This is a genomic window from Citrobacter pasteurii (assembly GCF_019047765.1).
In the GTDB taxonomy this organism is placed as follows: Bacteria; Pseudomonadota; Gammaproteobacteria; order Enterobacterales; family Enterobacteriaceae; genus Citrobacter; species Citrobacter pasteurii.
This window is the reverse complement of the sequence record NZ_CP077262.1, coordinates 402,985-864,357: the sequence shown is the minus strand read 5'-3', so window position 1 is coordinate 864,357 and position 461,373 is coordinate 402,985. Positions and strand designations below refer to the sequence as shown.

At 52.6% G+C, this 461,373-nt stretch carries 443 protein-coding genes, 6 tRNA genes, 4 rRNA genes, 2 other RNA genes, 4 pseudogenes and 1 riboswitch (2 of these 460 cut by a window edge); of the genes and pseudogenes, 193 read left to right on the top strand and 266 right to left on the bottom strand.

The annotated features are described in order from the left end of the window. From I6L54_RS04255 to garP, 10 genes are all read right to left on the bottom strand, one after another. Positions 1 to 1,595, bottom strand: partial view of an ATP phosphoribosyltransferase regulatory subunit gene (locus I6L54_RS04255; RefSeq protein ID WP_245163424.1) — the 5' portion only. 391 nt of this gene lie to the left of the window's left edge; only the first 1,595 of its 1,986 coding nucleotides appear in the window; it begins with the start codon at positions 1,593 to 1,595; its stop codon lies off the left edge, out of view. Continuing rightward, on the bottom strand, positions 1,596 to 2,864 hold the full coding sequence (gene hisS, locus I6L54_RS04250; RefSeq protein WP_040230530.1) for a histidine--tRNA ligase: 1,269 nt from the start codon (positions 2,862 to 2,864) through the stop codon (positions 1,596 to 1,598). After that, complete coding sequence (locus I6L54_RS04245; protein WP_052463717.1) at positions 2,861 to 4,243, bottom strand: amino acid permease; 1,383 nt, start codon at positions 4,241 to 4,243, stop codon at positions 2,861 to 2,863. The genes hisS and I6L54_RS04245 overlap by 4 nt, the downstream gene beginning before the upstream one ends. Before the next feature lie 212 nt (positions 4,244 to 4,455). Continuing rightward, a complete protein-coding gene (locus tag I6L54_RS04240; RefSeq protein WP_005131724.1) occupies positions 4,456 to 5,592 on the bottom strand; it encodes a histidine decarboxylase in 1,137 nt (378 codons plus the stop codon). A 40-nt stretch (positions 5,593 to 5,632) separates the two neighbouring features. Then, on the bottom strand, positions 5,633 to 6,985 hold the full coding sequence (gene hdcC, locus I6L54_RS04235) for a histidine-histamine antiporter (protein ID WP_005131726.1): 1,353 nt from the start codon (positions 6,983 to 6,985) through the stop codon (positions 5,633 to 5,635). A 694-nt stretch (positions 6,986 to 7,679) separates the two neighbouring features. Beyond that, an RNA gene (rnpB, locus tag I6L54_RS04230) (RNase P RNA component class A) lies at positions 7,680 to 8,056 on the bottom strand. Between the two features lie 32 nt (positions 8,057 to 8,088). Continuing rightward, entirely contained in the window at positions 8,089 to 9,234 is a 1,146-nt protein-coding gene (garK, locus tag I6L54_RS04225; RefSeq protein WP_040234083.1) for a glycerate 2-kinase, read from the bottom strand. A 65-nt stretch (positions 9,235 to 9,299) separates the two neighbouring features. Then, positions 9,300 to 10,190 (bottom strand): 2-hydroxy-3-oxopropionate reductase, encoded by an 891-nt coding sequence (gene garR / locus I6L54_RS04220; protein ID WP_040234084.1) that lies wholly within the window; start codon positions 10,188 to 10,190, stop codon positions 9,300 to 9,302. 30 nt (positions 10,191 to 10,220) lie between these two features. Beyond that, positions 10,221 to 10,991, bottom strand: coding sequence for a 2-dehydro-3-deoxyglucarate aldolase (gene garL / locus I6L54_RS04215; RefSeq protein WP_005131731.1), 771 nt, complete (start codon positions 10,989 to 10,991; stop codon positions 10,221 to 10,223). A 15-nt stretch (positions 10,992 to 11,006) separates the two neighbouring features. Continuing rightward, positions 11,007 to 12,341 (bottom strand): galactarate/glucarate/glycerate transporter GarP, encoded by a 1,335-nt coding sequence (garP, locus tag I6L54_RS04210; protein WP_040234085.1) that lies wholly within the window; start codon positions 12,339 to 12,341, stop codon positions 11,007 to 11,009. Between the two features lie 403 nt (positions 12,342 to 12,744). Here garP and garD point away from each other — a divergent pair, with 403 nt between their 5' ends. Further along, positions 12,745 to 14,316 carry a galactarate dehydratase gene (gene garD, locus I6L54_RS04205; RefSeq protein ID WP_040234086.1) on the top strand — a complete coding sequence of 524 codons (1,572 nt, stop codon included), beginning with the start codon at positions 12,745 to 12,747 and terminating at the stop codon, positions 14,314 to 14,316. 48 nt (positions 14,317 to 14,364) lie between these two features. Here garD and I6L54_RS04200 read toward each other — a convergent pair whose 3' ends face one another. Further along, a complete protein-coding gene (locus I6L54_RS04200) occupies positions 14,365 to 15,303 on the bottom strand; it encodes a sugar kinase (RefSeq protein WP_040234087.1) in 939 nt (312 codons plus the stop codon). 10 nt (positions 15,304 to 15,313) lie between these two features. Next, a complete protein-coding gene (locus I6L54_RS04195; protein ID WP_040234088.1) occupies positions 15,314 to 16,147 on the bottom strand; it encodes a DeoR/GlpR family DNA-binding transcription regulator in 834 nt (277 codons plus the stop codon). Positions 16,148 to 16,486: 339 nt separating this feature from the next. On the opposite strand from I6L54_RS04195, the gene I6L54_RS04190 reads away from it, so the two are divergent. The 11 genes from I6L54_RS04190 (at position 16,487) to I6L54_RS04140 (ending at position 27,115) form a co-directional block, all read left to right on the top strand. Beyond that, entirely contained in the window at positions 16,487 to 17,341 is an 855-nt protein-coding gene (locus tag I6L54_RS04190; protein ID WP_040234090.1) for a tagatose bisphosphate family class II aldolase, read from the top strand. A gap of 10 nt (positions 17,342 to 17,351) precedes the next feature. Continuing rightward, positions 17,352 to 18,266 (top strand): 1-phosphofructokinase, encoded by a 915-nt coding sequence (gene pfkB / locus I6L54_RS04185; protein WP_040234091.1) that lies wholly within the window; start codon positions 17,352 to 17,354, stop codon positions 18,264 to 18,266. A gap of 25 nt (positions 18,267 to 18,291) precedes the next feature. Then, positions 18,292 to 19,722 carry a PTS fructose transporter subunit IIC gene (locus I6L54_RS04180; RefSeq protein WP_040234092.1) on the top strand — a complete coding sequence of 477 codons (1,431 nt, stop codon included), beginning with the start codon at positions 18,292 to 18,294 and terminating at the stop codon, positions 19,720 to 19,722. After that, positions 19,709 to 20,515 carry an HPr family phosphocarrier protein gene (locus I6L54_RS04175; RefSeq protein WP_040234094.1) on the top strand — a complete coding sequence of 269 codons (807 nt, stop codon included), beginning with the start codon at positions 19,709 to 19,711 and terminating at the stop codon, positions 20,513 to 20,515. Before I6L54_RS04180 ends, I6L54_RS04175 begins: the two co-directional genes overlap by 14 nt. A 197-nt stretch (positions 20,516 to 20,712) precedes the next feature. Next, positions 20,713 to 21,567, top strand: a complete 855-nt coding sequence (locus tag I6L54_RS04170) for a tagatose bisphosphate family class II aldolase (protein WP_040234096.1) — start codon at positions 20,713 to 20,715, stop codon at positions 21,565 to 21,567. A 132-nt stretch (positions 21,568 to 21,699) separates the two neighbouring features. After that, positions 21,700 to 22,971 (top strand): tagatose-bisphosphate aldolase subunit GatZ, encoded by a 1,272-nt coding sequence (gene gatZ / locus I6L54_RS04165; protein ID WP_040234104.1) that lies wholly within the window; start codon positions 21,700 to 21,702, stop codon positions 22,969 to 22,971. Positions 22,972 to 22,985: 14 nt separating this feature from the next. Further along, complete coding sequence (gene gatA / locus I6L54_RS04160) at positions 22,986 to 23,450, top strand: PTS galactitol transporter subunit IIA (protein WP_040234105.1); 465 nt, start codon at positions 22,986 to 22,988, stop codon at positions 23,448 to 23,450. A gap of 29 nt (positions 23,451 to 23,479) precedes the next feature. After that, positions 23,480 to 23,764: a PTS galactitol transporter subunit IIB gene (gene gatB / locus I6L54_RS04155; protein ID WP_003828616.1), complete on the top strand. Its 285-nt coding sequence runs from the start codon at positions 23,480 to 23,482 to the stop codon at positions 23,762 to 23,764. Between the two features lie 4 nt (positions 23,765 to 23,768). Beyond that, a complete protein-coding gene (locus I6L54_RS04150) occupies positions 23,769 to 25,142 on the top strand; it encodes a galactitol-specific PTS transporter subunit IIC (RefSeq protein ID WP_040234106.1) in 1,374 nt (457 codons plus the stop codon). A 44-nt stretch (positions 25,143 to 25,186) separates the two neighbouring features. Further along, a complete protein-coding gene (gene gatD / locus I6L54_RS04145) occupies positions 25,187 to 26,230 on the top strand; it encodes a galactitol-1-phosphate 5-dehydrogenase (RefSeq protein ID WP_040234109.1) in 1,044 nt (347 codons plus the stop codon). 111 nt (positions 26,231 to 26,341) lie between these two features. After that, the gene (locus tag I6L54_RS04140) at positions 26,342 to 27,115 is read left to right on the top strand and encodes a DeoR/GlpR family DNA-binding transcription regulator (protein WP_003828620.1); all 774 of its coding nucleotides are present in this window, start codon (positions 26,342 to 26,344) and stop codon (positions 27,113 to 27,115) included. Between the two features lie 122 nt (positions 27,116 to 27,237). Here I6L54_RS04140 and rsmI read toward each other — a convergent pair whose 3' ends face one another. Next, positions 27,238 to 28,101 carry a 16S rRNA (cytidine(1402)-2'-O)-methyltransferase gene (gene rsmI, locus I6L54_RS04135; RefSeq protein WP_003024942.1) on the bottom strand — a complete coding sequence of 288 codons (864 nt, stop codon included), beginning with the start codon at positions 28,099 to 28,101 and terminating at the stop codon, positions 27,238 to 27,240. Between the two features lie 63 nt (positions 28,102 to 28,164). On the opposite strand from rsmI, the gene I6L54_RS04130 reads away from it, so the two are divergent. Genes I6L54_RS04130 through dolP form a run of 4 tightly spaced genes read left to right on the top strand, consistent with a single transcriptional unit; the run spans position 28,165 to position 31,761 of the window. Further along, entirely contained in the window at positions 28,165 to 30,198 is a 2,034-nt protein-coding gene (locus I6L54_RS04130; RefSeq protein WP_040234110.1) for a penicillin-binding protein activator, read from the top strand. Further along, the gene (locus tag I6L54_RS04125; protein ID WP_040234114.1) at positions 30,156 to 30,551 is read left to right on the top strand and encodes a YraN family protein; all 396 of its coding nucleotides are present in this window, start codon (positions 30,156 to 30,158) and stop codon (positions 30,549 to 30,551) included. The genes I6L54_RS04130 and I6L54_RS04125 overlap by 43 nt, the downstream gene beginning before the upstream one ends. Positions 30,552 to 30,585: 34 nt before the next feature. After that, positions 30,586 to 31,176, top strand: coding sequence for a DnaA initiator-associating protein DiaA (gene diaA / locus I6L54_RS04120; RefSeq protein WP_003024948.1), 591 nt, complete (start codon positions 30,586 to 30,588; stop codon positions 31,174 to 31,176). Between the two features lie 9 nt (positions 31,177 to 31,185). After that, positions 31,186 to 31,761, top strand: coding sequence for a division/outer membrane stress-associated lipid-binding lipoprotein (gene dolP, locus I6L54_RS04115; protein WP_005131783.1), 576 nt, complete (start codon positions 31,186 to 31,188; stop codon positions 31,759 to 31,761). Between the two features lie 93 nt (positions 31,762 to 31,854). On the opposite strand, the gene I6L54_RS04110 is transcribed toward dolP, so the two are convergent. Further along, positions 31,855 to 32,490 (bottom strand): NAD(P)H-binding protein, encoded by a 636-nt coding sequence (locus tag I6L54_RS04110; protein ID WP_040234117.1) that lies wholly within the window; start codon positions 32,488 to 32,490, stop codon positions 31,855 to 31,857. A 37-nt stretch (positions 32,491 to 32,527) separates the two neighbouring features. Continuing rightward, positions 32,528 to 32,956: a YhbP family protein gene (locus I6L54_RS04105; RefSeq protein WP_005131790.1), complete on the bottom strand. Its 429-nt coding sequence runs from the start codon at positions 32,954 to 32,956 to the stop codon at positions 32,528 to 32,530. A gap of 52 nt (positions 32,957 to 33,008) precedes the next feature. Here I6L54_RS04105 and I6L54_RS04100 point away from each other — a divergent pair, with 52 nt between their 5' ends. Further along, entirely contained in the window at positions 33,009 to 33,308 is a 300-nt protein-coding gene (locus tag I6L54_RS04100) for a GIY-YIG nuclease family protein (protein WP_005131792.1), read from the top strand. On the opposite strand, the gene I6L54_RS04095 is transcribed toward I6L54_RS04100, so the two are convergent. After that, positions 33,295 to 33,798 carry a GNAT family N-acetyltransferase gene (locus I6L54_RS04095; RefSeq protein WP_003844854.1) on the bottom strand — a complete coding sequence of 168 codons (504 nt, stop codon included), beginning with the start codon at positions 33,796 to 33,798 and terminating at the stop codon, positions 33,295 to 33,297. The genes I6L54_RS04100 and I6L54_RS04095 overlap by 14 nt on opposite strands. After that, positions 33,792 to 34,316: a ubiquinone anaerobic biosynthesis accessory factor UbiT gene (ubiT, locus tag I6L54_RS04090; RefSeq protein WP_005131796.1), complete on the bottom strand. Its 525-nt coding sequence runs from the start codon at positions 34,314 to 34,316 to the stop codon at positions 33,792 to 33,794. The genes I6L54_RS04095 and ubiT overlap by 7 nt, the downstream gene beginning before the upstream one ends. Positions 34,317 to 34,536: 220 nt before the next feature. Between ubiT and ubiU the strand changes: the two genes are divergently transcribed. From ubiU to I6L54_RS04075, 3 genes are all read left to right on the top strand, one after another. Then, positions 34,537 to 35,532, top strand: a complete 996-nt coding sequence (gene ubiU / locus I6L54_RS04085) for a ubiquinone anaerobic biosynthesis protein UbiU (protein ID WP_005131798.1) — start codon at positions 34,537 to 34,539, stop codon at positions 35,530 to 35,532. Between the two features lie 8 nt (positions 35,533 to 35,540). Then, entirely contained in the window at positions 35,541 to 36,419 is an 879-nt protein-coding gene (locus tag I6L54_RS04080) for a U32 family peptidase (RefSeq protein ID WP_137378482.1), read from the top strand. Positions 36,420 to 36,595: 176 nt separating this feature from the next. Beyond that, positions 36,596 to 37,603: a luciferase-like monooxygenase gene (locus tag I6L54_RS04075; protein WP_040234119.1), complete on the top strand. Its 1,008-nt coding sequence runs from the start codon at positions 36,596 to 36,598 to the stop codon at positions 37,601 to 37,603. Between the two features lie 87 nt (positions 37,604 to 37,690). On the opposite strand, the gene mtr is transcribed toward I6L54_RS04075, so the two are convergent. From mtr to I6L54_RS04015, 12 genes are all read right to left on the bottom strand, one after another. Further along, a complete protein-coding gene (mtr, locus tag I6L54_RS04070) occupies positions 37,691 to 38,935 on the bottom strand; it encodes a tryptophan permease (RefSeq protein ID WP_005131807.1) in 1,245 nt (414 codons plus the stop codon). Between the two features lie 137 nt (positions 38,936 to 39,072). Next, the gene (gene deaD, locus I6L54_RS04065; RefSeq protein ID WP_005131809.1) at positions 39,073 to 40,995 is read right to left on the bottom strand and encodes an ATP-dependent RNA helicase DeaD; all 1,923 of its coding nucleotides are present in this window, start codon (positions 40,993 to 40,995) and stop codon (positions 39,073 to 39,075) included. Next, positions 40,988 to 41,068 (bottom strand): protein YrbN, encoded by an 81-nt coding sequence (yrbN, locus tag I6L54_RS04060; RefSeq protein ID WP_010723222.1) that lies wholly within the window; start codon positions 41,066 to 41,068, stop codon positions 40,988 to 40,990. Before yrbN ends, deaD begins: the two co-directional genes overlap by 8 nt. Before the next feature lie 106 nt (positions 41,069 to 41,174). After that, entirely contained in the window at positions 41,175 to 42,059 is an 885-nt protein-coding gene (nlpI, locus tag I6L54_RS04055) for a lipoprotein NlpI (protein ID WP_040234121.1), read from the bottom strand. Positions 42,060 to 42,168: 109 nt separating this feature from the next. Further along, the gene (gene pnp, locus I6L54_RS04050) at positions 42,169 to 44,304 is read right to left on the bottom strand and encodes a polyribonucleotide nucleotidyltransferase (RefSeq protein WP_005131812.1); all 2,136 of its coding nucleotides are present in this window, start codon (positions 44,302 to 44,304) and stop codon (positions 42,169 to 42,171) included. Between the two features lie 246 nt (positions 44,305 to 44,550). Next, complete coding sequence (gene rpsO, locus I6L54_RS04045) at positions 44,551 to 44,820, bottom strand: 30S ribosomal protein S15 (RefSeq protein WP_000059465.1); 270 nt, start codon at positions 44,818 to 44,820, stop codon at positions 44,551 to 44,553. Between the two features lie 273 nt (positions 44,821 to 45,093). Beyond that, the gene (truB, locus tag I6L54_RS04040) at positions 45,094 to 46,038 is read right to left on the bottom strand and encodes a tRNA pseudouridine(55) synthase TruB (RefSeq protein WP_040234124.1); all 945 of its coding nucleotides are present in this window, start codon (positions 46,036 to 46,038) and stop codon (positions 45,094 to 45,096) included. Continuing rightward, positions 46,038 to 46,442 carry a 30S ribosome-binding factor RbfA gene (gene rbfA, locus I6L54_RS04035; protein ID WP_003024988.1) on the bottom strand — a complete coding sequence of 135 codons (405 nt, stop codon included), beginning with the start codon at positions 46,440 to 46,442 and terminating at the stop codon, positions 46,038 to 46,040. The genes truB and rbfA overlap by 1 nt, the downstream gene beginning before the upstream one ends. A 167-nt stretch (positions 46,443 to 46,609) precedes the next feature. Continuing rightward, a complete protein-coding gene (infB, locus tag I6L54_RS04030) occupies positions 46,610 to 49,300 on the bottom strand; it encodes a translation initiation factor IF-2 (RefSeq protein WP_040234125.1) in 2,691 nt (896 codons plus the stop codon). Between the two features lie 24 nt (positions 49,301 to 49,324). Beyond that, the gene (gene nusA / locus I6L54_RS04025; RefSeq protein WP_005131833.1) at positions 49,325 to 50,812 is read right to left on the bottom strand and encodes a transcription termination factor NusA; all 1,488 of its coding nucleotides are present in this window, start codon (positions 50,810 to 50,812) and stop codon (positions 49,325 to 49,327) included. Between the two features lie 28 nt (positions 50,813 to 50,840). After that, positions 50,841 to 51,293, bottom strand: a complete 453-nt coding sequence (gene rimP, locus I6L54_RS04020; protein ID WP_003024996.1) for a ribosome maturation factor RimP — start codon at positions 51,291 to 51,293, stop codon at positions 50,841 to 50,843. 207 nt (positions 51,294 to 51,500) lie between these two features. Then, a tRNA-Met gene (locus I6L54_RS04015) sits at positions 51,501 to 51,577 on the bottom strand. 334 nt (positions 51,578 to 51,911) lie between these two features. On the opposite strand from I6L54_RS04015, the gene argG reads away from it, so the two are divergent. Next, positions 51,912 to 53,255 (top strand): argininosuccinate synthase, encoded by a 1,344-nt coding sequence (argG, locus tag I6L54_RS04010; protein ID WP_005131837.1) that lies wholly within the window; start codon positions 51,912 to 51,914, stop codon positions 53,253 to 53,255. Between the two features lie 200 nt (positions 53,256 to 53,455). Here argG and I6L54_RS04005 read toward each other — a convergent pair. From I6L54_RS04005 to I6L54_RS03995, 3 genes are all read right to left on the bottom strand, one after another. Further along, a tRNA-Leu gene (locus I6L54_RS04005) sits at positions 53,456 to 53,542 on the bottom strand. 9 nt (positions 53,543 to 53,551) lie between these two features. Next, positions 53,552 to 53,884 (bottom strand): preprotein translocase subunit SecG, encoded by a 333-nt coding sequence (secG, locus tag I6L54_RS04000; protein ID WP_003025000.1) that lies wholly within the window; start codon positions 53,882 to 53,884, stop codon positions 53,552 to 53,554. Positions 53,885 to 54,052: 168 nt separating this feature from the next. Further along, positions 54,053 to 54,946 carry a LysR family transcriptional regulator gene (locus tag I6L54_RS03995; protein WP_040234126.1) on the bottom strand — a complete coding sequence of 298 codons (894 nt, stop codon included), beginning with the start codon at positions 54,944 to 54,946 and terminating at the stop codon, positions 54,053 to 54,055. A 149-nt stretch (positions 54,947 to 55,095) separates the two neighbouring features. On the opposite strand from I6L54_RS03995, the gene iadA reads away from it, so the two are divergent. Further along, a complete protein-coding gene (iadA, locus tag I6L54_RS03990) occupies positions 55,096 to 56,229 on the top strand; it encodes a beta-aspartyl-peptidase (protein WP_005121302.1) in 1,134 nt (377 codons plus the stop codon). 10 nt (positions 56,230 to 56,239) lie between these two features. Next, positions 56,240 to 57,706, top strand: a complete 1,467-nt coding sequence (dcuC, locus tag I6L54_RS03985; protein ID WP_005121303.1) for a C4-dicarboxylate transporter DcuC — start codon at positions 56,240 to 56,242, stop codon at positions 57,704 to 57,706. A 49-nt stretch (positions 57,707 to 57,755) separates the two neighbouring features. Here dcuC (I6L54_RS03985) and glmM read toward each other — a convergent pair whose 3' ends face one another. The 4 genes from glmM to rlmE form a co-directional block, all read right to left on the bottom strand. Beyond that, a complete protein-coding gene (gene glmM, locus I6L54_RS03980) occupies positions 57,756 to 59,093 on the bottom strand; it encodes a phosphoglucosamine mutase (RefSeq protein WP_005121304.1) in 1,338 nt (445 codons plus the stop codon). Beyond that, on the bottom strand, positions 59,086 to 59,934 hold the full coding sequence (folP, locus tag I6L54_RS03975; RefSeq protein WP_005121305.1) for a dihydropteroate synthase: 849 nt from the start codon (positions 59,932 to 59,934) through the stop codon (positions 59,086 to 59,088). Before folP ends, glmM begins: the two co-directional genes overlap by 8 nt. A 99-nt stretch (positions 59,935 to 60,033) precedes the next feature. Then, on the bottom strand, positions 60,034 to 61,968 hold the full coding sequence (gene ftsH, locus I6L54_RS03970; RefSeq protein ID WP_005121306.1) for an ATP-dependent zinc metalloprotease FtsH: 1,935 nt from the start codon (positions 61,966 to 61,968) through the stop codon (positions 60,034 to 60,036). 99 nt (positions 61,969 to 62,067) lie between these two features. Beyond that, positions 62,068 to 62,697: a 23S rRNA (uridine(2552)-2'-O)-methyltransferase RlmE gene (gene rlmE / locus I6L54_RS03965; protein WP_004106110.1), complete on the bottom strand. Its 630-nt coding sequence runs from the start codon at positions 62,695 to 62,697 to the stop codon at positions 62,068 to 62,070. A gap of 125 nt (positions 62,698 to 62,822) precedes the next feature. Here rlmE and yhbY point away from each other — a divergent pair, with 125 nt between their 5' ends. Next, on the top strand, positions 62,823 to 63,116 hold the full coding sequence (gene yhbY, locus I6L54_RS03960) for a ribosome assembly RNA-binding protein YhbY (protein WP_003025016.1): 294 nt from the start codon (positions 62,823 to 62,825) through the stop codon (positions 63,114 to 63,116). 153 nt (positions 63,117 to 63,269) lie between these two features. Here the strand turns inward: yhbY and greA are convergent, their stop codons facing one another. Further along, the gene (gene greA / locus I6L54_RS03955) at positions 63,270 to 63,746 is read right to left on the bottom strand and encodes a transcription elongation factor GreA (RefSeq protein ID WP_003025019.1); all 477 of its coding nucleotides are present in this window, start codon (positions 63,744 to 63,746) and stop codon (positions 63,270 to 63,272) included. A gap of 248 nt (positions 63,747 to 63,994) precedes the next feature. On the opposite strand from greA, the gene dacB reads away from it, so the two are divergent. Next, complete coding sequence (dacB, locus tag I6L54_RS03950; protein ID WP_040234127.1) at positions 63,995 to 65,428, top strand: serine-type D-Ala-D-Ala carboxypeptidase; 1,434 nt, start codon at positions 63,995 to 63,997, stop codon at positions 65,426 to 65,428. Between the two features lie 92 nt (positions 65,429 to 65,520). Here dacB and cgtA read toward each other — a convergent pair whose 3' ends face one another. From cgtA to rplU, 4 genes are all read right to left on the bottom strand, one after another. After that, the gene (gene cgtA, locus I6L54_RS03945; protein ID WP_003828732.1) at positions 65,521 to 66,693 is read right to left on the bottom strand and encodes an Obg family GTPase CgtA; all 1,173 of its coding nucleotides are present in this window, start codon (positions 66,691 to 66,693) and stop codon (positions 65,521 to 65,523) included. Between the two features lie 15 nt (positions 66,694 to 66,708). Then, positions 66,709 to 67,674, bottom strand: a complete 966-nt coding sequence (locus tag I6L54_RS03940; protein WP_040234128.1) for a DMT family transporter — start codon at positions 67,672 to 67,674, stop codon at positions 66,709 to 66,711. 127 nt (positions 67,675 to 67,801) lie between these two features. Continuing rightward, entirely contained in the window at positions 67,802 to 68,059 is a 258-nt protein-coding gene (gene rpmA / locus I6L54_RS03935) for a 50S ribosomal protein L27 (protein WP_003025030.1), read from the bottom strand. A 19-nt stretch (positions 68,060 to 68,078) separates the two neighbouring features. Beyond that, positions 68,079 to 68,390, bottom strand: coding sequence for a 50S ribosomal protein L21 (gene rplU / locus I6L54_RS03930; protein WP_003025032.1), 312 nt, complete (start codon positions 68,388 to 68,390; stop codon positions 68,079 to 68,081). Between the two features lie 258 nt (positions 68,391 to 68,648). Between rplU and ispB the strand changes: the two genes are divergently transcribed. Together ispB and sfsB are read left to right on the top strand one after the other, a co-directional pair. Continuing rightward, positions 68,649 to 69,620, top strand: a complete 972-nt coding sequence (ispB, locus tag I6L54_RS03925; protein ID WP_005121312.1) for an octaprenyl diphosphate synthase — start codon at positions 68,649 to 68,651, stop codon at positions 69,618 to 69,620. A 221-nt stretch (positions 69,621 to 69,841) separates the two neighbouring features. Beyond that, positions 69,842 to 70,132, top strand: coding sequence for a DNA-binding transcriptional regulator SfsB (gene sfsB, locus I6L54_RS03920; protein WP_040234130.1), 291 nt, complete (start codon positions 69,842 to 69,844; stop codon positions 70,130 to 70,132). 51 nt (positions 70,133 to 70,183) lie between these two features. On the opposite strand, the gene murA is transcribed toward sfsB, so the two are convergent. From murA to mlaF, 7 genes are all read right to left on the bottom strand, one after another. After that, on the bottom strand, positions 70,184 to 71,443 hold the full coding sequence (gene murA, locus I6L54_RS03915) for a UDP-N-acetylglucosamine 1-carboxyvinyltransferase (RefSeq protein WP_040234132.1): 1,260 nt from the start codon (positions 71,441 to 71,443) through the stop codon (positions 70,184 to 70,186). 53 nt (positions 71,444 to 71,496) lie between these two features. Continuing rightward, the gene (ibaG, locus tag I6L54_RS03910) at positions 71,497 to 71,751 is read right to left on the bottom strand and encodes a BolA family iron metabolism protein IbaG (RefSeq protein WP_005121314.1); all 255 of its coding nucleotides are present in this window, start codon (positions 71,749 to 71,751) and stop codon (positions 71,497 to 71,499) included. A gap of 169 nt (positions 71,752 to 71,920) precedes the next feature. Then, the gene (mlaB, locus tag I6L54_RS03905; RefSeq protein WP_005121315.1) at positions 71,921 to 72,214 is read right to left on the bottom strand and encodes a lipid asymmetry maintenance protein MlaB; all 294 of its coding nucleotides are present in this window, start codon (positions 72,212 to 72,214) and stop codon (positions 71,921 to 71,923) included. Next, positions 72,214 to 72,849 (bottom strand): phospholipid-binding protein MlaC, encoded by a 636-nt coding sequence (gene mlaC, locus I6L54_RS03900; protein WP_040234134.1) that lies wholly within the window; start codon positions 72,847 to 72,849, stop codon positions 72,214 to 72,216. Before mlaC ends, mlaB begins: the two co-directional genes overlap by 1 nt. Before the next feature lie 18 nt (positions 72,850 to 72,867). After that, a complete protein-coding gene (mlaD, locus tag I6L54_RS03895; RefSeq protein WP_040234180.1) occupies positions 72,868 to 73,425 on the bottom strand; it encodes an outer membrane lipid asymmetry maintenance protein MlaD in 558 nt (185 codons plus the stop codon). Positions 73,426 to 73,429: 4 nt separating this feature from the next. Then, positions 73,430 to 74,212, bottom strand: a complete 783-nt coding sequence (gene mlaE / locus I6L54_RS03890) for a lipid asymmetry maintenance ABC transporter permease subunit MlaE (RefSeq protein WP_003025053.1) — start codon at positions 74,210 to 74,212, stop codon at positions 73,430 to 73,432. Positions 74,213 to 74,231: 19 nt separating this feature from the next. Beyond that, the gene (mlaF, locus tag I6L54_RS03885; RefSeq protein ID WP_003025057.1) at positions 74,232 to 75,032 is read right to left on the bottom strand and encodes a phospholipid ABC transporter ATP-binding protein MlaF; all 801 of its coding nucleotides are present in this window, start codon (positions 75,030 to 75,032) and stop codon (positions 74,232 to 74,234) included. A 214-nt stretch (positions 75,033 to 75,246) separates the two neighbouring features. On the opposite strand from mlaF, the gene I6L54_RS03880 reads away from it, so the two are divergent. The 11 genes from I6L54_RS03880 to npr all read left to right on the top strand — a co-directional run bounded on the left by I6L54_RS03880 (position 75,247) and on the right by npr (position 83,172). Further along, positions 75,247 to 76,224 (top strand): calcium/sodium antiporter, encoded by a 978-nt coding sequence (locus tag I6L54_RS03880; RefSeq protein ID WP_005121320.1) that lies wholly within the window; start codon positions 75,247 to 75,249, stop codon positions 76,222 to 76,224. A 13-nt stretch (positions 76,225 to 76,237) separates the two neighbouring features. Continuing rightward, on the top strand, positions 76,238 to 77,224 hold the full coding sequence (gene kdsD / locus I6L54_RS03875) for an arabinose-5-phosphate isomerase KdsD (RefSeq protein ID WP_005121321.1): 987 nt from the start codon (positions 76,238 to 76,240) through the stop codon (positions 77,222 to 77,224). A 20-nt stretch (positions 77,225 to 77,244) separates the two neighbouring features. After that, positions 77,245 to 77,811 (top strand): 3-deoxy-manno-octulosonate-8-phosphatase KdsC, encoded by a 567-nt coding sequence (gene kdsC, locus I6L54_RS03870; protein WP_005121322.1) that lies wholly within the window; start codon positions 77,245 to 77,247, stop codon positions 77,809 to 77,811. Further along, a complete protein-coding gene (gene lptC, locus I6L54_RS03865; protein ID WP_005121323.1) occupies positions 77,808 to 78,383 on the top strand; it encodes an LPS export ABC transporter periplasmic protein LptC in 576 nt (191 codons plus the stop codon). Before kdsC ends, lptC begins: the two co-directional genes overlap by 4 nt. Next, on the top strand, positions 78,352 to 78,906 hold the full coding sequence (lptA, locus tag I6L54_RS03860; RefSeq protein WP_040234136.1) for a lipopolysaccharide ABC transporter substrate-binding protein LptA: 555 nt from the start codon (positions 78,352 to 78,354) through the stop codon (positions 78,904 to 78,906). The genes lptC and lptA overlap by 32 nt, the downstream gene beginning before the upstream one ends. 6 nt (positions 78,907 to 78,912) lie before the next feature. Next, the gene (gene lptB, locus I6L54_RS03855) at positions 78,913 to 79,638 is read left to right on the top strand and encodes an LPS export ABC transporter ATP-binding protein (RefSeq protein ID WP_040234138.1); all 726 of its coding nucleotides are present in this window, start codon (positions 78,913 to 78,915) and stop codon (positions 79,636 to 79,638) included. A gap of 46 nt (positions 79,639 to 79,684) precedes the next feature. After that, on the top strand, positions 79,685 to 81,118 hold the full coding sequence (rpoN, locus tag I6L54_RS03850; RefSeq protein ID WP_040234139.1) for an RNA polymerase factor sigma-54: 1,434 nt from the start codon (positions 79,685 to 79,687) through the stop codon (positions 81,116 to 81,118). A gap of 22 nt (positions 81,119 to 81,140) precedes the next feature. Continuing rightward, the gene (gene hpf / locus I6L54_RS03845) at positions 81,141 to 81,428 is read left to right on the top strand and encodes a ribosome hibernation promoting factor (RefSeq protein WP_005121327.1); all 288 of its coding nucleotides are present in this window, start codon (positions 81,141 to 81,143) and stop codon (positions 81,426 to 81,428) included. An 83-nt stretch (positions 81,429 to 81,511) separates the two neighbouring features. After that, a complete protein-coding gene (ptsN, locus tag I6L54_RS03840) occupies positions 81,512 to 82,003 on the top strand; it encodes a PTS IIA-like nitrogen regulatory protein PtsN (protein ID WP_005121328.1) in 492 nt (163 codons plus the stop codon). Positions 82,004 to 82,048: 45 nt separating this feature from the next. Continuing rightward, positions 82,049 to 82,903, top strand: a complete 855-nt coding sequence (gene rapZ, locus I6L54_RS03835) for an RNase adapter RapZ (RefSeq protein ID WP_005121329.1) — start codon at positions 82,049 to 82,051, stop codon at positions 82,901 to 82,903. Further along, positions 82,900 to 83,172: a PTS phosphocarrier protein NPr gene (npr, locus tag I6L54_RS03830; RefSeq protein WP_003828770.1), complete on the top strand. Its 273-nt coding sequence runs from the start codon at positions 82,900 to 82,902 to the stop codon at positions 83,170 to 83,172. Before rapZ ends, npr begins: the two co-directional genes overlap by 4 nt. A 111-nt stretch (positions 83,173 to 83,283) precedes the next feature. On the opposite strand, the gene mtgA is transcribed toward npr, so the two are convergent. The 4 genes from mtgA to mnmL all read right to left on the bottom strand — a co-directional run bounded on the left by mtgA (position 83,284) and on the right by mnmL (position 88,347). Next, entirely contained in the window at positions 83,284 to 84,003 is a 720-nt protein-coding gene (gene mtgA, locus I6L54_RS03825; protein WP_005121331.1) for a monofunctional biosynthetic peptidoglycan transglycosylase, read from the bottom strand. Next, positions 84,000 to 84,653, bottom strand: a complete 654-nt coding sequence (elbB, locus tag I6L54_RS03820; RefSeq protein WP_005121332.1) for an isoprenoid biosynthesis glyoxalase ElbB — start codon at positions 84,651 to 84,653, stop codon at positions 84,000 to 84,002. Before elbB ends, mtgA begins: the two co-directional genes overlap by 4 nt. A 229-nt stretch (positions 84,654 to 84,882) precedes the next feature. Further along, positions 84,883 to 87,219 (bottom strand): aerobic respiration two-component sensor histidine kinase ArcB, encoded by a 2,337-nt coding sequence (gene arcB, locus I6L54_RS03815; protein WP_040234142.1) that lies wholly within the window; start codon positions 87,217 to 87,219, stop codon positions 84,883 to 84,885. 198 nt (positions 87,220 to 87,417) lie between these two features. Beyond that, positions 87,418 to 88,347, bottom strand: coding sequence for a tRNA modification radical SAM protein MnmL/YtqA (gene mnmL / locus I6L54_RS03810; RefSeq protein WP_040234181.1), 930 nt, complete (start codon positions 88,345 to 88,347; stop codon positions 87,418 to 87,420). A 686-nt stretch (positions 88,348 to 89,033) separates the two neighbouring features. On the opposite strand from mnmL, the gene gltB reads away from it, so the two are divergent. From gltB to I6L54_RS03795, 4 genes and pseudogenes are all read left to right on the top strand, one after another. Further along, positions 89,034 to 93,494: a glutamate synthase large subunit gene (gene gltB / locus I6L54_RS03805; RefSeq protein ID WP_137378419.1), complete on the top strand. Its 4,461-nt coding sequence runs from the start codon at positions 89,034 to 89,036 to the stop codon at positions 93,492 to 93,494. 12 nt (positions 93,495 to 93,506) lie between these two features. Beyond that, positions 93,507 to 94,925: a glutamate synthase small subunit gene (locus tag I6L54_RS03800; RefSeq protein WP_040234145.1), complete on the top strand. Its 1,419-nt coding sequence runs from the start codon at positions 93,507 to 93,509 to the stop codon at positions 94,923 to 94,925. A 108-nt stretch (positions 94,926 to 95,033) separates the two neighbouring features. After that, positions 95,034 to 95,132: pseudogene (locus I6L54_RS24200) on the top strand (hypothetical protein); the annotation flags it as partial. Next, complete coding sequence (locus tag I6L54_RS03795) at positions 95,122 to 96,402, top strand: cytosine deaminase (protein ID WP_040234146.1); 1,281 nt, start codon at positions 95,122 to 95,124, stop codon at positions 96,400 to 96,402. The pseudogene I6L54_RS24200 and the gene I6L54_RS03795, both read left to right, overlap by 11 nt. Positions 96,403 to 96,469: 67 nt before the next feature. Here I6L54_RS03795 and nanQ read toward each other — a convergent pair whose 3' ends face one another. From nanQ to nanR, 6 genes are all read right to left on the bottom strand, one after another. After that, positions 96,470 to 96,937, bottom strand: a complete 468-nt coding sequence (nanQ, locus tag I6L54_RS03790) for an N-acetylneuraminate anomerase (RefSeq protein ID WP_040234182.1) — start codon at positions 96,935 to 96,937, stop codon at positions 96,470 to 96,472. A gap of 2 nt (positions 96,938 to 96,939) precedes the next feature. Further along, positions 96,940 to 97,809 carry an N-acetylmannosamine kinase gene (gene nanK / locus I6L54_RS03785; RefSeq protein WP_040234148.1) on the bottom strand — a complete coding sequence of 290 codons (870 nt, stop codon included), beginning with the start codon at positions 97,807 to 97,809 and terminating at the stop codon, positions 96,940 to 96,942. Next, the gene (locus I6L54_RS03780) at positions 97,806 to 98,495 is read right to left on the bottom strand and encodes an N-acetylmannosamine-6-phosphate 2-epimerase (RefSeq protein WP_040234151.1); all 690 of its coding nucleotides are present in this window, start codon (positions 98,493 to 98,495) and stop codon (positions 97,806 to 97,808) included. The genes nanK and I6L54_RS03780 overlap by 4 nt, the downstream gene beginning before the upstream one ends. A 47-nt stretch (positions 98,496 to 98,542) precedes the next feature. After that, a complete protein-coding gene (locus tag I6L54_RS03775) occupies positions 98,543 to 100,033 on the bottom strand; it encodes an MFS transporter (protein WP_040234153.1) in 1,491 nt (496 codons plus the stop codon). Between the two features lie 112 nt (positions 100,034 to 100,145). Then, a complete protein-coding gene (nanA, locus tag I6L54_RS03770; RefSeq protein WP_040234155.1) occupies positions 100,146 to 101,039 on the bottom strand; it encodes an N-acetylneuraminate lyase in 894 nt (297 codons plus the stop codon). A gap of 134 nt (positions 101,040 to 101,173) precedes the next feature. Then, a complete protein-coding gene (nanR, locus tag I6L54_RS03765) occupies positions 101,174 to 101,965 on the bottom strand; it encodes a transcriptional regulator NanR (protein WP_040234156.1) in 792 nt (263 codons plus the stop codon). Positions 101,966 to 102,325: 360 nt separating this feature from the next. On the opposite strand from nanR, the gene dcuC (I6L54_RS03760) reads away from it, so the two are divergent. Then, positions 102,326 to 103,693, top strand: coding sequence for an anaerobic C4-dicarboxylate transporter DcuC (gene dcuC / locus I6L54_RS03760; protein ID WP_005121346.1), 1,368 nt, complete (start codon positions 102,326 to 102,328; stop codon positions 103,691 to 103,693). Positions 103,694 to 103,737: 44 nt separating this feature from the next. Here the strand turns inward: dcuC (I6L54_RS03760) and sspB are convergent, their stop codons facing one another. The 5 genes from sspB to zapE all read right to left on the bottom strand — a co-directional run bounded on the left by sspB (position 103,738) and on the right by zapE (position 107,378). Next, positions 103,738 to 104,235 carry a ClpXP protease specificity-enhancing factor gene (gene sspB, locus I6L54_RS03755; RefSeq protein WP_005121347.1) on the bottom strand — a complete coding sequence of 166 codons (498 nt, stop codon included), beginning with the start codon at positions 104,233 to 104,235 and terminating at the stop codon, positions 103,738 to 103,740. 5 nt (positions 104,236 to 104,240) lie between these two features. After that, on the bottom strand, positions 104,241 to 104,879 hold the full coding sequence (gene sspA / locus I6L54_RS03750) for a stringent starvation protein SspA (RefSeq protein ID WP_003025132.1): 639 nt from the start codon (positions 104,877 to 104,879) through the stop codon (positions 104,241 to 104,243). 316 nt (positions 104,880 to 105,195) lie between these two features. After that, positions 105,196 to 105,588, bottom strand: coding sequence for a 30S ribosomal protein S9 (gene rpsI, locus I6L54_RS03745; RefSeq protein WP_003025138.1), 393 nt, complete (start codon positions 105,586 to 105,588; stop codon positions 105,196 to 105,198). A gap of 15 nt (positions 105,589 to 105,603) precedes the next feature. Then, positions 105,604 to 106,032 carry a 50S ribosomal protein L13 gene (gene rplM / locus I6L54_RS03740; protein WP_003025141.1) on the bottom strand — a complete coding sequence of 143 codons (429 nt, stop codon included), beginning with the start codon at positions 106,030 to 106,032 and terminating at the stop codon, positions 105,604 to 105,606. A 218-nt stretch (positions 106,033 to 106,250) separates the two neighbouring features. Then, positions 106,251 to 107,378, bottom strand: coding sequence for a cell division protein ZapE (gene zapE / locus I6L54_RS03735; RefSeq protein WP_040234158.1), 1,128 nt, complete (start codon positions 107,376 to 107,378; stop codon positions 106,251 to 106,253). A 192-nt stretch (positions 107,379 to 107,570) separates the two neighbouring features. Here zapE and zapG point away from each other — a divergent pair, with 192 nt between their 5' ends. The 3 genes from zapG to degS all read left to right on the top strand — a co-directional run bounded on the left by zapG (position 107,571) and on the right by degS (position 110,662). After that, the gene (zapG, locus tag I6L54_RS03730) at positions 107,571 to 107,969 is read left to right on the top strand and encodes a Z-ring associated protein ZapG (RefSeq protein ID WP_005121352.1); all 399 of its coding nucleotides are present in this window, start codon (positions 107,571 to 107,573) and stop codon (positions 107,967 to 107,969) included. A 168-nt stretch (positions 107,970 to 108,137) separates the two neighbouring features. Beyond that, a complete protein-coding gene (degQ, locus tag I6L54_RS03725; protein ID WP_040234159.1) occupies positions 108,138 to 109,505 on the top strand; it encodes a serine endoprotease DegQ in 1,368 nt (455 codons plus the stop codon). 89 nt (positions 109,506 to 109,594) lie between these two features. Next, entirely contained in the window at positions 109,595 to 110,662 is a 1,068-nt protein-coding gene (degS, locus tag I6L54_RS03720) for an outer membrane-stress sensor serine endopeptidase DegS (RefSeq protein ID WP_005121354.1), read from the top strand. Between the two features lie 142 nt (positions 110,663 to 110,804). Here the strand turns inward: degS and mdh are convergent, their stop codons facing one another. Continuing rightward, positions 110,805 to 111,740: a malate dehydrogenase gene (mdh, locus tag I6L54_RS03715; protein ID WP_040234161.1), complete on the bottom strand. Its 936-nt coding sequence runs from the start codon at positions 111,738 to 111,740 to the stop codon at positions 110,805 to 110,807. A 436-nt stretch (positions 111,741 to 112,176) separates the two neighbouring features. Here mdh and argR point away from each other — a divergent pair, with 436 nt between their 5' ends. After that, positions 112,177 to 112,647 (top strand): transcriptional regulator ArgR, encoded by a 471-nt coding sequence (argR, locus tag I6L54_RS03710; protein WP_003025162.1) that lies wholly within the window; start codon positions 112,177 to 112,179, stop codon positions 112,645 to 112,647. Between the two features lie 378 nt (positions 112,648 to 113,025). Continuing rightward, positions 113,026 to 113,292, top strand: coding sequence for a peroxide/acid stress response protein YhcN (gene yhcN, locus I6L54_RS03705; RefSeq protein ID WP_005121357.1), 267 nt, complete (start codon positions 113,026 to 113,028; stop codon positions 113,290 to 113,292). 49 nt (positions 113,293 to 113,341) lie between these two features. Here yhcN and I6L54_RS03700 read toward each other — a convergent pair whose 3' ends face one another. After that, complete coding sequence (locus I6L54_RS03700) at positions 113,342 to 113,626, bottom strand: barstar family protein (protein WP_005121358.1); 285 nt, start codon at positions 113,624 to 113,626, stop codon at positions 113,342 to 113,344. A gap of 425 nt (positions 113,627 to 114,051) precedes the next feature. Between I6L54_RS03700 and xapA the strand changes: the two genes are divergently transcribed. The 3 genes from xapA to I6L54_RS03685 are packed head-to-tail and all read left to right on the top strand — an operon-like array spanning position 114,052 to position 117,096. Further along, the gene (gene xapA, locus I6L54_RS03695) at positions 114,052 to 114,879 is read left to right on the top strand and encodes a xanthosine phosphorylase (RefSeq protein ID WP_425514911.1); all 828 of its coding nucleotides are present in this window, start codon (positions 114,052 to 114,054) and stop codon (positions 114,877 to 114,879) included. 50 nt (positions 114,880 to 114,929) lie between these two features. Further along, a complete protein-coding gene (gene tsgA, locus I6L54_RS03690) occupies positions 114,930 to 116,135 on the top strand; it encodes an MFS transporter TsgA (protein ID WP_040234164.1) in 1,206 nt (401 codons plus the stop codon). 58 nt (positions 116,136 to 116,193) lie between these two features. Further along, positions 116,194 to 117,096, top strand: coding sequence for a LysR family transcriptional regulator (locus I6L54_RS03685; RefSeq protein WP_005121362.1), 903 nt, complete (start codon positions 116,194 to 116,196; stop codon positions 117,094 to 117,096). Positions 117,097 to 117,136: 40 nt separating this feature from the next. Here I6L54_RS03685 and aaeB read toward each other — a convergent pair whose 3' ends face one another. From aaeB to aaeX, 3 genes are read right to left on the bottom strand one after another with little or no spacing between them, the layout of a single operon-like run. Next, positions 117,137 to 119,107: a p-hydroxybenzoic acid efflux pump subunit AaeB gene (gene aaeB / locus I6L54_RS03680; protein ID WP_005121363.1), complete on the bottom strand. Its 1,971-nt coding sequence runs from the start codon at positions 119,105 to 119,107 to the stop codon at positions 117,137 to 117,139. 5 nt (positions 119,108 to 119,112) lie between these two features. Continuing rightward, positions 119,113 to 120,045 (bottom strand): p-hydroxybenzoic acid efflux pump subunit AaeA, encoded by a 933-nt coding sequence (gene aaeA / locus I6L54_RS03675; protein WP_003025174.1) that lies wholly within the window; start codon positions 120,043 to 120,045, stop codon positions 119,113 to 119,115. A 7-nt stretch (positions 120,046 to 120,052) separates the two neighbouring features. Beyond that, entirely contained in the window at positions 120,053 to 120,256 is a 204-nt protein-coding gene (gene aaeX, locus I6L54_RS03670; RefSeq protein ID WP_003025177.1) for a p-hydroxybenzoic acid efflux pump operon protein AaeX, read from the bottom strand. A 184-nt stretch (positions 120,257 to 120,440) separates the two neighbouring features. Between aaeX and aaeR the strand changes: the two genes are divergently transcribed. Then, on the top strand, positions 120,441 to 121,370 hold the full coding sequence (gene aaeR, locus I6L54_RS03665) for an HTH-type transcriptional activator AaeR (protein WP_005121365.1): 930 nt from the start codon (positions 120,441 to 120,443) through the stop codon (positions 121,368 to 121,370). Positions 121,371 to 121,456: 86 nt separating this feature from the next. Here aaeR and tldD read toward each other — a convergent pair whose 3' ends face one another. From tldD to csrD, 8 genes are all read right to left on the bottom strand, one after another. Further along, the gene (gene tldD / locus I6L54_RS03660) at positions 121,457 to 122,902 is read right to left on the bottom strand and encodes a metalloprotease TldD (RefSeq protein ID WP_005121366.1); all 1,446 of its coding nucleotides are present in this window, start codon (positions 122,900 to 122,902) and stop codon (positions 121,457 to 121,459) included. 163 nt (positions 122,903 to 123,065) lie between these two features. Beyond that, positions 123,066 to 126,866 carry an AsmA2 domain-containing protein YhdP gene (yhdP, locus tag I6L54_RS03655; RefSeq protein WP_040234166.1) on the bottom strand — a complete coding sequence of 1,267 codons (3,801 nt, stop codon included), beginning with the start codon at positions 126,864 to 126,866 and terminating at the stop codon, positions 123,066 to 123,068. Positions 126,867 to 126,977: 111 nt separating this feature from the next. Continuing rightward, entirely contained in the window at positions 126,978 to 128,447 is a 1,470-nt protein-coding gene (gene rng / locus I6L54_RS03650) for a ribonuclease G (RefSeq protein ID WP_005121368.1), read from the bottom strand. Then, the gene (locus tag I6L54_RS03645) at positions 128,437 to 129,030 is read right to left on the bottom strand and encodes a Maf family protein (RefSeq protein WP_005121369.1); all 594 of its coding nucleotides are present in this window, start codon (positions 129,028 to 129,030) and stop codon (positions 128,437 to 128,439) included. Before I6L54_RS03645 ends, rng begins: the two co-directional genes overlap by 11 nt. 8 nt (positions 129,031 to 129,038) lie before the next feature. Continuing rightward, positions 129,039 to 129,527, bottom strand: coding sequence for a rod shape-determining protein MreD (mreD, locus tag I6L54_RS03640; protein ID WP_040234168.1), 489 nt, complete (start codon positions 129,525 to 129,527; stop codon positions 129,039 to 129,041). After that, positions 129,528 to 130,550 carry a rod shape-determining protein MreC gene (gene mreC, locus I6L54_RS03635; protein WP_040234170.1) on the bottom strand — a complete coding sequence of 341 codons (1,023 nt, stop codon included), beginning with the start codon at positions 130,548 to 130,550 and terminating at the stop codon, positions 129,528 to 129,530. A 63-nt stretch (positions 130,551 to 130,613) separates the two neighbouring features. Beyond that, complete coding sequence (gene mreB / locus I6L54_RS03630) at positions 130,614 to 131,657, bottom strand: rod shape-determining protein MreB (protein WP_040234171.1); 1,044 nt, start codon at positions 131,655 to 131,657, stop codon at positions 130,614 to 130,616. Between the two features lie 306 nt (positions 131,658 to 131,963). Continuing rightward, entirely contained in the window at positions 131,964 to 133,904 is a 1,941-nt protein-coding gene (gene csrD / locus I6L54_RS03625; RefSeq protein ID WP_005121373.1) for an RNase E specificity factor CsrD, read from the bottom strand. Between the two features lie 225 nt (positions 133,905 to 134,129). Between csrD and acuI the strand changes: the two genes are divergently transcribed. From acuI to I6L54_RS03565, 12 genes are all read left to right on the top strand, one after another. Beyond that, positions 134,130 to 135,104 carry an acrylyl-CoA reductase (NADPH) gene (gene acuI / locus I6L54_RS03620; protein WP_005121374.1) on the top strand — a complete coding sequence of 325 codons (975 nt, stop codon included), beginning with the start codon at positions 134,130 to 134,132 and terminating at the stop codon, positions 135,102 to 135,104. 119 nt (positions 135,105 to 135,223) lie between these two features. Next, positions 135,224 to 136,228 carry a protein-methionine-sulfoxide reductase catalytic subunit MsrP gene (gene msrP, locus I6L54_RS03615; protein WP_005121375.1) on the top strand — a complete coding sequence of 335 codons (1,005 nt, stop codon included), beginning with the start codon at positions 135,224 to 135,226 and terminating at the stop codon, positions 136,226 to 136,228. Further along, complete coding sequence (gene msrQ / locus I6L54_RS03610) at positions 136,229 to 136,828, top strand: protein-methionine-sulfoxide reductase heme-binding subunit MsrQ (protein WP_040234173.1); 600 nt, start codon at positions 136,229 to 136,231, stop codon at positions 136,826 to 136,828. 392 nt (positions 136,829 to 137,220) lie between these two features. Continuing rightward, on the top strand, positions 137,221 to 137,691 hold the full coding sequence (gene accB / locus I6L54_RS03605; RefSeq protein ID WP_005121378.1) for an acetyl-CoA carboxylase biotin carboxyl carrier protein: 471 nt from the start codon (positions 137,221 to 137,223) through the stop codon (positions 137,689 to 137,691). Between the two features lie 10 nt (positions 137,692 to 137,701). After that, positions 137,702 to 139,051 carry an acetyl-CoA carboxylase biotin carboxylase subunit gene (accC, locus tag I6L54_RS03600; RefSeq protein ID WP_003828838.1) on the top strand — a complete coding sequence of 450 codons (1,350 nt, stop codon included), beginning with the start codon at positions 137,702 to 137,704 and terminating at the stop codon, positions 139,049 to 139,051. Between the two features lie 107 nt (positions 139,052 to 139,158). Next, positions 139,159 to 139,401: a YhdT family protein gene (locus I6L54_RS03595; protein ID WP_005121379.1), complete on the top strand. Its 243-nt coding sequence runs from the start codon at positions 139,159 to 139,161 to the stop codon at positions 139,399 to 139,401. Beyond that, complete coding sequence (gene panF, locus I6L54_RS03590) at positions 139,391 to 140,842, top strand: sodium/pantothenate symporter (protein ID WP_005121380.1); 1,452 nt, start codon at positions 139,391 to 139,393, stop codon at positions 140,840 to 140,842. Before I6L54_RS03595 ends, panF begins: the two co-directional genes overlap by 11 nt. 11 nt (positions 140,843 to 140,853) lie before the next feature. Then, entirely contained in the window at positions 140,854 to 141,735 is an 882-nt protein-coding gene (gene prmA / locus I6L54_RS03585) for a 50S ribosomal protein L11 methyltransferase (protein WP_005121381.1), read from the top strand. 360 nt (positions 141,736 to 142,095) lie between these two features. After that, positions 142,096 to 143,061, top strand: a complete 966-nt coding sequence (gene dusB, locus I6L54_RS03580; RefSeq protein ID WP_003025224.1) for a tRNA dihydrouridine synthase DusB — start codon at positions 142,096 to 142,098, stop codon at positions 143,059 to 143,061. 25 nt (positions 143,062 to 143,086) lie between these two features. Continuing rightward, a complete protein-coding gene (gene fis, locus I6L54_RS03575) occupies positions 143,087 to 143,383 on the top strand; it encodes a DNA-binding transcriptional regulator Fis (protein WP_000462905.1) in 297 nt (98 codons plus the stop codon). Between the two features lie 88 nt (positions 143,384 to 143,471). Next, positions 143,472 to 144,356 carry an adenine-specific DNA-methyltransferase gene (yhdJ, locus tag I6L54_RS03570; RefSeq protein WP_005121383.1) on the top strand — a complete coding sequence of 295 codons (885 nt, stop codon included), beginning with the start codon at positions 143,472 to 143,474 and terminating at the stop codon, positions 144,354 to 144,356. Between the two features lie 82 nt (positions 144,357 to 144,438). Beyond that, positions 144,439 to 144,603 (top strand): DUF2556 family protein, encoded by a 165-nt coding sequence (locus I6L54_RS03565; protein WP_003025279.1) that lies wholly within the window; start codon positions 144,439 to 144,441, stop codon positions 144,601 to 144,603. A gap of 45 nt (positions 144,604 to 144,648) precedes the next feature. Here the strand turns inward: I6L54_RS03565 and envR are convergent, their stop codons facing one another. After that, positions 144,649 to 145,305, bottom strand: coding sequence for an acrEF/envCD operon transcriptional regulator (envR, locus tag I6L54_RS03560; protein WP_040234175.1), 657 nt, complete (start codon positions 145,303 to 145,305; stop codon positions 144,649 to 144,651). Between the two features lie 408 nt (positions 145,306 to 145,713). Here envR and I6L54_RS03555 point away from each other — a divergent pair, with 408 nt between their 5' ends. The 7 genes from I6L54_RS03555 (at position 145,714) to I6L54_RS03525 (ending at position 155,108) form a co-directional block, all read left to right on the top strand. Beyond that, positions 145,714 to 146,874: an efflux RND transporter periplasmic adaptor subunit gene (locus tag I6L54_RS03555; protein ID WP_040234176.1), complete on the top strand. Its 1,161-nt coding sequence runs from the start codon at positions 145,714 to 145,716 to the stop codon at positions 146,872 to 146,874. Positions 146,875 to 146,885: 11 nt separating this feature from the next. Further along, on the top strand, positions 146,886 to 149,999 hold the full coding sequence (locus tag I6L54_RS03550) for an efflux RND transporter permease subunit (RefSeq protein ID WP_040234177.1): 3,114 nt from the start codon (positions 146,886 to 146,888) through the stop codon (positions 149,997 to 149,999). A 271-nt stretch (positions 150,000 to 150,270) separates the two neighbouring features. Further along, on the top strand, positions 150,271 to 150,492 hold the full coding sequence (locus I6L54_RS03545; protein WP_003025292.1) for a lipoprotein: 222 nt from the start codon (positions 150,271 to 150,273) through the stop codon (positions 150,490 to 150,492). A gap of 460 nt (positions 150,493 to 150,952) precedes the next feature. Then, positions 150,953 to 151,978: an amino acid ABC transporter substrate-binding protein gene (locus I6L54_RS03540; RefSeq protein WP_005121390.1), complete on the top strand. Its 1,026-nt coding sequence runs from the start codon at positions 150,953 to 150,955 to the stop codon at positions 151,976 to 151,978. Between the two features lie 69 nt (positions 151,979 to 152,047). Further along, positions 152,048 to 153,229: an amino acid ABC transporter permease gene (locus I6L54_RS03535; protein ID WP_040234178.1), complete on the top strand. Its 1,182-nt coding sequence runs from the start codon at positions 152,048 to 152,050 to the stop codon at positions 153,227 to 153,229. A 9-nt stretch (positions 153,230 to 153,238) separates the two neighbouring features. Next, positions 153,239 to 154,342 (top strand): amino acid ABC transporter permease, encoded by a 1,104-nt coding sequence (locus I6L54_RS03530; protein ID WP_005121392.1) that lies wholly within the window; start codon positions 153,239 to 153,241, stop codon positions 154,340 to 154,342. Positions 154,343 to 154,349: 7 nt separating this feature from the next. Beyond that, complete coding sequence (locus I6L54_RS03525; protein WP_040234179.1) at positions 154,350 to 155,108, top strand: amino acid ABC transporter ATP-binding protein; 759 nt, start codon at positions 154,350 to 154,352, stop codon at positions 155,106 to 155,108. 88 nt (positions 155,109 to 155,196) lie between these two features. Here I6L54_RS03525 and rrf (I6L54_RS03520) read toward each other — a convergent pair. The 7 genes from rrf (I6L54_RS03520) to I6L54_RS03490 all read right to left on the bottom strand — a co-directional run bounded on the left by rrf (I6L54_RS03520) (position 155,197) and on the right by I6L54_RS03490 (position 160,626). Continuing rightward, positions 155,197 to 155,312: ribosomal RNA gene (gene rrf, locus I6L54_RS03520) — 5S ribosomal RNA — on the bottom strand. Between the two features lie 38 nt (positions 155,313 to 155,350). Next, positions 155,351 to 155,426: transfer RNA gene (locus I6L54_RS03515), tRNA-Thr, on the bottom strand. 14 nt (positions 155,427 to 155,440) lie between these two features. Further along, positions 155,441 to 155,556 (bottom strand): 5S ribosomal RNA (gene rrf, locus I6L54_RS03510). A gap of 94 nt (positions 155,557 to 155,650) precedes the next feature. Next, positions 155,651 to 158,557: ribosomal RNA gene (locus I6L54_RS03505) — 23S ribosomal RNA — on the bottom strand. A gap of 198 nt (positions 158,558 to 158,755) precedes the next feature. Further along, a tRNA-Ala gene (locus tag I6L54_RS03500) sits at positions 158,756 to 158,831 on the bottom strand. Positions 158,832 to 158,936: 105 nt separating this feature from the next. Further along, positions 158,937 to 159,013, bottom strand: a tRNA-Ile gene (locus I6L54_RS03495). Positions 159,014 to 159,084: 71 nt separating this feature from the next. Beyond that, a 16S ribosomal RNA gene (locus I6L54_RS03490) occupies positions 159,085 to 160,626 on the bottom strand. Together the 16S, 23S and 5S rRNA genes with 3 tRNA genes alongside form the textbook arrangement of a ribosomal RNA operon. A gap of 470 nt (positions 160,627 to 161,096) precedes the next feature. On the opposite strand from I6L54_RS03490, the gene I6L54_RS03485 reads away from it, so the two are divergent. Continuing rightward, entirely contained in the window at positions 161,097 to 161,651 is a 555-nt protein-coding gene (locus I6L54_RS03485; RefSeq protein WP_005134094.1) for a gamma carbonic anhydrase family protein, read from the top strand. On the opposite strand, the gene I6L54_RS03480 is transcribed toward I6L54_RS03485, so the two are convergent. The 6 genes from I6L54_RS03480 to dprA are packed head-to-tail and all read right to left on the bottom strand — an operon-like array spanning position 161,627 to position 165,419. Further along, a complete protein-coding gene (locus I6L54_RS03480) occupies positions 161,627 to 161,884 on the bottom strand; it encodes a DUF1488 family protein (RefSeq protein WP_005134093.1) in 258 nt (85 codons plus the stop codon). The two genes, I6L54_RS03485 and I6L54_RS03480, sit on opposite strands and share 25 nt — an antisense overlap. Beyond that, complete coding sequence (gene aroE / locus I6L54_RS03475; RefSeq protein WP_040232022.1) at positions 161,881 to 162,702, bottom strand: shikimate dehydrogenase; 822 nt, start codon at positions 162,700 to 162,702, stop codon at positions 161,881 to 161,883. The genes I6L54_RS03480 and aroE overlap by 4 nt, the downstream gene beginning before the upstream one ends. A gap of 1 nt (position 162,703) precedes the next feature. Further along, positions 162,704 to 163,276, bottom strand: coding sequence for an L-threonylcarbamoyladenylate synthase type 1 TsaC (gene tsaC, locus I6L54_RS03470; RefSeq protein ID WP_005134086.1), 573 nt, complete (start codon positions 163,274 to 163,276; stop codon positions 162,704 to 162,706). Positions 163,277 to 163,280: 4 nt separating this feature from the next. Continuing rightward, a complete protein-coding gene (locus I6L54_RS03465) occupies positions 163,281 to 163,823 on the bottom strand; it encodes a DNA topoisomerase family protein (RefSeq protein WP_040232020.1) in 543 nt (180 codons plus the stop codon). Between the two features lie 26 nt (positions 163,824 to 163,849). Next, positions 163,850 to 164,323: a DUF494 family protein Smg gene (smg, locus tag I6L54_RS03460; protein WP_005134083.1), complete on the bottom strand. Its 474-nt coding sequence runs from the start codon at positions 164,321 to 164,323 to the stop codon at positions 163,850 to 163,852. Beyond that, entirely contained in the window at positions 164,295 to 165,419 is a 1,125-nt protein-coding gene (gene dprA, locus I6L54_RS03455; RefSeq protein WP_005134082.1) for a DNA-protecting protein DprA, read from the bottom strand. The genes smg and dprA overlap by 29 nt, the downstream gene beginning before the upstream one ends. 129 nt (positions 165,420 to 165,548) lie before the next feature. Between dprA and def the strand changes: the two genes are divergently transcribed. The 5 genes from def to mscL all read left to right on the top strand — a co-directional run bounded on the left by def (position 165,549) and on the right by mscL (position 170,316). Then, positions 165,549 to 166,058 carry a peptide deformylase gene (def, locus tag I6L54_RS03450; RefSeq protein ID WP_040232019.1) on the top strand — a complete coding sequence of 170 codons (510 nt, stop codon included), beginning with the start codon at positions 165,549 to 165,551 and terminating at the stop codon, positions 166,056 to 166,058. Positions 166,059 to 166,072: 14 nt separating this feature from the next. Beyond that, positions 166,073 to 167,020, top strand: coding sequence for a methionyl-tRNA formyltransferase (gene fmt, locus I6L54_RS03445; protein ID WP_040232017.1), 948 nt, complete (start codon positions 166,073 to 166,075; stop codon positions 167,018 to 167,020). A 53-nt stretch (positions 167,021 to 167,073) separates the two neighbouring features. Then, entirely contained in the window at positions 167,074 to 168,363 is a 1,290-nt protein-coding gene (rsmB, locus tag I6L54_RS03440; RefSeq protein WP_005134078.1) for a 16S rRNA (cytosine(967)-C(5))-methyltransferase RsmB, read from the top strand. 21 nt (positions 168,364 to 168,384) lie between these two features. Continuing rightward, on the top strand, positions 168,385 to 169,761 hold the full coding sequence (gene trkA / locus I6L54_RS03435; RefSeq protein ID WP_003031153.1) for a Trk system potassium transporter TrkA: 1,377 nt from the start codon (positions 168,385 to 168,387) through the stop codon (positions 169,759 to 169,761). A 141-nt stretch (positions 169,762 to 169,902) separates the two neighbouring features. Then, positions 169,903 to 170,316 (top strand): large-conductance mechanosensitive channel protein MscL, encoded by a 414-nt coding sequence (gene mscL, locus I6L54_RS03430; RefSeq protein ID WP_003031152.1) that lies wholly within the window; start codon positions 169,903 to 169,905, stop codon positions 170,314 to 170,316. Here mscL and arfA read toward each other — a convergent pair. From arfA to rpsJ, 31 genes are all read right to left on the bottom strand, one after another. After that, complete coding sequence (gene arfA / locus I6L54_RS03425; protein WP_040232015.1) at positions 170,313 to 170,531, bottom strand: alternative ribosome-rescue factor ArfA; 219 nt, start codon at positions 170,529 to 170,531, stop codon at positions 170,313 to 170,315. The genes mscL and arfA overlap by 4 nt on opposite strands. A 57-nt stretch (positions 170,532 to 170,588) precedes the next feature. Then, positions 170,589 to 171,014 carry a Zn(2+)-responsive transcriptional regulator gene (gene zntR, locus I6L54_RS03420; RefSeq protein WP_005134075.1) on the bottom strand — a complete coding sequence of 142 codons (426 nt, stop codon included), beginning with the start codon at positions 171,012 to 171,014 and terminating at the stop codon, positions 170,589 to 170,591. 10 nt (positions 171,015 to 171,024) lie between these two features. Further along, positions 171,025 to 171,393, bottom strand: coding sequence for a DnaJ family domain-containing protein (locus I6L54_RS03415; protein WP_040232014.1), 369 nt, complete (start codon positions 171,391 to 171,393; stop codon positions 171,025 to 171,027). Positions 171,394 to 171,500: 107 nt separating this feature from the next. Beyond that, positions 171,501 to 171,884: a 50S ribosomal protein L17 gene (rplQ, locus tag I6L54_RS03410; protein WP_001216370.1), complete on the bottom strand. Its 384-nt coding sequence runs from the start codon at positions 171,882 to 171,884 to the stop codon at positions 171,501 to 171,503. Positions 171,885 to 171,924: 40 nt separating this feature from the next. Beyond that, complete coding sequence (locus tag I6L54_RS03405) at positions 171,925 to 172,914, bottom strand: DNA-directed RNA polymerase subunit alpha (protein ID WP_003031139.1); 990 nt, start codon at positions 172,912 to 172,914, stop codon at positions 171,925 to 171,927. Between the two features lie 25 nt (positions 172,915 to 172,939). Next, positions 172,940 to 173,560: a 30S ribosomal protein S4 gene (gene rpsD / locus I6L54_RS03400; RefSeq protein WP_003031138.1), complete on the bottom strand. Its 621-nt coding sequence runs from the start codon at positions 173,558 to 173,560 to the stop codon at positions 172,940 to 172,942. A gap of 33 nt (positions 173,561 to 173,593) precedes the next feature. Beyond that, positions 173,594 to 173,983: a 30S ribosomal protein S11 gene (gene rpsK / locus I6L54_RS03395; RefSeq protein ID WP_003031137.1), complete on the bottom strand. Its 390-nt coding sequence runs from the start codon at positions 173,981 to 173,983 to the stop codon at positions 173,594 to 173,596. Between the two features lie 16 nt (positions 173,984 to 173,999). Next, positions 174,000 to 174,356: a 30S ribosomal protein S13 gene (rpsM, locus tag I6L54_RS03390; RefSeq protein ID WP_003031135.1), complete on the bottom strand. Its 357-nt coding sequence runs from the start codon at positions 174,354 to 174,356 to the stop codon at positions 174,000 to 174,002. Between the two features lie 146 nt (positions 174,357 to 174,502). After that, complete coding sequence (gene rpmJ / locus I6L54_RS03385; RefSeq protein ID WP_000868187.1) at positions 174,503 to 174,619, bottom strand: 50S ribosomal protein L36; 117 nt, start codon at positions 174,617 to 174,619, stop codon at positions 174,503 to 174,505. A gap of 30 nt (positions 174,620 to 174,649) precedes the next feature. Beyond that, on the bottom strand, positions 174,650 to 175,981 hold the full coding sequence (gene secY, locus I6L54_RS03380; protein ID WP_001118864.1) for a preprotein translocase subunit SecY: 1,332 nt from the start codon (positions 175,979 to 175,981) through the stop codon (positions 174,650 to 174,652). A 7-nt stretch (positions 175,982 to 175,988) separates the two neighbouring features. Beyond that, positions 175,989 to 176,423, bottom strand: coding sequence for a 50S ribosomal protein L15 (gene rplO, locus I6L54_RS03375; RefSeq protein ID WP_003031132.1), 435 nt, complete (start codon positions 176,421 to 176,423; stop codon positions 175,989 to 175,991). A gap of 3 nt (positions 176,424 to 176,426) precedes the next feature. Further along, on the bottom strand, positions 176,427 to 176,606 hold the full coding sequence (gene rpmD / locus I6L54_RS03370; protein WP_001140434.1) for a 50S ribosomal protein L30: 180 nt from the start codon (positions 176,604 to 176,606) through the stop codon (positions 176,427 to 176,429). 3 nt (positions 176,607 to 176,609) lie between these two features. Beyond that, a complete protein-coding gene (rpsE, locus tag I6L54_RS03365; protein ID WP_003031131.1) occupies positions 176,610 to 177,113 on the bottom strand; it encodes a 30S ribosomal protein S5 in 504 nt (167 codons plus the stop codon). Between the two features lie 14 nt (positions 177,114 to 177,127). Further along, positions 177,128 to 177,481, bottom strand: coding sequence for a 50S ribosomal protein L18 (rplR, locus tag I6L54_RS03360; protein ID WP_000358960.1), 354 nt, complete (start codon positions 177,479 to 177,481; stop codon positions 177,128 to 177,130). Positions 177,482 to 177,490: 9 nt separating this feature from the next. Then, positions 177,491 to 178,024 carry a 50S ribosomal protein L6 gene (rplF, locus tag I6L54_RS03355; protein ID WP_003031129.1) on the bottom strand — a complete coding sequence of 178 codons (534 nt, stop codon included), beginning with the start codon at positions 178,022 to 178,024 and terminating at the stop codon, positions 177,491 to 177,493. Between the two features lie 12 nt (positions 178,025 to 178,036). Beyond that, positions 178,037 to 178,429, bottom strand: a complete 393-nt coding sequence (gene rpsH, locus I6L54_RS03350) for a 30S ribosomal protein S8 (RefSeq protein WP_003031127.1) — start codon at positions 178,427 to 178,429, stop codon at positions 178,037 to 178,039. A gap of 30 nt (positions 178,430 to 178,459) precedes the next feature. Then, positions 178,460 to 178,765, bottom strand: coding sequence for a 30S ribosomal protein S14 (gene rpsN / locus I6L54_RS03345; RefSeq protein WP_003031125.1), 306 nt, complete (start codon positions 178,763 to 178,765; stop codon positions 178,460 to 178,462). Positions 178,766 to 178,779: 14 nt separating this feature from the next. After that, complete coding sequence (gene rplE / locus I6L54_RS03340) at positions 178,780 to 179,319, bottom strand: 50S ribosomal protein L5 (RefSeq protein WP_003031123.1); 540 nt, start codon at positions 179,317 to 179,319, stop codon at positions 178,780 to 178,782. 14 nt (positions 179,320 to 179,333) lie between these two features. Beyond that, complete coding sequence (rplX, locus tag I6L54_RS03335; RefSeq protein ID WP_003031122.1) at positions 179,334 to 179,648, bottom strand: 50S ribosomal protein L24; 315 nt, start codon at positions 179,646 to 179,648, stop codon at positions 179,334 to 179,336. A 10-nt stretch (positions 179,649 to 179,658) separates the two neighbouring features. Further along, positions 179,659 to 180,030, bottom strand: coding sequence for a 50S ribosomal protein L14 (rplN, locus tag I6L54_RS03330; protein ID WP_000613954.1), 372 nt, complete (start codon positions 180,028 to 180,030; stop codon positions 179,659 to 179,661). Positions 180,031 to 180,193: 163 nt separating this feature from the next. Further along, entirely contained in the window at positions 180,194 to 180,448 is a 255-nt protein-coding gene (gene rpsQ, locus I6L54_RS03325; protein ID WP_003031120.1) for a 30S ribosomal protein S17, read from the bottom strand. Continuing rightward, the gene (gene rpmC / locus I6L54_RS03320; protein ID WP_000644742.1) at positions 180,448 to 180,639 is read right to left on the bottom strand and encodes a 50S ribosomal protein L29; all 192 of its coding nucleotides are present in this window, start codon (positions 180,637 to 180,639) and stop codon (positions 180,448 to 180,450) included. Before rpmC ends, rpsQ begins: the two co-directional genes overlap by 1 nt. Further along, on the bottom strand, positions 180,639 to 181,049 hold the full coding sequence (gene rplP, locus I6L54_RS03315; RefSeq protein ID WP_000941208.1) for a 50S ribosomal protein L16: 411 nt from the start codon (positions 181,047 to 181,049) through the stop codon (positions 180,639 to 180,641). Before rplP ends, rpmC begins: the two co-directional genes overlap by 1 nt. A gap of 12 nt (positions 181,050 to 181,061) precedes the next feature. After that, positions 181,062 to 181,763, bottom strand: coding sequence for a 30S ribosomal protein S3 (gene rpsC, locus I6L54_RS03310; protein ID WP_000529945.1), 702 nt, complete (start codon positions 181,761 to 181,763; stop codon positions 181,062 to 181,064). A 17-nt stretch (positions 181,764 to 181,780) separates the two neighbouring features. Further along, entirely contained in the window at positions 181,781 to 182,113 is a 333-nt protein-coding gene (rplV, locus tag I6L54_RS03305) for a 50S ribosomal protein L22 (protein WP_000448832.1), read from the bottom strand. A 14-nt stretch (positions 182,114 to 182,127) separates the two neighbouring features. Then, positions 182,128 to 182,406 carry a 30S ribosomal protein S19 gene (gene rpsS / locus I6L54_RS03300; RefSeq protein ID WP_001138115.1) on the bottom strand — a complete coding sequence of 93 codons (279 nt, stop codon included), beginning with the start codon at positions 182,404 to 182,406 and terminating at the stop codon, positions 182,128 to 182,130. A 16-nt stretch (positions 182,407 to 182,422) separates the two neighbouring features. Continuing rightward, positions 182,423 to 183,244 (bottom strand): 50S ribosomal protein L2, encoded by an 822-nt coding sequence (gene rplB, locus I6L54_RS03295; RefSeq protein ID WP_000301869.1) that lies wholly within the window; start codon positions 183,242 to 183,244, stop codon positions 182,423 to 182,425. Between the two features lie 17 nt (positions 183,245 to 183,261). Then, positions 183,262 to 183,564: a 50S ribosomal protein L23 gene (rplW, locus tag I6L54_RS03290; RefSeq protein WP_000617546.1), complete on the bottom strand. Its 303-nt coding sequence runs from the start codon at positions 183,562 to 183,564 to the stop codon at positions 183,262 to 183,264. Beyond that, a complete protein-coding gene (gene rplD, locus I6L54_RS03285) occupies positions 183,561 to 184,166 on the bottom strand; it encodes a 50S ribosomal protein L4 (RefSeq protein ID WP_003031119.1) in 606 nt (201 codons plus the stop codon). The genes rplW and rplD overlap by 4 nt, the downstream gene beginning before the upstream one ends. Before the next feature lie 10 nt (positions 184,167 to 184,176). Next, entirely contained in the window at positions 184,177 to 184,806 is a 630-nt protein-coding gene (gene rplC, locus I6L54_RS03280) for a 50S ribosomal protein L3 (RefSeq protein ID WP_003031117.1), read from the bottom strand. Positions 184,807 to 184,838: 32 nt separating this feature from the next. Then, positions 184,839 to 185,150 carry a 30S ribosomal protein S10 gene (rpsJ, locus tag I6L54_RS03275; RefSeq protein WP_001181005.1) on the bottom strand — a complete coding sequence of 104 codons (312 nt, stop codon included), beginning with the start codon at positions 185,148 to 185,150 and terminating at the stop codon, positions 184,839 to 184,841. 379 nt (positions 185,151 to 185,529) lie between these two features. On the opposite strand from rpsJ, the gene I6L54_RS03270 reads away from it, so the two are divergent. Continuing rightward, positions 185,530 to 185,997 carry a prepilin peptidase gene (locus I6L54_RS03270; protein ID WP_040232012.1) on the top strand — a complete coding sequence of 156 codons (468 nt, stop codon included), beginning with the start codon at positions 185,530 to 185,532 and terminating at the stop codon, positions 185,995 to 185,997. On the opposite strand, the gene bfr is transcribed toward I6L54_RS03270, so the two are convergent. The 11 genes from bfr to fkpA all read right to left on the bottom strand — a co-directional run bounded on the left by bfr (position 185,994) and on the right by fkpA (position 194,201). Further along, entirely contained in the window at positions 185,994 to 186,470 is a 477-nt protein-coding gene (bfr, locus tag I6L54_RS03265; RefSeq protein ID WP_040232010.1) for a bacterioferritin, read from the bottom strand. The two genes, I6L54_RS03270 and bfr, sit on opposite strands and share 4 nt — an antisense overlap. Positions 186,471 to 186,541: 71 nt before the next feature. After that, positions 186,542 to 186,736, bottom strand: a complete 195-nt coding sequence (gene bfd, locus I6L54_RS03260) for a bacterioferritin-associated ferredoxin (protein WP_003031111.1) — start codon at positions 186,734 to 186,736, stop codon at positions 186,542 to 186,544. A gap of 185 nt (positions 186,737 to 186,921) precedes the next feature. After that, on the bottom strand, positions 186,922 to 188,106 hold the full coding sequence (gene tuf, locus I6L54_RS03255; protein WP_003031109.1) for an elongation factor Tu: 1,185 nt from the start codon (positions 188,104 to 188,106) through the stop codon (positions 186,922 to 186,924). Between the two features lie 69 nt (positions 188,107 to 188,175). Then, a complete protein-coding gene (gene fusA, locus I6L54_RS03250; RefSeq protein ID WP_003023659.1) occupies positions 188,176 to 190,290 on the bottom strand; it encodes an elongation factor G in 2,115 nt (704 codons plus the stop codon). A gap of 96 nt (positions 190,291 to 190,386) precedes the next feature. Continuing rightward, positions 190,387 to 190,857: a 30S ribosomal protein S7 gene (rpsG, locus tag I6L54_RS03245; RefSeq protein WP_003023657.1), complete on the bottom strand. Its 471-nt coding sequence runs from the start codon at positions 190,855 to 190,857 to the stop codon at positions 190,387 to 190,389. A 95-nt stretch (positions 190,858 to 190,952) separates the two neighbouring features. Beyond that, positions 190,953 to 191,327, bottom strand: coding sequence for a 30S ribosomal protein S12 (gene rpsL / locus I6L54_RS03240; protein ID WP_003023654.1), 375 nt, complete (start codon positions 191,325 to 191,327; stop codon positions 190,953 to 190,955). A gap of 125 nt (positions 191,328 to 191,452) precedes the next feature. After that, positions 191,453 to 191,740 carry a sulfurtransferase complex subunit TusB gene (tusB, locus tag I6L54_RS03235; RefSeq protein WP_005121679.1) on the bottom strand — a complete coding sequence of 96 codons (288 nt, stop codon included), beginning with the start codon at positions 191,738 to 191,740 and terminating at the stop codon, positions 191,453 to 191,455. A 7-nt stretch (positions 191,741 to 191,747) separates the two neighbouring features. After that, the gene (gene tusC / locus I6L54_RS03230; protein WP_005121678.1) at positions 191,748 to 192,107 is read right to left on the bottom strand and encodes a sulfurtransferase complex subunit TusC; all 360 of its coding nucleotides are present in this window, start codon (positions 192,105 to 192,107) and stop codon (positions 191,748 to 191,750) included. Continuing rightward, the gene (gene tusD / locus I6L54_RS03225) at positions 192,107 to 192,493 is read right to left on the bottom strand and encodes a sulfurtransferase complex subunit TusD (protein ID WP_040231768.1); all 387 of its coding nucleotides are present in this window, start codon (positions 192,491 to 192,493) and stop codon (positions 192,107 to 192,109) included. Before tusD ends, tusC begins: the two co-directional genes overlap by 1 nt. After that, positions 192,493 to 193,215 (bottom strand): helix-turn-helix transcriptional regulator, encoded by a 723-nt coding sequence (locus I6L54_RS03220; protein ID WP_003023643.1) that lies wholly within the window; start codon positions 193,213 to 193,215, stop codon positions 192,493 to 192,495. The genes tusD and I6L54_RS03220 overlap by 1 nt, the downstream gene beginning before the upstream one ends. A 167-nt stretch (positions 193,216 to 193,382) precedes the next feature. Further along, complete coding sequence (gene fkpA, locus I6L54_RS03215; RefSeq protein ID WP_003023641.1) at positions 193,383 to 194,201, bottom strand: FKBP-type peptidyl-prolyl cis-trans isomerase; 819 nt, start codon at positions 194,199 to 194,201, stop codon at positions 193,383 to 193,385. A 232-nt stretch (positions 194,202 to 194,433) separates the two neighbouring features. Between fkpA and I6L54_RS03210 the strand changes: the two genes are divergently transcribed. Next, on the top strand, positions 194,434 to 194,652 hold the full coding sequence (locus I6L54_RS03210) for a protein SlyX (protein WP_003023639.1): 219 nt from the start codon (positions 194,434 to 194,436) through the stop codon (positions 194,650 to 194,652). 113 nt (positions 194,653 to 194,765) lie between these two features. On the opposite strand, the gene slyD is transcribed toward I6L54_RS03210, so the two are convergent. The 4 genes from slyD to kefG all read right to left on the bottom strand — a co-directional run bounded on the left by slyD (position 194,766) and on the right by kefG (position 198,032). Next, positions 194,766 to 195,371 carry a peptidylprolyl isomerase gene (gene slyD / locus I6L54_RS03205; RefSeq protein WP_003023634.1) on the bottom strand — a complete coding sequence of 202 codons (606 nt, stop codon included), beginning with the start codon at positions 195,369 to 195,371 and terminating at the stop codon, positions 194,766 to 194,768. A 94-nt stretch (positions 195,372 to 195,465) separates the two neighbouring features. Next, entirely contained in the window at positions 195,466 to 195,666 is a 201-nt protein-coding gene (locus I6L54_RS03200) for a YheV family putative zinc ribbon protein (RefSeq protein ID WP_005121675.1), read from the bottom strand. A 9-nt stretch (positions 195,667 to 195,675) separates the two neighbouring features. Continuing rightward, entirely contained in the window at positions 195,676 to 197,481 is a 1,806-nt protein-coding gene (gene kefB, locus I6L54_RS03195; protein WP_040231766.1) for a glutathione-regulated potassium-efflux system protein KefB, read from the bottom strand. Next, positions 197,481 to 198,032: a glutathione-regulated potassium-efflux system ancillary protein KefG gene (gene kefG / locus I6L54_RS03190; protein ID WP_005121673.1), complete on the bottom strand. Its 552-nt coding sequence runs from the start codon at positions 198,030 to 198,032 to the stop codon at positions 197,481 to 197,483. The genes kefB and kefG overlap by 1 nt, the downstream gene beginning before the upstream one ends. Positions 198,033 to 198,164: 132 nt before the next feature. On the opposite strand from kefG, the gene I6L54_RS03185 reads away from it, so the two are divergent. From I6L54_RS03185 to I6L54_RS03170, 4 genes and pseudogenes are all read left to right on the top strand, one after another. Beyond that, on the top strand, positions 198,165 to 200,066 hold the full coding sequence (locus tag I6L54_RS03185; RefSeq protein ID WP_005121672.1) for an ABC transporter ATP-binding protein: 1,902 nt from the start codon (positions 198,165 to 198,167) through the stop codon (positions 200,064 to 200,066). A 44-nt stretch (positions 200,067 to 200,110) separates the two neighbouring features. Further along, a pseudogene (locus I6L54_RS03180) lies at positions 200,111 to 201,170 on the top strand (hydrolase). Continuing rightward, complete coding sequence (locus I6L54_RS03175) at positions 201,167 to 201,385, top strand: YheU family protein (protein WP_040231763.1); 219 nt, start codon at positions 201,167 to 201,169, stop codon at positions 201,383 to 201,385. Before I6L54_RS03180 ends, I6L54_RS03175 begins: the two are co-directional and overlap by 4 nt. Positions 201,386 to 201,438: 53 nt before the next feature. Further along, a complete protein-coding gene (locus I6L54_RS03170; RefSeq protein WP_003827751.1) occupies positions 201,439 to 202,308 on the top strand; it encodes a phosphoribulokinase in 870 nt (289 codons plus the stop codon). 98 nt (positions 202,309 to 202,406) lie between these two features. On the opposite strand, the gene I6L54_RS03165 is transcribed toward I6L54_RS03170, so the two are convergent. Further along, positions 202,407 to 202,811, bottom strand: coding sequence for an OsmC family protein (locus I6L54_RS03165; protein WP_040231761.1), 405 nt, complete (start codon positions 202,809 to 202,811; stop codon positions 202,407 to 202,409). A 306-nt stretch (positions 202,812 to 203,117) separates the two neighbouring features. Here I6L54_RS03165 and crp point away from each other — a divergent pair, with 306 nt between their 5' ends. Together crp and I6L54_RS03155 are read left to right on the top strand one after the other, a co-directional pair. Further along, positions 203,118 to 203,750, top strand: coding sequence for a cAMP-activated global transcriptional regulator CRP (gene crp, locus I6L54_RS03160; RefSeq protein WP_000242758.1), 633 nt, complete (start codon positions 203,118 to 203,120; stop codon positions 203,748 to 203,750). 51 nt (positions 203,751 to 203,801) lie between these two features. After that, positions 203,802 to 205,889, top strand: a complete 2,088-nt coding sequence (locus tag I6L54_RS03155; RefSeq protein WP_040231785.1) for a YccS/YhfK family putative transporter — start codon at positions 203,802 to 203,804, stop codon at positions 205,887 to 205,889. 95 nt (positions 205,890 to 205,984) lie between these two features. On the opposite strand, the gene argD is transcribed toward I6L54_RS03155, so the two are convergent. From argD to ppiA, 5 genes are all read right to left on the bottom strand, one after another. Further along, positions 205,985 to 207,202, bottom strand: a complete 1,218-nt coding sequence (argD, locus tag I6L54_RS03150; protein WP_040231759.1) for a bifunctional acetylornithine/succinyldiaminopimelate transaminase — start codon at positions 207,200 to 207,202, stop codon at positions 205,985 to 205,987. Positions 207,203 to 207,287: 85 nt separating this feature from the next. Continuing rightward, positions 207,288 to 207,851 carry an aminodeoxychorismate synthase component 2 gene (gene pabA, locus I6L54_RS03145; RefSeq protein ID WP_040231757.1) on the bottom strand — a complete coding sequence of 188 codons (564 nt, stop codon included), beginning with the start codon at positions 207,849 to 207,851 and terminating at the stop codon, positions 207,288 to 207,290. Between the two features lie 31 nt (positions 207,852 to 207,882). After that, positions 207,883 to 208,485 (bottom strand): putative adenosine monophosphate-protein transferase Fic, encoded by a 603-nt coding sequence (locus tag I6L54_RS03140; RefSeq protein WP_040231756.1) that lies wholly within the window; start codon positions 208,483 to 208,485, stop codon positions 207,883 to 207,885. After that, the gene (locus I6L54_RS03135) at positions 208,475 to 208,642 is read right to left on the bottom strand and encodes a FicA/YhfG family antitoxin (protein WP_005121663.1); all 168 of its coding nucleotides are present in this window, start codon (positions 208,640 to 208,642) and stop codon (positions 208,475 to 208,477) included. Before I6L54_RS03135 ends, I6L54_RS03140 begins: the two co-directional genes overlap by 11 nt. Positions 208,643 to 208,748: 106 nt before the next feature. After that, on the bottom strand, positions 208,749 to 209,321 hold the full coding sequence (gene ppiA, locus I6L54_RS03130; protein WP_003023595.1) for a peptidylprolyl isomerase A: 573 nt from the start codon (positions 209,319 to 209,321) through the stop codon (positions 208,749 to 208,751). A 264-nt stretch (positions 209,322 to 209,585) separates the two neighbouring features. On the opposite strand from ppiA, the gene tsgA (I6L54_RS03125) reads away from it, so the two are divergent. From tsgA (I6L54_RS03125) to I6L54_RS03100, 6 genes are all read left to right on the top strand, one after another. Next, a complete protein-coding gene (gene tsgA / locus I6L54_RS03125; protein ID WP_005121661.1) occupies positions 209,586 to 210,767 on the top strand; it encodes an MFS transporter TsgA in 1,182 nt (393 codons plus the stop codon). Positions 210,768 to 211,070: 303 nt separating this feature from the next. Then, positions 211,071 to 213,614, top strand: a complete 2,544-nt coding sequence (gene nirB, locus I6L54_RS03120) for an NADPH-nitrite reductase large subunit (protein ID WP_040231754.1) — start codon at positions 211,071 to 211,073, stop codon at positions 213,612 to 213,614. Beyond that, positions 213,611 to 213,937, top strand: coding sequence for a nitrite reductase small subunit NirD (nirD, locus tag I6L54_RS03115; protein ID WP_005121659.1), 327 nt, complete (start codon positions 213,611 to 213,613; stop codon positions 213,935 to 213,937). Before nirB ends, nirD begins: the two co-directional genes overlap by 4 nt. A gap of 180 nt (positions 213,938 to 214,117) precedes the next feature. Beyond that, complete coding sequence (gene nirC, locus I6L54_RS03110) at positions 214,118 to 214,927, top strand: nitrite transporter NirC (RefSeq protein ID WP_005121658.1); 810 nt, start codon at positions 214,118 to 214,120, stop codon at positions 214,925 to 214,927. A gap of 11 nt (positions 214,928 to 214,938) precedes the next feature. Continuing rightward, positions 214,939 to 216,312, top strand: a complete 1,374-nt coding sequence (gene cysG, locus I6L54_RS03105; RefSeq protein WP_040231753.1) for a siroheme synthase CysG — start codon at positions 214,939 to 214,941, stop codon at positions 216,310 to 216,312. Between the two features lie 272 nt (positions 216,313 to 216,584). Then, complete coding sequence (locus I6L54_RS03100) at positions 216,585 to 216,755, top strand: YhfL family protein (RefSeq protein WP_040231751.1); 171 nt, start codon at positions 216,585 to 216,587, stop codon at positions 216,753 to 216,755. 67 nt (positions 216,756 to 216,822) lie between these two features. On the opposite strand, the gene I6L54_RS03095 is transcribed toward I6L54_RS03100, so the two are convergent. The 20 genes from I6L54_RS03095 to I6L54_RS03000 all read right to left on the bottom strand — a co-directional run bounded on the left by I6L54_RS03095 (position 216,823) and on the right by I6L54_RS03000 (position 234,591). Beyond that, the gene (locus I6L54_RS03095) at positions 216,823 to 217,917 is read right to left on the bottom strand and encodes an aminotransferase class I/II-fold pyridoxal phosphate-dependent enzyme (protein ID WP_005121655.1); all 1,095 of its coding nucleotides are present in this window, start codon (positions 217,915 to 217,917) and stop codon (positions 216,823 to 216,825) included. 13 nt (positions 217,918 to 217,930) lie between these two features. After that, positions 217,931 to 219,235 (bottom strand): YhfT family protein, encoded by a 1,305-nt coding sequence (locus I6L54_RS03090; protein WP_005121654.1) that lies wholly within the window; start codon positions 219,233 to 219,235, stop codon positions 217,931 to 217,933. An 11-nt stretch (positions 219,236 to 219,246) separates the two neighbouring features. After that, positions 219,247 to 219,600 (bottom strand): DUF2620 domain-containing protein, encoded by a 354-nt coding sequence (locus I6L54_RS03085; protein WP_040231750.1) that lies wholly within the window; start codon positions 219,598 to 219,600, stop codon positions 219,247 to 219,249. Between the two features lie 10 nt (positions 219,601 to 219,610). Then, positions 219,611 to 220,489 (bottom strand): phosphotriesterase-related protein, encoded by an 879-nt coding sequence (locus I6L54_RS03080; RefSeq protein ID WP_005121652.1) that lies wholly within the window; start codon positions 220,487 to 220,489, stop codon positions 219,611 to 219,613. Beyond that, entirely contained in the window at positions 220,486 to 221,712 is a 1,227-nt protein-coding gene (locus I6L54_RS03075; protein WP_040231749.1) for a phosphopentomutase, read from the bottom strand. Before I6L54_RS03075 ends, I6L54_RS03080 begins: the two co-directional genes overlap by 4 nt. Next, positions 221,712 to 222,875, bottom strand: a complete 1,164-nt coding sequence (locus I6L54_RS03070) for a YhfX family PLP-dependent enzyme (protein ID WP_040231748.1) — start codon at positions 222,873 to 222,875, stop codon at positions 221,712 to 221,714. Before I6L54_RS03070 ends, I6L54_RS03075 begins: the two co-directional genes overlap by 1 nt. 83 nt (positions 222,876 to 222,958) lie before the next feature. Then, entirely contained in the window at positions 222,959 to 223,321 is a 363-nt protein-coding gene (locus I6L54_RS03065) for a hypothetical protein (protein ID WP_005121649.1), read from the bottom strand. Between the two features lie 15 nt (positions 223,322 to 223,336). Beyond that, a complete protein-coding gene (gene yhfZ, locus I6L54_RS03060; RefSeq protein WP_005121648.1) occupies positions 223,337 to 224,242 on the bottom strand; it encodes a GntR family transcriptional regulator YhfZ in 906 nt (301 codons plus the stop codon). Between the two features lie 165 nt (positions 224,243 to 224,407). After that, a complete protein-coding gene (gene trpS / locus I6L54_RS03055; protein WP_040231746.1) occupies positions 224,408 to 225,412 on the bottom strand; it encodes a tryptophan--tRNA ligase in 1,005 nt (334 codons plus the stop codon). Continuing rightward, on the bottom strand, positions 225,405 to 226,163 hold the full coding sequence (gph, locus tag I6L54_RS03050; RefSeq protein ID WP_040231745.1) for a phosphoglycolate phosphatase: 759 nt from the start codon (positions 226,161 to 226,163) through the stop codon (positions 225,405 to 225,407). The genes trpS and gph overlap by 8 nt, the downstream gene beginning before the upstream one ends. Next, complete coding sequence (rpe, locus tag I6L54_RS03045; protein WP_040231743.1) at positions 226,156 to 226,833, bottom strand: ribulose-phosphate 3-epimerase; 678 nt, start codon at positions 226,831 to 226,833, stop codon at positions 226,156 to 226,158. Before rpe ends, gph begins: the two co-directional genes overlap by 8 nt. A gap of 17 nt (positions 226,834 to 226,850) precedes the next feature. After that, the gene (gene dam / locus I6L54_RS03040) at positions 226,851 to 227,687 is read right to left on the bottom strand and encodes an adenine-specific DNA-methyltransferase (protein WP_040231742.1); all 837 of its coding nucleotides are present in this window, start codon (positions 227,685 to 227,687) and stop codon (positions 226,851 to 226,853) included. Between the two features lie 117 nt (positions 227,688 to 227,804). Further along, positions 227,805 to 229,109 (bottom strand): cell division protein DamX, encoded by a 1,305-nt coding sequence (gene damX / locus I6L54_RS03035; protein ID WP_040231741.1) that lies wholly within the window; start codon positions 229,107 to 229,109, stop codon positions 227,805 to 227,807. Positions 229,110 to 229,205: 96 nt separating this feature from the next. Next, a complete protein-coding gene (aroB, locus tag I6L54_RS03030) occupies positions 229,206 to 230,294 on the bottom strand; it encodes a 3-dehydroquinate synthase (protein WP_005121642.1) in 1,089 nt (362 codons plus the stop codon). Positions 230,295 to 230,351: 57 nt separating this feature from the next. Beyond that, a complete protein-coding gene (gene aroK, locus I6L54_RS03025) occupies positions 230,352 to 230,873 on the bottom strand; it encodes a shikimate kinase AroK (protein WP_003023552.1) in 522 nt (173 codons plus the stop codon). Between the two features lie 404 nt (positions 230,874 to 231,277). Further along, positions 231,278 to 232,516, bottom strand: a complete 1,239-nt coding sequence (gene hofQ, locus I6L54_RS03020) for a DNA uptake porin HofQ (RefSeq protein ID WP_040231738.1) — start codon at positions 232,514 to 232,516, stop codon at positions 231,278 to 231,280. Beyond that, positions 232,428 to 232,832: a HofP DNA utilization family protein gene (locus I6L54_RS03015; RefSeq protein ID WP_072041457.1), complete on the bottom strand. Its 405-nt coding sequence runs from the start codon at positions 232,830 to 232,832 to the stop codon at positions 232,428 to 232,430. Before I6L54_RS03015 ends, hofQ begins: the two co-directional genes overlap by 89 nt. Further along, positions 232,822 to 233,220, bottom strand: a complete 399-nt coding sequence (locus I6L54_RS03010; RefSeq protein WP_245163439.1) for a HofO family protein — start codon at positions 233,218 to 233,220, stop codon at positions 232,822 to 232,824. Before I6L54_RS03010 ends, I6L54_RS03015 begins: the two co-directional genes overlap by 11 nt. A 52-nt stretch (positions 233,221 to 233,272) precedes the next feature. Further along, positions 233,273 to 233,812, bottom strand: a complete 540-nt coding sequence (locus tag I6L54_RS03005; RefSeq protein ID WP_040231735.1) for a PilN domain-containing protein — start codon at positions 233,810 to 233,812, stop codon at positions 233,273 to 233,275. After that, complete coding sequence (locus I6L54_RS03000) at positions 233,812 to 234,591, bottom strand: type IV pilus biogenesis protein PilM (protein ID WP_040231734.1); 780 nt, start codon at positions 234,589 to 234,591, stop codon at positions 233,812 to 233,814. The genes I6L54_RS03005 and I6L54_RS03000 overlap by 1 nt, the downstream gene beginning before the upstream one ends. Before the next feature lie 120 nt (positions 234,592 to 234,711). On the opposite strand from I6L54_RS03000, the gene mrcA reads away from it, so the two are divergent. Beyond that, positions 234,712 to 237,264 carry a peptidoglycan glycosyltransferase/peptidoglycan DD-transpeptidase MrcA gene (gene mrcA / locus I6L54_RS02995; protein ID WP_005121637.1) on the top strand — a complete coding sequence of 851 codons (2,553 nt, stop codon included), beginning with the start codon at positions 234,712 to 234,714 and terminating at the stop codon, positions 237,262 to 237,264. Positions 237,265 to 237,384: 120 nt separating this feature from the next. On the opposite strand, the gene nudE is transcribed toward mrcA, so the two are convergent. Then, the gene (gene nudE, locus I6L54_RS02990; RefSeq protein WP_040231782.1) at positions 237,385 to 237,945 is read right to left on the bottom strand and encodes an ADP compounds hydrolase NudE; all 561 of its coding nucleotides are present in this window, start codon (positions 237,943 to 237,945) and stop codon (positions 237,385 to 237,387) included. Positions 237,946 to 238,267: 322 nt separating this feature from the next. Here nudE and igaA point away from each other — a divergent pair, with 322 nt between their 5' ends. From igaA to hslO, 4 genes are all read left to right on the top strand, one after another. Next, a complete protein-coding gene (gene igaA / locus I6L54_RS02985) occupies positions 238,268 to 240,403 on the top strand; it encodes an intracellular growth attenuator protein IgaA (protein ID WP_040231732.1) in 2,136 nt (711 codons plus the stop codon). A 62-nt stretch (positions 240,404 to 240,465) separates the two neighbouring features. Next, on the top strand, positions 240,466 to 241,134 hold the full coding sequence (gene yrfG, locus I6L54_RS02980; RefSeq protein WP_005121633.1) for a GMP/IMP nucleotidase: 669 nt from the start codon (positions 240,466 to 240,468) through the stop codon (positions 241,132 to 241,134). 10 nt (positions 241,135 to 241,144) lie between these two features. After that, positions 241,145 to 241,546: a ribosome-associated heat shock protein Hsp15 gene (gene hslR / locus I6L54_RS02975; protein WP_040231730.1), complete on the top strand. Its 402-nt coding sequence runs from the start codon at positions 241,145 to 241,147 to the stop codon at positions 241,544 to 241,546. 24 nt (positions 241,547 to 241,570) lie between these two features. Next, entirely contained in the window at positions 241,571 to 242,449 is an 879-nt protein-coding gene (gene hslO, locus I6L54_RS02970) for an Hsp33 family molecular chaperone HslO (protein WP_040231779.1), read from the top strand. Between the two features lie 93 nt (positions 242,450 to 242,542). On the opposite strand, the gene I6L54_RS02965 is transcribed toward hslO, so the two are convergent. Then, positions 242,543 to 244,261 carry a DUF4153 domain-containing protein gene (locus I6L54_RS02965; protein WP_040231729.1) on the bottom strand — a complete coding sequence of 573 codons (1,719 nt, stop codon included), beginning with the start codon at positions 244,259 to 244,261 and terminating at the stop codon, positions 242,543 to 242,545. A 378-nt stretch (positions 244,262 to 244,639) separates the two neighbouring features. Here I6L54_RS02965 and pckA point away from each other — a divergent pair, with 378 nt between their 5' ends. Beyond that, positions 244,640 to 246,262: a phosphoenolpyruvate carboxykinase (ATP) gene (pckA, locus tag I6L54_RS02960; protein WP_005121629.1), complete on the top strand. Its 1,623-nt coding sequence runs from the start codon at positions 244,640 to 244,642 to the stop codon at positions 246,260 to 246,262. Positions 246,263 to 246,336: 74 nt separating this feature from the next. Here the strand turns inward: pckA and envZ are convergent, their stop codons facing one another. Beyond that, on the bottom strand, positions 246,337 to 247,689 hold the full coding sequence (gene envZ / locus I6L54_RS02955; protein WP_040231728.1) for a two-component system sensor histidine kinase EnvZ: 1,353 nt from the start codon (positions 247,687 to 247,689) through the stop codon (positions 246,337 to 246,339). After that, positions 247,686 to 248,405: an osmolarity response regulator transcription factor OmpR gene (gene ompR, locus I6L54_RS02950; RefSeq protein WP_001157751.1), complete on the bottom strand. Its 720-nt coding sequence runs from the start codon at positions 248,403 to 248,405 to the stop codon at positions 247,686 to 247,688. Before ompR ends, envZ begins: the two co-directional genes overlap by 4 nt. A gap of 225 nt (positions 248,406 to 248,630) precedes the next feature. On the opposite strand from ompR, the gene greB reads away from it, so the two are divergent. The 5 genes from greB to feoC all read left to right on the top strand — a co-directional run bounded on the left by greB (position 248,631) and on the right by feoC (position 254,723). Continuing rightward, positions 248,631 to 249,104, top strand: coding sequence for a transcription elongation factor GreB (gene greB, locus I6L54_RS02945; RefSeq protein WP_005121627.1), 474 nt, complete (start codon positions 248,631 to 248,633; stop codon positions 249,102 to 249,104). Between the two features lie 98 nt (positions 249,105 to 249,202). Then, positions 249,203 to 251,536, top strand: coding sequence for a Tex family protein (locus I6L54_RS02940; protein ID WP_040231727.1), 2,334 nt, complete (start codon positions 249,203 to 249,205; stop codon positions 251,534 to 251,536). A gap of 374 nt (positions 251,537 to 251,910) precedes the next feature. Continuing rightward, positions 251,911 to 252,138, top strand: a complete 228-nt coding sequence (feoA, locus tag I6L54_RS02935; protein WP_003023519.1) for a ferrous iron transporter A — start codon at positions 251,911 to 251,913, stop codon at positions 252,136 to 252,138. 18 nt (positions 252,139 to 252,156) lie between these two features. Next, on the top strand, positions 252,157 to 254,475 hold the full coding sequence (feoB, locus tag I6L54_RS02930; RefSeq protein WP_040231725.1) for a Fe(2+) transporter permease subunit FeoB: 2,319 nt from the start codon (positions 252,157 to 252,159) through the stop codon (positions 254,473 to 254,475). 11 nt (positions 254,476 to 254,486) lie between these two features. After that, a complete protein-coding gene (feoC, locus tag I6L54_RS02925; protein ID WP_003023516.1) occupies positions 254,487 to 254,723 on the top strand; it encodes a [Fe-S]-dependent transcriptional repressor FeoC in 237 nt (78 codons plus the stop codon). A 90-nt stretch (positions 254,724 to 254,813) separates the two neighbouring features. Here feoC and bioH read toward each other — a convergent pair whose 3' ends face one another. Further along, positions 254,814 to 255,593 carry a pimeloyl-ACP methyl ester esterase BioH gene (gene bioH / locus I6L54_RS02920; RefSeq protein ID WP_005121623.1) on the bottom strand — a complete coding sequence of 260 codons (780 nt, stop codon included), beginning with the start codon at positions 255,591 to 255,593 and terminating at the stop codon, positions 254,814 to 254,816. A 37-nt stretch (positions 255,594 to 255,630) separates the two neighbouring features. Here bioH and gntX point away from each other — a divergent pair, with 37 nt between their 5' ends. The 3 genes from gntX (at position 255,631) to gntT (ending at position 258,633) form a co-directional block, all read left to right on the top strand. Then, complete coding sequence (gene gntX / locus I6L54_RS02915; protein WP_040231723.1) at positions 255,631 to 256,314, top strand: DNA utilization protein GntX; 684 nt, start codon at positions 255,631 to 255,633, stop codon at positions 256,312 to 256,314. A 58-nt stretch (positions 256,315 to 256,372) separates the two neighbouring features. Continuing rightward, positions 256,373 to 256,948, top strand: coding sequence for a Fe-S biogenesis protein NfuA (nfuA, locus tag I6L54_RS02910; RefSeq protein ID WP_005121621.1), 576 nt, complete (start codon positions 256,373 to 256,375; stop codon positions 256,946 to 256,948). A 368-nt stretch (positions 256,949 to 257,316) separates the two neighbouring features. Next, positions 257,317 to 258,633: a gluconate transporter gene (gene gntT, locus I6L54_RS02905; RefSeq protein ID WP_003023507.1), complete on the top strand. Its 1,317-nt coding sequence runs from the start codon at positions 257,317 to 257,319 to the stop codon at positions 258,631 to 258,633. 129 nt (positions 258,634 to 258,762) lie between these two features. Here gntT and malQ read toward each other — a convergent pair whose 3' ends face one another. Then, entirely contained in the window at positions 258,763 to 260,850 is a 2,088-nt protein-coding gene (gene malQ / locus I6L54_RS02900) for a 4-alpha-glucanotransferase (RefSeq protein ID WP_040231722.1), read from the bottom strand. 9 nt (positions 260,851 to 260,859) lie between these two features. Beyond that, positions 260,860 to 263,253 (bottom strand): maltodextrin phosphorylase, encoded by a 2,394-nt coding sequence (gene malP, locus I6L54_RS02895; protein ID WP_040231721.1) that lies wholly within the window; start codon positions 263,251 to 263,253, stop codon positions 260,860 to 260,862. A gap of 628 nt (positions 263,254 to 263,881) precedes the next feature. Here malP and malT point away from each other — a divergent pair. After that, positions 263,882 to 266,587: an HTH-type transcriptional regulator MalT gene (gene malT / locus I6L54_RS02890; RefSeq protein WP_040231719.1), complete on the top strand. Its 2,706-nt coding sequence runs from the start codon at positions 263,882 to 263,884 to the stop codon at positions 266,585 to 266,587. A gap of 41 nt (positions 266,588 to 266,628) precedes the next feature. Here malT and I6L54_RS02885 read toward each other — a convergent pair whose 3' ends face one another. The 3 genes from I6L54_RS02885 to glpE form a co-directional block, all read right to left on the bottom strand. Next, positions 266,629 to 267,387, bottom strand: a complete 759-nt coding sequence (locus I6L54_RS02885) for a DeoR/GlpR family transcriptional regulator (RefSeq protein ID WP_003023499.1) — start codon at positions 267,385 to 267,387, stop codon at positions 266,629 to 266,631. 15 nt (positions 267,388 to 267,402) lie between these two features. Beyond that, a complete protein-coding gene (gene glpG, locus I6L54_RS02880) occupies positions 267,403 to 268,233 on the bottom strand; it encodes a rhomboid family intramembrane serine protease GlpG (RefSeq protein WP_005121615.1) in 831 nt (276 codons plus the stop codon). A gap of 103 nt (positions 268,234 to 268,336) precedes the next feature. Next, the gene (gene glpE / locus I6L54_RS02875; RefSeq protein ID WP_005121614.1) at positions 268,337 to 268,663 is read right to left on the bottom strand and encodes a thiosulfate sulfurtransferase GlpE; all 327 of its coding nucleotides are present in this window, start codon (positions 268,661 to 268,663) and stop codon (positions 268,337 to 268,339) included. Between the two features lie 202 nt (positions 268,664 to 268,865). On the opposite strand from glpE, the gene glpD reads away from it, so the two are divergent. After that, positions 268,866 to 270,374, top strand: a complete 1,509-nt coding sequence (gene glpD, locus I6L54_RS02870) for a glycerol-3-phosphate dehydrogenase (protein WP_005121613.1) — start codon at positions 268,866 to 268,868, stop codon at positions 270,372 to 270,374. 91 nt (positions 270,375 to 270,465) lie between these two features. On the opposite strand, the gene glgP is transcribed toward glpD, so the two are convergent. The 6 genes from glgP to asd all read right to left on the bottom strand — a co-directional run bounded on the left by glgP (position 270,466) and on the right by asd (position 281,214). Continuing rightward, the gene (glgP, locus tag I6L54_RS02865; protein ID WP_005121612.1) at positions 270,466 to 272,913 is read right to left on the bottom strand and encodes a glycogen phosphorylase; all 2,448 of its coding nucleotides are present in this window, start codon (positions 272,911 to 272,913) and stop codon (positions 270,466 to 270,468) included. A gap of 19 nt (positions 272,914 to 272,932) precedes the next feature. After that, on the bottom strand, positions 272,933 to 274,366 hold the full coding sequence (glgA, locus tag I6L54_RS02860) for a glycogen synthase GlgA (protein WP_040231717.1): 1,434 nt from the start codon (positions 274,364 to 274,366) through the stop codon (positions 272,933 to 272,935). Then, positions 274,366 to 275,661 carry a glucose-1-phosphate adenylyltransferase gene (gene glgC / locus I6L54_RS02855; protein ID WP_005121610.1) on the bottom strand — a complete coding sequence of 432 codons (1,296 nt, stop codon included), beginning with the start codon at positions 275,659 to 275,661 and terminating at the stop codon, positions 274,366 to 274,368. Before glgC ends, glgA begins: the two co-directional genes overlap by 1 nt. A gap of 13 nt (positions 275,662 to 275,674) precedes the next feature. After that, entirely contained in the window at positions 275,675 to 277,651 is a 1,977-nt protein-coding gene (glgX, locus tag I6L54_RS02850) for a glycogen debranching protein GlgX (protein WP_040231715.1), read from the bottom strand. Continuing rightward, positions 277,651 to 279,834 (bottom strand): 1,4-alpha-glucan branching enzyme, encoded by a 2,184-nt coding sequence (gene glgB / locus I6L54_RS02845; RefSeq protein ID WP_040231714.1) that lies wholly within the window; start codon positions 279,832 to 279,834, stop codon positions 277,651 to 277,653. The genes glgX and glgB overlap by 1 nt, the downstream gene beginning before the upstream one ends. Before the next feature lie 273 nt (positions 279,835 to 280,107). Next, positions 280,108 to 281,214 (bottom strand): aspartate-semialdehyde dehydrogenase, encoded by a 1,107-nt coding sequence (gene asd / locus I6L54_RS02840; protein ID WP_040231713.1) that lies wholly within the window; start codon positions 281,212 to 281,214, stop codon positions 280,108 to 280,110. 191 nt (positions 281,215 to 281,405) lie between these two features. On the opposite strand from asd, the gene yhgN reads away from it, so the two are divergent. Further along, positions 281,406 to 281,999, top strand: a complete 594-nt coding sequence (gene yhgN, locus I6L54_RS02835; RefSeq protein WP_040231712.1) for an NAAT family transporter YhgN — start codon at positions 281,406 to 281,408, stop codon at positions 281,997 to 281,999. A 456-nt stretch (positions 282,000 to 282,455) separates the two neighbouring features. Then, positions 282,456 to 282,902 carry a hypothetical protein gene (locus I6L54_RS02830; RefSeq protein WP_040231710.1) on the top strand — a complete coding sequence of 149 codons (447 nt, stop codon included), beginning with the start codon at positions 282,456 to 282,458 and terminating at the stop codon, positions 282,900 to 282,902. A gap of 95 nt (positions 282,903 to 282,997) precedes the next feature. Here I6L54_RS02830 and gntU read toward each other — a convergent pair whose 3' ends face one another. The 5 genes from gntU to I6L54_RS02805 all read right to left on the bottom strand — a co-directional run bounded on the left by gntU (position 282,998) and on the right by I6L54_RS02805 (position 287,991). Then, positions 282,998 to 284,338 carry a gluconate transporter gene (gntU, locus tag I6L54_RS02825; protein WP_005121605.1) on the bottom strand — a complete coding sequence of 447 codons (1,341 nt, stop codon included), beginning with the start codon at positions 284,336 to 284,338 and terminating at the stop codon, positions 282,998 to 283,000. Then, the gene (gntK, locus tag I6L54_RS02820) at positions 284,338 to 284,868 is read right to left on the bottom strand and encodes a gluconokinase (protein WP_040231708.1); all 531 of its coding nucleotides are present in this window, start codon (positions 284,866 to 284,868) and stop codon (positions 284,338 to 284,340) included. Before gntK ends, gntU begins: the two co-directional genes overlap by 1 nt. Positions 284,869 to 285,009: 141 nt before the next feature. Beyond that, complete coding sequence (gene gntR / locus I6L54_RS02815) at positions 285,010 to 286,005, bottom strand: gluconate operon transcriptional repressor GntR (RefSeq protein ID WP_038634949.1); 996 nt, start codon at positions 286,003 to 286,005, stop codon at positions 285,010 to 285,012. 129 nt (positions 286,006 to 286,134) lie between these two features. Beyond that, positions 286,135 to 286,830, bottom strand: a complete 696-nt coding sequence (gene yhhW, locus I6L54_RS02810) for a quercetin 2,3-dioxygenase (RefSeq protein WP_005121602.1) — start codon at positions 286,828 to 286,830, stop codon at positions 286,135 to 286,137. 123 nt (positions 286,831 to 286,953) lie between these two features. Beyond that, positions 286,954 to 287,991 carry an oxidoreductase gene (locus tag I6L54_RS02805; RefSeq protein ID WP_005121601.1) on the bottom strand — a complete coding sequence of 346 codons (1,038 nt, stop codon included), beginning with the start codon at positions 287,989 to 287,991 and terminating at the stop codon, positions 286,954 to 286,956. Positions 287,992 to 288,467: 476 nt separating this feature from the next. Here I6L54_RS02805 and yhhY point away from each other — a divergent pair, with 476 nt between their 5' ends. Then, positions 288,468 to 288,956 (top strand): N-acetyltransferase, encoded by a 489-nt coding sequence (yhhY, locus tag I6L54_RS02800; protein ID WP_005121599.1) that lies wholly within the window; start codon positions 288,468 to 288,470, stop codon positions 288,954 to 288,956. Between the two features lie 67 nt (positions 288,957 to 289,023). On the opposite strand, the gene ggt is transcribed toward yhhY, so the two are convergent. After that, complete coding sequence (gene ggt, locus I6L54_RS02795) at positions 289,024 to 290,769, bottom strand: gamma-glutamyltransferase (protein ID WP_005121598.1); 1,746 nt, start codon at positions 290,767 to 290,769, stop codon at positions 289,024 to 289,026. 117 nt (positions 290,770 to 290,886) lie between these two features. On the opposite strand from ggt, the gene I6L54_RS02790 reads away from it, so the two are divergent. Continuing rightward, a complete protein-coding gene (locus I6L54_RS02790; RefSeq protein ID WP_005121597.1) occupies positions 290,887 to 291,330 on the top strand; it encodes a DUF2756 family protein in 444 nt (147 codons plus the stop codon). On the opposite strand, the gene ugpQ is transcribed toward I6L54_RS02790, so the two are convergent. From ugpQ to livK, 10 genes are all read right to left on the bottom strand, one after another. After that, positions 291,327 to 292,070: a glycerophosphodiester phosphodiesterase gene (ugpQ, locus tag I6L54_RS02785; RefSeq protein ID WP_040231704.1), complete on the bottom strand. Its 744-nt coding sequence runs from the start codon at positions 292,068 to 292,070 to the stop codon at positions 291,327 to 291,329. The genes I6L54_RS02790 and ugpQ overlap by 4 nt on opposite strands. Further along, the gene (locus tag I6L54_RS02780) at positions 292,067 to 293,137 is read right to left on the bottom strand and encodes a sn-glycerol-3-phosphate import ATP-binding protein UgpC (protein WP_005121595.1); all 1,071 of its coding nucleotides are present in this window, start codon (positions 293,135 to 293,137) and stop codon (positions 292,067 to 292,069) included. Before I6L54_RS02780 ends, ugpQ begins: the two co-directional genes overlap by 4 nt. A gap of 1 nt (position 293,138) precedes the next feature. Further along, positions 293,139 to 293,984 (bottom strand): sn-glycerol-3-phosphate ABC transporter permease UgpE, encoded by an 846-nt coding sequence (ugpE, locus tag I6L54_RS02775; RefSeq protein WP_003023450.1) that lies wholly within the window; start codon positions 293,982 to 293,984, stop codon positions 293,139 to 293,141. Next, a complete protein-coding gene (gene ugpA, locus I6L54_RS02770) occupies positions 293,981 to 294,868 on the bottom strand; it encodes a sn-glycerol-3-phosphate ABC transporter permease UgpA (RefSeq protein ID WP_003837841.1) in 888 nt (295 codons plus the stop codon). The genes ugpE and ugpA overlap by 4 nt, the downstream gene beginning before the upstream one ends. Before the next feature lie 100 nt (positions 294,869 to 294,968). After that, complete coding sequence (gene ugpB / locus I6L54_RS02765) at positions 294,969 to 296,285, bottom strand: sn-glycerol-3-phosphate ABC transporter substrate-binding protein UgpB (RefSeq protein ID WP_040231703.1); 1,317 nt, start codon at positions 296,283 to 296,285, stop codon at positions 294,969 to 294,971. Between the two features lie 294 nt (positions 296,286 to 296,579). Next, positions 296,580 to 297,293 carry a high-affinity branched-chain amino acid ABC transporter ATP-binding protein LivF gene (livF, locus tag I6L54_RS02760; protein ID WP_137378492.1) on the bottom strand — a complete coding sequence of 238 codons (714 nt, stop codon included), beginning with the start codon at positions 297,291 to 297,293 and terminating at the stop codon, positions 296,580 to 296,582. A gap of 17 nt (positions 297,294 to 297,310) precedes the next feature. Continuing rightward, positions 297,311 to 298,078 carry a high-affinity branched-chain amino acid ABC transporter ATP-binding protein LivG gene (gene livG / locus I6L54_RS02755; RefSeq protein ID WP_005121592.1) on the bottom strand — a complete coding sequence of 256 codons (768 nt, stop codon included), beginning with the start codon at positions 298,076 to 298,078 and terminating at the stop codon, positions 297,311 to 297,313. Continuing rightward, positions 298,075 to 299,352 (bottom strand): branched chain amino acid ABC transporter permease LivM, encoded by a 1,278-nt coding sequence (livM, locus tag I6L54_RS02750; protein ID WP_005121591.1) that lies wholly within the window; start codon positions 299,350 to 299,352, stop codon positions 298,075 to 298,077. The genes livG and livM overlap by 4 nt, the downstream gene beginning before the upstream one ends. Next, positions 299,349 to 300,275 carry a high-affinity branched-chain amino acid ABC transporter permease LivH gene (gene livH, locus I6L54_RS02745; protein ID WP_003023435.1) on the bottom strand — a complete coding sequence of 309 codons (927 nt, stop codon included), beginning with the start codon at positions 300,273 to 300,275 and terminating at the stop codon, positions 299,349 to 299,351. Before livH ends, livM begins: the two co-directional genes overlap by 4 nt. 61 nt (positions 300,276 to 300,336) lie before the next feature. Further along, positions 300,337 to 301,446 carry a high-affinity branched-chain amino acid ABC transporter substrate-binding protein LivK gene (livK, locus tag I6L54_RS02740; protein ID WP_040231702.1) on the bottom strand — a complete coding sequence of 370 codons (1,110 nt, stop codon included), beginning with the start codon at positions 301,444 to 301,446 and terminating at the stop codon, positions 300,337 to 300,339. A 546-nt stretch (positions 301,447 to 301,992) separates the two neighbouring features. Between livK and panM the strand changes: the two genes are divergently transcribed. Beyond that, positions 301,993 to 302,376: an aspartate 1-decarboxylase autocleavage activator PanM gene (gene panM, locus I6L54_RS02735; RefSeq protein WP_005121587.1), complete on the top strand. Its 384-nt coding sequence runs from the start codon at positions 301,993 to 301,995 to the stop codon at positions 302,374 to 302,376. Between the two features lie 83 nt (positions 302,377 to 302,459). On the opposite strand, the gene I6L54_RS02730 is transcribed toward panM, so the two are convergent. From I6L54_RS02730 to ftsY, 5 genes are all read right to left on the bottom strand, one after another. After that, entirely contained in the window at positions 302,460 to 303,563 is a 1,104-nt protein-coding gene (locus I6L54_RS02730) for a branched-chain amino acid ABC transporter substrate-binding protein (RefSeq protein ID WP_005121586.1), read from the bottom strand. 325 nt (positions 303,564 to 303,888) lie between these two features. Continuing rightward, positions 303,889 to 304,743 carry an RNA polymerase sigma factor RpoH gene (gene rpoH, locus I6L54_RS02725; RefSeq protein WP_005121585.1) on the bottom strand — a complete coding sequence of 285 codons (855 nt, stop codon included), beginning with the start codon at positions 304,741 to 304,743 and terminating at the stop codon, positions 303,889 to 303,891. A gap of 254 nt (positions 304,744 to 304,997) precedes the next feature. Then, a complete protein-coding gene (ftsX, locus tag I6L54_RS02720; protein ID WP_005121584.1) occupies positions 304,998 to 306,056 on the bottom strand; it encodes a permease-like cell division protein FtsX in 1,059 nt (352 codons plus the stop codon). Next, positions 306,049 to 306,717, bottom strand: a complete 669-nt coding sequence (gene ftsE, locus I6L54_RS02715; protein ID WP_005121583.1) for a cell division ATP-binding protein FtsE — start codon at positions 306,715 to 306,717, stop codon at positions 306,049 to 306,051. The genes ftsX and ftsE overlap by 8 nt, the downstream gene beginning before the upstream one ends. A gap of 2 nt (positions 306,718 to 306,719) precedes the next feature. Next, a complete protein-coding gene (ftsY, locus tag I6L54_RS02710) occupies positions 306,720 to 308,240 on the bottom strand; it encodes a signal recognition particle-docking protein FtsY (protein ID WP_005121582.1) in 1,521 nt (506 codons plus the stop codon). 151 nt (positions 308,241 to 308,391) lie between these two features. Here ftsY and rsmD point away from each other — a divergent pair, with 151 nt between their 5' ends. Continuing rightward, the gene (gene rsmD / locus I6L54_RS02705; protein ID WP_005121581.1) at positions 308,392 to 308,988 is read left to right on the top strand and encodes a 16S rRNA (guanine(966)-N(2))-methyltransferase; all 597 of its coding nucleotides are present in this window, start codon (positions 308,392 to 308,394) and stop codon (positions 308,986 to 308,988) included. Beyond that, the gene (locus tag I6L54_RS02700) at positions 308,978 to 309,253 is read left to right on the top strand and encodes a DUF1145 family protein (protein WP_005121580.1); all 276 of its coding nucleotides are present in this window, start codon (positions 308,978 to 308,980) and stop codon (positions 309,251 to 309,253) included. The genes rsmD and I6L54_RS02700 overlap by 11 nt, the downstream gene beginning before the upstream one ends. Before the next feature lie 100 nt (positions 309,254 to 309,353). On the opposite strand, the gene I6L54_RS02695 is transcribed toward I6L54_RS02700, so the two are convergent. Next, complete coding sequence (locus tag I6L54_RS02695; RefSeq protein WP_040231698.1) at positions 309,354 to 309,713, bottom strand: DUF2500 domain-containing protein; 360 nt, start codon at positions 309,711 to 309,713, stop codon at positions 309,354 to 309,356. 141 nt (positions 309,714 to 309,854) lie between these two features. On the opposite strand from I6L54_RS02695, the gene I6L54_RS02690 reads away from it, so the two are divergent. Both I6L54_RS02690 and zntA read left to right on the top strand, forming a co-directional pair. Next, the gene (locus I6L54_RS02690; protein WP_005121578.1) at positions 309,855 to 310,481 is read left to right on the top strand and encodes a lysoplasmalogenase; all 627 of its coding nucleotides are present in this window, start codon (positions 309,855 to 309,857) and stop codon (positions 310,479 to 310,481) included. Positions 310,482 to 310,555: 74 nt separating this feature from the next. Further along, the gene (zntA, locus tag I6L54_RS02685; RefSeq protein ID WP_005121577.1) at positions 310,556 to 312,754 is read left to right on the top strand and encodes a Zn(II)/Cd(II)/Pb(II) translocating P-type ATPase ZntA; all 2,199 of its coding nucleotides are present in this window, start codon (positions 310,556 to 310,558) and stop codon (positions 312,752 to 312,754) included. 94 nt (positions 312,755 to 312,848) lie between these two features. Here zntA and tusA read toward each other — a convergent pair whose 3' ends face one another. Further along, positions 312,849 to 313,094: a sulfurtransferase TusA gene (gene tusA, locus I6L54_RS02680; RefSeq protein WP_005121576.1), complete on the bottom strand. Its 246-nt coding sequence runs from the start codon at positions 313,092 to 313,094 to the stop codon at positions 312,849 to 312,851. 168 nt (positions 313,095 to 313,262) lie between these two features. On the opposite strand from tusA, the gene I6L54_RS02675 reads away from it, so the two are divergent. Both I6L54_RS02675 and I6L54_RS02670 read left to right on the top strand, forming a co-directional pair. After that, positions 313,263 to 313,928 carry a 7-cyano-7-deazaguanine/7-aminomethyl-7-deazaguanine transporter gene (locus I6L54_RS02675; RefSeq protein WP_005121575.1) on the top strand — a complete coding sequence of 222 codons (666 nt, stop codon included), beginning with the start codon at positions 313,263 to 313,265 and terminating at the stop codon, positions 313,926 to 313,928. Positions 313,929 to 314,000: 72 nt separating this feature from the next. Further along, positions 314,001 to 314,558 (top strand): DcrB family lipoprotein, encoded by a 558-nt coding sequence (locus I6L54_RS02670; protein ID WP_005121574.1) that lies wholly within the window; start codon positions 314,001 to 314,003, stop codon positions 314,556 to 314,558. Positions 314,559 to 314,561: 3 nt separating this feature from the next. Here the strand turns inward: I6L54_RS02670 and I6L54_RS02665 are convergent, their stop codons facing one another. Then, positions 314,562 to 315,779, bottom strand: coding sequence for an MFS transporter (locus tag I6L54_RS02665; protein WP_005121572.1), 1,218 nt, complete (start codon positions 315,777 to 315,779; stop codon positions 314,562 to 314,564). A gap of 133 nt (positions 315,780 to 315,912) precedes the next feature. Here I6L54_RS02665 and I6L54_RS02660 point away from each other — a divergent pair, with 133 nt between their 5' ends. From I6L54_RS02660 to nikR, 21 genes are all read left to right on the top strand, one after another. Further along, the gene (locus tag I6L54_RS02660) at positions 315,913 to 316,959 is read left to right on the top strand and encodes an AI-2E family transporter (RefSeq protein WP_040231696.1); all 1,047 of its coding nucleotides are present in this window, start codon (positions 315,913 to 315,915) and stop codon (positions 316,957 to 316,959) included. Positions 316,960 to 317,430: 471 nt separating this feature from the next. After that, positions 317,431 to 317,808: a hypothetical protein gene (locus tag I6L54_RS02655; RefSeq protein WP_122973906.1), complete on the top strand. Its 378-nt coding sequence runs from the start codon at positions 317,431 to 317,433 to the stop codon at positions 317,806 to 317,808. A 68-nt stretch (positions 317,809 to 317,876) separates the two neighbouring features. After that, entirely contained in the window at positions 317,877 to 318,938 is a 1,062-nt protein-coding gene (locus I6L54_RS02650; protein ID WP_040231691.1) for a class I SAM-dependent methyltransferase, read from the top strand. 40 nt (positions 318,939 to 318,978) lie between these two features. Beyond that, entirely contained in the window at positions 318,979 to 319,701 is a 723-nt protein-coding gene (locus tag I6L54_RS02645) for a beta-ketoacyl synthase chain length factor (RefSeq protein ID WP_040231689.1), read from the top strand. Further along, on the top strand, positions 319,698 to 320,513 hold the full coding sequence (locus I6L54_RS02640; protein ID WP_005121568.1) for a lysophospholipid acyltransferase family protein: 816 nt from the start codon (positions 319,698 to 319,700) through the stop codon (positions 320,511 to 320,513). Before I6L54_RS02645 ends, I6L54_RS02640 begins: the two co-directional genes overlap by 4 nt. Further along, complete coding sequence (locus I6L54_RS02635; protein ID WP_040231687.1) at positions 320,494 to 320,751, top strand: phosphopantetheine-binding protein; 258 nt, start codon at positions 320,494 to 320,496, stop codon at positions 320,749 to 320,751. The genes I6L54_RS02640 and I6L54_RS02635 overlap by 20 nt, the downstream gene beginning before the upstream one ends. A 12-nt stretch (positions 320,752 to 320,763) precedes the next feature. Further along, positions 320,764 to 321,015, top strand: coding sequence for an acyl carrier protein (locus I6L54_RS02630; protein WP_005121566.1), 252 nt, complete (start codon positions 320,764 to 320,766; stop codon positions 321,013 to 321,015). 6 nt (positions 321,016 to 321,021) lie between these two features. Beyond that, entirely contained in the window at positions 321,022 to 321,603 is a 582-nt protein-coding gene (locus tag I6L54_RS02625) for a COG4648 family protein (protein ID WP_040231686.1), read from the top strand. Continuing rightward, positions 321,600 to 322,961 (top strand): AMP-binding protein, encoded by a 1,362-nt coding sequence (locus I6L54_RS02620; protein WP_005121564.1) that lies wholly within the window; start codon positions 321,600 to 321,602, stop codon positions 322,959 to 322,961. Before I6L54_RS02625 ends, I6L54_RS02620 begins: the two co-directional genes overlap by 4 nt. Further along, complete coding sequence (locus I6L54_RS02615; RefSeq protein WP_005121563.1) at positions 322,948 to 323,301, top strand: ApeI family dehydratase; 354 nt, start codon at positions 322,948 to 322,950, stop codon at positions 323,299 to 323,301. The genes I6L54_RS02620 and I6L54_RS02615 overlap by 14 nt, the downstream gene beginning before the upstream one ends. Continuing rightward, the gene (locus I6L54_RS02610; RefSeq protein WP_040231685.1) at positions 323,292 to 324,983 is read left to right on the top strand and encodes a glycosyltransferase family 2 protein; all 1,692 of its coding nucleotides are present in this window, start codon (positions 323,292 to 323,294) and stop codon (positions 324,981 to 324,983) included. Before I6L54_RS02615 ends, I6L54_RS02610 begins: the two co-directional genes overlap by 10 nt. A 3-nt stretch (positions 324,984 to 324,986) precedes the next feature. Continuing rightward, on the top strand, positions 324,987 to 325,409 hold the full coding sequence (locus I6L54_RS02605; RefSeq protein WP_040231682.1) for an acyl-CoA thioesterase: 423 nt from the start codon (positions 324,987 to 324,989) through the stop codon (positions 325,407 to 325,409). Then, positions 325,406 to 326,011, top strand: a complete 606-nt coding sequence (locus I6L54_RS02600) for a LolA family protein (protein ID WP_040231680.1) — start codon at positions 325,406 to 325,408, stop codon at positions 326,009 to 326,011. Before I6L54_RS02605 ends, I6L54_RS02600 begins: the two co-directional genes overlap by 4 nt. Next, entirely contained in the window at positions 325,980 to 328,298 is a 2,319-nt protein-coding gene (locus tag I6L54_RS02595) for an MMPL family transporter (RefSeq protein ID WP_040231678.1), read from the top strand. The genes I6L54_RS02600 and I6L54_RS02595 overlap by 32 nt, the downstream gene beginning before the upstream one ends. Further along, positions 328,295 to 328,906, top strand: coding sequence for a DUF3261 domain-containing protein (locus I6L54_RS02590; RefSeq protein WP_072041456.1), 612 nt, complete (start codon positions 328,295 to 328,297; stop codon positions 328,904 to 328,906). The genes I6L54_RS02595 and I6L54_RS02590 overlap by 4 nt, the downstream gene beginning before the upstream one ends. Before the next feature lies 1 nt (position 328,907). Next, positions 328,908 to 330,077 carry a beta-ketoacyl-[acyl-carrier-protein] synthase family protein gene (locus I6L54_RS02585; protein WP_005121557.1) on the top strand — a complete coding sequence of 390 codons (1,170 nt, stop codon included), beginning with the start codon at positions 328,908 to 328,910 and terminating at the stop codon, positions 330,075 to 330,077. After that, positions 330,074 to 330,550, top strand: coding sequence for a hotdog family protein (locus I6L54_RS02580; RefSeq protein ID WP_040231676.1), 477 nt, complete (start codon positions 330,074 to 330,076; stop codon positions 330,548 to 330,550). The genes I6L54_RS02585 and I6L54_RS02580 overlap by 4 nt, the downstream gene beginning before the upstream one ends. Next, positions 330,547 to 331,278: a 3-ketoacyl-ACP reductase FabG2 gene (locus I6L54_RS02575; protein WP_040231673.1), complete on the top strand. Its 732-nt coding sequence runs from the start codon at positions 330,547 to 330,549 to the stop codon at positions 331,276 to 331,278. Before I6L54_RS02580 ends, I6L54_RS02575 begins: the two co-directional genes overlap by 4 nt. After that, positions 331,275 to 332,504 (top strand): beta-ketoacyl-ACP synthase, encoded by a 1,230-nt coding sequence (locus I6L54_RS02570; RefSeq protein ID WP_005121552.1) that lies wholly within the window; start codon positions 331,275 to 331,277, stop codon positions 332,502 to 332,504. Before I6L54_RS02575 ends, I6L54_RS02570 begins: the two co-directional genes overlap by 4 nt. Before the next feature lies 1 nt (position 332,505). Further along, positions 332,506 to 333,084 (top strand): 4'-phosphopantetheinyl transferase AcpT, encoded by a 579-nt coding sequence (gene acpT, locus I6L54_RS02565; protein WP_040231672.1) that lies wholly within the window; start codon positions 332,506 to 332,508, stop codon positions 333,082 to 333,084. Between the two features lie 49 nt (positions 333,085 to 333,133). Next, positions 333,134 to 333,535 (top strand): nickel-responsive transcriptional regulator NikR, encoded by a 402-nt coding sequence (gene nikR, locus I6L54_RS02560; protein ID WP_005121550.1) that lies wholly within the window; start codon positions 333,134 to 333,136, stop codon positions 333,533 to 333,535. A 97-nt stretch (positions 333,536 to 333,632) separates the two neighbouring features. On the opposite strand, the gene I6L54_RS02555 is transcribed toward nikR, so the two are convergent. The 3 genes from I6L54_RS02555 to I6L54_RS02545 are packed head-to-tail and all read right to left on the bottom strand — an operon-like array spanning position 333,633 to position 338,568. Next, a complete protein-coding gene (locus I6L54_RS02555) occupies positions 333,633 to 334,757 on the bottom strand; it encodes an ABC transporter permease (RefSeq protein ID WP_005121549.1) in 1,125 nt (374 codons plus the stop codon). After that, the gene (rbbA, locus tag I6L54_RS02550) at positions 334,757 to 337,504 is read right to left on the bottom strand and encodes a ribosome-associated ATPase/putative transporter RbbA (RefSeq protein WP_040231670.1); all 2,748 of its coding nucleotides are present in this window, start codon (positions 337,502 to 337,504) and stop codon (positions 334,757 to 334,759) included. Before rbbA ends, I6L54_RS02555 begins: the two co-directional genes overlap by 1 nt. Further along, positions 337,501 to 338,568: an HlyD family secretion protein gene (locus tag I6L54_RS02545; RefSeq protein WP_005121547.1), complete on the bottom strand. Its 1,068-nt coding sequence runs from the start codon at positions 338,566 to 338,568 to the stop codon at positions 337,501 to 337,503. Before I6L54_RS02545 ends, rbbA begins: the two co-directional genes overlap by 4 nt. A 401-nt stretch (positions 338,569 to 338,969) precedes the next feature. Further along, positions 338,970 to 339,153: riboswitch (M-box (ykoK) riboswitch) on the top strand. Between the two features lie 55 nt (positions 339,154 to 339,208). Between I6L54_RS02545 and I6L54_RS02540 the strand changes: the two genes are divergently transcribed. Further along, a complete protein-coding gene (locus tag I6L54_RS02540) occupies positions 339,209 to 340,222 on the top strand; it encodes a magnesium transporter (protein WP_040231669.1) in 1,014 nt (337 codons plus the stop codon). Positions 340,223 to 340,260: 38 nt separating this feature from the next. Here the strand turns inward: I6L54_RS02540 and I6L54_RS02535 are convergent, their stop codons facing one another. After that, the gene (locus I6L54_RS02535; protein WP_040231667.1) at positions 340,261 to 341,454 is read right to left on the bottom strand and encodes a BaiN/RdsA family NAD(P)/FAD-dependent oxidoreductase; all 1,194 of its coding nucleotides are present in this window, start codon (positions 341,452 to 341,454) and stop codon (positions 340,261 to 340,263) included. Between the two features lie 229 nt (positions 341,455 to 341,683). Here I6L54_RS02535 and pitA point away from each other — a divergent pair, with 229 nt between their 5' ends. After that, positions 341,684 to 343,183: an inorganic phosphate transporter PitA gene (pitA, locus tag I6L54_RS02530; RefSeq protein WP_005121542.1), complete on the top strand. Its 1,500-nt coding sequence runs from the start codon at positions 341,684 to 341,686 to the stop codon at positions 343,181 to 343,183. A 64-nt stretch (positions 343,184 to 343,247) separates the two neighbouring features. Here the strand turns inward: pitA and uspB are convergent, their stop codons facing one another. Beyond that, complete coding sequence (uspB, locus tag I6L54_RS02525) at positions 343,248 to 343,583, bottom strand: universal stress protein UspB (RefSeq protein WP_003023371.1); 336 nt, start codon at positions 343,581 to 343,583, stop codon at positions 343,248 to 343,250. A 393-nt stretch (positions 343,584 to 343,976) separates the two neighbouring features. On the opposite strand from uspB, the gene uspA reads away from it, so the two are divergent. Next, positions 343,977 to 344,414, top strand: coding sequence for a universal stress protein UspA (gene uspA / locus I6L54_RS02520; RefSeq protein WP_003023368.1), 438 nt, complete (start codon positions 343,977 to 343,979; stop codon positions 344,412 to 344,414). Positions 344,415 to 344,695: 281 nt separating this feature from the next. Continuing rightward, on the top strand, positions 344,696 to 346,168 hold the full coding sequence (gene dtpB, locus I6L54_RS02515) for a dipeptide/tripeptide permease DtpB (protein ID WP_040231665.1): 1,473 nt from the start codon (positions 344,696 to 344,698) through the stop codon (positions 346,166 to 346,168). A gap of 86 nt (positions 346,169 to 346,254) precedes the next feature. Here the strand turns inward: dtpB and I6L54_RS02510 are convergent, their stop codons facing one another. Then, a complete protein-coding gene (locus tag I6L54_RS02510; RefSeq protein WP_005122505.1) occupies positions 346,255 to 346,758 on the bottom strand; it encodes an RrF2 family transcriptional regulator in 504 nt (167 codons plus the stop codon). Positions 346,759 to 346,988: 230 nt separating this feature from the next. On the opposite strand from I6L54_RS02510, the gene I6L54_RS02505 reads away from it, so the two are divergent. Next, on the top strand, positions 346,989 to 348,188 hold the full coding sequence (locus I6L54_RS02505) for an NAD(P)/FAD-dependent oxidoreductase (RefSeq protein ID WP_040231662.1): 1,200 nt from the start codon (positions 346,989 to 346,991) through the stop codon (positions 348,186 to 348,188). Positions 348,189 to 348,294: 106 nt separating this feature from the next. Here the strand turns inward: I6L54_RS02505 and rsmJ are convergent, their stop codons facing one another. Both rsmJ and prlC read right to left on the bottom strand, forming a co-directional pair. Next, a complete protein-coding gene (gene rsmJ / locus I6L54_RS02500) occupies positions 348,295 to 349,044 on the bottom strand; it encodes a 16S rRNA (guanine(1516)-N(2))-methyltransferase RsmJ (protein ID WP_040231659.1) in 750 nt (249 codons plus the stop codon). A gap of 8 nt (positions 349,045 to 349,052) precedes the next feature. Next, a complete protein-coding gene (gene prlC, locus I6L54_RS02495) occupies positions 349,053 to 351,095 on the bottom strand; it encodes an oligopeptidase A (protein ID WP_052463757.1) in 2,043 nt (680 codons plus the stop codon). A gap of 207 nt (positions 351,096 to 351,302) precedes the next feature. On the opposite strand from prlC, the gene I6L54_RS02490 reads away from it, so the two are divergent. Together I6L54_RS02490 and gorA are read left to right on the top strand one after the other, a co-directional pair. Beyond that, positions 351,303 to 352,145 (top strand): 23S rRNA (adenine(2030)-N(6))-methyltransferase RlmJ, encoded by an 843-nt coding sequence (locus I6L54_RS02490; protein ID WP_005122498.1) that lies wholly within the window; start codon positions 351,303 to 351,305, stop codon positions 352,143 to 352,145. 104 nt (positions 352,146 to 352,249) lie between these two features. Next, positions 352,250 to 353,602: a glutathione-disulfide reductase gene (gorA, locus tag I6L54_RS02485; RefSeq protein WP_040231656.1), complete on the top strand. Its 1,353-nt coding sequence runs from the start codon at positions 352,250 to 352,252 to the stop codon at positions 353,600 to 353,602. A gap of 66 nt (positions 353,603 to 353,668) precedes the next feature. Here the strand turns inward: gorA and dinQ are convergent, their stop codons facing one another. Then, positions 353,669 to 353,752, bottom strand: a complete 84-nt coding sequence (gene dinQ, locus I6L54_RS02480) for a damage-inducible type I toxin DinQ (RefSeq protein ID WP_003837776.1) — start codon at positions 353,750 to 353,752, stop codon at positions 353,669 to 353,671. Between the two features lie 27 nt (positions 353,753 to 353,779). On the opposite strand from dinQ, the gene I6L54_RS24450 reads away from it, so the two are divergent. Beyond that, positions 353,780 to 353,911 (top strand): hypothetical protein, encoded by a 132-nt coding sequence (locus I6L54_RS24450; RefSeq protein WP_005122496.1) that lies wholly within the window; start codon positions 353,780 to 353,782, stop codon positions 353,909 to 353,911. A gap of 223 nt (positions 353,912 to 354,134) precedes the next feature. On the opposite strand, the gene I6L54_RS02475 is transcribed toward I6L54_RS24450, so the two are convergent. After that, on the bottom strand, positions 354,135 to 355,529 hold the full coding sequence (locus I6L54_RS02475; protein WP_040231653.1) for a cytochrome-c peroxidase: 1,395 nt from the start codon (positions 355,527 to 355,529) through the stop codon (positions 354,135 to 354,137). A gap of 426 nt (positions 355,530 to 355,955) precedes the next feature. On the opposite strand from I6L54_RS02475, the gene I6L54_RS02470 reads away from it, so the two are divergent. Continuing rightward, on the top strand, positions 355,956 to 357,605 hold the full coding sequence (locus tag I6L54_RS02470; protein WP_005122490.1) for an alpha,alpha-trehalase: 1,650 nt from the start codon (positions 355,956 to 355,958) through the stop codon (positions 357,603 to 357,605). A gap of 38 nt (positions 357,606 to 357,643) precedes the next feature. On the opposite strand, the gene I6L54_RS02465 is transcribed toward I6L54_RS02470, so the two are convergent. Continuing rightward, positions 357,644 to 359,233 carry an STY4199 family HEPN domain-containing protein gene (locus I6L54_RS02465; RefSeq protein ID WP_040231651.1) on the bottom strand — a complete coding sequence of 530 codons (1,590 nt, stop codon included), beginning with the start codon at positions 359,231 to 359,233 and terminating at the stop codon, positions 357,644 to 357,646. A gap of 411 nt (positions 359,234 to 359,644) precedes the next feature. Here I6L54_RS02465 and I6L54_RS02460 point away from each other — a divergent pair, with 411 nt between their 5' ends. Next, positions 359,645 to 359,995 (top strand): glycoside hydrolase family protein, encoded by a 351-nt coding sequence (locus I6L54_RS02460; protein WP_040231649.1) that lies wholly within the window; start codon positions 359,645 to 359,647, stop codon positions 359,993 to 359,995. Positions 359,996 to 360,013: 18 nt separating this feature from the next. Here I6L54_RS02460 and I6L54_RS02455 read toward each other — a convergent pair whose 3' ends face one another. Further along, positions 360,014 to 360,616: a helix-turn-helix transcriptional regulator gene (locus I6L54_RS02455; protein WP_005122485.1), complete on the bottom strand. Its 603-nt coding sequence runs from the start codon at positions 360,614 to 360,616 to the stop codon at positions 360,014 to 360,016. A gap of 368 nt (positions 360,617 to 360,984) precedes the next feature. Further along, positions 360,985 to 361,743: an SDR family NAD(P)-dependent oxidoreductase gene (locus I6L54_RS02450; protein WP_040231646.1), complete on the bottom strand. Its 759-nt coding sequence runs from the start codon at positions 361,741 to 361,743 to the stop codon at positions 360,985 to 360,987. 119 nt (positions 361,744 to 361,862) lie between these two features. Here I6L54_RS02450 and I6L54_RS02445 point away from each other — a divergent pair, with 119 nt between their 5' ends. The 3 genes from I6L54_RS02445 (at position 361,863) to I6L54_RS02435 (ending at position 365,504) form a co-directional block, all read left to right on the top strand. After that, positions 361,863 to 362,762, top strand: a complete 900-nt coding sequence (locus tag I6L54_RS02445; RefSeq protein WP_005133858.1) for a LysR family transcriptional regulator — start codon at positions 361,863 to 361,865, stop codon at positions 362,760 to 362,762. 70 nt (positions 362,763 to 362,832) lie between these two features. Further along, positions 362,833 to 363,831, top strand: a complete 999-nt coding sequence (gene yhjD, locus I6L54_RS02440) for an inner membrane protein YhjD (protein ID WP_040231645.1) — start codon at positions 362,833 to 362,835, stop codon at positions 363,829 to 363,831. A 350-nt stretch (positions 363,832 to 364,181) separates the two neighbouring features. Beyond that, complete coding sequence (locus tag I6L54_RS02435; protein WP_040231644.1) at positions 364,182 to 365,504, top strand: MFS transporter; 1,323 nt, start codon at positions 364,182 to 364,184, stop codon at positions 365,502 to 365,504. A gap of 93 nt (positions 365,505 to 365,597) precedes the next feature. On the opposite strand, the gene I6L54_RS02430 is transcribed toward I6L54_RS02435, so the two are convergent. Beyond that, the gene (locus tag I6L54_RS02430) at positions 365,598 to 367,658 is read right to left on the bottom strand and encodes an AsmA family protein (protein WP_040231643.1); all 2,061 of its coding nucleotides are present in this window, start codon (positions 367,656 to 367,658) and stop codon (positions 365,598 to 365,600) included. A gap of 77 nt (positions 367,659 to 367,735) precedes the next feature. Next, positions 367,736 to 368,503 (bottom strand): cyclic-guanylate-specific phosphodiesterase, encoded by a 768-nt coding sequence (gene pdeH, locus I6L54_RS02425; protein WP_005133851.1) that lies wholly within the window; start codon positions 368,501 to 368,503, stop codon positions 367,736 to 367,738. A 226-nt stretch (positions 368,504 to 368,729) separates the two neighbouring features. On the opposite strand from pdeH, the gene kdgK reads away from it, so the two are divergent. After that, the gene (gene kdgK, locus I6L54_RS02420; protein ID WP_040231642.1) at positions 368,730 to 369,659 is read left to right on the top strand and encodes a 2-dehydro-3-deoxygluconokinase; all 930 of its coding nucleotides are present in this window, start codon (positions 368,730 to 368,732) and stop codon (positions 369,657 to 369,659) included. Between the two features lie 100 nt (positions 369,660 to 369,759). Here kdgK and I6L54_RS02415 read toward each other — a convergent pair whose 3' ends face one another. The 4 genes from I6L54_RS02415 to I6L54_RS02400 form a co-directional block, all read right to left on the bottom strand. Then, positions 369,760 to 371,253, bottom strand: a complete 1,494-nt coding sequence (locus I6L54_RS02415) for a M16 family metallopeptidase (RefSeq protein WP_005133848.1) — start codon at positions 371,251 to 371,253, stop codon at positions 369,760 to 369,762. Between the two features lie 222 nt (positions 371,254 to 371,475). After that, a complete protein-coding gene (gene dctA, locus I6L54_RS02410) occupies positions 371,476 to 372,762 on the bottom strand; it encodes a C4-dicarboxylate transporter DctC (protein WP_040231640.1) in 1,287 nt (428 codons plus the stop codon). Between the two features lie 157 nt (positions 372,763 to 372,919). Continuing rightward, positions 372,920 to 374,926 carry a biofilm formation regulator HmsP gene (gene hmsP, locus I6L54_RS02405; RefSeq protein WP_040231638.1) on the bottom strand — a complete coding sequence of 669 codons (2,007 nt, stop codon included), beginning with the start codon at positions 374,924 to 374,926 and terminating at the stop codon, positions 372,920 to 372,922. 227 nt (positions 374,927 to 375,153) lie between these two features. Further along, complete coding sequence (locus tag I6L54_RS02400) at positions 375,154 to 375,261, bottom strand: type I toxin-antitoxin system toxin Ldr family protein (protein WP_040231637.1); 108 nt, start codon at positions 375,259 to 375,261, stop codon at positions 375,154 to 375,156. 426 nt (positions 375,262 to 375,687) lie between these two features. Between I6L54_RS02400 and megL the strand changes: the two genes are divergently transcribed. Both megL and I6L54_RS02390 read left to right on the top strand, forming a co-directional pair. After that, on the top strand, positions 375,688 to 376,884 hold the full coding sequence (gene megL, locus I6L54_RS02395) for a methionine gamma-lyase (RefSeq protein ID WP_005133841.1): 1,197 nt from the start codon (positions 375,688 to 375,690) through the stop codon (positions 376,882 to 376,884). 117 nt (positions 376,885 to 377,001) lie between these two features. Then, entirely contained in the window at positions 377,002 to 378,300 is a 1,299-nt protein-coding gene (locus I6L54_RS02390; protein WP_040231636.1) for an SLC5/6 family protein, read from the top strand. A 33-nt stretch (positions 378,301 to 378,333) separates the two neighbouring features. Here I6L54_RS02390 and I6L54_RS02385 read toward each other — a convergent pair whose 3' ends face one another. The 13 genes from I6L54_RS02385 to I6L54_RS02325 all read right to left on the bottom strand — a co-directional run bounded on the left by I6L54_RS02385 (position 378,334) and on the right by I6L54_RS02325 (position 390,532). Then, complete coding sequence (locus I6L54_RS02385; protein ID WP_040231634.1) at positions 378,334 to 379,536, bottom strand: sigma-54 interaction domain-containing protein; 1,203 nt, start codon at positions 379,534 to 379,536, stop codon at positions 378,334 to 378,336. 176 nt (positions 379,537 to 379,712) lie between these two features. Beyond that, entirely contained in the window at positions 379,713 to 380,717 is a 1,005-nt protein-coding gene (gene dppF, locus I6L54_RS02380) for a dipeptide ABC transporter ATP-binding subunit DppF (protein ID WP_005133838.1), read from the bottom strand. After that, on the bottom strand, positions 380,714 to 381,697 hold the full coding sequence (gene dppD, locus I6L54_RS02375) for a dipeptide ABC transporter ATP-binding protein (protein ID WP_005133837.1): 984 nt from the start codon (positions 381,695 to 381,697) through the stop codon (positions 380,714 to 380,716). Before dppD ends, dppF begins: the two co-directional genes overlap by 4 nt. 10 nt (positions 381,698 to 381,707) lie before the next feature. Continuing rightward, entirely contained in the window at positions 381,708 to 382,610 is a 903-nt protein-coding gene (dppC, locus tag I6L54_RS02370; RefSeq protein WP_003837734.1) for a dipeptide ABC transporter permease DppC, read from the bottom strand. A 9-nt stretch (positions 382,611 to 382,619) separates the two neighbouring features. Beyond that, positions 382,620 to 383,639: a dipeptide ABC transporter permease DppB gene (dppB, locus tag I6L54_RS02365; protein ID WP_003837733.1), complete on the bottom strand. Its 1,020-nt coding sequence runs from the start codon at positions 383,637 to 383,639 to the stop codon at positions 382,620 to 382,622. A 166-nt stretch (positions 383,640 to 383,805) separates the two neighbouring features. Beyond that, on the bottom strand, positions 383,806 to 385,413 hold the full coding sequence (dppA, locus tag I6L54_RS02360; RefSeq protein WP_040231632.1) for a dipeptide ABC transporter periplasmic-binding protein DppA: 1,608 nt from the start codon (positions 385,411 to 385,413) through the stop codon (positions 383,806 to 383,808). Then, the gene (locus tag I6L54_RS02355; RefSeq protein WP_167335598.1) at positions 385,328 to 385,564 is read right to left on the bottom strand and encodes a hypothetical protein; all 237 of its coding nucleotides are present in this window, start codon (positions 385,562 to 385,564) and stop codon (positions 385,328 to 385,330) included. Before I6L54_RS02355 ends, dppA begins: the two co-directional genes overlap by 86 nt. Positions 385,565 to 385,773: 209 nt before the next feature. Further along, entirely contained in the window at positions 385,774 to 386,070 is a 297-nt protein-coding gene (locus tag I6L54_RS02350; protein ID WP_040231631.1) for a hypothetical protein, read from the bottom strand. A gap of 85 nt (positions 386,071 to 386,155) precedes the next feature. Further along, a non-coding RNA gene (locus I6L54_RS02345) (RtT sRNA) lies at positions 386,156 to 386,274 on the bottom strand. Between the two features lie 34 nt (positions 386,275 to 386,308). After that, positions 386,309 to 386,385 (bottom strand) — tRNA-Pro (locus I6L54_RS02340). A gap of 90 nt (positions 386,386 to 386,475) precedes the next feature. Further along, complete coding sequence (gene eptB, locus I6L54_RS02335) at positions 386,476 to 388,167, bottom strand: kdo(2)-lipid A phosphoethanolamine 7''-transferase (protein ID WP_040231629.1); 1,692 nt, start codon at positions 388,165 to 388,167, stop codon at positions 386,476 to 386,478. 209 nt (positions 388,168 to 388,376) lie between these two features. Continuing rightward, positions 388,377 to 389,579 carry an L-lactate MFS transporter gene (locus tag I6L54_RS02330; RefSeq protein WP_005133833.1) on the bottom strand — a complete coding sequence of 401 codons (1,203 nt, stop codon included), beginning with the start codon at positions 389,577 to 389,579 and terminating at the stop codon, positions 388,377 to 388,379. Between the two features lie 251 nt (positions 389,580 to 389,830). Next, the gene (locus I6L54_RS02325) at positions 389,831 to 390,532 is read right to left on the bottom strand and encodes an autotransporter outer membrane beta-barrel domain-containing protein (protein WP_040231628.1); all 702 of its coding nucleotides are present in this window, start codon (positions 390,530 to 390,532) and stop codon (positions 389,831 to 389,833) included. 159 nt (positions 390,533 to 390,691) lie between these two features. Between I6L54_RS02325 and tag the strand changes: the two genes are divergently transcribed. Both tag and I6L54_RS02315 read left to right on the top strand, forming a co-directional pair. Continuing rightward, complete coding sequence (tag, locus tag I6L54_RS02320; RefSeq protein ID WP_040231626.1) at positions 390,692 to 391,261, top strand: DNA-3-methyladenine glycosylase I; 570 nt, start codon at positions 390,692 to 390,694, stop codon at positions 391,259 to 391,261. Beyond that, positions 391,251 to 391,691, top strand: a complete 441-nt coding sequence (locus I6L54_RS02315) for an N-acetyltransferase (RefSeq protein WP_040231624.1) — start codon at positions 391,251 to 391,253, stop codon at positions 391,689 to 391,691. Before tag ends, I6L54_RS02315 begins: the two co-directional genes overlap by 11 nt. Here the strand turns inward: I6L54_RS02315 and I6L54_RS02310 are convergent. Beyond that, positions 391,660 to 393,993: a molybdopterin guanine dinucleotide-containing S/N-oxide reductase gene (locus I6L54_RS02310; protein WP_005133830.1), complete on the bottom strand. Its 2,334-nt coding sequence runs from the start codon at positions 393,991 to 393,993 to the stop codon at positions 391,660 to 391,662. The genes I6L54_RS02315 and I6L54_RS02310 overlap by 32 nt on opposite strands. Before the next feature lie 159 nt (positions 393,994 to 394,152). On the opposite strand from I6L54_RS02310, the gene I6L54_RS02305 reads away from it, so the two are divergent. The 6 genes from I6L54_RS02305 to ghrB all read left to right on the top strand — a co-directional run bounded on the left by I6L54_RS02305 (position 394,153) and on the right by ghrB (position 400,112). Next, the gene (locus I6L54_RS02305; RefSeq protein WP_005133829.1) at positions 394,153 to 394,815 is read left to right on the top strand and encodes an OmpA family lipoprotein; all 663 of its coding nucleotides are present in this window, start codon (positions 394,153 to 394,155) and stop codon (positions 394,813 to 394,815) included. A 141-nt stretch (positions 394,816 to 394,956) separates the two neighbouring features. Continuing rightward, entirely contained in the window at positions 394,957 to 395,973 is a 1,017-nt protein-coding gene (locus tag I6L54_RS02300; protein ID WP_005133828.1) for a LacI family DNA-binding transcriptional regulator, read from the top strand. A 99-nt stretch (positions 395,974 to 396,072) separates the two neighbouring features. Next, a complete protein-coding gene (locus I6L54_RS02295) occupies positions 396,073 to 396,822 on the top strand; it encodes a sugar phosphate isomerase/epimerase family protein (protein ID WP_040231623.1) in 750 nt (249 codons plus the stop codon). Positions 396,823 to 396,825: 3 nt separating this feature from the next. Next, the gene (locus tag I6L54_RS02290) at positions 396,826 to 397,764 is read left to right on the top strand and encodes a sugar kinase (protein WP_005133825.1); all 939 of its coding nucleotides are present in this window, start codon (positions 396,826 to 396,828) and stop codon (positions 397,762 to 397,764) included. Between the two features lie 70 nt (positions 397,765 to 397,834). Beyond that, on the top strand, positions 397,835 to 399,115 hold the full coding sequence (locus I6L54_RS02285; protein WP_040231622.1) for an MFS transporter: 1,281 nt from the start codon (positions 397,835 to 397,837) through the stop codon (positions 399,113 to 399,115). A gap of 22 nt (positions 399,116 to 399,137) precedes the next feature. Further along, on the top strand, positions 399,138 to 400,112 hold the full coding sequence (gene ghrB, locus I6L54_RS02280) for a glyoxylate/hydroxypyruvate reductase GhrB (protein WP_005133822.1): 975 nt from the start codon (positions 399,138 to 399,140) through the stop codon (positions 400,110 to 400,112). Between the two features lie 61 nt (positions 400,113 to 400,173). On the opposite strand, the gene I6L54_RS02275 is transcribed toward ghrB, so the two are convergent. Then, positions 400,174 to 400,884 carry a DUF3053 domain-containing protein gene (locus I6L54_RS02275; protein WP_040231621.1) on the bottom strand — a complete coding sequence of 237 codons (711 nt, stop codon included), beginning with the start codon at positions 400,882 to 400,884 and terminating at the stop codon, positions 400,174 to 400,176. Between the two features lie 379 nt (positions 400,885 to 401,263). Between I6L54_RS02275 and I6L54_RS02270 the strand changes: the two genes are divergently transcribed. The 3 genes from I6L54_RS02270 (at position 401,264) to cueP (ending at position 402,772) form a co-directional block, all read left to right on the top strand. Continuing rightward, the gene (locus I6L54_RS02270; protein ID WP_005133819.1) at positions 401,264 to 401,554 is read left to right on the top strand and encodes an HTH-type transcriptional regulator; all 291 of its coding nucleotides are present in this window, start codon (positions 401,264 to 401,266) and stop codon (positions 401,552 to 401,554) included. Positions 401,555 to 401,832: 278 nt separating this feature from the next. After that, complete coding sequence (gene cspE, locus I6L54_RS02265; protein WP_000014594.1) at positions 401,833 to 402,045, top strand: transcription antiterminator/RNA stability regulator CspE; 213 nt, start codon at positions 401,833 to 401,835, stop codon at positions 402,043 to 402,045. 187 nt (positions 402,046 to 402,232) lie between these two features. After that, a complete protein-coding gene (gene cueP / locus I6L54_RS02260) occupies positions 402,233 to 402,772 on the top strand; it encodes a copper-binding periplasmic metallochaperone CueP (RefSeq protein ID WP_005133818.1) in 540 nt (179 codons plus the stop codon). A gap of 113 nt (positions 402,773 to 402,885) precedes the next feature. On the opposite strand, the gene glyS is transcribed toward cueP, so the two are convergent. The 3 genes from glyS to I6L54_RS02245 form a co-directional block, all read right to left on the bottom strand. Further along, positions 402,886 to 404,955: a glycine--tRNA ligase subunit beta gene (glyS, locus tag I6L54_RS02255; RefSeq protein WP_005133817.1), complete on the bottom strand. Its 2,070-nt coding sequence runs from the start codon at positions 404,953 to 404,955 to the stop codon at positions 402,886 to 402,888. A gap of 9 nt (positions 404,956 to 404,964) precedes the next feature. Next, on the bottom strand, positions 404,965 to 405,876 hold the full coding sequence (gene glyQ, locus I6L54_RS02250; protein ID WP_001168551.1) for a glycine--tRNA ligase subunit alpha: 912 nt from the start codon (positions 405,874 to 405,876) through the stop codon (positions 404,965 to 404,967). Between the two features lie 95 nt (positions 405,877 to 405,971). Further along, positions 405,972 to 406,280, bottom strand: coding sequence for a YsaB family lipoprotein (locus I6L54_RS02245; protein ID WP_005133815.1), 309 nt, complete (start codon positions 406,278 to 406,280; stop codon positions 405,972 to 405,974). Positions 406,281 to 406,451: 171 nt separating this feature from the next. Here I6L54_RS02245 and I6L54_RS02240 point away from each other — a divergent pair, with 171 nt between their 5' ends. Beyond that, positions 406,452 to 407,447: an acyltransferase gene (locus I6L54_RS02240; protein ID WP_040231778.1), complete on the top strand. Its 996-nt coding sequence runs from the start codon at positions 406,452 to 406,454 to the stop codon at positions 407,445 to 407,447. A gap of 39 nt (positions 407,448 to 407,486) precedes the next feature. Here the strand turns inward: I6L54_RS02240 and yiaA are convergent, their stop codons facing one another. The 4 genes from yiaA to xylA form a co-directional block, all read right to left on the bottom strand. Further along, positions 407,487 to 407,924 (bottom strand): inner membrane protein YiaA, encoded by a 438-nt coding sequence (gene yiaA, locus I6L54_RS02235; RefSeq protein WP_005120530.1) that lies wholly within the window; start codon positions 407,922 to 407,924, stop codon positions 407,487 to 407,489. Next, positions 407,925 to 408,293 (bottom strand): inner membrane protein YiaB, encoded by a 369-nt coding sequence (gene yiaB, locus I6L54_RS02230; protein ID WP_040231617.1) that lies wholly within the window; start codon positions 408,291 to 408,293, stop codon positions 407,925 to 407,927. It lies immediately after the preceding gene. A gap of 167 nt (positions 408,294 to 408,460) precedes the next feature. Continuing rightward, positions 408,461 to 409,915 (bottom strand): xylulokinase, encoded by a 1,455-nt coding sequence (gene xylB, locus I6L54_RS02225; RefSeq protein ID WP_005120527.1) that lies wholly within the window; start codon positions 409,913 to 409,915, stop codon positions 408,461 to 408,463. A gap of 72 nt (positions 409,916 to 409,987) precedes the next feature. Continuing rightward, entirely contained in the window at positions 409,988 to 411,310 is a 1,323-nt protein-coding gene (gene xylA, locus I6L54_RS02220) for a xylose isomerase (RefSeq protein ID WP_005120526.1), read from the bottom strand. A 359-nt stretch (positions 411,311 to 411,669) separates the two neighbouring features. Here xylA and xylR point away from each other — a divergent pair, with 359 nt between their 5' ends. Continuing rightward, complete coding sequence (xylR, locus tag I6L54_RS02215; protein ID WP_005120524.1) at positions 411,670 to 412,848, top strand: D-xylose utilization transcriptional activator XylR; 1,179 nt, start codon at positions 411,670 to 411,672, stop codon at positions 412,846 to 412,848. Positions 412,849 to 412,937: 89 nt separating this feature from the next. On the opposite strand, the gene I6L54_RS02210 is transcribed toward xylR, so the two are convergent. Beyond that, positions 412,938 to 413,762 (bottom strand): protein bax, encoded by an 825-nt coding sequence (locus I6L54_RS02210; RefSeq protein WP_040231614.1) that lies wholly within the window; start codon positions 413,760 to 413,762, stop codon positions 412,938 to 412,940. Positions 413,763 to 414,078: 316 nt separating this feature from the next. Here I6L54_RS02210 and malS point away from each other — a divergent pair, with 316 nt between their 5' ends. Together malS and avtA are read left to right on the top strand one after the other, a co-directional pair. Further along, entirely contained in the window at positions 414,079 to 416,109 is a 2,031-nt protein-coding gene (gene malS, locus I6L54_RS02205) for an alpha-amylase (protein ID WP_040231613.1), read from the top strand. Positions 416,110 to 416,285: 176 nt separating this feature from the next. Continuing rightward, positions 416,286 to 417,536: a valine--pyruvate transaminase gene (gene avtA / locus I6L54_RS02200; RefSeq protein ID WP_005120517.1), complete on the top strand. Its 1,251-nt coding sequence runs from the start codon at positions 416,286 to 416,288 to the stop codon at positions 417,534 to 417,536. Positions 417,537 to 417,571: 35 nt separating this feature from the next. Here avtA and I6L54_RS02195 read toward each other — a convergent pair whose 3' ends face one another. Next, entirely contained in the window at positions 417,572 to 418,045 is a 474-nt protein-coding gene (locus I6L54_RS02195; protein ID WP_040231611.1) for a 4Fe-4S dicluster domain-containing protein, read from the bottom strand. Between the two features lie 118 nt (positions 418,046 to 418,163). Next, positions 418,164 to 418,979 (bottom strand): IclR family transcriptional regulator YiaJ, encoded by an 816-nt coding sequence (gene yiaJ, locus I6L54_RS02190; RefSeq protein ID WP_040231776.1) that lies wholly within the window; start codon positions 418,977 to 418,979, stop codon positions 418,164 to 418,166. Positions 418,980 to 419,196: 217 nt separating this feature from the next. Between yiaJ and yiaK the strand changes: the two genes are divergently transcribed. From yiaK to araD, 8 genes are all read left to right on the top strand, one after another. Continuing rightward, positions 419,197 to 420,195 (top strand): 3-dehydro-L-gulonate 2-dehydrogenase, encoded by a 999-nt coding sequence (gene yiaK, locus I6L54_RS02185; RefSeq protein WP_040231609.1) that lies wholly within the window; start codon positions 419,197 to 419,199, stop codon positions 420,193 to 420,195. A gap of 11 nt (positions 420,196 to 420,206) precedes the next feature. Next, on the top strand, positions 420,207 to 420,671 hold the full coding sequence (locus I6L54_RS02180; protein WP_040231608.1) for a YhcH/YjgK/YiaL family protein: 465 nt from the start codon (positions 420,207 to 420,209) through the stop codon (positions 420,669 to 420,671). A gap of 12 nt (positions 420,672 to 420,683) precedes the next feature. After that, a complete protein-coding gene (locus tag I6L54_RS02175; RefSeq protein WP_040231606.1) occupies positions 420,684 to 421,616 on the top strand; it encodes a DUF4862 family protein in 933 nt (310 codons plus the stop codon). Between the two features lie 31 nt (positions 421,617 to 421,647). Further along, entirely contained in the window at positions 421,648 to 422,967 is a 1,320-nt protein-coding gene (locus tag I6L54_RS02170) for an MFS transporter (protein ID WP_005120509.1), read from the top strand. 97 nt (positions 422,968 to 423,064) lie between these two features. Continuing rightward, the gene (locus tag I6L54_RS02165; RefSeq protein ID WP_005120508.1) at positions 423,065 to 424,567 is read left to right on the top strand and encodes an FGGY-family carbohydrate kinase; all 1,503 of its coding nucleotides are present in this window, start codon (positions 423,065 to 423,067) and stop codon (positions 424,565 to 424,567) included. Continuing rightward, a complete protein-coding gene (gene ulaD / locus I6L54_RS02160; RefSeq protein ID WP_040231774.1) occupies positions 424,567 to 425,229 on the top strand; it encodes a 3-keto-L-gulonate-6-phosphate decarboxylase UlaD in 663 nt (220 codons plus the stop codon). Before I6L54_RS02165 ends, ulaD begins: the two co-directional genes overlap by 1 nt. Next, positions 425,222 to 426,082, top strand: coding sequence for an L-ribulose-5-phosphate 3-epimerase (locus I6L54_RS02155; protein WP_040231605.1), 861 nt, complete (start codon positions 425,222 to 425,224; stop codon positions 426,080 to 426,082). The genes ulaD and I6L54_RS02155 overlap by 8 nt, the downstream gene beginning before the upstream one ends. Next, positions 426,076 to 426,771 (top strand): L-ribulose-5-phosphate 4-epimerase, encoded by a 696-nt coding sequence (araD, locus tag I6L54_RS02150; protein ID WP_005120504.1) that lies wholly within the window; start codon positions 426,076 to 426,078, stop codon positions 426,769 to 426,771. Before I6L54_RS02155 ends, araD begins: the two co-directional genes overlap by 7 nt. A gap of 4 nt (positions 426,772 to 426,775) precedes the next feature. Here araD and I6L54_RS02145 read toward each other — a convergent pair. Continuing rightward, a pseudogene (locus tag I6L54_RS02145) lies at positions 426,776 to 427,012 on the bottom strand (helix-turn-helix domain-containing protein); the annotation flags it as partial. Between I6L54_RS02145 and I6L54_RS24535 the strand changes: the two are divergent. Continuing rightward, positions 427,013 to 427,140: pseudogene (locus tag I6L54_RS24535) on the top strand (hypothetical protein); the annotation flags it as partial. It lies immediately after the preceding pseudogene. Between the two features lie 95 nt (positions 427,141 to 427,235). Here the strand turns inward: I6L54_RS24535 and I6L54_RS02140 are convergent. Next, entirely contained in the window at positions 427,236 to 427,976 is a 741-nt protein-coding gene (locus I6L54_RS02140; RefSeq protein WP_040231602.1) for a MipA/OmpV family protein, read from the bottom strand. A gap of 121 nt (positions 427,977 to 428,097) precedes the next feature. On the opposite strand from I6L54_RS02140, the gene I6L54_RS02135 reads away from it, so the two are divergent. Next, positions 428,098 to 429,051, top strand: coding sequence for a LysR family transcriptional regulator (locus I6L54_RS02135; protein ID WP_005120500.1), 954 nt, complete (start codon positions 428,098 to 428,100; stop codon positions 429,049 to 429,051). 17 nt (positions 429,052 to 429,068) lie between these two features. On the opposite strand, the gene I6L54_RS02130 is transcribed toward I6L54_RS02135, so the two are convergent. The 9 genes from I6L54_RS02130 to I6L54_RS02090 all read right to left on the bottom strand — a co-directional run bounded on the left by I6L54_RS02130 (position 429,069) and on the right by I6L54_RS02090 (position 439,202). After that, positions 429,069 to 430,205 carry an HlyD family secretion protein gene (locus I6L54_RS02130; RefSeq protein ID WP_005120499.1) on the bottom strand — a complete coding sequence of 379 codons (1,137 nt, stop codon included), beginning with the start codon at positions 430,203 to 430,205 and terminating at the stop codon, positions 429,069 to 429,071. 5 nt (positions 430,206 to 430,210) lie between these two features. Beyond that, positions 430,211 to 430,534 (bottom strand): DUF3302 domain-containing protein, encoded by a 324-nt coding sequence (locus I6L54_RS02125; RefSeq protein WP_005120498.1) that lies wholly within the window; start codon positions 430,532 to 430,534, stop codon positions 430,211 to 430,213. A 184-nt stretch (positions 430,535 to 430,718) separates the two neighbouring features. Beyond that, positions 430,719 to 432,257 carry an aldehyde dehydrogenase AldB gene (gene aldB / locus I6L54_RS02120; RefSeq protein ID WP_003837670.1) on the bottom strand — a complete coding sequence of 513 codons (1,539 nt, stop codon included), beginning with the start codon at positions 432,255 to 432,257 and terminating at the stop codon, positions 430,719 to 430,721. A 92-nt stretch (positions 432,258 to 432,349) separates the two neighbouring features. Next, positions 432,350 to 433,501, bottom strand: a complete 1,152-nt coding sequence (gene yiaY, locus I6L54_RS02115; protein ID WP_040231601.1) for an L-threonine dehydrogenase — start codon at positions 433,499 to 433,501, stop codon at positions 432,350 to 432,352. A gap of 188 nt (positions 433,502 to 433,689) precedes the next feature. Then, complete coding sequence (gene selB / locus I6L54_RS02110) at positions 433,690 to 435,534, bottom strand: selenocysteine-specific translation elongation factor (RefSeq protein ID WP_040231599.1); 1,845 nt, start codon at positions 435,532 to 435,534, stop codon at positions 433,690 to 433,692. Continuing rightward, positions 435,531 to 436,922 carry an L-seryl-tRNA(Sec) selenium transferase gene (gene selA / locus I6L54_RS02105; protein ID WP_040231598.1) on the bottom strand — a complete coding sequence of 464 codons (1,392 nt, stop codon included), beginning with the start codon at positions 436,920 to 436,922 and terminating at the stop codon, positions 435,531 to 435,533. The genes selB and selA overlap by 4 nt, the downstream gene beginning before the upstream one ends. Before the next feature lie 99 nt (positions 436,923 to 437,021). Further along, positions 437,022 to 437,630 carry a glutathione S-transferase gene (locus I6L54_RS02100; RefSeq protein ID WP_040231596.1) on the bottom strand — a complete coding sequence of 203 codons (609 nt, stop codon included), beginning with the start codon at positions 437,628 to 437,630 and terminating at the stop codon, positions 437,022 to 437,024. A 70-nt stretch (positions 437,631 to 437,700) separates the two neighbouring features. After that, positions 437,701 to 438,837, bottom strand: coding sequence for an HlyD family secretion protein (locus I6L54_RS02095; RefSeq protein ID WP_040231594.1), 1,137 nt, complete (start codon positions 438,835 to 438,837; stop codon positions 437,701 to 437,703). 2 nt (positions 438,838 to 438,839) lie between these two features. Then, entirely contained in the window at positions 438,840 to 439,202 is a 363-nt protein-coding gene (locus I6L54_RS02090) for a DUF3302 domain-containing protein (protein ID WP_040231593.1), read from the bottom strand. Positions 439,203 to 439,735: 533 nt separating this feature from the next. On the opposite strand from I6L54_RS02090, the gene mtlA reads away from it, so the two are divergent. From mtlA to mtlR, 3 genes are all read left to right on the top strand, one after another. Then, complete coding sequence (gene mtlA / locus I6L54_RS02085; protein WP_005120488.1) at positions 439,736 to 441,649, top strand: PTS mannitol transporter subunit IICBA; 1,914 nt, start codon at positions 439,736 to 439,738, stop codon at positions 441,647 to 441,649. 138 nt (positions 441,650 to 441,787) lie between these two features. After that, entirely contained in the window at positions 441,788 to 442,936 is a 1,149-nt protein-coding gene (gene mtlD, locus I6L54_RS02080) for a mannitol-1-phosphate 5-dehydrogenase (protein ID WP_005120487.1), read from the top strand. Beyond that, positions 442,933 to 443,523 (top strand): mannitol operon repressor MtlR, encoded by a 591-nt coding sequence (gene mtlR / locus I6L54_RS02075; protein WP_005120486.1) that lies wholly within the window; start codon positions 442,933 to 442,935, stop codon positions 443,521 to 443,523. The genes mtlD and mtlR overlap by 4 nt, the downstream gene beginning before the upstream one ends. A 12-nt stretch (positions 443,524 to 443,535) precedes the next feature. On the opposite strand, the gene I6L54_RS02070 is transcribed toward mtlR, so the two are convergent. Next, a complete protein-coding gene (locus tag I6L54_RS02070; RefSeq protein WP_005120484.1) occupies positions 443,536 to 443,742 on the bottom strand; it encodes a hypothetical protein in 207 nt (68 codons plus the stop codon). A 292-nt stretch (positions 443,743 to 444,034) separates the two neighbouring features. On the opposite strand from I6L54_RS02070, the gene I6L54_RS02065 reads away from it, so the two are divergent. From I6L54_RS02065 to trmL, 6 genes are all read left to right on the top strand, one after another. After that, positions 444,035 to 444,397, top strand: a complete 363-nt coding sequence (locus I6L54_RS02065) for a YibL family ribosome-associated protein (RefSeq protein ID WP_005120482.1) — start codon at positions 444,035 to 444,037, stop codon at positions 444,395 to 444,397. Between the two features lie 262 nt (positions 444,398 to 444,659). Next, a complete protein-coding gene (gene lldP, locus I6L54_RS02060) occupies positions 444,660 to 446,315 on the top strand; it encodes an L-lactate permease (RefSeq protein WP_005120481.1) in 1,656 nt (551 codons plus the stop codon). Next, a complete protein-coding gene (lldR, locus tag I6L54_RS02055) occupies positions 446,312 to 447,088 on the top strand; it encodes a transcriptional regulator LldR (RefSeq protein ID WP_005120480.1) in 777 nt (258 codons plus the stop codon). The genes lldP and lldR overlap by 4 nt, the downstream gene beginning before the upstream one ends. Next, positions 447,085 to 448,275 carry an FMN-dependent L-lactate dehydrogenase LldD gene (lldD, locus tag I6L54_RS02050; protein ID WP_005120479.1) on the top strand — a complete coding sequence of 397 codons (1,191 nt, stop codon included), beginning with the start codon at positions 447,085 to 447,087 and terminating at the stop codon, positions 448,273 to 448,275. Before lldR ends, lldD begins: the two co-directional genes overlap by 4 nt. A gap of 321 nt (positions 448,276 to 448,596) precedes the next feature. Beyond that, a complete protein-coding gene (locus tag I6L54_RS02045) occupies positions 448,597 to 449,937 on the top strand; it encodes an MFS transporter (protein WP_005120478.1) in 1,341 nt (446 codons plus the stop codon). 46 nt (positions 449,938 to 449,983) lie between these two features. Continuing rightward, complete coding sequence (gene trmL / locus I6L54_RS02040; RefSeq protein WP_040231592.1) at positions 449,984 to 450,457, top strand: tRNA (uridine(34)/cytosine(34)/5-carboxymethylaminomethyluridine(34)-2'-O)-methyltransferase TrmL; 474 nt, start codon at positions 449,984 to 449,986, stop codon at positions 450,455 to 450,457. A gap of 86 nt (positions 450,458 to 450,543) precedes the next feature. Here trmL and cysE read toward each other — a convergent pair whose 3' ends face one another. From cysE to I6L54_RS02015, 5 genes are all read right to left on the bottom strand, one after another. Continuing rightward, positions 450,544 to 451,365 (bottom strand): serine O-acetyltransferase, encoded by an 822-nt coding sequence (gene cysE, locus I6L54_RS02035; protein WP_003024160.1) that lies wholly within the window; start codon positions 451,363 to 451,365, stop codon positions 450,544 to 450,546. A 78-nt stretch (positions 451,366 to 451,443) separates the two neighbouring features. Beyond that, entirely contained in the window at positions 451,444 to 452,463 is a 1,020-nt protein-coding gene (gene gpsA / locus I6L54_RS02030; protein ID WP_003024157.1) for an NAD(P)H-dependent glycerol-3-phosphate dehydrogenase, read from the bottom strand. After that, positions 452,463 to 452,930: a protein-export chaperone SecB gene (secB, locus tag I6L54_RS02025; protein WP_003024155.1), complete on the bottom strand. Its 468-nt coding sequence runs from the start codon at positions 452,928 to 452,930 to the stop codon at positions 452,463 to 452,465. Before secB ends, gpsA begins: the two co-directional genes overlap by 1 nt. A 47-nt stretch (positions 452,931 to 452,977) precedes the next feature. Next, positions 452,978 to 453,229: a glutaredoxin 3 gene (gene grxC / locus I6L54_RS02020; RefSeq protein ID WP_003024152.1), complete on the bottom strand. Its 252-nt coding sequence runs from the start codon at positions 453,227 to 453,229 to the stop codon at positions 452,978 to 452,980. Positions 453,230 to 453,280: 51 nt separating this feature from the next. Beyond that, positions 453,281 to 453,712, bottom strand: a complete 432-nt coding sequence (locus I6L54_RS02015; protein WP_005120473.1) for a rhodanese-like domain-containing protein — start codon at positions 453,710 to 453,712, stop codon at positions 453,281 to 453,283. A gap of 250 nt (positions 453,713 to 453,962) precedes the next feature. On the opposite strand from I6L54_RS02015, the gene gpmM reads away from it, so the two are divergent. The 3 genes from gpmM to I6L54_RS02000 are packed head-to-tail and all read left to right on the top strand — an operon-like array spanning position 453,963 to position 457,793. Then, complete coding sequence (gene gpmM, locus I6L54_RS02010) at positions 453,963 to 455,507, top strand: 2,3-bisphosphoglycerate-independent phosphoglycerate mutase (protein WP_040231588.1); 1,545 nt, start codon at positions 453,963 to 453,965, stop codon at positions 455,505 to 455,507. A 33-nt stretch (positions 455,508 to 455,540) separates the two neighbouring features. Continuing rightward, positions 455,541 to 456,800: a murein hydrolase activator EnvC gene (envC, locus tag I6L54_RS02005; RefSeq protein ID WP_245163440.1), complete on the top strand. Its 1,260-nt coding sequence runs from the start codon at positions 455,541 to 455,543 to the stop codon at positions 456,798 to 456,800. Positions 456,801 to 456,803: 3 nt separating this feature from the next. Continuing rightward, the gene (locus I6L54_RS02000) at positions 456,804 to 457,793 is read left to right on the top strand and encodes a divergent polysaccharide deacetylase family protein (RefSeq protein ID WP_040231586.1); all 990 of its coding nucleotides are present in this window, start codon (positions 456,804 to 456,806) and stop codon (positions 457,791 to 457,793) included. On the opposite strand, the gene I6L54_RS01995 is transcribed toward I6L54_RS02000, so the two are convergent. Then, positions 457,780 to 458,814, bottom strand: coding sequence for a glycosyltransferase (locus I6L54_RS01995; RefSeq protein ID WP_040231585.1), 1,035 nt, complete (start codon positions 458,812 to 458,814; stop codon positions 457,780 to 457,782). The two genes, I6L54_RS02000 and I6L54_RS01995, sit on opposite strands and share 14 nt — an antisense overlap. 247 nt (positions 458,815 to 459,061) lie before the next feature. On the opposite strand from I6L54_RS01995, the gene rfaY reads away from it, so the two are divergent. Next, positions 459,062 to 459,748 carry a lipopolysaccharide core heptose(II) kinase RfaY gene (gene rfaY / locus I6L54_RS01990; RefSeq protein ID WP_005120465.1) on the top strand — a complete coding sequence of 229 codons (687 nt, stop codon included), beginning with the start codon at positions 459,062 to 459,064 and terminating at the stop codon, positions 459,746 to 459,748. Positions 459,749 to 459,815: 67 nt separating this feature from the next. Here the strand turns inward: rfaY and tdh are convergent, their stop codons facing one another. Both tdh and kbl read right to left on the bottom strand, forming a co-directional pair. Beyond that, on the bottom strand, positions 459,816 to 460,841 hold the full coding sequence (gene tdh / locus I6L54_RS01985) for an L-threonine 3-dehydrogenase (protein WP_005120462.1): 1,026 nt from the start codon (positions 460,839 to 460,841) through the stop codon (positions 459,816 to 459,818). Positions 460,842 to 460,850: 9 nt separating this feature from the next. Beyond that, a protein-coding gene (gene kbl / locus I6L54_RS01980; RefSeq protein WP_005120460.1) for a glycine C-acetyltransferase crosses the window boundary here: on the bottom strand, positions 460,851 to 461,373 show its 3' end. 674 nt of this gene lie beyond the right edge of the window; only the last 523 of its 1,197 coding nucleotides appear in the window; the start codon falls outside the window, past its right edge; the stop codon is at positions 460,851 to 460,853.

Below are 461,373 nucleotides of genomic sequence, written 5' to 3'. Positions count from 1 at the left end.
CTGGCGCTGTTGTCGTAACGCCCGCCCCGACACAGTAATTTATTGTGATGCAAAGAATCCGCATACCATTCGAAAAGCTGGTCGTTATAGTCATTTACGGGGAAGAGATTTTTATCGTGGGTAAAAGGGATATTCAGTGCAGTCAATGAGTCGCAAAGATGCGTAAAACGCTGACGGGATTGTAATGACAGGCATGCTTCAAGTTGCGGCGCTTTTTCTGCCAGCCGCAGCATCAAATTATCTTTATCACTCAGTAAACGCTCAGGATGTTGCTCCAGGCAAGCTAACTGCCTGGCATTAAGCAGTGATGCCAGCGGCTGATAGTATTGCTGCAAGTGACGGCGAAATTGAGTGAACTCCTCGGCATTGCCTAATGTATTGACTTTGAGTTCGACAAACGGCAACAGTTGTAGCGATTTGAAAAAATCGTACTGTAAGGAAATAAGTTCAATCTCAATGCCAATATCTGGATAGCCAAACGCTTCCACGCCCAATTGATGAAATTGGCTGATGTTCTGTTGGTTCTGACGGCGGAACATTGCCCCCTGATACCATAATCGTGTGCCAATTTGTAAATTCTGATATTGCGATAAAAGCCGTAGACAGCCCATCGTTCCATCACCACGAAATAACGCCTGATGATTAAGCATTAGCTCATCACTTTCACCGGAAAAAGACCTCGTAGCGTTTTCTTCCAGCCTTTCAAGAAGCGGCATGCGGATCTCCTTGTAGCAATACTGCTGCAATAAATACTCCGCTTTTTTTTCCAGCCACTCCCAGTCCGCGGCGGGGTTCTGGTAATGCTTACGTGGACGACCACTTTTTCGTGGCCGCAGATTCCGCTGATATTTTTCTTCCAGCGACTGAGAGTAAGGTGTCGTTGCCAGTAGGCAGTTTTGCACCAGTGATGACTCAATACGCGTAATGACTGCTGGAACAATCATACCCAGGCAAAAGCGCTGGTAGGCACCTGAACGCTGCGCCGCATTTTCTCCGAGGCGCAGATACTCTTCATGGGGAGTGATCCGCACTTCAGGGGAATCAGCAAAACTATGATGAGGTGTTTCATCCACGCAATGGCATTCAACGTATTTTTTTGTCAGTAAGAAATAGGCGTTGGGTTCGACGGGGCAGCAATTGTATCGACTATCCCAAAGCGTACCATGGCGTTGGTGACGGTGGTTGAAGTAGTGGGTGTAACCTTTGGCGATATATTGCATAAAACGCCCGAGGCATTCTTTATCAGGAGCGGACAGAAATAAAAATATTTTCTTTGATGAAAGTGAATACGCATGTAATCTTATCGCATAGATACTCATTGCAGCATCGATGCATTGATAAAAATACTGGTAATCTTCTTCACCTTTAAAAATAGTTTCATCATTATGCCCGCACAATTGCACGAGGTGAGGAATTCCATCGATAAATAATCGGTTTTTTCGTGGCATAGGAATAATGTTTGAATAATATTTAAGTTGGCTAAATAGTGTTTTTATTAGTACATAAGCCACGTCTGTTAATATATTAAGATTTCTAAAGAATCTTACAGGAGCTACCAAAAGACAACAAGATGCCCTTTTGATAGCCCAGTTCACTTATTTCTGGTTAAGCTCATCAAGTCGTAATGCAATATCTTGAATCGCTAGTAAATTTTGCTGGTTATTTTGTAAATCCCAAAGACGAATTTGTTGATCAGCATTAATGGTCAGAATAAAACGACAACCACTCTTAAGGGCATTTTGATGCTGTCGTTTAAGTTTGGTACCGCTACAATCAGTGAGGACACGTAAACCAGGCAAGTCTCGACGAAGCACGCAAGCCAGCACTTGCACCTGTACGCCCCCATCTTCCAGCTCGCTGGTAATCACAACGTCAGGATGGAATTGCCACTGAGGATTCAGGCCGTCATAAACAGTCTGCAGCAGAAGCAACAATCGTTCGATACCTATGGCAAACCCACAGGCGGGCAATTTCTTACCATTAAATAACTCAGCCAGGCCATCATAACGACCACCACCGCAGACTGTCCCCTGAGAACCTAAGTCATCGGTAATCCATTCAAAAACAGTGCGTGAATAGTAATCCAGCCCGCGCACCAAGCGTGGGTTAATGTGATAGGTTATATCGGCATTGTCCAGCAGAGTCCGCAACGTATTGAAATGCCGCTGTGAATCATCCGCCAAAAAATCCAGTAAACAAGGTGCGTTCTCTATCATTTCTTGCATTTCAGGGTTTTTACTATCGAGGATACGCAGAGGGTTTACGTCCAGACGCTTGATGCTGTCTTCGTCCAACAAGTCTCTATGTTGAGTGAACCAACTCACCAGTTCCCTACGATGTGCCTGGCGTTCTTCCGGTGTCCCTAATGAGTTAATTTCCAGCCTGACGTTCTGTGATATGCCTAAATCTTCAAATAGATCGCGCACCATAAAGATCAGTTCAGCATCAACATCGGCACCGGACATTCCGAAGGCTTCGACGCCAAACTGCGTGAACTGGCGTAACCGCCCTTTTTGCGGACGCTCGTAACGAAACATCGGTCCCTGATACCACAAACGCTGTGACTTGTTGTAACACATGTTATTTTCCAGGACCGCACGCATACATCCGCTGGTTCCTTCCGGACGCAAGGTAATATGCTCACCGCTTTTATCGGTAAAGTCGTACATTTCTTTTGAGACGATATCAGTCGCTTCACCCACCGCACGTTCAAAGAGCGCAACGGGTTCCAGGAGCGGCAGACGCATTTCCTGGTATCCATAACGAAACGCCATTTGATGAAATTTACGCTCCAGCCACTGCCACATTGGTGTTTCGTCAGGCAGCACATCGCGCATACCTCGTATGGCCTGAATTTTGCTCATGACAACTCCTTGCTTAATAAAGAAAAATATTGTTCAGTCAAATTGTGCTGCGGGACACCCTTGTTCAGGCGATGGCGTCGGGCAACATAAAGAAGGTAAAGAGGGATGGTGATCATCTGTAAAATAATTCCCCATACCACGGTAGAGGCACTCTCTGTCATTAACGCCAGCGCAATAAAGCTCAACGCAACCAGACTGAGGCAGCAATAAGTCCAGAAACTGGCATCTCCTCCCCGGCGATGAACAACCATCATGACCGGCAGTGATACTGCAGCAAATGCATAGGGGAGTAAGCTGGCAGAGATGGCCAATGTAATCACGCTCTGGAACTGGTTCTGCAGATTTGGCGACAATGTGAATAGCAGAAGTGCAGTCATCAGCGCTGCAGTAAAAACCAACCCACACCAGGGAACACCATGGCGGTTAGTACGGGCAAAAAAAGCAGGGAGTAAATTATCTTCCGCCGCAGCCCTGGGCACTTCCGTTTGCAGGATTTGCCAACCAGGCATCGCACCGAGGCAAGCGATAACAACCATGGCTGAAATAATCGCTCCAACCGTACTTCCCCACATTGCTTTTGCGCTGTCGGCAAAAGGAGAGGAGGAGTTCATCAGCACATCATGGGGGAGTAGCCCCATGATGACATTGGTTGAACTGGCATAACATAACCCAGCGAGCCCCAACCCTAACAAGGTGGCCAGCGGTATTGTGCGGCGTGGGTTTTTCACTTGGCTAAACGAGACAGATGCAGATTCAATGCCCAGAAAACCCCATAATGAGATAGTTGCCGCGTTAATGATTGCCTGATGATCACTGACGCCACTAAGATTCCAGGCTGCCTGATAACGCGCAACGTCAAAATGTCCCCAGCCCATGACGCCGATGCTGAGGATCACCAGCACCATGCAGCTGCCCGTGAACATTTGCATATAGCCAACCCGTTTCGCTCCACGTAATCCCCAAAGAACAGAGCACCAAAGCAGCACAATGCATGCTGTCGTACCATAAAGTGGGTTGTGTAATACCGGGAAGAAGAAAGAGAGATATCCCACGCCGGCTAACAGCAGCGCGCAGTTGCCAATCCACGTTGACAACCAATAGAACAATGTCATTTGTAGGCCGATAAAGGGGCCAAAGCTGGCAGTAATACTGGCTATGATGCCGCCATTGCGCGGAAATAACTCACTCATTTTGCAGAAAATGAGTGCCAGGGCAGCAATCGCTAAAAACGCAAGTCCCCACCCCCAGACAGAGATTGAACCTATTCTCGCAAGCGTGGCAGGCAGCATAAACACACCGCTACCCATCATATTTGATGCTGTCATCATGGTCAGCGCAAGCAGGCCCATTTGGTTTGTTTTCGCGCAACATTTATCCATGCCAGTCCTCATTTAATAGATCATGGTGAGATGAACGGGACTTCCCCCGCGCATGTCCTGGGCCAAAGTTTGTCGTTACAACCCATCGGTAAAGCGGTAATCTCGTTGAAGGCTCTGTAAGAACAGAGCCTGATAGACGCAACCGATATTGATTGGTCTCGGCATCGGTTGCGCCGCCCCTGAGGGCAGTGATGATTATCACTGCCCTTTCTTCATGCGGCCTGCTGGTTCAGATCAGCAATCACATCGTCAATCAGCTCATCAATCTTGCTGGAGTCAAGGTGGTGCGCAGTGGTAATCAGGTGAGCAATGTCACCAGAAGTGGCCAGACAGTGTTTCTTCCAGACTGCTTCTGACGGGCAAGGGAAAACCACGGTAATTGAGTTTTTATTGCGCCATGCATCAATACCAGCAGCCTGTAAGCGATCGACTGCGTACTGTGCCATATTCAGGCTATGTTCAATGCGGCGTTGCCAGTCGCTCCAGGAATGGCTGCGAATAGCTTCCCACATCATTAGCGGTGTATGGCCGTTACGAGAACCAGAAATGGTTTTATCGTGTGCAGAGATGTAATCAATTTCGACAGAAATCCGATCAACGTTTTTCCTTTTCGCTACCACGATGCCGCAGGGAATAGGCGAACCAATCATTTTGTGGCCGGAAACGCCAATAGAATCAATACCATCAGCGAAGTTAAAAGGTTGCGGATCGTTGACAAATGGCAAAATCATACCGCTCAACGCAGCATCAGCGTGTAGATAATAATCGTCACGTTTGATACCCAGTTGACCAATCCGTTGTTGGATCTCAGCAATATTATCAATAGCGCCACGAACAGTTGTGCCGATATTTGCAAAAATAATCGGATGTTCTTCGTTATCGCGTTGAATTTTACGAATCAAATCATCATAGTCCATCTCACCATTCGGCTGTGATTCCACCAGACTTGATTTAATGCGCAACAACTTAACAATTTTTGCAACGGAATAATGAGTATCTTTCGAGTAATAAAGCGTACCTTCTGGAAACAGTTCACGCCCCAGATAGCAGCCAAACATATTACCTTCAGTTCCCCCATTGGTAACGTAGCCCCAACTTTCTTCAAATGGGATTTTGAAAATTCTGGCGAAATACTCCATTACTTCTTTTTCAAAATCAAACGAGTTCAGCAAATAATTACAATACTCTCCCCAATCACCACAATTATTTATGGAGAAACGCATAAACCGTTCCAGTATAGTGTAATCGAAGTCGGCTGACTCCGGATAGCCTATATTAAAATACTGATTTTTTACGCAATATGACCAAAAAGCATCGAGCTTATTCTGATCGACAATAGATAATGTCATTTTAAACTCCCGTGGATAAAACCAATACAGTTGGATACGTTTAGATACGTTTATCTAAATAAAGAATATCCTGACCTTTCTTACTACGCCCGGCAGCAACAAAAGAGAACAATGGAATGGTTACCATCATCATCAAAATGCCCCAGAATATGGAGTCGCTGCCAGAACCAAGCAAAGCAAAAATGCAGTAAATCATGCCAATAACAACCAACGTGCAGTAAAACATAAACGATCTTCCACGATTGGCTTTCTTTGAAACAAGAATAATTGGAAGCGAAATCAGGGCGTACATATATGGCAGAAGTGAAGCAAATACCGACATTAAAATTACAGCCTGGAATTGTTTCGCCAGATTCGGAGATGCCGTCAGAAGCAAGACAATACTCATTAATACACCGGTGAAAATGAGGCTTTTCATCGGGACATCTTGCTTGTTGGTTTCTTCAAAGAATTTCGGGAAAAGTCCTTGTTGAGCACCTGCGCGCGGGCCTTCTGACTGAAGTATCAGCCAACCTGAAATTGAGCCAAAGCAGGCAATGATGCTCAGTGCGGAAGCAATGTTCCCTGCCGTATTACCGAACATATAGCGTGCGGCATCAGCAAAAGGTGCGGCTGAATCTACCAGAACATTATGTGGTACCAACCCCATAATAACGGTGCAGCTACCAACATAGCATACGGAAGCGATTAATAACCCCATAACGGTAGCCCGAGGAACCGTGCGTTCAGGATCTTCGACCTGACCGGTAGAAACGACTGCAGATTCAATACCAAGGAAGCCCCATAGCGCAATCGACGCTGCAGAAATAATTGCCGAGGAATCACTATGACCCGTTCCATTATAAACTTCAGTATAGAGCGACGGGTTAAACCAGAACCACCCAATAAATCCTACACCTAATATTACGATTAACCCGCAAGTTGCGGTAAAGGATTGTGCCCGCCCCGCAACTTTGGCACCAAAACTAGCAAGGAAAACAAATGCCCACAGAATAATAATTGCGGCAATACAACCGTAAGTTGGATTTTTAAGCTCTGGGAAAAAGAAACTGAGATAGCCGACACCTGCGACCAATAATGCAACGTTACCTACCCATGCGCTGATCCAATAGCACATTGTTGTCTGAAACCCAATGAATGGGCCAAAGGCATCACTGGCATAAGCAACGATACCGCCGGTACGAGGTGTAATTAAACTAGTTTTAGCAAAAACTAATGCCAGTGCAATAACGCCGATGATGGTAAATACCCATCCCCATATTGAGATGGAGCCTATGCCTGCGAGATTAGTTGGCAACATAAATACGCCAGACCCCATCATATTTGATGCGGTCACTAACGTTAGGGCAATGACTCCCATTTTATGAGCAGAGCCTGAGCTTACTGTTCCCATAATGGTTTCCTATTAATTTAAAATTTTGCAATAAGTGGAAATTCGTACTGAATTCGTGGGTCATTGTTATGAATAGAAATGTCCATTATTGTGACAACAATCAAAAATAATAATGAATCAATTTTTTTTGAGCTGTTTTTTCGCTCACTTTTTAACCATTTTATTAGTAATTGACTCTGTCCCCTTTTATTCGACCTGAATAAATAAAAGGCGACACTAAAATAATCAGGAAAAAATCACGACGATCATTTATTAATAATGTAATTTTTTGTTGATGGCTTTGTTTTAATGTTAATAATTATGAGTAATTTAAAGATGTCCTGTTTATTACGCCAAAAACGGGCATTTCTGATATGGATAAAGTAGAAGGGTGTGATTCAAAAGAGGGAACATAATTTATGTTACAACGGACAGAACGATGACTTCCTGTGAGCTACGCCTCACAAAGCAAAACCCCGCCGAAGCGGGGTTCTATAAAGAGTGAAGCTGACCGATAAGCCGCGTTCTTTTGAGCATAGCGTCGTGGACAGTCATTCATCTATTCTGTCTCACAAAGCAAAACCCCGCCGAAGCGGGGTTCTATAAAGAGTGAAGCTGACCGATAAGCCGCGTTCTTTTGAGCATAGCGTCGTGGACAGTCATTCATCTATTCTGTCTCACAAAGCAAAACCCCGCCGAAGCGGGGTTTTATAAAGAGTGAAGCTGACCGATAAGCCGGGTTCTGTCGTGGACAGTCATTCATCTAGGCCAGCAATCGCTCACTGGCTCAAGCAGCCTACCCGGGTTCAGTACGGGCCGTACCTTGTGAACCCCTATTTGGCCTTGCTCCGGGTGGAGTTTACCGTGCCACGGACTGTTACCAGCCGCGCGGTGCGCTCTTACCGCACCCTTTCACCCTTACCTGATCCCACTTGCGTGGGCCATCGGCGGTTTGCTCTCTGTTGCACTGGTCGTGGGTTTCCCCCCCAGGCGTTACCTGGCACCCTGCCCTATGGAGCCCGGACTTTCCTCCCCTCCGCCCGTCTCCCCCGAAGAGGACGACGACGAAGCGGCGACTGTCTGGTCAGCTTCGGCGCGCAGTATAGAGGGTTTGCGGGGTAATGTCACCCCGCACTGCGCATTCCTATCGCTAACGTGGCGGCGATGTTTCTTGAAGCACGGTAAATATTATCAAATGCCCCACGAAAGGCCTCTTCCAGCGTGCTAATGCTGGTCAAGACGCTAAACACTGCATCGATGCCATATTGATGCACCACCTCCACATCACGCGTCAGGCTGCCGCCAATACCAATTACCGGTTTGTGGTATTTCTTCGCGACGCTTGCCACGCCCACCGGCACTTTGCCGTGCACACTCTGGCTGTCGATGCGTCCCTCACCGGTGACCACCAGCGTACAATCGTGAATATGTTCTTCCAGATTGAGCGCCTGCGTCACAATCTCGATACCACTGCGCAGATCCGCGCCTAAAAAAGCCATTAACGCGGCCCCCATACCACCAGCCGCTCCTGCGCCAGGCACGTCTTTCACATCCACCCTGAGCGATTTTTTAATGATATCGGCATAGTGAGAGAGATTACGGTCCAGTTCGAGAATGCGTTCTTCCGTCGCCCCTTTCTGCGGGCCGAAGATGCGGGATGCGCCAGTATCGCCCGTCAGAGGATTCGTCACATCACAGGCAACACGAATTGAACAGGTTTTTAAGCGCGGATCCAGCCCCGAAACATCGATGGTATTGAGGCAAATCAGGCTACCGCCACCGTAACCGATTTCAGTACCGTTGGCATCACAGAGTTTTGCCCCCAGAGCCTGCACCATACCCGCGCCGCCATCGTTGGTTGCACTACCGCCAATGCCGATAATAATGCTCTGCGCCCCGCTATCCAGCGCCTGCAAAATCAATTCCCCGGTACCGCGTGACGTGGTGACTAGCGGGTTACGCTTTTCAGGAGGTACTAACGCCAGACCGCTGGCTGCCGCCATTTCGACAAACGCAGTTTTACCATCTCCGGACATGCCCCAGCAGGCATTCACTTTTTCGCCCAGCGGCCCCGTCACCCACGCGGAATATTCACTCCCTTGCGTGGCGGCAATCATGGCTTCGACCGTTCCTTCGCCGCCGTCGGCCACCGGAACTGAAACATATTGCGCATCGGGAAATATTTCCCGAAATCCTTTTTCTATTGCCTGAGCGACCTCAGTGGCAGATAGACTTTCTTTATAAGAGTCTGGGGCAATTACGATTTTCATAGTTATGTAGCCTGACTGTGCCGCGCAAGGCAAGAAATACAGGGCGCACATCCGCGCCCTTCTTGTTAGCGTGTGACTTCCACTTTCGCCAGTTTTTCGTAGTAGCATGCGAGCGCGCTATGATCGGCGGTGCCCAGCCCATCTGCGCGGAGCGCCTGCATCATTTCCATGACTGCAGCAGTCAACGGCAACTGCGCGCCGACCCCATGCGAGGTATCCAGCGCATTCGCCAGATCTTTGATATGCAGATCAATACGGAAACCCGGCTTAAAGTTGCGATCCATGACCATCGGCGCTTTCGCATCCAGTACGGTGCTTCCCGCCAGTCCGCCTCGGATCGCCTGATACACCAGATCCGGGTTCACACCCGCCTTGGTCGCCAGCGTCAGCGCTTCAGACATCGCCGCAATGTTCAGCGCCACAATCACCTGGTTCGCCAACTTAGTAACGTTACCCGCGCCAATGTCACCGGTATGTACCACCGAACCAGCCATCGCTTTCAGCAGATCGTAATACTTGTCAAAAATCGCTTTATCACCGCCAACCATCACCGACAACGTGCCATCAATCGCTTTTGGTTCGCCGCCGCTTACCGGCGCATCCAGCATATCCACGCCTTTCGCTTTCAGCGCGTCGCTGATTTCGCGACTGGCTAACGGCGCGATGGAACTCATGTCGATAAGCACTGTGCCCGGCTTCGCCCCTTCAATAATACCGTCTTCCCCCAGCGCCACCTCTTTCACGTGCGGAGAGTTCGGCAGCATGGTGATGATCACGTCGCACTGCTCAGCAATGGCTTTCGCCGTGGCAGCGGTTTCTGCACCTGCGGCAATGACTTGTGCAATGGATTCCGGGTTACGGTCAGCAACCACCAGCGAGTAACCTGCCTTGAGGAGGTTTTTACTCATTGGTTTACCCATGATACCGAGGCCAATAAAACCAACTTTCATTGTCATGTCTTTATCTCTCTCTACTGTCGATGGTGGTTATTTCTTAAAAGAATCAGCCAGTTTCTGTGTGGCTGAACGGAACACGCCAAGGTCGCTGCCAACGGCAACAAAGGTCGCGCCCCACTCCAGATAACGACGCGCATCCGCCTCTACCGGGGCCAGAATACCGCTTGGTTTGCCATGTGCTTTCGCGCGGGCAAAAATGTGCTGGATAGCTTTCTGCACATCAGGATGTGACGCATTGCCGAGATGGCCTAACGCCGCGGCCAGATCGCTTGGGCCGACGAAGACACCGTCTACGCCTTCGGTCGCCGCGATGGCGTCAACGTTATCAACGCCCTGCTGACTTTCGATCTGCACGATGATGGTGATGTTCTTATTCGACTGCGCAAAGTAGTCCGGTACGGTGCCAAACATATTGGCGCGATGGGAGACGGACACACCGCGAATACCTTCCGGCGGATAGCGGGTCGACGCCACGGCGTTCACCGCTTCTTCTTCGGTCTCAACAAACGGGATCAGGAAGTTATAAAACCCGATATCCAGCAGACGCTTGATAATCACCGGCTCGTTGGTCGGTACACGCACGACCGGCGCGCTGGCGCTGCCTTTCAGCGCCATCAATTGCGGGATAAACGTCGAGATATCGTTCGGCGCGTGTTCGCCATCCAGCACCAGCCAGTCAAAACCTGCCAGGCCTAAAACCTCGGTACTGATTGGGCTGGCTAATGCAGACCAGCAGCCAATCTGAATCTGTTGCGCCGCGAGAGCCGCTTTAAACTTATTCGGGAAAATCGTGTTATTCATCGCCTATACCTTTGTTTATTTCTGCAATTCCATACGTTTAATGTCACCGACAATAAACAGGTAGCAAACCATTGCCATCAGCGCCGAACACCCTACAAACATCAGCGCAGCATTAAATGAGTGCAGCTCGCTCACCAGATAACCAATCACCAGCGGGGTGACGATGGAAGCGACGTTGCCAAATACGTTAAAAACACCACCACACAGACCGACGATTTCTTTCGGTGCGGTATCGGAGATCACCGGCCAACCCAGCGCGCCGAAGCCTTTGCCGAAGAACGCCAGCGCCATCAGCGCGACAACCAGGGTGGTGTTATCGGTGTAGTTACACAGAATAATGGTCGACGCGAGCAACATTCCGAGCACAATTGGCAGCTTACGCGCCAGAGTAATACTGGAGCCGCGTTTAATCAGATAATCGGAGAACACCCCGCCGAGCACGCCACCGGCAAATCCACACAGCGCAGGAATAGACGCCACCAGGCCTACCTTCAGGATCGACATACCTTTTTCTTGCACCAGGTAGATCGGGAACCAGGTCAGAAAGAACCAGGTGATGGTATTGATAAAATACTGTCCGAAGAACACCCCAAGCATCATGCGATTAGTCAGCAACTGCTTGATATAATGCAGCTTAGGACCGCCAGATGCTGCATCGCCCGGCTTCTTGTGATCCATATCCACAACCGCGCCGTTGTCAGAGATAAACTTCAGTTCTTCTTGCGACATACGCGGATGCTCGGTCGGGTTATGGATCAGTTTCACCCACAGCCCGGTGAGCACAAAACCGATAACGCCCATCACGGTAAAGACGTGCTCCCAGCCCCAGGCGAAGGTCAGCCAGCCCAGCAGCGGCGAAAACAGTGCCAGGGAGAAATATTGTGCGGAATTAAAAATCGCGGATGCCGTGCCGCGCTCTTTTGTCGGGAACCAGGCGGCCACAATACGGGCGTTCGCCGGGAAAGACGGCGCTTCCGAGAAGCCCAGCATGAAACGCATGATGAACATTGAAATACCTGCCCAGGCCAGCGGAAACATATCCACGAATCCCTGCAGGAAGGTAAACAGCGACCAGAAAAACAGGCTGTAAGTGTAGACTTTCTTCGAGCCGAACTTGTCGAGCAGCCATCCGCCGGGAATTTGCATCAGCAAATAAGCCCAGCCAAAAGCCGAAAAAATGTAACCCATTGATATGGCGCTAAGCTGTAGCTCTTTCGCCACTTCCGTACCGGCAATAGACAACGTCGCACGGTCCGCATAGTTAACGGCTGTAACAATAAAGATTATCAGCAATATTAAATAACGAGTGTGCGTACCTTTCTTTTTCTCGACAACTGTATCCAGTATCATTCTAATTACCTCGGGTACATAAAAGTTTTTATTATTATTTGGCAGATATCCCTGGTGATAAATTACCGATAATAAAAACGTATAATAATTTATCAGACGCTATGAAACCGTGATTTAGTATAATCAGCAGCGCAACGTTAATCATTGTGCAAGCGCTCATTAAACATGCGTTATGAAAATAATGTTTTGGGCATATGCACACATGCATGGGCGCTAATCCACACATTTACGTATTGCTACCCCTGCTGGTGCGGTCTTGCTGAGTTTAAGTGATCATTGTCACATTTTTCACGATAAACTCCTGACATTCTTATTTCACGATACCGAATCTTTATTACTGATAATGAGATTCGAAATATAAATATCCACACTATTATCACCACTTGTTGGAGAATACTGGACAATGGCCGACATCGAAATTAGACAAGAATCGCCAACGGCGTTTTATATTAAAGTTCACGACACAGATAATGTGGCGATTATTGTCAATGACAATGGTCTGAAATCCGGGACGCGTTTTCCGGATGGACTGGAGCTAATTGAACATATTCCCCAGGGACATAAAGTGGCGCTCGTGGATATTCCTGTTCACGGTGAAATCGTACGTTATGGCGAAGTGATAGGCTATGCCGTTCGCGATATCCCACGCGGCAGCTGGATCGATGAATCGATGGTTGAACTGCCAAAAGCCCCGCCGCTGGAAACATTACCGCTGGCAACCAAAGTCCCGGAACCGCTGCCGCCGCTGGAGGGGTATACCTTCGAAGGGTACCGCAATGCTGACGGCAGCGTCGGCACCAAGAATCTGCTCGGCATCTCCACCAGCGTGCACTGCGTGGCGGGAGTGGTGGACTATGTAGTGAAAATCATTGAGCGCGACCTGCTGCCCAAATATCCGAATGTCGACGGCGTAGTCGGGCTCAATCATCTGTACGGCTGCGGCGTAGCGATTAACGCGCCAGCCGCCATCGTGCCGATTCGTACAATCCACAATATTGCGCTGAACCCGAACTTCGGCGGTGAAGTAATGGTCATCGGCCTCGGCTGCGAAAAACTCCAGCCTGAGCGCCTGCTGGAGGGTACTCACGATGTAAAAAGTATTCCGGTCGACAGCGCCAGCATCGTCAGCCTGCAGGATGAAAAACACGTTGGTTTTAAATCCATGGTAGAAGACATTTTGCAGGTCGCTGAGCGCCACCTGGCAAAGCTCAATCAGCGCCAGCGTGAAACCTGCCCGGCATCTGAACTGGTAGTCGGCATGCAATGCGGCGGCAGCGATGCGTTTTCTGGCGTAACGGCCAACCCGGCGGTAGGTTATGCCTCCGACCTGTTAGTTCGCTGCGGTGCGACCGTAATGTTCTCGGAAGTGACCGAAGTCCGCGATGCGATCCATCTTCTGACCCCGCGGGCAATTAACGAAGAGGTGGGCAAGCGCCTGCTCGAAGAGATGGCCTGGTACGACAACTATCTCGATATGGGGAAAACTGACCGCAGCGCTAACCCCTCTCCGGGTAACAAGAAAGGCGGTCTGGCAAACGTGGTGGAAAAAGCGCTGGGTTCTATTGCAAAGTCGGGCAAGAGCGCGATTGTCGAAGTCTTGTCGCCGGGTCAGCGTCCAACCAGGCGCGGCCTGATTTACGCAGCCACCCCGGCAAGCGATTTTGTCTGCGGCACGCAACAGGTTGCTTCCGGGATCACCGTACAAGTCTTTACCACTGGTCGCGGTACGCCGTACGGTCTGATGGCCGTGCCGGTGATAAAAATGGCGACGCGTACCGAGTTGGCCAATCGTTGGTTTGACCTGATGGATATCAACGCAGGCACCATCGCTACCGGAGAAGAAACCATTGAAGAAGTGGGGCTGAAACTGTTCGAGTTTATCCTCGACGTCGCCAGCGGACGTAAGAAAACCTTCTCAGATCAGTGGGGACTGCATAACCAGCTGGCGGTATTTAACCCGGCGCCAGTGACCTGATTATTCCAATCAGTGAAATACCAGACGATGTCATCGTCATCTGGTATTTCACCCCATCAGCGCCTTGATCTGCGCTAACGTTGACGTACCTTCCATTGGCCCACGCGTCGATATCGCCAACGAGCCTGCCGCATTGGCATGAGCCAGCGCATCCGGAATCGAGTATCCTGCAAGAAACAGGCTGACAAATGTTGCGCCAAAGCAATCACCAGCACCAGTGGGATCGACAACGTCAACCGGATAGCCGGTGACGTGATGCTGCTCCTGCGTAGAATAATAGCTGGCACCGCGAGGACCGCGTTTAATCACAATATGTTTAATTCCCCGAGCAAGCAGGTTTTCGACAATCTGCAGCTCATCGCGTGATTTGCTCAAACCAAAGTAGTCCAGTTCACCATCACTTGGCAGGAAGAAATCGGTGTAATCCAGGATGTATTCAAAAGCCTGTGACATCTCGCGAATATTCAGCATCTCTTTGCGAATATTCGGATCGAACGAGATGGTTCCTCCGTTCTCTTTAACAATGCTGATGGCTTTACGCACAGCATCAATCAGCCGAAAAGAAAATAATGAAGATCCCATTATGTGGAAGTGGTTACATTGCCCAAGCAATTTTCCATCAAGATGTTCAGCGCTCAGCAACCCACAGGCGCTGTTAGGTAAATTGAAGATAAAATCACGCTGTGCCTGTGAGCGATAGCTAACGAACGCACTGCCTGTGGTGGCATGAGGAAGAACGGAAATGCCCTTAACGTTCACACCGTCTCGTCTCAACCGGGCGATATTCATCTCCCCAAAGGCATCATTGCCAACGCAACTAAACAGCAAAGACTGAAAGCCCAGCTTAGCGACCTGATCGGCAAAGATAGCTGGCGCCCCACTGGGATACGGTCCCCAAAATTCGCCAGGGGACGAAAAACCCTGATTCTCTTTTTTCGCCAAAAATTCGACGAGTAATTCACCAAGTGTCGCAATAGTCATTTTCATGCGTTGTCCTTCACCTTGCTGGATGCAGGGCGGGATTAATCCAGGTCAGACATTCATTGTTGGTATAGCTGTTGGTCAACCCAACGGCGATAAATCGCGAGTGGTACTCGGCGGCAACAATCTGCGGGGTAACCACCGCACTAAGTGCGCTCAACTTACCTACAGGATATCTTGCTTCACCATAATCTGGACGCTGCGCAATGACCGCCACGCATCGCTGGCTGAGCCTGAGTGATTCCGCCAGTATTACCGCGGCGCTTTCGCTGGCTACACTCAGAGTGCCATCTTCGCTGACGTGCTCAATCATCACTACGCTACAGGTTGGCTGAAAACGCTGGATCGATTGAATAGCAATTTCGCCTTCCAGTCTCTGTCCGCTACGGTCCAGAGTCCCCCCCAGCAACACAATCTCACCGTCAATATAATCACGCGCAGTCGCCACATGGCCGAGATCGTTGAACGCCAGGCACAGCTCACGAGATTCGCCAAGAAAAGGGAGCGCTTTACGTGGAACGACTCCAGCCCCGAGAAAAAGCGAATCTTCATCAGCAACCAGCCGAGCAACCTGCTTTGCCAACTCAAGCTCACCGCTACGGTCCCACTCCTGTACCCGACTCATATCCTGAGTGACAGATGCTCTAACCGGCTGTGCGGTATAAATCGCCCCGCCAAAAGATCGTTTCAGGTAACCCTGCTGCTCCAGGTAATTGAGATCATTACGGATTGTCACTCCTGAAACGGCTAACATTTCTGCCAGGTCGTCCACTTTGATTTCACCGTTCTTACGAACGATTTCGGCAATGTCCAGACGCCTCTTCAGCAGGCTGGTAGATGGTTTTGCCACAACGTACCCTTTTTATATGACATGTCGGAAGTCTCTTCCGCGCTTTAACTTTCATTTTTAAATTTCCTCTGAGTGATGTCAATTACGCGTCGTTCACGAAGATGCAAAAAACTCAAAACATTTCAGTAATATCAATAAATTAGCAGCATCCTGCTTTTCCTCATTAACTTACAAAAGAAAATCAATAGTCAATAAATAACTTTCATTTTATAAATTTTAATACGATTTTGTGTAGATGATCACAATAAGATCCATGAATGATCGTTAGATTACTTTCAAAACGAAGCCGAAATATCAATATCAACTTTAATTTTGAAAGAAAACTAGAGAGAGAAAATCATGTTCATCATTTCCAGCAAAAATATGCTTCAGAAAGCGCAACGCGATGGCTACGCGGTACCAGCTTTTAATATCCATAACCTGGAAACCCTGCAGGTCGTTGTCGAAACCGCAGCAGAAATGCGCTCACCGTTGATCGTGGCAGGTACGCCTGGAACCTTCAGCTATGCCGGGACCGGAAATATCGTAGCGATCGCAGGCGATCTGGCTCGCGAGCACAATCTCCCTCTGGCGATTCACCTCGATCATCACGAATCAACGGTCGATATTGAAAGCAAAGTGCTGGCCGGCATCCGTTCCGTGATGATCGACGGCTCTCACTTTCCATTCGAAGAAAACGTGGCGCTGGTGAAAAAAGTGGTCGATTTTTGCCATCGCTACGATACGAGTGTAGAAGCAGAACTGGGACGTCTGGGCGGCGTGGAGGACGATCTGGTCGTCGACAGTAAAGATGCGCTGTATACCAATCCACAGCAGGCTCGCGAATTTGTTGCGCGGACCGAAATTGACTCTTTGGCCGTCGCGATTGGCACCGCTCACGGACTGTACGCCGCAGAACCCAAGCTCGACTTTAACCGCCTGGCAGAGATCCGCGCACAGGTCGATATCCCGCTTGTGCTGCATGGTGCTTCCGGCCTGCCAGAAAGCGATATCCGCAAAGCTATTAGCCTGGGCGTGTGCAAAGTTAATGTCGCGACAGAGTTAAAAATCGCGTTTTCTGATGCGCTAAAACAGTACTTTGCACAAAACCCGAAAGCCAACGACCCACGCCACTACATGCAGCCAGCAAAACAGGCGATGAAAGCAGTCGTACGCAAAGTGATCCATGTCTGCGGTTGTGAAGGACAGTTGTGAGGGAATACCGGTGATCTACACGTTAACGCTCAATACCGCGATTGATATGAATATCTTTAGCGATCCTTTACAGCCTGACATTGTAAACCGTACGCGTCATACAGAATATTGCCCAAATGGAAAAGGCGTCAACGTCGCCCTGGTATTAAACCATTTCCGACAACCGGCACATATACTGGGTATTTTTGGCGGCTTTACTGGTCGATATATTGTGGAAGAACTACGCAAGAAAAAAATTAGCGTTTCTCCTGCATGGGTGAATGAACCAACAAGAATTAATATTTTTATTAATGATGGTCAACAGGAGTACAAACTGGTCAATCCTGGCTCATATATTCCTGATGACTGTAAGCAGCAAGTATTGAATGAAATATCACGACTATCTGATGCAGAGTATTTGGTTATCAGTGGCAGTTTGCCTCAGGGAGTCGAAAGTAACTTTTATGCTGAAATTATGCAGATTTGTCAGCAAAAAGAAATTGCGATTGTACTGGATATTAGTCATCCATCGTTGCGTCAATTACTGGAGTTTAATCCATTATTAATCAAACCAAACGACGAGGAGATAAAAGCCATTTTTGGGTTAACCGTAACCAATGATGTTCAGGCAAAAAATGCCTTTGCAGAGTTGCACTCTCTCGGCGCCCAGAATGTTTTACTGACGCTCGGAGCCAAAGGCATGTACTTCTCAAACGGTATTGATAGTTGGTTTTGCACCGCACCAACTATTGAACTGGTGAGTTCAGCCTGCGCGGGCGATGCCTCGCTTGCTGCATTCCTAAGCCATTGGTTAACTACTGGTGAAGTGGAATATGCTCTGACGCTTGCCAGCGCAACGGGTGCAGATGTCGCAAGTTCAGCCGGGCTAGGCCAACTTGCAGCGATTGATACATTACTTCCTCAAACCCAGGTCCGAAAGCTGTAAACAAAAACAAATTAAAGGTCTGCTTATGAAAAAGATCATTGCAGTTACCGGCTGCCCTACCGGTATCGCGCATACTTTTATGGCTGAAGAAGCTTTAAAACATGCAGCTAAAAAAATGTCTGTCGAAATAAAAGTGGAAACGAATGGTGCCAGCGGCGTTGAGAACGCTATTACGCCTACTGACCTTAATGATATCGCGGGTGTAATTATTGCGGCCGATAAAGATGTTTCTCCCGACCGTTTTAACGGTTTACCGGTAATTGAGGTTCCGGTAAAAGAAGCCATTCACCATCCTGTTGAACTGATTAATAAGATTCTCAACGGTGAAGCTTCCATTCGTAAAGGCGCCCAAGCTATTTCGCAGAATAACACAGAAAAAGAATCTTTAGGTCGTCAAATTTATAAACACCTGATGAGTGGTGTTTCGAACATGCTGCCATTCGTGGTCGCCGGCGGTATATTGATTGCTATTTCTTTCTTGTGGGGAATTTATTCTGCCGACCCTAAGTCACCGGAATATAATGCCATTGCAGCCATGTTAATGAAGATTGGGCAGCAGGCTTTTTCAATCATGGTTCCCGTCTTTACTGCGTATATCGCTTACTCTATATCCGGAAGGCCTGGAATGGTGGCGGGCTTCGTTGGCGGCTTACTGGCTAACGCAACGGGCGCAGGGTTTCTCGGTGGCATCATTGCCGGGTTTGCAGCTGGTTATCTGATGCTGTGGGTAAAAAATCGGCTCGACGGTTTGCCTCGTCAGTACGAAGGGCTGAAGTCCATTTTCATCATGCCGCTGATTGGCGTGCTGGCTATTGGTGCGCTGATGTCGCTACTCGGACAACCCGTTGCCGCGATCAACAACGGTATGATGAACTGGCTTGCATCATTACAGGAAGCCAATCCTATTCTGCTTGGAATTGTCGTCGGTGCCATGTGCTCGTTCGACTTTGGTGGCCCGGTCAACAAAGCTGCCTACGTTACCGGCACACTGCTGCTCGGCCAGGGTAACTATTTCTTTATGGCGGGCGTTTCCGCTGCCTGTATCACTCCTCCGTTGGTGATCGCTCTGGCAACCACCTTCTTCCCAAGAGGTTTTAGCGAAGAAGAACGCGCTGCCGGGATGGTGAACTACATTCTTGGCTGTACGCACATCACTGAAGGCGCGATCCCGTTTGCTGCAAAAGATCCTCTACGTGTAATCCCAATGATGATGATCGCGTCAAGTATTTCCGCCGTTCTCAGCTACAGCTTGCATATTCAGGTACCCGCCCCGCATGGCGGTTTCCTGATCCTGCCATTAGTCAGCAAACCCATTGCCTGGGTGCTGTGTATTCTTGCAGGCTCCGCATGCGGCGCCATTATGCTGGGATCGTGGAGATTGTGGCTAAATCGCAAACTGCCTGTCGGTTCAGACAGCACCACTATTCAGACAGGAGGTCAGAATGCAACTTTGTGAGCAGGACATTTTCATCAGTGACGAGCAAATCGACAAAGCCACTGCACTCCAGCGGGTTTCAGAGAAGTTGGTTACAGCCGGGAATACGACACCTGAGTATCTGCAAGGTATGCTGGATCGTGAAGCTCAAATCTCCACTTACCTCGGTAACGGTATCGCCATCCCTCACGGCACGCCTGAGACTCGCCACGCAGTACTGAATACTGGCGTGAAGGTCATCATTTTTCGTCAGGGCGTGGCATGGGGGGATGACAACATTGCACATATGGTCACTGGTATTGCAGCGCGTTCGAATGAACATCTTGAGATTCTGCGTCAATTGACTCGCGTGTTAAGTGATGACAGCGTCCCTCAAGCGTTACAAAAGGCGAAAACACCCAGCGAAGTTTTAACCATTTTAACTGGCACTGATACTGACAATAACCCGCAAGAAGAAGGAATTGCAGGTGAACAGGCCACCTTCGTTATTCATAACCCGCATGGCCTGCATGCCAGACCGAGTGCTGTACTGGTCAAATTTATTAAGCAACTTGATTGCGCCGTCACGATTGAAAACCTTGATAACAACACAGGTCCTGTAGATGGTAAAAATCTGATGAAAGTTGTCTCGTTAGGCGCAAAAAATGGTCATCGTATGCGATTCACTGCGCAAGGTGCGGATGCCCAACGCGCTCTACATGAGATTGGGCAGCGTATTGGACAGGGATTAGGAGAGATGGTCTCAGTACCCGTCACCCCACCCCCTGAAGCAGCACGCCAGAAACGAAGTTGGCTATCTCGTTTGTTTAATTAATGTCTGACTAACCTTATCCGCGCCTGGTTTCTTCAGGCGCGGATTGATGCCTAATGCTAAATCGCCTTTCAAACCACCTTTCATAACCCTCCCATTTCTTTCGAAACTTTCATTTTTCAGATCGAAATCACATAAAAACATTACGAAACCCTATACTTTATTTCGAAGAAAGGAAATCGAAAGACTTCGGAGGAAGTATGTTTATCATTTCAAGCAAAATGATGCTGAAGAAGGCGCAACAAGAAGGCTACGCCGTACCGGCGTTTAACATCCACAACCTGGAGACCCTACAGGTTGTCGTGGAAACAGCTGCCGAACTACGTTCTCCGTTGATCGTCGCCGGTACGCCAGGCACATTTAGCTATGCCGGGGTTGGTAACATCGTTGCAATCGCCAGTGAACTGGCAAAATGCTGGAACCATCCCCTCGCCATCCATCTCGATCACCATGAAAGCGCCACTGATATTGAAGCGAAAGTCGCTACGGGTATTCGCTCCATCATGATCGATGGTTCCCATCTGCCGTTTGCCGAGAACATTACGTTAGTTAAACGCGTGACGGACTACTGCCACCGCTATGACGTTAGCGTTGAAGCGGAGCTGGGACGGCTGGGTGGACAAGAAGATGACCTGATCGTGGATGGAAAAGATGCGCTTTATACCCACCCAGAACAGGCTCGGGAGTTCGTGGAAAAAACCGGCATCGACTCACTGGCGGTCGCGATTGGCACGGCGCATGGCCTGTACAACGCTGAACCAAAACTGGATTTCGAACGACTGGCAGAAATTCGCCAGTGCGTTGAAATCCCTTTGGTTTTACATGGCGCATCCGGCCTGCCTACACATGATATTAAGCGCGCTATCTCTTTAGGAATCTGCAAAGTGAACGTCGCGACCGAACTCAAAATCGCCTTTGCTGACGCACTCAAAACTTATCTGAGTACACATGCCAATGCGAATGACCCACGGCATTACATGATGCCTGCCAAAGCCGCCATGAAAGAGGTGGTGCGTAAAGTCATTGCCGATTGCGGCTGTGAAGGGAAATTGTAACTTATTGATTTAATTTACTTGTCCGGATTCTGACAAAGGTCTGTTTTAAAGCTGGATCACGAAAGTCGCTTTTACCCTTTGCCTTCAATCCAAAAATATTATGAAGATAAACAAAAGATATCGGAGATAGAAGTGAAAGAAATAATCTCTCGTCATAAAGCAGGTGAGCATTTAGGTATTTGTTCGGTTTGTTCAGCACATCCGCTGGTTATTGAATCCGCATTACGTTTTGATCTCAATACAGACAGTAAAGTTCTGATCGAAGCGACGTCTAATCAGGTTAATCAGTTTGGTGGCTATACAGGGATGAAACCCGCTGATTTCCGTGACTTTGTCTATGGCATCGCACAAGAGATTGGTTTCCCTCGCGAAAGACTGATCCTCGGGGGCGATCACCTCGGCCCTAACTGCTGGCAAAATGAAACTGCGGCAGAAGCGATGGAGAAATCGGTTGAGTTAATTAAAGCCTACGTTGCTGCAGGATTCAGCAAAATTCACCTGGACGCTTCAATGTCCTGCGCTGACGACCCTACACCGCTGGACCCAATGGTTGTTGCCCAGCGAGCAGCCCTACTTTGCCAGGCTGCGGAAGCAATAGCCACGGAAGAACAAAAACGCCAACTGACTTACGTGATAGGTACAGAAGTCCCGGTACCTGGTGGAGAAGCCAGCACCATTGGCACTGTACACGTTACGCGTGAAGAAGATGCCGCCCGGACACTGGAAACCCACCAGGTTGCCTTCCGTGCGTTAGGACTTGAAGAGGCGTTAACTCGCGTTATCGCCATTGTGGTTCAGCCCGGCGTCGAGTTCGACCACACTCAAATCATTCACTATCAACCACAAGCTGCAAAAGCGCTTTCTGCCTGGATCAAAGAAACCCCAATGGTCTACGAAGCGCATTCAACAGATTATCAAACCCGTCAGGCATACCGTGCGCTGGTACGCGATCACTATGCAATTTTGAAAGTGGGTCCGGCACTCACCTTTGCCCTGCGTGAAGCCATTTTTGCCCTGGCGCAAATGGAAAATGAGCTGGTATCCCCAGAGCAGCGAAGCCGGGTTCTGGACGTGATTGACGAAGTGATGCTGAATGAACCGGATTACTGGAAAAAATACTATCGTCCAACCTGGAGTCAGGCGATGGTTGATATTCACTTCAGTCTCTCCGACCGTATTCGTTACTACTGGCCGCATCCCCGCATTCGCCAAAGTGTAGAGAAATTAATAACCAACCTTAATGACGTCGCGTTACCTCTGGGACTCATTAGCCAATTTATGCCGGTGCAGTTTGAGCGTCTGTCTGAAGGCACATTAACCGCGACACCACACAATTTGATTATCGACAAAATCCAGGATGTTCTGCGCGCCTATCGCTTTGGTTGCGCACCAGTAATCGCCTGAAATCTGGAGAATATATGAGTCAACTCTTTGTCCGAACAGGAATTAACTTTAGCTCGTGTCAGCATGCGCTGACCCATATTGGGGAGGAGATGCTGGCTAAAGGGGTCGTGCATGAAAGCTACCCGCAGGCCCTGATTGAGCGTGAAGTAACCTTTCCAACTGGAATTGCGCTGGAACGTCATGCCGTTGCGATTCCGCATTGTGAAGCTGTTCACGCGAAATCTCCGGCTATCTATCTGATTCGCCCAGATACACCGGTTAATTTTCAACAAGCGGATGATGATGAAGAGATAGCCGTCTCTTTAATTATCGCCTTAATTGTTGAAAACCCGACGGCGCAACTGAAGCTCCTGCGTCGTCTGTTTAGTGAGCTACAAAACCCGAGCACCATTGAAGCATTGCTGAATGCACCCGATGCAGAACTGGCAATACTCTTTCGGGAAAAAATCCTTGAGTCTGAGCCCTGCGCCCAGGCTTGATAAAAAACTGATAATAAAAGGAATACCCTATGAAACGTAAAGTAATTGTGGCCTGTGGCGGTGCTGTAGCAACTTCAACAATGGCTGCGGAAGAAATCAAAGAGCTCTGCGAAGCCAACAATATCCAACTCGACCTGGTTCAGTGCCGGGTAACGGAAATCGAAACCTATATGGATGGCGCGGACCTTATTTGTACTACTGCTCGCGTTGACCGTACATTTGGCGATATCCCGGTGGTTCACGGCATGCCTTTTGTCTCAGGCGTGGGTATCGAAGCATTACAGCAAAAAATACTGACTATCCTCGTGGGGTAACGCCATGTTTAGCGAAATAATGCGTTATATCCTCGACTTAGGTCCAACGGTTATGCTGCCGTTAGTGATCATCATCTTCTCAAAATTATTGGGAATGAAGCTCGGGGATTGTTTTAAATCTGGTCTGCATATCGGGATCGGCTTCGTCGGTATTGGTCTGGTGATCGGCCTGATGCTGGACTCTATTGGACCAGCCGCAAAAGCGATGGCGGAACAGTTTCAAATCAACCTGCACGTCATTGACGTCGGCTGGCCGGGTTCATCACCAATGACCTGGGCTTCGCAAATTGCGTTAATTGCGATTCCTGTCGCCATTGGGGTGAATATCCTGATGCTGGTTACCCGCATGACCCGCGTGGTGAACGTCGACATCTGGAATATCTGGCATATGACGTTTACCGGCGCCATGTTGCATCTGGCAACCGGTTCATACTGGCTGGGCATTCTCGGCGTGGTTGTTCATGCCGCCTTCGTCTACAAACTGGGTGACTGGTTTGCGAAAGACACGCGCGACTTTTTTGGTCTGGAAGGGATTGCTATCCCCCACGGTTCCTCAGCCTACCTGGGCCCTATCGCGGTCCTGGTTGATACGATCATTGAAAAAATCCCGGGTCTGAATCGTATTCACTTCAGTGCAGACGATGTACAGAAACGCTTCGGACCTTTTGGCGAGCCGGTTACCGTCGGCTTCGTTATGGGTCTGGTTATCGGTATGCTGGCAGGATATGACGTGAAAGGCGTCCTGCAACTGGCCGTGAAAACGGCTGCCGTGATGCTGCTGATGCCACGCGTGATTAAACCGATTATGGATGGCTTAACACCTATCGCGAAGCATGCCCGCAAACGCCTGCAGGCAAAATTTGGCGGTCAGGAGTTCTTAATTGGTCTGGACCCTGCGCTGCTTCTCGGTCATACGTCGGTAGTTTCTGCCAGTCTGATCTTTATTCCGCTGACCATCCTGATTGCCGTGCTGGTCCCAGGTAATCAGGTACTGCCCTTCGGCGATCTCGCGACCATTGGTTTCTTTGTTGCCATGGCGGTAGCCGTTCATCAGGGGAACCTGTTCCGCACGCTGATCTCTGGCGTCATCATCATGGGCATCACCTTGTGGATCGCCACCCAGACCATCGGCTTACACACTCAGCTTGCCGCCAATGCAGGCGCATTGAAAGCCGGTGGCATGGTGGCCTCAATGGACCAGGGCGGCTCCCCAATCACCTGGTTGCTGATCCAGCTTTTCACCTGGCAGAACGTGGTAGGTTTCATCATTATCGCTGCTATTTACCTGTTGGGTGTGCTGCTGACCTGGCGTCGGGCACGTAATTTCGTGGCAGCTGAAAAAGCTGCAGCCATAACGGAAAGCCAGACCGCATCATAATTTCTGGGGAGCATTTGCTCCCCTTCACATTTCTGGAGACTCTTATGAAATCAGTGGTTATTCACGCTGAGGGCGACGTACGCGTTGAAGAACGTCCCATACCACATCTGCAAACGGATGAAGATGTACTGGTTAAGGTAGTCAGCTCAGGGCTTTGCGGCTCGGACATTCCCCGAATCTTCAATCGTGGCGCTCACTATTATCCAATCACGCTTGGGCATGAGTTCAGTGGCTATGTTGATTCCTACGGCGCTGGGGTTACCGACCTACAACCCGGCGATGCCGTTGCCTGCGTACCGCTACTTCCCTGCTTCCACTGCCCTCAGTGCGAGCGCGGCTACTTCTCGTTGTGTAAGCAGTATCAGTTTGTCGGTTCACGTAGTGAAGGGGGCAACGCAGAATATGTAGTGGTAAAACGCGCTAATCTGTTCCGCCTGCCTTCAGATATGCCGATTGAAGATGGCGCGTTCATTGAACCCATCACCGTCGGCCTGCATGCGTTTCATTTGGCGCAGGGTTGTGAAGGCAAAAACGTGATTATTGTTGGCGCGGGTACTATCGGTTTACTGGCACTGCAATGCGCCCGCGAACTCGGCGCCAAAAGCATCACGGCGATTGATATCAACCCGCAAAAGCTGGCGTTAGCAAAAGAACTAGGAGCAACCTATGTGTTTAACAGTCGGGAGATGAGTGCGACTGAGATTCACTCTGGTCTGGAGAATGTTCAGTTTGACCAACTCATACTGGAAACCGCGGGAACCCCACAAACTGTGACGCTATCGATCGAAATTGCCGGCCCTCGCGCTCAACTGGCGTTAGTGGGTACGCTGCATCACGATCTGGCGCTGGCTTCAGGTGTCTTTGGACAAATATTGCGTAAAGAGTTAACCATTCTTGGCAGTTGGATGAACTATTCCAGCCCATGGCCTGGAGAAGAATGGGAAACTGCAGCGCGTTTACTGACGGAAAAACGCTTACAGCTTGAGCCATTAATTGCCCACAGTGGCGATGCCGAGAGCTTTGCCAGCGCCGTCAAGTCACTCAATGGCGCGCCGATGCAGGGTAAAATTCTGCTCAAACTCTCCTGACCCCACGAGCCAGCAACCTGCGCTGGCTCACATTTACTTTCGAAATTTAGCGTTCACCTTTCGCAATCCTTCGATTAAACTAGTGACAGTCAAATTATCAGGCAAATCAATATGAACTCATTTGAGAGAAGGAATAAAATTGTCGACCTGATTAATACGCAAGGTAGCGTACTGGTAATGGACCTTTCGAATACCTTTGGTATTTCTGAAGTCACCATTCGCGCCGACCTGCGGTTATTAGAAGAGAAGGGTCTGGTCACCCGTTTTCATGGCGGTGCGGCAAAACCAGGAAGCCATCTGGCTGAAGGTGACAATCAGGAAGTATTGTTAGAAGATCGGTATCAGCTTGCCAGCGATCCCAAAAAGCGGATCGCTCAGGCGGCAACGGCAATGGTCGAAGAAGGAATGACCGTGATCCTGGATAGCGGAAGCACGACCTTACTGATCGCTGAGGCGCTAAACCGAAAAAGTAATATCACTGTTATTACCAATAGCCTGCCTGCTGCGTTTACGTTATCGGAAAACAAAGATATTACGCTGGTCGTCTGCGGTGGCACGGTGCGTCACAAAACGCATTCAATGCATGGCACTATCGCTGAACGTTCCCTACAAGGAATAAGCGCTGACCTGATGTTTGTGGGCGCTGACGGGATTGATGCCACTAATGGTATTACGACATTCAACGAAGGCTATTCGATTAGTAGCGTAATGGCGGCGGCTGCACATAAGGTCATTGCTGTACTGGATGCGACAAAATTTAACCGACGTGGATTTAATCAGGTACTTCCCATGGAGAAGATTAACTGCGTAATAACCGACGACAGCATCAGCAAACAGGATAAATCAGCGCTGGCTAAAACAGGCGTTGAACTGCTGGTCGTTTAAATTACCCGCCACATCCCTCCTTTCGTCGCGCCAACGCGTTGCAGTTTGCCTTTTAGCTGCAACGCTTTCAGCGCGTTCTTCCGACATTTCTTCCGACAAGCCGGCGATAAATCCAGACCCTCTTACTCTCCCTGCTGTTCCAGCGCGTGTTTGTACAACGCATTCTTCTTCACGCCATGGATTTCAGCGGCCAGCGCGGCGGCCTTTTTCAGCGGCAGTTCGGCTTGCAGCAGCGCCAGGGTCCGCAGCGCATCGGCAGGGAGATCGTCTTCCTGCGCTTTATGCCCTTCGACAATCAGCACCATTTCACCTTTACGACGGTTTTCATCTTCCTTGACCCACGCCAGCAATTCGCCGACCGGCGCGCCGTGAATGGTTTCCCAGGTTTTCGTCAACTCACGCGCCAGCACCACGTAGCGGGATTCGCCCCAGACGGCGACCATATCTTCCAGGCTATCCAGTAAACGGTGGGTTGATTCATAAAAAATAAGCGTACGTGGTTCAGCCTCAATGGCTTTCATCGCATCACGTCGGCCCTTAGATTTAGCGGGCAGAAAACCTTCATAGCAAAAGCGGTCTGAAGGCAGACCGGCAGCGCTCAGCGCGGCAATGGCGGCGCACGGGCCCGGCAGAGGAACAACGCGGATCCCCGCTTCGCGACAGGTGCGCACCAGATGGTAGCCAGGATCGTTAATCAGCGGCGTTCCGGCATCGGAAACCAGCGCAATGTTTTGCCCTTCTTTGAGTTTCGCCACCAGCGTTTCCGCTTTTTGTTGCTCATTGTGATCGTGCAACGCAAACAAACGGGCGTTTATCGCGAAATGTTGTAACAACAATCCGGTATGACGGGTGTCTTCAGCGGCAATCAAATCAACGGCTTGTAAAACTTCGAGCGCTCGTTGGGTAATATCAGCCAAATTTCCTATAGGAGTAGGTACAATAAAGAGTTGGCCTTGAGAATTATCCGCCGATTCGTGTTGTTTCATTGTGTCGTCCGTATTGCCGATTTAATATTGAGCATTGAGTAAAAAAATATCACTGGATACAGTATGGTACCCTCAACATTTTCTCGTTTGAAAGCCGCGCGCGCGCTACCAGTCATTCTGGCAGCACTGATTTTCGCAGGCTGTGGCACCCAGGCGCCAGACCAGAGTGCAGCCCATATGCAGGGCACTGCGCAGGCTGATTCCGGCTTTTATCTGCAACAAATGCAGCAAAGCTCAGATGATAGCAAGACCAACTGGCAATTACTCGCCATTCGTGCACTGCTGAAAGAAGGCAAGAGCCAGCAGGCTACCGAGCTGTTCAACCAGCTACCGCAGAAACTCAGCGATACTCAGCGTCGTGAGCAGTCTCTGCTGGCCGTCGAGATCAAGCTCGCGCAGAAAGATATCGCTGGCGCTCAGGTCCTGCTGGATAAACTCACTCCTGCCGATTTCGATCAAAACCAGCAGGCCAGATACTGGCAGGCGCAAATCGACGTCAACCAGGGTCGCCCATCACTGACGCTACTGCGCGCCCTGATCGCTCAGGAACCGCTGCTAGTCGCGAATGCTAAGCAGAAAAACATCGATGCCACCTGGCAGGCGCTGTCATCCATGACCCAGGAGCAAGCGCAGGCGCTGGTCATCAATGCAGATGAAAACGTGCTGCAAGGCTGGCTGGATCTCCAGCGCGTCTGGTTCGATAACCGTAACGATCCGGACATGATGAAAGCCGGTATTGCTGACTGGCAGAAACGTTATCCGCAAAATCCTGGCGCAAAAATGCTGCCAACGCAGTTGGTTAACGTGCAGAGCTTTAAGCCCGCCTCCACCAGCAAAATTGCGTTGCTGCTGCCGCTGAACGGTCAGGCCGCCGTATTTGGCCGTACTATTCAGCAAGGCTTTGAAGCGGCGAAAAACATGGGTACTCAACCGGTAGCGGCCCCTGCTGTAGCTGCGCCTGCTGTGGATACAACAGTTGCGACGACCACGGAACAGCCGCAAACGACTGACGGCGTTGCCAGCCCTTCTCAGGCGTCAGTCAACGATCTGACCAACGAGACGCCAGCACAGCCGGAAGCTGCGCCTGCACAGCCAACGACCGCCAGCGCGCCGGCGAATCCGTCCGCAGAGCTGAAAATCTACGACACGTCATCACAACCGCTGAACCAGATCCTGACTCAGGTTCAACAGGATGGTGCCAGCATCGTGGTTGGTCCGCTGTTGAAAAACAATGTTGAAGAGTTGATGAAAAGCAACACGCCATTAAACGTGCTGGCGCTTAATCAGCCGGAGTCGGTGAAAAACCTGCCGAACGTCTGCTACTTCGCTTTGTCGCCAGAAGATGAAGCACGCGATGCCGCGCGTCACATCCGCGATCAAGGAAAACAGACGCCGCTGTTGTTGATCCCTCGGAGTTCATTAGGCGATCGCGTTGCCAACGCCTTTGCACAGGAATGGCAAAAGCTGGGCGGCGGCGTAGTGTTGCAGCAGAAGTTCGGCTCCACCGCCGAGCTGAAAATGGGCGTCAACGGCGGCTCGGGGATTTCCCTGACGGGCAGCCCGATGGCGTCCTCTGTACCTGCGCAACCTGGCGTGACGATTGGCGGCCTGACGATACCGGCTGCGCCAACCGATGCCCAAATCACTGGCGGCAGCGGTCGTGTTGATGCCGTGTATATTCTGGCAACGCCGGAAGAAATTGCGTTTATTAAACCGATGATCGCCATGCGTAACGGCAGCCAGAGCGGTGCGACGCTGTACGCCAGCTCCCGCAGCGCGCAGGGTACCGCTGGTCCTGATTTCCGTCTGGAGATGGAAGGCCTGCAGTACAGCGAAATACCGATGCTGGCAGGCGCTAACGCTCCTCTCATGCAGCAAGCGCTTGGCGCGGTTCGTAACGACTACTCGCTGGCGCGTATGTACGCGATGGGCGTCGATGCCTGGTCGCTTGCCAACCACTTCTCGCAGATGCGTCAGGTGCAGGGTTTCGAAATTAACGGCAACACTGGCGCATTAACCGCAACGCCGGATTGTGTGATTAACAGGAAGTTATCATGGCTCAAATACCAGCAAGGACAAGTCGTCCCCGCCAGTTAACAAGTAAACAGACCGGTGACGCGTGGGAATCCACCGCGCGTGACTGGCTGCAGAGCAAGGGATTGCATTTTATCGCCGCCAACGTGCGTGAGCGTGGCGGCGAAATCGACCTGATAATGTGTGAAGGCAACACCACCGTATTTGTTGAAGTCCGCTTTCGACGCTCGACCCAGTTTGGCGGTGCAGCGGCAAGTGTGACCCGGAGCAAACAACACAAATTATTACAGACCGCCCGCTTGTGGCTTGCGCGCCACAATGGGAGTTTTGATACTGTGGATTGCCGGTTCGATGTGTTAGCCTTCACCGGAAATGATGTTGAGTGGTTTAAGGACGCGTTCAACGACCGCTCATAGTTGAAGATTCAGAGCCTGGTTCTTAAGGATTAGCGTGTTAGATAGAATTAAAGTCTGCTTTACTGAAAGCATTCAAACGCAGATAGCTGCGGCTGAAGCACTTCCGGATGCGATCTCCCGTGCAGCCATGACGCTGGTTCAGTCCTTGCTCAATGGCAACAAAATTCTCTGTTGTGGTAATGGGACGTCCGCTGCCAACGCACAGCATTTTGCTGCCAGCATGATCAATCGTTTTGAAACAGAACGCCCAAGTTTACCTGCGATTGCACTAAATACTGATAATGTGGTCTTAACTGCGATTGCCAACGATCGCCTGCACGATGAAGTTTATGCAAAACAAGTCCGTGCGCTGGGACATGCAGGTGATGTTCTACTGGCAATCTCTACGCGTGGTAATAGCCGTGATATCGTAAAAGCCGTTGAAGCCGCCGTGACACGCGACATGACAATCGTCGCGCTGACCGGGTATGACGGAGGAGAGCTGGCCGGATTACTGGGGCCGCAGGATGTTGAAATCCGTATCCCCTCGCACCATAGCGCCCGCGTTCAGGAAATGCATATGCTAACGGTCAACTGCCTTTGCGATCTCATCGACAACACGCTTTTCCCTCACCAGGATGATTAAGGAGTACACATGAAGGCATTTTCGCCGCTTGCTGTGATTATCGCTGCACTGCTGCTGCAAGGCTGTGTCGCTGCTGCCGTTGTCGGAACTGCTGCTGTCGGCACCAAAGCCGCGACGGACCCTCGCAGTGTCGGCACCCAGGTAGATGATGGAACCCTGGAGTTACGTGTCAATACGGCGTTGTCGAAAGATGCCCAGATCAAGAAAGAAACGCGAATCAACGTCAGCGCGTATCAGGGTAAAGTGCTGCTGGTCGGTCAGTCGCCAAATAGCGAACTGTCTGCGCGGGCAAAACAAATTGCGATGGGCGTAGAAGGTACGACTGAGGTCTTTAATGAGATCCGTCAGGGCCAGCCAATCGGCCTGGGCGAGGCATCCAACGATACCTGGATCACCACCAAAGTACGTTCCCAGTTGCTGACCAGCGATCAGGTGAAATCCTCTAACGTGAAAGTCACGACCGAGAATGGAGAAGTCTTCCTGCTGGGTCTGGTGACCGAGCGCGAAGCGAAGGCGGCGGCGGACATCGCCAGCCGGGTAAGCGGCGTGAAACGCGTCACGACGGCCTTTACGTTTATTAAATAATATTGATACCGGATGGCGACGCATGAGCGTCTTATCCGGCCTACAGGACGTAATCGTTTGTAGGTCGGATAAGCGTCAGCGCCATCCGGCATTTTATTTCGCCCTTTCGCGCAGCTCGGAAGAGGTCAGTACCGTCACGCCCTCCGGTCCAGGCGCCAGCGCCTCTGCCAGCATAGCCCGCGCCACATCGCGCGCTTCAATCGACTTCCAGTTACCCGGCAGCAACCGAAATAATGGCGCTAAAAACATTTCATTCGCCCGCTGTTTATCCCGATCGCCCAGTAGCATAGAAGGCCGGGCAATCGTCAGCCGAGGCCAATTCTGCGCGATCAGCGCCTGCTCCATTTCACCTTTCACCCGGTTATAAAAAAACGGCGAATTGGCATTAGCGCCCATCGAACTCACCACCAGCATATGCTGTGCCCCCAGCCGACGCCCTGTCAGGGCCGTATCCACTACCAGCGTATAGTCAGCGTGGATAAATGCTTCTTTGCTGCCCGCTTCACGTCGGGTCGTTCCCAGACAACAAAAGACAATATCGACCGGATCGGTAACCTGTGCCAGAGCATCGGTTAGCTGCGGATCGTGGGGATTATAGATGCCAACCGTATCAGCCAGCGGTCGACGCGTCGGCGCCGTAATGGCATTGATCCGGGGTTCATTCAGTAGCATCCGCAATAAATGTCCACCCACCAGACCCGTTGCACCGGTTATTAACACCTGGCTCATCGTTTATTTTCCCCTGACGCTTCAATCACTCTTTTAACTATAGATCACGTAGCCAGTGCATCTTTTTACCGAAGCCCAGCGTATTGTCCGTGAATTTGACTTCATCCAGTCGAATCTCCCACACGGGCGCTGGCAACATTCTGGCGACAGGGAAACGGCGGTTGTAAGCGTTACGCGCGGCTTCACTCTCCTGCCCTTCAAGGCGGCGAATCTCCCCCTTAAACTGCACGCCACGAATCAGGGCGACCGTTTTGGGCTGACCATTTACCGTGCCGGCAATCGGCGCGCGCGGCCCCGACATCTGCGCATGGCGCGTTTTATCTTCGGTCAGCACATAGAATGCCATCTTCTGCGCATCAAACAGGTAAAACGCATTGGCGCACCACAATTCACCTTCATGATGAACGCACCAGGTCACGACGTGCTGCTTTGCCAGCCAGCGGGTCACCGCAGTCAGTGTTTCCATGTCTGTTCTCTTTTATACTGTAGGCCTGAAAATTATCACGTCGATGGTGACAATGACACCCTGGTATCTGTACCTGATCCGTACCGCGGACAACGCCTTATACACCGGTATAACCACCGATGTGCAGCGCCGCTATAAGCAGCATCAAAGTGGGAAAGGTGCGAAGGCGCTACGCGGAAAGGGGGAACTCACGTTGGCATTTACGGCGCAGATCGGCGATCGTTCGCTGGCTCTGCGCATAGAGTATCGCGTCAAACAGCTCACCAAGCGGCAGAAAGAGCGCCTTGTAGAAGGCGAAGGGTTTGAGGCGCTACTGAGCAGCCTGCAAACCCCGGAGCTTAAAAACGATTGAAGTGATCGTGGTATTCCACAAGACCCGTCACGCCTTCCAGCGCGTCATCCGCCAGGCGATGGACCTGGAACGCGCTTTCGGTGCCTGGCCAGCGGCAATGCAGATCGTGATGCGCAGCCAGCTCAAAGCCAAAACGGCTGTACAGAGCCGGATCGCCCAGCGTCACCACCGCGGCGTAGCCAAACTCGTTCAGGGAATCGAGCCCTTCATAGACCAGTTGACGCGCCAGACCCTGCCCACGGTAGTTTTCATCTACCGCCAGCGGCGCCATGCCGACCCATTGCAGATCTTCGCCCTGGACATCGACAGGACTGAACGCGACATAACCCACGACCTGACCTTCGTCATCGGTAGCAACCAGACCCAGCGTCAAGAACCCGTCTTCACGCAGGTCGTGTACTAGTTTAGCTTCCGCATCGCTTTCAAACGAACGGCGCAGCAGTGCATCAATACCAGGGGCATCAATGGGAATTTCAACTCGAATCAGCATGGCTCACCTACCGAAGTCTGTTTGGTTTCTGGCGTAGTTTTCATTCCCGCCTCAACAAAATCCGCCAACTGCATCAGCATGATGCGCAGCGCCTTAGGCATCTGCTCCAGTTCGATGGCGTCCATTAGATTTTTTACATACAGCCCTAATTCTGTATCACCTTCAATCACCAGGCGACGTTGGAAGAAAAGCGTATCCGGATCCTGCTTACGCGCCGCGATCATCAGAAGATCGCTGGCATCGGCGCTAAAACTGACATCCGCATCTGCATTCTGGCTGACGATCAGTTTATCGTTTTCAACAGAGGTATACCATTTAAGGCCAATGTCACGTACATGAATGCTCAGCCAGCGACCGTCGAGAAACTCCAGCTCCCCATCGGCCAGCGCCTGACTAAACTGCCAGCTCAGGACCTGTTCCAGAACCTGGCGCTTCAGCGCAAAGGGCGTCAGTTTAACCGGTACACTCATCAGAGAAGGACCAAAATGTACTAAGCGTGAACGCAGTTTATCCAACACGAGCTTTACTCCCTGTTTCAATAGTCCTGCTATTTTGCCATATCAAATAAACGACATAGCGGCATAAATCAACAATTCGCTACGAAATTGTTACCTCTTTATTGGTGTCATCAATACGACTTTAACTGCCTCAAATCAAAAATTGTCTCAGCAAGGTTAACTAAAATCCCTCTTCGTTAACATTTCTGCGCCCTACATGGCGCAACGTTCAGGATAAATTATGGAGCTGCTCTGCCCTGCCGGAAACCTCCCGGCGCTTAAGGCGGCCATCGAGAACGGCGCTGATGCTGTCTACATCGGGCTGAAAGATGATACCAACGCCCGTCATTTCGCCGGCCTTAATTTTACCGAGAAAAAATTGCAGGAAGCGGTGAATTTTGTCCATCAGCACCGCCGTAAGCTGCACATCGCAATTAACACCTTTGCGCATCCGGATGGTTACGCGCGCTGGCAACGTGCCGTAGATATGGCGGCGCAACTGGGTGCGGATGCGCTGATCCTCGCCGACCTCGCCATGCTTGAGTATGCCGCAGAGCGCTACCCGCATATTGAGCGCCATGTCTCTGTTCAGGCATCTGCAACCAATGAAGAGGCGATTAATTTCTACCATCGCAACTTTGACGTTGCCCGCGTGGTGCTGCCGCGCGTGCTGTCTATTCATCAGGTGAAGCAGCTTGCTCGCGTCACGCCAGTTCCCCTGGAAGTGTTCGCCTTTGGCAGCCTGTGCATTATGGCGGAAGGCCGTTGCTATCTTTCGTCCTATCTGACGGGCGAGTCTCCTAACACGGTGGGGGCCTGCTCCCCTGCTCGCTTTGTGCGCTGGCAACAGACCCCGCAGGGACTGGAGTCACGGTTAAACGAAGTCCTGATCGATCGCTATCAGGACGGAGAAAACGCCGGTTATCCGACGCTGTGTAAAGGCCGCTATCTGGTTGATGGCGAGCGCTACCATGCGCTGGAAGAACCCACCAGCCTGAATACGCTGGAGCTGCTACCAGAACTGCTGGCGGCCAATATTGCTTCGGTAAAAATCGAAGGGCGCCAGCGTAGCCCGGCCTATGTCAGCCAGGTAGCGAAAGTGTGGCGCCAGGCAATCGACCGCTGTATGGCCGACCCGCAAAACTACACCCCGCAGGACGCGTGGATGGAAACGCTCGGTTCAATGTCCGAAGGCACGCAAACCACGCTTGGCGCGTATCACCGTAAATGGCAGTGAGAGAAGCAATGAGATATTCCTTAGGGCCGGTGCTGTGGTACTGGCCGAAAGAAACGCTGGAAGATTTTTATCAGCAGGCCGCCGTAAGCCAGGCCGACGTTATCTATCTTGGCGAGGCGGTATGCAGTAAACGCCGCGCCACCAAAGTGGGTGACTGGCTGGATATGGCGAAATCACTCGCTGGCAGCGGTAAACAGGTGGTGCTGTCGACGCTGGCGCTGGTGCAAGCCTCCTCTGAGCTGGGAGAACTGAAGCGCTATGTTGAAAACGGCGACTTCCTGCTGGAAGCCAGCGATCTCGGCGTGGTAAACATGTGCGCCGAGCGTAAGCTGCCGTTTGTCGCCGGGCATGCGCTCAACTGCTACAACGCGGTAACCCTGCGTTTGCTGCTCAAGCATGGCATGACGCGCTGGTGTATGCCGGTAGAGCTGTCCCGCGACTGGCTGGTAAACCTGCTCAATCAGTGTGATGAGTTGGGTATTCGCAATCAGTTTGAAGTCGAGGTGCTGAGCTACGGGCATCTGCCACTGGCATACTCCGCCCGCTGCTTTACCGCACGCTCTGAAGATCGACCAAAAGACGAATGTGAAACCTGCTGTATCAAATACCCGAACGGGCGCGATGTGCTGTCGCAGGAGAATCAGCAGGTCTTTGTGCTCAACGGGATCCAGACCATGAGCGGCTATGTTTACAACCTCGGCAACGAGCTGACATCCATGCAGGGGCTGGTTGATATTGTGCGCCTTTCCCCGCTGGGGACAGAGACATTCGCCATGCTTGACGCCTTCCGTGCCAACGAGAATGGCAGTGCTCCATTACCGCTTGCCGCCCACAGTGACTGCAACGGCTACTGGAAGCGACTGGCTGGTCTGGAGCTGCAGGCCTAGCCGGATGGCGGCAAATTGCCTTATCCGGCCTACAAATAGCGATCCCGTAGGCCCGATAAGCGCAGCGCCATCGGGCATTGTTTTTGCCGTCAGTCTCATAAAGCTCACTTTGTTAACAACGGTAATCAAATTTTAATGCAGTATTAAAAGATTAACCGGTAACAAAGTGAGCCGTTATGACTGACAAAACTATTCCGTTCTCGGTGCTGGATCTGGCGCCGATCCCTGAAGGTTCTTCGGCAAAAGAGGCCTTCACGCACTCGCTTGATCTCGCCCGACTGGCCGAAAAGCGCGGCTACCACCGCTACTGGCTGGCAGAACATCACAACATGGTCGGTATCGCCAGCGCCGCAACTTCAGTGCTGATTGGCTATCTGGCTGCCAATACCACCACGCTGCATCTCGGTTCCGGTGGCGTTATGCTGCCCAACCATTCGCCGCTGGTAATCGCCGAGCAGTTCGGTACCCTGAATACGCTGTATCCGGGACGCATCGATCTTGGGCTTGGCCGCGCGCCGGGGAGCGATCAGCCAACGATGCGTGCGCTGCGCCGCCACATGAGCGGTGATATCGATAACTTCCCGCGCGACGTCGCTGAACTGGTGGACTGGTTCGACGCACGCGATCCTAACCCTCATGTGCGCCCGGTTCCCGGCTACGGCGAACAGATCCCGGTCTGGTTATTAGGCTCCAGCCTGTACAGCGCACAGCTGGCAGCCCAGCTTGGCCTGCCGTTTGCCTTCGCCTCACACTTTGCTCCGGATATGCTGCATCAGGCGCTGCACCTGTATCGCACCCAGTTCAAACCCTCAGCGCGGCTGGCAAAACCGTACGCGATGGTGTGCATCAACATCATTGCCGCCGACAGCAATCGCGATGCCGAATTTCTTTTCACCTCGATGCAGCAGGCGTTTGTGAAACTGCGTCGTGGCGAAACCGGCCAGCTACCACCGCCGGTAGAGAATATGCATCAGCTGTGCTCCGCTTCTGAGCAATACGGCGTACAACAGGCGCTGAGCATGTCGCTCGTCGGCGATAAGACGAAAGTCCGTCACGGCCTCGACGCTATTTTGCGCGAAACCCAGGCTGATGAAATTATGGTTAACGGCCAGATTTTCGATCATCAGGCACGACTACATTCGTTTGATTTGGCGATGGATGTGAAGCAGGCATTATTAGGGTAGTGCGATTTGTGCCGGATGGCGGCTACGCCTTATCCGGCCTACACGGTACTGTAGGCCCGGTAAGCGCAGCGCCACCGGGCAACGGTTTTACTGATAAACCGGTAACAGATTAAAGCTCGACAGAATATGGATAATCGCGTTGCCGATACCAAATACCAGGATCAGCGCAATCATCGGCTTGCCACCCCAGACGCGGAATTTCGGGCTACCGAAACGCTCGCGGGATTTACGCGCCAGCAGCGCCGGAACAATGGCGGCCCAGATGGTTGCCGCGAGTCCTGCATAACCAATGGCGTACAGGAAACCGTTCGGCCACAGCAAGCCACCCACAATTGGCGGGACAAACGTCAGCAATGCCGTTTTAAAACGCCCCATCGCCGAGTCATCAAAGCCAAACAGATCCGCCAGGTAGTCAAACAGACCGAGCGTGACGCCAAGGAATGAACTCGCCACCGCAAAGTTGGAGAACACCACTAACAGTAGATCCAGGCTGCGGCTGTTCAGTACGCCGCTCAGCGCCTGTACCAACACATCAATGTTGCCGCCCTGCTGCGCAATACCGATAAACTCCGGACGTGGAATGTTGCCCATCGTTCCCAGCAACCATACGGTATACAGCACCAGCGCCAGCAGCGTGCCATACACCAGACACTTAACAATGGTCTTCGGATCTTTGCCGTAGTACTTCATCAGGCTTGGGACATTACCGTGATAGCCGAATGAGGCCAGGCAAAACGGCAGCGTCATCAGCAGATACGGCGTATACGAAGCGTTGCTCTGCGCCACGTTAAACAGCGTCGTGGGCGTAACATGTCCCAGCAGACTGCCGAAGGTCAGGAAAAAGGTAATCACCTTCGCGCCCAGCACAATCGCCGTCATGCGGCTAACCGCTTTGGTGCTTAACCACACCACAAATGCCACCAGCAACGCAAAGCCAAGACCCGCCGCGCGCGCCGGAACATTCAGCGACATCTCGGAGAAGGTGTGATGCAGGATCGACCCGCTCGCTGAAATATACGCGTAGGTCAGAATATAGAGAACGAAGGCGATCGAGATACCGTTCACCACGTTCCAACCTTTGCCCAGCAGATCTTTCGTGATGGTGTCAAAGCTGGAACCAATGCGGTAATTGAGGTTAGCTTCGAGGATCATCAGCCCGGAATGCAGCATACAGAACCAGGTGAAGATCAGCGCCGCCATTGACCAGAAGAACCACGCCCCGGACATGACCACTGGCAGAGAAAACATCCCCGCGCCAATAATGGTGCCGCCGATAATCACCACACCGCCGAGCAGCGAAGGTGACGTTTGGGTGGTGGTTAGTGTTGCCATTTAGCCATCTCTCCAGTCATTTATATTGTGACTACATCTCAATGTGCTGCACTGTACCAGTACACGAGTACGAATGAAATAAAAAAAGCCCCGATTGTTGAGATCGGGGCTGTATATATTACTTTACGCAGTGAAACTTATGCGTCACCGCCGAAACGACGGCGACCAGCGGAGTCATCACGGCGCGGAGCAGAAGAATCGTCACGACGCGGACCACGGTTGCCTTCACGACGTTCGCCGCTGAAACGACGACCATCGCCACGACCGCCTTCACGACGCTCACCGCTGAAATTACGACCTTCGCCACGACCGCCTTCACGACGCTCGCCGCTGAAACGGCCACCGCCACGACGCTCACCACCGGTGTGCGGAACTGCATCGCCAACCAGCTGCATGTTCATCGGCTTGTTGAGGATGCGAGTACGGGTAAAGTGCTGCAGCACGTCGCCCGGCATACCTTTCGGCAGCTCGATGGTGGAGTGGGAAGCAAACAGCTTGATGTTACCGATGTAACGGCTGCTGATATCGCCTTCGTTAGCAATCGCGCCAACGATATGACGAACTTCAACACCGTCATCACGGCCCACTTCAATGCGGTACAGCTGCATATCGCCAACGTCACGACGTTCACGACGCGGACGGTCTTCACCACCACGGTCATTACGCGGGCCACGATCGTTGCGGTCACGCGGACCACGATCGTCACGGTCGCGGAATTCGCGTTTCGGACGCATCGGCGCATCTGGCGGCAGAATCAGCGGACGTTCGCCCTGAGCCATTTTCAGCAGTGCGGCTGCCAGAGTTTCGATATCCAGCTCTTCTTCCGGCTGCATTTTCGCCAGCAGAGCACGATACTGATCCAGATCGCTGCTTTCCAGCTGCTGCTGTACTTTCGCGGCGAATTTTTCCAGACGGCGTTTGCCCAGCAGGTCTGCGTTCGGCAGTTCTACTTCCGGAATCGTCAGTTTCATGGTGCGTTCGATGTTACGCAGCAGACGACGCTCGCGGTTCTCAACGAACAGCAGCGCGCGGCCAGCGCGACCCGCACGACCAGTACGGCCGATACGGTGAACGTAAGACTCGGAATCCATCGGGATGTCGTAGTTAACAACCAGGCTGATACGCTCAACGTCCAGGCCACGGGCCGCAACGTCGGTTGCAATCAGAATGTCCAGACGGCCATCTTTCAGACGCTCCAGAGTCTGCTCACGCAGGGACTGGTTCATGTCGCCGTTTAGTGCAGCGCTGCTATAACCGCTACGCTCCAGCGCTTCTGCCACTTCCAGGGTCGCATTTTTGGTACGAACGAAGATAATCGCCGCATCAAAATCTTCTGCTTCCAGGAAACGCACCAGCGCTTCATTTTTACGCATGCCCCAGACAGTCCAGTAGCTCTGGCTGATGTCAGGACGCGTGGTAACGCTGGACTGAATGCGTACTTCCTGCGGCTCTTTCATAAAGCGGCGGGTAATACGACGAATCGCTTCCGGCATAGTCGCGGAGAACAGAGCGGTCTGATGACCTTCCGGGATCTGCGCCATGATGGTTTCAACGTCTTCGATGAAGCCCATACGCAGCATTTCGTCTGCTTCGTCCAGTACCAGACCGCTCAGTTTAGAGAGATCCAGAGTCCCGCGCTTCAGGTGATCCAGCAGACGGCCCGGCGTACCGACGACGATCTGTGGTCCCTGACGCAGGGCACGTAATTGCACGTCATAACGCTGGCCGCCGTACAGGGCAACCACGTTCACGCCGCGCATGTGTTTAGAGAAATCCGTCATGGCTTCTGCAACCTGAACCGCCAGTTCGCGGGTCGGTGCCAGCACCAGAATCTGAGGTGCCTTCAGCTCAGGATCAAGATTGTTGAGCAGCGGTAAAGAGAACGCTGCAGTTTTGCCGCTACCTGTCTGGGCCATACCCAGAACATCGCGACCGCCCAGCAGATGCGGAATGCACTCTGCCTGGATTGGAGATGGTTTTTCGTAACCCAGATCGTTAAGGGCTTCAAGGATAGGAGCCTTCAGGCCCAGATCTGCAAAAGTGGTTTCGAATTCAGCCATGTAGTACGTGTGCCTCAAAATTAATGGCGGCCAGTCTACATAACTCATCATGAAATTGATCTGCAATTTTCATTGAAAAGTGTGAACCGGCTCAAAGTAGGTGTATTAACGAACAACAACGCCCTCACCCGTGAAGGTGATGGCAATCAAAAAAGATTACGGGCTGATGTGTACGTCAGCTATTGCTGGTCCGATTCTGCCAGGTCATCTTGGTCCTGGCCCAGGAGCGATAATTCCAACAATGCGTATCGGTGCTCAACAAAGTTATGAACGTTGTTAGCCACCGCCAGTTTGAACAATGCCGTAGCGTTGTCCAAATCCCCCAGACTTAGGTAGTACTTACCTAAATAGAAGTTGGTTTCACTGAGATGCTCAGCGAGCGAGGTGTTATCCGTTGCGTCCGCCTTCAGGCGTTCCATCAGCGTTGCTTCGCTAATGTTGCCCAGGTAGAACTCGACAATGTTCCATCCCCATTGCTCTTTATCCGATTTCTCAAAGCGTTGCTTTAACGCTTCTTTAGCCTGCTTCTCATCGAGCTTCTGCTCGGCGAGATAAAGCCACAGACTACGGAAAGGATCATTGGGATCGTCTTGATAAAACGCTAGCAGATCATCTTGCGCTAACTTGTCGCGACCGCCGTAATACAATGCGATACCGCGATTTAAGTGCGCGTAGTTGTAAGTTGGATCAAGCTCAAGTACAGAATCAAACGCTTCATAGGCAGCATCAAAATTGCCTGCCTGCGTTAAATATATACCTAAGTAATTGAATACTTCAGGCATATCTGGTCGGATTGCCAGCGCTTGTGAAAAATCATTTCGCGCCAGTGCCCTCAGACCGAGACTATCATACAACACTCCGCGCTCATATAAAAGCTGTGCGCGTTCGTCATCGGTTAAAGCCCGACTGGCAAGAATTTGTTCCATACGTGCCAGAATCACTTCCTGCTGCAAAGTCGGTTGCAATGGTACTGCGAGGACTTCACTTTTACGCCAGGTGGAATTACTGCATCCAGCCAGCGTGAGTGCTGTCGCAACGAAACACCAGCGCAAAAAAGGCTTCATTTCCCACTCCCGAAGACAACGATTGAATGAACGTCCAGGTTCCCCGGTTGCTAACAAGGCGTCCTGCCGGGTTAAACGCCCTCCGCTTTCACGGAGGGCAATGGCAACCTTACTCGCCCTGTTGGCTTACCGGAGCTTCCGGTTCGCCTGCAGGTTGAGACTGCTCAGTTGCTTCTTTAATGCTCAGACGTACACGGCCCTGGCGATCAACTTCCAGAACTTTGACCGGTACTTCCTGACCCATCTGCAGGTAATCGGTCACTTTCTCAACGCGCTTATCAGCGATCTGAGAGATGTGCACCAGACCTTCTTTACCGCCACCGATGGCAACGAATGCGCCAAAGTCAACGATACGGGTCACTTTACCATTGTAGATACGGCCTACTTCGATCTCTGCGGTGATCTCTTCGATACGACGGATAGCATATTTCGCTTTTTCGCCGTCGGTCGCAGCAATCTTCACGGTACCATCATCTTCGATTTCAATGGTGGTGCCGGTTTCTTCGGTCAGAGCACGGATAACAGAACCGCCTTTACCGATAACGTCTTTGATCTTGTCCGGGCTGATCTTGATGGTGTGGATACGCGGAGCAAATTCAGAGATATCGCCACGCGGTGCGTTGATCGCTTGTTCCATCACACCCAGGATGTGCAGACGCGCACCTTTAGCCTGGTTCAGAGCAACCTGCATGATCTCTTTGGTGATACCTTCAATTTTGATATCCATCTGCAGTGCAGAGATACCGTCGCGGGAACCCGCCACTTTGAAGTCCATATCGCCCAGGTGGTCTTCGTCGCCCAGGATGTCAGACAGCACAACATAGTTGTCGCCTTCTTTCACCAGACCCATCGCGATACCCGCAACGGCGGCTTTGATCGGCACGCCTGCGTCCATCAGCGCCAGGGAAGCGCCACATACGGAAGCCATGGAAGAAGAACCGTTAGATTCGGTGATTTCAGAAACCACGCGCACGGTGTACGGGAATTTATCCAGTTCCGGCATCACGGCCAGTACGCCACGTTTCGCCAGACGACCGTGACCAATCTCACGACGCTTCGGAGAACCGACCATACCGGTTTCACCTACGCAGTACGGAGGGAAGTTGTAGTGGAACAGGAAGTTGTCAGTACGTTCGCCCATCAGTTCGTCGAGGTTCTGCGCATCACGGGTGGTGCCCAGGGTCGCGGTAACCAGCGCCTGAGTTTCGCCACGGGTGAACAGTGCGGAACCGTGGGTACGCGGCAGAACGCCAGTACGCACGTCCAGACCACGGATCATGTCTTTTTCACGGCCATCGATGCGCGGCTCGCCTGCCAGTACGCGGCTGCGAACAACGTTTTTCTCGATAGCGTGCAGGATTTCACCCAGTTCGTTAGCGTCCAGGGTTTCGTCTTCAGCCACCAGAGTCGCGATGGTTTCAGATTTGATCACGTCAACCTGAGCGTAACGCTCTTGTTTGTCGGTGATGCGGTAAGCATCGCTCAGGCGAGCTTCTGCCAGTGCGGCAACGCGCGCGTTCAGCGCTTCGTTGACGGCTTCTGGCTGCCAGTCCCAACGCGGTTTGCCAGCTTCTTTCGCCAGCTCGTTGATCGCCTGAATAACAACCTGCTGCTGTTCGTGACCGAATACTACAGCGCCCAGCATCTGGTCTTCGCTCAGCAGTTCAGCTTCAGATTCAACCATCAGTACGGCTGCTTCTGTACCGGCAACCACCAGGTCCAGTTTGCTTTCTTTCAGTTCGTCCTGAGTCGGGTTCAGTACGTACTGGTCATTGATGTAACCAACACGTGCAGCACCGATCGGGCCGTTGAATGGGATGCCAGACAGCGTCAGCGCAGCAGATGCACCAATCATGGCCACGATGTCCGGGTTAACCTGCGGGTTAACGGAAACAACGGTGGCGATAACCTGAACTTCGTTAACGAAGCCTTCCGGGAACAGCGGACGAACCGGGCGGTCAATCAGACGCGCAATCAGGGTTTCGCCTTCGCTCGGACGGCCTTCACGACGGAAGAAGCTACCCGGGATACGGCCAGCAGCGTAGGTACGCTCCTGATAGTTAACGGTCAGCGGGAAGAAATCCTGGCCTGGTTTCGCTTTTTTCTGGCCAACAACGGTAACGAATACCGCAGTGTCATCCATGCTAACCATAACAGCGGCAGTCGCCTGACGCGCCATCATGCCGGTTTCCAGCGTAACGGTATGCTGACCGTACTGGAATTTACGAACGATCGGATTAAGCAAAATAATATCCTTTCTCTATTTTTTGACGGCACATTTTTGCGCCATCGTTAATACCCGATCTTCTGCGCATCCTCGCGACTAATGACAACCCTAACCCATAAGCATGAGTAAAGCCTCTCATTAGCCGCGCGAACCTCTGCAACGGAAGATCATTCATAGCAACAATACATTAGTTTCCAGCGAATTGCTGCCATCTGCTGGAAAAAAGGGGCCATGAAGGCCCCCTCTTTCTGAAACTCGAAAGAATTAGCGACGCAGACCCAGACGCTCGATCAGCGCGGTGTAACGTGCAACATCTTTACGTTTCAGGTAGTCGAGCAGTTTACGACGCTGAGAAACCATGCGCAGCAGACCACGACGGCTGTGGTGATCTTTTTTGTGCTCTGCAAAGTGGCCCTGCAGGTGGTTAATCTGTGCAGTCAACAGAGCAACCTGAACATCGGTAGAACCGGTGTCGTTTGCATCACGACCAAACTCAGAAACGATTTTTGCGGTAGCTTCAGTACTTAGAGACATTGTAAAACTCCAAAGTGTTAAGAATGAAAGGATGCCGATCTCTAATTCAGCTATCCCAGTGTATACACTTTATCCTTCAAACTGACTCTGCGTTGGCTGCGTCCGCTCACCTCAGTCACTTACCTAAGTAAGCCCCTGAGGATTCTCAGACTTGCCGCCTTGATGCAGCTCGAATGATTTTGTGTATACGCCACGCAGATTGTTAAACAATTCACGCGACGTTAAGCGGCAGTATTCTACTCGCAGCGCCCTTTTATCGCAAGACAGAGAGCGCTATGCAGGATACTCAACCACCAGGCGGCGGGGAGCAACACGACCTTCATCGTCCATTTCCCCCATGCCGATAAACTTGCCTTCATCACCTTCCGTCACGCGCACCAGTCCTTCCAGCGGCGCACCTGACGTCCGTACCGGATTACCATTTTTAAAGTAAACCGACGATGTTAAAGGTAAATTAACCACCGGATAGTCCGATGCCGGACTGTCCATTGGCATCAGCAAAGGATCAAGCAACTGCGCCGCCGGAATATTTTGCTGTTCGGCCTGTTCAACCAGTTCACGCAGATGTTCCAGCGTCACCATTCGATCCACCGGATACTTGCTGACCGTCAGACGACGCAGATACGTTACGTGTGCGCCGCAGCCCAGCTTCTCACCCAGATCGTCAACGATGGTGCGAATATAGGTGCCTTTAGAACAGTGAACTTCCAGCTCCAGCTCGTTACCTTCGTGGCGAATAAACAGCAGCTCATAGACGGTAATCGGACGCGCTTCACGCGGCACTTCAATGCCCTGACGCGCATATTCGTACAGCTTCTTACCCTGATACTTCAGCGCTGAATACATCGACGGGATCTGCTCGATATCGCCGCGGAAAGTCTCCAGCGCGCTTGCAAGCTGCTCAGCGATGAAGGTTACCGGACGTTCCTGCACGATTTGCCCATCGGCATCAGAGGTATCCGTACGTTGTCCCAGACGGGCAACCACACGATAGCGTTTATCAGAATCCAGCAAATACTGTGAAAACTTCGTCGCTTCACCAAGGCAGATAGGCAGCATGCCTGTCGCCAGCGGATCCAGCGCGCCGGTATGTCCCGCGCGGTTGGCATTGTAGATGCGCTTTACTTTTTGCAGTACGTCATTGCTGGACATGCCCTGCGGCTTATCCAGCAGCAGGACACCGTGAATATCGCGACCACGACGACGAGGACGACTCATCAGTCCTCCTTGCTGTCGTCCGCTGGGTTCACACGACGCTCATCGTCATGTTTCACCACGCTGGTCACCAGGTTGGACATGCGCATCCCTTCTACCAACGAGTTGTCGTAAAAGAAGGTCAACTCAGGCACGATACGCAGACGCATGGCTTTACCCAGCAGAGAGCGGATAAAACCAGAGGCTTCCTGCAGTGCCTTAATGCCGTTTTTCACGGCAGCTTCGTCCTGGTCGTTAAGGAAAGTCACGAACACTTTGGCATACGCCAGATCACGGGACATCTCAACGCCAGACACGGTAGTCATCATGCCCACGCGTGGGTCTTTGATTTCGCGTTGCAGGATGAGTGCGATTTCTTTCTGCATCTCCTGCGCGACGCGCTGCGGGCGACCAAATTCTTTCGCCATAATAAATTCTCCAGAATAAAGACAAAAAAGGGGCAATAAGCCCCTTTTTAAATTTCTTGCCGGGTGGCGCTTTAAAGCCTGATGGCGCTACGCTTATCAGGCCTACAACCCGGCTAACAATCCTAACGTAGGCCCGGTAAACGAAGTGCCACCGGGCATTACGAAGATTAAGCGATGGTACGTTTGATCTCGATGATCTCGAACACTTCGATCATATCGCCAACGCGAACGTCGTTGTAGTTCTTCACGCCGATACCACATTCCATACCGTTACGGACTTCGTTGACGTCATCTTTGAAGCGGCGCAGGGATTCCAGCTCGCCTTCATAGATAACCACGTTGTCGCGCAGTACGCGGATTGGGTTGTGACGTTTAATCGTGCCTTCGGTAACCATACAGCCTGCGATAGCGCCGAATTTCGGTGATTTGAACACATCACGAACTTCAGCCAGACCAATGATCTGCTGTTTCAGTTCCGGAGACAGCATGCCGCTCATCGCTGCTTTCACTTCGTCGATCAGATGATAGATGACGGAGTAGTAACGCAGATCCAGGCTTTCTGATTCGATAACTTTACGTGCAGAGGCATCAGCACGTACGTTGAAGCCAACCAGAATCGCGTTGGATGCCGCAGCCAGGGTCGCGTCGGTTTCGGTGATACCACCTACGCCAGAACCGATGATCTTCACTTTTACTTCGTCGGTAGACAGTTTCAGTAAAGAGTCGGAAATCGCTTCTACAGAACCCTGAACGTCGGCCTTCAGGACGATGTTCACTTCGTGAACTTCGCCTTCGGTCATGTTAGCGAACATGTTCTCGAGTTTAGATTTCTGCTGACGAGCCAGTTTAACTTCACGGAATTTGCCCTGACGGTACAGTGCAACTTCACGGGCTTTCTTCTCGTCACGAACAACGGTAACTTCGTCACCCGCAGCCGGAACACCGGACAGACCGAGGATTTCCACCGGAATGGACGGACCCGCTTCCAGTACTTCCTGACCCAGTTCGTTACGCATCGCACGAACGCGACCGTATTCGAAGCCACAGAGTACGATGTCGCCTTTGTGCAGCGTACCTTCACGCACCAGGACGGTAGCAACCGGGCCACGACCTTTATCCAGGAAGGATTCGATAACCGCGCCGCTCGCCATGCCTTTACGCACAGCTTTCAGTTCCAGTACTTCGGCCTGCAGCAGGATAGCATCCAGCAGCTCGTCGATACCGGTACCCGCTTTCGCAGAAACGTGAACGAACTGGCTCTCGCCGCCCCACTCTTCCGGCATGATGCCGTACTGGGACAGTTCGTTTTTAACGCGATCCGGATCCGCTTCCGGCTTATCGATTTTGTTGACTGCAACTACGACCGGCACGCCTGCCGCTTTCGCGTGCTGGATTGCTTCGATAGTCTGCGGCATCACGCCGTCATCTGCAGCAACAACCAGAACAACGATATCCGTTGCCTGAGCGCCACGAGCACGCATGGAGGTAAACGCGGCGTGACCCGGGGTATCCAGGAAGGTGATCATACCGTTGTCAGTTTCAACGTGGTACGCACCGATGTGCTGAGTAATGCCGCCTGCTTCGCCAGAGGCCACTTTCGTAGAACGAATGTAGTCCAGCAGAGACGTTTTACCGTGGTCAACGTGACCCATGATGGTCACGACCGGTGCACGCGGTTCAGCCGCAGCGCCAGTGTCACGGTCGCTCATTACTGCTTCTTCCAGCTCGTTTTCACGACGCAGGATAACTTTGTGGCCCATCTCTTCGGCAACCAGCTGTGCGGTTTCCTGGTCGATGACCTGGTTGATGGTCGCCATTGCGCCCAGTTTCATCATCGCTTTGATGACCTGAGAGCCTTTAACTGCCATCTTGTTCGCCAGATCGCCAACGGTGATGGTTTCGCCGATCACAACGTCACGGTTAACGGCCTGAGCTGGCTTCTGGAAGCCCTGCTGCAGAGCGGAACCTTTACGCTGCTTACCGCCTTTACCGCCGCGAACCGCTGCACGTGCTTCTTCACGGTCAGCTTTAGATTCAGCGTGTTTGTTGCCTTTCTTCGCCGGACGCGCTGCTTTCGTGCTGCGAGTACGACCACGGCCGCCTTCGACTTCACGATCGTTCTCGTCTTCAGCCTGGCGAGCGTGCTGGGAAGTGGTGACGTGATAATCGCTGGTATCTTCAACAGGTTCAGCGTTATTCACACCATTTTTCTCGTTTTCTTCCGCCATACGGCGAGCTTCTTCCGCTACGCGGCGCGCTTCTTCTTCAAGCTTGCGACGTGCTTCTTCTTCCGCTTTACGCTTCAGTTCTGCGGCTTCATTTTCACGGCGGGCTTTTTCGGCCTGGGCGGTTTTAGTCATATCGTCGGTCTGTTGATTGCTCACTTTGTCTTTTTCCGCAGCTTCACGTTTCGCTTTATCAGCGGCTTCACGCTTAGCTTGTTCTGCGGCCTCACGTTCGGCTTTTTGTTGCGCCTCGCGTTTGGCAGCTTCTTCTGCCTCACGACGGGCTTGCTCTTCCGCTTCACGCTGCGCCTGCTCTTCCGCGGCCAGGCGTTCAGCCTCTTGCGGATCGCGTTTCACAAAGGTGCGTGTCTTGCGGACTTCGATTTGTACCGATTTGCTTTTTCCACCGGTACCTGGAATATTGAGAGTACTGCGCGTTTTACGCTGCAATGTCAACTTATCCGGCGCTGAGCCGTTTTCACGGTTCAAGTGCGCCAGTAAGGTTTGTTTCTCTTGTGCGGACACAGAGTCGTCAGCAGACTTCGGGATACCGGCATCAGCAAATTGCTGTACCAGGCGATCCACGGAGGTCTGTATCTCTGCAGCCAGCGTTTTTACGGTTACATCTGTCATACTGTTCCTTCCTGCTACAGTTTATTACGCTTCGTCGCCGAACCAGCAAATATTACGGGCAGCCATAATCAGCTCACCGGCTTTTTCGTCGGTCAACCCTTCGATATCAGCCAGATCATCAATGCCCTGTTCAGCGAGATCTTCCAGCGTACAAACACCACGGGCCGCCAGTTTGAAGGCCATCTCACGATCCAATCCTTCCAGATTCAGCAGATCGTCAGCCGGTTTGTTATCACCGAGACTTTCTTCCTGGGCCAGTGCCAGAGTGGTCAGTGCGTTTTTAGCACGCTCGCGCAGCGCTTCAACGGTCTGTTCATCCAGGCCGTCAATTTCCAGCAGTTCTTTCATTGGCACATAGGCCAGTTCTTCCAGCGTCGCAAAACCTTCTTCCACCAGAACTGTCGCGAAATCTTCATCGATATCGAGATATTTGGTGAAGGTATCAATGGCTGCATGTGCTTCAGCCTGATGCTTCGCTTGCAGGTCATCAACGGTCATCACGTTGAGTTCCCAACCGCTCAGTTGTGAAGCCAGGCGGACGTTCTGACCATTACGTCCAATCGCCTGCGCCAGGTTACCGGCTTCAACCGCGATATCCATGGTGTGTTTGTCTTCATCCACCACGATAGAAGCGACGTCTGCTGGCGCCATTGCGTTAATCACGAACTGCGCCGGGTTATCATCCCACAGGACAATATCAATACGCTCGCCGCCCAGTTCGGTAGAAACCGCCTGAACGCGCGCACCGCGCATACCAACACAGGCACCGACCGGATCGATACGCTTGTCGTTGGTCTTAACGGCAATTTTCGCACGAGAACCCGGATCGCGAGCCGCCGCCTTAATTTCAATCACTTCTTCGCCAATTTCTGGCACTTCAATGCGGAACAGTTCAATCAGCATTTCCGGCTTGGAACGCGTCACAAACAGCTGCGCACCACGCGCTTCCGGGCGCACAGAGTACAAAACACCACGAATACGGTCACCAGGACGGAAGTTTTCACGCGGCAGCATATCTTCACGCATGATCACGGCTTCAGCATTACTGCCCAGATCCAGAGAAATGTTGTCACGGTTGACTTTCTTCACCACGCCAGTAACGATTTCGCCTTCGTGTTCACGGAATTGATCGACAACCATCGCACGTTCAGCTTCACGTACTTTCTGTACGATAACCTGTTTCGCGGTCTGAGTAGTGATACGGTCAAAGGTGACAGATTCGATCTGATCTTCAACATATTCGCCCACGTTCAGACTTTCGTCTTCAAAGCGCGCCGCTTCCAGCGTAATTTCTTTAGTTGGCTGAGTGACTTCTTCTACGATAACCCAACGACGGAAGGTATCGAAATCACCGCTTTTACGATCGATCTCCACGCGGACATCGATCTCTTGTTCATATTTTTTCTTTGTTGCTGTCGCCAGCGCACTTTCCAGCGCTTCAAAAATTTTCTCGCGTGGCAGCGCTTTCTCGTTGGATACGGCTTCAACAACAGCCAAAATTTCTTTGTTCATCGCGGGCTTTTCACCTCAATCCAGACTGTTAAAAGTGGGGAACCAGGTTCGCCTTCTGGATATTACTCAGCGCGAACACTTCATCTTTACCTTCGACTGTGACCGTGATCATCTCACCGTCCACCGCTTTGATAACGCCCTGCCATTTACGACGGTTTTGTACCGCCATACGAAGAACCAGCGTGACTTCTTCACCCAGGAAACGCACGTAGTGTTCAGCCGTGAACAGAGGACGGTCGAGACCCGGAGAGGAGACTTCCAGGTTGTAGGCAACAGTGATTGGGTCTTCGACATCCATCACCGCGCTTACCTGATGGCTCACATCAGCACAATCATCAACATTGATGCCATCTTCACTATCAATATAGATGCGCAGTGTGGATGTGCGACCGCGAATAAATTCGATGCCGACCAGTTCGTAGCCCAGAGCTTCAACTGGTGCTGTAATCATCTCTGTTAATTTTTGCTCTAATGTGGACAAGCCCACCCCCAAGACATAAAAAAAGGGCCTAAAGCCCAGTTATTCTGTAGTCAGATAACAAAAAACCCCGATAAATCGGGGCTTTAGATAACTGAACCCTATAACCGCACCTGCGGTTCGGAGAACCTTCCGAAAGAATTTTTTTCAAATCCAGCTACGAAGGCCTAAGTCTTCACAGTATATTTGAAAAAGAACTCTAAGGGAAAGTGGTTGCGGGGGCCGGATTTGAACCGACGACCTTCGGGTTATGAGCCCGACGAGCTACCAGGCTGCTCCACCCCGCGCCTGAAACGTGGCAAATTTTACGCGTTTTGGGTAAAAAATGCAAATACTGCTGGGATTTGGTACCGAGGACGGGACGTAAAATCTGCGCACAGTATATTGATTCCCTATGCGTTATGTCAACCTTGTTACGACTATGCAAATCAATGAATGCTGGCCCGCGGATGATCAGCAAGATAAATATGCCATCTACGCCGTTATTTAACGAAATTATCACTAAACTCTTCCTGTCATCCAGAAAAGATGATTAAATGAAAACTCATTTATTTTGCATAAAAATGCAATCAGTATAATAAGCCGACCTCTTCACCAGTCTATCAAGCAGGGTTTTATTTTATGACGACGATTCTCAAGCATCTCCCGGTAGGTCAACGTATTGGTATCGCTTTTTCCGGCGGCCTGGACACCAGTGCAGCACTGCTGTGGATGCGACAAAAAGGGGCTGTCCCATATGCATATACTGCGAATTTGGGCCAGCCGGATGAGGATGACTATGACGCCATCCCTCGCCGTGCAATGGAATATGGTGCTGAGAATGCTCGCCTGGTTGATTGCCGCAAGCAGCTGGTTGCCGAAGGGATCGCTGCCATTCAGTGTGGTGCGTTCCATAACACCACCGGCGGACTGACCTATTTCAATACCACCCCACTGGGCCGCGCAGTCACCGGCACCATGTTGGTTGCCGCCATGAAAGAAGATGGCGTGAACATTTGGGGTGACGGTAGTACCTATAAAGGCAACGATATTGAACGTTTCTATCGTTATGGTCTGTTAACCAACGCTGAACTGCAGATTTATAAACCCTGGCTGGATACCGATTTTATCGACGAACTCGGTGGTCGCCATGAGATGTCCGAATTTATGATCGCCTGCGGCTTCGACTACAAAATGTCTGTCGAAAAAGCGTATTCCACCGACTCCAATATGCTCGGCGCGACTCATGAAGCAAAAGATCTGGAATTCCTGAACTCCAGCGTCAAAATCGTTAACCCGATTATGGGCGTTAAGTTCTGGGATGAGAGCGTGAAGATCCCGGCTGAAGAAGTGACCGTACGCTTTGAACAAGGTCATCCGGTTGCCCTGAACGGTAAGACCTTCAGTGACGACGTTGAGATGATGCTGGAAGCCAACCGTATCGGCGGTCGTCATGGTCTGGGTATGAGCGATCAGATTGAAAACCGTATTATTGAAGCAAAGAGCCGCGGCATTTACGAAGCCCCGGGGATGGCGTTGCTGCATATCGCTTACGAGCGTCTGCTGACCGGTATTCACAACGAAGACACCATCGAGCAGTATCACGCGCACGGTCGCCAGTTGGGTCGTCTGCTGTATCAGGGCCGCTGGTTCGACTCTCAGGCGCTGATGCTGCGTGACGGTCTACAGCGTTGGGTTGCCAGCCAGATTACGGGTGAAGTCACGCTGGAACTGCGTCGCGGTAATGACTACTCAATCCTCAATACCGTGTCTGACAATCTGACGTACAAACCAGAACGTTTGACCATGGAGAAAGGTGATTCCGTATTCTCGCCGGACGATCGTATCGGTCAGCTGACCATGCGTAACCTGGATATTACCGATACTCGTGAGAAGCTGTTCGGCTATGCGCAGTCTGGCCTGTTGACCGCCTCTTCCGCAACCGGCCTGCCACAGGTTGAGAATCTGGAAAATAAGGCGAAGTAAATATTCACCATCTTATTAAGGCCGCGCAAGCGGCCTTTTTTATGCGCGGAATAGAGGGTGTCTGTAGGTCGGATAAGGCGTTTACGCCGCCATCCGACATTATTACAGCGCCTGATGGCGCTACGCTTATCAGGCCTACTGGACAGCCACAAATAACAGACGAAAAAAAAGACGCTTTGCAGCGTCTTTTTTTTGGAATTTGGTACCGAGGATGGGACTCGAACCCACAAGCCCGTTAGGGCACTACCACCTCAAGGTAGCGTGTCTACCAATTCCACCACCTCGGTACAGAATACTTAGCGTGGGATATCGCTGGTCGGCTGAGCCGGAGCAGCTGGCTGAGTTTGCTCGGTTTTCGCCGGTGCACTCAGATTTTCCCACTCACTTCCTTTATTGGTCTTATTGCTGTTCATGTTACCCAGCACCAGACTGATAATGAAGAACAGAGTCCCTAACACAGCTGTCATACGGGTCATGAAGTTACCAGAACCACTTGAACCAAACAGTGTACCAGAAGCGCCTGCGCCAAAAGAGGCTCCCATATCAGCGCCTTTACCTTGCTGCAGCATGATCAAGCCGACAAGGCCAATTGCTACAATAAGGAAAACTACCAAAAGAGCTTCGTGCATAATCAACCTGTTCCTTGCGGATTTGCCGCGTACCAATGCTTCGACCAATAAAGCGGGAATTTCAACTATTTCCCACTGAAGCGGGTGTGAATACTAACCAAAGCGAATAACCTTCGCAAGGGCAATTTGTTAGCATTGTATCAAGTGCGGAAAAAATCGCCACCTCAATCAAAAACGCAGCAACTTATCCCAGCATCGCTGCATTACTGACCGCTGATCGTCAAGGTTTGCCCAAACAACAATAGGGATTTCACAAACCAGATCCGAATTTTCTGGCCAACACTGAATGATCTCCTGATTCACCAACTCCTCAGCCACCATTGATTCAGGTAACCACGCCATTCCCATATGGCGCAGTACCATTTCTCGTATTGTTTCGCTTAGCCCAGTCTCAAACACTTTTTTCAACCGTGGGCGCACTCGTTGTTCTGCCGGATCAATAATACGTCTGACAAAGGTATAGTCGCTGTAGCATAGCAAGGGGATCGCGGTATGCGGATCATCCAGTCTGTCCGCGAGTTGCGCAGAAACCACCGGGATAAAACGCTCATATCGCCATAAAGAACGTTTCAGCCCTCCGGCAATCTCCAGCCCCGGTTGTGAGGAGGGTAAATCGTAAGTCACCAGCATATCAATTTGCCGGTTTATCAGGGCATTAAAGTGATTATCAATCCCCTGGATGCTGGCATTTACCGTGAAATTTAACTGCGGTTCACTTTGTCGCAGATAGTTGATCATATCTGGCAAGATATTCACCGATAGCGTATGCAGACTCACCATTACCAGCGTATTGTCCGTCGCTGGCATCATCGCCGACAGCTCGTGGCGCGCCTCTGTTAACGTACTGAGGACTTGCCTGGCATAAGGTTCAAAACGTTCGCCATAACAGGTTAGCGTAACGGGCGTCGTGGTGCGGTCAAACAGCGGGACCCCCAACATCTCCTCCAGCGCCTTTATACGTCGGCTTAGCGCGGGTTGGGTGATATGCCGTTGTATCGCTGCCTGGGAGTAATTCCCATACTGACTCAACGCCAGAAAATCTTCTAACCACTTCGAATCCACGTCTCATTCCCCATCATGCCATAACCGTATCCACCGATAACAAATCGGCAATAGTCACAGTTATAGTAATGGCTTTAATGTGGACATCATAACAACAATATTTCCGTTTCACCTGCCGACTCTCACCCTCGACGTTTGACAGGATCGTTATGTTTACTTTATTGACCAATGCCCGTGTTTTTTCTCCGGAGGATTTAGGCCTCTGCTCCTTGCTCATTCATGCCGACCGCATTGTTGCGGTGGAAAAAGATATTGCACTCTTTGATGGCGTCAAAGAGGTCATCGATTGCCGCGGTAAGTGGGTAATTCCCGGAATTATCGATCAGCATGTCCATCTTACCGGTGGCGGTGGCGAAGCCGGATTTGCCAGTCGGACACCCGCCGTCAAGCTGCGCGATCTGATTCAAGCGGGTATTACCACGGTGGTTGGCGTGTTAGGCACCGATGCCATTTCTCGTTCGCCCAAAGATCTCTACGCCAAAATGCAATCGCTCAATATTGAGGGATTACGCGCGTTTATGCATACGGGAGCCTACGAGGTACCCAGCCCGACCATTACACGATCCATCCGCGATGATATGGCCTTCATTCCGGCGATCCTGGGTGTCAAAATCGCCCTCGCCGATCACCGTGGCTCTTACCCCTCTTTCCAGGAGTTGCTGAGGATTGTCAGTGATATCCGCGTGGCTTCCCTGCTGGCAGGGAAAAAAGGGTTGCTGCACGTACACCTGGGCAATCTGCCGGAAGGGATGTCACAGCTGATGGAACTGTGCGATGCCGGTATTCCGATTCACCACATTTCGCCGACGCATGTCGCGAGGACAGAAGCATTGTTCGAACAGGCTATCGCTTTTGCACATCGCGGTGGACATATCGACGTGACGTCTGGCGGCAGTCGATTTATGCCCCAGGAGCAAGCAATTCTCCACGCACTGGAATCACAGGTTCCGGCCGATCGCATCACCATTAGCTCTGATGGCAATGGCAGCGTGCCGCGCTTTAATGCGCAAGGCATCGTAGAAGGATTAAGCGCCGCGCCGGTAGCTGGCAACCTCAACCTGTTGCCTCGTCTGATTGATGTGGGGATCCCGGTGCCACAGGCGATTGCGATGTTGACGGCAAACGTGGCGCGCTCGCTGGGTATTTCTGGCGGCGTACTCTGCGCAGAAGAACGTGCTGATATTTGCGTGCTTAATGACGACCTCTCACTGGCCCACCTGTTTGCCGCCGGAAAGCCGTTACTGCGTGATGGTGAGTGTCTGGTTACCGGCAACTTCGAGTAAGGGGGCGAGAATGTCATTATTACTGGCGCTACTCGCCATCATTTTTGCCGGACGTCTGATCCTCAAAAAATATCACCCCCAGTCGGTACTGCTCCTGACCGGGATTGTGCTGCTGCTCATCGCGCATTTTAGCGGGATGACTACGCTCAGCAGCCTGGTGAAAAAGAGCACCGGATTTGGTCCCTTTGACGCCTTTGAGTTTATCCGCGATACCCTGAGCGTGCGCCTCGGCGGTCTCGGACTACAAATCATGCTGATAGGTGGGTTCGCCACCTATATGTCGGCCATTGGCGCAAGCCAGGTGCTGGTTCGGGTAACATCTCGTCCTTTGCAGCGTCTGAACTCACCGTACCTGCTGTTGGGACTGGCGCTGTTACTGGGTCAATTCCTGTCGCTGTTTATCAGTAGCGCCACCGGGCTGGGTCTGCTATTGATGGCAACGCTTTACCCGTTGCTGACCCGTCTTGGCTGCAGCCGCGCCGCCGTTGCCGCCGTTATCGCCAGTACCTGTGCGGTTGAATTTGGTCCGGGTTCCGGCAACTCAGTTCTCGCCGCGAAAACGGCGGGTATCGAGGTAGTTAACTATTTTGTTCAGGATCAGTTACCGATTGTCGTTCCGGTTATTCTTTTCATCGCTCTGCTGCATATTGTTGTACAACGCTTTTTCGATCGTCGGGAAAGTGGTGACAATGCCGCGCAGCAAATGCAGACATTAACCTCAACCGAAGAAGCCGAAGCGCCGGTTGCCTGGCTATTCCTGCCGATGTTACCGCTGGTGTTGATGCTGGCGTGCAGTGATTTGCTGTTCAGCTCACTCAAAATTACGCTCGATACCGCCGTACTGATAAGCCTGGCCATTACCCTGGTATGTGAGTATTGTCGCCACCGTAAGGCTCGCGACGTGATGGCTGGTGTACAAAAAGTTTTCGACAGTATGGGCAGTGTGTTTGCCACCGTGGTGACGCTGATTATCGCCGGTGAGGTTTTTTCTGCCGGACTGAAAGCCATTGGCGCCGTCGACGCGCTGCTGTCGCTTTCCGGTGAATTTGGCCTCAGCGCGGCTTCCATAATCTTGCTGATGACGCTAATCACCTTTGCGATTTCAGCGCTGATGGGCTCCGGGAATGCAGCATTTTTCTCCTTCGCCCCGATGGTGCCGGATATCAGCCGCCATATCGGCAGCGACGTGGCGGTTATGATGCTGCCGATTCAGATCTCAGCGGGTATTGGACGGACGTTGTCGCCTATTGCCGGCGTGATTATCGCCATCGCCGGGATCGCAGGTGTATCACCGGTGGATATCGTTAAACGCACCGCAATTCCGATGCTGGGAGGATGGCTGCTGATGATTGCGCTGACATTCGCCCGATCCGGGCATTTGCTGGCAGTTCTGCCGTGGCTGGCAGTCCTTGTACTGCTGATGGTCGGCGGTTACTTCTGGCAGCGCCGACGTAAACAGCCGCTGGCAGTGCAGTAAAAAAAACCGGAGTCTCTCAGACTCCGGCTCTTACGCTGTACGGAAAGGGTTAAACGGCTTTCACTGCATCCGCAATGCGGTGCGCAAACTCCGTAACCTGTGCTTCGTCTTCACCTTCAACCATCACACGGATTAATGGCTCAGTGCCCGACTTACGCAGCAGTACGCGTCCACGGTTACCCAGTGTCGCTTCAACCTCTGCCATCACCGCCTTCACGCTTTCATGTTCCAGCGGATCGCCGCTACCCGCGGTGTAACGTACGTTAACCAGCAGTTGCGGGAACATTTTCATGCCGCTGCACAGGTCGTGCAAACTCATATGGTTGCGCACCATCGCTGCCAGTACCTGCAGACCCGCCACGATGCCGTCACCGGTGGTGGTTTTGTCCAGCAGGATCACATGGCCTGAGTTTTCGGCACCGATACGCCAGCCTTTTTCCTGCATTTTTTCCAGCACATAACGGTCGCCAACTTTCGCGCGGGCAAACGGAATACCCAGCTGTTTCAGCGCCAGCTCGAGGCCCATGTTGCTCATCAGCGTGCCGACTGCGCCACCGCGCAGCTGCCCCTGACGCAGGGCTTCACGAGCGATGATGTACATGATCTGGTCGCCGTCAACTTTATTACCTTCGTGATCAACCATAATGACGCGGTCGCCGTCGCCGTCCAGCGCAATCCCCAGATCGGCTTTTTCCGCGATTACGCGCGCCTGCAGCGCACGGACGTCGGTGGCGCCGACTTCTTCATTGATGTTCACGCCGTTTGGCTCACAACCAATGGCAATCACGTTTGCACCCAGCTCACGCAGTACATTTGGCGCAATGTGGTACGTCGCGCCGTTGGCACAATCCACCACGATTTTCAGCTCACTCAGGCTTAGCTCATTCGGGAAGGTGCCTTTGCAAAACTCGATATAGCGACCGGCAGCATCAACAATACGGGTAGCTTTACCCAGTTCAGCCGAGTCCACGCAGGTGAGCGTTTTTTCCATTTCAGCTTCGATAGCTTCTTCAACCGCATCTGGCAGTTTTGTCCCGTCGATGGAGAAGAATTTAATCCCGTTGTCATAAAATGGGTTGTGCGAAGCGGAGATAACAATCCCGGCCTCAGCCCGGAAAGCACGCGTCAGATAAGCAACAGCAGGGGTTGGCATTGGGCCCGTGAAAGAAGCTGACAGTCCGGCGGCAGCCAGACCCGCTTCCAGCGCGGACTCCAGCATATAACCGGAAATACGCGTATCTTTACCGATAATGATTTTGCGTGAACCATGACGTGCCAGCACTTTTCCTGCCGCCCAGCCCAGCTTAAGGACAAAGTCAGGAGTGATTGGAGCGTCGCCTACACGACCACGAATCCCATCGGTGCCAAAATATTTACGATTACTCATAGCGTTTGTTTTCCTTTGCAGACAATGTGGCTTCCACCACACGCATCGCTTCTACGGTTTCTTTGACGTCATGGACACGAACAATCTGCGCACCCTGCATTGCGGCAATGACCGCGCATGCAAGGCTGCCGCTCAAACGCTCAGATGGCCCCACATTGAGCAATTGGCCAACCATTGATTTTCGTGACATCCCTACCAGCAGCGGCAGATTAAAATGATGAAATTCCGCCAGACGTGCCAGCAATGTGTAGTTGTGGGTAAGATTTTTACCGAATCCGAATCCTGGGTCGAGTAGCAATTTATCTTTTGTGATTCCGGCCCGTTCACAACGTGCTATTTGCTCAACAAAGTAACGATTTACCTCAGCAAAAACATCCTCGTATTTTGGCGCTTCCTGCATGGTTTTCGGCTGCCCCTGCATATGCATCAGGCAAACGGGCAATCCGGTTTCCGCTGCGGCTTCCAGCGCCCCAGGCTCCGAGAGTGAGCGAATGTCATTAATGATATGTGCGCCGACTCTGGCGCATTCGCGAATCACTTCCGGTTTTGAGGTATCTACCGAAATCCACACTTCAAAACGTTGAGCAATTGCCTCCACCACCGGGATCACTCGCTGCAACTCTTCTTCCACGCTCACATCGGCAGCACCGGGACGCGTGGATTCACCACCCACATCAATGATAGTCGCCCCGGCGTTAATCATCAGGTTTGCGTGTTTTACCGCCTCAACCAGAGAGTTGTGCGCCCCGCCATCGGAAAAAGAATCTGGCGTGACGTTCAAAATCCCCATGACGTGCGGATGACTGAGATCCAGTGAAGAACCCTGAGCAAAGAGTTTCATAGCTTTATCCCTGAAAAAAATCTTGAATATGCAGATAAGAAAAACCCCGGAGCAAGCCCCAGGGTTTTCAATTAAAACACGGTCATCATCAACGATAACTTATTTGTCGCCCAGTTGCTCTGACATGGTGCCAGAGTCCGGCGCACGCGGTTCATCAACCGGACGCGGCGCGCTCGGCTTGCCGGTGCTGCCAGAGTTGTTGTTAGAAGAACCCGGTTCTTCCCAACCCGCTGGCGGACGCACGTCGCGACGAGCCATTAAATCGTCAATCTGCGGTGCATCGATGGTCTCATATTTCATGAGCGCATCTTTCATCGAGTGCAGAATATCCATGTTTTCATTCAACAGACGACGCGCACGGTCATAGTTACGTTCAATCAGCAGTTTAACTTCCTGATCGATAATGCGCGCGGTTTCATCGGACATATGTTTAGCTTTCGCCACAGAACGTCCCAGGAACACTTCGCCTTCTTCTTCCGCATACAGCAACGGCCCCAGTTTGTCAGAGAAGCCCCACTGAGTGACCATGTTACGCGCCAGGTTTGTCGCGACTTTAATGTCGTTGGACGCACCGGTAGAAACATGTTCAGCACCGTAGATGATCTCTTCCGCCAGACGACCGCCGTACAGCGTGGAGATCTGGCTTTCCAGTTTCTGACGGCTGGCGCTAATTGCGTCGCCTTCAGGCAGGAAGAAGGTGACACCCAGCGCACGGCCGCGCGGAATAATCGTCACTTTGTGCACCGGATCGTGCTCCGGTACCAGGCGACCGATAATCGCGTGGCCAGCTTCGTGATACGCGGTAGATTCTTTCTGCGCTTCCGTCATCACCATGGAGCGACGTTCCGCACCCATCATGATTTTGTCTTTCGCTTTCTCGAACTCAACCATCGATACAACACGCTTGTTGCCACGCGCTGCAAACAGTGCCGCTTCGTTCACCAGGTTCGCCAGGTCCGCACCGGAGAAACCAGGCGTACCACGAGCAATGATTGCCGCATCGATATCCGGAGACAGCGGTACGCGACGCATATGCACTTTCAGAATCTGTTCACGACCGCGAACGTCTGGCAGCCCCACCACAACCTGACGGTCAAAACGGCCTGGGCGCAGCAGCGCAGGGTCAAGAACGTCCGGACGGTTAGTTGCCGCGATAACGATAATACCTTCGTTACCTTCGAAGCCGTCCATCTCAACCAGCATCTGGTTCAGCGTCTGTTCACGTTCATCGTGACCGCCACCCAGACCCGCGCCACGCTGGCGACCTACGGCGTCGATTTCATCGATGAAAATGATGCACGGTGCCGCTTTCTTGGCTTGTTCGAACATGTCACGCACACGAGATGCACCCACACCGACGAACATTTCCACGAAATCAGAACCGGAAATTGTGAAGAATGGAACCTTCGCTTCACCCGCGATGGCTTTTGCCAGCAGGGTTTTACCTGTACCCGGAGGACCAACCATCAGGACGCCTTTCGGGATCTTACCGCCCAGTTTCTGGAAACGGCTCGGTTCACGCAGGTATTCAACCAGTTCAGCGACCTCTTCTTTTGCTTCGTCACAACCAGCGACGTCAGCAAAAGTGGTTTTGATCTGATCTTCGGTCAACATGCGCGCTTTGCTCTTACCGAACGACATGGCACCTTTGCCACCACCGCCCTGCATTTGACGCATAAAGAAGATCCAGACACCAATCAGCAGCAGCATTGGGAACCAGGAAATGAAGATAGAAGCCAGCAGGCTCGGCTCTTCAGGCGGCTCGCCAACAACCTTGACGTTTTTGGTCAGCAGGTTATCAAGCAGCTTCGGATCGTTAACCGGAATGTAGGTCGTGTAACGGTTACTATCTTTCTTGGTAACGTTAATCTCACGTCCGTTGATACGCGCTTCACGAACCTGGTCCTGATTGACCTCTTGCAGGAAGGTAGAGTAATCAACCTTACGGCCATTAGACTCGCTGGGCCCAAAGCTCTGGAATACTGACATCAGCACAACGGCAATGACCAGCCAGAGTATTAGGTTTTTCGCCATGTCACTCAAGGGATTAACCTCATATTACAACTGTGTTAAAAACAGCGTCAGGATACTCTATATCCAGTTTCTTTCAAACTTTCGTTTGAAATCTACCGGTTATGGTTTACGCCCGGTCGCTACAATGTACACTTCACGCGAACGGGCGCGAGAAGAGTCCGGCTTACGAACTTTGACCTTCGTAAACAGGGAGCGAATCTCTCTTAGATACTCATCGAAGCCTTCGCCCTGGAACACCTTCACTACAAAACTACCACCTGGCGCTAATACATCACGAGCCATTCCAAGTGCCAGTTCAACCAGATACATGGCCCGGGGAATATCCACCGCCGGTGTTCCACACATATTTGGCGCCATATCAGACATGACAACTTGTACTTTACTGTCACCTACACGCTCAAGTAACGCTTTCAGGACTAATTCATCACGAAAGTCGCCCTGAAGGAAGTCCACACCAACGATTGGATCCATAGGTAAAAGATCGCAAGCGATAATGCGGCCGCTGTTTCCGATCTGCGTAACCGCATATTGCGACCAGCCACCGGGTGCAGCGCCGAGGTCAACAATCGTCATCCCCGGTTTAAAAATTTTGTCACTTTGCTGTATTTCATCAAGTTTAAACCAGGCACGGGAACGTAACCCCTTTTTCTGTGCCTGTTGAACATATTTATCGCTAAAGTGTTCCTGAAGCCAGCGACTCGAGCTGGCAGAACGCTTTTTACCTGTCATTTCACTTTCCCATCGGGCAGTTCATCGTAACCAATGGTGTAAATATCTACACAGCTATTTGGCGATATATGGGAGATGGCGGTAGAATGACCCGTTTTCAATCCCAACGTAAGCAAAAATATACGATGAATCTGAGTACTAAACAAAAACAGCACCTGAAAGGTCTGGCACATCCGCTCAAGCCTGTAGTTATGCTTGGCAATAATGGTTTGACCGAAGGGGTACTGGCCGAGATTGAACAAGCGTTAGAGCACCATGAGCTTATCAAGGTGAAAATCGCCTCGGAAGATCGCGATACTAAAACCTTGATCGTGGAAGCTATCGTACGCGAAACCGGCGCCTGCAATGTACAGGTCATCGGCAAAACGCTGGTACTGTATCGCCCGACTAAAGAACGTAAAATCTCGCTGCCACGCTAAGAATATCCCAAAGTTGCACACGAAGTTTGTGTAAAACGCGGGAATTTCCGCTAGCAGGAGAGCAAAATGCCACGCTCTCTTCGTTGATAAAAGGCCGCTATGCGGCCTTTTTCCTTTCTTTACAATGTATCAACATCTTAACCAAGATGCGAATTACAGGTATTCTACCTTCGTCACTTCATATTCCACTTCACCGCCCGGCGTTTTAATAACCACCACATCATCCTGCTCTTTGCCAATCAGGCCACGAGCGATAGGCGAGTTCACCGAAATCAAATTCTGTTTAAAATCGGCTTCATCATCGCCGACAATACGCCAGGTCTGCTCTTCGTCGTTATCGAGATTCAGCACGGTAACCGTCGCGCCGAAAACGACGCGGCCATTGTTCGGCATTTTAGTGACGTCGATAACCTGCGCGTTGGACAGTTTGGCTTCGATATCTTTAATGCGCCCTTCGCAGAAACCCTGCTGTTCACGCGCCGCGTGATACTCCGCGTTCTCTTTCAGGTCACCGTGTTCACGCGCTTCCGCGATCGCGGCAATAATTTCAGGGCGACGTACAGATTTGAGAAAATCCAGTTCTTCGCGCAGTTTTTCAGCACCACGTAAGGTCATCGGGATAGCTTGCATTTGTTATACCTCTTGAACATTCCTGTAGGGGGCGGTTGTCCTCACCCCGGCTGCTAAGCCCACCCTGGCATACGCCATGCCAGAGTCAGAAGCAAAAAAATACCGACCCGGGGCACGAGGTCCCAGGTCAGCTACAATTCTCTATTTGATGTTCATTTTACCCTGGAGTTCCCTATGGGTCATCGTTTACTTTTTAGGGCGTTGCGCCGTAGTATGACGGCCTGTTTACAGGTTGTTAGCGCGAGATTATGCGATTTCCCAGATTTGCCATTGGATTAACTGCCAGTATAGCGTTCAGCGTTCAGTCGGCGAATGTCGACGAGTACATCAGCCAGCTTCCTGCCGGGGCCAACCTAGCCCTTATGGTACAGAAGGTTGGCGCGCCTGCGCCCGCGATTGATTACCATAGCCAGCAGATGGCGCTGCCGGCCAGTACCCAGAAAGTGATCACCGCGCTGGCGGCATTGATTCAACTCGGACCTGATTTCCGTTTTACCACGACGCTTGAGACAAAAGGCAACGTAGAAAATGGGATATTGAAAGGTGACTTAGTTGCGAGATTTGGTGCCGATCCGACGTTAAAACGTCAGGATATTCGCAATATGGTAGCAACTCTGAAAAAATCAGGGGTGACGCAAATTGCCGGAAATGTCCTGATCGACACTTCCATTTTTGCCAGTCATGATAAAGCGCCCGGCTGGCCCTGGAACGACATGACGCAATGTTTTAGCGCTCCGCCAGCAGCGGCGATTGTCGACCGAAATTGCTTCTCTGTATCGCTCTACAGCGCACAAAAAGCCAACGATTTGGCGTATATTCGCGTGGCGTCTTACTACCCGGTGACCATGTTCAGCCAGGTTCGCACCCTCGCACGTGGTTCTGCCGAAGCGCAATATTGTGAACTGGACGTGGTGCCCGGCGATTTGAACCGCTATACGCTGACCGGATGCCTGCCGCAGCGCGCCGAACCTCTGCCACTGGCGTTTGCTATTCAGGACGGCGCCAGCTATGCCGGAGCCATTCTTAAAGATGAGCTAAAACAAGCGGGGATCACTTACAGCGGCACGCTGCTGCGTCAGACGCAGGTCAACGAACCGGGAACCGTGGTCGCCAGTAAGCAGTCAGCGCCACTGCATGACCTGCTTAAGATTATGCTGAAAAAATCGGACAACATGATTGCCGATACCGTTTTCCGTATGATTGGTCATGCGCGATTTAACGTGCCGGGCACCTGGCGAGCAGGTTCTGATGCCGTGCGCCAAATTTTGCGTCAGCAAGCGGGCGTTGATATCGGCAACACGATTATTGCCGACGGTTCTGGCCTCTCCCGCCATAACCTGATTGCCCCGGCGACTATGATGCAAGTGCTGCAATATATCGCTCAGCACGATAACGAGCTGAACTTTATCACCATGCTGCCGCTGGCGGGCCACGATGGCTCCCTGCAATACCGTGCAGGCCTGCATCAGGCTGGTGTTGATGGCAAGGTTTCAGCGAAAACAGGCTCACTGCAAGGGGTGTACAACCTCGCGGGATTCATCACCACGGCAAGCGGTCAGCGTATGGCATTTGTGCAGTATCTGTCTGGCTATGCGGTAGAGCCGGCTGATCAGCGTAATCGCCGTATTCCGCTGGTGCGCTTCGAAAGCCGGTTGTACAAGGATATTTATCAGAATAACTAGATGTTGAAGATGCCGGATGACGCTTACGCTTATCCGGCCTACACCAACTGGAAACAAAAACCCCGGCAGCATGGCCGGGGTTTTTAATGCGATTAACGCTTGTAGATGAACTCAACGCCTTCTTCGTCGTCTTCGTCCCAATCGTCATCCCAGTCATCTTCCGCTTCGTCTTCGACTTCAGCGAGCTGCTGACGGTGATAATCATCCCACATGAACTCAACTTTCTCCGGCTGTTTCGCTTCTTCAGCCTGAACGATTGGGTTCTCAATGATAAAGGTCATCACATCCCAGCAAAGATCCTTCACACCCAGCTGACTGGCGGCAGAGATCAGGTAATATTTACCTTCCCAGCCCAGCGCTTCGGCGATGGCTTTCGCTTTTTCTTCCGCTTCAGCTTTGTCCATCAAATCAATTTTGTTGAACACTAACCAACGCGGTTTAGACGCCAGATCCTGACTGTATTTTTCCAGTTCGCCAATAATGATACGGGCGTTTTCTACCGGATCGGAACCGTCAATCGGATCGATATCAATGAGGTGCAGCAACACGCGGCAACGTTCCAGATGTTTCAGGAAACGAATACCCAGACCAGCGCCTTCAGCCGCGCCTTCAATCAGACCCGGGATATCGGCAACCACGAAGCTCTTCTCGTTGTCCATACGCACCACGCCCAGGCTAGGTACCAGGGTGGTGAACGGATAATCAGCGACTTTCGGCTTCGCCGCAGATACTGCACGGATAAACGTCGATTTACCGGCGTTTGGCATACCCAGCATACCCACGTCTGCCAGCAGCATTAGCTCCAGCATCAGATCGCGCTTATCGCCAGGTGTACCCATCGTTTTCTGACGCGGGGTACGGTTGACCGACGATTTAAAACGGGTGTTACCCAGACCGTGCCAGCCGCCTTTAGCGACCATCAGACGCTGACCATGTTTAGTCATGTCGCCCATGGTTTCGCCCGTGCCCTGATCGATAACACGCGTACCGACAGGCACTTTAATCGTGACATCTTTACCACGCTTGCCGGTGCAATCACGGCTTGCGCCATTCTGACCACGTTCCGCACGGAATGATTTTTCAAAACGGTAATCGATCAGCGTGTTCAGGTTTTCGTCGGCTTCCAGCCAGACGTCACCGCCATCACCACCGTCACCACCGTCCGGACCGCCTTTTGGGATGTATTTTTCGCGGCGGAAGCTGACGCAACCATTACCGCCATCACCTGCAACGACCAGAATCGATGCTTCATCAACAAACTTCATTTTACTCTCCGTAAATCATTCGCCTGAGCGGGGTTGCGAAACCACCGTTTCATGCTTACGTAAACCGCCCCAAATTCGATGACCAATGGCGGAATACATCGCGCCCGCAACCACGATAAACGCACCGAGATAACCTAATAGGTTTAGCATCGGTCTGGCGAAGAAATCGGGCCAGGCCAGTGATAATAAATCTGAAAATAACAACGTAAACAGCGGCGTGAGCGTGATAATGGCGCTCACCTGCGCCGCCTGCCAACGCGCCATCGCTTCCGCGAGAGCGCCGTATCCTACCAGCGTATTCAGGCCGCAGAATACCAGGCATGCCAGCTGCCAGTCGCTGAGCTGCGTGATGACACCGGGTTTAGCCAGCGGCAATAACGCAATCGTACACAAAGTGTACAGTAAAAACAGGATCTGCGGTGATGCCAGCCGACGCAATAACACCTTTTGCGCGACCCCATAGCTCACCCAAACCGTCGCGGCACCGACACCAAAGATAACGCCCCAGGTGTAATCGGTGAGCCGGGTAAAAATTTCGATCAGACTGGTATTAAAAAACAACACCAGCCCGCTCAGAAGCATAATAGCGCCAATAATCTGCGTGCCGCGCATCTTCTCCTTCAGGATAAAGACGCTGGCGATCATCATGCCAACAGGTGACAGTTGACCGATAACCTGCGAAGCCGTTGGGCTCAAATATTGTAAAGACGAACTAAACAGAATGAAGTTACCGAACAGTCCACCAGTGGCAATAGCCAACAGCACCAGCCAACGCGCTTTGCGAAAAATACGCAATGGAGGGAGCTTTTTTTTAACCGCAAGAATAGCGCCAAGGCCAATGCTTGCCATTAAAAAACGGTAGAACACGACGGTAGGAGGTTCCATCACCTCCAGCACTTGCTTCATCGCTATTGGTAAAGCCCCCCAACAGACAGCTGTCGTGAGCGCTAAAAGAATACCAATACCTGCCTGCTGCTTCATGCCGTATTCCCTGCAAGGGCTCGTTTCCGGGTTATCACGGCGCGACGAGCGTATTTACCGGTCGTCGAATGTAAAAAGCCCCGCAACGTGTTGCGGGGCTTTTATCCGTTACCGGGACGCGAAAAACTTATTCAGCAACAATGCTGATGAATTTACGGTTTTTCGGGCCTTTCACTTCAAATTTCACTTTACCGTCTGCTTTAGCAAACAGAGTGTGGTCTTTGCCGCAACCAACGTTGGAGCCAGCGTGGAATTTAGTACCACGTTGACGAACGATGATGCTACCAGCCAGAACTGTTTCACCGCCGAAACGTTTTACGCCCAGACGTTTAGCTTCTGAATCGCGACCGTTACGAGTCGAGCCGCCAGCCTTTTTATGTGCCATTTAATCTGCTCCCCTTAACTTAAGCGCTGATGCCAGTGATTTTCACATCAGTGAACCACTGACGATGGCCCTGCTGCTTACGGTAGTGTTTACGACGACGAAACTTAACAATTTTAACTTTCTCGCCACGACCGTGAGCAACGACTTCAGCTTTGATAACGCCGCCATCAACGAAAGGAACGCCGATTTTGACTTCTTCACCGTTTGCGATCATCAGAACTTCTGCGAACTCAACAGATTCGCCAGTTGCGATGTCCAGCTTTTCCAGGCGAACGGTCTGACCTTCGCTTACTCGGTGTTGTTTACCACCACTTTGGAAAACCGCGTACATAAAAAACTCCGCTTCCGCGCACACCTTTTTGATGATTCAGAGTGCGCTATAAATATTCACAATAGGGCGCGAATATTACGCAAAACGCGAGCCTTTGACAAGTGCTACCGTCAATACATGAAGAAAAAAAACACAACGTGTACCGTAACGTTTATCTGCGGCGTTTTTTCAGTACAATCAGCATATATTTCTAACCCTAAACCCGACGTTACCTTCTTAAATAGTGAGGTAATCGGGGCGAGAAGCCCGGCTTTTGCGATGAATTTAGAAAAAATCAATGAGTTAACCGCGCAAGATATGGCGGGGGTCAATGCGACAATCCTTGAACAGCTCAATTCCGACGTCCAGTTGATCAATCAATTGGGGTACTACATCGTGAGCGGAGGCGGAAAACGCATTCGCCCAATGATCGCTGTACTCGCGGCGCGCGCTGTTGGTTATCAGGAAAATGCCCACGTCACGATCGCGGCCTTAATCGAGTTTATCCACACCGCGACCCTGCTTCATGACGATGTAGTGGATGAATCCGATATGCGCCGTGGGAAAGCCACGGCAAACGCAGCGTTTGGCAATGCTGCCAGCGTTCTGGTCGGCGATTTTATCTATACCCGCGCCTTTCAGATGATGACCAGCCTCGGCTCCCTGAAAGTGCTGGAAGTGATGTCTAAAGCGGTCAACGTTATTGCTGAAGGCGAAGTCCTGCAGTTAATGAACGTCAACGACCCGGATATCACCGAAGAAAACTATATGCGTGTTATCTACAGCAAGACGGCTCGTCTGTTTGAAGCCGCGGCCCAATGTTCAGGTATCCTCGCAGGTTGTAGCGATGAGCAAGAGAAAGGCCTGCAGGATTATGGCCGTTACCTCGGTACCGCTTTCCAGCTTATCGACGATTTACTGGATTACAGCGCAGATGGCCAGCAGTTGGGTAAAAACGTGGGTGATGACCTCAACGAAGGTAAACCTACGCTACCGCTGCTGCACGCGATGCGCCACGGCACTCCTGAGCAGGCGCAAATGATTCGCCAGGCGATTGAGCAAGGTAATGGTCGCCACCTTCTGGAGCCGGTTCTGGAAGCAATGAACGCTTGCGGATCACTGGAATGGACCCGTCAACGTGCAGAAGAAGAAGCAGATAAAGCCATCGCGGCGCTTCAGGTACTTCCAGATACTCCGTGGAAAGAAGCCCTGATTGGCCTGGCGCATATCGCCGTACAGCGCGATCGTTAATTGCCCTCGTCTCGCTTCCCAGCATCCCGTGCAGCACACGGGATGTTCTTATAAGATCCAAAAAGTCATAAAAATAATCAAATCACTTGTATAACCTTGGCATATTCTGAATATATAAGCACTTTACGAGAACATTTTAGAACATTCGTTCTCGAGGCGTATAGTAACTCCACAGGCTGATTGTGAAACCGTAACTGGTTAACCAAAGGAGATGTGGAACTATGGAAAGCAAATTCATTGACTGGCATCCGGCTGACATCATCGCGGGGCTACGTAAGAAAGGCACGTCAATGGCCGCTGAGTCACGTAAGAATGGCTTGAGTTCATCAACGCTGGCAAATACGTTAACCCGACCATGGCCGAAAGGTGAATTGATCATCGCGAGAGCGCTGGGCACAGACCCGTGGGTAATTTGGCCGTCACGCTACCATGACGCCAGGACACATGAATTCATCGACAGAACGCGGATGATGAGAGTACGGAAAGAAAAAAAGAGTCCTGAGTCGCGGTAAAACAGCAACCCCCGGATCAACGATCCTGGGGGTTACAACACGCGTTGGCGATTACTCGCCTTTAATGCGCTCAATGTTTGCGCCCAGCGCACGCAATTTATCCTCGATGCGCTCATAGCCGCGATCGATGTGATAAATACGGTCAACAACCGTTGTGCCTTCAGCGATACATCCCGCTAACACCAAACTTGCTGACGCGCGCAGATCGGTCGCCATTACCTGTGCACCGGAGAGCGTCTCCACGCCGTGGCAAATCACGGTATTGCTTTCGATTTCCGCATGAGCGCCCATACGGCTCAGCTCAGGCACGTGCATAAAGCGGTTCTCAAACACGGTTTCCGTGATAAAGCCCGTCCCTTCTGCCACCAGGTTCAGCAGCGTGAACTGGGCCTGCATATCGGTTGGGAACGCCGGATGTGGCGCAGTGCGCACATTAACCGCTTTCGGACGTTTGCCGTGCATGTCGAGGCTAATCCAGTCTTCACCGACTTCGATATCCGCCCCCGCATCACGCAGCTTCGCCAGAACAGCATCCAGTGTATCTGGTTGTGCATTACGGCAGATAATTTTGCCGCGAGAAATCGCCGCCGCCACCAGGAACGTCCCAGTTTCAATACGGTCTGGCAGAACGCGGTAGACACCACCGCCGAGACGTTCAACGCCTTCAATGGTGATACGATCGGTACCCTGCCCTGTGATTTTCGCGCCCAGCGCAATCAGGAAATTCGCGGTATCCACAATTTCCGGTTCACGGGCGGCGTTTTCGATGATGGTCGTGCCTTCGGCAAGCGTTGCCGCACACATGATAGTAACCGTCGCACCGACACTCACTTTGTCCATCACAATGTGTGCGCCTTTCAAACGCCCCTCAACGGACGCCTTCACATAGCCTTCTTCCAGCTTGATGGTGGCACCTAACTGCTCCAGACCAGTAATATGCAGGTCAACCGGACGCGCGCCGATGGTGCAGCCGCCCGGCAGAGAAACCTGACCCTGACCAAAACGAGCGACCAGTGGCCCCAATGCCCAGATAGACGCACGCATGGTTTTCACCAGATCGTACGGTGCGCAGAAGACGTTAACGTCACGCGCATCGATGTGCACGGAACCATTACGCTCTACTTTCGCCCCCAGCTGGCTCAACAGCTTCATGGAGGTATCTACGTCCTTAAGTTTCGGGACGTTTTGGATCTCTACAGGTTCTTCAGCCAGCAGCGCCGCAAACAGGATCGGCAGTGCGGCATTTTTAGCGCCTGAAATTGTGACTTCGCCCTGGAGCTTGGTTGGCCCCTGAACACGAAATTTATCCATTATTCTGTTCTCTGTTAAGAATTCATCTTCGCTACCGGTACATCACCCGTAGCTCAAAAACCGTTAAGTTTGCGATCGCGCGCCCATTCCGCTGGGGTAAACGCTTTAATCGACACAGCATGAATGCGGTTGTCCGCAATGTACTCCATCAACGGGCCATAGACCGATTGCTGCTTCTTGACCCGGCTCATGCCGTCAAACATCTCACCCACGGCAATAACCTGAAAGTGACTGCCGTCACCAGAAACGTGGACTTCCTGGAGGGAGAGTGCGTTCATCAGCACGCTCTGAATTTCATTATTTTCCATGGGCTCTTCATTCGTCAGATAGTAAAAACAGCCCAACATCTTAGAGCAAAGTGGCGCTGTCATAAATAAGCAAAAAGCCTCGCTGATAAATCAGACAAGGCTTTGGCGGCAGATCCCCTTCAGGGGTTTTGCCGGATGGCGGCACAAGGCCTTATCCGGCCTGAAAAAATTAACGCGGAAGGACGTCGTCAGGTAAATTGTAAAGCTGCGCCAGCGTGTATACTTTATCGTTAACGCCAGCAAGCGAAACGCTGTTCCCCTGCTGCTTGCCCTGATTAATCAGGTGCAGTAGTAATGCCAGGCCACCAGTATCGACCCGGGAAACCTGGTTCAGGTCGATGCAGGATACGCCCTTCATCGCCTCAACGCGTGCATCCCATAATGGGTTTAACACGTCCTGATCCAGCTCGCCCACCAGCACCAGCTTGTCGCCTTCACGCGTCCAGGTGAGTGACTGCGTCATTATTTTTTCTCTTCCAGAGTAATTTTCTGCTGAGAAATTGATTTCAGCTGAGCCGTGAGGCCATCAATACCTTTCGTACGCAGCAGGTCGCTCCACTCATTTTGTTTGGTGGTGATCATACTTACGCCTTCGGCAATCATGTCATACGCCTGCCAGTTACCGGTCTGAGAATTTTTACGCCACTGGAAATCCAGACGCACCGGCGGACGACCGTTTGGATCGATAATCGTCACGCGAATAGGCACGATGGTCGCATCACCCAGCGGCTGCTCTGGGGCAATCTGATAAGTCTGGCCGTGGTACATCGCCAGCGCCTGACCGTAAGCCTGCTTCAGGTATTCACGGAATGCGGCGAAATAGGCGTCACGCTGAGCGGGAGTGGCATCTTTGTAGTAACGGCCCAGTACCAGCGCGCCCGCATATTTAACCTGCACATACGGCAGCAGTTCCTGATCGACAACCTGACGCAGATAATCCGGGTTGGAACGAATTTTAGGTTGCTCGTTCTTCAGACGGTCAAACGTCTTCTGCGCGGCCTCATTCATCAGTTTGTACGGATTCGTCTGATCCGCTGCGGTTGCCACGCTAAGTGGGGCAATGACCAGCATAGCCACCATCATCAATCGTTTAAACATACGTCGATTCTCCTGAGATTATTTCGTTGCGCCCGCAGGCGTAGTGGCTTCATTATTGCCTTCAGTTGCGGCTGGCGCATCGCCAGAATTCTTATTGTCATCACCTTTACTGTTGCTGTTGTAAAGGAACTGACCAATCATATCCTCCAGAACCATCGCGGATTTCGTGTCCTGAATCGTACCGCCATCTTTGAGGATAGACGTTCCCAGCTCAGGATCTTCAAAGCCCACGTTCAGTGCCAGATATTGCTCGCCCAGCAGACCGGAAGTACGGATGCTTAGAGAACTGGTGTCAGGAATATGGTTAAAACGTGATTCGATTTCCAGCGTCACGCGCGGCAGGTACGTTTTCGGATCTAACGAGATGTCCGCTACGCGTCCAACCACGACCCCGCCAATCCGCACCGGGGAGCGCTCTCTCAGGCCGCCGATGTTATCAAAAGTCGCATAAATCGTATAAGTCGGTTCAGTACGCATTGAGGTAACGTTCGCCGCCTTCAGGCAGACAAACAGCGCAGCCAACAGCGCAACCAGCAGGAATAACCCGACCCAAATTTCATTTTTTTTCGTTTGCATGAACTCAATTCCCAAACATCAGTGCGGTCAGCACAAAATCCAGCCCCAGAACGGCAAGAGAGGCGTGCACAACGGTGCGTGTCGTTGCCCGGCTAATCCCGGCAGAGGTCGGAATCGCATCATAACCATTGAACAATGCAATCCATGTGACCGTAATGGCGAACACCACGCTCTTAATCAAACAGTTGACCAGATCCAGACGCCAGTCGACGGCATTTTGCATAGCCGACCAGAAAAAGCCTGCATCAATCCCCTTCCAGCTAACGCCGACCAGCGAGCCACCCCAGATCCCAACCGCGACAAATATAATCGTCAGCAGCGGCAATGAAATGACACCGGCCCAAAAACGCGGAGAGATCACCCGGCGCAGTGGATCGACGGCCATCATTTCCAGGCTGGAAAGCTGCTCGGTCGCTCTCATCAGACCAATCTCTGCGGTTAAGGCCGAACCGGCCCGCCCGGCAAACAACAGCGCCGCTACAACCGGCCCCAGCTCACGTAACAATGACAGCGCCACCAGCATACCGAGGCTGGTTTCCGCGCTGTAGGTCGTCAGCACCAGGTATCCCTGCAACCCCAACACCATACCGATGAACACGCCTGACACAATAATGATCAGCATCGATAAGACACCGACATTATAGAGCTGGCGTATCAGCAGCGGCGCATGTTTGCGAAACTCCGGTTTGCCGACAACCGCATTGAACAACATTAATCCAGCTCGCCCGAACGTCCTGAGGGTTTTTATTCCCCGATGTCCGAGTGATGCCAGCGCATTTAACAACATGGGTGGCTTAACTCCCTGTTTAGAGTAAATCGATATGGTAGTCACCCGCCGGGTAACGGAACGGAACCGGTCCATCGGCAATGCCGTCGAGGAACTGACGCACTCGCGGATCGGCATTTTCTTGCAGCGCCTGAGCACTACCGTAGGCCACTATTTTTTTGTCCGCCATTATATAGGCGTAATCCGCAATACTCAGTACTTCAGGCACATCATGGGATACCACCACACAGGTGACACCCAGCGCGCTGTTCAGTTCTGAAATCAGCTTCACCAGCACGCCCATGGTGATGGGATCCTGACCGACGAACGGCTCATCAAACATAATGAGGTCAGGCTCCAGCGCGATAGCACGCGCTAACGCAGCGCGGCGCGCCATCCCGCCGGATAATTCAGAAGGCATTAATTTGGCCGCACCCCGTAGGCCGACGGCCTCGAGCTTCATCATCACCGTGCTCTTCAGCAACGGCGCTGGCAACGTCGTATGCTCGCGCAACGGGTATGCGACGTTGTCAAACACGTTCATGTCGGTAAACAGCGCACCAGACTGAAACAGCATGCTCATACGCTTACGCACGGTAAATAAACGCGAACGGGACATGGCTGGGACGTTTTCGCCGTCAAACAGGATCTCGCCCTTATCCGGGGAGATTTGTCCGCCAATCAGACGCAGCAGCGTCGTTTTGCCGATGCCTGATGGCCCCATGATCGCCGTCACCTTACCGCGCGGCACCGTCAGGGAAATATTATCAAAGATGCAGCGGTCACCTCGGGAAAAGCTGACATCGCGCATATCGACTAGATTCGCCACAGACTGACCCATTGATTCATCCTTTACTGTTGCCTCGTTGATCGAAGAGTTGGCGCTCAATTTAGCCCTGAACTCGACATATTTACAGATTATTGCCTGTCCTGGTTAGCGAAAGCTGGCATTTGTTTTACTTTTTAGCCGCATAAAGTCAAAATTAAGAATTCGTTACGGCTTCCAGAAGATCCTTCAAGTGAACCGGCGAGTATACCTGAAGAAAGGACTTTAGATGCTTTTAGCGACGGCGCTGTTAATAATTGGTTTACTTCTGGTGGTTTACGGTGCCGACCGTCTGGTATTTGCTGCATCCATTTTATGCCGCACCTTCGGTATACCCCCCATTATCATCGGGATGACGGTCGTCAGCATCGGCACATCCCTACCTGAAATTATTGTCTCTGTTGCGGCATCAATGAATGGGCAGCTCGATTTAGCCGTCGGTACCGCCATCGGCTCCAACATCACCAATATTCTTCTTATTTTAGGCCTGTCAGCACTCATTCATCCTTTTACCGTGCATTCCGATGTTCTGCGTCGTGAATTACCGTTAATGTTGCTGGTAAGCATTTTGGCCGCGTCCGTACTGTATGACGGCCAGTTAAGCCGCAGTGATGGCCTCTTTCTTCTGCTTCTGGCCGTGCTATGGCTGCTATTCATTGTTAAAATCGCTCGTCTGGCAGAACGTCAGGGCAATGACAGCCTGACCCGGGAGCAAGTTGCGGAACTGCCTCGCGAAGGCGGATTGCCTGTCGCATTTTTATGGCTGGGAATAGCGCTGATCATTATGCCAATGGCAACGCGTATGGTGGTTGATAACGCCACTGTACTGGCAAACTACTTTGCCATGAGCGAGCTTACTATCGGTTTGACGGTCGTCGCCATTGGTACCAGTCTGCCAGAACTGGCAACCGCCATTGCAGGTTTGCGTAAAGGTGAAAACGATATTGCCGTCGGTAACATCATCGGCGCGAACATTTTTAATATTGTTATCGTTCTTGGGTTACCTGCACTGATTACGCCAGGCGAGGTCAACCCAATGGCCTTCATCCGTGACTATAGCGTCATGCTGCTGGTGAGCGTTATTTTTGCATTACTCTGCTGGCGACGTCCGCGCCAGATTGGTCGTGGCGCGGGGGCGCTGTTGACCGGCGGTTTTATCATATGGCTGGCGATGCTGTATTGGTTATCGCCACTTCTCGTTGGATAACTGGAAACGCATTATGTCGCACTTAGAGTTGCAACCGGGTTTTGACTTTCAGCAAGCAGGCAAGGAAGTCCTGACAATTGAACGTGAAGGCCTGGCGGAGCTTGATCAGTACATCAACCAGAACTTTACCCTCGCCTGTGAAAAGATTTTCAGTTGCCCGGGCAAAGTCGTAGTGATGGGAATGGGAAAATCAGGGCATATCGGGCGCAAAATGGCCGCCACGTTTGCCAGTACAGGCACGCCCTCATTTTTTGTGCATCCTGGCGAAGCCGCACATGGCGATCTGGGTATGGTGTCACCGCAGGACATCGTGATTGCCATTTCTAACTCCGGTGAATCTAATGAGATTGCAGCGTTAATTCCGGTGTTAAAGCGCCTGCATGTCCCCCTTATTTGCATGACGGGTCGTCCGGAAAGCAGTATGGCGCGTGCAGCAGATGTCCATCTGTGTGTTAAAGTGCCCAAAGAAGCTTGCCCATTAGGTCTGGCACCGACCAGCAGCACGACCGCAACGCTGGTGATGGGCGATGCGCTTGCCGTTGCGTTACTAAAAGCACGCGGCTTCACCGCAGAAGATTTTGCGTTATCTCATCCAGGTGGCGCACTGGGGCGTAAGCTTTTGTTGCGCGTTAACGATATTATGCATACGGGAGACGAAATCCCGCATGTGACTAAAAGCGCCAGCCTGCGTGACGCCTTACTGGAGATCACGCGGAAAAATCTCGGCATGACCGTCATTTGCGATGACGCGATGAAGATTGACGGCATCTTTACGGATGGCGATTTACGTCGTGTCTTCGATATGGGCGTTGATGTACGCCAGTTAGGCATTGCCGATGTAATGACTCCTGGGGGCATTCGCGTGCGTCCAGGGATTCTTGCTGTTGATGCCCTGAACTTAATGCAGTCCCGCCATATCACCTCGGTAATGGTTGCTGATGGCGACCAATTACTGGGTGTGTTACATATGCATGATCTGCTGCGTGCAGGTGTAGTGTAAGAAACTCAAGGATAAAGAAAATGAGTAAAGCAGGTGCGTCGCTTGCGACCTGTTATGGCCCCGTCAGTACTGACGTCATCACCAGGGCAGAAAACATCCGTCTGCTGATCCTTGATGTGGATGGCGTACTGTCTGATGGTCTGATTTATATGGGCAACAACGGTGAAGAGCTGAAGGCGTTTAACGTCCGCGATGGCTACGGAATTCGCTGCGCGCTCACTTCCGGCATTGAGGTTGCCATTATTACCGGACGAAAGGCTAAACTTGTAGAAGATCGCTGTGCCACATTAGGGATCACACATCTGTATCAGGGGCAGTCGGACAAACTGGTTGCCTTTGGCGATCTGCTTAGCAAACTGGCGATCGCGCCTGAGAATGTGGCGTATGTTGGCGATGATCTGATCGACTGGCCGGTGATGGCAAAAGTGGGATTAAGCGTAGCGGTAGCGGATGCTCATCCGTTGCTGATCCCACGGGCCGATTATGTCACCCGTATCGACGGGGGACGCGGCGCAGTGCGCGAAGTCTGCGACTTATTACTGCTGGCGCAGGGCAAACTGGATGAGGCCAAAGGGCAATCGATATGAGCAAAACCAGACGTTGGGTTATCATTCTACTGTCGCTGGCTGTCCTTGTGATGATTGGTATTAACCTGGCAGACAAAGACGACACCGCTCAGGTTGTCGTTAATAACAACGAGCCAACCTATAAGAGCGAGCATACCGACACCGTCGTGTACAGCCCTGAGGGCGCGCTGAGCTATCATTTGATCGCGCAACACGTTGAATATTATTCAGATCAAGCAGTTTCGTGGTTCACCCAACCGGTGTTAACCACGTTTGATAAGGACAAAGTACCGACCTGGTCAATCAAGGCTGATAAGGCCAGGTTGACCAACGATCGGATGCTGTACCTGTATGGCCATGTTGAGGTTAACGCGCTGGTGCCTGACTCTCAACTACGCAGAATTACTACCGATAACGCGCAGATCAACCTTGTGACGCAAGATGTCACTTCCGATGATCTGGTCACGTTGTATGGAACAACATTTAACTCCAGCGGACTGAAGATGCGCGGCAACTTACGCAGCAAGAACGCCGAGCTGATTGAAAAGGTTAGAACCTCATATGAAATCCAAAACAAACAAACTCAGCCTTAATCTTGTGCTTGCCAGCTCACTTCTGGCCGCCAGCATTCCGGCATTCGCCGTCACTGGCGATACCGAGCAGCCGATCCACATTGAATCGGACCAGCAGTCTCTGGATATGCAGGGCAACGTGGTGACGTTTACCGGCAATGTCATCGTGACTCAGGGCACGATCAAAATTAATGCCGATAAGGTCGTCGTGACCCGTCCGGGCGGTGAAGACGGTAAAGAAGTGATTGACGGTTATGGCAATCCGGCGACCTTTTACCAGATGCAGGACAATGGTAAACCGGTTAAAGGCCACGCCTCACAGATGCACTATGAGCTGGCAAAAGATTTCGTCGTCCTTACCGGTAAGGCTTATCTGGAACAACTCGATAGCAACATCACGGGCGATAAGATCACCTATCTGGTAAAAGAACAGAAAATGCAGGCCTTCAGTGAGAAAGGCAAACGCGTCACCACCGTTCTGGTTCCGTCGCAATTGCAGGACAAAAACAAGACCAAGGCTCCGGCAGAGAAAAAAGGTAACTGATTCGTTATGGCAACATTAACTGCAAAGAATCTTGCAAAAGCCTACAAAGGCCGTCGTGTGGTGGAAGATGTCAGCCTGACCGTCAACTCCGGGGAGATCGTCGGTCTGCTCGGTCCTAACGGTGCGGGCAAAACAACAACCTTTTACATGGTCGTCGGCATTGTGCCGCGCGATGCTGGCAACATTATCATTGATGACGAAGATATCAGCCTGCTGCCTCTGCATGCGCGTGCCCGCCGCGGTATCGGCTACTTACCGCAGGAAGCCTCTATTTTTCGTCGCCTGAGCGTATTTGATAACCTGATGGCGGTACTGCAAATTCGTGACGATCTTTCCAGCGAGCAGCGTGAAGATCGCGCCAATGAGCTGATGGAAGAATTTCATATCGAACATCTGCGTGACAGCCTTGGACAGTCGCTCTCCGGCGGTGAACGACGCCGCGTGGAGATCGCCCGTGCGCTGGCCGCTAATCCAAAATTTATCCTGTTGGATGAACCGTTTGCCGGTGTTGACCCGATTTCTGTTATTGATATCAAACGGATCATCGAACACCTGCGCGACAGCGGGCTTGGCGTGCTGATTACCGACCATAACGTGCGCGAAACGCTGGCTGTTTGTGAGCGCGCCTACATTGTGAGCCAGGGACACCTGATCGCACACGGTACGCCGACAGAAATCCTACAGGACGAGCACGTTAAACGCGTATACCTTGGGGAAGACTTCAGACTCTGATAGGGTAGTAGACTTCACGTCACCGCAGGAGACAACAACTCTGAACATGAAGCAAGGTTTGCAACTCAGGCTTAGCCAACAACTGGCGATGACGCCTCAACTACAACAGGCTATCCGTCTGTTGCAGTTGTCCACGCTGGAACTTCAGCAAGAACTTCAGCAAGCGCTGGAAAGTAATCCACTGCTTGAGCAAACCGATCTTCACGACGAAATTGATACCCAGGAAAAACAGGACAGCGAAACCCTCGACACCGCCGATGCTCTCGAACAAAAAGAGATGCCGGAAGAGCTACCGCTGGATGCCAGTTGGGATGAGATTTACACCGCAGGGACGCCTTCGGGCACCAGCGGAGATTACATCGACGACGAGCTGCCTGTGTATCAGGGTGAGACCACGCAATCGCTGCAAGATTACCTGATGTGGCAGGTGGAGCTGACGCCATTCTCAGATACCGATCGTGCTATTGCCACGTCAATTGTGGATGCAGTCGACGAAACGGGCTATCTCACCGTCACACTGGACGACATTCTCGACAGCATGGGCGATGACGACATCGGTATCGATGAAATCGAAGCCGTGCTTAAACGCGTTCAGCATTTTGATCCCGTGGGCGTGGCGGCCAAAGATCTCCGTGACTGCTTACTGATCCAGCTTTCGCAGTTTGACAAAGCCACGCCATGGCTGAAAGAAGCACGTCTTATCATCAGCGATCACCTTGATCTGCTCGCCAACCACGACTTCCGCACCCTGATGCGCGTAACCCGACTGAAAGAAGAGGTGCTGAAAGAAGCCGTCAATCTTATCCAGTCTCTGGATCCAAGACCCGGGCAGTCTATCCAGACCGGTGAACCAGAGTACGTGATCCCGGATGTGCTGGTGCGTAAGCATAACGATCGCTGGGTAGTCGAACTCAACAGTGACAGCATTCCGCGTTTACAGATCAACCAGCACTACGCAGCCCTGTGCAATAACGCGCGCAATGATGCTGACAGCCAGTTCATTCGTAGCAACCTTCAGGATGCGAAATGGCTGATTAAAAGTCTGGAAAGCCGCAATGACACGCTATTGCGCGTTAGCCGCTGTATCGTTGAGCAACAACAAGCCTTCTTTGAGCAAGGTGAAGAATATATGAAACCGATGGTGCTGGCGGATATCGCCCAGGCCGTCGAGATGCATGAATCAACCATTTCCCGAGTGACCACGCAAAAGTATCTGCACAGTCCGCGCGGCATTTTTGAATTGAAGTATTTCTTCTCCAGTCACGTCAACACTGAAGGCGGAGGCGAAGCCTCTTCTACAGCTATCCGCGCACTGGTGAAGAAATTAATTGCGGCCGAGAACCCTGCGAAACCGCTGAGCGACAGCAAGTTAACCTCTATGCTGTCAGAACAGGGTATCATGGTGGCGCGCCGCACCGTTGCGAAGTACCGAGAGTCTTTATCCATTCCGCCGTCTAACCAGCGCAAACAGCTGGTTTGACCCAACCGATAAGGAAGACACTATGCAGCTCAACATCACTGGAAATAACGTCGAAATCACTGAGGCCCTGCGCGACTTTGTCACCACAAAGTTCGCCAAGCTTGAGCAATATTTCGACCGGATTAATCAGGTCTATATTGTGTTGAAAGTGGAGAAGGTCACACACATCTCGGATGCAACACTGCATGTGAACGGTGGCGAAATTCATGCCAGCGCGGAAGGTCAGGATATGTACGCCGCCATTGACGGTTTAATTGATAAACTGGCTCGGCAGTTAACAAAACATAAAGATAAACTGAAACAGCACTAACTTGTCCGGGCAGTTAGCGGGTGCAGGACGGCCTGTTGTGCAGCACAACGGGCCATTTGTACAGTTAGCGCTTAGGTGAAATTATGACAAATAACGATACGACTCTACAACTGAGCAATGTTCTTAACCAGGAATGTACGCGCGCGGCCGTTCACTGCCAAAGCAAGAAACGCGCACTGGAAATCATCAGTGAACTGGCGGCAAAACAACTCAGCTTGCCTCCTCAGGTGGTATTTGAAGCCATTCTGACGCGCGAAAAAATGGGCAGTACCGGTATTGGCAATGGTATTGCCATTCCGCATGGAAAGCTGGAAGAAGACACGATGCGCGCAGTGGGCGTGTTTGTGCAACTTGAAACGCCGATTGCTTTCGACGCCATTGATAATCAACCCGTCGATCTGCTTTTCGCCCTGCTGGTCCCGGCGGACCAAACCAAGACGCATTTGCATACGTTGTCACTGGTTGCCAAACGTCTGGCAGATAAAACCATCTGCCGCCGCCTGCGCGCCGCGCAGAGTGACCAGGAGTTGTATCAAATCATCACTGACACCGAAGGTGGACAGGATGAAGCATAACAACCCAATGGCATCTTTTTCTGTCGTTGTGAGGAGAAACAGTACATGGTACTGATGATCGTCAGCGGTCGTTCAGGGTCAGGTAAGTCTGTCGCCCTGCGCGCGCTGGAAGATATGGGTTTTTACTGCGTGGATAACCTTCCCGTCGTGTTGTTGCCCGATCTGGCTCGAACCCTCGCCGATCGCCAGATATCTGCGGCTGTCAGCATTGATGTGCGCAACATGCCCGAGTCCCCGGAGATTTTTGAGCAGGCCATGAGTAACCTGCCTGAAGGCTTCTCACCACAGCTGCTGTTCCTTGACGCCGATCGAAACACCCTGATTCGCCGCTACAGCGATACGCGCCGTTTACACCCGCTGTCCAGCAAGAATTTGTCCCTGGAAAGCGCTATCGATAAAGAAAGCGATTTACTGGAGCCGTTGCGTTCGCGCGCTGACCTGATCGTAGACACCTCTGAAATGTCTGTGCACGAGCTGGCGGAAATGTTACGTACCCGACTGCTGGGCAAACGTGAACGTGAATTAACGATGGTATTTGAGTCCTTTGGCTTTAAACACGGAATCCCTATTGATGCGGATTACGTCTTTGATGTGCGCTTCCTGCCTAACCCGCACTGGGATCCAAAGCTGCGCCCGATGACCGGTCTTGACCGCCCCGTCGCCGCCTTCCTCGACAGACACACAGAAGTACACAATTTTATCTACCAGACGCGCAGCTATCTTGAGCTATGGTTACCCATGCTGGAGACCAACAACCGCAGCTATCTCACTGTAGCCATCGGCTGTACCGGCGGGAAACACCGTTCGGTGTATATTGCAGAGCAACTGGCAGACTACTTCCGCTCACGCGGTAAAAACGTGCAGTCACGCCATCGTACGCTGGAAAAACGCAAATCATGACCGTGAAGCAAACTGTTGAAATCACGAATAAGCTGGGCATGCATGCCCGGCCGGCAATGAAACTGTTTGAGCTAATGCAGGGTTTTGAAGCAGAAGTTCTGCTGCGTAATGATGAAGGGACGGAAGCCGAAGCAAACAGCGTTATCGCTCTGTTGATGCTGGATTCCGCCAAAGGACGCCAGATAGAAGTTGAAGCCACGGGTCCGCAGGAAGTTGAAGCTCTGGCTGCGGTGATCGCCCTGTTTAATTCAGGGTTTGACGAAGATTAGTCTCGTAGGCCGGATAAGGCGTTTACGCCGCCATCCGGCGATACAGCCGAGCCTTATAATGCCTGATGGCGCTACGCTTATCAGGCCTACAAAATTCACCGCAACCTTCAGCTAATACAGCTTATTTTCACGCATAAACGACTCACCGCCCAACTGGCGCATTTGGCGCATGATCCACGCCTGACGACTGCGCACATAGCCAGAAGGCGCATTCGCCTTAAAACGCAAAGGATTGGGTAATACCGCCGCCAGCAAGGCCGCTTCAGACAGGCTCAACCGACTGGCTGGCTTATCGAAATAGCGCTGCGCCGCCGCCTCCACGCCGAAAACCCCATCGCCAAACTCAGCAATGTTCAGGTAAACGGTCAGAATGCGTTTCTTGCTCCAGACCGTTTCCATACCCAGCGTGAGCCCGGCCTCGAGCCCTTTGCGCACCCAGCTACGCCCATCCCACAAAAAGAGGTTTTTTGCCGTTTGTTGCGATAACGTCGAGGCGCCGCGAATACGGTTTTCATTACGTTCGTTATGCGCCAGCGCTTTCTCTATCGCAGAGACATCAAATCCCCAGTGGTCGGGAAACTTCTGATCCTCCGCGGCAATCACCGCCAGCCCCATCCACGGTGATATCTCATCCATACTGACCCAGTCAGAATGCGCCACATAACCAAAATCACCGGACAGCCATGCGCCCAGTTGCCGCTCAATCATGACCGCCGAGAAAGGTACAGGCATCACGCTGAAAAGTGCGATGCCCCCGCCCCAGAATACGGCGAGGACAATCACCGCCCGCAGAAAGATACGTCGCAGTATGGCGGTAATGCCTTTTTTCATTCAGCTAGCACCAGCACACGCGAGACCAGCTTATCGATACCGCTTGCGGCCTGAGCAATATCCTGCGCCAGCATGTAAGCAGGCGTGGTGACAACTTTATTATCTTCATCAACCACAATGTCATCGACCGGGCACGGCACATGTTCAGCGCCCATCTCTTCCAGCACTTCTGCCGTATCGATATCAGTACCGATGGTCAGACGCAGAGGGAAGTCAAAAATTTTAGGTAACATAGCGGGCGCAATGCACATAAAACCCAGCGGCTTACCGGCCTGATGCAGCGCCTTTGCCAGCGCGGCTAAGTCGCTATCAACCCGACACTCACTGCCCTGGCTGGCAAAATTACTCAGATTTTTTGCTGCGCCAAACCCGCCAGGCACAATTAGCGCATCCAGCTCCGTTGCGGCCGCCTGAGCCAGGGGGCGAATATCACCACGCGTAATACGCGCAGCTTCAATCAGGACATTGCGCGTTTCCGGCATCGGCTCGCCCGTCAGATGATTAATCACATCCGCCTGCTGTTTATCTGGGGCAAAGCAGATGGCCTGAGCACCATTGCGGGCAATAGCCAGCAGCGTGAGTACGGCTTCATGGATTTCTGCACCGTCATACACGCCACATCCGCTGAGCACTACGCCAACTTTTTTCATCGTGATACTCCTTTCGCAACTGACTGAAGCATATTAATAATTCTGATTAGAATGCCACGCTTCACACATTTAACTGATTCATGTAACAAATTATTTAAGATTTGCTATCTTAACTGCGTGCGGCCTGAAAATTAGGACTGCGCCCTTGTAAACAATGATAATAATTTACGGCGCAGCCACGATTTCCCTGGTGTTGGCGCAGTATTCGCGCACCCCGGTCAAGCCGGGGTCATTTTTTTTCCACGCTCGTAACCCAGGCTCTTAAAACCGCCACGTCGTGCTGCCACTCCTGCTTCATCTCTTCAATCCATTCACCTACATTATCTTCCCAGGCAGGAAGGTCCGGCGACTGGATTTGCTGACCTAACTGTTGCAGGTGACGCAGCCCTACTGAACCTGCCGCGCCTTTAATTTTATGGCCTTCCTCAACCACGCCTTTTTTGTCCCGAGCGGTCAGATTAGACTCCAGCACGCTCAGATATCCCGGCATCATCTTCTCAAACACCGCCAACCCGTCGGTAATTAACTTCGGTCCCACCAGTTCGAGGTATTGTTCCAACATAGGAATATCTAACAGCGCTTGCGATTTACTGCTCTCTTCAGATGTCACAGTGCTCTCCTCTTTGTTTCGGGTATCCCAGTATTTTTTGATCATGGCGGTTAACGCCGGAACTGACAGCGGCTTACTCAGCACGTCGTCCATTCCTGCATCCAGATATTCTTTTTTATCTTTCAGTACGTTGGCGGTGAGAGCCACCAGCGGTGGGAGATCCTCACGGGGGTATTTTTGCGTCAGCTCGCGGGAGATATCGAGCCCGGTCATATCCGGTAGCTGAATATCCAGCAGCACCAGGTCATATTCCCCCGGTTTGAACATGTCCAGCGCGGCTTGTCCGGTCATCGCGACATCCACGCTATTGCCCAGCTTTTCCAGCACCGAACGCGCTACAATGACGTTCAGTTCAATGTCTTCCACCAGCAGCACATTCAGGGCTGGCAACGGCATTTCATCGTCTTCAAAAGCATCTTCAATCTCTTCGGCCACGGCAGGAGCATGCACGGTTAGCGTAAAGATGGAGCCTTTCCCGGCCTGGCTGGAAACCGTAATATCACCGCCCATATTTTTCGCCAGACGGCGAGATACCGCGAGGCCAATCCCGGTTCCCGTTGCCGGTTTACCACCATGGCTGTCCTTCACCTGATAGTACATGGCGAAGATTTTATCCTGTTCATCCTGTGGAATACCGATCCCAGAATCCTCCACCTCAAAATGCAGTATGTCTCCCTCGTCATAGCGCGCCCGCACGGTCACCTGCCCCTGCTGAGTAAACTTCACGGCGTTGCTGATCAGATTCCACAGAATCTGGCGCAGACGCGTTCCGTCGGTGATGACCTTATGTGGCAGCGGTAGCGTCGGCTCAAGCACAAAGCGCAATCCTTTTTGTTGCGCCTGCAGGCCGGAGAGGTTTTCCAGATCCGCCATAAAACTGGTGAAATCAACAGGCTGGTTATCGAGCTGGACTTTGCGCCGTTCCATCTTATCCATATCGATAATATCGTTGAAAATGTTCCCCAACGTCACGGCGGAAACATGGATAGTTTTGAGATATTTTTCCTGCTCAGCGGTTAACTCTGTATCCAACAGGATCCGACTTAAACCGACGATACCGTTAAGCGGCGTACGCAGCTCGTGGCTGATCGTAGAGATAAAGGTGGTCTTGTCACGGCTGGCGCGCTCGAGGGCGTCCTGATAGCGCTTACGCTCGGTAATATCACGACCAAAGCCCATCAGACCATGTCGCTTCCCGACGCGGTCGTAGTAAGGCACTTTACGGATCTCAAAGCAGGCTTTGCGCCCGTCCGGATAGTCGAGCCATTGCTCATAGGTCAGTGAAACGTTATGGCGGAATACCTTCTCGTCGGTTTCAATCACTTTTTCCGCCGCCTCTGGCGAATACACATCAGCCGGTTTTAAATTCACCAGTTGCTTTTCGCTCTTACCGGTCAGCAGCTCCATAGCACGGTTACAGCCGGAAAATTCTTTATCTTCATTGCGATAAAAAACCAGGTCCGGTGAAGCATCAAGGAAAGAACGTAAAAATGAAGATTGTTGCTCAAGCTGGATCTGCGCTTCTTCACGCTCTTTGATTTCGACTTTCAGTTGTTCAAACGTCTCCTGCCGCTCAGCTTCCGCCTTTTCACGTTCAACAATCTCCTGATTGAGCTGGGCAATATTATCCTTCAACTGCACATTAAGCTTGAGATCGCGCTCGCGCATCTCTTCCAGCTTCTGTACCAGTCGTGACAGACGTTGCCGGGACTCTTCCAGTTGTTCAACCACCACCGACAGGAAGTAGACGGCCCAGGGGGTAATTAACAGGCCAAAAAAGATAGAACGGATGACATCAATGCTTTCTACCTGCCCATGCAGCACCATGGTGACAGCCATCTGCACCACGATTGCCAACACAACCAAAGCCAGCGCCAACAGCAGCGAAAAGCGCACCAAACCTAACTTCATCATCAGGTCGACATAGTATTGCGCCAGCATACGAATTTGCTTCATAGAGGGTTCCTTCACGACAACTTGGCACAATAATACTCAATTCTCAGCGTGACGTTTAAGATTGTGCAAGAAATGCGGGGGTTATCGGTGAAATGGCTGGGTAGGCGGTAGGCCGGATAAGGCATAGCCGCCATCCGGCAATGTGCGCCGGGCCGCCTGATGGCGCTTCGCTTATCAGGCCTACATGACTACGGAGGGTTAGATCCCCGGCTGAATCCACGGCGTACCCAGCGCCGAGCCTTGCACGCCGTGATCGTTAAGGTACTTATCCAGTTCAACCATCCCGGTCCAGCGATTTTCACACCACAGAGGTGCCAACAGCGTTGGGCGGCGCGCGCTGGCGGAAATGCGGTGATAAATTACCTCGGGTGGCGTATGGCGAATCATCTCCCCGGCAGTGACCGTGTACTCATCCAGTTCGATGCCGTGCAACCGTCCGGCCTCCCAGGCTTTCGCCATCGTACTGCCCTTCACGATATGCAGCGGATGCAGCTTAATACCGTCGATGCCTGTCTCTACCACACGTTCCATCGTTTGCAGGCATTCCGCTTGCCCTTCACCAGGCAGGCCGACAATAAGGTGTGAACACACTTTCAGTCCACGCTCCCGTGCCAGTTGGGTAGTTCGCTGATAACAGGCAAAATCATGCCCACGATTAATGCGATGCAGCGTCTTGTCATGGGCCGTTTGCAAGCCCAGTTCCAGCCACACTTCGTAGCCCTGATCCTTGTACTCGCATAGCAGATCGAGCACGGCACCCGGCACACAGTCAGGGCGTGTGCCAACACACAGCCCGACGATGCTGGCCTGACTGACCGCCTGTTGGTACATCGAACGCAGCACCTGTACTTCCGCAAAGGTACTGGTATAAGCCTGAAAATAGGCCAGATAGCGCTTCGCGCGATTGACCAACTGCGCCTGATGCTCAAGCTGTTCAGCGATAGAATGATGCTGCTGCGCTTCGTCAGCAAAGGAGGCGACATTACAGAAGGTACATCCGCCACGTCCAATGGTGCCATCGCGATTTGGGCAGCTAAACCCGCCGTGCAGCGTGAGTTTATGAACCTTTTGCCCATAACGGCGAGAAAGATCCCCACCAAACATATTGACTAATTTCTGTAACTGCATAATCTGATAGACCGCGCCTTGAAAAGAGGCCAAAGCCTGCCATTTTTAGCCCCAGTCGGCGATGACCTGGATCAATCGCCCTGGTGAGCCTTTATTTATTGAATAACAATTCAAAATAATCGAAATTTCATTCAATCAAAAAGTAATTACTTTTCCTTATATCTCGCTATTTTTTTTATCTTCTGATGGCTCTCACATAAAAACAGTATCTTTAAGACGCCAAAAGTCTACAAACCAGCATAAAATACCAAACATCGGGATAAACAAAGGGAGGACGGGAGATAACCGGCCTTTCTGACAGTGAGACAGATCACACTTCACCAGCGATCACCCGCTGGTAAAATCAATGTAAAAAAGCCTTTCTTTTCAATGCATTCATAAAGTTAATCGCCCTATAGCACATTTTTGCATAAATAAGATTGCCATTTGACCTGTGTGTGGATTCCCGATAACTTGGAAATCCGCTGGAAGCTTTCTGGATGAGCAGTCTGCTCATCATATTTATGCAGTAATTGAGATTCCCTCTGAAGCAAGTCCTCAAACTTGTTTGACCTATGCGAAAAGGATAAAGAGGGCGAATGCGAGGTGAGCGTATGAAACGCAAACCCCGTCGCCATGCTCTTGGTGTGCCCGTGCGCAAACGGTATCGGAGAGGTGTCCCGCAGAGCCTGGGGAGGTTCACTGATATGTTGTACGATAAATCCCTTGAGAAGGATAACTGTGGTTTCGGCCTGATCGCCCACATAGAAGGCGAACCTAGCCACAAGGTAGTGCGTACCGCCATACACGCGCTGGCCCGTATGCAGCACCGTGGCGCAATTCTTGCCGATGGCAAAACCGGCGATGGTTGCGGCTTGCTGTTACAAAAACCTGACCGTTTTTTCCGCATTGTTGCGCAAGAGCGCGGCTGGCGTTTAGCTAAAAACTACGCCGTTGGCATGATCTTTTTAAATAAAGACCCCGAACTGGCGGCGGCATCTCGTCGCATTGTTGAAGAAGAATTGCAGCAGGAAACCCTGTCGATCGTAGGCTGGCGCGACGTGCCAACCAACGAAGGTGTTCTCGGTGAAATAGCCCTTTCCTCCCTGCCTTGTATTGAGCAAATTTTTGTCAACGCCCCTGCTGGCTGGCGTCCACGCGATATGGAGCGCCGCCTGTTCATCGCACGCCGTCGTATCGAAAAACGCCTCCAGGACGATAAAGACTTCTACGTCTGTAGCTTATCGAATCTGGTCAATATCTATAAAGGTCTGTGCATGCCGGCGGATCTGCCGCGCTTTTACCTGGACCTGGCAGACCTGCGTCTGGAATCGGCCATCTGCCTGTTCCACCAGCGCTTCTCCACCAACACCGTGCCGCGCTGGCCACTGGCGCAGCCATTCCGCTATCTGGCGCACAACGGAGAAATCAACACCATTACCGGCAACCGCCAGTGGGCGCGCGCCCGTACCTATAAGTTCCAGACCCCGCTGATCCCGGATCTGCACGACGCCGCGCCGTTTGTTAACGAAACCGGCTCAGACTCCAGTTCGATGGATAACATGCTGGAACTGTTGCTGGCTGGCGGGATGGACATTATCCGCGCCATGCGCTTACTGGTTCCACCGGCCTGGCAGAACAACCCGGATATGGATCCGGAACTGCGCGCGTTCTTTGATTTTAACTCCATGCACATGGAACCATGGGACGGCCCGGCAGGTATTGTCATGTCAGACGGTCGTTTTGCCGCCTGTAACCTTGACCGTAACGGCCTGCGCCCGGCGCGCTATGTCATCACCAAAGACAAACTGATTACCTGCGCCTCTGAAGTCGGGATCTGGGATTATCAGCCGGATGAAGTGGTCGAGAAAGGTCGCGTCGGACCGGGCGAACTGATGGTTATCGATACCCGCAGCGGACGCATTCTGCATTCCGCCGAAACTGATGACGACCTGAAAAGCCGTCACCCGTACAAAGAGTGGATGGAGAAGAACGTCCGCCGTCTGGTGCCGTTCGAAGACCTGCCAGACGATCAGGTCGGCAGCCGCGAACTGGACGATGACACACTCGCCAGCTACCAAAAACAGTTTAACTACAGCGCCGAAGAGCTAGACTCCGTCATTCGGGTACTGGGAGAAAACGGTCAGGAAGCCGTTGGGTCAATGGGTGACGATACTCCGTTTGCCGTGCTCTCCAGCCAGCCGCGCATTATTTATGACTACTTCCGCCAGCAGTTTGCGCAGGTCACCAACCCGCCGATCGACCCGCTGCGTGAAGCACACGTCATGTCGCTGGCCACCAGCATCGGTCGTGAGATGAACGTCTTCTGCGAAGCCGAAGGCCAGGCGCACCGCCTGAGCTTTAAATCGCCGATCCTGCTGTACTCCGATTTCACCCAGCTCACCACCATGAAAGAGGAGCATTATCGCGCTGACCGTCTGGATATCACCTTTGATGCGACCGAAACTACGCTCGAAGAGACCGTCAAAGCATTGTGCGATAAGGCGGAACAGATGGTGCGCAACGGCACGGTGTTGCTGGTACTCTCTGACCGTAACATCGCCAAAAACCGTCTGCCGGTTCCAGCGCCAATGGCTGTGGGCGCAGTGCAAACCCGTCTGGTAGAACAAAGCCTGCGCTGCGACGCCAACATCATCGTTGAAACCGCCAGCGCCCGTGACCCGCACCATTTTGCTGTGCTGCTCGGTTTTGGCGCGACGGCAATCTATCCGTATCTCGCCTATGAAACATTGGGACGTCTGATCGATACCCAGGCGATTGCCAAAGATTACCGGACCGTGATGCTGAACTACCGTAACGGTATCAATAAAGGTCTGTACAAAATCATGTCCAAGATGGGCATCTCGACCATTGCCTCTTACCGCTGCTCGAAGCTGTTTGAAGCCGTTGGTCTGCACGATGATGTAGTTGCGTTGTGCTTCCAGGGTGTGGTTAGCCGCATCAGCGGCGCAGGATTTACCGACTTCCAGCAGGATCTGCTAAACCTCTCCAAACATGCATGGCTGGCGCGTAAACCCATCAGCCAGGGCGGTTTGCTGAAGTACGTCCATGGCGGCGAATACCACGCCTACAACCCGGACGTGGTGCGCACGCTACAACAGGCGGTGCAAAGCGGCGAGTACAGCGACTATCAGGAATACGCCAAGCTGGTCAACGAGCGCCCAGCGGCCACGCTGCGCGATTTGCTGGCGATTACGCCTGGCGATGAAGCAGTAAGCATTAACGACGTCGAACCTGCGACCGAACTGTTTAAGCGCTTTGATACCGCTGCCATGTCTATCGGCGCATTAAGCCCGGAAGCACACGAAGCGCTGGCCGAAGCCATGAACAGCATCGGCGGCAACTCGAACTCCGGTGAAGGCGGTGAAGACCCGGCGCGCTATGGCACCAATAAAGTGTCACGCATTAAGCAGGTAGCTTCCGGTCGCTTTGGCGTAACCCCGGCGTACCTGGTCAACGCCGATGTTATCCAGATTAAAGTCGCTCAGGGCGCGAAGCCTGGCGAAGGCGGTCAGTTACCGGGCGACAAAGTCACCCCGTACATCGCCAAACTACGCTATTCAGTACCGGGCGTGACGCTGATCTCCCCACCGCCGCACCATGATATCTACTCCATCGAGGATTTAGCGCAGCTGATTTTCGACCTCAAACAGGTCAACCCGAAGGCGATGATCTCGGTGAAACTGGTTTCCGAACCGGGAGTCGGCACGATCGCCACCGGCGTGGCGAAAGCCTATGCGGATCTGATCACCATCGCCGGCTACGACGGCGGCACCGGTGCAAGTCCGCTCTCCTCCGTGAAATATGCGGGCTGCCCGTGGGAACTCGGCCTGGTGGAAACCCAGCAGGCGCTGGTGGCTAACGGTCTGCGTCACAAAATTCGTCTGCAGGTCGATGGCGGTTTGAAAACTGGCGTCGATATCATTAAAGCAGCGATTCTGGGTGCAGAGAGCTTCGGTTTCGGTACCGGCCCAATGGTCGCGCTGGGCTGTAAATATCTGCGTATTTGCCACCTGAACAACTGCGCAACCGGTGTTGCAACTCAGGATGAGAAACTGCGTAAGAACCACTATCACGGCCTGCCGTTCAAAGTGACCAACTACTTTGAATTTATCGCTCGTGAAGTGCGCGAGCTGATGGCGCAACTGGGCGTTACCCGCCTGGTGGATCTGATTGGTCGTACCGACCTGCTCAAGGAGCTGGATGGATTTACCGCCAAACAGCAGAAGCTGGAACTGTCTCGTCTGCTGGAAACCGCCGAACCGCATCCGGGTAAAGCGCTGCATTGCACCGAGAACAACCCGCCGTTTGATAACGGCGTGCTGAACGCCCAGCTGTTGCAGCAGGCGAAGCCGTTCGTCGATGAGCACCAGAGCAAAACCTTCTGGTTCGATATCCGCAACACCGACCGTTCCATTGGCGCGTCGTTATCAGGTTATATTGCCCAGACTCACGGCGATCAGGGGCTGGCGTCTGACCCGATCAAAGCGCACTTCAGCGGTACTGCAGGCCAGAGCTTTGGCGTGTGGAACGCGGGCGGCGTGGAGCTGTATCTGACCGGCGATGCCAACGACTATGTCGGTAAAGGCATGGCGGGCGGCCTGCTGGCGGTACGTCCTCCGGTTGGCTCTGCTTTCCGTAGCCATGAGGCGAGCATCATCGGTAACACCTGCCTGTATGGCGCCACCGGTGGTCGCCTGTTTGCTGCGGGTCGTGCGGGTGAGCGCTTTGCGGTGCGTAACTCCGGCGCAATTACCGTGGTTGAAGGTATTGGCGACAACGGCTGTGAATACATGACCGGCGGCATCGTCTGTATTCTCGGCAAAACCGGCGTTAACTTTGGCGCAGGCATGACCGGCGGATTCGCCTACGTGCTCGACGAAGACGGTGAATTCCGCAAACGCGTAAACCCGGAACTGGTCGAAGTGCTGAACGTGGACTCGCTGGCTATCCACGAAGAGCACCTGCGCGGCCTGATTACCGAGCACGTACAGCATACCGGTTCTTCACACGGCGAAGAGATCCTGGCTAACTGGCCCGCGTTCTCAGCGAAATTCGCGCTGGTAAAACCAAAATCCAGTGATGTGAAAGCACTGTTGGGTCACCGTAGTCGTAGCGCAGCTGAGCTGCGTGTGCAGGCGCAGTAAGGGGTAGCAGCAATGAGTCAGAACGTATACCAATTTATCGACCTGCAGCGCGTTGATCCGCCAAAGAAACCGCTGAAGATCCGTAAGATCGAATTTATCGAGATCTACGAGCCGTTTTCTGAAGGTCAGGCCAAAGCACAGGCAGATCGCTGCCTGTCCTGCGGTAACCCGTACTGCGAGTGGAAATGCCCGGTACATAACTACATCCCGAACTGGCTGAAGCTGGCTAACGAAGGACGTATTTTTGAAGCAGCAGAGCTGTCGCACCAGACCAACACGCTGCCGGAAGTTTGCGGTCGTGTCTGTCCGCAGGACAGGCTGTGCGAAGGTTCATGTACGCTGAATGACGAATTCGGCGCAGTGACCATCGGCAATATCGAGCGTTATATCAACGATAAAGCCTTCGAGATGGGTTGGCGTCCGGATATGACCGGCGTTCGCCAGACGGACAAACGCGTGGCGATTATCGGTGCGGGTCCGGCAGGTCTGGCCTGTGCGGATGTACTGACCCGCAACGGCGTGAAGGCCGTTGTGTTTGATCGCCACCCGGAAATCGGTGGTCTGCTGACCTTCGGTATCCCGGCCTTCAAGCTGGAAAAAGAGGTGATGACCCGCCGTCGTGAAATTTTCACCGACATGGGCATCGAGTTCAAACTCAACGTCGAAGTGGGCCGTGACGTGCAGCTCGAAGCGTTACTGAAGGATTACGACGCTGTGTTCCTGGGCGTCGGCACATACCAGTCGATGCGCGGCGGGCTGGAAAACGAAGATGCTGATGGCGTGTTTGATGCCCTGCCGTTCCTGATTGCCAATACCAAACAGTTGATGGGCTTTGGCGAAAGCAGCGACGAGCCATACACCAGCATGGAAGGCAAACGCGTCGTCGTACTCGGCGGCGGCGATACCGCGATGGACTGCGTGCGCACTTCGGTTCGCCAGAATGCTGCACACGTCATCTGCGCCTATCGTCGCGACGAAGAGAACATGCCGGGTTCCAAACGCGAAGTGAAAAACGCGCGTGAAGAAGGCGTCGAGTTCCAGTTCAACGTCCAGCCGTTAGGCGTGGAAGTGAATGCCAACGGGAAAGTGTGCGGCGTGAAAATGGCGCGCACCGAAATGGGCGAACCGGATGCGAAAGGTCGCCGTCGTGCGGAGATCGTCGCCGGTTCCGAACACGTTGTTCCGGCTGATGCGGTGGTCCTGGCGTTTGGTTTCCGCCCACACAGCATGGAATGGTTGAAAGAGCACAGCGTCGAACTGGATTCACAGGGGCGCATTATTGCTCCGGAACGCAGCGACAACGCTTTCCAGACCAGCAACCCGAAAATCTTCGCCGGTGGCGACATCGTGCGTGGTTCGGATCTGGTGGTCACCGCAATTGCCGAAGGTCGTAAAGCGGCTGACGGGATCATGAATTACCTGGAAGTGTAAGTCAGCTTTTTCTGGCATCTTATCGTCCTCCGGGGATAAGATGCCAAATTCCTTCCGCAATACTGCCAAACCTGTAGATTAAGCCAGTATCACAACTCATTTTCTACGGTGTTCGCCATGCCTGGCGGCGTATTCAGCTATATCCTGCTGAACCCACTTTTTAATCGTAGCCTTGCAATATCCCCGGAGGTCAGTCATGCAGAATAACACCATCACCCTAACTCAAACCCGTCTGCAGGGGCGTGAAGGATTGTGGCAAATCACGATTGAAAACGGGCGTTTTAGCCGTATTGCCCCCCAGGAAACAGCATCTGCGCCACAGGGCGAGGTGCTTGATGCTGAAGGCGGGCTGGCCATTCCCCCTTTCGTTGAACCACACATCCACCTCGACACAACGCAAACGGCAGGGGAGCCCAGTTGGAACCAATCGGGTACGTTGTTTGAAGGTATTGAGCGCTGGGCCGAACGCAAGGCGATGCTCACCCACGAAGACGTGAAGACCCGCGCCATGCAGACCCTCAAGTGGCAGATGGCCAACGGCATCCAGTATGTCCGGACTCACGTAGACGTTTCCGATCCTACGCTGACGGCACTGAAAGCCATGCTGGAGGTGAAGCAAGAAGTCGCGCCGTGGGTAGAGCTGCAAATTGTCGCCTTCCCGCAAGAGGGTATTCTTTCTTACCCCAACGGCGAAGCGCTGTTAGAAGAAGCCGTGCGTTTGGGTGCCGACGTCATTGGCGCAATTCCTCACTTTGAATTCACGCGTGAATATGGCGTTGAATCGCTGCACAAAACTTTCGCCCTGGCGCAGAAGTATGACCGACTTATCGATGTGCACTGTGACGAGATTGATGATGAGCAATCGCGCTTTGTTGAAACCGTCGCGGCGCTGGCACATCGCGATGGCATGGGATCGCGCGTGACAGCCAGCCACACCACGGCGATGCATTCCTACAACGGCGCATATGCTTCCCGCCTTTTCCGTCTGTTAAAAATGTCAGGTATTAACTTCGTAGCGAATCCGCTGGTGAATATTCACCTGCAAGGACGTTTTGACACCTATCCTAAGCGCCGTGGCATCACCCGCGTCAAGGAGATGCTGGAGGCGGACATCAATGTTTGCTTTGGCCATGATGACGTTTTTGACCCGTGGTACCCGTTGGGAACCGCGAATATGCTGCAAGTTCTGCATATGGGATTACACGTGTGTCAGTTGATGGGGTACGGACAAATCAATGATGGGCTAAATCTCATCACCACCCACAGCGCGAAAACCCTACACTTACAGGACTACGGTTTAACTATTGGAAATTCCGCTAACCTGGTGATTTTACCTGCAGAAAATGGATTTGATGCGGTTCGCCGCCAGACACCGGCACGTTATTCAATTCGCCATGGGCGGGTTATTGCCGAGACCGTGCCAGGTCAGACAACGCTCCATCTGGCACAGCCAGAAGCAGTAACGTTTAAGCGCTAGATTTTCTTTTCGGAAATAGCCGCAGACTCACAGCCTGCGGCAAAAACTTATGGCGAAATATTTTCTGTCAGGCAGCTAACAAACTGGCGCGCACCTTCACAACAACTTTTTTGATTTCCGCTGGAGTCCCCGCCACACAGCCCGGTTTATGTGGTTCTCCCGGCATGAAAATTGCGAACGTACCAGGGATGAGCGTAATGGCCTGTTCATCATGAATTTCAGCGCACAGCTGGTAATCCTCTGCAATATGCATCTCTTCACACTGTCGGGCAGACCCCGTCATACCAAACAGAATACGCTCTTCACCCGCCAGCAGTACCTGAATATCAATATATTGCTCGTGCAACTCCGCTTTCTTTTGCTCCGGTTGCTGCGTAACAAACTGCATAACGTTCATAAAGACATTCTCGCCTTGCAGCTCATAGCGCCCCGGTGCTTTATCCTGCGGTTTTGCCGCAACAGCCTGCGTTAATGCCTGCTGCAATACCGGATGCAATCCAGCAGAAAGCTGAGACTGTAAATCCCCTGACATCATCATCATTCTCCCTGGGCCAACAGCGCGGCCCCCAGTAGTCCAGCGTCATGACGGTAATGTGCCGCCAGTAATTTCACGTGATAAGCCGCGGGTTCCTGTACCAGCCAGGCTTTCACCTGCGCCAGATAACCTTCAGCCAACCCGACGCTTCCGCCAATAACAACGCACTGGCAGTCGGTTGTTGCCTTCACATCGGCAATCAGACGTGCCAACGTGCATGCCGATCGCTGGATCAATTGACACGCCTGCTCGTCCCCCTGTCCGGCCCAGCTAAAAATAGTTTTTGCATCACATCCAGCAAGTGAGCCTTCGGCTGCCGCTGCAATCCCACGGCCAGAAGCGATAGCTTCCACGCACCCCACACGTCCACAACCACATTGCGGGCCATTCGGATCCGCCAGTGTATGACCTACATGCCCCGCCAGCCCCCCGGCCCCGGTTAACAACTTTCCGTTGCTAACCACGCCGCCACCAACACCGGTCGAGACAGTAATAAACGCCATATCGTGGTATTCCCCGCCAAGTGCATGATATTCAGCCCACGCAGCGGCCTGTGCGTCATTCACCGCCAACGTCGGGAGACCGGTGAGAGACTCCAGCGTTTGCACCAGCGGGAAATGCATCAATCCCCCCAGATTTAATGGATTCAGTGCCAGGAGCGCGCCCTCACGGATGATGCCGGTCGAGGCAATCGCCACGCGCTGAGCCTGCGCCAGCAACGGCTCAATCAGCGCTTCCAGGGCAGCTCGCAGCGCTTGTGGTGTTTTGCTGGCGGGTGTCGGAAGTTCGTGACGGTCACGCATTTGCAGGCGACCATCCACCAGTGCAGCGGCCAGTTTAGTGCCGCCGATATCAATCGCCAGGGTGGTCATAGCGCGGCCTTCTTCATCGCCGTGGTGTACCACTGGCAAATGTGTTCCAGTCGGGTAATAGCAGAACCCACTGTCACCGCCCAGGCCCCGTGACGCATGGCTTCAGCTGCTTGTGCTGGCGTGTTATAGCGTCCTTCGGCTATCACCCGACACCCGGCATCACGTAACGCTTTCACCAGCGCCAGATCCGGCTCATCTGGTGTTTCTGGTGTCGTATAACCCGACAGCGTCGTACCAATAATTTCCGCGCCGAGTTGCCGGCAGGCCAGGCCGTCTTCCAGCGATGAACAGTCGGCCATGGCCAGACAGTGATGTTGATGAATTCGTGCCAACAGTGCGGCGACGGGAACAGGGCGCACGCGGTCTGTACCATCAATCGCTATAATGTCAGCGCCCGCCTGCGCCAACGCATCGACATCATCTAAAAATGCAGTGATGCGTACCGGGGAGTCAGCAAGATCGCGTTTCAGAATACCTATAATTGGCAGCGAAACGACCGCCCGGGTCACCCGCAGGTTCTCCACGCCTTCAATACGCAGCGCCACCGCACCCGCCTGCTCGGCTGCCAGCGCCATGGCGGCGACAATTTCAGGTTTATCCAGCGGGCTGTCAGGAACGGGCTGGCAGGAGACAATCAGTCCGCCATCAGCGGCAATTTTTTTATCCAGTAGCTCAAGTAACGACATACATCTTCCCTTTCGAATCTTGCCCGGCTCAACGCCGGGCAAGCGGATTAACTTTTTGATTTCACCATGGTGCTTTTATCGCCGCCAAACGGCACTGCCCCACTAAACGGTTTACCATCAATGGCATCATGTGTACGTAGTGCTTCAGGCCGCAGCCAGCGCTGTACACGAGACGGCATATCAAGACCAATCAGCAGGATCACCACAAATGTCAGGCCGAAAGAGAGCGATCCCAGCGCAGTACCCAGATCCAGACGTTGTGCAATCAGCGCTCCGATGATCGGCGCCAGTGCCCCACCAAGTGCCCCGACGTTGTAGGTAAACCCCAGGCCTGCGGCACGTTGGTCGGTATCGAAATAACCACCAATGAGTTTTGGTAAGATCCCGGAGATCCCCTGCCCAAGCATTTGCTGGAAAAACAGCAGTAAACCCAGGACCCAGACGTTGGCTCCGCCAATCGCAAACACAGGGATAATCAGCAACTGCGAGGCCAGCAGACTGCACACATAAGCCTTACGGGTACCCAGCCAGTCGCCAAGGAAACCACCGACGCAGCAGCCAACCGCCGCACCAAAGCCGCTAAAGAACAGGACCCTGGCAACCGTTGAAGGGTCATACATCAGTTCAGTTTTCAAATACGTTGGCAGCAGCGCCTGAATCGGCCACGAGTAGAGAAACGCGGACAGCACGACAACCATCAACATCACCCCCGTCGGCCAACGTTTACCGCTGCTTTGCACCATAAAGCTAATGAAGATGAAGGCACACATCAGCCCGAGGATCGCCACGATTGCCGCATTTTGCAGGTCGCCCGCAAAACAGAACCACAGCGCAGTCGCCGCTACGATGGTCATCAAGATATTGATTACCCGATGTTCGCCCCGATAGAGAATGTCCACCATCGTGCGTACCGGCGCTTTACCTTCGTGTTTTTCTTTCCAGTCCTCTGCCTCCGGAATATTTTTACGCAGCCAGAGGGCAAAGATAATCGGCAGAATGCCGATGAAGAACAGCGCACGCCATCCCCAGACCGGAACCACCAGGCTATAAACCTGGGCGGCAATCACTGCGCCAACGGAGAAACCGGAAATCAGGAAGCCACTGGCTTTGTTTCGCAGGTGCTTAGGCCAGCTTTCAATAACGTAGGTGGCGCTGGAGCCGTACTCGCCGGCCATTCCCATACCGATAACCAGGCGGGCGATAAACATGGTGGTGTAGCCCGGTGCGAAGCCGCAGGCCAGCGTCCCCACAGAGAATAGAATGATGCTGGTGACCATTGCCAGGCGACGTCCATAGCGGTCACCCATCGCACCCAGCATTAACCCGCCAAACCAGCGAGAGATGAAGGCGGCTGAAATCAGGCTGGCCGCCTGCACCGTCGTCAAACCGAATTCACCTTGTACTTCTGTCAGCACAAGGGCGATTAACACAAAATCAAAACCATCAAGCAGATACCCCAACCAGGCGGCAGAAAATGCCCGCCATTGTGCCCGGTTGAGATGGCGATACCACGGGATGCTCTGGGGTGAAGTACGCATTTTACTCTCCCGACGATCTTTTGTTGTTGTGCCGGATGGCGGCTTCGCCTTTTTCCGGCCTACGGTCGAAAAATCCAGGCCGGGCAAGCAAAGCGCCCCCGGCTACCCGCGGTTACGCTTTTTCCGCCAGCAGTTGGTTTGCCAGCGCTTTCAGTTCTGGCAAATATTGTTCATCTACGGGAGCGAACGGTTTACGGCACAACGGTACAGAAACCACATCCATATAGTGCAGTACCGTTTTCAGACCGCGGAATACGCCAACCTTGATGAGCAGATCGATAACCTTATTGCACTCGGTTTGCAGCTTTTGTGCAGCCCGGATATCGCCTTCTTTGAGCGCTTTCACAATTCCCTGATAACGCCACCCCATGATGTTGTAAGTGCTACCGATACCCCCATCTGCACCCGCCAACAGACCCGAAGCGAAGATCTCGTCATAGCCGTTATAAAGCACCAGATCGGGGTGAGCGCGGCGGATCTGTTCCATCTGATAGAGATCGCCTGAGGTTTGCTTCAGCGCGCCAACACCCGGCAACGTCACCAGCGTGTTGATCTGATCCAGCGTCAGTTTTACGCCGCTCAGTGCCGGGATGTTATAGACCACCATCGGTAAACCCTCAGCGGAATCAATAATTGCGCGGTAGTGATCGCAATGTTCTTCAAAGCTGAACGGATAGTAAAACGGGGTAACAGCGGAAACTGCGTCAAAACCATAACGGTGTGCGGCGCTCGCCAGCTGCTGGCTTTCTTCAGTACTCACCGTGCCAACGTGGGCAATTAAGGTCACTTTACCTTTCGCTTCTTCAGCAACAATTTCCAGCACCTGCTCTCTTTCAGCACGGTTCTGCACAAAAGCTTCCCCCGTTGAGCCACCAACATAGAGCCCATCAACGCCCTGCCCGATGTTGAAGCGCACCAGACGACGCAGGCTCTCGATATCCAGTCGCTGTTGGTTATCGAATGGGGTTAACAATGCCGGCATTACGCCTTTTAAATCTCTTGCCATAACGACCTCTGTCAATGATTAGTGTTGACTGACTGCATACCTTTATACCTGTTATACCAGATCAAATAAGCAGCAATACAATACGGAACGCTTATAGTGCGATCTGCTTCACTAAAAGATCGTCAGGATCGCGATCACTTACGCAATTTTTTGTTTTTACTGAGGGCGTGCCAGGTGGCGGAAACGCTGTTGAGATGTTCTTGTAATGCGCGGTCGGCTTCATCAGGATCATGCTGACGAATAGCCTCAACAATATCAATGTGTTGTTGATAACTCACGTTATTGTGCTCGTACAGCTCTTGATCGGGGACGGTTGGACGTGCGGCAATCAGCCAGTCCAGCAGCGCGACGTGGATCGCCATAAAGATAGGATTACCGGGGATCTCTGCCAGCACACGGTGGAAGTCAACGTCTGAACGGATGAAGAGCGCATTGTCTTCCAGCGACTGACTGTTGATCTCCAGTGCTTTCGCCAGTCTGTCGATTTGCTCGTCAGTGGCATGCTCTGCGGCATAACGCACCAGGCTGGATTCAAAGAACAAGCGCAGCTGCTCAAAATGGGAAATACCACCAGGATGTGAGAGAAAATCTTTCGCCATGCCGGACAGTTCACTGATAATCGTATCGGCCGAAGGACGTGAAACGCGGGCGCGTTCACCGTTGTTAATTTGCACCAGACCTTTGCGTTTTAACGCGGCCAGGGCTTCTCGTACAGAAGGACGGCCAACATTGAAGAAAGCCATCAGTTCTCGTTCTGACGGCAACTGTTCCCCTTCGCCAAATTCCCGACGGCGAATCATCTGCTCCAGTTCTTCTTCAACCATTTCAGACAGTTTTTTACGCGCCAGCGGGCGGCTGCGTAAGCTACGGCCAATGGTGGATGGAGAGTCTTCAGCTTGCGAATCAAATGCGTTCATAGGGTCCATTCAGCTAAGTCGTGGTGACAAATAACAGCGGGTTCATCGTAACACAGGATCGAAAGCAGGGTGAAATGGTGGTCAGTGGGGGATAAGCTCATACAAATAATATATAAAATTTCTATATTTAAATATGAATGATTGAGTGGACAGTTTTTTATTACCATGGAGGAAAACTAACTTTATGAAATCTGCGAATATGATCTTTAAAATAAATCATAACGCACTATTTTTAAACGAAAAATAACCAATGCTCGATTATAAAAACACGATATCCACTCCAAAATAAATGCCAGAAAAAATATAACATCCGCATTTAAAACAGCGTTATTACCGGATTTATCTTCTTCTCTGGCATGGAGTGAAAAAATGTTCGGCATTATTATCTCTGTCATCGTTTTATTAACGATGGGTTACCTGATCCTCAAAAACTACAAACCACAGGTAGTACTGGCAGCAGCCGGGATCTTCCTGATGATCTGCGGCGTCTGGTTGGGGTACGGCGCACTGGTCGCCAGCGACAAAAGCAGCGGTTATCTGCTGGTCGATATTTATAATGAAATTCTACGTATGCTTTCAAACCGGTCGGCAGGCCTTGGGCTGTCCATCATGGCAGTAGGCGGTTATGCCCGCTATATGGACAGAATGGGAGCCAGCCGGGCAATGGTCAGCCTGTTGAGCCGCCCACTCAAGCACATCCGCTCACCCTATATTGTGCTTGCCGCGACGTATGTAATTGGTCAAATCATGGCACAGTTCATCACCAGTGCTTCCGGATTGGGCATGCTGCTGATGGTTACGCTCTTCCCAACGCTGGTCAGCCTGGGCGTGAGCCGTTTATCCGCGGTAGCGGTCATTGCCACCTCAATGTCGATTGAATGGGGCATTCTGGAAACTAACTCAATTTTCGCCGCACAGGTTGCGGGGATGAAAATAGCCACTTATTTCTTCCACTACCAACTTCCTGTCGCATCCTGCGTCATCATCGCCGTCGCCATCGCACACTTTTTCGTTCAACGCCGGTTTGATCAAAAAACACAACCAGACAGCACAGGCTTCAGTGAACAAAAGACGCTGGAAGATGTGCCGCCACTCTATTACGCCATTTTACCGGTGATGCCGCTGCTCCTGATGTTGGGTTCGCTGTTGCTGGCGCATATGGGATTAATGCAGGCAGAGTTGAATCTGGTGGTGGTGATGCTAATGAGCTTGACGCTGACCATGTTTGTGGAGTTTCTTCATAAACATAATCTGCGTGAGACTATGGATGATGTGCAGGCGTTTTTTGACGGCATGGGAACACAATTTGCCAACGTCGTCACACTGGTGGTGGCCGGTGAGATCTTTGCCAAGGGTTTAACCACTATCGGCACCGTTGATGCGGTGATTAAAGGTGCGGAACACTCCGGGCTTGGCGGTATCGGTGTGATGATCATTATGGCCGTGGTTATCGCCGCCTGTGCAATTGTAATGGGATCCGGGAATGCACCGTTTATGTCATTCGCCAGTCTGATCCCGGATATTGCTGCGGGGCTGCATATTCCTGCGGTTGTGATGATTATGCCGATGCACTTCGCCACCACGCTGGCACGTGCGGTTTCACCGATTACCGCTGTGATTGTCGTGACATCCGGTATTGCTGGCGTGTCGCCTTTTGAGGTAGTAAAACGGACAGCCATCCCAATGGCGATAGGATTTGTGGTCAATATGATTGCCACTATCGCGCTGTTTTATTGATATCTGACGCAGAATGCAAAACAGGCCCGCAAGGGCCTGTTTGATTATTTCACTACGCGTAGCGCCGGACGCCCACCGCGAGGAGGCGGCGGTGTGTCGTCAGGATCGTCATCGTGATTATCCGGTTTATCGCCATCAATCACCGACATCACCGTTTCGTTTTCGCCTTCAGGCACGACATCGTCATCATTGAGGCTGTCGACATCTTCGTCATAGGCCGCTTCAGGTTCAAACATCGTTCCTGCGCCGTTTTCACGGGCATAGATCGCGAGTACCGCCGCCAGTGGTACGGAAACGTTGCGCGGCACGCCGCCAAAGCGCGCGTTAAAGCGCACTTCGTCGTTTGCCAGTTCCAGATTGCCCACGGCACGCGGCGCAATATTCAAAACAATTTGCCCGTCACGTGCATATTCCATCGGAACCTGCACGCCCTGGAGCGTCACATCCACCACCAGGTGCGGCGTGAGCTGGTTGTCTAGCAACCACTCATAGAATGCGCGCAGCAGATACGGACGGCGTGGCGTTAACTGTGGCAAATCCATACAGGTTAACCCCGGCCCAGACGCATTTCACGTTCAGGCTCAGTCAGAGAAGCCAGGAAAGAGTCACGTTCGAAGACGCGAGTCATGTACCCTTTCAGTTCTTTCGAACCCGCACCGTTGAATTCAATACCCAGCTGCGGTAAACGCCACAGCAGCGGCGCCAGGTAGCAATCTACCAGGCTGAACTCATCGCTCAGGAAGTAAGGTTTCTGGCCAAATACTGGCGCAATTGCCAGCAGTTCTTCGCGCAGACGCTTACGCGCGACTTCGGCTTCAGAAGCAGAACCGTTCACGATGACGTTCATCAGCGTGTACCAGTCTTTTTCAATACGCTGCATGTACAGGCGGCTCTCACCACGCGCAACCGGGTAAACCGGCATCAGCGGAGGATGCGGGAAACGCTCATCCAGGTATTCCATAATGATGCGAGATTCCCACAGGGTCAGCTCACGATCCACCAGTGTCGGGACGCTCTGATTCGGGTTGAGGTCGATCAGATCCTGCGGTGGATTGTCCTTTTCCACGTGCTCAATCTCGAAACTAACACCTTTTTCAGCCAGCACGATGCGGACCTGATGGCTATAGATGTCAGTAGGACCAGAAAACAGCGTCATTACCGAACGTTTGTTGGCAGCGACAGCCATGAAAACCTCCAGGTATATTCAGAATTTTTACTGCTACCAGCCACTATGTGACCAGCCAGAAGTGATGTCACCCAGATTCGGGAAAGTCATTACTGTTCAAAATACAAACAAAAAATGAACAATACCGGATATTTGGGCAGAAAATTGGATGATAGTTTACCAGATTTTGTGACCTTTGTGGTGAGTCGATTCTGGAAATGGGGAAAAAGAGGTGGCAATCAGCGGATTACCGTGGTTCTACGCGGAGAAATAACCATAAAAAAACCCGCCGAGGCGGGTTTTTTCGCAAATTGTCGTCTGCCGGAGCAGAGTACAATTAACGTTTGGAGAACTGAGGACGACGACGTGCTTTACGCAGACCGACTTTCTTACGTTCAACCTGACGAGCATCACGGGTAACGAAGCCAGCTTTACGCAGTTCGCCACGCAGGGATTCGTCGTACTCCATCAGAGCGCGGGTGATACCGTGACGGATCGCACCAGCCTGACCAGAGATACCACCACCTTTAACAGTGATGTACAGATCCAGTTTCTCAACCATGTCGACCAGTTCCAGCGGCTGACGAACTACCATGCGGGCAGTTTCACGACCGAAGTACTGTTCCAGAGAACGTTGGTTGATTACGATTTTACCACTGCCCGGTTTGATGAAAACGCGAGCTGCGGAACTTTTGCGGCGACCAGTGCCGTAGTATTGATTTTCAGCCATTGCCTATAATCCCGATTAGATGTCAAGAACTTGCGGTTGCTGTGCCGCGTGGTTGTGCTCGTTGCCAGCGTAAACTTTCAGTTTACGGAACATAGCACGACCCAGCGGGCCTTTTGGCAGCATGCCTTTAACCGCGATTTCAAGCACACGCTCAGGACGGCGAGCAATCATCTCTTCAAAGGTCGCTTGTTTGATACCACCGATGTGGCCGGTGTGGTGATAGTACACTTTGTCAGTACGCTTGTTGCCGGTTACAGCAACTTTGTCAGCGTTCAGAACGATGATGTAATCACCGGTATCTACGTGCGGAGTGTATTCCGCTTTGTGCTTACCGCGCAGGCGCAGAGCCAGTTCGGAAGCCAGACGGCCCAGAGTTTTACCGGTCGCGTCAACAACATACCAGTCGCGTTTTACGGTTTCTGGTTTAGCTGTAAAAGTTTTCATTAAAAGCTTACCCAAATAAATAAGTTACACGTTGGTGAACACCCAAACGTTTTGTCAGTTGAGGTTCACACGACATTGTCCAGCAAACCTACCCCTTCGAATAGCCTATGCCGGCGCATAGAAAGTTTTGGGAAAAAAACTCTCTCGTAACGTGGGGTCGCAAGATTATAGAGAAGTCAGGGTCAAAGATCGACCCCTTTATGTGATTTGCGGCAGGTTTAACCGGCTAAATGTTCCCGCTTCAGATACTCCTCGCTTTGCATCTCCTGCAAACGCGACAAACAACGCTGGAATTCAAACTTCAGGCGCTCGCCCTGGTAGATTCCATATAAAGGCGCTGCGGCGCTGACCACCAGCTTAACGTGGCGTTCGTAGAACTCATCAACCAGCGCGATAAAGCGTCGTGCCTCACTCTCCATCAGCGTCGTCATGACCGGTACATCAAACAACAGCACAGTGTGGAACAGGCGCGACAGTGCAATGTAGTCATGCTGGCTACGCGCATCGACACAGAGCGTAGTGAACGATACCGCCAGCGTTTGGTTTTCGACGGCCAGCGTCTGCATCGGACGATGATTGATCTCCAGCGTCGGCGCATGTTCACCTTTGGTTCCCGCTAATGCCAGCCAGAGTTTATCCATCTGTTGGCGGGTTTCCTCATTCAGTGGCGACAGCCACAAATGCGCCTGCGTTAAGGTGCGCAGACGATAATCGACGCCAGCATCAACATTCATGATGTCGCAATGCTGTTTGATAGCATCAATGGCAGGAAGAAAACGCGCACGTTGCAAACCGTTACGATACAGTTCATCTGGCGGAATATTGGAGGTCGCGACCAGCGTAATGCCACGGGCAAACAGCGCCTTCATCAGGCCGCCGAGCAGCATGGCATCGGTGATGTCAGAAACAAAAAACTCGTCAAAGCACAGCACATCCGTTTCGGTTTTGAAGCGGTCAGCAATCACTTCCAACGGGTCGGTCTGGCCTTGCAGAGCCGTCAGCTCTTCATGCACGCGCAGCATGAAGCGGTGAAAGTGCAAACGCTGTTTACGTCCGCCAGGCAGGCTATGGTAGAACAAATCCATCAGCCAGGTTTTCCCGCGCCCTACGCCCCCCCACATATACAGACCACGCACTGGCGTGTTTTCTTTCGGCTCACGTTTACCCAGCAATTTACCAAAGCGGGCCATCAGTCCACTCTCCTGCGCCGCTGGAGGTGCAATCGTCGTGAGCTCCTGGTAAATCGTTTCCAGTCGATTCACCGCTTCTTGTTGTACGTTGTCGGGTTGATGGCTGCCGTCGTTAAGGGCCTGCAGGTATCGCGATGTCGGGGAAAGGCTTTGCATGATGTTATTGTTATTCCTTGAGAATCGATGTGCCGTCGCTCACGGTTGACGAAAAAAAGGCCGTTCTACATTACGTGATATAAACACGGGATTCCACTTCTACGGGATTAGCGGTTATAGTGGCATAATCAGGCGCAGGCATGGAGCCTAAAGCCAACACCCTACGGAAACACAAGACAACGGGAGATGTTCATGACCTGGGAATATGCGCTAATTGGGTTAGTCGTCGGTATCATTATTGGTGCTGTAGCCATGCGTTTTGGTAATCGTAAATTACGCCAACAGCAGGCATTACAGTACGAACTGGAAAAGAACAAAGCTGAACTGGAAGAGTACCGCGAAGAGCTGGTGAGTCATTTCGCCCGCAGCGCTGAGCTACTGGATAACATGGCTGATGATTATCGTCAGATCTATCAGCATATGGCGAAAAGCTCCAGCAGCCTGCTGCCGGGCATGTCAGCGGAAAACAACCCATTCCGCAATCGTCTGGCTGAGTCTGAAGCAGGTAACGATCAGGCGCCGGTTCAGATGCCGCGTGACTATTCCGAAGGGGCTTCCGGCCTGCTGCGTAGTGGCGCAAAGCGCGACTAACCGCACATCGTTAAGAAATTTATTGGGCGCAGCAATTGCGCCCTCCGCTTCTCTTCCCGTCCCAGCTATTATTTAGTCGTTAGCCTCATTGTGACCAAACCGAAAATTCAATAACATCAAACTGTTTTGAATCATCTTCCGTTTACTCAAGGTACGAGAGCAGGATCCATGAAAAAACAAACCCAGCTGTTGAGTGCATTAGCGTTAAGTGTCGGGTTAACTCTCTCGGCGCCATTCCCGGCCGCAGCGTCGATTCCCGGTCAGGTTCCCGGGCAGGCTGCGCTCCCCAGCCTCGCCCCGATGCTGGAGAAAGTGTTACCTGCCGTGGTGAGCGTAAGGGTCGAAGGTACCGCCACTCAGGGGCAGAAAGTCCCGGAAGAGTTCAAAAAGTTTTTTGGTGATGATCTTCCCGATCAACCTTCCCAACCTTTTGAAGGGTTAGGTTCCGGGGTCATTATTGATGCCGCCAAAGGCTACGTCCTGACCAATAACCACGTCATTAACCAGGCGCAAAAAATCAGCGTCCAGCTTAATGATGGCCGTGAGTTCGACGCTAAGCTTATCGGCAGCGACGATCAGAGCGACATCGCTCTGCTGCAAATTCAGCATCCCAGCAACCTGACGCAAATTGCCATTGCCGACTCCGACAAACTCCGCGTGGGTGATTTCGCGGTAGCCGTGGGTAACCCGTTTGGTTTGGGACAAACTGCCACCTCTGGCATTGTATCGGCTTTGGGGCGCAGCGGGTTGAACCTCGAAGGTCTGGAAAACTTTATTCAGACTGACGCTTCCATCAACCGGGGTAACTCTGGCGGTGCATTGCTTAACCTCAACGGTGAGCTGATTGGTATTAACACCGCGATTCTGGCTCCCGGCGGCGGCAGCATTGGGATCGGCTTTGCTATCCCCAGTAACATGGCGCGTACGCTGGCGCAGCAGTTAATGCAGTTTGGCGAAATCAAACGCGGTCTGTTGGGTATTAAAGGGACTGAAATGACCGCTGACATCGCTAAAGCATTCAAACTGGATGTACAACGTGGCGCGTTTGTCAGCGAAGTTCTGCCTAACTCTGGTTCCGCAAAAGCGGGGGTGAAATCCGGTGATGTTATTACCAGTCTTAACGGCAAACCGCTCAGTAGTTTCGCCGAACTGCGTTCACGTATTGCGACAACCGAACCGGGGACCAAAGTCAAACTGGGCCTGCTGCGTAACGGTAAACCACTGGACGTTGAAGTGACGCTGGATACCAGTACATCATCTTCCGCCAGTGCGGAAATGATTGCTCCGGCGTTGCAAGGAGCCACGCTCAGCGACGGGCAGCTAAAAGATGGTGCCAAAGGCATTCGAATTGATAACGTTGAAAAAAGTAGCCCAGCTGCACAGGCCGGCCTGCATAAAGATGACGTTATCATCGCCGTTAACCGCGATCGGGTGAACTCGATTGCCGAAATGCGCAAAGTGCTGGAAACGAAACCGTCAATCATTGCTCTGCAGGTCGTTCGTGGAAACGAGAGTATTTACCTGCTTTTGCGTTAACCAGGACAACCGGACATCAGCCCCCCGTGTGATGTCCGGTAAACTCGTGATATGCTGCTGCCGTTCCCTTTTTTAATGACGCCGCCATCATGTTTGTGAAGCTTTTACGTTCGGTCGCGATTGGTTTAATCGTCGGCGCCATTCTGCTGGCCGCGATGCCCTCTTTGCGAAAAATTAATACGCTTACCGCACCACAGTTCGACAGCACAGATGAAACACCTGCCAGCTATAACCCGGCAGTTCGCCGTGCTGCGCCTGCCGTGGTCAACGTGTACAACCGCAGTATGAACAGCACGACGCATAACCAGCTTGAGATCCGCACGCTCGGTTCAGGCGTGATCATGGATCAGCGCGGCTATATCATCACCAACAAACATGTCATTAATGATGCCGACCAAATCATCGTCGCATTGCAGGATGGGCGTGTCTTTGAAGCGCTGCTTGTTGGCTCCGATACCTTAACCGACCTTGCGGTGCTGAAAATCAACGCAGCAGGTGGGCTGCCGACGATCCCGATTAATAACAAACGTGTACCGCATATTGGTGATGTCGTGCTTGCCATTGGTAACCCGTACAACCTCGGGCAAACCATCACTCAGGGGATCATCAGCGCCACGGGTCGTATTGGCCTGAACCCAACGGGTCGGCAAAACTTCCTGCAAACAGATGCATCCATTAACCATGGTAACTCTGGCGGTGCGCTGGTTAATTCTCTGGGTGAGTTGATGGGGATTAACACACTGTCGTTTGATAAAAGCAATGATGGTGAAACGCCGGAAGGGATTGGCTTTGCCATTCCGTTTCAACTGGCGACGAAAATCATGGATAAGCTGATTCGTGACGGGCGCGTTATTCGTGGCTACATCGGCATCAGTGGGCGTGAAATTGCACCGCTGCATGCACAAGGTAGCGGCATGGATCAAATTCAGGGGATTGTCGTGAACGAAGTGGCACCGGATGGTCCGGCGGCCCAGGCCGGAATTCAGGTCAACGACCTCATCATTTCGGTCAATAATAAACCGGCAGTATCAGCGCTGGAGACCATGGATCAGGTCGCTGAGATTCGCCCCGGTTCGGTTATCTCTGTGGTCGTGATGCGCGATGATAAGCAGTTGACGCTGCAGGTCACGATTCAGGAATATCCGGCGACCAACTAACGCGGATATAAAAAAACCGGAAATCATCCGGTTTTTTTAACATTTCGATGGGCTTGTAGGCCGGATAAGGTGTTTACACCGCATCCGGCATCTGTATGCCTGATGGCGACGCAAAACGTCTTATCAGGCCTACCGAAAAGCGTTATTTAACGAACTCTTCGCCCAGCGTGATATCTTTCTTCAGCGTGTCCAGCATGCCTTCCAGCGAGCTTTGTTCGAACGCGCTCAGTTTACCGATGGACTGACGTTCTTCTACGCCATTTTTGCCCAGCAGCAGCGGCTGAGAGAAGAAGCGAGCGTATTGGCCATCGCCTTCAACGTAAGCGCATTCCACCACACCTTTTTCGCCGCTCAGCGCGCGAACCAGTGACAGACCGAAACGAGCTGCAGCCTGACCCATAGACAGGGTTGCAGACCCGCCACCGGCTTTTGCTTCCACAACTTCAGTACCCGCGTTCTGAATACGTTTGGTCAGGTCAGCCGCTTCTTGTTCAGTGAAGCTTACGCCAGGAATTTGTGACAGCAGCGGCAGAATGGTCACACCAGAGTGTCCACCGATAACCGGGACTTCAACGTCGCCAGGCTGCTTGCCTTTCAGTTCCGCCACAAAGGTGTTGGAGCGGATGATGTCCAGCGTAGTTACGCCAAACAGTTTGTTCTTATCGTATACGCCTGCTTTTTTCAGCACTTCAGCAGCGATAGCTACGGTCGTGTTCACTGGGTTAGTGATGATACCGATACACGCTTTCGGACAGGTTGTAGCAACCTGCTGCACCAGATTCTTCACGATGCCAGCATTCACGTTAAACAGGTCAGAACGATCCATACCTGGTTTACGTGCAACACCCGCAGAAATCAGCACCACGTCAGCACCTTCCAGTGCAGGGGTCGCATCTTCACCGCTGAAGCCTTTGATTTTCACAGCAGTAGGGATATGGCTCAAATCAACGGCCACACCAGGCGTTACTGGAGCGATGTCGTACAGGGAGAGTTCTGAACCTGAAGGCAGTTGGGTTTTTAACAGTAATGCTAGCGCCTGACCGATACCACCAGCAGCGCCGAGGACTGCAACTTTCATCCTAAACTCCTTATTATATTGATAAGCAAAATGTCTATTGCTCCGCGGCGGCGACCTTAATTCACAAATCCAACGAATTCAATAACCACGCTTCAAGAATGCGTAGTCACGCAAATTTGGCTTTTATGCATTTAACTTACGTAAAATAAAACCTAAGTTACGTAATTCAAAACCACTCGCACAGTAGAGCAACTTTCCAACAGGTGCTGACAATATACCCTACAGCCCTCTCAAAACAACATCAATTTGATAACATTTAATTTACTTTTAATCTTATTTGCGAGCCGTGACACAGGCATGTTTCTTGATAACGAAATTTGATAAAATCCCGCTCTTTCATAACATTATTTCAGCCTTGAACGAGGCAGACCGTTTGCATAAAAATTCATCTGTATGCACAATAATGTTGTTTCTACCGCCATATTACGGGTGACTTATGCGAAGCTCGGCTAAACAAGAAGAATTAGTTAAGGCGTTTAAAGCGCTACTTAAAGAAGAAAAATTCAGCTCTCAGGGCGAAATAGTCCTCGCGTTGCAGGATCAGGGCTTTGATAATATCAACCAGTCCAAGGTTTCACGCATGCTGACCAAGTTTGGTGCCGTGCGTACCCGCAATGCGAAAATGGAAATGGTGTACTGTCTGCCTGCAGAGCTGGGAGTCCCGACAACGTCAAGCCCGTTGAAAAATCTGGTGCTGGATATCGACTACAACGATGCCGTTGTCGTTATTCATACCAGCCCAGGCGCTGCGCAGCTGATTGCCCGCCTGCTGGATTCACTGGGTAAAGCAGAAGGCATTCTTGGAACGATTGCTGGTGACGATACCATCTTCACCACACCGGCCAAAGGTTTTACGGTAAAAGACCTGTACGAAGCCATTCTGGAACTGTTTGAACAAGAACTGTAATCCCCTTCCCCGTCACGCCCAGTGGCGGGGGAAAAATCTCTCTTTTCTGCTCCCCTCCGCAACTTTCCACTACCGAACATTTAACAAATAGTGCGTTTCACCGCCAAAATACATTCACACAGTGAATGATACACATCAAAAACGCACAATTTGCAAAATATCGTATCTGAATGAATTAATTGATTTTATTTTCAAAAATAAGTTCTAACCTGTATTTTTAATTCCATATAGTTATAAAAAATACTTTTTTTAACACTTAATTACCACGGAAACAATTAGCGTGGTATTAATTTATCACGTGATTAGTGTATACTTGATTTTGTGATGAGGGTCACGAAACAAAGACCCTTAATAAAAGAATTCGACGAGGTAAATATCATGAAAATCAAAACCACTGTTGCAACTTTAAGCCTTCTCTCAGTTCTCTCTTTCGGTGCAAGCGCCGCTGTTAATCAGGTGAACTCGCAAGAAGCACAAAATCTGCAATCCATGGGTACCATCTCTGTATCTCAGATCGGTAGCTCACCAATGGATATGCGTCAGGCAATCGCCGCTAAAGCAGAAAAAGCGGGCGCCAGCAGCTATCGTGTCACTGAACTCCGTGAAGGTGCTCACTGGCATGCAACCGCAGAATTGTACAAATAAACCCTCGTCGTCTAGTCCGACGACTTGCCCCCGCCTGCCGGGGGCTTTTTTATGCCTGTTTTGAGTGGCGAACGTTAAAGCGTAACTGTCCTTCGAGCTCTTCTTCTGCTTCATCGAACAGTAAAATTAGCGCGCCATATCGCCTGCGTAACTTATCCGGTAAATGGACAAATTCGATTTCCAGAGGTAACGGTAAGATTTCCCCAACCACAACCTCCCACAAAGAATCTAAATCAACCACCTTTTCCCGGGCCAGACCGAATGTACGTGCAAACTCACGGTAGAAATCACTCTGATTTTCAATCTCGTCAAAATCAAACGTATAGATATTCATCTATAGCCACCATCCCGACGCCAGTTACTCAACAGACCACCGATATGCAGGGTCTTCCTCAACCTGTTTCCCCTGTATCCCGCCAGCAAAATTTTATGCTCCTGCGATCCAGGCATCGTTTATCACCCCAGCTAAATGCTCGTCTTAAGTATAGCCCTGCCTCAGTGTGCGTAATACGTCAGGAATGAACTGTTCATCGTTTAGACAAAGAGAGATACATCACATTTTTGTGCAAGCCTATGGCTGCGTTTCAGAAACAGTATGAAACACGTTGGCCATAACTTTCTGAAAAATAATAGATCAGATATTGATATGATTTTTTCAATATAAAAATCATATCAATAACCGTATTTATCATATTTGATTTGAAATTGAAGCCGCCACAAAATGCCTGCGACTGAATAGTCTCTGGAGTCGATATGTCCATGTCTGTTGTCAACGATACCCCGTATGAAGCGGCTGAAATTCTGCGTGCTGCAAAACCCAATTTTCATCCACGTGTCGCTCTGATACTTGGGTCAGGTCTGGGGGCACTTGCCGATCGCATGGAAAATAAAACCACGCTTTCATATCAACAATTACCTGGGTTTCCGGTCAGCACCGTAATCGGCCATGCCGGGGAAGTGGTAATGGGAACGCTTTATGGTATCAACCTCATCTGCATGAAGGGGCGTGGGCATTTTTATGAAGGGCTGGGGATGGGCATCATGACCCATGCCGTACGTACCTTTAAACTGTTGGGCTGCGAATTTTTATTCTGTACCAACGCCGCGGGTTCGCTGAACGTAGATATTCCTGCAGGTAGTCTGGTCGCCCTCAACGATCACATCAACACCATGCCATCTACCCCACTTGTCGGGCCGAACGATGAACGCTTTGGTCCTCGCTTCTTTAGCCTCGCTAACGCATACGATCGCGAACTGCGCCAGCAGCTTCACGGAGCCGCAGAGCAGTTGGGTATCACGCTTCATGAAGGGGTTTTTGTCTCTTATCCTGGACCTAATTTTGAGACAGCTGCGGAGATTCGCATGATGCAGCGTATGGGCGGCGATGTCGTCGGTATGTCGGTGGTACCGGAAGTGATAGCTGCACGCCACTGTGGCCTGAAAGTACTGGCCGTTTCAGCCATCACGAATATGGCTGAAGGCCTCAGTGATGTTGAGCTTTCCCATGAACAAACGCTGAAATGCGCTGCCATGGTAACTGAAGATTTTATTCGTTTGATCGGCCAGTTCCTCAAGCAGTACGCCTGATCGTGGTTCCGTAGACGGACAGGTCGCCCTGCTCCGTCTGGAGAAAAGTTATGCCAGACAATCAGTTTCCTCGTGCAAATCTCAATGCCGTTTCGTACCTGAGCTATTACTTTGTTGGCGCACTGGTGTCGACACTGGGGATTGTGCTTGGGCCACTTTGTGCCGCTTTTCATAAAGACCCCAGCTTTATCGGGCAGGTCTTTACTCTGATGAACATCGGAATGTTTGTGCCCATTATGCTTGGCGGCATTCTGATGAAAAAATGGGGGCTGAAAAAACCATTAGTTATTGCTGCAACGCTCACCGTGATTATCAGCGCAGTACTTTTTATCCAACCAACCTTAACGTTGTTTAGCATTGCAGTGGCCGGAATTGGTGCCTGCGGGGGCGTGTTTATGACCATCGGCAGTTATCTGGTGGTCCGTATTAATCCCGATGAAAAGAGCCGCTCTTCCAGTCTGATTTTTACCGATTTCTTTTTCAGCTTTGCCGGAGCAACCCTTTCTTTACTGTTAACCTGGATGTTTAAACTGGGTGCCAGTTGGATTGCGATGTATGGGATTATGGGCGGTCTGGGCGCGCTGATGTTGGCACTTACCCTGCGTTGTCGCTTCCCATCGACAGAGGCTGCGCAGCCGCAGCAACACGAGAAAACGGAAGAGTCAGAACCTTGGGGGATCTCTGTCTATTTGATCTGTTTTACTCTCTTTGCTTTCCTGCTGGCTGAACCCATTTTTACCATGTGGACACCGGGCTACCTGCAATCGCGTTTTACACTTCAGGCGCAGGATGCCGCGCTATTCACTACTGTGTATTGGGTGACGAAAGCCATTGGCCTGTTCCTGAATCGATTCACCGTGAAGTGGATGAAACTGCGCACTTTCCTGCTGATCTGCGCAAGTATTGGTCTGCTCTCCATTGCGCTGATTGCCAACAGCAACAATACCACGCTGATTCTGATAGCGTGCAGTGTGTTTGGTTTCTTTAACTCCGGTTTATTCTCCGGCCTGATGAGCTATGGTTCACTGCAGGTGAGTCGCAGTTCACCAACCTTGATCTCCGCCTTGTTGACGTGCGGCACAGTAGGCACGCTACTGTTTGCCAGCGTCTCCTCCATGGTAAACAACCACTTTGGCCTGCAGGGGGCGGTGAATACGTCAACTGTTGCCTATTGTGTGTTACTGCTGACGCTGGTTATCGCTGTCACCTGCAGCCAGGCCGAGCGTCTCGCCCGCCCGCCATCCGCTGCGGTTTGACAAGCTTTGGGGAGGACGGCATGATGCCGTTTCTCTCCCTCTCTTACGCGTAACCAGCATGATTGATCTCCAGGCCAATAGCCGAATTCGTCTTCGAACATTGCGTTATTTTCAGGTTCTCGCTGACGAGCTGCACTTTGGCCGGGCTGCGGCCCGGTTAAACATCTCTCAACCACCGTTGAGTATGCAGATTAAAGAACTGGAAGAGATCCTTGAAACGACGCTATTTGAGCGTACCAGCCGTAAAGTGGTTCTCACGCGAGCCGGGCTGGTATTGAAAACGGAAGTCGATCGTATCCTGAGTACCACCGATCAATCCCTCAATTATGTGCGACAGATTGGCCGTAGCGAACATCAGCATTTCAACATTGGGATAGTCGGTAGCGCACTGTGGGGGACGCTGCTTACACGTCTAAAGGATTTTAAGAAGCAACAGCCGTACGTAAACTGGAGCTTGCAGGAGCTTTCCCAACATCAGCAAATTGAAGCCTTGCATGCCCGGACGATTGATATTGCGATTAGCCGGAACGTACTGCCCCAATCCGAGACGAATATTCGTAGCCAATTGATTTCCCGCGAAGCGGTTGCTCTCGCCGTACCTGAACACGATCCTCTCTGCCAACACCAAAGCGTCTCACTGGCGATGCTCGCTGAACGCCCCATCATTTCGCTTTCATTCAATCAAAGCAATTTCGCCCGTCAGATACATGACCGCTGTGTTGAGGTAGGATTTTATCCTCTGATTACCCACCAGGTTAACGAACCGCAAACAGCGCTGGCGCTGGTTAGCGCAGGAATTGGTCTCTCTTTGCTGCCAGAAACCTGCGGATTGATCCACTGGCCTGGCGTTCGTTTCTTACCGTTGAATGACCCTATTCCAGCCGATCTTTATGCCTACTGGTACGACGAACCGCTTTCCACATTAATGAACGCGTTTATCATGGCATTACAGGGGCGGTAAAACTGAAACCGGAAGAGATATCCTCTTCCGGTTAGATGATTTATGAATTGCTGGTCAGCGCATGCTGGTACTTGTGCAACATTCCCGTGAGTCGTTTCACTGGCTCCGTCACCTGAGGCGGGGCTTCCCAGAGCGTTAATTTTTCCTGGTAGATATCAAGCTCCTCCAGCAACTGACTAAAGTAGCGTCGGCGTTTGTCATCATTGACTGCAGAAATAACATGATCGGCGGTACGGCGAAGCTGGCGATGAAACGCCGATAAATCGTCGTTTACCGGTACAGGCGCATCACGTAAACGCTGGTGAGCAATAATCATCGTCAGTGCCAGGCGGAACTTTGCCAGATCGCCGGGGAATTTGTTCATCAGTAAAAACAGCTGCTGATACAACGCCGGAAGGTGGTTTTCTTTACGGCGCACAACATTAGTGGTCATTGCAGAGACCGCTGCCGACACAAACTGGTTAAGCAACACGCGACCTGTTCTGTCACGCGAGTTATCCCGCACCAGCAGAATAACGATAAACGCCAATACGCAGCCGACAATCTGCCCCAGTGCACTGTCGAGGAACTGACTAAAGTGGAAGGTCATCGGGTTATCAAGCACGATGATGTTAATGGTGCTCGCCAGCGCCCCCATTGAGCCCAGACGCCGCTTCTGCACCTCAATACCCAGAAAGAATCCCAGCACCGCCAGACTCAGACACAGCAACAACATGCTTTGCTGGGTATTGGGGATAATCACCAGAAAATAGAGCGCCCCCAACGGTAATGCTGCCAGCGTGCCATAGATAAAGTCGATGGCCACCATGCGGGGGTTAGGCAAACGCATGGCCAGCGATGTGACGACCGCTATCATAACCATCGCGCCGCTACCTGATGTCCAGCCGGTCCACAACCAGAATAAGGTTCCCAGCACACAGGACAGCGTAGTACGCCAGAAGTTGACCAGCGCATGGTGACGTTCGGCGGATTCCACCTTCACCACCGGCTCGCCTTGCAGGATCTCTTCTTCGATAGCGCTAATTTTGGTATTGCTGACCACTCCGCGTTTCAACAGCAGGTAGCGCGTCGCCGCGCCGGCCCAGCTATAGATCGTCACTGGCGTATCACGCTCACCGGTCCAGACAATCACACGGCGCATCCGCTTCAATTGTTTATGTACGTCCTGCACCGTTTCAACCGGCGTATCAAACAACTCGCGGAAGGTATCGGTAATCAGTTCTGGTCGGGTGTTCTGAATAAGATAGGTTTCGCAGGATTGCGTGATGAGCGTAAGCGACAGCGTGTTCAACGCTTTGAGTCTACGATTGGCGCGCACCCAGCGTGAGGATTCCATGTTCAGGTTGCTGCGCATACCTTCAAGCGCTGCCGTACGACGAACTAAAGCGCCCCAGGCCTTGTCCACCTCTTCGCTATCACCATGCTTTATACACAGTTGCATAAGCTGATATTGCGCCACCAGAAGACTGTCTAACTCGACATCTATCTCCTGTTTCACTGAACGGGGCGAAAAGAGCAGGTCGGCGATGATAGCGCAGACAATCCCCATCACAATCTCGCTGCAGCGTTCGAGCGCAAATTGTGGCGTCAGTAGAGGCTCCGCCTGAATAGTAATGACGATAATCAACGCCGTGTAACCCGAAAGCCCCCAGGCATAGGAGTTTTCGATCTTTACCAGTGAAGAGATCCAGGTACAAAAACCGGCCCAGATACAACACACCAGGATCATCAATAGCGGCGCACGGATCATACTGATAATAATGATCAGCGCGGCAATACAACCAATAAATGTCCCGACAATACGCAGCATACCGCGGTAGCGGATAGCGCCTGAATAAGGTTCTCCGCCAGCGGCAAAGGCTGGACCTGCCGCCACAATGGCTGCGGTAAGTACCGCCCAACGAGGGGTCTCAAGCTGAAAGTGAAAGCCAACGAACAGCGCCAGTACAATCGCGCAGGCCAGCTTTACCGCAAAGCGGATATGCTGATTGGCAATGGAGAAAATGCCCATCACAATTAACCAAACTCGCGCAGACGGTGCGCCATTTTACGGAAGAACGACTCCTGGCTGGCATCGCGATCCTGCTTGCCGGTAATGACGACGGTCGCCGTCGTCCCGGCAGGCCACAAGGTTCCCTGCTGCTCATCAAGACGAATACGCACCGGCACGCGCTGCGCCAGACGCACCCATTCAAGATTGGAGTCAATGGTTGCCATACCTTTCGCATCCCGCGTGCTGCTGGCATTCGTTACGCCAGCCGCCACGCTATCGACGGTGCCTTTCAACACATTATTACTGCCAAGCGGGGTGATTTCAGCGCGATACCCAGGGCGGACGCCTTCCAGTTTGGTTTCTTCCATATACGCCAGCACATAGAAAGAATGCTGTTTGACCAACGCCACCGCCGTGGAGCCGCGCGTGATAAATTCGCCGCTATAGACGTTCAGGTTAGTCACCCAGCCGTCTGCCGGCGCGCGGATAACGGTACGTTCCAGATCTAATTTCGCCAGGTCGCGGGTCGCTTGTGCTTTCGCAAGCTGGTGTAATACGGTTTGCAGGACGTTGTTTGATTGGTCGATCTCCTCACGAGACATAGCCTGCACGCCCAGTCGGTTACGACGACCAGCCTCCTGGCGTTTTTCCTGCGCCAGTACCTGATAATAGGCCACGTCAGCTTCGGCCTGCTCGAGGGCTTTCTTATAGCGTGGCTGGTCGATGGTGAACAGGATCTGATCCTTTTTCACCAGTTGGTTATCATGGATGTTAACGTTGGTAATAAGGCCCGCAACATCCGGCGCAATGGCAACAACATCGGCGCTGAAACGCGCATCACGCGTCCACGGCGACTCGGTGTAGAACACCCATGCGCGGAAAATAGCGATGAAGGCCAGAATGACCAGTATCACGGTAATGGCCGTGCGGGAGAGTTTTCTTGTTAGTGTTTTCACTTCAACCTCAAACGAACAGGCGCGTTATTAAATAGAACAGACAGCAATACAGCGCGGTGTTAAACAGAGCCGGATGCCAGACAAAATCATAGATGCCCGTCGGAACAAGCACCCGGCGCACCAGCCAGAAAATCGCCAGTGACAAAAGTAATTCGAAAAAAATCGGTGGGAAGGACAGACCAAACACCACGATAACGGGAAACAGACTCATGTTGACCTTGGTAACGTAAGAGAGTGCAGATGATAGATTTTCTAGCGTATGTCACCGCAGAGAAGGGCAAGGATGAGCCAGGCGAGAGCGACATAGCCGTTATTTGAATAATAATATATTAACGTAACTGTTATGCTGTTATCTATATTATGTGATCTAAATCACTTTTAAGCCAGAGTGAACAATGGAACGATTAAAACGTATGTCGGTGTTCGCCAAAGTTGTCGAACTGGGCTCCTTCACCGCCGCCGCAAGACAGCTACAAATGAGCGTTTCATCGATAAGCCAGACGGTCTCAAAACTGGAAGATGAGCTACAGGTCAAGCTGCTAAACCGCAGCACACGTAGCATTGGGCTAACTGAAGCCGGTAAAATTTATTATCAGGGCTGCCGCCGGATGCTGCACGAAGCGCAGGATGTCCACGAGCAGCTATATGCCTTTAACAACACGCCCATCGGCACCCTGCGCATTGGCTGTTCTTCAACCATGGCACAAAATGTCCTCGCCGGATTGACCGCCACAATGCTGAAAGAGTACCCCGGCCTGACGGTCAATCTGGTCACCGGTATCCCGGCGCCTGATTTAATCGCCGATGGTCTGGACGTGGTTATCCGCGTCGGCGCATTGCAAGACTCCAGCCTGTTTTCACGTCGTCTGGGCGCCATGCCGATGGTGGTCTGCGCGGCAAAAAGTTATCTCGCCCAGTTTGGCGTTCCAGAGAAACCCGCCGATCTCAGCAACCACTCGTGGCTGGAATACAGCGTGCGTCCGGATAATGAATTCGAGCTTATCGCACCGGAAGGCATTTCGACTCGGCTGATCCCAGAGGGTCGTTTTGTGACCAACGATCCGATGACGCTGGTGCGCTGGCTGGCGGCAGGCGCGGGCATTGCCTATGTACCGCTGATGTGGGTGATCAACGAGATCAACCGCGGCGAAGTGGAGATCCTGCTCCCCCGTTACCAGTCAGATCCACGTCCGGTGTATGCGTTGTACACCGAAAAGGATAAGCTACCGCTCAAAGTGCAGGTGGTGATTAACTATCTGACCGATTATTTTGTTGATGTGGCGCAGCTGTTTCAGGGAATGTACGGTCGGGGAAAAGAGAAATAAAAAGAGTCCAGGCCGGATAAGGCGTTGACGCCGCATCCGGCAAGATGCCCGATGGCACTGGTGCTTATCGGGCATACATCATGATGTTATGCGGTGCCACCCACGGTCAGGTTATCCACCTTCAGCGTCGGCTGGCCCACGCCCACCGGCAGGCTCTGCCCTTCTTTACCGCACACGCCCACCCCGTTATCCAGTTTCAGGTCGTTACCCACCATCGAAATCTGCTGCATCGCTTCGATACCGGAGCCAATCAGCGTTGCGCCTTTCACCGGTTTGGTCACTTTACCGTTTTCAATCAGATACGCTTCGGAGGTAGAGAACACGAATTTCCCGGAGGTGATATCCACCTGGCCGCCGCCGAAGTTAGGCGCATAAATACCGTATTCAACGGATTCGATGATTTCCTGCGGCGTAGATTTCCCCGACAGCATATAGGTGTTGGTCATACGTGGCATCGGCAGGTGCGCGTAAGATTCACGGCGACCGTTACCCGTTGGCGCCACCCCCATCAAACGTGCATTCAGTTTGTCCTGCATGTAGCCTTTCAGAATACCGTTTTCGATCAGCACGTTGTACTGACCCGGTGTGCCTTCATCATCAATAGCCACAGAACCACGACGATCCGCCATTGTGCCGTCATCAACGATGGTGCACAGCTCTGACGCCACCAGCTCACCCATGTGACCGCTGAATACCGACGTGCCACGGCGGTTAAAGTCACCTTCCAGACCATGACCGACCGCTTCATGCAGCAGAACGCCAGGCCATCCAGCACCGAGTACCACCGGCAGCGTACCCGCTGGCGCCGCTACCGCAGAGAGATTAACCAACGCCATACGTACGGCCTCTTTCGCCCATGCATCAGCACGGACTTCGCCATCGAGATCGGCAAGGAAATAGTCATAGCCAAAACGACCGCCGCCACCGCTGGCGCCGCGCTCGCGCTTACCGTCCTCTTCCACCTGTACGCTTACGGACAAACGCACCAGCGGACGGACGTCAGCGGCCAGCGTACCGTCGGTCGCCGCCACCAGAATCAGTTCATAAACACCGGTCAGACTGGCGGTCACTTCCTGAACGCGCTTGTCGGCAGCACGCGCCACGTTATCTACGCGGCGCAGAATATCCAGCTTCTCTTCACGGCTCATGCTCTGCAGGGGATCAACTGAGGTATAAAGCGCCTGATGCTCCACCGCCCCCAGCGTTTTTACCTTGCCGTCACCGTTGTCACGCACGATAGTACGGGCAGCATGAGCGCTTTGCTCCAGCGCCAGCAGGCTAATCTGGTCTGCATAGGCAAACCCTGTTTTTTCGCCGCTGATGGCGCGCACGCCAACACCTTGATCGATATTGTAAGAACCATCTTTAATGATGCGGTCTTCTAAAACCCAGGATTCGTGATAGCTCGACTGAAAATAGAGATCGCCGTAATCAAGACGGCGTTCGGCCAGTTGGCCCAGGATGGCAAACAGATCCTGATGTTTCAGGCCATTCGCCGCTAGCAATTGTTCACTTACCAGGTTCAGACTCATCGTTTTTGCTACTCATTAGTTACTGTTGTAGGCCTGATAAGACGCGCCAGCGTCGCCATCAGGCGCTTCAATGCCCGGATGGCGGCGTAAATGCCTTATCCGGCCTACGGACTGCGGTAGAAGTTCTATGTTGAGATTGGGGCAATTACTCGCCCCCGTCAAATCATTGCTGGCTTTCTTTGCGCGGCTGGCGCAGAACTTCGTTAATCTGTGGCTTATCGACCGGACCGGTAATGCGATAGCGCAGAATTGAAACTTTGCTCCACAGCGGCCCCAGAACTTTACTGGCGGCAAATACCGCCGCGCCAACAATCGGGTTGACGGCAAACGCCGCGGCCACCCCAACGGTGGCAGAAATTTCAGGAGCGACAACGGCTTCCATATCCAGTTCGCGACGCACCAGATTCACCGAACCTTTCATGGCGATATCAGCTTCGAGGCCATCCACCAGCGTATCATCAGTGTGCATCACACCGTCTTTGATCCATGCCGTACTGCGGATAGAGTCAAAGTAAAAACCTTCGCTGAACGTATCGCTAAAATCAAAGCGCAGTTTACGCAATAGCGCATCAAAGCTCAGCAGACGTAACAGTTGCCCCGCATGTCCGGTGCTAAGTTCAGTCAATTCACCTTTGCCTAAACGGGTGCGCAAAATGCCATTCAGTGAAGCTTCATCCGGATCCCAGGGCGGATTACGCCAGTGCAGATCGTACTCGACATTAAAGGAAGAGTTACGAATCGGGGTAGATACGCCAAAGAAACCCGCGGCTGAATCAATCTTGTTGCCATTCAGCTTTCCTTTCAGTGATGTACGCTCCTTGCCCGGCGCGTTCACCCACACGCCATCGGTGGTCAGTCTGGCAAAGCCTGTATCCAACAAACCGTTACTCAGCGTTAGCGTGTCGCCTTTAATCGCGACATCGGCATCAATACGCCCATATTTTTGCCCCCACATCCAGCACTCTTCGCAGCGTATCTGCGCATCCGGCCAGCCACGGAAACTGACGTTATTGATAGCAGAGAACGGCGAGGCTGGCGTTGTATTTGGTGATGACGTTGCAGCGCTCGGGTTGTAATACAGGTACTTGATATTGGCAAGCCACGGCGCATTATTGCGCATAGCCAATGTGGCGTTAATCTCACGCCCCTGCGCCCGTACGCTGGTACCATTAAGCCCAGGTTCAGACACAATGCTCAGGTTATTCCACTGCTGTCCGCCCAATGATAAAGAAGGCGTGCGCACCGCAATACGCTGCGGGAAGTTCGCATTACTTCCGACATTATCCGCCGCGCCTTTCTGGAACAATGCCAGCCATTGCGCACCATCCATGGGCGGAAGATTAAGTTCGATGCCTTGCTGATCGGGTAACGCGGGCACGGTACGGCTTTCCGACGTCCAGATTGCGCGGTCAAGCGTCAGTTTCTGATTCAGCAACCAGCGGCTGTTAAAGTGATTCTTACTGCCCGCGTTGCCGGTCAGATCAAAACTGCGCAGATTGCCGCTGGCCTTAACGTTCACCGGTAACGCCTCGCCGGGTGCCTTATTCAGCGGTGAAGGTAAGTGACTGCTTACATTTTTCAGGTCGCCTTTCAGCTCAATGTTGTAGGTCGCTCCGGCATGATGTGGCAGGTCAATGCCAACCTTACCGTTCCACGCCATACTGCCGCTTAAGGCCTCACTCACCTGTGCGGGGAGTATCCCCATGCGAGTTGGCTGCCAGTCGCCGTTCAGATTCACAGCAACCTGGTAAGCCTTTGCACCCTCGGTCGTGGAAAAGTCGACGTTCAGCGGCTGATTAAACCAGTTCGCCGTCATCGGCTCGCTCTTGAGATCGCCGTTGATAAAGCTGAATTTACCGTTCAAATTCTTCAGCGTGCTGTCGAGCGGCTTGATAAACAGACTGTTATTACGCAGGTTCACATCGCCTTTGGCCGTAACCAGCGAACCATCTAACGGGATATCAAGATGTAAGCGAGCACTCACATCACCGTCAATTTGCAACTGCTCCAGCGTGGCACCAAGCGACTCTTTCAGCGGTGTTTCGTCGAAATAAGGCCCAACCGCTTTGCCCGGCCCGTTGATGTCGGCATCAATCAGCAGTTTTTCTTTTGCGTAGTCAGGGATATTTGCCGTCAGGTTTGTGGCTTTTACCCCCCCCAGATTGACGCTATCCGTCTTCATCCACAGGCCATCGTTAATGAAGTTCAGTTCAATATTGAGGTCAGTCAGTGCGGGCCAGTCCGGCTGGAAGGCAAATTTTGCATTACGCAGCGGCACCAGCACCTGGAACTGACCTTCGTTATGCAAATACGGGAACAGATGTGGGTTACCGCCATAAACCAGTGTTGCGTTATCCGTCTCACCGCCCTGAATTGCCCCACTGAGGTAATCAACCAGCTCTTTTCCCATCAGGTTTTCCGGGAAATAGCGCCAGGCCTGGGAGCCATCGTGAGTGCTAATCCCCGCCAGAATCCCCAGCCACGGTTCATCACCTGTTGGTTGCAGATAACGAAAACCGCCACGCGCATGTACCGCTTTCGCTTTAACGTCAATATTGCGCCCGTCTAGCTGAAAGCCATTTTCATTCTTCAGCCAACTGAGCGTTGCCACGCCATCTTCTATCTCCAGCGGGGCACGAAAGACGGTTTCATACGGCATTTTTGCCTGCTTCATGGAGGCCGTTAATGCGCCATTTTCCACGCTGCCAGACAATGTACCGGAGAAATGTTCTGCCCCCGGCAGCAGCTTCCACTGTTTCCAGGCCAGATCGGTCCACGAGGACTGGAAACGGGTTTTTTCGGTCGCCTGTAACGGGATATCCAACGCCAGCACGTTTATCTTGCCGCTCGGTTGCGTGGCCCGCCAGATATCACCCAATGCCGGAGATAATTTAGCGGCCATCGGACGTAGCCCCTCTAACCCGGCTAACTCCAGGTTACTGGCGCGAATACGTAATTCGTCGCTGCGCTTGTTATTAGCGCCCCCTACTTCCTGCTCAGGGAACCAGGCCAGCGTTAATGCCCCGCTCGGCCAGGGTTTGTCATCCATCGTGATGCGCGTATCCGGGATTGCGAACAACCAACCGGAGTGCTCACGGCTGATATGCGCAGTCAGGTTATCGACGGACAGCGTGTGGATGTTGCTCTCCCCCTTCCAGCTTGCGCCGCCCTTTTTCAACCAGACATCGCCACCTGAGATTTCGCCTTTGCTGAGCGTCATCCAGCCTTCCAGGCTAAAGCGCGCGGTTTGCAGCGCAACATTGTCCTGCATCCATTTCCCCAACCACGGCTTAACGTCGATGTCGTCAGCCTGCAGCCAGACTCGGCCATTATTCAGCAGGCCGTCATCATCACGCAGATCCATACGCACCTGCATAACACCGTGCTGGCCGGTCAGGCTGGAGAGGCTGACCTGGCCTTCAGCACGATGCCGGTTTTTACCGTTCAACCAGGTTAGCTGAGGGATCGCCAGTTCCGCGCGCTGGCCTGACAGGGTCAAAAAACTGACCTGGCTGTCGCGAAGATCAAAATGGTCAAACTGGCGCAGGAACAGATCGCTGATGTGGCTGGTTTCAATCCCGTCGCCGCTATCGCCGCGTTGGATCGGCGTATTGGTGCGCAACTGCAGTTGCCAGAAGGTGAGATCGCGAAACTGCCAGCGCATGTGCAGCAAACTTTGCCAGACATCCAGCGCCAGCGTGACACGCTTTACCGAGAATTCGCCACCGTCTTTCAGCTGTGCATGAATATCGCGTGCTTCGAGCGTAGGGCCAAAATTTTGCCAGTTAGCAGAAAGCTGGCTGGCGGAAACGGGAATACCGGTGGCAGATTCGATCTTACCCAGAATGGTCGGACGCCAGCTATCGAGATGCGGCAGAGCAAGGCGCAGCCCACTGACCAGCAGCGCTGCGACGACAACGAATGCGGCTCCAGTGAGCAGTAAAATCCCCGGCAATCGCCTCACGCGCCTCTCCTTGTCTGCCAAAAAATGTGACTCACACCCCTTGAGTGAATATTGCCGGATAGCGGCGCTTATGCCTTATCCGGCCTACATGCGCGGGTGCCACTACACGATTTACATCATTACCACGTCAAACTGCTCCTGGTTATAGAGCGGTTCGACTTGTACTTTGACCTGTTTGCCGACAAAGATTTCCACTTCCGCCAGCGCATGCGATTCTTCACTCTTCAGGGCTTCAGCCACCGCAGGAGAGGCATAAACCAGGAAACGATCGGATTCATATGCATGGTGAACGCGCACAATTTCACGCATGATTTCATAGCACACGGTTTCCACCGTTTTCACCGTGCCACGTCCGTGGCAGGTTGGGCACTCGTTACACAGCACATGCTCCACGCTTTCGCGCGTGCGTTTGCGCGTCATCTCTACCAGACCCAGCTGTGAAAAACCGTTGATACTGGTTTTTACGCGATCCTTGCTCAGCGCCTGCTCCAGAGAGTGCAGCACCCGGCGGCGGTGGTCTTCATTATTCATGTCGATAAAATCGATAATAATAATGCCGCCGAGGTTACGCAGACGCAGCTGACGGGCAATGGCCTGCGTTGCTTCAATATTAGTATTAAAGATAGTGTCGTCGAGATTACGATGCCCAACAAACGCGCCGGTATTGATGTCGACGGTGGTCATCGCTTCGGTTTGGTCGATGATCAGATAGCCGCCGGACTTCAGCTCAACTTTACGTTCGAGCGCGCGCTGGATTTCATTCTCAACGTCAAAGAGATCAAAAATAGGCTGGCGTCCGCTGTAATGTTCCAGTTTGCTGGTCATCTCAGGGATGTATTCCGCCGTAAATTCCAGCAACGCTTCATAGGTCAGGCGGGAATCGACGCGAATTCGGTCTAACTGAGCATCGGCAAAATCACGCAGAACGCGCTGCGCCAGCGCCAGTTCACCATACATCTGGTAGCGCGTTTGCGGGCGCTTCTTACGCTCCATGACCTTCGTCCAGACACGCTTCAGGTAAGCAGCATCAGAGGCAAGGTCTTCTTCACATACGCCTTCAGCCGCCGTGCGAATGATAAATCCGCCCTGCTCGTCGCAGTAATCCGCCACCACTTTCTTCAGTCGCTCGCGTTCAGTTTCGCTCTCGATTCGCTGAGAAACCCCCACGTGCGAGGCGCCAGGCATAAAAACAAGATAACGGGAAGGAAGCGTGATATCCGTCGTCAGGCGTGCGCCCTTCGTGCCCAGAGGATCTTTCACCACCTGTACCATCAGGTCTTGCCCCTGACGCACCAGTTCGGAGATATCGCGCACAGTGAACTGTTTTTGTTCTTCACCCGCTACGCATTCGGTATGCGGCATGATGTCTGATGCGTGGAGAAATGCGGCTTTATCCAGCCCAATATCTACAAAAGCCGCCTGCATACCCGGAAGTACACGACTTACACGACCTTTGTAGATATTGCCTACGATTCCGCGTCGCGCCTCACGTTCAATATGAATTTCCTGCAGAATACCGCCATCAATGTACGCCACCCGCGTTTCCGATGGCGTTACGTTTACCAACAATTCAGCCGTCATGTTTATCCCTTTTCTCACGCAGTGCGTTAAAATTGCTCAGCAACTCATACGTTTCTACCAGCGGTAAGCCGACTACGGCGTGATAGCTGCCATTGATCTTCCTGACAAAACAGCCACCCAACCCTTGAATACCGTATGCACCTGCTTTATCCATAGGCTCACCGCTGGCAACATAACCCGCGATGTCCTCATCTGTTAGTGCTCTGAATGTCACTTCCGTCACCACCAGACAGTCCAGGCTGTGCTGGCGATCGGCTAATGCGACAGCCGTCATGACCTGATGCGTTTTACCTGACAGTTTGTGCAGCATCGCTGCTGCATGGTCGGCATCATGTGGTTTTTCCAGCACTTCGCCATTAAGGATCACAATGGTATCCGCTCCCAGCACAGGTAAATCGCGCTCAGCCAGTGCTACGCCCGCTTGCGCTTTTTCACGCGCCAGACGAACAACATACTGCTGGGCGCTTTCCTGCGGGTGCCGCTGTTCTTCAATTCCAGGAACCACCCGTTCAAACGTAACACCAAGCTGAGCGAGCAACTCCTGACGACGTGGAGAACCTGAAGCAAGATACAGAGTATTCATATCAACCTTTATTGCACCGCAAACTGCTGGCGGACTTTACGCATCAGTAAGAATAGCCATGGCCAAAGCACACCATTTACTACACTACTCCAGAACACTTCAGGTCTGAAAGAGACGTTGATCACTAAAAACTCGGCCCAGAAAACAATAATATCCACGACCAGTGACAACAACATAACTACCAGCGCCTGCTGCCAGAGCGCGAGGTTACGGAAGAGCTGAAATTTCAGTGCGACCAGATAAGCAATGATACTCATCGACAATGCCCGCACACCAAGCGTAGAGCCGCTAATGAGATCCAGTATGGCACCCACGATAAATCCTGTGCCCACATTTACGCGATGCGGCAGCGCCAGGATCCAGTACAGCAGAATGAGCAGCACCCAGTTCGGCCGGAAAACGAGGATCTCGTCCGGCCAGGGCATGACTTGCAGCAGAAATGCAATTAGGAACGAGAGCCAAATGACCCAACGTCCCTGGTGACGGATGCTTGCCACTTACTGCCCTCCCGGCTTACGCGGAGCAGGTTGTGACGGCGTGGTTGTTGCAGGAACCGGCGTTACACCTGTCGCCGGAGCAGGAACTGGCGCAGGAGGCCCCATGGCATCCGGTGCCGGCAGGACTTGCGGCATCATTTGCATCAGACGTTCATTAGCTACACGGTGCACTTCTTCCGGCGTCATCGGGTTAGCGCCATTGCGATCGGCCCCCCACAGCAGCAGCAGATAACGTAAACGCTGTAAACCCGCCGTCGGACGCGCCTGAATCACGGTGTATGCGCGCTGGGTATCCAGCTTCACAGAGGAAACGACACCGACGGGATAGCCTTCAGGGAAACGCCCACCCAGACCGGAGGTCACCAGCACATCGCCAACGCGAATGTCAGTATTAGCCGGCAGGTGTTCAAGCTGAAGATCGTCCGTGCAACCGTTACCGGCAGCGATCACGCGAATATCGTTACGCAATACCTGGATTGGCAGCGCATGCGTCGCGTCACAAATCAGCAGTACGCGGCTGGTCAGTTTAGCCACCGCAACGACCTGGCCCACTACGCCTTTATCGCTGATGACCGGCTGACCTTCATAAACGCCGTTAACACTCCCTTTGTCGATCACAACCTGATCGCTGTAAGGATCGTTAACCGTTGAGATGACCTGCGTCACCATTTTTTGTTCGTCCTGGCGCAGCGGCGATCCCAGCAGCTCACGCAAACGCGCATTCTCCTGTTTATATTGCCCCAGCATCAGCAGTTCACTGTTTTTCAGCAGCAGTTCCTGACGCAACGCCCGGTTTTCAAGTTCGAGTTGGTCACGAGAAGCCAGCGTTTGCGACACGCCGTCGAGTAATTCACGGGGACCATTAGAGATAAAGTAGAAAGGACTGACGGCGGTATCCATATACGTTCGGATTTGACTAAACGTACCCAGGCGGCTGTCGGCAATAATAACGCCGAGCGCCACCAGCACCGCCAGAATAAGGCGAATCTGTAGCGACGGGCCACGGCTAAAAATTGGCTTCATAGTCTATGCGTATTCTCGCATCAGAGCGGAAGAGCAACCCATGGCTACCCTTCCTGCATCCGATTACTCTTCGCTGAACAAGTCGCCGCCGTGCATATCGATCATTTCCAGTGCTTTACCGCCACCGCGAGCCACACAGGTCAGCGGATCTTCGGCAACAACAACTGGAATACCGGTCTCTTCCATTAACAGACGATCAAGGTTACGCAGCAGCGCACCACCGCCGGTGAGGACCATACCGCGTTCTGAGATGTCAGACGCCAGCTCTGGCGGGCACTGTTCCAGTGCAACCATCACCGCGCTTACGATACCGGTCAGGGGTTCCTGCAGCGCTTCCAGGATCTCGTTAGAGTTCAGGGTAAAGCCACGTGGAACACCTTCTGCCAGGTTACGACCGCGAACTTCAATCTCGCGTACTTCGTCGCCAGGATAAGCAGAACCGATTTCGTGCTTAATACGTTCCGCGGTAGCTTCACCGATCAGCGAGCCGTAGTTACGGCGAACATAATTAATGATGGCTTCGCCGAAGCGGTCACCACCAATACGCACGGAGGAGGAGTAAACTACGCCGTTCAGAGAGATAACGGCGACTTCTGTGGTACCACCACCGATATCGACAACCATTGAGCCGGTTGCTTCAGAAACTGGCAGACCCGCACCGATCGCTGCCGCCATCGGCTCTTCGATCAGGAACACTTCACGAGCACCTGCGCCCTGAGCGGATTCACGGATGGCACGGCGTTCAACCTGAGTTGCTCCAACCGGTACACACACCAGTACGCGCGGGCTTGGGCGCATGAAGCTGTTGCTGTGCACTTGTTTGATAAAGTGCTGGAGCATTTTTTCAGTCACGAAGAAGTCAGCGATAACGCCATCTTTCATTGGGCGAATTGCAGCGATATTGCCCGGCGTACGACCCAGCATCTGCTTCGCATCATGACCTACTGCAGCCACGCTTTTCGGCGAACCGGCACGATCCTGACGAATGGCCACAACGGAAGGCTCATTCAATACGATGCCTTGTCCTTTTACATAAATAAGGGTATTCGCGGTACCCAGGTCAATGGACAGGTCATTGGAAAACATGCCACGAAATTTTTTCAACATACTAAGGGATAATCCTGAAAGCTGGGGCGGAAAACAAAATCCGCTTACTTTACCAACCACACGCAGCAGCGACAAGGCGCAAAAATCATCTGCTACGGTGAAAATTAGTGCAGTTCGTTTCCTTTGTTACAAAACCGGCCTGAGTCCATCAGGGCTGAAAAACTCAGCAGCAGTCCTCGCTTTTGTTTGCAACCTGTCAAAGGTCATTCACCTGCATGTTTGCTGTTACAACCTGGCGAGCAGACAAGCACACCCCCAGAAGGCACAGCGCGCGTTATTCTACGTGAAAACAAATTAAACGGCAGGTTAAACCGAGTATCTTTGCGAATATTTTTTCACGTTTGTGTCAAGTGGCTGTGATGCGGCAAAAAAATCACCCTGCCCACCCGCGACTCCACGTTCGGTCAGGGTATGCCACTCGCTGCGCGAACGAACGCCCGTGGCATAAACCTGCGTTGGCGTTCCGGTACACGTCTCTACCAGGCTCTGAACCAGCAACTGATTTTCCGTTCGCTTATCAATGTTTCTCACCAGACTGGGATGAAGCTTCAACAATTCGACATTCAGCTCTTTGATCCAGCTGGTACTCACCAACGTTAAACCGGCCTGCGTAACGGCGATACGTACGCCAAGCGCATCCATCAATCGGATAACCGGTTGTAACCGGCTGATGTGTTGACAAACATCCGCCTCAGCAAGTTCAATAATTATGCGTTTACGTAGCGATTTTTCGCACTGCATCAGCGTATCTCGCAGCCAACGCTGAAAACGTGGGCGAATGAGCGATTCAACCGTCGTCTGCATCGCCAGATTTTCCTGCGGCCAGTAACCCAAAAGCAGGATGAGACGGCTTAACTGCAGACGGTCATACTCTTCCGCCAGACCAAATTGCAGCACCATCGGCATATATTCCGCCGAGATGACCTCTTCGCTGCCATCGAAAATACGGCACATAAGCTCGCGATGGTGCACCCGCCCTTCACGCGTTACGGCAGGTTTTTGATAAATTCGCGGTCCGCCCCGACTGAGCATCTGCTCAATCAGCGTTCGCCAGCGCACATTGCCCCGGCCTTTTTCCGGCAGAGAGTCGTCATACACCGACCAACTGTTCCCGCCTTGTAATACTGAATTCCGGGTGGCCGCTTCGGCGTGATCCATAACTTGTTCAGTAGATTGACCGCTACGACAGACACAAATGCCAATATGAACCATATCGGCACGATCGATCATTTTATTAGCCGGAAGTGCATCCACCGCCTTTAAGAGTTGCCCGGCAATGCTTTCCGCTTCTTTTAACGTACGGTGTGGCAGCAGGATGGCAAAATCACTTCGGTGGTAACGCGCTAACAGTGCGCCTGGATAGCGCATCATAAAGGTGGACAACAAATTGATAAGCGTTGAAATTTGTTCTTCCGCCTGGGTAATGCCCCAGCTCTCGCGTAGCAGCGTAAAGTCCGGCAGACGAACCATCATCACCACACCATGCGAGCCGACTTTTTCCTGATCCTCCAGCAGCGTCGCCAGTTGGTTATCAAAGAACAAGCGGTTGCTCAGCCCCGTTTTTGTATCCTGCGCGACATAGGAGCGAATTAGCGTATCCAGGCGGCTGCGTTGTTCGCGAGCATTTTGAATTTCGGTCAGTAGCATGTCGAGCGCACTACTGGTACGCGCTGGCCACTCATAGACCGTTCCCCGCACATTTGGCCCGCGTTCACCGTTGAGGATCCGCGTTGAACGAATCTCCAGTAATTCCTGTCCGGACAGTTGACGTTGAAGCCAGCGTACCGACAAAAACAGCATCAGGATAATAAAGCCTATCGATAGCGTAAGCGGTGCCGTGGTCATCAACGAATGGAAATAGTTGCCCATCGGATCCTGGTAAACCATACGCAGCGACATCCCCGGATGCTTGACCAATGGCACGGTGAGATCGCGATAAAGGTTATTCGTCCCCGCCGGGCGGTAGCTGCTGGTTCGGGAATGGCTATAAACAACGCGGTCACCCTGAAGCAATTCAATACGGACGATATCAACCGAAATCATTAATTCATCAATTTGCGGCGTTAAGGACACGACATCCCTGGTGACCAGATGGGTATCGATCGCCGTCGCGACGGCATGGACGCGAGTGGTGAACTTATATTGAATAGCGTTATAGAAACTCAGCGAGCAACCTATCAGCGTCACGAAAATCGTTAACCCGGTAAGCAGCGTAACAAAGGCTGAAAATTTCGTCGTTAATCGCATCCTTGTGTTAACTCCGACAGTGATGAATCAGGTGTGAAAGTGAAAAAGCGACACGAAAATGCAAAACTGAACGCGAAATCCGTCAATTTACACAAATAATGTGGGCATACTACCAAATCAGGTATATCTGGCAATTTATTGCGCAGAATCGGCATCATGTTTTAATTAGCGAGTATAGTCTTCACAGATAATTTTCCAATCCACTATATGAATTGAGGACAGGTTATGCAGGCTTTGATCTTAGAACAGCAGGACGGAAAAACCCTCGCATCCGTTCAACCCCTCGACGAAAATCAGCTACCTGAAGGCGATGTGACGGTGGATGTTCACTGGTCGAGCCTGAACTATAAAGATGCCCTCGCCATCACCGGCAAGGGTAAAATTATCCGCAATTTTCCGATGATTCCTGGTATCGATTTCGCCGGTACCGTACGCACAAGTGAAGATCCTCGTTTTCATGCAGGTCAGGAAGTCTTACTGACCGGATGGGGCGTGGGTGAGAATCATTGGGGTGGGCTGGCCGAACGCGCTCGTGTGAAAGGCGACTGGCTGGTTGCGCTGCCAAAAGGACTGGACGGTCGCAAAGCCATGGTCATTGGCACCGCCGGTTTTACCGCGATGCTGTGCGTCATGGCGCTTGAAGATGCCGGTATCCGCCCGGAAGACGGCGAAATCGTCGTCACCGGCGCCAGCGGTGGTGTAGGCAGTACTGCCGTTGCGCTACTGCACAAACTGGGTTACCAGGTTGCGGCAGTATCGGGCCGCGAAAGCACCCACGACTACCTGAAAAGCCTGGGAGCCAACCGCATTCTGGGTCGTGATGAGTTTGCTGAATCTCGTCCGCTGGAAAAACAACTGTGGGCGGGTGCCATTGATACCGTTGGCGACAAAGTGCTGGCAAAAGTACTGGCGCAGATGAACTATGGCGGTTGTGTTGCCGCCTGTGGTCTGGCTGGCGGTTTTGCGCTACCCACCACGGTGATGCCGTTTATTCTGCGCAACGTGCGTTTACAGGGCGTCGACTCCGTGATGACGCCTCCGGCTCGTCGTGCACAGGCCTGGCAACGTCTGGTTAACGACCTGCCAGAGTCGTTCTATACCCAGGCAGCGACAGAAATCACGCTTGCCGATGCACCGAAGTTTGCCGATGCCATCATCAATAACCAGGTGCAGGGCCGTACGCTGGTGAAGGTGCAATAAAACAATTCGCAGATACAAATTTACATTTAATTAACTAAATTTCTCTGCACATTGACGGACTCCCTGCCATAGTAACTACGCGCCAGTATGAGCCTTTGCGCGTATGTCGGGAGTCCGTTATGAAGAAAATACGTCCGTTCACTGAAGCCGATGTAACAGCCGAGTCGGCTTTTTTTATGCAGCGCCGCCAGGTGTTGAAAGCGCTGGGTATCAGCGCCGCCGCTTTGTCTTTGCCCTTTTCTGCCGAGGCCGATCTTCTGAGCTGGTTTAAAGGCAATGACCGTCCGCCCGCGCCTGCCGGTAAACCCCTTGATTTCACCAAGCCGACAGCCTGGCAAAATACGCTTCCTTTAACACCAGAAGATAAGGTTTCTGGCTATAACAACTTCTACGAGTTCGGCCTCGACAAAGCCGATCCTGCAGCCAATGCCGGCAGTCTGAAAACCGATCCCTGGACGCTGAAAATCAGCGGTGAAGTCGCTAAACCGTTGACGCTCGATCATGATGACTTAACCACCCGTTTCCCACTGGAAGAGCGTATATATCGGATGCGCTGTGTTGAAGCCTGGTCGATGGTCGTACCGTGGATTGGTTTTCCTTTACATAAACTGTTAGCGCTGGTTGAACCCACCAGCAATGCAAAATATGTCGCGTTCGAAACACGCTATGCTCCCGAAGAGATGCCGGGACAGAAAGATCGCTTTATTGGCGGTGGGTTAAAATATCCCTATGTTGAAGGGCTACGTCTGGATGAGGCCATGCATCCGCTCACGCTGCTTACCGTGGGCGTGTATGGCAAGGCACTTCCGCCACAAAATGGTGCCCCTATTCGCTTAACGGTGCCATGGAAATACGGGTTTAAAGGCATTAAGTCGATCGTCAGTATTAAACTGACGCGTGAACGCCCGCCAACCACCTGGAATATGGCTGCGTCCGATGAATACGGTTTTTATGCCAATGTGAATCCGCATGTCGATCATCCCCGCTGGTCACAAGCGACTGAACGCTTCATCGGCGCGGGCGGCATACTGGATGTACAGCGCCAGCCCACGTTGCTGTTTAACGGCTATGCAAAGGAAGTCGCTTCCCTGTACCGGGGTCTCGATCTGCGGGAGAATTTTTAAGTGCGCCTGACTGCAAAACAGATTACCTGGCTGAAAGTTTGCCTGCATCTTGCCGGACTTTTACCGTTTCTCTGGCTATTTTGGGCGGTAAATCATGGGGGACTGAGCGCCGATCCGGTCAAAGACATTCAGCACTTTACCGGTCGGACAGCTCTGAAATTCTTACTGGCTACCTTGCTGGTCGCGCCGTTGGCGCGCTACGCTAAACAGCCATTATTGATACGCACGCGTCGCCTGTTAGGGCTATGGTGTTTTGCCTGGGCGACATTACATTTAACCAGCTATGCGCTCCTGGAGCTGGGCATTAATAATCTGGCGTTGTTAGGACGGGAGTTAATCACGCGACCTTATTTGATGCTGGGCATTGTCAGTTGGGTCATCTTATTCGCCCTCACCTTAACCTCTACACAGGCAGCCCAGCGAAAACTGGGTAAATATTGGCAGTATCTGCACAACTTCGTCTATCTTGTGGCGATCCTGGCACCCATACATTATATGTGGTCGGTAAAAATTATCTCTCCACAACCGATTATTTATGCCGCACTTGCAGCGGTGCTGTTAGCCTACCGCTACAAGAAGTTTCGCCAGTGGTGGCGGTAGTTTCACGATATGTGCAGTACGTTGCAAAACACAGACGAACCCATGTTCTTTACATGCCAGCGGTTGATTATCTTCCCTGATAAGACCAGTATTTAGCTGCCAATTGCTACGAAATAGTTATAATGTGCGCCTTTGCTCTCCCCGGTAGCGTTTTTACAGCGCAGAAAGGGTGACAATCGCATATTGAAGGTATATTTTGTCTTTTACCCGAAAATGACAGAAGATAGCCGCACAATGACTAACAAGTCTGGCAATCTCATATAATGGCCGCAGCACGCAGTGCAACGCCTGAGATGCGTGGCATCTTGTCACTCACTGTTATAAAAATGCTATACAGACGGCGGTAAAACGCCTGTCACAATCTCACTAAACAAAGAGTACGGAACCCACTCATGGATATTCGTAAGATTAAAAAACTGATCGAGCTGGTTGAAGAATCAGGCATCTCCGAACTGGAAATTTCTGAAGGCGAAGAGTCTGTACGCATCAGCCGTGCAGCGCCAGCTGCAAGTTTTCCAATGATGCAACAGGCTTATGCTGCACCAGTGATGCAGCAGCCAGCTCTGTCTAACGCTGTTGCACAGACTGCTACTCCAAGTATGGAAGCGCCGGCAGCAGCGGAAATCAGTGGTCACATCGTACGCTCCCCAATGGTTGGTACGTTCTACCGCACCCCGAGCCCGGACGCGAAAGCGTTCATCGAAATCGGCCAGAAAGTCAATGCGGGCGATACCCTGTGCATCGTTGAAGCCATGAAAATGATGAACCAGATCGAAGCCGACAAATCCGGCGTAGTGAAAGCGATTCTGGTAGAAAGTGGTCAACCGGTAGAATTTGACGAGCCGCTGGTCGTCATCGAATAACGAGGCGAACATGTTGGATAAAATTGTCATCGCTAACCGCGGCGAGATCGCCTTGCGTATTCTTCGTGCCTGTAAAGAACTGGGCATCAAGACTGTCGCAGTGCACTCAAGCGCGGATCGCGATTTAAAACACGTATTGCTGGCGGATGAGACGGTCTGTATTGGCCCGGCTCCGTCCGTAAAAAGCTATCTGAACATCCCGGCAATCATTAGCGCCGCTGAAATCACCGGCGCGGTGGCAATTCACCCGGGTTATGGCTTCCTCTCTGAGAACGCCAACTTTGCTGAACAGGTAGAACGTTCCGGCTTTATCTTCATCGGCCCGAAAGCCGACACTATCCGCCTGATGGGCGACAAAGTGTCTGCGATCACCGCCATGAAGAAAGCTGGCGTACCGACCGTTCCAGGCTCTGACGGCCCGCTGGGCGATGACATGGACGCTAACCGCGCGCATGCTAAACGCATCGGCTATCCGGTTATCATCAAAGCCTCCGGCGGCGGCGGCGGTCGCGGTATGCGCGTCGTGCGCAGCGATGCCGAACTGGCACAATCCATCTCCATGACCAAAGCGGAAGCGAAAGCGGCTTTCAACAACGACATGGTCTACATGGAGAAGTACCTGGAAAACCCACGCCACATCGAAATTCAGGTGCTGGCAGACGGTCAGGGTAACGCGATTTATCTGGCTGAGCGTGACTGCTCCATGCAGCGTCGTCACCAGAAAGTCGTCGAAGAAGCACCAGCACCGGGCATTACCCCGGAACTGCGTCGCTACATCGGCGAGCGTTGCGCCAAAGCGTGCGTTGATATCGGCTATCGTGGGGCAGGTACTTTCGAGTTCCTGTTCGAAAACGGCGAGTTCTACTTCATTGAGATGAACACCCGTATTCAGGTTGAACACCCGGTAACTGAAATGATCACCGGCGTTGACCTGATCAAAGAGCAGCTGCGTATCGCTGCGGGACAACCGCTGTCCATCAAGCAGGACGAAGTTGTGGTTAAGGGCCATGCGGTGGAATGCCGTATCAACGCCGAAGACCCGAACACCTTCCTGCCAAGCCCGGGTAAAATCACGCGTTTCCACGCGCCGGGTGGATTTGGTGTGCGCTGGGAGTCTCATATTTACGCAGGCTACACTGTACCTCCGTACTATGACTCAATGATCGGTAAGCTGATTTGCTACGGCGAAAACCGCGACGTCGCTATCGCCCGCATGAAAAACGCATTGCAGGAACTGATCATCGATGGCATCAAAACCAACGTTGATCTGCAGATCCGCATCATGAATGACGAGCACTTCCAGCATGGTGGAACCAATATCCACTATCTGGAGAAAAAACTCGGACTTCAGGAAAAATAAGCGTGCGTTAATCGAAAAGGCCGGAAATTCCGGCCTTTTGTTTTTCTCCCCTCCCGTACGCGCCATAAGGTACAATCCCCGCTTTCTTTATCCACAAGGGACAAAAAATGGACGCTCGTTTTGTTCAGGCCCATAAAGAGGCGCGCTGGGCGCTGTGGCTGACCCTTTTATACCTTGCCGCATGGTTAGTGACTGCTTACTTACCAGATTCAACCCTCGGTTTTACCGGCTTACCGCACTGGTTCGAAATGGCCTGCCTGCTAACACCGTTGGTTTTCATCGTACTGTGCTGGGCGATGGTGAAGTTTATCTATCGCGACATTCCGTTGGAGGATGACGATGCAGCTTGAAGTTATTTTGCCGCTGGTCGCCTATCTGTTGGTGGTCTTCGGTCTCTCTGTTTACGCCATGAGAAAGCGCATGACCGGCACTTTCCTGAATGAATATTTCCTCGGCAGCCGCTCGATGGGCGGGGTCGTGTTAGCCATGACGCTAACAGCAACCTACATTAGCGCCAGCTCGTTTATTGGCGGCCCTGGCGCCGCTTATAAATACGGGTTGGGATGGGTATTACTGGCGATGATCCAGTTGCCTGCAGTTTGGCTCTCTTTGGGGATCCTCGGGAAGAAATTCGCCATTCTGGCGCGCCGTTACAACGCCGTAACCCTTAACGACATGCTGTTTGCCCGCTACCAGAGCCGTCTGCTGGTCTGGCTGGCAAGTCTTAGCCTGCTGGTCGCGTTTGTCGGAGCAATGACCGTACAGTTTATTGGCGGCGCACGTTTGCTGGAAACCGCCGCGGGCATTCCTTACGAAACCGGTCTGCTAATCTTTGGCGTCAGTATCGCCTTGTATACGGCGTTCGGTGGATTTCGCGCCAGCGTACTGAATGACACGATGCAGGGCATGGTGATGCTGATTGGTACTATCGTTCTGCTGGTCGGCGTCGTTCATGCCGCCGGTGGCCTTAGCAATGCAGTGGTAACCCTGCAAACCATCGACCCTAAACTGGTCTCGCCGCAGGGCGCGGATGACATTCTGTCCCCCACGTTTATGACCTCATTCTGGGTACTGGTGTGCTTTGGCGTCATTGGCCTGCCGCATACGGCGGTACGCTGTATCTCCTATAAAGACAGCAAAGCGGTGCACCGCGGAATTATCATCGGCACCATCGTAGTGGCGATCCTGATGTTTGGGATGCATCTGGCGGGTGCATTGGGACGTGCGGTGATCCCTGACCTGACGGTACCGGATCTGGTTATCCCAACCCTGATGGTCAAAGTGTTGCCACCGGTAGCTGCCGGTGTCTTCCTCGCAGCGCCCATGGCCGCGATCATGTCGACGATCAATGCCCAATTGCTGCAAAGCTCCGCTACGATCATTAAGGATCTGTACCTGAATCTTCGTCCGGAACAGTTGAAAAACGAAACCCGGCTGAAGCGCATGTCGGCCGTGATTACCCTGCTGCTCGGCGCGTTACTGCTGCTGGCTGCCTGGAAACCGCCAGAGATGATTATCTGGCTTAACCTGCTGGCATTTGGCGGGCTGGAAGCGGTCTTCCTGTGGCCGCTGGTGCTGGGCCTGTACTGGGAGCGCGCAAACGCGGCAGGCGCATTGAGCGCGATGATTGTCGGCGGCGTGTTGTATGCCGTACTCGCGACCTTTAACGTTCAGTACCTGGGCTTCCATCCGATCGTGCCCTCGTTGCTGATAAGCTTGCTGGCTTTCCTGATCGGCAACCGTTTCGGTTCCACCGTTCCGCAAGCCACCATATTGACTACTGATAAATAAAGAGTTTTGCCATGCCATGGATCCAACTAAAACTGAACACGACCGGTGCCAACGCTGAAGAGTTAAGCGATGCGTTGATGGAAGCGGGCTCCGTTTCCATCACTTTCCAGGATACGCATGATACGCCGGTGTTCGAGCCTCTGCCGGGCGAGACTCGCCTGTGGGGCGATACCGATGTTATCGGCTTGTTCGACGCAGAAACCGACATGAAAGAAGTCGTTGCCATTCTGGAGCAGCATCCGCTGCTGGGTGAAGGCTTCACGCATAAAATCGAACAGCTTGAAGATAAAGACTGGGAACGCGAATGGATGGATAACTTCCATCCGATGCGCTTTGGCGAACGCCTGTGGATTTGCCCGAGCTGGCGCGATGTCCCGGATGAGAACGCCGTCAACGTGATGCTGGACCCGGGTCTGGCGTTTGGTACCGGCACTCACCCCACCACCTCTCTGTGCCTGCAATGGCTGGATGGTCTCGATCTTAACGGCAAAACGGTTATCGACTTTGGCTGCGGCTCCGGCATTCTGGCCATTGCGGCACTGAAACTGGGCGCAGCGAAAGCCATCGGCGTGGATATCGATCCACAAGCGATTCAGGCCAGCCGTGATAACGCCCAGCGTAATGGCGTTTCTGAGCGTCTGGAGCTTTATCTGCCGAAAGACCAGCCAGAAGCGATGAAAGCCGACGTAGTGGTCGCCAACATCCTCGCGGGCCCATTACGTGAACTGGCGCCGTTAATCAGCGTACTGCCCGTTGAGGGAGGTTTACTGGGGCTTTCAGGCATTCTTGCCAGCCAGGCTGACAGTGTCTGCGAAGCCTATGCCGATCTCTTTACGCTCGATCCGGTTATCGAAAAAGAAGAGTGGTGTCGTATTACCGGTCAGAAAAAATAATCGTCACTCGTTACTATCGCTAGCCCCATAATCGCTTTCGTTTTCGCAAAATGATTTGCGGAAATGAGAGCGAGATCGCATTACAAAGTCACTATTTGTTCACAAAAACAGCTTTTTATCCTGATGTCCTGAGCCTGAGCGCAATAAAAAAAGAGAAGTTTTCGGAATTTATAAACAGATGATAAATCAGCGCAACTACGTATCATAATGATTATTAAAGCTTTTAATTTGAAACTGTGTACTTAGTCAGCAATTCATTGATCCACCTCAGTGGATTGGTCAAAGTTTGGCCTTTCATCTCATGCAAAAAATGCGTAATATACGCCGCCTTGCAGTCACAGTATGGTCATTTCTTAACTCATGCGCATCGGACAATACCAGCTCAGAAATCGCCTGATCGCAGCACCTATGGCTGGCATCACTGACAGACCATTCAGGACGCTGTGCTATGAGATGGGAGCAGGATTGACGGTATCCGAGATGATGTCTTCTAACCCGCAGGTTTGGGAAAGCGACAAATCTCGTTTACGTATGGTGCACGTTGATGAGCCAGGAATTCGCACGGTGCAAATTGCCGGTAGCGACCCTGTTGAGATGGCTGATGCCGCACGTATTAACGTGGAAAGCGGCGCCCAGATTATTGATATCAATATGGGGTGTCCGGCTAAAAAAGTGAATCGTAAGCTCGCAGGTTCAGCCCTCTTGCAGTACCCGGATTTAGTGAAATCGATACTAACCGAGGTCGTCAATGCAGTGGACGTTCCTGTCACACTCAAGATTCGCACCGGCTGGGCTCCGGAACACCGTAACTGCGTAGAGATTGCCCAACTGGCTGAAGACTGTGGCATTCAGGCTCTGACCATTCATGGACGCACCCGCGCCTGTTTGTTCAATGGAGATGCTGAGTACGACAGTATTCGGGCAGTTAAGCAGAAAGTTTCCATTCCGATTATCGCGAATGGCGACATTACTGACCCGCATAAAGCCAGAGCTGTACTCGACTATACGGGGGCGGATGCCCTGATGATAGGACGTGCAGCTCAGGGAAGACCCTGGATCTTTCGGGAAATCCAGCATTATCTGGACACTGGGGAGCTGCTGCCCCCGCTGCCTCTGGCAGAGGTGAAGCGCTTGCTTTGTGCGCATGTTCGGGAACTGCACGACTTTTATGGTCAGGCAAAAGGGTACCGAATTGCGCGTAAACACGTATCCTGGTATCTCCAGGAACACGCTCCGGATGACCAGTTTCGGCGCACATTCAACGCCATTGAAGATTCCAGCGAACAGCTGGCGGCGTTGGAGGCATACTTCGAAAATTTTGCGTAAACAGAAATAAAGAGCTGACAGAACTATGTTCGAACAACGCGTAAATTCTGACGTACTGACCGTTTCTACCGTTAACTCTCAGGATCAGGTAACTCAAAAACCCCTGCGTGACTCGGTTAAACAGGCACTGAAGAACTATTTTGCTCAATTGAATGGTCAGGATGTTAACGATCTCTATGAGCTGGTACTGGCTGAAGTAGAACAGCCCCTGTTGGACATGGTGATGCAATACACCCGCGGTAACCAGACCCGTGCTGCCCTGATGATGGGCATCAACCGTGGTACGCTGCGTAAAAAACTGAAAAAATACGGCATGAACTGATACTAATCAGTTAAATGTTTGTTTTAAAAGGCGCTACTCGGCATGGGGAAGCGCCTTTTTTATTGACGTCATACGGGAGGCTTTGGCGATGAACGCGAGATGTGAACCTGTCTATTTTGGCGATGAATCTAAAAAGATAATCCTGGGTGATGCGCTGACCGAACTGAAAAAGCTGCCGTCTGAAAGCGTCGAGCTCGTTTTTGCCGACCCACCTTATAATATCGGTAAAAACTTTGACGGGATGGTGGAATCCTGGGATGAAGAGAGCTTTTTGGCATGGCTGTTTGAATGCATTGACGAGTGTCATCGGATTCTCAAACCACACGGCACCATGTACATCATGAACAGTACGGAGAACATGCCGTACATCGACCTCAAATGCCGCCAGCTTTTTACCATCAAAAGCCGTATTGTGTGGGCCTATGATAGCTCAGGGGTACAGGCCAAAAAGTACTTTGGTTCGATGTATGAACCGATCCTGATGATGGTAAAAGATCAGAAAAACTATACGTTTAATCGCGATGATATTCTGGTGGAAGCCAAAACGGGCGCTCAACGCGCGCTGATAGACTACAGAAAGAACCCACCCCAGCCATACAATCAGAAAAAAGTGCCTGGCAATGTCTGGGAGTTTCCCCGCGTTCGCTATCTGATGGACGAATACGAAAACCACCCCACGCAGAAACCCAAAGCCCTGCTGGAGCGCATCATTCTGGCTTCCTCCAACCCAGATGACAAAGTGCTGGATCCGTTTGCCGGTAGCTTCACAACCGGTGCCACTGCCGTGGAATTAGGTCGCAAGTTTGTCGGGATTGAAATCAATGCCGAATACGTAAAAATGGGGCTCAGAAGATTGAGTATTGGTTCTCATTTTTCAGAGATTGAACTTGCAAAGGTGAAAAAGCGTAAGACCAAAAATCTGTCTAAAAAGAGTCGATTACCAGAAAAGAGCGGTGGAATTTCAGCAAAGTAAAAGCATTGTAAGTCTGCTTTTCAGCTTTTAGATTTCGTGTATATTCCCTGCACGCTTGGGCATGAATACACAGGATTTGGTAATGATTCGCAAGTATTGGTGGCTGGTTGTTTTTGCGGTTTTCGTTTTTCTTTTTGATGCGCTACTTATTCAGTGGATAGAGCTGATGACGACAGAGCACGACAAGTGTCGGAATATGAACTCGGTGAATCCCCTTAAGCTGGTCAACTGCGTCGATCTCGAATAGCGCCACCAACCCCGCTTCAGCAGCCGTCAGGCCTGGCGGCTAAAACTACCCTACCTGACTCTCACTCTGCGTTAATTGCCTTACGATACCATCTGGGCTTAACATTTTTAATACATTATCAACTAATACTGGCGCTTGTTTATAAAGATCATAACTCATTGGATTAATGAGCCAGTTTTTAACGATGCCACTAAAACTGCCATGAAGAATAATTATTATAATGTCTAAATCAAGACCGGTGGCGATAAGCCCGTCGTCCATACATTTCTGCAAGGCAATACGCATACCAAGATGGTTGATACCAATTTTTTCACGAATAGCCTGTTCCGATATCATATCATTATGGAATTCACATTTATGATATAAAATCTGCATTAATGCCTGCTGTCGAGGATTCTCAGCAATATATTGCAAACCCACAACTAATCTTTCTTGTAGCCGCTGTAATGGGTTATCTCCCCAACGGCCCACAAGCCGCTCTTGAATAAGATCGCGCAAGGGCGGCTGCTGTAACCAAAGCTCATTAAAAAGCTGCGTTTTATTTTCGAAATGCCAATAGAGCGCTCCCCGCGTAACATTGGCCGCATCCGCGATGTCGTTGAGCGTCGTATTACTCACACCACGCGCGGCGAACTGTACAATCGCTGTTTCAATCAGGAGCTGACGCGTTTTGAGGGCATCGGCTTTCGTTTTTCTGACCATAGTTTCGAATGCCTGAGGCAGAGTAGATAATGATTAACTTTCTTATTTAATATTTACTATACGGAATAAATGTACCACCGGGCAATTATTTAAACGAGTTCTAAACTATTTCATTGCGTGGATTACACACAAATAATCAAAACGAATAAAAAACATCAATCCATTCACCAATTATATAATCATTTCAATATGTATTTATACGCATCATAACATTGCGATTAACAACATAATAAATCAGTACTTGATTACTCTTTTTTGTTTTTATGTGCCGTGCATCGTCCCCGTAAATAAGTATTGCTTACATCGCAAGCTAATAATTTGTAGGATAGCCAACTATTATTTTTGTGCACGTTATCTCCCTTGCCTCACCCGGTAAATAACGAGCTTTCGGTTTTTTAAGGAATCGTAATGACGAAAAATGCCAGGTTCTCACTCCTGCCCTCATTCATCATCATCTCCGCTGCATTACTCGCCGGTTGTAACGATCAGGGGGATACACAAGCTCATCCTGCCGAGCCACAGGTTACTGTCCATGTCGTTGAGTCGGCCCCTTTAGCCGTGACGACTGAATTACCGGGACGAACAACCTCATTCCGTATTGCTGAAGTCCGTCCTCAGGTCAGCGGGATTGTACTTAAACGGAATTTCACCGAAGGGAGTGATGTTGAAGCAGGTCAATCGCTTTATCAGATCGATCCCGCAACCTACCAGGCAGACTATGACAGCGCCAAAGGTGAGCTGGCGAAGAGTGAAGCGGCTGCTGCAATTACGCATTTAACGGTAAAACGTTATGTTCCGCTGGTTGGCACTAAGTACATCAGCCAGCAAGAGTACGATCAGGCCATTGCTGATGCCCGCCAGGCCGATGCATCCGTAATAGCAGCAAAAGCCGCGGTCGAAAGCGCACGTATTAACCTGGCCTACACCAAAGTGACATCGCCCATTAGCGGACGGATCGGTAAATCTAACGTCACCGAAGGCGCATTAGTCACGAATGGTCAGGCAACAGAGTTAGCCACCGTTCAGCAACTTGATCCTATTTATGTCGATGTCACGCAGTCCAGCAACGACTTTATGCGCCTCAAGCAATCAGTTGAGCAAGGGAGCCTGCATAAAGACGATGCCAGCAGTACCGTCGAACTGGTGATGGAAAATGGCCAGTCGTACCCGCTGAAAGGCTCTTTGCAATTTTCTGACGTGACGGTTGATGAAAGCACCGGTTCGATCACCCTCAGGGCCGTATTCCCTAACCCGCAGCACACGCTGCTACCGGGCATGTTTGTGCGCACGCGCATTGATGAAGGCGTCCAGCCGAATGCCATTCTTGTTCCGCAACAGGGAGTAACGCGTACGCCTCGCGGCGATGCCACCGTGATGATCGTTAACGACAAGAGTCAGGTTGAGTCTCGCGCCGTCGTTGCCGCACAAGCCATTGGCGACAAGTGGCTCATCAGCAAAGGCCTGCAACCGGGAGACAAAGTTATCGTGAGCGGCTTACAGAAAGCACGCCCTGGCGTTCAGGTTAAAGCAACCGCCGATACCGAAACCCCAGCCACGAAAGCCCAATAAGGTAACCGGACATGGCTAACTTTTTTATCAGGCGTCCTATTTTTGCCTGGGTACTGGCCATCATTCTGATGATGGCGGGGGCTCTGGCAATCATGCAACTCCCTGTGGCACAGTACCCGACCATTGCTCCCCCTGCGGTTGCCATTACCGCCACCTATCCAGGTGCGGATGCGCAGACGGTACAGGACACTGTTACGCAGGTTATCGAACAGAATATGAACGGTATCGATAACCTGATGTATATGTCCTCCACCAGCGACTCCGCCGGGAGTGTGACCATCACGCTGACCTTCCAGTCTGGTACCGACCCCGATATCGCCCAGGTTCAGGTGCAAAACAAACTGCAGCTCGCCACGCCGTTACTGCCGCAGGAAGTCCAGCAGCAGGGGATCGGCGTTGAGAAATCCAGCAGCAGCTTTTTAATGGTCGCGGGGTTTGTTTCTGATAACCCGCAAACCACGCAGGATGACATTTCCGACTACGTCGCCTCAAACGTTAAAGACTCAATCAGCCGTCTTAATGGCGTGGGTGACGTGCAACTGTTTGGCGCGCAGTACGCTATGCGTATTTGGCTGGATGCGAACTTGTTGAACAAGTACCAGCTTACGCCGGTTGATGTGATCAATCAGTTGAAAGTCCAGAACGATCAAATTGCCGCGGGTCAGTTAGGGGGGACGCCTGCATTACCTAACCAGCAGCTTAACGCTTCTATCATTGCGCAAACGCGACTGAAAGATCCTGAAGAGTTCGGCAAAGTCACTTTACGTGTGAACAGCGATGGTTCGGTTGTTCACCTGAAGGATGTTGCGCGGATCGAGTTGGGTGGTGAGAACTACAACGTCGTGGCGCGTATTAACGGTAAGCCTGCATCTGGCCTCGGTATTAAGCTGGCAACCGGGGCAAACGCGCTGGATACCGCTAACGCCATCAAAGCCAAGCTGGTTGAGCTGCAACCGTTCTTCCCGCAGGGAATGAAGGTAGTCTATCCGTACGACACCACGCCGTTTGTGACCATCTCCATTCATGAAGTGGTGAAAACGCTGTTTGAGGCGATCGTACTGGTGTTCCTGGTCATGTATTTGTTCCTGCAGAACATCCGGGCAACACTCATTCCAACTATCGCGGTACCCGTCGTGTTGTTGGGTACATTTGCCGTACTTGCCGCGTTTGGCTACTCGATAAACACCCTGACGATGTTCGGGATGGTGCTCGCCATCGGTCTATTGGTCGATGATGCGATAGTGGTGGTGGAAAACGTCGAACGTGTGATGATGGAAGATAATCTGCCGCCTAAAGAGGCGACGGAAAAATCTATGTCACAAATTCAGGGAGCGCTGGTCGGTATCGCCATGGTGCTGTCTGCGGTCTTTATCCCGATGGCCTTCTTTGGTGGGTCGACAGGTGCTATCTACCGGCAGTTCTCCATCACCATTGTTTCCGCCATGGCGCTTTCTGTACTGGTCGCACTGATCCTGACTCCCGCACTTTGCGCAACGCTGCTGAAGCCGTTATCAGCCGAGCATCACGAGAAAAAAAGCGGTTTCTTTGGCTGGTTTAATGCCAAATTTGATCACAGCGTCAATCACTACACCAATAGCGTCAGCGGTATTGTGCGTAAAACCGGGCGTTACCTGGTTGTCTACCTGATCATCGTGATCGGCATGGCGGTGCTGTTTATGCGTCTGCCGACCTCCTTCCTGCCGGAAGAAGATCAGGGCGTATTTATGACCATGATCCAGCTCCCGGCGGGGGCAACACAAGAGCGCACCCAGAAAGTGCTGGATCAGGTCACCCAGTATTATCTGAACAATGAGAAAGCTAACGTCGCAAGCGTCTTCACGGTTAACGGCTTTAGCTTCAGCGGTCAGGGGCAAAACTCCGGTCTGGCGTTCGTCAGCCTCAAGCCCTGGAATGAGCGTAGCGGAGAGGAAAACAGCGCCGAAGCGGTCATTGCGCGCGCCACTCGCGCCTTCAGCCAGATCCGCGATGGACTGGTCTTCCCCTTCAACATGCCGGCTATTGTTGAGCTGGGTACCGCAACCGGCTTCGACTTCGAGCTGATCGATCAGGGTGGTCTGGGACATACGGCGTTAACGCAAGCACGTAACCAACTGCTGGGTATGGTGGCTAAACACCCAGATTTGTTAGTCCGCGTGCGTCCGAACGGCCTGGAAGATACTCCCCAGTTCAAACTGGACGTCGATCAGGAGAAAGCGCAAGCGCTGGGCATTTCGCTGTCGGACATTAACGAGACGATCTCTGCATCGTTGGGCGGCTATTACGTCAATGACTTTATTGACCGCGGCCGGGTGAAGAAAGTGTACGTTCAGGCGGATGCTAAATTCCGCATGCTGCCAACGGACATCAGTAATCTGTATATCCGCAGTGCCAATGGTGAGATGGTTCCGTTCTCTGCGTTCAGCGCATCGCATTGGATCTATGGTTCACCCCGCCTGGAGCGTTACAACGGTATGCCATCCATGGAAATACTGGGGGAAGCCGCGCCGGGTCGAAGTACCGGTGAAGCGATGGCGCTGATGGAAAGCCTGGCGGAAAAACTGCCAAACGGCATTGGTCATGACTGGACGGGTATGTCCTATCAGGAACGACTGTCAGGTAACCAGGCGCCTGCGCTGTATGCCATCTCGCTAATCGTTGTCTTCCTTTGCCTTGCTGCATTATATGAAAGCTGGTCGATTCCCTTCTCGGTTATGCTGGTTGTACCGCTCGGTGTGGTTGGTGCGTTGTTAGCTGCATCGCTGCGTGGGATGAATAACGACGTCTACTTCCAGGTGGGTCTGCTAACCACTATTGGACTCTCGGCTAAAAACGCCATCCTGATCGTTGAGTTTGCCAAAGACCTGATGGATAAAGAGGGCAAAGGGTTGATCGAAGCCACTCTGGAGGCATCGCGCATGCGTCTTCGCCCTATTCTGATGACATCCCTGGCATTTATTCTGGGGGTTATGCCACTGGTTATCAGCCACGGTGCGGGTAGCGGGGCGCAAAACGCTGTCGGCACAGGCGTAATGGGGGGAATGCTGACCGCAACATTGTTGGCTATCTTCTTTGTCCCCGTCTTCTTTGTTGTCGTCAGACGGCGTTTTAGTCGGCACAATGATTAATTTGTAAAATAAAGGCGTCTTCGGACGCCTTTTTCACCGATGATGCCCCTCTTTATTTATTAATAAGATAGCCATTTATTTCTTTTTAATCCTTCCTGGATGCTCGCTCGCCGCCTTTCTTTTTATCCATTATTTTTACAATCCACATGAATTGAGATTATTCCTCATGTCAGTCTTTTTTTAAGCGGTGGTAAAATAATTGCCGGGTTCGCAGATGGCTTAGCGTTTGTCTTTGCTCAATTAGCGAAACGCTTATTTTTGAGGTAACACCATGAAAAGATTAATATCCGTTGCATTGCTAACCGCATTTCTGGCCGGCTGCGCACACGATTCTCCTTGCGTACCTGTATACGACGATCAGGGGCGCCTGGTTCATACCAATACCTGTATGAAAGGCACCACTCAGGATAACTGGGAAACTGCCGGTGCCATCGCCGGTGGCGCAGCAGCCGTTGCCGGGCTGACGCTTGGGATAGTCGCCCTGACCAAATAAATCTTCTTAAAAGCGCGGTGATTACCGCGCTTTTTGCAATAAAATTTAAATTTTCATATAAGACAAAAAGTTGGAATATAGCACTCAACGTATAATAAAATTATTATAGATTTCTCTCACATATCCACGATTTGAAATTAGCATTTTTTCTGATCTTCGTAACACCACATTTTCTTTCCATTACTCTCACGCTATCAATATTAACGTCCGAAATCGTTATCATGCGTCCTGTCTGATTTTTAAATTTTTTGCGCCAAAATGTGGCTTACGTTTCAATTTTGCACCACTTCAGGGCGCTGCATTTATTTTTTCCTGTCTACACTCTGCATATTGCGTCGAATAATCGTGCGCAAAAACCTGGCACTACCTTTGCTTAGAAGAGTATGGCCATAGCCACAGACAGGAAAAAGACGTTTTCAGAACGTTTCCATAACAATAATTCCTCCACACAGGATGCTCTATGAAAAAGATGATAATAGCCAGCCTGGCTACGGCCGGCGTGCTGCTTGCGGTTGCAAATCAGGCACATGCCGGCGCAACTCTCGATGCCGTAAAGAAAAAGGGGTTTGTGCAGTGTGGTATCAGTGATGGCCTGCCTGGTTTTTCTTACGCTGATGCAAGCGGTAAATTCTCTGGTATTGATGTCGATGTATGTCGTGGCGTTGCCGCTGCCGTATTTGGTGATGACAGCAAAGTAAAATATACCCCACTCACCGCCAAAGAACGCTTTACCGCACTACAATCTGGCGAAGTCGACATGCTCTCTCGTAATACCACATGGACCTCCTCTCGTGATGCAGGAATGGGAATGTCTTTCACTGGCGTAACGTATTACGACGGCATTGGTTTTCTTACCCACAATAAAGCGGGCCTGAAGAGCGCTAAAGAACTGGATGGCGCAACGGTTTGTATTCAGGCAGGAACAGATACTGAACTGAATGTGGCCGACTACTTTAAAGCCAATAACATGAAGTATACCCCTGTCACCTTTGATCGTTCTGATGAGTCCGCTAAAGCGCTGGAATCAGGGCGCTGCGATACGCTTGCTTCCGACCAGTCTCAGTTGTACGCCCTGCGGATCAAACTGAGCAACCCCGCAGAATGGATTGTACTGCCAGAAGTTATTTCTAAAGAACCACTGGGGCCAGTCGTGCGTCGTGGTGACGATGAGTGGTTCTCGATTGTTCGCTGGACGTTGTTCGCTATGCTGAACGCCGAAGAGATGGGTGTTAACTCAAAAAATGTTGACGAAAAAGCGGCAAATCCTGCAACACCGGATATGGCGCACCTGTTAGGTAAAGAGGGGGACTATGGCAAGGATCTGAAACTTGATAACAAATGGGCTTACAACATTATCAAGCAGGTAGGTAACTACTCGGAGATCTTTGAACGTAACGTTGGATCGGAAAGCCCGTTGAAGATCAAGCGTGGACAGAACAACCTCTGGAATAACGGCGGCATTCAATATGCGCCACCAGTGCGCTAATGCGTAGTGATGTAATGGGCGCCGCTTCCGCGGCGCTCAGTCCAGAGTCATAGTTACCGAGGTTTTCTTATGTCCCATCGCCGCTCAACCGTAAAAGGATCGTTATCCTTTTCTAACCCTGCGGTCCGCGCCTGGTTATTTCAAATACTCGCTGTGATTGCGGTCGTTAGCATTGCGGTCTATCTCATCCATAACACCATTAATAACCTGAGCAGTCGCGGTATTACCTCGGGATTTTCTTTTCTCGAACGCAGTGCCGGATTTGGTATCGTCCAGCATCTGATTGATTACGAGCAAGGCGATACATATGGCCGCGTCTTTATCGTCGGTCTGCTTAATACACTGTTAGTCTCCGCATTGTGCATTGTTTTCGCATCATTTCTCGGCTTTTTTCTCGGACTGGCACGGCTGTCGGATAACTGGTTACTACGAAAGCTCTCTACGATCTACATCGAAACGTTCCGCAATATCCCGCCATTGCTGCAGATCTTCTTTTGGTATTTTGCCGTATTACGGAATTTGCCCGGACCGCGGCAGGCTGTTAGTGCCCTGGATCTGGTCTTTCTGAGCAATCGTGGGCTCTACATTCCGGCACCACAGATGGGAGAAGGTCTGATTACCTTCTGTGCCGCAATCGTGCTTGCCGTCATCATCACCATTGGGTTATTCCGCTTCAACAAAATGCACCAGACCAAAACAGGCCAGTTACGCCGAACATGGCCAACAGCCCTGGTGCTAGTCATGTTTCTACCGATGATTTCACATTGGATTTTCGGTGCGGCGCTGCACTGGGATATCCCTGAACTGCGCGGGTTTAACTTCCGGGGCGGTATGGTGCTTATTCCCGAACTGGCTGCCCTGACGCTGGCGCTTTCGGTGTATACCTCAGCGTTTATTGCAGAAATTATTCGGGCAGGAATTCAGGCTGTTCCTTATGGGCAACATGAAGCCGCACGTTCGCTGGGCCTGCCAAATCCGGTAACGTTGCGCCAGGTGATCATCCCGCAAGCGCTGCGCGTCATCATTCCCCCATTAACCAGCCAGTATCTGAACATCGTCAAAAACTCCTCACTTGCGGCCGCCATTGGCTACCCGGATATGGTGTCATTGTTTGCCGGTACTGTGCTCAATCAAACAGGACAGGCCATCGAAACTATTGCCATCACCATGTCGGTGTACCTGATCATCAGCCTGAGCATTTCTCTGCTGATGAATATTTATAACCGCCGTATTGCACTGATTGAGCGCTAAGGAGCCATGATGACAAAAGCACTGCTGTCTCACCCCGCGCGCCAGAGCAGCAACCCGGCTAGCCGCAGTCTACTCTGGGTGCGTAAAAACCTGTTCTCCAGCTGGTCAAATAGTCTGCTCACGCTGTTATGCGTATGGCTGATTTGGTCATTTCTTCCGCCACTGCTGAACTGGGCATTCCTGCAGGCCAACTGGGTCGGTTCGACCCGAGCAGACTGTACCAAAGCCGGAGCCTGCTGGGTGTTCATTCATGAACGCTTTGGGCAATTCATGTATGGACTTTATCCCCACGATCAGCGCTGGCGCGTCAATCTGGCCCTGATTATTGGTCTGCTTTCCATCATCCCGATGTTCTTGAAAATCATCCCTCACCGTGGCCGCTATATCGCCATCTGGGCAGTAGTGTATCCCCTTACAGTCTGGTGGCTAATGTACGGTGGTTTTTTCGGGCTTGAGCGCGTAGAAACCCGCCAGTGGGGTGGATTAACACTGACGCTTATCATCGCATCCGTGGGTATTGCAGGTGCGCTTCCGTGGGGCATTTTACTGGCGTTAGGCCGCCGTTCTCATATGCCGATCGTGCGTGTTTTATCGGTCATTTTCATTGAATTCTGGCGTGGAGTACCGCTTATAACCGTCCTGTTTATGTCCTCAGTCATGCTCCCGCTATTTATGTCGGAGGGTACAACTATCGACAAACTTATTCGGGCACTGGTTGGTGTCATTCTTTTCCAGTCAGCCTATGTTGCTGAAGTGGTACGCGGAGGATTACAGGCCTTACCAAAAGGTCAATATGAAGCGGCTGAATCACTGGCGCTCGGGTACTGGAAAACGCAGGGGTTGGTTATTCTTCCCCAGGCGCTGAAGCTGGTCATTCCAGGCCTGGTCAATACCATCATCGCGCTATTCAAGGATACCAGCCTGGTCATTATCATCGGCCTGTTTGATCTCTTTAGCAGCGTCCAGCAAGCAACTGTCGACCCGGCCTGGCTGGGAATGTCGACAGAAGGATATGTTTTCGCTGCACTGATTTACTGGGTTTTCTGTTTCAGCATGTCGCGCTATAGCCAGCATCTGGAAAAACGTTTTAACACCGGGCGTACACCGCACTGAGGAATTTATGAGCCAAATAGTAATGCCGTCCACTGACGCGATGATTACGCTGGAAAACGTCAACAAATGGTATGGGCAGTTTCATGTCCTGAAAAATATCAACCTGCAGGTAAAACAGGGAGAGCGTATCGTATTGTGCGGGCCTTCTGGTTCCGGAAAATCGACGACTATCCGCTGTATTAACCATCTGGAAGAACATCAGCAAGGGCGTATTGTCGTGGATGGAATCGAGCTCAACGAAGATATCCGCAATATCGAACGTGTCAGACAGGAAGTTGGCATGGTCTTTCAGCACTTTAATCTCTTTCCCCATTTGACGGTCCTGCAGAACTGCACGCTGGCACCTGTCTGGGTGCAAAAGATGCCGAAAAAAGAGGCGGAAGCTCTGGCAATGCACTACCTTGAGCGAGTTCGCATTGCTGAACATGCGCATAAATATCCCGGGCAAATCTCTGGTGGGCAGCAACAGCGCGTGGCCATTGCACGCTCGCTGTGCATGAAACCCAAAATCATGTTGTTTGATGAACCCACATCAGCGTTAGATCCTGAAATGGTAAAAGAAGTACTGGATACCATGATAGGTCTGGCGCAATCGGGCATGACCATGCTGTGTGTTACCCATGAAATGGGCTTTGCCCGCACGGTGGCTGACCGGGTGATCTTTATGGATCTTGGTGAGATTGTTGAACAGGCGCCGCCAGATGAGTTTTTTGCGCATCCAAAATCTGAACGTACACGCGCCTTTTTGTCGCAGGTTATTCATTAAATACATCGGCTGGCTACAGTTCCGGATTTTGTTCCGCGTATAAACGCAAAAAGGCCATCCTGACGGATGGCCTTTTCACTTATTTGATGTCTGGCAGTTCCCTACTCTCGCATGGGGAGACCCCACACTACCATCGGCGCTACGGCGTTTCACTTCTGAGTTCGGCATGGGGTCAGGTGGGACCACCGCGCTACAGCCGCCAGACAAATTCTTTTCTAAGTGCCGAACTTTAACCGAAAAACTGGTGCTGATACCCAGAGTCGAACTGGGGACCTCACCCTTACCAAGGGTGCGCTCTACCAACTGAGCCATATCAGCACACTAAATTTGATGCCTGGCAGTTCCCTACTCTCGCATGGGGAGACCCCACACTACCATCGGCGCTACGGCGTTTCACTTCTGAGTTCGGCATGGGGTCAGGTGGGACCACCGCGCTACAGCCGCCAGGCAAATTCTGTTTATCAACACGCCCTGGCATGTCGATGTCATCTGTAATCAGGCTGAAAATCGTCTCAATTCCGCCAAAACATCTTCGGCGTTGTAAGGTTAAGCCTCACGGTTCATTAGTATCGGTTAGCTCAATGTATCGCTACACTTACACACCCGACCTATCAACGTCGTCGTCTTCAACGTTCCTTCAGGAGACTTAAAGTCTCAGGGAGAACTCATCTCGGGGCAAGTTTCGTGCTTAGATGCTTTCAGCACTTATCTCTTCCGCATTTAGCTACCGGGCAATGCCATTGGCATGACAACCCGAACACCAGTGATGCGTCCACTCCGGTCCTCTCGTACTAGGAGCAGCCCCCCTCAATTCTCCAGCGCCCACGGCAGATAGGGACCGAACTGTCTCACGACGTTCTAAACCCAGCTCGCGTACCACTTTAAATGGCGAACAGCCATACCCTTGGGACCTACTTCAGCCCCAGGATGTGATGAGCCGACATCGAGGTGCCAAACACCGCCGTCGATATGAACTCTTGGGCGGTATCAGCCTGTTATCCCCGGAGTACCTTTTATCCGTTGAGCGATGGCCCTTCCATTCAGAACCACCGGATCACTAAGACCTGCTTTCGCACCTGCTCGAGCCGTCACTCTCGCAGTCAAGCTAGCTTATGCCTTTGCACTAACCTCCTGATGTCCGACCAGGATTAGCTAACCTTCGTGCTCCTCCGTTACTCTTTAGGAGGAGACCGCCCCAGTCAAACTACCCACCAGACACTGTCCGCAACCCGGATTACGGGCCCACGTTAGAACACCAGCCATTAAAGGGTGGTATTTCAAGGTTGGCTCCATGCAGACTGGCGTCCACACTTCAAAGCCTCCCACCTATCCTACACATCAAGGACCAGTGTTCAGTGTCAAGCTATAGTAAAGGTTCACGGGGTCTTTCCGTCTTGCCGCGGGTACACTGCATCTTCACAGCGAGTTCAATTTCACTGAGTCTCGGGTGGAGACAGCCTGGCCATCATTACGCCATTCGTGCAGGTCGGAACTTACCCGACAAGGAATTTCGCTACCTTAGGACCGTTATAGTTACGGCCGCCGTTTACCGGGGCTTCGATCAAGAGCTTCTCCTTACGGATAACCCCATCAATTAACCTTCCGGCACCGGGCAGGCGTCACACCGTATACGTCCACTTTCGTGTTTGCACAGTGCTGTGTTTTTAATAAACAGTTGCAGCCAGCTGGTATCTTCGACTGATTTCAGCTCCATGAGTAAATCACTTCACCTACATATCAGCGTGCCTTCTCCCGAAGTTACGGCACCATTTTGCCTAGTTCCTTCACCCGAGTTCTCTCAAGCGCCTTGGTATTCTCTACCTGACCACCTGTGTCGGTTTGGGGTACGATTTCGTGTTACCTGATGCTTAGAGGCTTTTCCTGGAAGCAGGGCATTTGTTACTTCAGCACCGTAGTGCCTCGTCATCACACCTCAGCGTTAATAAGGTACCGGATTTACCTGGAACCTCCGCCTACATGCTTAAACCGGGACAACCGTCGCCCGGCTAACATAGCCTTCTCCGTCCCCCCTTCGCAGTAACACCAAGTACAGGAATATTAACCTGTTTCCCATCGACTACGCCTTTCGGCCTCGCCTTAGGGGTCGACTCACCCTGCCCCGATTAACGTTGGACAGGAACCCTTGGTCTTCCGGCGTGCGGGTTTTTCACCCGCATTATCGTTACTTATGTCAGCATTCGCACTTCTGATACCTCCAGCATGCCTCACGACACACCTTCAACGGCTTACAGAACGCTCCCCTACCCAACAACACATAGTGTCGCTGCCGCAGCTTCGGTGCACAGTTTAGCCCCGTTACATCTTCCGCGCAGGCCGACTCGACCAGTGAGCTATTACGCTTTCTTTAAATGATGGCTGCTTCTAAGCCAACATCCTGGCTGTCTGTGCCTTCCCACATCGTTTCCCACTTAACTGTGACTTTGGGACCTTAGCTGGCGGTCTGGGTTGTTTCCCTCTTCACGACGGACGTTAGCACCCGCCGTGTGTCTCCCGTGATAACATTCTTCGGTATTCGCAGTTTGCATCGGGTTGGTAAGTCGGGATGACCCCCTAGCCGAAACAGTGCTCTACCCCCGAAGATGAATTCACGAGGCGCTACCTAAATAGCTTTCGGGGAGAACCAGCTATCTCCCGGTTTGATTGGCCTTTCACCCCCAGCCACAAGTCATCCGCTAATTTTTCAACATTAGTCGGTTCGGTCCTCCAGTTAGTGTTACCCAACCTTCAACCTGCCCATGGCTAGATCACCGGGTTTCGGGTCTATACCCTGCAACTTAACGCCCAGTTAAGACTCGGTTTCCCTTCGGCTCCCCTATGCGGTTAACCTTGCTACAGAATATAAGTCGCTGACCCATTATACAAAAGGTACGCAGTCACCCCATTAAGAGGCTCCCACTGCTTGTACGTACACGGTTTCAGGTTCTTTTTCACTCCCCTCGCCGGGGTTCTTTTCGCCTTTCCCTCACGGTACTGGTTCACTATCGGTCAGTCAGGAGTATTTAGCCTTGGAGGATGGTCCCCCCATATTCAGACAGGATACCACGTGTCCCGCCCTACTCTTCGAGTTCACAGCCTGTGCATTTTGGTGTACGGGACTATCACCCTGTACCGTCGGACTTTCCAGACCGTTCCACTAACACACAAGCTGATTCAGACTCTGGGCTGCTCCCCGTTCGCTCGCCGCTACTGGGGGAATCTCGGTTGATTTCTTTTCCTCGGGGTACTTAGATGTTTCAGTTCCCCCGGTTCGCTTCATTACGCTATGTATTCACGTAATGATAGTGTGACGAATCACACTGGGTTTCCCCATTCGGAAATCGCCGGTTATAACGGTTCATATCACCTTACCGACGCTTATCGCAGATTAGCACGTCCTTCATCGCCTCTGACTGCCAGGGCATCCACCGTGTACGCTTAGTCGCTTAACCTCACAACCCGAAGATGTTTCACTTCTGATTGTGAAAATTTGAGAGACTCGAACACACCGCTTTTCATTTCTTATTACGGAGAAATGAAACAGTGTGTCGTTTCAATTTTCAGCTTGATCCAGATTTTTAAAGAGCAAAACTTCGCAGTGAACCTTTTCAGGTACACTCTGAAGTTTTCTTGTATTGTTGCAGTAAAGATGGTGGAGCTATGCGGGATCGAACCGCAGACCTCCTGCGTGCAAAGCAGGCGCTCTCCCAGCTGAGCTATAGCCCCATCGTAGTTATCTCATTCACCTTAATTCTTGCTGAGACAAGGCGTGGAGCGGCGAAGCATACTGAAGTATGCGAGTCGTTTCACAACGCGGTATCAGAAAGAATTTGGTAGGCCTGAGTGGACTTGAACCACCGACCTCACCCTTATCAGGGGTGCGCTCTAACCACCTGAGCTACAAGCCTGCAGAGATTTTCTTACTGCTAATTTTCATCAGACAATCTGTGTGAGCACTACAAAGAACGCTTCTTTAAGGTAAGGAGGTGATCCAACCGCAGGTTCCCCTACGGTTACCTTGTTACGACTTCACCCCAGTCATGAATCACAAAGTGGTAAGCGCCCTCCCGAAGGTTAAGCTACCTACTTCTTTTGCAACCCACTCCCATGGTGTGACGGGCGGTGTGTACAAGGCCCGGGAACGTATTCACCGTGGCATTCTGATCCACGATTACTAGCGATTCCGACTTCATGGAGTCGAGTTGCAGACTCCAATCCGGACTACGACATACTTTATGAGGTCCGCTTGCTCTCGCGAGGTCGCTTCTCTTTGTATATGCCATTGTAGCACGTGTGTAGCCCTACTCGTAAGGGCCATGATGACTTGACGTCATCCCCACCTTCCTCCAGTTTATCACTGGCAGTCTCCTTTGAGTTCCCGGCCGGACCGCTGGCAACAAAGGATAAGGGTTGCGCTCGTTGCGGGACTTAACCCAACATTTCACAACACGAGCTGACGACAGCCATGCAGCACCTGTCTCACGGTTCCCGAAGGCACTAAAGCATCTCTGCTAAATTCCGTGGATGTCAAGAGTAGGTAAGGTTCTTCGCGTTGCATCGAATTAAACCACATGCTCCACCGCTTGTGCGGGCCCCCGTCAATTCATTTGAGTTTTAACCTTGCGGCCGTACTCCCCAGGCGGTCGACTTAACGCGTTAGCTCCGGAAGCCACGCCTCAAGGGCACAACCTCCAAGTCGACATCGTTTACGGCGTGGACTACCAGGGTATCTAATCCTGTTTGCTCCCCACGCTTTCGCACCTGAGCGTCAGTCTTTGTCCAGGGGGCCGCCTTCGCCACCGGTATTCCTCCAGATCTCTACGCATTTCACCGCTACACCTGGAATTCTACCCCCCTCTACAAGACTCTAGCCTGCCAGTTTCGGATGCAGTTCCCAGGTTGAGCCCGGGGATTTCACATCCGACTTGACAGACCGCCTGCGTGCGCTTTACGCCCAGTAATTCCGATTAACGCTTGCACCCTCCGTATTACCGCGGCTGCTGGCACGGAGTTAGCCGGTGCTTCTTCTGCGAGTAACGTCAATCGCTGCGGTTATTAACCACAACGCCTTCCTCCTCGCTGAAAGTACTTTACAACCCGAAGGCCTTCTTCATACACGCGGCATGGCTGCATCAGGCTTGCGCCCATTGTGCAATATTCCCCACTGCTGCCTCCCGTAGGAGTCTGGACCGTGTCTCAGTTCCAGTGTGGCTGGTCATCCTCTCAGACCAGCTAGGGATCGTCGCCTAGGTGAGCCGTTACCCCACCTACTAGCTAATCCCATCTGGGCACATCCGATGGCAAGAGGCCCGAAGGTCCCCCTCTTTGGTCTTGCGACGTTATGCGGTATTAGCTACCGTTTCCAGTAGTTATCCCCCTCCATCGGGCAGTTTCCCAGACATTACTCACCCGTCCGCCACTCGTCACCCAAGGAGCAAGCTCCTCTGTGCTACCGTTCGACTTGCATGTGTTAGGCCTGCCGCCAGCGTTCAATCTGAGCCATGATCAAACTCTTCAATTTAAGTTTGATGCTCGTGAATTAAACTTCGTAATGAATTACGTGTTCACTCAGAGACTTGGTATTCATTTTTCGTCTTGCGACGTTAAGAATCCGTATCTTCGAGTGCCCACACAGATTGTCTGATAAATTGTTAAAGAGCAGTTGCGACGCGCTTTAGCGCTCTGTCGCGAGGTGGCGTATATTACGCTTTCCTCTTTCAGAGTCAACCCTGAATTTCAGGATTTTTCTCTTCAACCGGACCGGCTGTTTGCGTGAAGTGATTCACATCCGCCGTGTCGATGGAGGCGCATTATAGGGATCCCATTTTTTAGCACAAGTGTTTTTTAGATCTTTTTTGCCGAATGCTTGTTTTTCACTCCTTTCGCTACATTCCTGTGCAATTTGGCTGATTTTTGATAACTAAATCACTTGCACAGTCTCAATAATCCAACCAAAGTCTTCATTACCGCCCTATTTTCATTGAGGTAAACATGTCTGATGTACTGCGTCCTTATAAGGATCTTTTCCCACAGATCGGCAAACGCGTCATGATCGATAGTAGTAGTGTTGTCATTGGCGATGCTCGTCTGGCTGATGATGTCGGGATTTGGCCACTGGTTGCGATTCGTGGCGACGTGAACTACGTACAGATTGGCGCCCGTACGAACATTCAGGATGGCAGCGTGCTGCATGTCACACATAAATCCACATCTAATCCGCAAGGTAACCCTCTGATCGTAGGCGAGGATGTGACGGTCGGTCATAAAGTCATGTTGCACGGTTGCATCATTGGCAACCGCGTTTTAGTCGGTATGGGATCGATTTTGCTCGATGGCGTAGTAGTAGAAGATGACGTCATGATCGGAGCGGGAAGTCTGGTCCCGCAAAATAGGCGCCTGGAGAGCGGATATCTGTATCTGGGAAGCCCGGTTAAACAAATCCGCCCACTAACTGACGAAGAGAAAGCAGGCCTACAGTACTCTGCTGACAACTACGTGAAGTGGAAAGATGAGTATTTAGGTCAGGATAACCAGACCCAACCCTGAGAGTCTTCCTGCTGGTCCTGGATCAATGCTTCAGCCTCTTCTTCCAGATCCCAGCGATATTCGCGAAAAGTTTCAAGCCACTGTTCAGGCGTGTCGCCACCAAAGCGATGCGCCAACGTCTCTCCTTTTATGGCACATTTTAGCTGCATGCCATGAACCATCGCAGGGAAGACGACGGAATTAATATCCGCCACCCACTCTTCCCTATCAGGGAATTGAATCGCCTGATTCATGCAGAAAGTTCCTGTTGCAGTGTTTTAATCACAGGCTCAATCTCCGGCAGTACACCATGCCAGAGCAAAACAGCATGTGCCGCTTGCCCCACCAGCATTCCCAAACCATCGGCACAATGTTTTGCACTATGCGATACGCACCATGAAAGGAACGGGGTATTACCCTTTTGATAGAACATGTCGTAGCAATAGACCGAAGGATGAATAAGCGATGCAGGAATGGCTGGAACATCACCGCTAATACCACTGGACGTTGCGTTGATGATCAGATCGAAGGTGTAATTATCCAGCTCATCCATTCCTACCGCCTGAACGCTGCCGGTATGGGAGAAGATCTGCGCCAATTCTTCAGCACGTGAGGCGGTACGATTAACAATAGTCACCGCGCAATCCATAGACAAGAGAGGCAGCAACACGCCACGGGACGCTCCGCCAGCCCCAATCAACAGGATACGAGACCCGGGATGAATGAAAGACAAACGCTCAAGATCGCTAAGCAGGCCGATACCATCGGTGTTATCACCCAGTAAACGCCCATCCTCCAGCCGTTTTAGAGTATTGACCGCCCCAGCCAGCGATGCCCGCTCTGTGAGTTCATCAGCACGCGCAAACGCCTCTTCTTTAAAAGGAACGGTAACATTAGCCCCTTTCCCCCCATCAGCAAAAAAGGCATTGAGCGTATTCACAAAGTTATTGATGGGCGCCAACACCCGACCATAAGAGTGATCAATCTTCAGCTGCTCTGCAAATTGCTGATGAATAAAAGGCGATTTGCTGTGCGCTACCGGATTACCAAAAACAGCATAGGCTTCTTTCATATTACCCCTGTCGAAACTGTTCACCCGTCAAAGCATCTCTGATTTCCGAGGGATTCAAACGTCCGCCGGTATTACCTTCAACCACTGGAAAATCTTCCCCGAACTGCGCTCGTACTTCCTCTACCGTTCTGCAGGGTGCCAGCCCACTCAGATTGGCACTTGTAGAAACTAATGGCTTGCCATAAGCCTGGCACAATGCAACCACCAGCGGGTGATCCGTGACGCGCACGGCGAGCGAATCAAAACGACCGGTTAGCCAACGCGGCGTTGTCGCAGGAGCCGGGAAAACGAAGGTGACAGGGCCAGGCCAGCGTGCGAAAACAGCTTCACGTTGAGCATCGGTGAGCATACTGTCATCAATATACGGTTTGAGTTGATCAAAGTTTGCCGCAATCAAAATCAAACCTTTATCAATTGGACGTTGTTTGAGTTCCAACAGACGCATTACCGCCGTTTCGCTGTCAGGATTGCAACCGACACCAAAAACGGCTTCTGTTGGATAAGCGATGACATTTTCTTGTTGCAGAACCTCTATCGCGGCAGCGATAGGGTCTGTAGGCAGGTTTTTATTCACTTTTTTATTCCGCCGGGATCGGCTTTCCACATTGTTTACTGGCACAGAAATGCTTCGCACCCTGCGCGGTTTTCTTTTCGATGAGTAGCGGATAGTGGCACTCTGGACACTCTCCCGCTAACGGTTTGAAGTTAATGACAAACTGACACTCCGGATAGCGATCGCAGGAGTAGAAGGTTTTGCCATAACGTGAACGCCGCTGAACCAAATGGCCCGTCTGGCATTGGGGGCATACTATTGCGGTTTCATCAGGCTTATCGATAAGCTCAGTGTGATCGCAGGCAGGGTAATCACTGCACCCAATAAACATACCGAATCGTCCCTGCCTCAGCACCAGTTCAGCGCCACATGTAGGGCAGAATTTACCCTCCAGAACTTTGACTATATGTCCGTCCGCAGATGATTTCAGCGGACGGACATAATCGCATTCTGGATAGTGTGAGCAACCAAGAAACGGGCCGTGTTTCCCGGAACGAATAACCAGTTCAGCCCCACATTGTGGGCAGGGCTCGTTTTTACGCACCGTAAACAGTGCTGATTTAGCCATAACAACTCATACTGAATGAAGATTGATTAATGCAGCATACCTTCATTCACTTCAAAGAGTAATTCTTCCATTTGCTGATAGGCATTTTCGCAGCCTGGAATGTTGAACAGAACCATCAGGATCACCCACTTCAGGTCTTCCAGATCAAACTCAGCCGTATCCAGCGCAAGTACGCGCTCTATCACCATTTCTCGCGTTTCGAGGTTTAGCACCTGAATCTGCTCCAGGAATAGCAGGAACCCCCGACAGCTCGCATCCAGCCGATCGCACTCTTCTGCAGTATAAATACGTACAGAAAGGGGATCTGATGCAAGCTGCATAGGTTCTGCAAGGCCGTCCTGATAATCAGCAAGTTTTTCCAGCCACAGTAACGCGTTGTAGATGTCTTCACGATCAAAACCAGCGTCGGTAAGATCCCGTTCCAGTTTGTCCTGATCCACACGCAGCTCAGCTTCGTTATGGATATATGTCTCAAACAAATACATTAGTACGTCGAACATGGCTTGCCCTCCTCAATCGGACATAGCCGCCGGGTACAGCTGCGATCCATCCTGCTAACTCCAGTTCGAGCAGTTGAGCCACTATCACTGGCACAGGTTGGCCGGCACGTTCAGCGACGACGTCAACAGGTGTTACCTCATCTCCTACGTTAGCCAGGAGCTCTGAAAATGGCAATGCCACCTCTTCGTGATCCGGCGAATAAATTGATTTTTCAGGCTCATCTGGCAACCATTGCAGCCCATATTGCAAACTTTCCAGTATTTCCTCTGGTGCCGTCACAAGCATGGCTCCCTGCTGAATGAGCCAATGGGGACCTTCACTTCCCGGGCTCCCTATCGGTCCAGGCAAAGCAAAAACCTCCCGTCCTTGTTCCAGCGCACAGCGTGCAGTGACTAATGAGCCACTACGCTGTGCCGCTTCAACAACCAGTACTCCCTTACTTAGACCACTAATAATGCGATTTCGTCGGGGAAAATTACGCGGTAACGGGAGCATATCCAAAGGAAACTCGGACACCAGCGCGCCTCCGGCCTCTATCAAACTTTCAGCAAGACGAACATGTCGCCGTGGATATATGGTTTCCAGACCATTTCCCAGTACCGCAATACTGGCCCCGTGTGTGTTTATCGCTGCAGTATGCGCCACACCGTCAATCCCTTTAGCCAGTCCGCTAGTGATCGTCACACCACATGCTGCAAGCTTTTCACAGAACAGCCGCGCCCATCGTTCGCCATACCAGGAGTACTGCCGACTGCCGACAACAGCAACTTGAAATGAGTGAAGACACTCAGGGTGGCCAACAATGAAAAGTACGCCAGGGTAATCCTCAATAGCACGCAGCTGTGGCGGAAAATACTTGCTGTCGGCAAAAACCAGATGATGATGGGGTAACTCAAGCCAACGCAGCGTTTTTTCCAATGACTGCTCAGAAAAGGCCTGAAAACGTTCGACCTGGCGAGGAGTGAGCCCTGCATGCCGAAGTACCGTATTATTAATACTCGGTTGAGCGATAAGCCAGTGAGCAGTGCGCACCATCTCATCACCATACAGTTCATTCACTTGTGCTAAACGTAACCAAATCTCAATATGGGTCATCCCTGTTCCCCCGCCACAAGCAGTCCTGGCAATCTTTGCGATTGGTCACTGATGCTGTCAATCAGAGCGGGTTTTGTCTAGAATAGAGGTAATAATCTTTCCAATTCCTGAACACAACTCTGGATAACTATGTCAGTTTTGCAAGTGTTACATATTCCGGACGAGCGTCTTCGCAAAGTCGCAAAGCCGGTTGAAGAAGTGAATGCAGAAATTCAGCGTATCGTTGATGATATGTTCGAAACGATGTACGCCGAAGAAGGTATCGGTCTGGCGGCAACACAGGTCGATATTCATCAGCGCATCATTGTTATTGATGTCTCTGAAAACCGTGACGAGCGTCTGGTACTCATTAACCCAGAGCTGCTGGAGAAAGACGGCGAAACCGGCATTGAAGAAGGCTGCCTGTCTATTCCTGAACAACGTGCATTAGTACCGCGCGCTGAAAAAGTAAAAATTCGTGCGCTCGATCGCGACGGCAAGCCTTTTGAACTGGAGGCCGACGGCCTGTTGGCTATCTGCATCCAACATGAAATGGATCACCTGGTCGGTAAACTGTTTATCGATTATCTGTCTCCGTTGAAGCAACAACGTATTCGTCAGAAAGTTGAAAAACTCGACCGCCTGAACGCCCGAGCTTAAGGACAAGAATCAACGTGTCAGACTCACTACGTATTATTTTTGCGGGTACACCTGACTTTGCAGCGCGTCATCTCGACGCGCTGTTGTCTTCTGGACATAACGTCGTTGGGGTGTTTACCCAACCGGACCGCCCTGCGGGACGTGGTAAAAAGCTGATGCCCAGCCCGGTAAAAGTGCTGGCGGAAGAAAAAGGGATACCCGTTTTCCAACCTGTATCTCTTCGCCCTCAGGAAAACCAACAACTGGTTTCTGATCTGCACGCAGATGTAATGGTGGTGGTGGCATATGGCCTGATTCTGCCAAAAGCCGTACTGGACATGCCGCGTCTGGGTTGTATCAACGTTCACGGTTCTCTGCTTCCACGCTGGCGTGGGGCCGCGCCGATCCAGCGTTCATTGTGGGCAGGCGACACCGAAACCGGTGTAACCATCATGCAGATGGATATCGGTCTGGACACAGGCGATATGCTGCATAAGCTGTCGTGCCCAATTACGGCAGAAGATACCAGCGGTTCGTTATACGACAAGCTGGCAGATTTAGGGCCTCAGGGGCTGATTGAAACGCTAAAACAGCTTGCTGCTGGCACAATAAAACCAGTTGTTCAGGATGAATCTCTGGTTACACATGCAGAAAAACTCAGCAAAGAAGAGGCACGTATCGACTGGTCGCTTTCGGCCGCTCAGCTGGAACGATGTATCCGCGCCTTTAACCCGTGGCCAATGAGCTGGCTTGAAATCGAAGGTCAGCCAGTGAAAGTCTGGAAAGCTTCTGTTATTGCTGTGAACACACAGTCTGCACCAGGCACCATCCTCGAGGCGACAAAGCAGGGCATCCAGGTCGCAACAGGCGACGGCATCCTGAATCTCATCGCTTTACAGCCTGCCGGTAAGAAAGCGATGAGCGCACAGGATCTGCTCAATTCGCGTCGGGAGTGGTTTGTGCCCGGGAATCGTCTGATCTGACGGTTCATCTCTTTTAAAGCCCGGAGCCTCCGGGCATTTTTATTTTTGCGCTTATGAAAAAACATCTTAATTTACGCAGTATGGCGGCCCAGGCTGTCGAACAGGTTGTCGAAAAGGGCCAATCGTTGAGTAACGTGCTGCCCGCCATGCAGCAAAAAGTTGCTGATAAAGACAAAGCGCTGTTGCAGGAACTTTGCTTCGGTGTATTGCGTACGCTCTCCCAGCTGGAGTGGATGATCCAGCAGTTGATGGAACGTCCAATGACGGGCAAACAGCGCACCGTTCACTATCTGATCATGGTGGGCTTCTACCAACTGCTGCATACCCGTATTCCACCGCATGCTGCATTGGCAGAGACCGTAGAAGGCGCGGTCATTATTAAGCGCCCGCAGTTAAAAGGGCTGATCAACGGCGTATTGCGCCAGTTTCAACGCCGTCAGGATGAACTGCTGGCCGAGTTCGCGCAAAGCGATTTACGTTTCTTACACCCCTCCTGGCTGGTGAAACGTATTAAGGCCGCTTATCCGCAGCAGTGGGAAGCCATTCTTGAAGCCAATAACCAAAGACCACCGATGTGGCTGCGTGTCAATCGTAATCACCATACGCGCGATGCCTGGCTGGATCTGCTTAGCGAAGCGGGATTAACCGGCTTCCCGCATCCGGATTATCCCGATGCAGTGCGTCTGGAAACGCCGACTCCTGTGCACGCACTGCCTGGTTTTGACGAAGGTTGGGTAACCGTCCAGGATGCTTCGGCTCAAGGATGCGTAACCTATCTATTGCCGGAGGACGGCGAACAAATTCTCGACTTGTGCTGCGCGCCGGGCGGGAAAACCACTCACATTCTGGAAGTTGCTCCGCACGCTAACGTAATGGCCGTCGATGTCGATGAGAAACGCTTATCGCGCGTTTACGACAATCTTAAACGTCTGGGCATGAAGGCAACCGTAAAACAGGGTGATGGTCGATATCCACAGCAATGGTGTGGCGAACAACAGTTTGACCGTATTTTGCTGGATGCTCCGTGTTCTGCCACCGGCGTTATTCGTCGCCATCCAGACATCAAATGGCTGCGTCGCGACCGGGATATTGCCGAACTTGCGCAGTTGCAGGCCGAGATCCTGAATGCAACCTGGTTACATCTTAAACCTGGCGGCACGCTGGTTTATGCAACGTGCTCTATCCTGCCAGAAGAAAACCAGCAGCAAATTGCTGCCTTCCTGGCATGCACGCCAGATGCGGTATTAAGCGAAACCGGTACGCCGGAAAAACCCGGACGTCAGAATTTACCGGGAGCGGAAGATGGTGATGGCTTCTTTTACGCTAAGCTAATCAAAAAGTGATGAGATAACGGGTCGCGACTGATGAAAATTATCATTCTGGGCGCAGGGCAAGTTGGCGGTACGCTGGCTGAAAACCTGGTCGGAGAGAACAACGATATCACGGTAGTCGATACCAATGGTGAGCGCCTGCGCAGCCTGCAGGACAAGTTTGATCTCCGCGTCGTGCAAGGGCACGGTTCACATCCTCGCGTACTGCGTGAAGCTGGAGCCGACGATGCCGATATGCTGGTTGCCGTAACCAGCTCAGATGAAACAAATATGGTTGCCTGCCAGGTAGCTTATTCACTGTTTAATACACCTAATCGCATCGCCCGTATTCGTTCACCGGATTACGTTCGTGATGCGGATAAGCTATTCCAATCCGATGCGGTACCTATCGATCACCTGATTGCGCCTGAGCAACTGGTTATCGATAGCATTTATCGACTAATTGAGTACCCTGGTGCGTTGCAGGTGGTAAATTTTGCCGAAGGTAAAGTCAGTCTGGCGGTGGTCAAAGCCTATTACGGCGGGCCATTGATCGGCAATGCACTGTCGACAATGCGTGAACATATGCCGCACATTGATACCCGCGTGGCGGCGATTTTCCGTCATGACAGACCGATCCGTCCGCAAGGTTCTACCATTGTTGAAGCGGGTGATGAAGTCTTCTTTATCGCAGCATCACAGCATATTCGCGCCGTAATGAGCGAATTGCAGCGTCTGGAAAAACCGTACAAACGCATTATGTTAGTAGGCGGCGGTAATATCGGCGCGGGTCTGGCACGTCGTCTGGAAAAAGATTACAGCGTCAAACTGATCGAACGTAATCAACAGCGAGCATCCGAACTTGCAGAGAAACTGCAAAATACGATCGTCTTTTTTGGTGATGCTTCGGATCAAGAGTTACTGGCCGAAGAACATATCGATCAAGTTGATCTGTTCATCGCAGTGACCAACGATGATGAAGCGAATATCATGTCGGCGATGCTTGCCAAACGGATGGGTGCCAAGAAAGTGATGGTGTTAATCCAACGCAGAGCATACGTCGATCTGGTGCAAGGTAGCGTGATCGATATTGCTATTTCACCGCAGCAGGCGACCATCTCCGCGCTGCTCAGTCACGTACGTAAAGCTGACATTGTCGGTGTTTCTTCACTACGCCGTGGCGTCGCGGAAGCCATTGAAGCCGTCGCACACGGGGATGAAACAACATCTCGGGTTGTGGGACGTTCAATTGATGAAATTAAACTTCCCCCTGGAACCATTATTGGTGCGGTAGTGCGAGGTAACGACGTGATGATAGCCAATGACAACCTGCGTATTGAGCAGGGTGATCACGTTATCATGTTCCTGACAGACAAAAAGTTTATTACTGACGTCGAACGGCTATTCCAGCCAAGCCCCTTCTTCCTGTAAATATTCGGGCGCTTATGTAGCGCCCATTATATTTCCCTTTACTTTTCATGGTCTAATAAATTTTCCTTTCAGCAATACATAAATGGAAAATGTCTTAACATTTGTTAAACTTATAAACGTCAGCTGCATAGGGAGAATAAAATGAGCATTATTAAAGAGTTTCGCGAATTCGCGATGCGCGGGAATGTTGTCGATTTGGCAGTGGGTGTCATTATTGGTGCGGCATTCGGTAAGATTGTTTCATCGCTGGTTGCCGATATCATCATGCCGCCGCTGGGATTGTTAATTGGTGGGATCGATTTTAAACAGTTTGCTTTGACATTACGCGATGCGCAGGGAGACATCCCGGCTGTCGTTATGCATTACGGTGTATTTATTCAGAACGTATTTGATTTCATTATTGTGGCGTTTGCTATCTTTATGGCAATCAAACTGATCAACAAACTGAATCGTAAAAAAGCGGAAGAGCCGGCTGCACCGCCAGCTCCCTCGAAAGAAGAAGTATTGCTGAGTGAAATTCGTGACCTGCTGAAAGAACAGAATAATCGTTCTTAAACGCTCACTGAAACAAGAAGGCCAGTGGTAAAAAAGTGATTCACTTTCTTGCCACTGGCCTCCCAGTTACCCCGATTGCCATGTTTACCTTTACGCAGGTAACTACCTTTCCCTTTTTTATTTTTCTCAACTCGCTGCCTGAACAGTGGATCATGCAGTAGCGCCTCAATGGCGTTGTCCTTTATCTGCCCTTTGGTGTGCTGATAACGACTCATAATATCTCCAGTTTGTAATAATTTACGCCGCGAGTGTAGACCTGACCGTTCAATAAATCAACAGCCTGATGTTGTTCCGCTGGCGCCTTGTTCAAGAGCTTCAAGGATAGAGCAGTAAACGCTGCTATGTGCCTTTCCACAGCATGCATCATTCAATCGCTGCAACGATCGTTGCATCGTTTGAAGTTCGGCTATACGGGCTTCGACTTCCTGCAATCTTTCCTGAACAATCCCTTTTGATTCCTGGCAGGTATGGTGCTCTGGGTCGACACGGATCGAAAGTAATTCACGGATAGACTCAAGCGTAAAGCCTAGCTGTCTCGCGTAACGAATAAACTTCAGCCGTTGCAGATCGCTTTCTGTATAGAGGCGAAACCCACCTTCTGTACGTATTTCATGTTCCATCATCTGCTGCTTTTCATAGTAGCGGATAGTATCAGGCGTCACGTCAGCCAGTTTCGCTAATTCTCCAATACGGTACATGCTCTCTCCGCTAATCGTCATTGATCTTCTGTAGCAGCTTATCTGCATATTCACCGTGTAAAAACTCGGTGCTGACTCCAGCCTGTCGGAGTTTGAGTTCCAGTAGTGACAGTCTTCGACTTACCTCCTGATAACCAGGATCATCTTTGCGGATCCCTGCGAGTAATTCAAGCAGCTGTATTGCCTCTCTGCGCTGCTCAAGCTCAGGAGGAAGACAGCCTGCATTTTTTAATAAACGGAATCCGGCTCGCAGTTCCGGCGGAACATGGGAATCGTCATCAAGAACCAACGGCTCACCTGCACCAGGCAAACCATCAAACTCACCTTTAGACTGTGCATCAATAATATGCCGCTCTGCCCACTGGTCCAGTAACCACATACAACACTCCAGGGGATGAACAAAAAGAATACAGATATTGTAGATAAGTGGGGATATGACGGATATAAAAAAACCCGCCGAGGCGGGTTTTTTTACGTTACTACAGATTACTCTGCAGCAGCTTCTGTTTTCTCTGAACGATCAACCAGCTCGATGTATGCCATCGGCGCGTTGTCGCCTGCACGGAAACCACACTTCAGAATGCGAGTGTAACCACCGGCGCGGCTCGCGAAACGCGGGCCCAGTTCGTTAAACAGTTTTGCCACGATCTCGTTATCACGAGTGCGGGCGAATGCCAGACGACGATTAGCTACGCTATCAGTCTTGGCAAGAGTAATCAGCGGCTCAACTACGCGACGCAGCTCTTTCGCTTTCGGCAGAGTCGTCTTGATGATTTCATGACGAACCAGTGAACCTGCCATATTGCGGAACATAGCCTGGCGATGGCTGCTGTTGCGGTTCAGTTGACGACCACTCTTACGATGGCGCATGACCTTATCCTTCTCAGTAAAACCTTAACCTGTGATCCGGTTACTCGTCAGCGATGCTTGCCGGTGGCCAGTTTTCCAGGCGCATGCCCAGAGACAGTCCACGGGAAGCCAGCACGTCTTTAATCTCAGTAAGAGATTTTTTACCAAGGTTAGGCGTCTTAAGAAGCTCAACCTCAGTACGCTGTACCAGATCACCGATATAGTGGATAGCTTCTGCTTTGAGGCAGTTAGCAGAGCGGACAGTCAATTCCAGATCGTCAACAGGGCGCAGCAGGATCGGATCGAATTCTGGTTTCTCTTCTTTAACTTCCGGCTGACGAACATCACGTAAGTCAACGAAAGCTTCAAGTTGTTCAGCCAGAATGGTTGCCGCACGACGAATCGCCTCTTCAGGATCGATTGTGCCGTTGGTTTCCATTTCGATGACCAGCTTGTCCAGGTCGGTACGCTGTTCTACACGCGCTGCTTCAACATTGTAGGCAATACGCTCTACAGGGCTGTAGCATGCGTCGACCAGCAGACGGCCGATTGGGCGCTCATCTTCTTCCGAATGAATTCGGGTAGAAGCCGGCACATAACCACGACCGCGCTGAACTTTGATGCGCATGCTAATAGATGCGTTCTCATCGGTCAGGTGGCAGATCACGTGCTGTGGCTTGACGATTTCGACATCCCCATCATGGGTAATGTCGGCTGCAGTCACAGGGCCAATGCCAGATTTATTCAAGGTAAGAATAACGTCATCTTTACCCTGAACTCTCACCGCCAGCCCTTTCAGGTTGAGCAGGATTTCCAGGATATCTTCCTGAACGCCTTCTTTGGTGCTGTACTCATGTAGTACACCATCAATCTCAACCTCGGTCACCGCGCAACCCGGCATCGATGAGAGCAGAATACGGCGCAGTGCGTTACCCAAAGTATGGCCAAAGCCACGCTCTAAAGGCTCAAGGGTCACCTTGGCGTGCGTCGAACTCACTTGCTCGATATCTACCAGGCGCGGTTTTAGAAACTCTGTCACAGAACCCTGCATTGTGTCCTCTCTTTGGTACTAAGCTTTACTTGGAGTAAAGCTCGACGATCAGGTGTTCGTTAATGTCCGCAGACAGATCAGAACGCTCCGGCTTACGCTTGAACGTACCTTCCATCTTGCCAGCATCAACTTCCAGCCAGGTTGGCTTTTCACGCTGCTCAGCCAGCTCCAGAGCGGCTTTCACGCGAGACTGCTTCTTCGCTTTCTCACGAATGCTAACAACGTCATTCGGACTAACCTGATAAGAAGCGATGTTAACAACACGACCGTTTACCATAATTGCTTTATGGCTGACCAGCTGACGTGCTTCTGCACGAGTGGCACCGAAGCCCATACGGTATACAACGTTGTCCAGACGACCTTCCAGCAGACCCAGCAGGTTTTCACCGGTGTTGCCTTTCAGACGTGCTGCTTCTTTGTAGTAGTTACGGAACTGACGCTCCAGCACACCGTAGATACGGCGAACTTTTTGCTTTTCACGCAACTGCACACCATAGTCAGACAGACGCGGTTTACGCGCACCGTGCTGGCCAGGAGCTTGTTCAATTTTACACTTGGTATCGATCGCGCGAACGCCAGACTTAAGGAATAAGTCAGTGCCCTCACGACGGCTCAGCTTGAGCTTAGGACCCAAATATCTTGCCATTTTCTTTCTCCAACAATCCTAGAAACGACAGCGTTATACGCGACGTTTTTTCGGCGGACGACAACCGTTATGAGGGATCGGAGTCACATCAGTAATATTAGTGATGCGGAAACCAGCGGCGTTCAGAGCACGAACAGTAGATTCGCGACCTGGACCCGGTCCTTTGACCATAACTTCCAGATTCTTGATACCGTATTCTTTTACGGCTTCAGCGCAACGCTCTGCTGCAACCTGAGCTGCAAACGGAGTGGATTTGCGAGAACCACGGAAACCGGAACCACCGGCTGTTGCCCAACCCAGTGCGTTACCCTGACGATCAGTAATGGTAACGATGGTGTTGTTAAAAGAAGCATGGATATGAGCCACGCCGTCAGAGACTTGTTTTCTTACACGTTTACGTGCACGAATTGGTGCCTTTGCCATTATTCAATCACCCCGATTATTTCTTGATCGGTTTGCGCGGACCCTTACGGGTACGTGCGTTGGTCTTGGTACGCTGACCGCGAACCGGGAGACCACGACGATGACGCAAACCGCGATAGCAACCAAGGTCCATAAGGCGCTTGATGCTCATGCTAACTTCACGGCGCAGATCACCTTCAACGACAAATTTGGCAACTTCGTCACGCAGCGTGTCGATTTGTTCTTCAGACAGCTCACTGATCTTAACATCTTCAGCGATACCCGCGGCAGCCAGAATGGCTTTAGAACGGGTCTTGCCGACGCCGTAGATCGAAGTTAATGCGATCACAGCATGTTTCTGATCAGGAATGTTAATGCCTGCTATACGGGCCACTATGCACTCCTACTATTTAATATGTACGCACCATGCTGAAAAGCCCGTTTTCAGGATACTCAAATGGAAACGCACAGACATACAAAAGATTGGCTGGCTAATCTAGCCAGCTCAACCCAACTTTGCAAGAAAAATATGCGAATAAATCAGCCTTGGCGCTGTTTATGCTTCGGCTCGGCACTGCAAATCACACGGATGACACCATCACGCTTAACGATTTTGCAGTTACGGCATAATTTCTTGACGGAAGCACGAACTTTCATTTTTACTCTCCGTAACTTCTCGGGCGACTGTTAACGGCCGTAGCCTTTCAGATTCGCCTTCTTCAATGCAGACTCGTACTGACTTGACATCATCAGAGTTTGCACTTGAGCCATAAAGTCCATAATCACGACAACAACGATAAGCAGTGAGGTCCCACCGAAGTAGAACGGTACTTTCATTGCATCACGCATGAACTCCGGGATCAGGCAGATAAAGGTAATGTAGAGCGCACCAACCAAAGTCAGGCGGGTCATTACTTTATCGATATACTTCGCCGTTTGCTCTCCCGGACGAATTCCTGGTACAAATGCACCGGACTTCTTCAGGTTATCTGCTGTTTCACGCGGGTTGAAAACCAACGCCGTGTAGAAGAAACAGAAGAATATGATTGCAGACGCATAGAGTAACACATAAAGCGGTTGCCCAGGCTGCAAATACAGCGAAATTGTTGTCAGCCAGTTCCAACCAGTCCCGCCCCCGAACCATGACGCGATGGTCGCCGGGAACAGAATAATACTGGAAGCGAAGATTGCCGGGATTACCCCCGCCATATTCACTTTCAGCGGTAAATGTGTGCTCTGTGCAGCATAGACACGACGACCTTGCTGACGTTTCGCGTAGTTTACCACAATGCGGCGTTGACCACGCTCAACAAATACAACAAAGAACGTCACTGCGAATACTAATACTGCAACCAACAGCAACACGAGGAAGTGCAGGTCGCCTTGACGCGCTTGCTCGATAGTATGGGCAATGGCTGGCGGGAGTCCCGCGACAATACCGGCGAAGATAATGATTGAGATACCGTTGCCGATACCACGTTCAGTAATCTGTTCACCCAACCACATCAGGAACATCGTCCCTGTAACCAGACTTACAACAGCGGTGAAATAGAATGCAAAGCCTGGGTTCATCACCAGGCCCTGCATACCAGGCATATTCGGCAGACCGGTAGCAATACCGATCGACTGGAATATAGCCAGCACCAGAGTACCGTAGCGGGTGTACTGGCTGATCTTACGACGACCAGACTCCCCTTCTTTCTTAATTTCTGCCAGCGTTGGATGAACCACCGTCAGCAACTGGATAATGATCGACGCCGAAATATACGGCATGATCCCCAGAGCAAAGATAGAAGCACGGCTGAGTGCACCACCAGAGAACATGTTAAACATTTCAATGATGGTGCCTCGCTGTTGCTCAAGCAGTTTGGCAAGTACAGCGGCATCAATACCAGGGATCGGAATGAAAGAGCCAATACGGAACACAATCAGCGCGCCGATTACAAACAGCAGTCTGCGTTTCAGCTCGCCTAAGCCACCTTTGGCACTTTGAAAATCTAATCCCGGTTGTTTAGCCATCTGCTACTTATTCCTCGATTTTACCGCCAGCAGCTTCGATAGCAGCACGAGCGCCTTTAGTAACACGCAGGCCACGAACAGTTACCGGAGTAGTGACTTCACCAGCCAGGATCACTTTCGCGAACTCGATCTGGATACCGATAATGTTAGCTGCTTTCAGCGTGTTCAGGTCTACAACACCGCCTTCAACTTTAGCCAGGTCAGACAGACGAACTTCGGCTGTAATCGCTGCTTTACGTGAAGTGAAGCCGAATTTCGGCAGACGACGGTACAGAGGCATCTGACCACCCTCGAAACCGCGACGTACGCCACCGCCAGAACGAGACTTCTGACCTTTGTGACCACGACCACCGGTTTTACCGAGGCCAGAACCGATACCACGACCCAGGCGGCGAGCCGCTTTTTTAGAGCCTTCGGCCGGAGACAGAGTATTTAAACGCATCTCTTACTCCTCAACTTTAACCATGAAGGAAACCGCGTTGACCATACCACGAACAGCAGGAGTATCCTCGCGCTCTACGGTGTGACCAATACGACGTAGACCCAGGCCAAGCAGCGTTGCCTTGTGTTTCGGCAGACGACCGATTGCACTGCGGGTTTGAGTAATTTTAATAGTCTTTGCCATGGTTTATTTCCCCAGAATTTCTTCAACGGATTTACCACGCTTGGCAGCGACCATTTCCGGAGATTTCATATTTTCCAGACCATCGATAGTTGCACGAACCACGTTAATCGGGTTAGTGGAACCATACGCTTTAGCCAGAACGTTACGAACTCCAGCGACTTCCAGAACGGCGCGCATTGCACCACCGGCGATGATACCGGTACCTTCGGAAGCCGGCTGCATGAATACACGAGAACCCGTGTGAGTACCCTTAACCGGGTGCTGCAGGGTGCCGTGGTTCAGCGCGACGTTAATCATATTGCGACGGGCTTTTTCCATCGCTTTCTGGATCGCTGCTGGAACTTCACGCGCTTTACCGTAACCAAAACCAACGCGACCGTTACCATCACCAACTACAGTCAGAGCTGTGAAGGAGAAAATACGACCACCTTTAACGGTTTTAGATACGCGGTTAACCGCGATCAGCTTTTCCTGCAGTTCGCCAGCTTGTTTTTCGATGTGAGCCATCTTACACCTCTACCTTAGAACTGAAGGCCAGCTTCACGGGCAGCATCTGCCAGTGCCTGGACACGACCATGATATTGGAACCCGGAACGGTCAAAAGAAACATCTTTGATGCCTTTTTCCAGAGCGCGTTCAGCAACAGCTTTACCTACAGCTGCAGCAGCGTCTTTGTTACCGGTGTACTTCAATTGTTCAGCGATAGCTTTTTCTACAGTAGAAGCAGCTACCAGAACTTCAGAACCGTTCGGTGCAATTACCTGTGCGTAAATATGACGCGGGGTACGATGTACCACCAGGCGAGTTGCACCCAGCTCCTGGAGCTTGCGGCGTGCGCGGGTCGCACGACGGATACGAGCAGATTTCTTATCCATAGTGTTACCTTACTTCTTCTTAGCCTCTTTGGTACGCACGACTTCGTCGGCGTAACGAACACCCTTGCCTTTATAAGGCTCAGGACGACGGTAGGCGCGCAGATCTGCTGCAACCTGACCGATCAGCTGTTTATCAGCGCCTTTCAGCACGATTTCAGTCTGAGACGGACATTCTGCAGTGATTCCCGCAGGCAGCTGATGGTCAACTGGGTGAGAGAAACCTAAAGCCAGGTTTACTACATTCCCTTTAACCGCTGCACGATAACCTACACCAACCAGCTGAAGCTTCTTAGTGAAGCCTTCGGTAACACCGACAACCATTGCATTCAGCAGGGCACGCGCGGTACCAGCCTGAGCCCATCCATCTGCGTAACCATCACGCGGACCGAAGGTCAGTGCATTATCTGCATGATTTACTGCAACAGCATCGTTGAGAGTACGAGTCAGCTCGCCGTTTTTACCTTTGATCGTAATAACCTGACCGTTGATTTTTACATCAACGCCGGCAGGAATAACGACCGGTGCTTTAGCAACACGAGACATTTTTTCCTCCGATTAGGCTACGTAGCAGATAATTTCGCCACCAAGACCAGCCTGGCGCGCTGCACGATCAGTCATAACACCTTTAGAGGTAGAAACAACTGCGATACCCATGCCAGCCATAACTTTCGGCAGCTCGTCTTTACGCTTATAAATGCGCAGACCTGGGCGACTGACACGCTGAATGCTTTCTACAACAGCTTTACCCTGGAAATACTTGAGAGTAAGTTCCAGTTCCGGCTTGGTGTCGCCTTCAACTTTAAAATCTTCAATAAAACCTTCTTCCTTCAGCACGTTGGCAATTGCCACTTTCAGCTTGGAGGAAGGCATGGTGACCGCAGCTTTATTCGCGGCCTGACCGTTACGGATACGGGTCAGCATATCCGCGATCGGATCTTGCATGCTCATCTGTCTTTACTCCCGTGATTCAATTGGTAATTACCAGCTAGCCTTTTTCAAGCCTGGTACTTCACCGCGCATGGCGGCTTCACGCAGTTTGATACGGCTCAACCCGAACTTGCCCACATAGCCATGCGGACGACCTGTTTGACGGCAGCGGTTACGCTGACGGGACGGGCTGGAATCACGCGGCAGAGACTGCAGCTTGAGAACTGCGTTCCAACGATCTTCGTCGGTCGCGTTCACATCAGAGATAATAGCTTTCAGTTCAGCGCGTTTTGCGAAGTACTTATCAGCTAAAGCTACGCGCTTTACTTCGCGTGCTTTCATTGATTGCTTAGCCATTCAGTAACCCTACCTTACTTGCGGAACGGGAAGTCAAAGGCAGCCAGCAGAGCACGGCCTTCTTCGTCAGATTTCGCAGTAGTGGTAATGGTAATATCCAAACCACGCACGCGGTCGACTTTATCGTAGTCGATTTCTGGGAAGATGATCTGCTCACGGACACCCATGCTGTAGTTACCACGACCGTCGAAAGACTTAGCGGACAAGCCACGGAAGTCACGGATACGTGGAACAGCAATAGTGATCAGGCGCTCAAAGAACTCCCACATGCGTTCGCCACGCAGAGTTACTTTACAGCCGATCGGATAGCCCTGACGGATTTTGAAGCCTGCAACTGATTTGCGTGCTTTGGTGATCAGCGGTTTTTGACCGGAGATTGCTGTCAGGTCAGCTGCTGCGTTATCCAGCAGTTTCTTGTCAGCGATCGCTTCACCAACACCCATGTTCAGGGTGATCTTCTCGACCCGAGGGACTTGCATGACAGAATTGTAGTTAAACTCAGTCATGAGTTTAGCGACTACTTCGTCTTTGTAGTAATCATGCAGTTTCGCCATCGTACTACTCCAAATTACTTGATAGTTTCGCTGTTAGATTTGAAGAAACGGACTTTTTTGCCGTCTTCGAATCTAAAGCCTACACGGTCAGCCTTGCCGGTTGCCGCGTTGAAGATAGCAAGGTTAGAGATCTGAATAGCTGCTTCTTTCTCTACGATGCCGCCTGGTTGGTTCAGGGCCGGAACCGGCTTCTGATGTTTCTTAACCAGGTTGATACCTTCAACAATGACCTTGCCGGAAGACAGGACATTCTTAACTTTACCGCGTTTACCTTTATCTTTACCGGTTAACACGATAACTTCGTCATCACGACGGATCTTCGCTGCCATGATTCGCTCCTTAGAGTACTTCTGGTGCCAGAGAGATAATTTTCATGAACTTCTCGTTACGAAGTTCACGAGTTACCGGCCCAAAAATACGCGTACCGATAGGTTGCTCGCTGTTATTGTTTAAAATAACGCATGCATTACCATCGAAGCGAATGACAGAACCGTCCGGGCGACGAACACCCTTCTTGGTGCGCACCACTACCGCCTTCAGCACATCACCTTTTTTGACCTTACCACGCGGAATTGCTTCCTTGATGGTGATCTTGATGATATCGCCGACGCCTGCGTAGCGACGGTGCGAGCCACCCAGAACCTTGATACACATTACGCGACGTGCACCGGAGTTGTCGGCGACGTTCAGCATAGTCTGTTCTTGGATCATTTTAGTGCTCCGCTAATGTCAACTACTACTGAGACCCGAAAATCAGGTCGTTAAAAAAGCCCCATATCGGGGGCGCGGCATTATAACACCGCTTCAACGATATGGGTAGAAAAAATAAACGGCTCATCGCTGAGCCGTTTATTCGTTGAGAATGCCTACTGTATTACAGAACGGCTTTCTCTACAACGCGAACCAGCGTCCAGGACTTAGTCTTGGACAGCGGACGGCATTCGCGGATTTCAACCACGTCACCAGTACCGCATTCGTTGTTCTCGTCATGTACGTGCAGTTTGGTCGTACGCTTAATGAATTTACCGTAGATCGGGTGTTTCACAAAACGTTCGATAGCAACAACGATGGATTTCTCCATTTTATCGCTAACAACGCGACCTTGCAGAGTACGGATTTTATCGGTCATTACGCACCCGCCTTCTCAGTCAGTAAAGTCTTAACGCGTGCGACGTCACGACGCACTTGCTTCAACAGGTGAGACTGTTGCAGCTGGCCACTTGCAGCCTGCATACGCAGGTTGAACTGCTCACGCAGCAGATTCAGCAGCTCGGTGTTCAGCTCTTCAACACTCTTCTCACGCAGCTCTTTTGCTTTCATTACATCACCGTCTTAGTTACAAAGGTGGTTTTAATCGGCAGTTTCGCTGCTGCCAGCTTGAATGCTTCACGGGCCAGCTCTTCCGGTACGCCGTCCATTTCATACAGGACTTTACCCGGCTGAATCAAGGCAACCCAATACTCCACGTTACCTTTACCTTTACCCATACGCACTGCCAGCGGCTTTTCAGTGATCGGTTTGTCCGGGAATACACGGATCCAGATCTTACCTTGACGCTTAACTGCACGGGTCATAGCACGACGTGCTGCTTCGATCTGACGGGCAGTCAGACGACCACGGCCAACAGCTTTCAGACCGAAGCTGCCGAAGCTAACATCCGCGCCAGCAGCCAGACCGCGGTTACGGCCTTTGTGCATTTTACGGAATTTTGTACGCTTTGGTTGTAACATCAGCGACGCTCCTTATTTACGGCCTTTACGCTGCTGCTTTTTAGGTTGCGCAGCCGGTTTTTCCGGTTGTTCAACAGCAGCCATACCACCCAGGATCTCGCCTTTGAAGATCCACACTTTAACGCCGATTACACCGTAAGTGGTGTGCGCTTCAGAGGTGTTGTAGTCGATGTCAGCACGCAGAGTGTGCAGAGGTACGCGACCTTCGCGGTACCATTCGGTACGTGCGATTTCCGCGCCGCCCAGACGGCCGCTAACTTCAACTTTGATACCTTTAGCGCCCAGACGCATTGCGTTCTGTACAGCACGCTTCATAGCACGACGGAACATAACGCGACGTTCCAGCTGAGAAGTGATGCTGTCAGCAACCAATTTTGCGTCCAGTTCAGGCTTACGCACTTCGGCGATATTGATCTGAGCAGGAACGCCAGCAATATCCGCTACGACTTTGCGCAGTTTTTCTACGTCTTCGCCTTTCTTACCGATAACGATACCCGGGCGAGCGGTGTGAATGGTCACACGGATGCTCTTAGCCGGACGCTCGATAACGATACGAGATACAGACGCTTTAGCCAGTTCCTTAGTCAGGTACTGACGTACTTTAAAATCGCTGTCCAGGTTGTCAGCGAATTCTTTGGTGTTCGCAAACCAGGTTGAGTTCCATGGTTTTACAATACCCAGGCGAATACCATTAGGATGTACTTTCTGACCCATTGCTAGTCTCCAGAGTCTCAGCGATCGGACACAACCACAGTAATGTGGCTGGTGCGCTTCAGGATGCGATCTGCACGACCTTTTGCACGCGGCATAATGCGCTTCATGCTCGGGCCTTCGTCTACGAAAATTTTCGTAACTTTCAGATCGTCAATGTCAGCGCCATCGTTGTGTTCAGCGTTAGCAATGGCAGATTCCAGGACTTTCTTAACCAATACAGCCGCTTTCTTATTGGTGTAGGTCAGAATATCCAGAGCCTGCGACACTTTCTTACCGCGAATCAGGTCTGCAACAAGGCGAACCTTCTGAGCAGAAGAACGAGCATGGCGATGTTGAGCTAAAGTTTCCATCTCTTCCTCCTACCTTATTTCTTCTTCGCTTTTTTATCAGCAGCGTGGCCGCGATAAGTACGAGTCGGTGCGAATTCACCCAGTTTGTGACCGACCATTTCGTCGGAAACAAATACCGGAACGTGCTGACGACCATTATGGACAGCGATGGTCAAACCGATCATGTTAGGAAAGATCGTTGAACGACGGGACCAAGTGCGCAGGGGCTTCTTGTCTCCGCTTTCCACCGCTTTCTCTACCTTCTTCAGCAAGTGCAGGTCAATAAAAGGACCTTTCTTGAGAGAACGTGGCATGGCTTATCCTCTAAAATTATTTGCTACGGCGACGTACGATGAATTTATCAGTACGCTTGTTGCTGCGGGTCTTCTTACCTTTGGTCTGAACGCCCCACGGAGTTACCGGGTGCTTACCAAAGTTACGACCTTCACCACCACCATGTGGGTGATCGACTGGGTTCATCGCAGTACCGCGAACGGTAGGACGAACACCACGCCAGCGTGCAGCACCTGCTTTACCCAGAACGCGCAGCATATGCTCAGCATTGCCAACTTCGCCCAGAGTCGCACGGCAATCTGCTTCGACTTTACGCATTTCACCAGAACGCAGACGCAGGGTGACATAAGCACCATCACGAGCAACGATCTGAACGTAAGTACCAGCGGAACGTGCCAGCTGACCGCCTTTACCTGGTTTCATTTCTACGTTATGAACGGTAGAACCAACCGGGATATTGCGCATCGGCAGGGTGTTACCTGCTTTGATTGCAGCATCAACGCCAGATTGAATCTGGTCGCCAGCTTTCAGGCCTTTAGGGGCCAGAATGTAACGGCGTTCACCGTCTTTGTACAGAACCAGCGCGATGTTCGCGGAGCGGTTCGGATCGTACTCAAGACGTTCAACAACTGCCGGGATACCGTCTTTGTTGCGTTTGAAGTCAACAATACGATAAGCCTGCTTGTGACCACCACCGATGTGACGAGTGGTGATGCGGCCATTGTTGTTACGACCACCGGATTTGCTGTTTTTTTCAACCAGCGGAGCAAAAGGTTTGCCCTTGTGCAGCTCTGGGTTGACCACTTTAACAACGTGGCGACGACCCGGAGATGTCGGTTTACATTTAACAACTGCCATTGTATTACTCCTCCGACTTACTCAGCGCCGCCGACGAAGTCCAGATTCTGGCCTTCCTTCAGGGTGACGTAAGCTTTTTTCCAGTCGCTACGACGACCGATACGCTGTCCGTGACGTTTAACTTTCCCTTTAACTACCAGGGTGTTAACGACTTCGACTTCGACTTCAAACAGTTTCTGCACAGCAGCTTTGATTTCTGCTTTAGTCGCGTCTTTAGCAACTTTGAGAACGATGGTGTTAGTTTTTTCCATCGCAGTAGACGCTTTTTCAGAAACGTGCGGTGCGCGCAGCACTTTCAGCAGACGTTCTTCACGAATCATGCCAGCATCTCCTCAACTTGCTTAACAGCATCAGCAGTCATTACGACTTTGTCGAAGGCGATCAGGCTAACCGGGTCGATACCCGTTGCATCGCGAACGTCAACCTTGTGCAGGTTACGTGCTGCGAGGAACAGATTTTCGTCCAGCTCACCGGTGATGATCAGCACATCTTCCAGAGCCATGTCTTTCAGTTTCTGTGCCAGCAGCTTAGTTTTAGGCGCTTCAACAGAGAATGATTCGACAACGATCAGACGATCCTGACGTACCAGTTCGGACAGAATGCTTTTCAGCGCGCCGCGGTACATCTTTTTGTTAACTTTTTGACTGTGGTCCTGTGGACGAGCAGCGAAGGTCACGCCACCTGAACGCCAGATCGGGCTCTTGATAGAACCTGAACGCGCACGGCCGGTACCTTTCTGGCGCCACGGCTTTTTGCCTGAACCAGTTACTTCAGCACGAGTCTTCTGAGCACGAGTACCCTGACGAGCACCAGCTGCATAAGCAACAACAACCTGGTGAACCAGCGCTTCGTTGAAATCACGACCGAAGGTAGTTTCGGAAACAGTCAGCGCGCTCTGCGCGTCTTTCAATACTAATTCCATTGCTATCCCCTTACGCCTTCACAGCTGGTTTAACGATCAGGTCGCAACCGGTCGCACCCGGAACACCACCTTTAACCAGCAGCAGGTTGCGCTCAGCGTCAACACGTACTACGTCCAGGCTCTGAACGGTTACACGTTCGTTGCCCAGCTGACCTGCCATTTTCTTGCCTTTGAACACTTTGCCCGGAGTCTGGTTCTGACCGATAGAACCCGGAACGCGGTGAGACAAGGAGTTACCGTGAGTAGCGTCCTGGGTACGGAAGTTCCAGCGCTTAACGGTACCAGCGAAACCTTTACCTTTAGAGGTACCGGTTACGTCAACTTTTTTAACGTCAGCAAACAGTTCAACGCTAATGTTCTGACCAACGGTGTATTCTTCACCATCTGCCAGACGGAACTCCCACAGGCCACGGCCAGCTTCTACGCCAGCTTTAGCAAAGTGGCCAGCTTCCGGCTTAGTTACGCGGTTAGCTTTTTTAGCACCGGTGGTAACCTGAACAGCGCGATAGCCATCGTTAGCCAGATCTTTAACCTGAGTAACGCGGTTTGCTTCAACTTCGATAACGGTTACTGGGATAGATACGCCATCTTCAGTGAAGATGCGGGTCATACCCACTTTTTTACCGACTAAACCAATCATTGTATCAACCTCTCAATCGCTCGATGACCTGATTAACCCAGGCTGATCTGCACGTCTACACCGGCAGCCAGGTCCAGACGCATCAGAGCATCAACGGTTTTTTCAGTTGGCTCAACGATGTCAACCAGACGCTTGTGAGTACGAATCTCGTACTGATCACGCGCGTCTTTGTTAACGTGCGGGGAGATCAGAACGGTGAAACGCTCTTTGCGGGTCGGCAGCGGGATCGGACCACGAACCTGCGCACCAGTGCGCTTGGCAGTCTCGACGATTTCCGCGGTTGATTGATCGATCAGACGATGATCAAACGCTTTCAAACGGATACGGATTCTTTGGTTCTGCATGAGACCAGAGCTCCAATTATTTTATAGACGAAATAGTTACTCCTCAAACCCATTACGATTGATGGGAGAGTGTAACCGTTCTTACAGAGTTCCCCAATTGGGAACATTGTCAGATAGTCAAATCGACTATCAGTGGTCCTGATTGAACCAGCCGTCAATTAAGACAAGCCCGCGCATTATACGTAAATCTCAGCCTGACGCAAGTGCCGTGTAGAAATTAATCACTCTTACGCAGATGCGAGTGCTGTTCCACTCTGATTGTATTCACTTTCACGCGGCGAAAATTCTCTGGAAAGACGTCAGCAAAATGGATATTCGGGCATTGTGCAGCTAGCGCGACTTGCCTGAGAGTTACATCTTTCTCGCACCGGATTGAGACATGAATACTGAACTTCCCTTTTTGCTGATTTATATCTCTCTATCCGGACTGCTTGGGGTTCAGGATTTGCGTACTGGGCTATTGCCCGACAAATTCACCTGCCCTCTTCTCTGGAGTGGTCTTCTTTTTCATCAATGTTGCAACCCCACACAGTTGTCCGATGCACTTTGGGGTGCCATTGCAGGGTATGGTGTATTTTCTCTCTTCTATTGGGGATACCGCCTGGCATGGCACCAGGAAGGATTAGGCTATGGGGACGTAAAATTTCTCGCCGCACTTGGCGCGTGGCATCGATGGGACTCATTACCTCTGTTGATCTTACTTGCCGCCGGACTGGCTTGCTGCATAACAGGCGTAGCATTTATGACGCATGGAAAAAAGAAATTAAAAAACCCGCTGCCTTTTGGGCCATATCTGGCGGCTGCGGGTTTTGTTGTTGGCTGGCTAAATCTGATACAGGGAGGTTAGTCGCTGACCTTAATTTGCGATTGCAGATAGTTTTGCAATCCAAGTTTTCCAATCAGATCCAACTCCGTTTCGAGCCAATCGATATGCCCTTCTTCTTCAGTCAGGATCTCAATCATCATGTCCCGACTAACATAGTCATGAACGCTATCGGCATAAGCAATGGCTTCGCGTAAATCTTTCGCACCATCAAGCTCGAGTCGAAGATCGGATTGCAGCATCTCTTCAACATCTTCACCAATCCCCAACTTACCTAGATCTTGTAAGTTTGGAAGACCTTCTAAGAATAAAATACGCTCAATATATTTATCCGCGTGTTTCATCTCATCTATTGATTCATGGTACTCAACATCATTGAGGCGAGTCAGTCCCCAGTTTTTAAACATACGGGCATGGAGAAAATACTGGTTGATTGCGACAAGCTCATTTCCCAATAGTTTATTGAGATAATTTATGATTTTAACATCACCTTTCATTTTATAGTCCCTCCGCTTCCACTCTTAGAGCGTAGATGGGGCTACAGGGATGTCAAAAAAAAGAGTGTGACTTAGGCGATCTCTTTAAATTCTGGCATTTGAGTTAATTCATCCTGCATGACTTCACGCGCAGCACGAATGCACTTACCACATTGATTTCCAACAGGAATAAACTTACGTAATTGCTGAAAGGACTGAGGATGAAACTGGCGAACAGCCTGGCGAATTTTTTTATCACTTATCGCATTACACAAACAAACGTACATGATCGCTCCCGTTCAATTTCTGCGCAAAGTGTAAATGAGAATAGTTATGATTACAATAGCACAACGCTATTTACGCGATGGAAGAATGAACAAAAAATGCGAACAAATATGACAACGGTTAAATCACAGGTAGCAAAAAGGGCGCCTAAGCGCCCTTTTTAAGCTCAAAGCTAATTAAGCAATAATTAGCTCATTACTTTAGCAACAACGCCCGCGCCAACGGTACGGCCGCCTTCACGGATTGCGAAACGCAGACCGTCATCCATCGCGATCGGGTGGATCAGGGTAACAACCATTTTGATGTTGTCGCCCGGCATTACCATCTCTACGCCTTCCGGCAGTTCAATGGTACCTGTCACGTCAGTAGTACGGAAGTAGAACTGCGGACGGTAGCCTTTGAAGAACGGAGTATGACGGCCGCCTTCGTCTTTGGACAGAATGTACACTTCAGATTCGAACTTGGTGTGCGGCTTGATAGAGCCCGGCTTAGCCAGTACCTGACCACGTTCGATTTCTTCACGTTTGATACCACGCAGCAGAACACCAACGTTCTCACCAGCACGGCCTTCGTCCAGCAGTTTGCGGAACATTTCAACGCCAGTACAGGTAGACTTGGCAGTCTCTTTGATACCAACGATTTCAACTTCTTCACCAACTTTGATGATACCGCGCTCTACACGACCGGTAACAACGGTACCACGACCGGAGATGGAGAATACGTCTTCGATTGGCAGCAGGAACGGCTTATCGATAGCACGTTCTGGTTCCGGGATGTAAGAATCCAGGAAGCCAGCCAGTTCGATGATTTTCGCTTCCCACTCTGCTTCGCCTTCCAGCGCTTTCAGAGCAGAACCACGAACGATCGGCGTGTCATCGCCCGGGAAATCGTACTGAGACAGAAGTTCACGAACTTCCATTTCTACCAGTTCCAGCAGCTCTTCGTCATCAACCATGTCGCATTTGTTCAGGAACACGATGATGTACGGAACGCCTACCTGACGACCCAGCAGGATGTGCTCACGAGTCTGCGGCATCGGGCCGTCAGTCGCAGCAACAACCAGGATCGCGCCGTCCATCTGCGCAGCACCGGTGATCATGTTTTTAACATAGTCGGCGTGGCCCGGGCAGTCTACGTGCGCGTAGTGGCGAGTCGGGGTGTCATATTCAACGTGAGAAGTGTTGATGGTGATACCACGAGCTTTTTCTTCCGGAGCGTTATCGATCTGGTCGAAAGCACGAGCAGCACCGCCGTAGGTTTTAGCCAGTACGGTGGTGATTGCAGCGGTCAGGGTAGTTTTACCGTGGTCAACGTGGCCGATGGTGCCGACGTTAACGTGCGGTTTTGTACGTTCAAATTTTTCTTTAGACACGGCTATATTCCTTACTATAGTGCTCTCCCCTGTGGAGAGAGCACGGGACTTAGGTTTTAATCCTGTGGCTTATTTACCACGGGCTTCAATAACGGCCTGAGCAACGTTGTTCGGCGCATCGTCGTACTTCAGGAACTCCATGGAGTAAGAAGCACGGCCTTTGGTCAGAGAACGCAGTTGGGTTGCATATCCGAACATTTCAGACAGCGGAACTTCAGCGTGGATAACAACGCCAGTGACGTTGGATTCCTGACCACGAAGCATACCACGACGGCGGCTCAAGTCACCGATAACGTCACCAGTGTTCTCTTCCGGAGTCTCTACTTCAACCTTCATGATAGGTTCAAGCAGAACTGGTTTCGCTTTCTTAAAGCCATCTTTGAAGGCGATAGAAGCGGCCAGTTTAAACGCCAGCTCAGAGGAGTCAACGTCATGGTAAGAACCGAAGTGCAGACGCACGCCCAGATCAACAACCGGGTAACCAGCCAGCGGGCCAGATTTCAGCTGTTCCTGGATGCCTTTATCAACGGCCGGGATGTATTCGCCAGGAATTACACCACCTTTGATGTCGTTGATGAACTCGTAGCCTTTCGGGTTTGAACCCGGCTCCAGCGGGTACATGTCGATAACAACATGACCGTACTGACCGCGACCACCAGACTGCTTAGCGTGTTTACCTTCGATATCGGTAACTTTCGCACGAATCGCTTCGCGGTAAGCAACCTGAGGTTTACCGACGTTCGCTTCAACGTTGAATTCACGCTTCATACGGTCAACGATGATGTCGAGGTGCAGCTCACCCATACCGGCGATAATGGTCTGGTTAGATTCTTCGTCAGTCCATACACGGAAAGACGGGTCTTCTTTAGCCAGACGGCCCAGAGCCAGACCCATTTTTTCCTGGTCAGCTTTGGTTTTCGGTTCAACTGCGATGGAGATTACCGGTTCAGGGAATTCCATACGTTCCAGAATGATCGGGTGATCCGGGTCACACAGAGTGTCACCAGTGGTCACGTCTTTCAGACCGATTGCAGCCGCGATATCGCCCGCGCGAACTTCTTTGATCTCTTCACGTTTGTTGGCGTGCATCTGAACGATACGGCCAAAACGCTCACGTGCAGTTTTGACGGAGTTCAGGATGGTGTCACCGGAGTTAACCACACCAGAGTACACACGGAAGAAGGTCAGGTTACCCACGAACGGGTCGGTAGCGATTTTGAATGCCAGAGCAGCGAACGGCTCGTCATCGCTAGCATGACGCTCAGCAGGAGTATCTTTACCGTCGTCCAGAATACCGTTGATCGCAGGTACGTCGACTGGGGATGGCAGGTAATCAATTACCGCATCCAGCATCGCCTGAACACCTTTGTTCTTGAACGCAGAACCACAGGTTACCAGGATGATTTCATTGTTCAGAACACGCTGACGCAGAGCTTTTTTGATCTCTTCTTCAGTCAGTTCTTCACCACCCAGGTATTTCTCCATCAGCTCTTCTGAAGCTTCCGCAGCGGACTCGATCAGGTTCTGGTGCCATTCTTCAGCCAGTTCCTGCATGTCAGCCGGGATATCTTCATAAGTGAAGGTTACGCCTGCATCTTCTTCGTTCCAGTTGATGGCTTTCATTTTCACCAGGTCAACAACACCGGTGAACGCTTCTTCAGCGCCAATTGCCAGCTGCAGCGGAACAGGGTTCGCGCCCAGACGGGTTTTGATCTGACCAACAACTTTCAGGAAGTTCGCACCCATACGGTCCATTTTGTTAACGAACGCAATGCGCGGAACTTTATATTTGTTTGCCTGACGCCATACGGTTTCAGACTGAGGCTGAACACCACCAACTGCGCAGTAAACCATTACTGCACCATCAAGCACACGCATGGAACGTTCTACTTCGATTGTGAAGTCAACGTGCCCCGGGGTGTCGATGATGTTTACGCGATGCGGTTCGTACTGCTTAGCCATACCAGACCAGAATGCAGTAGTCGCTGCGGAGGTGATAGTAATACCACGCTCCTGCTCCTGCTCCATCCAGTCCATGGTGGCTGCGCCGTCATGAACTTCACCGATTTTATGGTTTACACCGGTGTAGAACAGAATACGTTCGGTAGTAGTGGTTTTACCGGCGTCGATGTGCGCACTGATACCGATGTTACGGTAGCGCGCGATGGGTGTTGTACGAGCCATTTGATTCCTCGTTTATCTTTTAGGCGTTCAATTTAAGTAGCCCAAAGCGGGCTGCTTACTAGAAGCGCCCGCCTGGTGACTAAAACTCCGAAGGGATTACCAACGGTAGTGTGCGAACGCCTTGTTGGCTTCTGCCATACGGTGAACGTCTTCACGTTTCTTAACTGCAGTACCTTTGTTTTCTGCAGCATCAGAAAGTTCGTTCGCCAGGCGCAGAGCCATGGATTTATCACCGCGTTTACGAGCAGCTTCAACGATCCAACGCATTGCCAGGGCATTACGACGGACCGGACGGACTTCAACTGGTACCTGATAAGTAGAACCACCAACGCGGCGAGACTTAACTTCGACAGTCGGGCGCACGTTTTCGAGAGCTACTTCGAAAGCTTCCAGTTCGTTTTTACCAGAACGCTGAGCCAGGGTCTCCAGCGCGCTGTATACGATAGTTTCGGCAGTAGATTTTTTACCATCTACCATCAGGATATTTACAAATTTAGCCAGCAGTTCTGATCCGAACTTCGGATCCGGCAGAATTTTACGCTGACCAATGACGCGACGACGTGGCATGGAAATACTCCGTTGTTAATTCAGGATTGTCCAAAACTCTAAGAGTTTAGTTTGACATTAATATAAAACGTTTGGCCTTACTTAACGGAGAACCATTAAGCCTTAGGACGTTTCACGCCATACTTGGAGCGTGATTGCTTACGGTCTTTAACGCCGGAGCAGTCAAGCGCACCACGAACGGTGTGGTAACGAACACCCGGGAGGTCTTTTACACGACCGCCACGGATCAGGATCACGGAGTGCTCCTGCAGGTTGTGACCTTCACCACCGATGTAGGAAGTCACTTCAAAACCGTTAGTCAGACGAACACGGCAAACTTTACGCAGTGCGGAGTTCGGTTTTTTAGGAGTGGTAGTATATACACGAGTACATACGCCACGTTTCTGCGGGCATGCTTCCAGCGCAGGCACGTTGCTTTTTGCAACTTTGCGTGCACGTGGTTTGCGTACCAGCTGGTTAACTGTTGCCATTAAATAGCTCCTGGTTTTAGCTTTTGCTTCGTAAACACGTAATAAAACGACCTCATACAATATGAGGACGCAGAATTTTAGGTCGGTGTCGAAAAGGTGTCAAGAAATATACAACGATCCCACAATTACCAGGTCATCTGGCTGAGATGCTTCACCGTAAGTCTGACGAAGTCAGTATAGCCAACCCTGACGACACTGTCTGAAATTTGACCACCCAACCCGCGAGCTTTAATGTCTTCTTCCAGTACATAGACCTTAATGGAGGCATTTTTCAGACTTTCAAGGAAACGACTGCCTTCTATTGCTGCAGTGACGCCATCCTGAAGCAGTAAAAGCTCGTCATCTTCAGCGATCAGACGCAGGAGGGAGGAGAAGTCGGTTAGCCACGCAGAGCGATGTAAAATATGCAGCATGAGAGCCTCAAAACCTCAAAATGACGTCATAGTTGCCAAGCTCACGCCGCAAATCTTCCGGTTCGAGCGCCGTCGCATCAACCACAAAATTCGCCCCCTCTGCCAGGCCTCGCTCACGCAATGAGGCCGCACAAAGCCAGCATTGTTCTATATCGTACAATCCTAACAGTTTGAAAGTAGCAATATAGTCTCGCGCCAGAACGACATCCGGCTGCTGACCCTGGAGGATTTGGAAAACGCCATCGCCGATGAAAAATACGCCGAGATCATCCGTTAAAGCCGATGTCGCCAGTAAGGCATCTAACCCTTCGCGGCCGGATGCGCTACCGTGCGGCACAGTAGAAAAAACAAAGGCAACTCGTTTCATTAAAACTGCACCACGCGATCGCACGTCAGGGATGCTTCAGCCAGCGATCCAAGACCGCTGAGAGTAAATCCTGATTGTAAATTAGCACCAGACAACCCTAGCCGTGTTGCCTCAGTCTCATCAACAACACCACGCCGCAAGGCTGCCGCAACGCAGATATTCAGCGCCACGCCATGCTGTTGGTAAAGCTTTTGCCAGGCTCGTACTAAATCAAATTCATCACTGGCGGGCGATGTCAGAACGTTCGCGTTATACACGCCCTCACGATAAAAGAAGACGCTACACAACTCGTGTCCTTCTTCGAGTAGCGCATGCGCAAATTGCAATGCGCTACTCGCTTGCTGTGTGCCGTAGGCGGGCCCGGTTACCATGATGGCAAAACGCATTACTTATCTTGCCCCTGGAAATCACCGCTTTTGAACTGGCGAATATAGAGGTAAACCGTGTGCTTAGAGATGTTCAGACGATCGGCGACCTGATTGATCGCATCTTTAATATCGAAGATCCCTTTCTCATACAGGTTCAGGACAATCTGACGATTTTTGGCATTGTTGGAGACATTACGATCGGCGTTCACTTCTTCAATGGTGAACTCCAGCGTCTGCGTCACCAGATCTTCGACTGAGGACGCGAAGTTCACAGCTGATCCCACTTCCGGGGTCTCTGGCGGGATAAAGGTATTCATTATCTGCGAGAAAGGAACATCAAGGTTCATGTTGATGCACAGCAGACCAATCACGCGATGCTCACGGTTGCGAATAGCAATCGTCACCGACTTCATCAAGACACCGCTTTTCGCGCGTGTGAAATAACACTTCGACACGCTGCTATCCGCACCCGTCATATCATGCAGCATACGCAACGCAAGGTCGGTAATCGGCGAGCCAATTTTACGGCCCGTGTGTTCACCGTTAGCGATGCGAATGGCCGAGCATTTCAAATCCTGCAAAGAGTGCAATACGATTTCACAATGGGAACCAATGAGCATCGCCAACCCGTCCACTACCGCTTCATAGGATTTAAGGATATCGAAGTCGGTTTGATCGAAAGGACGTTGATCCAGTAAATCTAGCTCACTGGTTTCGTTGGTTAAAAGCGACCTGGACATGGAAAAAAGCACTCCTTTTCAGGAGCCTGTCGTTATGTTGTCAGGGCAGGCTCATCACTATTATAGGGGCATCTAAAGTAATACAGCGCACAAGGCGCTTTCCAGTATTAATTATATCCTGTCGATAATAAAAAACCGCCGCCCTGTGGGCGGCGGTTTCTGTTAGCTTATTTTTTGCTGCTGTCTGCAGCTTTATCTGCCGGCGCAGCATCTGGCTGCGCGTCAGCTTTCGGTGCCGGTTTGATATCTAACAGTTCAACATCAAAGACCAGCGTAGAGTTGGCCGGAATGCCCGGAACGCCGGTTTTGCCGTAAGCCAGATCCGGTGGGATAACCAGCTGGATTTTGCCGCCTTTCTTGATGTTTTTCAGGCCCTCAGTCCAGCCCGGGATTACACCGTCAAGACGGAAAGAGAGCGGCTCACCACGGGTGTAAGAGTTATCAAACTCTTTACCATCGATCAGCGTGCCTTTGTAGTTCACGACCACCGTATCGCTGTCTTTCGGAGCGGCACCGGTACCTTCTTTCTCCACTTTGTAGACCAGGCCAGTGGCAGAGGTTTTAACGCCTTTCTCTTTAGCAAATTTCTCGCGGTATACTTTACCTTTGGCTTCGTTGTCAGCCGCGTCTTTTTCCATTTTTGCCTGAGCGGAGCTCTTCACGCGCGCTTCAAATGCCTGCAGAGTTTGTTCGATTTCCTGGTCAGACAGTTTGCTCTTATCTGCAAACGCATCCTGAACACCCGCGATCAACTGATCTTTATCCAGTTTGATGCCCAGTTTTTCCTGTTCTTTCAGGGAGTTTTCCATATAACGACCCAGGGACGCGCCCAGCGCGTAAGCGGCTTTTTGGTCGTCATTTTTGAATGCTGCTTTGCTGTCAGCGGTAGCGGCTGGTTTCGCAGCATCAGCAGCGAAGGTGATCGGGGCATGCAGTGCAACGGCCATTGTGGTCGCCAGCAGCGTTACTTTAAACAGTGATTTCATCCATCTCTCCAGGGCCGGGGCATCTCACCCCAGGGTTAACTAACATAAAAATGTACTATAAAGCGTTGCAGAACAAATCAACATACAGGCACGCCCTATTATCACCACTTTTCAGACTCTTTTTGTTTAAATTAGTTTCGTGACCGAAGATTGTGTGCTGTGCAAACAGGCAAAGTTAAGTAGAATTCGCCGCAGTCCGCGATCTGCCGGAGAAAAACAGAAGAGGTGAATCATGCAGGATACTACGATGGAAACTCGCCTGGCTGAGCTGGAGAGTCGCCTGGCGTTTCAGGAAATAACCATTGAAGAGCTGAACGTAACCGTGACCGCGCATGAACTGGAAATGGCCAAACTGCGCGACCATCTGCGTCTGCTGACAGAAAAGCTCAAAGCCACTCAGCCGTCTCATATCGCGTCACAGTCTGAAGAGACCCCGCCGCCACATTATTGAGACGTAAAAAAAGCGGGATATTCCCGCTTTTTTTGTGCCCGATGACGACGTAAACGCCTTATCCGACCTACCGTAGGCCTGATAAGCGCAGCGCCATCAGGCAAACATACGGCTTAGTGGCAACCGCAGCCGCCGCCGTTACCTTTACCGCCACCGCCGCAGCAGCCTTCGCCGCCGTGCTCGTGACCATGGTCGTGACCGTGACCACCGCAGCAACCGTCATGACCGTGGTCATGATCGTGGTCGTGGCCGTGCGCACCGTGAACGTGGCCATGAGCCAGTTCTTCTTCGGTCGCTTCACGGATCGCGACAACTTCGACGTTGAATTTCAGATTCTGGCCAGCCAGCATGTGGTTACCGTCAACCACAACGTGGTCGTCTTCCACTTCGGTAATTTCTACCGGTACCGGCCCCTGGTCAGTTTCAGCCAGGAAACGCATGCCAACCTGCAGTTCGTCAACGCCCATGAAGACGTCTTTAGGAACGCGCTGCACCAGATTTTCATCATACTGACCGTAAGCGTCGTTTGCGCCTACAGCAACATCGAATTTATCGCCAACTTCATGACCGTCCAGCGCTGTTTCCAGGCCAGAGATCAGGGAACCGTGACCATGCAGGTAGTCCAGCGGTGCACTCACCGGAGACTCATCAACCAACACACCGTCTTCTGTACGTACCTGATAGGCCAGGCTGACCACCAGGTCCTTTGCTACTTTCATGATATCTCCTGAGCGTGGAAAGAATAGTGGCGCAGATTGTAGCGGAATTCTGCACCTGTGTACCCTCTAGCTTAAAAAAAGCTGCGGCATATCGCTAGTCCGGATGAAAAATCCCGATCACTTGCTCTTCTTTGCGAACGTGCTCGCGCGCCTCTTTATCGGCCTCACGCATCTGATGACCGCACTTAACACACTCAACAATATCGATATTATTTTCACGCCACATCGCCAGCGAATCCTGCGCCTGGCAGGACGGACATTTTGCACCTGCAATAAAACGTTTACGAATTGCCATGGTTATCCTCTACTCAAATTCATCCCAGCCATCCAACTGGCGCCGTTCATTCTGCATCTCCCGCTGAAAAATCTCCTCCAGCTCACGGCGGGCCTCTCTGGCTCGAGAGATTTGCACCGTATCGGTGTGCATCGGGATCAATTCCCGTAGCATGTGCATATCGAGTCGACGAAAATGCAACTGGGCACGCTGCGCCTGATGCGGATGCATCCCCAACGACACCAGCGCTTTGCGCCCCAGTTCCAGTGCGCTCGAGAAGGTTTCACGGGAAAACTGCGTGACACCGGCCTGTAATAGCTCATGCGCCTCTACACGTCCGCGCGCACGCGCAAGAATATGCAAATGCGGAAAATGTTGTTGGCACAATTCCACCAGCTTCATCGTGTCTTCAGGTTCATTGCAGGTGATCACAATAGACTGCGCCGCCTCTGCGCCAGCGGAACGTAAAAGCTCCACCTGCGTGGCGTCACCGTAATAGACTTTATAGCCATATTTACGCATCAGATTCACCGCACTGATATCCCGCTCCAGGACGGTAATACGCATTTTATTGGCCATCAACAGGCGTCCAATAACCTGACCGAACCGCCCGAAGCCCACCACAATCACCTGCGGTTTATCATCTTCCACCCAGGGTTTTTCATCTTCTTCTTCCGGACCGTTAAACTGGTGGGAGAGCCATTTATCAATCAGCTTCATCAGCAGTGGCGTGGTCATCATCGACAACGTGACAGTCACCAGCAAAAGTGCCATTTGATCGCCCTGAAACAACCGCTGGGAAGATGCTGTTGAAAACAGCACGAAGGCAAATTCTCCGCCCTGGCTTAGCACCCCCGCAAATTGCATCCGCTCCGAGCTTCTCATGCCGTTCAGCCGCGCCAGTACATACAGCACCAGCGTCTTCACAATGACCAGTACTATCACGCTCGCCACTACCCACAAAATATGGGTATAAAGCACGCCAAGGTTAAGTGACATCCCCACCGAGATGAAAAATAACCCGAGCAAAAGCCCTTTAAAGGGATCAATCGCCGTTTCCAGTTCATGTCGATATTCGCTTTCCGCCAGCAGCACGCCCGCAATAAACGTTCCCAGCGCCATCGACAGGCCCAGCGCATCCATGAATAACGCAGAGCCCAATACCAGTAGCAATGTGGCCGCGGTAAACACTTCCCGCACGCCGGACCCCGCAATAAAGCGAAATACAGGACGCAGCAGATAGCGTCCGCCAATCAACATGCCAGCAAAAGCCAACACTTTCATGCCCACTTTGATCCAGTCAAAATGTTCATCGGCTGATCCTGCTAACAGCGGAACCAGCGCCAACGCAGGGATCACCGCCAAATCCTGGAACAACAGCACCGAAAAGCCCAGTTGTCCGGATTCGCTGCGGTTCATCCCCTTTTCCCGCATCAACTGTAACGCCATTGCCGTCGATGACATCGCCAAACCAATCCCACCGACTACCGCCGCCTGCCAGGAAAAGTCAGTGAGCATCAATAACCCTGCCAGGACAAGCGCGCTAAGTAACACCTGCGCGGCACCGACACCAAAAATTGAACGCCGCAATTGCCATAGTTTGGCCGGGTTAAGTTCCAGCCCAATGATGAACATCAGGAAGACCACGCCCAGCTCGGAGAAATGTAGAATTTCATCCACGTCACTGATGAATCCAAGTCCCCATGGGCCAATCGCGATCCCCGCCAGCAAATAACCCAACACCGGTCCAATACCCAGCCGCGATGCCAACGGCACCGCAGCCACCGCCGCGAAAAGGAATAGCACTCCCGCAGTCAATAAATCAGAACCTTCCATCAGCGGCCTCCCACTGGAATCGGATTCGCCAGCCAGTCACCATACGCTTTCGCATGGCTGTCCAGCGCCTGCTTCGTTTGCCGTCTGGCCCAGTAAACGATGATGGGGCTCATCCAGTGCATCCGGCACATTCCTGCCGTCAGCTCAAAAGGACGTAGCACATCACTCATCGGATAGCGGTTCAGCGCGTCATACCGATACGCACTTTCCGGTTCACCAGTGGTGATCACACTCCGCCAATACTTTCCCGCCAGTTGGTTCCCCCCGGGGCCACTGGCAAACCCACGGCTCAGTACGCGGTCAAGCCACTCCTTTAGCAGGGCCGGGCAGCTATAGGTATAGAGCGGATGCTGAAAAACAATCACGTCATGCTCACGCAGCAGTTCCTGCTCGTGAGAAATATCGATAAAAAAATCGGGATAGTGCGCGTAAAGATCGTGCACGGTAACATTACTGAGCTGCATGGCCGGTTTAAGCAGAACCCGGTTCGCGACCGAGTCCTGAGATTCCGGATGGGCATACAGCAGCAACACTTTCGCTGGCTGGGACATCATCCCCCTCCCGGTTTTGTCTTTTGTCTATTTTCGGCGTTTTGGGCTACCATTGCGCCTCGGTGCGGCAAACGGCCCACACATTACATTATCATAATGATAAATTAACATAGTCTGAACATACGGCGCCTTATGATTGTTTTCTCATCGTTACAAATTCGTCGCGGCGTGCGCGTCTTGCTGGACAATGCCACGGCCACCATTAATCCAGGGCAGAAGGTTGGCCTGGTGGGTAAAAATGGCTGCGGTAAATCTACCCTGCTGGCATTGCTGAAAAATGAAATCAGCGCTGACGCCGGCGGATTTACGTTCCCGGGAAACTGGCAACTCGCATGGGTGAATCAGGAAACACCTGCGTTACCACAGCCTGCGCTGGAATACGTGATTGATGGCGACCGCGAATATCGCCAACTGGAAGCCCAGCTAAACGATGCCAACGAACGTAACGATGGGCACGCCATTGCCACCGTACACGGAAAGCTGGACGCCATAGACGCCTGGACCATTCGCTCACGCGCGGCCAGCCTGCTGCACGGTCTCGGTTTCTCTAACGAGCAGCTCGAACGCCCGGTCAGCGATTTCTCTGGTGGCTGGCGTATGCGTCTCAACCTGGCCCAGGCGCTGATTTGCCGTTCAGATTTGCTACTGCTTGATGAACCAACCAACCACCTCGATCTCGATGCGGTAATCTGGCTGGAAAGATGGTTGAAAAGCTATCAGGGCACGCTGATTTTGATTTCCCACGACCGGGATTTCCTCGACCCGGTGGTGGATAAAATTATCCATATCGAACAACAAACCATGTTCGAGTACACCGGCAACTACAGCGCGTTTGAAATCCAGCGTGCAACCCGCCTCGCGCAGCAACAGGCCATGTACGAAAGCCAGCAGGAGCGTGTGGCGCATCTGCAAAGCTATATCGATCGTTTCCGCGCTAAAGCAACGAAAGCAAAGCAGGCGCAGAGCCGTATCAAAATGCTGGAACGCATGGAGCTGATTGCCCCAGCGCACGTGGATAACCCGTTCCACTTTAGCTTCCGTGAGCCGGAAAGCCTGCCAAACCCGCTGTTGAAGATGGAAAAAGTCAGCGCTGGCTACGGCGATCGCGTCATTCTCGATTCGATCAAACTGAATCTGGTGCCGGGATCCCGCATCGGCCTGCTCGGTCGTAACGGTGCGGGTAAATCAACGTTGATCAAGCTGCTGGCTGGCGAACTGGCTCCCATCAGCGGCGAGATTGGTCTGGCGAAGGGCATCAAACTGGGTTACTTCGCACAGCACCAGCTAGAATTTTTGCGCGCTGATGAATCCCCCATTCAGCACCTGGCACGAATGGCGCCACAAGAGCTCGAACAGAAACTGCGTGATTACCTCGGTGGATTCGGCTTCCAGGGCGATAAAGTCAGCGAAGAAACCCGACGTTTCTCCGGCGGTGAAAAAGCGCGTCTGGTGCTGGCGTTGATCGTCTGGCAGCGCCCGAACCTGCTGCTGCTCGATGAACCGACCAACCACCTGGATTTGGATATGCGCCAGGCGCTGACCGAAGCGCTGATCGATTTCGAAGGCGCACTGGTCGTGGTCTCGCACGACCGTCACCTGATTCGCTCCACCACCGACGACCTCTATCTGGTACACGACAAGAAAGTCGAGCCGTTTGACGGCGATCTGGAGGATTATCAGCAGTGGCTGAGCGATGTGCAAAAACAGGAAAGCCAGGGCGACGAACCGGCGAAAGAGAGCGTTAACAGCGCCCAAGCGCGTAAAGACCAGAAGCGTCGCGAAGCTGAACTGCGCACCCTGACGCAACCGCTGCGTAAAGAGATCACTCGTCTGGAAAAAGAGATGGAGAAACTGCACGCACAGCTGGCGCAGGCGGAAGAGAAACTTGGCGACAGCGAACTGTACGATCAAAACCGCAAGGCCGAACTCACGGCGTGTTTGCAGCAACAGGCAAGCGCGAAGTCCGGGCTGGAAGAGTGTGAAATGGCCTGGCTGGACGCGCAGGAACAGCTTGAGCAGATGCTGGCCGAATAAGCACAAAATCACATATTGGCTAACCCGCACGCGCTGCGCGCGGTATAGTTATTCTTTCCGATTATTAATTGCTCTGGTGTTATGGTTGAAATCACGTCCACAGAAATGACCCCACCTATCGGCGATTCGCGAGATTTCCGCCCAATGCGCGGTATCAGTAACCGCCATCTGCAGACGATGCTGCCGCGTTTAATTCGCCGCAAGGTGAAGTTCAATGCCCACTGGCAGCGTCTGGAATTGCCTGACGGTGACTTTGTCGATCTGGCGTGGAGTGAAGATCCGCAACAGGCGAAACACAAGCCACGTCTGGTGGTTTTTCACGGTCTGGAAGGCAGTCTGAACAGCCCCTACGCCCACGGACTGATTGAGGCGGCGCAAAAGCGCGGCTGGCTGGGTGTGGTGATGCATTTCCGTGGCTGTAGCGGCGAACCCAATCGTCTGAACCGTATTTATCACTCCGGTGAAACAGAAGACGGCACCTGGTTTTTAAACTGGCTGGAGCGTGAGTTCGGTCGTGTACCCACCGCTGCAGTAGGTTATTCGCTCGGTGGAAACATGCTGGCCTGCCTGCTGGCAAAAGAAGGGAACACGATCCCCATTGATGCGGCAGTTATCGTCTCTGCACCGTTTGTGCTGGAAGCCTGTAGTTATCACATGGAGAAAGGTTTCTCCCGCGTCTACCAGCGCTACCTGCTCAATCTGCTGAAAGCCAACGCCTCACGGAAACTGGAAGCCTACCCGGGGTCGCTGCCGGTGAGCCTCGCGCAATTAAAATCCCTGCGCCGTATTCGCGATTTCGACGATTTGATCACAGCTAAAATCCACGGTTTTGCTGACGCTATAGATTACTATCGTCAGTGCAGCGCCATGCCACTGTTGAATCGGATCGCCAAACCGACGCTGATTATCCATGCCAAAGACGATCCGTTTATGGATAGTCATGTCATCCCGCAACCCGAGAATCTGCCCCCGCAGGTGGAGTATCAACTCACCGAGCACGGTGGACACGTCGGATTTATTGGCGGCACGTTACGTCGCCCTGAGATGTGGCTGGAATCCCGTATTCCCGACTGGCTGACAACATATCTGGAGGCATCATCATGATGATTCCCTGGCAAGACATCTCCCCGGACGCGCTGGACAACCTGATTGAAAGCTTTGTCTTGCGCGAAGGCACCGATTATGGTGAACATGAACGCTCGCTCGAACAAAAAGTCGCCGACGTCAGACGCCAGTTACAATCTGGCGAAGCCATCCTGGTATGGTCAGAACTGCATGAAACGGTCAACATTATGCCGCGGAAACAGTTTCGCGAATAATCGGTTGTCGACGGCTGACTATAATAAAAAACCAACCTGTTTATGGAGTTGTTATGTCTGCCAAACATCCGGTGATTGCGGTAACAGGATCCAGCGGCGCGGGGACCACCACCACCAGCCTCGCGTTTCGTAAAATTTTCGCACAGTTAAATCTGCGCGCCGCCGAGGTGGAAGGTGACAGTTTTCACCGCTATACCCGTCCGGAGATGGACATGGCGATTCGCAAAGCACGCGATGCAGGGCGGCATATCAGCTACTTCGGCCCCGAAGCTAACGACTTCGGTCTGCTGGAGCAAACCTTCATTGAATACGGCCAGACGGGCAAAGGTCAGTCGCGTAAATACCTGCACACCTATGATGAGGCCGTACCGTGGAATCAGGTTCCGGGAACATTTACCCCCTGGCAGCCGCTGCCTGAACCGACGGATGTCCTGTTCTATGAAGGATTGCACGGCGGCGTAGTAACCCCGCAACAAAATGTGGCGCGGCATGTCGATCTGCTGGTTGGCGTGGTGCCGATCGTCAACCTGGAGTGGATCCAGAAGCTGACCCGCGATACCAGCGAGCGTGGACACTCGCGCGAAGCGGTGATGGATTCGGTGGTGCGCTCAATGGACGATTACATCAATTACATCACGCCACAGTTTTCCCGTACGCATATCAACTTCCAGCGCGTACCGACCGTCGACACCTCTAATCCCTTTGCCGCCAAGAGCATTCCGTCACTCGATGAAAGCTTTGTCGTGATTCATTTTCGTAATCTGGAAGGGATCGACTTCCCGTGGCTACTGGCGATGCTGCAGGGCTCATTCATTTCGCATATCAATACGTTGGTCGTACCGGGCGGAAAAATGGGTCTGGCGATGGAATTGATTATGCTGCCGCTGGTCCAGCGCCTGATGGAAGGCAAAAAGATAGAGTGATATGTGGAAAGCGCCCGATGGCGCTTCGCTTATCGGGCCTACGACTCAACATCACCCTGTAGGCCGGATAAGGCAACGCCGCCATCCGGCATCAGCAATTACGCGGCAACCACTTCATAGGAATGGGTGATATTCACCGCCTTTTCCAGCATCAGCGCCACGGAGCAATATTTTTCCGCCGAAAGATCTACCGCACGCGCGACGGAAGCATCTTTCAGGTCGCGACCCGTTACGATGAAATGCAGGTTAATGTGGGTAAACAGACGCGGCGCTTCTTCACGACGCTCAGAGGTGAGCTTCACTTCGCAGTTGGTGACATCCTGACGACCCTTTTGCAGGATCGACACCACATCAATGGCGCTACACCCCCCTGCCGCCATTAACACCATCTCCATCGGACTCGGCGCTTTATCACCAGAGTTACCGTCCATCAAAATTTGGTGGCCTGAGGCGGACTCACCGAGGAAGGTTAGCCCCTCAACCCACTTTACACGCGCTTGCATATTTCGTAACTCCAATGTTTCAATTTTCCTGACAGATTACGCGTACATAACAATTCTCGCAACGGAAGGCGACCTGCGTCATGCTGAAGCGAGACACCAGGAGACACACGGCGAAAGCTATGCTAAAACAGTCAGGATGCTACAGTAATACATTGACGTACTGCATGTATGCAGAGGACATCACATTACAGGCCGTCGCACGTATTGACAGCCCCCTTCCCAGGTAGCGGGAAGCACATTTTTGCAAACCCAGAGACAGGTTGTTTTTTGGCTCTGGAGACAGCTTATAACAGAGGATAACCGCGCATGGTGCTTGGCAAACCGCAAACAGACCCGACTCTCGAATGGTTCTTGTCTCATTGCCATATTCATAAGTACCCATCGAAGAGCACGCTGATTCACCAGGGTGAAAAAGCGGAAACGTTGTATTACATCGTTAAAGGCTCAGTGGCAGTGCTGATCAAAGATGAAGAAGGGAAAGAAATGATCCTCTCTTATCTGAATCAGGGCGATTTTATTGGTGAATTAGGCCTCTTCGAAGAAGGCCAGGAACGTAGCGCCTGGGTACGTGCCAAAACCGCATGTGAAGTCGCTGAAATTTCCTACAAAAAATTTCGCCAATTAATCCAGGTCAACCCAGATATTCTGATGCGTCTGTCTTCTCAGATGGCTCGTCGTCTGCAGGTAACGTCTGAAAAAGTAGGCAACCTTGCCTTCCTCGACGTAACTGGTCGTATCGCCCAGACTCTGCTGAATCTGGCGAAACAGCCTGACGCAATGACTCACCCGGACGGCATGCAGATTAAAATCACCCGTCAGGAAATTGGCCAGATCGTTGGCTGTTCCCGTGAAACCGTTGGTCGTATCCTGAAAATGCTGGAAGATCAGAATCTGATCTCCGCGCATGGTAAGACCATCGTCGTCTACGGCACGCGTTAATCCCATCGACATGGCGTGTTACGTAGTAATGCGCCATTTTTGTTTGCTCCGATGTGGCGAAGACTGATTTATCACCCCGAGATCAACTACGCACTACGACAGACGCTGGTGCTATGTTTACCTGTGGCTGTCGGTCTGATCATCGGTCAGCTTCATCTGGGGCTCTTATTCTCCCTCGTCCCTGCCTGCTGCAATATTGCCGGTCTTGATACCCCGCATAAGCGCTTTTTCAAACGTTTGGTTATAGGCGCGTCGCTGTTTGCCGGCTGCAGCCTGATTATGCAGTTACTGCTGGCACAGACTATACCGCTGCCGCTGATCCTCACCGGCCTGACGCTGATTCTCGGTGTGACCGCCGAGCTAAGCCCGTTACATGCGCGACTTCTGCCCGCCTCGCTGATCGCGGCGATTTTCACACTGAGTCTGGCCGGCAACATGCCCGTCTGGGAGCCACTGCTGATCTATGCGCTGGGGACAGTATGGTACGGCCTGTTCAACTGGTTCTGGTTCTGGATGTGGCGCGAGCAGCCGCTGCGCGAATCGCTCAGTTTGTTGTACCGCGAATTAGCCGATTACTGTGAGGCCAAGTACAGCCTGCTGACCCAGCATGCCGATCCCGAAAAAGCGCTGCCTCCCCTACTGGTACGCCAACAAAAAGCGGTGGATTTGATTACCCAGTGCTATCAGCAAATGCATATGCTGTCGGCACATCGCAACAACGATTATAAGCGCCTGCTACGTGCCTTTCAGGAGGCGCTCGATCTACAGGAACATATTTCCGTTAGCCTCCACCAGCCGGAAGAGGTGCAAAAGCTGGTCGAACGTAGCCACGCCGAACAGGTGATTCGCTGGAATGCGCGCACCGTCGCCGAACGCCTTCGCGTTCTGGCTGATGACATTTTGTATCACCGCTTGCCGACGCGTTTTTCAATGGATAAACAAATTGGCACGCTGGAAAAAATCGCCAACCAGCATCCGGACAATCCGGTAGGACAATTTTGCTACTGGCACTTCAGCCGTATTGCCCGCGTGCTACGCACCCAGCGCCCGCTGTATGCACGGGATTTAATGGCTGACAAGCAGCGTCGGCTGCCGCTGATCCCTGCCCTGAAAAGCTATCTGTCGTTGAAATCCCCGGCGCTGCGTAATGCCGGACGCATCAGCGTCATGTTGAGCATTGCCAGCCTGATGGGCAGCGCCTTACACCTGCCCAAACCCTACTGGATTTTGATGACAATCCTGTTCGTCACGCAAAATGGCTACGGGGCAACCCGGGTGCGTATTTTACACCGCTCGGTGGGCACGCTTGTCGGCCTGGTGATTGCAGGTGTTACGCTGCACTTTCATATTCAGGAAGGTTACACGCTGGCAGGCATGCTGCTGATAACCCTGGTGAGTTATCTGACCATCCGCAAAAACTACGGCTGGGCTACCGTCGGCTTTACGGTCACCGCGGTATATACCCTGCAACTGCTGACGCTGAACGGGGAACAGTTTATCGTGCCGCGGTTTATCGATACGATCACTGGCTGCCTGATCGCTTTTGGCGGGATGCTCTGGCTGTGGCCGCAGTGGCAGAGCGGTTTGCTGCGTAAAAACGCCCACGATGCGTTAGAAGCCGATCAGGAGGCCATTCGCCTGATTCTTAGCAACGATCCCCAGGCCACACCGCTGGCGTATCAACGCATGCGGGTCAACCAGGCGCATAACACGCTGTTCAACTCGCTGAACCAGGCGATGCAGGAGCCTGGGTTCAACTCGCACTATCTGGCGGACATGAAACTGTGGGTTACGCATAGCCAGTTCATCGTCGAGCACATCAATGCAATGACTACCCTGGCAAGGGAACATACGATGCTGACGCCGGATTTGGCGCAGCGGTATCTGGAGTCCTGTGAAATTGCGATCCAGCGCTGTCAGCAGCGGCTGGAATATGACGGTCCCGGAAGCTCCGGCGATGTGAATATTCTCGAAGCGCCAGAGATGCTGTCCCATGGGCCTTTAAGCACCCTTGAGCAGCATCTGCAGCGGGTTTTGGGGCATCTGAACACCATGCATACCATTTCGTCGGTTGCATGGCGTCAGCGACCGCACCATGGGATCTGGCTGAGCCGCCGGTTGCGGGACATGAAAGGTTAAGAGAGTTGCCGGATGGCGGCGTAAACGCCTTATCCGGCCTACAGAGTAAGGTGTGATTCGTAGGCCGGATAAGCGTAGCGCCATCCGGCAATCCGTCAACCCACCACTTTCGCCACGGCCTGCGCGAAGCGCTGCATCCCTTCATCAATATCGGTCTGCTCCACCACCAGCGACGGCGCGAAACGCATCACGTCCGGTCCGGCGTTCAGCACCATCACCCCTTCATTCGCCGCGGCGTACAAGAAATCACGCGCCTGGCCTTTAAACTGCGGCTTCAACTCAGCGCCAATCAACAGTCCCATGCCGCGAATATCGCTGAAAATATCAAACTGCTGATCAATTTTCTGCAAATGCTGCACAAACGCCTGGCGTTTGGCCTGAATACCTTCCAGCACTTCCGGCGTGTTGATGGTATCAAACGCCGCTCCCGCAACCGCGCAGGCCAATGGGTTACCACCGTAGGTCGAACCATGCGAGCCAACATGGAATGCGGAGGCTATCTCCAGCGTCGTCAGTACCGCGCTCACCGGGAAGCCGCCGCCAAGAGCCTTAGCGCTGGTGAGGATATCCGGCGTCACGCCGTAGTGCATATAGGCAAACAAATCGCCGGTACGCCCCATCCCGCTCTGCACCTCATCAAATACCAACAACGCCTGGTGCTGATCGCAGAGTTCGCGCAAACCTTGCAGGAATTCCGGCGTTGCCGCAGTAACGCCGCCCTCCCCCTGAATTGGCTCAACCACCACCGCGCAGGTGTGATCGTCCATCACCGCTTTGACCGCATGCAGATCGTTAAACGGTACATGGATGATATCTGCCGGCTTTGGTCCAAAGCCGTCGGAATATTTCGGCTGCCCGCCGACGGATACGGTAAACAGCGAGCGACCATGAAACGCGTTATGGAAGGCAATGATTTTGGTTTTGAACGGGCTATGACGCACGCAGGCATAGTGGCGCGCCAGCTTAAAGGCGGTTTCGTTAGCTTCGGTACCGGAGTTCATGAACAGTACGCGCTCGGCGAAAGTCGCATCAATGAGTTTACGACCTAAGCGTAACGCCGGTTCGTTGGTGAAAACGTTGCTGGTATGCCACAGGGTTTCACCCTGGGTTTTTAACGCCTCGACCAGTGCCGGATGGCAATGCCCTAACGCGGTCACTGCAATGCCGCCCGCGAAATCAACGTACTCTTTACCCTGTTGATCCCAGATTCGACTTCCTTTCCCCTTTACCGGAATAAACTCTGCCGGTGCATAAATCGGCAGAATTACTTCATCGAATGTTGCGCGCGTAATTGCAGTTTGTTCAGTTGCCATGTCATTGCCACCCTGTTAAGCAGAAATGTTAGTGAAATTATAATCACAAAATATGAATAAAAAATCACTGAATAGCAACCACAAATCACCGGTTGAGGAAATTAGCCAGCAGCTGATGCCCCTGTTCGCTGAGAATACTCTCCGGGTGAAACTGCACCCCCTCCATATCCCACTCCCGGTGGCGAATACCCATGATCTCCTGCGTTTCACTCCACGCAGTCACTTCAAAGCACTCAGGCAACGTCTGAGGTGCGACCACCAACGAATGGTAGCGCGTCACCGTTAGCGGGTTTGCCAATCCCTGAAAAACGCCCTGCCCGTTATGCGTAATCGGCGACGTTTTACCATGCATCACTTTCGCCGCCCGTACAACGGTCGCGCCAAAGGCCTGCGCCATCGCCTGATGGCCCAGACAAACGCCCAGCAGAGGGATCTTACCCGCATAATGGCGAATGACATCCAGCGAGATGCCCGCATCATCCGGCGTGCATGGCCCCGGGGAAATGACGATTTTCTGCGGATTCAGCGCATCAATTTGCGCCAGCGTCAGCGCGTCATTGCGTCTGACAAGAACATCTGCGCCCAGTTCGCAGAAGTATTGATACAGGTTCCAGGTAAAAGAATCGTAGTTATCGATAAGCAGGATCATGGCGGCTCCGGTACAGAAGAACCGCGCTATTCTACTCAGTTTCCAGGGCTTCGCTTACCACTTTACGAAATATCGCCTGCAGTGCGGACAGGTCCCCCATGGCGCCGCTTTGATTTGCCTGGTTCCACTCCTCAACCTGGATGCCCTCCCAGTTGAGTATATACCCGGCATGAATCGCCAACTGTTCGAAGAAAATACGCTGCGCCAGACCACTGCCGATGCGAAACGGGTGTAGCACGTTAATTTCACAGTAGTAGTGTGCGAGGCGGTCGACAAACTTGTCTTCCGATAACCCCACCAGCCAGGACTCGTCTTCCAGGTCCTGCATCAGCGCATTGCCCTCTTTCTCGATATAAGCGAAATGGCAAAAACGGGTATCACCCTGGTAAATATCGACTTCTCGCAGATGTCCCGCCCAGTCAAAAATGTCCCGATAGAGTTGGCGATGAATAGCGCACAGATGCGGCAAACCTCGTTTAAGCGGGCCCAATTCGATAGTGGCCGCGCGCAATGCCGTCAACTCATAAGCTGCCTGCGCCAGACGCTGTGCCTGGTGAATTCCCAGGCGGTTACGCATGACATTCAGGCCCGGATACAAATAGGGGTCACGTCCATCACCGAATTTATCGCTCATAGTGCCTCCTCAACGCTTCAACACGCGCCAGCGCATCTTCAGCGCTCAGGGTAACTCGTGGAATATCCACGCCTTCCAGCCGCCGACTGGCCTGGAAATTGGCGTTTCGCCGTTGTTCCCAGATCCTGGACTTTTGTTTATCGGTGAGTTTTTTCACGTGACCTCCCTGAATGAGCCGACACTTGCCACAAGTATAAGCAGCAATTTCGGGTTACGCAGAGAAGGGAGAGAACGCGGGCAAGCGCTGCCCGCGCAAAATACGATTACGGCAGGACTTTGGCAGAAAGGATAACAATCGGTTTTGACGGAACATTCTGGTAAGGACCCACATCATGGGTCTGAACCTGAGAGATCTTATCTGCGACATCCATACCTTTCACAACTTTACCAAAGACGGCGTAACCAAAATCACGCTGGCCATGATCGAGGAAAGCGTTGTCTGCAATATTGATAAAGAACTGGCTGGTCGCGCTGTCTTTATCTGCAGTGCGCGCCATAGCAATCGTGCCACGGGTATTACGCAGCCCGTTATCGGCTTCATTCTTGATTGGCGGGTTAGGTTTCTTCTGCTGCATCTGCTCGGTAAAACCACCGCCCTGCACCATAAAACCCGGGATCACACGGTGGAACGTGGTGTTGTTATAGAAACCGCTGTTGACATAATCGACAAAGTTTTGCACTGAAACCGGGGCTTTCTGACTGTTCAGCTCCAGCTCAATGTTACCGGCAGACGTTGTCAGCAGGACATGCGGGTCCCCTTTTGCTGCCAGTGCTGCGGGAGAGAGAGCAGAAAGAGCGAGAACAGCTGCAACAGCCGCCAGAGTCGATTTGAGCATGAGAATTCCTTAACAAGAGCAGAAATGAAGCAAGTGAATTGATTCTAAAGAGCCTTCAAGGACAAGGCCATCCCTTTACCTAATTTTACGTACTTGAAACAAATGTAACCTTACTGCCGCATGACTCAATGTGATTTAGATCACATACAAAAATGTAATAAACCAAGTCATTGCTAATAAATATTTAAATACATCACAAAAGCGCCTAAAATCTGCCCGCTCACGGCGCAGTCAATGCGCCTTACACTTCTATACAGGCCAGTCATGACTAACAGCAATCGCATTAAGCTCACATGGATTAGCTTTCTCTCCTACGCCCTGACAGGTGCGTTGGTCATTGTCACCGGGATGGTGATGGGAAACATCGCAGACTATTTCCATTTGCCGGTTTCCAGTATGAGTAACACTTTCACCTTCCTGAATGCCGGCATTCTGATCTCTATCTTTCTGAATGCATGGCTGATGGAAATTGTGCCACTGAAAACCCAACTGCGCTTTGGCTTCATCCTGATGGTCCTGGCAGTCGCCGGGCTGATGTTCAGCCATAGCCTGGCCTTGTTCTCTGCCGCCATGTTTGTACTGGGTGTGGTGAGTGGTATCACCATGTCGATTGGTACATTCCTGGTGACCCAGATGTACGAAGGTCGCCAGCGCGGTTCCCGCCTGCTGTTTACCGACTCCTTCTTCAGCATGGCGGGCATGATTTTCCCGATGGTGGCAGCGTATCTGTTAGCACGCAGCATCGAGTGGTATTGGGTCTATGCCTGCATCGGCCTGGTCTATGTCGCCATTTTCCTGCTGACCTTTGGCTGCGAATTCCCGGCGTTGGGTAAACACGCACAGCAACAGGACGCGCCGGTAGTGAAAGAAAAATGGGGGATTGGCGTGCTGTTCCTGGCGATCGCCGCACTGTGCTACATCCTCGGTCAGTTGGGCTTTATCTCCTGGGTACCAGAATACGCTAAAAGCCTGGGCATGAGCCTGAACGATGCGGGTAAACTGGTCAGCGACTTCTGGATGTCTTACATGGTTGGCATGTGGGCGTTTAGCTTTATCCTGCGATTCTTCGATCTGCAGCGCATCCTGACCGTACTGGCAGGTCTGGCCACCGTTCTGATGTATCTGTTCATCACCGGTACGCCGGAACATATGCCGTGGTTCATTCTGACGCTGGGCTTCTTCTCCAGCGCGATTTATACCACCATTATTACCCTCGGCTCACAGCAGACGAAGGTCGCCTCACCAAAACTGGTTAACTTCGTTCTGACCTGCGGCACTATCGGTACTATGCTCACCTTCGTGGTCACCGGCCCTATCGTGGCCCACAGCGGCCCGCTGGCGGCATTGCAGACGGCGAACGGTTTGTATGCCGTCGTATTCGTGATGTGCTTTATTCTTGGGTTCGTCACGCGTCATCGCCAGCATAACGCGCCAGCCACGCATTAATCTCACTGCCGGATGGCGATGCTAACGCATCTTATCCGGCTTACAAGAGCAACTGTTCATAGGCCGGATAAGGCAACGCCGCCATCCGGCATATTCTCGCGCCTTATTCCCCCCCAAAACCCCTTAAATTGTACGCTTTTTATACAAACACGAAAAGCCTGTTAATTCCGTTACTTATAAAAATGCAGTTAAATCAGCCATATACCTCTTAAGGAGTATATAAGGCCGAATTTGATTTGTATCAATAAGCGCGGTTGCTGAATCGTTAAGGTAGGCAGTAATAGAAAAGAAATCGAGGCAAAAATGAGCAAAGTCAGACTCGCTATTATCGGTAATGGTATGGTCGGCCATCGCTTTATTGAGGATCTTCTTGATAAATCCGACGCTGCCAATTTTGATATTACCGTCTTCTGTGAAGAACCCCGCAAAGCGTACGACCGTGTACACCTGTCTTCCTACTTCTCCCACCACACCGCCGAAGAGCTTTCTCTGGTGCGTGAAGGGTTCTACGAGAAGCACGGCGTTAAGGTATTAGTGGGCGAGCGTGCAATTACCATCAACCGCCAGGAGAAGGTAATCCACTCCAGCGCGGGTCGTACGGTCTATTACGACAAGCTGATCATGGCGACCGGTTCCTATCCGTGGATCCCACCGATTAAAGGTTCCGAAACCCAGGACTGCTTCGTTTACCGTACCATTGAAGACCTCAACGCTATTGAGTCTTGCGCGCGCCGTAGCAAACGCGGCGCCGTTGTCGGTGGAGGCCTGCTGGGTCTGGAAGCCGCTGGTGCCCTGAAAAACCTCGGCGTGGAAACCCACGTGATTGAATTCGCCCCGATGCTGATGGCTGAACAGCTGGATCATATGGGTGGCGAGCAGTTACGTCGCAAAATTGAAAGCATGGGCGTGCGTGTGCACACCAGCAAAAACACCAAAGAGATCGTCCAGGAAGGCACCGAAGCGCGCAAAACCATGCGTTTTGCCGACGGCAGCGAGCTGGAAGTTGATTTCATCGTCTTCTCCACCGGTATTCGTCCACGCGACAAACTGGCCACCCAGTGCGGTCTGGACGTCGCGCCGCGCGGCGGGATCGTGATTAACGACAGTTGCCAGACATCTGACCCGGATATCTATGCGATTGGCGAATGCGCCAGCTGGAACAACCGCGTATATGGTCTGGTCGCGCCGGGTTACAAAATGGCGCAGGTCGCCGTGGATCATATTCTCGAAACCGAGAATGCCTTTGAAGGCGCAGATCTGAGCGCCAAACTAAAGTTGCTCGGCGTGGATGTCGGCGGGATTGGCGATGCGCACGGTCGTACACCGGGAGCGCGTAGCTATGTTTACCTCGACGAAAGCAAAGAAGTCTACAAACGCCTGATCGTTAGCGAAGATAACAAAACCCTGCTCGGCGCGGTTCTGGTTGGCGACACCAGCGATTACGGCAATCTGCTGCAATTGGTGCTGAACGCCATTGAACTGCCGGAAAATCCGGATTCACTAATTCTGCCAGCACACGCGGGCAGCGGTAAGCCATCTATCGGTGTCGATAAACTGCCGGACAGCGCGCAGATTTGCTCCTGCTTTGACGTCACCAAAGGCATGCTGGTTGCCGCTATCAACAAAGGTTGTCACACCGTTGCGGCGCTGAAAGCCGAAACCAAAGCCGGTACCGGCTGCGGCGGTTGTATCCCGCTGGTGACGCAGGTCCTGAACGCCGAACTGGCGAAACAGGGTATCGAAGTGAATAACAACCTGTGTGAACATTTCCCGTACTCACGTCAGGAACTGTTCCACCTGATCCGCGTAGAAGGCATTAAAACTTTCGAAGAGTTGCTGGCTAAACACGGTAAAGGTTACGGCTGCGAAGTGTGTAAACCCACCGTCGGCTCCCTGCTGGCCTCCTGCTGGAATGAGTACATCCTCAAACCACAGCATACACCGCTGCAGGACACCAACGACAACTTCCTGGCCAATATCCAGAAAGACGGTACCTACTCCGTGATCCCGCGCTCTGCGGGCGGTGAAATTACCCCGGAAGGCCTGGTGGCTGTCGGTCGTATCGCGCGTGAATTTAACCTGTACACCAAAATTACCGGCTCCCAGCGTATTGGTCTGTTCGGCGCGCAGAAAGATGACCTGCCGGAAATCTGGCGTCAGTTGATTGAAGCGGGCTTTGAAACCGGTCACGCGTACGCTAAAGCACTGCGTATGGCGAAAACCTGCGTCGGTAGCACCTGGTGTCGTTATGGCGTCGGCGATAGCGTCGGCTTCGGCGTGGAACTGGAAAATCGCTACAAAGGTATTCGTACCCCGCACAAAATGAAATTCGGCGTCTCCGGCTGTACCCGTGAATGTGCGGAAGCTCAGGGCAAAGACGTGGGTATTATCGCCACAGAGAAAGGCTGGAACCTGTACGTTTGCGGTAACGGCGGGATGAAACCGCGTCATGCAGACCTGCTGGCGGCCGATGTCGATCGTGAAACGCTGCTCAAGTACCTTGACCGCTTTATGATGTTCTACATCCGTACTGCGGACAAACTGACCCGTACTGCACCGTGGTTAGATAACCTGGAAGGCGGCATCGACTATCTGAAATCAGTCATCATCGACGACAAACTGGGGCTGAACCAGCACCTGGAAGAAGAGATGGCTCGTCTGCGTGAAGCGGTGGTGTGTGAGTGGACAGAAACGGTCAACACGCCATCCGCACAGGTTCGCTTTAAACACTTTATCAACAGCGATCAACGCGATCCGAATGTTCAGGTTGTACCTGAGCGCGAACAACATCGTCCGGCTACGCCTTATGAACGTATTCCGGTGACTCTGGTGGAGGAAAACGCATGAGCCAGTGGAAAAACATCTGCAAAATCGATGACATTCTGCCTGCGACAGGCGTCTGCGCCCTGTTAGGTACTGAGCAGGTTGCTATTTTCCGCCCGTATCACAGCGATCAGGTGTTTGCGATCAGCAACATTGACCCATTTTTTGAGTCCAGCGTGCTGTCGCGTGGGTTGATTGCTGAACATCAGGGTGAGCTGTGGGTCGCCAGTCCGCTGAAAAAACAGCGTTTTCGCTTAAGCGACGGTCTGTGCATGGAAGACGAACAGTTTTCCGTGAAGCATTACGAAGCGCGAGTGAAAGACGGCACGGTACAACTGCGCGGTTAATGAATTTTTGGGAGGCGCAACGCCTCCCCTTTTTTGACGTATTTGTAGGTCTTTTATTGGTAGGCCTGATAAGCGTAGCGCCATCAGGCAATTGCAAAAGCACATTGCCGGATGGCGGCATAAATGCCTTATCCGGCCTACGGTTACGATTTCTTTTTGTACTTCAAGGATAATCAACACATGTTCACAGACACTATCAATAAGTGTGCGGCTAACGCTGCGCGCATCGCACGCCTGTCGGCAAATAACCCGCTCGGGTTCTGGGTCAGCTCAGCAATGGCAGGGGCCTACGTTGGTCTCGGCATCATTCTTATTTTTACGCTCGGTAATTTGCTTGACCCATCCGTGCGCCCGCTGGTGATGGGTGCAACCTTTGGTATTGCATTGACGCTGGTGATTATTGCCGGTTCCGAACTGTTCACCGGACACACGATGTTCCTGACGCTCGGCGTGAAAGCGGGCACCATCAGCCACGGTCAAATGTGGGCGATCCTGCCGCAAACCTGGCTCGGCAACCTCGTGGGGTCTGTGTTTGTCGCTCTGCTGTATAGCTGGGGCGGTGGCAGTCTGTTGCCGGTCGACACCAGCATCGTACATACGGTCGCGCTGGCGAAAACCACCGCACCTGCAACAGTACTGTTCTTTAAAGGCGCGCTGTGTAACTGGTTGGTTTGCCTGGCAATCTGGATGGCAATCCGCACCGAAGGCGCGGCGAAGTTCCTTGCAATCTGGTGGTGTCTGCTGGCGTTTATCGCGTCCGGCTATGAACACTCCGTAGCCAATATGACGCTGTTTGCCCTTTCCTGGTTCGGCCATCACAGCGAGGCTTATACCCTGTCCGGAATTGGTCATAACCTTCTGTGGGTGACACTCGGTAATACTTTGTCCGGTGTCGTATTCATGGGGTTGGGTTATTGGTATGCTACGCCAAAATCGGAGCGTCCGGCTCCGGCAAAAATCAACCAGCCAGAGGCTGCTGCCAATAATTAAGGGGTAATGTCGTGGATCATTTGCCTATATTTTGTCAACTACGTGACCGCGACTGCTTGATCGTCGGCGGTGGTGATGTCGCAGAACGCAAAGCGCGGTTACTGCTGGAAGCTGGCGCCCGTTTAACGGTTAATGCGCTGGCGTTTATTCCGCAGTTCACCGTATGGGCAAATGAAGGCATGCTGACGCTGGTTGAGGGGCCATTCGATGAAGCCCTGCTCGACTCTTGCTGGCTGGCTATCGCCGCTACTGATGACGATGCCGTTAACCTTAGCGTCAGCAACGCCGCAGAGACACGCCGTATCTTCTGCAACGTGGTCGACGCGCCAAAAGCGGCCAGTTTTATCATGCCCTCCATTATCGACCGCTCGCCGCTGATGGTGGCGGTCTCCTCAGGCGGTACATCCCCTGTTCTTGCCCGCCTGCTGCGTGAAAGACTCGAATCCGTATTGCCGCAGCATCTGGGCCAGGTCGCACAATATGCAGGGCAACTGCGCTCCCGCGTGAAAAAACAGTTTGCCAGCATGGGTGAACGTCGCCGCTTCTGGGAAAAATTGTTTGTTAATGACCGCCTGGCGCAGTCACTGGCGAACAACGACCAGCAAGCCGTAGAGGAAACCACCGAGCAGTTGCTCAGCGAACCGCTGGATCACCGGGGTGAAGTGGTGCTGGTTGGCGCCGGTCCTGGCGATGCCGGACTATTGACGCTGAAAGGGTTACAGCAGATCCAGCAAGCTGATGTTGTGGTGTATGACCGTCTGGTTTCCGACGATATCATGAACCTCGTGCGTCGCGATGCGGATCGTGTGTTCGTAGGCAAACGTGCGGGTTATCACTGCGTACCGCAGGAAGAGATCAACCAGATCCTACTGCGTGAAGCGCAACAAGGTAAACGCGTAGTACGACTGAAAGGCGGCGACCCGTTCATCTTTGGCCGCGGCGGCGAAGAGCTGGAAACCCTGTGTCATGCCGGTATTCCATTCTCTGTCGTGCCAGGCATTACCGCGGCCTCTGGCTGTTCTGCTTATTCCGGTATCCCACTAACCCATCGCGACTATGCACAGAGCGTACGCCTGGTCACTGGGCACCTTAAAACAGGCGGTGAGCTGGACTGGGAGAACCTGGCGGCAGAGAAACAAACGTTGGTGTTCTACATGGGGCTGAATCAGGCGGCAACGATTCAGGAAAAACTCATCGAGTTTGGTATGCAAGCCGATATGCCGGTTGCCCTGGTCGAGAACGGTACTGCCGTAACACAGCGCGTCGTCAGCGGTATGCTGACACAGCTCGGTGAACTGGCACAACAGGTTGAAAGTCCGGCGCTGATTATTGTCGGTCGCGTGGTTGGACTGCGTGATAAACTCAACTGGTTCTCGAACCATTAATTGAACGCTAAATAGATGCCCTTAATATCAGGGCATCTATTTATGATTCACAAAAGTTAATCTTTGATCTAAATAACACATCATCCATAGCATTCATCAATTTATTAATTACAGATACATTTCATAGTATTTTAATTCATTAAAAATATATTTTACCCAAACATTATTATGTCCTTATTCGGACTATTTAAAATTTTCCTTAGTTGATATCTTAATTGTCGAGAAATGGATTTCATCCATTTAAAAAATAGATATTTTACAAGGATTTTATCATGTTTAAACTTGCAAAAATCACCATCGTTGCTGGTGTTCTGGCTACGTTGACTGCATGTACTGGTCATATCGAAAACAAAAAAAATAACTGCAGCTACGATTACTTACTGCATCCGGCAATTTCAATTTCTAAAATTATTGGTGGCTGTGGCCCGGCTGCAGACCAATAATAGAAGCGATTGCGCAGATACAAAAAAACCGGGAATTTCCCGGTTTTTGCATTTATAGATTAGATACTCATTCACACATCATCGCACTCACGCTCTCGCGCAAAATACGTAGCACGGTCTCTTCTCCACTGCGGTTAGGATTAATGCGAATCGCATAATCACCCAGCAACGGATTTGCTTCGCGAAACGTCCCCGAAAGGCGATAGAACAGCGGCGGAATTTCATATTTCGATTCCGCTCCTACCGGATACGGCAGCGCACCTCTTTTTTGTGCCTCTCCCAGCACACCAGCGGCAATCGGCTGGTGAAACTCCACGATCAGCACCTTCGACTGGGCATTGGCAATAACAGCCTGTTTCACCTCGGGTAGCACTCCACTATTGAGCATCGTTAGCAGCCGTTCAGATACCCCAGCCTGTACCGCATGCATCACCGGGGCGAAAACCAGGCCACGTAGCACCTCCAGTGCCTGCACGCCCTGGATCTGGCTGCCGCCGGAATACATCGTTGCGCGGATCCTGGCAATGGCTGCTGCCTCCCCCACCACGGCGCCGACGCCTTCCGGGCCAAACAGCTTAAAACAGGAAAAGGTAGACAGCGTCGCCCCGCATTCACAACCGATACGCTCTACCTTCATCACCGCGTAGTTATCATCGGTCAATGTCGGTACGCCATTTTGCGCTATCTCTGACAACACCTCAGCTAAATCGTAGCTATCCTGCGGCTGCTGACGCGTATGCTGCACCAGCGCGGCATCAGGGCGATGCTGCGTAATAGCCCGCGCGATTGCCGGGAGGCAGTTGAAATCAACCCTGACCAGAGTGATGCCCATCTGCTCGATGAGCACCTGTGTTGTAGGATACACAGGTGCGTCGTGTACCAGCAGTAGCTGGCCGGGTTTGAGGAGTGCAGCCAACCCGGCGCGAATAGCCCCGGTGCCAGCGCCCTGAACCAGCACGGCGGCTTCAGCATGAAACGCCTCGGCCAGCACCTTTTCCACACGCTGCGTGACCCGGGGCTGATTCAGCCCCGGGGCCAGCCCCAAATCGCCACCGGCCAGAAAATCAGCGCCAGGGAAGTGACGGCAGAGCGTATCCACCAGCGCGAACTGCTTCTGCTGCGCCTGCGCGAGCGTCAGGCTTTGCAGGGGAAACGTCTTCATGTTTTACGCCTCCTCAGGCCGGAACAAACAGACCAAGCCAGTAGAGAATATTCAACACAATACCGGTGATCATCACCGCTACAACCGGGGCTGCCATCTTCTGCACCGGACGCCCTATCGATTCGTTGAGGAAGTAAATCGCTACCGCAATCGAGAAGCCGGTGTAGCCCGCCATCTTGATGGCGGCAAATATAGAACCTACCAGCAACGCCATTTCCATCAGCATATTCATCGCATTACGAATATTGTCCGACGCGTTACGCACTGACGGATAACGCCCCAGCCATTTGCCAATGGAGCGCAGCAGCAGCACTTCCGCGGAAATCACGATAGCGCCAAGGAGTGCCGCTATCCACGGGTTCGGAGCCAGATAGCCAACGGAATAAACAAAGGTGAAGCCCGCTACCGCGTATACACCGGTTGCCAGCGCGGTGGTGGCAATCAACGGCACAAAACCCAACCCACGCATAAATTCCGCCAGCGCCGCCTGGTTAACCAGCGTCTGCGATTGCTCCGGCGTAATCCCCGCCGAATAGGCTTTTTCCAGCGTAAAAATTGAGACTTCGCTGCCAGCGAAAATCTTCATACTGGCGACGGCGGCAATCAACGCGCCGACAATCGCGATGTACGGCAGGTTTTTAATAATCCTCGAGGTTCGCTCCTCAAAGACCGATAGCCCGCTGGCATCCATCTCTTCATCGCCACGGTGGCGAATATCATGCGTAATGGCAATCACCAGCAGCATCATCATCCCCACAAAAATCTCAATCGATTCCGGGTTCAGATGCGGGAAGTAACGCACCACCACTACGCGGGTCATCAGCACCACCACCGCCGCGATAATGCTGTGTTTCCAGCCAAACTGGTAGAAAATCGCGACCAGCGGGAAAAGTGCGAATGCGGAAACGACCGGAGAACTCAGCTCGCCAAGGCTACCCAGTACATCAACCGGCAACGCTGTGAGCAGATGGTTCACCGGTAGCAGGCAGGTCAGAATCAGCACGCCCCAGATAGCGCCCAGTCCGAACGCCAACAGGCTGTTCATCGCCAGCACGCCGAGAATATCCGTCGGCAGGAACAGCAGCCAGGCGTTGAGTAAGCCGGTTTTCAGGGTAAAGGAGATCCCAACCGACGCGACAAAGCCGATGCTCAGACCAAATGCGATACTTCCCGCCTCACGGCGATTCATGTACCCCTCGATCAGCTGCGGCAGAATCGGACGGATGCCGTCATGAAAGACGGCCGCCGAGCGATGTGCCAGAAGTGACGTCATGCCGGTCAGGCAGGCCACCACCACAATCTGAATATACAGATCCATAGTCATGCCTTTTATTTCAGATGGTTAACCAGCATCGGAATCGCATGTTCAACATGTTCGACGGAGAGACCAAATGCCACTTTCCCTTCCGCAACCATTTTTGCGATATGTTCGTCTTTCGCCTTAATACCCGGCTTGGCGATAGTGCAGCTTTTGTTGTAGCCAATCACCGCGATGGCGATCGACAGCGCTGCGCCCGCGCCGGTGTTACACGCACCGATGTAGTAATCCAACTGTCCGGATTTCACCTTCATCGCCGCTTCCATATCGTTATAAATGGAGACTTCAAAGCATCCCGGAGCGGCGGTTTCGATAGTTTTTTTAATCTGCTCACGCTGTAAGCCAGCAACACCAATCTTTTTCATGATTCTGTCCTTATTGGAAAAATTTTGAGGGGTTATCACGTAACATCGTGTCCACATCGGCCTGACTGAATCCTGACTGGCGCAGCTGTGGGATAAAGGTGGTTAACAGGTAGTCGTAGCCATTACCGCCATTGGCTTTTAAATGCGAGCGGCGGGTAATATCCATAGAGAGCATGACGTGGCTAAGCAGTCCGCGATCGCGTAGCGCATGCAGCATGGCGATGCGTTTCTCGTCCGGGTAATAGTTGTTTTTACCGATGGTATCGAACTGCACATACGCGCCGAGATCGATCATGCGATAGATGTTGTCGAGGTTATCTTTCAAATCGCAGTGACCCACGGTCACGCGGGAAAGGTCGACGCCGTGCGCCTTCAGCAGAGCCAGCTGTTCCAGGCCCATCGTGCTAAATGAGGTGTGGGTCGAGATAGGGCGTCCGGTTTCGCTATGCGCCCGCGCTGCGGCGATAAATACCTTCTCCTCAAGCGGCGTAATTACCCCTTCGCTGGAGCCGATTTCCGCGATAATTCCGGCTTTCAATTCAGTGCCATCAATACCGACGACAATCTCATCGACCATCTCCTGCGCGAGCTGTTCCACGCTGCGGGCCGAGACATGTTCAGGAAAAAACGCATCCTGGTAATAGCCTGTACAGGCCATAACGTTAATCCCGGTATCGCGCATCAGTGAGAGCATGAATTGCGGATTACGTCCCATATAGCGGTTGGTCATCTCAATAATGTTGCTGACGCCTGACGCCCGGAGATCCTTCATCTCCTGACAGATGAGATCGTACTGATCTAACCGGCAGTCGAGGTTATTCTTGAACCCGGAGAGATCGATATGCAGATGCTCGTGGACCCAGGTGTAGCCCGTCGGATCAAAATTCATAAGGTGTCTCCTGAAAGCCGTAAAGCCGAAAGAAAAGAGCTGCCGTTTTGCGGTCGCTGCGCGCCAAAAAAGTCACACACCGTCGCGCCAACATCGGATAACGTCGCCCGAATGCCTAATTGCGCAGGCTCCAGCCCCTGCTGATACACCAAAACTGGCACCACTTCCCGGGTATGATGGCTGTGCCCAATGGTCGGATCGTTGCCGTGATCGGCCATGACCACCAGACAGTCATTGGGATCCATAGCGGCCAGAAGGCGCGAAAGATTAAGGTCAACAAGCTGCAATCGTTCGGCATACCGCGCGACGTCTTCAGCGTGTCCGGCAAGATCGGTTTCCTGAATGTTGGTACAGATAAATACCGTCGACTCAGCGTTAAATTCGTTAAGGGTGATATCCATGATCTGCTGGCTATCCACCAGGTTTTGCCAGTTGCGCCCGTGCGCGTTGCCAACAATATCCGCCACTTTACCGACCAGCACGGTAGGGATTCCGGCGTCATACAGTTTTTGCGGCACCTGTACCTGCTCATCTACGCCAAAGCCCATATGCCTGACCTGAAAACCGCTTTCATACGCGCCGGAGCGTGGGGCATTAATGCCGACAAAGCGCCCTTCCATCGTTTCGGCGGCATCCAGAATGCGCTGGCTGTTCGTAAGCTGACCGCCAAAGGTGATAACGCGCCCGACCTGAACCTGCTCGCGCACGACGCGGCCAATCTTTAGCACCTCATCAAACGCAATGGCGGACAGGTTAGCTGTGACGTTGTAGACCTGACCTAAATCCGCCTCGAGGTTATCGCCCACCGCAACCGCATCGTTGACCCACAGAAACGCCAGCTCGCCACCACGACGTTCCACCTGCCAGCCAGCCGCTTTCAGTGCTTGCTCAACACCATCGATGACGTCGTTAAATGGCATCCGCAGCGGCGCCTGAGGCCGTGTGCCTAAAATTTCCTGATGCCCCATAAAGGTATCGCCACCTTCATGCTGCAACTCTGCAACGCCCCAGACTGCCGATGCTGACGGTTTCATCACGCCCGGCGCATAGCCCAGGGCGTTTATCAGCCCCAACTTTTCCAGCGTTGGCAGCCGTAACTGCGGAAGTTCACCCAGGATATGTCCACAGGTATTCGCCCCGGCATCCTGGGGTCTGACCCGCGCGACGTCTTTCATTGCGCCGACGCCAAAACTGTCGATTACCAACACCACGAATCGGGCCATTAGTCCTCCAGAATATTGCCGAGACTGTCATAACGCGCGACGATTTCAGCCGCGCCACGCTGGATACCCGACACCAGCACCACGTCGCTACGCGTCACGAAGATCTGTGTGCGGAAGCAGAAGATCACTGCGCTGCTCACCGGAAACTCACCAGCCACAGGCAGGTAGTAATCGATACTGCTGTCGTCCACGGGCTTTAGCTTCGCGGCTATGGGGACGTCATTTTCCGGCGTAAAGACCAGCGCATTTTGCGCATGGCCGCGACGGTAATAGCCCCCGCCGTAGCAATAACTGTCCCCGCGAAACGTGTGTGAGACCTCGCTCAGCCACAGCATCGCAATACGCTCAGGCTGGTCACCCTTTTGATTGGAAGGAATGGTGCCAGTCAGCGCATGACCCGGCTCGGCGTGGGTGACGCCATATTCCGCAAGCAAGGGTAATGATGTGCAGCTACTGGCTGACGGCGCATTAAGCTGCTCAATGGCAATCCCGGCCTCAACCAACTGACGTCGGGCATTTACCAGCGTATGCAGATTAGGCGTCGGCATCGTCTGCGCTGAGTTTTCATCCCATAACAGGCAGGGGAAATGGGTGAGGCCGCTCAGGCGCAGACCCGGCAGTCTGCGGATTTCATTGACCACATCCGTCAGATACATCAGCGGAAATCCGCTTTCTTGCCCCGGGTAGAGAAAATCATCTTTGTCGTACACCTTCAGCATCACGTTCTGTTCACAGCCGGCCTTCACCGCAGCAGCGGAAACTTCGCGCGCTTTCTCCAGCGAAAACAACGTAATGACCTCGGTTCCTTGTGCGACAGCCTGATTGACCTGTCGCGAAGGGATCTGCACCAGATGTCCCTGATGCGCCACCGGCAACCCGGCACGTCGCATGACGCGACTCTCCTTATAATCCACGACCACAATGCCTTCATAGCCAAGCTGCAACAGCTTGTCGGCCAGCCACGGATTGCGTCCAACCTGTTTGGTCATCAGATACAGCGAGATGCCATGCTGCCTGGCGACGTCCAGCAGGCGTTTGCCATTCTCAATAACCTGGTCAACATCAATAACCCAACTGTCAGGCGCGATCTTTCCCTGCTGCCACAGCGCGACAGCGGCGGAGATTAGCGCGGGGTTCTGGCGTTTCAATGCGTCTATAAACATTTCTCTGCCTCGTTTCTAATCCTTCAGCTAAATATTCATTTTTTTGAATATTTAAGATGCAATAAGCTATTTCTCCATTGATTTCAGACGCCTTCGTTCTCCGCCATCCACAATCCATACAAGTTTGCCAGCATGTAGCCTTCTTCATTCGCGTGCAGCGCCACCGTAAACTCTTTCAGCAGTGCCTGATGGATCAATAAAATAGTCGGCCAGAGATGAGATTGCGCCAGCTCCTCCAGCAGCTCACCATCCAGCGCTTCAATCACCTCGCCCTGGCGACTGCGCATTAGCGCACTCGCCATATGCGTCATCGCCATGGTTCCTTGCTCGCTGTGAACCGGCAAACGCCATTCTTCTTCCAGCCGCCTGACTACCTGCAGCATACCGCTGCAAATATCCTTGTCGATAACACCTGCTTCACACAGCAGGCTCAGCCTGTTTTCCATGTCGTTCGCCTTCACCTAATAACTGGGTTCCTGTTCACCGTTCGCCACACGTTGTTGGTGGGCAAGCAGCGCCTCTTTATTAACAACTGCCCGCAGTAGCTGTTGCATCGGATAATCCTCTGCCCGGGTCAGCACTACCGCCTCCGTGGCCTGCAGAAATCGCGGATCGTTGGTAAGCGGTGTGGCTTCTAATCCCAGTACCGCCAACTCAGCTTCTGCCACCACGTTCCAGATCACCGCATCGACATCTCCTTTCGCGATGCGCTGCAAGCTCTCGTGATAGGGCATATCGATCAGTTCAACGTCCCGGCCACCAAAACAGGCCTCGGTCATGATTTTCTGATCCGCCGAGCGATTATCGAGTCCGACCCGTTTTACCGCGGCACATTCGCCCTTGCGACAAATCAACTGGTGTTCACCGACGTAGGTATGCGGCCCCAGCGCCAACGTGATGCGCAATCCATCCCGGGCAAGGTAACTTTCCGCAGCCAAGCGAGAAACCACCGCCATGTCATAAACGCCGTTTAGCAGGCATTCCACGCGAATATCAGCCCCACGCATGTGTGCGTAATAAAACGGGATCCCATCGAACTGCGCTTTCAGCCCACTCGCCAGCCCTTCATATAAACGGGTGTAAGGCAGCGGCATCGCACAGACCACGTTATTAATATCCACATGCTTAAGCAGCGTACGATTATCCATCTCCACCAGGTAACTACCATTACGCCCACGACGCTCAATACGGATAGCCCCTGACGATTCCAGTGTTTTTAGCGCGGCCTGCGTTAATCCCACCGACGAGTGGCATTCGCTCGCCAGTTCATCAATGGTTTTCAAACGGTTACCACACTTTTCACCGAGCAGGTAACGGGCCAGGGTTGTCAGTACAACCCCTTCCTTCTTGATAAATGTCCGACTCATTATATATTTTCAGTAAATTGAATATTTATATCTTCATTAAAATGAAGATATAACGCAAAGAGGAAATATGCAAACGGCGAGGTGCTTCACAGTTTTTGCTACTCACAAACGAACAGGCGAAAAAAAACCGGGTGTAACCCGGTTTCTTCAGCAACGCAGAAAGTATTACGGCCTGGCAACAAAGCCAATAGCTTCATACACGGCTTTCAGCGTAACAGACGCACGTGCGCTGGCTTTTTCCGCACCGTCTTTCATCACTTTCTGCAGGAAAGCTTCATCGTTACGGAAACGGTGATAACGCTCCTGAAGCTCGGTCAGCATACCGGAAACGGCCTCTGCGACTTCACCTTTCAGATGACCATACATTTTGCCTTCGAAGTGCTGTTCCAGCTCCGGAATGCTCTGGCCGGTGACCGCAGAGAGGATATCCAGCAGGTTGGAAACGCCCGCTTTGTTCTGCACGTCGTAGCGTACAACAGGCGGCTCTTCAGAGTCGGTCATCGCGCGTTTGATTTTCTTAACCACAGATTTCGGATCTTCCAGCAGACCGATCACGTTGTTGCGGTTGTCATCCGACTTGGACATTTTCTTCGTCGGCTCCAGCAGCGACATGACGCGCGCGCCGGATTTTGGAATGAACGGCTCCGGCACTTTGAAAATGTCGCCATACAGGGCGTTGAAGCGCTGGGCGATGTCGCGGCTCAGCTCCAGATGCTGTTTCTGATCTTCGCCAACCGGGACCTGGTTGGTCTGATACAGCAGAATATCTGCCGCCATCAGTACCGGATAATCAAACAGGCCGGCGTTGATGTTCTCCGCATAGCGTGCGGATTTATCTTTGAACTGGGTCATACGGCTCAGTTCACCGAAATAGGTGTAGCAGTTCAGTGCCCAGCCTAACTGTGCATGTTCCGGCACGTGCGACTGGACGAAGATGGTGCTTTTTTCAGGATCGATACCGCATGCCAGGTACAGCGCCAGCGTATCCAGCGTGGCTTTACGCAGCTGCTGAGCGTCCTGACGAACGGTGATAGCATGTTGGTCAACGATGCAGTAGATGCAATGGTAGTCATCCTGCATGCTCACCCACTGACGCAGCGCACCCATATAGTTGCCAATGGTCAATTCACCTGAGGGCTGTGCGCCACTAAAAACGATGGGCTTAGTCATTTTTTGATTCCTGATTTTCGCTATGCGGAAGCCCGAGAGCGGGCAGTAGTTCATTAATACGGTCGTAAATAACGTCAGGCTGGCTCAGCGCGATCGACTCGCCGTAGTTGTAGCCATACGTCAGGCCAACGGATGGACAACCAGCAGCTTTTGCCGCCTGAATATCATTGCGTGAATCCCCTACGAAGAGCATTTGCTCAGGCTTGATGCCAAGCTTGCTTGCCACCAACAGCAGCGGGTCCGGATGCGGTTTTTTGTTCTGTACATCATCACCACCGATAACCACGCTAAAATATTTGGCAATATCCAGCGCATCAAGTAGCGGCGCGACAAACGGCGTCGGTTTGTTGGTTACCAGACCCAGCGGCAATCCTTTCGCATGCAGTGCGCCCAGCGTGTCGGCAACATCAGGGAACAGGAATGTCCCCTCTTTTGCGACATCGCCGTAGTATCTGTCGAACAGCTTGCGCAAAATACGCACCTGTTCCTCGGCGGGGATATCATCATCAACGGGCGGTTTGCCCATCGTTTTACGTAAGGTCGCACGCTCCTGACGAGACCACGCCAGCGCGCGCTCCATCAGGACATCTGCACCGTTACCAATCCAGGTGATAACGCGTTCTTCACCGGCCACCGGCAGTTCCAGCGCATACAGCGCCATATCTACCGCAGCGGCTAATCCCGGCGCGCTGTCAACCAGCGTGCCGTCGAGGTCAAATGCTACGCCCCGAATGTCCTGAAATTTATCCATGACTTACCTTCGCCAGTTCATTGCGCATTTCATCAATGACTTTTTTGTAGTCTGGTTGGTCGAAAATAGCAGAGCCTGCGACAAACATATCCGCACCCGCAGCCGCGATCTCACCAATGTTATTCACCTTAACGCCACCGTCCACTTCCAGACGAATGTCATAGCCAGACTCATCAATACGACGACGTACTTCGCGCAGCTTATCCAGCGTTTGCGGGATAAAGGACTGTCCACCAAAACCTGGGTTAACAGACATCAGCAGGATCACATCCAGCTTATCCATGACATAGTCCAGATAGCTCAGCGGCGTTGCAGGGTTGAACACTAGCCCCGCTTTACAGCCATGCTCTTTGATCAGTTGCAAAGTGCGATCGACGTGTTCGGAGGCTTCCGGGTGAAAAGTAATGATGCTGGCACCGGCCGCTGCGAAGTCAGGGACAATACGATCAACAGGCTTCACCATCAGATGAACATCAATCGGAGCGGTGATGCCATATTTACGCAGCGATTTCAGTACCATCGGGCCGATGGTCAGGTTCGGCACGTAGTGGTTGTCCATGACGTCGAAGTGAACGACATCAGCGCCCGCGGTCAGCGCTTTCGCGGTGTCCTCACCCAGGCGGGCAAAATCAGCCGACAGAATTGAGGGGGCAATCAAATACTGTTTCATCCGCTTCTCCTTGAGAATTATTTTTTCGCAGGCGTTGCGACTCCTGGTTTGTATAGTGCCAGCAGTTCGTTCACCTTTTTACGTGTGCCGCCGTTGCTGCTTATACTGCGCCGCACTTTGACCTGAAAATGTTTCGCCGCTCGATACCATTCGCGGGTATCCGGCGTGTCATGATTCGAAATTAACACCGGGATCTGCTTACTGACCAACTTTTCTGCCATCTCGGCCAGATGCGCCTGCTCTTTCGGGCTAAAGCTGTTGGTATGATACGCGGTGAAATTTGCCGTCGCCGAGAGCGGTGCATATGGCGGGTCACAGTAGACCACAGAGTTGATATCCGCGCGATCCATGCACTCTTCATAGGAGAGGCAATGGAACTCTGCATTTTGCGCTTTTTCGGCAAAATGGTACAACTCGGCTTCCGGGAAATAGGGTTTTTTATAACGACCAAAGGGGACGTTAAACTCACCGCGCAGGTTATAACGGCATAACCCGTTATAGCCAAAACGGTTGAGATATAAGAACAGCACTGCACGTCGGAACGGGTCCTGGCAGGCATTAAATTCTTCCCGGAACTGGTAGTACACCTCAGCCTGATTCGTTTCAGGCATAAACAGCTCACGTGAAGCCTGCACATACTCATCGGTACGCGTCTTCACGATGTTATAGAGACTGATAAGGTCGCTGTTGATATCGGCAAGAATATAACGAGAAAAGTCGGTGTTGAGAAACACCGACCCGGCACCCACGAAGGGTTCAATCAGGCACTCACCCTTAGGTAAATGCCGTTTGATATCATCAAGCAGGGGATATTTCCCCCCTGCCCATTTCAAAAAAGCGCGATTTTTTTTCATGCTGACTAACTAATTACACCTTCTCCGGCTGTGGAGAAAGCTCCGACAGCATCCTGCGCTTTAGTCTTTGTCCCGCAATTGGGCGAAACAGCAAACCATTGCAGAACATATCCTATCTTACTTCAAATCGGCCTGAACCTGGTGCAGCGGTTTTGCCCACGGGTTTTTCGCCTGAATGTCGGCGGGTAACGTAGACACTGCACGTTTCGCATCTTCTTTAGACGCATACACGCCCGTCACCAAAACATACCACGGTTGACCGTTACGCGTCGTCTGGTACACCACGTAGTTCTTCAGGTTCTCTTTCTTCGCCCAACCATTCAGGTTGTCGTAGTTAGAGGAACTGCTGAGCTGCAGCGTGTAGTGACTGGATGGCGCTGATTTTAACGCGCCAACGTTCCCTGCACTTTTCGCACCACCAGCAACCGGTGTTGCTGTCGTTGGTGCGGGTGTTGCAGTCTGCTGAGCTGGCGCGGTGCTTGCCGTTGCTTTTGGCTCAGTTGACGCTTTAGGTGTAGCGGTTACCACTGGCGCTTTCGTTGTTGTCGTCGGCGCGGTCGCGGTCACAGTCGGTTTCGTCTGAGCGACAGGTTTCGGCTCTGTCGGTGTCGCTTTTACCGTGGTCTGCGGCTTGCTCTTCGGCTCAATAACAGCCTGTTTGCGTTCCTGATGTGCAGCTGAAGTACGTTCTGCTGGCTCAGTCTTCGCAGTCTGACGCCCTGCATTGCCATTGCGAACTGGTGCTACGGTAGCAGGTTCAGTTGGCAGCGTAGAGTTGACTACGACGTTGTTAACCTGTGCCTGACCTTGCGGCTGCGTCAGCGCATTGTTCAGATCGCCCTGAACTTCAACGCGCTGCTGACCTTCTGCTGTGGCAGGAGCCTGGCCTTGAGTCGGGGTTGAGGAAATCGGCGGCAGAGAAACATCCTGCTGCGTATTGCCAGCGGTCTGCTCAGCACCCGTCGCAGGCATTGTGGTGTTCGCCTGATCCGTCGCATTGCTGCCAGAAAGATCGATGCTCTTCTCACCAGGCGCAGCCTGTTCGCTGGAAGAGGAAGATGAGGGGGCCTTCAGCGCAGAACCGATACCGACAATCAGCAGCAACAGTACCAGAACACCCACACCCATCATAATGTACTGACGGGAGGCTGGTTTACTGACCGCTTTTTTACGCTTGCGTGGGCGACGTTCTACACGTTCTTCATCCACAGCATCGTCATCAGATTCATAGTCATCTTCAATGTCCTGCTCTTCATCACGCTCTTTACGTGCCCGCGCAGGACGGCGATCATCGGCATCCAGATCAACATCATCAAAATTGATTTGCGGCTCATTATCGCGTTCAGACGATTGACGAGAACGACCAGTACGACGATCGCTGGGATCGGGTTTCAGCTCGTCTTCTGGTTTGAATTCATCCATTTAACACCCCACTCAAAGGTTAATGCTTACGACTTTGCACATAACCTGAAGCTAAAAGACTTACGCTTTACAACGCAAGCCTGACCTTTCTTGTTGTTACGCCTGCTGGCAATCAGCAATCGCGTTAAGAACCACCTCGTGCGACACTCCGCCGCGCACTTCACTCTTCCCTATCGCCTGCGGAAGCACTAAACGAATCTCTCCCGCCAACACTTTTTTATCTCGCAGCATGTGCGGCAAATAAGCCTGTGTAGACATTTCACGCGGCCCATTCACCGGTAAACCTGCGCGCTGCAACAGCGTAATAATGCGCTGTGTTTCAGCGGAGGTAAACTGGCCCAACCGTTCTGACGTGCGGGCAGCCATTACCATACCTGCTGCGACGGCTTCACCATGTAACCAATTGCCATAACCCATTTCAGCTTCGATAGCATGGCCAAACGTGTGTCCCAGATTCAGTAAAGCACGTAAGCCCATTTCGCGCTCGTCCGCTGCGACAACTTCTGCTTTCAGCTCACAACAACGGCGAATACAGTACGCCATTGCCGGACCATCCAGACGTAATAATGCGTCCAGATTTTCTTCCAGCCAGCTGAAAAATTCACCGTCAAGGATGATGCCGTATTTGATCACTTCCGCCAGGCCCGATGCCAATTCACGCGCAGGAAGCGTTTTCAGACAGTCGAGATCCACCACCACGGAAGCTGGTTGGTAAAACGCGCCAATCATGTTTTTACCGAGGGGATGGTTTACGGCGGTTTTACCGCCTACGGAGGAGTCAACCTGCGACAACAGCGTTGTCGGGACTTGAATAAAACGAACACCACGCTGATAGCTGGCTGCTGCAAAACCGGTAAGATCGCCAATCACGCCGCCGCCAAGTGCGACCAGCGTGGTATCGCGACCATGCGGTTTTTGCAGTAACGCAGTGAAGACCGTATCCAGAACCGTCAGACTTTTATACTGCTCGCCATCGGGAAGGATAACGCTATCTACGTTAACACCCGCCTGTTCAAGTACGCCGCGAACCTTATCGAGATAAAGGGGAGCCAGGGTTTCGTTGGTCACCAACATAACCTGATCGCCCGATTTCAGCGGTAAGAATGAAGCTGGCTCATTAAACAAACCAGCCGCGATGGTGATAGGGTAACTACGTTCCCCGAGAGTGACTGTAATCCTCTCCATTACGCGACATCCACCTTAGTTACTTGTACCCGCAGACGAGTGTGTATTCAGCCAGAACTAGTTGCTTTCCAACATATGAATAATCTGGTTTGCTACGACTTTCGCGCTCTGATCGTCGGTGCGAATGGTCACGTCGGCAATCTCTTCATACAGAGGGTTGCGTTCGTCAGCCAATGCTTCCAGAACTTCACGCGGCGGCGATTCTACCTGCAGCAGCGGGCGTTTCTTGTCACGTTGAGTACGTGCAAGTTGTTTTTCAATTGTCGTTTCAAGATAGACCACGACGCCACGCGCGGAAAGACGGTTACGTGTTTCACGTGATTTTACAGAGCCACCGCCAGTTGCCAGCACAATACCCTGTTTTTCCGTCAACTCGTTGATGACTTTTTCTTCGCGATCACGGAAGCCGTCTTCACCTTCTACATCGAAGACCCAGCCCACATCAGCTCCGGTTCGTTTCTCAATCTCTTGATCAGAATCGTAAAATTCCATATTGAGTTGTTGAGCTAACTGGCGCCCAATAGTGCTTTTTCCGGCACCCATAGGCCCAACCAGAAAGATATTGCGTTTCTCTGCCATTTTTTCGGTACTACTAAGACTATTCGTTAATGGTAAACCCGCTTCGCAGACACCCAGCGCAGCAGGACATGAACTGAAACCTCATAAGATATTGCGAGAGTCAGACTGAAAATTATCTCAATACTCAAGCGGGTTTGGCAACTGAATAAATCACCAAACCTTACGCATTTCTGGTCGTGGCAGGCATGCTACCCTGCAAACATCTGACTTGACGACGTGTCGTGTAGCCAAATGACGCCAAATAAGCCTATGACACACCACCGGAAAGGCGAAGCGTATTCACTGCTGCATAAGTAAAGAAAAGTCCCGACACTCAAATCGGTACTCCTTGTATGCTAAATACACCCGCACGTCAAATCTCTGAAACGTGTTCAGCGCAAAAACAACGGGTTTTCATGCATAAGTTATTCTGTTGGGACCAGTCTGGGCGTGATAAAAACCACTAACTCACGCCGCTCATCTTCTTTACCATCATGACGAAAAAAATGGCCGAGCAACGGAATGTCGCCGAGTAACGACACACTGTCAGCGGCTGATTTATTTTTATGTGAAAAAATCCCGCCCAACGCGATCGTTTCACCGCTCTTAACCTCCACCAGGGTTTCAATTTCCTGCTTATCGATAGCCAGCACTTCGCCATCAGCCTGCTGTAGCACCTGCCCGGGGACATTCTGGCTAATATGCAGTTTCAGTCTGATCCGCCCTTTCTGCAGCACAGTCGGCGTTACCTCCATCCCCAGCACCGCTTCTTTAAATTCGACGGAAGTCGCGCCGCTTTCACCACTGGAGACCTGATACGGGATTTCACTACCCTGCTTAATACTGGCAGGTTGCAGATGAGAAGCCAGTAATCGAGGGCTGGCAATGATGTCGAGCTGCTGTTTTTGCTCCAATGCGGACAACTCAAGCTCCAGCAAACGACCATTAATGCGGCCAATATTAAATCCCACCCGCGATGTTGCAGTAGACACGGAAAGATCGCTGGCAAGCGTGGTGACATTCCCCACCGCCCCTGGCAATTGTGCATCTGCCAGCGACCACTTCACCCCCAGCTCACGCAAACTTTTTTCATTAATCGTGACGATATGCGCCGCCAGCTCGACCTGTTCAACGGGCAAGTCCATTTGCGCCACCCACTGTTCCAGTATGTTTAGCGCAACAGGATTGTCTCGCAGCAGTAAGCGGTTGGTACGTTTATCGACCGTTATACTTCCTTTAGTACTCAGCAGTTTTTCACCGGCTTTTGCCAACTCGGCGGCATCCGCGTATTGCAAAATTATGCTGCGATGTTCCAGCGGCAAACCGGCCTGAATCCGCGCTTGTTCACTCTCCTGACGGGCTGTATTGTCGTTTTGCCAGCGTACAGTATGCACATGCAGGATGTTTCCCTCCTGACGTAACACCAGTCCGGCGCTTTTTATCACCGTCTGCAATGCCTGTTTCCACGGCACATCCGTCAGATGCAATGACAGCACGCCACTGACATCCGGTGACACCACCAGATTTTTCTTCTCCTGCACCGCCAGCGCCTGCAGCACCTGTACAACGGGAACATCATCCACCACCAGCGTCACGTTTTGTGCTTTCCCAGCCAGCACGCTGGGTATTACGGTCATCAGCACGATGACTATCCACCGCTTCATTCGCCTCTCCTTGTCGTTGCCACTGCCACCGTGATGGCTCACAATCGTTCCCTGTGTCGATAGTTACGCTTTGGGCTGTCACCTGAGATACCCTCCAGATGCTATTCAGAACATCTCGTTGCTCGACCCTCCGCCATTTGTGTTGACCATCCTGCATAAAACCAATTGAGCGCCCTCCCTGGATCACCGCCCCCTGATAACGCCATGCCGACAACTCAGCCAGCCGGCAGAGATCCTCTGGTGGCTGAAAGGGATTGCGCATGCCGGTCAATAGCAGCACGCTAAAACACGCGAACAGCCAGCGCTTAGTCATCATTCAGACGCTCCAGCTGTATCGTCAACAACACGTCAGCATCTTCTGCACTAAGAGAAAACTGACTCGTACTCATCCCCTGCTCCGCCAGTCGGGCAAACACCTGTGGGACCGCATCCCACGCAGTTTTCAGCGCCAGTTCGCCTCCCCGTACGGAGGGTTGCCAGTGGATCAGACGTGTAAGAGAGCTTTGATATACCAATGGGGAAAAAGGAACCGGCCTCGCTTCAGAAGGAGAAAAGGGCTGTTCAACCGATGACGCCAGCAGATACAGATTGCGCCATTGTTCCTGAATCGCCACGCGTTGACGGACTAATGCTGCCTGCTGCGCTTTGCGTTGCTGCTCTGCAGGATAAAGGCACAACAGCGCAGCTGCGATCAGAACCAACATCCAGCCGCCCCAGCACAAAACTCGAAACCGCGGCGTCTGCGCTAACCAGCCATCACAAAGCGTCTGCATGCATAACGCTCCGTATCAGACGATAGTGAAACTGCCAGTGTCCCTGCGCATCTTGTCGCGTTTCCCCTGAGCTTCCCAACTGAAAACCAGGGTGTTTACGTAATTGCGACTCCAGTCTATGAAGCGCAGCAACGTTCAGCGTCAGCCCTGTCAGCTCCAGCGTATCCTGCTGCCAGGTCATTCCTGTTAACCACGCCTGTTCTGGCAGCAACCCGGCCACCCCTTGTAAAACAGACTGCCAGCTTCGCATCTGTTCACGCCGTTTTTCTCTTTGTTGCGCCTGCTGCCATTGTTGTTGACGCTGTTGCAGGCGCGGCTTGAGCGCTATCAGGGTTTCAGCCCGTATTTTTTCGGCATCAGCCAGCAGTACATCGACCCGATTATCTACGCGAGAAAGCGCGTAATAACCCAATGCGATACCCATAATAGCCAGTAAAGATCCACTCAATAACGCTCCCCACCATTGCAGACGGTCATACCGCCGTGACTGACGCCAGGGCAAAAGATTGATGGTCTCCGTCATCAGTACACACCTCCCATCGCCAGCCCAAGCGCAACAGCAAAGTTGTGGCTATCCGTAGGAATCGGTGGCTGGCGAACGGACACCGCATTTAAAGGATCAAAACCACCGGCGTCACATAGCGCAATATCCGCAGGGCAAAGAGATAATGCCGCGGCAAGCGCGTCGATATCGTCAATTTCCCCCGTTGATTTACGTCCCCATGCCGAACGGGTCGCCCATAACCACTGGGCGTCATCACGCCAGACCAGACACTGTTGATGTTCTGGCAGGTAGGGAATTAATCGCTGTAACGCGCTGGCATCCGGCGTAATGGCCGTAACCTGTACTTTCAGGGGATGCATCAGTGTCAGGAGTGCCGATATTTCTTTGCTTTGTGCCGCCGTCACGTTGAACGCCGGGCTTAGCGTGTCTTCGCTATAATCAAACTGCAGCGCATCCGGCTCCATATCCAGTTCGCGAGCCATTGCCCCAGACAACCATGCCGTTTGCTCTGGTTCGCGCAGAGCCATTGCTGGACGGGGTAACTTTTTTTGTAACGTCCTGTTGGCCGGAAAAGAAAGGTGAATATGGTGCCTGTGCGGTAGCTCACGGCTCCACGGCAGGAGCACCGCAGTAAGCTGTTCCGGCTCACGAATGAGCCCATCAACGACAACCTGATGTGCCAACGGCATACGCCACCAGCGTTGTAGGAGCCAACCGGATGCGTCACGGACGATAGCGACAGCCAGCACGTCATGTTGCTGAATATGCAGACCAATTTTCCATATACGAAAAGCCATTGCTGATGATCTCCTTATCACCCGTTCCTTCCACGGGTATATCAATGCGTCTGGCTTGCCTTTATACTACCGCGCGTTTGTTTATAAACTGCCCAAATGCCACTAAATGGGAAATCTCCAGTGAAGTTCGTAAAGTATTTATTAATCCTTGCAGTATGTTGCATCCTGCTGGGAGCAGGCTCGATCTATGGCCTCTATCGCTATATCGAGCCACAATTACCTGACGTCGCGACGCTAAAAGATGTGCGTCTGCAGATCCCAATGCAGGTTTACAGTGCTGACGGCGAACTCATCGCGCAATATGGCGAGAAACGTCGAATTCCGGTTACGCTGGATCAAATGCCGCCGGTAATGGTTAAAGCCTTTATCGCCACAGAAGACAGCCGCTTCTATGAGCACCACGGGGTGGACCCGGTGGGGATCTTCCGTGCGGCCAGCGTCGCGTTGTTCTCCGGCCACGCCTCACAAGGGGCGAGTACCATTACCCAGCAGTTGGCGAGAAACTTCTTCCTGAGTCCGGAACGTACGCTGATGCGTAAGATTAAAGAAGTGTTCCTGGCTATCCGTATTGAGCAATTGCTGAGTAAAGACGAGATCCTTGAGCTTTATCTGAACAAGATCTATCTGGGGTATCGCGCCTATGGCGTGGGTGCTGCCGCGCAGGTCTATTTCGGTAAAACGGTGGATCAACTCAGCTTAAGCGAAATCGCGGTGATTGCCGGTCTGCCAAAAGCGCCGTCAACCTTCAACCCGCTCTATTCGATGGACCGGGCAACTGCGCGCCGCAACGTTGTACTGTCGCGTATGTTGAGCGAAAACTACATCACCCAGGCCCAATACGATCAGGCGCGTAGTGAAGCGATCGATGCCAACTATCACGCGCCGGAAATCGCTTTCTCAGCGCCGTATCTGTCCGAGATGGTGCGCCAGGAGATGTATAACCGTTATGGCGAGAAAGCCTATGAAGACGGGTATCGCATCACCACCACCATTACGCGCAAAGTCCAGCAGGCGGCTCAGCAGGCAGTACGTAACAACGTGATGGATTACGACATGCGCCACGGCTACCGCGGCCCGTCGAACGTGCTGTGGAAAGTGGGCGAAAGCAGTTGGGACAGTAAAAAAATCACCGATACGCTAAAAGCGCTACCGACCTACGGCCCGTTGCTACCCGCGGTTGTCACCAGCGCCAACCCACAGGAAGCAACCGCTGCGTTGGCGGATGGAACATCGGTGTCATTACGTATGGAAGGTATGCGCTGGGCGCGTCCTTATCGTTCGGATACCCAGCAAGGCTCGACGCCGCGTAAAGTAACCGATGTGGTTCAGGCCGGGCAGCAAATCTGGGTACGCCAGGTTGGCGACGCCTGGTGGCTGGCGCAAGTGCCTGACGTTAACTCCGCACTGGTCTCCATCAACCCGCAAAACGGCGCGGTGCTGGCGCTGGTTGGTGGTTTTGACTTCAACCAGAGCAAGTTTAACCGTGCCACCCAGGCATTACGCCAGGTGGGTTCTAACATCAAACCTTTCCTGTATACCGCCGCGATGGATAAAGGTCTGACGCTGGCGAGCATGCTCAACGACGTGCCGATCTCCCGCTGGGATGCTGGTGCCGGCTCCGACTGGCAGCCGAAAAACTCACCGCCGCAATATGCTGGCCCTATCCGCTTACGTCAGGGGCTGGGTCAGTCGAAAAACGTGGTGATGGTTCGTGCCATGCGCGCCATGGGTGTGGATTACGCGGCAGAGTATCTGCAGCGTTTCGGCTTTCCGGCACAGAACATTGTGCATACTGAATCACTGGCGCTGGGTTCAGCCTCGTTCACTCCGCTGCAGGTTGCTCGCGGCTACGCGGTAATGGCAAACGGTGGATTCCTGGTCGACCCGTATTTCATCAGTAAGATTGAAAGTGATATGGGTGGCGTTATCTTTGAGGCAAAGCCAAAAATTGCCTGCCCGGAATGTGATATCCCGGTAATTTATGGCGATACGCAGAAGTCTAACGTGCTGGAAAACAGTAACGTTGAAGATGTTGCGGTATCTCAGGAACAACAAAACGCCGCCGTGCCAATGCCACAGCTGGAACAAGCTAACCAGGCGCTGGTCGCACAAAGCGGAACGCAAGAATACGCACCACACGTCATCAACACGCCGCTGGCCTTCCTGATCAAGAGCGCGTTGAACACCAATATCTTTGGTGAACCAGGCTGGATGGGAACCGGCTGGCGTGCAGGACGCGATTTACAGCGCCATGACATCGGCGGGAAAACCGGGACAACCAACAGCTCGAAAGATGCATGGTTCTCCGGCTACGGCCCAGGGGTTGTGACCTCGGTATGGATCGGGTTTGATGATCATCGTCGCGATCTCGGACATACGACGGCATCCGGCGCGATCAAAGACCAAATCTCCGGCTACGAAGGTGGCGCGAAGAGTGCACAGCCTGCGTGGGATGCCTACATGAAGTCCGTGCTGGAAGGTGTGCCTGAGCAGCCGCTGACGCCGCCGCCGGGTATCGTAACGGTCAATATCGATCGCAGCACTGGTCAACTGGCAAGTGGTGGCAACAGTCGCGCAGAGTATTTCATTGAAGGCACTCAGCCGACGCAGCAGGCGGTGCATGAGGTGGGGACGACCATTATCGATAATGGTGAGACGCACGAGTTGTTCTAATCTTTTGCCGGATGACGACGCCAGGGGCGTCTTATCCGGCCTACATTTTCGGCGCAATTATTTGAAAGTGCTGAACTCTGTAGGCCGGATAAGGCGTCAGCCGCCATCCGGCAATATAAACTACAATCGCCCCAGCCCTTTCAGCCATTCGCGCACGAGGAACAGCGCACTGACATTACGCGCTTCGTGAAAATCAGGATCCTCCAGCAGATCCATCAAATGCGCCAGCGGCCAGCGCACCTGTGGCAATGGCTCGGGCTCGTCACCTTCCAGCGACTCAGGATAAAGATCCTCAGCGACCACAATATTCATCTTGCTGGAGAAATAGGAAGGCGCCATGCTGAGTTTTTTCAAAAACGTCAGGTCCTTCGCACCGTATCCCACTTCTTCTTTCAGTTCACGGTTAGCCGCTTCAAACACGCTTTCACCCGGATCGATTAACCCTTTGGAAAAACCAAGCTCGTAGGATTCGGTTCCGACCGCATACTCGCGAATGAGGATCAGGTGATCATCCACAATCGGCACAATCATTACCGCTTCGCGCGTGGATGGGCGCATACGCTCATAAACACGACGTACGCCGTTGCTGAACTCAAGGTCCACGCTTTCGACTTTAAACAGCCGGGATTGTGCGACGGTTTCCACTTTCAAAATCGTGGGTTTTTGTAATGATTTGCTCATCATGAGGATCTTTGCTGTGAAATCTGGGGTTATTGTGCGATATACAGCACGGTTTCGGCAATGTGAATTGCCGTTTATTTACATTTATGTAACGTACTAAAAGTTAATCCCTATTTCAAATTAAAAGTCAATAGGTTGAAATAACTCCAGGAATTTGCTGATATTCCATTTTTGGTGATTTTGCTATTATTCGCATTTATTGGGCTGTACTTAAAGATGCTCAAGTTCAACTCCACACTTGCCGATAGCCAACCACAGAATCACGAATATTGAACAGGGTGCGACTGACCACGCCTGACAGACTAAGTAAGATGGGGAAAGCATGAGCACCATTCTGATTTTTTTAGCTGCTTTGCTGGCCTGCTCATTGCTTGCAGGGTGGCGATTCAGATCAAAATTCAGACAACAAAAATTACCGTTGAGCAACGTCTTCTCTGACGCCTCTAAGCGCAAACTAACACCCGAAGAACGTGGCGCGGTCGAAAACTATCTCGAAATCCTCAGTCAAATTCAGCAGGTGCCTGGCCCAACAGGTGCCAGTTCGGCACCTGTATCGTTAACCCTGAATGCCCAAAGTAATAGCGTCATCGTACTGACGCATTCAATTACGCGCTATGGCATCACCACCGACGATCCGAATAAATGGCGCTACTATCTCGACTCCGTCGAAGTGCATTTGCCTCCCTTCTGGGAACAATACATCAATGACGAAAACAGCGTTGAGCTGATCCACACCAATACGTTGCCGCTGGTTATCTCGTTGAACGGTCATACGTTGAAAGAGTATATGCAGGAAGCGCGCGGCTACGCCCTACAGCACACCGTGTCTACTCAGGCATCTATTCGTGGTGAAGAAAGCGAGCAGATTGAACTGCTGAATATTCGTCAGGAAACGCATGAAGAATACGCTCTCAGCCGCCCGTCGGGATTGCGCGAAGCGTTACTGATTGCCGCATCATTCCTGCTGTTCTTTTTCTGTTTAATCATACCAGACACGTTCGTACCGTGGACCGCCGGTGGCGCGGTGTTGCTGCTGGCTGCCGGTCTGTGGGGCCTGTTTGCACCACCGTCTAAAACGGCTCTACGAGAAATCCACTGTCTGCGTGGAACTCCACGTCGCTGGGGGCTGTTTGGTGAAAACGATCAGGAGCAAATTAATAATATCTCCCTGGGTATTATTGACCTGATTTATCCACCACACTGGCAGCCTTACATTGCGCAGGATCTCGGCCAGCAAACGGATATTGATATCTATCTGGATCGCCATGTTGTCCGCCAGGGGCGTTTTTTATCTTTGCATGACGAGGTGAAAAACTTCCCGTTGCAACACTGGCTACGCAGCGCCGTTATTGCCGGCGGTTCTTTGCTGGTATTGCTAATGCTGCTGTTTTGGGTTCCGTTGGATATGCCAATTAAACTTACGCTTTCCTGGATGAAAGGGGCGCAAACTGTTGAGGCCACCAGCGTTAAGCAACTGGAAAAGGCAGGCGTTCGCGTGGGCGACACGCTGCATCTGAGTGGCACGGGGATGTGTAACATCCACACTCAGGGGAGCTGGAACGCACAACCCGCGACACCTTTTATGCCATTTGATTGTTCGCAGATTATATGGAATGACGCGCGCGCCCTGCCGCTGCCTGAGTCCGACCTGGTCAATAAGGCGACCGCACTGACCCAAAGTGTTAGCCGCCAACTGCATCCCAAACCCGACGATGACTCTCGCGTCAGCTCATCATTACGCTCAGCCATTCAGAAGTCCGGCATGGTGTTGCTGGATGATTTTGGCGATATTGTCCTGAAAACCGCCGATCTGTGTGCCGCCGAAGATGAATGCGTACGCCTGAAAAATGCCCTGGTTAACCTGGGTAACAGTAAGGACTGGAACGCTCTGGTTAAGCGAGCAAACGCCGGGAAACTGGATGGTGTGAATGTGCTGTTGCGTCCGGTAAGCGCCGAATCACTGGATAACCTGGTGAATACCTCAACGGCACCGTTCATTTCACGCGAGACCGCCCGGGCGGCTCAGGCACTGAATAGCCCTGCCCCCGGTGGTTTCCTGATTATCAGTGACGAAGGCAGCGACCTGGTTGATCAGCCGTGGCCTGCGACTTCGTTGTACGACTATCCGCCACAAGAGCAATGGAACGCTTTCCAGCGCCTTGCCCAGATGCTTATGCAAACGCCATTTCGCGCTGAAGGGATTGTCACCAACATCTCGACCGACGCCAACGGTACCCAGCACATTGGCCTGCACCGGATCCCGGATCGTTCAGGTTTATGGCGTTACCTTGGCACCACGCTGCTGATGCTCTCCATGCTGGGATGCGCTATCTACAACAGCGTTCAGGCATGCAGGCGCTACCAGCGTCATCGTTCGCGCATCACGGAGATTCAGGAATATTACGAGAGTTGCCTGAATCCAACGCTGATTGAAGACCCAGAAAGCCTGATTCGATAACACGCCCGCGCGACGGAATATGCTACCCTGTCGCGCATCTTGTTTTCCTCTGGGGAGTTTCCATGCACATAGATATTGCCTGGCGGGACGTCGACACCGTTCTGCTGGATATGGACGGTACGCTGCTCGATCTGGCATTCGATAACTATTTCTGGCAAAAACTGGTGCCGGAAACCTACGGCGCGCAACAGGGTATCTCTCCCCAGGAAGCCCAGGAATTTATTCGTCAGCAGTATCATGCCGTACAGCATACGCTAAACTGGTACTGCCTGGATTACTGGAGCGAACGCCTGGGTCTGGATATATGCGCCATGACAACCGCACAGGGACCACGCGCCGTACTGCGTGAAGATACGGTACCGTTCCTTGATGCCCTGAAAGCGAGCGGCAAACGTCGTATTTTGCTCACCAATGCGCATCCGCATAACCTGGCGGTGAAGCTTCAGCATACCGGTCTGGCCTCACACCTTGATTTATTACTTTCCACCCACACATTTGGTTATCCCAAAGAGGATCAGCGGTTATGGCACGCTGTCGCTGAAGAAACGGGAATGAGTGCAGAGAAGACGTTGTTTATTGACGACAGCGAACCGATTCTCGACGCCGCTGCTCAATTCGGCATTCGTTACTGCCTCGGCGTAACCAATCCCGACTCCGGTACAGCGGAAAAACAGTATGCACGTCATCCGTCATTGAATGACTACCGCCGACTGATCCCCTCACTGATGTGAAGGAGACGCCATGAGAGAAAAGCCCCCTGTCGAAGTCAGACTGGATAAATGGCTGTGGGCAGCACGCTTTTATAAAACGCGCGCAGTCGCCCGCGAAATGGTTGAAGGCGGTAAGGTGCATTACAACGGGCAGCGCAGCAAGCCGAGTAAGATTGTCGAGCTGAACGCCACCCTCACCCTGCGCCAGGGAAATGACGAACGAACGGTCATTATTAAAGCCATTAGCGAGCAGCGTCGCCCGGCAACTGAAGCCGTTATGCTGTATGAAGAAACCGCGGAAAGCGTGGAAAAACGCAAAAAAATGGCGCTGGCGCGTAAACTTAACGCGTTAACCATGCCGCACCCGGACAGGCGACCGGACAAAAAAGAGCGCCGCGACCTGTTACGATTTAAACACGGCGACAGCGAGTGACTGTCACCTGCAAGAGAGATGATTATGCCGCAACATGACCAATTACATCGTTATCTGTTTGAAAACTTTGCCGTGCGCGGCGAACTGGTAACCGTTTCACAAACCCTGCAACAGATCCTCGAAAATCATACTTACCCACAGCCGGTCAAAACCGTGCTGGCGGAGCTGCTGGTTGCCACCAGCCTGCTGACCGCCACGCTGAAGTTTGCCGGTGATATCACTGTGCAGTTGCAGGGCGACGGTCCGTTGAGTCTGGCGGTAATTAATGGCAACAACAACCAACAGATGCGCGGCGTGGCTCGTATACAGGGCGATATCTCTGAAGATGCCGATCTGAAAACCCTGGTGGGCAACGGCTACCTGGTGATCACCATTACCCCGGAAGAAGGTGAGCGCTATCAGGGCGTGGTCGGTCTGGAAGGTGACACGCTGGCGGCCTGCCTGGAAGATTACTTCATGCGTTCAGAACAGCTGCCGACGCGTCTGTTCATCCGTACTGGCGACGTCGACGGTAAACCTGCTGCTGGCGGTATGCTGTTGCAGGTCATGCCAGCGCAAAACGCGCAGGCAGATGATTTCGATCACCTTGCAGCACTGACAGAAACCATCAAAGCCGAAGAGTTGCTGACGCTGCCAGCCAACGAAGTTCTGTGGCGTTTGTACCACGAAGAAGAAGTCACCCTCTACGATCCGCAGGATGTGGAGTTCAAATGTACCTGTTCACGCGAACGCTGCGCGGGCGCTCTGAAAACGCTGCCGGATGAAGAAGTTGACAGCATTCTGGCGGAAGAAGGCGAGATCGATATGCACTGCGATTACTGCGGTAGCCACTATCTGTTTAACGCCATGGATATTGCAGAGATCCGCAGCAACGCCTCCCCTGCCGATCCACAGGTGCATTAATCACCGTTTTGCCCGGTGGCGCGCAGCTTTAAGGCCTACGGTAAAACTTTTGTCGGCCGGATAAGGCGCTCGCGCCGCTATCCGGCAACAGATTCACTCATTGTAGTAAGTCATCGGCAGTCGTTTACCATTTATGGTGATATCCCGCCAGACTCTGGGAGCCGAATCCAGTTGATGATGCACCAGCGCCTGCAGCAGTTGATCCTTATTGAATCCCTCCGGTAGCCGGGCTGTCGCAATCAACACCCATTTGTTCTCCTTAACGCCAAAGACCAGGCTCTCCCCATCGCCAAAAGCATACAATACTTGCTCGGGCTGCCCATCCGCGTTGAGATCCTGATCCACCAGCACACACGCATCCTGCTCAATACAGGAGGCGATCCGGTAGCGCTGCCCCTTTAAAAAAGTCCAAAACGCGTCATCGGGATTCTTGCTTCCCGGTGCAATCATCACCTTCGGCGCTAACTGCGTTGCCGTCAGCTCATTTACCAGATCGCGGTGCCCCCGCAGGATGGCATTCAAATCACGCCTGCGCTTGCTGTCTTTGTTGAAGGCATCGTCTTTTTGTAATGCTTCCAGTGCGGCGCGACCGGGTTTTCCGCTGTGATCCAGCATATACAGACTGACCTGGTCAGCCGTAATTTTCCCGCTGTAGTAGCGCCCCATATGGCTGTTGACGCTAATACGCCAGGCATCAATAACCGGCGACGACAGCAGAACCAACAGCCCCAACGCCAGCAACGAAACGCCAAGAATGACCGGCCCCTGAAGCTCAAGCGGATTGCGCCCGCGGCGTAAAATGCTGGCCAGATAGCCAAACGACCATACCAGCAGTACCACGACCACCAGCACGCTATACAAACGCTCAGGCGTCCAACCGTACTGCTGTATTCGCACCCACAGTGACCAACCGGCAATCAGCATATAGATGGGCGCGACAATCAGAGAGCATTTGATCAGGTAGCGTAACGCGCCAGGATAGGGTAACGCCTCTTTGTGCGGTTCACGCACGATAGCCATCAACAGCAATAGGAGCAGCGTCAGCGTTGACATCAACCCGGCCGCAGACACGCGTTGCGAAATAGCCTCCAGTCCGGTGAAGGGCAAGGTCAGTATGAACATCAGCGCCAACAGCGCGACCAGAGGTAACAGACCGGTGGCAATAAACGTCAGTAATTTTTGTACCGACGTGACCAGACGCGACTGCGTACGCGCCAGTACCACTGCCAGTGCGGTAATCAGACCAAAGGCCACATAGCCAAACCAGTCGGTATCAAAGAAGAGCGTGCTGAAGAAGGGAATACCGACCAGCTTAAACATCTCGCTCCATAGCAGGAGCACCAGCCAGAACAGGCCGTTGGCGACAAAGACAATCAGCAACGTCAACGCATTAAGCCACAATTGCCGATAAAAATGCGGGTAACGCGCCTGCTCACGAGAGACATGAAGCGAGTACTGAATCCAGGGCAAGGCAAGCATCGCCATCAGCAGTAAGCGCCAACCGTAGAACATAAAAACTTCATGTTGCCGCCACTTATCACTGTCCTCGACTTGCCACTTTAGCCAGACGCTCATCGCCAGCACCACAACAAAGATCAGCGCCATCCAGTACCACAGCGCGCGCTGTTTGAAAGAAACGACAGTAAGCAAAAGTGCCGAGGTGATCGCAATCGTCGCAGGCATGCCATAGAACAGCCAGTCGTCGTTATGGGGAACCAGATATGTCATCAGCAGGTAGCATAATGCCCCCTGCAACAGGCCGATAAATATCATGCCCAAACGCGTCGTACGTGAAATTTCAGCACTATCCATGTCAGTTTCCAGAATGAAGGGAAAAGCTAATTATCGCATCAACTTCACAATTTTGAGCATTGGCAGGCTGATTTCAGACTAAAGCGACGGGAAGTGAATCGATATTGTTTATGTATGAGTTACGTTATTTTCTTACGTGAATGCGATTACACTCACAATATCCCCGCCAAAAACACTATCCATTAACGTTTTAAGAACATTTTCCACAACAAAAAAGGGTTTCCTGCCATAATATCCGCCTCTTTGTGACAGGAGTCGCAGCGTATTCGGTTATTCGTGGAATTACCGGATGCGTAAATCTATGAGCCTTGTCGCGGTTAGCAATCCCTAAAAAACCTTACTATTCCAGGTAATACATATTGGCTAAGGAGCAGTGAAATGCGTGTGAACAACAGTTTAACCCCGCAAGATCTCAAGGCTTATGGTATCAATGACGTTCAGGATATCGTTTACAATCCAGACTACGACACGCTTTATCAGGAAGAACTTGATCCAAACCTGGAAGGTTATGAGCGTGGCGTGTTAACGAATCTGGGCGCCGTTGCAGTTGATACCGGTATCTTTACCGGACGTTCGCCAAAGGATAAGTACATTGTCCGTGACGACACCACACGAGACACACTCTGGTGGTCAGACAAAGGTAAAGGTAAGAACGACAACAAACCGCTTTCCCAGGAAACCTGGCAGCATTTGAAAGGGTTAGTCACCCATCAACTCTCCGGCAAACGTCTGTTTATCATTGATGCTTTCTGCGGTGCTAATGCGGATACCCGTCTTGCCGTGCGCTTCATTACCGAAGTCGCCTGGCAGGCACATTTTGTCAAAAACATGTTCATCCGCCCGAGCGACGAAGAACTGGTTGATTTCAAACCTGATTTCATCGTGATGAACGGTGCAAAATGCACTAACCCACAGTGGAAAGAACAGGGTCTGAACTCCGAAAACTTCGTGGCGTTTAACCTGACGGAACGCATTCAGTTAATTGGCGGCACCTGGTACGGCGGCGAGATGAAGAAAGGTATGTTCTCCGTCATGAACTACCTGCTGCCGCTGAAAGGCATTGCATCGATGCACTGCTCAGCAAACGTCGGTGAAAAAGGTGATGTGGCGGTCTTCTTTGGCCTGTCCGGTACCGGTAAAACCACGCTGTCCACCGACCCGAAACGCCGCCTGATTGGCGATGACGAACACGGCTGGGATGACGACGGCGTGTTTAACTTTGAAGGCGGTTGCTACGCGAAGACCATCAAACTGTCTAAAGATGCTGAGCCGGAAATCTACAACGCGATCCGCCGTGATGCCCTGCTGGAAAACGTCACCGTGCGCGAAGATGGCTCCATCGATTTCGATGATGGTTCCAAAACCGAGAACACCCGCGTTTCCTACCCGATTTATCACATCGACAATATCGTTAAGCCGGTGTCAAAAGCGGGTCATGCCACCAAAGTCATCTTCCTGACCGCCGACGCATTTGGCGTACTGCCGCCGGTCTCTCGTCTGACGGCAGATCAAACGCAGTATCACTTCCTGTCTGGCTTTACCGCCAAACTGGCTGGCACCGAGCGTGGCGTAACTGAGCCAACGCCAACCTTCTCCGCCTGCTTTGGCGCGGCATTCCTGTCGCTGCACCCAACGCAGTACGCAGAAGTGCTGGTGAAACGCATGCAGGCGGCAGGTGCGCAGGCATATCTGGTTAACACCGGCTGGAACGGTACTGGTAAGCGTATCTCTATCAAAGATACTCGCGCGATTATCGATGCCATTCTGAACGGCTCGCTGGATGATGCGGAAACGTTCCGTCTGCCGATGTTTGACCTCGCAATCCCGACCGAGCTGCCAGGCGTGGATACGCGCATTCTCGATCCGCGTAATACCTACGCGTCTCCGGAGCAGTGGCAGGAAAAAGCCAACGCGCTGGCGAAACTGTTTATCGAGAACTTCGAGAAATACACCGACACCCCTGCGGGTGAAGCACTGGTTAGCGCCGGACCGAAGCTGTAACGAAAAGCGTCGGATAGCGGTTTCGCCATATCCGGTCTACAGCAACAAAAAGGGAGGCATTTCGCCTCCCTTTCTTATACGTCTTTCGTGATACCCTGCGCGCGCGTGAAAGGAACCGGAAGCCAGGCGCGTATCGACAGCCCACCTCGCTCACTGGTCCCAATTTCCAGCATACCGTTATGGTTATCAATAATACGCTGTACAATCGCCAGTCCCAGCCCCGTACCGCTGGTGCTACGCGCGCTGTCACCGCGGACAAACGGCTGGAACAGATGTTTCCGCTGCTCCGGCTTGATGCCTGGGCCATCATCTTCCACCTGGAACCAGGCGCGATGCGCTTCCATACCGCTGCTGACCTTAATCCAGCCATTACCGTAACGGGCGGCGTTAACCACCATATTAGCAACCGCGCGTTTGATAGACAGTGGGTGCATCTTCACCTGAATGACGCCAGGGCGTAATGCAGTATCGATTTCACGCTCGTAACCACTTTCTGCCGCGATCACTTCACCTAATACCGAGTTCAGATCGGCCATCTCCATCGGCATCTCCTGACCAGTGCGCAGGTAATCGATGAACTGTTCAATAATGGCATTACACTCTTCGATGTCCTTGTTGATGGACTCCGCGAGGTATCCGTCTTCTTCGCCCATCATTTCCGTCGCCAGACGGATACGCGTAAGCGGGGTGCGTAAATCATGGCTCACGCCCGCCATTAACAACGTACGGTCATCGGCCAACTGCTTTACGCCGGCGGCCATATGGTTGAAGGCTCGGGTAACAGAGCGCACCTCAGAGGCGCCATACTCGCGCAGCGGCGGCGGAATAATGCCTTTCCCCACCTGTAACGCCGCATGTTCAAGATCCACCAACGGTCGGTTCTGAATACGGATAAATAGCCACGCGCCACCAATAGCCAGCAGCATGATCGCCAGCGTATAGCGGAACAGCGGTGAGAAGTCACCCTGATGTATTTCAGTGAGCGGCACGCGTACCCAAATGTTGGGCGACAGCCAGGTTTTCAGCCAGACGACAGGCGAGCTCTTGTTCACCTCAACGCGGACTTCCGTCGGGCCGCCCAGCTGCTGTGCCATCTGATGGCTTAAGAATTCATAGTGTTGCGCCCAACGCAGACCGGCTTCTTCAGCGGCCTCGTTGGAATAGAGGGAAATACCGAGCTCACGGTAAATTTCCCGACGAAATGCAGGTGGCACTACCAGTTGCGTACCATCCTCCAGTTGCAGTTTATCAGTCATCAGCATACGGACTTCGTAGGCCAGGACCTTATTAAACTGCTGGAGGCTTGGCAGAATCGCGAAGTTCAGCACCACAAGGTAGGTCGTCACCAGGCTTGCAAACAGCAAGGTGACGATAAGCAATAACGTGCGAGCAAACGAACTTCGTGGCGAGAAGCGCATTCGCCTCATGCTTTAGAACCGTCCGGAACAAAAACATAGCCCAGACCCCATACGGTCTGAATATAACGAGGATGCGCCGGGTCTTCTTCCACCATACGACGCAGACGAGAAATCTGCACGTCGATGGAACGTTCCATCGCAGAGTACTCACGACCCCGCGCCAGGTTCATCAGTTTATCGCGGGACAGCGGTTCACGTGGGTGACTTACCAACGCTTTCAGCACCGCAAATTCACCGCTGGTGAGCGGCATAGGCTCATCTTCGCGGAACATTTCACGAGTCCCCAGGTTCAGCTTAAACTTACCGAAAGCGATAACAGCTTCTTCCTGAGAAGGTGCGCCCGGCAGTTCGTTCGCCTGACGACGCAACACAGCGCGAATACGCGCCAGCAGTTCACGCGGGTTAAACGGTTTCGGGATGTAATCGTCAGCACCGATTTCCAGTCCAACGATACGGTCAACCTCTTCGCCCTTCGCCGTCACCATAATGATCGGCATCGGGTTGCTTTGACTGCGCAGGCGGCGGCAAATTGACAGGCCATCTTCCCCCGGCAGCATTAAATCCAGAACCATCAAGTGGAAGGACTCACGGGTCAGCAGACGATCCATCTGCTCAGCGTTTGCGACGCTTCGAACCTGGAAGCCCTGCTCGGTCAGATAACGTTCCAGAAGCGCACGCAAGCGCATGTCGTCATCGACCACCAGAATCTTATAGTTCTCTTGCATTGTTATTACTCCCAAAGGTTCGCAACAATTAAGTGTATATTCTTAAGAAAGCTAGCGTGAGTCACCAGCGAATTCTGGTATGAATTCCAGGCTAAATTGTTACAAAGCATATTAAACAGCAGCTTAAGTATACAATGTTTCTCGCAATACATTATTTATTCTGTTGATATGCTCATGTAATACTAATTGTGCGCATCATCACAGAGTCGAAGGTAAAACAATAAGATGAAAACGCCCCTGATAACCCGTGAAGGGTATGAAAAACTCAAACAAGAGCTCAATTATCTCTGGCGTGAAGAGCGCCCGGAAGTCACCAAGAAGGTTACCTGGGCCGCAAGTCTGGGCGACCGCAGCGAAAATGCCGACTACCAGTATAATAAAAAGCGCCTGCGCGAGATTGACCGTCGCGTCCGTTATTTGACCAAGTGCATGGAGAATCTGAAAATTGTCGATTACTCCCCGCAGCAAGAGGGTAAAGTCTTCTTTGGCGCGTGGGTCGAGATTGAAAACGACGATGGCGATATCCGTAAATTCCGCATTGTCGGCTACGATGAAATCTTTGGCCGTAAGGATTACATCTCTATCGATTCCCCCATGGCGCGTGCGCTGCTGAAAAAAGAGGTCGGCGATCTCGCGGTGGTGAACACCCCTGCCGGGGAAGCCAGCTGGTACGTGAACGAGATCGAATACGTGAAGTGAGACCGGAACAATCCGAAGCCCCTGCAGATGACTGGCATTTTTGCCAGTCAGTCCGTATAACTATCCCCTGATTTTTTATCCTATAGACGAAGCTATCCATGATGAATGATTCTTTCTGCCGCATTATCGCAGGTGAAATTCAGGCTCGTGCTGAACAGGTAGAAGCTGCCGTTCGCCTGCTTGATGAAGGGAACACCGTGCCGTTTATCGCACGTTATCGTAAGGAAATCACCGGCGGTCTGGATGACACGCAGCTGCGTAATCTGGAAACCCGTCTGGGATATCTGCGGGAACTGGAAGACCGCCGTCAGGCGATCCTGAAATCTATCGGCGAGCAAGGCAAACTGACCGACGACCTGGCGAAGGCAATCAACGGCACGTTAAGTAAGACCGAACTCGAAGACCTCTACCTGCCGTACAAACCTAAACGCCGTACCCGTGGACAAATCGCCATTGAAGCAGGCCTTGAGCCTCTGGCGGATCTGCTGTGGAACGAGCCGTCTCACGACCCGGAAACCGAAGCCGCTAAATATCTCAATGCCGAAAACGGCGTGGCGGATACCAAAGCCGCTCTCGACGGCGCGCGCTACATCCTGATGGAGCGCTTTGCCGAAGATGCCGCCCTGCTGGCAAAAGTCCGTGACTACCTGTGGAAAAATGCCCATCTGGTCTCCACTGTGGTGAGCGGGAAAGAAGAAGAAGGTGCAAAATTCCGCGATTACTTCGATCACCATGAGCCGATCTCCACCGTTCCTTCTCACCGTGCGCTGGCCATGTTCCGTGGGCGTAACGAAGGCGTGCTACAGCTTTCTCTGAATGCCGATCCACAGTTTGATGAGCCGCCAAAAGAGAGCCACGGCGAGCAGATAATCCGCGATCATCTGGGCCTGCGCCTGAACAACGCACCAGCAGACAGCTGGCGTAAAGGCGTTGTCAGCTGGACATGGCGCATTAAGGTACTGATGCACCTCGAAACCGAACTGATGGGCACCGTGCGTGAACGTGCGGAAGATGAGGCCATTAACGTCTTTGCCCGTAACCTGCACGATCTGCTGATGGCCGCGCCTGCGGGTCTGCGCGCCACCATGGGCCTCGATCCCGGTCTGCGTACCGGTGTAAAAGTGGCGGTTGTTGACGGTACCGGCAAGCTGGTCGCCACCGACACTATTTATCCACATACCGGTCAGGCTGCCAAAGCCGCCGTTGCCGTTGCGGCGTTATGTGAGAAATACCACGTAGAGCTGGTGGCGATTGGTAACGGTACGGCGTCGCGTGAAACCGAGCGTTTCTTCCTCGATGTACAGAAGCAATTCCCGCAAGTGACCGCACAGAAAGTGATCGTCAGTGAAGCCGGGGCATCGGTTTACTCTGCTTCCGAGCTGGCGGCGCAGGAGTTCCCGGATCTCGACGTGTCATTGCGTGGCGCGGTGTCTATCGCCCGTCGTCTTCAGGACCCGCTGGCTGAGCTGGTGAAAATCGATCCGAAATCTATCGGCGTGGGTCAGTATCAGCACGACGTTAGCCAGACCCAGCTTGCCCGTAAGCTGGATGCGGTGGTGGAAGACTGCGTAAATGCCGTCGGCGTCGATCTGAACACAGCCTCCGTCCCCCTGCTGACCCGCGTTGCCGGCCTGACGCGCATGATGGCGCAAAACATCGTCGCCTGGCGTGATGAGAACGGCCAGTTCCAGAACCGTCAGCAGTTGCTGAAAGTCAGCCGTCTGGGGCCAAAAGCCTTTGAACAGTGCGCGGGCTTCCTGCGTATCAACCACGGCGATAACCCGCTGGATGCTTCCACGGTTCACCCGGAAGCCTACCCGATAGTGGAACGCATTCTGGCAGCAACCGAACAATCGCTGCGTGACCTGATGGGCAACAGCGACGAACTGCGCAATCTGAAAGCCGCCGATTTTACCGACGAACGATTCGGGGTACCAACTGTCACCGACATCATCAAAGAGCTGGAAAAACCAGGTCGTGACCCGCGTCCTGAATTCAAAACCGCGCAGTTTGCTGATGGCGTTGAAACCATGAACGACCTGCTGCCAGGAATGATTCTGGAAGGGGCGGTCACCAACGTCACCAATTTCGGCGCGTTTGTGGATATCGGCGTTCACCAGGACGGTCTGGTGCATATCTCTTCGCTGTCGAATAAGTTCGTCGACGATCCACACACCGTGGTGAAAGCGGGTGACATTGTGAAGGTGAAAGTGCTGGAAGTTGACCTGCAACGTAAGCGTATCGCGCTGACCATGCGTCTGGACGAGCAGCCGGGTGAAACCAATGCGCGTCGCGGCGGCGGGAACAACGATCGCGCTCAGGGCAATCGCCCGGCACCGAAAGCCGTAAAACCTCGCGGTCGTGACGCTCAACCCGCGGGCAACAGCGCGATGATGGATGCGCTGGCGGCGGCAATGGGTAAAAAACGCTAGTGTGACCTTTGTGCCGGATGACGGTGTCAATACCTTATCCGGCATATTTAATATATTCCCCGCTTTTCACCACAATATATTTATCACTTTATTAACAGATGAAACCTTAATTAAACATTAAGATTCTCAATAATTACCTTCACGAATCATTCGTTCCAAACCAGAATAAATGTTGAGGCATATCAAAATTGGCGCAAATTATTATCTAATTCCACATTCCGTCACATTTATTCTATTGATGATAGAAACCATTCTCATTATCATTGTTTTGTTGATTATTTACTCTTTCCTTACGTTGGCTAATCATCTGGTCTCATGCCGCCCTGTCGCCCCATGAGGTAATCATCCAGTTAGCGAGATATAAGTAGGTCCCTATGCAATTCACTCCTGACAGTGCGTGGAAAATTACCGGCTTTGCCCGTGAAATCAGCCCGGCTTATCGTCAGAAACTGTTGTCACTTGGCATGCTGCCCGGCTCCTCCTTCAACGTGGTACGCGTCGCCCCGCTCGGCGATCCTATCCATATCGAAACACGTCGCGTAAGTCTGGTATTGCGTAAGAAAGATCTGGCGTTATTAGAAGTGGAAGCGGTTTCCTGTTAATACAGTGAGTCTATAAAAATGAAAAAATTAACCATTGGTTTAATTGGTAATCCTAATTCCGGCAAGACAACCTTATTTAACCAGCTCACCGGTGCACGCCAGCGTGTGGGTAACTGGGCTGGTGTGACCGTCGAGCGTAAAGAGGGCCATTTCGCGACCACAGACCATCAGGTCACGCTGGTCGACTTACCCGGTACCTATTCACTGACGACGATCTCATCGCAGACGTCGCTCGATGAGCAAATTGCCTGCCACTACATTTTAAGCGGTGATGCGGATCTGTTGATCAACGTGGTCGATGCGTCAAACCTTGAACGCAACCTCTACCTGACGTTGCAACTGCTTGAGTTGGGCATCCCCTGCATCGTCGCGCTGAACATGCTGGACATTGCTGAGAAGCAGCAAATCCGTATCGATATCGACGCCCTTTCTGCTCGTCTTGGCTGCCCGGTAGTGCCACTGGTTTCCACCCGTGCGCGTGGTATTGAAGCGCTGAAGCTGGCGATTGATCGCTACAAGGAAAACGACACCGTCGAGCTGGTTCATTATGCCCAGCCGTTGTTGCAGGAAGCGGACTCCCTCGCCGATGCAATGGCCAAAGACATGCCACTGAAACAGCGCCGCTGGCTGGGCCTGCAGATGCTGGAAGGCGATATTTACAGCCGCGCTTACGCCGGTGATGCCGCACAAAACCTGGATGCTGCCGTTGCTCGTCTGAGCGAAACGATGGACGATCCGGCGCTGCATATTGCCGATGCCCGTTACCAGTGTATTGCCGCTATCTGCGATACCGTCAGCAACACCCTGACCGCAGAACCCAGCCGCTTCACCACCGCAGTAGATAAAATCGTCCTTAACCGCTTCCTCGGTCTGCCGATTTTTCTGTTCGTGATGTACCTGATGTTCCTGCTCGCCATCAACATTGGCGGTGCGCTGCAACCGTTGTTTGACGTCGGCTCCGTGGCGATCTTTATCCATGGTATTCAGTGGATTGGCTACACGCTGCACTTCCCGGACTGGCTCACTATCTTCCTCGCACAGGGGCTTGGCGGCGGGATTAACACCGTCCTGCCGCTGGTACCGCAAATCGGCATGATGTATCTGTTCCTCTCCTTCCTCGAAGACTCCGGCTACATGGCGCGCGCCGCGTTTGTGATGGATCGTCTGATGCAGGCGCTGGGACTGCCGGGCAAATCATTTGTCCCGCTGATCGTCGGCTTTGGCTGTAATGTACCGTCCGTGATGGGCGCACGTACGCTGGACGCCCCGCGTGAACGTCTGATGACCATCATGATGGCGCCGTTTATGTCCTGCGGCGCACGTCTGGCGATTTTCGCCGTCTTTGCCGCGGCGTTCTTTGGTCAGAACGGCGCGCTGGCGGTCTTCTCGCTGTACGTGCTGGGTATCGTGATGGCGGTGTTAACCGGTCTGATGCTCAAACACACCATCATGCGTGGTGAAGCAACGCCGTTCGTGATGGAGCTGCCGGTGTACCACGTGCCGCACATCAAGAGTCTGATCATTCAGACCTGGCAACGCCTGAAAGGCTTCGTTCTGCGTGCGGGTAAAGTCATCATCATCGTCAGCATTTTCCTCAGCGCGTTTAACAGCTTCTCGCTCAGCGGAAAAATCGTCGACAACATCAACGACTCTGCTCTGGCCTCCGTTAGCCGTGTTATTACCCCTGTGTTTAAACCGATTGGCGTTCACGAAGATAACTGGCAGGCAACCGTAGGTTTGTTCACCGGCGCGATGGCGAAAGAAGTGGTGGTGGGTACGTTGAACACGCTCTATACCGCAGAAAACATTCAGGAAGAAGAGTTCAATCCGGCAGATTTCCACCTTGGCGACGAGCTGCTCGGTGCGGTGGATGAAACCTGGCAAAGCCTGAAAGACACCTTCAGCCTGAGCGTACTGGCTAACCCTATCGAAGCCAGCAAGGGCGACGGTGAAATGGCGACGGGCGCAATGGGTGTGATGGGCGAGAAATTTGGCAGCGCCGCCGCCGCGTACAGCTACCTGATTTTCGTGCTGCTGTATGTGCCGTGCATTTCAGTGATGGGCGCTATCGCACGCGAATCCAGCCGTGGCTGGATGGGCTTCTCGGTTCTGTGGGGGCTCAATATCGCTTATTCGCTGTCAACGCTGTTTTATCAGACGGTTAGCTACAAAGAACACCCGACCTACAGCCTGGTGTGCATTTTAGCGGTCATCCTGTTTAACATCGTGTTGCTGGGCCTGCTGCGTCGGGCTCGTAGCCGCGTAGACCTCGCACTGCTGGCGACCAACCGAACGGCAAGTTCCTGCTGCTCCAGCACCACTGGCGATTGCCACTAAGGTTATCGACAATGGCATCGCTTATTCAGGTTCGTGATTTATTGGCTTTGCGGGGGCGCATGGAGGCAACACAAATTAGCCACACGCTGCACACCCCGCAGCCGATGATTGACGCCATGCTGAATCAGTTAGAAAAGATGGGTAAAGCCGTGCGGATTCAGGAAGATGCCGACGGGTGTCTCTCCGGAAGCTGCAAAAGTTGCCCGGAAGGTAAAGCCTGTCTGCGCGAGTGGTGGGCTTTGCGCTAGTTTGATGCCGGATGGCGCTACGCTTATCCGGCCTACAAATAACTGCAAATGTTCAGGCCGGATAACTCGTTTATGCAGATATCCGTTACTTTAGAAACAATTCAGTTTCTGTTTTAACGCCACCAGCGCTGCGCAAAACTCGGCAGGATGCGAGATAAACGGCGCATGCGCCGCTTTGGCAAACACCAGTGACTCGCTCTGCGGCCACAGGGCATCGAGCATCGGGACGACTTTGCGCGGAACCAACCCGTCAAGATAACCGTACAACCGCAGGAAAGGCATTTCCACCGAGCACAATGGCTCACGCAAATCGACCGTTTTCAGGATCTCCAGTCCGCCATTGAGCACTTCGACGTTCGGCATGGGTAATGCCAACACCGTTTTCTTCAGCGCTCGCGCATCCTGACGGGCGGTTTCCGTGCCCATCGTTTGCAACGCCAGAAAACGCTCCACCGTACGCTGAAAATCTTCGCTCAACTGCTGCTGGAAACCTGCCAGCACGTCTGGCTTGATGCCTGGCCACTCCTCGCGCGCGCTAAAGCAAGGGGAAGATGCCACAGTCACCAGCGCCTGAACGCGCTCAGGATGGGTCAATGCGACCTGGCTCGCCACCAGACCACCCAGACTCCAGCCGAGCCAAATAGCTTTCTCCGGTGCCTGTTTTAATACTCGCTCAGCCATCTCTTCCAGCGACATCGCGCCGAAACCCTGGCTGCGGCCAAATCCTGGTAAGTCGACAAGATGCAGCGTGAAATGCGAGCTCAGTTCCTCGCTTATGCAATGCCACACTTGCGCATTCAGTCCCCATCCGTGCAGTAGCACAAGATGGCAATTTCCCGAACCCTGGGTCTGCCACCAGATGTCATTCATTAGTTATTGTTCTCTTTTAGCCTAACAGGATGTTTCTATGCTAACAGTACCGGGATTGTGCTGGCTATGCCGAATGCCCCTGACGTTAGGGCATTGGGGGATCTGTTCAGTCTGCGCACGGGCAACGCGTCAGCACGTCAGCCTTTGCCCTCAATGCGGGCTCCCTGCCGCCCACGATGTCGTTCCCTGCGGACGTTGCCTACAAAAACCACCGCCGTGGCAGCGCCTGGTCACCGTCAGCAACTATGTTCCGCCGTTGAGCGGACTTATCCACCAGTTCAAGTTTTCGCGACGCAGTGAAATGGCCTCCGCCCTTTCACGTTTGCTGTTGCTGGAAGTATTACGGGCCCGGCGCGTCAGCGGTCTTCCCCCGCCGGACAGGCTGGTCAGCGTCCCGCTCTGGCAACGCCGGCACTGGCGCAGGGGGTTTAATCAGAGCGAATTACTGTGTCGCCCCCTGGCGCGCTGGCTGGGCTGCGACTGGGACAGCCGGACCATCTCGCGGGTTCGGGCAACCGCCACCCAGCACCATCTCAGCGCCCGATTGCGTAAACGTAACCTGAAAAACGCCTTTCGCCTTGAATTGCCGGTGCAGGGACTCCATATGGTTATTGTGGATGATGTCGTCACTACCGGAAGTACCGTCGCGGAAATCGCGCAGCTGCTTTTACGCAACGGCGCGGCGACTGTCCAGGTATGGTGCCTGTGTCGAACCTTGTAGAGCCTCGATGATGGGCGTATTATAACCAAGTAAAATAGTCAACTATTAGGCCATTACTATGATCCATATTTCCGATGCTGCACAAGCGCACTTTGCCAAACTGCTGGCAAATCAGGAAGAAGGGACACAAATCCGTGTATTTGTGATCAATCCCGGCACGCCTAACGCTGAATGCGGCGTTTCTTATTGTCCGCCGGACGCCGTGGAAGCAACCGACACCGCCATTAAATTTGACCTGCTGACCGCATATGTTGATGAACTGAGCGCACCGTATCTGGAAGATGCAGAAATCGATTTCGTCACTGACCAATTAGGTTCTCAGCTGACGCTGAAAGCACCGAACGCCAAAATGCGCAAAGTTGCCGATGATGCGCCGCTGATGGAACGCGTGGAGTACATGCTGCAATCACAGATCAACCCACAGCTGGCAGGCCACGGTGGCCGTGTCTCCCTGATGGAAATTACCGATGAAGGCTTCGCCATTCTGCAGTTTGGCGGCGGCTGTAACGGTTGTTCAATGGTCGATGTGACGCTGAAAGAAGGTATCGAGAAGCAGCTGCTGGCTGAATTCCCTGAACTGAAAGGCGTTCGCGATTTAACCGAACACCAGCGTGGCGAGCACTCTTACTACTAACGACCAGACTTGTAGGCCCGGTAAGACGCATCCGCGTCGCCACCGGGCATCGATGCCGGATGGCAGCGTAAACGCTTTATCCGGCCTACGCCCTTACATTTCTCTGCACGTATCCTGTAATAATCCCCCTCATAATTTGACCAGCCTCTCATAATTTAAATTTTGCATGTCCAGGTGATTTTCAAGTGCAGCATGTTACCCGTATCATTCGTATCAGCACCCAAGACGCACATAACAGCCAGCTAAACAGATTAGTTTTACGGGCAATCAGCATTGGTGCTGTGAATACGCTGTTCCCGGTCGGGACAATCAGAATTTGTCATCTAAACACTGACGTTACCCATAACAAAGCAAAGGCCAGGTAAATCATGCCATTAGTCATCGTTGCTATCGGTGTAATCTTGTTACTCCTCCTGATGATCCGTTTCAAAATGAACGGTTTCATCGCTCTCGTCCTGGTGGCGCTTGCTGTCGGATTGATGCAAGGGATGCCACTGGATAAAGTCATTGGTTCTATTAAAGCCGGTGTCGGCGGAACCCTTGGCAGCCTCGCCCTGATTATGGGTTTTGGCGCCATGCTGGGCAAAATGTTGGCAGACTGCGGCGGCGCGCAGCGCATTGCGACCACGCTGATTGCTAAATTCGGCAAGAAACATATTCAGTGGGCGGTGGTATTAACTGGCTTCACCGTTGGTTTTGCCCTGTTCTACGAAGTTGGCTTCGTGCTGATGCTACCGCTGGTATTCACCATCGCTGCTGCTGCGAATATTCCGCTGCTGTACGTTGGTGTGCCGATGGCTGCGGCGCTGTCCGTAACGCACGGCTTCCTGCCGCCGCACCCGGGTCCAACCGCTATCGCTACCATTTTCCACGCCGATATGGGTAAAACCCTGCTGTTTGGCACGATTCTGGCAATCCCGACCGTCATTCTCGCAGGTCCGGTGTACGCACGTTTCCTGAAAGGCATCGATAAGCCAATCCCGGAAGGTCTGTACAGCGCGAAAACCTTCACTGAAGAAGAAATGCCGGGCTTTGGCGTCAGCGTCTGGACCTCTCTGGTACCGGTGATCCTGATGGCAATGCGCGCCGTGGCGGAGATGATTCTGCCGAAAGGACATGCTTTCCTGACGGTTGCAGAATTCCTCGGTGACCCGGTTATGGCAACGCTTATCGCGGTGCTGATTGCGATGTTCACGTTTGGTCTGAACCGTGGGCGTTCGATGGATCAGATTAACGACACGCTGGTGTCCTCAATCAAAATTATCGCGATGATGCTGTTGATCATCGGTGGTGGCGGTGCCTTCAAACAGGTCCTGGTTGATAGCGGCGTCGACAAATACATCGCTTCAATGATGCACGGCTCTAACGTGTCTCCACTGCTGATGGCATGGTCTATTGCGGCGGTTCTGCGTATCGCACTGGGTTCAGCAACCGTTGCAGCAATCACCGCAGGTGGGATTGTGGCGCCGCTGATTGCAACCACCGGCGTAAGCCCTGAGCTGATGGTTATCGCAGTCGGTTCCGGTTCTGTCATTTTCTCCCACGTGAACGATCCTGGCTTCTGGCTGTTCAAGGAGTACTTCAACCTGACCATCGGTGAAACCATCAAGTCATGGTCAATGCTGGAAACCATTATCTCCGTCTGCGGTCTGGTAGGGTGTCTGCTGCTGGGTATGGTGGTTTAATCGAGACGGCTTGTAGGCCGGATAAGGCAAAGCCGCCATCCGGCAATATGCGCCAGAATTGCCTGATGGCGCTGCGCTTATCGGCCTACGAGCTATCACCATAAAAAAGCCGGGGAATCCCCGGCTTTTTTACTTCTTCTTCGCGGCTGCTTTTCGCCGCTTATCCAAATCCTTAATCAGTTTGTTCACGCCCTCATCGGCAAACATCTGCTCCAGCGTGGCGGTAAGCTTACGCCGCCAGTTTTTGTACTGATCGCTGGTGCCCGGAATATTGACCGGTTCCGCCATATCCAGCCAGTCTTCCGGTTGCAGACCCAGGAGTGCACTGTTGCTGTCAGCGATGTAGCGTTGCATGCCGCGATTGAGGATCGGCGTCATCGACATCAGCGATGCCTTATGCCCGGCACGTTTTGGCAGACAACCGTACTTATGCAGTGCATCCAGCAGCCCCTGTTTCGCCAGTTCCCGATCCTGATACAACCCTCGCAGCACAACCTCATCCGGATACAGCCCCAGCGCTTTACCCAATGTCAGGTCGCCGCTGTCCCAATAACCTTTAAGCGTAGGAAGGTCATGCGTCGCCGCGACTGCCATTGATTGTTCCGGGTACGCTTGCGGCGCACGGAAGTTTTTCTCATGGTCATTCTCAAAATAGAGCACTTTGTAGGAGTACACGCCGCTGTCGCGCAGCTTGCTGACGATCTCCACGGGCACAGTACCCAGATCCTCACCAATTACCATGCAGTGATGGCGTTTACTTTCCAGCGCCAGAATTGAAAGCAGGTCATCGACCGGATAATGCACGTAAGCGCCATGATCGGCAGTTTCACCGTAGGGGATCCACCACAGACGCAGCATCGACATCACATGATCGATGCGCAGCGCGCCGCAGTTCTGCATATTGGCACGCAGCAGTTCGATAAACGGTTCGTAGGCCCGTGCCGTGATGATGTGCGGATCCATCGGCGGCAGCCCCCAGTTTTGCCCAAGCGGCCCAAGAATATCCGGCGGCGCGCCAACTGAGGCTTTCAGACAATACAGTTCACGGTCACACCAGGTCTCTGACCCACCTTCGGCCACGCCAACCGCCAGATCGCGATACAACCCAATCGGCATGGCAAAGCCCTGACTGGTTTCCCAACAATCCGCAAATTGGGTATACGCCAGCCACTGCAGCCACAGGTAGAAATCCACCTCATCACGATGCTCTGCGCAGAACTGTTTGACCTCCGGCGAATCTACCGACTGAAAAGCTTCCGGCCACACCGGCCATCCCCAGCGCAACGCATCCTCTTTCACCTGATGCGCATGCAGCGCATCAAAGGCTGCCTGCCAGTACAGGCTGTCGCCTTGCTGAGTCACAAACTGGCGAAATGCTGCCATCTGCTCGTCGTCACGAGCGGAGAAGCCTTTCCACGCCATGCGCAGCGCGGTCATCTTCAGTGCGGTAACGGCAGAATAATCAACCCACTCGGCATCCCGCGCGCGTTGCAGGGTTTGCTGAGTTGTAGGCTTCAGCCACCAGCTTTGCGCCTCTTTGCTCAGATGAAAATCTTCCACTGCGTTGACGTCGATATATATGACGTTCAACCAGCGGCGCGAAGACGGACTGTACGGACTGGCGCTCTCCGGGTTCGCCGGATACAACGCATGAATCGGATTAAGACCGATAAACGCCCCACCGCGTTTCGCCACGTCCACCAGCATGGTACGGAGATCGCCAAAGTCGCCAATTCCCCAGTTTTTCTCTGAACGCAGGGTGTAGAGCTGAACGCACGCGCCCCACAGTTTTTTCCCCTCCAGCAGCGCCTGCGGTTCATAGCAGCACCTTGGCGCCACAATGACTCGACAGTGGGTGCGCAGCTCGCCCTGCGTCAATGTCAGTGTGTGATAGCCCTCCGGCAGTTTCGTCGGAAGGTGAAAAGATTTGCCACCGATGGCATGCCCTTTGTGCTGTACGCCATCTTCAGTGGTCAGCAGCCAGCTAAACTCCCCGCTACCCTCAACCGCCAGCGGCATTTTCTTACCCGCGGTATACACCATGACATTCGGCACTGGCGTCACCGCTACCTGCGTGGCGGCGGTGGTGCGATGCATGGCGTCAAGCAAACGCCGTTTGGTTTCGGCACCAATAGACTGCGGTTTACCGTGAGCGTTAATGTAATTGGGGCTGATCCCCGCCGCCAGCGCGGCATTATCCAGACGTTTGCTTTCCATCGCGATTCCTTAGCGTTTCGCCTGCCAGATACGCGCCTGATAATCGCGGATGGAGCGATCTGAACTGAACATACCGCAGCGCGCGGTATTCAGGATCGCCGCCCGCGTCCAGGCATCCTGGTCACGATACAACACATCAACGTGCTTCTGCGCCTCAACATAGGCCGCGAAGTCCGCCATCACCAGATACGGGTCACCGCCCAGCTTGCCGATACTGTGCAGCATCTGGTCAAAAGCATGTTTATCGCCGTCGCTGTATTTACCGCTTTCAAGCTCCTTCAGAATCGCATCCAGCACTTTGTCTTTCTTACGCCATTTCACCGGATCATAGCCTTTCGCTTTCAGCGCCTTCACCTCTTCCACCGTGTGGCCAAAGATAAAGATATTCTCATCGCCCACCTTCTCAGCGATTTCGACGTTAGCGCCATCCAGCGTACCCACCGTTAACGCGCCGTTCAGCGCCAGTTTCATATTACCGGTACCGGAAGCCTCTTTCCCTGCGGTTGAGATCTGCTCAGAGATATCCGCCGCCGGGATCAGCATTTCCGCCGCCGAGACGCAGTAATCCGGCAGGAACACGACCTTCAACTTATCGCCAACTTTCGGGTCATTATTGATGGTTTCCGCTACCTTGTTTATGGCGAAAATGATGTTCTTCGCCAGGTAGTAACCCGGAGCTGCTTTCGCCCCAAACAGGAATACGCGCGGTACACGATCCGCCTGCGGGTTTTCACGGATTTCTTTGTACAATGCCAGAATATGCAACAGGTTCAGGTGCTGGCGTTTGTACTCATGCAGGCGCTTAATCTGAATATCAAAGATAGCGTTAGTCGTTATCTCAATGCCGGTACGCGCTTTAATAAACTTCACCAGCCGCGCTTTGTTCGCCAGCTTGATGTCACGATACTGCTGACGGAATGTCGCATCGTCGGCGTATTTTTCCAGGTTAATCAGTTGGTCTAAATCGTTGGCCCACTCTTTTTTCAGCGATTTATCCAGCAGCGCGGCCAGCGCCGGGTTGCACTGCTTAATCCAGCGACGTGGGGTAATCCCATTGGTGACGTTATGGAATTTGTTCGGCCACAGTTGGTGATATTCAGGGAACAGATCTTTCACCACCAGATCAGAGTGCAGCGCCGCCACACCATTAACCGCAAAGCCGCTGACTACGCACATATTCGCCATGCGCACTTGTTTGTTGTGCACCACCGCCAGCTTCGCCCAAACGGCGGCATCGCCTGGCCAGGTTTTATCGACCAGTTTCTTAAAGTGGTCATTAATCTCTTTGATGATTTGCATATGACGCGGCAGCAGCGCTTTCACCAGCTTCTCATCCCAGCACTCAAGCGCTTCGGGCATCAGAGTATGGTTGGTGTAAGCAAACGTTTTGCTGGTGATCGCCCAGGCATCGTCCCAGCTCATCTGGTGTTCATCGATCAGCACGCGCAGCAGTTCAGGGATCGCAATAGTCGGGTGGGTGTCGTTCAGTTGAATAACTTCGTAGTCGGCCAGTTCGTGCAGTTTACGTCCCGCCAGATGATGACGGCGCAGAATGTCTGCCACGGAGCAGGCACACTGGAAGTACTGCTGCATCAGGCGCAGCTTTTTACCTGCCGTATGGTTATCGTTCGGGTACAGCACTTTAGTGAGTTTTTCGGCGTCGATCCCCTGCTGCTCGGCGCGCAGGAAATCACCGTCGTTAAATTTGGTCAGGTTAAACGGGTGCGCGTGGCTGGCCTGCCACAGACGCAGCGGCTGTGCCACGCCGTTGCGGTAGCCCAGTACCGGCAGGTCCCATGCCTGACCGGTGATGGTGAATCCAGGCTCCCAGCACCCATCTTTGCTGACCTTGCCGCCAATGCCGACTTGCACATCCAGTGCTTCATTGTGGCGAAACCACGGGTAGCTGCCGCGATGCCAGTCGTCCGGGGCTTCCATCTGTTGCCCATCGGTAAAGGACTGACGGAACAGGCCGTACTGGTAGTTGAGGCCATAGCCCGTCGCCGACTGGCCAACCGTTGCCATCGAATCAAGGAAGCAGGCTGCCAGACGCCCCAATCCACCGTTACCCAACGCCGGATCGGTTTCTTCTTCCAGCAGGTCGGTCAGGTTGACGTCATGCGCTTTCAGCTCATCGCTCACCGCCTGATACCAGCCGAGGTTGAGCAAGTTGTTCCCAGTCAAACGGCCAATCAAAAACTCCATTGAGATGTAGTTAACATGGCGCTGATTTTTTGCCGGTTTCACCGCAGGCTGGGCGCTGAGTAACTCAGCCAGCGCCCCACTCACGGCCTGCCACCACTGGCGCGACGTCATTTCGTGAGCCGACAGTAAACCGAAGCGCTGCCACTGACGCGTCAGGGCAGCCTGAAATTGATCTTTGTTGAAAGTAGGCTGTGACATAGGGGTTCCAGATCCTTAGGTAATAAAACAACGTTATCGCTAGTTTGCCAGGCTCGTTGTTGACATTCCTCATCCTGGCAGGGATTAGGCAGGGAGGAGGAGCGGGGATGAGCGTTAAAATGTGATCGCCGCCACTTTAAGAGGGGTATTATGGCTGAGAAATACGCAGGCTCTCCGCATACCCCTGAAATGCATCGCGGTTTTCGCATTAATCAAAAGAGATTATCCAGACATTATCAAACAGGAAGATGACATTTAGAAAAAATATGTAAACGGAGAAATAGTTTCTAACCTGAAATACACATTCTGCTTGAAATATTTCACATGAAAGTTTTAAGTCGAGCACAAAATTCATCGACTTTTATTCATCAGTACAGTAACCACATAAAAAAAGATGAGTTATTCCACCCCGTAAAAATAACGCTGGATCCAGTTACCATGCCTGTTGCGACTCTTTAAAACAATTATTGCAATAGATGTATAGATTTGTGACATAGTGCAAAATCAGACACACAAAAAGTCCGCTTAGCTTGCAATAAATCCCGTTCTGGCCGACCTTATATCTATTAATTACGAAGCGCAAAAAAAATCATTTTCCCCCATATTCACACAGTGAAGTGACTAACTTATATTGATTCCGTCTAAATTAAGTCGTCCGGTTCGACTCGACCATACGGTGGTTCGTGAGCGCCTGCTGGCTAAACTTTCCGGCGCGAACAATTTCAGGCTTGCCCTGATAACAAGTCCGGCTGGTTATGGAAAAACAACGCTTGTTTCACAATGGGCGGCGGGGAAGAACGAATTAGGCTGGTACTCCCTGGATGAAGGCGATAACCAGCAAGAGCGCTTCGCCAGCTATTTGATTGCGGCAATCCAACAGGCGACCGGTGGGCACTGCACCACCAGCGAAGCCATGGTGCAAAAACGCCAGTATGTCAGCCTGACCTCACTGTTTGCCCAGCTGTTCATTGAACTGGCGGAGTGGCATCGTCCACTCTATCTGGTCGTGGATGATTATCATCTGATCTCCAATCCAGCCATCCACGAAGCGATGCGTTTTTTCCTGCGCCATCAGCCGGAGAATCTGACGCTAGTCGTGCTGTCGCGTAACCTACCGCAACTGGGCATTGCCAACCTGCGCGTACGCGATCAACTGCTGGAAATCGGCAGCCAGCAGTTGGCCTTTAACCACCAGGAAGCCAAACAATTCTTTGACCGTCGCCTGTCCTCCCCAATTGAGGCTGCGGAAAGTAGCCGCATGTGCGATGACGTTGCAGGCTGGGCCACGGCGCTACAGCTGAGCGCCTTATCTGCCCGTCAGAACAACCATTCCGCCCACCAGTCGGCACGACGTCTGGCCGGCATCAACGCCAGCCATTTATCCGATTATCTGGTCGATGAAGTCCTGGACAGCGTCGATATCGGAACCCGCCATTTCCTGCTAAAAAGCGCCATCCTGCGCTCGATGAACGATGCGCTGATTGTTCGGGTCACGGGCGAAGAAAACGGCCAAATGCGGCTGGAGGAAATTGAGCGCCAGGGATTATTCCTGCAGCGGATGGATGATGTCGGCGAATGGTTTAGCTATCACCCGCTATTTGGCAGCTTTTTACGCCAGCGTTGTCAGTGGGAGTTAGCTACCGAACTTCCCGAAATACACCGCGCCGCCGCTGAAAGCTGGATGGCGCAAGGTTTTCCGACCGAAGCCATCCACCACGCGCTGGCGGCAGGTGACGCCCATATGCTGCGCGACATTCTGCTCAATCATGCGTGGGGACTGTTTAACCACAGCGAACTGGCATTACTTGAAGAGTCATTGAAAGCCCTGCCGTGGGAAAGCCTGCTGGAAAATCCACGCCTGGTGCTGCTGCAGGCCTGGCTGATGCAAAGCCAACACCGCTACAGCGAAGTTAACACCCTGCTGGCTCGCGCAGAGCAGGAAATGAAAGGCGATATGGAACAGACGCTACATGCCGAATTTAACGCTTTACGTGCGCAGGTAGCGATTAACGACGGCAACCCGGACGAGGCAGAACGTCTGGCAAAACTGGCGCTGGATGAATTACCGATTGCCTGGTTTTATAGTCGCATCGTTGCCACGTCAGTGCACGGTGAGGTCCTGCACTGTAAAGGCGATCTCACGCGTTCTCTGGCGTTGATGCAACAAACAGAGCAAATGGCGCGTCATCATGACGTCTGGCATTACGCGCTGTGGAGTCTGATCCAACAAAGCGAAATTTTATTTGCCCAGGGCTTTTTACAGGCCGCCTGGGAAACACAGGAAAAAGCGTTCCAGCTGATTAAAGAGCAGCATCTGGAACAGCTGCCGATGCACGAGTTTCTGGTGCGTATCCGGGCGCAACTCCTGTGGGCATGGGCGCGTCTGGATGAATCAGAAGCCTCTGCCCGTAGCGGCATTGAACTGCTTGCAACCTTCCAGCCGCAGCAACAGCTTCAGTGCCTGGCGCTGCTGGTTCAGTGTTCGCTGGCGCGGGGCGATCTGGACAACGCGCGTAGCCTGCTCAACCGTCTGGAAAACCTGCTGGGCAACGGCCACTATCACAGCGACTGGATCTCCAACGCCGATAAGGTGCGCGTCATTTACTGGCAAATGGTCGGTGACAAAAACTCCGCCGCCAACTGGCTGCGCCACACACCAAAACCAGAATTCGCTAACAACCACTTCCTGCAAAGCCAGTGGCGTAACATCGCCCGCGCGCAGATCCTGCTGGGTGAGTTTGAACCGGCAGAGATTGTGCTGGAAGAACTAAACGAAAATGCGCGTAACCTGCGCCTGATGAGCGATCTTAACCGTAACCTGCTGCTGCTTAACCAGTTGTACTGGCAGGCGGGACGTAAAAATGACGCACAGCGGGTGTTGCTCGACGCCCTGCAACTGGCGAACCGCACCGGGTTCATCAGCCACTTTGTGATCGAAGGCGAGGCCATGGCGCAGCAGTTACGCCAGCTGATTCAGCTCAACACATTACCGGAACTTGAACAGCATCGTGCGCAGCGTATTTTGCGCGAGATTAACCAGCATCACCGCCACAAATTCGCCCACTTTGATGAAGGGTTCGTTGAACGCCTGCTCACCCACCCGGACGTCCCGGAGCTGATCCGTACCAGCCCGCTGACCCAGCGTGAATGGCAGGTTCTCGGTCTGATTTATTCTGGCTACAGCAACGAGCAGATTGCCGGTGAGCTGGCTGTTGCCGCGACGACCATTAAGACGCATATCCGCAACTTGTACCAAAAGCTTGGCGTGGCGCACCGCCAGGATGCGGTGCAACATGCGCAGAAGCTGCTGAAAATGATGGGGTATGGCGTTTAGTTAACGCCTGATGCGCCACGCGTATCAGGCCTGGAACCCGCTTAGCACAGCTCTAACTGGATATGATGGTCGGCGATGACCTGCATCACGCCAGCGGGCGGCAGCGTGTCGGTATATACGGCATCCACCATGCTGATACTGCCCATGTTCACCATCGCATTACGACCAAACTTCGAGTGATCCACCACCAGCATCACATGGCGCGAATTCTCAATAATCGCGCGTTTGGTGCGAACTTCGTGATAATCAAATTCCAGCAGCGAACCATCGCTGTCGATACCGCTTATCCCTAAGATGCCAAAGTCCAGACGGAACTGTGAAATAAAGTCGAGGGTCGCTTCGCCCATAATCCCGCCATCGCGGCTTCGCAGTTCGCCACCGGCCAGAATAATGCGGAAATCCTCTTTTGCCATCAGCGTATTAGCCACATTGAGGTTGTTGGTCACAATGCGCAGGTTGCTGTGATTAAGCAGCGCATGAGCGACCGCTTCCGGCGTGGTGCCAATGTCGATAAACAGCGTGGAGCCGTTCGGGATCTGCGTGGCAACTTTACGGGCAATACGCTCTTTTTCCGCCGTTTGCGTCGCTTTACGGTCATGCCACGGGGTGTTGACCGAGCTGGAGGGCAGCGCCGCGCCGCCGTGATGGCGCAGAATCATGTTCTGATCGGCCAGATCGTTGAGATCGCGGCGAATCGTCTGCGGGCTGACGGAGAAATGCTCCACCAGTTCCTCGGTGCTGACGTATCCCTGTTTCTTTACCAGTTCGATGATCGCGTCATGTCGTTGTGTTTGCTTCATTATGGTTCCCTGAAATTACGTTCGTTTTCGCACATGAATAGTATCAGCAAATGCCATTGCCAGACCGACGGCCAGCCCGGCGATATGTGCGCCGTTCGCCATCGACATGCCGAACACATCAAACCAGCCAGCAACAATCCACATCAAAGCAAAGATAATCAAACCACGCTGCAGGAAAATACCGCTTTGCGGATCGCGCTCGCCACGCAACCACACGTAGCCCATCAGGGCGTACACTACGCCGGAAAGTCCACCGAACCACGGGCCGCTAAATTTCTGCTGCACATAGCCGCTCAACAACGCGCTAATTACGGTAATGACGATCAGTTTTCCGCTGCCGAGTCGTTTTTCAACCGCGCCGCCGAGATACCACCACCACAGCAGGTTGAAGAGAATGTGCATCAGTGAGAAGTGCATAAACGCGTGGGTGAAATAACGCCAGAATTCAAATTTCAGCGTAGGATCAAACGGCCATGCCAGCCAGAGCATAACCGCCTGGTCACCCATCACATTCATTGCGATAAACACCAACACACACGCGGCCATCACCGCCCAGGTCACCGGACCCGCACGTTCGCGCAACGTAGCAAGAAACGGATAGCGTTGATAGCGCAAACCGCTGTCGGTCTGCCCCGACTGCCAGCTTGCCGCCAGATAACGCGGATCGCCCGGATTCTCCAGAAAACGCGCCAGTTCAGCCCGTACACGCTCAGCCTGGGACTCATCCGCCAGCCAGACATCCGTTTGCTGATGTTGTTGAATCGTCAGGATAACGCCCTGTGTTGCCATGTAATCAACAAACGCCTGCGCCACGCGAGGGTTAGCAAAAGAGGTAATCATCAACATGGTTGCTGTCGCTTATTCCACACAAAAGAGGACAGTATATAGACCCTGCCTGTTTCAGGCTGCATCTTTGTTATACCCGCCATACTTAAATGAAGGGGATAGCTTACGAACCAAACGTCACTTCTGCAGGAAAATGTCGATGCCAGGCATCAAAGCCGCCATCGACACTGTAAACCGCATCATAACCTTGCTGAAGCAGATACTGTGCCGCACCTTTACTGCTGTTGCCGTGGTAGCACATCACCATCACGGCGGTATCGAAATCGTGGTCACGCATAAACGTCCCCAGCGTATCGTTCGTCAGATGAAACGCCTGGGGTGCGTGACCCATCGCATAACTTTGCGGATCGCGAATATCCACCAGCACCGCCATTCCGTGCAGTAGTTTCTGATGGGCTTCTTCGACATTGATACATTCAAACTGATCCATGGTGTTCTCTTTTTAAGTTCTACTTATGTTCTGGCAGGTAACCAATATTACCCTCCAGTGTACGTTGCCTGAGCAGGTAAACGCCATAATGTTATATGTATCACTGTAAATTGTTTATCCGATGTTACCAATGGCGCGATTCTTTGCTATTATGCTCGATAACGAACATTAATGAGCTATAACGAAAGTGCGAGAGGCCAGCATGGAAACCAAAGATCTGATTGTGATAGGTGGAGGCATCAACGGTGCCGGTATCGCGGCAGATGCCGCTGGACGCGGATTATCCGTGCTGATGCTGGAAGCACAGGATTTAGCCTGCGCGACCTCCTCCGCCAGCTCCAAACTCATTCACGGTGGCCTGCGCTACCTGGAACACTACGAATTCCGTCTGGTTAGCGAAGCGCTGGCCGAACGTGAAGTGCTGTTGAAAATGGCACCGCATATCGCCTTCCCAATGCGCTTTCGTTTGCCCCATCGCCCGCATCTGCGTCCGGCATGGATGATCCGTATTGGTCTGTTTATGTACGATCATCTGGGCAAACGCACCAGTTTGCCGGGTTCGACCGGTTTGCGTTTTGGCGCGGATTCCGTAATGAAACCCGAGATTGTGCGCGGTTTCGAATATTCTGACTGCTGGGTAGACGATGCGCGTCTGGTTTTGGCAAACGCCCAAATGGTTGTGCGTAAAGGTGGGGAAGTATTAACCCGTACCCGCGCAACCTCCGCTCGTCGCGAAAACGGTCTGTGGGTTGTTGAAGCTGAAGATATCGATACCGGTAAAAAACACACCTGGCAGGCGCGCGGTCTGGTCAACGCCACCGGTCCGTGGGTAAAAGAGTTCTTCGACGACGGCATGCATCTGCCGTCACCATACGGTATCCGCCTGATTAAAGGCAGCCATATTGTGGTGCCGCGCGTGCATACCCAGAAGCAGGCTTACATCCTGCAAAACGAAGATAAGCGTATTGTGTTTGTTATCCCATGGATGGACGAATTCTCGATCATCGGGACGACCGACGTCGAATACAAAGGCGACCCAAAAGCAGTGAAAATTGATGAGAGTGAAATCAATTACCTGCTTAAGGTCTACAACGCGCACTTTAAGAAACAGCTGGGCCGTGACGATATCGTCTGGACCTATTCAGGCGTACGTCCGCTGTGCGATGACGAATCGGACTCACCACAAGCTATCACCCGTGATTACACGCTGGATATCCATGATGAAAACGGCAAAGCACCGCTGCTGTCGGTCTTCGGCGGCAAGCTGACGACCTACCGTAAGCTGGCTGAACACGCGATGGAAAAACTGTCGTCTTACTATCAAGGCATTGGGCCAGCATGGACCAAAGAGTGCATCCTGCCAGGCGGAGATATTGGTGGTGACCGTGAGGATTTCGCGGCAAAACTGCGCCGTCGCTATCCGTTCCTGACCGAGTCGCTGGCGCGCCATTATTCACGCACCTATGGCAGCAACACGGAATGGATCATCGGCGAAGCGACTTCGGTTGCCGAGTTGGGCGAAGATTTTGGCCATGAATTCTATGAAGCCGAGCTGAAATACCTGGTCGAGCACGAGTGGGTTCGCCGTGCAGAAGATGCACTGTGGCGTCGTACGAAAGAAGGGATGTGGCTGAATGCCGAGCAGCAGTCGCGCATGACCCAGTGGCTGACAGAGTACGTTGAGAAACACCAGCTGTCTCTGGCATCCTGATAAAAATGCCGGATGGCAGCTAACGCCTTATCCGGCCTACGAGAGTATATAAACGTAGGCCGGGCAAGCGAAGCGCCCCCGGCATCGTGTATTACAATCGCACCGAATCAATATGCCAGATGTTCTCGGCGTACTCTTTGATCGTCCTGTCCGACGAGAAGTAGCCCATATTAGCGATGTTTATCATCGACTTCGTGGTCCACTCTTCCGGGTGACGATACAGTTCATCAACCTTATCCTGACAATCAACGTAGCTGCGATAATCCGCCAGCACCTGATAGTGGTCGCCAAAGTTGATCAGTGAGTCCACCAGGTCACGGTAGCGCCCCGGCTCCTCGGGGCTGAATACGCCACTGCCGATTTGCGTCAGCACCTGGTGCAGCTCTTCATCTTTCTCGTAATACTCACGCGGCTTGTAGCCCTGACTACGCAGCGCCTCCACTTCTTCCGCAGTATTCCCGAAGATAAAGATATTCTCTGCGCCCACATGCTCCAGCATCTCAACGTTAGCGCCATCCAGCGTACCGATGGTCAGCGCACCATTGAGAGCAAATTTCATATTACTGGTCCCGGAGGCTTCGGTCCCGGCCAGTGAGATTTGCTCAGACAGGTCGGCGGCAGGAATAATCACCTGCGCCAGGCTGACGCTGTAGTTAGGAATAAACACCACCTTCAGCTTGTCGCCAATCTGTGGATCGTTGTTAATCACTTTCGCGACATCGTTAATCAGGTGAATGATGTGCTTCGCCATGTAATAGGCCGAAGCCGCCTTACCGGCAAAAATATTCACACGCGGCACCCACTCAGCGTCAGGATCGGCCTTAATACGGTTGTAGCGGGTGATCACATGCAGCACGTTCATCAACTGACGCTTGTACTCGTGAATACGCTTGATCTGCACATCAAACAGAGATTTCGGATTCACCACCACATTCAACTGCTGCGCGATGAGCGTCGCCAGCCGCTTTTTGTTCTCCAGCTTCGCATGACGCACCGCCTGGTTCACCAGCGGGAAATCGCAGTGTTGTTCCAGTTCGCTGAGCTGACTGAGATCGGTGCGCCAGGTACGGCCAATGTTCTCATCCAGCACATTGGAAAGCGCCGGGTTCGCCAGCGCCAGCCAGCGACGCGGCGTCACGCCGTTGGTAACGTTGCAAAAACGGGTTGGGAAGATCTTCGCAAAGTCAGCGAACAGCGACTGTACCATCAGGTTGGAGTGCAGCTCAGAAACGCCGTTAACCTTGTGACTCACCACCACCGCCAGCCATGCCATACGCACCCGGCGGCCGTTGGATTCATCGATGATCGACGTCCGCCCCAACAGATCCGTATCGCTCGGATACTGCTCCTGCAGCGTTTTCAGGAAGTAATCGTTAATCTCAAAGATGATTTGCAGGTGGCGCGGCAGAATTTTACCCAGCATATCCACCGGCCAGGTTTCCAGCGCCTCGCTCATCAGCGTATGGTTGGTATACGAGAAGACCTGACAGCACACCTCAAAGGCATCGTCCCAGCTAAACTTGTGCTCATCAATCAGCAGACGCATCAGCTCAGGAATCGACAGCACCGGATGGGTGTCATTGAGGTGAATAGCAATTTTATCTGCCAGATTATCGTAGGTTTGGTGCAGCTGATAATGGCGACTCAGAATGTCCTGGATCGTCGAGGAGACCAGGAAATATTCCTGACGCAAACGCAGCTCGCGCCCGGAATAGGTAGAGTCATCCGGATACAGCACGCGGGAGACGTTCTCGGAGTGGTTTTTATCTTCCACCGCCGCAAAATAGTCGCCCTGGTTAAATTTACCGAGGTTGATTGCGCTACTGGCCTGGGCGTTCCACAGACGCAGCGTGTTGGTGGCGTCAGTGTCGTAACCCGGGATAATCTGGTCATAAGCTACCGCCAGAATCTCTTCGGTCTCGATCCAGCGCGTTTTCTTGCCTTCCTGCTGAATACGCCCGCCAAAACGCACTTTGTAGCGTGTATTGTGGCGTTTAAATTCCCACGGGTTACCGTATTCCAGCCAGTAGTCCGGCGACTCTTTCTGTCGGCCATCGACAATATTCTGTTTGAACATCCCGTAGTCATAGCGAATACCGTAACCGCGCCCCGGCAGACCCAGTGTTGCCAGAGAGTCAAGGAAGCAGGCTGCCAGACGACCAAGACCACCGTTACCAAGACCAGGGTCGTTCTCTTCGTCAATCAGATCTTCAAGATCCAGCCCCATGCCTTCCAGCGCATTTTTGACATCGTCATAAATCCCCAACGATAACAGTGCATTGGAAAGCGTGCGGCCAATAAGAAACTCCATTGACAGATAATAGACCTGGCGAGTTTCCTGCGATAATTGCGCACGGTTAGAGCGCAGCCAGCGCTCCACGAGACGATCGCGCACCGCGAATAACGTGGCGTTAAGCCACTCATGTTTGTTGGCAATGACCGGATCTTTGCCAATCGTGAACATCAGCTTGTAGGCGATAGAATGCTTAAGAGCCTCTACGCTGAGTGTGGGCGATGCATAAGTAAATGGAGCATTCATATAGGTGATTCCTGGATATCTATTTCAGGCGATAGTAAAGCTCACGGTAGGACTTCGCCGCGACTTGCCAGCTAAAATCCATTGCCATTGCCTGACGTTGCACAAACCGCCACAGCGAAGGGCGCGACCACAACACGAAAGCACGCCGGATCGCCCGTAACAGCGACCAGGCATTACTATCTTCAAATACAAACCCACTGGCGATACCGTCCGCCAGGTTTTCCAACGAACTATCAGACACCGTATCAGCCAGCCCGCCGGTACGCCGCACCAGCGGCAACGTGCCGTACTTCAGTCCATACAATTGCGTTAAGCCGCACGGCTCAAAACGGCTGGGCACCAATATCACATCGGCCCCGCCCATGATGCGATGCGAGAAGGCCTCGTGATAACCAATCTGCACGCCAACCTGGCCTGGATGTTCCGCGGCCGCAGCTAAGAACCCTTCCTGCAATACCGGATCGCCCGCGCCGAGCAACGCCAGTTGTCCGCCCTGCTCTAACAACCCAGGCAGCGCTTCCAGTACCAGATCCAGCCCTTTTTGACTGGTCAGACGGCTGACTACGGCAAACAGCGGCACTTTATCGTTAACCTTAAGCCCCATCGCAATCTGTAGCTGCCGTTTGTTCTCGGCCTTCTCTTCCAAAGAGTCACGGGTATAGCGCGACGCCAACAGCAGATCGGTTTCCGGGCTCCAGATTTTTTCATCAACACCGTTCAGCACGCCGGAAAGACGCCCTTCGCGATGGCGCTGCTGCAACAACCCTTCCATGCCGTAGGCGAACTGCGGCTCGGTAATTTCCCGCGCGTAGGTCGGACTGACCGCCGTAATGTGGTCGGCGTAGTACAACCCGGCCTTCAGGAACGAAATCTGCCCGTTAAATTCCAGTCCGTGCACGTTAAAGAACGACCATGGCAATTGGATGTCATCCATATGCTTTGCATAAAACATGCCTTGATACGCCAGGTTGTGTACGGTGAACACCGATTTCGCCGGATGGCCGCGCGCCGCCAGGTACGCTGGTGCCAGGCCAGCGTGCCAGTCATGCGCATGCACCACATCCGGGCGCCAGAATGGATCAAGGCCGCAGGCCATTTCACAGCCGACCCAACCCAACAGCGCAAAACGCAGCACGTTATCGGTATACGCAAACAGGTTCGTATCGTGATACGGGCTCCCGGGACGGTCATAGAGATGCGGCGCATCAATCAGGTAAATGCCGACGCCGTTGTAGTGTCCGAACAGCAGCGTGATCCTGCCCGCGAAGGTATCCCGGCGCGTCACGACCTGCGCATCGGGAATGCCGCGACGAATATCAGGAAACGCCGGAAGCAACACGCGGGCATCCACACCGTCCGCAATTTGTGCCGCAGGTAACGCCCCAATAACATCCGCCAGTCCCCCGGTTTTTAACAGGGGGAACATCTCTGAACAAACGTGTAAAACCTGCATTATCGCTCCTGTTTGATTTGCAGTTTGCGTAGCATTTCACGCGTGACCAGCACAATGCCTTCCTCTGAGCGGTAGAAGCGACGAGCATCTTCTTCCGCATTTTCGCCAATCACCATGCCCTCAGGAATGATGCAGGCGCGATCGATAATGCAACGACGTAAGCGACACGAACGTCCCACCCACACTTCAGGTAACAACACTGCCGAATCAATGTTACAGAAAGAATTCACCCGCACTCGCGGGAACAGTACGGACTGCACCACCACCGAACCGGAAATAATACAGCCGCCGGAAACCAGCGAGTTCAGCGTCATGCCGTGGCTACCGGAACGGTCCTGCACGAATTTCGCTGGCGGCAGCGATTCCATATGCGTACGGATTGGCCAGTCCTGGTCGTACATATCCAGTTCAGGCGTCACCGAAGCCAGATCGAGGTTCGCCTTCCAGTAGGCTTCCAGCGTTCCCACATCACGCCAGTATGGCTCGGATTCCGGGTCAGACTGCACGCAGGACAACGGGAACGGATGTGCATACGCCATGCCAGCTTCGGTGATTTTTGGGATGATGTCTTTGCCAAAATCGTGACTGGATTTTTCATCGAGATCATCTTCCGCCAGCAGTTCATACAGATAATCGGCGTTGAAGATGTAGATCCCCATACTGGCAAGCGATTTGGTCGGATCGCCAGGCATCGCCGGCGGGTTGGCTGGTTTTTCAACGAATTCGATAATTTTGTCGTTTTCATCAACAGCCATTACGCCAAACGCACTGGCTTCTTCGATCGGCACTGGCATACAGGCGACGGTGCAACGTGCGCCTTTCTCGACGTGGTCGATCAGCATGCGTGAGTAGTCCTGCTTATAAATATGATCGCCTGCGAGGATCACCACATATTCCGCTTTGTAGCGTCGAATGATATCCAGGTTTTGGGTCACCGCATCCGCCGTGCCGCGATACCAGTTTTCACCCTGCATTCTCTGCTGTGCAGGCAGCAGATCGACGAACTCGTTCATCTCTTCGCTAAAGAATGACCAGCCGCGCTGAATATGCTGCACCAGGGTATGTGACTGGTACTGCGTGATCACGCCAATACGACGGATCCCGGAGTTAATGCAGTTGGATAAGGCAAAATCAATAATGCGGAATTTACCGCCAAAGTGCACGGCGGGCTTGGCTCGTTTGTTGGTTAAATCTTTCAGACGGGTTCCGCGGCCACCGGCCAGGATCAGGGCAACAGATTTTAATGGCAGCTGGCGCGCCAACATTACACGATCGTTCTTCTCTAAACTCACCATGACTAACTCCTTTTTATCTTCTCTGGAACACACACAGTCCGTGCGCAGGTCCCTGCCAGACAGCCGTAAGCACCGGATTATCCTCTCCGGCAAATGGGGGAATGGCGTGCCATTCCCCTTCAGGTAAAACAATATCTGTCACCTCAAGCGTGGCGTTTATTGCAATCAGAAAACGGTCTGAAAGCTGGATTTGCATCTGCCTCGGGCCGTTTTGCCACTCATCCGCACTTAAGGGTTGTGCGTACTTATTCAGCCAACGAACATTGCCATCGCCCTCTTCCCACCAGCAATCACCCGTTAATGCGGGTATTTGCTGACGCAGATGAATCAGCGCCGCAGCAAATGTGGTTAGCCCACTGTTTGCCTGCTGCCAGTCCAGCCAGGTTAAGGCGTTATCCTGACAGTAAGCGTTATTGTTGCCGTGCTGGCTATGACCATGCTCATCGCCCGCCAGCAACATCGGCGTCCCCTGGGAGAGCAACAGCGTGGTTAACAGCGCATGAATGCTGTCGCGCCGCCGCTCAATCAGGTCCAGCGTGCCGCCTAATCCTTCTTTACCATGATTGTCGCTGTAGTTATTGCTAGTGCCGTCCCGATTTTCCTCACCATTCGCTTCATTGTGCTTATTTGTGAAGCACACACAGTCGCGCAGCGTAAAACCGTCATGCGCGGTCACCAGATTGACGGAAGCGCTGGGTTTGCGGCCATTGCGTTTAAACACATCGCTGGATGCGGCGAAACGTCCGGCAAACTCTCCTAAAGACAGATTACGCTGAAGCCAGAAGCGTCGACTTGCATCGCGAAAATGGTCATTCCACTCGGCAAACGGCGGTGGGAAATTACCCACCTGATATCCGCCTTCACCAATATCCCACGGTTCCGCAATCAGTTTGACGCGAGAGAGCAGCGGACAGTTTTGGATCGCGGTAAACAGCGGCGCATCCTGACGAAACGCCGGCGTACGCCCCATGACGGATGCTAAATCAAAACGAAAGCCGTCCACGTGGCAGGTTTCAACCCAATAACGCAGGCATTCGCAGGCATACTCCACCACGCCGGGATGGCTCAGATTGAGGGTGTTGCCACAGCCGGTCCAGTTGTAGTAATCGCCATCTTCCCTAATCCAATAATAGCTACGGTTATCAATTCCGCGCAGCGAGAAGACCGGCCCCTCAAGATCCAGTTCGGCGCTGTGGTTCAAAACGATATCGAGAATGACCTCAATACCCGCTTTATGCAGTGCTTTTACCGCATCACGAAACTCATCCAACGCACTCTCTGGCGAGCAGGCATAAGCCGGATGCAATGCAAACATCGCTACCGGGTTGTACCCCCAGTAGTTCGACAATCCCAGCCGCTGAAGACGCGGTTCGTTGGCGAAATGCGCGACGGGCAACAGCTCCAGCGCGGTAATGCCAAGACGCTTGAAATAGTCGAGCATCACCGGATGACCCAACGCTTTGTAAGTCCCGCGAATCTCTTCCGGCAGGTCAGGATGCAAATACGTCAGCCCTTTGACATGCGCTTCGTAAATCACGGTATTGCCCCACGGCGTGCGTGGCGGGGTATCGTCTTCCCAGTCATACTGATCTGACACCACCACGCTTTTCAGGGCGATGGCGGCGTTATCATGGTGATCCGGTTCATTTAGCCCGCCGTGTAGCAGCGGGTTATCTTTTAACTCGCCCTCTACCCGACGCGCGCAAGGGTCGAGCAGCAGTTTCGCCGGATTAAACCGGTGACCCTGCTGTGGTTGCCACGGGCCATGTACACGATAGCCATAGCGCAGACCGGGACGGGCGTTGGCCAGATAGCCGTGCCAGATATCCCCGCTACGCCCCGGCAGGTCGTAGCGGTGTTCGCAACCTTGCTCATCAAATACGCATAACTCAACGCGTTCGGCATGGGCCGAGAAAAGGGTGAAATTGACGCCATGGCCGTCATACGTTGCACCATGGGGTGTGGCGTTGCCGGTTGCCAGTTGCGTCATTACCCCTCCCGAACCAGCCAAATCGTTGCCAACGGCGGCAACGTGAGGCTTAGTGAGTGCTGCCGACCATGGCTGGCGATTTCATCACTGTGCACTGCCCCACCATTACCGGTATTGCTGCCGTGGTAGTGCATCGAGTCGGTATTGAGGATTTCACGCCATTTGCCCGGTTGATTGATGCCAAAACGGTAGCCATGGCGCGGCACTGGCGTGAAGTTACTGGCGACGATAATTTCATTACCGACCTTGTCACGACGGACAAAAATCAGCACCGACCGTTCGTTGTCATCTACCACCAGCCACTCAAAGCCATAGGCATCAAAATCCAGCTCATGCAACGCTTTATGATGACGATAGGTGTGGTTCAGGTCGCGGACCAGTCGCTGTACACCGTGGTGCCAGTTGTCGCCGCCTTCCAGCAGGTGCCAGTCGAGGCTGGCGTCGTGGTTCCATTCGCGTCCCTGAGCAAACTCATTGCCCATAAACAGCAGTTTCTTGCCTGGGAAGGCCCACATCCAGCCGTAGTAGGCGCGCAGGTTGGCAAACTTCTGCCACGCATCGCCCGGCATGCGGTCGAGAATCGATTTCTTGCCGTGTACGACTTCATCGTGTGACAGTGGCAGAACAAAGTTTTCGGTGTAGTTGTACAGCATGCCGAAGGTCAGCTTATCGTGGTGATACTGACGATGAACCGGGTCCAGTTTCATGTAATCCAGCGTGTCGTGCATCCAGCCCAGGTTCCACTTGTACCAGAAACCTAAACCACCCATATCCTGCGGTCTTGAGACGCCGGCAAAGTCGGTGGACTCTTCCGCCATGCTCACCGCACCAGGCACCTGTTCGCCAAGAATACGGTTGGTATTGCGCAAGAACTCAATGGCTTCGAGGTTTTCGCGACCACCAAATTCGTTCGGAACCCATTCCCCTTCTTTACGGCTGTAGTCGCGATAAATCATCGATGCCACAGCATCCACGCGCAACGCATCGATACCAAAGCGCTCAATCCAGTACAGGGCATTGCCCACCAGATAGTTGCTGACTTCACGACGGCCATAGTTGTAGATCAGCGTATTCCAGTCCTGGTGATAGCCTTCACGCGGGTCGCTGTGTTCATACAAACTGGTGCCATCAAACTGAGCCAGACCAAAGTCGTCCGACGGAAAATGGCCCGGAACCCAGTCGAGGATCACGTTCAGCCCCGCCTGATGGGCGGCATTGATAAAATAGCGGAAGTCATCGCGCGTGCCGAAACGGCGGGTCGGCGCGTACATGCCGGTAGGCTGATAACCCCAGCTGCCGTCAAACGGGTGTTCGTTAATCGGCAGCAGTTCAAGATGGGTAAAGCCCATCCACTTGGCGTAGGGAACCAACTGATCCGCCAGCTCACGATAGCTCAGCCAGAAGTTGTTATCGGTATGACGACGCCATGAACCCAGATGCACTTCATAGATAGAGATTGGCGCATCAAACTGGTTAGCTCTTTTGCGCTCCTCAGTTTGCACCACTTTTTCCGGCAAACCACAGATAAGCGATGCGGTTTCCGGGCGCATTTGCGCTTCAAACGCGTAGGGGTCGGCTTTAATACGCAGCTTACCGTTCGCATCGATCATCTCGTATTTATACAGCTGCCCCTGCTGGGCTCCGGGGATAAACAGCTCCCAGATACCACTCTCTTTACGCAGGCGCATGGGGTGGCGTCGACCATCCCAGTAGTTGAACTGTCCCACGACTGAAACACGCTGTGCATTCGGCGCCCAGACGGAGAAACGCGTGCCGGTAACGCCATCCATAGTGTCCGCATGCGCACCCAGCGTCTCGTAAGGTCGCAGGTGCGTACCTTCAGATAACAGCCAGGCATCCATATCCTGGATTAGCGGGCCAAAACGATAAGGGTCATCAATCAGATTCTGCTGTCCATGCCAGACAACGGCCAACTGATAGCGAAAGAAATTTTTACGGCGGGGAAGTACTGCACAAAAAAAACCGCGAGAGTCGAGGCAATCCAGCTTGCCGACTTTACGTCCGGTTTTTGGTTCGATCACCCACACTTCGGTGGCGTCAGGTAATAGGGCGCGGACTTCAAGTCCAGCGTCAGTTTGGTGCATACCGAGTACGGAAAAAGGATCCGCAAAATGGCCTGCAATTAGCGCATTAATCACGTCTCTATCGATACGAACGGACATGGTTGTCATCCTGTTTTATGGTGTCACCCCTTCCAACTGATTTTCGACATCAGGTAGTGACACTTTTTTTGACCTGAACGGCGCAGCACAATTGTGCATCCTCTCTGCGTCGTCCCACCTTCAGGCAACAACTTAATACCTCCGGTACTAAGTCACCCTTAAAGAATAGCCAATGCTTTATCTTACTCCTGGTAAAAAATGAAACATCTGCGCTTACTCCTGTATTACGCAAAAAAAAGGGCGACTCAGCACCCTTTATTCATTAACAAACCATTACGCCAGTTGACGTAACATGCGGCGCAATGGCTCCGCAGCACCCCAAAGCAGCTGGTCACCTACGGTAAAGGCTGACAGGAACTCCGGTCCCATATTCAGCTTACGTAGACGACCTACTGGCGTGGTCAACGTGCCGGTAACGGCCGCCGGGGTTAACTCACGCATAGTGATTTCACGATCGTTTGGTACCACTTTCGCCCACGGGTTGTGCGCCGCCAGCAGTTCTTCCACGGTCGGAATAGACACATCTTTTTTCAGTTTAATGGTGAACGCCTGGCTATGGCAGCGCAGCGCGCCGACGCGCACGCACAAACCATCAACCGGGATCACCGAAGACGTGTTGAGAATTTTGTTGGTTTCCGCCTGCCCCTTCCACTCTTCACGGCTCTGGCCGTTATCGAGCTGTTTGTCGATCCACGGAATCAGGCTACCGGCCAGCGGTACGCCAAAGTTATCAACCGGCAGTTCACCGCTGCGGGACAGGGTCGTTACTTTGCGCTCGATGTCGAGGATAGCAGAGGAAGGCGTCGCCAGTTCATCGGCCACATGGCTATACAGATGCCCCATCTGCGACAGCAGTTCACGCATATGGCGCGCGCCGCCGCCGGAAGCCGCCTGGTATGTTGCCACGGATACCCAGTCAACCAAATCATTGGCAAACAGGCCGCCGAGCGACATCAGCATCAGGCTAACGGTGCAGTTACCGCCGACAAAAGTCTTAATGCCTTTGTTCAGACCGTCGGTAATGACATCCTGGTTAACCGGATCGAGAATGATGATGGCATCGTCTTTCATGCGCAGTGAAGAAGCCGCGTCAATCCAGTAACCCTGCCAACCGCTTTCACGAAGCTTTGGATAGATTTCGTTGGTATAATCGCCGCCCTGACAGGTCACGATGATATCGAGCGCCTTTAGCGCGTCCAGATCATAAGCGTCCTGAAGCGTGCCGGTCGCGGATCCACCGAACGTCGGTGCCGCCTGCCCGAGCTGGGAAGTAGAAAAGAAAACAGGGCGAATGGCGTCAAAGTCGCGCTCTTCAACCATGCGTTGCATGAGAACAGAGCCGACCATACCGCGCCAGCCGATAAAACCAACATTTTTCATAGCGTTTTTTTCCTGCAGAGATGTGTGCTGTGTATGCTAACCAGTATCCTACTGGCCTATCCTTCACCATACAAAAAGCAGCCAAAGTCGCAAGTGAAATTAATCAATGATAGCGAAGCCATCAGTAATGCGACTTATCCCGCTGCGCAAGCAAGCAGAAAGTCCGTGGTAATTATCAGGGAATTTGAGTTATGAATGAAATCATTTCAGCGGCAGTTTTGTTGATCCTGATTATGGATCCGCTCGGAAATTTGCCCATTTTCATGTCCGTATTAAAACATACCGAACCAAGACGCCGCCGCGCGATTATGATTCGCGAGCTGTTTATTGCGCTGTTGGTGATGCTGATATTTCTGTTTGCGGGCGAGAAAATTCTGGCATTTCTTAACCTGCGCGCGGAAACCGTGTCGATCTCCGGGGGCATCATTTTGTTCCTGATCGCCATTAAGATGATTTTCCCCAGCGCCACCGGGAATAGCACCGGACTTCCGGCAGGCGAAGAGCCGTTTATCGTACCGCTGGCGATTCCGCTGGTAGCAGGCCCAACAATCCTGGCTTCATTAATGCTGTTGTCGCATCAATACCCTAATCAGATGGGGCATCTGGTGATTGCGCTGCTGATCGCCTGGGGCGGTACGTTTGTGATTCTGTTGCAGTCGTCGCTGTTTTTACGCCTGCTGGGGGAGAAAGGGGTGAACGCGCTGGAGCGCCTGATGGGGCTGATTCTGGTGATGATGGCCACCCAGATGTTCCTCGATGGCGTACGGATGTGGATGAAGGGGTGATGTACTCGTTTCACGCCGGGTGGCGGCTTCGCCTTACCCGGCCTACGATGTGGATGTGTGCTCATTTGTATGCCCGGTAAGCATAGCGCCACCGGGCAATCAGCGCCGTGAATGTGTTTATGAGAAACACCTCAATCATCTAATCCCCTGAAAAAACGTATTTTCATTTCTGCGAAGCGCCTTCCGGAATGCCCTCTTGTCAGCATCGTGGATAAGCCTTATCTTCTCGCTGCACCTGCAAAATCAGGTGTCAGAATTAGCCTTCTGAAAATCATACTGGCGACATATACTTCTATGTCGTGCGACCGATTTCGTCTCAATGGCGGGTCGAGCGGAGACGTCGCAAGACGCGCCGGTATCCAGTATGACCGGTAAGGCTAACTCCGCTCGATTCCGCCACCCGCGAGATTAGCCTCTCCGGTGGTGGTTTAAATAAAACATACTGGAGGCTGCCCTATGGCGACTCCCCCTCTCTTTTCACACTCTTTATTTACCCTGCCCTTTAGCCATGCCACGGACTTCACCGAACTGGCGGATAACTGCGAGCGTTTTGTCGAAGGACTGGTTGAATGCCATGACCCGGTTGAAAAACTGGCGATTTGTGCACGTTTGTCGGCCTGTCTCGCATTATTGCAACCGACCTTAACGGAGCCTGTACCGCAGCATCTGCAGGCCAGTCTGACGGTAGAAACATTCCCGACCCGTTTTCCCCTTTTCGAGCCTGAGCCCGACCAGATGGGGCGTTACTGCCAGCTTTTGACGCATTTGCTGATGAGCAAAACGCTTTCTGATGATATGGAGCGAGTGGCGGGTGATTTGCTACAGGATTTGGTGGACTATTTCGCTGATACGCTAAAAGCGCCGCGCTGGCTGAAAACAGAAGAAGGGGTAGTCGTGCTGTAAAAAAGCCGGGTGACGCTTGCGCTTACCCGGCCTACGATGTGGATGTGTGCTCGTTTCCAGGCCCGGTAAGCGCAAGCGCCACCGGGCAACAAGATTCAGCTCAGCAGCTGGAAGGCAATCATACCGACAATTGCGCCGACTGTGCCGAGGATGGTTTCCATCATCGTCCAGGTCTTCAGCGTTTGCGCTTCGGTCGCACCGGTAAATTTACCGAACAACCAGAAACCGGCATCGTTAACGTGGCTTACCACGATAGAGCCGCCCGCGATACAAATAGACAATGCCGCCATCTGTGCGCCGGAGAAGTTCAGCTGTTCAATCACCGGCATCACCAGACCAACCGCCGTTAAGCACGCCACGGTCGCAGAACCCTGAATGATACGCACCGCCGCCGCCAGCACGAAGCAGGTAATGGCAATAGGCAGACCCATTCCGGTTAACGCTTCGCCCAGCGCCGGACCGACGCCGGAATCAACCAGCACCTGCTTGAATACACCACCGGCACCAATCACCAGCAGAATAATCCCCGCGGGCTGCAGCGCGTGACCGCAGATCTCCATCACTTTGTCTTTTGGCATACCCTGGCGAATCGCCAGACCGTAAATTGCCACCAGACACGCTACCAGAATCGCGGTAAACGGGTGACCGATAAACTCGAACCATTCATAGGTTGTAGAACCGACCGGCACAAAGCGCGCGGCGATAGTTTTCAGACCAACCAATACCAGTGGCAGCAGGATCAGCGACAAGCTAAAGCCGAAGGACGGCATTTTACCTTCGCCCAGATGCGGCTCGGTAATGTCATCAGGAATGTTCAGCTCAACGTAACGGCTGATGAAATTACCCCACAGCGGCCCGGCGATAATCATGCCCGGAATCGCGGCACACAGGCCAATCAGGATCATCCAGCCAAAGTCAGCGTGCATCTGTGAAGCCAGCAGCATTGGCGCAGGCCCCGGCAGGAGAAACGCCGCCGCCGCCGCCACACCCGCAAACAGCGGAATGACTAATTTAACCAGGTTGGTACCGGTGTGACGCGCCATCGAGAATGCGACACTTATCAGCAGCACAATCGCCACTTCAAAGAACAGCGGCAGCGCGCAAATCAGACCGGCCAGGCCAATCGCGTAATGTGCGCGGCTGTGGCCGAAGGATTTCAGCATTTTGACGGCAATTTGATCGACTGCACCGGTCTCATGCAAAATCTTGCCGAACATCGCCCCCAGCGCCACAACAATCGCCAGGAAACCGAGCGTGCCTCCCATCCCTTTTTCCATGGTCGCAGCGATTTTATCGAGCGGCATACCGGAAAAGAGACCTGCACCAATAGACACCACCATCAAAGCAAGGAAGGCGTGCATACGCGCCTTCATCACTAAAAACAGCAGTAATAAAACGGACCCTACTGCTGTTAAAACAAGCGTTAATGTACTCACTACTTACTGCCCTGGTTAATAACCTCAATGGTGCTGGCGACCACACCGTCCAGTGGTTGATCGATATCGACCACCAGTACATCGTTTTCATTCGCACCTGGTTCTTCCAGCGCTTCAAACTGGGTCACCAGCATCTGCGTTTTGAAGAAGTGGCCTTTACGCGCTTTCAGGCGGCTTTCGATAACGTCAAAATCCCCTTTCAGATAGATGAAAGAGAGGTTCGGGTTACCGTCGCGCAGCTGGTCGCGATAGACTTTTTTCAGAGCGGAACAGACGATCAGCGAAACCTTGTTGGTACGCTGCATCGCAAAGGCGGCGTCGTTCAGCGCCTGTAACCACGGTTTACGGTCATCATCGTTGAGTGGCTCACCGGAAGCCATTTTCATGATGTTGCTGCGCGGATGGAGAAAATCGCCATCAAGAAACGCGGCCTGCAGTTGATGCGCCACAAGGCTTGCGACAGCAGATTTACCGCTGCCCGATACGCCCATCAGAACGTAAACGTGGTGATCATGATTAGTCGTGCTCAAAGCGTTGCCCCCACTGGTACAAGAATCTGGAAATTGTTACGGGTAACTGTTATCGGTAACATTGTCCAGCCGGATAAATAGAGAAGCAATATCCATTCGTGCCCGAAGTGTATAAGTGTGAGCTACTTCAAACTTGTTGGCTTAAATAGATCCGCCCGGTGACAAGGTGAAACCTAAATCTAACATTTTAGGTGTGACTGCTTCACCACGGATGCGCGCCAGCAGGCGTTCTGCGCCAATGCTGCCCATGCGTTCACGCGGCGTGAGCACGCTCGCCAGACGCGGCTCCATCACCTGTCCGATGTCGTGACCGTGGAATCCGGCAATCGCCATATCGTCAGGAATTCTCAGCCCTAAACGCTGGCATTCAAAGGCCGCCCCTACCGCCAGGTCATCGTTGGTACAGAAGACGCCATCAAGCTGCGGGTATTCACGCCGCGCCTGACGGATGAGTTCAATACCGGATGAGTAAGAAGAAGACTGCTCTACCATCACGCTGTACGGCACCAGGTTGGCATCGCGCATTGCCTGCTCGTAGCCCCTCTGTTTGATGATAGTACGTTCATCAAGACGTGCGCCAAGATAGGCAACATGACGGTGCCCGCGGGCAATGATCGCCGCGGTCATTTGGCGCGCGGCTTCGAAGTTGTCAAAACCGACGGCGATATCCAGACACGGGGACTGGCTGTCCATCAGTTCAACCACCGGGATACCAGCAACCTCAATCATTTTCAGGGTACGAGGCGTGTGGCTACGTTCGGTGAGGATCAAGCCATCAATATTCCACGACAGCATCGATTCCAGACGCTCCTGCTCCATCTCGGGCTTATAGCCGTAGTGCGCCAGCATGGTCTGATACCCATGGGCGTCGGTAACGGCCTCAATGCCGCGTAACACTTCAGCAAAAACCTGGTTGGTGAGAGAGGGTAACAGGACGCCGATAGCACGGCTGGTGGCGTTAGAAAGGATATCAGGAGCGCGATTGGGAATATAACCCAGCTCATCAAGTGCAGCGGCAATTTTGCCCCGCAGCGCCACGGAGACCTGCTCCGGATTACGCAAAAAGCGGCTGACCGTCATTTTGGTCACGCCCACGCGGTCGGCTACATCCTGAAGTACGGGTCTTTTCTTTTTCATCGTCCTGAAGCGTTAAAAAGGGATAGATTCCCCCAGTTTACCACGGACGCACGGAATTAATGACAAACGATGAAAAGCCGGATGGCAACGCTTTCGCGTCTTATCCGGCCTACATCAGGTTACAGCACGTTATACAGGCGGCAGGTCAAACAGTAACACTTCGCTGTCGCTGTCGGCATGAATAGAAATAGCCTGCTCATCCCAGATTGCCAGACCATCGCTGGTGGTCGCTTTGGTTCCGTTAATGGTGACGTTGCCTTTAACGACCTGGATCCAGACGCGACGTTCAGCGGCAATCTGATGTACCGACTGCTCATCTTTAAGCAACGCCCAACGGTACAGCTCCATATCCTGGTACACTTTCAGCGAACCATCGCGGGCATCCGGCGACAGCACCAGTTGTTTACCCTGAACAGCATCGAAACGACGTTGCTCGTAACGCGGCGTAATGCCATTTTCCTGCGGCATAATCCAGATCTGATACAGATGCAGCTTCTCAGTATTGCTCGGGTTGTACTCCGAGTGACGGATCCCCGTCCCGGCGCTCATAATCTGGAACTCACCGGCAGGAACCTGCTCTTTGTTGCCCATGCTGTCCTGATGTTCCACCGCGCCTTCCAGCACGTAGGTCAGAATTTCCATGTCTTTATGGGGATGAGTACCAAAGCCCTGACCTGCGTCGATCACGTCATCGTTAATCACGCGCAGTGCCGAGAACCCCATAAAATTCGGGTCATAGTAGTTGGCAAAAGAGAAGGTATGCCAGGAATCGAGCCAGCCATGATTCGCATGACCGCGGTCATTAGCTTTGCGTAAATAGATCATTGTGTTCACCCCCAGATGTTTTCGATGGAGTAAGTGTGGACTCAATCCGCCCGGGATCATAGAGGGTGAAAATTGACTCCTCTGTTCAAAAAATATGAACAAGCCCAGAGGAGTCTGTGCAAGCTATTTAGCGAGGGTTATCGTCGCCGGAGACGCCTGTTCAAAGGCGCGTTCGAGAAGTTCCAGGTTGGTAAGAACTTCAGATTCCTTGACGTAATTAGGCGTACCGGCGGTCAGCGTCTGGTATAGCGCATCATAGACGCGACCATAGTCCCCGACTTCCGGTTTCATCTCTTCTTTTACCGTCAGGCCGTCATCGTTGACATACTCCAGTACCCCGATGGAATCGTCAGCAGCGAAACCTGGCTCACCCGGCATGATATTGGCCTTCAGGCTGGTTTCCTGCTGATCGATGCCGTACTTCACAAACGAGCCTTTGGTGCCGTGAACGATAAATTTCGGATAGTCGATTTTCACCAGATGACTGGTTTTAACAATGGCTTTCAGGTCGCCGTAAAACAGCTGTGCTTCAAAGGTATCGTCCGGGTTCGCTTTATTACGCAGGCTGCGGATGTCATAGGCCACATGATCGGGGCGTCCGAACAGCGAGATAATCTGATCCATGGTGTGTACGCCCAGGCCATAAAACGCGCCGTCCTGCGGCAGTCCCGGCTTAGTTTCCGCCACCGGACGGTAGTAATCGAAATGGCTTTCAACCTCAACAATTTCGCCGAGTTTGCCGCTCGCAATCGCCTTTTTAGCGGTGAGGAAGCAGGAGTCAAAACGACGATTCTGATATGGCGTAACGGTCAGCCCTTTGCTTTGCGCCAGTTCGAACAGCACTTTTGCTTCTGCCAGCGTCGGCGTGAACGGTTTCTCAACCAACACGTTTTTACCCGCCTCCAGCGCACGTTTGGCGTAGTCAAAATGGCTGTCAGCATGAGTACAAACGATCACTAACTTCACCTGCGGATCGTTTAAGATCTCGTCGAGGTCACTGGTGAAGTGAATATGCGAATACTGCGGTGCCTGCTCTTCCGGTTTCGCGTTGCGGCGGAAAATATGTGCGACATGCCAGCTGTCTTTGCGGTTGAGGACGTAAGGTAAATGGTAGCGAGTGGTACTTTTACCAAAACCAATAAATGCGCAGTGTAAGGTCATGAGACAATCCTTTTGAAGATGATTATCTACACCATAGCGCAAAGCGGCTGGAGACTGAATCCATCCTGTCATCGTGCCGGATGCGGCGTTGCCTTATCCGGCCTACAAAGCAGATGCCTCAAGCTCAAGCTCGGGCGTCAGTGGCGCAGGCAGATTATTCACGGCCTGCGCGCAGCAACCGGAGCGTACACAGAGTACGTGAGGATTGCGAGCACAGCCCGGGATTAAGCTGACAAGCAAACTAGCCCGAAACCCAGCCTCAAAAAAAAAGCCAGCAAAAGCTGGCTAAAGTAATACTGGAAGCAATGTGAGCAATGTCGTGCTTTCAGGTTCTCCGTAGGGGTTCCCCTGAACGCAGAGCAATAATAATCATTCTCATTCGCACTTGTCTACTTCTTTTTGCAAAAAAATGCAGTTGACGGAATTTTCTTTCTCAGCGAGGGTAAAGACTCAATTAACCCTGAAGGAGATAAGGAATGAGTGAGATAGTGATTCGCCACGCTGAACCTAAAGATTACGACGCCATTCGTCAGATCCATGCCCAGCCGGAGGTGTATCACAACACGCTACAGGTTCCTCATCCTTCCATGGAGATGTGGCAAGAGCGACTAACCGAACGGGTCGGAATCAAACAACTGGTCGCGTGCATTGATAATATCGTCGTCGGACATCTCTGCATCGACGTTGCTCAGCGCCCCCGCCGCAGCCATGTCGCCGATTTTGGTATCTGCGTTGATGCCCGCTGGCAGAATCGCGGCGTTGCCAGCGCGCTTCTCCGTACGATGATCGACATGTGCGACAACTGGCTACGCGTCGACCGTATCGAATTAACGGTGTTTGTTGATAACGAACCTGCGGTTGCGGTCTATAAAAAGCATGGCTTTGAGATCGAAGGGACAGGTAAGAAATACGGCCTGCGCAACGGCGAGTACGTGGATGCGTACTTTATGGCGCGCGTGAAATAACGGGTAAGAAACCAACCGCCAGGAAGCACTCGCCGGGCCTGCATCAACGGCAGACCCGGCAATACCATCAATATCCTGCAGTTAAATCATCCACGGAACGCGGGTCGGATGCGCCATACAGTGCGCCATCCGGTCCTACCATAATGCTCTGTGTGCTACCCATCGCTTCCTTCAGCGCGACTTTCTGCCCTTTCTGCTCCAGCAGCTTAATGGTGTCCGGGCTAAACCCTTTCTCAACGCGCAGTTCATCGGGCAACCATTGATGATGGAAGCGCGGCGCGTTGGTCGCTTCAGCGACATTCATGCCAAAATCAATGCTGTTGACTACCATTTGCAGCACGGTAGTGATAATTCGGCTCCCGCCAGGGCTACCGGTAACCAGCCAGGTTTTCCCGTCTTTTACCACAATAGTCGGCGACATCGACGACAGTGGGCGCTTCTTCGGCCCAACAGCGTTAGCATCGCCGCCCACCAGCCCGTAAACGTTCGGCACACCCGGCTTGGCGGAGAAATCATCCATCTCATTATTGAGCAGAATGCCGGTGTTACCCGCCACAATGCCGGTTCCGAAGGTGGTATTCAGGGTATAGGTCACTGCCACGGCATTCCCGTCTTTATCTACCACCGAGAAGTGAGTAGTCTGGTTACTTTCATAGGGAGCAAGTTTGCCAGGCTTGATTTGGCTGGAAGGCCTGGCCTTGTTGATATCAATCTGATCGGCAAGCGATTTGGCATAAGCTTTGTTGGTCAGCGCCTGCCATGGCACTTTCACAAAATCCGGGTCGCCCAGATACTCCGAGCGGTCGGCGTAAGCATATTTTTCTGCTTCAGCCATTATCTGCATGGCATCGGCGCTGCCAAACCCGTACTTCTTCATATCAAAGTTTTCGAGAATATTGAGGATCTGCACGATGTGAATACCGCCAGAGGACGGCGGTGGCATCGAGAAGACTTGATACCCGCGATAGTCGCCGCTAATCGGCGTACGCTCCACGGCTTTATAGCTGGCTAAATCCTCTTTGGTCATCAACCCGCCGTTTTTCTGCATTTCCCCAGCTATCTGATCGGCAATCGCCCCTTTATAAAACGCATCCGGGCCATTTTCGGCAATAATCTCGAGGCTTTTCGCCAGGTTCGTTTGCACCAGCTTGTCGCCCTTTTTCAGCGGCTCGCCGTCTTTCCAGAAAATGGCTTTGCTGTTCTCGTGATTAGGGAGCACTTCGCTGCCATAGGTTTTCAGATCGTCAGCCAGCGCATCGTTAACCACAAAGCCTTCTTCCGCCAGCTTCATTGCCGGGCGCACGACTTTGTTCAGCGGCATCGTGCCGTATTTCTCCAGCGCCAGCGAGAAACCCGCCACCGTACCCGGCGTACCGGATGCCAGATGCGATGTCAGCGACTTTTTCGCATCAGCGTTGCCCTGCTCATCAAGGAACATATCGCGAGTCGCGCCAGCTGGCGCCATTTCACGAAAATCAATCGCCGTGGCGTTACCGTCTTTGGTACGCAGTAGCATAAACCCACCGCCGCCCAGATTGCCCGCCTGCGGATGCGTCACCGCCAGCGCGTAGCCAACGGCTACAGCGGCATCAACGGCATTCCCGCCCTGTTTCAGAATATCCACCCCAACCTGCGTGGCCAGCGCATCCACGGAAGCCACCATCCCCTGCTGCGCACGCACAGGATGGAACACATCTTCTTCAACACCGTAGGATACCGGCGGTGGCGCAGCCGGTGCAGCAGCCACGCTAAAACAACTTCCTGAGAGCAGAGCAGCAATGGCTACCCGGCGTAAAAACGTCGGTTTTATCATCGTTATTCTCCAGATTTATGGGGTCGGCCCCCACTAAGCCTGGTGCATAACTCTGAAATAATCATCGTAACGGTGAGAAAGGAGTAAACTTAAGCGATCCCCGAGAGGAGAAAAGCGATGAAACGACTCTTACTTTTAGCCATGCTATTGCCGTTTGCAGGCTTTGCACAGCCCATCAACACCATGAATAACCCGAATCAACCCGGTTATCAGATCCCGAGTCAACAGCGTATGCAAACACAAATGCAAACGCAGCAAATTCAACAGAAAGGGATGCTCAACCAGCAGTTGCAAACGCAGACACGCATGCAGCAACAGCATATGGAAAACCAAATCAACGCCAATTCCCAGCGAGTACGTCAGTCTCAGCCAGGTGAGTTGAATTCCGGCCAGCAGCAAATGCTGCCCAACAGCAATGGCGGGATGTTAAACGGAACGCATAACCCGGACAACTCGCTGAATAAACAGCAACAGATGCTGCCGGAAAAAAAGAATGGCGACATGCTGAAGCCCTCCAGCACGCCGCAACCTAACGTTCCGTTAAAAACGCTTGGACCTTAACAGGGCTGGAAATCCGGCCCGATGACATCAATGGCATCGGTACAGATGCAGTCTACCCCCCAGCGTAGCAGTTCTGCCGCGCGCTGGGGTCGGTTGACGGTATACACCAGAATCCGCAGCCCCGCATCGCGCAACGCATCCACGCGCGCTTCATCCAGCAGCTTATGATTAAGATGAATAGAGACGCAGCCAAGCCGCGTGGTCAGCTCACGCCAGTCCTCGCGCCATTCATCCAGCAGCAAACCTCTCGGCAGCTCAGGCACCGACTGCTGCGCCGCTTCAAGCGCATCAATTTCAAAAGATGACAGTAGCGGCGACGTCATTCCCGACCACAGTTCACGCGCGGCCAGCGCCACGGCTTTCCCGGTCAGCGCCCCGGTTCCCGTGGTCGGTTTGATTTCAATATTCGCCATCATGCCATGCTGGCGGCAGCGCTCAGCGACTTGCGAGAGCAGCGGCAGCGGTTCGCCTTTAAACTCACCGCTAAACCAGCCCCCGGCATCCACACGCAATAAATCCTGCCAGTTCAATTCGCCAGCCACGCCCCAGCCGTTGCTGGTGCGCTCCAGGTTGTCGTCATGCAGCAAGAAGATCTCACCGTCTTTCGACAATTTAGCGTCAAACTCAATCATGGTGTGACCGTATCGCGCTCCCATGTCGATTGCCGCCAGGGTGTTTTCCGGTGCCAGCTTACCGCCGCCACGATGGGCGACAATATGGGGGTAAGGCCAGTTACTCATACACGTTGTCCTGTTTCGCCATCAAAAAGATGCAGATGATTTTCTGGCAGATGCAGCCACAGCGTGCTGCCTGCCGTCGGGCGATGCTGATGCGCCAGTCGCACCACCAGCTTTTGCTCACCCCAACGTCCATGTGCCAGATTATCCGCACCCAGCATTTCCAGCGTGTCGACGACCAGCGGCACGCCACCTTCGGCCTGCGAGCTTAGCGCAATATGCTCCGGGCGGATACCCAGCGTCATGTTACGCCCAATACACTCCCCGACGCTTTTCCCTATAGGTAACGACATGCCATCGCCCAACTCAAAATGCGTACCCGAGGCGCTGATGCGACCATCCAGCAGATTCATCGCCGGGCTGCCGATAAAACTCGCCACAAAGCGGCTGGCGGGTTTTTCATACACCTCAACCGGGGTACCGATTTGCTCGGCAATGCCTTTGTTCATCACCATTACCCGTTGGGCGAGGGTCATCGCTTCAACCTGATCGTGCGTCACGTACAGCGAGGTGGTTTTCAGTCGGCGATGCAGATGTTGTAACTCCAGACGCATCTGTACGCGCAGCTTGGCATCAAGGTTAGAAAGCGGCTCATCGAACAGGAATACCGCCGGGTCGCGGACAATCGCCCGCCCCATGGCCACACGCTGGCGCTGGCCGCCAGAAAGCTCGCGTGGACGGCGTTTAAGCAGGCCATCCAGCTCAAGAATACGCGCCGCCTCTTTCACCCGCTCAGCAATATGCTCCTTGCCCATCCCGCGGATTTTCAGTCCCCAGGCCATATTTTCTTCCACGCTCATATGCGGGTACAACGCGTAGTTCTGGAAGACCATCGCAATACCGCGATCTTTCGGTTCCATCTCGGTGACGCGCTTATTATCAATCCAGATATCGCCACCGCTCACCCGTTCAAGCCCGGCCACCATCCGCAGCAGCGTAGATTTACCGCAACCGGATGGCCCAACCATCACAATAAATTCCCCGTCCGCAACGTCCAGCGTCAGCGGTTTAATCACCTGGGTTTTGCCGTCCCAGCTTTTGGTTACTGCCTGTAGTTTTAAACCAGCCATTTTATTTCTCACTGTCCACTAAACCACGCACAAACGCGCGCTGCATGGCTAACACGATGATTACCGGAGGGATGAGCGTCAGCAGCATGGCTGCCATTACCTGGTTCCACTGCGTGGTGCCTTCACCGGTGGCAATCATGCCTTTGATACCCGCCACCGCAGTGCCCAAATTGACGTCGGTAATAATTAACAACGGCCACAGATACTGGTTCCAGCCGTAGATAAAGGTGATCACGAACAACGCCGCCAGATTGGTTTTTGACAGCGGTAGTACGATATCGCGGAAAAAACGCATCGGTGACGCGCCGTCAATACGCGCCGCCTCAACCAGTTCATCCGGCAGGGTCATAAAGAACTGACGGAACAGGAAAGTCGCTGTCGCAGATGCCATCAACGGCAGCGTCAGCCCCGCATAGCTGTCGAGCATCTTCAGGTTGGCGATCACTTCTACCGTCGGGAAAATACGCACCTCAACCGGTAGCATCAGGGTGATAAAAATCATCCAGAAGAACAGGTTGCGCAGCGGAAAGCGGAACCAGACGATGGCGAATGCGGAGAGCATAGAGACGGTAATTTTCCCTACCGTAATGCTGAACGCCATGATGAAACTGTTGAGCATCATCAACCAGAACGGTGCGCTATTCACGCCTACGCCGTTGACCCAGATGTATTTCATGTTTTCCAGCAGTTGTGTGCCGGGAACCAGAGTCATCGGCGTCTCAAACACCGCTTTATTGTCCAGCGTCGCCGCGACAAACGCGACGTACAACGGAAACAGGATCACCATGATTCCCATAATCAACATGGCATGGCTGAATATTGTCAGCCCACGACGGTTCTCAATCATTGGTAACGCACCTTACTTTCCACATAGCGGAACTGCACCACCGTCAAAATAATGACCAGGAACATCAACACCACCGATTGTGCAGCGGAAGAAGCAAGATCCAGTCCGACAAAACCTTCGCGGTAGATCTTATAAATCAGCGTCGTCGTCGCCTGTACCGGCCCGCCCGCAGTGGCAGCATCAATCACCGGGAAGGTGTCAAAGAAGGCATACACCAGGTTCACCACCAGCAGGAAGAAGCTCACCGGGGCAATGAGCGGTAGCGCCAGTTTAAAGAAGCGGCGAACCGGCCCCGCACCATCAATCGCGGCGGCTTCGATCAGCGAGCGAGGAATCGACTGCAGTGCGGCAAAGAAGAACAGGAAGTTGTAACTAATCTGCTTCCAGACCGACGCAAACACCACCAGGAACATCGCCTGACCGCTGTTTTGCGCATGGTTCCAGTCATAGCCAAATTCACCGAGAAAATGGGTGATCAGCCCGCGCCCGGGGTTAAACAGGAAGATCCACAATACGGCGGCAACGGCGGGCGCAACGGCGTAAGGCAACAGCATCAGCGTTTGGTAAAAACGGCTGCCGCGCACCACGTAATTCACCAACGCCGCAAAAAATAACGACACCAGCAGACCGCTTACCGTGACTAACGTACTGAACTTAATGGTGGTCCAGAATGAGTCGAGGTAGTACGGGTCATGGAACAGTGCGACAAAGTTTTCCAGTCCGACAAACTGGCTGGAAAGACCAAACGGATCAACGCTTTGTAGCGAATACCACAGTGCTTCACCGGCGGGCCAGATAAAGAAAATAACGGTGATAACCAGCTGCGGGGCCACCAGTAAATAGGGAAGCCAGCGCGAGCGGAACACCGGACGGGATGAAGACATGGAGATTTGATTCCTGAACAGCGCCGGATGGCGCTACGCTTATCCGGCCTACGCGCATTTGTAGGCCGGGTAAGGCGCAGCCGTCACCCGGCATTTCACATTACGATTTGGTCGATTGCTCAAAGCGGCGCAGTAACTGATTGCCACGCTCAACGGCGGCATCCAGCGCCTGCTGCGGGGTTTTCTTCCCGGTCCAGACGCTTTCCAGCTCTTCATCCACAATGGTACGGATCTGCGGCATATTGCCCAGACGCAGCCCTTTGGTGTACGGCAACGGCGGCTTGTTGAGCATTTGACGCGTAGCGATATCAGCCCCCGGGTTCTTCTCATAGAAACCCTGCTCGCGGGTCAAATCGTAGGCGGCGGTGGTGATCGGCAGATAACCTGTTTTCTGATGCCATTCGGCAGCAATTTCAGGTTTCGCCAGGAAGTTGAGGAACTCCGCCACGCCTTCGTAGGTGGCTTTGTCTTTACCCTGCATCACCCACAGACTGGCTCCACCGATAATGGCGTTCTGCGGCGCGCCCTTCACATCGGCATCGTACGGCATCATCCCGACGCCATAGTTGAATTTCGCGTAGTGGCGGATGTCAGCCAGAGAACCGGAAGACGCGGTGGTAATGGCGCAATCCCCGTTGTAGAACTTCTCGGTCGACTCATCTTTACGCCCGAAGTAGCTGAAATCGCCCTTTTTATTCAGCTCTTCCAGCAGCGCGATATGCTTCACCTGTTCCGGCTTGTTGAACTCCAGTACTGCATCAGTACCGTCAAAACCGTTATTTTTAGTCGCGACTGGTAATCCGTTCCAGGCGCTGAAGTTTTCAATCTGGATCCAGCCCTGCCAGCCGCTGGCATACCCGCACTTCATACCTGCGGCTTTCAGCTTCGCGGTGTATTCCGCCAGATCCTGCCAGGTTTTCGGCGGTTGCTCAGGGTCTAAACCGGCTTTTTTGAAGGCATCTTTGTTGTAGTACAGCACCGGGGTGGAGCTGTTAAAAGGCTGGGAGAGTAAATGTCCGCTTTTAGAGTCGGTGTAGTAACCGGAAACCGTCGGTACGAACTGAGACTCATCGAAGTTAATGCCAGCCTCTTTAAATACTTCATAGACCGGTTTAATGGCCTTCGAGGCCATCATCGTTGCCGTACCCACTTCATAAACCTGCAGCAGCGCAGGCGCGTTTCCGGTACGGAAGGCGGCAATACCTGCGCTCAGGCTCTGCTCGTAGTTGCCTTTGTACTGCGGAACAATTTTGTAGTCGGGATTGGCGGCATTAAAACGTTGCGCCAAAGAATCAACCTCTTTACCCAGTTCGCCTTCCATTGAGTGCCAGAATGGGATGGTGGTGACCGCCAGTGCCTGACCTGCAAACGCCAGGCTAAGCGCCAGTCCTAAAGCTGTATGTCGTAACGATATCATCGGTTATCTCTCTTGTTGTGCCGGATGCGCGATATCACGCGTTTTATGCTCGCGGGGGTAACATGACATGCTCGAATGACAGAAAAATAACTTTTTTATTACAAAAAAAAGATAGTAAGGCGACAGAGAGATGGCAAGGCAGTGACGATTGCAAGAAGGGAAAGTGGGAGCTGAGACACGTACAGGCTATTTGGGTGATACGCCGGATAGCGGTGCTCACGCATCGTATCCGGCCTACAGTATGTATAGGCCGGATAAGGTGTTTACACCGCCATCCGGCAAGGTGGCTGAGAGTTAACCGCCCAGATACGCACTACGCACCGCTTCGTTAGCCAGCAATGCATCACCGGTATCTTCCAGCACCACGTGGCCGTTTTCCAGCACGTACCCACGGTCAGCGAGTTTCAGTGCCTGGTTGGCGTTTTGTTCGACGAGGAAAATCGTCATCCCCTGCTCGCGCAATTGCTCAATGGTGTTAAAGATCTGCTGGATAATGATCGGCGCCAGACCCAGCGACGGTTCATCAAGCAGTAGCAGCCTCGGCTGGCTCATCAAAGCCCGGCCAATCGCCAGCATCTGCTGCTCACCACCAGACATGGTTCCCGCACGCTGGATACGACGCTCATGCAGACGTGGAAACAGGTCATACACCCACTTGATGCGTTTCTGAAACTGGTCTTTCTCGGCAAAAAAGCCCCCCATCGCCAGGTTCTCTTCTACCGTCATACGGGAAAACACGCGACGCCCTTCCGGGACAATCGCCACTGCTTCACGCATGATTTTTGCCGTCTGCCAGTCGGTAATATCTTTACCATCAAAGACAATACGCCCACTTGTTGCCCGAGGATCGCCACACAGCGTTCCGAGCAGCGTGGTTTTTCCCGCGCCGTTGGCACCAATAAGCGTCACGATTTCACCCTGGTTGATATACAAGCTGACGTCGTGCAGCGCCTGGATCTTGCCGTAGTGGGCGTTGACGTTGTCAAAAGACAACATGACTTTTTCCATCTTATGCCTCACCACCATTATGCTTCGCCTAAATAGGCGCGGATCACGTCCGGGTTGTTACGAATCTGCTCAGGTGTCCCGTTCGCCAGCGGCGTCCCCTGGTTCACCACGTAAATACGGTCTGAAATGCCCATCACCAGCTTCATGTCGTGCTCAATGAGCAGGATGGTGGTGTCGTGATGGTCGCGCAGCTCAGCAATCAGCTCATCCAGCTCTTTGGTTTCTTTCGGGTTAAGACCCGCAGCAGGTTCATCGAGCATCAGAATTTCCGGCTGAGTGACCATGCAACGGATAATCTCAAGACGGCGCTGGTCACCATAGGCCAGGTTGCTCGCCTGCCGGTTAGCATGCTGCAGCAGGCCGATACGATCAAGCCAGGTGGCGGCGCGGTCCAGCGCGTCATCCTGCGCGCGGCGAAAAGCAGGGGTTTTTAGCAGCCCGGAGAAAACCCCAGCTTTCAGTTGCTGATGCTGCGCCACCAGCAGATTTTCAATCACTGTCATTTCGCGAAACAGACGCACATGCTGGAAGGTACGCACCACGCCCATGCGCGCAATTTGCTGGCCCGGCAGCCCTTCCAGGTGCTGGTCGCGCAGCTTAATCGTCCCGCCGGTCGGCTTATAGAACCCGGTCAGGCAGTTGAAGACCGTGGTTTTCCCCGCGCCGTTCGGGCCAATCAGAGAGACAATCTCTTTTTTATGCAAATCCAGAGACACATTGTTGACTGCCAGCAGGCCGCCAAAACGCATCATCAGGCCGCTAACCGATAATAATGGCTGACTCATGCCTGCTCTCCTTTTGCTTCCCCGTTTTTCAGCTTCAACTGTGGACGGGTCATCGGCAGCAAGCCCTGCGGACGCCAGATCATCATCAGTACCATCAAACCACCCAGCATTAACATGCTGTATTCATTGAAATCACGCATCAGTTCACGTGAGACCACCAGCAGGATGGCCGCCAGGATCACCGCAAACTGCGATCCCATCCCCCCCAGCACGACAATCGCCAGCACAAAGGCCGACTCGGCAAAGGTGAATGATTCCGGACTGACAAAACCCTGGCGCGCGGCAAACAACGTACCGGCAAAACCGGCAAACGCGGCGCTGATGGTAAAGGCGGTCAGCTTGATACGCGTAGGGTTTAAGCCCAGTGAACGGCAGGCAATTTCATCTTCACGCAGCGCTTCCCATGCACGGCCCAGCGGCATACGCAACAGGCGGTTGATGACAAACAGCGAGAACACCACCAGCAGCAGCGCCACCAGATAAAGGAAAATCACACGATCAGAGGGATCGTACTTGACGTTAAAGAAGTTGCTGAAGGTATCCCAGCCGCCTTCACGGGCGCTACGGCTGAATTCCAGACCGAAAAAGGTCGGTTTAGGGATCTGGCTGATACCGTTCGGGCCACCGGTGACTTCTGTATTATTGAGCAACAGGATACGCACGATTTCGCCAAAGCCTAAGGTCACTATTGCCAGGTAGTCGCCGCGCAGACGCAGAACCGGGAAGCCAAGCAGGAAACCTGCCGCCGCCGATACCAGTCCCGCCAACGGCAAACAGGTCCAGAAACCAAGACCGTAATAGTGGTTCAGCAGCGCAAAGGTATACGCACCAATGGCATAGAATCCGCCGTAGCCCAGCACCAGCAAGCCGGAAAGGCCGACCACCACGTTTAAGCCGAGGCCGAGGATGATATAAATCATCGTCAGCGTAGCGATATCCACCGTGCCGCGCGACACCATAAATGGCCATGCGACAGCAATGACCAACAGCGCCACCAGAAACAGCTTCTGTTTGACGGTTGAGCCATCAATCGCCGGCAGAATGAACTTCGGTCCGGAGACGCTCTTCAGGCTCTTCTGGAAAACGGGACGCAGCAGTTGGAAAAGAAAGACCACGCCGGTACCGATAAACACCCACTGCCAGCGGATATCCGCAGCGGTATCCACCACCAGCTTCGTGCCATCCAGTTCCAGTTGAACGCCCATGAAGACGCCCGCCAGGATGAAAAACATAACCGCTGAAAGCAGCGCCATTGCAAAATGCATCGGTTTCATACTTTCTCTACCTCCGGGCGACCCAGAATACCGGTCGGCATTACCAGCAGCACCAGAATCAGCAGTGCGAACGACACCACATCTTTGTATTCCGTACTCAGATAAGCAGAGGAGAGCGCTTCCGCCACGCCCAGAATCAGGCCGCCGATCATCGCCCCTGGAATGCTACCGATACCGCCAAGAACCGCCGCGGTAAAGGCTTTCATCCCGGCCATAAAGCCAATATAGGGGTTAATTACACCGTAGAACTGTCCAAGCAACACACCTGCTACCGCCGCCATTGCTGCGCCAATCACAAAAGTCAGCGCGATCACGCGGTCAGTGTTAATGCCGAGCAGGCTGGCCATTTTCAGGTCTTCCGCGCAGGCACGACAGGCGCGTCCCATACGCGAATAGCGGATAAACAGCGTCAGCGCCAGCATCGCAAGGAAGGTCACAATCCAGATAACCAGCTGCATGGTAGTGATGGACGCAGAGAAGTTTTCACTGCTGCCGACAGTCCACTGACCGTTAAACAGGCTGGGCAGCGCCACGTCGCGCGAGCCTTCCGTCAGGCTGACGTAGTTTTGCAGGAAGATAGACATCCCGATGGCGGAAATCAGCGCGATCAGGCGCTTGGAGCTGCGTACGGGCCGATACGCCACGCGTTCAATGCTCCAGCCGTAGGCGCTGGCAATCACGATAGCACCGACGAAGCCTGCGGCAACCAGCAGCCAGCTGGAATCAATACCCATCATCATTAGCGCAGCGATGATCATAAAGGAGACATAACTGCCGATCATATACACCTCGCCGTGGGCGAAGTTGATCATGCCGATAATGCCGTACACCATCGTGTAGCCAATGGCGATCAGCGCGTAGGTGCTTCCCAGCGTGACGCCGTTAAACATCTGCTGCAAGAAATAGAGGAACTGCTCGGACATAAGGTAACCTTTTTAAACCCGCCCGTTTTGCACGGGCGGTGGGATAACGCGTCTTCAGGTATTACTTCGCGACAGTCGATGAACCATCCGCGTGCCACTGGAAGACACCAAACTCAAATCCCTTCAAATCGCCTTTTTCGTCCCATTTCAGCGGCCCAATCACGGTATCAGCCCCGTGTGCTTTCAGATCTTTCACCAGATCCAACGGCTCTTTGCTGCCGCTACGATCCATCGCTGTCGCCAGTGACTGAACGGCTGCGTAAGTGATCCATACGTAAGGTCCGCTTGGATCTTTCTTGTCAGCGTTGAGCGCATCAACGATAGCTTTGTTAGCCGGATCCTGGTCATAGCGTTTTGGCATGGTAACCAACATCCCTTCAGCGGCATCACCGGCAATGTTAGACAGGGAGGCATTTCCCACGCCCTCTGGTCCCATAAACTGCGTCTTCAGGCCAACTGAACGCGCCTGACGCAGCATTTGCCCCATTTCCGGGTAGTAGCCACCGTAATAAACGAAGTCGATATTTTCTTTTTTCAGGCGGGCGATCAGCGCAGAAAAATCTTTCTCCCCGGCGGTGATCCCATCAAAGAAGACGATGTTGGCTTTACTTGCTTTCAGGCTGTCCTGCACCGAACGCGCCAGGCCTTCACCGTACTGCTGTTTGTCATGAATGATGGCGATACGCTGTGGCTTCACCTTCTCCAGGATGTATTTCGCGGCAGTCGGCCCCTGAGAGGAGTCCAGACCCGCGGTGCGCATGATGTGCGCGTAACCACGCTGCGTCAGTTCCGGGTTGGTCGCGCCCGGGGAAATCATCAGAATGCCTTCATCTTCGTAAATATCTGATGCCGGTTGAGTCGACGATGAGCACAGATGTCCTATCACATACTGAATGCCATCGTTGACGATTTTGTTCGCGACGGCAACGGCCTGTTTCGGATCGCAGGCATCGTCATATTCCACGGCGACCAGCTTGTCGCCTTTGATCCCACCTTTGGCATTGATATCTTTAATCGCCTGACGTGCGCCATTAAATTCCATATCGCCCCACTGCGCGACCGGACCTGACATCGCGCCAACAACAGCGACCTTGATATCTTCCGCCATGACAGCGTGCGACATTGCCAGTGCTATCACCCCTGCGATGATGGTTTTCGCATTCCGTTTCATATTCCTGAATCCCCATTCGTGACGTGTTTACACTTCATCCTTCAAGCTGCCTCTGTGTTGGCTACGTTCGCTCACCCCAGTCACTTACTTATGTAAGCTTCTGGGGATTCACTCTCTTGCCGCCTTGATGCAACTTGAATGATTTTGTGTATATATGTTGTATTTATATGGTCAAAAAGCAGACTGTGCTTTTTTTGAACTGTACTATTTTTACCAGTCTCATTAATGGTTTAGCGCAGTTTTTTAAGCAAATTACGGCTAAAAGCTCTATTTTTCAGTCGATTAAGAAAAGATAATATTCTGCTTTTCACTATAGATAAACAAAAAAAAGTGCATTTGTCAGCATAAAATAACGGTACAAAGAGCCGAATAAAATGCTGCATTCCAGGGGATTATCCTGCCTGTTTTTCAATCTCTGATGTTTCAAACTGTCAATATCGTTGTTACAAAACTATTAACCTGGTTAATCGAATAAAAAAGAGAAAGCATCCGGGTGAATTATTTCGGTACACTGATTCCATCTTTTGTGATTTGGACATGCTGTTAATGAAGCTGACCATCGTTCGTTTAGAAAACTTCAGTGCTCAGGATCTCATCGATCTTGGCAAAATCTGGCCGGAATATTCCGCCTCATCATTAAGCGTAGATGAAACGCACCGGATCTATGCCGCACGCTTTAACGAGCGCCTGCTTGGCGCAGTACGCGTCACACTGAGCGGTACGCAAGGTGCACTGGATTCCTTACGTGTACGTGATATCACCCGTCGTCGTGGCGTTGGGCAGTATTTGGTTGAAGAAACTCTCCGCGAAAACCCGGACGTGAGTTCATGGTGGATGGCCGACGTCGGCGTGGAAGACCGCAGCGTGATGGCCGCGTTTATGCAGGCATTAGGTTTTACGGCCCAGGAGAATGGCTGGGAAAAAAGATAAAAAAGCCGGATGGCGCTGACGCTTATCCGGCCTACGAAGTACTCGTTGTAGGCCCGGTAAGCAAAGCGCCACCGGGCAGTTACTCATTTAGCGTCTGTCGCCGTACCATTTGCATGCCAGTCAAACACACCGAATTCGAAGCCTTTCAGGTCGCCTTTCGCATCCCATGACAGTGGCCCCATGACGGTTTCCACCGAGTTTGCTTTCAGGTATTTGGCAATTTCAGCCGGATCGTCAGACTGGTTCAGACCGGCCTGCAAAGATTGCAGCGCGGCGTAGGTCGTCCACACAAATGCACCGCTTGGGTCCTGTTTTTTGGCTTTGATCGCATCCACAATCGGTTTGTTCGCTGGTACCTGGTCGTAGTTCTTCGGTTTCGTTACCAGTAAACCTTCTGCTGATTCACCGGCAATGTTAGACAGCGACACGTTCGCGACCCCTTCAGGTCCCATAAACTGAGTTTTCAGACCCGCGGCGCGAGACTGGCGCAGGATCTGCCCCATTTCCGGGTGGTAACCGCCGTAGTAAACGAAATCGATGTTCTCTTTCTTCAGACGTGCCACCAGCGTAGAGAAATCTTTCTCACCGGCGGTGATCCCGTCGAAGAACACCACGTCAGCGTTGGCTTTCTTGAGGTTGTCCTGCACGGAGCGCGCCAGGCCTTCGCCGTACTGTTGTTTGTCATGCACGATAGCAATGCGCTTCGGCTTCACTTTATCGACAATGTATTTCGCCGCAGTTGGGCCCTGATCGGAATCCAGACCGGTGGTACGTAACACCAGGTTATAGCCGCGTGCGGTCAGTTCCGGTGCCGTTGCCGCAGGAGTGATCATCAGAATACCTTCGTCTTCATAGATATCTGACGCAGGTTGAGTGGAAGAAGAACACAGGTGGCCGATAACGTATTTAATCCCGTCGTTGACCACTTTGTTAGCAACCGCTACCGCTTGTTTCGGGTCACAGGCATCGTCATATTTTACCATGACCAGTTTGTCGCCTTTCACGCCGCCCTTGGCGTTGATATCAGCAATGGCCTGTTCTGCGCCGGTAAACTCCTGATCGCCATACTGCGCCACCGGGCCGGACATCGCGCCGACGACGGCAACTTTAATATCCTTAGCAAAGGCCATATTGCTCAAAGACAGGGCGATACATCCTGCCAATAACGCTTTACCCTTCATATTCATCCTGACAATCCCCATTATTGTGGTTATTACGTGTGTTGTGATGTTGTTGTTCAGCACTTTATGTCGATTATTGGATAGCCACCCGTGCTTTAGCAGCATACTCTGCTAAAACATACCCGATTTTTATTATTTTGGAATAGCTAAATTTACATCCAGATAACAAATTCGTGTCGGTGGAGGGGAGGAAAGGAAAGGTCGTAGGCCCGATAAGCGAAGCGCCATCGGGCCTACGTGTTGCCGGATGGCAGCGTAAACGCCTTATCCGGCCTACAAAAAACAAAACCCCCGAATTCACATTCGAGGGTTCATTGGCAATGCGCGAAGATTACGCTTCGATCGCCGCACGCAGTTTTTTCATCGCGTTCTTTTCAAGCTGACGAACACGTTCAGCGGAAACGCCGTAGCGATCGGCCAGTTCCTGCAACGTCGACTTGTTGTCTTCGTCCAGCCAGCGGGCACGAATGATGTCCTGGCTACGCTCGTCCAGACCTTCCATTGCGTGAGTCAGCTTGTTTGCGGCCTGATCTTCCCAGTTATCCTCTTCAATGCCATCGGCAAAGTTGGAGGATTTATCCTGCAGATACAGAACCGGAGCCATCGGCTGGCTGTCGGACTCATCGTCCGAAGACATGTCAAACGTCATGTCCTGCGCCGCCATACGGGATTCCATTTCGCGCACGTCTTTGCTGGAAACCCCCAGCTCGCGGGCAACCATTTCCACTTCATCCTGGTTAAACCAGCCCAGACGCTGCTTGGTTTTGCGCAGGTTAAAGAACAGCTTACGCTGTGCTTTGGTGGTCGCGACTTTCACGATACGCCAGTTACGCAGAACGTATTCGTGGATCTCGGCTTTGATCCAATGCACGGCGAAGGAAACCAGGCGCACACCCACTTCCGGGTTGAAACGGCGCACGGCTTTCATCAGGCCGATATTACCTTCCTGAATCAGATCCGCCTGCGGCAGGCCATAGCCCGCATAGTTACGAGCAACATGAACAACAAAGCGCAGGTGAGACAGGATCAGCGTTTTAGCTGCTTCCAGATCGCCCTGGTAATGCAGCTTTTCAGCAAGTAGCCGCTCCTCGTCAGCCGACAACATCGGCCACGCGTTCGCAGCCCGGATGTAAGATTCCAGGTTACCAACAGGGGCTAAAGCTAAATTTTGCATTTCTTTGGTCATTCAAATCCTCTCAATCTTTTCATCTGGCGCATTGGCTAAAACCAATAGCAACAACCATGCCAGAGCTTATGAGCAACGAGAATATCATTCAATCTTTTATCAGACAGTGATTTTATCCACAAGTTCCATGTCGTAATGTGTATAAATTACGCACAAAATGTGACATCACGATGAATGCGCCGGGAAGAGAAAACAGAGCTCTTTCCCTGCAGAGCGAACTACTCAGTGCAGGGAAAGATTATACCAGAGATTTTTTAATCGGGGGTAAAGTGGCGTAAATGTTGAACCGTGGCAAGCCAGGCTGCCACCCAGCCAATCATTGAGCATACCAGCAGTAACAGCAAGCACTCATCGAATGATAAGCCGTTGATATCAAACTTCGTTCCGAAAACTTGCGCCACTTCCGTGACCGCTGACGACAGTCGCATCACCAAAATTTCTGACAAAATCAGTGAAAGAAATGCGCCAGAAAAACCGAGCAGCGCGCCGCCGTAAAGGAACGGACGCAGGATAAATCCATCCGTCGCACCAATCAGTTTCTGTACGTTAATAGTATCGCGACGCGCAAAAATGCTCAGACGCACGCTGTTACCGATGACGAGGAAGACCGCCGCCACCATCAACACACCAATCATCGCGGAAACGCGTCCGACAAGGCCCGTCAGCGCAGCCAGTCGCGCAAACCAGCTGTCATCCATACGTACTTCATCGATACCGTTGATTTGTGCAATACGATCACGCAGCGTGTTCAGTGATTCCGTGCCCTGGAAATCCAGTTTCGGGATCACCACCGCCACGGCCGGAAGTGGGTTTTCTTCCAGCATATCCAGCGCACCGCCAAAGCCAGACCAGTTACGGAATTCGCCCAGCGCATCGTCACGGGAGAGGTAATTCACTTTCTCCACGCCCTGCTCGGCCTGTAACTGCCCCACCACACGTGCTGCCGCATCATCATCCAGCGTTTTTTGCAGATATACGGTGATCTGCGGGGACGGGTAATACTGGCTTGCCGCCTGATTCACGTTCTTGTAGACCATGTAACAAACACTTGGCAACGTCAGTGAGATAGCGATAACCATCACCGTCAGGAACGTCGCCAACGGTTTACTTTTCAGGTCCTGCAACGCCCCCTGGAACGCATAGCGCACTTGCTCGTTAAAGACGTTGGTTTTACGCGAGTTCGGTTTTGGCGACGCTTTCGCACGTTTTGGCGCGTTGCGACCGCCCTCTCCTGGCGCACCGCCCGATTTACGGAAACGATCCAGTCGTCCACCGAACTGTTTGATTTGATTAATAGCGTCGCGTCTATTCATTCGCCAGGCCTCCATGCAGGTGTCCGTCACTCAGGACAAGCTGGCGATAAGAACGACGGGAGATTAGCCCAATATCGTGCGTCGCCATTAATACCGTTACCCCGACGCGATTAAACTCTTCGAACAGACGTAGGATCCCTTCTGACAGCGCGTCGTCAAGGTTCCCCGTCGGTTCATCCGCCAGCAGTACCGCAGGCTTGTTCACCACCGCACGGGCGATGCCCACACGCTGCTGTTCACCGCCGGAGAGTTGAATCGGGAAGTTCTTCGCTTTGTCCAACAGCCCGACTTTATCCAGCGCCGCTGACACGCGACGACGAATATCGTCCCCGCTGGCACCCGCAATGATCAGTGGGATTGCCACGTTGTCGAAGACGGTTCTGTCCATCAACAGGTGGTGATCCTGAAAGATCATGCCGATCTGGCGACGCAGAAACGGCACTTCACGGTTTTTCAAACGACTGATGTCGTGCCCGCTGAAGTAGATCTTCCCGGCACTGGGCCGTTCAATTCCACAGATCAGCTTCAGCAGGGTACTTTTACCCGCGCCGGAGTGGCCGGTCAGAAACGCCATCTCGCCAGGCTGCATATGGAATGTGACTCCCTGCAGCGCTTGTCTCCCACCGAGATAGGCCTTGCTGACATGTTCAAAGCGAATCATTGTTAATCCTCTCGGGCAAAAAGTGCCTCTATAAAATCGCCCGCTTTAAACGGACGTAAATCCTCGATACGTTCGCCCACACCGATATAGCGGATAGGGATGCCAAACTGATCGGCAACCGAGAAAATGACCCCGCCTTTCGCCGTTCCGTCCAGCTTGGTCAGGGTGATACCGGTTAAACCCACCGCTTCATGGAACAGTTTGGCCTGGCTTATCGCATTCTGCCCGGTACTGGCATCGATAGTCAGCATAACTTCATGCGGCGCATCAACGTCCAGCTTCTTCATCACGCGAACGATTTTTTTCAATTCTTCCATCAGGTGCGATTTGTTCTGCAAACGCCCTGCGGTATCAGCGATCAGCACATCTACGTTACGCGCCTTCGCCGCCTGAATGGCGTCAAAGATAACGGACGCGGAATCCGCGCCGGTATGCTGAGCAATCACCGGGATGTTGTTTCGCTGACCCCAGACCTGCAGTTGCTCCACCGCCGCCGCACGGAAGGTATCGCCCGCCGCCAGCATCACCGATTTACCCTGCTGCTCAAACTGACGCGCCAGCTTACCGATGGTGGTGGTTTTACCCACACCGTTAACGCCAACCATTAAGATAACAAATGGCGTTTTACCCTCAACATTCAGCGGCTCGTCAACCTTTGCCAGAATCTCGCCCATCTCATCTTTCAGCAGGCCGTACAACGCTTCTGCATCTTTGAGCTGCTTGCGGCTGGCGCCTTCTGTCAGATTTGTAATGATCTTGCGGGTTGTTTCTACGCCCACATCGGCAATCAGCAGTTGCTCTTCCAGCTCTTCAAACAGATCATCGTCGATCTTTTTACCACGGAACAGACTGATAAATCCGGAACCGAGGTTTTCTTTGGTTTTCAGCAGACTACGCTTCAGGCGTGCAAAGAAACCTTCTTTCGTCGGTTTTTCCTGCTCCTGCACAGCGTCTTCTACCACAGCCTCTTCTGCTGCAGGCGTGTCTTCAACAGGCTCAACAGTCGCGGCATCTTCAGCAATTTCTGCCACCGCTTCAGCGGCCAACGCCTGTGCTTCCAGCTCTTCATCAGTTAGCTGTGGCTCGTTTTCGGCTTCTTCTTCAACCGCCTCAACGATTTCAACGGTTTCCACTTCAGCCTGCCACTCTTCGGCAGAAACGTCTTCGGCTTTAACCTCTTCCGGCAGCGGTAATTCTTCGCGTTCGGTCACTGCCGCGGGTGCCGGTGTTTCCACTATTGATTCAACGACCGGTTGCTGTTGTTGAGCTACAGGCTCTTCTTCCGGCTGCAGTTTTTCAATTTCCGCAACCTGTTCAGTGACTTCAACAACTTCAGCCGCAAAGGCTTCTGTTTCCGCCTCGCTATGCGTTTCCTGCGCGCGTGACGGCTCATCAACGACGGTAGCTTCTTCAGTAACTGGTTGTTGTTCTTCGTTTTTTAGTTCTGTCTCGTTTTCCGGTGCCTGCTCTTTTTGACCAAAGCCCAGCCAGGAAAAAAAGCCACGTTTTTTCTCTTTCGCCATTTGCGACTACACTCCCCCGCTGTTGCTTCATGGCACAGCGTCAACGCTATGTACATAGCAGCTAAAAAAATGATGAAATAGTCTATCACTTAACTTAACTCACATCACCGCCTGGAATGACACGTCAGCAGCGGATTGAGCAATAATTGAAATGAAAAAACCGAATCACTCTGGTAGCGGCCAGATCCGCATTATTGGCGGGCAATGGCGTGGCCGTAAACTCCCGGTTCCGGACAGCCCCGGCCTGCGTCCGACCACCGACCGTGTGCGCGAAACATTGTTTAACTGGCTGGCCCCGGTAATGGTCGATGCTCACTGTCTGGACTGCTTCGCCGGCAGCGGCGCGCTGGGGCTGGAAGCCCTCTCTCGCTATGCGGCAAATGCGACGCTTCTGGAGATGGATCGCGCGGTGTCTCAGCAGCTGCAAAAGAATCTCGCCACGCTGAAAGCCTCCCATGCCCGCGTCGTCAATACCAATACGCTGACATTTTTGGCCCAAACGGGTACGCCGCATAACGTGGTGTTTGTGGATCCGCCGTTTCGCAAAGGGTTACTGGAAGAAACATTAACGCTTCTGGAAACTCATGGCTGGCTGGCGAACGAAGCGTATATTTACGTGGAAAGCGAAGTAGAAAACGGTTTGCCGCCGGTTCCGGTGAACTGGTCGCTATACCGTGAGAAAGTCGCCGGACAGGTCGCCTATCGCCTGTATCAACGTGAAGCACAAGGAGAGCAACATGCTGATTAATCTGGGACGTCTGTTAATGCTGTGTGTCTGGGCATTCCTGCTACTGAATATTTTTCAACCGTTCCCACGTCCGCTCAATATCTTCGTGAATGTGGCACTGGTGTTTATGGTGCTGATGCACGGCATGCAGTTGGCGCTGCTGAAATCAACCATGCCGAAAGATGGCCCGCAAATGACCAGCGGCGAGAAAATCCGCATTTTCCTGTTTGGCGTATTTGAACTGCTGGTCTGGCAGAAGAAGATTAAAGACCAGTTGAAGAAGTAATGGTGCTCACTTTGCCCGGTATCACGTAGCGAGCCGGGACGGCAAAACCTGTAGGCCGGATAAGGCGTAAGCCGCCATCCGGCATCAGCCAAATGAAACCTTAGCGTTCAGCCGTAAAATCAACAAAACGCGAACCCTTGTAGCTCAGTGTCCCTTTGTCGCCAACCGTTAACGTATGATACTGCTGGGCGTCCAGACGAAACGTCTGCTCCAGGCCGCCGCTTTGCGGTTTGAAGCTGGCTTCATAGCGCATGCTGGTGCCCGCTGGCGTAACATCCTGTTGACGTGAACGCCGGTCATTTAGCGGCTTTTCCCGCTTATTACTCACCACCACCCTTTTTTGTACCAACGGTGCAGCATCATTTTCCGCTTTTTCCCGCCGCTGCTGGACAAAGCGAAACGACGCGGCAATAACGATTAAGGCAATGATCACAATAAAAAAAAGGGGTGGCTTACTCATAGTATTAACCCATCAGAAAATGCGGAAATAAGCATACCTTGCCTGTTATGGTGTTGTCATCCTGCGGTATCGGACTCTACACTGGTCAATAGAGCCGTAAGCACCCCGCTTACGAAAAAATAACGAATTCAAGGAACTAAGATGCTTTGGTCGTTTATCGCTGTTTGTCTTTCCGCATGGTTGTTCGTGGATGCTTCTTATCGTGGGCCCGTCTGGCAACGCTGGGTCTTTAAACCCCTGACGTTATTGCTCCTGCTGCTGCTGGCCTGGCAGGCACCAATGTTTAACGCCATCAGCTACCTGGTACTGGCCGGCTTGCTGGCTTCGCTGCTGGGCGACGCGCTGACGCTATTGCCGCGCCAACGCCTGCTGTACGCAATTGGGGCATTCTTCCTGTCGCATCTGCTGTATACCATTTACTTCGCCAGCCAAATGACGCTGTCGTTCTTCTGGCCTTTGCCGCTGGTACTGGTGGTGCTGGGGGCGTTGCTGATTGCCGTGATCTGGACACGTCTGGAAGAGCTGCGCATCGCTATTTGTACCTTTATCGGCATCACGCTGATGATGGTCTGGATGGCTGGCGAACTGTGGTTCTTCCGCCCGACCGCTCCGGCGCTGTCAGCATTTATGGGCGCATCGCTCCTGTTCATCGGCAATATTGTCTGGCTGGGGAGCCATTACCGTTACCGCTTCCGCGCGGATAATGCGATTGCTGCCGCCTGCTACTTCGCCGGACATTTCCTGATTGTTCGTTCGTTGTATCTTTAAAAACCCTTGACTCTGGAGTCGACTCCAGAGTGTATCCTCGGTTAATACGAAATGATTATCAATCGGAGGATGCCATGTCGACACCAGAGACCAATGGCAAAAAAGCCCCACAATTCTCTTCTTTCAAGCCAGCGCCTGCGCCACAAAAGGCGGATGACTGCTGCTGCGACGGAACTTGCTCCACTACACCACCCGTATCCGATACCGTTGACGGGACTCGCTATTCCTGGAAAGTGGCGGGCATGGACTGCGCGGCCTGTGCGCGTAAAGTCGAGAATGCAGTCCGCCAGGTCAGCGGCGTTAACCAGGTTCAGGTTCTGTTCGCCACCGAAAAGCTGGTGGTAGATGCCGGTTCCGATATCCGCGAGCAAATTGAAAGCGCAGTGCAGAAAGCCGGCTACACCCTGCGTGATGAGCAGGCGCCAGAAGAAGCCCCCGAATCACGGTTTAAAGAAAATCTGCCACTGATTTCATTGATTATCATGATGGCCATCAGTTGGGGACTGGAGCAGTTCAATCACCCCTTCGGCCAGATAGCATTTATCGCCACCACCCTGGTGGGTCTGTATCCCATTGCACGTCAGGCGCTGCGCCTGATGAAAACCGGTAGCTACTTTGCCATTGAAACGCTGATGAGCGTCGCCGCCATCGGCGCACTGTTTATCGGCGCGACAGCGGAAGCCGCTATGGTGCTGCTGCTGTTTTTAATTGGCGAGCGCCTGGAAGGATGGGCTGCCAGCCGAGCCCGTAAAGGGGTCAGTGCGCTAATGGCGCTGAAGCCGGAAACCGCCACGCGTCTGCGTAACGGCGAGCGCGAAGAGGTTGCCATTAACACCCTCCAGCCAGGCGACATCATTGAAGTTGCTGCCGGGGGACGTTTACCCGCCGACGCTAAACTGGTTTCTGGTTTTGCCAGCTTTGATGAAAGTGCATTGACGGGTGAATCTATTCCGGTTGAGCGGACATTGGGCGAGAAAGTCCCGGCAGGCGCCACCAGCGTGGATCGTCTGGTCACGCTGGAAGTGCTCTCCGAACCGGGCGCCAGCGCCATTGACCGTATTTTGAAGTTGATTGAAGAAGCGGATGAACGTCGCGCCCCCATTGAGCGCTTTATTGACCGTTTCAGCCGGATTTACACCCCAGCCATTATGGCGGTTGCGCTGCTGGTCACCCTTGTACCACCGCTGCTGTTTGCCGCATCCTGGCAGGAGTGGATTTATAAAGGGCTGACGCTGCTGCTGATTGGCTGCCCATGTGCACTGGTGATTTCAACCCCCGCAGCTATTACCTCTGGTCTTGCCGCCGCGGCGCGGCGCGGGGCGTTAATCAAAGGCGGTGCCGCACTGGAACAGTTGGGCAGAGTCACACAGGTGGCGTTTGATAAAACCGGCACCCTGACCGTGGGTAAACCGCGCGTCACGGCGATTCACCCGGCGAGCGGTATTGGCGAAGCTGAACTGCTGGCGCTGGCGGCAGCGGTAGAGCAAGGCGCAACGCATCCGCTGGCCCAGGCCATTGTCCGTGAAGCACAGACGCGTGAACTGAGTATTCCGCTGGCGACAGAACAGCGTGCGCTGGTTGGCTCAGGGATTGAAGCACAGGTAAACGGTGAGCGCGTACTGATTTGCGCGGCGGGCAAACATCCTGCTGATGCCTTTGCCGGGCAGATAAGCGAACTGGAAAGCGCAGGCCAAACGGTGGTGCTGGTGCTGCGTAACGATACTGTACTCGGCGTACTGGCCCTACAGGACACGCTGCGCGACGACGCTCACAGCGCTATCGCCGAGCTTGATCAGATTGGCGTGAAAGGGGTGATCCTGACCGGCGACAATCCTCGTGCGGCAGCTGCTATTGCCGCTGAACTGGGGCTTGAATTCAAAGCGGGGCTATTACCGGAAGACAAGGTACAGGCCGTTACCCAGCTCAACCAACGGTCACCGCTGGCGATGGTCGGCGATGGGATCAACGATGCACCAGCGATGAAAGCCGCCACCATCGGCATTGCCATGGGTAGCGGAACCGATGTTGCACTGGAAACCGCCGATGCGGCTCTGACGCATAACCGTCTTCGTGGCCTGGTGCAAATGATTCAGCTGGCGCGCGCCACCCACGCCAATATTCGACAAAATATTGCGATTGCGTTAGGTCTGAAAGGGATTTTCCTTGTTACCACGCTGCTGGGGATAACCGGATTGTGGCTGGCAGTGCTGGCAGATACCGGGGCGACGGTACTGGTGACCGCTAACGCGCTGCGGTTGTTACGTAAAGGATAGTTTTTTGCCGGATGGCGGCGCTGCCTTATCCGGCCTACGGGTTACACGTTCTTTGTAGGCCGGATAAGCGTTAGCGCCATCCGGCATAACATGATTACTGGCCTTTGCGCAGCAGATAGCGGTATGGCAAAGAGTCGGTCTCTTTTGCCACCAGCTCATGTTCCATAAAAGTACAGAAGCCGGGAATATCGCGGGTTGTCGCCGGATCGTCTGCAACAATCAGCAGCGTCTCACCGGCCTGCATGCCGCGCACGGTTTTACGCACCATCATGACGGGTTCCGGACAGCGTAACCCCTGCGCATCAAGGGTATGGTCAGGAGAAGTAAACAGATCGCTCATCGTAGTCTCATTCATACAAAAACGGCGTTATTTTACGCTCTGTTGTGGCGTAAGCCAATCAGGTTAACGATTGCGTGAAAAACAGCCATTGCAATGTGTTTTTAAAGCAGTATCATGCGACGGTTTTTTATTGGGTTCCCTCACCCCATCCAACAAAAAGGTCACAATATGACTCCGTTTACACAAAATCAGCGCGTAAAAGCGTTGTTCTGGCTATCGTTATTTCATCTGCTGGTGATCACCTCCAGCAACTATCTGGTGCAACTTCCGATCTCCATCTTTGGTTTTCATACCACCTGGGGCGCGTTTAGCTTTCCGTTTATTTTCCTCGCCACCGATCTGACCGTGCGTATCTTTGGCGCACCGCTGGCAAGACGCATCATCTTTGCCGTGATGGTTCCGGCGTTGCTGATCTCGTATGGTGTGTCGTCACTGTTCTATATGGGCTCCTGGCAAGGTTTTGATGCGCTGCTGCACTTTAACCTGTTTGTCGCCCGTATCGCCGCCGCCAGCTTTATGGCTTACGCGCTGGGACAAATTCTGGATGTGCATGTCTTCAACCGCCTGCGTCAGAACCGTCGCTGGTGGCTCGCGCCTACGGCTTCCACGCTGTTTGGCAACATCAGCGATACGCTGGCGTTCTTCTTTATCGCCTTCTGGCGCAGCCCGGATGCCTTTATGGCCGAGCACTGGATGGAAATCGCGCTTGTCGATTACTGCTTCAAAGTGCTGATCAGTATTATTTTCTTCCTGCCGATGTACGGCGTGTTGCTGAATATGTTACTGAAAAGGCTGGCAGATAAATCTGAAATCTCTGCATTGCAGACGAGTTAAAGGTTCATTTTCCGAGTTGTGATAAGATGGACGAATGAGCCGTTATGGCCGTTTATCGAAAGGAAGAAGTCAATGCGCAATCTGGTTAAATATGTCGGTATTGGCCTGCTGGTTATGGGGCTTGCGGCCTGTGATAATAGCGATACAAAAGCGCCAGCAGAGGGTGCTGCCGCACAAAGCAGCGCCGCCGGACAACCGGTTAACCTGCTCGATGGCAAACTCAGTTTTTCCCTACCGGCGGATATGACCGATCAGAGCGGTAAGCTGGGTACTCAGGCGAACAATATGCACGTTTATTCTGACGCAACCGGCCAGAAAGCGGTAATTGTGATTGTCGGTGACGATACCAGCGAAGCACTGCCTGTACTAGCAAAACGTCTGGAAGATCAGCAGCGTAGCCGTGACCCGCAGCTGCAGGTGGTCACTAACAAGTCAATTGAGCTGAAAGGCCACACGCTGCAGCAGTTAGATAGCATCATTTCAGCGAAAGGCCAGACTGCTTACTCCTCCGTGGTGTTGGGCAAAGTGGACAACCAACTGCTGACCCTGCAAATCACGCTGCCTGCTGACGATCAACAGAAAGCACAGACCACGGCAGAAAACATCATTAACACGCTGGTTATCCAGTAATCGTTAAGACGATGATGCGGCCTCCGGTGACACCACCTGAGGCCGTTTTTTTAGCCGCCATGTCAGCAATAACGCCACCGCCACCAGCCCAGCTGCCGCCAGATAGATAACCGGCACGCCCGCCCATGTCATTACCAGTCCCGCCAAAGGCCCGGTGACACCCAGCGACAAATCCATAAATACCGTATAGGTTGCCAGTGCCGCGCCCTGATTCTGCTGCGGGACCGCTTTTACCGCTACCACACCCAGCGCCGGGAAGACCAACGAGAACCCTGCGCCGGCCAGTAGCACGCCAATTTTCGCCATCCACGGCATGGAAGCCATCCCGACCAACAATAGCCCAACAATTTCGACGCTAAAGCAGATCATCGCGACATTCAGCCCGCCTAACCGGTTGATGCCATTTGGGAATAGCAGACGAGTACCGACAAACGTGCAGCTAAATAGCGTCAGCGCGAAAGCCGCGCCGTCCCAGCCTTTGGCATCATAAAACAGGGTAATAAACGTGGCGATCACCCCAAAGCCGGCAGAGGCCAACGCCAGTGCCATACCGTACGGCCAAACTCGCCCAAGCACCGCGCGAAACGGCAACGGTTTGCCTTTGCTGGCCTTTACCGCCGGACGAGGGAGCGCCAGCAATATTGCCAACAGCGCCACGGCCATCACGGTCAGCGCCAGCCCCTGTAAGCCACCCCAGGCGTAACATAGCACTCCCAACGGCGCACCGATCGCCATCGCCCCATAGGTGACAATACCGTTCCATGAAATCACCCGTCCAATGTGCATTGAGCCAACCACTCCAACGCCCCACAATGTAGAGCCGGTCCCGGCAAAACTTTGCCCGATACCCAGAATCACGCGCCCCAGGCACAGCAGCAATAAACTGGCCAGCGGCCAACCATGAGAGCTCCCTGCCAGCAAATAGCCCAGACCACTTAAAAAACAGCCACACAGCCCAAATACCACAATCTTTTTCGGCCCCAGCAAATCGGCATAGCGACCGGCATGAGGACGGCTCAACAACGTCGCGAAATATTGCAGACTGATAACCAGCCCGGCCCAGAAGGCACTAAACCCCATAACATCATGGACATAACCAGGTAAAACCGCGAGCGGCAGGCCGATGGTCAGATAGCTGGCGAAGTTAAACATCACCACGGAGACAATGCGCAGATTAAGGCGTAAACCGCTCAGCGTCGGTTCAGCGACGGGTTCGGGCATGGAGGGTCACCACATATTCACAACAGTGTTTCATTTCTACCATGTTGCCGCGCAGAAATCAGTAACCAGATTAGGAATATCGGTAGCAAGCCAGCCGCTACACTTAATGCAAAAACGCAAACAGGAAGAAAATATGACAACCGCTCAGCCCGATAAAACGGGTTTGCACATTTTACTCAAACTGGCTGCTTTGGTGGTGATCCTCGCCGGTATTCATGCCGCAGCGGATATCATTGTGCAACTACTGCTGGCCCTGTTTTTCGCCATTGTGTTGAATCCGCTGGTCACCTGGTTTATTCGCCGGGGAGTACGCCGCCCGGTTGCCATTACGCTCGTCGTGGTGGTCATGCTGTTCGTCCTCACGGCACTGGTCGGCGTTCTGGCGTCGTCGATCACGGAATTCATGGCTATGCTACCCAAATACAACAAAGAGCTGACGCGCAAGATCCTGTATCTGCAAGAGATGGTGCCCTTTCTGAATTTGCATATGTCGCCAGAGCGCATCCTGCAACGTATCGATTCCGACAAACTCATGACCTTCACCACCACGCTGATGACCAGCCTTTCCGGTGCGATGGCAAGCGTCGTTCTGCTGGTAATGACGGTGGTCTTTATGCTGTTTGAGGTACGCCACGTCCCCTATAAAATGCGCTTTGCGCTGAACAATCCGCAGATCCATATTGCGGGGCTGCATCGGGCATTAAAGGGCGTATCTCACTATCTGGCACTGAAGACGTTGCTCAGCTTATGGACTGGCGCCATCGTCTGGCTGGGGTTGGCGCTAATGGGCATTCAGTTTGCTCTGATGTGGGGCGTGCTGGCCTTCCTGCTCAATTATGTGCCCAACATTGGCTCAGTCATTTCCGCCGTCCCGCCCATGATTCAGGCGCTGCTGTTCAATGGTCTTTACGAGTGCGTGCTGGTCGGCGCGCTGTTTCTGGTGGTGCATATGGTGATTGGCAATATCCTTGAGCCGCGTATGATGGGGCATCGCCTGGGATTGTCGACACTGATCGTTTTCCTTTCCCTGTTAGTATGGGGATGGCTGCTCGGCCCGGTAGGCATGCTGCTCTCTGTGCCGTTAACCAGTGTGTGTAAAATCTGGATGGAAACCACCACCGGTGGCAGCAAACTGGCCATTTTGCTGGGTCCCGGCAGACCCAAAAGTCGGCTACCCTGAAAAACTACCAACCGAGGTAGTTTTTATCTTTTTATATGCCCGTTAAACTGATATCCATACAGGTATATATCGCAATTTATCTTAAATAAAGAGTGAAAAGGATTTCATTTTTTAATAAAGAAAATACATAAGTCAACGTACGGATATCTTTGCCAAACCACATAAGAATAATGAATCCCCCCACAGCATTTAACTCAAACTATCTGCCTATATTTAAAGGTTATTTTATTTGATACGTTTTATCTAAAAATCTATACTTCTCGCCGATGATTACGCTGAAAAATTTCCGTTGAAGAAAGTCACCGAATATTACCATCCGGCAACCTCATCGCCTTGCTATCGGACACGTGAAATAACATGCTGATTTAGCTTAAATAAAATCACAGGTGCTGCAGGGTGATCATTATTTCGAAGCTTATTATTAAACACGTATAAACAGTACTTTGAGAGGGAGTTTTAATGAAACAGTATATTAAGTGGTTTGCGGCCATTGCCGTTGTCGGTGCGCTGGCGGGATGTGCGCGTACTGCGCCGATCGATCAAGTTCACACCAGCGTAAGCGCGGGGCACACTCAGGATCAGGTTAAAACCGCGATTCTGAAAGCGGGCATTCAACGCCAATGGGTCATGTCTGAAGCCGGTCCTGGTGTCATTAAAGCACGCCAACAAACCCGCGATCATGTGGCTGAAGTCCGTATCACCTATACCGCCACCAGCTATGACATTAAATACGACAGCAGCCTTAACCTGCAGGCTTCTGGTGGAAAAATCCATAAAAACTACAACCGCTGGGTACGCAATCTGGATAAAGACATCCAGCTCAATCTGTCAGCCGGCGCCAATCTGTAATTACGCCTAAAGTCGGGCCGAAAAGGCCCGATACTCTTATTCTCCGTCATTTAACAGGTTGTCCCCACATGTACGAACAGGATTCGCTTAGCGCACTGGATGCCATTACTGAAGCACAACGTATCGCCTTTGCCCCTATGCTTTTTCAAACCGCGTTGTGTCTGCGAAATGCGGGAGTACTCACCTGGCTGGACAAGCAAGGTAAACGCGGTGCCACGCTCGACGAAATTACCGAGAACAGCACCATCAACGAATATGCCGCCAGCATCCTGTTAGATATGGGGTTAAGTGGGCGAATCATTACCCACAAAGAAGGATATTATTACCTCGCAAAAGTCGGCCACTTCCTTTTACATGACACGATGACGCGTGTGAATATGGATTTCACCCAGGATGTTTGTTATCAGGGACTGTTCTATCTGGAGAATGCGCTGAAAGAAGGGAAGCCCGCGGGATTAAAAATTTTTGGCGACTGGCCAACAATCTATCCTGCACTGTCGCAATTACCCCTGGCGGCGCGTGAAAGTTGGTTCGCTTTCGATCATTACTATTCAGATGGCGCATTTGATGCCGCATTGCCATATGTATTCGCCAGCGCCCCTGCAACCCTGTACGATGTCGGCGGAAATACCGGGAAATGGGCATTACGTTGTTGTCAACATGATGACAATATTGCAGTCACTCTATTAGATTTGCCGCAACAAATTGCACTTGCCCGCGAAAATATTGAAAATACGGGATTATCCCATCGCATAAATTTCCATGCTGTGGATATGCTTAGCGACTCGCCTTTACCCGCAGAGGCAGATATCTGGTGGATGAGCCAATTTCTGGACTGTTTTTCCCCGGAACAAATTATCGCCATACTGAGCAACATTGCTCGGGTGATGAAACCGGGCGCGAAGCTGTGCATTATGGAACTGTTTTGGGATGCCCAAAAATTTGAAGCGGCCTCATTTAGCCTGAATGCGTCTTCGCTTTATTTTACCTGTATGGCAAATGGCAACAGCCGTTTCTACAGCGTAGAGAAGTTTTACCACTATCTGAATCAGGCAGGTTTTCAGGTAGATGAACGTCACGACAACTTAGGTGTTGGGCATACTTTATTGATATGTCAGAAGAAAAAATAAGAAACAATCGGAACAACCGATTTACCGCGGATACGCGTTGATGAAATTTGCTTTCAACATTATCGACTGGCAGGCCAAGGCGCCAGGATTAAGCGAAACAGAACAGTGGCATGAATGGTCACGGTTTTCGCACGCCATCGATCCCACCGCGCCATTGGCTAAACTCAGCGAGTTACCGATGATGACGGCTCGCCGCCTCAGCTCCGGTAGCAAACTGGCCGTTGATTGCGGGCTGACGATGCTACGCCGTCATGATATCGATGCCGTGTTGTACACCAGCCGCCATGGTGAACTGGAGCGTAACTACAGGATCCTGCACGCCCTGGCGACTGAGCAGGCTCTCTCACCAACCGATTTCGCCCTCTCTGTGCATAATTCTGCTGTGGGAAACCTGACCATCGCCGCGAAAAAGCCGATTGTCTCCTCCTCGCTTTCCGCTGGCAGGGATACGTTCCAGCAGGGGCTATGCGAAGTCATCGGGCTGTTGCAGGCGGGATATCAGCGCGTATTGATGGTCGATTTCGACGGTTTTCTGCCCGAGTTTTATCATCCGCAGTTGCCGCCTGATATGCCGACATGGCCGTTTGCCGTCGCGCTGGTTATTGAATCCGGTGATCGCTGGCAATGCGAAACCCGTCCACACTGCGCGCAAGGTGAGACACCATTGCCACAAAGCCTGTTGTTTTTACAACATTATTTGCAAGATACCGCGGCGTTTACCCTGCCAGGCGAGCGCGTACAGTGGCAGTGGAGTCAGGGATGAACACGATTTTCCTGCGGCTTAATTGGGTATGGCGACTGGTGATGACCGGTTTTTGCTTTGCCCTGTTTGGCCTCGGCGGACTCCTCCTTTCTACTGTCTGGTTTAACGTATTGCTCATCGCAGTATGGGATAAAGCCCGACGTCGGCGTATCGCCAGACGCAGCATTGCTGCCAGTTTTCGCCTCTTTTTAACGGTGGCGAAGCGACTTGGCGTGCTGGATTACCAGATTGCAGGACGAGACATTTTACGCAACGAACAAGGGTGTCTGGTCGTCGCCAATCACCCGACGCTCATCGACTACGTGCTACTGGCCTCGGTCATGCCAGAAACCGACTGTCTGGTGAAAAGCGCATTACTAAAAAATCCGTTTCTTGGCGGTGTGGTCCGGGCAGCAGATTATCTAATTAACAGTCAGGCTGATGCACTGTTACCCGCGTGCCAGCAACGTCTGGAACAAGGCGATACCATTTTAATTTTCCCCGAGGGAACCCGTACACGCCCCGGAGAGGAAATGACGTTACAGCGTGGCGCGGCGAATATCGCCGTACGCTGCAGCAGCGATTTACGCATCGTAACCATAAACTGCAGCGAACAAATGCTGGATAAAGAAAGCAAATGGTACGACGTCCCATCGATAAAGCCCATGTTTACCATTTCAGTACACGAACGGGTTAAGATCGACCAATTTTACGACGCAAATTCACAAGAACCGGCGCTGGCCGCAAGGCAGTTGAACCGGCATCTTTTGCTTCAATTACAACCAGGTACTTTACCTCTTTCAGGAATTAATGATGCAAGCGCTTTATCTTGAAATCAAAAACCTCATTATAACGACATTGAATCTCGACGAACTGACAGCCGACGATATTGATACCGAAGCGGCACTCTTTGGCGATGGATTAGGTCTGGACTCAATCGACGCCCTGGAGCTGGGGCTGGCGGTGAAAAACGAGTATGGCGTGGCCCTCTCAGCAGAGAGCGAAGAAATGCGCCAGCACTTCTTCTCCGTCGCCACGCTGGCATCGTTCATTCACGCGCAACGTGCCTGAGGATAGTCCGTTATGACCGAACAAAAAGCCATTTACGAAGAAGTCTCCTCACTGCTGGTCAAGCTGTTTGAAGTCGACCCGCAGGACATTAAGCCTGAGGCGCGCCTGTACGAAGATCTGGAACTCGACAGCATCGACGCCGTCGACATGATCGTGCATCTGCAAAAGAAAACCGGCAAGAAAATCAAGCCGGAAGAGTTCAAAGCAGTACGCACCGTACAAGATGTCGTCGACGCGGTAGAACGCCTTCTCAAAGAAGCGTAATTCACCGTGTCGGGCACTCGCTCGCTGCCAGTCGTACAACTGCTAACAGGCCTACTGTTGTTGGCCTGGCCGTTTTTGATCTGGTTTGGCCTTGCGCATAACAGTCTGCACTGGTTGCTACCGTTGATGGCGCTACTCCTTTTTTTACGCTTTCGCCAGACCCGGCGACAGGCGGGGCCGTTACGCGTCGTGACACAGGTCGTGGCGGTCGCGGGTATCACGTTGTGCATTGCCAGTTATCTGCTCAAAACGCATCAGTTGCTGCTGTTTTACCCGGTAGTGGTAAACGGCGTCATGCTGTCGGTATTTGGTGGCTCTCTGTGGTCCGCGATGCCCATTGTTGAACGCCTGGCGCGGCTGCGCGACCCAAATCTGCCCGAGGCAGGAGTACGCTACACACGCCGTGTGACACAAATCTGGTGCGCCTTTTTCATCATCAACGGCAGCGTTGCGCTCTTTACCGCACTGAATGGCGATATGACCCTGTGGACGACCTGGAACGGTATGGTTTCCTATCTGCTGATGGGAACATTGATGGCCGGCGAGTGGTTAGTTCGCCAGCTGGTGATAAAACGAGATACCCAATGAAGCAGCCCCTCACACTTGCTCAATGGCTCTGTGACCCACGCCCGAACGACGTCCCTGTTGCGTGGCAGGAAGAGCATACCTGGACGCTGGGTCATCTGCGCCATGATGTGGCCCAGTTGATAACGTACCTGCAGCAGCAGGAAGGTGAACGCTGGGCATTGTGCTTCGAGAACAGCTATTTATTTATCGTCGCGCTGCTGGCCACGCTCCATGCTGGCAAAACGCCGGTGATCCCAGGGCACTGTCGCGTTTCGTTGTTAAACGAGCAGCACAGGCTGTTTGACGGCGTACTGAGCGATAAAGCGCTGGAATGGCAGGGGACACTGCGGGTGGTCAGTTCTGCCATGGCATCCGTAACCCACGACATCACGTTTCCGGCAATACGCAGCGACGCCTTTGTGGAGCTGTTCACTTCCGGTTCGACCGGCCAGCCGAAACGCGTGATCAAACCGATCGCTCGTCTGGATAGCGAAGCGGCATTGCTCGCGACGCGCTTTGCCGATCGCCTCGCAGGTTGCCGGGTGGTCGCGTCAGTGGTTCCGCAACATCTGTATGGTCTGACGTTTCGTATCTTCTTGCCGATGGCCTTAGGTCTGCCGCTGCACGCGGCAATGCTTTGGTATGCCGAACAACTGGCGGCGCTGAGCCATGAGCATCGGTATGCGTTTATCAGCAGTCCGGCGTTTCTGAAACGCCTCGACCACCACCTGGCACCGCCGCCGGTCGAACTGATTCTGTCTGCGGGCGGTATGCTGCCCTGGCAGGACGTCGCGCAGGCTGCTGACTGGCTGAATGTCTGGCCCGATGAGATCTACGGCAGCACTGAAACCGGGATCCTTGCGTGGCGTTATCGCCATCAAGATGATGTGGCATGGCGGCCTTTTCCCGGCGTCAGATTTCAGCCAGAAAATGATGCGTTTCGCGTATTTTCACCGCTAATTGCCGCTGATGATGGCCTGTTGCTCGATGATATTCTGCAATTTACCGAAAACGGTCAGTTTCGCCTGATGGGCCGGCGCGGGCGAGTCGTCAAGATTGAAGAGAAACGCATTTCACTCAGCGAAGTGGAGCAACGCTTGCTGGCACTGGACGGTATCCGTGATGTCGCGGCATTGCCGGTCTCACGCGGGGGGCGCCAGGGCGTTGGCGTCCTGCTGGTACTGGATGACAAAGCCCATCAACGCTGGCTCGCGTGCGGAGGAAAACCGCAAGAACTGACCTGGCGACGTTCGCTGTTGCCCTGGCTGGAGCCGGTCGCCGTTCCCCGCTACTGGCGGGTGATTGATGAGATTCCGGTCAACAGTATGAACAAGCGTGTCTATGCGCAATTACAGGAGTTATTTCATGAAACCCCATGAAATCGAGCGCCATCAGGCACAGCCTCAACAGGCTGAGATTCTTTTACATCTCGACCCTTCGCTGTTTTGGTTCAGCGGGCATTTTGCCGTGCAGCCACTACTGCCAGGCGTTGCACAGCTGGATTGGGCGATGCATTACGCCACCACGTTGCTGGTTCCTGGCTGGCGTTTTCACAGTATTCAGAATGTGAAGTTCCAGTCACCGCTATTGCCTGGAACCACCGTCACCCTGAGTCTGAGCTGGCAGGAAGAACGTCAGATGCTCTCTTTTAGTTATCAGCGCCACGACGGTGAAGCGCGCCATACCGCCAGCAGCGGGAAGATTCGGTTATGCCGCTGACGTTTTCCCCCTGCGTGTTGATCCCCTGCTATAACCACGGCGCGATGATGTCGGGCGTTTTGGATCGTCTTCAGCCATTCAATCTCCCCTGCATTGTGGTGGACGATGGCAGCGACAAGGCCACACAAGATCAACTGGCACGCCTGGCGGCAGAATACAGCAATCTGACGTTAATTCGCCTGCCGGTCAACGCAGGCAAAGGCGCGGCGGTGATTAGTGGTATTCAGGCGGCGGCAGATGCCGGTTTCAGTCATGCCGTGCAGGTCGATGCCGACGGTCAGCATGCCATTGAAGATATTCCCAGGCTGCTTGCATTGGCAAAAGAACATCCGGCAGCGCTCATTTCCGGGCAACCGATTTACGATGATTCTGTCCCTCGCTCGCGCCTGTACGGACGCTGGGTAACCCACATCTGGGTGTGGATAGAAACGCTTTCGTTGCAGCTAAAAGACAGCATGTGCGGCTTCCGGGTGTATCCGGTGGCACCAACACGGCAACTGGCACAGCGCGTGACGCTCGGCAAACGAATGGATTTTGATACCGAAGTAATGGTGCGCCTCTACTGGCAAGGCAACCCCAGCTATTTTATCCCCACGCGAGTCATCTATCCGCAGGACGGGCTATCCCATTTCGACGCGCTCAAAGACAATCTGCGCATTTCATTAATGCACACTCGCCTGTTTTTTGGCATGTTGCCGCGCATCCCCGCCCTGCTTTTTCGTCGTTCATCAACACACTGGGCGCAGCAGCAGGAAGTCAAAGGGCTGTGGGGAATGCGTCTGATGCTGCTGGTCTGGCGTTTACTCGGTCACAAAGCCTTCTCCCTGCTACTGTATCCGGTAGTCGGCGTTTACTGGCTCACCGCATCAACTGCCCGAAAAGCCTCTCAGAGCTGGATTCGCCGCGTACGGGCGCAACTGATCGCACGCCGGATGCCAGTACCGTCAAACCTGACCAGTTATCAGCATTTCCTGCGTTTTGGCAGCGCAATGCTGGATAAGATTGCCAGCTGGCGCGGTGAGCTGCATGTCGGCCGCGATGTTGTTTTTGCACCAGGCGCAGAAGAGACGCTAAATGTCAGCGACCCGCGAGGAAAACTGCTGCTGGCCTCACATTTGGGCGACGTCGAAGCCTGTCGGGCACTGGCCCAGCTACAGGGCAGTAAAACAATCAATGCGCTGGTATTTAGCGATAACGCCCAACGCTTTAAACAAATTATGGAAGAGATGGCCCCGCAGGCTGGGTTAAACCTGCTACCGGTGAACGATATTGGCCCGGATACCGCCATTCTGCTCAAAGAGAAACTGGATCGTGGCGAATGGATAGCCATCGTTGGCGATCGCATCGCAGTCACTACCCAACGTGGCGGCGAATGGCGTGTCTGCTGGAGCCGCTTTATGGGGCAAGTTGCGCCATTCCCACAGGGCCCGTTCATTCTTGCGTCTATTTTACGCTGTCCGGTGGATCTGATTTTCGCCCTGCGCCAGCAGGAGAAACTACGCATCCACTGCGAACCATTTGCTGACCCGCTGCTCTTGCCGCGAGCCACCCGACAACAGGCATTACAGAATACCGTCGATCGCTATGCCGAACGTCTTGAGCACTATGCACTTCAGTCGCCACTCGACTGGTTTAACTTTTTCGATTTCTGGCAGCTGCCGGACACCAAAGACAAGGAGTAAAGGGTGCTTAATGATCCCCGCTTTACGGCTGAAGTCGAGCTGACTATTCCGTTTCACGACGTCGATATGATGGGTGTAGCGTGGCATGGCAACTACTTCCGCTATTTCGAGATTGCCCGCGAGGCACTGCTGAACCAATTCAATTACGGTTATCGGCAGATGAAAGAATCTGGCTATCTGTGGCCCGTGGTCGACACGCGGGTAAAGTATCGCAACGCCCTGACTTTCGAGCAGCGTATCCGTGTGCGTGCCCGTATTAAAGAGTTCGAAAATCGCCTGCGTATCGACTACGACATTTTCGATGCTGAAACAGGAAAACGCGCCACAACGGGCTATACCATCCAGGTCGCCGTGGATGAAAAAAGCCGTGAGCTGTGCTTTGTCAGCCCGGACATTTTGTTTGAACGAATGGGAGTGACGCCATGAAATTATGGCCATTGTTGGTGCTGCTCATCAGCCCTTTTGTGAGCGCCCTGACGCTTGATGACCTGCAACAGCGTTTTACCGAACAGCCGGTCGTTCGCGCCCATTTCGATCAAACCCGGACGATAAAAGATCTGCCGCAGCCGCTGCGGTCTCAGGGCAAAATGCTGATCGCCCGTGACCAGGGTCTGTTGTGGGACCAAACCGCGCCGTTCCCGATGCAATTGTTGCTTGATGATAAGCGGATGGTTCAGGTGATTAACGGTCAGCCACCGCAGACCATCACCGCCGAAAACAACCCGCAAATGTTCCAGTTCAATCATCTGCTACGTGCATTATTCCAGGCGGATCGTAAGGTGCTGGAGCAAAACTTCCACGTGGCCTTTACCGACGTAGGGGAGGGGCGCTGGACGTTACGCCTGACGCCAATCACCACGCCGCTGGATAAGATTTTCGCGACGATTGATTTAGCCGGCAAGACCTACCTGGAGAGCATTCAGCTCAATGACAAACAGGGCGATCGCACCGATATCGCGCTTTCCCAACACCAACTGACGCCAACGCAACTGACCGATGATGAACGCCAACGCTTTGCCGCCCAGTAAACGTCCCGCGCTGTTATGGGGGATCGCCTGCCTGATTATGCTGGGCGTCTTGTTGACGCTACTCCCGCAGGCCAGGCTCAATAGCAGCGTGCTGGCCATGCTGCCAAAACAGGCAATGGGCGACATTCCACCGAGCCTGAACGAGGGCTTTATGCAACGCCTCGACCGGCAGCTGGTCTGGCTGGTGAGCCCCGGTAAGCAACCGAACCCGTCGGCGGCCCACGACTGGCTGACGCTACTGCAAAAATCGCACGCGCTGGCCCAGGTGAAAGGCCCGATGGACGCCGACAGCCAGCAGGCATGGGGCGCTTTCTTCTGGAAACACCGTAACGGCCTGATAGATAACGATACCCGCACTCGTCTGCAAAACGGCGGCGAAGCCCAGGCCCAGTGGATCCTGTCCCAGCTATACTCCGCGTTCTCCGGCGTCAGCGGCAAAGAGTTGCAAAACGATCCCCTCATGCTGATGCGCGGATCGCAGCTGGCGATGGCCAAAAATGGCCAGCGTTTGCGCCTGATGGACGGTTGGCTGGTCACTCAGGACGAGCAAGGCAACTACTGGTATCTGTTACATGGCGAGCTGACCGGCTCATCGTTTGATATGCAGCAAACGCACCAACTGGTCACCACACTCAATACGCTGGAAGGCGAGTTCAAAGCCCATTATCCGCAGGCGCAGCTGCTGTCTCGCGGTACGCTGTTCTACAGCGATTACGCCAGCCAGCAGGCGAAACAGGATATCTCGACCCTCGGCATAGCGACCGTAATCGGGGTGATCCTGCTCATCGTGGCCGTGTTTCGTTCACTGCGTCCGCTGCTGCTGTGCCTGATTTCAATTGGTATTGGCGCGCTAGCGGGAACCGTCGTCACGTTGCTGATTTTTGGCGAACTCCATCTGATGACGCTGGTGATGAGCATGAGCATCATCGGTATTTCCGCCGACTATACGCTCTACTATTTAACCGAACGGATGGTGCACGGTGCAGAAACATCACCATGGCAAAGCCTTGCCAAAGTACGCAATGCCCTGCTCCTGGCACTACTCACTACCGTGGCGGCTTATCTGATTATGATGCTGGCCCCCTTCCCCGGTATTCGCCAGATGGCGGTATTCGCGGCGGTGGGTCTGAGTGCCTCGTGCCTGACGGTCATTTTCTGGCATCCATGGTTGTGTCACAGGTTACCGGTGCGCCCGGTTCCGGCAATGGTACTCATGCTACGCTGGCTTGCCGCCTGGCGGCGGAATAAGAAATTATCCGTTGGCCTACCGGTGGCGCTGGCGGTGTTCTCGTTGGCAGGCATGGCGACGCTACGCGTAGACGATGATATCTCACAGTTACAGGCGCTGCCGCAGGGCATTCTCGCTCAGGAAAAAGCGATTACCGCCCTGACCGGGCAAAGCGTCGACCAGAAGTGGTTTGTCGTGTACGGCAAATCCGCTCAACAAACGCTGGAGCGACTGGAAGCCTTTACTTCCGCGCTGGAACAGGCAAAAAAAGACGGCTTACTCAGCGGTTATCGCACCATTGCGCTAAATTCCCTCGCCCGGCAGCAGCAGGATCTCACCCTGTTAAAAGATGCCGCGCCCGCCGTCACAAAGGCCTTAAACAGCGCCGGACTGGCAACGGTGAAACCCGATCTTAGCGCCATGCCGGTCACCGTCGATGTCTGGCTTTCCAGCCCGGCCAGTGAAGGCTGGCGCTTACTGTGGCTGTCGCTGGCGGATGGTGAAAGCAGCGTGCTGGTTCCCGTTGCAGGAGTGAAACAAAGTGATGCTTTAAACACGCTCAGCACGAAATATTCCGGCGTTGCGTGGGTGGATCGTAAGAGCAGCTTTGACAATCTGTTTGCCCTTTATCGCTATATTCTGACGGGCTTGCTATGCGTTGCGCTGGCGGTAATTGCCTGTGGCGCCGTCATTCGACTTGGCTGGCGTAAGGGCTTTATTAGCCTGGTCCCCTCGGTGCTGTCTTTAGGTTGTGGTCTGGCGGTACTGGCTCTGAGTGGTCATGCGCTCAACCTGTTCTCGCTGCTGGCACTGGTGCTGGTGCTGGGGATTGGCATTAACTATACGCTGTTTTTCAGTAATCCACGCGGTACGCCACTGACGTCGCTACTGGCTATCACACTGGCGATGATGACCACGCTCCTGACGCTCGGCATGCTGGTCTTTAGCGCCACTCAGGCAATCAGCAGTTTTGGCATTGTATTGGTGAGCGGTATTTTCACTGCATTTTTGCTGTCACCCCTGGCGATGCCAACGAAAAGAGAGAAGAAGAAAAGATGATGTTATCGACATTTTTTGCCGGGTGGCGGATTCGCCTTATCAGGCCGTTAATGATGGCGCTCGCCGCACTGGTTCTTGCCGGTTGCAGCCACACACAGCCGGAACAGCAAGGCCGCCCGCAAGCCTGGCTCGCACCGGGCAGCCGTGTGACGCTACCTGCTCCGGGGATTTCTCCCGCGGTGAATTCACAACAGCTGCTGACCGGAAGTTTTAACGGCAAAACTCAGTCGCTGTTGGTCATGCTTAATGCTGATGATAAGAAAATCACACTGGCCGGGCTGTCATCAGTTGGCATTCGCCTGTTCCTCGTGACTTACGATGAAAAAGGATTGCACACCGAACAATCGATCATCGTTCCGCAACTGCCGCCCGCCAGTCAGGTGCTGGCTGACGTGATGCTCAGTCATTGGCCAATTAGCGCCTGGCAACCGCAATTACCTCAAGGCTGGACGCTCGTCGATACGGGCGATACACGTGAACTGCGCAATAGCAGTGGCAAACTGGTCACGGAAATCACGTATCTGAATCGCAAAGGAAAACGCGAACCGATCAGCATTGAACAGCACGTATTTAAATACCACATCACCATTCAATACCTGGGTGACTGAGATGATCTACATTTCTGCCGTTGGCATGATTAACGCGTTAGGCAATAACACCGATGAAATCGCCGCCAACCTCACACGTGGCATCGCGCCGGGAATGCGTCCGCGCGCGAACTGGCTGCAAGGACACCCACCCGCCGTATTAGCAGGCGTTGACGGTGATCTACCCGCGATCCCTCAGCAATTTAGCGCACATCGTTCGCGCAATAACCAGCTACTGCTGGCAGCACTGGCACAAATCCAGCCACAGGTGGATGACGCTATCGCCCGGTTTGGTCGCGATCGTATTGCTGTCGTTCTCGGCACCAGCACCTCCGGTCTGGATGAAGGTGACGTTCACGTTGATCTGATGCTCAACGACAAAGAGAGCACCGACTGGCGCTACCCGCAGCAGGAACTGGGCGATCCGTCGCGTTTTCTTAGCCACTGGCTGGCGCTGGATGGCCCGGCCTTTACGCTCTCAACCGCCTGCTCGTCCAGTGCACGGGCTATCATGAGCGGGCGTCGCTTAATCGAATCTGGTCTGGTGGATATTGCCATTGTCGGCGGTGCCGATACGCTAAGTCGGATGCCCATCAACGGTTTCCACAGTCTGGAATCGCTCTCCCCAACGCGATGTCAGCCGTTTGGCCGCGACCGCAATGGGATCACCATCGGCGAAGGCGCCGCATTGATGGTATTAACCCGCGAGCCACAGCCCATTGCGCTGCTGGGCGTCGGCGAATCCAGCGATGCATACCATATTTCGGCTCCCCATCCGCAGGGAGAAGGTGCCATTCGCGCCATAGGCCAGGCGCTTAACGACGCAGGAATGACACCGGAACACGTGGGCTATATCAATCTGCACGGAACGGCCACTCCGCTAAACGATCAGATTGAGTCCAACGTCGTAAGCACGCTATTTGGCGACACGGTTCCATGCAGTTCAACCAAACACCTGACCGGGCACACGCTGGGCGCGGCGGGGATCACCGAAGCAGCAATCAGTATGCTGATTCTGCAACGCAACCTGCCCCTGCCACCGCAGGATTTTAGCCAGTCGCCGCGCGATGAAACATTGCCACCCTGCGGCATCATTGAACAGCCGCAGCCGCTGACTCGCCCGGTAATCTTATCTAACTCGTTCGCCTTCGGCGGTAATAATGCCAGCATCCTGCTCGGGAGAATCTCATGAGCCACTATTTATCACCGGGCGACTATTTACCGCATGACGCGCCGATGCTACTCCTTGAAGAGGTCGTCAGTGTGGCGGACGAAACCGCCACCTGCCACGTAACAGTATCGGCAAACAGCGTACTGGCTCCTTTCCTCGACCCCGATGGCAATCTGCCCGGCTGGTTCGCACTGGAATTAATGGCGCAGACCATTGGCGTCTGGTCTGGTTGGCACCGCCAGCAACAAGGTCAGGCGAGTATTGCATTAGGTATGGTGCTGGGCGCACGCGAGTTAGTCTGTGCTGCGGGTGTTCTGCCTGCCGGGAAGAGGCTGAGCATTCATGTCAAATTGCTGATGCAGGATGCACGATTCGGTAGCTTTGAATGCGTCATTCAGGCAGACAACACGACGCTGGCAACCGGTCGCGTCAACACCTTCCAGCCGACAACAGAAGAAATTAACACGCTATTTCAACAAGGAGCGTCCACATGAGTCGTTCAGTTTTAGTTACGGGTGCCAGCAAAGGTATCGGTCGCGCCATCGCCAGACAACTGGCGGCAGATGGCTTTGTGGTCGGCGTGCACTATCATCGCGATACGCAAGGTGCACAAGACACGCTGGAGGCTATCCTCGCCGCTGGCGGCGCAGGGCGTCTGTTGACATTTGACGTTGCCAATCGCGAGCAATGCCGTGAAGTACTGGAGCACGATATTGAGGTTAACGGCGCATGGTACGGCATTGTCAGCAACGCCGGAGTGACGCGTGATGCCGCCTTCCCTGCGCTCAGCGATAACGACTGGGATGCGGTGATCCACACTAACCTCGACAGCTTTTACAACGTCATTCATCCGTGCATTATGCCGATGATTAGCGCACGCCAGGGGGGGCGTATCATCACACTGTCTTCAGTATCCGGCGTGATGGGCAACCGCGGTCAGGTTAATTACAGTGCAGCAAAAGCCGGTATTATTGGCGCCACCAAAGCGCTGGCCATCGAACTGGCAAAACGCAAAATTACCGTAAACTGCATTGCACCAGGGCTGATTGATACCGGGATGATCGAGATGGAAGAAGCCGCATTGAAAGAGGCGATGTCGATGATCCCCATGAAACGGATAGGTCAGGCTGAAGAAGTGGCCGGGCTTGCCAGTTATTTAATGTCGGATGTGGCGGGCTATGTCACTCGCCAGGTGATTTCCATCAATGGAGGGATGTTATGACACGTCGTGTCGTGATTACAGGCATGGGCGGCGTCACCGCCTTTGGGGAAAACTGGCAGGATGTCTCCGCCAGGCTATTGGCGTATGAAAATGCGGTACGCAAAATGCCGGAGTGGCAGGTTTATGACGGACTGCACACGCTGTTGGGTGCGCCGATCGACAACTTCACTCTGCCGGAACACTATACCCGCAAGCGCATTCGCGCCATGGGTCGCGTGTCGCTGATGTCCACTCGCGCATCGGAACTGGCGTTAGAACAGGCCGGACTGATTGGCGATCGGGTACTGACCAACGGTGAAACCGGAATAGCATACGGTTCCTCCACAGGCAGCACCGGGCCGGTAAGTGAGTTCGCGACCATGCTGACCGAGAAGCACACCAATAACATCACCGGCACGACCTACGTGCAAATGATGCCGCACACCACGGCTGTTAACACCGGATTGTTTTTCGGCCTGCGTGGGCGAGTCATCCCGACATCCAGCGCCTGCACCTCCGGTAGCCAGGCAATTGGTTACGCATGGGAAGCCATCCGACACGGTTATCAAACGGTGATGGTTGCCGGCGGTGCAGAAGAACTGTGCCCTTCCGAAGCCGCCGTATTTGATACGCTGTTCGCCACCAGCCAGCGCAACGACGAACCGAAAACCACCCCCTCCCCATTCGATGAAAAACGCGATGGTCTGGTCATCGGGGAAGGTGCTGGTACGCTGGTGCTGGAAGAGTTGGAACACGCTAAAGCGCGCGGAGCAACGATTTACGGTGAAATCGTCGGCTTTGCCACTAACTGCGATGCTGCCCATATCACCCAGCCACAGCGTGAGACAATGCAGATTTGCATGGAAAAATCGCTGAGCATGGCCGGTATTAGCAGCCGGGATATCGGCTATATTTCAGCGCACGGTACCGCAACCGATCGTGGCGATATTGCAGAAAGTCAGGCGACTGCCGCAATTTATGGTGATAATGTGCCGCTATCCTCGCTTAAAAGCTATTTTGGGCATACCCTTGGCGCTTGTGGCGCACTTGAGGCCTGGATGAGTCTGCAAATGATGCGTGAAGGCTGGTTTGCGCCTACGCTGAATTTGAGTCAGCCAGATGCCAATTGTGGCGCGCTGGATTACATTATGGGTGAAGCCCGCAAGATTGATTGCGAGTTTTTGCAGAGCAATAACTTTGCGTTTGGCGGCATCAATACTTCTATCATCATCAAACGTTGGCCGTGATATGTACCGGATCGTTCTAGGGAAAGTTTCTGATTTAAGCACCGGCGTGCTGCCTGATGCGCTCTATGAGCAGGCACCGCAGGGCGCACGCCGCGCACGCTGGCTGGCGGGCCGCGTGCTGCTTTCCCATGTCCTTTCGCCATTGCCTGATATCGTCTACGGCGAGCAAGGAAAACCGGCCTTTTCGGCCGACACGCCGCTGTGGTTCAATCTTAGCCACAGCGGTGATGACATTGCTCTGCTGCTTAGCGACGAAGGGGAAGTGGGCTGCGATATTGAAGTCGTGCGCCCGCGCGAAAACTGGAAGACGCTGGCGAATACGGTGTTCAGTCTTAGGGAGCATGCCGAAATCGAAGCAGAACATCCGGACCACCAACTGGCGGCTTTCTGGCGCATCTGGACGCGCAAAGAAGCCATCGTTAAGCAGCGTGGCGGCAGCGCCTGGCAAATTGTCAGCATCGATAGCACTACGCTGACATCCTCGCTCTCCGTTAGCCAGTGCCAGCTCGAAACCCTGAGTCTGGCCGTGTGCACGCCAACGCCATTTACCCTGACAGCCGACGCCGTGCAGAGGCTGTAACTCCCGCATTCCCTGTGCGCCGACGCGCGACATGAAAGGTTAACTGCAGATGCAACGAGTCACCATTACTCTCGATGACGATTTACTGGAAACGCTGGATAGCCTGAGCCAGCGCCGTGGTTACAACAATCGTTCTGAAGCGATTCGCGATATTTTGCGTGGTGCGCTGGCGCAGGAAACGACCCAGGAACATGGCACTCAGGGCTTCGCGGTACTCTCATATGTTTATGAACATGAGAAGCGTGATTTGGCCAGTCGCATTGTTTCGACGCAGCACCATCACCATGATTTGTCGGTCGCTACGCTACACGTTCACATCAACCACGACGACTGCCTGGAAATCGCCGTTCTGAAAGGCGATATGGGCGATGTTCAGCATTTTGCCGATGATGTGATTTCCCAGCGCGGGGTGCGCCACGGTCATTTGCAGTGCCTGCCAAAAGAAGAGTAATTACCTTATTCGTTGCCGGGGGCGCTTCGCTTGCCCGGCCTACACCCGTTCTCGTTTGTAGGCCGGATAAGGCGCCGCCGCCATCCGGCAATAATATTCACGCCATCGTGCCAATCGTCTTGCGAAAGCGTAACAGCGCTATCAGGAAAAACGCACCGCCAATCGCCAGTAGCGTCAGGAACTGCGGCCAGACGATACTGAACCCAGCCCCACGATAAAGAATCGCCTGCGCCAGGCTGACAAAGTGGGTGGTCGGCATGGTTAGCATGATGTCCTGCACCGCCTGCGGCATACTTTCACGCGGCGTAGAGCCGCCGGAGAGCATCTGTAACGGCAGCAACACCAGAATCATCAGCAGTCCCAACTGCGGCATGGAGCGCGCCAGCGTGCCCATAAAAATACCGATCGAGGTGGTCGCGAACAAGCTCAGCGCCACGCCCAGCATAAACAGCGGTATCGAACCTTCAATGGGTACGCCGAGCACGCCTTTTACCATCAACATCAACGACAGGCCAGAAACCACCAGCACCACCAGCCCCATCGACCAGATTTTTGCCATCATGATCTCAAATGGCGTTACCGGCATGACCAGCAGATGTTCTATCGTCCCGTGCTCACGCTCGCGGATCAGCGCCGAGCCGGTGAGCACAATCGCCAGCATGGTGATGTTGTTGATAATCGCCATCACCGCGCCAAAGCGGGCGGGTTCCAGATTGGGGTTAAAACGCATGCGCATTTCCAGCGCCACCGGCGGCTCGCTGTTGTCACGGTAACGCGCCACAAAGCTGTTCACCTCGCCGCTGATGATATTCTGAATATAGCTGTTGCCGGTAAAGGCCTGGCTCATCCGCGTGGCATCGACGTTAACCTGAATATCCGGCTGCCGCCCGGCCAGCACATCACGCTGAAAATCAGGCGGAATATTCACAGCAAAGGTATAGCGTCCGGCATCCAGCCCGGCATCCATCTCATCGGCGGTGATCATCTCCGGCGGTAAAAACCACGGGCGATAAAAGCTGTTCACAATGCGATTCGACAACTGCGACTGATCCATATCGGCGATGGCTATCGGTGCCAGGTGCAGCGAACCTGGGAGCACGGTGGCGGAAGAGTAAACCGAAATCGTGAAGGCGAAGACGATCAGCGTCAGCATCGCTTTATCACCCAGCAGGCTGCGTAGCTCTTTGATGCCGAGGTTATAAATATTACGTAGTCGGCGCATCACCCCTCCTGTTTTTTCAGCAGTAATACGCTCAAACCAATCACCACCGGAATGGCTACCGCCAGCGGCATAAACAGCTGCCAGAGATCCGTCAGATCCAACGCTTTAGAGAACGTCCCGCGCGCAATGGTCAGAAAATGGCTGGTCGGATAAATTTCGCCAATCCAGCGTCCAGGTCCTTCGAGCGAGGCGACCGGGTCGATCATCCCGGAAAACTGCGTCGCCGGGATCAGCGTAATAATTGCCGTACCAAAAATGGCGGCGATCTGGCTTTTCATAAACGTGGAGATTAACAACCCCAGTCCGGTGGCAATGGTGACGTACAGCAGCGCGGCCAGCGTCAGAGTCATAAAGCTGCCCTTATGCGGGACGCCGAACACAAACACCGACAGCGCACACAGCAGCAGGAAGTTCAGCATGCCCAGTACGATATAAGGCAACTGTTTGCCGAGCAAAAACTCACTGCGGGTGGTGGGTGTAACGTACAGGTTGATAATCGATCCCAGCTCTTTTTCGCGCACCACGCTGAGGGCACTGAGCATGGAAGGGATCATCATCAGCAGCAGCGGGATCACTGCCGGAACAATCGCCGGCAGGCTCTTCACATCCGGGTTGTAACGATAGCGAGTTTCAATGGTCATCAGCCCGTTTTGCCCACTGGCATTGGGTTGATGCGCCATCACGTCCTGTAGCCAGGTCTGGTGCATCGCCTGTACGTAACCCCTTACCGTTTCGGCCCGGCTCGGCATTGCGCCATCGACCCAGACGCCAATCTTCACCGGCGTGCCACGCGCGATATCGCGGCCAAAGTTTGGCGGGATCTCTATTGCTACCGCCACTTCGCCCGAACGCATCCGTTTGTCCAGCTCGTCATAACTGGTGAGCGGCGGCTGTTCGATAAAATAGCGCGATCCCGCCAGATTCAGCGTCCACGCCTGGCTACTGACGGTCTGGTCACGATCGAGCACCGAAAAACGCAGGTTTTCCACATCCATGCTGATGCCATAACCCATGATCAGCATCAGGATCACTGTGCCCATCAGCGCCAGCGTTGAACGAACCGGGTCACGTCGCAGCTCCAGTGCTTCACGGCGGCTGTAGCTGAACAAGCGCCGCAGGCTAAAGCCCTGCCGCGGCGGCTGACTATTTTCATGCACTATCGGAACATTGGCTGGCGCTAACTGAGCCTCCGGCGCCGGGCCTGCCGCTTCCTGTAACCAAGAGATAAACGCCTCTTCCAGGCTGGCTGCGCCGCGCTGCTTCACCAGCGCCTGCGGTGTGCCGCTGGCGAGTACTTTTCCGGCGTGCATCAGCGACATCCGGTCGCAGCGCTCCGCTTCGTTCATAAAGTGGGTAGAGATAAAAATGGTCACTTTATCCTGACGCGACAGATCGACCATCAGTTGCCAGAACATGTCCCTCGCCACCGGATCGACCCCGGAGGTCGGCTCATCAAGAATGAGCATCTCAGGGCGATGGATCACCGCCACCGCCAGTGACAGGCGCTGACGGATCCCCAACGGCAGCGCGCCGGGCAACGCGTCTTCGACATCGGTCAGCGAAAAGCGCTCACTCATCTCTTTCACGCGCCCTGAGATTTCTGCCTCGGGGATATGAAACAGTCGCGCGTGTAGCTCAAGGTTTTGCCGCACGGTCAACTCGCTATAGAGCGAAAACGCCTGCGACATATAGCCTACCCGGCGGCGGGTATCGATATTCTTCGGGTCAACCGCTTGCCCAAACAGCCACGCCTCACCTTCGCTTGCGGGCAGCAGCCCGGTGAGCATCTTCATGGTGGTGGATTTACCGCAGCCGTTGGAGCCGAGAAAACCGAAGATTTCCCCGCGCGGAATACGAAAGTTAACGTGGTCAACGGCGACAAACTTGCCGAAGCGCATGGTCAGATCTTTCGCTTCAATAGCAATTTCTTCCTGCTCAGCGTGATACGGCGGGATCACCACCGGCTTATGCGCCTGACGCTGCGCTTCAGGTAGCAGCGCGATAAACGCCTGCTCCAGCGTGGCGCTGTTGGTTTTTTCGCGCAACTGCTGCGCGCTGCCGGTGGCCAATACCTCACCCGCGTTCATCGCCACCAGCCAGTCAAAGCGCTCGGCTTCTTCCATGTAGGCGGTGGCGACCAGCACGCTCATATTGGTCTGACGCTGGCGAATGCTGTTAATCAGATCCCAGAACTGGGCACGTGACAGCGGGTCTACCCCGGTGGTGGGTTCATCGAGAATTAACAGTTCCGGGTCGTGGATTAACGCGCAGCACAGCCCCAGCTTTTGCTTCATCCCACCCGAGAGTTTCCCGGCAGGACGATCGCGAAACGGCGCCAGTCCGGTGCTGTTCAGCAGCTCGGTAATCCGCGCTTCACGCTCCGCTTTGTCATGGCCAAACAACCGGGCAAAGAAATCGACGTTCTCATACACCGACAGCGTATGGTACAGGTTTTTCCCTAACCCCTGCGGCATCCAGGCAATGCGTGGACAGACATCCCGGCGATGTTTCGGGTCACGCATATCACCGCCCAGCACCATCACGTTGCCGTGTTCAATGACTCGCGCACCGGAGATGAGCGACAGCAGGCTCGATTTTCCGACGCCATCCGGACCAATCAGCCCCACCATGCAGCGGGCGGGGATATCCAGCGTGATATTGTTCAGCGCGACCGTTGTCCCGTAATGCTGACTCACGCCGTCAAGGTGCGCCACGGGAGGAACGGGAACCAGCGCCAGATGCGTCATTGCGGCAACCTCACCACCAGGTCGTCAGGCCAGGGGCGATTTTCATCAACACGCACCCAGGCCATGCCCGGCAGACCGGTTTTCACGTACTCCAGGTGCTGCTGTAACAGCTCCGGCGGGATACGCGCTTTCACGCGGAACATCAGTTTTAGCCGCTCATCACTGGTTTCAACCGTTTTCGGCGTGAACTGCGCGACGCTGGCGACAAAGCTGATGGTCGCAGGAATACGCAGATCCGGCGCGGCATCCAGCACCAGTCGCGCTTCACCGCCAATCTTCAGCAGGCCAGCCTGTTCGGTCGGCAAGAAGAATGTCATGTAGACATCGCTGAGATCGACCATATTCAGCACGCGCCCGCCTGCTGACAGCACTTCGCCCGGTTCAGCCACGCGGTACTGCACGCGACCATCGCGCGGGGCTTTAAGCTCGCTGTCATCGATATCTGCCGCAATGCGTCGTTCGGTAGCCTGTGCGGCTTCGACCCGGGTTTGCGCCTGAATGATGCTGGTACGGGCGGCTTCAATCGCCGCTTTCGCGGCAGAGACCTGCGCCTTTGCCGATTCCAGCGCAGCACGCGCACTTTCAGCGGCGGCCCTGTCGTCATCCAGTTGTTGCTCAGATACCGCACCACGCAGGGACAGTGAACGGGAGCGTACGTGGCGTTTAGAGACCGACTGCAACTCTGCTTCACGCTGTTTTACCACCGACTGTGCGGCGCGCATTTCGCTTTGCCGTTGTTCCAGCAACGCCCGTGCCGCCGCAACCGCACTTTCCGCTTCTTTGATTTGCGCGACCGCTTCCAGCCGCTGCTCGTGCAGCACGCGGGTATCCATTTTCGCCAGCACCTCGCCCTGACGAACGAACTGCCCTTCCGACACGAGGATCGTATCAATACGTCCGGCAATTTTGGTGGCAATATCCACTTCAGTGGCTTCAATTCTGCCGTTGCTGGCGGCAAACCCTTCCGGTATCCCCGCAGGACGCAACATCCACCATGCTATTGCAGCAACCACCACCACAATACCCGCGCCCCACCACACCAGATGACGCTTAATCTTATCCATATTCGACCCGCCGTAATCCCTGTTATCAAACGATGCGTGTCACAAAACCCACTGAACTGCTATTAAGTGAGAGATTCCATCCGGGATGAGAAGGAATGAGAAATAATGGCCAAAGAGCGGACAGGCGTTAAGGCAACGCATACCGCGAAGGAAGTGAGTGACGAAAATGCTGTGAAATCGGGTAGTAATGTTGTCATCATCAGCGTTCCTGGCCGGAAATGAAACACGCATACTCATAACTGCTGTCTATTGAATACTAACACCTGGTTTCGATATGTCTATTCGGTTGTCGTTTCCAGTTCAGCCCTGGCACAAGAAATATTTCGTATATCAACGATTGATAAACAATCGCAACTATAAACATAATCAATGATTAGGCATCCCTATAATAGCGGCTCATTTACCGATCTCGTTATGGCGAGGCTCCTGTACAAATACAAGTTACCGCCCTGCTGGTATCGAGAGAGACCACTCAGGGAAATACAGGCATCCATCGAATCAAGGTGTTGCCAAGGTAACTTCTGACGATTTCACCATCGGACAGATACGTTGTTCAGTGCTAAAACCAGGACGTAGGGATCTGCCTGTGCTAACCCTGTCTTGTTCGCCCCTATGAGAGATTTTTATAGGGAATTACACCATGTCATCTATGCCACTCTGCGCCGCTCATCATCCTATGCCGGATTTCAATGGCGACGCTATCGCCCAATATATGCGCACCGATTTTATTACTCTGCCGGACCATCTCAGCGTTAACGGCGCTCGCGAGTACTTTGTCTCCCAACTCAAAACGGATGACATCCCAGGCCAGGTCTTTGTTGTGGCTGGAAAAGCGCTGCGCGGGGTGTTATCCATCAAGCGCTTATTGCAGGAAAAAGATACGTCGCTGAACATCAACCATCTTACGGACAGCTGTTTATTTCATGTAAAGCCTGATGATGAACGGGCGCAGGTCGTTGCCGAGTTAGCCGAACGCGAAGTCGATCTGGTTGCTGTCGTTGAGAGAGGTGAGCTGGTCGGTTGTCTGATGGAAAAAGAGATCGCTCATCTACAGGAAGATGATGTTACCGAAGACGTTCAGCTTCAGGGCGCCACGCTACCGCTGGAAAAACCCTATCTGGAAATTAGTCCGTGGACATTGTGGAAAAAGCGTTCGGTCTGGCTCCTGCTGCTGTTTGTCGCAGAAGCCTATACCAGCAGCGTGCTTCAGCATTTTGAAGAGGCGCTGGAATCCGCAATTGCCCTGGCCTTTTTTATTCCGCTATTAATTGGTACTGGCGGCAACAGCGGTACGCAGATCACTTCGACGCTGGTACGTTCAATGGCGCTGGGAGAAGTGCGGCTGCGCGATATGGGCCGGGTGATCCGCAAAGAAGTTTCAACTTCGCTGCTGATCGCTCTGACGCTGGGCCTGGCAGGGTGCTTGCGCGCGTGGATGATGGGCATCGGCATGGAAATCACGCTGATCGTCAGCCTGACGCTGGTTTGCATTACATTGTGGAGCGCCGTGGTGTCATCAGTGATCCCCATGGTGCTTAAGCGTATCGGCATTGATCCCGCCGTGGTTTCAGCCCCGTTTATCGCCACGCTTATCGACGGTACCGGGTTAATTATCTACTTTAAAATCGCCCAGCACTTTCTTGGTCTGAACTAATGATAACGCCCGGCAGCTCAGGTTGTCGGGCGTCACAGTCAGGCTGGCGCTAAATCTTGCGCACACGCCCAGGCGCTCGACCACGCCCACTGGAAGTTATACCCACCCAACCAGCCGGTGACATCCATCACTTCACCAATAAAGTACAGCCCTGGCACTTTGCGGGCTTCCATCGTGCGCGAAGACAGTTCGTTGGTATCCACGCCACCCAGCGTGACTTCCGCTGTGCGATACCCTTCGGTACCGTTCGGCTGCACCCGCCATTCAGTGAGCGTCTCCACCAGCGTTTGCTGATCGCGCACGTTAAGTTGTTTCAGCGTCGCATCCGGGATTTGCCCTAATTGCTGCAGGCATTCCACCAGACGTTTCGGTAACTGCATCGCTAACGTGTTCTTTAAGCTCTGATTTGGATGTGCGCTTCGTTGTTCGTCGAGAAAGCTCGCAAGGTCAACATCCGGCAACAAATTAATGCTGACAAATTCGCCGGGCTGCCAAAAACTGGAAATTTGCAAAACGGCCGGGCCTGAAAGCCCACGGTGCGTAAAGAGCAGGTTTTCACGAAATACGGTGCCGTCTTCAGCGGTGATAACGGAAGGAACAGACACGCCTGAGAGCACCTGAAGCTGCTCCAGCAATGGCTTATGCAACGTAAAGGGCACCAGGCCTGCGCGCGTCGGCAACACCTTCAGTCCAAACTGTTCGGCAATTTTATAACCAAACGGCGTTGCCCCCAGACCCGGCATGGAAAGCCCACCGGAGGCAATAACCAATTTTTTCGCACCGACCGTCATCTCGTTCAGTTCCAGAATGAAGCCATCATCATCCTGTGCGACGCTCAGGACTTCGCTACGTAACCGCATCGTAACGTTACCTTTTTCGCACTCGGCAACCAGCATATCGACGATTTGTTGGGCCGAATCATCGCAGAACAGCTGACCGAGCGTTTTTTCGTGCCAGGCAATGCCGTGTTTACCCACCAGATCAATAAAGTCCCACTGCGTATAGCGAGCCAGCGCCGATTTGCAAAAATGCGGGTTTTGACTCAAATATGCAGCCGGTTCCACATAAAGATTGGTAAAGTTACAACGACCTCCGCCGGACATGAGGATCTTACGTCCAGGCTTTTTACCATTATCAATCAGCAGTACTTGACTGCCTGCTTGCCCTGCCTGCGCGGCGCAGAACATACCCGCTGCGCCAGCGCCTATAATAACGGTATCAAACCTTTCCACGTTGCGATCCTCTCTAAAAAGCGGGCGTGAATTGTAAAGATTCCTCAGTGGTCGCACCAGCACCAAACTATCAATAATAGGTATTTATATGAATTCTATAGGATAATTCTTTAGTGGTGTAAAACAAAGCAGGAGACAAATCAAAAAAACTCTATATTTCACTTTGCCCGCGCCGCCAAAGTCACTGATAATGCGCCGCGTTCATGTCCTCAAAATGGCGTAACGTCCTATGCTACATTTGTTTGCTGGCCTGGATTTACATACCGGGCTTTTATTATTGCTTGCTCTGGCTTTTGTGCTGTTCTACGAAGCAATTAACGGCTTCCACGATACAGCCAATGCTGTCGCAACCGTGATCTATACCCGTGCAATGCGTTCGCAATTGGCGGTGGTCATGGCTGCGTTGTTCAACTTCTTTGGTGTTTTGCTGGGTGGTCTCAGCGTAGCGTATGCCATCGTGCATATGCTACCAACGGATCTGCTGCTCAACATGGGTTCTTCACATGGCCTCGCCATGGTGTTCTCTATGCTTCTGGCGGCAATTATCTGGAACCTCGGTACCTGGTACTTTGGTCTGCCTGCATCCAGCTCCCACACGCTGATTGGCGCGATCATCGGTATTGGTTTAACCAATGCGTTGATGAACGGGACTTCAGTGGTGGATGCACTTAACATCCCGAAAGTGCTCAATATTTTCGGTTCGCTGATCATTTCCCCTATTGTCGGTCTGGTGTTCGCTGGCGGTCTGATCTTCTTGCTGCGTCGTTACTGGAACGGCACCAAGAAGCGGGCGCGTATTCACCTGACTCCTGCAGAGCGTGAAAAGAAAGACGGTAAGAAAAAGCCGCCGTTCTGGACGCGTATCGCACTGATCCTCTCCGCTATCGGTGTGGCGTTCTCTCATGGCGCTAACGATGGGCAGAAAGGTATTGGTCTGGTAATGCTGGTACTGATTGGCGTAGCGCCTGCAGGCTTCGTGGTGAATATGAATGCTTCTGGTTACGAAATTACGCGTACCCGTGATGCTATCAATAACGTCGAAACCTACTTCCAGCAGCGTCCTGATTTGCTCAAACAGGCGACCGGCGTTGATCAGTTGGTTCCGTCTCCGACGGAAACGGCGACAACGACCCCAGCAGAGTTCCATTGTCACCCGGCAAATACCATCAACGCGCTTGAGCGTGCAAAAGGTATGCTGGCGAACCTGGAAACCTACGACAAGTTAAGCGTTGATCAGCGTAGCCAGCTGCGTCGCATTATGCTGTGCATTTCTGATACGACCGATAAAGTCGTGAAACTGCCTGGCGTAAGCAGCGACGATCAGCGACTGCTGAAGAAACTGAAAACCGACATGCTGAGCACCATTGAGTACGCACCCGTCTGGATTATCATGGCTGTTGCTCTGGCTCTGGGCTGCGGTACGATGATTGGCTGGCGTCGCGTGGCGACCACTATCGGTGAGAAAATCGGTAAGAAAGGCATGACCTATGCTCAGGGGATGTCGGCACAGATGACTGCCGCAGTCTCTATCGGTCTCGCCAGTTACACCGGTATGCCTGTTTCCACCACGCACGTTCTCTCCTCTTCTGTTGCAGGGACGATGGTTGTTGACGGTGGCGGTTTGCAGCGTAAAACGGTAACCAGCATTCTGATGGCCTGGGTCTTCACCCTGCCAGCAGCGATTATCCTTTCCGGGGTGCTGTACTGGCTATCCCTGAAGCTAATCTAAGCGCATGCACAGTAAAAAAGCGGGTCAGCAAACTGACCCGCTTTTTTTGTATCTGTCGTTGACATCAGTGCCAGATAATCAGCGCGACCATACTGATTAACACCAGCCCACATAACGCGCTGGTAAGGATGAACTGACCGCGAACCCGCTCACAGCGGCGAATAAACTCATCGTCATGATGATCACGGTAACGCTGAGCGTAGATATACCACACCAGACGCATCTGCTTGTTAGGTTGCCCATGCGAGGTAAAAAAGCCGCCCCCATCAACATACTGGTAAAGTAATGGATCGCAACCACGAAGTACCACTAACAGTGCGCGTAGCGAAGAAAAATAACGCGCCATATTAACAATGCAAACGACACATAAAGCCCAGAATAACGCAATGGTGCTTATCATATCTCCTCCCCGGCGACCCGCCCACGGAACTCCTTTCCGGGACTACCGCTCCCCGATACCCTGCCAAACCATTCAGTGAAGAGCACAACCGAAACCGCTCGTGTTAGTGTCACGCATCCGAGCGCCTCTCTAAATAGTGTAGGAGATTAGTTAATTTTTTTGCCAGAAGGTTAATCACTATCAATGCAATTAACTAAAAAATTTGTTTAACTACTTGGCAAGCAAGGCGGATTGACGGATTATCCCGGTCGCTATAATGTAAGGATAGTCCTTAAAAGGTACGTTTTTACGACTGGGCTAGCCCCGCGCATAAAGTTCGCAGGACGCGGATGACGCGGCGGCAAATGAACGCCAGCAGGCTAGTCATCGACAACTTATGGAAGGAGTAACACTATGGCTTATAAACACATTCTTATCGCGGTTGATCTTTCTCCAGAAAGCAAAGTTCTGGTTGAAAAAGCGGTCTCTATGGCGCGGCCTTACAATGCGAAAGTCTCCCTTATCCACGTTGACGTAAACTATTCTGACCTGTACACCGGGCTAATCGACGTGAATCTGGGCGATATGCAGAAACGCATTTCTGAAGAAACCCACCACGCGTTAACCGAGCTGTCCACCAATGCAGGCTACCCAATCACCGAAACCCTGAGCGGTAGCGGCGACCTGGGTCAGGTTCTGGTTGATGCCATCAAAAAATACGACATGGATCTGGTCGTTTGTGGCCACCACCAGGATTTCTGGAGCAAGCTGATGTCCTCCGCGCGCCAACTGATCAACACCGTCCACGTCGACATGTTGATTGTTCCGCTGCGTGACGACGAAGAAGCATAAAACGCTGGCCGTCGGGAGATAACCCGGCGCGCTGCAAGTCGTTAAGCCTGTAAACGCCCGCCTGTGCGGGCGTTTTTGTTTTTATCATTCAGACACAATTAGTACATCAATCCAACAAACAAATCATAATTAGTGTGATCAACTAATTGGATCGAAATCTATCTCTATAATACTCTACGACTGCGGCCAATCACCGCAGTCTATAACAAAATAAGACTTTTTCGGCGCGTTTAAGCATACGCGTTCATACTTTTCGGGATGGCTTTGAAAGGCGAAGGAATATGAATACTACTGCACCTACGGGCTTGCTGCAGCAACCTCGTCCGTTCTTCATGATCTTCTTTGTGGAATTATGGGAACGATTTGGCTATTACGGCGTTCAGGGCATCCTGGCGGTATTTTTTGTTAAGCAACTCGGATTTTCTCAGGAACAGGCATTTGTCACCTTTGGCGCGTTTGCGGCATTGGTATACGGCCTGATCTCCATCGGCGGCTATGTCGGCGACCATCTTTTAGGTACCAAACGCACGCTGGTGCTCGGCGCTATCGTGCTGGCACTTGGTTACTTCATGACCGGGATGTCACTGCTCAAGCCCGACCTGATTTTTATTGCTTTGGGTACCATTGCCGTCGGTAACGGGCTGTTTAAAGCCAACCCGGCAAGCCTGCTGTCAAAATGCTATCCGCCGAAAGACGCCCGTCTGGACGGTGCTTTCACCCTGTTTTATATGTCTATTAACATCGGCTCGCTGCTGTCGCTATCGCTGGCGCCGGTGATTGCCGATAAGTTTGGCTACGCGGTGACCTACAACCTGTGTGGAGCCGGGCTTATTGTCGCGCTGCTGGTCTACTTTGCCTGTCGTGGCATGGTGAAGAATATCGGTTCAGAGCCGGACCATAAGCCGCTGAATTTCCGGAATCTGCTGTACGTGCTGGCCGGTACGGTTGTGATGGTATTTATCTGTGCCTGGCTGATGCACAACGTGCAGATTGCCAACCTGGTACTGATCGTCCTGTCGATTGCCGTGACTATCATCTTCTTCCGCCAGGCATTCAAACTGGATAAAACCGGACGCAATAAGATGTTCGTGGCCTTTATCCTGATGCTGGAAGCGGTGGTGTTCTACGTGCTGTACGCGCAGATGCCAACTTCGCTGAACTTCTTTGCTATCAATAACGTGCACCATGAAATTCTTGGTTTCGCCATCAACCCGGTAAGCTTCCAGGCGCTGAACCCGTTCTGGGTGGTACTGGCGAGTCCGGTGCTGGCCGCAATCTATACCCGTCTGGGAAACAAAGGCAAAGATCTGACCATGCCGATGAAGTTTACGCTTGGCATGTTCCTGTGCTCGCTGGGCTTCCTGACGGCCGCCGCTGCCGGAATGTGGTTTGCTGATGCGCAAGGGCTGACGTCGCCGTGGTTTATCGTGCTGGTTTATCTGTTCCAGAGCCTGGGTGAACTGCTGATTAGCGCCCTGGGACTGGCGATGGTCGCCGCTCTCGTGCCGCAGCACCTGATGGGCTTCATTCTCGGGATGTGGTTCCTGACGCAGGCCGCCGCCTTCCTGATGGGGGGTTATGTCGCCACGTTCACCGCCGTACCAGAGAACATCACCGACCCGCTGCAAACGCTGCCTATCTACACCAACGTCTTCAGTAAGATAGGCCTGGTCACCCTGGCGGTAACGGTGGTGATGGCGATTATGGTGCCATGGCTGAACCGCATGATTAATACGCCGAGCACCGAGCAATAACCTTCAGTGCCGAATGGCGGCTATTGCCCAATCCGGCCTACATTCAACATGCCCGGTCGCCTTGCGCTATCGGGCATTTTCACTCACTACCCTTTACGCGCGTCTATCCACTCCTGCACTTCCACCACAAAGGTGTCCGGCGCTTTGCGGTACATTTTGCGCGCCAGATCGAGAATCGTATGCTGGCCGAGCGCTTCTTCCATGCGTTGCTGGGCCATATCCATTACCGAGCGTACACCACAAATGCCTTCACAGGCCCATTGGGGCGGATGTTCCTCAAATACCGCCAGCCGCTGGCGAATTTCACGACATTCAAAGATGCGTTTATCGCCATCAATAGCATTCACCACGTCCAGCACCGTGATGTGTTCAGCGGGTTTAGCCAACTGGAAACCACCCCCCTTCCCCTCAATGCTGCGCACCAGACCCGCTTTCGACAGACGGGTGAAAATTTTCGCCAGATAGTCATACGGTACGCTTTGCAGTTCGGCAATTTCCCGCACGCTCATATCCCGCGCGTCGCCTTTGCTATCGACCATACACATCAGGCTATGGATGCCGTACTCAACCCCGGAACTGTAAAATGCCATTTTTATCTCAGCCAAAATGAATCTGAGTTTATTGTAGCTTTTTCATCTAAGGCATTCCAGAGAACAGAGTAACTCCTTATGAGAATAAAAAGATAAATAGATAATTATCAGATAGATAACAAAATACCCTGGCGCAATACAGAAAAAAGGATCAGGATCGCATTGCAATCCATAACTACGACCAATAAAATCCGAGTAAATAAATCGTAGTCACCAGTGAGATAAAACCAATGCAAAAACAAATTCTGATCGTGGGCGCCGGTTTTGCCGGTATGTGGGCAGCATTGAGCGCCGCACGCCTGGCGGATAAATACCAGCAAACCATTGATATTACGGTGATTGCGCCTCAGCCAGAGCTGCGTGTACGCCCGCGTTTTTATGAAAGCGCGGTCCACACGCTGGTCGCCCCGCTGCAACCGTTATTCGACGCCACCGGCGTTAACTTCCTGCAAGGTCACGTCGAGCAGATCCTCCCGGCCTCTAAAGAAGTCAGTTGGAAAGATGCCAACGGTGATATTCATCTACGCCGCTACGACCGCCTGGTACTCGCCAGCGGCAGTCACGTAAACCGCGACGCCGTTGCCGGTGCTGCAGAACACGCCTTCGACCTCGACCAGCTCGAAAGTGCCGCCGTACTGGAACAACACATTAAGGATCTGGCGCAGCAGCCAGAGAGCGAGGCTCGTAATACCGTGGTAGTCTGCGGCGGCGGCTTTACCGGGATTGAGATGGCGCTGGAATTACCGGGCCGTCTGCGCGAGATTTTGGGTGCCAATGCTAAGACCAGAGTTGTCGTAGTTGAACGCGGTGCACAGCCGGGCGCACGCTGGAGTCAGGAGCTGCGGGATGTCATCGCACAGGCATCAGCCGAACTGGGCGTTGAATGGCGGGTGAATACGGAAGTAGAGTGCGTGGATGCGTCCGGCGTAACGCTGAAAAATGGGCAGACCATCGCCTCACAGACCATTATCTGGACGGTTGGCGTGCAGGCAAACGGGCTAACGGCGCAAATTGACGCACCGCACGATCGTCAGGGCCGCCTGCATGTGGACGCAAACCTTCAGGTCATCGGCCATGATGATATCTATGCCACCGGCGATGTGGCTTACGCCGCCACCGATGACAAAGGTAATCACGCGCTAATGACCTGCCAGCACGCTATTTTACTGGGCAAATTTGCCGGTAACAACGCCGCCGCCAGCTTGCTGAACGTTGCGCCATTGCCGTATCGTCAGGAAAACTACGTCACCTGTCTGGATCTTGGCGCATGGGGCGCGGTATATAGCGAAGGATGGGATCAGCAGGTGAAACTGACGCGTGAAGAAGCGAAAAAGCTGAAGGTGTCGATTGTCAGCGAGCTGATTTACCCGCCGAAAGCAGACCGTGCGGTAGCATTTGAGATTGCCGACCCTTATGCTCCGTTTGTTTAACCCGTGATGCCGGATGGCGGCTAACGCCTTATCCGGCCTACTAACGGCGCCGAACTGTAGGCCCGATAAGCGTAGCGCCATCGGGCACTATAGCTGACCATCTGGCCTATGCCGTTCCCGCATAAATATCGAACCGATGCCCTTTTGTAACTACTGCGTTCGGCGTGGCGACCTCCGCCAGCGGCGGCGCGTAGTCCGGGCGCTTCACTACCACACGTTTAGTCGCCAGCTGACGTGCTGGTGCCAACAAACCATCGGCATCTAAGTCTGGCCCCACCAACGACTGAAACACGCGCATCTCTTTTTTCACCAGCGCGCTTTTCTGCTTATGTGGGAACATCGGGTCGAGATACACCACCTGCGGGCGTGGCGTGATATCGGTTAACGCCGTCAGGCTTGAGGCGTGAATCAACTGCAAACGCTCCTGCAACCACGGGCCGATTTCCGGATCTGCATAACCACGGGCCAGGCCATCGTCGAGCAGCGCCGCCACCACCGGATTACGTTCCAGCATCCGTACATGGCAGCCAACGGAGGCCAGCACAAACGCATCGCGCCCCAGTCCTGCGGTAGCATCTACCACGTCTGGCAGATAATCGCCTTTAATGCCGACAGCCTTCGCCACCGCTTCGCCGCGACCACCGCCAAACTTGCGCCGGTGGGCCATCGCACCGCCAACGAAATCGACGAAGATACCGCCGAGCTTAGGTTCATCGCGTTTGCGCAGTTCCAGATGCTCCGCTGTCATCACCAACGCCATCAGGTTGTCTTCATCGTGCTCCAGTCCCCAGCGGGCGGCAAGAACAGATAAGGCGCCGTCTCCGGCGCCTGTTTCATCAAGTAAGCAGATTTTCACGCGAATAATCAGCCTTTAATCCCGTAATGCTCCAGCATCGCATCCAGTTGCGGCTCGCGGCCACGGAAGCGTTTGAACAGCGTCATTGGCTCCTCAGAACCCCCACGAGTCAGGATGCTATCCAGGAACGACTGTCCGGTTTCGCGGTTAAAAATCCCCTCTTCTTCAAAACGAGAGAACGCGTCCGCCGCCAGGACATCAGCCCACAGATAGCTGTAGTAACCCGCTGCGTAGCCGCCCGCAAAAATATGGCTGAAAGCGTGTGGGAAGCGACCCCATGTTGGGCCAGGCACCACAGCAACCTGCTTTTTAATCTCTGCCAGGGTTTCAAGGATTTTCGCCCCCTGCTGCGGGTTAAATTCCGCGTGCAGACGGAAATCAAACAGGCCGAATTCCAGCTGACGCAGAATAAACAGCGCCGCCTGGTAGTTTTTCGCCGCCAGCATTTTATCCAGCAATTCTTTCGGCAGCGGTTCACCGGTTTCATAGTGACCGGAGATAAACGCCAGCGCTTGTGGCTCCCAGCACCAGTTCTCCATAAACTGGCTCGGCAGTTCGACCGCATCCCATGGCACACCGTTGATACCGGAAACACCGGCGGTTTCGATACGGGTCAGCATGTGGTGCAGACCATGACCGAACTCGTGGAACAGGGTGATCACTTCATCGTGGGTAAACAGCGCCGGTTTACCGTTCACCGGACGGTTGAAGTTACAGGTCAGATAAGCGACCGGTTTTTGCAACGTACCGTCGGTTTTACGCATCTGGCCGACACAGTCGTCCATCCACGCTCCGCCACGTTTGTGTTCCCGCGCGTACAGATCCAGATAGAAGCTGCCGCGCAGCTCGTTGTTTTCGTCATACAGCTCGAAGAAGCGAACTTCCGGGTGCCAGACGTCAACATCGGCGCGCTCTTTGGCGGTGATGCCGTAAATACGTTTCACCACTTCAAACAGGCCATTAACGGCTTTGTTTTCCGGGAAATAGGGGCGCAGCTGCTCGTCGCTGATGCTGTAGAGGTGCTGTTTTTGTTTCTCGCTGTACCAGGCGATATCCCACGGCTGCAGCTCATCGACGCCAAATTCCGCTTTCGCGAAGGCGCGCAACTGGGCCAGCTCTTTCTCACCCTGTGGACGGGCGCGTTTCGCCAGATCGGTCAGGAAGTCGAGGACCTGCTGCGGATTTTCCGCCATTTTGGTGGCCAGCGATTTAAAGGCGTAGCTTTCAAAGCCCAGCAGCTGTGCCAGTTCGTGACGCAGCGCGAGGATCTCTTCCATTATCGGGCTGTTATCCCATTTACCTGCGTTTGGCCCCTGGTCAGACGCGCGGGTGGAGTAAGCGCGGTACATCTCTTCGCGCAGCCCCTGGTTATCACAGTAGGTCATCACCGGCAGGTAGCTTGGGATATCCAGCGTTAACAGATAGCCTTCCTGCTCTTTGGCTTCCGCCTGAGCCTTCGCCGCAGCCAGCGCGCTTTCCGGCATACCTGCCAGTTCGGCTTCGTCGGTGACTAACTTCGTCCAGCCCATCGTGGCATCAAGGACGTTATTGCTGTACAAGTTGCCGAGCTCAGACAGGCGGGTGGCAATTTCACCATAGCGCTGCTGTTTTTCCTTCGGCAGGCCAATACCAGAAAGCTCAAAATCGCGCAGCGCGTTATCAACCGCTTTTTTCTGTGCGGTGTTCAGGGTGGCGTAATGATCGCCATCGCGCAGGTCGCGGTAGGCTTTGTACAGCCCCTCATGTTGCCCAACCCAGGTGCTGTATTCAGACAACAGCGGCAGCGTTTGTTCGTAGGCTTCGCGCAGCTCCGGGCTGTTTTTCACCGAATTCAGGTGACTGACCGGAGAGAAAATACGTCCCAGGACATCGTCCACTTCCGCCAACTGCTGGCAGAGATTTTCCCAGGTATACGGCGCGCCCTGCGCAACCACGCGTTCAACGTTTTCGCGGCAATCGTTTAGCGCCTTAGTCACAGCGGGCACGACATGCTCAGGCTGAATTTTAGAAAACGGTGGCAGTTCGAAGGGAGTCAGCAATGGATTGGTCATTAGCGCGGTCCTGTTGAAAAGAGTGAATGAAGCGCGTATCCGGCGCTGTACATATTATTTGTAGAATGGGGTTAAGTGTAGAGGATTTCAATGCTAACCGTGACGGAAAGACGCCCGGTGGTGCTGCGCTTACCGGGCCTACGGGTAATCTGTGCCAATCTGCTGTAAACTGTGGCAAATCGTCATTTCAGCGGAATTTCATTACCCATGCTCAGTTATCGCCACAGTTATCACGCAGGCAACCACGCCGACGTCCTGAAACACACCGTCCAGAGCCTGATCATCGAGTCGCTCAAAGAGAAAGAAAAACCGTTTCTCTATCTGGATACCCATGCTGGCGCTGGCCGTTATCAGCTGAGCAGTGAGCATGCCGAACGTACCGGTGAATATCTGGAAGGGATCGCCCGTATCTGGCAACAGGACGATTTGCCAGCCGAACTGGAACCCTACATTGGCGTGGTGCAGCACTTCAACCGCAGCGGTCAGCTGCGCTACTACCCGGGTTCTCCGCTGATTGCCCGCCAGTTGTTGCGTGAGCAGGACAGCCTGCAATTGACAGAACTGCACCCGAGCGACTTTCCTCTGCTGCGCGGCGAATTCCAGAAAGATGAGCGCGCGCGCGTGGCCAAAGCCGATGGTTATCAGCAGTTAAAAGCGAAATTACCGCCGGTTTCCCGTCGCGGGCTGATCCTTATCGATCCACCCTACGAAATCAAAAGCGACTACCAGGCGGTGGTCACCGGTATTAACGAAGGCTACAAGCGTTTCGCGACCGGCACCTATGCGCTGTGGTATCCGGTGGTTCTGCGCCAGCAAATCAAACGTATGATTCATGATCTGGAAGACACCGGCATTCGCCGCATCCTGCAAATTGAGCTGGCGGTTCGCCCGGACAGCGATCAGCGTGGTATGACGGCTTCCGGCATGATTGTGATTAACCCGCCGTGGAAGCTGGAACAGCAGATGAACAACGTCCTGCCGTGGCTACACAGCAAACTGGTTCCGGCAGGAACCGGGCACACCTCCGTCAGCTGGATCGTGCCGGAGTAATCGCAGCCATCGGTGGAACCTTTTAAATTCAGGTATACAATCGCGAATATTTTGGCGGATGGCATAACGCTTCTCCGCCCTACAATGAACATGAAGGAGCGGTCATGACCAAGCACTATGATTACATCGCTATCGGCGGCGGCAGCGGCGGTATTGCTTCCATTAACCGTGCGGCAATGTACGGCCAGAAATGCGCACTGATTGAAGCCAAAGCGTTAGGCGGCACTTGCGTCAACGTTGGCTGCGTACCGAAGAAAGTGATGTGGCATGCCGCGCAGATCCGCGAAGCTATTCATATGTATGGCCCGGATTATGGTTTCGACACCACTATCAATAAGTTTGATTGGGATAAACTGATCGCCAGCCGTACCGCCTATATCGATCGCATCCATACCTCTTATGATAACGTGTTAGGTAAAAATAACGTCGATGTCATTAAAGGCTTTGCCCGCTTCGTTGATGCTAAAACCATTGAAGTGAACGGTGAAACAATCACTGCCGATCATATTTTAATTGCGACCGGCGGCCGCCCAAGCCATCCGAATATTCCGGGTGTGGAATACGGCATCGACTCCGACGGTTTCTTTGAGCTGCCCGCGCTGCCGAAACGCGTGGCGGTCGTCGGCGCTGGCTACATCGCCGTTGAACTGGCTGGCGTGATTAACGGTCTGGGCGCGCAAACACATCTCTTTGTGCGTAAACACGCGCCGCTGCGCAGCTTTGATCCGATGATTGTCGAAACCCTGGTTGAAGTGATGAACACTGAAGGCCCGACCCTGCATACTCACGCGATTCCAAAAGCCGTGGTTAAAAATGCAGACGGCAGCCTGACTCTGCAACTGGAAGATGGTCGTAGCGAAACGGTAGATTGCCTGATTTGGGCGATCGGTCGTGAACCGGCAACCGACAACTTCAATCTGGCTGCAACAGGTGTGAAAACCAACGAAAAAGGCTACATCGTCGTGGATAAATACCAGAACACCAGCGTTCCGGGGATTTATGCCGTCGGCGATAATACCGGTGCCGTTGAACTGACGCCGGTTGCGGTTGCCGCAGGCCGTCGTCTGTCCGAACGTCTGTTTAATAACAAGCCGGACGAGCATCTGGACTACAGCAACATTCCAACCGTGGTCTTCAGCCATCCGCCAATTGGTACTGTAGGGTTAACCGAGCAGCAGGCACGCGAACAGCACGGCGATGACCAGATAAAAGTGTATAAATCATCGTTTACCGCGATGTATACCGCCGTTACCTCTCACCGCCAACCGTGCCGCATGAAGCTGGTCTGCGTTGGGCCAGAAGAGAAGATTGTCGGTATTCACGGCATCGGCTTTGGCATGGACGAAATGCTGCAAGGCTTCGCGGTGGCACTGAAAATGGGCGCCACCAAGAAAGACTTCGATAACACCGTTGCCATTCACCCGACGGCGGCAGAAGAGTTCGTGACCATGCGTTAATCGCACTTCATGAGTGTTAAAGGGCAAAGAGGGGTTAGCTCTTTGCCCTTAGTTACGTTTCCGCTATCAGTTCAAAAGTTGCAGCAGATAGCGGATCAGCTCCAGCAACGCGATTAACGCTCCCAGAACGATGATTGCTTTATCAATCACCCGTTTTCTCCATCAGATGGAGTGAGAATGCACCCGCTTACTCATCCATTGCCTGTCACGGGGCATGCTCCATTGTTAGATGATAACTATCTCACCCCGGCCAGAGCATCGGCCAACGGCACCACCCGTTTCGCCGATCAGGACTTAGAAAGCGTTTAGCGCGCGTCCGGAAGGGATAAGTTACAGAGCCAACTGGATAAGTATACAGTTCTTTTAATCGTAACTGCCAGCGCATTCTTGCAATAGTACCGTTAAGGTAATAGGATTGAAGCGTTAGATGATAACTATCTCACTCCGGCCAGAGCCACCAACTCGGGCTGAAGCGTAAAAAAACCGACGTGAAGTCGGTTTTTTTACGTCCGAATCAGGACCAGGGCAAAGTCTATTTACCCTGCATATACGGCGTATACACCCCATTCAGACTCTCAAGGAATGCCACAATATCGTCGATATCTTCCTGCGGCAGTTCCTTACCGACCTGATAACGCAGCATCAGTTTTACCGCGCCATCGAGCGTCGGTACATCGCCACGATGGAAATAAGGTGCAGTTAGCGCAACGTTACGCAGACCAGGCACTTTCTGACGCAGCTTGTCACGTAATTCATTCGTAACGTTCATCCGGCCAATATCTGCCGCAGTGACTTCACCAAAATTAAAGTCCTTTTTCAGCCCCAGGGGCTCAAATGAGCGTCCGCCTAAAATAATACCACCATGACAGGTCGCACACTTATTATCCTTAAACAGCTGATAACCCTTTTTTTGCTGGGCAGTTAACGCCGTTTCATCACCACGTAGCCATTTATCAAACGGCGAATTTGGCGTAATCAGCGTTTTTTCAAACTCAGCAATCGCATCAGTAATATTGTCACCACTAAATCCCTGCGGATAAACCGCGATAAATTGTTGCTTCAGAAGCGGATCTTTATCCAGTTTCTGGATAATTTCATCCCAGGATTTCGATGCCATTTCAATGGGATTTAACGGCGGGCCCCCCGCCTGAGCTTGCAACGTCGGCGCACGCCCATCCCAGAATTGCTCCACATTAAACACCGAGTTAAATACCGTCGGCGCATTAATAGGACCGACAGCGCCCCCCACGCCGATTGACGTTTTTCTGCCATCCACGCCGCCCGCATTCAGGGCATGGCAATGCGCACAAGAAATCGTGCTATCACCGGAAATCCGTGGGTCATGATAGAGCGAGAAACCGAGCGCCACTTTACGGGCATCTGTCGGGATACTTTCCGGTATCGGTTGAACCGGTTCATTGCGATGTTGAGCTGCCGTATCACTGCTGGCGTAGTACTGCTCACGTTGTTTTGCTACCCAGCCAAGAATCTCTTGGCGTTCAGCATCACTAATCTTACCGGCCCAGTGCAGCGCGGTATAACGCGTCGGCGGCATAGTATCGTACTGCATCACCCATTCAATTTTATTCAGATCGCTTTGCGAAACGGGTTTATCCGCGACCAGTGCCGCACGTACGGCTTCAAGATTGAAGGATTTATATCCCAGTTGAATATCGTAATTCATCAACTGTTTAGCGACAGGAAAAGAAGAATAGAAAGGTAATTCCGCTGAAGGGGTATGACAATAATCGCATCCTTTTTCGCGTAAAAACCCTAATACTTTATTATTTTCTTCCAGCGTAGAAGCCTGGACATCAGCTTGTTTACTACGTTGATTATCGTGATACCACACATAACCGGATAATCCAAAATAACAAATCACGATGCCTGCTATAGCCATCGCGGTAAGACGGGTAATGATTTTCATTATTTTACCCTCACCGTTGTGAGTTATTGTGACCCAGAAAATTAGAATAATTAATGCACCGTCTTTGTCAGACCTGACCATCATAGGAAATGGGGGGATTACTTTTTTGATAAGTATCAATCAATTACATGGGCGGGAACTATCGATAGAATAGCCTGCGCCTATTATAAGAATGAGCCGTTACCTGGTTCTATTCACACCTCGTTGCAATCGAATGTTCTGAAAATGAAATAGTTTTAGATTGTGAATAATTATAAATTTCTCATTGTTATCATTGGGATAGTTTTATTTCTTTATTATTGGAAAGCATAAAAACGTGATCGACCGCACGCTTTACTCACCCGGCATCGAAGCGAATGTCTACGCTTAACAGACAACCAGGCAATAGCCTTAGCATTTCAACAGTTACCGGAGGTCTTTCTCATTATGCTCAACCAGAAACTACCCCACGCCCCTTCAGAAGAACTGACGATCGACGTCGATCTACTTTATGAAATGGATCCGTGCGAGTTAAAGCTGGATGAAATGATTGAGGCGGAGCCTGAACCGGAAATGATTGAGGGACTTCCCGCCTCGGACGCGTTAACCCCCGCCGATCGTTACCTTGAGCTTTTTGAACACGTCCAGTCATCAAAACTGTTTGCTGATAGCAAAACCTTTCCAGACTGCGCACCCAAAATGGACCCGCTGGATATTTTGATTCGCTATCGCAAGGTTAAACGCCACCGGGACTTTGACCTGCAACGCTTTGTCGAGAACCATTTCTGGCTGCCGGAAACCCCCACCAGCGAATATGTTTCCGACCCTGAAAGCTCGCTGAAAGAGCATATTGATCAACTGTGGCCCGTGCTGACTCGCGAGCCGCAGGATCATATTCCCTGGTCTTCGCTGCTGGCGCTACCGCAGTCATACATCGTGCCAGGCGGACGCTTTAGCGAAACCTACTATTGGGATTCCTACTTCACCATGCTGGGTCTTGCGGAGAGTGGCCGGGAAGACTTACTGAAATGTATGGCAGATAACTTTGCCTGGATGATCGAAAACTATGGTCACATCCCGAACGGCAACCGCACCTACTATCTGAGCCGCTCCCAGCCACCGGTCTTCGCGCTAATGGTCGAACTGTTTGAAGAGGATGGCGTACGCGGTGCGCGTCGTTATCTTGAACATCTCAAAATGGAGTACACGTTTTGGATGGATGGCGCCGACTCGCTGGTGCTTAATCAGGCGTACCGCCACGTGATCAGAATGCCGGACGGTTCTCTGCTCAACCGCTATTGGGACGATCGTGATACCCCGCGCGATGAGTCCTGGCTTGAAGACGTAGAAACGGCTAAGCATTCAGGCCGACCACCTAATGAGGTTTATCGGGATCTGCGTGCAGGTGCGGCCTCCGGTTGGGATTATTCATCACGTTGGTTGCGCGATGCCGGTCGCCTCGCCAGTATCCGCACCACCCAGTTCATCCCGATTGACCTGAACGCGTTCCTCTACAAGCTGGAAAGTACGATTGCGAACATTTCTGCATTAAAGGGAGAGCGAGATACCGAAGCGTTGTTTCGCCAGAAAGCCAGCGACCGCCGTGCCGCCGTGAACCGCTATTTGTGGGACGACGAAAATGGCTGCTATCGCGATTACGACTGGCGACGTGAGCAAATGGCCCTCTTCTCTGCCGCCAGCATCGTTCCGCTGTATGTCGGCATGGCGACCCACGAACAAGCTGACCGACTCGCCAACACGGTACGCAGTCGCTTACTCACGCCAGGCGGCATTTTAGCAACCGAGTATGAAACCGGTGAACAGTGGGATAAACCCAACGGCTGGGCACCGCTGCAATGGATGGCGATTCAGGGATTTAAACTGTATGGCGATGACCATCTCGGCGATGAGATAGCCCGTAACTGGCTGAAAACGGTTAATATTTTTTATCAGGAACACCACAAGCTAATCGAAAAATACCATATCGCTGACGGCACGCCGCGCGAAGGCGGCGGTGGGGAATATCCGTTGCAGGACGGCTTTGGCTGGACGAATGGCGTGGTGCGCCGATTAATCGGTTTGTACGGTGAACCGTAAATGTCTGACGGCCTGATGCCACGAAATGCATCGGGCCGTTAGTTAATGGCATCGTACAGCGCGGTGTGGATTTTCTGCCATTTCTTGTTCTCTGCATTTGGATCTGCACGCACACGCAGTTGGGCCTGTTCCACATCATACAGCTGACGAGCAACGACCTCCGGTGTCGAGCAGAAACTTTGTAGGTAGCTTTTATGCAGTGACGTCAGTGATGCACCATTCGACATGGCATGACTGATCGTAGTCATAAACTGCTGGCAGGGTTTAGCCTCATCCATCTGTGAGGGATACCGCAGCAGCAGCTTCAGAACTGCGGTGTTCCCTGCGGAAAATGCCTGCTCCGTCCACGCCAGCTTCCAGTCCATCCCCCCTTGCAGGAACAGTGACGTGACGCGGGTATCGTTGCGATCGATAGCCGCTCGCATATTAAAGGTATCCCATGTAATGCCCATTCGGGTCACCGAGTCTCGCGCGGAAGGCGCATCACGCCGCGGCTCTTCCTGCACTATCTCAACAGTTTGCCCTGAAGATGCTTGCGGTGCAGGTGCATTAAATAGCCAGAAAGCGCCCAGCGAGATCGCCAGAACCATGACACCGACAGCCACCCACAGCATGCCGGAAATCAGCTGTTCACGCTCTTCGGCCGTGCGCTGCGCTCGCTTTTCAGGAGGATCGATACTGTCGGCAATTTCCTTTTTATCGCCTCCAGCCTGCTCGTCTTTTTGCCTTGCCGTTTCCCAGAATTGACGAACCGTCGGCTCATCAGATTCCAGATACGATGCAGGATTGATGCGCGTTCGGCGCTCTTCAAACGCCCGCTGCACAGAATGCGTAATTTGTTGGTACTGGTAATTTAACAGCATCAGCTGTACTGACGTCAGCGGTTGCTGAGCAATGACAGCGTTTCGCGCCAGTCGGCAATCATCCAGAAACATTCGCAGCGTTAAGCGCGGTTCGACAAACAGCATCAACACTGACGTATCATTAAAAATCTGCGTAAAGTGGCGAACAAATAGCTTCTTATCGACCACCATCAACGCCAGTTCGCTAAACAACATGCCGTCCAGCGCATCACGCCCTTCGCCCAGCTTTAACCAGCGACGCAAGCGTTCGGCGCCAAAGTGCTGCTTCAGGAAACTGTTTAGCGGATGCTGATCTGGCCATACCCGGGCGACGAGGGCTTTGAGCGTTAACTCTATTGCGCGAAGCTGACGCTGCGCCCGCATCTGCGCATCCGGCCCCCCGATTTCGATATCGGTTTGATAGTTCAGGAGCGGCTGTTGCTGGCGTAATTGCTCCAGTGCTGCCACAAAACGCAGCGCGGAAATCAGCTGGTTTTCACTGACATCCTGACCGCTTTCATACTGAGGCACGCTCTGTTGAAGATGGCGTAAACGCAACGTGAACTGGCTGAGTTGTGCATCATTCATCTGCAAGCGTCTGGCGACAGCCCCCCAACCGCCCAGGTTCAGTCGGGCCTGATCGAGTTGCTCCAGAAACCAACGCGGATCTTTGCCTTCTGCCACATGTACGCCTAACAGAAGCAAAATTTCCACCGACGCCTGACGGATGATCCCCAAACAGTGTTCAAATGGCGCACATGTCGCCTGTAACGCGCTATTGGTCATTATCTTCCCTAAAAGAGCCCAGAAAGGTGCAGCCTCACGATGTATTTCGTTATCTTTTTATAAACGTGGCACAGCGCAGAATTGTGCCGCTGTAGACCAGAATACATTCATATAACAAATAAATGCGTTTTACAGTGACAACGGCAAAATCATTGAAATTTATTCTGGAGATAAACCCGTGTCTGTGTGGAAAACAGCGCGACAATCCCCAATGACGAAGGGTGACTGGCTATGTCTGGTAAGACGCAGCAACGTATCGGGAAAAGTGCCTGAGATGACAGGATGTTCAGCCGGTTAAAACGTGAATGCCGCCCCTTAAGTCGTAAGACGTTTATGGCCAAAAATGGCCATATGGCAACTACGTCTGTTGATAATTATCTTTATACTGTTTTTCTTTTAAGAGAAATCATTATGCCGCATTGCGCCGCTCATTTTACCTCCGCCGGTATTGGATTTATCAAGCAATGGCAGGGCCTGTCGCTGGAAAAGTATCAGGATAAAAATGGTGTATGGGTCATTGGCTACGGGCATGAAATTACACCCGATGAAACCTTTGTTACCCCCATTTCAATGGCGCAGGCAGAATCTCTGCTGCTCACGGATCTGGATATCTGCAAAGCATTAATACGCACAAATAAACCTCAGCTTAACGACCCGTTTCAACAAGAAGTCTTTATTGCGTGGATGTTAAGTGTTGGGATAACGCGCTTTTGTCACGCAGAAATGTGGTCGGTTAATATTTCACAGCCAGATAGCGTCTGACCGTGAAATAAATATCAATTATAGAAATTCATTTAACATCATTGCCGCCTGAGTACGGTTTTTAACTTCCAGGCGCTGATAAAGTGACTCAAGGTGGGCTTTTACCGTTCCGGTACTGATATTTAACAGCCGACCAATTTGTTTATTTGACTCACCAGCCGCCAGCATGGTCAGGATCTCTCGCTGGCGGGCGCTTAATGTTTTTATATTTTGCCTGCTGCTATCGTTTGTCGCTAAGTGATCCCTGGGAAGAAACATCATGCCCATCGCAACGCTGTTAAGCGCCAGAATAAAGGTTTCTGCATCAGAGTCACGTGGTACAATGGCCAGCACGTTTAATTGCATCACATCCTGCAGCCATTTCTTACTGCAATCAGTGGCTGAGATCAGCACCTTCACCGTTGAAAAAGAGTGTGCAATCTGTTGCAACAAGCTGCAGCAAAACTCACCGTCGAGATCACCGTCCAGCATAAGTAGCGCATCCGGGGTGTTTTCCAGTTTTTGCCAAAGGTCATCTGCCTGACTGACACCCTGAACATTCACTCCTGGAATTCGTTGCTGCAAACTTACATTCATTCCATGAATAAATATTGACTGCCTGTCAAACATTATTACCTGCATTATTAACTCTCCGTCTAAAAAAATAGTAGTCTTGAGACGCGAAAGGGTATTCTTCATAAGGAAAAATAAGAACTCACCATTTGGCAGGGGTCATTCTACCGATAAGCAAAGAATAGAAAAGCAAGAGTTATGAATAGTTACAGCTCAAGAAAAAGGATTACACAAAGCGGGCAGAACAGGATAGATTTCTGAGACATTCCTCATTTATCGAGGGTCAGAATTCCTTATTAATATTATTTTTCAGAGAATACATTTTTAGCTTAAAATAAGACATCCTGAACAAATAATAAATATGTTACAAATTACAATATAGCATTAAGTGCTTATTCAACAGCTACCGCAGTCTATTGAATAAGCACGTTGCCGCATTACAGGAACATCCCGCCAGATACCTCAATACGCTGTGCAGTCATCCAGGCGAGTTCATCGCTGAGCAACGCGGCGATGGCATCACCGATGTCATCCGGTAGCCCGACGCGTCCCAGCGCCGTTTGCGAGGCAATATACGCATTCAGTTGCGCGTTATCACGCACATTCCCACCGCCGAAATCAGTTTCAATCGCGCCCGGCGCAATAATATTCGCCGTAATACCGCGTTCCCCCAACTCTTTAGCCTGATACCGGGTAAGCACTTCCATCGCCCCTTTCATGGCGGCATAGGCGCTGTAGCCCGGTAGGGCAAAACGCGCCAGACCGGTCGAGACATTGAGGATCCTTCCCCCTTTGTTCATCAGCGGAAGAAGACTCTGCGTCAGGAAAAATGGCCCCTTAAACTGGATGCTCAGCAGTTGGTCAAATTGCGCTTCGGTGAATGCAGAGTACGGCGCAGTAATGCCGATTCCGGCGTTGTTCAATAAATAATCAAACCCTTCGTTTTGCCACTGCGTCTTTAAGGTTTGCTTCATCTGTTCAACGAAGGATGGGAAAGTTGAAATATCTCCGACATTTAACGGTAATGCCGCTGCTTTTCCACCAGATTGCCGAATTTCATCCACAACCTGCTGCGCCTCTTTTTCATTACTGTTCCACGTCAGGACGATACCCATTCCTTTGTTCGCCAGCTTAAGTGCCGCGTTTTTACCGAGCCCACGACCGCCACCGGTCACTAATGCGATACGTTGCGTCATAAGAAACCTCATTTCAGGTGTTGTGATGATTGAGACAAAGCTTATTAGGTGGTAGAAGAACAATAAATATCGCTAATTGCGCATTACTGTTTCATTCAGAACAACAATAGGGCATGGAAATGGATAAAATTCACGCAATGCAGTTGTTCATCCGCGTCGCAGAACTGGAGAGTTTTTCGCGTGCGGCAGACACCCTTGGACTTCCTAAAGGTAGCGTATCGCGCCAAATTCAGGCCCTGGAAAATCACCTGGGCACGCAGCTTCTGCACCGCACCACCCGGCGCGTTCAGCTGACGCAGGACGGCATGATCTATTACGAGCGTGCAAAAGATCTGTTGAGCAATCTGGATGAACTGGATGGGTTATTCCATCACGATCCAGCCAGTATCAGCGGTAAGCTGCGCGTCGATATGCCGGTTGGCGTGGCGAGAAATCTGGTCATGCCCCGCCTGCCCGCCTTTTTGCATCAATATCCCGGGCTGGAGCTCGAACTCAGCAGCAGTGACCGCCTGGTAGACTTAATTCGTGAGGGTTTCGACTGCGTTGTCCGCGTTGGCACGCTGAAAGATTCAGGCCTGATTGCGCGTCCGCTGGGAAAACTCACGCAGATCAACTGCGCCAGCCCGCAGTATCTCGCCAGATTTGGGTATCCAGAAAGCCTGGAGGATTTAGCCTCGCACGCGGTGGTGCACTATTCGGTCAATTTGGGAACGCGTGCGCAAGGCTTCGAAGTGGCAACAGACAGCGGCGCTAAATGGGTCAAAACCGGCGGCATGCTGACGGTGAACAGCACCGAAACCTATCATGCCGCATGCCTTGCCGGGCTGGGCATTATTCAGGTACCACGCGTCGGGGTGCGTGAAGCCCTTCGCGCCGGTACGCTGGTTGAAGTGTTGCCGCAATATCGGGCCGAACCCATGCCCGTTTCTTTGCTCTATCCACATCGCCGTAACCTTTCCCGCCGGGTACATCTGTTCATGGAATGGTTGACCGGTGTGATGAAAGACTATGTGGATTAGCCCATTTTTCGGGAAGTGGGTGTGAGCGGCTATAATGTCATGAGTAAACAAAATAAGGACTACCGATCGGATGACGCAGGAACACGACGCAAAGCACCCTACGCCTGAACAACAGCAAACCACCACAACGCCGGTGAAAAACGCCACAGCGAACCAGGCGCTGAAAACGGCCATAACCTTCGCAGATAAAATTCAACGTCAACCTGTTATCGCCCACCTGATCCGCGCAGCAGAGCGTTTTAATGACCGAATGGGGAATCAGTTTGGCGCAGCCATCACGTATTTCTCGTTCCTGTCGATGATCCCTATCCTGATGGTGTCGTTTGCGGCGGCCGGTTTTATTCTCGCCTCACACCCCACGTTATTACAGGATATCTTCAGCAAAATATTGCTCAACGTTAGCGATCCGACGCTGGCCTCGACGCTGAAAAACACCATCAATACTGCCGTTCAGCAACGTACCACCGTGGGTCTGGTGGGACTTGGCATCGCCCTCTACTCTGGTATTAACTGGATGGGAAACCTGCGTGAAGCTATTCGTGCACAGTCGCGGGACGTCTGGGAACGCACACCGCAGGATCAGGAAAAAATATGGGTTAAATACCTGCGTGATTTTGTCTCATTGATTGGATTACTGATTGCGCTGATCGTTACGCTGTCGATTACCTCCATTGCCGGTTCTGCCCAGCAAATGATCATCTCGGCACTGTATCTCGACGGTATTGAATGGCTGAAACCCGCGTGGCGATTGATTGGCCTGACGATCTCCATTTTCGCCAACTATTTGCTGTTCTTCTGGATTTTCTGGCGTCTGCCGCGCCATCGTCCACGCAAGAGAGCGTTGATTCGTGGCACATTTATCGCCGCGCTGGGCTTTGAAGCGATCAAAATGATTATGACGTATACGCTGCCATCGTTGGTGCAATCACCGTCGGGCGCAGCATTTGGCTCTGTACTTGGGCTGATGGCATTTTTCTACTTCTTCGCCCGTCTGACCTTGTTCTGCGCAGCCTGGATTGCCACCGCTGAATACAAAGATGACCCGCGCATGCCGGGGAAAACGCAATAGCCACCGCCGGATGAGTTGTGAATTGCCGGATGGCGACGCATGCGTCTTATCCGGCCTACGGGTGAGTTTTGTAGGCCGGATAAGCGCAGCGCCATCCGGCAATTATAATGCCGCCTGCTTTCACCGATTTAGTGAATAAATCCAACCTGTAACTTTTATTTAACCCAAAACCAGTTTTATCATCCAGGTTTTAAATTATGTGAAGCATTTCATAGAAGTGAAAACGCCAGCATAAAAATTATCCCCTTTTTGACTTTATTTTGACCAGACTCAGCGTTTGTTACAGATTGAAATGTCTCTTTTGCTGTGCGTAATATGACCTTTCGTTCGACCCAAAATAAGAAAATATTATGCAAGCAACCGCCACAACACTCGATAACGAACAGGAACACGCCCCGGTCAATTCGCGCAATAAAGTCGTCGTCGCTTCACTCATCGGCACTGCCATTGAGTTCTTCGACTTCTATATTTACGCGACCGCGGCGGTGATCGTGTTCCCCCACATCTTCTTCCCGCAGGGTGACCCCGCGGCGGCAACGTTACAGTCGCTGGCTACCTTTGCTATCGCCTTCGTGGCTCGCCCGATCGGCTCCGCCGTATTCGGCCATTTCGGCGATCGTGTTGGACGTAAAGTCACGCTGGTTGCTTCACTGCTTACCATGGGGATTTCAACGGTCGTCATCGGTCTGCTACCGGGTTATGAAACCATCGGCATTTTCGCCCCGTTGCTGCTGGCGCTGGCGCGTTTTGGCCAGGGTTTAGGCCTGGGAGGTGAGTGGGGCGGTGCTGCACTGCTGGCGACGGAAAACGCGCCACCGCGTAAACGCGCGCTGTACGGTTCATTCCCGCAGTTGGGTGCGCCTATCGGTTTCTTCTTCGCTAACGGCACGTTCCTGCTGCTCTCCTGGCTGTTGACCGATGAGCAATTTATGAGCTGGGGATGGCGCGTACCTTTCATCTTCTCTGCCGTACTGGTCATTATCGGTCTGTACGTCCGTGTTTCGCTCCACGAATCGCCGGTATTTGCCAAAGTCGCCGCAGCGAAAAAGCAGGTAAAAATCCCGCTGGGCACTCTGCTGACAAAGCATGTTCGCGTAACCATCCTCGGCACGTTCATCATGCTGGCGACCTATACGCTGTTCTATATTATGACCGTCTACTCGATGACGTTCAGTACCGCCGCAGCGCCTGTGGGTCTTGGCTTACCGCGTAATGACGTATTGTGGATGCTGATGATGGCGGTGATTGGCTTCGGCGTGATGGTACCGGTGGCAGGTCTGCTGGCCGATGCGTTTGGTCGTCGCAAAAGCATGCTCATCATCACCACGCTTATCATTTTGTTTGCACTGTTTGCCTTTAAGCCGTTGCTGGGTTCCGGTAACCCGGTGCTGGTGTTCGCTTTCCTGTTGTTGGGATTGAGCCTGATGGGGCTGACATTCGGCCCGATGGGGGCACTGCTGCCGGAGTTGTTCCCGACCGAAGTTCGCTACACGGGCGCATCATTCTCGTATAACGTCTCGTCGATTCTCGGTGCCTCTGTTGCCCCTTATATTGCCGCATGGCTGCAGGGGAACTACGGTCTGGCGGCGGTAGGAACCTATCTGGCATCAATGGCAGCGTTAACCCTGGTCGCCCTGCTGTTAACCCATGAGACACGGCATCAATCGCTGTAATTTGATTGCCTGATGGCGCTATGCTTATCAGGCCTACAGACTGCAATCCCCCGTAGGCCGGATAAGGTGTTTACACCGCATCCGGCGCTCTCATCACTTCTTCATCTGCGACAGGATCGTCCGGCACTGATTCGCATCCCCCTCTGACGGAGAAATTAGCGCCAGCAGCGCCGCCGCTGGCGTAACCAGCGTTGCCAGCGCGGCAGCCACCGCACCGCGTGCAATCAACGGCCCAGCTTTTACCCCGGCCTGTGGGTTCTTAAATGTCCCGCGAACATACAGCGGTGAACGCAGGGTAATAATACGAATACCCTTGCTCTCCGGGTCGATGGTTAAATCCAGTTGCTCCGATGCAAAGCTTGCCGTACCGGTGACATTGATGACCGCGTTTTCGGTGTCGAAAGCAAAAATTTGTGGACGCGCAACCCCGTTAACAATATCCAGATTCGCTGCCGCGCAGTTTACCCGCACCTCATCATCACCAAATATCTGTCCGACGATATAGTTGCCCAGATTCAGCCCAACGATCTCCATCAGATTGCGACTGACCAATCCATCATTCATCAACAACTTCAGGTTACCGTTGCTGTTACCCAGCAGCGCAGCCACTGAATTTCCGCTACCGCTCAACCTGGCGTCACCGTTCATCTCACCGAGCGTTTTCTGCATCAGCGCCACATCCGGCATCAGCGCTTTTAGCTTCAGGCGGCGAGCCTGAATGTCCGCCTGCCCCCGCATCGGCTTTTTGTCCCCTTCCAGGTGGATGCTGGAGACAATGCTGCCCCCCGCGAGGCCAAATTTCAGCGGCTGTAGGCGCAGGTCGGCATTTTTCAGGATGATATGAGTGGAGAGATCGCTAATCGGCAGACTACTGCCGTGTTCGATACGCCGCCCTTTGAAACGTACGTCGGCGTCCATCACGTTCCATTTGTCGGTTTCAAATCGGTCATACGGCAAGACCTTGTCCGCTGGCTGGACGTTCTTCTCGCCTTTACGCTGCTCAGCGCGTTTTACCCGCTCCGCCCCTTTGCCTGAATCCACACCGATCAGCGGCCCCAAATCTGCCAGCCTCAGTTGGCGCGACTCAACGTCCCCCTTCAGCATGGGTCGCGGTTTACCGGTGGTATAGGTCAACGTTCCGTGAATATCGCTGTCGCCAATGCGGCCATTGAAATCGCGATAATCAAAAACAGAGGATTTTTCCGGATCAATTTTCGCAATCAGACGCCCGTCAGTTTCAAACGGTGGTGTATCCGGGAGCAGCACGCCGGTCAAATCATACAAATCCCCTAGCGAATCTCCCGAGAATTTCAGCCGCAGATCCGCCCCACCCATATTCATCGGATCGTTTATCGTGCCCATAAACGCCACGCGCGTATTGCCCGAACGGAAATCAGCCTGAATCGGGAAAGGGGTTCCTTCGCCGCGCAGCGCCAGCATTCCGCCAATTTTTCCACTGCCGCTTAGCGGTTCGCCGTTATATCGCCCTTGCGCTTTCAGACCAAACACATAGTCCTCGACGCGAACGTTGCTCTCTTTATCTTTTACGCCAGTCACTTCGCTGAAGGACAACGGCTTACCCAGCGGTAAGACCAGGATCTCAAGCTCCGACTTCGTCACCTTATCGTTAATGGCGATGCGTCCCTGGTCAAACAGAATGTTATCCAGCCTGAAAGACCACGCGGGTGGCGGCGCATTGGGATCGCGGTTTTCATCCCCGGCGAAGTTAAAGGTCCAGTTGTTGTTTTCCTCCGACAGCCGAATGAGCCGCGCATCGGGTTTCACCATCTTGACCCACGGGAGCCAGACGGTTTTTGTCAGCAGCGCCAACGGGGCAAGCGTCGCTTCAACACGCGGGAGATGCACCATGGTAACGTCGGGAATATCTGGCGGGTTGCCGAGGATAATATCTTCAGCATGAACATGCGGCCACGGAACCCAACTGCGCCAGCCGGTTTCCTGCTTCTGGCGTTCCCAGACGACGCCCAGATCACCGCGTATGGCGAATGGACGGTTGAGTTCAGTAGAGACTTTCTGGTTGATGGTCGGTTTGAGCCGGTTCCAGTCAAATGTCGCAATCACAATGATGAGCACGACGATCAGCAACAAGAAAAACCCTACTGTAGATATAGCTATTTTGCTTGTTTTTGTCATGTTTTCCTCCTGACTTCCTCCCTTGCCAGTCCTAAAGATAGTCCAGCAGGGCGAAAAGGAGGCACGCTACATCCGCATCAAAGCGACAGAATCACCTCTTCAAGGGTACTCAGCGGTACCGGACGAGAGAGGAAATAGCCCTGAGCAGCAAAAGCCGGTGAGTTTTGCACATCGCGCCACTCTTCCAGGGTTTCAACACCTTCGACAATCACGCCACGGCAATAGCGGTTCATAAGCTGGAGCAGCAAAGTGAAGAGGTTACGGCCTTCCGGCGTCTGACGCAGCATGACAAACAGATCCCGCGCCACTTTAATGTAGTCGTAGCTCACTTCGCTAAGGGCCGAGAAATTGGCCATCCCGGTACCAAAATCATCCAGCCAGAGCGGGCCGAACTCGCACATCGAGGCAAATGACGATCCCTTCGGTAAGCGGATATGCTCTACCAACTCAAAGCGTAACCAGGGCAGGCATTCAATGATTTTCAGGATCTCGGGGTCCTGGCGCATCGCAATGAGCGTCGGGCCATCGACATTGACGGAGGCCAGCAGATCGTGGGCTCTGAAAAAATCACTTTTCAGTTCAAGTTGTTCAAGCTGCTCTTTCACTACCTCAACGCGATGCCGAACAGCAACTTCAGCAAAATAACGGTCTGGCGCAATGCGTTGAGCAGGGTTATCAGGATGGCTCACGACGGTTAGCAGCTCGACGGCCATCAGCCGACCATTGGTCTGGTAAATGGGCTGATAAGTGTAAGCACGCTCGCACTGCAGCCAATAGCGTCGCTCCTGCAAGCATTCTATACTCGCATCTGGCGTAATTAGCTGCTGGGTGACCTGCTTTATCATCTGAGGTGTCCTGTAAATAAGAGTGTGACTGACCGGACTCGTCAAAGGTTATCGGCGCTCAGGCGCAGAACTTTACGTTCAGCAGTACGCAAAATAAAAACAGCGGCAAAAACGACACAGAACACGTTCTGGCTCAAAAAAATAATGGAACGTTGTTTTAATATAGTTGACCACTTAACACCCACAGCGCACACTAACGCTAATTTTTTCAGAGCAGGTTACGACTATGTCCAGGAAGATTGCCGTGATTGGCGAATGCATGATTGAGCTGTCACAGAAAGGCGCTGACGTTCAGCGCGGATTCGGTGGCGACACGTTGAATACATCCGTTTATATTGCCCGTCAGGTCGATTCTGCGGCCCTTTCCGTACATTACGTCACGGCGCTGGGCACTGACAGTTTCAGCCAGCAAATGCTGGAATCCTGGCAGGGAGAAAACGTCGATACGTCATTAACCCAGCGTATGGAAAACCGTCTGCCGGGTCTCTATTACATTGAGACTGACAGTACTGGCGAGCGCACCTTCTATTACTGGCGTAATGAAGCGGCGGCAAAATTCTGGCTGGAGAGCGAACAATCCGACGCCATTTGCAAAACACTGGCGACATTCGATTACCTGTACCTGAGCGGAATCAGCCTGGCGATTTTAAGCCCGGCCAGCCGTGACAAACTGCTGTCGCTGCTGCGCGAGTGTCGCGCCAACGGCGGCAAGGTCATTTTTGACAACAACTACCGCCCGCGTCTGTGGAGCAGCAAAGAAGAAACTCAGCAGGTGTATCAGCAGATGCTGGAGTGCACCAATATTGCGTTCCTGACGCTGGACGATGAAGACGCGCTGTGGGGTGAAAAACCCGTAGAGGACGTAATTGCCCGGACTCACGCAGCTGGCGTACAGGAAGTGGTTGTGAAGCGCGGCGCAGACTCTTGCCTGGTTTCCATCACTGGTGAAGAACTCATCGATGTCCCGGCCGTAAAACTGCCGAAAGAGAAGGTGATCGATACCACCGCTGCGGGAGACTCCTTCAGCGCAGGGTATCTGGCGGTACGTCTGACCGGCGGTGATGCCGTTGATGCCGCAAAACGCGGTCACCTGACAGCAAGCACCGTTATTCAGCATCGCGGAGCGATTATCCCACGCGACACCATGCCGCAATAACGTCGATTATCCGGTCTGCATACCGTAGGCCGGGCAAGCGAAGCGCCCCCGGCATCTCCAATGCCGGATGGCGGCGTAACCGCCTTATCTGGCCTACAGATTATTGTACCGGCGGGATATCCGTCACTTCAGGATGTGATTCATCCGTTTCAACCGACGTTGCCGCTGCGGTAACCGGCACCATAATGCTATCCCATGTCGCCTGCAGATCCTTCATATTGAATTCAGGCTCACCCTTCGGTTGCAGCAGAATTAACGCCATATCTTGCGACAGTTGTTGACGCAGATCCTGGTTCAGCATCTCAACGCTCAGGCCATTAAGGAAGTTCTGCCGTAAACGCTGATACTGTTCCGGCGCAATATCCACAACCTGGTTTTGCAACGAACGCAAACGCTGGCTGATCAAGATATCGGTGTCGGTGCGGCCATAGGTGGCAAACAGCTTTTGCAGCTCCAGATTCTTTTGCGCTACCAGCGCATTGAACTCTTCCTCCGGCAAGCCCTTATCGCGCACTTTGGCCAGCTCACGCGCAATCGTACCGAGGTTCGCGTTCAGCTTATCGTTCGGCGACTCAACGTTGATGGCGCACTGCGCACGCAGGAATAGCACCCGACAATCAAAGCCAAGACCAATGTCTTTGGTATTGTTTTTACTCAGCTCCTGCTGAATGTGCCAGAACAGCGCCTCACGGGCTAAATCCGCGCGCCAGTAACGTAACAGCGCGGCAGATTCACGGATGGGCTGCCACGGCGTATCCCACATAATGGAAAGGCGATCCTGGCGTACCGCATCGGTCATAATGCTCACGGCTTCTGCACGCAGCGGCGAAAGCGTCGGTACTGGCGCAGGCGTTTCACGTTTTCCTTTTAACTCACCGAAGGTTTTATTGATTTGCTCAGCCACGCTACGCGCGTCAACGTTACCGACGATAATTAGCGTCATTGCGTCCGGGGTATACCATTTCTGGTAGAACGACTGAATTTTTGCTGCATCAATCGGCTTTTTCAGCGGATCGGCAGGATCGTGCCCTAACAGCGTGGAGCCTTTCAGACGATAGCGCCACCACCCTTCTTTGGTATCCGTCGGCCATGTTGCCACCATATCTTCGCTGCTCAGCGCATGGTTAACCGTTTCAGGGGTAATGGTCAGCTTGCCGGAAATATTCGCCAGGTAAGAAAGTGACTCTTTCAGCAGGTCATTCCGGCTATTGGGCAAGCTAAGGTTATACAGCGTGGAATCATAGGAAACGATAACGGGCGGCATGGGGCGTTTAGGATCAAACCCCTGCTGCCACAATGAACGGGCTTGCGTGGCATCAAGGCCACCGCTTTGCGTCAGCGCGATACGTGGGATCGCATGGCTGAAACCACTCTGTTGCGTACTTTCGGTGAGTGAACCGGTATTAACCAGCAGGCGAACCTCAATACGGTCGCTGGGACGCTGGGGAGTGGCTAACACTTGCCACTGGAGACCATTTGCCAGCGTGCCCTGTTGCCACGCCGGGTCAGGCTGGAGCGCATCTGCCTGCACATAGCCGGCAGAGGCCATCATCAGCAAGCCGCCCGCTAAAAGTCGAATTTTTGTGCCCTGCATGTGAACCCCTGATCAACTATCCTGGAAATAAAAAGACAGCCCTGAGAAGGACCCTCTGAATATGACGTTAAAAACACTTCGTGTTAGACCGCAAGAACATAAAAATGTCACGGAAGAAGTGAAAAAATCCCGAAACTGTCGAACAGACAGTTTCAGGCACAGGGGGTAATTATGCGCAAACGCCCGCAGTCCTGGAAGGGACTACGGGCATAAGTGGAGAGATTAAGAGGATATTTCGTGCGTTTTGCCATCCGACGCACGATTATTCAGCACATCATCAAGCTTTTTGTGGTCCAGTTCTTTCACCCACTTAGCCACAACGACCGTTGCCACCCCGTTACCGACCAGGTTAGTCAGCGCACGCGCTTCAGACATAAAGCGGTCAATACCCAGGATGAGCGCCAGACCCGCTACCGGCAGATGCCCTACTGCGGAAATTGTCGCTGCCAGCACGATAAAGCCACTTCCGGTCACGCCCGCTGCACCTTTTGAGGAGAGCAGGAGCACCACCAACAGGGTTATCTGATGGAAGATATCCATATGACTATTGGTGGCCTGCGCGATAAACACCGCCGCCATAGTCAGATATATCGATGTCCCATCAAGGTTAAACGAGTAGCCCGTGGGTATAACCAACCCGACAACCGACTTCCGGCAGCCCAGTTTTTCCATCTTATCAAGCATACGCGGCAGCGCTGATTCAGAAGAAGACGTACCCAGTACGATCAGCAGTTCTTCACGGATATAGCGGATGAATTTGAAAATGCTGAAGCCGGTTGCGCGGGCAATGGAGCCCAGAACCACGACCACAAACAGGATACAGGTAATGTAGAAGCAGATAATCAACTGACCCAGTTGCACCAGCGTTCCGACGCCATACTTACCGATGGTAAAGGCCATGGCACCGAAAGCACCGATCGGTGCAAGGCGCATGATCATGTTGATAATGCCGAAAATAACCTGCGAGAAACTTTCAATTACGTTGAAAATCATCTGGCCTTTGCTGCCCAGACGGTGCAGAGCAAAACCAAACATCACCGCGAACAGTAATACCTGCAGGATGTTGCCGCTGGCGAACGCGCCAATGACGCTACCCGGGATAATATCCATCAGGAAGCCCACGATCCCCTGGTCTTTTGCCTGCTCGGCGTAGATCGCTACCGCTTTGGCATCCAGCGTTGCCGGATCGACGTTCATCCCGGCGCCGGGTTGCACCACGTTGACAATGATAAGACCAATGATCAGCGCAATCGTACTAACCACTTCAAAATAAAGCAGTGCAACCGCACCGGTGCGGCCTACTGCTTTCATACTTTCCATACCTGCAATGCCGGTAACGACAGTACAGAAGATAACAGGTGCGATGACCATCTTAATGAGCTTAACGAACGCGTCGCCAAGCGGTTTCATTTGGGCGCCTAATTCAGGGTAGTAATGGCCAAGGAGGATACCAATGGCAATTGCTGTCAGGACCTGAAAGTAAAGGCTTTTGAAGATAGAGGGTTTCATAGGGTGTCCTTAAAGTAAAAACCACAGGTCTTGTAAGGTTTTGTTTAACCTGCGGCCTTAAAGTAACACCCACACAACATGACAGAAATGCACCTGGATCATAATTGATACAAATTTGTTAAAAATTTTGAACTGGCTCGCACAAGCGCTACCTTTTTTAACTTTTGTAATCAGCTGATTCCTTCGCTAAATAGCGTTCTTCGAAGATATCTGCCGGAACCGGACGTGCAAACAGGAATCCTTGCGCGACTTCTACCCCTGCCTGTGATAACCAGTCGCGTTGCGCTTCGGTTTCAACGCCTTCCGCAATCATTTGCAAATTGAGACTATGAGCCAGCTGAATAATGGCAGAAATCATACTGCTATCTTCTGGCAGGCCTTCAACAAACATCTTATCGATTTTGAGCACATCAACTGGCAGTGACTTCATGTGCTGCAACTGCCGCAGACCCGCATAGCCCATACCAAAATCATCCAACGCAATGCGTACCCCCGCATTGCGCAGCGGACGCAGGATAGCGACAGCAGCGTTTGGATCATCTATATGCCGGCTTTCGGTAACTTCCAGAATCAACGTGCCGGGCTTAATACGATAGCGGTTTAGCAATTCCAGCAGATCCGACACCATACTGGGGTGCATCAGCTGTAGCGCAGACAGATTCACCGACAGCGGTAACATCAGACCACGTTCCTGCCAGGCCGCAAGCTGGCGACAAGACTCCTCCAGCACCCAATATCCAACCGTCACCATCAGACCACAGGATTCAATCCTGTCGATTAACCCTTCAGGTAATTCCCAGCTTCCGTCTGCCTGCTGCATCCGCAATAAAGCTTCGGCACTCAACATCTTGCCGCTGGCGATCTCTACCTGCGGTTGCATCCACAGCGCAAATTGCTGGTGATCAAGCGCGGTCAGAATGTCGTTCTCTTCGGTCAAACGCTGCTGTGCTTCTTCCATTTGCTGCGGATCAAAGAATTGGATCTGGTTTTTACCCTTGCGACGCGAGGTTAGCACTGCTGATAGCGCGCGACTGTATAGCTGTTCCGCCGTCAAATCGCCGTAGAACATTGCCACCCCAATATTGCAGCTCGGGCGTAGCTGAATACCCTGAATGGGCAACCGTTCATTCATGATAGTGAGTACTTGCTGACCTAATGTGATTGCATGCCAGGGTTCCTTCACACCGTGCGCGATAATCGCGAAGTCATAACCGCTTACCTGAGTAAGCACCATTCTGGGTGCCAGCACCGATCTCAGTTTCTCAACCAGCGTCAACAGCAGGATTTCCCGCTGGGTCTCGGTCAATACGCCGGCGGTATCACGCAGGGTTTCACAGGTGACAATCATCAGCGCAGTTGTTTGCGGGCCAGTAACAATCTGCTCAAGTAGCCCCATTAAGAACGTCTTATTTGGCAGTTCAGAGACCGGAAAGCGCATCGAATTGTCGTTCTGCTCTTCACTGTGGCGCAGGACCAGTTGCTGATTCAGGTTGTAGCTACGCACCAGCATCCCAATCTCATCATCCTGATGCATAGGCGGCAATGCCAGTTGATAGCCGATCAGATCCTGCTGCGGAATATCGTTCAGTTCGCGAGCAATTTTACGTAACGGGTGCACAATCAGGCGGTTAATGCACCAGGAAATGGCTACCGACAGGATTAACGACAAAAGTAAGTAAATGGTCACTAACGTTGAAAGCGTGCTCGTCACGAATTTGTACATGCGGTATGAATCCGCCTGTAACACCAGATACGCCAGCGGCTGTGGGTTTGCGGAGCGCTCAAGAGAATAGACCGGGAGCGAAATCTGCACCGGCAGTTCAAACAGTCGGGTCACCGGAACCGGAACGGGGCGTTCAGGGATAAAGCTCATCCGCAATGCCTGAAACTGGTTGGGCAGTACCACATCCGCGCGGCTGACCACGCCAGCGGGCTGGATACGGCTTAAAATCATTTCCGCTTCGGGGATATCCCCCTTCAGGATGGCGGCCGACAGAGGTTCACGGACGGAGCGAGCGATGCTTTCCAGTTGCGTAGCCGTGTTATAGCGGTTCTGCTGAACCAAATGGAACAACAAAACGGTGCAAAAAATAAAAACAAACACCATGACAACGGCCGCAACCATCGCCATCTGCTTAATTGTTAACGAGCGACTGACACGCAAACTGACTCTCCACGGATAGACAAAAACTGCCGTCAGAGTATACCCCATCGTAGCGGTATTAAGAGAGGCGGTATCTGAAAACTTCCCAGCGTGCATTATCGCGACAGGATAGGCACCTGGCGACGAGATTTATCTGCATTTAACGCGAAAAAGGCCGCAAGATTAAATCCTGCGGCCTGGTTCGGGCGCATGTTGCCATTACGGCAGGCAGACACCCATGAAGCACATTACTTCCGGTTATGTAGCCAGTTCACAATCAGGCTGGCGATAATGCCAGCGATGATCGGTGCTGCCAGATCGTGCCAGAAGGCTGTGCCCAGTTGCATGAGCGTCATATAGCCGCCTGTGTTGCAATGGCAACTGTTCGCGGCTATTCTTGAGTTGTTGAGGTTCAAGTTAGCCCCCGTTTTGTTGCCAGGTTTATACCGAACAACGTGCGGGGGTTTTCTCTTTCCAGCAACCTATGCCGCCGGGGATCAAGCCCCCGCAACATCGCGCCTCACCGGGTAAACCCGGCTTGCTGCTGATTCTACGGTAACCTTTTCGCCCTGGCACCCCGGCGCCATCCACTCTGCGTGAAGCCTCGCAATTACGGCGCTACAAATTCGATATGACTGGAAAGATTGTTGCCAGTTGGCAACTTTCCTGACGCTCCTCTGAAACAAAAACCATCTAATTCATTGATATTTAAATCTTAATTTTCTGGCACAGCAATTGCTATTTGAGTGTGAGCTGTTCTGTTCCGAATTAAAGGAGATATCATGTCTGACTGTCGTACTTACGGATTCAATACCCAGATCGTTCACGCGGGGCAACAACCCGACCCCTCAACCGGCGCGCTCAGTACGCCTATCTTCCAGACTTCAACGTTTGTTTTTGACAGCGCCGAACAGGGTGCCGCCCGCTTTGCGCTCGAAGAGTCCGGGTACATTTATACCCGTTTGGGTAACCCCACCACCGATGCGCTGGAGAAAAAACTGGCAGTTCTGGAAAGGGGTGAAGCCGCGCTGGCAACGGCATCCGGCATTTCCGCCATCACCACAACGCTGCTGACGTTGTGCCAACAGGGCGACCATATCGTTTCCGCCAGCGCGATTTATGGCTGTACTCACGCATTTCTGTCGCACAGCATGCCGAAGTTCGGTATTAACGTGAGTTTTGTCGACGCCGCGAAACCGGAAGAAATCCGCGCCGCGATGCGCCCGGAAACTAGAGTTGTGTATATCGAAACGCCCGCCAACCCGACGCTCTCATTGGTTGATATCGAAACAGTGGCGGGTATTGCCCACCAGCAAGGCGCTTTGCTGGTCGTGGATAACACCTTTATGTCGCCATATTGTCAGCAGCCTCTGCAATTGGGCGCAGACATCGTGGTTCACAGTGTAACCAAGTACATTAACGGACACGGTGATGTGATTGGCGGCATCATTGTCGGGAAACAGGAGTTTATCGACCAGGCGCGGTTTGTCGGTTTGAAGGATATTACCGGTGGCTGTATGAGCCCTTTCAACGCCTGGCTAACCCTACGCGGCGTTAAAACATTGGGCATTCGTATGGAACGTCACTGTGAAAACGCGCTAAAAATTGCCCGTTTCCTGGAAGGACATCCCTCCATTACCCGCGTGTATTATCCAGGTCTGACTTCGCACCCACAGTATGCGCTGGGCCAACGGCAGATGAGCCTGCCAGGGGGAATTATCAGCTTTGAAATTGCCGGCGGCCTCGATGCTGGCAGACGGATGATCAATTCTGTAGAATTGTGCCTCCTCGCGGTCAGTCTCGGTGATACCGAAACCCTCATTCAGCACCCAGCGTCTATGACACATTCGCCCGTTGCGCCTGAGGAACGGCTTAAAGCAGGTATTACCGACGGACTTATCCGTCTTTCTGTCGGTCTTGAAGATCCAGAAGATATTATTAACGACCTTGAACACGCCATCAGAAAGGCAACATTCTGACCATTACGACCTGAACCGACGACGCTCGGTTCAGGTCGTTGAGCATCAAGGCACAACAGTCTGGCTATACGCGCACTCCTTTTTTGGGGAGAACGGGTATTTTGGGCAGGGGGTTCTATGCAGGACAACACAATACAATTAAGCAACAATACAGCAACCGCCGTACCATTCTCAAAGAAAATACCGTTTACAAAATACGATTTTGGCTGGGTATTACTGTGCATCGGCATGGCAATTGGTGCGGGTACAGTTCTGATGCCGGTACAAATTGGCTTAACCGGCATTTGGGTTTTTATTGTCGCCTTTATTATCGCTTACCCGGCAACGTATATTGTGCAGGACATTTATTTAAAAACATTATCCGAAAGTGAAACCTGCAATGACTACACCGATATTATAAGTCATTACCTTGGAAAAAACTGGGGTGTATTCCTCGGTGTAATTTACTTTTTGATGATTATTCATGGAATATTCATCTATTCATTATCGGTTGTTTTTGACAGTGCCTCATATATAAAAACCTTCGGGCTAACCGATACCGACCTTTCGCAATCAATCATCTATAAAGTCGCTATTTTTGCGGTACTGGTCGCCATTGCTTCCGGTGGAGAAAAACTACTGTTCAAAATCTCCGGTCCGATGGTGGTGGTAAAAGTCGGCATTATCATCATCTTCGGCTTTGCGATGGTCCCTCACTGGAACTTCAGCAATATCAGCGCCTTTCCTGAAGCATCGGTCTTCTTTCGCGATGTGCTGTTGACTATCCCATTCTGCTTCTTCTCGGCGGTGTTTATTCAGGTGCTGAACCCCATGAACATTGCCTACCGCAAACGGGTGGCTGACCGGGTGCTGGCAACGCGCATGGCCATTCGTACCCACCGCATCAGCTACATTACGTTGATTGCAGTAATCCTGTTTTTCTCATTCTCATTTACCTTTTCGATTAGCCACGAAGAGGCCGTTTCAGCCTTCGAACAGAATATTTCTGCACTGGCTCTGGCGGCGCAGGTCATTCCTGGTCAGATTATTCACATCACCTCAACGATATTGAATATCTTTGCTGTTCTGACCGCATTCTTCGGTATTTACCTGGGCTTCCATGAAGCGATTAAAGGGATTATCCTTAACGTACTTAGCCGTGTAATTGATGTTGAGAAAATAAACCCACTAGTACTTACATTGGGTATTTGCACGTTTATCGTTATTACGCTGGTGATTTGGGTATCGTTTCGCGTATCGGTACTGGTGTTCTTCCAGTTAGGCAGTCCGCTATATGGAATTGTGTCGTGTATTATTCCGTTTTTCTTGATCTATAAAGTGGCGCAACTGGAAAAACTGCGCGGGCTAAAAACCTGGCTAATCCTGATCTATGGGGTTTTACTGTGCCTGTCACCACTGTTAAAACTGATTGAATAACCCGATGACAGCGCCGTCAATGTCTGGCGGCGCTTAACTCACGCTCTCAAGCTGGTAGCTACGAATTTTGTTCAATACCGTGGTATGCGATACGCCCAGCGCCTTAGCAATATGCCGCGACGACACATTCTCTTCCACCATCTGCTCAATTAACTGACGCTCGGCGTACTGGACCTGTTCTTTAAACGGACGTTGGGTGTGGCGCAATTCGCCTGACGACAGATTCGCCATCCCCAGGTCTTCCCGGGTTATAACATCAGATTCGGCCATCAGCATCAGACGAATAATCGTGTTTTCAAGCTCGCGTACGTTACCCGGCCAACTGTGCTGATGCAAAGCGTCAAAACAGGCTTTATCCAGAATAATTCGCCGTTGGAACTCCTTCGCGTATTTCTGCACAAAGTGGCGGATCAGCAGACTGATATCCTGCGGGCGCTCGCGTAAAGGTGGAATGGTGAGTGATAGTACGTTGATGCGGTAATAGAGATCGGCGCGCAGCAGACGTTGCTCCACCATCTCTTCCAGATTCGCGTTAGTCGCCACAATAATACGCGCATTAACCGGAATGGTTTGTGCCCCGCCAACGCGACGGATCCCCCCATCCTGAAGGACACGCAACAATTTGGCCTGTAAGCTCAGCGACATTTCACCAAACTCATCCAGAAAAAGGGTGCCTTTATCAGCCATTTCAAACAGCCCTTTTTTGCCTTTACAGTCCGCACCACTGAAGGCTCCTTTCTCATAGCCAAAAAATTCACTTTCCATTAGCGACTCGGGAAGCGCCGAACAGTTAACCGGAATAAACGGATAAAAACGCCGTGGCCCGGAATTATGGATGGCCCGGGCAAGCAGTTCCTTACCAGTTCCGGTTTCACCACGAACCAAAACGGTATATTTGCTATCCGCGATTCTGATCGCTTTTTCTATCAGCAGTTGCATGCTCTGGCTGCTGCAAATAATGTCAGAAAAATAACGCGGACGTTCCGGTTCAGACATCGACAGTTCGCTTATCTCTTCGCACAGATAAGCAACGTTAATAATATCAGCGCGCTGGCTTAAGCAGGATTGTACGCAGGAAATATCCTGCAACTGGCGACACCAGGATTTAATCAGAATGCGTCCAGGCGTAACTTTCATGGAGATGATATTGATATCACAGCAGGAAAATTCCTTCAGGACATCCTCAACCATCGACAGACGATCAATTGTTTTAATATCCCAGCGTATCGTGACCACATTTGCTCCTGGTAGTTAGCAACTGCGAAGTAGATATTTCTGTGACGAAAGCCAACCTGACTACATTCTAGACACTATGGAATAATGTTCTGCCAATGGACTCACATTGTGGGAGTAAAAACGAATTATAAAAAAACCGGAGCACAAGGCTCCGGTTATTGGGTCATAACCCACGTTTATTGCTGCGGGTTTTCATCCTGGTCAACGGCAAAGCACGCCACCAGTTGACCGCCGTAGTCTTTCAGCTGTGGCTGTAGTTGGGTACAAGGGCCAAAGCGACGGCGGCAACGGGCGTTAAACGCACATCCCGGTGGCGGATTCAGCGGGCTTGGCAGCTCGCCGGTCAGCTTAATACGCTCGCGGCGGTCATCTGGATTCAGGCGCGGTGTCGCAGAAAGCAGCGCCTGCGTATACGGATGGCGTGGATTATTGAAGATCTGATCCTTGGTGCCCTTCTCCACACAACGGCCCAGGTACATCACCATCACTTCATCCGCAATATGTTCCACTACCGACAGGTCGTGCGAGATAAAGACGTAGGACAGCCCCAGCTCCTGCTGCAGATCCATCATCAGGTTCAACACCTGCGCGCGTACGGATACATCCAGCGCGGAAACGGGTTCATCGGCAATCACCACGTCCGGGTCAAGCATCAGGCCACGGGCAATCGCAATACGCTGACGCTGACCGCCGGAGAACATATGCGGATAGCGGTCGTAGTGCTCGGTTTTCAGTCCCACTTTCGCCATCATCGCCAGCGCTTTTTCACGACGCTCCTCTTTGCTGAGCGTGGAGTTGATCAGCAACGGCTCTTCCAGAATCTGCCCAACTTTCTTACGTGGGTTCAGGGAACCGTAGGGGTTCTGGAATACTATCTGGATTTTCTGCCGACGCAGCTTCTGCGCATGCGGGTCGTGCTTGAGTAAATCCTGTCCCTGGTAATACAGCTCACCGCCGGTCGGGATTTCAATCATCGTCAGCAGACGGCCAAGGGTGGATTTCCCACAGCCCGACTCACCTACCACCGCCAGCGTTTTACCGCGATCCAGAGTAAAGGAAACACCATCCAGCGCTTTCACCAGGCGTTCCGGGGCGAACATGCCCTTCTTCACTGGGTAGTGTTTTTTCAGATCAATAGCCTGCAACAGCGGCTGTTGCGCGGCGGCCTTTTGCGTACTCATAGCCCAGGCCTCCCGGCATCATCAAGTGGGTAGTGGCATTTCGACTGACGACCGCCTTCCAGCAGGTTCAGTTCAGGTTCTTCAGCGCGGCATTTGTCGGTCGCATAGGGGCAACGCGGGTTCAGCAAACAGCCGTTCGGGCGATCATATTTACCTGGCACCACGCCCGGCAACGAGGCCAGACGCGCTTTGTCCTGAGCAAACTCCGGCAACGCGCGCAGCAGCGCCTGGGTATAGGGATGGCGCGGCGCGCGGAAAATATCCTGTGCGGCCCCGGTTTCCACGACTTGCCCAGCGTACATCACGATGATTTTGTGCGCCGCTTCGGCCACCAGCGCCAGATCGTGAGTGATCAAGACCAACGCCATGTTCTCTTTTTGCTGCAGTTCCAACAGCAGCTCGATAATCTGTGCCTGAATGGTCACATCCAGCGCCGTTGTCGGTTCGTCGGCAATCAGCAGCTTCGGACGACAGGCAATCGCCATCGCGATCATCACACGCTGGCTCATCCCACCGGACAACTGGTGCGGATAGACATCCAGGCGCGAGGCCGGATCGGGGATCCCCACCAGCGTCAGCAGGTCAATCGCCCGCTGAATACGCGTTTTTTTGTTGCCGCCCTGGTGCACCTTGATGGCTTCCATAATCTGGTAGCCGACGGTGTAGCACGGGTTAAGGCTGGTCATCGGGTCCTGGAAGATCATTGCTACTTCCGCACCCACCAGTTGGCGACGCTCTTTCTCAGAGATGCGCTTCAGGTCGCGACCATTAAACTCCAGATTTTCGGCCATCACGCGGCCTGGGTAGTCAATCAACCCCATAATCGCCAGTGAGCTGACGGACTTACCAGAACCAGATTCCCCAACAATGCCAACCACTTCACCCTGGTTCACACTGTAGCTAATGCGGTCCACGGCGCGGAATTCGGAACCCACATCACCAAAGTGCACCGATAATTTATCTACATTTAATAACGCCATCTCGAACCTCTTACTGCTTCAGTTTGGGATCGAGCGCGTCACGCAGACCGTCACCCATCAGGTTAAATGCCAGCACCGTCAGCAGGATCGCCAGACCCGGGAAGGTCACGACCCACCAGGCGCTTTGCGCAAACTGCAACACGTCAGAGAGCATGGTGCCCCACTCCGGCGTCGGCGGCTGCGCGCCCATCCCCAGGAAGCCGAGGGCAGCCATATCGAGAATGGCGTTCGAGAAACCAAGCGACGCCTGAACAATCAGCGGCGCAAGGCAGTTTGGAAGAATGTTGACGAACATCTGACGCATCGCACCGGCGCCCGCCACGCGGGATGCGGTGACATAGTCGCGGTTCACCTCCACCAGTACGGCAGCGCGCGTCAGACGCACATAGTGCGGCAATGCCACGAACGTCAGCGCCAGCGCGGCGTTGCCAATCGAGGGACCAAATACCGCCACCAGCACCAGCGCCAGCAACAGGCTCGGCAGCGCCAGCATGATATCAACCACGCGCATGATGACGTTATCGACAATCCCGCCAAAATAACCAGCGATAAGCCCGAGAACCACGCCCATCAGCAGAGAGAGCACCACCACCAGACAGCCAACCAGCAGCGACAGACGCGCCCCGTACATCAGGCGGGACAGCACATCGCGGCCCACATCATCGGTACCAAACAGATGCGCCATGGAACCGCCTTCCTGCCATGCCGGAGGAGCCAACAGCGTATCGCGGAACTGGTCTGCCGGGTTGTACGGCGCGAGAACGTTGGCAAAGACCGCAATCAGGATCATCACCACCACGTACACCAGCCCAACAACTGCGCCTTTGTTGCGTTTAAAATAGTGCCAGAACTCCTGCAGCGGGGTCATGGGCACCGGTGCTGCAATAACTTTATTTTCAGTAACCTGTGACATGATGGCCCCTTACTTCTTATGCCGAATACGCGGGTTCACCACGCCGTACAGCAGGTCTACCAGCAGGTTGACGAGGATAATCATCGTCGCGACCAGTAATACCCCGCCCTGCACTACCGGATAATCGCGGCGTTGCAGCGCATCGATCAGCCAGCGTCCCAGACCCGGCCACGAGAAGATGGTCTCAGTCAGGATCGCCCCAGCCAGCAATGTACCGACCTGCAGGCCGATAACGGTCACAACGGGCAGCATGGCGTTGCGCAGAGCATGAATGATGATGACACGCATCCGGGTCAGGCCCTTGGCGCGCGCGGTACGGATGTAATCCTCACCCAACACTTCCAGCATCGATGAACGGGTCATACGCACAATGACCGCCAGAGGGATAGTGCCCAGCACCATTGCCGGCAGGACCATATGCGCCAGCGCATCAATAAAGTTGCCCTCTTCACCCCAGATAGCGGTGTCGATTAGCATAAAGCCGGTCAGGGGGTTGGAATCATCAAGGAACACCATGTCGCTCACCCGACCGGAAACCGGCGTCAGGTTCCACTGCACGGAGACCAGCATGATCAGCATCATGCCCCACCAGAAAATAGGCATGGAGTAACCGGTCAGCGCCAGGCCAACGGCGGTGTGATCGAAAATAGAGCCGCGCTTAACGGCAGCAAGAACACCCACCGGGATACCTACTGCGACGGCGAAAATCATCGCGCAGACGCCGAGTTCCAGCGTCGCTTTGAAGCGAGGCACGAACTCTTCCCACACCGGTAAGCGGCTTTTCAGCGAGATACCTAAATCACCATGCATAACCCCCCAGATATAGTGGAGGTACTGCTGCCACATCGGTTTATCCAGACCGAGTTCAGCCAGCAATTGAGCGTGGCGCTCAGGGGAGATCCCACGTTCACCCGCCATGATCATGACCGGATCGCCGGGGATCATATGGACGAAGGCAAAGGTGAGAAGAGTGATACCGATAAACGTGGGGATGACGAGTCCCAAACGTCGGAGAATGAACTGCAACATAACCCGGATTCTCTCTAATGACGCACGGCCTGGAACCGTGAGTCTGTATTGCTCACAAATCTTATCCCACGCAAACTGCATCGTGGGTAAAGCATTACGCCGGATGGCGCTGCGCTTATCCGGCCTACACAATACCGGGGCGCAGCGCTTCCTTGATTGCTTTTAATTATTCGACAGAGACGTTTTCGAAGTGGTGTTTGCCTAATGGATCAACCACATAGCCTTTTACTTCTTTACGCACTGGTTCATACACGGTGGAGTGAGCAACAATCAGAGCCGGGGCCTGATCGTGCATAACAACCTGTGCTTGCTTGTACAGTTCAATACGTTTGTTGTGATCGTCGGTCGCTCGCGCCGGTTGGATCAGGTCTTCAAACGGCTTGTAGCACCAGCGAGAGTAGTTGGAACCGTCTTTCGCTGCCGCACAGCTGAACAGGGTGGCGAAGAAGTTGTCCGGATCCCCGTTGTCACCGGTCCAGCCCATCATCACAGCCTGATGCTCACCGGCTTTGGCGCGTTTCAGGTACTCGCCCCACTCGTAGGTCACAATCTTGGCCTGAACGCCAATTTTCGCCCAGTCAGCCTGAACCATTTCCGCCATACGGCGCGCGTTCGGGTTGTAAGGACGTTGTACCGGCATAGCCCACAGTTCAACGGTAAAGCCTTTGTCCTGACCGGCTTCCTTCAACAGCGCTTTGGCTTTCTCAGGATCGTAGGTGTAGTCTTTAACGTCGTCGTTATAGCCCCACATGGTCGGTGGGATCAGGTTTTTCGCGGCAACGCCAGCACCCTGATAAACCGCTTTGATGATCGCTTCTTTGTTTACCGCGTAGGTCAGCGCCTGACGGACTTTCACATCATCAAACGGTTTCTTCTCGGTGTTGAAAGAGAGGTAGCCAACGTTCAGACCGGCCTGCTCCATCAGGTTGATATTTTTATCCTGCTTCATGCGCGCGATGTCAGCCGGGTTCGGGTACGGCATCACCTGGCACTCGTTCTTCTGCAGTTTGGCGTAACGCACAGAAGCGTCAGGCGTAATGGAGAAGACCAGACGGTCGATTTTAGGCTTAGTGCCCCAGTAACCTTCGAATGCTTTATACAGAATACGGGAGTCTTTCTGGTACTGCTGCAGCTGGAACGGACCGGTACCGATTGGGTTCAGATCCACTTTCTCCGGGGAACCGGCTTTCAGCATGTTGTCTGCATATTCTTTGGAAAGAATAGAAGCGAAGTCCATCGCCAGGTCAGCCAGGAACGGTGCTTCCGGGCGAGTCAGCACGAACTGAACAGTTTTATCATCCACTTTTTTCACTTCGGCGATCAGGTCTGGCAGACCCATCCCTTCGAAGTATTCATAGCTGCCGCCAGACACTTTGTGGTACGGGTTCTGGGCATTTTTCTGACGATCGAAAGAGAACACCACGTCATCGGCGTTTAAATCGCGCGTCGGTTTGAAATCTTTGTTGTCCTGCCACTTCACGCCAGGGCGAAGGTGGAAGGTATAGGTTTTACCGTCTTCGCTGATTTCCCACTTCTCAGCAAGGCCCGGGATCACTTCAGTTGTACCGGTTTTGAACTCGACCAGGCGGTTATAGATCGGCACGGAGCTGGCATCATAGGTGGTACCAGAGGTGAAAAGCTGTGGGTTAAAGCCTTCAGGAGATCCTTCTGAACAATAAACCAGAGTTTTAGCCTGTACGCTTGCTGCGACGGTCATAGCCACCAGGCTCAGACCAAGCTTCAGCATCCCTGACTTCTTCAAGGAAATACTCATTCTTCTGCTCCAAATGTGATGTTTGTTGTTTTACCCTTTGCAGTGGGTTTGCACCGCCTGGCCTTTTTTGTTTTTTACCCGGCCGGGTCGGCGTTAAGAGGATGGGGATTCCGTTCACATAAGCGACTGAGTTGCAGTGCAGATTCTCCATGAAATGCCCCTCATGCCCTACAATCTGTCAACAGAATGTGAAAACGTCAATACAGGTAACCACGATTTACATCAACGGTGAGAATTGGCAAACAAAGATTAAAAAAAGTGCAAGCGGGTATTTTCAGCAGGGAAATTTGTGCTACGCGCACTATGCCAGAATAAACATCTTCATATTCAGAAACATTTAGTGATTAACATTTATGCAAATTATGAAAATTTTCTCAACACATGCTGCATATCTGAGCGATTAATACCATGAACGTTAAAACGCACAGCGGAAAATGCTGGGTTCAGCCATAAGTAACGCAAAAAAAGATTCAAGCAAATATAAAAAAAGGCAATGGAATATGTCACAGAATCGTTAACAGTCAGTGGGAAGTGGTGCACAATTTTTGCAGATAAAATGAAGGTCAAAGGTGGGGTTGGAATAACACCATACACGCCGGGATGAAACTGAGCCTGTAGGCCGGATAAGGCGTCTGCGCCGCCATCCGGCGATGCCAAAATGCTGCAATGTTTTGCCTGATGGCGCTGCGCTTATCAGGCCTACAAAGCAAAAAACCCTGCTCGCTGAGCAGGGTTTTGAATTTGGTCGGTGATAGAGGATTACTCGCCACTGCGGGCCGTTGCTGGCGCAACGTTCTCTCGCTCCGCTCGAGTCGAACCTCTTGCCCCCGGAGGTTCTCATCCTCGTGGATTCCGGAAAGTAAAAAGCCCGCTCAAAGAGCGGGCTTTTCTAATTTGGTCGGTGATAGAGGATTCGAACCTCCGACCCCTTCGTCCCGAACGAAGTGCGCTACCAGGCTGCGCCAATCACCGAATGCGGGGCGCATCTTACTGCTCAGCTGCACGCCCGTCAATCCCTTAGTATCAAAATGCCATTCGATCGGCGAGAAAGTCAGCAGCCCACTACTGGACTACAGCCTTCTTGTCGTCCGGGACATGACACCAGTTGTTATTCTCATTTATACCGCCATTTGGCGAGGTATAACCGAGGCAACCGAGAATAGTGTCGTACAGTTCAACATGGCGACGCGGAACCTTCATATCAGCCTCCTGCTTAAGGTGGGCGAAGGCTTTCGCATGATCGGGGTCTTCCAGATACTTATCAGACATCCACACCATCATAGGAACGCGGAACTGCTCTGGCGGTGCCATTTTACGTGGCGTACCGTGCAGGTGCTCCCGTTCGTTAATCGACTCACCGTGATCGGCAGCATAGAACACAATCGCTTTCTTATCGCGCAGCTGGTCAAACACTTTGGTGATAAAGTGGTCAACATAGGTCACCGAGTTATCAAATGAGTTAATCATCTGCGCTTTCGAACAACCGCTGTCAACATTGACACACTCCGGCTTCCACTGGGCGTACTCACGGGTATAGCGCTGCGTGTAGTTAAAGTGCGAGCCTTTGGTATGCAGGATAATCAGGTGCTTACCATTATCGTCCGGTTTGATTGATTGCTGCATCTCAGAGATCAGCAGCATATCGTCAACCGTTTTGCCACGGTTACGCGGCTCAGCGCCAATCTGCTCACGATATGCGATGTTCTCAGCCATCGTGTTGCTGTAAAACCACATCTCACTTTGCATCGCGTAGAGATCGGTATTAAAACCTAGCTGGCTGAGTACGGAAAAGACGTTTTGTTCTTTCAGCGTACGCTGCGGGTTTTCCTCTGCTCCGCCTTCACGAACAAACATACAGCGTAGCGAAAGTTTGGTTGCCGTATCACACGAATATCCGCGGAAAGCGGCCAGGTTTTTTTCCTGAGCCAGCCTTGGCGTAGTATTTCTCTCGTAGCCAAAAATACCCATATGATCCCAGCGGGTCGTTTCGCCGATAATAAAGACCACGTAGGTGTCGTCGAGGTTTTTGGGCGCAACATAGGTAAACTTCTTCGCCGGGTTCATCAGCGATTTGTTGTCTGAAGATTCATCCACCTGCGCCCAGGCATACAGACCCAGCGCGGACAGCCAGTTTGAAGGCAAATATGAATTTGCCACTACGCCACCGTAGCTGGGCAAATCAATACCGGTTTCCCGTTCGACTGATCTCTGCTGTATTCCAAGTAAACGAATCGGCGCCCACACCATCAAACCAGCCAACAGAACAACGACCACACTACGCCATCTCATACCTGGCGTACGTATTTGTTTTAGCAGGGTATAGCGGCAGCGGTTACTCCAGATAAGCAGCAACGGCAAAATGCTGACCGACACCAACCACACGATAAAATGCCAGCCGACAACTTCTTTTGATAAATCAATATCGGTTGTCATGACCGAGGCAATAATGCCGTAGCCAATGACCACATTCAGGAAGGTCATGTAATAGCTGGCACCAGCGGAACACAGCACCACAAAGGTAGCCAGTACGCGCCATGCCCGCCGACCAAACAGAGACAACAGACGAAGTAAAAAGAAGGTAACCAGCACGGTGCCGGCCAATTCAACAACCGCAGAGATTCCTTTCAACGCGGTAAATTCCTGCACATAGCTGCCGAAGCGGCGATAAAAAACTGCGCAGTTCATAAACAGACCGATATAGATCGCAAGCAAGAAGCTAAGCTTTTGCTGCGTCATCGATTTAATGTATCTCATGCAAAAAAACCCTGGGAATCGGGATAAAAACACCCTGTGAAGTGGTCAATCGACCAAACAGGGGAAAATGCGACAACAGCAGAGATGAAATGTCTACGGGCGCGGCTAAGTAGACCACAGGAGAGGAGAAAAGTGCTTATGGTGAATGCAAACAGCGCATATATTTTTGTAAATATATGCGCCGGGTATAAATAAGACCGCTAATAGATTCAGGCGTGAGCCTCGGTATAGACGCTACGCTGCGGCTGACGAATGGTGGTAGAAAGCGCCAGCGAGATGATTAACAGCGCAAAGATAACGCAGAAGGTGACATAGAAACCGCCGAACAGCGAGGCGATAATTGACCCGCAGATGCTGCCAATGCCGAAGCCCAGGTAGATGACCCCATAGTTTTTCGCCAGGTTATTCAGGCCGAAGAACTCACTCACCAGTGACGGGAAGACCGTAATGGTGCCACCGAAGTTGAAGGCGACACAGGCAATGGCTGCGAAGAATGTCACTTCATTCAGCGGAGCAAAAAGCAGCGCCGCCATACCCACCAGCGAAACGACCTGACCGATGGTGATCACGCGAATACGGGAGATTTTATCGGACAGAATCCCCAGAACCAGACGACCTGACAGGTTCGCGATAGAAATAACGGTTACCGCATTCGCCGCTGTTGCCACATCCATTTTTGCCAGGTTTTGGGCGATATCTTTCGCGACACCAATCACGTAAAGCCCGCTCATGCACGCCGTCAGGAACATCACTGCCAGCATCCAGTACTGTGGTTTACGCATGGATTGCGCCAGCGTGTAGTCATTCTCTACCACGCCATTTACGGCTTTAACTTCCTGGTTTGGCGCATCTTTCATCAGCGTGGAGCCAAAGACAATCATCACCAGTACAATCGCGCCCCAAATCATAAAGGTCTTTTCCAGACCCACAGTGCTCAGCAGTTGGCTGTCGATAAATTTAAAACCGAGGCTACCCAGGCCGTAAGAACCGATGGCGAAGGCGGAAATCAGCCCCTTACGCTCAGGGAACCATTTCACGCAGTTGGACAGGGTTAACAGGTACCCTGCACCGTCAGCCAGGCCAACCAGTACACCGGCACTCAGCCACAGCATAATCAGGCTGTCAGAATGCGCGGTTAAGAAGAAGCCCACACCCAGTAAGATACCCGATGCCATGGTGACGCGTTTCACACCGAAACGTTCCTGAAGCTTCCCGGCGATGGAAGAAGATATCGCCAGACCCAGACTCAGCAAACCAAAGGAAAATGCAACCTGACTCACCGGTGCATCGAGCTTTGAAGAGAGTGCGCCATTGAACAGGCTCCAGGTATAAACAGAACCTAATGCAAATTGGGTAATGATGGTGCCGATCAGTGTCAGCCACCGGGTACGCTGATAATCAGAAGTTTTCATGGCAGTCTTCCTGCATATACAAAATGGGAAATTCTCTGCCGACAACCATACCGAAACGCTTTTATGACCTGGGGAAAACGGCATGAAATGCCATCAGGACGGAATGAAATGCCTGGATTGCGGAATGAATGACGAGACAAAAAGTCGGGTTACTGAATTTTATTGCCGGAGTTAGTGCACGCTATCGCTGTAATACGTGTGATTATTGATCCCAACATGTAACAGAGATGTTTTATCCAGGCTTTTTTTCGTTAAAATTTGGCGTTCACTCCCATCGTGTACCGATAATCGCTGTCATTCGTACTGTTTTCTGCCTGAGAAAGTGCCGCATAGGCAGCCATATGCTGATTCAGCAGCATATCTGCACCCACAGTAACATCGACCCAGTTACCATCCTGACTCGCCGCCGTCATGCGGCTGAGACCCGATTGCGCCTTCCAGATATTCTCGCCAAATTGCTGGTTATAACTGATTTGCGCCCATGGCCGTACATCGCCAAACTGCGAGTCGACCCGCCAGCCCAGGGTACTGACGCTGGCATGCCACATCGGATCGGTCAGCGTTAGCGAAGTCACACTGTCGCCAAATTCGTTGTAGGTAGAGGTGGCTGAACCATCATAATGCAGGGCTGCGACGGGTCCCGTCGTCACCTTACGGGAAAGGGGAAAATTCCAGCCCACGCTCATACCGCTGGTCGCATCCAGAGCCGTTTGGTCCGCCAGATTCACCACCGGCCCCGCCACGTTCTGGGTGGAGCGAATGCGCTCTTCCAGAATGTCGTTATAACGTGGTTGGTGATCGCTGTCCCATGTATAGCGTTCCGACGTATGACCGGACAGCGCATCAACGATATATTCTTGTTGCCAGCCATATGCCGTATTGGCAAACAGCGCACAGACGATGACGTTCGCCAGAGTTAACCTCTGACGACCACTACTGTTTCTTATAATCATCAACGCGACTCCAGAAAAGAGCCGAATTCGGCGATATTATTGTCATTGTTTAAAGGATATCGGGCACATGAGACCCTGTATTAAATATTGTCTTTTTAGCGGGCGCGTCAAGGCGGGCCGAATGAAATTTTTACGCCAGTAAAAACAGCGAGGAAGAGTATGCAGCGTTGCGGCTGGGTCAGTCAGGATCCACTATACATTGCCTATCATGACAAGGAATGGGGCGTCCCGGAAACCGATGGTAAAAAGCTGTTCGAAATGATCTGCCTTGAAGGCCAGCAGGCTGGGCTGTCGTGGATAACGGTGCTGAAGAAACGGGAAAACTATCGCCTGGCATTTCACCACTTCGATCCTGTAACCGTTGCGGCGATGACCGAAGAGGATGTAGAAAGGCTGGTACTGGATGCCGGTATTATCCGCCATCGCGGAAAAATTCAGGCCATTATCGGTAACGCTCGCGCTTACCAGACGATGGCGCAAAATGGAGAGTCATTTAGCGAGTTCGTCTGGTCATTTGTTGATAACCAACCGCAACTGACCCGCGCCGCTAACCTGAGCGATATCCCCACCTCAACGCCTGCGTCAGATGCGCTGTCTAAGGCGTTAAAAAAACGTGGGTTTAAGTTTGTCGGCACCACCATCTGTTACTCCTTTATGCAGGCGTGCGGGCTGGTCAACGATCATGTCACCAGCTGCATCTGTTACCCAGGAGAACGACATGATTCGTGAATCAAAGGCTGACGATCTACCGTCGATTCTGGCGCTGTGGATGGAAAGCACGATCCATGCCCATCCGTTTATCGAAGAACGCTACTGGCGTGAGAGTGAGCCTATCGTACGTGATGTCTACCTGCCCGCCGCGCAAACCTGGGTGTGGGAAGAAAACGGTGTGCTCAAAGGTTTTGCCAGCGTGATGGAAGAGCGCTTTTTAGGCGCGCTGTTTGTCAAGCCTGCCGCCATCAGAAGCGGTATCGGTAAAGCGCTGGTGCAACATGTGCAGCAGCGCTTTTCGTTGCTCAGCCTGGAGGTCTACCAGAAGAACCAATCAGCGGTAAACTTTTACCACGCACTGGGCTTTCGCATTGAAGACAGCGCATGGCAGGAAGAGACTCACCATCCAACCTGGATTATGGGCTGGCAGGTGGATCAAACGCGGTAAGTGTCAGAGTAGGCCCACTGTACTTCTCCAGCCACGCCAACGCAGTGTTGCCCGCGCAGCCATTCCCCAGCTTCGAGCTGGGGAGATCTTTGGTCAGCACGTTGACGGCGCCATTTTTACAAATACCGTCAGCTGTCGGTTCCAAATCAGGCCAGGCACCTTCATGAATACAGATGACGCCAGGTTTGATGCCTTCCGTCACCACGGCACCCGCCAGGATATGCCCGCGGTGGTTCCACACCCTGACCGTATCGCCATCTGCAATCCCCCGCGCTTGCGCATCCTGCGGGTGAATCGTCACTGGCTCCCGATCCGCCACCGCATACTGTTCGCGTAACGCACTGTAGTTGAGCTGGCTGTGCAAACGGTGAGCCGGATGGGCAGAGAGCACCTGCAGTTGGTCGGGTTCGGCATTGCCGAACCACTCATCAGGCTCCAGCCACATCGGGTGTCCTGCACAATCTGCATAGCCGTAACCTGCAATTTTTGCAGAATAGATTTCAATTTTTCCACTGTCCGTTTTCAGCGGATGCGCCTGTGGATCGCGGCGAAAATCAGCAAAACGGATGAACTGCGTATTGGCGGCGTTTTCCGGCATTTCGATCAGTGCATTCTTTTGCCAGAACTCAGCGAAGGGCGGCAGTGTAACCTGCTGGCTGGCACCACGCTGCGCAGCAATGTCGTAAAAAGTTTCCAGCCACGCCAGTTCGCTTTTCCCCTCAGTGAATCGGGCATAACCGCCCTGTTCCCAGCGCTCGCTAAGCTCGGCAAAAACATCAAAATCGTTGCGCGCTTCAGCCTGTGGCGGCACGACCTGCTTCATCGGCACCAGATGCTGGTTGCTGTAGTCTCCGGTCATGGTCAAATCGTTACGTTCAAAAGAGGTGGTCGCGGGTAACACGATATCGGCATGCTTCGCCGCAGCAGTCCAGAAACACTCCGAGATAACCACCAACTCCGGCTTTTGCCAGGCGCGGATCAAACGGTTGGTATCCTGATGATGGGTGAAGTTGGCGCCGCCTGCCCACCACAGCATGCGGATGTCCGGGAAATGCCGATCCATACCGTTGTGCTGATAGAAACCGCCGGGGTTTTCCAGCGCCTCAACGATACGCGCCACCGGGATTTTATCCACCGCGTCGGTGCCGCCTTTAACGCTACCCTGCATTGAAGCCAGCACCGCAGCACGGCGCGTCGGGTTCCCGCCGTTGGCAAAATGATACGACAGTCCAAAGCCACCGCCGGGCGTCCCAATCTGCCCAAGCATGGCGGCCAGGGTAACGATCATCCAGTGTTTCTGCTCGCCATACTGCTGACGCTGCATACCCCAGCCGGCCATCAGCATGGTGGTATTTTGGTGAAATATTGCCGCAAGTTCGCGTATTTTCGCTGCCGGAATACTACAAATTTCAGCAGCCCATTCTGCAGTTTTCGCTATTCCATCGGATTTACCCAGCAGGTAGTCAGCGAACGAATCATATCCGGTTGTACAACGGGCGAGAAAATCCTCGTCGTGCCAGTCGTTTTCCACCAGCGTATGCGCGATGCCCAGCATCAGCGCCACGTCGGTCCCCATATGCGGGGCAATCCATTCCATCTTTTCGCCAAAGAATTCGACACTTTCCGATCGCATCGGATCGATGCAGATCAGTCGCTTGCCGCTGTCGCGCAAAGCCTCAAAGTAAGCGAGCCCCTGTTCGTCGGAGGCATTCCAGGCAATCTTCAGTGTATTCAGCGGATTAGCGCTCCATAACACCACCACCTCGCTGTTCTCCAACACCACAGGCCAGCTGGTCTGCTGCTGGTAAACTTCATTGCCGCCGACCACGTAAGGCATGATCGCCTGCGCAGCCCCTGTCGAATAATCCCCCAGATGCCCGGTATAACCGCCTGCCAGCGCCATATAGCGCTGTAGCAGGGTCGCCGCTTTGTGTAACACGCCGTTAGAGCGCCAGCCGTAGGAACCGGCAAAAATCGAGGCCGGGCCGTAGCTGTCACGGATGCGTTTATGCTGCGTATGGATAAGATTCAGCGCGTCGTCCCAACTGACGCGAACAAATTCATCCTGCCCACGCACGCCCTGGGGATTCTCCGGCGAGGCGAGAAAGCCTTTACGCACCATTGGAAAACGTACCCGCGTTTTACTGTGCACCTGGTCGCGCACCACGGTTTGCAAAGAGTTGGGATGGGCGGTGGGCAGCGCGCCACGCGAAGAGAAAACCGTCTCTCCATCGGTGTCGACGAGAACAGGTCCCCAGTGGGCGGCGGTTAACACCGGGTAATGTGCGGGTGAATTAGCCAAGATGGCGCTCCTGAATGCGATGTGACGGCTTATTGTTATGCCGTTCAATGTTACTTACAAATTTCAGAGTCTTCCCTGGAATTTTCTTCATGTTCACACGTCATAATCAACCGCCACGGTCGCTGTGGTAAAGAAGAAAAAAGTCATTAAGGAATTAAGATGAAGAAACGTGTTTTTGTTATTGCTGCCATCGTGAGCGGCGCCCTGGCGGTTTCTGGCTGCACAACAAACCCTTACACCGGCGAGCGAGAAGCAGGGAAATCCGGCATCGGCGCGGGTATCGGTTCCCTGGTTGGTGCGGGTATTGGCGCACTCTCGTCTTCGAAGAAAGATCGCGGCAAAGGCGCGTTGATTGGCGCGGCGGCGGGGGCGGCCGTTGGCGGCGGTGTCGGTTATTACATGGACGTGCAGGAAGCCAAACTGCGTGACAAAATGCAGGGAACGGGCGTCAGCGTGACGCGTAGTGGCGATAACATCATTCTGAATATGCCGAATAACGTCACCTTCGACAGCAGCAGCGCCAACCTGAAACCTGCTGGTGCCAACACCCTGACCGGCGTGGCAATGGTACTGAAAGAGTACAATAAAACCGCCGTCAACGTGCTGGGCTTCACCGACAGCACCGGCAGCCAGGATCTGAATATGCGTCTGTCTCAGCAACGCGCGGACTCCGTGGCCAGCGCCTTGATCACGCAAGGGGTTGCCGCTAATCGTATCCGCACTCAGGGCATGGGTCCGGCAAATCCGATCGCCAGCAACAGCACGGCGGAAGGTAAAGCGCAGAACCGTCGCGTAGAGATTACGTTGAGTCCTATGCAGTAATCGTTGAGCCGGGTGGCGGCTTCGCCTTACCCGGCCTACGTTCGACATGTAGGCCCGGTAAGCGCAGCGCCACCGGGCAAATTACTTGCTTCGTCAGATTTTCCCGCTAAGGTATTCACACGAAATTCAGGGAAATCAGCGATGAGCAAATCAACACGGGCAACCATCAGCGATGTGGCGAAGGCCGCAAAAACCGGCAAGACCAGCATTTCACGCTATCTCAACGGTGAAAAGCATCTGCTTTCCGACGCGCTATTGGCCCGCATTGAACAAGCCATTGCCGATCTCGACTACCGTCCCAGTCTGATGGCAAGAGGCCTGAAACATGGGCGTACCCGCCTGATTGGCCTGATTATCGCTGATATAACCAACCCCTACTCCGTCAACGTGTTAAGTGGTATTGAAGCCGCCTGCCGTGACAAAGGCTTTACTCCACTGGTGTGCAACACCAACAACGAAGTGGATCAGGAGCTGCATTATCTCGACCTACTGCGCAGCTACCAGGTCGAAGGGATTGTGGTCAACGCCGTAGGGATGCGCGAAGAGGGACTAAACCGCCTGCAGCAGTCTGCGCTGCCGATGGTGCTGATTGACCGCAAAATTCCGGATTTCGCCTGTGATATGGTCGGGCTGGATAACACCCAGGCGGCAACGGTTGCCACGGAACATCTGGTTGAGCAAGGTTTTGAAGCCATTCTGTTCCTCAGCGAACCGTTGGGTATGGTGAATACCCGCCGCGAGCGCCTGAGCGCTTTTCGCGCCACCCTCGCACAGTACCCCGGAGTTATCGCGCAAAATGCCGAAGTCCCGCTAACAGACAATACGCAACTCGATGACACATTGCGCCAGTTTCACCAGCAGCATCGGGGAATGCGCAAAGCCGTTATCTCAGCCAACGGCGCTCTCACACTGCAGGTTGCCCGCGCCCTGAAACGCATTGGCCTTAACTGGGGCAGCGATATCGGCCTGCTCGGTTTTGACGAACTGGAATGGGCCGAACTGGCGGGCGTTGGTATTACCACGTTGAAACAACCCACCTGGCAGATTGGCTACACCGCCGTTGAGCAAGTTGTACGCCGGATCGATGGCGGCTCTGCTGCCATTCAGGAACAGGTCTTCTCCGGCGAACTGATCGTTCGCGGCTCTACCGCCCGTTAAATTTCCTTCGTGATGGTGATCATAAATTCGACATCATAAGCTTTTCTTTGGAACCGGTTCCATCTAGCGTTATAGAAAGAACGCTAGTCTGGAGTTTCCATGAAAAGAAAAATTATGGTGGTCACTGCCGCCTACGGCCACGAGCAGATACGAGCCGCAGGCGGGCAAACGGCAATATTGCCCGTCATTGCCGAAGCCGGTGCTGACGGCGTCGAAATCCGCCGCGAGTTGCTGACCGATGCCGAGCTGCACACGCTGTCCACGGTGGCATCCGCTATCGAAATCTTCGGCCTGCTGTCCTGTTACTCAGCCCCTGAGCCGTTGTTCCTGGAGGACGGTAGCCTCAATCCCCGACTTCCTGCACTACTTGAAGAAGCACAGGCCCTGCAGGCGCTGTGGCTAAAAGTCTCCCTCGGCCATTTCTCCCATACCGAACAGTTCAACGTTTTACGTGAATGGCTTGAAGACAGCGGAATGGAACTGGTTGTCGAAAACGATCAGACCGCCTGCGGACGCCTGCAGCCGATGCTGCGCTTTAACGAAGCCTGCCAGACGCAGAATCTGCCGATATCTCTGACCTTCGATATGGGCAACTGGCTGTGGGTGGGCGACTCCCCGGAACAGGCGGCGCAGAAACTGGCGTCAACCGTTGGGTATATCCATGTCAAAGCCGCCGTTGTGCATCGCGACAGCTACCGCGCCGTACCGCCTGATGCATCCGATCCGCGCTGGCTGGCGCTTCTAAAAACGCTGCCCGGCGATGTTCCACGCGGCATTGAGTTTCCCCTGGAAGGGCAGGATTTGACGGCGGTTACCCGCCGTTACGTCGAGTTGTTACGCGAGGAGTAACGCATGAAAAAGTCACTGGATGTGGTCACGATTGGTGAAGCGATGGCGATGTTTGTCGCCACGCAAACCGGCGAACTGGCAGATGTGGAGCAGTTTATCAAGCGCGTTGCTGGCGCTGAACTTAATGTGGCAACCGGACTTGCTCGCCTGGGTCTGAACGTAGGCTGGGTAAGCCGCGTAGGTAACGACAGTTTTGGCCGTTTTATTATTAAGTCGCTGGAGAAAGAAGGGATTGATGCGCAGGGAGTCACTCTGGACGGGCGCTACGCTACCGGCTTTCAGCTTAAATCTAAAGTCGAAAATGGAACCGATCCCATTGTGGAATATTTCCGCAAAGGTTCTGCTGCCAGCCACCTCAGCGTTGAGGATTTTCACGAAGCCTACTTCGCCAGCGCGCGCCACCTGCACCTGAGCGGCGTCGCGGCGGCGCTTTCGGCCAGCTCTTATGAACTGCTGGCCCATACCGCCCGCACGCTGAAAGTGCAAGGGAAGACCATCTCGTTCGACCCGAATTTACGCCCGGTACTGTGGAAAAGCGAAGGCGAGATGGTGGAAAAACTCAACCGACTGGCATTCCTGGCTGACTGGGTACTGCCGGGGTTAAAAGAGGGCATGATTTTAACCGGTCAGCAGACGCCTGAAGCCATCGCCGACTTTTATCTGCGCCACGGGGTGAAGGCCGTGATCATCAAAACCGGGGCTGATGGCGCCTGGTACAAAACCGCCAGCGGTGAACAAGGCTGCGTCGCACCGGTAAAAGTCGACAACGTGGTCGATACGGTCGGCGCAGGCGATGGCTTTGCCGTGGGCGTTATCAGCGCCCTGCTGGAAGGGCGCTCGCTGCATCAGGCGGTGACCCGCGGCAATAAAATTGGCGCACTGGCCATTCAGGTTCAGGGCGACAGCGAAGGATTACCCACACGTGAACAATTAGGGGAATAAATTCCCGGCCAACTCTGTCTCTGTACCCTACATTCAGAGGCGGCGTATCAGCATAACCAGAGGGCAGTCTATGAATAGCTCAACCAATGCAGCAAAACGCTGGTGGTACATCATGCCAATCGTGTTTATCACGTACAGCCTGGCGTACCTTGATCGCGCGAACTTCAGCTTCGCTTCCGCAGCCGGTATCAACGAGGACCTCGGTATTACCAAAGGGATCTCCTCCCTGCTGGGGGCTCTGTTTTTTCTTGGCTATTTCTTCTTCCAGATCCCAGGCGCAATTTACGCCGAACGCCGCAGCGTACGTAAACTGATTTTTATCTGCCTGATTCTGTGGGGCGCCTGCGCGTCACTGACCGGGATGGTCAGCAATATTCCAATGCTTGCCGCCATCCGCTTTATTCTTGGCGTCGTTGAAGCCGCCGTGATGCCCGCAATGCTGATTTATATCAGTAACTGGTTTACGAAGTCCGAGCGTTCGCGTGCTAATACCTTTCTGATCCTCGGTAACCCAGTCACCGTCCTGTGGATGTCCGTGGTTTCCGGGTATCTGATCCAGGCGCTGGGCTGGCGTGAAATGTTCATCATTGAAGGTTTTCCGGCCATCATCTGGGCGTTCTGCTGGTGGGTACTGGTAAAAGATAAACCGTCGCAGGTAGGCTGGTTGTCAGAATCCGAAAAAGCCGCGCTGCAGGCCCAGTTAGAAAAAGAACAGCAGGGTATCAAAGCCGTGCGTAACTACGGCGAAGCGTTCCGTTCACGTAACGTTATTCTGCTGTGCATGCAGTACTTTGCCTGGAGTATTGGCGTCTACGGTTTTGTTCTGTGGTTGCCGTCAATTATCCGCAGCGGCGGTGCCAACCTGGGTATGGTAGAGGTCGGTTGGCTTTCGTCTGTTCCGTATCTGGCGGCGACGGCGGCGATGATCCTCGTTTCCTGGGCTTCCGATAAACTGCAAAATCGTAAGCTGTTTGTCTGGCCACTGCTGCTGATTGCCGCTTTCGCCTTTATTGGCTCCTGGGCCGTTGGCGCAGACCATTTCTGGATTTCTTACACACTGCTGGTTATCGCCGGTGCGGCCATGTATGCCCCTTATGGCCCCTTCTTCGCCATCATTCCTGAGATGTTACCGCGCAACGTCGCTGGGGGAGCAATGGCATTGATCAACAGCATGGGCGCATTAGGCTCATTCTTTGGCTCCTGGTTTGTCGGCTACCTCAATGGCACCACCGGCAGCCCGTCCGCCTCATACATTTTTATGGGGGTAGCGCTTTTTGTCTCAGTATGGCTAACTCTGATCGTTAAGCCTGCTAATAATCAACAGCTACCTATTGGCGCACGCCACGCTTAAATTTTAACTTACGGAGATTCGCATGAAGCCGTCCATTATTCTCTATAAAGCGTTACCTGACGATTTACTGCATCGCCTGGAAGAGCATTTTACTGTCACTCAGGTGCCTAACCTGCGTTCAGAAACCGTAGCACAGCACGCCGAAGCCTTTGCCAGCGCGGAAGGTCTGCTGGGCTCCAGTGAAGCCGTCAATACCGCCCTGCTGGAGAAAATGCCGAAACTGCGCGCGACCTCCACCATTTCCGTAGGCTATGACAACTTCGATGTTGAGGCCTTAAACGCACGTAAGGTGCTGCTGATGCACACGCCAACGGTGCTGACAGAAACCGTGGCGGACACGGTAATGGCACTGGTGTTAAGCACCGCTCGCCGCGTGGTGGAAGTCGCTGAACGCGTGAAGGCAGGCGAATGGACAAAAAGCATCGGGGCCGACTGGTTTGGTACCGATGTTCACCACAAGACGCTGGGCATTGTCGGCATGGGACGCATTGGACTGGCGCTGGCGCAACGCGCGCATTTCGGCTTTAGCATGCCGATTCTCTACAACGCACGCCGCCATCATCAGGAAGCGGAAGAGCGTTTCAACGCGCGCTACTGTGACCTGGATACGCTGCTGCAGGAATCGGATTTTGTTTGCCTGATTCTGCCGTTAACGGACGAAACCCACCATCTGTTCAGTACCGAACAGTTTGCCAAAATGAAGTCTTCTGCCATTTTCATTAACGCCGGGCGTGGCCCGGTGGTGGATGAAAACGCACTGATCGCCGCCCTGCAAAGCGGGGAGATTCATGCCGCGGGCCTGGATGTGTTTGAACAAGAGCCGTTGCCGTCAGACTCACCGCTGCTGTCGCTGCCGAATGTGGTGGCGGTACCGCATATTGGTTCAGCCACGCATGAAACGCGCTATAACATGGCGGCTTGTGCTGTGGATAACTTAATTGACGCACTGCAGGGGAAAGTTGAGAAGAACTGCGTGAATCCGCAAGTGGCCAAATAACACAAAAGGCCGGGTAGCATTGATGCTCACCCGGCCTTTAATTTGTCTTACCGTACGACGATTACTGCGCGGCATTCACCGCAGCAGTCCATGCCTGATTAAATGCCTGATGCTGCGCCGCCAGCGGGCCAATCAGCGTATTGTACTGACTGGCCTGTTGTGAGGTTGGGAACTGGATGCCGTTCGCAACAAAGCTCACTTGTGTATCCTGCTGCGCGATGAAATCGCCCACCTGCACCAACTGCTGCGTGAAAACTTGCGCGGCTGGGATCAGTGGCTGTAACGCCTCTGCAGGTACAGTGACGACTTTATTGTAAACCTGGTCAAAGACCGGCTTCAGATCCTCACCCTGCTTCAGCGCGCCATGGGCAGCATCTGCCTGTAGCTTCGCATTCTGCAACTGTTGTCCTAACACGCCCAGCGCGCCATTTGCCTGACGCAGCGGTTCACGCTGAGTCATATAATCCTGAGGAACACGGATTGCGTTTACGCTATCAACAACCGGGCGCAGACCGGAGTCCATTGCCTGATTAACCTGCTGTGAATAGCCATAAAGAATCGCGTAATCGGACACAAACGGGCCAAACTGTTTTTTCTGATCGGCAGTCAGCGTCGGTAAACGCTCTCCGCTACGCATTGCAGTATTCTGCAGAAAATCGATAAACGCTTTGCGTTGATCGCCTTCTTTATCAAAACACCCACTCAGGCCAACTACCATTAAGAGCGCCAAAACAGGCGCAAACCAGCGAGAGCAGGACTTACCTGTCGCCATTTTAATACTCCTTTCACCCAAAAATGCGCACAACGACACCCGCGTGCCTGACGTTGACAAGGATAGTCCAGGTCAGCCCCGCAAGATACCCTTTCCGCGTAATCTTGTGGGGGAAAATAACCGTTCTCACCACCCTGCATTTTGCGAAACAATGCTCCATTCACATAACGGCGCTCTATTTTAGTCATCTTTACAATCGGGATCGATCGTTCTAGATCCCGACCTTTATCAGTTTGTTAGCCTGCGAAATATTGTTGCCCACCGTTTGCTGAAACGAATCCATCTCTCAAACCCCAAATCCGACTTCATTTTTTGCGACTACTCTTAATGAGCTTCGAGAAAATTCACGATCCCGCTGTGTGATTAATAGGAGTTCTCAATGGAATACAAAGATCCTATGTTTGAACTGCTAAGCAGTCTGGAGCAGATTGTTTTTAAAGATGTATCGCAGACCGTCACTCTGACGCAAAAAACCAACCCTTTCACCGAATTTGAACAGCTACGACGAGGGACAGGTTTAAAAACAGATGATTTTGCCCGGGTAATGGGCGTGACGGTCGCGATGGTTCACGAATGGGAGTCTAAACGCGTAAAGCCTTCCAGTACCGAATTGAAGCTGATGCGTCTGATTCAGGCAGACCCGAGATTAAGTAAGCAATTGATGGATTGAGCTATTTTTTAATTTTACTTCATAACGGTCCTGTAAAAGGGCCGTTCCCATACCGAGGTTATCCACAAAAAAGAAAATAGTAGTTGCATCCACATGCGTAAAATGAGTTAATGCCCTCAACGGTTTGACGTACAGACCATTACAGCAGTTAGTAAGGCAAGTCCCTTCAAGAGTTATCGTTGATACCCTCGTAGTGAGCATTTCCTTTACTGTTAAAAAATCTGTAAAGCACGCCATATCGCCGAAAGGCACACTTATTTTTTAAAAGGTAATACACTATGTCCGGTAAAATGACTGGTATCGTAAAATGGTTCAACGCTGACAAAGGTTTCGGCTTCATCACTCCTGACGATGGCTCTAAAGACGTGTTCGTACACTTCTCTGCTATCCAGAACGATGGCTACAAATCTCTGGACGAAGGTCAGAAAGTTTCCTTCACCATCGAAAGCGGCGCTAAAGGCCCGGCAGCTGGCAACGTAACCAGCCTGTAAGCTTAAAAAGCTCAAAATTCTGAATCCCTGCCCAACGGCGGGGATTTTTTTTATCTGTACTTCCTAAAATACCTCGCCCACACGCGTCTTTGCATTACTTTACCCGTCGCCCCTTTGACCTTTCCCTAAGGGCAAGCTTTATAGTGAGCCAGTCTGTATTCCACAATGTTCACAAGGAATTGAAGCTATGTCGAAATCCTCATTGCTGCTGGTTTTAGGTTTACTCACCACCGGTAGCGCGTTCGCAGCAACCCCTGAAGCCACTTTTTTGGCGGAACACGGGCTCAGCGGGAAATCCGTCGAGCAAATCGTCGAGGCGATTGACCAATCTCCCCAGAGCCGACCACTGCCCTACTCGGCATCCATCACCAGCACTGAACTAAAGCTCTCTTCGGGCGATCAGATCTATACCCTGCCGCTCGGCGATAAGTTCTATCTGTCGTTTGCCCCCTATGAGTGGCAAACACATCCTTGCTTCAACCACAGCCTTTCTGGCTGCCAGGGCGAAATGCCGGAGCAGACATTCAATGTCAAAGTCACGGATAACAAGGGTGATGTAGTGCTACAAAAAGAGATGAAGAGCGGTCGAAATGGCTTCGTCGGGGTTTGGCTACCGCGCAATATGGCAGGCACCATCGCAGTAAGCTACAACGGTAAAACAGCGGAGTATCCTATTAAGACCATGGAAGACAGCCAGACCTGTCTGACTAAATTACAGCTGCGCTAACAACATAAAAAAATGCCGGATGGCGCAATGCTTATCCGGCCTACTGGTGTTTATCTCGTAGGCCGGATAAGGCGAAGCCGCCATCCGGCATTTTCTAAGTCAGCTCAGGACCGTTACTGCAGCAGCGAAATATCCGCCACGCGCAGGAACAGTTCGCGCAGTTTTTCGAGCATGGAGAGACGGTTGATACGCAGATCTTTATCTTCTACGTTGACCATCACTTTCTCGAAGAACGCATCAACCGGCTCACGCAGTTCCGCTAACTCAACCAGCGCTTCCTGGTAATGGCCAGCGGCGAAAACAGGCTCCAGCTTATCGCGCAGCACCACAACCTGCATCGCCAGCGCAATTTCTTCCGGCTCTTTCAGCGTTGCCGCATTCACACGGTCATTCAGCGTCTCTTCAGACTTCGCCAGAATATTTGATACGCGCTTGTTCGCGGCAGCCAGCGCAGACGCGGCCTCCAGCGTACGGAAGTGCGAAACTGCCTTCATACGTGCGTCGAAATCAGCCGGACGAGTCGGACGACGCGCCAGCACGGCCTGAATGGTATCGACGGTGTAACCTTCGTCCTGATACCAGGCGCGGAAGCGACCGAGCATAAAGTCGATAACGTCATCAACCACTTTCGCGTTGGTCAGCTTGTCGCCATACAGACGAACAGCCTCTTCCGTCAGCGTTTTCAGATCCAGATTCAGGTTCTTCTCAACGATGATACGCAGCACGCCCAGCGCGGCACGACGCAGCGCAAACGGATCTTTGTCGCCTTTCGGATGCTGACCAATACCGAAGATACCCGCCAGGGTGTCCATCTTGTCAGCAATCGCCACGGCACAAGCCACCGGGTTAGACGGCAGGTCATCACCGGCAAAGCGTGGTTGATACTGCTCGTTCAGCGCCACAGCAACATCTTCCGCTTCGCCATCGTGACGCGCGTAGTGCATTCCCATCACGCCCTGAGTGTCGGTGAACTCGAAGACCATGTTGGTCATCAGGTCGCACTTGGACAGCAGGCCAGCACGCGTTGCGTGGTTAACGTCAGCGCCAATTTGACCAGCAATCCAGCCCGCCAGCGCCTGGATACGGTCAGTCTTGTCGCGCAGCGTACCTAGTTGCTGTTGGAACAGCACGGTTTGCAGACGCGGCAGATTGTCTTCCAGACGTTTTTTACGGTCGGTATTGAAGAAGAATTCGGCATCCGCCAGACGCGGACGAACCACCTTCTCGTTACCGGAGATAATCTGGGTCGGATCTTTCGATTCGATGTTGGCAACGAAGATAAAGTTAGGCAGCAGTTTGCCGTCGTTGGCGTAAACCGGGAAGTACTTCTGGTCACCTTTCATGGTGTGTACCAGCGCTTCAGACGGAACCGCAAGGAATTTCTCTTCGAACTTCGCGGTCAGCACGACCGGCCATTCAACCAGCGAGGTGACCTCTTCCAGCAGGCTTTCGCTCAGATCGGCGTTACCGCCAATCTTACGCGCCGCTTCTTCAGCATCGGCTTTGATTTTCGCTTTACGCTCAGCGTAATCCGCAATCACTTTGCCGCGCTCACGCAGAATTTCCGGATACTGATCGGCATTGTCGATGGTGAATTCCGGTTCGCCCATAAAGCGATGGCCGCGGATCACGCGATCGGACTGGATACCCAGAATCGTTGCCGGAATGACTTTGTCGCCCAGCAGCAGGGTCACGGTGTGAACCGGACGCACGAAGTGAACGTCAGACGCGCCCCAGCGCATCAGTTTCGGGATCGGCAGCTTCGCAAGCGAAGTGGTAATCATGTTCGGCAGCAGCGTTTCTGCGCTTTCGCCTTTCACGTGCGCGCGATACAGCAGCCACTCGCCTTTGTCGGTGGTCAGACGCTCAGCCTGATCAACCGTGATACCGCAACCGCGCGCCCAACCTTCTGCCGCTTTACTCGGTTTACCTTCAGCATCAAACGCCTGGGCAATGGCCGGGCCGCGTTTTTCAACTTCACGATCGGGTTGAGATTCTGCCAGGGCAGCGACTTTCAGCGCCAGACGACGTGGAGCGGCAAACCACTCAACATTGCCGTGCGCGAGGCCAGCGTTGTCCAGCTCCGCGGTAACGTTCGCAGCAAAGGACTCAGCCAGGCTGCGCAGTGCTTTTGGTGGCAGCTCTTCAGTGCCGATTTCCACCAGAAAAGTTTTCTCAGACATGGCCGCCTCTTATTTGTCTTTGTTGCACATCGGGAAGCCAAGGGCTTCACGGGAAGCGTAGTAAGCTTCTGCCACTGCTTTGGTCAGGGTGCGAATGCGCAGGATATAGCGCTGGCGCTCGGTGACGGAGATGGCTTTACGCGCATCCAGCAGGTTGAAGCTATGGGCGGCTTTCAGAATACGTTCATACGCAGGCAGCGGCAGCGGGTTTTCCAGCGCCAGCAGCTGCTGGGCCTCTTTTTCGTACTGCTCGAAGCAGGTGAACAGGAAGTCCACGTCGGCGTATTCGAAGTTGTAAGTGGATTGCTCCACTTCGTTCTGATGGAACACGTCGCCGTATGTGGTTTTACCCAGCGGGCCGTCGCTCCAGACCAGGTCGTAAACGCTGTCTACGCCCTGAATGTACATGGCCAGACGTTCCAGACCGTAGGTGATTTCCCCGGTTACTGGTTTACATTCCAGACCACCAACCTGCTGGAAGTAGGTGAACTGCGTCACTTCCATGCCGTTCAGCCACACTTCCCAACCCAGACCCCAGGCGCCCAGCGTCGGGTTTTCCCAGTTATCTTCCACGAAACGAATATCGTGAATGGTCGGGTCCATACCCAGCTCTTTCAGAGAACCCAGGTACAGCTCCTGAATGTTGTCCGGTGACGGCTTAATCACTACCTGGAACTGATAGTAGTGCTGTAAGCGGTTCGGGTTTTCGCCATAGCGGCCATCGGTCGGACGACGGGAAGGCTGCACATAAGCAGTCGCCATCGGTTCCGGCCCCAGCGCACGCAGGCAGGTCATTGGGTGAGATGTCCCCGCGCCGACTTCCATGTCCAATGGTTGAACAATGGTGCAGCCCTGGCGAGCCCAGTAATCCTGTAAGGTCAGGATCAAGCCCTGGAAGGTCCTGGTATCAAACTTTTGCATATTATTTCGTGCTGGATACGTGTGGATTTAAAGGAAGCGGTCAGTATACCCGCTGGCTGCAAGATATACAGTACGAAACGGGAAAAAGGGGGAACTTAGCGCATGGAAAGGTGCAAAAACTGCCCGTCTGCGTCAAATGAGCAGACAAAACTCTCTTTGCGGAAGGTAGAACCGCGCATCTCATAGCTACCCTGAAATTGCTCAAGACCGGTGATAGCAATTTTCTGGACGCCCGTATTATAAAGCTCCGATGCTTCACTTTTGCACAATGACTCCATATCCAGCGAACGCGTGGCAGTAATTTTGCCCTTTTGCGCTTTCTGCACGGGTGTTGACGATTGTGGATCGGCGCACCCCACCAGCAGCAGCGTGAGGATTGCTGGAAAGAAATACTTCATCATCATTTTATTACCGCCTGGTTTGCTGGTCAGTCTTATTATTAGTGTCTGGGAACGGATCCTATTGTGAGAATCTCCCCAGGCCATCACAAGCTTTAGCGTAATAACTCGGATTAATCCAGTGAGCGATGTCCGCAAATACTGGTCAGACTTTTTTTAATGAAAACAGAGGAACTGATGCAGCCCAAAATTTACTGGATTGATAATCTGCGCGGGATCGCCTGTTTAATGGTCGTGATGATCCACACCACGACCTGGTATATCACCAATGCGCAAAGCGTCAGCCCGGTAAATTGGGATCTGGCCAACGTGCTCAATTCCGCCTCTCGCGTCAGCGTCCCGCTGTTTTTTATGATCTCGGGTTATCTCTTTTTCGGCGAACGCAGCGCCAAACCGCGCCATTTCACGCGCATCGCGCTCTGCATTCTGTTTTACAGTAGCGTGGCGCTGGCCTACATCCTGCTGTTTACCTCGATCAACGCTGAGCTGTCGCTGAAGAACCTGCTGCAAAAGCCGGTGTTCTACCACCTATGGTTTTTCTTCGCTATTGCCGTTATCTACCTGGTATCCCCGCTTATTCAGGTGAAAAATGTCAGCGGAAAAATGCTGCTGGCATTGATGGTGGTGATAGGCGTGATTGCCAATCCCAATACCGTCTCGCAAAAAATTGGCGGCTTTGAGTGGCTTCCCATCAACCTGTACATCAGTGGCGATACGTTCTACTACATTCTGTACGGCATGCTGGGCCGGGCGATTGGTATGATGGACACGCAAAAGCGCTCACTCACCTGGCTCTGCGCAGCGTTGTGTCTCGTCGCCGTGTTTGTTATTTCCCGCGGGACGCTACATGAGCTCCAGTGGCGAGGCAATTTTGCCGATACCTGGTATCTCTACTGCGGACCAGCGGTGTTTATTTGTGCCGCCTCACTTCTGACGCTGATCAAAAACACGCTCAGCACGCGCACACTGCCGGTACTGGGCCTTATTTCCCGCCACTCATTAGGAATTTATGGCTTTCATGCGCTGATCATTCACGCGCTGCGCACCAACGGCATTGAGCTCAAAAACTGGCCGCCGCTGGATATACTGTGGATTTTTAGCGCCACGCTGGCAGGAAGTTTACTGTTGTCCATATTGTTGCAGCGCATCGATACGCGCAGGCTGGTAAGTTAAAAGAAAAGCCCTAGATCGGTAACAATCGAGGGCTGACGATCACTCTGTAAACTCTTCTGCGGCGGCCAACGTTTCTTTTTGATGCTCAAAACCGCCATCACGGATATTTTTCTGCACCGCAACGGTACCAAACAGGCTCAAAAAGAAGGCCAGACCATAAAATCCTTTCTCGTTTAGCAGCAGCGTGGCATTCCACAAACCAATAACCAACAACGCAACCGCAATAACAAACGCGGCCAGGCAGGTTACGTAGTAAATCGGCGTAGTCGGGATGCCTTCATATTTATCCCGTATCGTCTTTTGATACGACGCAGCAGAAAACAAACCAAGAACCAAAACAGCAAAGTAATACCCCTTTTCGTTCAACTGCATATCGGCATTCCACAACCCCAACAAATAAACCACAATACCGCCCAAAAGCGCGATCCATGACACAATGCTAAATGCGGGTGAATAAGTTGATGTCCTGTTTTCCATTTAGAGTTCCTGTCCTTTAGATAAATCTTCTGCTGAGCGCAGCAATAAAGCCTGCCCCAGTAAACATACGATGAATGCCATCGGGTAAAGCCCCTTTTCAAGAGGCGATAATGGAGCGTTCCACACCCCCACCAGCAGCAATCCTACCGTGATAAGAGCCACCATCTGACATACAGAGACGAAGCGTTCGTCGTCCTGATCGAGATTTTCAGCACGCTGATAAACATATGTCACAAACATTCCCGTCATCAGCACGCCGAAAAAATAGCCTTTGCCACTCAGCAACGGGCATGCCCGCCATAAGCCAATAACATAAATCAGTGCGCCAGAAAGGAATAATATCCATAGCAACAGCCTTGTTGTCTTCATTGGGATCTCCTTATCCATCATGGATACAATATGAATAACCCGCTAAAGACAACACAGAAAAATGCCACTGCGCAGGACTTTCAGAATAAATTCATGCGCGTTAATTATTTATTGGATTGAAATATATATTTGATAAATCCCCTCTGTTTACCAGAGGGGATTTAGGGTCAGGACATCAGCGGTTGTAATTGCTGATAGATTCGGCGGAAGGTTTCTCGACGCTGTTGGTAAAGAGCATGACGCCCGGCGTCAGGATAATGCGCCTGCTCCAGCGTAAGCTGAGGCAACAGGTCAGATAATGGTCGTTGCGGATTGATGGCAATTTGCGCCAGGCGCGCCGCACCGAGTGCAGGGCCAACGTCACCGCCGGTACGGTAATCCAGCTGCAATCCGCTAATGTCAGACAGCATTTGACGCCAGTATTCACTGCGCGCCCCGCCGCCAATCAGCGTAATGCTGGCGGGCTGCACGCCACAGGCATGTACCACATCCATCCCATCAGCTAAGGCAAATCCCACACCTTCCAGTACCGCTCGCGCCAGTTCTGCCGGGCCATGCTGATGCGTCAGGCCAAAAAGGACGCCCTTCGCCTGCGGGTTATTGTGCGGCGTACGTTCACCTGAGAGATAGGGCAAGAACCAGACCGGTTCAGCCTGCTCATTTGCCTGCTGTGCGGCATCAATCAGCGCAGGTACGCTTGCCATCCCGGTTAATTTTGCCGCCCAGTCGAGACAGGATGCGGCGCTCAGCATCACTGACATCAGATGCCACCGTTCAGGCAGTGCGTGGCAGAAGCTGTGTACCGCACTTTCTGGTTTACTGAGAAAACCGTCGCTTACAGCAAAGTAGACACCGGACGTGCCCAATGACAGCATTGCCTGGCCTGCATTCATCATCCCTACGCCAACCGCACCCGCCGCGTTATCGCCACCACCCGCCACAACCGCAACCTCTGACATGCCCCAGGATTGCGCGACACCAGGCAACAGCGTTCCGGTAATCGCACTGCCCTCGTACAAGGTCGGCATATGTGCGCGAGTCAGTTGACACGCAGACAACATGACGTCACTCCAGTCACGTTTCGCGACATCCAGCCACATCGTACCTGCGGCATCCGACATATCGCTGGCAAACTCTCCGGTCATACGCAGACGCAGGTAATCCTTCGGCAGCAGGACTTTATCAACCTGGCCGAAAATGTCCGGTTCATGGCGCTGAACCCACAGCAATTTAGGGGCGGTAAAGCCAGGCATCATCAGATTGCCGGTAATCATACGAGATTGCGGCACCTGATTTTCCAGCATCACGCATTCTTCGGCGCAGCGACCGTCATTCCACAGGATTGCCGGACGCAGAACCTTCTGCTGCTTATCAAGCAGCGTCGCGCCGTGCATCTGCCCGGCAAGACCTAACGCCTTTACCTCGCAGAGTGAATGCTGCTGACCCAACGTTTTTACAGCACGATCCGTCGCCAGCCACCACTGTTCAGGATCCTGCTCCGACCATAATGGATGAGGCCGAGAGACGGTGAGTTTCTCCGTGTGCGAAGCGACCACATCGCCCTGCTCGTTGAGCAGGATGGCCTTTACGCCTGATGTACCAAGATCTATCCCGATATACATAGGGTATCGTTCCTTAAAGAAAGGCCCGGTAGCGAATCGCTATCCGGGCTTACGGACGTACTCAGCAGTCCATTATTTGTCGAACAAATAATGGTTTACCAGATTTTCCAACTGTTCCTGATGGCCGCTCTGATGCACCGGTGCCAGGTTATGTTGTTCAGCGTACTGCGCAATTTCCGTCAGCGTCATCTGACCTTTCAGAATTTGCTGGCCCAGCTCACCATTCCAACCGGCATAACGTTTTGCCACGCGCTGATCCAGGCCACCGTCTTCAATCATACGGGCCGCAATTTTCAGCGACAGCGCCATGGTATCCATCGCGCCAATATGACCATAGAACAGATCGTATTTATCAGTACTCTGACGACGGACTTTGGCATCAAAGTTCAGGCCACCAGTGGTAAAACCGCCCGCTTTCAGGATTTCGTACATCACCAGCGCATTCTCTTCTACGCTGTTCGGGAATTGGTCGGTATCCCAGCCCAGTTGTGCGTCGCCACGGTTCGCGTCGACGGAACCAAATAGCCCCAGAGCAATCGCCGTAGCGATTTCGTGGTGGAACGAATGGCCTGCCAGCGTGGCATGGTTGGCTTCAATATTCAGTTTGATCTCTTTTTCCAGACCGAACTGCTTCAGGAATCCGTAAACGGTCGCGGCATCGTAATCGTACTGGTGCTTGGTCGGTTCCTGCGGCTTCGGTTCGATCAGTAAGGTGCCCTGAAAACCTGTTTTGTGTTTATGCTCGACCACCAGTTGCATAAAGCGGCCAATCTGCTCACGTTCCTGACGCAGATCGGTATTCAGCAGTGTTTCATAACCTTCACGACCGCCCCACAGAACGTAGTTTTCGCCACCTAACTTATGCGTGGCATCCATAGCCGTAACCACCTGCGTGGCCGCCCAGCTGAAGACTTCCGGATCCGGGTTTGTTGCCGCACCCGCGCCGTAGCGTGGGTTGGTAAAGCAGTTTGCCGTTCCCCACAGCAGCTTCACGCCGCTCTGTTCCTGTTTTGCCGCCAGCACATCAACCATCTGCGCAAAGTTGTTTTTGTACTCTTTCAGTGACGCGCCTTCAGGCGAGACGTCAACATCATGGAAGCAGTAGTAAGGCACGTTCAGCTTGTGGAAGAACTCAAATGCCACATCCGCTTTGCGTTTCGCCAGCGCCAGTGCTTCACCCGGCTGCTGCCACGGACGATCGAAAGCGCCCATACCGAACATATCCGCGCCGTTCCAGCAGAAAGTGTGCCAGTAGCAGGCGGCAAAGCGCAGATGTTCTTCCATGCGCTTACCCAGCACAATTTCATCAGGGTTGTAATGGCGAAATGCGAGTGGGTTAGTGGATTTTGTACCTTCAAAACGAACGCGATCGAGTTGGTCAAAATAAGCTTGCATAATAAGCTCCATAATCAGGTAATACGGCAAGTAAACTGCGATACAGTCATACTGGAATTTCCTGATTTATTGCTCAATTACGTTATTTCACACCGCCATTAAGAGAATACCCAAATGTGCGCTGGCTCCCAAAAATGCACACTGAATAAGCAATTAAAAAAGCGATCTCGCTCGGCTCTTCATCAATAAACAAAAAACCGTAATACACAGATAAGAAATGACAATTGTCTTCCTGGTCGTGGTGTGTGAATTTTGCGTAGCGTTACGCAAATAAGAAATTTGTCACGCTTCATCAAGTAGTCGCACCTGCGGTTTTGGTAGTATCGACAGGCCACGTTAACCTTTCAGGATAGGCTCTTATGTTTGATAAACGACACCGCATCACTCTATTATTTAATGCTAATAAAGCCTATGACCGCCAGGTGGTAGAGGGCGTAGGTGAATATTTACAGGCATCACAATCCGAGTGGGATATATTCATTGAGGAAGATTTCCGTGCCCGTATTGATAATATCAAAGACTGGTTAGGCGACGGTGTTATTGCTGATTATGACGATGATGACATTGCGCAATTATTTGCCGATGTCGATGTTCCCATCATCGGCGTTGGGGGTTCCTACCATCTTGAAAGCGATTATCCACCCGTCCATTACATTGCGACCGATAACCATGCGCTGGTGGAAAGCGCTTTTCTGCATCTGAAAGAAAAAGGGGTCAACCGATTCGCATTTTATGGTCTGCCCTCTTCCAGCGGCAAGCGCTGGGCTGCCGAGCGTGAATATGCCTTTTGCCAGTTGGTCGCCAAAGAGAAGTACCGTGGCGTTGTCTATCAGGGGCTGGAAACCGCACCAGAAAACTGGCAACACGCGCAAAATCGACTGGCAGACTGGCTGCAAACTTTACCCCCGCAAACCGGTATTATCGCCGTGACTGATGCGCGTGCGCGGCATGTTCTGCAGGCCTGCGAGCATTTGCATATCCCGGTGCCGGAAAAACTGTGTGTTATTGGGATAGATAACGAAGAACTCACCCGCTACCTGTCCCGCGTCGCGCTGTCATCCGTTGCTCAGGGCGCACGACAGATGGGCTATCAGGCAGCAAAACTTCTGCACCGCTTACTGGCGAATGAAGAACTGCCGCTGCAACGCATTCTGGTGCCTCCGGTACGCGTCGTTAATCGTCGTTCAACCGACTATCGCTCACTGACCGATCCCGCTGTCATTCAGGCAATGCACTTTATCCGCAACCATGCCTGTAAAGGCATCAAAGTCGAGCAAGTGCTGGATGCTGTCGGGATTTCACGTTCGAATCTCGAGAAGCGCTTTAAAGACGAGGTCGGGGAGACCATCCACGCCGTGATTCATGCCGAAAAACTGGAAAAAGCGCGTAGCCTGTTGATCTCCACGACGCTCGCGATAAACGAAATATCACAAATGTGCGGCTACCCGTCGTTGCAGTATTTCTATTCCGTTTTCAAAAAAGAATACGACACGACGCCAAAAGAGTACCGTGACATGAACAGTGAGGTATTGCTGTAGGGGGAATTGGCCGGATGGCGGTTTCGCCTAATCCGGCCTACAGAGCGGCTCACAGGCCTGATAAGCGTCGCGCCATCAGGCCTGTGGAATTACATATGCGCGGCAATTAAACGCTGGTTATCCTGATACATGGCGAACAGATAGTTGTTGTAGCTCTGTCCTTTCGTGGAATAACCCTTCAACTTATGGATCATCGCGGTGGCGGTGACTTCCTGATCGGCCTTTCGCAGCTGCACGCGTGACTTACGGAAAGAAGAGTAAGCCGGATGCGTGTTCAGGTTAATGACATAGGCATTCACCGACTCTTTTACCGATTCAAACTGTGAGTAGCCTTTCACCTTACCGGGTGCATTGTTGCAGCGGCCTTTGACACATTTCATGCCAAACAGGTTGTTATTGCTACGCGCCAGTTTCGATGTGCCCCAACCGCTTTCAGCCGCAGCCATAGTCGCCACCATACTGGTAGGAATGATGTCTACGCGCTCAAGCAGCGTATTCCATGGAATTTTACGCGTGTTACCAGACCAGCTCACCTTGTAGCGTTTCGCGATATCTTTCATACGCGTACGCTCAGTTGGTGACCAGCGATTCTGGTACTGCTTTGAGATCAGCCAGTTACGGTCCGCCGTAATGGCAGCATTTTGACTGGTAATATAAGGCATAACCGTCCGGAGAAACGCTTTTTTCCTTGGTGTTCCGGAAGGGTATTTTCGCAAATCAGGAAGTGAACTACTCTTTGCACTATTGCGAGAATACTCTTGTTTACTGCTTACCTGTGTATTACTTGCCTTGATTACCTGGGGCTTATGATTCGTTGTCGCCGTGTGTGTCTTTGCCAGCACCTCACCCGAAAATGCAACGGTGAGTAACATAAGAATCATTGCCCCATATCGTCGAATGGGAGTCAATATCATTAGGTCTCCTGGTCGGATTTAAACATTCCAACACCTTATATTTTTCACAAAAATGAGAGATGAATCTCAAATCATATCAAAAATAGCCGTCAAGAGCACCCAAAGGAATAGTCCAATTCTGAAACTATGTCACGTACAAACCGTTCCGGGTGCGGTTAATTCGAAGAAAATGTGGAGGTTATCGCAAAACCAGGTCGTTTTTTGCGCGCGATCGCTCACCCTCATCTCTCATCCGGGCAGAATCGACGCTAAGGATGAGTTTCCGCTCTGATTTCACTGGCAAACTGGCGTAAATCGCAGCATCAAGGACAGCATTATGAAACTTGCCGCCGTTGCGCTGGTATTACTGCCCGGCATTGCCATCGCCTCATCATGGACTTCTCAGGAATTTCCTACCTTCGAAGCGGAAGGTACGGGTAAATTCGTCAGCCATGCAGCGTTGACGAAGGGTACTCGCCCTTTGACCCTGAATTTTGACCAACAGTGCTGGCAGCCTACAGATGCCATTAAACTCAATCAGATGCTGTCGCTAAAACCCTGTGAAGGCACACCGCCACAGTGGCGTTTATTTAAAGACGGCGATTACACATTGGAAGTCGATACCCGCTCCGGTACACCGACGCTAATGCTGTCAGTAAAAAACGAGGCTGATCCCGTCACCGCCCAAATCCGCCAGTGCCCAAAATGGGATGGCTCGCCGCTGACGCTGGATGTGAGCCAGACATTCCCGGAAGGCACCGTGGTACGCGATTACTATAGCCAGCAAACGGCAACGGTGAAAAACGGGTCGATTACCTTACAGCCCGCCGCAACCAGTAACGGGCTGTTGCTGCTGGAACGGGCAGAAACCGATGCCCCCGCCGCCTTCGACTGGCATAACGCCACGGTATATTTCGTCCTGACGGACCGCTTTGAAAACGGCGATCCGACTAATGATCACAGCTATGGACGTCGCAATGACGGTATGCAGGAAATTGGTACCTTTCACGGAGGAGATTTACGCGGGCTGACCAACAAACTCGACTACCTGCAACAATTGGGCGTCAACGCCTTGTGGATCAGCGCGCCGTTTAAACAAATCCACGGCTGGGTTGGCGGTGGTACTAAAGGCGATTTTCCCCACTACGCCTATCACGGTTACTACACCCAGGACTGGACCACACTCGACGCCAATATGGGTAACGAGGCCGACCTGCGCGCGCTGGTTGACGGCGCGCATCAACGCGGCATCCGCATTCTGTTTGATGTGGTGATGAATCATACCGGCTACGCCACGTTGGCGGATATGCAGGAGTATCAGTTTGGGGCGTTGTACTTGTCAGGTGAGGAACTAAAAAAAACGCTCGGTGAACACTGGACGAACTGGAAACCCGTGTCCGGGCAGAGCTGGCACAGTTTTAATGATTACATCAACTTCAGCGATAAAGCCGGCTGGGAAAAATGGTGGGGGAAAAAGTGGATCCGTACCGATATTGGCGACTACGATAATCCTGGCTTTGATGACCTGACCATGTCGCTGGCGTTCCTGCCCGATCTGAAAACCGAATCCACCACACCTTCCGGGCTGCCAAACTTTTATCAGCACAAGCCGGATACGCACGCCAAAGCCATTGCCGGTTACACGCCCCGGGATTATCTGACGCACTGGCTCAGTCAGTGGGTCCGTGATTACGGGATTGACGGTTTTCGGGTCGATACCGCCAAACACGTCGAACTTGCTGCCTGGCAGCAGCTAAAAACACAGGCCAGCGCGGCGTTAGTCGAATGGAAGAAAGCCAACCCGGACAAAGCGCTGGATGATAAACCCTTCTGGATGACCGGCGAAGCCTGGGGTCACGGCGTAATGCAAAGCGATTATTACCGTCACGGCTTCGACGCGATGATCAATTTCGACTATCAGGAGCAGGCGGCAAGGGTCGTCGATTGTCTGGCAAATATGGATCTCACCTGGCAACAAATGGCGGAGAAACTGCAGGACTTCAACGTCCTGAGCTATCTCTCCTCGCACGATACGCGTTTGTTCCGCGAAGGTGGAGACAAAGCCGCCGAGTTGTTGTTGCTGGCACCTGGTGCGGTACAACTTTTTTACGGTGACGAGTCGGCACGACCTTTCGGCCCAACCGGTTCAGACCCGTTACAGGGTACACGCTCGCAGATGAACTGGCAGGATGTGACCGGGAAATCTGCCGCCAGTGTCACGCACTGGCAGCGTATTAGCCAGTTCAGGGCCCGTCATCCCGCAATCGGAGCGGGTAAACAAACCACGCTGTCATTAAAACAGGGATACGGATTTATCCGCGAACACGGCGACGATAAAGTCATGGTCGTGTGGGCCGGTCAACCCTGAACCCAACAGGCTTCTCATGCCCAACGGCGCGGGAAGCCAGATTCAATATAAAAAACTATCCAGAAAAAAATCTGCAGCACAAAACATCAATTCAGCTCTGTAGGCCTGATTTGCACCCCGCCATAGGTAGCGCTATGGTTAGCCACTTTAATACTGAGTTCGACAGACCACCTGCTATGACATTCTCACTTTTTGGCGACAAATTTACCCGCCATTCAGGCATCACACGCCTGATGGAGGACCTCAACGACGGTTTACGCACCCCAGGCGCCATCATGCTCGGCGGCGGTAATCCGGCACAAATTCCAGAGATGCAAAATTACTTTCAATCTCTGCTGGCAGATATGCTGGAAAACGGCAAAGCCACTGATGCGCTTTGTAATTATGACGGTCCACAAGGTAAAACCGAGCTACTGTCTGAGTTGGCGAAACTACTACGTGAGAAGTTGGGTTGGGATATAGAGCCACAAAATATTGCACTGACGAATGGTAGTCAAAGCGCGTTTTTCTACTTATTCAATCTGTTCGCCGGACGCCGCGCTGACGGAACAACACAAAAAGTGTTATTCCCATTAGCCCCGGAATACATTGGCTATGCCGATTCCGGGCTGGAAGAAGATCTTTTCGTCTCCGCACGTCCGAACATCGAACTGTTACCGGAAGGTCAGTTTAAGTATCACGTTGATTTTGAACACCTGCACATCGGTGAAGAGACGGGCATGATCTGCGTGTCACGTCCGACCAACCCGACAGGCAACGTGATCACCGATGAAGAGCTGATGAAGCTGGACCGGCTGGCCAACCAGCATGGGATCCCGTTGGTGATTGATAATGCCTATGGCGTACCGTTCCCCGGCATCATCTTTAGCGAAGCACGCCCGTTGTGGAACCCTAACATTGTGCTGTGCATGAGCCTTTCGAAGCTGGGTCTGCCCGGTTCACGCTGCGGCATCATTATCGCCAATGAAAAAATCATCACCGCCATTACCAATATGAACGGCATCATCAGCCTTGCACCTGGCGGAATGGGCCCGGCAATCATGTGTGAAATGATTAAGCGTAACGACCTGCTACGTCTGTCCGAGACAGTGATCAAACCGTTTTATTACCAGCGCGTTCAGGAGACAATTGCGATCATTCGCCGCTATTTATCTGAAGATCGCTGCCTGATCCATAAACCAGAGGGCGCGATTTTCCTGTGGCTGTGGTTCAAAGATTTGCCCATCACGACTGAACTACTGTATCAGCGCCTGAAAGCGCGCGGCGTACTGATGGTTCCCGGTGACTACTTCTTCCCAGGGCTGGATAAACCCTGGCCGCATACCCATCAGTGCATGCGCATGAACTACGTGCCAGAGCCGGAGAAAATCGAAGCTGGCGTGAAGATTCTGGCTGAAGAGATCGAACGCGCCTGGCTGGAAGGCTGATGATAAACCCGACCCTACCACGGGTCGGGCTCATTTCACAGCGGCTGGGAACGTAGACGCTGTTTCTGGACGCTGACCGCATCTATACACTGCAACGCGCTGGTCGGGCAGGCTTCGACACACGCGGGTCCCGCCTCACGGTGCCAGCACAAATCGCATTTTATCGCCTGCACCCGCGACGAGCGGGCGACGACATTCATTGCCCCAAACGGGCAAGCCAGCATACAGCTTTTACAGCCAATACAACGCGCCTGTTCAACGAAGATATGCCCATGTTCACGACGAATAGCATACGTTGGGCACACGTTAGCGCAGGGAGCATCTTCGCATTGATGACAAGCGACCGCCGTCGTAAAAGCGTCATCTTTGATCACGCGGATCCGCGGAGTAAACGCAGTGGAAGAGACCGATGCGCAGTCCTGGTTTTGCTGATGCGCGACGACACAGGCCACCTCGCAGGTGCGACACCCAATACATTTTGCCGCATCCGCCATAATAAACGCGTTCATTGCCCCCCTCCCTCTGCGTGAAAACCACAGAGTGCCAGAGAGGTTGCCCCTGTCGCTTTGATCGGACAGGGGAAATGGTTAAATTTTGTCAGGTGACTGAACGACGCCAGGCATACGCCTAATCGCGAACGCTAAAGCCCAGCTCATTGGAAATGGCCTGCGCGGTTTCCCGCAGCGGCTTGAGTAAATTCTTTTCTCCGACCTGCTTCAGGCGCGAGGTAGAGAGTGAAATCGATACCGAGTACGGCACCCGCCCATGAATATCAAACACCGGCACGGCAATGCAGGAAACGCCCAGCTCGTTCTCTTCCCGATCCATTGCCATGCTGCTTTCGCGGATCTGCGCCAGCTCATCGTACATGGCCGGTAAACCAGTAATCGTATTGCGGGTCAGCGGCTGAATCAGATCCTGATGGCTCTGCCAGTAAGATTCCACATAGTCCGGATGACCAAATGCCATATAAATTTTGCCCATCGCCGAGCAATACAGCGGCATATGCTGACCGATATAAGCGCGGGTACGCAGCATGCCCGTCGTCGGCTCCAGCTTATAAATCAAAATCGCATGGTCGTCTTCACGACTGGAGAAGTTGATAGTTTCACCGGTGGCGATATTCAGCGCTTCAAGGTGCGGCGCAGCAACATGGATGATGTTCAGTGACGACAACGCCTTCTGACCCACGGCAATAAATTTGGTGGTCAGGCGATAACTCCCTGCCGCTGGCGCGGGGGTGACATACCCACAGGATTGCAGCCCTTGCAGCAGTCGATGCACGGTACTTTTGTTCAGCCCTGCCAGTTCAGACAAATGCGCCAACGGGCAACCATTCGGATAGTTGCTCAAAATCTCAATCAACATCAAACCACGGAACAGGCTCTGACTTCCGGCTGGCCTCTCTTTGTCTTGCGTCATCTCACTCTCTTTTGTGCCCATCATTTCCGCTCCCCTTTTCGTCGCGCTCTGATGGTAGCGCAAAGTGTGTTTCAGTTCACGATCTGAACCGAAAAAATACAACCATTTGATTTTAATGATTTTAAAAAACATGGCACCCCGTTGATCTGTCAAAATTTGATCGCTATATTTGAAATCAGATTTCGCATAGTGAAATTTAGAGATAAAAAAGCGATCAAATTTAAACAAGGAAACAGGAATGAAAGTCACTTTTGAGCAGTTGAAAGAAGCGTTCAATCGGGTTCTGCTGGCACGCGGTATCGCCGCTGAAACCGCCGATGCCTGTGCCGAAATGTTTGCCCGTACCACCGAGTCCGGTGTGTATTCGCACGGCGTCAACCGTTTTCCCCGTTTCATTCAGCAACTGGATAACGGTGACATCATTCCTGAGGCCAAACCGCAGCGCATTACCAGCCTGGGGGCAATTGAGCAGTGGGATGCCCAACGTTCGATCGGCAATTTGACGGCGAAAAAGATGATGGATCGTGCCATTGAACTGGCCTCCGATCACGGTATTGGCCTGGTCGCGCTGCGTAACGCCAACCACTGGATGCGCGGCGGCAGCTATGGCTGGCAAGCGGCGGAGAAAGGCTACATCGGTATCTGCTGGACCAACTCCATTGCCGTGATGCCTGCATGGGGTTCTAAAGAGTGCTGCATCGGCACTAACCCGCTGATTGTTGCCATCCCCTCCACGCCGATCACCATGGTCGATATGTCGATGTCGATGTTCTCCTACGGCATGCTGGAAGTTAACCGTCTGGCGGGCCGTGAACTGCCGGTGGACGGCGGGTTCGACGATAAAGGTAATCTCACCAGAGAACCTGGCGTTATCGAGAAAAATCGCCGTATCTTGCCAATGGGTTACTGGAAAGGTTCAGGTCTGTCGATTGTGCTGGATATGATCGCCACCCTGCTTTCAGACGGTTCTTCCGTGGCTGAGGTCACCCAGGACAACAGCGATGAATATGGCGTTTCACAGATTTTCATCGCCATTGAAGTAGACAAGCTGATCGACGGCGCCACCCGCGACGCCAAACTGCAGCGCATTATGGATTTCATCACCGCCGCTGAACGCGCAGATGAAAACACGCCTGTCCGCCTGCCGGGCCACGAGTTTACCAAGCTGCTGGAAGAAAACCGCCGCAACGGTATCACCGTTGATGACAGCGTCTGGGCCAAAATTCAGGCGTTGTAAGGAGTCAGAGTATGATCTTTGGACATATCGCTCAGCCTAACCCGTGTCGTTTACCCGCGGCGATTGAAAGGGCGCTCGACTTTCTGCGTAGCACAGACTTCCGCAAACTGGAACCGGGCGTGGTGGAAATCGACGGTAAAAATATCTTCGCGCAGATTATCGATTTAACCACGCGTGATGTTGCCGCAAATCGCCCGGAAGTGCATCGCCGCTACCTGGATATTCAGTTTCTGGCCTGGGGTGAAGAAAAAATCGGTATCGCGATTGATACCGGGAATAACCCAATCAGCGAATCGTTATTAGAACAGCGCGATATTATTTTTTATCACGCCAGCGAACATGAATCATTCATCGAAATGGTTCCGGGAAGCTACGCCATATTTTTCCCGCAGGATGTTCACCGCCCTGCATGTCATAAAACTGTCGCCACGGCGATCCGCAAAATAGTTGTGAAGGTTGCTATTTCAGTTTTATAAAAGGAGCACAACATGAGCGTTAATAATGCCGGTTATATTATCGGTGCGTACCCCTGTGCACCCTCATTTCACCAAAAGAGTGAAGAGGAAGAGAAGGAATTCTGGCGGCTGCTCGCCGATACCCCGGATATTCGCGGTCTGGAGCAGCCCTGCCTTGAACATCTTCACCCGTTAGGCGACGAATGGTTATTGCGTCATACGCCGGGCGACTGGCAAATCGTGGTCACCGCCATTATGGAAACCATGCGCCGTCGCGGCGCAAACAGCGCTTTTGGGCTGGCTTCCAGCGACGAAGAACAGCGTACAGCCTGCGTAGCGTATTACCGTCATCTGCAGCAGAAAATCAACCATATCAATGCAATCCACGCCGGAAAAGTGATTGCGCTGGAGTTGCATGCCGCACCCAATGCCAGCAATCCAAATGTTGCGCAGGCCACCGACGCGTTTGCCCGTTCGCTGAAAGAGATTACCTCCTGGGACTGGTCCTGCGATCTGGTGCTGGAACATTGCGATGCCATGACCGGCATTGCGCCACGCAAAGGCTTTCTGCCGTTAGACAATGTGCTGGAGGTCATTGCCGGGTATGACATCAGCGTGTGCATTAACTGGGCGCGATCGGCCATTGAAGGACAGAACCCCGCTCTGGCGCTGACCCACACACAGCAGGCCAAACGGGCTGGAAAACTGGGCGCGTTGATGTTCTCCGGCACCACAATAACGGGAGACTACGGCGAGTGGCAGGACTTACATGCCCCATTTGCCCCGTTCTGCCCACAAAGCCTGATGACCACCGACCATGCCCGCGAATTATTCGCCTGCGCAGAAGCCGAACCACTGCAATTTGCCGGTATAAAATTGCTGGAAATAAACGCCAATGCAGATGTGAACCATCGCGTAGCAATATTGCGCGACGGCATTGCGACATTAAATAAAACAAAATTATAAAAATAGCACATTACTCTACGAGAATATTAATATGAACATGACCTCTCGCCCTACACTCAAAGATATACCCCGTCAGCGCTGGCTGCGGATTATTCCACCTATTTTAATCGCCTGTATTATTTCTTATATGGACCGCGTCAATATCGCCTTCGCGATGCCGGGCGGTATGGATGCCGAATTAGGTATTTCCGCCACCATGGCAGGACTGGCGGGCGGTATTTTCTTTATCGGTTATCTGTTTTTACAGGTTCCCGGTGGAAAAATTGCCGTTCACGGCAGCGGCAAGAAATTTATCGGCTGGTCGCTGGTTGCCTGGGCGGTGATTTCCGTCCTCACGGGGTTAATCACTAATCAGTACCAACTGCTGGTTCTGCGCTTTTTACTCGGCGTTGCCGAAGGCGGCATGCTGCCGGTGGTGCTGACGATGATCAGTAACTGGTTCCCCGACGCCGAGCGTGGTCGCGCCAATGCGATCGTGATTATGTTTGTGCCGATTGCCGGGATCATTACCGCCCCGCTCTCAGGCTGGATAATCACCGTTCTCGACTGGCGCTGGCTGTTCATTATTGAAGGTTTGCTTTCCGTCGTTGTACTGGTGTTGTGGGCCTATACCGTTTACGACCGTCCACAGGAGGCGCGCTGGATCTCTGAGGCCGAGAAAAATTATCTGGTCGAAACGCTGGCCGCCGAACAAAAAGCCATTGCCGGAACCGAAGTCAAAAATGCCTCTCTGGGCGCGGTGCTTTCCGATAAAACCATGTGGCAGCTCATCGCGCTGAACTTCTTCTATCAGACCGGGATTTACGGTTACACCCTGTGGCTGCCGACCATCCTCAAAGAGTTGACGCACAGCAGCATGGGACAGGTCGGTATGCTCGCCATTCTGCCGTACGTCGGGGCCATTGCCGGGATGTTCCTGTTCTCTTCTCTTTCTGACCGCACCGGCAAACGCAAGCTGTTCGTCTGCCTGCCATTGATTGGCTTTGCCCTGTGCATGTTCCTTTCCGTGGCGCTGAAAAATAACGTCTGGCTGGCTTATGCCGCGCTGGTCGGCTGCGGCTTCTTCCTGCAATCGGCAGCGGGCGTGTTCTGGACCATTCCGGCGCGTTTGTTCAGTGCGGAAATGGCCGGTGGCGCGCGTGGAGTCATCAACGCGCTGGGCAACCTCGGCGGCTTCTGCGGTCCTTATGCGGTCGGCGTACTCATCACCCTGTATAGCAAAGATGCGGGGGTTTACTGCCTGGCTATCTCACTGGCTCTGGCCGCGCTGATGGCGCTGCTGCTGCCAGCCAAATGCGACGCCGGTGCCGCTCCGCTAAAGACACTGAATCCACATAAACGTACAGCGTAAAACAATGCCCGGTGGCGCTTCGCTTACCGGGCCTACAAGCTGCAACCGTCGTAGGCCGGATAAGCGCAGCGCCATCCGGCAAAAATGAGATAACAAGATGAGTGAGAAAGAGACCTTCTGGCTGGGCATTGATTGTGGTGGTACGTATCTGAAAGCCGGGTTGTATGACGCCAAAGGTCATGAGCATGGCATTAACCGGCAATCGTTGCAGACCGCATCGCCATTGCCCGGTTACGCCGAACGCGATATGCACCAGCTGTGGCAACAGTGTGTAGCCACGATCGCCGGGCTGTTAGCACGCACCGGCGTCTGCGGCGATCAAATCAAAGGTGTCGGTATTTCCGCTCAGGGCAAAGGCCTGTTCCTTCTCGATAAGCAGGATAAACCGCTGGGCAATGCCATCCTCTCTTCCGACCGCCGGGCGATGGAAATCGTCCAGCGCTGGCAGCAGGATGGAATTCCCGAGCAGCTCTACCCGGTCACCCGCCAGACGTTATGGACCGGGCACCCGGCATCATTGCTGCGCTGGGTGAAAGAGAATCAACCCCAACGTTACGCGCAAATTGGCTGCATCATGATGGGCCATGACTATCTGCGCTGGTGCTTAACCGGCGTCAAAGGCTGCGAAGAAAGCAATATCTCCGAGTCGAACCTCTACAACATGACTTCGGGTCAGTACGACTCGCGCCTGACCCAGTGGCTGGGCATCAGTGAGATCGACAATGCGCTGCCGCCGATTGTCGGCTCAGCAGAAATATGCGGGGAAATCACCGCTCAGACAGCCGCCATAACCGGTCTGGCGGCGGGCACGCCCGTCGTCGGCGGACTGTTTGATGTGGTTTCCACCGCACTCTGCGCCGGTATCGAAGATGAATACACCCTCAACGCGGTGATGGGTACCTGGGCCGTCACCAGCGGGATCGCTCACGGCCTGCGCGACCACGAGGCCCATCCCTATGTCTATGGGCGCTATGTCAACGACGGGCAGTACATTGTTCACGAAGCCAGTCCGACCTCTTCCGGCAATCTGGAATGGTTTACCGCCCAGTGGGGCGAACTCTCTTTTGCTGAGATCAATCAGGCCGTTGCCAGCTTACCGAAAGCCGGTAGCGAGCTTTTCTTCCTGCCCTTTTTGTACGGCAGCAACGCCGGGCTGGAGATGACCAGCGGCTTTTATGGCATGCAGGCGATACACACTCGCGCCCACTTATTGCAGGCCATCTACGAAGGCGTGGTTTTCAGCCACATGACCCACCTCAACCGCATGCGCGAACGCTTTACGAAGGCACATACCCTGCGCGTCACCGGCGGCCCGGCGCACTCCGACATCTGGATGCAGATGCTGGCAGACGTCAGCGGTTTACGTATCGAATTGCCGCAGATTGAAGAGACCGGTTGCTTTGGCGCTGCGCTCGCCGCCCGCGTCGGCACCGGCGTTTATTCCAACTTCAGCGACGCCCAGCGCAGCCTACAGCACCCGGTGCGCACGCTATTGCCGGACACCGCCGCGCAGGCGAGCTACCAGCGTAAATACCGCCAATATCTGGATTTAATTACCGCACTACAGGGCTACCACGCCCGCATTAAGGAGCACGAATGATGAGTCGACCATTACTACAACTGGCGCTCGACCACACCAGCCTTGAAGCCGCACAACGCGACGTCGCTCTGCTACACGAAAGCGTCGATATCGTTGAGGCGGGGACGATTCTCTGCTTAACCGAAGGGCTGCGCGCCGTGAAAGCCCTGCGCGCTCAGTGCCCGAATAAAATCATCGTCGCCGACTGGAAAGTGGCCGATGCGGGCGAAACCCTCGCGCAGCAAGCCTTTGGCGCAGGTGCCAACTGGATGACCATCATCTGCGCTGCGCCGCTGGCGACGGTAGAGAAAGGTCATGGCATCGCGCAGTCCTGCGGCGGCAAAATTCAGATGGAGCTGTTCGGTAACTGGACGCTGGATGATGCCCGCGACTGGTATCGCGTTGGCGTTCGCCAGGCGATTTACCATCGCGGGCGCGATGCTCAGGCCAGCGGACAACAGTGGGGAGAAGCGGATCTGGCGCGCATGAAGGCGCTTTCCGATATCGGCCTGGAACTGTCGATTACCGGTGGGATCACCCCCGCCGATCTGCCGTTATTCCGCGATATTAACGTGAAAGCCTTTATTGCCGGGCGTGCGCTGGCGGGAGCGCAAAACCCAGCGCAGGTTGCTGGCGAATTCCATGCGCAAATCGACGCTATCTGGGGAACACAGCATGCGTAATCATCCATTAGGTATCTATGAGAAAGCACTCGCCAAAGACCTCAGCTGGCCAGAACGGCTGGTGCTGGCAAAAAGCTGCGGTTTTGATTTTGTCGAAATGTCGGTGGATGAAACCGATGAGCGCCTGTCACGTCTCGACTGGAGCGCAACACAGCGCGCATCGTTAGTCAGCGCGATACTGGAAACAGGCGTGGCGATCCCGTCAATGTGCCTGTCAGCCCACCGTCGTTTTCCCTTTGGCAGCCGCGATGAAACCGTGCGTGAGCGGGCGCGAGAAATAATGAGCAAAGCCATTCGCCTGGCGCGCGATTTAGGTATTCGCACCATTCAACTCGCAGGTTACGACGTCTATTACGAAGAACATGACGCAGGCACGCAGCAGCGCTTTGCCGAAGGACTGGCATGGGCAGTGGAGCAGGCCGCCGCCGCGCAGGTGATGCTGGCGGTAGAAATCATGGATACCGCGTTTATGAACTCGATCAGCAAGTGGAAAAAGTGGGACCAGATGTTGTCCTCGCCGTGGTTCACCGTCTATCCGGACGTCGGTAACCTCAGCGCCTGGGGGAATGACGTCACGGCCGAATTGACGCTGGGTATTGACCGCATCGCTGCTATCCACCTGAAAGACACGTTGCCGGTAACCGAAACCCATCCGGGCCAGTTTCGCGATGTGCCGTTTGGCGAAGGGTGCGTGGACTTTGTTGGCATCTTCAAAACGCTGCATCAGCTGAACTATCGCGGGTCGTTTCTGATTGAAATGTGGACTGAAAAAGCGAAAGAGCCGGTACTGGAAATTATCCAGGCACGGCGCTGGATAGAAGCACGCATGCAGGAAGGAGGATTTCCATGTTAGAACAACTGAGAGCCGAGGTGCTGGCGGCCAACCTGGCGCTCCCGGCACATGGTTTAGTGACCTTTACCTGGGGCAACGTCAGCGCAGTGGATGAAACACGTAAACTGATGGTGATTAAGCCATCCGGCGTGGAATATGAGGTGATGACTGCCGACGATATGGTGGTGGTGGATATTGCCAGCGGCAACGTGGTGGAAGGCAGTAAAAAACCGTCGTCCGACACGCCAACCCATCTGGCGCTGTACCGTCGTTATCCACAGATCGGCGGGATCGTCCATACCCATTCTCGCCACGCGACGATCTGGTCGCAGGCGGGTCTGGATCTCCCGGCATGGGGCACCACCCATGCCGATTATTTCTATGGTTCTATTCCATGTACGCGTCTGATGACCACTGAAGAGATCAACGGCGAATATGAATATCAAACCGGAGAGGTGATCATTCAGACCTTCGAGCAGCGCGATCTCAATCCACTGCAGGTTCCGGCGGTATTGGTGCACTCCCACGGACCGTTCGCCTGGGGTAAAAACGCGGCAGACGCGGTGCATAACGCCGTGGTGCTCGAAGAGTGCGCCTACATGGGGCTGTTCTCTCGCCAGTTGGCCCCGCAGTTGCCGGATATGCAGTCTGAGCTGCTGGATAAACATTATCTGCGCAAACACGGGGCGAATGCGTATTACGGGCAATAACGGGTCAGGCGCTATTGATATGTTCTTTGCAATAGCGCCGTTTCCACGCCGCGGGCGTCAGGCTGGTGTGTTTGCGGAAGATTTTGCGAAACTAGCCCACGTCATTAAACCCACATTTCATCGCCACTTCGGTAAGCGACAACAAATCACTGATCAACAGTTTTTCTGCCGCTCTCACCCGCTGGCGATGCAACGCTTCGATTAACGTCAGCCGGAAAGCGCCACGAAAAACACGCTGTAAATCAAAATGTACGTGGGTAATAGCATGGAAGTTCCCTTGAGAACAGGACGCTCAAATTACGCATTAGCGGCGATTATCCGTGGCATGAGCAGGTAAAAATCACCATCGACTCAGCCGAGCCTGGCAGGAAGGCGTGAAGCAAAGTAGCGCCGACGCTTCGCGCTTTATCCGGCCTGGCGTACTGAAAAGATTGCCCTCCTCCCTGAGGACAAACGGGTGAGAATCAGAAACGCCAGCTCACCCCTGACAGGAAAGTGAAGCTGTCGTCGCGATCGACCATCGGGCTATTTTTAATATCATCCGGTAGCACGCTATAGTTGGCGCTGGCCAGCAACGTCAGGTTAGCGGTTAACGGATATTTCGCGGTCAGCGCAACATAGGGTGTCCAGCTGTCCCCTGGGGAATAACTTGATAACCCGCTACGGCGGGATTCATTGCCAGAGATGCCGTAATAATATTCGTTAAAGTTTTCGTCATAGTAGAGCACGCCAACCGCCGGGGTTAACATCAGTTTGCCCATCGGCATTTGACGGAACAGAGACATTTCTCCAACCCAGCCGTTGCTGTTATCCAGAACATCTGCAGCTGCGGATACTTTTAAGCTGCCCCATTGTTCATGATGATACCAGGCAGCGCCGACCATTGCGGTACTGTCACGCTTATCGAGCTGTTTCATCGCATGATCGTCGTTATCGGCAGGGTCAAATTGAAGCGGCATCCAGGACGCAGTTACGCTAAATTCATTGCTTTTACTTTTTGACAATATATACCCTAAGGTTGTTTGTCTAAAATAAAAAGATTCACTTTCATAACTGACCAGCGGTGCGGCATGAACATTATCATTATATCCGCGATAAGGTGATTCGTTATATACAGCCCCAGCGCCAAGAGAAAATTCTGCGGCTGATGCACTCGCCATAAAAGAAAAAGCAATTAGCGCCACAACATTGCGTTTAGTTAACATGCCAACTTTCCATTTTAAAATAAGCTACAAAGCGCGTGCATAATAATGCTTACAATTTCATCGATGCAACATTCATATTTATATAGTAATATATAAAATCATATATATATTGGGCTTTGCGATGAATAAATTACAACTCAAACACCGGGAGTTGAAGATTATCTCGGTAATCGCTGCCAGTGAAAACATCAGCCACGCAGCGACTATCCTCGGCATTGCGCAAGCCAACGTCAGTAAATATCTTGCTGACTTTGAATCAAAAGTAGGGTTAAAGGTTTTCGACAGAACCACCCGACAACTCACCCTTACTCCGTTTGGCACGGCACTGCTTCCCTATATCAATGACATGCTGGACAGGAACAACCAACTTAATAATTTCATAGCTGATTATAAGCATGAAAAACGTGGTCGTGTCACGGTATATGCTCCAACGGGCATCATTGCTTATTTATCGCAACATGTGATCGCAAAAATTCAGGATATCGGCGATATTAGTCTCTCGCTAAAAACATCTAATCTGGAACGTAAAGCCTTTTATGAAGGAGTCGAATTTCCTGATGACTGTGATGTTTTAATTACCTATGCACATCCAAAAGATGAATCTTTGGTCGCCAGTTTTATTACCAAATATGTGGTTACCGCTTTCGCCAGTAATCAATACCTGGCCCAACATCCCATCAGCACTCCTGAAGAACTTGAGCATCACTCCTGTATTCTGATTGATTCCATGATGATTGATGATGCCAACATTTGGCGATTCTCTTCCTCCGATGGCAAACAAATGCATGACTATCGCGTAACGGGTAATTATGTTTGCGACAATACGCAATCTGCGCTGTCGTTGGCGCGAAACCATCTGGGCATTGTGTTTGCGCCAAATGAAAGTGTAAAAGCCGATATCCAATCTGGGCTGCTGAAGCCGTGCTTTTCTGAACAGCATGAATGGTGGCTGGATCTGGTGGCTATTTTCCGCAAACGTGAATATCAGCCCTGGCGAGTGCAGTACATACTGGATGAAATGTTAAATGAGATTCGCCAGCAGCTTACTCAGGCGCGATATCTGCAGCCTGAGTAAACGAGACCTGGGGATATTTAGTGGTCAAGATACAGATAATGTACCCAACTGGTCATTCGCAACAAGACTTTGCGCATGACGGACACATGTTCGAAGTGGTCTGAATAAACGGCGACCTGAGCGTAAATCCCATCAGGTAACGCGCTAACCTCCGCATTATCATTCAGCTCAATCGTGGCGATCACCCCTTCCGAACCGGGCGTGGAATTTAAAGATTGCAGCGCCCCATTCGACTGGTATGTACCACCCGGCACAGCCGGACTAATCGCAGCCAGTTTACCGCGAAATACCTTACCCGGCAGCGCGTTAAATACCACTTCAGCTTCATCGCCAGGTTCCAGACGCAGCAGCGAGTTTTGACGGAACTGGGCGATAATTTGCCGTTTTTGATCCGGGATAAACACCATCACCGGACGCATAGGCAGCGCGGCGGCATAGGTTCCCGGGCGCATCAGCACCTGCGTAACATAGCCATCACTGGGCGCGCGAACCACGGTCTGGTCCAGGTTGAACTCCGCTTCGGCTAACTGCGCTTTCAGACTGGCAATTTGCGAATTCTCGCCCAGTATCAGGCTGTCTAACTGGCTCTGTATTTGCTGCTGCTCCGCGACAGAGGATTTCACCGATGCTTCCTGCGCCAGATAGTTTTGCCGCGCCGCATCGATATCGTGTTCAGAAAAAGGATTCACCTTCGCCTGACTCCCCTGCGCATAACGCTGGTAATCTTTCGCCAGCTTGTCACGGGTAGCCTTTGCCCGCTGCGTGTTAGCTTTCATTTCGTCCAGCCGCGCCACCAGCGCCTGCTCTTTGTGTTGTGCGGTGACAATATCGGCTTTCAGGCGATCAACCCGCGCCTGATAACGCCCCGGATTAAGTTTAAACAGCACCTCGCCTTTGTTGATCAGCGTATTCTTCTTATCCGTCACTTCCGTCACGACCCCCGTCACCTGCGGTACTACGGGAATAGAAATGACCGCCTTTTGCGCCTTAAAGGTATACGGATGGTTATAATTCATCAGTAATATCAGTCCGCACACAATAAATATACCGCCCAATGCTGCTGTCGGTACTGTCCATTTATTGACAGGTATTTTAAAAATTTTAAATATTGACCATGCACACGCCACATAGGTCAAAACGATGAGTAAATCCATCAATATTACTCCGCCGGATAGGTCTTAACCTCACCCAGTTTCTTTTCCAGATCGGCTACCCGTTCCTGCAGTTGAATAAGAGAAGAGTCCGCACTCTGCATACCCCAGCCGCGCTCCGGGCGATACAGTGTTGCCCAGATCCACAAAAAGGGCCAAATAACATGTAAGGTAAACAAACTCACCCAACCCGCGACATGTATTGCGTCGGCATGAGGATGATTACGTTTTTTTGCAATCAGATAGGGAATATCATGCAGAATAATAACCCCATAAAAAATGACCAGGAATACAAAAACAAGCACTCCTAATGCAAAATAATCAAGAAACATATTTGCCTCAGAGATTGAAATAACAAATAAGAACTCTATTTAGATTAACAAATAGATTGAATGATAGTAGATGAGTATGTATATGGAGTGCAATTATCTTATTTATATAACGACATATGGGTTTATATATAACTGCAGAATAAAGATATGCCCGGCGCAAAACCGGGCAATAAGTGACGAGAAATTAAAACAGTCCCAGAGGTTTATCCGAGTAGCTCACCAGCAGGCACTTGGTTTGCTGATAATGCTCAAGCATCATCTTATGCGTCTCGCGTCCGATGCCCGATTGCTTATAGCCGCCGAACGCCGCATGTGCCGGGTAAGCATGGTAGCAGTTGGTCCATACACGCCCCGCCTGAATCCCACGGCCCATCTTGTACGCCAAATTACCGTTACGGCTCCAGACGCCAGCGCCTAGTCCATATTGAGTGTCATTGGCGATTTCCAGCGCCTCTTCCATGGTTTTGAAGGTCGTGACGGCCAGCACCGGGCCGAAGATCTCTTCCTGGAAAACCCGCATGTTGTTCTTGCCAAACAGAATGGTCGGCTCAAGGTAATAACCCTCTTTTAACTCGCCATCCAGCTGCTTGCGCCGCCCGCCGGTGAGAACATCCGCTCCTTCTTTCTTACCGATATCAATGTAATTCAGAATGGTTTCCAGTTGACCATGCGACACCTGCGCTCCCATCTGCGTTACGCTATCGAGCGGGTTACCGCTGCGGATACTCTCCACGCGGCGAATGGCTCGCTCCATAAAACGTTCGTAAATGGACTCCTGCACCAGCGCACGGCTCGGGCAGGTACAGACTTCACCCTGGTTGAAGGCAAACAACGCAAAGCCTTCCAGCGCTTTATCAAAGAACGCATCTTCTTCATCCATAACGTCGGCAAAGAAGATATTTGGCGACTTGCCGCCGAGCTCCAGCGTGACAGGAATAATATTCTGCGTAGCGTACTGCATGATCTGCTGGCCGACTTCCGTTGAGCCGGTAAACGCCACTTTCGCAATACGTTTTGACGTCGCCAGATACTCACCGATCTCCCCACCCGCGCCGTTTACCACGTTCACCACGCCAGGCGGGAGCAGATCGCCGATGACTTCCATCAGCAACAGTACGGACAGCGGCGTCAGGCGCGCAGGTTTAAGCACCACGCAGTTACCCGCCGCCAGCGCAGGCGCCATCTTCCAACTGGCCATCAGCAGGGGGAAGTTCCACGGAATAATTTGTCCTACCACACCAAGAGGCTCATGGAAGTGATACGCCACGGTCTCGCTATCAACTTCGCTTATTCCCCCTTCCTGCGCACGAATACAGGAAGCGAAATAGCGGAAATGATCAATCGCCAGCGGCACGTCTGCCGCGCTGGTTTCACGAATGGGTTTACCGTTATCCCAGGTTTCTGCCGTCGCCAGCAGTTCCAGGTTTTGCTCCATACGGTCGGCGATTTTGAACAGAATCGCCGCCCTGTCCTGCACGGATGTCTGTGCCCACTTGTCTTTTACTTTGTGCGCGGCATCCAGTGCCAGATCGATATCCTTTTTGCCGGAAGAGGCCACTTCGCACAGTAATTGCCCGGTAACCGGCGTCAGGTTTTGGTAATACTCGCCGTCCACCGGGGCGACCCAGTCACCGCCGATAAAGTTATCGTATCGGGCTTTTAACTTCAGAGGGTAACCATACTCGCCGGGATAAATACGCGTTGAAGGGGGGTTGTTGGTCATGACCGTCTCCTTGCTGTAGGGGTACTACAAGGGTAGACGGGGCTGGCGAATTATTCGCCAGCCATTTACTGCTTTACGACAGGTATCACGAATTACATGGCAGCGCGATAAATCGCCATGATTTCTTCATGAGTCGCCTGAATCGGGTTAGTGAAACCGCAGGCATCTTTCAGGGCATTGGTCGCCAGTACGGCAATATCCTCGTCCTTCACGTTCAGCTCACGCAGACCGGCCGGAATATTCACTTTCTGCGCCAGCTCGCGGATCGCCGTGATGCAGGCTTCCGCCCCTTGCTCTGTGCTCAAACCCGCAACGTTCACGCCCATTGCCGCCGCGCAATCGCGCAGGCGGGCAGCAGCAACTTTACTATTAAATACCTGTACATGCGGCAGCAGTACGGCATTACATACGCCGTGCGGCAGATCGTAGAAGCCACCCAACTGGTGCGCCATGGCGTGTACGTAACCCAGAGAGGCGTTGTTAAAGGCCATGCCCGCGAGGAACTGCGCATAGGCCATGGCTTCGCGCGCCTGAGCATTGCTGCCCTCTTCAACGGCGACCGGCAGGTTTTGCGCAATCATGGTGACCGCTTTCAGCGCACACGCATCGGTAATCGGCGTGGCAGCAATCGACACGTAGGCTTCAATCGCGTGGGTCAACGCATCCATACCGGTTGCCGCCGTCAGCGACTTCGGCATGCCGACCATCAGCGAGGAGTCATTAACCGACAGCAGCGGCGTAACGTGCTTATCGACAATCGCCATTTTAATGTGGCGTACTTCATCAGTAATGATGCAGAAACGGGTCATCTCTGATGCCGTGCCCGCGGTGGTGTTAATGGCGATCATCGGCAACTGCGGTTTTGCAGAACGGTCTACGCCTTCGTAATCGCGAATATCGCCGCCGTTAGCCGCCACCAGCGCAATGCCTTTCGCACAATCGTGTGGGGAACCGCCGCCAAGGGAAATTACGCTATCACAGTCGTGTTCTTTCAACATTTGCAGACCTGCGGCAACGTTGCTGGTTGTCGGATTAGGATGCGTACCATCGTAAATTACGCTGAAAATATCACGTTCCTGCAGCGCTTTTTGAATTTCACTCGCCATACCTAATTTCGCCAGCATGGCATCCGTGACAATTAACGTACGACGAAAACCATATTCCGCCATTGTATTCATTGCGTCTTTTAATGAACCAGCGCCAATTACATTCACGGAAGGAATAAAAAATGTTGAAGCAGCCATTATACGATCCTTAATTACTCAAAAGAGGCAGGAAGCATACGAGTGATAATCCCAACAAAATATGATCGTGGTTGTTATTTTAATAACATTAGAAATTAAAAAGCACATTAGGTTCATAATCTAATGTGCTTATTTCAATCAATATCTATTTTGTATTAATTCATTTATTTTCTGAATTAATTGTTTCATTACTTTTCGGGAAACAGTAATGCATCGCGTAATAAATGATCATTTCCCCGACGACGCGTAAAACCAATACGGTCAAAATATTCCAGAATCTGAATAGCCAATTTACGCCCAACGTTAAGCCTGTCGCGGAAATCGGCAGCGCAGGTCGATCCTCGCTCCTGATCCAGTTCGCGGATCATATTGGCAAAGGCCACAATCCGATCGTTACGGTAATAGCGATCTTTAACGATCGCGGTGATGATGCCTTGCTGCGCCGCTTGCCGTAACGCCATACGCATTATCTGCTCATCCGTACCGGTCTGTTTTGCCAGATCGCGTACCCACCATGGCTCATCGCCAAAAAGCGGTTCTGCTTTTTGCCAGATAGCCTGCTGCTCATCGCTAAAACCGGCCTTATGATCGGGCAAATGCAGCCAGCCATGATGACTATGGATGACGCCGCTCTCACGCATCTTTTCAATCAGCAGCAGAACCAGTGCTTCGTCTTCCATTGGCAAAGCCATCCGGCGCAGGCGTTCGCGCCCGGGCCCTGGCTCATCACGGTGCTGGTCGTGGTAAGTCGCCAGCGTATCAAGGATTTTGCGCTGCCAGAGAGCGGCAACGGTGGCATTCAACAGACTGTATCCCGCCTGAATAAAGCCATGCTGCTCAATCAACGGACGCATGCCGTTACCGTTGAGCTGACGCGCCCAGGCGAAGTCAGGAATATTCACCGCTCCGCGCGTCAGATGCAGCGCCAGGGCGTCGCCGTCATTTTGCGCCTTCTCCAGCGCCGCCAGCCATTGTAAATACTCCGGCTTACGCTTCCCGCGACGCGGCGGATTGAGCGTTACCACGCGCGCACCGGCCAGCGTCGTGCGAGCTGAAATATCACGCAGCACCAGACGGTCGTTATCGGCGAGCCACAGTGGTGTATCAAACACCAGCTCTGCCAGCGTCCCTTCGAGCAGGGAAATACGCCCGGTGACGTGGCTGGCCGCGTGGTGAATATGCAGCGGTTGCCACTGCATCAGCGGTGCAGCGTGTTCTAAAGAGACAATGACGCGTGAGAAGGCCTCCGGCGGCGCATCAGCAAGCAGCCAGTCACCGCGGTTAAGGTCTTCTTTTTGCGCATCACCGGCAATATTCAGGGCAATACGTTGTCCCGCCTGTGCGCGATCGGTGGCGTGATTTTGCGCATGCAGGCTACGTACGCGCATCGGTTTGTTGACGCCCGTGAGCCACAACGTATCACCGACATTCACTTCACCGCTGAGCGCCGTCCCGGTCACCACCAGTCCCGCGCCTTTGACCGTAAAAGCCCGGTCAATCGCAAGGCGAAAGCTGCGATCGCGGGCATGCTCACGCGACGTTAGTTGCAGCAAATGTTCGCGCAGTTCTTCGATTCCACGGCCTTCACTGGCGGCCGTCACAAACAGAACCGCATCGGCGAAACCATAGTTCTCAAGCGTAGTGTGCACCTCAGCACGCACCGCGTTGATGCGAGCTTCATCCACGCGATCGGCTTTGGTGAGCGCCACGGTGATCTGCGGATTGCCCGTCAACTGCAGAATTTGCAAATGCTCACGCGTTTGCGCCATCACGCCGTCATCACACGCCACCACCAGCAGCGCGTGATCGATACCGCCGACACCCGCCAGCATGTTGGAAAGAAACTTTTCGTGTCCGGGAACATCGATAAATCCCAGTATCCGCCCGTCCGGCTGCGGCCAGTAGGCATAGCCGAGATCGATGGTCATGCCGCGCTTTTTTTCTTCCGGCAGACGGTCGGCGTTCACGCCGGTAATCGCCTGTAATAACGTTGTTTTTCCGTGGTCAACGTGTCCGGCGGTTGCAATAATCATTTCAGCATCATCTCCATAAACCGGGTCTCGTCTTCAAGGCAGCGCAGGTCCAGCCACATGCGGCCATCATAAATCCGGCCAATGATCGGCACGGGCAGCGCACGCCAGCGGGCGGCCAGGGCTTCGAGGCGGCTACCGCGCCCATCATGGGGGGTAAAGGTTAATGCCGCGCTGGGCAGTCTATCAACCGGTAGCGAACCGCTGCCAATTTGCGACAGGCAAGGCATGACGTTCAGGGAGAATTCGTCGCCGTAATGCTCAGCAAGCTGTGCCTGTAATTGTTGTGCCTGCGCGTGTACAGCCTCTTGCGAACGGGTGAGCTGGCGTAGCGTCGGCAACTTCTGCGCCAGCGCTTCCGGGTGCAGGTAGAGCCGCAGCGTCGCTTCCAGCGCAGCCAATGTCATTTTATCAGCCCGTAATGCGCGTTTCAGCGGATGGCTCTGTAAGCGAGCGATCATCTCTTTTTTACCGACGATTATCCCGGCCTGCGGCCCGCCCAGCAGTTTATCCCCAGAGAAGCTCACCAGGCTGACGCCAGCGGCAATCAGCTGTTGCGGCATCGGCTCCTGCGGTAATCCATACTGGCTGAGATCGACCAGCGAGCCGCTGCCGAGATCCGCCACCACTGGCACATCCAACGCCTTGCCAATAGCGGCCAGCTCAGCCTCATCCACCGAGCTGGTAAAGCCTTCAATGCTGTAATTACTGGTATGGACTTTCATCAGCAGAGCGGTATTTTCATTCACCGCCTGACGGTAATCTTTCGCATGGGTCCGGTTGGTAGTACCTACCTCACGCAGAACACATCCGGCCTGGCACATCACGTCCGGAATACGAAACGCGCCGCCAATTTCCACCAGCTCACCGCGCGAAACGACCACCTCTTTGCCGTTAGCCGTAGCGGCCAGCATCAATAAAACCGCTGCCGCATTGTTATTGACGATACAGGCATCCTCCGCCCCCGTCAGACGGCAGAGTAAATCCGCCAGCGCCCGATCCCGATGTCCACGCCCGGCGTCAGTCAGGCTGTATTCCAGCGTCACCGGCGTACGCATTGCTTGCACCACCGCCTCGATCGCTTCTTCGGCCTGCGACGCGCGCCCAAGATTGGTATGCAGCACCGTTCCGGTCAGATTAATCACCGGACGCAACGCGCTTTGCGATTCTCGTTCCAGCCGGGCGCTGGCTTCTTGCGCCCAGTCCTCACACCATGCCGGGAGCGCGTGCGTGTCGCGAATCGTTTCCCTGGCTTCGTCGAGCATATGACGCAGCAGGTCAACTACCCGGGTATGACCGTGAGAATCACGTAAGGCTGGGAAGGCGCTATCGCGCAATAAACGATCGATAGCGGGAAGCTGGCTGTAGAGTGAACGCATGTCGGTTGTCATGAAAGGGCCTGGCTGTTGGTGGCCCTCTCCACCGTGGAGAGGGCTATCGATATAGGAAGGATTGTACCGTGACTTTGCTCAGGCGGACATACATACACATCAAGCCTTTGGCGGTTCTGTGCGGGCAAAACTTTCGCGTTGAAAAAGCGTTTCCACCAGTTTGACCAGACGCGGGCGGTCAACACACCAGCCGGGCGCGACCCGACGGAAATTGAGATAACCGACGGCGCAGGCAATCGCAATGGTAGCCAGGTTAACCGTATCCGTTTTCAGCGTACCGTCCGCCAGATAGCCTTCCAGCATATCCAGACTGCGGGTGATCTTCTCCCGCTGGCGTAACAGTTCAGTTTCTGACTGCTGCGCGGCGGGGCGAGCCTGCTCGCGCACCGAGACTAATCCCGCATCCATAATACCGTCGGCCAACGCTTCCAGTTGACGAACTTTGAGTGCCGCTAACGGTTCACCCGGTAGCATGGCTGGCGCAATATCCAGCAGCTCTATGTATTCTGCGATGATCGGAGAATCAAACCAGTACTCACCCTCATCGGTGACCAGCGCGGGCACTTTGCCTAATGGATTGTATCGCGCCACGCCGTTTTCCGCGTTATAGGGGAGTTCATTCACAAATACGAAGGTGATGCCCTTTTCCAGTAACAGAACAGAAATTTTACGCACAAAAGGGCTGGTATAGCTGCCAATGAGTTTCATGCCGGGTCCTTTTTGCCAACAAAAATATCAGTATGGCTCAGGTCACCATAAATGGCAGGTGATGACGGTCTCAATGATCCAAATAAAGGTAATGCATCCAACTGGTCATACGCAGCAGTACCTTACGCATCACCGACACGTGGGCAAAATGGTCGGAGTAAACCGCCACCTGGGCATAAATACCGTCCGGTAAGGCGTCTACTTCGGCATTTGGCTCCAGCTCAATCGTGGCCAGCACGCCATCGGTACCCGGCACCACCGTCAGAGACTGCAATGCTCCTTGAGCCTGATAAGAACCTCCCGGCACAACCGGCAGAATGCTGGTCAACTTACCAGAGAAAACCTGACCCGGCAGCGCATTAAACACCACTTCCGCTTCGTCGCCCGGTTTAAGACGCAGCAATGAGTTCTGGCGGAATTGCGCCACGATTTGCCGTTTTTGTTCCGGAATAAATACCATCACCGGGCGCAGAGGCAGTGCGGCGGCGTAGGTTCCGGGCCGAATAAGCACCTGCGTAACATAGCCGTTGCTGGGGGCGCGGACGATAGTCTGCTCAAGATTGTATTTGGCTTCAGCGAGCTGAGCGCGCAGTGACGCAACCTGGGATTGCTCCCCGTTGACCATACTGTCTAACTGACTCTGAATCTGCGTCTGTTCGGCAACGGAGCCTTTTACCAGCGCATCCTGTGCCAGATAGTTCTGCCGGGCGTTGTCGATATCGCTTTCAGAGAAGGGATTAACCTTCGCCTGGCTGCCTTTCAAATAGCGTTGATAATCCTTATACAGACGGTCGCGTTCAGCGGAAACGCGGGTGGTATTGGCGACGGCTTCAGAAAGTTGGGCTTTCAGATTGTCGATGTTGTGCGTGGCGGTAACAAGATCAGCCTGCAGTCGGTCCACTCGCGCCTGATAACGCACGGGATCGAGTTTAAATAACACCTCGCCTTTTTTAATTAGCTGATTATTTTTATCTGTCACCTCACTCACAATTCCCGTGACCTGCGGGGTTACAGGAATTGAAATAACCGCCTTTTGCGCCGTAAAGGTATACGGATGGTTATAGTTCATTAATAAGATGAGTCCCGCCACAATAAACACCCCACCTAATGCGGCGGTGGCAAGCGTCCATTGGTTTACCGGAATACGGAATATTTTAAAGATGGCCCAGGCAAATGCCACGTAAGTCAGGACAATCAACAAATCCATGATCAAATCTCCGGAAAGGTGGAGTTATCGTCCTTTTTCTCCCCATCCAGTCTTTTTTCCAACTGGGTGATGCGCGTAGCCAGCGCGGCAATGTCAGGGTCAGGTTCCTTCCCGGTCGGCGTAATGTGTGACTGCATCCCCCAACCTCGTTCTGGCTGATAGAGCGTGGCCCAGATCCACAGGAACGGCCAGATGACGTGCAGCGTAAATAAGCTCACCCAACCCGCAGTATGGATGGCATCGGCATGGGGATGGTTGCGCTTCTTAGCCATGTTATAGGGAATATCATGGATGGCGATGATTCCGTAAAACAGAACCAGAAAAACGAAGATCAGCACACCTAACGCGAAATAGTTTAGAAACATACCCGCCTCGTATTCACGCTAATCAGAGCTTTCAATTGCAGGCAGCCGAAAGGAGTCATGACTGGTAATTTGAACATAATTGCAGTTAGTCATTTCCGCCATACCACCAGGGTATAAATTTGCAGGTTAACGGCTCGCGGGGTAGCAACAAGAAATGGGGGATGAAACAGAATCCGCGCCAGATCACATCAGGAGAAATCCCGACAAATATTTATTGCGAAGTAGATCACAAATACTCAACAAACAGCCAAAGCAAAAACGTGAACAACTTCACATTTAAGTACCTTTTTCAGCCCACTCTCGCGTAATGATGTTTTTTTATACCGGGATTTTGTGATCAAAATCACATTAAGTAATACCGTAAACCCTATATTTACGTGATATTGATCACACTAAAAGTCATCGACTGGACAGTTGAACGATTCAGTGCCAGATTTCGCAGTATCTACAGGGTCCGGCTACCTCCTGCCGCTACATTAACAAACCTCGGGCTTTCAGCCTGCGCGATAGCAAACATAAGAAGGGGTGTTTTTATGTCATCCGATATTAAGATCAAGGTGCAAAGCTTTGGTCGATTCCTCAGCAACATGGTGATGCCAAATATCGGCGCGTTTATCGCGTGGGGTATTATCACCGCATTATTCATTCCGACAGGGTGGTTGCCAAACGAAACGCTGGCGAAGCTGGTCGGCCCAATGATCACCTATCTGCTGCCGCTGTTGATCGGTTATACCGGTGGTAAGCTGGTTGGCGGCGAGCGTGGCGGCGTGGTCGGTGCTATCACCACCATGGGCGTTATCGTCGGCGCCGATATGCCGATGTTCCTCGGCGCGATGATCGCAGGTCCGCTGGGCGGCTGGGCTATCAAACATTTCGACGGCTGGGTAGACGGTAAGATCAAGTCCGGTTTTGAGATGCTGGTGAATAACTTCTCCGCTGGCATCATCGGGATGATCCTCGCCATTCTGGCATTCCTTGGCATTGGCCCATTGGTTGAAGCACTTTCCAAAATCCTGGCGGCAGGCGTTAACTTCATGGTTGTCCATGACATGCTGCCGCTGGCGTCTATCTTCGTTGAACCGGCGAAAATCCTGTTCCTCAACAACGCCATCAACCACGGTATTTTCTCACCGCTGGGTATTCAGCAGTCCCATGAGATGGGCAAATCCATCTTCTTCCTGATTGAAGCTAACCCGGGTCCGGGTATGGGCGTCCTGCTGGCATACATGTTCTTCGGTCGCGGCAGCGCTAAACAGTCTGCAGGCGGCGCGGCTATCATCCACTTCCTGGGTGGTATCCACGAAATTTACTTCCCGTACGTGCTGATGAACCCGCGTCTGATCCTGGCCGTCATCCTCGGCGGTATGACTGGCGTATTTACCCTGACTATCCTGAACGGCGGCCTGGTTTCTCCGGCCTCTCCGGGTTCTATTCTGGCCGTACTGGCAATGACGCCGAAGGGTGCTTACTTCGCCAACATCGCGGCAATTTGTGCGGCAATGGCGGTCTCCTTTGTGGTCTCGGCCATTCTGCTGAAAACCAGCAAAGTGAAAGAAGAAGATGACATTGAAGCCGCAACCCGTCGTATGAACGACATGAAAGCGGAATCCAAAGGCGCATCTCCGCTGGCGGCTGGCGACGTGACCAACGACCTGAGCCATGTGCGTAAAATCATTGTTGCCTGCGATGCCGGCATGGGTTCCAGCGCCATGGGTGCGGGCGTACTGCGTAAGAAAGTGCAGGATGCCGGTCTGTCGCAGATTTCCGTCACCAACAGCGCGATCAACAATCTGCCGCCGGATGTGGATCTGGTCATTACCCACCGTGACCTGACCGAACGCGCGATGCGCCAGGTTCCGCAGGCACAGCACATTTCGCTGACCAACTTCCTCGACAGCGGTCTGTACTCCAACCTGACCGAACGCCTGGTCGCTGCACAGCGCCACAACGTGAACGAAGAGAAAGTCCGCGATCACCTGCAAGACAGCTTTGAAGAGGGTGATACCCATCTGTTCAAACTGGGTGCGGAGAATATCTTCCTGGGCCGTAAAGCCACCAACAAAGAAGAAGCGATTCGCTTTGCCGGTGAACAACTGGTGAAAGGCGGCTATGTTGAGCCAGAATACGTCGAGGCGATGCTGGACCGCGAAAAACTGACCCCGACTTACCTCGGCGAGTCTATCGCTGTACCGCACGGTACGGTTGAAGCCAAAGACCGCGTGCTGAAAACCGGCGTGGTGTTCTGCCAGTATCCGGAAGGTGTACGTTTCGGTGAAGAAGAAGACGATATCGCCCGCCTGGTCATTGGTATCGCTGCGCGTAACAACGAGCACATCCAGGTGATCACCAGTCTGACCAACGCGCTGGATGACGAATCCGTGATCGAACGTCTGGCCCATACCACCAGCGTGGATGAAGTTCTGGCGCTGCTGGCGGGTCGTAAGTAAACCCCGTTGCCCGATAGCGCTACGCTAATCGGGCCTACGGTTTCCTCTCCCGCAAGGGAGAGGGTTTGGGTGAGGGGAAATCTATGCAGTCCCTCACCCCAGCCCTCTTGGGTAAAAACATTAATGAAGGTTAATACTATGAAAGCATTACATTTTGGCGCAGGTAATATCGGTCGTGGCTTTATCGGCAAACTGCTGGCGGACGCGGGGATACAGCTGACGTTCGCGGATGTAAATCAGGTCGTGCTCGATGCCCTGAATGCCCGTCATAGCTATCAGGTTCATGTGGTCGGTGAAAACGAGCAGGTTGATACCGTTTCCGGCGTCAACGCCGTGAGCAGCATCGGCGATGATGTCGTTGAACTGATTGCCCACGTAGATTTAGTCACCACCGCCGTCGGTCCGGTCGTGCTTGAGCGTATCGCTCCGGCCATCGCCAAAGGGTTGGTTAAACGCAAAGCGCAGGGTATTGTGACTCCGCTGAATATCATCGCCTGTGAAAACATGGTGCGCGGCACGACCCAGTTGAAAGGCCACGTAATGAACGCGCTGGCAGATGAAGACAAAGCCTGGGTTGAAGAACATGTTGGCTTCGTCGATTCCGCCGTAGACCGCATCGTTCCCCCTTCCGCTTCTGCGACCAACGACCCGCTGGAAGTCACCGTCGAAACCTTCAGTGAGTGGATTGTCGACAAAACGCAATTCAAAGGCGAACTGCCAAACATCCCGGGAATGGAATTAACTGATAACCTGATGGCATTTGTCGAACGTAAACTCTTCACGCTGAACACCGGGCATGCTATAACCGCGTACCTCGGAAAATTGACCGGTCATCAGACCATCCGTGACGCGATTCTCGACGAGAAAATCCGTGCAGTGGTAAAAGGTGCGATGGAAGAGAGCGGCGCGGTACTGATCAAACGCTATGGCTTTGATGCGGCAAAACATGCAGCATATATTCAGAAAATCCTCGGTCGCTTTGAAAACCCGTATCTGAAAGATGACGTTGAGCGCGTTGGCCGTCAGCCACTGCGTAAACTGAGCGCGGGCGACCGTCTGATTAAACCGCTACTGGGCACGCTGGAGTACGGCCTGCCGCACGCGAATCTGGTCACCGGTATTGCAGCAGCGATGCACTATCGCAGTGAAGAAGATCCGCAGGCACAGGAGCTGGCCGCGCTGATTGACGAAAAAGGTCCGCAGGCCGCGCTGGCGCAGGTTTCCGGTCTGGATGCCAATAGTGATGTGGTGGCGGAGGCGGTTAACGCATATAACGCGACCAAATGATTGAGAATGTGGCGCAGGTCAGCCTGCGCCCAAATGACAGATTGTCAGATATGCAGGCAATAATGGAACAAACGCAGGCCTTTGAAAATCGTGTGCTTGAGCGTCTGAATGCTGGCAAAACCGTACGCAGCTTCCTCATCACCGCCGTAGAACTGCTCACCGAGGCGGTGAATATCCTTGTGCTTCAGGTATTTCGCAAAGATGACTATGCGGTAAAATATGCCGTAGAACCGTTGCTCGACGGTGACGGTCCGCTGGGCGATCTTTCCGTTCGTCTCAAACTCATCTATGGTCTGGGCGTACTCAGCCGCCCGGAATATGAAGATGCGGAACTGCTGATGGCGCTGCGGGAAGAGTTAAACCATGACGGCAATGAATACGCGTTCACCGACGACGAGATTCTTGGCCCGTTTGGCGAACTTCACTGCGTGACGGCACTCCCGCCGCCACCGCAGTTTGATACCTCAGACTCAGGTTTGCACGCTATGCAGATCCAGCGCTACCAGCAGATGGTGCGCTCCACGATGGTACTTTCCCTGACCGAGCTGATTTCTAAAATCAGCTTAAAAAAAGCCTTTCAAAAATAAGACCCTGCAGGCTTACTTCTCTTCCTGCTGCGGTCGATACAGTTGCCGATAGTACGCCAGACGTTGCAGATACAGCTGCGCGTTCTCCTGTGGTATTTCAGAAGGGACTACGTCGCGCGGCGGTGTTTTATTCAGATATTCGCGAAAAGCCTGGCTGGAAGCCATAAAATCGACGGTCTTATCAATCAGAACCGAAACGTTATCACCTATTTTCGCCATAATCTTCCCTCCTCCATGTATTAACCGCGCTCAGCCTGTGCGGTTGCTCTTTTAAGTTTAGGATCGGTTGGGCGATTATATTAAGGAAAACGTGCTTCGCTATAAACCCGCCAATAAAAAGCGCCATGGCCAATCTTATCGCTTAAAGTCCCTTATGAATCAAAACAGTAGCATTACCATTAGCTTAATAATACTTGCGGTATTTGATTATTTATCTTCGATGAGTTGTGAATAATCCCGCTCTGCGCGCATACTATAGGATATTCATCCTATTTTTATCAGAAGCTATCCTATGAAAGAAGTCGAAAAAAACGAAATTAAACGCCTGAGCGATCGTCTTGACGCTATCCGCCACCAACAGGCTGACCTGTCCCTGGTTGAAGCCGCCGACAAATATGCCGAGCTGGAGCAAGAGAAAGAAACTCTGGAAACTGAGATCGCACGACTGCGTGAAGTACACGGCCAAAAGCTGAGTAAAGAAGCACAGAAGCTCAGCAAACTCCCATTCAGCCGTGCCATCACCAAAAAAGAACAGGCCGACATGGGCAAGCTGAAGAAGAGCGTGCGCGGCCTGATCGTCGTCCACCCGATGACCGAGCTTGGCCGTGAAATGGGCCTGAAAGAGATGACGGGCTTCGCGAAAAGCGAGTTCTAATCTGCCACCGGGCAACACTCGCTTGCCCGGTTCTTCTCTTCCCCTCGCAATTGGCCCTACCAATTTCAGTCAGATCCTACCAGCACCTCACATTTCATTAAAATGTGCGTACAATACCGTTGCCAATAAATAACATTTGATTAACCATTCATTGTCATTACCCCTACACAACAATATTGGCAGGGCCACTTTTACACATAGTGTGACGAAGAGATGAGCACAGACTCATTGCATTATGTCAGCGGCCCCCAGGAGACCTGCAATGAATCTCTGGCAACAAAACTACGACCCGGCCGGTAACATCTGGCTTTCAAGCCTGATTGCCTCGCTACCTATTCTGTTCTTTTTCTTCGCGCTGATTAAGCTCAAGCTGAAAGGCTATATTGCGGCATCGTGGACGGTGGTCATTGCCCTGTCGGTCGCCTTATTGTTCTACAAAATGCCGGTCGATCACGCGCTGGCATCCGTGGTGTACGGTTTCTTCTATGGTCTGTGGCCGATTGCCTGGATCATTATTGCGGCGGTATTCGTCTATAAAATCTCGGTCAAGACCGGGCAGTTCGACATTATCCGTTCGTCGATTCTCTCCATCACCCCTGACCAGCGTCTGCAAATGATCATCGTGGGCTTCTGTTTTGGGGCGTTTCTGGAAGGTGCCGCTGGTTTTGGTGCGCCCGTCGCGATTACCGCTGCGCTGCTGGTTGGCCTCGGCTTTAACCCGCTGTATGCGGCAGGGTTATGCCTGATCGTAAACACCGCGCCAGTCGCTTTTGGGGCAATGGGCATTCCGATTCTGGTTGCCGGTCAGGTCACCGGGCTGGACAGTTTTGAAATCGGCCAGATGGTGGGCCGCCAGTTGCCGTTCCTGACGATTATCGTACTGTTCTGGATCATGGCGATTATGGACGGCTGGCGCGGCGTGAAAGAGACCTGGCCTGCGGTGATGGTCGCTGGCGGCTCGTTTGCTATCGCGCAGTACCTCAGCTCTAACTTTATCGGGCCGGAACTACCGGACATCATCTCTTCTCTGGTTTCTCTGGTCTGCCTGACGCTGTTCCTGAAACGCTGGCAGCCGGTGCGCATCTTCCGCTTTGGCGACATGGGCGCTTCCCAGGTCGATCAGACGCTGGCTCGCACCCGTTATACCGTTGGACAGGTGGTCCGCGCCTGGTCGCCATTCCTGTTCCTGACGGCAACGGTCACGCTGTGGAGCATCCCGCCGTTTAAAGCGCTGTTTGCCCCTGGCGGCGCGATGTACCACTGGGTGGTCAATATTCCGGTTCCGTTCCTCGACAAACTGGTAGCCCGCATGCCGCCGGTGGTACACGAAGCCACAGCCTACGCGGCGGTGTACAAGTTCGACTGGTTCTCGGCAACCGGTACCGCCATTCTGTTTGCCGCGCTGCTGTCTATTGTCTGGCTGAAAATGAAGCCGTCTGCCGCTCTGCAGACCTTTGGCAGCACGCTAAAAGAGCTGGCGCTGCCCATCTATTCCATCGGAATGGTGCTGGCATTCGCGTTTATCTCTAACTACTCCGGTCTTTCATCAACCCTGGCATTGGCTCTGGCGCACACCGGTAACGCCTTTACCTTCTTCTCGCCGTTCCTCGGCTGGCTGGGGGTATTCCTGACCGGTTCAGACACCTCATCAAACGCACTGTTCGCAGCCCTGCAGGCAACGGCAGCTCAGCAGATTGGCGTCTCCGATGTCCTGCTGGTTGCGGCGAATACCACCGGCGGCGTGACCGGTAAGATGATCTCCCCGCAGTCAATCGCCATCGCCTGTGCGGCCGTGGGGCTGGTGGGTAAAGAATCTGACCTGTTCCGCTTTACCGTGAAACACAGCCTGATTTTCACCTGTATGGTCGGTGTGATTACCACGCTGCAGGCCTATGTCTTAACCTGGATGATTCCATGATTGTGATGCCCAGACGCCTGTCAGACGAGGTCGCATCTCGTGTGCGGGCGCTGATTGAAGAACAACAGCTGGAGGCGGGCATGAAATTGCCCGCCGAGCGCCAGCTGGCCGTACAGCTCGGCGTATCCCGTAACTCACTGCGCGAGGCGTTAGCCAAGCTGGTAAGTGAAGGTGTGCTGATTAGCCGTCGTGGCGGCGGGACGTTTATCCGCTGGCAGCATGAAGCGTGGTCCGAACAAAACATTGTTCAGCCACTGAAAAGTCTGATGGCGGACGACCCTGATTACAGCTTCGATATTCTCGAAGCCCGCCACGCCATCGAGGCCAGCACTGCCTGGCACGCCGCCATGCGCGCCACAGCCGCCGACAAAGAGAAAATCAGGCTCTGTTTCGAGGCCACACAAAGTGAAGATCCGGATCTCGCTTCACAAGCAGACGTTCGCTTTCACCTTGCCATCGCTGAAGCCTCACACAACGTGGTGCTGCTACAGACCATGCGTGGTTTCTTCGACGTATTGCAGTCTTCGGTAAAACAGAGTCGCCAGCGTATGTACCTGGTGCCACCGGTGTTTTCACAGCTCACAGAACAACACCTTGCTGTGCTGGACGCGATTGTCTCCGGAGACGCCGATGGCGCGCGGAAGGCGATGATGGCGCACCTCAGTTTTGTCCATACCACCATTAAACGCTTTGATGAAGACCAGGCCCGCCAGGCGCGTATCACCCGTCTGCCCGGTGACCATAATGAAATTAGCAGGGAGAACAACACATGATTATTTCAGCAGCCAGCGATTATCGCGCCGCAGCCCAGCGCATTCTGCCCCCTTTCCTGTTCCACTACATTGACGGTGGCGCGTACGCGGAGCATACCCTGCGCCGTAACGTGGAAGATTTATCAGAGGTGGCACTCCGCCAGCGCGTGCTGAAGAACATGTCAGATCTCAGTCTGGAAACCACCCTGTTTAACGAAAAACTGTCGATGCCGGTGGCCCTCGCGCCTGTCGGTTTATGCGGCATGTATGCACGCCGGGGCGAAGTTCAGGCCGCCGCCGCCGCTGATGCTAAAGGCATTCCGTTTACGCTTTCGACGGTATCCGTCTGCCCAATTGAAGAAGTCGCCCCGACCATCAAGCGTCCAATGTGGTTCCAGCTGTATGTCCTGCGCGATCGCGGCTTTATGCGTAACGCCCTGGAGCGTGCCAAAGCGGCAGGCTGCTCCACGCTGGTCTTTACTGTCGATATGCCCACGCCAGGCGCCCGCTACCGTGATGCCCATTCCGGTATGAGTGGTCCAAATGCGGCACTGCGTCGCTACTGGCAGGCCGTCACCCATCCACAATGGGCATGGGACGTTGGTCTGAACGGTCGGCCGCATGATTTAGGCAATATCTCGACCTATCTTGGCAAACCCACCGGCCTTGAGGATTACATCGGTTGGCTGGCGAATAACTTCGATCCGTCTATTTCCTGGAAAGACCTCGAGTGGATCCGTGAATTCTGGGATGGTCCGATGGTGATCAAAGGGATCCTCGATCCAGAAGATGCCCGAGACGCCGTGCGCTTTGGCGCCGACGGGATTGTGGTGTCAAACCACGGTGGGCGCCAGTTAGATGGCGTGCTTTCTTCCGCCCGCGCGCTGCCCGCCATTGCCGACGCGGTAAAAGGCGATATTGCGATTCTGGCCGACAGCGGGATCCGCAACGGCCTGGACGTGGTGCGCATGATTGCACTGGGTGCGGATAGCGTGCTGCTGGGCCGTGCTTATCTGTACGCGCTGGCAACCCACGGTCAGGCCGGTGTGGCGAATCTGCTGAACCTGATCGAGAAAGAGATGAAGGTGGCGATGACACTGACCGGTGCGAAAACCATTAGCGAAATCAGCCGCGACTCGCTGGTACAGGAACTGGGCAAGAGCCTGCCTGCCGCATTGGCTCCTCTGGTCCAGGGTAGCGCAGCGTAACAATCCCCCCGTAAACCCCCTTTTTCTCAATGGTCGGCCTGTTTTCAGCCCGACCATTTTTTATTCGAAAAATAACGATTGGTTAACATTTACAACCAATATATTTGACAATTATTTTTCCACCTGCCAAATGTATATACAAGCTAATACAACAGCATTTTATACATGTACCCTAAATAATTCGAGCTGCAGGAAGGCGGCGACGCAGCGAATCTCAGGAGCGTACATAAGTACGTGACTGGGGTGAGCGAGTAAAGCCAACGCACATGCAGCTTGAAGTATGACGGGTAGATAACAACCATCATAACGGGCGAGGGTGACATGGCTTATTCCGGAAAAGTGAATATCCAGCAGGCGATAGATGACAGTCGTTTTTCACAGTTTCACTGGGTCATTATTGTCCTGGGATTTCTGGTCCTGGCCATTGACGGCTTCGATACGGCGGCGATGGGCTATATTGCGCCCACGCTCTCAGCCGACTGGGGCATCAAAAAGCAGGATCTTGGACCGGTGTTAAGCGCCGCGCTACTGGGCCTCTCATTTGGCGCCCTGCTGGCGGGACCGATTTCCGATCGTATGGGCCGTAAACGCGTGCTGGTCTTTTCCTGTCTGTTCTTTGGCCTCGCCAGTCTGGGTACAGCGTATGCCGAGACGCTGAATATGCTCACATTTTGGCGCTTTCTCACCGGGCTGGGTCTTGGCGCAGCAATGCCCAATGCCATCACCCTGGTCTCAGAATTTGCCCCTAAACGCTGCCGTTCAATGGCCATTAACACCATGTACTGCGGCTTCCCTCTTGGTGCTGCGGGTGGCGGAGTTATCTCCTCCTGGCTCATTCCCAACTACGGCTGGCATAGCGTACTGCTGGCCGGCGCGATCGCCCCGCTGGCCCTCACCGTACTGTTGGTGCTGTTCCTGCCGGAGTCGGTTAAGTATCTGGTTCATCGGGGTAAAGGGGTTGCACAGGTTAAACGCATTGCTCAACGCTTTATGTCGGGGAGTCTGGAACAGGTCACCCAGTTTTACCTGGAAGAAGATCGGGTGGCGGTCAAAAAAGGCAGCGTAGCGCAGCTATTCAGTATGCCCTGGCTGCCGGGTACGCTGATGCTGTGGATGACCTACTTTATGGGGTTGGTTATCTATTACGTACTGCTCAGTTGGATGCCAACGCTGATGCTGGGAATGGGCTATCCGCTGGCTGAATCCGCCTGGCTGACGTCGCTGTTTACTTTCGGCGGTACTGCGGGGATCCTGCTGGCCGGCTGGTTGATGGATCGTTGGGAAGCACACAAAGTGGTGTCACTCGGCTTTATGCTGACGATGCTGTTTGCCCTCGCACTCGGTTTTGAGCATAACCATATCGTTCTGTTCGGCGCACTGATCTTCCTGATGGGGATTACCATGAACGGCGCGCAGTCCGGACTGCAGACGCTGGCCGCCACGTTTTATCCGACCCACTGTCGCGCAACCGGCATTGCCTGGATGCAGGGCGTAGGTCGCTTTGGTGGCGTCGCCGGCACCATGACCAGCGCCCAACTGCTGTCCATGCAATGGCAGGCTGATAGCATACTGATGTTCCTCAGCGTTCCGGCGCTGGTCGCCGCTGCCGCGACGATTTACAAGCTGCAACGCTATAAACCCCAGTCGCTGACCGTCGCATAGTACCCGCTCTTTCTGTTATTCTGCCCCCCGCTATTAAGGGGGCAGTATGCTTAACATCGTATTATTTGAACCAGAAATCCCGCCAAATACCGGCAATATTATCCGTCTTTGCGCCAACACCGGCTTTCGTCTGCATATTGTTGAGCCAATGGGCTTTACCTGGGACGACAAGCGCCTGCGTCGCGCGGGGCTGGATTACCATGAGTTTACCGCCGTGCTGCGCCACCCTGATTACGCCAACTTCGTCGCCGCAGAAAATCCGCAACGTCTGTTTGCCCTGACCACCAAAGGTACGCCAGCGCATAGCGCGGTAAGCTATCAGGACGGGGATTATCTGATGTTTGGCCCGGAAACACGCGGTCTGCCTGCCAGCATTCTCGACGCGTTGCCTGCCGAACAAAAAATTCGTATTCCGATGATGCCGGACAGCCGCAGCATGAACCTGTCTAACGCGGTGTCAGTAGTGGTGTATGAGGCCTGGCGCCAGCTAGGTTATCCTGGCGCGGTATTGCGTAGTTGATTTTTGTCGGATGGCGGCTGACGCCTTATCCGACCTACGGGGTTTGTAGGCCCGGTAAGCACTGCGCCACCGGGCATAGCTCGAAATCAGATGCCATCGCCGTATTCGAAAGTATGATGTATCCCGTTGAAATGCTGATCCATATCCATAGATGGCTTATCGCTGTCAGGCTTGCCGACGATGCGCGCCGGAACGCCTGCGGCGGTTGTATGCGGGGGTACCGGCTGTAAAACGACGGAACCTGCGCCAATTTTCGCGCCACGCCCGACTTCAATGTTGCCGAGAATTTTTGCTCCCGCGCCAATCATCACGCCTTCACGAATTTTCGGATGACGGTCGCCGCCTGCTTTACCGGTCCCGCCAAGCGTGACGGATTGCAGAATAGAGACGTCGTTTTCAATTACCGCCGTTTCGCCCACTACAATACCTGTAGCGTGGTCGAGCATAATACCGCGACCAATTTTTGCCGCCGGATGGATGTCCACCTGGAAGGTAACAGAGACCTGATTTTGCAGGAAGATCGCCAATGCCTGACGCCCCTGATGCCATAGCCAGTGGCCGATGCGGTAGGCCTGAAGCGCGTGAAAGCCCTTCAGATAAAGAAGTGGGGTGGAATATTTATCGACGGCCGGGTCACGCGTGCGTACCGCCTGAATATCGCAAGCCGCCGAGGCAATCATTTCAGGATCGGCCGCGTAGGCCTCTTCCACGACTTCGCGAATCGCAATAGCAGGCATGATCGGAGAAGCGAGTTTATTCGCCAGCATATAGCTCAGCGCACTGCCGAGGTTTTCATGCTTGAGCAGCGTTGCGTGGTAAAAACTGGCCAGCATTGGCTCACATTCCGCCAGTGCCCGGGCTTCCGCTTTAATGTTTTTCCAGACGATATCCAGTTCTTCACACGGCATTGCGTACTCCAGAAGGTAGCAAAACGACCAACCCGTTCTACGCGGGTCGGGTCGTTAGATTGAAACGGTTCCTTACGGCTAGTGGCTGCTTCGCTCGTCCTTGCGCGCACGACCTAATAACGTCAATGCTGCCTCGCGCGCATTTTTTCCGCAATACAATACTTGATAAATTTCCTCGGTTATTGGCATCTCGACACCAAAACGGTGCGCCAATTCACGAACTTCTTTCGTATTGCGGTAGCCTTCAACCACCTGGCCAATCTTGTCCTGCGCACCCTGCACGTCCATACCCTGGCCGAGCATCATGCCAAAACGACGGTTACGCGACTGGTTGTCGGTACAGGTCAGCACCAGATCGCCCAAACCCGCCATCCCCATAAAGGTGGCAGGATCGGCACCCAGCGCCGCGCCAAGGCGAGACATTTCGGTCAGTCCGCGAGTGATCAATGCGGTTCGCGCATTCGCGCCGAAGCCGATGCCGTCAGACATCCCCGCGCCAATCGCAATGACGTTTTTCACCGCGCCGCCAAGCTGCACGCCAATGAAATCCGGGTTGCTGTAGACGCGGAAGCTTTTGCCGCAGTGCAGCAACTGCTGGAGATCGTCAGCAAAGGCGTCGTCCGTCGAGGCCAGAGAAATCGCCGTCGGCATGCCCGCCGCCAGCTCTTTGGCGAACGTCGGACCGGAGATAACCGCCAGCGGGATAGAATCACCCAGCGCTTCGCGCGCGACGTCCTGCAGCAGACGCCCCGTTTCCGCTTCCAGACCTTTTGTCGCCCAGACCAGCCGCGCGTCAGGACGCATCAGCGGTTTGATGTTACGCAGCACTTCGCCAAAGACGTGGCTCGGTACCACCACCAGAATATTACGACTGGCGGCCAGCGCAGTGGCTAAATCACTTTCCAGGCGCAGCGTTTCGGGAAAAGGCACATCAGGGAGGAATGCGACGTTGCAGCGATCGTGCTCAAGGGTCGCGATATGTTTCGGATCATGGCCCCACAGGACAACCTGATGGCCATTTCTTGCCAGGGTGATGGCAAGAGCGGTGCCGTACGAGCCGGCACCAATCACAGTCATTGAAGCATTACTTTGGTTCATCAGGCATCCTGATGTTCTTCAGTACCTTCGCCAGCCTGCTGCTGTAAATAGTTCATGAACAGCGCATCAAAGTTGACCGGCGCAAGGTTCAGTTGCGGGAATGTACCGCGTGAAACCAGGCTGGTGATGCATTCGCGGGCATACGGGAACAGAATGTTCGGGCAGTATGCGCCAAGGCAATGCGCCATCTGAGTCCCTTCAATACCACTGATGGAGAAAATACCGCCCTGCTGAACTTCGCACAGAAACGCCGTTTCTTCACCCAGAGAAGCCGTTACGGTGACACGCAGCACTACTTCATACACATCATCTGCCAGTTGGGTAGATGCGGTATCTAGATCCAGTTTAACCTCTGGCTGCCAATCTTTCTGGAAAACATGCGGTGCATTTGGCGCTTCGAAAGACACATCCTTGGTATAAATACGTTGGATCTGGAAAGCCATTTCAGTGTTATTTTGTTCTGACATGTTGAGAAAACCCTTTAGTGTTGTCCTTTAAATACTATCCGTACGCCTTAACGCAGCAGTGGATCCAGTCCACCACGCGCATCCAACGCATACAAGTCGTCACAACCACCAATGTGCTGTGCATCAATAAAAATCTGCGGAACCGTTGTACGGCCACTGCGTTTGATCATCTCTTCACGCTTCACGGCATCGCCGTCAATCGGAAGTTCCTGGAAACTCACGCCCTTGCTGTTCAACAGCGCTTTTGCGCGATGGCAAAACGGGCAGGTTGCTTTGGTATAGATCTCAATATTGGCCATGCCTTATCTCCAGTGTTCTTTTGCCCTGCAGGATAAAAGACGACGGGTAAATTACTTGCCGCGAACCAGTGGCAGATTCTCACCACTCCAGCCCGCTACGCCGTCTTTCAGTACAGATACCTGCTCAAAACCGGCTTTAATCAGCGCAGTTGCTGAATCCTGGCACTGCATACCAGAGCCATCAACCACAATAACAGGTTTGTTTTTGTGTTTTTCCAGCTCACCAAAGTTGTTGGCTTTGATTTCGCTCGGCAGCAGGTTAGTGGAGCCTGCGATATGGCCTTTGCGGAAGTCGTCGCGCTGACGTAAATCGACGATAACGGCGTCTTCTTTATTGATGAGACGTGTAGCTTCGCCGCGCGTAATCACCTTCACTTTTGAGGTCAGGCTTTTAAACGTGGTAAACAATACAGCCGCCAGTAACGCAATCCAGGCGATACTCAAGACAGGGTGGCGACTAACAAATTGCATAATTTCTTGCATGGGGGGTAACAACTCCCGACTCAGTGATTAAAAAAAACCAGGAAAGGAGTATACCTGCGCGTTGGCGCAAATACAGCCAGAGCGTGCATTGGATTGCATTTTTGCGGGGCGCTACGGAAAAAAAAATGTAAATCAGTGTTCCCCCTGGCACGCGATCCCTCATTATTTGATCTTCGGGGGCTACTTTATCGATTCAGCTGTAGTAAAATTATGCAATTATTTTTTATCTATTGAGTGTGAGGTTGTCGCAATGTCGGTTTCTAAAAAACCTATGGTACTGGTGATTCTGGATGGCTATGGCTATCGTGAAGACAGCCAGGATAACGCCATCTTTAATGCCAAAACCCCGGTAATGGATGCGCTGTGGGCAAAACGTCCGCATACCCTGATTGATGCGTCTGGTCTGGAAGTCGGCCTGCCCGATCGCCAGATGGGCAACTCCGAAGTGGGTCACGTCAACCTGGGCGCGGGCCGCATCGTGTATCAGGACCTGACCCGTCTGGACGTTGAAATCAAAGAACGTACTTTCTTCGCTAACCCGGTGCTGACCGATGCGGTCGACCAGGCAAAAAATAGCGGCAAAGCGGTACACATCATGGGTCTGCTCTCTGCTGGCGGCGTTCACAGCCACGAAGATCACATCATGGCGATGGTAGAAATGGCCGCTGAACGCGGTGCTGAGAAAATCTATCTGCACGCTTTCCTTGATGGCCGTGATACCCCGCCGCGCAGCGCTGAACATTCACTGCAGAAATTCGAAGAGAAATTTGCCGCGCTGGGCAAAGGCCGCGTGGCGTCCATCATCGGCCGTTACTACGCCATGGACCGCGACAACCGTTGGGATCGCGTGGAACAGGCTTATGACCTGATGACGCTGGCAAAAGGCGAGTTCCAGTTCGCTACGGCGGTTGAAGGTCTGCAGGCCGCTTATGCCCGTGACGAAAACGACGAATTCGTTAAAGCCACCGTGATCCGTGCTGAAGGCCAGGCTGAAGCCGCCATGGAAGACGGCGATACGCTGATTTTCATGAACTTCCGTGCTGACCGTGCGCGTGAAATCACCCGTGCGTTTGTTAACGCTGACTTCGACGGCTTCGCCCGTAAGAAAGTCGTTAACCTCAACTTTGTGATGCTGACCGAATATGCGGCCGACATCAAAACTGCGGTTGCTTACCCACCAGCATCTCTGGCCAACACCCTTGGCGAGTGGATGGCGAAGAACGACAAAACGCAGTTGCGTATTTCCGAAACCGAAAAATATGCACACGTAACCTTTTTCTTTAACGGCGGCGTAGAAGAGCCGTTCAAAGGCGAAGACCGTATTCTGATCAACTCACCGAAAGTCGCAACCTACGATCTGCAGCCGGAAATGAGCTCTGCTGAACTGACCGAAAAACTGGTTGCTGCGATTGAGAGCGGGAAGTACGACACCATCATCTGTAACTACCCGAACGGCGACATGGTTGGTCACACCGGGGTGATGGAGGCAGCGGTTAAAGCGGTTGAAGCGCTGGATCACTGCGTTGAGCAGGTGGCTAAAGCGGTTGAATCCGTTGGCGGCCAGCTGCTGATCACCGCGGACCACGGTAACGCAGAGCAAATGCGCGATCCGTCCACCGGTCAGGCGCATACCGCGCATACCAACCTGCCGGTTCCACTGATTTATGTTGGTGGCAAAAACGTCAAAGCAGTCGAAGGCGGTAAACTTTCTGATATCGCCCCGACCATGCTGACGCTGATGGGTATGGAAATCCCGCAAGAGATGACTGGTAAGCCGCTGTTCATCGTGGAATAATCCCTCCCCATGAGGGGAAAGGCGATTAATACCATCACTCGGGCCGTGAAACCGCGTAAGTTTTCAGTCAGGCCCTTGTTCTACGCCAGCGCGCTTAGCGCTGGCGTATTGCTGTGCGCCTTTTCCGCCCACGCGGACGAACGCGACCAGCTCAAATCTATTCAGGCCGATATCGCGGCAAAAGAACGCGCGGTACGCCAACAACAACAACAACGCGCCACCCTCCTCGCACAACTTAAAGCTCAGGAACAAGCCATCGCCGTTGCCGCAAGGCAGCTGCGCGAAACGCAAAACTCACTGGCACAGCTGAACGCGCAAATCGCAGAGATGAACGCCGCGCTCGCGAAGCTGGAAAAGCAACGAGCAGCGCAAGAGCGCAGTCTGGCAGCCCAGTTAGACGCCGCGTTTCGCCAGGGTGAACACACCGGTATTCAGCTCATCCTCAGCGGTGAAGAGACTCAGCGCGGGCAACGCCTGCAGGCCTATTTCGGCTATCTGAACCAGGCGCGCCAGGAGACTATCGCACAGCTGAAGCAAACCCGCGAAGAGGTCGACTCGCAGAAAGCCGAGCTGGAAGATAAGCAGAGCGAACAGCAGACGCTGCTGTACGAACAGCGTGCACAGCAGGCGAAACTGGAGCAGGCGCGTAATGAACGCCAGAAAACGCTCGCGGGTCTGGAGTCGTCGATTCAACAAGGTCAGCAGCAGTTAGGCGAGATGCGCGCCAACGAATCCCGCCTGCGCAACAGCATTGCTCGCGCCGAAGCCGCAGCCAAAGCACGCGCAGAGCGTGAAGCGCGTGAGGCGCAGGCCGTACGTGATAAGCAGCAGGAAGCATCACGCAAAGGTTCAACCTACAAGCCAACCGAAAGCGAAAAATCACTGATGTCGCGTACCGGTGGTTTAGGTTCGCCGCGCGGCCAGGCGTTCTGGCCCGTTCGTGGTCCAACGCTACATCGCTATGGCGAGCAGCTGCAAGGTGAGCTACGTTGGAAAGGGATGGTTATTGGTGCCTCCGAAGGTACCGAAGTTAAAGCCATCGCCGATGGTCGCGTCATTCTGGCGGACTGGCTGCAGGGCTATGGACTGGTCGTCGTGGTTGAACACGGTAAAGGCGATATGAGCCTGTACGGTTACAACCAAAGCGCATTGGTCAGCGTGGGTACACAGGTTCGCGCCGGGCAGCCTATTGCACTTGTGGGTAGCAGCGGCGGTCAGGGCAGGCCGGCACTCTATTTCGAAATTCGTCGCCAGGGTCAGGCGGTCAATCCACAGCCGTGGTTGGGAAGATAAGTTTTGCCTCAGTTTCGTCGTACTTTGCTCTCACTCGCCAGCCTGCTCTCACTCGCCAGCCTGCTGGCATTCGCAACACCTGTTTTCGCCGGCAAACTTGCTATCGTCATTGATGATTTCGGTTATCGTCCGCAAACAGAAAACCAGGTGCTGGCAATGCCTTCCACTGTCTCTGTTGCCGTCCTGCCAAACGCGCCACATGCACGTGAAATGGCGACTAAAGCGCATAACAGTGGACATGAAGTGTTAATCCATCTGCCGATGGCTCCGCTGAGCAAGCAACCGCTGGAGAAAGACACGTTACACCCGGAGATGAGCAGCGAAGAAATTGAACGGATTATTCGCGACGCGGTAAGCAAAGTGCCGTATGCAGTGGGACTGAACAACCACATGGGTAGTGCGATGACGTCCAGCCTGTTCGGCATGCAGAAGGTGATGCAAGCTCTGGAGCGCTACGACCTCTACTTCCTCGACAGTATGACCATCGGCAACAGCCAGGCCATGCGCGCGGCGGCAGGAACCGGGGTGAAGGTCATCAAACGCAAAGTCTTCCTCGACGATACACAAAACGAAGCGGATATTCGCCGTCAGTTTAATCGTGCCGTCGAACTTGCGCGTCGTAACGGGTCAGCGATTGCCATCGGGCACCCCCACCCTTCTACGGTACGCGTATTGCAGCAGATGCTGTATAGCCTGCCAGCCGATATTACGCTGGTTCGTCCGAGCAACCTGCTTAATGAGCCGCAGATCGATACCTCCAGACCTAACCTCACTCCACCGAGAAACGGTACGCCAGATGCGCCGCGTAATCCTTTCCGTGGGGTGAAACTGTGCAAACCGAAACAACCTCTGGAGCCGGTTTACGCCAACCGATTCTTTAGCGTGCTAGAGGAAAGCATCACACAAAGCACGCTGGTGCAATATATGAGACTGCAGTGGCAGGGCTGGGGGAACACATCCTCACCCAGCACAATGAACGCTAACGCAGATTAAGCGCTTTTCGGGCAATACGCGAAGGCGATGATGTTTTATCGCGCCATTTCCATAGACGGAATGACCATAGCAGCGCCTGGTACAATACTTTGGCACTGCGTACGTTAGTTATCATGCGCTTATACATACCAGAGACAAAAATCTCTGCGATCATGCGCTGACGAATATGCACATCCTGTTCTTTACGGACTGCATGGCATACGCGCAATGCTTCATAGGTGACTTGCTGATGAAATTCCGGATAAATAGTAATCCGATCGGCATATTTACGGTTCAACCTATCCAATAACCGCGTAATTTTAATATAATGCCGCTGGTAGTTGAGATTTTTTAAACCTTGTCGTTTAAGACGGCTGATTGATTGATCATGTAAGAAGTATTTATATAAAGATTGCTCGGTATATCGCACGCGTACAGCGTTAAACATAAACTCCGTCGTCCAGACAATATCCTGGTGATGTAACCCCGGAATAAATGTTATTTTATTTCTCTCAATAACATCCCGGCGATAAATTCCCATCCAGACCACATGTGTCCAGCGGCGTGAAGCCAACGCCATACGTAACCAGTCAGGGCCGGTCAACACCCCCGTAGACCGAAGACGATCCGTCGGTATTGATTGCCAGGTCTGTCCCGTTTCAAGAATGCACCAGTCGGAATTACACTGTGCTAAATCCAGGTCATCCTGAATTGCCATGGTCATCAGGGTTTCGTACATATTGGGATAAACCAGGTCATCGGCATCGACAAATGCAACGTAATCCCCTTTGGCCGCTTCCAGGCCACGGTTACGCGCTACGGATGCCCCTGCGTTAGCCTGATGCAACAACCGTACGTGGGGATAGTTGTCCGCATAATGTTGTGCAATATCAACAGAGTTATCCGTTGAACCATCATTCACAATGATGATCTCTAGCGCAGTCCATGTCTGTGCGATCAAAGATTCCATGCAATCCCGAAAACTATCACCCACGTTATACAACGGAATAATAACACTCAACATATTTGTGCAGTTTCTCATCAGCTAACCCAGGTTTGTCATTACACTGATGACTTTTACTACGGTTTCATTAAGGAATTATTAAGGTTAGAATGTATTTATGGGCAGAAACGCTGCAGTGAAAGTGTCTGGTTTGAGAAAGATGCCCTGCTACGCCTGCGTTCAGCAGGTTGATGAGAGCTCAGATCGTCTACATATCGGGGTACACAACCTGTATACTCTATCCCTATGAATTAATGTACTCTACAGGCTGATATTGAGGGAAAAGATGGCCATCAGTAAGACACACGAAAAAGGTTATACGGTCTATTGCAAAGAGACCAGAAAAGACCTTAAGTCACTGATGAATAAATACATCAAAAAAGAAATCAGTGGCAAACCGCTGAGCAGTGGTAACGCATTACGCAGCGTGGAGTTGGTCGAGTACAACTCGCAGAAATTTATCATCAAAAACGACCGTGAAGTTGATCCACGATTTGAGAAAAAATTACAGAACTTTACCTCCGGCCCTTTCTATTCCCGGCTGATCAGGAAGCTGGACAGGCTCCCGCCGGAAATGCGCATCTGTACTGCCGATCTCTACTATGCTGCTGAGAAAACACGTTTTCGCCAGTGCCATGATGTTTATACTATTCATGAATATATTGAAGGTGATCCTTTAAGAGAAATTAACCAGCAGAATGCTGACGAGGTAAAGCAATGCGTGCTGCGTCTTCACAAGGCCGGACTGGCATCAAATGATATTCACCCTGGGAATTTCATTCGCACGCCTACGGGTGAGTTAAGGATTATTGACCTGTCCTGTAAGGGAAATATGAAGGTCTGTCAGGCAAATGACATTCTGGCATTACAACGAAAATATAATATTAATGTTAAAGGCAGAGGGTTAATTTATAAACTCATCCTGCTTAAAGAAAATATAAGAGCGTTATCCAGAAAGATCCGCGGAAAATAAAATCTATGGTTTATACGGCCAGATAGCGATATCTGGCCGTAATTAACATTGAATGCACGCTGCGCATTCAATCCCAGCTCAGGATCACTTTCCCGGACTGGCCTGAACGCATGGCATCAAAGCCCTGCTGGAACTCATCAATAGAGAATCGATGGGTGATGATCGGCGACAGATCAAGGCCGGACTGGATCAGTGCAGCCATCTTGTACCAGGTTTCAAACATTTCGCGACCATAGATACCTTTAATAAACAGACCTTTAAAGATAACTTTCGTCCAGTCTATCGACATGTCTGATGGCGGGATCCCCAGCATGGCAATACGGCCACCGTGATTCATGGTGTCCAGCATGGTACGGAACGCTGGCGGCGCACCAGACATTTCCAGACCCACATCGAATCCTTCGGTCATCCCCAGTTCGGCCATCACGTCGGTCAGGTTCTCTTTCGAGACGTTGACTGCGCGGGTAATACCCATTTTACGTGCCAGCTCCAGACGATACTCATTAACATCTGTAATCACTACGTGGCGTGCACCAACGTGCTTCGCTACCGCGGCAGCCATAATGCCAATCGGCCCCGCACCGGAAACCAGCACATCCTCGCCAACCAGATCAAACGACAACGCCGTGTGTACCGCGTTACCAAATGGATCGAAGATAGACGCCAGGTCGTCGGAGATGTTGTCCGGAATTTTAAAGGCGTTAAACGCAGGGATCACCAGATATTGTGCAAAACAGCCAGGACGGTTTACGCCGACACCAGTCGTATTGCGGCACAAGTGAGTACGACCACCGCGGCAGTTACGGCAATGTCCGCAAGTGATATGGCCTTCACCAGAAACGCGATCGCCGATTTTGAAGCCTTTAACTTCCTGGCCGATACCAACAACTTCACCGACATATTCATGCCCTACAACCATTGGAACCGGGATGGTTTTTTGCGACCATTCATCCCAGTTATAAATGTGAACGTCAGTCCCGCAGATGGCTGTTTTACGGATTTTAATCAGCAAATCGTTATGGCCGACTTCCGGTTCAGGAACGTCGGTCATCCAAATGCCTTCTTCCGCTTTCAGTTTGGATAACGCTTTCATTTCACATCCTCAGGCAATTACGCCCAGTTGTTTACCAATGCGTGTGAACGCGTCGACTGCACGCGTAATCTGCTCAGGGGTATGTGCCGCTGACATCTGGGTACGAATACGCGCCTGGCCTTTTGGAACCACTGGATAAAAGAATCCAGTTACGTAAATCCCCTCTTTTTGCAGTTCGCGGGCAAACGCCTGCGCAACAACCGCATCACCCAGCATTACCGGAATAATCGCGTGATCGGCTCCTGCCAGCGTGAAGCCTGCGGCGGACATTTGCTCACGGAATTGACGCGCATTCGCCCACAGACGATCGCGCAGGTCGCTACCCGCCTCAACCATCTCCAGCACCTTAATGGAAGCAGCAACAATTGCCGGAGCCAGTGAATTAGAGAACAAATACGGACGGGAACGTTGACGCAGCCACTCAACAACTTCTTTACGTGCCGCAGTGTAACCACCTGATGCGCCGCCGAGTGCTTTGCCCAGCGTGCCGGTGATGATGTCCACACGGCCCATCACGTCACAATACTCATGA

Excerpts from the sequence above, each read along its gene's own strand:
- hisS (WP_040230530.1), bottom strand. The coding sequence starts at position 2,864 with ATGAGCAAAATTCAGGCCATACGAGGTATGCGCGATGTGCTGCCTGAC.
- I6L54_RS04245 (WP_052463717.1), bottom strand. The coding sequence starts at position 4,243 with ATGGATAAATGTTGCGCGAAAACAAACCAAATGGGCCTGCTTGCGCTG.
- I6L54_RS04240 (WP_005131724.1), bottom strand. The coding sequence starts at position 5,592 with ATGACATTATCTATTGTCGATCAGAATAAGCTCGATGCTTTTTGGTCA.
- hdcC (WP_005131726.1), bottom strand. The coding sequence starts at position 6,985 with ATGGGAACAGTAAGCTCAGGCTCTGCTCATAAAATGGGAGTCATTGCC.
- garK (WP_040234083.1), bottom strand. The coding sequence starts at position 9,234 with ATGAAAATCGTAATTGCCCCAGACTCTTATAAAGAAAGTCTATCTGCC.
- garR (WP_040234084.1), bottom strand. The coding sequence starts at position 10,190 with ATGACAATGAAAGTTGGTTTTATTGGCCTCGGTATCATGGGTAAACCA.
- garL (WP_005131731.1), bottom strand. The coding sequence starts at position 10,991 with ATGAATAACACGATTTTCCCGAATAAGTTTAAAGCGGCTCTCGCGGCG.
- garP (WP_040234085.1), bottom strand. The coding sequence starts at position 12,341 with ATGATACTGGATACAGTTGTCGAGAAAAAGAAAGGTACGCACACTCGT.
- garD (WP_040234086.1), top strand. The coding sequence starts at position 12,745 with ATGGCCGACATCGAAATTAGACAAGAATCGCCAACGGCGTTTTATATT.
- I6L54_RS04200 (WP_040234087.1), bottom strand. The coding sequence starts at position 15,303 with ATGAAAATGACTATTGCGACACTTGGTGAATTACTCGTCGAATTTTTG.
- I6L54_RS04190 (WP_040234090.1), top strand. The coding sequence starts at position 16,487 with ATGTTCATCATTTCCAGCAAAAATATGCTTCAGAAAGCGCAACGCGAT.
- I6L54_RS04180 (WP_040234092.1), top strand. The coding sequence starts at position 18,292 with ATGAAAAAGATCATTGCAGTTACCGGCTGCCCTACCGGTATCGCGCAT.
- I6L54_RS04175 (WP_040234094.1), top strand. The coding sequence starts at position 19,709 with ATGCAACTTTGTGAGCAGGACATTTTCATCAGTGACGAGCAAATCGAC.
- I6L54_RS04170 (WP_040234096.1), top strand. The coding sequence starts at position 20,713 with ATGTTTATCATTTCAAGCAAAATGATGCTGAAGAAGGCGCAACAAGAA.
- gatA (WP_040234105.1), top strand. The coding sequence starts at position 22,986 with ATGAGTCAACTCTTTGTCCGAACAGGAATTAACTTTAGCTCGTGTCAG.
- gatB (WP_003828616.1), top strand. The coding sequence starts at position 23,480 with ATGAAACGTAAAGTAATTGTGGCCTGTGGCGGTGCTGTAGCAACTTCA.
- I6L54_RS04150 (WP_040234106.1), top strand. The coding sequence starts at position 23,769 with ATGTTTAGCGAAATAATGCGTTATATCCTCGACTTAGGTCCAACGGTT.
- gatD (WP_040234109.1), top strand. The coding sequence starts at position 25,187 with ATGAAATCAGTGGTTATTCACGCTGAGGGCGACGTACGCGTTGAAGAA.
- I6L54_RS04140 (WP_003828620.1), top strand. The coding sequence starts at position 26,342 with ATGAACTCATTTGAGAGAAGGAATAAAATTGTCGACCTGATTAATACG.
- rsmI (WP_003024942.1), bottom strand. The coding sequence starts at position 28,101 with ATGAAACAACACGAATCGGCGGATAATTCTCAAGGCCAACTCTTTATT.
- I6L54_RS04130 (WP_040234110.1), top strand. The coding sequence starts at position 28,165 with ATGGTACCCTCAACATTTTCTCGTTTGAAAGCCGCGCGCGCGCTACCA.
- I6L54_RS04125 (WP_040234114.1), top strand. The coding sequence starts at position 30,156 with ATGGCTCAAATACCAGCAAGGACAAGTCGTCCCCGCCAGTTAACAAGT.
- dolP (WP_005131783.1), top strand. The coding sequence starts at position 31,186 with ATGAAGGCATTTTCGCCGCTTGCTGTGATTATCGCTGCACTGCTGCTG.
- I6L54_RS04110 (WP_040234117.1), bottom strand. The coding sequence starts at position 32,490 with ATGAGCCAGGTGTTAATAACCGGTGCAACGGGTCTGGTGGGTGGACAT.
- I6L54_RS04105 (WP_005131790.1), bottom strand. The coding sequence starts at position 32,956 with ATGGAAACACTGACTGCGGTGACCCGCTGGCTGGCAAAGCAGCACGTC.
- I6L54_RS04100 (WP_005131792.1), top strand. The coding sequence starts at position 33,009 with ATGACACCCTGGTATCTGTACCTGATCCGTACCGCGGACAACGCCTTA.
- I6L54_RS04095 (WP_003844854.1), bottom strand. The coding sequence starts at position 33,798 with ATGCTGATTCGAGTTGAAATTCCCATTGATGCCCCTGGTATTGATGCA.
- ubiU (WP_005131798.1), top strand. The coding sequence starts at position 34,537 with ATGGAGCTGCTCTGCCCTGCCGGAAACCTCCCGGCGCTTAAGGCGGCC.
- I6L54_RS04080 (WP_137378482.1), top strand. The coding sequence starts at position 35,541 with ATGAGATATTCCTTAGGGCCGGTGCTGTGGTACTGGCCGAAAGAAACG.
- I6L54_RS04075 (WP_040234119.1), top strand. The coding sequence starts at position 36,596 with ATGACTGACAAAACTATTCCGTTCTCGGTGCTGGATCTGGCGCCGATC.
- mtr (WP_005131807.1), bottom strand. The coding sequence starts at position 38,935 with ATGGCAACACTAACCACCACCCAAACGTCACCTTCGCTGCTCGGCGGT.
- deaD (WP_005131809.1), bottom strand. The coding sequence starts at position 40,995 with ATGGCTGAATTCGAAACCACTTTTGCAGATCTGGGCCTGAAGGCTCCT.
- yrbN (WP_010723222.1), bottom strand. The coding sequence starts at position 41,068 with ATGAAAATTGCAGATCAATTTCATGATGAGTTATGTAGACTGGCCGCC.
- nlpI (WP_040234121.1), bottom strand. The coding sequence starts at position 42,059 with ATGAAGCCTTTTTTGCGCTGGTGTTTCGTTGCGACAGCACTCACGCTG.
- rpsO (WP_000059465.1), bottom strand. The coding sequence starts at position 44,820 with ATGTCTCTAAGTACTGAAGCTACCGCAAAAATCGTTTCTGAGTTTGGT.
- truB (WP_040234124.1), bottom strand. The coding sequence starts at position 46,038 with ATGAGTCGTCCTCGTCGTCGTGGTCGCGATATTCACGGTGTCCTGCTG.
- rbfA (WP_003024988.1), bottom strand. The coding sequence starts at position 46,442 with ATGGCGAAAGAATTTGGTCGCCCGCAGCGCGTCGCGCAGGAGATGCAG.
- infB (WP_040234125.1), bottom strand. The coding sequence starts at position 49,300 with ATGACAGATGTAACCGTAAAAACGCTGGCTGCAGAGATACAGACCTCC.
- nusA (WP_005131833.1), bottom strand. The coding sequence starts at position 50,812 with ATGAACAAAGAAATTTTGGCTGTTGTTGAAGCCGTATCCAACGAGAAA.
- argG (WP_005131837.1), top strand. The coding sequence starts at position 51,912 with ATGACGACGATTCTCAAGCATCTCCCGGTAGGTCAACGTATTGGTATC.
- secG (WP_003025000.1), bottom strand. The coding sequence starts at position 53,884 with ATGCACGAAGCTCTTTTGGTAGTTTTCCTTATTGTAGCAATTGGCCTT.
- iadA (WP_005121302.1), top strand. The coding sequence starts at position 55,096 with ATGTTTACTTTATTGACCAATGCCCGTGTTTTTTCTCCGGAGGATTTA.
- dcuC (WP_005121303.1), top strand. The coding sequence starts at position 56,240 with ATGTCATTATTACTGGCGCTACTCGCCATCATTTTTGCCGGACGTCTG.
- glmM (WP_005121304.1), bottom strand. The coding sequence starts at position 59,093 with ATGAGTAATCGTAAATATTTTGGCACCGATGGGATTCGTGGTCGTGTA.
- folP (WP_005121305.1), bottom strand. The coding sequence starts at position 59,934 with ATGAAACTCTTTGCTCAGGGTTCTTCACTGGATCTCAGTCATCCGCAC.
- ftsH (WP_005121306.1), bottom strand. The coding sequence starts at position 61,968 with ATGGCGAAAAACCTAATACTCTGGCTGGTCATTGCCGTTGTGCTGATG.
- rlmE (WP_004106110.1), bottom strand. The coding sequence starts at position 62,697 with ATGACAGGTAAAAAGCGTTCTGCCAGCTCGAGTCGCTGGCTTCAGGAA.
- yhbY (WP_003025016.1), top strand. The coding sequence starts at position 62,823 with ATGAATCTGAGTACTAAACAAAAACAGCACCTGAAAGGTCTGGCACAT.
- greA (WP_003025019.1), bottom strand. The coding sequence starts at position 63,746 with ATGCAAGCTATCCCGATGACCTTACGTGGTGCTGAAAAACTGCGCGAA.
- dacB (WP_040234127.1), top strand. The coding sequence starts at position 63,995 with ATGCGATTTCCCAGATTTGCCATTGGATTAACTGCCAGTATAGCGTTC.
- cgtA (WP_003828732.1), bottom strand. The coding sequence starts at position 66,693 with ATGAAGTTTGTTGATGAAGCATCGATTCTGGTCGTTGCAGGTGATGGC.
- I6L54_RS03940 (WP_040234128.1), bottom strand. The coding sequence starts at position 67,674 with ATGAAGCAGCAGGCAGGTATTGGTATTCTTTTAGCGCTCACGACAGCT.
- rpmA (WP_003025030.1), bottom strand. The coding sequence starts at position 68,059 with ATGGCACATAAAAAGGCTGGCGGCTCGACTCGTAACGGTCGCGATTCA.
- rplU (WP_003025032.1), bottom strand. The coding sequence starts at position 68,390 with ATGTACGCGGTTTTCCAAAGTGGTGGTAAACAACACCGAGTAAGCGAA.
- ispB (WP_005121312.1), top strand. The coding sequence starts at position 68,649 with ATGAATTTAGAAAAAATCAATGAGTTAACCGCGCAAGATATGGCGGGG.
- sfsB (WP_040234130.1), top strand. The coding sequence starts at position 69,842 with ATGGAAAGCAAATTCATTGACTGGCATCCGGCTGACATCATCGCGGGG.
- murA (WP_040234132.1), bottom strand. The coding sequence starts at position 71,443 with ATGGATAAATTTCGTGTTCAGGGGCCAACCAAGCTCCAGGGCGAAGTC.
- ibaG (WP_005121314.1), bottom strand. The coding sequence starts at position 71,751 with ATGGAAAATAATGAAATTCAGAGCGTGCTGATGAACGCACTCTCCCTC.
- mlaB (WP_005121315.1), bottom strand. The coding sequence starts at position 72,214 with ATGACGCAGTCACTCACCTGGACGCGTGAAGGCGACAAGCTGGTGCTG.
- mlaC (WP_040234134.1), bottom strand. The coding sequence starts at position 72,849 with ATGTTTAAACGATTGATGATGGTGGCTATGCTGGTCATTGCCCCACTT.
- mlaD (WP_040234180.1), bottom strand. The coding sequence starts at position 73,425 with ATGCAAACGAAAAAAAATGAAATTTGGGTCGGGTTATTCCTGCTGGTT.
- mlaE (WP_003025053.1), bottom strand. The coding sequence starts at position 74,212 with ATGTTGTTAAATGCGCTGGCATCACTCGGACATCGGGGAATAAAAACC.
- mlaF (WP_003025057.1), bottom strand. The coding sequence starts at position 75,032 with ATGGGTCAGTCTGTGGCGAATCTAGTCGATATGCGCGATGTCAGCTTT.
- I6L54_RS03880 (WP_005121320.1), top strand. The coding sequence starts at position 75,247 with ATGCTTTTAGCGACGGCGCTGTTAATAATTGGTTTACTTCTGGTGGTT.
- kdsD (WP_005121321.1), top strand. The coding sequence starts at position 76,238 with ATGTCGCACTTAGAGTTGCAACCGGGTTTTGACTTTCAGCAAGCAGGC.
- kdsC (WP_005121322.1), top strand. The coding sequence starts at position 77,245 with ATGAGTAAAGCAGGTGCGTCGCTTGCGACCTGTTATGGCCCCGTCAGT.
- lptC (WP_005121323.1), top strand. The coding sequence starts at position 77,808 with ATGAGCAAAACCAGACGTTGGGTTATCATTCTACTGTCGCTGGCTGTC.
- lptA (WP_040234136.1), top strand. The coding sequence starts at position 78,352 with ATGAAATCCAAAACAAACAAACTCAGCCTTAATCTTGTGCTTGCCAGC.
- lptB (WP_040234138.1), top strand. The coding sequence starts at position 78,913 with ATGGCAACATTAACTGCAAAGAATCTTGCAAAAGCCTACAAAGGCCGT.
- rpoN (WP_040234139.1), top strand. The coding sequence starts at position 79,685 with ATGAAGCAAGGTTTGCAACTCAGGCTTAGCCAACAACTGGCGATGACG.
- hpf (WP_005121327.1), top strand. The coding sequence starts at position 81,141 with ATGCAGCTCAACATCACTGGAAATAACGTCGAAATCACTGAGGCCCTG.
- ptsN (WP_005121328.1), top strand. The coding sequence starts at position 81,512 with ATGACAAATAACGATACGACTCTACAACTGAGCAATGTTCTTAACCAG.
- rapZ (WP_005121329.1), top strand. The coding sequence starts at position 82,049 with ATGGTACTGATGATCGTCAGCGGTCGTTCAGGGTCAGGTAAGTCTGTC.
- npr (WP_003828770.1), top strand. The coding sequence starts at position 82,900 with ATGACCGTGAAGCAAACTGTTGAAATCACGAATAAGCTGGGCATGCAT.
- mtgA (WP_005121331.1), bottom strand. The coding sequence starts at position 84,003 with ATGAAAAAAGGCATTACCGCCATACTGCGACGTATCTTTCTGCGGGCG.
- elbB (WP_005121332.1), bottom strand. The coding sequence starts at position 84,653 with ATGAAAAAAGTTGGCGTAGTGCTCAGCGGATGTGGCGTGTATGACGGT.
- arcB (WP_040234142.1), bottom strand. The coding sequence starts at position 87,219 with ATGAAGCAAATTCGTATGCTGGCGCAATACTATGTCGACCTGATGATG.
- mnmL (WP_040234181.1), bottom strand. The coding sequence starts at position 88,347 with ATGCAGTTACAGAAATTAGTCAATATGTTTGGTGGGGATCTTTCTCGC.
- gltB (WP_137378419.1), top strand. The coding sequence starts at position 89,034 with ATGTTGTACGATAAATCCCTTGAGAAGGATAACTGTGGTTTCGGCCTG.
- I6L54_RS03800 (WP_040234145.1), top strand. The coding sequence starts at position 93,507 with ATGAGTCAGAACGTATACCAATTTATCGACCTGCAGCGCGTTGATCCG.
- I6L54_RS03795 (WP_040234146.1), top strand. The coding sequence starts at position 95,122 with ATGCAGAATAACACCATCACCCTAACTCAAACCCGTCTGCAGGGGCGT.
- nanQ (WP_040234182.1), bottom strand. The coding sequence starts at position 96,937 with ATGATGTCAGGGGATTTACAGTCTCAGCTTTCTGCTGGATTGCATCCG.
- nanK (WP_040234148.1), bottom strand. The coding sequence starts at position 97,809 with ATGACCACCCTGGCGATTGATATCGGCGGCACTAAACTGGCCGCTGCA.
- I6L54_RS03780 (WP_040234151.1), bottom strand. The coding sequence starts at position 98,495 with ATGTCGTTACTTGAGCTACTGGATAAAAAAATTGCCGCTGATGGCGGA.
- I6L54_RS03775 (WP_040234153.1), bottom strand. The coding sequence starts at position 100,033 with ATGCGTACTTCACCCCAGAGCATCCCGTGGTATCGCCATCTCAACCGG.
- nanA (WP_040234155.1), bottom strand. The coding sequence starts at position 101,039 with ATGGCAAGAGATTTAAAAGGCGTAATGCCGGCATTGTTAACCCCATTC.
- nanR (WP_040234156.1), bottom strand. The coding sequence starts at position 101,965 with ATGGACCCTATGAACGCATTTGATTCGCAAGCTGAAGACTCTCCATCC.
- dcuC (WP_005121346.1), top strand. The coding sequence starts at position 102,326 with ATGTTCGGCATTATTATCTCTGTCATCGTTTTATTAACGATGGGTTAC.
- sspB (WP_005121347.1), bottom strand. The coding sequence starts at position 104,235 with ATGGATTTGCCACAGTTAACGCCACGCCGTCCGTATCTGCTGCGCGCA.
- sspA (WP_003025132.1), bottom strand. The coding sequence starts at position 104,879 with ATGGCTGTCGCTGCCAACAAACGTTCGGTAATGACGCTGTTTTCTGGT.
- rpsI (WP_003025138.1), bottom strand. The coding sequence starts at position 105,588 with ATGGCTGAAAATCAATACTACGGCACTGGTCGCCGCAAAAGTTCCGCA.
- rplM (WP_003025141.1), bottom strand. The coding sequence starts at position 106,032 with ATGAAAACTTTTACAGCTAAACCAGAAACCGTAAAACGCGACTGGTAT.
- zapE (WP_040234158.1), bottom strand. The coding sequence starts at position 107,378 with ATGCAAAGCCTTTCCCCGACATCGCGATACCTGCAGGCCCTTAACGAC.
- zapG (WP_005121352.1), top strand. The coding sequence starts at position 107,571 with ATGACCTGGGAATATGCGCTAATTGGGTTAGTCGTCGGTATCATTATT.
- degQ (WP_040234159.1), top strand. The coding sequence starts at position 108,138 with ATGAAAAAACAAACCCAGCTGTTGAGTGCATTAGCGTTAAGTGTCGGG.
- degS (WP_005121354.1), top strand. The coding sequence starts at position 109,595 with ATGTTTGTGAAGCTTTTACGTTCGGTCGCGATTGGTTTAATCGTCGGC.
- mdh (WP_040234161.1), bottom strand. The coding sequence starts at position 111,740 with ATGAAAGTTGCAGTCCTCGGCGCTGCTGGTGGTATCGGTCAGGCGCTA.
- argR (WP_003025162.1), top strand. The coding sequence starts at position 112,177 with ATGCGAAGCTCGGCTAAACAAGAAGAATTAGTTAAGGCGTTTAAAGCG.
- yhcN (WP_005121357.1), top strand. The coding sequence starts at position 113,026 with ATGAAAATCAAAACCACTGTTGCAACTTTAAGCCTTCTCTCAGTTCTC.
- I6L54_RS03700 (WP_005121358.1), bottom strand. The coding sequence starts at position 113,626 with ATGAATATCTATACGTTTGATTTTGACGAGATTGAAAATCAGAGTGAT.
- xapA (WP_425514911.1), top strand. The coding sequence starts at position 114,052 with ATGTCTGTTGTCAACGATACCCCGTATGAAGCGGCTGAAATTCTGCGT.
- tsgA (WP_040234164.1), top strand. The coding sequence starts at position 114,930 with ATGCCAGACAATCAGTTTCCTCGTGCAAATCTCAATGCCGTTTCGTAC.
- I6L54_RS03685 (WP_005121362.1), top strand. The coding sequence starts at position 116,194 with ATGATTGATCTCCAGGCCAATAGCCGAATTCGTCTTCGAACATTGCGT.
- aaeB (WP_005121363.1), bottom strand. The coding sequence starts at position 119,107 with ATGGGCATTTTCTCCATTGCCAATCAGCATATCCGCTTTGCGGTAAAG.
- aaeX (WP_003025177.1), bottom strand. The coding sequence starts at position 120,256 with ATGAGTCTGTTTCCCGTTATCGTGGTGTTTGGTCTGTCCTTCCCACCG.
- aaeR (WP_005121365.1), top strand. The coding sequence starts at position 120,441 with ATGGAACGATTAAAACGTATGTCGGTGTTCGCCAAAGTTGTCGAACTG.
- tldD (WP_005121366.1), bottom strand. The coding sequence starts at position 122,902 with ATGAGTCTGAACCTGGTAAGTGAACAATTGCTAGCGGCGAATGGCCTG.
- rng (WP_005121368.1), bottom strand. The coding sequence starts at position 128,447 with ATGACGGCTGAATTGTTGGTAAACGTAACGCCATCGGAAACGCGGGTG.
- I6L54_RS03645 (WP_005121369.1), bottom strand. The coding sequence starts at position 129,030 with ATGAATACTCTGTATCTTGCTTCAGGTTCTCCACGTCGTCAGGAGTTG.
- mreC (WP_040234170.1), bottom strand. The coding sequence starts at position 130,550 with ATGAAGCCAATTTTTAGCCGTGGCCCGTCGCTACAGATTCGCCTTATT.
- mreB (WP_040234171.1), bottom strand. The coding sequence starts at position 131,657 with ATGTTGAAAAAATTTCGTGGCATGTTTTCCAATGACCTGTCCATTGAC.
- csrD (WP_005121373.1), bottom strand. The coding sequence starts at position 133,904 with ATGCGATTAACGACGAAATTTTCAGCCTTTGTTACGCTGCTTACCGGG.
- acuI (WP_005121374.1), top strand. The coding sequence starts at position 134,130 with ATGCAGGCTTTGATCTTAGAACAGCAGGACGGAAAAACCCTCGCATCC.
- msrP (WP_005121375.1), top strand. The coding sequence starts at position 135,224 with ATGAAGAAAATACGTCCGTTCACTGAAGCCGATGTAACAGCCGAGTCG.
- accB (WP_005121378.1), top strand. The coding sequence starts at position 137,221 with ATGGATATTCGTAAGATTAAAAAACTGATCGAGCTGGTTGAAGAATCA.
- accC (WP_003828838.1), top strand. The coding sequence starts at position 137,702 with ATGTTGGATAAAATTGTCATCGCTAACCGCGGCGAGATCGCCTTGCGT.
- I6L54_RS03595 (WP_005121379.1), top strand. The coding sequence starts at position 139,159 with ATGGACGCTCGTTTTGTTCAGGCCCATAAAGAGGCGCGCTGGGCGCTG.
- panF (WP_005121380.1), top strand. The coding sequence starts at position 139,391 with ATGCAGCTTGAAGTTATTTTGCCGCTGGTCGCCTATCTGTTGGTGGTC.
- prmA (WP_005121381.1), top strand. The coding sequence starts at position 140,854 with ATGCCATGGATCCAACTAAAACTGAACACGACCGGTGCCAACGCTGAA.
- dusB (WP_003025224.1), top strand. The coding sequence starts at position 142,096 with ATGCGCATCGGACAATACCAGCTCAGAAATCGCCTGATCGCAGCACCT.
- fis (WP_000462905.1), top strand. The coding sequence starts at position 143,087 with ATGTTCGAACAACGCGTAAATTCTGACGTACTGACCGTTTCTACCGTT.
- yhdJ (WP_005121383.1), top strand. The coding sequence starts at position 143,472 with ATGAACGCGAGATGTGAACCTGTCTATTTTGGCGATGAATCTAAAAAG.
- I6L54_RS03565 (WP_003025279.1), top strand. The coding sequence starts at position 144,439 with ATGATTCGCAAGTATTGGTGGCTGGTTGTTTTTGCGGTTTTCGTTTTT.
- envR (WP_040234175.1), bottom strand. The coding sequence starts at position 145,305 with ATGGTCAGAAAAACGAAAGCCGATGCCCTCAAAACGCGTCAGCTCCTG.
- I6L54_RS03555 (WP_040234176.1), top strand. The coding sequence starts at position 145,714 with ATGACGAAAAATGCCAGGTTCTCACTCCTGCCCTCATTCATCATCATC.
- I6L54_RS03550 (WP_040234177.1), top strand. The coding sequence starts at position 146,886 with ATGGCTAACTTTTTTATCAGGCGTCCTATTTTTGCCTGGGTACTGGCC.
- I6L54_RS03545 (WP_003025292.1), top strand. The coding sequence starts at position 150,271 with ATGAAAAGATTAATATCCGTTGCATTGCTAACCGCATTTCTGGCCGGC.
- I6L54_RS03540 (WP_005121390.1), top strand. The coding sequence starts at position 150,953 with ATGAAAAAGATGATAATAGCCAGCCTGGCTACGGCCGGCGTGCTGCTT.
- I6L54_RS03535 (WP_040234178.1), top strand. The coding sequence starts at position 152,048 with ATGTCCCATCGCCGCTCAACCGTAAAAGGATCGTTATCCTTTTCTAAC.
- I6L54_RS03530 (WP_005121392.1), top strand. The coding sequence starts at position 153,239 with ATGACAAAAGCACTGCTGTCTCACCCCGCGCGCCAGAGCAGCAACCCG.
- I6L54_RS03525 (WP_040234179.1), top strand. The coding sequence starts at position 154,350 with ATGAGCCAAATAGTAATGCCGTCCACTGACGCGATGATTACGCTGGAA.
- I6L54_RS03485 (WP_005134094.1), top strand. The coding sequence starts at position 161,097 with ATGTCTGATGTACTGCGTCCTTATAAGGATCTTTTCCCACAGATCGGC.
- I6L54_RS03480 (WP_005134093.1), bottom strand. The coding sequence starts at position 161,884 with ATGAATCAGGCGATTCAATTCCCTGATAGGGAAGAGTGGGTGGCGGAT.
- aroE (WP_040232022.1), bottom strand. The coding sequence starts at position 162,702 with ATGAAAGAAGCCTATGCTGTTTTTGGTAATCCGGTAGCGCACAGCAAA.
- I6L54_RS03465 (WP_040232020.1), bottom strand. The coding sequence starts at position 163,823 with ATGGCTAAATCAGCACTGTTTACGGTGCGTAAAAACGAGCCCTGCCCA.
- smg (WP_005134083.1), bottom strand. The coding sequence starts at position 164,323 with ATGTTCGACGTACTAATGTATTTGTTTGAGACATATATCCATAACGAA.
- dprA (WP_005134082.1), bottom strand. The coding sequence starts at position 165,419 with ATGACCCATATTGAGATTTGGTTACGTTTAGCACAAGTGAATGAACTG.
- def (WP_040232019.1), top strand. The coding sequence starts at position 165,549 with ATGTCAGTTTTGCAAGTGTTACATATTCCGGACGAGCGTCTTCGCAAA.
- rsmB (WP_005134078.1), top strand. The coding sequence starts at position 167,074 with ATGAAAAAACATCTTAATTTACGCAGTATGGCGGCCCAGGCTGTCGAA.
- trkA (WP_003031153.1), top strand. The coding sequence starts at position 168,385 with ATGAAAATTATCATTCTGGGCGCAGGGCAAGTTGGCGGTACGCTGGCT.
- mscL (WP_003031152.1), top strand. The coding sequence starts at position 169,903 with ATGAGCATTATTAAAGAGTTTCGCGAATTCGCGATGCGCGGGAATGTT.
- arfA (WP_040232015.1), bottom strand. The coding sequence starts at position 170,531 with ATGAGTCGTTATCAGCACACCAAAGGGCAGATAAAGGACAACGCCATT.
- zntR (WP_005134075.1), bottom strand. The coding sequence starts at position 171,014 with ATGTACCGTATTGGAGAATTAGCGAAACTGGCTGACGTGACGCCTGAT.
- I6L54_RS03415 (WP_040232014.1), bottom strand. The coding sequence starts at position 171,393 with ATGTGGTTACTGGACCAGTGGGCAGAGCGGCATATTATTGATGCACAG.
- rplQ (WP_001216370.1), bottom strand. The coding sequence starts at position 171,884 with ATGCGCCATCGTAAGAGTGGTCGTCAACTGAACCGCAACAGCAGCCAT.
- I6L54_RS03405 (WP_003031139.1), bottom strand. The coding sequence starts at position 172,914 with ATGCAGGGTTCTGTGACAGAGTTTCTAAAACCGCGCCTGGTAGATATC.
- rpsD (WP_003031138.1), bottom strand. The coding sequence starts at position 173,560 with ATGGCAAGATATTTGGGTCCTAAGCTCAAGCTGAGCCGTCGTGAGGGC.
- rpsK (WP_003031137.1), bottom strand. The coding sequence starts at position 173,983 with ATGGCAAAGGCACCAATTCGTGCACGTAAACGTGTAAGAAAACAAGTC.
- rpmJ (WP_000868187.1), bottom strand. The coding sequence starts at position 174,619 with ATGAAAGTTCGTGCTTCCGTCAAGAAATTATGCCGTAACTGCAAAATC.
- secY (WP_001118864.1), bottom strand. The coding sequence starts at position 175,981 with ATGGCTAAACAACCGGGATTAGATTTTCAAAGTGCCAAAGGTGGCTTA.
- rplO (WP_003031132.1), bottom strand. The coding sequence starts at position 176,423 with ATGCGTTTAAATACTCTGTCTCCGGCCGAAGGCTCTAAAAAAGCGGCT.
- rpmD (WP_001140434.1), bottom strand. The coding sequence starts at position 176,606 with ATGGCAAAGACTATTAAAATTACTCAAACCCGCAGTGCAATCGGTCGT.
- rpsE (WP_003031131.1), bottom strand. The coding sequence starts at position 177,113 with ATGGCTCACATCGAAAAACAAGCTGGCGAACTGCAGGAAAAGCTGATC.
- rplR (WP_000358960.1), bottom strand. The coding sequence starts at position 177,481 with ATGGATAAGAAATCTGCTCGTATCCGTCGTGCGACCCGCGCACGCCGC.
- rplF (WP_003031129.1), bottom strand. The coding sequence starts at position 178,024 with ATGTCTCGTGTTGCTAAAGCACCGGTCGTTATTCCTGCCGGCGTTGAT.
- rpsH (WP_003031127.1), bottom strand. The coding sequence starts at position 178,429 with ATGAGCATGCAAGATCCGATCGCGGATATGCTGACCCGTATCCGTAAC.
- rpsN (WP_003031125.1), bottom strand. The coding sequence starts at position 178,765 with ATGGCTAAGCAATCAATGAAAGCACGCGAAGTAAAGCGCGTAGCTTTA.
- rplE (WP_003031123.1), bottom strand. The coding sequence starts at position 179,319 with ATGGCGAAACTGCATGATTACTACAAAGACGAAGTAGTCGCTAAACTC.
- rplX (WP_003031122.1), bottom strand. The coding sequence starts at position 179,648 with ATGGCAGCGAAGATCCGTCGTGATGACGAAGTTATCGTGTTAACCGGT.
- rplN (WP_000613954.1), bottom strand. The coding sequence starts at position 180,030 with ATGATCCAAGAACAGACTATGCTGAACGTCGCCGACAACTCCGGTGCA.
- rpsQ (WP_003031120.1), bottom strand. The coding sequence starts at position 180,448 with ATGACCGATAAAATCCGTACTCTGCAAGGTCGCGTTGTTAGCGATAAA.
- rpmC (WP_000644742.1), bottom strand. The coding sequence starts at position 180,639 with ATGAAAGCAAAAGAGCTGCGTGAGAAGAGTGTTGAAGAGCTGAACACC.
- rplP (WP_000941208.1), bottom strand. The coding sequence starts at position 181,049 with ATGTTACAACCAAAGCGTACAAAATTCCGTAAAATGCACAAAGGCCGT.
- rpsC (WP_000529945.1), bottom strand. The coding sequence starts at position 181,763 with ATGGGTCAGAAAGTACATCCTAATGGTATTCGCCTGGGTATTGTAAAA.
- rplV (WP_000448832.1), bottom strand. The coding sequence starts at position 182,113 with ATGGAAACTTTAGCTCAACATCGCCATGCTCGTTCTTCTGCTCAGAAG.
- rpsS (WP_001138115.1), bottom strand. The coding sequence starts at position 182,406 with ATGCCACGTTCTCTCAAGAAAGGTCCTTTTATTGACCTGCACTTGCTG.
- rplB (WP_000301869.1), bottom strand. The coding sequence starts at position 183,244 with ATGGCAGTTGTTAAATGTAAACCGACATCTCCGGGTCGTCGCCACGTT.
- rplW (WP_000617546.1), bottom strand. The coding sequence starts at position 183,564 with ATGATTCGTGAAGAACGTCTGCTGAAAGTGCTGCGCGCACCGCACGTT.
- rplD (WP_003031119.1), bottom strand. The coding sequence starts at position 184,166 with ATGGAATTAGTATTGAAAGACGCGCAGAGCGCGCTGACTGTTTCCGAA.
- rplC (WP_003031117.1), bottom strand. The coding sequence starts at position 184,806 with ATGATTGGTTTAGTCGGTAAAAAAGTGGGTATGACCCGCATCTTCACT.
- rpsJ (WP_001181005.1), bottom strand. The coding sequence starts at position 185,150 with ATGCAGAACCAAAGAATCCGTATCCGTTTGAAAGCGTTTGATCATCGT.
- I6L54_RS03270 (WP_040232012.1), top strand. The coding sequence starts at position 185,530 with ATGAATACTGAACTTCCCTTTTTGCTGATTTATATCTCTCTATCCGGA.
- bfr (WP_040232010.1), bottom strand. The coding sequence starts at position 186,470 with ATGAAAGGTGATGTTAAAATCATAAATTATCTCAATAAACTATTGGGA.
- bfd (WP_003031111.1), bottom strand. The coding sequence starts at position 186,736 with ATGTACGTTTGTTTGTGTAATGCGATAAGTGATAAAAAAATTCGCCAG.
- fusA (WP_003023659.1), bottom strand. The coding sequence starts at position 190,290 with ATGGCTCGTACAACACCCATCGCGCGCTACCGTAACATCGGTATCAGT.
- rpsG (WP_003023657.1), bottom strand. The coding sequence starts at position 190,857 with ATGCCACGTCGTCGCGTCATTGGTCAGCGTAAAATTCTGCCGGATCCG.
- rpsL (WP_003023654.1), bottom strand. The coding sequence starts at position 191,327 with ATGGCAACAGTTAACCAGCTGGTACGCAAACCACGTGCACGCAAAGTT.
- tusB (WP_005121679.1), bottom strand. The coding sequence starts at position 191,740 with ATGCTGCATATTTTACATCGCTCTGCGTGGCTAACCGACTTCTCCTCC.
- tusC (WP_005121678.1), bottom strand. The coding sequence starts at position 192,107 with ATGAAACGAGTTGCCTTTGTTTTTTCTACTGTGCCGCACGGTAGCGCA.
- tusD (WP_040231768.1), bottom strand. The coding sequence starts at position 192,493 with ATGCGTTTTGCCATCATGGTAACCGGGCCCGCCTACGGCACACAGCAA.
- I6L54_RS03220 (WP_003023643.1), bottom strand. The coding sequence starts at position 193,215 with ATGTCCAGGTCGCTTTTAACCAACGAAACCAGTGAGCTAGATTTACTG.
- fkpA (WP_003023641.1), bottom strand. The coding sequence starts at position 194,201 with ATGAAATCACTGTTTAAAGTAACGCTGCTGGCGACCACAATGGCCGTT.
- I6L54_RS03210 (WP_003023639.1), top strand. The coding sequence starts at position 194,434 with ATGCAGGATACTACGATGGAAACTCGCCTGGCTGAGCTGGAGAGTCGC.
- slyD (WP_003023634.1), bottom strand. The coding sequence starts at position 195,371 with ATGAAAGTAGCAAAGGACCTGGTGGTCAGCCTGGCCTATCAGGTACGT.
- I6L54_RS03200 (WP_005121675.1), bottom strand. The coding sequence starts at position 195,666 with ATGGCAATTCGTAAACGTTTTATTGCAGGTGCAAAATGTCCGTCCTGC.
- kefB (WP_040231766.1), bottom strand. The coding sequence starts at position 197,481 with ATGGAAGGTTCTGATTTATTGACTGCGGGAGTGCTATTCCTTTTCGCG.
- kefG (WP_005121673.1), bottom strand. The coding sequence starts at position 198,032 with ATGTCCCAGCCAGCGAAAGTGTTGCTGCTGTATGCCCATCCGGAATCT.
- I6L54_RS03185 (WP_005121672.1), top strand. The coding sequence starts at position 198,165 with ATGATTGTTTTCTCATCGTTACAAATTCGTCGCGGCGTGCGCGTCTTG.
- I6L54_RS03175 (WP_040231763.1), top strand. The coding sequence starts at position 201,167 with ATGATGATTCCCTGGCAAGACATCTCCCCGGACGCGCTGGACAACCTG.
- I6L54_RS03170 (WP_003827751.1), top strand. The coding sequence starts at position 201,439 with ATGTCTGCCAAACATCCGGTGATTGCGGTAACAGGATCCAGCGGCGCG.
- I6L54_RS03165 (WP_040231761.1), bottom strand. The coding sequence starts at position 202,811 with ATGCAAGCGCGTGTAAAGTGGGTTGAGGGGCTAACCTTCCTCGGTGAG.
- crp (WP_000242758.1), top strand. The coding sequence starts at position 203,118 with ATGGTGCTTGGCAAACCGCAAACAGACCCGACTCTCGAATGGTTCTTG.
- I6L54_RS03155 (WP_040231785.1), top strand. The coding sequence starts at position 203,802 with ATGTGGCGAAGACTGATTTATCACCCCGAGATCAACTACGCACTACGA.
- argD (WP_040231759.1), bottom strand. The coding sequence starts at position 207,202 with ATGGCAACTGAACAAACTGCAATTACGCGCGCAACATTCGATGAAGTA.
- pabA (WP_040231757.1), bottom strand. The coding sequence starts at position 207,851 with ATGATCCTGCTTATCGATAACTACGATTCTTTTACCTGGAACCTGTAT.
- I6L54_RS03140 (WP_040231756.1), bottom strand. The coding sequence starts at position 208,485 with ATGAGCGATAAATTCGGTGATGGACGTGACCCCTATTTGTATCCGGGC.
- ppiA (WP_003023595.1), bottom strand. The coding sequence starts at position 209,321 with ATGCTCAAATCGACTCTGGCGGCTGTTGCAGCTGTTCTCGCTCTTTCT.
- tsgA (WP_005121661.1), top strand. The coding sequence starts at position 209,586 with ATGACTAACAGCAATCGCATTAAGCTCACATGGATTAGCTTTCTCTCC.
- nirB (WP_040231754.1), top strand. The coding sequence starts at position 211,071 with ATGAGCAAAGTCAGACTCGCTATTATCGGTAATGGTATGGTCGGCCAT.
- nirD (WP_005121659.1), top strand. The coding sequence starts at position 213,611 with ATGAGCCAGTGGAAAAACATCTGCAAAATCGATGACATTCTGCCTGCG.
- nirC (WP_005121658.1), top strand. The coding sequence starts at position 214,118 with ATGTTCACAGACACTATCAATAAGTGTGCGGCTAACGCTGCGCGCATC.
- I6L54_RS03100 (WP_040231751.1), top strand. The coding sequence starts at position 216,585 with ATGTTTAAACTTGCAAAAATCACCATCGTTGCTGGTGTTCTGGCTACG.
- I6L54_RS03095 (WP_005121655.1), bottom strand. The coding sequence starts at position 217,917 with ATGAAGACGTTTCCCCTGCAAAGCCTGACGCTCGCGCAGGCGCAGCAG.
- I6L54_RS03090 (WP_005121654.1), bottom strand. The coding sequence starts at position 219,235 with ATGGATCTGTATATTCAGATTGTGGTGGTGGCCTGCCTGACCGGCATG.
- I6L54_RS03085 (WP_040231750.1), bottom strand. The coding sequence starts at position 219,600 with ATGAAAAAGATTGGTGTTGCTGGCTTACAGCGTGAGCAGATTAAAAAA.
- I6L54_RS03080 (WP_005121652.1), bottom strand. The coding sequence starts at position 220,489 with ATGAATTTTGATCCGACGGGCTACACCTGGGTCCACGAGCATCTGCAT.
- I6L54_RS03075 (WP_040231749.1), bottom strand. The coding sequence starts at position 221,712 with ATGGCCCGATTCGTGGTGTTGGTAATCGACAGTTTTGGCGTCGGCGCA.
- I6L54_RS03070 (WP_040231748.1), bottom strand. The coding sequence starts at position 222,875 with ATGTTTATAGACGCATTGAAACGCCAGAACCCCGCGCTAATCTCCGCC.
- I6L54_RS03065 (WP_005121649.1), bottom strand. The coding sequence starts at position 223,321 with ATGGAAAACAGGCTGAGCCTGCTGTGTGAAGCAGGTGTTATCGACAAG.
- yhfZ (WP_005121648.1), bottom strand. The coding sequence starts at position 224,242 with ATGAGTCGGACATTTATCAAGAAGGAAGGGGTTGTACTGACAACCCTG.
- trpS (WP_040231746.1), bottom strand. The coding sequence starts at position 225,412 with ATGACTAAGCCCATCGTTTTTAGTGGCGCACAGCCCTCAGGTGAATTG.
- gph (WP_040231745.1), bottom strand. The coding sequence starts at position 226,163 with ATGGATAAATTTCAGGACATTCGGGGCGTAGCATTTGACCTCGACGGC.
- rpe (WP_040231743.1), bottom strand. The coding sequence starts at position 226,833 with ATGAAACAGTATTTGATTGCCCCCTCAATTCTGTCGGCTGATTTTGCC.
- dam (WP_040231742.1), bottom strand. The coding sequence starts at position 227,687 with ATGAAAAAAAATCGCGCTTTTTTGAAATGGGCAGGGGGGAAATATCCC.
- damX (WP_040231741.1), bottom strand. The coding sequence starts at position 229,109 with ATGGATGAATTCAAACCAGAAGACGAGCTGAAACCCGATCCCAGCGAT.
- aroB (WP_005121642.1), bottom strand. The coding sequence starts at position 230,294 with ATGGAGAGGATTACAGTCACTCTCGGGGAACGTAGTTACCCTATCACC.
- aroK (WP_003023552.1), bottom strand. The coding sequence starts at position 230,873 with ATGGCAGAGAAACGCAATATCTTTCTGGTTGGGCCTATGGGTGCCGGA.
- hofQ (WP_040231738.1), bottom strand. The coding sequence starts at position 232,516 with ATGAAGCGGTGGATAGTCATCGTGCTGATGACCGTAATACCCAGCGTG.
- I6L54_RS03015 (WP_072041457.1), bottom strand. The coding sequence starts at position 232,832 with ATGATGACTAAGCGCTGGCTGTTCGCGTGTTTTAGCGTGCTGCTATTG.
- I6L54_RS03010 (WP_245163439.1), bottom strand. The coding sequence starts at position 233,220 with ATGTTGGTTCTGATCGCAGCTGCGCTGTTGTGCCTTTATCCTGCAGAG.
- I6L54_RS03005 (WP_040231735.1), bottom strand. The coding sequence starts at position 233,812 with ATGACGGAGACCATCAATCTTTTGCCCTGGCGTCAGTCACGGCGGTAT.
- I6L54_RS03000 (WP_040231734.1), bottom strand. The coding sequence starts at position 234,591 with ATGGCTTTTCGTATATGGAAAATTGGTCTGCATATTCAGCAACATGAC.
- nudE (WP_040231782.1), bottom strand. The coding sequence starts at position 237,945 with ATGAGCAAATCATTACAAAAACCCACGATTTTGAAAGTGGAAACCGTC.
- igaA (WP_040231732.1), top strand. The coding sequence starts at position 238,268 with ATGAGCACCATTCTGATTTTTTTAGCTGCTTTGCTGGCCTGCTCATTG.
- yrfG (WP_005121633.1), top strand. The coding sequence starts at position 240,466 with ATGCACATAGATATTGCCTGGCGGGACGTCGACACCGTTCTGCTGGAT.
- hslR (WP_040231730.1), top strand. The coding sequence starts at position 241,145 with ATGAGAGAAAAGCCCCCTGTCGAAGTCAGACTGGATAAATGGCTGTGG.
- hslO (WP_040231779.1), top strand. The coding sequence starts at position 241,571 with ATGCCGCAACATGACCAATTACATCGTTATCTGTTTGAAAACTTTGCC.
- I6L54_RS02965 (WP_040231729.1), bottom strand. The coding sequence starts at position 244,261 with ATGGATAGTGCTGAAATTTCACGTACGACGCGTTTGGGCATGATATTT.
- pckA (WP_005121629.1), top strand. The coding sequence starts at position 244,640 with ATGCGTGTGAACAACAGTTTAACCCCGCAAGATCTCAAGGCTTATGGT.
- envZ (WP_040231728.1), bottom strand. The coding sequence starts at position 247,689 with ATGAGGCGAATGCGCTTCTCGCCACGAAGTTCGTTTGCTCGCACGTTA.
- ompR (WP_001157751.1), bottom strand. The coding sequence starts at position 248,405 with ATGCAAGAGAACTATAAGATTCTGGTGGTCGATGACGACATGCGCTTG.
- greB (WP_005121627.1), top strand. The coding sequence starts at position 248,631 with ATGAAAACGCCCCTGATAACCCGTGAAGGGTATGAAAAACTCAAACAA.
- I6L54_RS02940 (WP_040231727.1), top strand. The coding sequence starts at position 249,203 with ATGATGAATGATTCTTTCTGCCGCATTATCGCAGGTGAAATTCAGGCT.
- feoA (WP_003023519.1), top strand. The coding sequence starts at position 251,911 with ATGCAATTCACTCCTGACAGTGCGTGGAAAATTACCGGCTTTGCCCGT.
- feoB (WP_040231725.1), top strand. The coding sequence starts at position 252,157 with ATGAAAAAATTAACCATTGGTTTAATTGGTAATCCTAATTCCGGCAAG.
- feoC (WP_003023516.1), top strand. The coding sequence starts at position 254,487 with ATGGCATCGCTTATTCAGGTTCGTGATTTATTGGCTTTGCGGGGGCGC.
- bioH (WP_005121623.1), bottom strand. The coding sequence starts at position 255,593 with ATGAATGACATCTGGTGGCAGACCCAGGGTTCGGGAAATTGCCATCTT.
- gntX (WP_040231723.1), top strand. The coding sequence starts at position 255,631 with ATGCTAACAGTACCGGGATTGTGCTGGCTATGCCGAATGCCCCTGACG.
- nfuA (WP_005121621.1), top strand. The coding sequence starts at position 256,373 with ATGATCCATATTTCCGATGCTGCACAAGCGCACTTTGCCAAACTGCTG.
- gntT (WP_003023507.1), top strand. The coding sequence starts at position 257,317 with ATGCCATTAGTCATCGTTGCTATCGGTGTAATCTTGTTACTCCTCCTG.
- malQ (WP_040231722.1), bottom strand. The coding sequence starts at position 260,850 with ATGGAAAGCAAACGTCTGGATAATGCCGCGCTGGCGGCGGGGATCAGC.
- malP (WP_040231721.1), bottom strand. The coding sequence starts at position 263,253 with ATGTCACAGCCTACTTTCAACAAAGATCAATTTCAGGCTGCCCTGACG.
- I6L54_RS02885 (WP_003023499.1), bottom strand. The coding sequence starts at position 267,387 with ATGAAGCAAACACAACGACATGACGCGATCATCGAACTGGTAAAGAAA.
- glpG (WP_005121615.1), bottom strand. The coding sequence starts at position 268,233 with ATGTTGATGATTACCTCTTTTGCTAACCCTCGCGTGGCGCAGGCGTTT.
- glpE (WP_005121614.1), bottom strand. The coding sequence starts at position 268,663 with ATGGATCAGTTTGAATGTATCAATGTCGAAGAAGCCCATCAGAAACTA.
- glpD (WP_005121613.1), top strand. The coding sequence starts at position 268,866 with ATGGAAACCAAAGATCTGATTGTGATAGGTGGAGGCATCAACGGTGCC.
- glgP (WP_005121612.1), bottom strand. The coding sequence starts at position 272,913 with ATGAATGCTCCATTTACTTATGCATCGCCCACACTCAGCGTAGAGGCT.
- glgA (WP_040231717.1), bottom strand. The coding sequence starts at position 274,366 with ATGCAGGTTTTACACGTTTGTTCAGAGATGTTCCCCCTGTTAAAAACC.
- glgC (WP_005121610.1), bottom strand. The coding sequence starts at position 275,661 with ATGGTGAGTTTAGAGAAGAACGATCGTGTAATGTTGGCGCGCCAGCTG.
- glgX (WP_040231715.1), bottom strand. The coding sequence starts at position 277,651 with ATGACGCAACTGGCAACCGGCAACGCCACACCCCATGGTGCAACGTAT.
- glgB (WP_040231714.1), bottom strand. The coding sequence starts at position 279,834 with ATGTCCGTTCGTATCGATAGAGACGTGATTAATGCGCTAATTGCAGGC.
- asd (WP_040231713.1), bottom strand. The coding sequence starts at position 281,214 with ATGAAAAATGTTGGTTTTATCGGCTGGCGCGGTATGGTCGGCTCTGTT.
- yhgN (WP_040231712.1), top strand. The coding sequence starts at position 281,406 with ATGAATGAAATCATTTCAGCGGCAGTTTTGTTGATCCTGATTATGGAT.
- I6L54_RS02830 (WP_040231710.1), top strand. The coding sequence starts at position 282,456 with ATGGCGACTCCCCCTCTCTTTTCACACTCTTTATTTACCCTGCCCTTT.
- gntR (WP_038634949.1), bottom strand. The coding sequence starts at position 286,005 with ATGAAAAAGAAAAGACCCGTACTTCAGGATGTAGCCGACCGCGTGGGC.
- yhhW (WP_005121602.1), bottom strand. The coding sequence starts at position 286,830 with ATGATCTATTTACGCAAAGCTAATGACCGCGGTCATGCGAATCATGGC.
- I6L54_RS02805 (WP_005121601.1), bottom strand. The coding sequence starts at position 287,991 with ATGACCTTACACTGCGCATTTATTGGTTTTGGTAAAAGTACCACTCGC.
- yhhY (WP_005121599.1), top strand. The coding sequence starts at position 288,468 with ATGAGTGAGATAGTGATTCGCCACGCTGAACCTAAAGATTACGACGCC.
- ggt (WP_005121598.1), bottom strand. The coding sequence starts at position 290,769 with ATGATAAAACCGACGTTTTTACGCCGGGTAGCCATTGCTGCTCTGCTC.
- I6L54_RS02790 (WP_005121597.1), top strand. The coding sequence starts at position 290,887 with ATGAAACGACTCTTACTTTTAGCCATGCTATTGCCGTTTGCAGGCTTT.
- ugpQ (WP_040231704.1), bottom strand. The coding sequence starts at position 292,070 with ATGAGTAACTGGCCTTACCCCCATATTGTCGCCCATCGTGGCGGCGGT.
- I6L54_RS02780 (WP_005121595.1), bottom strand. The coding sequence starts at position 293,137 with ATGGCTGGTTTAAAACTACAGGCAGTAACCAAAAGCTGGGACGGCAAA.
- ugpE (WP_003023450.1), bottom strand. The coding sequence starts at position 293,984 with ATGATTGAGAACCGTCGTGGGCTGACAATATTCAGCCATGCCATGTTG.
- ugpA (WP_003837841.1), bottom strand. The coding sequence starts at position 294,868 with ATGTCTTCATCCCGTCCGGTGTTCCGCTCGCGCTGGCTTCCCTATTTA.
- ugpB (WP_040231703.1), bottom strand. The coding sequence starts at position 296,285 with ATGATATCGTTACGACATACAGCTTTAGGACTGGCGCTTAGCCTGGCG.
- livF (WP_137378492.1), bottom strand. The coding sequence starts at position 297,293 with ATGGAAAAAGTCATGTTGTCTTTTGACAACGTCAACGCCCACTACGGC.
- livG (WP_005121592.1), bottom strand. The coding sequence starts at position 298,078 with ATGAGTCAGCCATTATTATCGGTTAGCGGCCTGATGATGCGTTTTGGC.
- livM (WP_005121591.1), bottom strand. The coding sequence starts at position 299,352 with ATGAAACCGATGCATTTTGCAATGGCGCTGCTTTCAGCGGTTATGTTT.
- livH (WP_003023435.1), bottom strand. The coding sequence starts at position 300,275 with ATGTCCGAGCAGTTCCTCTATTTCTTGCAGCAGATGTTTAACGGCGTC.
- livK (WP_040231702.1), bottom strand. The coding sequence starts at position 301,446 with ATGAAACGGAATGCGAAAACCATCATCGCAGGGGTGATAGCACTGGCA.
- panM (WP_005121587.1), top strand. The coding sequence starts at position 301,993 with ATGAAGCTGACCATCGTTCGTTTAGAAAACTTCAGTGCTCAGGATCTC.
- I6L54_RS02730 (WP_005121586.1), bottom strand. The coding sequence starts at position 303,563 with ATGAATATGAAGGGTAAAGCGTTATTGGCAGGATGTATCGCCCTGTCT.
- rpoH (WP_005121585.1), bottom strand. The coding sequence starts at position 304,743 with ATGACCAAAGAAATGCAAAATTTAGCTTTAGCCCCTGTTGGTAACCTG.
- ftsX (WP_005121584.1), bottom strand. The coding sequence starts at position 306,056 with ATGAATAGACGCGACGCTATTAATCAAATCAAACAGTTCGGTGGACGA.
- ftsE (WP_005121583.1), bottom strand. The coding sequence starts at position 306,717 with ATGATTCGCTTTGAACATGTCAGCAAGGCCTATCTCGGTGGGAGACAA.
- ftsY (WP_005121582.1), bottom strand. The coding sequence starts at position 308,240 with ATGGCGAAAGAGAAAAAACGTGGCTTTTTTTCCTGGCTGGGCTTTGGT.
- rsmD (WP_005121581.1), top strand. The coding sequence starts at position 308,392 with ATGAAAAAACCGAATCACTCTGGTAGCGGCCAGATCCGCATTATTGGC.
- I6L54_RS02700 (WP_005121580.1), top strand. The coding sequence starts at position 308,978 with ATGCTGATTAATCTGGGACGTCTGTTAATGCTGTGTGTCTGGGCATTC.
- I6L54_RS02695 (WP_040231698.1), bottom strand. The coding sequence starts at position 309,713 with ATGAGTAAGCCACCCCTTTTTTTTATTGTGATCATTGCCTTAATCGTT.
- I6L54_RS02690 (WP_005121578.1), top strand. The coding sequence starts at position 309,855 with ATGCTTTGGTCGTTTATCGCTGTTTGTCTTTCCGCATGGTTGTTCGTG.
- zntA (WP_005121577.1), top strand. The coding sequence starts at position 310,556 with ATGTCGACACCAGAGACCAATGGCAAAAAAGCCCCACAATTCTCTTCT.
- tusA (WP_005121576.1), bottom strand. The coding sequence starts at position 313,094 with ATGAGCGATCTGTTTACTTCTCCTGACCATACCCTTGATGCGCAGGGG.
- I6L54_RS02675 (WP_005121575.1), top strand. The coding sequence starts at position 313,263 with ATGACTCCGTTTACACAAAATCAGCGCGTAAAAGCGTTGTTCTGGCTA.
- I6L54_RS02670 (WP_005121574.1), top strand. The coding sequence starts at position 314,001 with ATGCGCAATCTGGTTAAATATGTCGGTATTGGCCTGCTGGTTATGGGG.
- I6L54_RS02665 (WP_005121572.1), bottom strand. The coding sequence starts at position 315,779 with ATGCCCGAACCCGTCGCTGAACCGACGCTGAGCGGTTTACGCCTTAAT.
- I6L54_RS02660 (WP_040231696.1), top strand. The coding sequence starts at position 315,913 with ATGACAACCGCTCAGCCCGATAAAACGGGTTTGCACATTTTACTCAAA.
- I6L54_RS02650 (WP_040231691.1), top strand. The coding sequence starts at position 317,877 with ATGTACGAACAGGATTCGCTTAGCGCACTGGATGCCATTACTGAAGCA.
- I6L54_RS02645 (WP_040231689.1), top strand. The coding sequence starts at position 318,979 with ATGAAATTTGCTTTCAACATTATCGACTGGCAGGCCAAGGCGCCAGGA.
- I6L54_RS02640 (WP_005121568.1), top strand. The coding sequence starts at position 319,698 with ATGAACACGATTTTCCTGCGGCTTAATTGGGTATGGCGACTGGTGATG.
- I6L54_RS02635 (WP_040231687.1), top strand. The coding sequence starts at position 320,494 with ATGCAAGCGCTTTATCTTGAAATCAAAAACCTCATTATAACGACATTG.
- I6L54_RS02630 (WP_005121566.1), top strand. The coding sequence starts at position 320,764 with ATGACCGAACAAAAAGCCATTTACGAAGAAGTCTCCTCACTGCTGGTC.
- I6L54_RS02620 (WP_005121564.1), top strand. The coding sequence starts at position 321,600 with ATGAAGCAGCCCCTCACACTTGCTCAATGGCTCTGTGACCCACGCCCG.
- I6L54_RS02615 (WP_005121563.1), top strand. The coding sequence starts at position 322,948 with ATGAAACCCCATGAAATCGAGCGCCATCAGGCACAGCCTCAACAGGCT.
- I6L54_RS02610 (WP_040231685.1), top strand. The coding sequence starts at position 323,292 with ATGCCGCTGACGTTTTCCCCCTGCGTGTTGATCCCCTGCTATAACCAC.
- I6L54_RS02600 (WP_040231680.1), top strand. The coding sequence starts at position 325,406 with ATGAAATTATGGCCATTGTTGGTGCTGCTCATCAGCCCTTTTGTGAGC.
- I6L54_RS02595 (WP_040231678.1), top strand. The coding sequence starts at position 325,980 with ATGATGAACGCCAACGCTTTGCCGCCCAGTAAACGTCCCGCGCTGTTA.
- I6L54_RS02590 (WP_072041456.1), top strand. The coding sequence starts at position 328,295 with ATGATGTTATCGACATTTTTTGCCGGGTGGCGGATTCGCCTTATCAGG.
- I6L54_RS02585 (WP_005121557.1), top strand. The coding sequence starts at position 328,908 with ATGATCTACATTTCTGCCGTTGGCATGATTAACGCGTTAGGCAATAAC.
- I6L54_RS02580 (WP_040231676.1), top strand. The coding sequence starts at position 330,074 with ATGAGCCACTATTTATCACCGGGCGACTATTTACCGCATGACGCGCCG.
- I6L54_RS02575 (WP_040231673.1), top strand. The coding sequence starts at position 330,547 with ATGAGTCGTTCAGTTTTAGTTACGGGTGCCAGCAAAGGTATCGGTCGC.
- I6L54_RS02570 (WP_005121552.1), top strand. The coding sequence starts at position 331,275 with ATGACACGTCGTGTCGTGATTACAGGCATGGGCGGCGTCACCGCCTTT.
- acpT (WP_040231672.1), top strand. The coding sequence starts at position 332,506 with ATGTACCGGATCGTTCTAGGGAAAGTTTCTGATTTAAGCACCGGCGTG.
- nikR (WP_005121550.1), top strand. The coding sequence starts at position 333,134 with ATGCAACGAGTCACCATTACTCTCGATGACGATTTACTGGAAACGCTG.
- I6L54_RS02555 (WP_005121549.1), bottom strand. The coding sequence starts at position 334,757 with ATGCGCCGACTACGTAATATTTATAACCTCGGCATCAAAGAGCTACGC.
- rbbA (WP_040231670.1), bottom strand. The coding sequence starts at position 337,504 with ATGACGCATCTGGCGCTGGTTCCCGTTCCTCCCGTGGCGCACCTTGAC.
- I6L54_RS02545 (WP_005121547.1), bottom strand. The coding sequence starts at position 338,568 with ATGGATAAGATTAAGCGTCATCTGGTGTGGTGGGGCGCGGGTATTGTG.
- I6L54_RS02540 (WP_040231669.1), top strand. The coding sequence starts at position 339,209 with ATGTCATCTATGCCACTCTGCGCCGCTCATCATCCTATGCCGGATTTC.
- pitA (WP_005121542.1), top strand. The coding sequence starts at position 341,684 with ATGCTACATTTGTTTGCTGGCCTGGATTTACATACCGGGCTTTTATTA.
- uspB (WP_003023371.1), bottom strand. The coding sequence starts at position 343,583 with ATGATAAGCACCATTGCGTTATTCTGGGCTTTATGTGTCGTTTGCATT.
- uspA (WP_003023368.1), top strand. The coding sequence starts at position 343,977 with ATGGCTTATAAACACATTCTTATCGCGGTTGATCTTTCTCCAGAAAGC.
- dtpB (WP_040231665.1), top strand. The coding sequence starts at position 344,696 with ATGAATACTACTGCACCTACGGGCTTGCTGCAGCAACCTCGTCCGTTC.
- I6L54_RS02510 (WP_005122505.1), bottom strand. The coding sequence starts at position 346,758 with ATGGCATTTTACAGTTCCGGGGTTGAGTACGGCATCCATAGCCTGATG.
- I6L54_RS02505 (WP_040231662.1), top strand. The coding sequence starts at position 346,989 with ATGCAAAAACAAATTCTGATCGTGGGCGCCGGTTTTGCCGGTATGTGG.
- prlC (WP_052463757.1), bottom strand. The coding sequence starts at position 351,095 with ATGACCAATCCATTGCTGACTCCCTTCGAACTGCCACCGTTTTCTAAA.
- I6L54_RS02490 (WP_005122498.1), top strand. The coding sequence starts at position 351,303 with ATGCTCAGTTATCGCCACAGTTATCACGCAGGCAACCACGCCGACGTC.
- gorA (WP_040231656.1), top strand. The coding sequence starts at position 352,250 with ATGACCAAGCACTATGATTACATCGCTATCGGCGGCGGCAGCGGCGGT.
- I6L54_RS24450 (WP_005122496.1), top strand. The coding sequence starts at position 353,780 with ATGCACCCGCTTACTCATCCATTGCCTGTCACGGGGCATGCTCCATTG.
- I6L54_RS02475 (WP_040231653.1), bottom strand. The coding sequence starts at position 355,529 with ATGAAAATCATTACCCGTCTTACCGCGATGGCTATAGCAGGCATCGTG.
- I6L54_RS02470 (WP_005122490.1), top strand. The coding sequence starts at position 355,956 with ATGCTCAACCAGAAACTACCCCACGCCCCTTCAGAAGAACTGACGATC.
- I6L54_RS02465 (WP_040231651.1), bottom strand. The coding sequence starts at position 359,233 with ATGACCAATAGCGCGTTACAGGCGACATGTGCGCCATTTGAACACTGT.
- I6L54_RS02460 (WP_040231649.1), top strand. The coding sequence starts at position 359,645 with ATGCCGCATTGCGCCGCTCATTTTACCTCCGCCGGTATTGGATTTATC.
- I6L54_RS02455 (WP_005122485.1), bottom strand. The coding sequence starts at position 360,616 with ATGCAGGTAATAATGTTTGACAGGCAGTCAATATTTATTCATGGAATG.
- I6L54_RS02450 (WP_040231646.1), bottom strand. The coding sequence starts at position 361,743 with ATGACGCAACGTATCGCATTAGTGACCGGTGGCGGTCGTGGGCTCGGT.
- I6L54_RS02445 (WP_005133858.1), top strand. The coding sequence starts at position 361,863 with ATGGATAAAATTCACGCAATGCAGTTGTTCATCCGCGTCGCAGAACTG.
- yhjD (WP_040231645.1), top strand. The coding sequence starts at position 362,833 with ATGACGCAGGAACACGACGCAAAGCACCCTACGCCTGAACAACAGCAA.
- I6L54_RS02435 (WP_040231644.1), top strand. The coding sequence starts at position 364,182 with ATGCAAGCAACCGCCACAACACTCGATAACGAACAGGAACACGCCCCG.
- I6L54_RS02430 (WP_040231643.1), bottom strand. The coding sequence starts at position 367,658 with ATGACAAAAACAAGCAAAATAGCTATATCTACAGTAGGGTTTTTCTTG.
- pdeH (WP_005133851.1), bottom strand. The coding sequence starts at position 368,503 with ATGATAAAGCAGGTCACCCAGCAGCTAATTACGCCAGATGCGAGTATA.
- kdgK (WP_040231642.1), top strand. The coding sequence starts at position 368,730 with ATGTCCAGGAAGATTGCCGTGATTGGCGAATGCATGATTGAGCTGTCA.
- I6L54_RS02415 (WP_005133848.1), bottom strand. The coding sequence starts at position 371,253 with ATGCAGGGCACAAAAATTCGACTTTTAGCGGGCGGCTTGCTGATGATG.
- dctA (WP_040231640.1), bottom strand. The coding sequence starts at position 372,762 with ATGAAACCCTCTATCTTCAAAAGCCTTTACTTTCAGGTCCTGACAGCA.
- I6L54_RS02400 (WP_040231637.1), bottom strand. The coding sequence starts at position 375,261 with ATGACGCTCATGCAACTGGGCACAGCCTTCTGGCACGATCTGGCAGCA.
- megL (WP_005133841.1), top strand. The coding sequence starts at position 375,688 with ATGTCTGACTGTCGTACTTACGGATTCAATACCCAGATCGTTCACGCG.
- I6L54_RS02390 (WP_040231636.1), top strand. The coding sequence starts at position 377,002 with ATGCAGGACAACACAATACAATTAAGCAACAATACAGCAACCGCCGTA.
- dppF (WP_005133838.1), bottom strand. The coding sequence starts at position 380,717 with ATGAGTACGCAAAAGGCCGCCGCGCAACAGCCGCTGTTGCAGGCTATT.
- dppD (WP_005133837.1), bottom strand. The coding sequence starts at position 381,697 with ATGGCGTTATTAAATGTAGATAAATTATCGGTGCACTTTGGTGATGTG.
- dppC (WP_003837734.1), bottom strand. The coding sequence starts at position 382,610 with ATGTCACAGGTTACTGAAAATAAAGTTATTGCAGCACCGGTGCCCATG.
- dppB (WP_003837733.1), bottom strand. The coding sequence starts at position 383,639 with ATGTTGCAGTTCATTCTCCGACGTTTGGGACTCGTCATCCCCACGTTT.
- dppA (WP_040231632.1), bottom strand. The coding sequence starts at position 385,413 with ATGAGTATTTCCTTGAAGAAGTCAGGGATGCTGAAGCTTGGTCTGAGC.
- I6L54_RS02355 (WP_167335598.1), bottom strand. The coding sequence starts at position 385,564 with ATGGAGAATCTGCACTGCAACTCAGTCGCTTATGTGAACGGAATCCCC.
- eptB (WP_040231629.1), bottom strand. The coding sequence starts at position 388,167 with ATGAGATACATTAAATCGATGACGCAGCAAAAGCTTAGCTTCTTGCTT.
- I6L54_RS02330 (WP_005133833.1), bottom strand. The coding sequence starts at position 389,579 with ATGAAAACTTCTGATTATCAGCGTACCCGGTGGCTGACACTGATCGGC.
- I6L54_RS02325 (WP_040231628.1), bottom strand. The coding sequence starts at position 390,532 with ATGATTATAAGAAACAGTAGTGGTCGTCAGAGGTTAACTCTGGCGAAC.
- tag (WP_040231626.1), top strand. The coding sequence starts at position 390,692 with ATGCAGCGTTGCGGCTGGGTCAGTCAGGATCCACTATACATTGCCTAT.
- I6L54_RS02315 (WP_040231624.1), top strand. The coding sequence starts at position 391,251 with ATGATTCGTGAATCAAAGGCTGACGATCTACCGTCGATTCTGGCGCTG.
- I6L54_RS02305 (WP_005133829.1), top strand. The coding sequence starts at position 394,153 with ATGAAGAAACGTGTTTTTGTTATTGCTGCCATCGTGAGCGGCGCCCTG.
- I6L54_RS02300 (WP_005133828.1), top strand. The coding sequence starts at position 394,957 with ATGAGCAAATCAACACGGGCAACCATCAGCGATGTGGCGAAGGCCGCA.
- I6L54_RS02295 (WP_040231623.1), top strand. The coding sequence starts at position 396,073 with ATGAAAAGAAAAATTATGGTGGTCACTGCCGCCTACGGCCACGAGCAG.
- I6L54_RS02290 (WP_005133825.1), top strand. The coding sequence starts at position 396,826 with ATGAAAAAGTCACTGGATGTGGTCACGATTGGTGAAGCGATGGCGATG.
- I6L54_RS02285 (WP_040231622.1), top strand. The coding sequence starts at position 397,835 with ATGAATAGCTCAACCAATGCAGCAAAACGCTGGTGGTACATCATGCCA.
- ghrB (WP_005133822.1), top strand. The coding sequence starts at position 399,138 with ATGAAGCCGTCCATTATTCTCTATAAAGCGTTACCTGACGATTTACTG.
- I6L54_RS02275 (WP_040231621.1), bottom strand. The coding sequence starts at position 400,884 with ATGGCGACAGGTAAGTCCTGCTCTCGCTGGTTTGCGCCTGTTTTGGCG.
- I6L54_RS02270 (WP_005133819.1), top strand. The coding sequence starts at position 401,264 with ATGGAATACAAAGATCCTATGTTTGAACTGCTAAGCAGTCTGGAGCAG.
- cspE (WP_000014594.1), top strand. The coding sequence starts at position 401,833 with ATGTCCGGTAAAATGACTGGTATCGTAAAATGGTTCAACGCTGACAAA.
- cueP (WP_005133818.1), top strand. The coding sequence starts at position 402,233 with ATGTCGAAATCCTCATTGCTGCTGGTTTTAGGTTTACTCACCACCGGT.
- glyS (WP_005133817.1), bottom strand. The coding sequence starts at position 404,955 with ATGTCTGAGAAAACTTTTCTGGTGGAAATCGGCACTGAAGAGCTGCCA.
- glyQ (WP_001168551.1), bottom strand. The coding sequence starts at position 405,876 with ATGCAAAAGTTTGATACCAGGACCTTCCAGGGCTTGATCCTGACCTTA.
- I6L54_RS02245 (WP_005133815.1), bottom strand. The coding sequence starts at position 406,280 with ATGATGATGAAGTATTTCTTTCCAGCAATCCTCACGCTGCTGCTGGTG.
- I6L54_RS02240 (WP_040231778.1), top strand. The coding sequence starts at position 406,452 with ATGCAGCCCAAAATTTACTGGATTGATAATCTGCGCGGGATCGCCTGT.
- yiaA (WP_005120530.1), bottom strand. The coding sequence starts at position 407,924 with ATGGAAAACAGGACATCAACTTATTCACCCGCATTTAGCATTGTGTCA.
- yiaB (WP_040231617.1), bottom strand. The coding sequence starts at position 408,293 with ATGAAGACAACAAGGCTGTTGCTATGGATATTATTCCTTTCTGGCGCA.
- xylB (WP_005120527.1), bottom strand. The coding sequence starts at position 409,915 with ATGTATATCGGGATAGATCTTGGTACATCAGGCGTAAAGGCCATCCTG.
- xylA (WP_005120526.1), bottom strand. The coding sequence starts at position 411,310 with ATGCAAGCTTATTTTGACCAACTCGATCGCGTTCGTTTTGAAGGTACA.
- xylR (WP_005120524.1), top strand. The coding sequence starts at position 411,670 with ATGTTTGATAAACGACACCGCATCACTCTATTATTTAATGCTAATAAA.
- I6L54_RS02210 (WP_040231614.1), bottom strand. The coding sequence starts at position 413,762 with ATGATATTGACTCCCATTCGACGATATGGGGCAATGATTCTTATGTTA.
- malS (WP_040231613.1), top strand. The coding sequence starts at position 414,079 with ATGAAACTTGCCGCCGTTGCGCTGGTATTACTGCCCGGCATTGCCATC.
- avtA (WP_005120517.1), top strand. The coding sequence starts at position 416,286 with ATGACATTCTCACTTTTTGGCGACAAATTTACCCGCCATTCAGGCATC.
- I6L54_RS02195 (WP_040231611.1), bottom strand. The coding sequence starts at position 418,045 with ATGAACGCGTTTATTATGGCGGATGCGGCAAAATGTATTGGGTGTCGC.
- yiaJ (WP_040231776.1), bottom strand. The coding sequence starts at position 418,979 with ATGGGCACAAAAGAGAGTGAGATGACGCAAGACAAAGAGAGGCCAGCC.
- yiaK (WP_040231609.1), top strand. The coding sequence starts at position 419,197 with ATGAAAGTCACTTTTGAGCAGTTGAAAGAAGCGTTCAATCGGGTTCTG.
- I6L54_RS02180 (WP_040231608.1), top strand. The coding sequence starts at position 420,207 with ATGATCTTTGGACATATCGCTCAGCCTAACCCGTGTCGTTTACCCGCG.
- I6L54_RS02175 (WP_040231606.1), top strand. The coding sequence starts at position 420,684 with ATGAGCGTTAATAATGCCGGTTATATTATCGGTGCGTACCCCTGTGCA.
- I6L54_RS02170 (WP_005120509.1), top strand. The coding sequence starts at position 421,648 with ATGAACATGACCTCTCGCCCTACACTCAAAGATATACCCCGTCAGCGC.
- I6L54_RS02165 (WP_005120508.1), top strand. The coding sequence starts at position 423,065 with ATGAGTGAGAAAGAGACCTTCTGGCTGGGCATTGATTGTGGTGGTACG.
- ulaD (WP_040231774.1), top strand. The coding sequence starts at position 424,567 with ATGAGTCGACCATTACTACAACTGGCGCTCGACCACACCAGCCTTGAA.
- I6L54_RS02155 (WP_040231605.1), top strand. The coding sequence starts at position 425,222 with ATGCGTAATCATCCATTAGGTATCTATGAGAAAGCACTCGCCAAAGAC.
- araD (WP_005120504.1), top strand. The coding sequence starts at position 426,076 with ATGTTAGAACAACTGAGAGCCGAGGTGCTGGCGGCCAACCTGGCGCTC.
- I6L54_RS02140 (WP_040231602.1), bottom strand. The coding sequence starts at position 427,976 with ATGTTAACTAAACGCAATGTTGTGGCGCTAATTGCTTTTTCTTTTATG.
- I6L54_RS02135 (WP_005120500.1), top strand. The coding sequence starts at position 428,098 with ATGAATAAATTACAACTCAAACACCGGGAGTTGAAGATTATCTCGGTA.
- I6L54_RS02130 (WP_005120499.1), bottom strand. The coding sequence starts at position 430,205 with ATGGATTTACTCATCGTTTTGACCTATGTGGCGTGTGCATGGTCAATA.
- I6L54_RS02125 (WP_005120498.1), bottom strand. The coding sequence starts at position 430,534 with ATGTTTCTTGATTATTTTGCATTAGGAGTGCTTGTTTTTGTATTCCTG.
- aldB (WP_003837670.1), bottom strand. The coding sequence starts at position 432,257 with ATGACCAACAACCCCCCTTCAACGCGTATTTATCCCGGCGAGTATGGT.
- yiaY (WP_040231601.1), bottom strand. The coding sequence starts at position 433,501 with ATGGCTGCTTCAACATTTTTTATTCCTTCCGTGAATGTAATTGGCGCT.
- selB (WP_040231599.1), bottom strand. The coding sequence starts at position 435,534 with ATGATTATTGCAACCGCCGGACACGTTGACCACGGAAAAACAACGTTA.
- selA (WP_040231598.1), bottom strand. The coding sequence starts at position 436,922 with ATGACAACCGACATGCGTTCACTCTACAGCCAGCTTCCCGCTATCGAT.
- I6L54_RS02100 (WP_040231596.1), bottom strand. The coding sequence starts at position 437,630 with ATGAAACTCATTGGCAGCTATACCAGCCCTTTTGTGCGTAAAATTTCT.
- I6L54_RS02095 (WP_040231594.1), bottom strand. The coding sequence starts at position 438,837 with ATGGATTTGTTGATTGTCCTGACTTACGTGGCATTTGCCTGGGCCATC.
- I6L54_RS02090 (WP_040231593.1), bottom strand. The coding sequence starts at position 439,202 with ATGTTTCTAAACTATTTCGCGTTAGGTGTGCTGATCTTCGTTTTTCTG.
- mtlA (WP_005120488.1), top strand. The coding sequence starts at position 439,736 with ATGTCATCCGATATTAAGATCAAGGTGCAAAGCTTTGGTCGATTCCTC.
- mtlD (WP_005120487.1), top strand. The coding sequence starts at position 441,788 with ATGAAAGCATTACATTTTGGCGCAGGTAATATCGGTCGTGGCTTTATC.
- mtlR (WP_005120486.1), top strand. The coding sequence starts at position 442,933 with ATGATTGAGAATGTGGCGCAGGTCAGCCTGCGCCCAAATGACAGATTG.
- I6L54_RS02070 (WP_005120484.1), bottom strand. The coding sequence starts at position 443,742 with ATGGCGAAAATAGGTGATAACGTTTCGGTTCTGATTGATAAGACCGTC.
- I6L54_RS02065 (WP_005120482.1), top strand. The coding sequence starts at position 444,035 with ATGAAAGAAGTCGAAAAAAACGAAATTAAACGCCTGAGCGATCGTCTT.
- lldP (WP_005120481.1), top strand. The coding sequence starts at position 444,660 with ATGAATCTCTGGCAACAAAACTACGACCCGGCCGGTAACATCTGGCTT.
- lldR (WP_005120480.1), top strand. The coding sequence starts at position 446,312 with ATGATTGTGATGCCCAGACGCCTGTCAGACGAGGTCGCATCTCGTGTG.
- lldD (WP_005120479.1), top strand. The coding sequence starts at position 447,085 with ATGATTATTTCAGCAGCCAGCGATTATCGCGCCGCAGCCCAGCGCATT.
- I6L54_RS02045 (WP_005120478.1), top strand. The coding sequence starts at position 448,597 with ATGGCTTATTCCGGAAAAGTGAATATCCAGCAGGCGATAGATGACAGT.
- trmL (WP_040231592.1), top strand. The coding sequence starts at position 449,984 with ATGCTTAACATCGTATTATTTGAACCAGAAATCCCGCCAAATACCGGC.
- cysE (WP_003024160.1), bottom strand. The coding sequence starts at position 451,365 with ATGCCGTGTGAAGAACTGGATATCGTCTGGAAAAACATTAAAGCGGAA.
- gpsA (WP_003024157.1), bottom strand. The coding sequence starts at position 452,463 with ATGAACCAAAGTAATGCTTCAATGACTGTGATTGGTGCCGGCTCGTAC.
- secB (WP_003024155.1), bottom strand. The coding sequence starts at position 452,930 with ATGTCAGAACAAAATAACACTGAAATGGCTTTCCAGATCCAACGTATT.
- grxC (WP_003024152.1), bottom strand. The coding sequence starts at position 453,229 with ATGGCCAATATTGAGATCTATACCAAAGCAACCTGCCCGTTTTGCCAT.
- I6L54_RS02015 (WP_005120473.1), bottom strand. The coding sequence starts at position 453,712 with ATGCAAGAAATTATGCAATTTGTTAGTCGCCACCCTGTCTTGAGTATC.
- gpmM (WP_040231588.1), top strand. The coding sequence starts at position 453,963 with ATGTCGGTTTCTAAAAAACCTATGGTACTGGTGATTCTGGATGGCTAT.
- I6L54_RS01995 (WP_040231585.1), bottom strand. The coding sequence starts at position 458,814 with ATGAGAAACTGCACAAATATGTTGAGTGTTATTATTCCGTTGTATAAC.
- rfaY (WP_005120465.1), top strand. The coding sequence starts at position 459,062 with ATGGCCATCAGTAAGACACACGAAAAAGGTTATACGGTCTATTGCAAA.
- tdh (WP_005120462.1), bottom strand. The coding sequence starts at position 460,841 with ATGAAAGCGTTATCCAAACTGAAAGCGGAAGAAGGCATTTGGATGACC.